462 protein-coding genes and 6 tRNA genes (2 of these 468 cut by a window edge) are annotated in these 449,706 nt (G+C 59.4%); 200 read left to right on the top strand and 268 right to left on the bottom strand.

From position 1 onward, the window contains the following. Both ACO07N_RS22895 and ACO07N_RS22900 read right to left on the bottom strand, forming a co-directional pair. A protein-coding gene (locus tag ACO07N_RS22895) for a penicillin-binding protein 1A (RefSeq protein WP_421984480.1) crosses the window boundary here: on the bottom strand, positions 1-1,438 show its 5' portion. The gene continues 1,007 nt to the left of window position 1, outside the view; only the first 1,438 of its 2,445 coding nucleotides appear in the window; the start codon lies at positions 1,436-1,438; its stop codon lies off the left edge, out of view. A 187-nt stretch (positions 1,439-1,625) separates the two neighbouring features. Next, positions 1,626-2,945: an N-acetylmuramoyl-L-alanine amidase gene (locus ACO07N_RS22900; protein WP_421983226.1), complete on the bottom strand. Its 1,320-nt coding sequence runs from the start codon at positions 2,943-2,945 to the stop codon at positions 1,626-1,628. A gap of 655 nt (positions 2,946-3,600) precedes the next feature. On the opposite strand from ACO07N_RS22900, the gene ACO07N_RS22905 reads away from it, so the two are divergent. Next, positions 3,601-6,516, top strand: coding sequence for an Rne/Rng family ribonuclease (locus ACO07N_RS22905; protein WP_421983227.1), 2,916 nt, complete (start codon positions 3,601-3,603; stop codon positions 6,514-6,516). Positions 6,517-6,604: 88 nt separating this feature from the next. Here ACO07N_RS22905 and ACO07N_RS22910 read toward each other — a convergent pair whose 3' ends face one another. Continuing rightward, positions 6,605-7,768, bottom strand: coding sequence for a pyridoxal phosphate-dependent aminotransferase (locus ACO07N_RS22910; protein ID WP_421983228.1), 1,164 nt, complete (start codon positions 7,766-7,768; stop codon positions 6,605-6,607). Positions 7,769-8,036: 268 nt separating this feature from the next. Here ACO07N_RS22910 and ACO07N_RS22915 point away from each other — a divergent pair, with 268 nt between their 5' ends. The 6 genes from ACO07N_RS22915 to ACO07N_RS22940 all read left to right on the top strand — a co-directional run bounded on the left by ACO07N_RS22915 (position 8,037) and on the right by ACO07N_RS22940 (position 14,308). Beyond that, on the top strand, positions 8,037-9,419 hold the full coding sequence (locus tag ACO07N_RS22915; RefSeq protein ID WP_421983229.1) for a M48 family metalloprotease: 1,383 nt from the start codon (positions 8,037-8,039) through the stop codon (positions 9,417-9,419). 56 nt (positions 9,420-9,475) lie between these two features. Next, positions 9,476-10,264, top strand: a complete 789-nt coding sequence (locus ACO07N_RS22920) for a DsbA family protein (RefSeq protein ID WP_421983230.1) — start codon at positions 9,476-9,478, stop codon at positions 10,262-10,264. Between the two features lie 304 nt (positions 10,265-10,568). After that, positions 10,569-11,042: an acetyl-CoA carboxylase biotin carboxyl carrier protein gene (accB, locus tag ACO07N_RS22925; protein WP_421984481.1), complete on the top strand. Its 474-nt coding sequence runs from the start codon at positions 10,569-10,571 to the stop codon at positions 11,040-11,042. A 15-nt stretch (positions 11,043-11,057) separates the two neighbouring features. Then, positions 11,058-12,404 (top strand): acetyl-CoA carboxylase biotin carboxylase subunit, encoded by a 1,347-nt coding sequence (gene accC / locus ACO07N_RS22930; RefSeq protein WP_421983231.1) that lies wholly within the window; start codon positions 11,058-11,060, stop codon positions 12,402-12,404. Positions 12,405-12,454: 50 nt separating this feature from the next. Continuing rightward, complete coding sequence (gene aat, locus ACO07N_RS22935; RefSeq protein ID WP_421983232.1) at positions 12,455-13,135, top strand: leucyl/phenylalanyl-tRNA--protein transferase; 681 nt, start codon at positions 12,455-12,457, stop codon at positions 13,133-13,135. A gap of 123 nt (positions 13,136-13,258) precedes the next feature. Next, the gene (locus ACO07N_RS22940) at positions 13,259-14,308 is read left to right on the top strand and encodes a hypothetical protein (protein WP_421983233.1); all 1,050 of its coding nucleotides are present in this window, start codon (positions 13,259-13,261) and stop codon (positions 14,306-14,308) included. A gap of 56 nt (positions 14,309-14,364) precedes the next feature. Here ACO07N_RS22940 and ACO07N_RS22945 read toward each other — a convergent pair whose 3' ends face one another. Then, a complete protein-coding gene (locus ACO07N_RS22945) occupies positions 14,365-14,751 on the bottom strand; it encodes an NADH:ubiquinone oxidoreductase subunit NDUFA12 (protein ID WP_421983234.1) in 387 nt (128 codons plus the stop codon). A 195-nt stretch (positions 14,752-14,946) separates the two neighbouring features. After that, positions 14,947-15,669, bottom strand: coding sequence for a response regulator (locus ACO07N_RS22950; RefSeq protein ID WP_421983235.1), 723 nt, complete (start codon positions 15,667-15,669; stop codon positions 14,947-14,949). Positions 15,670-16,306: 637 nt separating this feature from the next. Between ACO07N_RS22950 and ACO07N_RS22955 the strand changes: the two genes are divergently transcribed. Further along, positions 16,307-19,993, top strand: a complete 3,687-nt coding sequence (locus tag ACO07N_RS22955; protein ID WP_421983236.1) for a vitamin B12-dependent ribonucleotide reductase — start codon at positions 16,307-16,309, stop codon at positions 19,991-19,993. A 179-nt stretch (positions 19,994-20,172) separates the two neighbouring features. On the opposite strand, the gene ACO07N_RS22960 is transcribed toward ACO07N_RS22955, so the two are convergent. Then, complete coding sequence (locus ACO07N_RS22960) at positions 20,173-21,210, bottom strand: GlxA family transcriptional regulator (RefSeq protein ID WP_421983237.1); 1,038 nt, start codon at positions 21,208-21,210, stop codon at positions 20,173-20,175. A 123-nt stretch (positions 21,211-21,333) separates the two neighbouring features. Between ACO07N_RS22960 and ACO07N_RS22965 the strand changes: the two genes are divergently transcribed. Beyond that, positions 21,334-22,140 carry a class I SAM-dependent methyltransferase gene (locus ACO07N_RS22965; protein WP_421983238.1) on the top strand — a complete coding sequence of 269 codons (807 nt, stop codon included), beginning with the start codon at positions 21,334-21,336 and terminating at the stop codon, positions 22,138-22,140. 326 nt (positions 22,141-22,466) lie between these two features. Further along, positions 22,467-23,324 (top strand): hypothetical protein, encoded by an 858-nt coding sequence (locus tag ACO07N_RS22970; RefSeq protein ID WP_421983239.1) that lies wholly within the window; start codon positions 22,467-22,469, stop codon positions 23,322-23,324. Between the two features lie 227 nt (positions 23,325-23,551). Here ACO07N_RS22970 and ACO07N_RS22975 read toward each other — a convergent pair whose 3' ends face one another. Continuing rightward, positions 23,552-24,394 carry a class I SAM-dependent methyltransferase gene (locus ACO07N_RS22975; protein ID WP_421983240.1) on the bottom strand — a complete coding sequence of 281 codons (843 nt, stop codon included), beginning with the start codon at positions 24,392-24,394 and terminating at the stop codon, positions 23,552-23,554. Between the two features lie 209 nt (positions 24,395-24,603). On the opposite strand from ACO07N_RS22975, the gene ACO07N_RS22980 reads away from it, so the two are divergent. After that, complete coding sequence (locus ACO07N_RS22980; protein ID WP_421983241.1) at positions 24,604-25,290, top strand: hypothetical protein; 687 nt, start codon at positions 24,604-24,606, stop codon at positions 25,288-25,290. 175 nt (positions 25,291-25,465) lie between these two features. Here ACO07N_RS22980 and ACO07N_RS22985 read toward each other — a convergent pair whose 3' ends face one another. The 4 genes from ACO07N_RS22985 to ACO07N_RS23000 all read right to left on the bottom strand — a co-directional run bounded on the left by ACO07N_RS22985 (position 25,466) and on the right by ACO07N_RS23000 (position 29,665). Further along, complete coding sequence (locus tag ACO07N_RS22985) at positions 25,466-25,963, bottom strand: GNAT family N-acetyltransferase (RefSeq protein ID WP_421983242.1); 498 nt, start codon at positions 25,961-25,963, stop codon at positions 25,466-25,468. A gap of 93 nt (positions 25,964-26,056) precedes the next feature. After that, positions 26,057-26,788, bottom strand: coding sequence for a hypothetical protein (locus tag ACO07N_RS22990; RefSeq protein WP_421983243.1), 732 nt, complete (start codon positions 26,786-26,788; stop codon positions 26,057-26,059). Between the two features lie 137 nt (positions 26,789-26,925). After that, on the bottom strand, positions 26,926-28,377 hold the full coding sequence (locus tag ACO07N_RS22995) for a cytochrome-c peroxidase (RefSeq protein WP_421983244.1): 1,452 nt from the start codon (positions 28,375-28,377) through the stop codon (positions 26,926-26,928). A 310-nt stretch (positions 28,378-28,687) separates the two neighbouring features. Further along, positions 28,688-29,665, bottom strand: a complete 978-nt coding sequence (locus ACO07N_RS23000) for a homocysteine S-methyltransferase family protein (RefSeq protein WP_421983245.1) — start codon at positions 29,663-29,665, stop codon at positions 28,688-28,690. A gap of 131 nt (positions 29,666-29,796) precedes the next feature. Here ACO07N_RS23000 and ACO07N_RS23005 point away from each other — a divergent pair, with 131 nt between their 5' ends. Beyond that, positions 29,797-33,261 carry an AAA family ATPase gene (locus tag ACO07N_RS23005; protein ID WP_421983246.1) on the top strand — a complete coding sequence of 1,155 codons (3,465 nt, stop codon included), beginning with the start codon at positions 29,797-29,799 and terminating at the stop codon, positions 33,259-33,261. Positions 33,262-33,275: 14 nt separating this feature from the next. Here ACO07N_RS23005 and ACO07N_RS23010 read toward each other — a convergent pair whose 3' ends face one another. Beyond that, positions 33,276-33,581, bottom strand: a complete 306-nt coding sequence (locus ACO07N_RS23010) for a hypothetical protein (protein ID WP_421983247.1) — start codon at positions 33,579-33,581, stop codon at positions 33,276-33,278. 326 nt (positions 33,582-33,907) lie between these two features. Then, complete coding sequence (locus tag ACO07N_RS23015; protein WP_421983248.1) at positions 33,908-35,680, bottom strand: caspase family protein; 1,773 nt, start codon at positions 35,678-35,680, stop codon at positions 33,908-33,910. Positions 35,681-36,017: 337 nt separating this feature from the next. Between ACO07N_RS23015 and ACO07N_RS23020 the strand changes: the two genes are divergently transcribed. Together ACO07N_RS23020 and ACO07N_RS23025 are read left to right on the top strand one after the other, a co-directional pair. Next, on the top strand, positions 36,018-37,364 hold the full coding sequence (locus ACO07N_RS23020; protein WP_421983249.1) for a hypothetical protein: 1,347 nt from the start codon (positions 36,018-36,020) through the stop codon (positions 37,362-37,364). A 43-nt stretch (positions 37,365-37,407) separates the two neighbouring features. Next, the gene (locus tag ACO07N_RS23025; RefSeq protein WP_421983250.1) at positions 37,408-37,803 is read left to right on the top strand and encodes a hypothetical protein; all 396 of its coding nucleotides are present in this window, start codon (positions 37,408-37,410) and stop codon (positions 37,801-37,803) included. Between the two features lie 34 nt (positions 37,804-37,837). Here the strand turns inward: ACO07N_RS23025 and ACO07N_RS23030 are convergent, their stop codons facing one another. Next, the gene (locus tag ACO07N_RS23030; protein WP_421983251.1) at positions 37,838-39,142 is read right to left on the bottom strand and encodes an NAD(P)H-dependent oxidoreductase; all 1,305 of its coding nucleotides are present in this window, start codon (positions 39,140-39,142) and stop codon (positions 37,838-37,840) included. A gap of 213 nt (positions 39,143-39,355) precedes the next feature. Here ACO07N_RS23030 and ACO07N_RS23035 point away from each other — a divergent pair, with 213 nt between their 5' ends. Further along, positions 39,356-40,066 (top strand): spermidine synthase, encoded by a 711-nt coding sequence (locus ACO07N_RS23035; RefSeq protein WP_421983252.1) that lies wholly within the window; start codon positions 39,356-39,358, stop codon positions 40,064-40,066. Positions 40,067-40,069: 3 nt separating this feature from the next. Here the strand turns inward: ACO07N_RS23035 and ACO07N_RS23040 are convergent, their stop codons facing one another. Further along, entirely contained in the window at positions 40,070-40,708 is a 639-nt protein-coding gene (locus ACO07N_RS23040) for a DUF938 domain-containing protein (protein ID WP_421983253.1), read from the bottom strand. 99 nt (positions 40,709-40,807) lie between these two features. Beyond that, on the bottom strand, positions 40,808-41,356 hold the full coding sequence (locus ACO07N_RS23045) for a MarR family winged helix-turn-helix transcriptional regulator (RefSeq protein ID WP_421983254.1): 549 nt from the start codon (positions 41,354-41,356) through the stop codon (positions 40,808-40,810). A gap of 88 nt (positions 41,357-41,444) precedes the next feature. Between ACO07N_RS23045 and ACO07N_RS23050 the strand changes: the two genes are divergently transcribed. Continuing rightward, a complete protein-coding gene (locus ACO07N_RS23050) occupies positions 41,445-42,197 on the top strand; it encodes a hypothetical protein (RefSeq protein ID WP_421983255.1) in 753 nt (250 codons plus the stop codon). 161 nt (positions 42,198-42,358) lie between these two features. Here the strand turns inward: ACO07N_RS23050 and ACO07N_RS23055 are convergent, their stop codons facing one another. The 4 genes from ACO07N_RS23055 to ACO07N_RS23070 form a co-directional block, all read right to left on the bottom strand. Next, positions 42,359-42,922, bottom strand: a complete 564-nt coding sequence (locus ACO07N_RS23055; protein ID WP_421983256.1) for a hypothetical protein — start codon at positions 42,920-42,922, stop codon at positions 42,359-42,361. A gap of 223 nt (positions 42,923-43,145) precedes the next feature. Next, entirely contained in the window at positions 43,146-44,690 is a 1,545-nt protein-coding gene (locus ACO07N_RS23060) for a sulfatase (RefSeq protein WP_421983257.1), read from the bottom strand. Beyond that, positions 44,674-47,016: a TRAP transporter fused permease subunit gene (locus ACO07N_RS23065; RefSeq protein WP_421983258.1), complete on the bottom strand. Its 2,343-nt coding sequence runs from the start codon at positions 47,014-47,016 to the stop codon at positions 44,674-44,676. Before ACO07N_RS23065 ends, ACO07N_RS23060 begins: the two co-directional genes overlap by 17 nt. A 63-nt stretch (positions 47,017-47,079) precedes the next feature. Then, complete coding sequence (locus tag ACO07N_RS23070) at positions 47,080-48,123, bottom strand: TAXI family TRAP transporter solute-binding subunit (RefSeq protein ID WP_421983259.1); 1,044 nt, start codon at positions 48,121-48,123, stop codon at positions 47,080-47,082. Between the two features lie 135 nt (positions 48,124-48,258). Between ACO07N_RS23070 and ACO07N_RS23075 the strand changes: the two genes are divergently transcribed. Further along, on the top strand, positions 48,259-48,936 hold the full coding sequence (locus tag ACO07N_RS23075; RefSeq protein WP_421983260.1) for a glutathione S-transferase family protein: 678 nt from the start codon (positions 48,259-48,261) through the stop codon (positions 48,934-48,936). 97 nt (positions 48,937-49,033) lie between these two features. Next, positions 49,034-50,647 carry an alkaline phosphatase family protein gene (locus tag ACO07N_RS23080; RefSeq protein WP_421983261.1) on the top strand — a complete coding sequence of 538 codons (1,614 nt, stop codon included), beginning with the start codon at positions 49,034-49,036 and terminating at the stop codon, positions 50,645-50,647. Between the two features lie 19 nt (positions 50,648-50,666). Here ACO07N_RS23080 and ACO07N_RS23085 read toward each other — a convergent pair whose 3' ends face one another. The 9 genes from ACO07N_RS23085 to ACO07N_RS23125 all read right to left on the bottom strand — a co-directional run bounded on the left by ACO07N_RS23085 (position 50,667) and on the right by ACO07N_RS23125 (position 57,879). After that, positions 50,667-51,410, bottom strand: coding sequence for a hypothetical protein (locus tag ACO07N_RS23085; RefSeq protein ID WP_421983262.1), 744 nt, complete (start codon positions 51,408-51,410; stop codon positions 50,667-50,669). Continuing rightward, a complete protein-coding gene (locus tag ACO07N_RS23090; RefSeq protein WP_421983263.1) occupies positions 51,407-51,925 on the bottom strand; it encodes an RNA polymerase sigma factor in 519 nt (172 codons plus the stop codon). Before ACO07N_RS23090 ends, ACO07N_RS23085 begins: the two co-directional genes overlap by 4 nt. Before the next feature lie 51 nt (positions 51,926-51,976). After that, entirely contained in the window at positions 51,977-52,420 is a 444-nt protein-coding gene (locus tag ACO07N_RS23095; protein ID WP_421983264.1) for a DUF4399 domain-containing protein, read from the bottom strand. Positions 52,421-52,566: 146 nt separating this feature from the next. Then, positions 52,567-53,124 (bottom strand): tetratricopeptide repeat protein, encoded by a 558-nt coding sequence (locus ACO07N_RS23100; RefSeq protein ID WP_421983265.1) that lies wholly within the window; start codon positions 53,122-53,124, stop codon positions 52,567-52,569. A gap of 392 nt (positions 53,125-53,516) precedes the next feature. Further along, entirely contained in the window at positions 53,517-54,695 is a 1,179-nt protein-coding gene (gene bktB, locus ACO07N_RS23105) for a beta-ketothiolase BktB (protein ID WP_421983266.1), read from the bottom strand. 139 nt (positions 54,696-54,834) lie between these two features. Then, positions 54,835-55,824 (bottom strand): NADPH:quinone reductase, encoded by a 990-nt coding sequence (locus tag ACO07N_RS23110; RefSeq protein WP_421983267.1) that lies wholly within the window; start codon positions 55,822-55,824, stop codon positions 54,835-54,837. A gap of 193 nt (positions 55,825-56,017) precedes the next feature. Beyond that, positions 56,018-56,719 carry a fasciclin domain-containing protein gene (locus ACO07N_RS23115; RefSeq protein ID WP_421983268.1) on the bottom strand — a complete coding sequence of 234 codons (702 nt, stop codon included), beginning with the start codon at positions 56,717-56,719 and terminating at the stop codon, positions 56,018-56,020. Between the two features lie 6 nt (positions 56,720-56,725). After that, positions 56,726-57,388 carry an SDR family NAD(P)-dependent oxidoreductase gene (locus tag ACO07N_RS23120; protein ID WP_421983269.1) on the bottom strand — a complete coding sequence of 221 codons (663 nt, stop codon included), beginning with the start codon at positions 57,386-57,388 and terminating at the stop codon, positions 56,726-56,728. Continuing rightward, a complete protein-coding gene (locus ACO07N_RS23125) occupies positions 57,385-57,879 on the bottom strand; it encodes a nuclear transport factor 2 family protein (protein WP_421983270.1) in 495 nt (164 codons plus the stop codon). Before ACO07N_RS23125 ends, ACO07N_RS23120 begins: the two co-directional genes overlap by 4 nt. Before the next feature lie 251 nt (positions 57,880-58,130). On the opposite strand from ACO07N_RS23125, the gene ACO07N_RS23130 reads away from it, so the two are divergent. Continuing rightward, positions 58,131-59,027 (top strand): LysR family transcriptional regulator, encoded by an 897-nt coding sequence (locus ACO07N_RS23130; RefSeq protein WP_421983271.1) that lies wholly within the window; start codon positions 58,131-58,133, stop codon positions 59,025-59,027. 54 nt (positions 59,028-59,081) lie between these two features. Here the strand turns inward: ACO07N_RS23130 and ACO07N_RS23135 are convergent, their stop codons facing one another. Both ACO07N_RS23135 and ACO07N_RS23140 read right to left on the bottom strand, forming a co-directional pair. Continuing rightward, complete coding sequence (locus ACO07N_RS23135; protein WP_421983272.1) at positions 59,082-59,468, bottom strand: Rap1a/Tai family immunity protein; 387 nt, start codon at positions 59,466-59,468, stop codon at positions 59,082-59,084. 64 nt (positions 59,469-59,532) lie between these two features. Then, a complete protein-coding gene (locus tag ACO07N_RS23140) occupies positions 59,533-61,878 on the bottom strand; it encodes a hypothetical protein (RefSeq protein WP_421983273.1) in 2,346 nt (781 codons plus the stop codon). A 239-nt stretch (positions 61,879-62,117) separates the two neighbouring features. On the opposite strand from ACO07N_RS23140, the gene ACO07N_RS23145 reads away from it, so the two are divergent. The 5 genes from ACO07N_RS23145 (at position 62,118) to ACO07N_RS23165 (ending at position 68,422) form a co-directional block, all read left to right on the top strand. Continuing rightward, the gene (locus ACO07N_RS23145) at positions 62,118-62,924 is read left to right on the top strand and encodes a Crp/Fnr family transcriptional regulator (protein ID WP_421983274.1); all 807 of its coding nucleotides are present in this window, start codon (positions 62,118-62,120) and stop codon (positions 62,922-62,924) included. Continuing rightward, the gene (locus tag ACO07N_RS23150; protein ID WP_421983275.1) at positions 62,921-64,906 is read left to right on the top strand and encodes a heme lyase CcmF/NrfE family subunit; all 1,986 of its coding nucleotides are present in this window, start codon (positions 62,921-62,923) and stop codon (positions 64,904-64,906) included. Before ACO07N_RS23145 ends, ACO07N_RS23150 begins: the two co-directional genes overlap by 4 nt. A gap of 9 nt (positions 64,907-64,915) precedes the next feature. Beyond that, positions 64,916-65,404, top strand: a complete 489-nt coding sequence (locus tag ACO07N_RS23155) for a cytochrome c-type biogenesis protein (RefSeq protein ID WP_421983276.1) — start codon at positions 64,916-64,918, stop codon at positions 65,402-65,404. Beyond that, positions 65,401-66,828: a c-type cytochrome biogenesis protein CcmI gene (ccmI, locus tag ACO07N_RS23160; RefSeq protein ID WP_421983277.1), complete on the top strand. Its 1,428-nt coding sequence runs from the start codon at positions 65,401-65,403 to the stop codon at positions 66,826-66,828. The genes ACO07N_RS23155 and ccmI overlap by 4 nt, the downstream gene beginning before the upstream one ends. Before the next feature lie 112 nt (positions 66,829-66,940). Continuing rightward, positions 66,941-68,422, top strand: a complete 1,482-nt coding sequence (locus ACO07N_RS23165; protein WP_421983278.1) for a protein adenylyltransferase SelO — start codon at positions 66,941-66,943, stop codon at positions 68,420-68,422. A gap of 4 nt (positions 68,423-68,426) precedes the next feature. Here the strand turns inward: ACO07N_RS23165 and ACO07N_RS23170 are convergent, their stop codons facing one another. Continuing rightward, positions 68,427-69,020, bottom strand: a complete 594-nt coding sequence (locus ACO07N_RS23170) for a TetR/AcrR family transcriptional regulator (protein ID WP_421983279.1) — start codon at positions 69,018-69,020, stop codon at positions 68,427-68,429. A 109-nt stretch (positions 69,021-69,129) separates the two neighbouring features. On the opposite strand from ACO07N_RS23170, the gene ACO07N_RS23175 reads away from it, so the two are divergent. From ACO07N_RS23175 to ACO07N_RS23195, 5 genes are all read left to right on the top strand, one after another. Beyond that, on the top strand, positions 69,130-69,828 hold the full coding sequence (locus ACO07N_RS23175; RefSeq protein ID WP_421983280.1) for a PspA/IM30 family protein: 699 nt from the start codon (positions 69,130-69,132) through the stop codon (positions 69,826-69,828). A gap of 13 nt (positions 69,829-69,841) precedes the next feature. Next, positions 69,842-70,129 (top strand): YiaA/YiaB family inner membrane protein, encoded by a 288-nt coding sequence (locus tag ACO07N_RS23180; RefSeq protein WP_421983281.1) that lies wholly within the window; start codon positions 69,842-69,844, stop codon positions 70,127-70,129. 55 nt (positions 70,130-70,184) lie between these two features. Next, positions 70,185-73,604 carry an acyl-[ACP]--phospholipid O-acyltransferase gene (locus tag ACO07N_RS23185; RefSeq protein WP_421983282.1) on the top strand — a complete coding sequence of 1,140 codons (3,420 nt, stop codon included), beginning with the start codon at positions 70,185-70,187 and terminating at the stop codon, positions 73,602-73,604. Between the two features lie 405 nt (positions 73,605-74,009). Next, a complete protein-coding gene (locus tag ACO07N_RS23190) occupies positions 74,010-74,438 on the top strand; it encodes an HIT family protein (protein ID WP_421983283.1) in 429 nt (142 codons plus the stop codon). Between the two features lie 2 nt (positions 74,439-74,440). Beyond that, on the top strand, positions 74,441-74,953 hold the full coding sequence (locus tag ACO07N_RS23195) for a hypothetical protein (RefSeq protein ID WP_421983284.1): 513 nt from the start codon (positions 74,441-74,443) through the stop codon (positions 74,951-74,953). Positions 74,954-75,106: 153 nt separating this feature from the next. On the opposite strand, the gene ACO07N_RS23200 is transcribed toward ACO07N_RS23195, so the two are convergent. The 6 genes from ACO07N_RS23200 to ACO07N_RS23225 form a co-directional block, all read right to left on the bottom strand. Further along, complete coding sequence (locus ACO07N_RS23200) at positions 75,107-75,496, bottom strand: nuclear transport factor 2 family protein (RefSeq protein WP_421983285.1); 390 nt, start codon at positions 75,494-75,496, stop codon at positions 75,107-75,109. 97 nt (positions 75,497-75,593) lie between these two features. Then, positions 75,594-76,046, bottom strand: coding sequence for an ester cyclase (locus ACO07N_RS23205; RefSeq protein ID WP_421983286.1), 453 nt, complete (start codon positions 76,044-76,046; stop codon positions 75,594-75,596). Between the two features lie 104 nt (positions 76,047-76,150). After that, entirely contained in the window at positions 76,151-76,801 is a 651-nt protein-coding gene (locus ACO07N_RS23210) for a glutathione S-transferase family protein (protein ID WP_421983287.1), read from the bottom strand. A gap of 34 nt (positions 76,802-76,835) precedes the next feature. Next, positions 76,836-77,198 (bottom strand): AzlD domain-containing protein, encoded by a 363-nt coding sequence (locus tag ACO07N_RS23215; RefSeq protein ID WP_421983288.1) that lies wholly within the window; start codon positions 77,196-77,198, stop codon positions 76,836-76,838. Continuing rightward, entirely contained in the window at positions 77,195-77,875 is a 681-nt protein-coding gene (locus tag ACO07N_RS23220; RefSeq protein ID WP_421983289.1) for an AzlC family ABC transporter permease, read from the bottom strand. Before ACO07N_RS23220 ends, ACO07N_RS23215 begins: the two co-directional genes overlap by 4 nt. A 436-nt stretch (positions 77,876-78,311) precedes the next feature. Beyond that, positions 78,312-79,016, bottom strand: a complete 705-nt coding sequence (locus ACO07N_RS23225) for an SDR family oxidoreductase (RefSeq protein WP_421983290.1) — start codon at positions 79,014-79,016, stop codon at positions 78,312-78,314. Between the two features lie 405 nt (positions 79,017-79,421). On the opposite strand from ACO07N_RS23225, the gene ACO07N_RS23230 reads away from it, so the two are divergent. Then, a protein-coding gene (locus ACO07N_RS23230; RefSeq protein WP_421980360.1) for an IS5 family transposase occupies positions 79,422-80,194 on the top strand; the annotation gives its coding sequence in 2 pieces (ribosomal slippage) (positions 79,422-79,758 and positions 79,758-80,194; 774 coding nt in all). 150 nt (positions 80,195-80,344) lie between these two features. Here the strand turns inward: ACO07N_RS23230 and clpA are convergent. The 3 genes from clpA to ACO07N_RS23245 form a co-directional block, all read right to left on the bottom strand. Continuing rightward, a complete protein-coding gene (gene clpA, locus ACO07N_RS23235) occupies positions 80,345-82,795 on the bottom strand; it encodes an ATP-dependent Clp protease ATP-binding subunit ClpA (RefSeq protein WP_421983291.1) in 2,451 nt (816 codons plus the stop codon). 12 nt (positions 82,796-82,807) lie between these two features. Next, positions 82,808-83,140 (bottom strand): ATP-dependent Clp protease adapter ClpS, encoded by a 333-nt coding sequence (gene clpS / locus ACO07N_RS23240; protein ID WP_421984482.1) that lies wholly within the window; start codon positions 83,138-83,140, stop codon positions 82,808-82,810. A 402-nt stretch (positions 83,141-83,542) separates the two neighbouring features. Next, a complete protein-coding gene (locus ACO07N_RS23245) occupies positions 83,543-83,875 on the bottom strand; it encodes a phasin family protein (protein ID WP_421984483.1) in 333 nt (110 codons plus the stop codon). 638 nt (positions 83,876-84,513) lie between these two features. Between ACO07N_RS23245 and ACO07N_RS23250 the strand changes: the two genes are divergently transcribed. Further along, the gene (locus ACO07N_RS23250; protein ID WP_421983292.1) at positions 84,514-86,193 is read left to right on the top strand and encodes a serine hydrolase; all 1,680 of its coding nucleotides are present in this window, start codon (positions 84,514-84,516) and stop codon (positions 86,191-86,193) included. Between the two features lie 17 nt (positions 86,194-86,210). Here ACO07N_RS23250 and ACO07N_RS23255 read toward each other — a convergent pair whose 3' ends face one another. The 3 genes from ACO07N_RS23255 to ACO07N_RS23265 form a co-directional block, all read right to left on the bottom strand. After that, positions 86,211-86,918 (bottom strand): DnaJ domain-containing protein, encoded by a 708-nt coding sequence (locus ACO07N_RS23255; RefSeq protein WP_421983293.1) that lies wholly within the window; start codon positions 86,916-86,918, stop codon positions 86,211-86,213. After that, the gene (locus tag ACO07N_RS23260) at positions 86,918-87,652 is read right to left on the bottom strand and encodes a VWA domain-containing protein (protein WP_421983294.1); all 735 of its coding nucleotides are present in this window, start codon (positions 87,650-87,652) and stop codon (positions 86,918-86,920) included. The genes ACO07N_RS23255 and ACO07N_RS23260 overlap by 1 nt, the downstream gene beginning before the upstream one ends. A gap of 89 nt (positions 87,653-87,741) precedes the next feature. Then, a complete protein-coding gene (locus ACO07N_RS23265; RefSeq protein ID WP_421983295.1) occupies positions 87,742-88,176 on the bottom strand; it encodes a DUF1489 family protein in 435 nt (144 codons plus the stop codon). 115 nt (positions 88,177-88,291) lie between these two features. Between ACO07N_RS23265 and ACO07N_RS23270 the strand changes: the two genes are divergently transcribed. From ACO07N_RS23270 to ACO07N_RS23280, 3 genes are all read left to right on the top strand, one after another. Next, positions 88,292-89,182 carry an SDR family NAD(P)-dependent oxidoreductase gene (locus ACO07N_RS23270; RefSeq protein WP_421983296.1) on the top strand — a complete coding sequence of 297 codons (891 nt, stop codon included), beginning with the start codon at positions 88,292-88,294 and terminating at the stop codon, positions 89,180-89,182. A 98-nt stretch (positions 89,183-89,280) separates the two neighbouring features. Beyond that, positions 89,281-89,796 (top strand): hypothetical protein, encoded by a 516-nt coding sequence (locus ACO07N_RS23275; RefSeq protein WP_421983297.1) that lies wholly within the window; start codon positions 89,281-89,283, stop codon positions 89,794-89,796. Positions 89,797-90,253: 457 nt separating this feature from the next. Next, a complete protein-coding gene (locus ACO07N_RS23280; protein WP_421983298.1) occupies positions 90,254-90,976 on the top strand; it encodes a DUF599 domain-containing protein in 723 nt (240 codons plus the stop codon). Here ACO07N_RS23280 and ACO07N_RS23285 read toward each other — a convergent pair. Further along, complete coding sequence (locus ACO07N_RS23285; RefSeq protein ID WP_421983299.1) at positions 90,895-92,142, bottom strand: adenylate/guanylate cyclase domain-containing protein; 1,248 nt, start codon at positions 92,140-92,142, stop codon at positions 90,895-90,897. The genes ACO07N_RS23280 and ACO07N_RS23285 overlap by 82 nt on opposite strands. Before the next feature lie 83 nt (positions 92,143-92,225). Then, positions 92,226-93,047, bottom strand: a complete 822-nt coding sequence (locus ACO07N_RS23290) for a YdcF family protein (protein WP_421983300.1) — start codon at positions 93,045-93,047, stop codon at positions 92,226-92,228. Between the two features lie 442 nt (positions 93,048-93,489). On the opposite strand from ACO07N_RS23290, the gene ACO07N_RS23295 reads away from it, so the two are divergent. Further along, positions 93,490-93,894 (top strand): Clp protease ClpP, encoded by a 405-nt coding sequence (locus ACO07N_RS23295; protein WP_421983301.1) that lies wholly within the window; start codon positions 93,490-93,492, stop codon positions 93,892-93,894. 75 nt (positions 93,895-93,969) lie between these two features. Here ACO07N_RS23295 and ACO07N_RS23300 read toward each other — a convergent pair whose 3' ends face one another. From ACO07N_RS23300 to ACO07N_RS23360, 13 genes are all read right to left on the bottom strand, one after another. Beyond that, entirely contained in the window at positions 93,970-94,584 is a 615-nt protein-coding gene (locus ACO07N_RS23300; RefSeq protein WP_421983302.1) for an ATP-dependent Clp protease proteolytic subunit, read from the bottom strand. Positions 94,585-94,769: 185 nt separating this feature from the next. Then, entirely contained in the window at positions 94,770-95,618 is an 849-nt protein-coding gene (locus ACO07N_RS23305) for an adenylate/guanylate cyclase domain-containing protein (protein ID WP_421983303.1), read from the bottom strand. Positions 95,619-95,712: 94 nt separating this feature from the next. Continuing rightward, positions 95,713-96,120, bottom strand: coding sequence for an ACT domain-containing protein (locus ACO07N_RS23310; RefSeq protein WP_421983304.1), 408 nt, complete (start codon positions 96,118-96,120; stop codon positions 95,713-95,715). Between the two features lie 107 nt (positions 96,121-96,227). Continuing rightward, positions 96,228-96,929, bottom strand: a complete 702-nt coding sequence (locus ACO07N_RS23315; protein ID WP_421983305.1) for a hypothetical protein — start codon at positions 96,927-96,929, stop codon at positions 96,228-96,230. Positions 96,930-97,266: 337 nt separating this feature from the next. After that, the gene (locus ACO07N_RS23320; protein ID WP_421983306.1) at positions 97,267-98,229 is read right to left on the bottom strand and encodes an agmatinase; all 963 of its coding nucleotides are present in this window, start codon (positions 98,227-98,229) and stop codon (positions 97,267-97,269) included. 87 nt (positions 98,230-98,316) lie between these two features. Then, the gene (locus ACO07N_RS23325; protein WP_421983307.1) at positions 98,317-99,009 is read right to left on the bottom strand and encodes an SDR family oxidoreductase; all 693 of its coding nucleotides are present in this window, start codon (positions 99,007-99,009) and stop codon (positions 98,317-98,319) included. 81 nt (positions 99,010-99,090) lie between these two features. After that, on the bottom strand, positions 99,091-99,474 hold the full coding sequence (locus tag ACO07N_RS23330; protein WP_421983308.1) for a cupin domain-containing protein: 384 nt from the start codon (positions 99,472-99,474) through the stop codon (positions 99,091-99,093). Between the two features lie 109 nt (positions 99,475-99,583). Beyond that, positions 99,584-100,756: an isovaleryl-CoA dehydrogenase gene (locus ACO07N_RS23335; protein ID WP_421983309.1), complete on the bottom strand. Its 1,173-nt coding sequence runs from the start codon at positions 100,754-100,756 to the stop codon at positions 99,584-99,586. Between the two features lie 26 nt (positions 100,757-100,782). Continuing rightward, positions 100,783-101,229, bottom strand: coding sequence for a GNAT family N-acetyltransferase (locus ACO07N_RS23340; protein WP_421983310.1), 447 nt, complete (start codon positions 101,227-101,229; stop codon positions 100,783-100,785). Positions 101,230-101,232: 3 nt separating this feature from the next. Next, positions 101,233-101,676 carry a PaaI family thioesterase gene (locus ACO07N_RS23345; RefSeq protein ID WP_421983311.1) on the bottom strand — a complete coding sequence of 148 codons (444 nt, stop codon included), beginning with the start codon at positions 101,674-101,676 and terminating at the stop codon, positions 101,233-101,235. After that, positions 101,676-102,077, bottom strand: coding sequence for a MerR family transcriptional regulator (locus tag ACO07N_RS23350; RefSeq protein WP_421983312.1), 402 nt, complete (start codon positions 102,075-102,077; stop codon positions 101,676-101,678). The genes ACO07N_RS23345 and ACO07N_RS23350 overlap by 1 nt, the downstream gene beginning before the upstream one ends. 88 nt (positions 102,078-102,165) lie before the next feature. Continuing rightward, positions 102,166-102,789 (bottom strand): GH25 family lysozyme, encoded by a 624-nt coding sequence (locus ACO07N_RS23355; protein ID WP_421983313.1) that lies wholly within the window; start codon positions 102,787-102,789, stop codon positions 102,166-102,168. A 138-nt stretch (positions 102,790-102,927) separates the two neighbouring features. After that, positions 102,928-103,353: a VOC family protein gene (locus ACO07N_RS23360; protein ID WP_421983314.1), complete on the bottom strand. Its 426-nt coding sequence runs from the start codon at positions 103,351-103,353 to the stop codon at positions 102,928-102,930. 240 nt (positions 103,354-103,593) lie between these two features. Here ACO07N_RS23360 and ACO07N_RS23365 point away from each other — a divergent pair, with 240 nt between their 5' ends. Then, positions 103,594-104,490 (top strand): hypothetical protein, encoded by an 897-nt coding sequence (locus ACO07N_RS23365; RefSeq protein WP_421983315.1) that lies wholly within the window; start codon positions 103,594-103,596, stop codon positions 104,488-104,490. Between the two features lie 35 nt (positions 104,491-104,525). Here ACO07N_RS23365 and ACO07N_RS23370 read toward each other — a convergent pair whose 3' ends face one another. Next, positions 104,526-104,951, bottom strand: coding sequence for an organic hydroperoxide resistance protein (locus tag ACO07N_RS23370; protein ID WP_421983316.1), 426 nt, complete (start codon positions 104,949-104,951; stop codon positions 104,526-104,528). Between the two features lie 152 nt (positions 104,952-105,103). On the opposite strand from ACO07N_RS23370, the gene ACO07N_RS23375 reads away from it, so the two are divergent. Beyond that, positions 105,104-105,823, top strand: coding sequence for a MarR family winged helix-turn-helix transcriptional regulator (locus ACO07N_RS23375; RefSeq protein WP_421983317.1), 720 nt, complete (start codon positions 105,104-105,106; stop codon positions 105,821-105,823). A 282-nt stretch (positions 105,824-106,105) separates the two neighbouring features. On the opposite strand, the gene mgtE (ACO07N_RS23380) is transcribed toward ACO07N_RS23375, so the two are convergent. The 3 genes from mgtE (ACO07N_RS23380) to ACO07N_RS23390 all read right to left on the bottom strand — a co-directional run bounded on the left by mgtE (ACO07N_RS23380) (position 106,106) and on the right by ACO07N_RS23390 (position 109,969). Continuing rightward, positions 106,106-107,521 (bottom strand): magnesium transporter, encoded by a 1,416-nt coding sequence (mgtE, locus tag ACO07N_RS23380; RefSeq protein ID WP_421983318.1) that lies wholly within the window; start codon positions 107,519-107,521, stop codon positions 106,106-106,108. A gap of 155 nt (positions 107,522-107,676) precedes the next feature. Next, a complete protein-coding gene (locus ACO07N_RS23385) occupies positions 107,677-107,937 on the bottom strand; it encodes a hypothetical protein (protein WP_421983319.1) in 261 nt (86 codons plus the stop codon). A gap of 217 nt (positions 107,938-108,154) precedes the next feature. After that, positions 108,155-109,969 (bottom strand): SdrD B-like domain-containing protein, encoded by a 1,815-nt coding sequence (locus ACO07N_RS23390; protein WP_421983320.1) that lies wholly within the window; start codon positions 109,967-109,969, stop codon positions 108,155-108,157. A gap of 397 nt (positions 109,970-110,366) precedes the next feature. Between ACO07N_RS23390 and ACO07N_RS23395 the strand changes: the two genes are divergently transcribed. Next, complete coding sequence (locus ACO07N_RS23395) at positions 110,367-111,557, top strand: tyrosine-type recombinase/integrase (RefSeq protein WP_421983321.1); 1,191 nt, start codon at positions 110,367-110,369, stop codon at positions 111,555-111,557. Positions 111,558-111,776: 219 nt separating this feature from the next. Here the strand turns inward: ACO07N_RS23395 and ACO07N_RS23400 are convergent, their stop codons facing one another. Genes ACO07N_RS23400 through ACO07N_RS23410 form a run of 3 tightly spaced genes read right to left on the bottom strand, consistent with a single transcriptional unit; the run spans position 111,777 to position 114,389 of the window. Beyond that, the gene (locus tag ACO07N_RS23400) at positions 111,777-112,931 is read right to left on the bottom strand and encodes a DGQHR domain-containing protein (protein ID WP_421983322.1); all 1,155 of its coding nucleotides are present in this window, start codon (positions 112,929-112,931) and stop codon (positions 111,777-111,779) included. Continuing rightward, positions 112,924-113,541: a hypothetical protein gene (locus ACO07N_RS23405; RefSeq protein ID WP_421983323.1), complete on the bottom strand. Its 618-nt coding sequence runs from the start codon at positions 113,539-113,541 to the stop codon at positions 112,924-112,926. Before ACO07N_RS23405 ends, ACO07N_RS23400 begins: the two co-directional genes overlap by 8 nt. Before the next feature lie 14 nt (positions 113,542-113,555). Continuing rightward, on the bottom strand, positions 113,556-114,389 hold the full coding sequence (locus ACO07N_RS23410; RefSeq protein WP_421983324.1) for a DNA adenine methylase: 834 nt from the start codon (positions 114,387-114,389) through the stop codon (positions 113,556-113,558). Between the two features lie 303 nt (positions 114,390-114,692). Here ACO07N_RS23410 and ACO07N_RS23415 point away from each other — a divergent pair, with 303 nt between their 5' ends. Beyond that, a complete protein-coding gene (locus ACO07N_RS23415; protein ID WP_421983325.1) occupies positions 114,693-115,466 on the top strand; it encodes a helix-turn-helix domain-containing protein in 774 nt (257 codons plus the stop codon). 97 nt (positions 115,467-115,563) lie between these two features. Further along, positions 115,564-116,214 (top strand): hypothetical protein, encoded by a 651-nt coding sequence (locus tag ACO07N_RS23420; RefSeq protein WP_421983326.1) that lies wholly within the window; start codon positions 115,564-115,566, stop codon positions 116,212-116,214. A gap of 61 nt (positions 116,215-116,275) precedes the next feature. Here ACO07N_RS23420 and ACO07N_RS23425 read toward each other — a convergent pair whose 3' ends face one another. From ACO07N_RS23425 to ACO07N_RS23590, 34 genes are all read right to left on the bottom strand, one after another. Continuing rightward, positions 116,276-116,740, bottom strand: a complete 465-nt coding sequence (locus ACO07N_RS23425; RefSeq protein WP_421983327.1) for a hypothetical protein — start codon at positions 116,738-116,740, stop codon at positions 116,276-116,278. Between the two features lie 5 nt (positions 116,741-116,745). Further along, a complete protein-coding gene (locus ACO07N_RS23430) occupies positions 116,746-117,039 on the bottom strand; it encodes a hypothetical protein (protein WP_421983328.1) in 294 nt (97 codons plus the stop codon). 265 nt (positions 117,040-117,304) lie between these two features. Further along, a complete protein-coding gene (locus ACO07N_RS23435) occupies positions 117,305-117,661 on the bottom strand; it encodes a hypothetical protein (protein ID WP_421983329.1) in 357 nt (118 codons plus the stop codon). Further along, positions 117,655-117,951 carry a DUF6527 family protein gene (locus ACO07N_RS23440; protein ID WP_421983330.1) on the bottom strand — a complete coding sequence of 99 codons (297 nt, stop codon included), beginning with the start codon at positions 117,949-117,951 and terminating at the stop codon, positions 117,655-117,657. Before ACO07N_RS23440 ends, ACO07N_RS23435 begins: the two co-directional genes overlap by 7 nt. Further along, entirely contained in the window at positions 117,948-118,454 is a 507-nt protein-coding gene (locus ACO07N_RS23445; protein WP_421983331.1) for a lysozyme, read from the bottom strand. The genes ACO07N_RS23440 and ACO07N_RS23445 overlap by 4 nt, the downstream gene beginning before the upstream one ends. Further along, positions 118,447-118,659 (bottom strand): hypothetical protein, encoded by a 213-nt coding sequence (locus ACO07N_RS23450; protein ID WP_421983332.1) that lies wholly within the window; start codon positions 118,657-118,659, stop codon positions 118,447-118,449. The genes ACO07N_RS23445 and ACO07N_RS23450 overlap by 8 nt, the downstream gene beginning before the upstream one ends. A gap of 106 nt (positions 118,660-118,765) precedes the next feature. After that, entirely contained in the window at positions 118,766-119,014 is a 249-nt protein-coding gene (locus ACO07N_RS23455; protein ID WP_421983333.1) for a tail protein X, read from the bottom strand. Further along, positions 119,011-120,003 (bottom strand): phage late control D family protein, encoded by a 993-nt coding sequence (locus tag ACO07N_RS23460; protein WP_421983334.1) that lies wholly within the window; start codon positions 120,001-120,003, stop codon positions 119,011-119,013. The genes ACO07N_RS23455 and ACO07N_RS23460 overlap by 4 nt, the downstream gene beginning before the upstream one ends. Further along, positions 120,003-120,431 (bottom strand): phage tail protein, encoded by a 429-nt coding sequence (locus ACO07N_RS23465; protein WP_421983335.1) that lies wholly within the window; start codon positions 120,429-120,431, stop codon positions 120,003-120,005. The genes ACO07N_RS23460 and ACO07N_RS23465 overlap by 1 nt, the downstream gene beginning before the upstream one ends. Before the next feature lie 23 nt (positions 120,432-120,454). After that, on the bottom strand, positions 120,455-122,938 hold the full coding sequence (locus tag ACO07N_RS23470; protein WP_421983336.1) for a phage tail tape measure protein: 2,484 nt from the start codon (positions 122,936-122,938) through the stop codon (positions 120,455-120,457). A 108-nt stretch (positions 122,939-123,046) separates the two neighbouring features. Next, on the bottom strand, positions 123,047-123,553 hold the full coding sequence (locus tag ACO07N_RS23475; RefSeq protein WP_421983337.1) for a phage tail assembly protein: 507 nt from the start codon (positions 123,551-123,553) through the stop codon (positions 123,047-123,049). Between the two features lie 58 nt (positions 123,554-123,611). After that, positions 123,612-124,121: a phage major tail tube protein gene (locus ACO07N_RS23480; protein WP_421983338.1), complete on the bottom strand. Its 510-nt coding sequence runs from the start codon at positions 124,119-124,121 to the stop codon at positions 123,612-123,614. Positions 124,122-124,150: 29 nt separating this feature from the next. Then, entirely contained in the window at positions 124,151-125,617 is a 1,467-nt protein-coding gene (locus ACO07N_RS23485) for a phage tail sheath subtilisin-like domain-containing protein (RefSeq protein WP_421983339.1), read from the bottom strand. A gap of 72 nt (positions 125,618-125,689) precedes the next feature. Beyond that, positions 125,690-126,241, bottom strand: coding sequence for a hypothetical protein (locus ACO07N_RS23490; RefSeq protein ID WP_421983340.1), 552 nt, complete (start codon positions 126,239-126,241; stop codon positions 125,690-125,692). Further along, on the bottom strand, positions 126,241-126,681 hold the full coding sequence (locus tag ACO07N_RS23495; protein WP_421983341.1) for a hypothetical protein: 441 nt from the start codon (positions 126,679-126,681) through the stop codon (positions 126,241-126,243). Before ACO07N_RS23495 ends, ACO07N_RS23490 begins: the two co-directional genes overlap by 1 nt. Further along, positions 126,681-127,796 carry a hypothetical protein gene (locus ACO07N_RS23500; RefSeq protein WP_421983342.1) on the bottom strand — a complete coding sequence of 372 codons (1,116 nt, stop codon included), beginning with the start codon at positions 127,794-127,796 and terminating at the stop codon, positions 126,681-126,683. The genes ACO07N_RS23495 and ACO07N_RS23500 overlap by 1 nt, the downstream gene beginning before the upstream one ends. Positions 127,797-127,805: 9 nt before the next feature. After that, positions 127,806-131,045, bottom strand: coding sequence for a DUF4815 domain-containing protein (locus ACO07N_RS23505; protein WP_421983343.1), 3,240 nt, complete (start codon positions 131,043-131,045; stop codon positions 127,806-127,808). Further along, positions 131,045-132,139 (bottom strand): phage tail protein, encoded by a 1,095-nt coding sequence (locus ACO07N_RS23510; RefSeq protein ID WP_421983344.1) that lies wholly within the window; start codon positions 132,137-132,139, stop codon positions 131,045-131,047. Before ACO07N_RS23510 ends, ACO07N_RS23505 begins: the two co-directional genes overlap by 1 nt. Beyond that, complete coding sequence (locus ACO07N_RS23515) at positions 132,136-133,023, bottom strand: baseplate J/gp47 family protein (protein WP_421983345.1); 888 nt, start codon at positions 133,021-133,023, stop codon at positions 132,136-132,138. Before ACO07N_RS23515 ends, ACO07N_RS23510 begins: the two co-directional genes overlap by 4 nt. Positions 133,024-133,035: 12 nt before the next feature. Continuing rightward, on the bottom strand, positions 133,036-133,440 hold the full coding sequence (locus ACO07N_RS23520; RefSeq protein ID WP_421983346.1) for a GPW/gp25 family protein: 405 nt from the start codon (positions 133,438-133,440) through the stop codon (positions 133,036-133,038). Then, the gene (locus ACO07N_RS23525) at positions 133,440-133,643 is read right to left on the bottom strand and encodes a hypothetical protein (RefSeq protein WP_421983347.1); all 204 of its coding nucleotides are present in this window, start codon (positions 133,641-133,643) and stop codon (positions 133,440-133,442) included. Before ACO07N_RS23525 ends, ACO07N_RS23520 begins: the two co-directional genes overlap by 1 nt. Before the next feature lie 10 nt (positions 133,644-133,653). After that, the gene (locus tag ACO07N_RS23530) at positions 133,654-134,220 is read right to left on the bottom strand and encodes a hypothetical protein (RefSeq protein ID WP_421983348.1); all 567 of its coding nucleotides are present in this window, start codon (positions 134,218-134,220) and stop codon (positions 133,654-133,656) included. Then, positions 134,217-134,954, bottom strand: a complete 738-nt coding sequence (locus ACO07N_RS23535; RefSeq protein ID WP_421983349.1) for a hypothetical protein — start codon at positions 134,952-134,954, stop codon at positions 134,217-134,219. Before ACO07N_RS23535 ends, ACO07N_RS23530 begins: the two co-directional genes overlap by 4 nt. A gap of 23 nt (positions 134,955-134,977) precedes the next feature. Further along, positions 134,978-135,400 (bottom strand): hypothetical protein, encoded by a 423-nt coding sequence (locus ACO07N_RS23540; protein WP_421983350.1) that lies wholly within the window; start codon positions 135,398-135,400, stop codon positions 134,978-134,980. Positions 135,401-135,409: 9 nt separating this feature from the next. Next, positions 135,410-135,625, bottom strand: a complete 216-nt coding sequence (locus ACO07N_RS23545) for a hypothetical protein (protein WP_421983351.1) — start codon at positions 135,623-135,625, stop codon at positions 135,410-135,412. A 54-nt stretch (positions 135,626-135,679) separates the two neighbouring features. Continuing rightward, positions 135,680-136,009 (bottom strand): DUF2190 family protein, encoded by a 330-nt coding sequence (locus ACO07N_RS23550; protein WP_421983352.1) that lies wholly within the window; start codon positions 136,007-136,009, stop codon positions 135,680-135,682. Positions 136,010-136,084: 75 nt separating this feature from the next. Then, entirely contained in the window at positions 136,085-138,289 is a 2,205-nt protein-coding gene (locus ACO07N_RS23555) for a prohead protease/major capsid protein fusion protein (RefSeq protein WP_421983353.1), read from the bottom strand. After that, positions 138,282-139,805, bottom strand: coding sequence for a phage portal protein (locus ACO07N_RS23560; RefSeq protein ID WP_421983354.1), 1,524 nt, complete (start codon positions 139,803-139,805; stop codon positions 138,282-138,284). Before ACO07N_RS23560 ends, ACO07N_RS23555 begins: the two co-directional genes overlap by 8 nt. After that, positions 139,805-140,032 carry a phage head-tail joining protein gene (locus ACO07N_RS23565; protein ID WP_421983355.1) on the bottom strand — a complete coding sequence of 76 codons (228 nt, stop codon included), beginning with the start codon at positions 140,030-140,032 and terminating at the stop codon, positions 139,805-139,807. The genes ACO07N_RS23560 and ACO07N_RS23565 overlap by 1 nt, the downstream gene beginning before the upstream one ends. Further along, entirely contained in the window at positions 140,032-142,089 is a 2,058-nt protein-coding gene (locus ACO07N_RS23570) for a terminase gpA endonuclease subunit (RefSeq protein ID WP_421983356.1), read from the bottom strand. The genes ACO07N_RS23565 and ACO07N_RS23570 overlap by 1 nt, the downstream gene beginning before the upstream one ends. Further along, a complete protein-coding gene (locus ACO07N_RS23575) occupies positions 141,974-142,504 on the bottom strand; it encodes a hypothetical protein (protein ID WP_421983357.1) in 531 nt (176 codons plus the stop codon). Before ACO07N_RS23575 ends, ACO07N_RS23570 begins: the two co-directional genes overlap by 116 nt. Continuing rightward, the gene (locus tag ACO07N_RS23580; RefSeq protein WP_421983358.1) at positions 142,505-143,203 is read right to left on the bottom strand and encodes a hypothetical protein; all 699 of its coding nucleotides are present in this window, start codon (positions 143,201-143,203) and stop codon (positions 142,505-142,507) included. 9 nt (positions 143,204-143,212) lie between these two features. Further along, positions 143,213-143,635: a hypothetical protein gene (locus ACO07N_RS23585; protein WP_421983359.1), complete on the bottom strand. Its 423-nt coding sequence runs from the start codon at positions 143,633-143,635 to the stop codon at positions 143,213-143,215. A gap of 42 nt (positions 143,636-143,677) precedes the next feature. Continuing rightward, positions 143,678-143,926: a DUF7681 family protein gene (locus ACO07N_RS23590; protein ID WP_421983360.1), complete on the bottom strand. Its 249-nt coding sequence runs from the start codon at positions 143,924-143,926 to the stop codon at positions 143,678-143,680. A 1,857-nt stretch (positions 143,927-145,783) separates the two neighbouring features. Here ACO07N_RS23590 and ACO07N_RS23595 point away from each other — a divergent pair. The 24 genes from ACO07N_RS23595 (at position 145,784) to dnaN (ending at position 159,325) form a co-directional block, all read left to right on the top strand. Continuing rightward, positions 145,784-145,951: a hypothetical protein gene (locus tag ACO07N_RS23595; RefSeq protein WP_421983361.1), complete on the top strand. Its 168-nt coding sequence runs from the start codon at positions 145,784-145,786 to the stop codon at positions 145,949-145,951. Then, a complete protein-coding gene (locus ACO07N_RS23600) occupies positions 145,939-146,676 on the top strand; it encodes a hypothetical protein (protein ID WP_421983362.1) in 738 nt (245 codons plus the stop codon). The genes ACO07N_RS23595 and ACO07N_RS23600 overlap by 13 nt, the downstream gene beginning before the upstream one ends. A gap of 159 nt (positions 146,677-146,835) precedes the next feature. Beyond that, positions 146,836-147,171 (top strand): hypothetical protein, encoded by a 336-nt coding sequence (locus ACO07N_RS23605; RefSeq protein ID WP_421983363.1) that lies wholly within the window; start codon positions 146,836-146,838, stop codon positions 147,169-147,171. A gap of 215 nt (positions 147,172-147,386) precedes the next feature. Continuing rightward, the gene (locus ACO07N_RS23610) at positions 147,387-147,689 is read left to right on the top strand and encodes a hypothetical protein (RefSeq protein ID WP_421983364.1); all 303 of its coding nucleotides are present in this window, start codon (positions 147,387-147,389) and stop codon (positions 147,687-147,689) included. 18 nt (positions 147,690-147,707) lie between these two features. Then, on the top strand, positions 147,708-148,100 hold the full coding sequence (locus ACO07N_RS23615) for a hypothetical protein (protein ID WP_421983365.1): 393 nt from the start codon (positions 147,708-147,710) through the stop codon (positions 148,098-148,100). A gap of 326 nt (positions 148,101-148,426) precedes the next feature. Then, positions 148,427-148,666 (top strand): hypothetical protein, encoded by a 240-nt coding sequence (locus tag ACO07N_RS23620; protein WP_421983366.1) that lies wholly within the window; start codon positions 148,427-148,429, stop codon positions 148,664-148,666. 76 nt (positions 148,667-148,742) lie between these two features. Then, on the top strand, positions 148,743-149,060 hold the full coding sequence (locus tag ACO07N_RS23625; protein ID WP_421983367.1) for a hypothetical protein: 318 nt from the start codon (positions 148,743-148,745) through the stop codon (positions 149,058-149,060). A gap of 5 nt (positions 149,061-149,065) precedes the next feature. Then, entirely contained in the window at positions 149,066-149,800 is a 735-nt protein-coding gene (locus ACO07N_RS23630; protein ID WP_421983368.1) for a hypothetical protein, read from the top strand. Then, positions 149,797-150,243: a hypothetical protein gene (locus ACO07N_RS23635; protein ID WP_421983369.1), complete on the top strand. Its 447-nt coding sequence runs from the start codon at positions 149,797-149,799 to the stop codon at positions 150,241-150,243. The genes ACO07N_RS23630 and ACO07N_RS23635 overlap by 4 nt, the downstream gene beginning before the upstream one ends. Continuing rightward, positions 150,240-150,488: a hypothetical protein gene (locus ACO07N_RS23640; RefSeq protein ID WP_421983370.1), complete on the top strand. Its 249-nt coding sequence runs from the start codon at positions 150,240-150,242 to the stop codon at positions 150,486-150,488. The genes ACO07N_RS23635 and ACO07N_RS23640 overlap by 4 nt, the downstream gene beginning before the upstream one ends. A 69-nt stretch (positions 150,489-150,557) precedes the next feature. Continuing rightward, positions 150,558-151,460: a hypothetical protein gene (locus ACO07N_RS23645; RefSeq protein WP_421983371.1), complete on the top strand. Its 903-nt coding sequence runs from the start codon at positions 150,558-150,560 to the stop codon at positions 151,458-151,460. Next, on the top strand, positions 151,457-151,816 hold the full coding sequence (locus tag ACO07N_RS23650) for a hypothetical protein (protein WP_421983372.1): 360 nt from the start codon (positions 151,457-151,459) through the stop codon (positions 151,814-151,816). Before ACO07N_RS23645 ends, ACO07N_RS23650 begins: the two co-directional genes overlap by 4 nt. Beyond that, a complete protein-coding gene (locus tag ACO07N_RS23655) occupies positions 151,809-152,333 on the top strand; it encodes a hypothetical protein (protein WP_421983373.1) in 525 nt (174 codons plus the stop codon). Before ACO07N_RS23650 ends, ACO07N_RS23655 begins: the two co-directional genes overlap by 8 nt. Beyond that, a complete protein-coding gene (locus ACO07N_RS23660) occupies positions 152,330-152,542 on the top strand; it encodes a hypothetical protein (RefSeq protein WP_421983374.1) in 213 nt (70 codons plus the stop codon). The genes ACO07N_RS23655 and ACO07N_RS23660 overlap by 4 nt, the downstream gene beginning before the upstream one ends. A gap of 71 nt (positions 152,543-152,613) precedes the next feature. Beyond that, positions 152,614-153,600, top strand: a complete 987-nt coding sequence (locus ACO07N_RS23665) for an AAA family ATPase (protein WP_421983375.1) — start codon at positions 152,614-152,616, stop codon at positions 153,598-153,600. After that, the gene (locus ACO07N_RS23670; protein ID WP_421983376.1) at positions 153,597-153,935 is read left to right on the top strand and encodes a hypothetical protein; all 339 of its coding nucleotides are present in this window, start codon (positions 153,597-153,599) and stop codon (positions 153,933-153,935) included. Before ACO07N_RS23665 ends, ACO07N_RS23670 begins: the two co-directional genes overlap by 4 nt. Positions 153,936-153,950: 15 nt before the next feature. Beyond that, entirely contained in the window at positions 153,951-154,298 is a 348-nt protein-coding gene (locus tag ACO07N_RS23675; protein ID WP_421983377.1) for a hypothetical protein, read from the top strand. A 2-nt stretch (positions 154,299-154,300) separates the two neighbouring features. After that, positions 154,301-154,600 carry a hypothetical protein gene (locus ACO07N_RS23680; protein ID WP_421983378.1) on the top strand — a complete coding sequence of 100 codons (300 nt, stop codon included), beginning with the start codon at positions 154,301-154,303 and terminating at the stop codon, positions 154,598-154,600. Then, positions 154,597-154,908, top strand: a complete 312-nt coding sequence (locus ACO07N_RS23685; RefSeq protein WP_421983379.1) for a hypothetical protein — start codon at positions 154,597-154,599, stop codon at positions 154,906-154,908. Before ACO07N_RS23680 ends, ACO07N_RS23685 begins: the two co-directional genes overlap by 4 nt. Next, on the top strand, positions 154,905-156,086 hold the full coding sequence (locus tag ACO07N_RS23690; protein WP_421983380.1) for a DUF2201 family putative metallopeptidase: 1,182 nt from the start codon (positions 154,905-154,907) through the stop codon (positions 156,084-156,086). The genes ACO07N_RS23685 and ACO07N_RS23690 overlap by 4 nt, the downstream gene beginning before the upstream one ends. Positions 156,087-156,093: 7 nt before the next feature. Next, complete coding sequence (locus tag ACO07N_RS23695) at positions 156,094-156,570, top strand: hypothetical protein (protein WP_421983381.1); 477 nt, start codon at positions 156,094-156,096, stop codon at positions 156,568-156,570. Between the two features lie 66 nt (positions 156,571-156,636). After that, complete coding sequence (locus tag ACO07N_RS23700; RefSeq protein ID WP_421983382.1) at positions 156,637-157,506, top strand: hypothetical protein; 870 nt, start codon at positions 156,637-156,639, stop codon at positions 157,504-157,506. Positions 157,507-157,508: 2 nt separating this feature from the next. Continuing rightward, on the top strand, positions 157,509-157,892 hold the full coding sequence (locus ACO07N_RS23705; protein ID WP_421983383.1) for a hypothetical protein: 384 nt from the start codon (positions 157,509-157,511) through the stop codon (positions 157,890-157,892). A gap of 272 nt (positions 157,893-158,164) precedes the next feature. After that, positions 158,165-159,325 carry a DNA polymerase III subunit beta gene (gene dnaN, locus ACO07N_RS23710; RefSeq protein ID WP_421983384.1) on the top strand — a complete coding sequence of 387 codons (1,161 nt, stop codon included), beginning with the start codon at positions 158,165-158,167 and terminating at the stop codon, positions 159,323-159,325. Between the two features lie 3 nt (positions 159,326-159,328). Here dnaN and ACO07N_RS23715 read toward each other — a convergent pair whose 3' ends face one another. Continuing rightward, positions 159,329-159,697: a hypothetical protein gene (locus tag ACO07N_RS23715; protein ID WP_421983385.1), complete on the bottom strand. Its 369-nt coding sequence runs from the start codon at positions 159,695-159,697 to the stop codon at positions 159,329-159,331. Between the two features lie 73 nt (positions 159,698-159,770). On the opposite strand from ACO07N_RS23715, the gene ACO07N_RS23720 reads away from it, so the two are divergent. The 4 genes from ACO07N_RS23720 to ACO07N_RS23735 all read left to right on the top strand — a co-directional run bounded on the left by ACO07N_RS23720 (position 159,771) and on the right by ACO07N_RS23735 (position 162,371). Then, entirely contained in the window at positions 159,771-161,576 is a 1,806-nt protein-coding gene (locus tag ACO07N_RS23720) for a DUF4942 domain-containing protein (RefSeq protein WP_421983386.1), read from the top strand. 17 nt (positions 161,577-161,593) lie between these two features. Next, entirely contained in the window at positions 161,594-161,791 is a 198-nt protein-coding gene (locus ACO07N_RS23725) for a hypothetical protein (RefSeq protein ID WP_421983387.1), read from the top strand. A 10-nt stretch (positions 161,792-161,801) separates the two neighbouring features. Next, positions 161,802-162,038 carry a hypothetical protein gene (locus ACO07N_RS23730; RefSeq protein WP_421983388.1) on the top strand — a complete coding sequence of 79 codons (237 nt, stop codon included), beginning with the start codon at positions 161,802-161,804 and terminating at the stop codon, positions 162,036-162,038. Between the two features lie 84 nt (positions 162,039-162,122). Continuing rightward, positions 162,123-162,371: a hypothetical protein gene (locus ACO07N_RS23735; protein WP_421983389.1), complete on the top strand. Its 249-nt coding sequence runs from the start codon at positions 162,123-162,125 to the stop codon at positions 162,369-162,371. Between the two features lie 198 nt (positions 162,372-162,569). Here ACO07N_RS23735 and ACO07N_RS23740 read toward each other — a convergent pair whose 3' ends face one another. The 8 genes from ACO07N_RS23740 to ACO07N_RS23775 form a co-directional block, all read right to left on the bottom strand. Continuing rightward, complete coding sequence (locus tag ACO07N_RS23740) at positions 162,570-163,322, bottom strand: hypothetical protein (RefSeq protein WP_421983390.1); 753 nt, start codon at positions 163,320-163,322, stop codon at positions 162,570-162,572. Positions 163,323-163,475: 153 nt separating this feature from the next. Next, entirely contained in the window at positions 163,476-163,895 is a 420-nt protein-coding gene (locus ACO07N_RS23745; protein ID WP_421983391.1) for a hypothetical protein, read from the bottom strand. A gap of 2 nt (positions 163,896-163,897) precedes the next feature. Further along, complete coding sequence (locus tag ACO07N_RS23750; RefSeq protein ID WP_421983392.1) at positions 163,898-165,265, bottom strand: DnaB-like helicase C-terminal domain-containing protein; 1,368 nt, start codon at positions 165,263-165,265, stop codon at positions 163,898-163,900. After that, positions 165,252-166,337: a DUF7146 domain-containing protein gene (locus ACO07N_RS23755; protein ID WP_421983393.1), complete on the bottom strand. Its 1,086-nt coding sequence runs from the start codon at positions 166,335-166,337 to the stop codon at positions 165,252-165,254. Before ACO07N_RS23755 ends, ACO07N_RS23750 begins: the two co-directional genes overlap by 14 nt. After that, positions 166,334-166,915 carry a hypothetical protein gene (locus tag ACO07N_RS23760; protein WP_421983394.1) on the bottom strand — a complete coding sequence of 194 codons (582 nt, stop codon included), beginning with the start codon at positions 166,913-166,915 and terminating at the stop codon, positions 166,334-166,336. The genes ACO07N_RS23755 and ACO07N_RS23760 overlap by 4 nt, the downstream gene beginning before the upstream one ends. Then, positions 166,908-167,519: a hypothetical protein gene (locus tag ACO07N_RS23765; protein WP_421983395.1), complete on the bottom strand. Its 612-nt coding sequence runs from the start codon at positions 167,517-167,519 to the stop codon at positions 166,908-166,910. Before ACO07N_RS23765 ends, ACO07N_RS23760 begins: the two co-directional genes overlap by 8 nt. Before the next feature lie 88 nt (positions 167,520-167,607). Then, on the bottom strand, positions 167,608-168,147 hold the full coding sequence (locus ACO07N_RS23770; protein WP_421983396.1) for a hypothetical protein: 540 nt from the start codon (positions 168,145-168,147) through the stop codon (positions 167,608-167,610). A gap of 1 nt (position 168,148) precedes the next feature. Then, the gene (locus tag ACO07N_RS23775) at positions 168,149-168,469 is read right to left on the bottom strand and encodes a hypothetical protein (protein ID WP_421983397.1); all 321 of its coding nucleotides are present in this window, start codon (positions 168,467-168,469) and stop codon (positions 168,149-168,151) included. 133 nt (positions 168,470-168,602) lie between these two features. On the opposite strand from ACO07N_RS23775, the gene ACO07N_RS23780 reads away from it, so the two are divergent. From ACO07N_RS23780 to ACO07N_RS23870, 19 genes are all read left to right on the top strand, one after another. Beyond that, positions 168,603-169,277, top strand: coding sequence for a LexA family transcriptional regulator (locus ACO07N_RS23780; protein WP_421983398.1), 675 nt, complete (start codon positions 168,603-168,605; stop codon positions 169,275-169,277). 775 nt (positions 169,278-170,052) lie between these two features. Beyond that, the gene (locus tag ACO07N_RS23785; RefSeq protein ID WP_421983399.1) at positions 170,053-171,177 is read left to right on the top strand and encodes a hypothetical protein; all 1,125 of its coding nucleotides are present in this window, start codon (positions 170,053-170,055) and stop codon (positions 171,175-171,177) included. Beyond that, positions 171,155-172,399, top strand: a complete 1,245-nt coding sequence (locus ACO07N_RS23790) for a recombinase RecT (protein ID WP_421983400.1) — start codon at positions 171,155-171,157, stop codon at positions 172,397-172,399. The genes ACO07N_RS23785 and ACO07N_RS23790 overlap by 23 nt, the downstream gene beginning before the upstream one ends. Before the next feature lie 19 nt (positions 172,400-172,418). After that, the gene (locus ACO07N_RS23795) at positions 172,419-172,811 is read left to right on the top strand and encodes a hypothetical protein (protein ID WP_421983401.1); all 393 of its coding nucleotides are present in this window, start codon (positions 172,419-172,421) and stop codon (positions 172,809-172,811) included. Beyond that, complete coding sequence (locus ACO07N_RS23800) at positions 172,808-173,512, top strand: exonuclease domain-containing protein (protein ID WP_421983402.1); 705 nt, start codon at positions 172,808-172,810, stop codon at positions 173,510-173,512. The genes ACO07N_RS23795 and ACO07N_RS23800 overlap by 4 nt, the downstream gene beginning before the upstream one ends. Before the next feature lie 17 nt (positions 173,513-173,529). Beyond that, positions 173,530-173,892 (top strand): hypothetical protein, encoded by a 363-nt coding sequence (locus tag ACO07N_RS23805; RefSeq protein ID WP_421983403.1) that lies wholly within the window; start codon positions 173,530-173,532, stop codon positions 173,890-173,892. 34 nt (positions 173,893-173,926) lie between these two features. Then, positions 173,927-174,286: a hypothetical protein gene (locus tag ACO07N_RS23810; RefSeq protein ID WP_421983404.1), complete on the top strand. Its 360-nt coding sequence runs from the start codon at positions 173,927-173,929 to the stop codon at positions 174,284-174,286. A gap of 148 nt (positions 174,287-174,434) precedes the next feature. Next, a complete protein-coding gene (locus tag ACO07N_RS23815) occupies positions 174,435-175,547 on the top strand; it encodes an ATP-dependent DNA helicase (protein ID WP_421983405.1) in 1,113 nt (370 codons plus the stop codon). Between the two features lie 9 nt (positions 175,548-175,556). After that, positions 175,557-175,775: a hypothetical protein gene (locus tag ACO07N_RS23820; RefSeq protein ID WP_421983406.1), complete on the top strand. Its 219-nt coding sequence runs from the start codon at positions 175,557-175,559 to the stop codon at positions 175,773-175,775. Between the two features lie 22 nt (positions 175,776-175,797). Further along, positions 175,798-176,208 carry a helix-turn-helix domain-containing protein gene (locus ACO07N_RS23825; RefSeq protein ID WP_421983407.1) on the top strand — a complete coding sequence of 137 codons (411 nt, stop codon included), beginning with the start codon at positions 175,798-175,800 and terminating at the stop codon, positions 176,206-176,208. Positions 176,209-176,217: 9 nt separating this feature from the next. Further along, the gene (locus ACO07N_RS23830; RefSeq protein WP_421983408.1) at positions 176,218-176,589 is read left to right on the top strand and encodes a helix-turn-helix domain-containing protein; all 372 of its coding nucleotides are present in this window, start codon (positions 176,218-176,220) and stop codon (positions 176,587-176,589) included. 38 nt (positions 176,590-176,627) lie between these two features. Further along, positions 176,628-177,674, top strand: coding sequence for a hypothetical protein (locus ACO07N_RS23835; protein WP_421983409.1), 1,047 nt, complete (start codon positions 176,628-176,630; stop codon positions 177,672-177,674). A 213-nt stretch (positions 177,675-177,887) separates the two neighbouring features. After that, positions 177,888-178,073 (top strand): hypothetical protein, encoded by a 186-nt coding sequence (locus tag ACO07N_RS23840; protein WP_421983410.1) that lies wholly within the window; start codon positions 177,888-177,890, stop codon positions 178,071-178,073. Positions 178,074-178,380: 307 nt separating this feature from the next. After that, a complete protein-coding gene (locus ACO07N_RS23845; protein ID WP_421983411.1) occupies positions 178,381-179,037 on the top strand; it encodes a hypothetical protein in 657 nt (218 codons plus the stop codon). 2 nt (positions 179,038-179,039) lie between these two features. Continuing rightward, complete coding sequence (locus tag ACO07N_RS23850; protein ID WP_421983412.1) at positions 179,040-179,435, top strand: hypothetical protein; 396 nt, start codon at positions 179,040-179,042, stop codon at positions 179,433-179,435. Then, a complete protein-coding gene (locus tag ACO07N_RS23855) occupies positions 179,432-179,632 on the top strand; it encodes a hypothetical protein (RefSeq protein ID WP_421983413.1) in 201 nt (66 codons plus the stop codon). The genes ACO07N_RS23850 and ACO07N_RS23855 overlap by 4 nt, the downstream gene beginning before the upstream one ends. After that, positions 179,629-179,898, top strand: coding sequence for a hypothetical protein (locus ACO07N_RS23860; RefSeq protein WP_421983414.1), 270 nt, complete (start codon positions 179,629-179,631; stop codon positions 179,896-179,898). The genes ACO07N_RS23855 and ACO07N_RS23860 overlap by 4 nt, the downstream gene beginning before the upstream one ends. Beyond that, a complete protein-coding gene (locus ACO07N_RS23865; RefSeq protein WP_421983415.1) occupies positions 179,891-180,199 on the top strand; it encodes a hypothetical protein in 309 nt (102 codons plus the stop codon). The genes ACO07N_RS23860 and ACO07N_RS23865 overlap by 8 nt, the downstream gene beginning before the upstream one ends. Beyond that, the gene (locus tag ACO07N_RS23870) at positions 180,196-180,402 is read left to right on the top strand and encodes a helix-turn-helix domain-containing protein (RefSeq protein WP_421983416.1); all 207 of its coding nucleotides are present in this window, start codon (positions 180,196-180,198) and stop codon (positions 180,400-180,402) included. Before ACO07N_RS23865 ends, ACO07N_RS23870 begins: the two co-directional genes overlap by 4 nt. Positions 180,403-180,479: 77 nt before the next feature. Here ACO07N_RS23870 and ACO07N_RS23875 read toward each other — a convergent pair. Next, positions 180,480-180,566, bottom strand: a tRNA-Leu gene (locus ACO07N_RS23875). A 120-nt stretch (positions 180,567-180,686) separates the two neighbouring features. Continuing rightward, positions 180,687-180,953 carry a FliM/FliN family flagellar motor switch protein gene (locus ACO07N_RS23880; protein ID WP_306143867.1) on the bottom strand — a complete coding sequence of 89 codons (267 nt, stop codon included), beginning with the start codon at positions 180,951-180,953 and terminating at the stop codon, positions 180,687-180,689. A 95-nt stretch (positions 180,954-181,048) separates the two neighbouring features. On the opposite strand from ACO07N_RS23880, the gene lipB reads away from it, so the two are divergent. After that, positions 181,049-181,750 (top strand): lipoyl(octanoyl) transferase LipB, encoded by a 702-nt coding sequence (gene lipB / locus ACO07N_RS23885; RefSeq protein ID WP_421983417.1) that lies wholly within the window; start codon positions 181,049-181,051, stop codon positions 181,748-181,750. A 17-nt stretch (positions 181,751-181,767) separates the two neighbouring features. Here lipB and ACO07N_RS23890 read toward each other — a convergent pair whose 3' ends face one another. From ACO07N_RS23890 to ACO07N_RS23925, 8 genes are all read right to left on the bottom strand, one after another. Beyond that, complete coding sequence (locus tag ACO07N_RS23890) at positions 181,768-182,631, bottom strand: NAD-dependent epimerase/dehydratase family protein (RefSeq protein ID WP_421983418.1); 864 nt, start codon at positions 182,629-182,631, stop codon at positions 181,768-181,770. Continuing rightward, positions 182,632-183,498: a glycosyltransferase gene (locus ACO07N_RS23895; RefSeq protein WP_421983419.1), complete on the bottom strand. Its 867-nt coding sequence runs from the start codon at positions 183,496-183,498 to the stop codon at positions 182,632-182,634. It abuts the gene before it with no gap. A gap of 8 nt (positions 183,499-183,506) precedes the next feature. Next, positions 183,507-184,727 (bottom strand): NAD-dependent epimerase/dehydratase family protein, encoded by a 1,221-nt coding sequence (locus tag ACO07N_RS23900; protein ID WP_421983420.1) that lies wholly within the window; start codon positions 184,725-184,727, stop codon positions 183,507-183,509. Positions 184,728-184,873: 146 nt separating this feature from the next. After that, positions 184,874-185,158: an acylphosphatase gene (locus ACO07N_RS23905; protein ID WP_421983421.1), complete on the bottom strand. Its 285-nt coding sequence runs from the start codon at positions 185,156-185,158 to the stop codon at positions 184,874-184,876. 527 nt (positions 185,159-185,685) lie between these two features. After that, the gene (locus ACO07N_RS23910; RefSeq protein ID WP_421983422.1) at positions 185,686-186,840 is read right to left on the bottom strand and encodes an AAA family ATPase; all 1,155 of its coding nucleotides are present in this window, start codon (positions 186,838-186,840) and stop codon (positions 185,686-185,688) included. After that, complete coding sequence (locus ACO07N_RS23915; RefSeq protein ID WP_421983423.1) at positions 186,830-187,645, bottom strand: RNA ligase family protein; 816 nt, start codon at positions 187,643-187,645, stop codon at positions 186,830-186,832. Before ACO07N_RS23915 ends, ACO07N_RS23910 begins: the two co-directional genes overlap by 11 nt. Positions 187,646-187,970: 325 nt before the next feature. Next, the gene (locus ACO07N_RS23920) at positions 187,971-188,627 is read right to left on the bottom strand and encodes an HAD family hydrolase (protein WP_421983424.1); all 657 of its coding nucleotides are present in this window, start codon (positions 188,625-188,627) and stop codon (positions 187,971-187,973) included. Between the two features lie 360 nt (positions 188,628-188,987). Then, on the bottom strand, positions 188,988-191,000 hold the full coding sequence (locus tag ACO07N_RS23925) for an acetyl-CoA carboxylase biotin carboxylase subunit (RefSeq protein ID WP_421983425.1): 2,013 nt from the start codon (positions 190,998-191,000) through the stop codon (positions 188,988-188,990). 199 nt (positions 191,001-191,199) lie between these two features. Here ACO07N_RS23925 and ACO07N_RS23930 point away from each other — a divergent pair, with 199 nt between their 5' ends. Then, positions 191,200-191,673: a hypothetical protein gene (locus ACO07N_RS23930; RefSeq protein ID WP_421983426.1), complete on the top strand. Its 474-nt coding sequence runs from the start codon at positions 191,200-191,202 to the stop codon at positions 191,671-191,673. Positions 191,674-191,860: 187 nt separating this feature from the next. Further along, on the top strand, positions 191,861-192,175 hold the full coding sequence (locus ACO07N_RS23935; protein WP_421983427.1) for a hypothetical protein: 315 nt from the start codon (positions 191,861-191,863) through the stop codon (positions 192,173-192,175). Between the two features lie 44 nt (positions 192,176-192,219). Here the strand turns inward: ACO07N_RS23935 and ACO07N_RS23940 are convergent, their stop codons facing one another. After that, positions 192,220-193,752, bottom strand: a complete 1,533-nt coding sequence (locus ACO07N_RS23940) for an acyl-CoA carboxylase subunit beta (protein ID WP_421983428.1) — start codon at positions 193,750-193,752, stop codon at positions 192,220-192,222. A 358-nt stretch (positions 193,753-194,110) separates the two neighbouring features. Here ACO07N_RS23940 and ACO07N_RS23945 point away from each other — a divergent pair, with 358 nt between their 5' ends. The 5 genes from ACO07N_RS23945 (at position 194,111) to mgtE (ACO07N_RS23965) (ending at position 199,656) form a co-directional block, all read left to right on the top strand. Then, entirely contained in the window at positions 194,111-195,535 is a 1,425-nt protein-coding gene (locus tag ACO07N_RS23945) for a circularly permuted type 2 ATP-grasp protein (protein WP_421983429.1), read from the top strand. 6 nt (positions 195,536-195,541) lie between these two features. Next, positions 195,542-196,492 (top strand): alpha-E domain-containing protein, encoded by a 951-nt coding sequence (locus tag ACO07N_RS23950; protein ID WP_421983430.1) that lies wholly within the window; start codon positions 195,542-195,544, stop codon positions 196,490-196,492. A 27-nt stretch (positions 196,493-196,519) separates the two neighbouring features. Further along, positions 196,520-197,338 (top strand): transglutaminase family protein, encoded by an 819-nt coding sequence (locus ACO07N_RS23955; RefSeq protein WP_421983431.1) that lies wholly within the window; start codon positions 196,520-196,522, stop codon positions 197,336-197,338. A gap of 88 nt (positions 197,339-197,426) precedes the next feature. Then, the gene (locus ACO07N_RS23960) at positions 197,427-198,158 is read left to right on the top strand and encodes a peptidase (RefSeq protein WP_421983432.1); all 732 of its coding nucleotides are present in this window, start codon (positions 197,427-197,429) and stop codon (positions 198,156-198,158) included. Positions 198,159-198,234: 76 nt separating this feature from the next. After that, a complete protein-coding gene (mgtE, locus tag ACO07N_RS23965) occupies positions 198,235-199,656 on the top strand; it encodes a magnesium transporter (protein ID WP_421983433.1) in 1,422 nt (473 codons plus the stop codon). 68 nt (positions 199,657-199,724) lie between these two features. On the opposite strand, the gene ACO07N_RS23970 is transcribed toward mgtE (ACO07N_RS23965), so the two are convergent. After that, positions 199,725-200,498, bottom strand: coding sequence for an ATP12 family chaperone protein (locus ACO07N_RS23970; protein ID WP_421983434.1), 774 nt, complete (start codon positions 200,496-200,498; stop codon positions 199,725-199,727). After that, complete coding sequence (locus tag ACO07N_RS23975) at positions 200,498-201,178, bottom strand: HAD-IA family hydrolase (RefSeq protein ID WP_421983435.1); 681 nt, start codon at positions 201,176-201,178, stop codon at positions 200,498-200,500. The genes ACO07N_RS23970 and ACO07N_RS23975 overlap by 1 nt, the downstream gene beginning before the upstream one ends. A gap of 421 nt (positions 201,179-201,599) precedes the next feature. Between ACO07N_RS23975 and ACO07N_RS23980 the strand changes: the two genes are divergently transcribed. The 3 genes from ACO07N_RS23980 to ACO07N_RS23990 all read left to right on the top strand — a co-directional run bounded on the left by ACO07N_RS23980 (position 201,600) and on the right by ACO07N_RS23990 (position 203,514). Next, positions 201,600-202,742, top strand: a complete 1,143-nt coding sequence (locus tag ACO07N_RS23980) for a DUF2778 domain-containing protein (RefSeq protein ID WP_421983436.1) — start codon at positions 201,600-201,602, stop codon at positions 202,740-202,742. Between the two features lie 63 nt (positions 202,743-202,805). After that, the gene (locus ACO07N_RS23985) at positions 202,806-202,976 is read left to right on the top strand and encodes a hypothetical protein (RefSeq protein ID WP_319382481.1); all 171 of its coding nucleotides are present in this window, start codon (positions 202,806-202,808) and stop codon (positions 202,974-202,976) included. A gap of 49 nt (positions 202,977-203,025) precedes the next feature. Then, on the top strand, positions 203,026-203,514 hold the full coding sequence (locus tag ACO07N_RS23990) for an AAA family ATPase (protein ID WP_421983437.1): 489 nt from the start codon (positions 203,026-203,028) through the stop codon (positions 203,512-203,514). 29 nt (positions 203,515-203,543) lie between these two features. Here ACO07N_RS23990 and ACO07N_RS23995 read toward each other — a convergent pair whose 3' ends face one another. The 3 genes from ACO07N_RS23995 to ACO07N_RS24005 all read right to left on the bottom strand — a co-directional run bounded on the left by ACO07N_RS23995 (position 203,544) and on the right by ACO07N_RS24005 (position 207,623). Next, positions 203,544-204,563: an RluA family pseudouridine synthase gene (locus tag ACO07N_RS23995; protein ID WP_421983438.1), complete on the bottom strand. Its 1,020-nt coding sequence runs from the start codon at positions 204,561-204,563 to the stop codon at positions 203,544-203,546. 118 nt (positions 204,564-204,681) lie between these two features. Next, complete coding sequence (crcB, locus tag ACO07N_RS24000; protein WP_421983439.1) at positions 204,682-205,065, bottom strand: fluoride efflux transporter CrcB; 384 nt, start codon at positions 205,063-205,065, stop codon at positions 204,682-204,684. Positions 205,066-205,232: 167 nt separating this feature from the next. Next, the gene (locus ACO07N_RS24005) at positions 205,233-207,623 is read right to left on the bottom strand and encodes a patatin-like protein (protein WP_421983440.1); all 2,391 of its coding nucleotides are present in this window, start codon (positions 207,621-207,623) and stop codon (positions 205,233-205,235) included. Positions 207,624-207,902: 279 nt separating this feature from the next. Here ACO07N_RS24005 and ACO07N_RS24010 point away from each other — a divergent pair, with 279 nt between their 5' ends. Further along, positions 207,903-208,274, top strand: coding sequence for a nuclear transport factor 2 family protein (locus tag ACO07N_RS24010; protein WP_421983441.1), 372 nt, complete (start codon positions 207,903-207,905; stop codon positions 208,272-208,274). 43 nt (positions 208,275-208,317) lie between these two features. Here ACO07N_RS24010 and ACO07N_RS24015 read toward each other — a convergent pair whose 3' ends face one another. The 47 genes from ACO07N_RS24015 to ACO07N_RS24245 form a co-directional block, all read right to left on the bottom strand. Continuing rightward, positions 208,318-209,622 carry a replication-associated recombination protein A gene (locus ACO07N_RS24015; protein ID WP_421983442.1) on the bottom strand — a complete coding sequence of 435 codons (1,305 nt, stop codon included), beginning with the start codon at positions 209,620-209,622 and terminating at the stop codon, positions 208,318-208,320. A 7-nt stretch (positions 209,623-209,629) separates the two neighbouring features. Continuing rightward, complete coding sequence (locus ACO07N_RS24020; protein ID WP_421983443.1) at positions 209,630-211,090, bottom strand: DegQ family serine endoprotease; 1,461 nt, start codon at positions 211,088-211,090, stop codon at positions 209,630-209,632. A 130-nt stretch (positions 211,091-211,220) separates the two neighbouring features. Then, positions 211,221-213,272 (bottom strand): methyl-accepting chemotaxis protein, encoded by a 2,052-nt coding sequence (locus ACO07N_RS24025; RefSeq protein ID WP_421983444.1) that lies wholly within the window; start codon positions 213,270-213,272, stop codon positions 211,221-211,223. A gap of 307 nt (positions 213,273-213,579) precedes the next feature. Further along, positions 213,580-214,005, bottom strand: a complete 426-nt coding sequence (rplQ, locus tag ACO07N_RS24030; RefSeq protein ID WP_421983445.1) for a 50S ribosomal protein L17 — start codon at positions 214,003-214,005, stop codon at positions 213,580-213,582. 83 nt (positions 214,006-214,088) lie between these two features. Next, positions 214,089-215,111, bottom strand: coding sequence for a DNA-directed RNA polymerase subunit alpha (locus tag ACO07N_RS24035; protein WP_306143897.1), 1,023 nt, complete (start codon positions 215,109-215,111; stop codon positions 214,089-214,091). A gap of 89 nt (positions 215,112-215,200) precedes the next feature. Beyond that, on the bottom strand, positions 215,201-215,590 hold the full coding sequence (rpsK, locus tag ACO07N_RS24040; protein WP_006936427.1) for a 30S ribosomal protein S11: 390 nt from the start codon (positions 215,588-215,590) through the stop codon (positions 215,201-215,203). Positions 215,591-215,661: 71 nt separating this feature from the next. Then, positions 215,662-216,030: a 30S ribosomal protein S13 gene (rpsM, locus tag ACO07N_RS24045; RefSeq protein ID WP_296592764.1), complete on the bottom strand. Its 369-nt coding sequence runs from the start codon at positions 216,028-216,030 to the stop codon at positions 215,662-215,664. A 178-nt stretch (positions 216,031-216,208) separates the two neighbouring features. Then, the gene (locus ACO07N_RS24050; RefSeq protein ID WP_421983446.1) at positions 216,209-216,805 is read right to left on the bottom strand and encodes an adenylate kinase; all 597 of its coding nucleotides are present in this window, start codon (positions 216,803-216,805) and stop codon (positions 216,209-216,211) included. Continuing rightward, positions 216,802-218,130: a preprotein translocase subunit SecY gene (gene secY / locus ACO07N_RS24055; RefSeq protein WP_421983447.1), complete on the bottom strand. Its 1,329-nt coding sequence runs from the start codon at positions 218,128-218,130 to the stop codon at positions 216,802-216,804. Before secY ends, ACO07N_RS24050 begins: the two co-directional genes overlap by 4 nt. Positions 218,131-218,179: 49 nt before the next feature. Then, the gene (gene rplO / locus ACO07N_RS24060; protein WP_421983448.1) at positions 218,180-218,647 is read right to left on the bottom strand and encodes a 50S ribosomal protein L15; all 468 of its coding nucleotides are present in this window, start codon (positions 218,645-218,647) and stop codon (positions 218,180-218,182) included. A 22-nt stretch (positions 218,648-218,669) separates the two neighbouring features. Next, positions 218,670-218,864, bottom strand: coding sequence for a 50S ribosomal protein L30 (rpmD, locus tag ACO07N_RS24065; protein ID WP_155139666.1), 195 nt, complete (start codon positions 218,862-218,864; stop codon positions 218,670-218,672). Between the two features lie 41 nt (positions 218,865-218,905). Next, positions 218,906-219,472 (bottom strand): 30S ribosomal protein S5, encoded by a 567-nt coding sequence (gene rpsE, locus ACO07N_RS24070; RefSeq protein ID WP_306143901.1) that lies wholly within the window; start codon positions 219,470-219,472, stop codon positions 218,906-218,908. Positions 219,473-219,513: 41 nt separating this feature from the next. Then, on the bottom strand, positions 219,514-219,876 hold the full coding sequence (rplR, locus tag ACO07N_RS24075) for a 50S ribosomal protein L18 (RefSeq protein WP_319382493.1): 363 nt from the start codon (positions 219,874-219,876) through the stop codon (positions 219,514-219,516). Between the two features lie 12 nt (positions 219,877-219,888). After that, entirely contained in the window at positions 219,889-220,422 is a 534-nt protein-coding gene (rplF, locus tag ACO07N_RS24080; RefSeq protein WP_421983449.1) for a 50S ribosomal protein L6, read from the bottom strand. A gap of 41 nt (positions 220,423-220,463) precedes the next feature. After that, positions 220,464-220,862, bottom strand: coding sequence for a 30S ribosomal protein S8 (rpsH, locus tag ACO07N_RS24085; protein WP_306143904.1), 399 nt, complete (start codon positions 220,860-220,862; stop codon positions 220,464-220,466). Between the two features lie 12 nt (positions 220,863-220,874). Then, positions 220,875-221,180, bottom strand: a complete 306-nt coding sequence (gene rpsN / locus ACO07N_RS24090) for a 30S ribosomal protein S14 (protein WP_319382495.1) — start codon at positions 221,178-221,180, stop codon at positions 220,875-220,877. A gap of 21 nt (positions 221,181-221,201) precedes the next feature. Then, positions 221,202-221,759, bottom strand: coding sequence for a 50S ribosomal protein L5 (rplE, locus tag ACO07N_RS24095; RefSeq protein WP_319382496.1), 558 nt, complete (start codon positions 221,757-221,759; stop codon positions 221,202-221,204). Continuing rightward, complete coding sequence (gene rplX, locus ACO07N_RS24100) at positions 221,752-222,069, bottom strand: 50S ribosomal protein L24 (RefSeq protein ID WP_319382497.1); 318 nt, start codon at positions 222,067-222,069, stop codon at positions 221,752-221,754. The genes rplE and rplX overlap by 8 nt, the downstream gene beginning before the upstream one ends. Then, on the bottom strand, positions 222,069-222,437 hold the full coding sequence (gene rplN / locus ACO07N_RS24105) for a 50S ribosomal protein L14 (protein ID WP_008191626.1): 369 nt from the start codon (positions 222,435-222,437) through the stop codon (positions 222,069-222,071). Before rplN ends, rplX begins: the two co-directional genes overlap by 1 nt. 68 nt (positions 222,438-222,505) lie before the next feature. After that, positions 222,506-222,736: a 30S ribosomal protein S17 gene (gene rpsQ, locus ACO07N_RS24110; RefSeq protein WP_421983450.1), complete on the bottom strand. Its 231-nt coding sequence runs from the start codon at positions 222,734-222,736 to the stop codon at positions 222,506-222,508. 10 nt (positions 222,737-222,746) lie between these two features. Beyond that, positions 222,747-222,947, bottom strand: coding sequence for a 50S ribosomal protein L29 (gene rpmC / locus ACO07N_RS24115; RefSeq protein ID WP_319382499.1), 201 nt, complete (start codon positions 222,945-222,947; stop codon positions 222,747-222,749). 20 nt (positions 222,948-222,967) lie between these two features. After that, the gene (gene rplP / locus ACO07N_RS24120) at positions 222,968-223,381 is read right to left on the bottom strand and encodes a 50S ribosomal protein L16 (protein WP_319382500.1); all 414 of its coding nucleotides are present in this window, start codon (positions 223,379-223,381) and stop codon (positions 222,968-222,970) included. Positions 223,382-223,428: 47 nt separating this feature from the next. Continuing rightward, positions 223,429-224,157: a 30S ribosomal protein S3 gene (gene rpsC / locus ACO07N_RS24125; RefSeq protein ID WP_299481553.1), complete on the bottom strand. Its 729-nt coding sequence runs from the start codon at positions 224,155-224,157 to the stop codon at positions 223,429-223,431. After that, complete coding sequence (gene rplV, locus ACO07N_RS24130) at positions 224,157-224,537, bottom strand: 50S ribosomal protein L22 (protein WP_319382501.1); 381 nt, start codon at positions 224,535-224,537, stop codon at positions 224,157-224,159. Before rplV ends, rpsC begins: the two co-directional genes overlap by 1 nt. Before the next feature lie 2 nt (positions 224,538-224,539). Then, the gene (gene rpsS, locus ACO07N_RS24135; RefSeq protein ID WP_148632529.1) at positions 224,540-224,818 is read right to left on the bottom strand and encodes a 30S ribosomal protein S19; all 279 of its coding nucleotides are present in this window, start codon (positions 224,816-224,818) and stop codon (positions 224,540-224,542) included. A gap of 11 nt (positions 224,819-224,829) precedes the next feature. Then, positions 224,830-225,663: a 50S ribosomal protein L2 gene (gene rplB, locus ACO07N_RS24140; protein WP_319382502.1), complete on the bottom strand. Its 834-nt coding sequence runs from the start codon at positions 225,661-225,663 to the stop codon at positions 224,830-224,832. A gap of 18 nt (positions 225,664-225,681) precedes the next feature. Further along, the gene (locus tag ACO07N_RS24145) at positions 225,682-225,975 is read right to left on the bottom strand and encodes a 50S ribosomal protein L23 (protein WP_029061773.1); all 294 of its coding nucleotides are present in this window, start codon (positions 225,973-225,975) and stop codon (positions 225,682-225,684) included. Continuing rightward, positions 225,972-226,592 carry a 50S ribosomal protein L4 gene (gene rplD, locus ACO07N_RS24150; RefSeq protein ID WP_421983451.1) on the bottom strand — a complete coding sequence of 207 codons (621 nt, stop codon included), beginning with the start codon at positions 226,590-226,592 and terminating at the stop codon, positions 225,972-225,974. Before rplD ends, ACO07N_RS24145 begins: the two co-directional genes overlap by 4 nt. Further along, positions 226,592-227,302 carry a 50S ribosomal protein L3 gene (rplC, locus tag ACO07N_RS24155; RefSeq protein ID WP_306143911.1) on the bottom strand — a complete coding sequence of 237 codons (711 nt, stop codon included), beginning with the start codon at positions 227,300-227,302 and terminating at the stop codon, positions 226,592-226,594. Before rplC ends, rplD begins: the two co-directional genes overlap by 1 nt. A 22-nt stretch (positions 227,303-227,324) precedes the next feature. Continuing rightward, on the bottom strand, positions 227,325-227,633 hold the full coding sequence (gene rpsJ / locus ACO07N_RS24160) for a 30S ribosomal protein S10 (protein WP_006936455.1): 309 nt from the start codon (positions 227,631-227,633) through the stop codon (positions 227,325-227,327). A gap of 72 nt (positions 227,634-227,705) precedes the next feature. Then, positions 227,706-228,896: an elongation factor Tu gene (gene tuf / locus ACO07N_RS24165; protein ID WP_421983452.1), complete on the bottom strand. Its 1,191-nt coding sequence runs from the start codon at positions 228,894-228,896 to the stop codon at positions 227,706-227,708. 47 nt (positions 228,897-228,943) lie between these two features. Next, the gene (fusA, locus tag ACO07N_RS24170) at positions 228,944-231,019 is read right to left on the bottom strand and encodes an elongation factor G (RefSeq protein WP_421983453.1); all 2,076 of its coding nucleotides are present in this window, start codon (positions 231,017-231,019) and stop codon (positions 228,944-228,946) included. A 23-nt stretch (positions 231,020-231,042) separates the two neighbouring features. After that, positions 231,043-231,513, bottom strand: a complete 471-nt coding sequence (rpsG, locus tag ACO07N_RS24175; RefSeq protein WP_305989747.1) for a 30S ribosomal protein S7 — start codon at positions 231,511-231,513, stop codon at positions 231,043-231,045. A 12-nt stretch (positions 231,514-231,525) separates the two neighbouring features. After that, positions 231,526-231,897, bottom strand: coding sequence for a 30S ribosomal protein S12 (rpsL, locus tag ACO07N_RS24180; protein ID WP_006936459.1), 372 nt, complete (start codon positions 231,895-231,897; stop codon positions 231,526-231,528). A 661-nt stretch (positions 231,898-232,558) separates the two neighbouring features. After that, on the bottom strand, positions 232,559-232,852 hold the full coding sequence (locus tag ACO07N_RS24185) for a regulator (protein WP_421983454.1): 294 nt from the start codon (positions 232,850-232,852) through the stop codon (positions 232,559-232,561). A gap of 76 nt (positions 232,853-232,928) precedes the next feature. Then, positions 232,929-237,128, bottom strand: a complete 4,200-nt coding sequence (gene rpoC / locus ACO07N_RS24190) for a DNA-directed RNA polymerase subunit beta' (protein WP_421983455.1) — start codon at positions 237,126-237,128, stop codon at positions 232,929-232,931. Between the two features lie 92 nt (positions 237,129-237,220). Then, positions 237,221-241,360 carry a DNA-directed RNA polymerase subunit beta gene (gene rpoB / locus ACO07N_RS24195; protein WP_421983456.1) on the bottom strand — a complete coding sequence of 1,380 codons (4,140 nt, stop codon included), beginning with the start codon at positions 241,358-241,360 and terminating at the stop codon, positions 237,221-237,223. Positions 241,361-241,632: 272 nt separating this feature from the next. After that, positions 241,633-242,013 (bottom strand): 50S ribosomal protein L7/L12, encoded by a 381-nt coding sequence (gene rplL, locus ACO07N_RS24200; RefSeq protein ID WP_421983457.1) that lies wholly within the window; start codon positions 242,011-242,013, stop codon positions 241,633-241,635. A 60-nt stretch (positions 242,014-242,073) separates the two neighbouring features. Next, a complete protein-coding gene (gene rplJ / locus ACO07N_RS24205; RefSeq protein ID WP_306146311.1) occupies positions 242,074-242,592 on the bottom strand; it encodes a 50S ribosomal protein L10 in 519 nt (172 codons plus the stop codon). A gap of 316 nt (positions 242,593-242,908) precedes the next feature. Next, positions 242,909-243,607 carry a 50S ribosomal protein L1 gene (gene rplA, locus ACO07N_RS24210; protein ID WP_421983458.1) on the bottom strand — a complete coding sequence of 233 codons (699 nt, stop codon included), beginning with the start codon at positions 243,605-243,607 and terminating at the stop codon, positions 242,909-242,911. Between the two features lie 4 nt (positions 243,608-243,611). Further along, positions 243,612-244,040 carry a 50S ribosomal protein L11 gene (gene rplK, locus ACO07N_RS24215; protein ID WP_421983459.1) on the bottom strand — a complete coding sequence of 143 codons (429 nt, stop codon included), beginning with the start codon at positions 244,038-244,040 and terminating at the stop codon, positions 243,612-243,614. A gap of 170 nt (positions 244,041-244,210) precedes the next feature. Continuing rightward, the gene (gene nusG / locus ACO07N_RS24220; protein WP_306146308.1) at positions 244,211-244,741 is read right to left on the bottom strand and encodes a transcription termination/antitermination protein NusG; all 531 of its coding nucleotides are present in this window, start codon (positions 244,739-244,741) and stop codon (positions 244,211-244,213) included. 53 nt (positions 244,742-244,794) lie between these two features. Continuing rightward, positions 244,795-244,992, bottom strand: coding sequence for a preprotein translocase subunit SecE (gene secE / locus ACO07N_RS24225; protein WP_306146307.1), 198 nt, complete (start codon positions 244,990-244,992; stop codon positions 244,795-244,797). 103 nt (positions 244,993-245,095) lie between these two features. Further along, positions 245,096-245,171 (bottom strand) — tRNA-Trp (locus ACO07N_RS24230). Positions 245,172-245,278: 107 nt separating this feature from the next. Continuing rightward, entirely contained in the window at positions 245,279-246,469 is a 1,191-nt protein-coding gene (tuf, locus tag ACO07N_RS24235) for an elongation factor Tu (protein WP_421983452.1), read from the bottom strand. A gap of 169 nt (positions 246,470-246,638) precedes the next feature. Beyond that, a tRNA-Gly gene (locus ACO07N_RS24240) sits at positions 246,639-246,712 on the bottom strand. Between the two features lie 22 nt (positions 246,713-246,734). Further along, positions 246,735-246,819: transfer RNA gene (locus tag ACO07N_RS24245), tRNA-Tyr, on the bottom strand. A 408-nt stretch (positions 246,820-247,227) separates the two neighbouring features. Here ACO07N_RS24245 and ACO07N_RS24250 point away from each other — a divergent pair. From ACO07N_RS24250 to ACO07N_RS24265, 4 genes are all read left to right on the top strand, one after another. Continuing rightward, positions 247,228-247,725: a MarR family winged helix-turn-helix transcriptional regulator gene (locus ACO07N_RS24250; protein WP_421983460.1), complete on the top strand. Its 498-nt coding sequence runs from the start codon at positions 247,228-247,230 to the stop codon at positions 247,723-247,725. A gap of 24 nt (positions 247,726-247,749) precedes the next feature. After that, positions 247,750-248,253, top strand: a complete 504-nt coding sequence (locus ACO07N_RS24255) for a PaaI family thioesterase (RefSeq protein ID WP_421983461.1) — start codon at positions 247,750-247,752, stop codon at positions 248,251-248,253. Between the two features lie 242 nt (positions 248,254-248,495). Further along, on the top strand, positions 248,496-249,317 hold the full coding sequence (locus tag ACO07N_RS24260) for a TrmH family RNA methyltransferase (RefSeq protein ID WP_421983462.1): 822 nt from the start codon (positions 248,496-248,498) through the stop codon (positions 249,315-249,317). A gap of 280 nt (positions 249,318-249,597) precedes the next feature. Then, a tRNA-Thr gene (locus ACO07N_RS24265) sits at positions 249,598-249,673 on the top strand. 462 nt (positions 249,674-250,135) lie between these two features. Here the strand turns inward: ACO07N_RS24265 and ACO07N_RS24270 are convergent. After that, positions 250,136-250,585, bottom strand: coding sequence for a hypothetical protein (locus tag ACO07N_RS24270; RefSeq protein ID WP_421983463.1), 450 nt, complete (start codon positions 250,583-250,585; stop codon positions 250,136-250,138). Between the two features lie 19 nt (positions 250,586-250,604). On the opposite strand from ACO07N_RS24270, the gene fumC reads away from it, so the two are divergent. Further along, the gene (gene fumC / locus ACO07N_RS24275) at positions 250,605-251,999 is read left to right on the top strand and encodes a class II fumarate hydratase (protein ID WP_421983464.1); all 1,395 of its coding nucleotides are present in this window, start codon (positions 250,605-250,607) and stop codon (positions 251,997-251,999) included. A gap of 85 nt (positions 252,000-252,084) precedes the next feature. On the opposite strand, the gene ACO07N_RS24280 is transcribed toward fumC, so the two are convergent. The 15 genes from ACO07N_RS24280 to ACO07N_RS24350 form a co-directional block, all read right to left on the bottom strand. Then, positions 252,085-254,877 carry a bifunctional aconitate hydratase 2/2-methylisocitrate dehydratase gene (locus ACO07N_RS24280; protein ID WP_421983465.1) on the bottom strand — a complete coding sequence of 931 codons (2,793 nt, stop codon included), beginning with the start codon at positions 254,875-254,877 and terminating at the stop codon, positions 252,085-252,087. A gap of 258 nt (positions 254,878-255,135) precedes the next feature. Then, the gene (locus ACO07N_RS24285; RefSeq protein ID WP_421983466.1) at positions 255,136-255,831 is read right to left on the bottom strand and encodes an RraA family protein; all 696 of its coding nucleotides are present in this window, start codon (positions 255,829-255,831) and stop codon (positions 255,136-255,138) included. Further along, positions 255,828-256,523 (bottom strand): alpha/beta fold hydrolase, encoded by a 696-nt coding sequence (locus ACO07N_RS24290; protein WP_421983467.1) that lies wholly within the window; start codon positions 256,521-256,523, stop codon positions 255,828-255,830. The genes ACO07N_RS24285 and ACO07N_RS24290 overlap by 4 nt, the downstream gene beginning before the upstream one ends. Then, on the bottom strand, positions 256,520-257,653 hold the full coding sequence (locus ACO07N_RS24295) for a cobalamin-independent methionine synthase II family protein (RefSeq protein ID WP_421983468.1): 1,134 nt from the start codon (positions 257,651-257,653) through the stop codon (positions 256,520-256,522). Before ACO07N_RS24295 ends, ACO07N_RS24290 begins: the two co-directional genes overlap by 4 nt. A gap of 42 nt (positions 257,654-257,695) precedes the next feature. Continuing rightward, positions 257,696-258,661, bottom strand: a complete 966-nt coding sequence (locus ACO07N_RS24300) for a cupin domain-containing protein (protein WP_421983469.1) — start codon at positions 258,659-258,661, stop codon at positions 257,696-257,698. Between the two features lie 19 nt (positions 258,662-258,680). Further along, on the bottom strand, positions 258,681-259,649 hold the full coding sequence (locus ACO07N_RS24305) for an ester cyclase (protein WP_421983470.1): 969 nt from the start codon (positions 259,647-259,649) through the stop codon (positions 258,681-258,683). Beyond that, the gene (locus ACO07N_RS24310) at positions 259,636-260,667 is read right to left on the bottom strand and encodes a LacI family DNA-binding transcriptional regulator (protein ID WP_421983471.1); all 1,032 of its coding nucleotides are present in this window, start codon (positions 260,665-260,667) and stop codon (positions 259,636-259,638) included. Before ACO07N_RS24310 ends, ACO07N_RS24305 begins: the two co-directional genes overlap by 14 nt. Next, complete coding sequence (locus tag ACO07N_RS24315) at positions 260,667-261,434, bottom strand: SDR family NAD(P)-dependent oxidoreductase (protein WP_421983472.1); 768 nt, start codon at positions 261,432-261,434, stop codon at positions 260,667-260,669. Before ACO07N_RS24315 ends, ACO07N_RS24310 begins: the two co-directional genes overlap by 1 nt. Next, positions 261,431-262,480, bottom strand: a complete 1,050-nt coding sequence (locus ACO07N_RS24320; protein WP_421983473.1) for an ester cyclase — start codon at positions 262,478-262,480, stop codon at positions 261,431-261,433. Before ACO07N_RS24320 ends, ACO07N_RS24315 begins: the two co-directional genes overlap by 4 nt. Before the next feature lies 1 nt (position 262,481). Next, positions 262,482-263,792, bottom strand: coding sequence for a histidinol dehydrogenase (gene hisD / locus ACO07N_RS24325; RefSeq protein WP_421983474.1), 1,311 nt, complete (start codon positions 263,790-263,792; stop codon positions 262,482-262,484). Between the two features lie 146 nt (positions 263,793-263,938). Beyond that, on the bottom strand, positions 263,939-264,475 hold the full coding sequence (locus tag ACO07N_RS24330) for an ester cyclase (RefSeq protein WP_421983475.1): 537 nt from the start codon (positions 264,473-264,475) through the stop codon (positions 263,939-263,941). A gap of 41 nt (positions 264,476-264,516) precedes the next feature. Further along, the gene (locus ACO07N_RS24335; RefSeq protein WP_421983476.1) at positions 264,517-265,674 is read right to left on the bottom strand and encodes a carbohydrate ABC transporter permease; all 1,158 of its coding nucleotides are present in this window, start codon (positions 265,672-265,674) and stop codon (positions 264,517-264,519) included. Then, complete coding sequence (locus ACO07N_RS24340) at positions 265,671-266,696, bottom strand: carbohydrate ABC transporter permease (RefSeq protein ID WP_421983477.1); 1,026 nt, start codon at positions 266,694-266,696, stop codon at positions 265,671-265,673. Before ACO07N_RS24340 ends, ACO07N_RS24335 begins: the two co-directional genes overlap by 4 nt. A gap of 132 nt (positions 266,697-266,828) precedes the next feature. Continuing rightward, positions 266,829-268,034 carry an ABC transporter substrate-binding protein gene (locus ACO07N_RS24345; protein ID WP_421983478.1) on the bottom strand — a complete coding sequence of 402 codons (1,206 nt, stop codon included), beginning with the start codon at positions 268,032-268,034 and terminating at the stop codon, positions 266,829-266,831. Positions 268,035-268,111: 77 nt separating this feature from the next. After that, positions 268,112-269,167, bottom strand: a complete 1,056-nt coding sequence (locus ACO07N_RS24350) for an ABC transporter ATP-binding protein (protein ID WP_421984484.1) — start codon at positions 269,165-269,167, stop codon at positions 268,112-268,114. Between the two features lie 150 nt (positions 269,168-269,317). Here ACO07N_RS24350 and ACO07N_RS24355 point away from each other — a divergent pair, with 150 nt between their 5' ends. Continuing rightward, positions 269,318-270,307 carry an ester cyclase gene (locus ACO07N_RS24355; protein ID WP_421983479.1) on the top strand — a complete coding sequence of 330 codons (990 nt, stop codon included), beginning with the start codon at positions 269,318-269,320 and terminating at the stop codon, positions 270,305-270,307. Between the two features lie 41 nt (positions 270,308-270,348). Here ACO07N_RS24355 and ACO07N_RS24360 read toward each other — a convergent pair whose 3' ends face one another. The 5 genes from ACO07N_RS24360 to ACO07N_RS24380 form a co-directional block, all read right to left on the bottom strand. After that, complete coding sequence (locus ACO07N_RS24360) at positions 270,349-270,873, bottom strand: ricin-type beta-trefoil lectin domain protein (protein WP_421983480.1); 525 nt, start codon at positions 270,871-270,873, stop codon at positions 270,349-270,351. Between the two features lie 36 nt (positions 270,874-270,909). After that, on the bottom strand, positions 270,910-271,494 hold the full coding sequence (locus tag ACO07N_RS24365) for a cupin domain-containing protein (RefSeq protein WP_421983481.1): 585 nt from the start codon (positions 271,492-271,494) through the stop codon (positions 270,910-270,912). Positions 271,495-271,510: 16 nt separating this feature from the next. Continuing rightward, a complete protein-coding gene (locus tag ACO07N_RS24370; protein ID WP_421983482.1) occupies positions 271,511-273,403 on the bottom strand; it encodes a TRAP transporter permease in 1,893 nt (630 codons plus the stop codon). A 77-nt stretch (positions 273,404-273,480) separates the two neighbouring features. Then, entirely contained in the window at positions 273,481-274,407 is a 927-nt protein-coding gene (locus ACO07N_RS24375; protein ID WP_421983483.1) for a TAXI family TRAP transporter solute-binding subunit, read from the bottom strand. A gap of 115 nt (positions 274,408-274,522) precedes the next feature. Continuing rightward, on the bottom strand, positions 274,523-274,792 hold the full coding sequence (locus ACO07N_RS24380; protein WP_421983484.1) for a hypothetical protein: 270 nt from the start codon (positions 274,790-274,792) through the stop codon (positions 274,523-274,525). Between the two features lie 220 nt (positions 274,793-275,012). Between ACO07N_RS24380 and ACO07N_RS24385 the strand changes: the two genes are divergently transcribed. Both ACO07N_RS24385 and mscL read left to right on the top strand, forming a co-directional pair. Further along, entirely contained in the window at positions 275,013-275,285 is a 273-nt protein-coding gene (locus ACO07N_RS24385) for a hypothetical protein (protein ID WP_421983485.1), read from the top strand. Continuing rightward, positions 275,278-275,712 carry a large conductance mechanosensitive channel protein MscL gene (gene mscL / locus ACO07N_RS24390; RefSeq protein ID WP_421983486.1) on the top strand — a complete coding sequence of 145 codons (435 nt, stop codon included), beginning with the start codon at positions 275,278-275,280 and terminating at the stop codon, positions 275,710-275,712. Before ACO07N_RS24385 ends, mscL begins: the two co-directional genes overlap by 8 nt. Positions 275,713-275,779: 67 nt before the next feature. On the opposite strand, the gene adhP is transcribed toward mscL, so the two are convergent. The 5 genes from adhP to cyoA form a co-directional block, all read right to left on the bottom strand. After that, complete coding sequence (gene adhP / locus ACO07N_RS24395; RefSeq protein WP_421983487.1) at positions 275,780-276,796, bottom strand: alcohol dehydrogenase AdhP; 1,017 nt, start codon at positions 276,794-276,796, stop codon at positions 275,780-275,782. Between the two features lie 111 nt (positions 276,797-276,907). Then, complete coding sequence (gene cyoD, locus ACO07N_RS24400; protein WP_421983488.1) at positions 276,908-277,213, bottom strand: cytochrome o ubiquinol oxidase subunit IV; 306 nt, start codon at positions 277,211-277,213, stop codon at positions 276,908-276,910. Between the two features lie 8 nt (positions 277,214-277,221). Then, positions 277,222-277,827 carry a cytochrome o ubiquinol oxidase subunit III gene (gene cyoC, locus ACO07N_RS24405; protein WP_421983489.1) on the bottom strand — a complete coding sequence of 202 codons (606 nt, stop codon included), beginning with the start codon at positions 277,825-277,827 and terminating at the stop codon, positions 277,222-277,224. After that, a complete protein-coding gene (locus ACO07N_RS24410) occupies positions 277,827-279,866 on the bottom strand; it encodes a cbb3-type cytochrome c oxidase subunit I (protein ID WP_421983490.1) in 2,040 nt (679 codons plus the stop codon). The genes cyoC and ACO07N_RS24410 overlap by 1 nt, the downstream gene beginning before the upstream one ends. Next, positions 279,866-280,786: a ubiquinol oxidase subunit II gene (cyoA, locus tag ACO07N_RS24415; protein ID WP_421983491.1), complete on the bottom strand. Its 921-nt coding sequence runs from the start codon at positions 280,784-280,786 to the stop codon at positions 279,866-279,868. Before cyoA ends, ACO07N_RS24410 begins: the two co-directional genes overlap by 1 nt. 556 nt (positions 280,787-281,342) lie before the next feature. Here cyoA and phnX point away from each other — a divergent pair. From phnX to ACO07N_RS24435, 4 genes are all read left to right on the top strand, one after another. Then, the gene (phnX, locus tag ACO07N_RS24420; protein WP_421983492.1) at positions 281,343-282,125 is read left to right on the top strand and encodes a phosphonoacetaldehyde hydrolase; all 783 of its coding nucleotides are present in this window, start codon (positions 281,343-281,345) and stop codon (positions 282,123-282,125) included. A 217-nt stretch (positions 282,126-282,342) separates the two neighbouring features. Beyond that, entirely contained in the window at positions 282,343-283,176 is an 834-nt protein-coding gene (locus ACO07N_RS24425) for a trypsin-like serine peptidase (protein WP_421983493.1), read from the top strand. Between the two features lie 120 nt (positions 283,177-283,296). Further along, complete coding sequence (locus ACO07N_RS24430; RefSeq protein WP_421983494.1) at positions 283,297-284,109, top strand: NAD kinase; 813 nt, start codon at positions 283,297-283,299, stop codon at positions 284,107-284,109. Between the two features lie 104 nt (positions 284,110-284,213). Further along, positions 284,214-284,738: an Hpt domain-containing protein gene (locus ACO07N_RS24435; RefSeq protein ID WP_421983495.1), complete on the top strand. Its 525-nt coding sequence runs from the start codon at positions 284,214-284,216 to the stop codon at positions 284,736-284,738. Positions 284,739-284,757: 19 nt separating this feature from the next. Here ACO07N_RS24435 and ACO07N_RS24440 read toward each other — a convergent pair whose 3' ends face one another. The 5 genes from ACO07N_RS24440 to ACO07N_RS24460 all read right to left on the bottom strand — a co-directional run bounded on the left by ACO07N_RS24440 (position 284,758) and on the right by ACO07N_RS24460 (position 289,812). After that, positions 284,758-285,651 (bottom strand): DMT family transporter, encoded by an 894-nt coding sequence (locus tag ACO07N_RS24440; protein WP_421983496.1) that lies wholly within the window; start codon positions 285,649-285,651, stop codon positions 284,758-284,760. Between the two features lie 139 nt (positions 285,652-285,790). Beyond that, a complete protein-coding gene (locus tag ACO07N_RS24445) occupies positions 285,791-286,822 on the bottom strand; it encodes a DUF2336 domain-containing protein (protein ID WP_421983497.1) in 1,032 nt (343 codons plus the stop codon). Positions 286,823-287,045: 223 nt separating this feature from the next. Further along, positions 287,046-288,302, bottom strand: coding sequence for a transglycosylase SLT domain-containing protein (locus ACO07N_RS24450; RefSeq protein WP_421983498.1), 1,257 nt, complete (start codon positions 288,300-288,302; stop codon positions 287,046-287,048). 309 nt (positions 288,303-288,611) lie between these two features. After that, entirely contained in the window at positions 288,612-289,214 is a 603-nt protein-coding gene (locus tag ACO07N_RS24455) for a flavin reductase family protein (RefSeq protein ID WP_421983499.1), read from the bottom strand. A gap of 1 nt (position 289,215) precedes the next feature. Next, positions 289,216-289,812 carry a nitroreductase family protein gene (locus ACO07N_RS24460; protein ID WP_421983500.1) on the bottom strand — a complete coding sequence of 199 codons (597 nt, stop codon included), beginning with the start codon at positions 289,810-289,812 and terminating at the stop codon, positions 289,216-289,218. A 313-nt stretch (positions 289,813-290,125) separates the two neighbouring features. Between ACO07N_RS24460 and ACO07N_RS24465 the strand changes: the two genes are divergently transcribed. Beyond that, complete coding sequence (locus tag ACO07N_RS24465) at positions 290,126-291,226, top strand: hypothetical protein (protein WP_421983501.1); 1,101 nt, start codon at positions 290,126-290,128, stop codon at positions 291,224-291,226. Between the two features lie 60 nt (positions 291,227-291,286). On the opposite strand, the gene ACO07N_RS24470 is transcribed toward ACO07N_RS24465, so the two are convergent. The 5 genes from ACO07N_RS24470 to ACO07N_RS24490 all read right to left on the bottom strand — a co-directional run bounded on the left by ACO07N_RS24470 (position 291,287) and on the right by ACO07N_RS24490 (position 297,127). After that, the gene (locus tag ACO07N_RS24470; protein WP_421983502.1) at positions 291,287-292,135 is read right to left on the bottom strand and encodes a lysophospholipid acyltransferase family protein; all 849 of its coding nucleotides are present in this window, start codon (positions 292,133-292,135) and stop codon (positions 291,287-291,289) included. Positions 292,136-292,279: 144 nt separating this feature from the next. Then, a complete protein-coding gene (gene thrS, locus ACO07N_RS24475) occupies positions 292,280-294,250 on the bottom strand; it encodes a threonine--tRNA ligase (protein WP_421983503.1) in 1,971 nt (656 codons plus the stop codon). A 162-nt stretch (positions 294,251-294,412) separates the two neighbouring features. Next, on the bottom strand, positions 294,413-296,194 hold the full coding sequence (locus ACO07N_RS24480) for a B12-binding domain-containing radical SAM protein (RefSeq protein ID WP_421983504.1): 1,782 nt from the start codon (positions 296,192-296,194) through the stop codon (positions 294,413-294,415). Between the two features lie 91 nt (positions 296,195-296,285). After that, complete coding sequence (gene yidD / locus ACO07N_RS24485) at positions 296,286-296,645, bottom strand: membrane protein insertion efficiency factor YidD (RefSeq protein ID WP_421983505.1); 360 nt, start codon at positions 296,643-296,645, stop codon at positions 296,286-296,288. 29 nt (positions 296,646-296,674) lie between these two features. Further along, complete coding sequence (locus ACO07N_RS24490; protein ID WP_421983506.1) at positions 296,675-297,127, bottom strand: iron-sulfur cluster assembly scaffold protein; 453 nt, start codon at positions 297,125-297,127, stop codon at positions 296,675-296,677. 288 nt (positions 297,128-297,415) lie between these two features. Between ACO07N_RS24490 and folE the strand changes: the two genes are divergently transcribed. The 10 genes from folE (at position 297,416) to ACO07N_RS24540 (ending at position 305,519) form a co-directional block, all read left to right on the top strand. Then, a complete protein-coding gene (gene folE / locus ACO07N_RS24495) occupies positions 297,416-298,048 on the top strand; it encodes a GTP cyclohydrolase I FolE (RefSeq protein WP_319382565.1) in 633 nt (210 codons plus the stop codon). A 49-nt stretch (positions 298,049-298,097) separates the two neighbouring features. Next, positions 298,098-298,559: a phosphoribosyl-AMP cyclohydrolase gene (gene hisI, locus ACO07N_RS24500; RefSeq protein WP_421983507.1), complete on the top strand. Its 462-nt coding sequence runs from the start codon at positions 298,098-298,100 to the stop codon at positions 298,557-298,559. Between the two features lie 369 nt (positions 298,560-298,928). Further along, complete coding sequence (napF, locus tag ACO07N_RS24505) at positions 298,929-299,450, top strand: ferredoxin-type protein NapF (RefSeq protein WP_421983508.1); 522 nt, start codon at positions 298,929-298,931, stop codon at positions 299,448-299,450. Then, on the top strand, positions 299,447-299,749 hold the full coding sequence (locus ACO07N_RS24510) for a chaperone NapD (RefSeq protein WP_421983509.1): 303 nt from the start codon (positions 299,447-299,449) through the stop codon (positions 299,747-299,749). The genes napF and ACO07N_RS24510 overlap by 4 nt, the downstream gene beginning before the upstream one ends. Beyond that, positions 299,736-302,228: a nitrate reductase catalytic subunit NapA gene (napA, locus tag ACO07N_RS24515; protein WP_421983510.1), complete on the top strand. Its 2,493-nt coding sequence runs from the start codon at positions 299,736-299,738 to the stop codon at positions 302,226-302,228. The genes ACO07N_RS24510 and napA overlap by 14 nt, the downstream gene beginning before the upstream one ends. 27 nt (positions 302,229-302,255) lie before the next feature. Beyond that, positions 302,256-303,068: a ferredoxin-type protein NapG gene (napG, locus tag ACO07N_RS24520; RefSeq protein ID WP_421983511.1), complete on the top strand. Its 813-nt coding sequence runs from the start codon at positions 302,256-302,258 to the stop codon at positions 303,066-303,068. After that, positions 303,065-303,988 carry a quinol dehydrogenase ferredoxin subunit NapH gene (gene napH / locus ACO07N_RS24525; RefSeq protein ID WP_421983512.1) on the top strand — a complete coding sequence of 308 codons (924 nt, stop codon included), beginning with the start codon at positions 303,065-303,067 and terminating at the stop codon, positions 303,986-303,988. Before napG ends, napH begins: the two co-directional genes overlap by 4 nt. Before the next feature lie 5 nt (positions 303,989-303,993). Next, positions 303,994-304,446: a nitrate reductase cytochrome c-type subunit gene (locus ACO07N_RS24530; RefSeq protein ID WP_421983513.1), complete on the top strand. Its 453-nt coding sequence runs from the start codon at positions 303,994-303,996 to the stop codon at positions 304,444-304,446. A 30-nt stretch (positions 304,447-304,476) separates the two neighbouring features. Then, positions 304,477-305,190 carry a NapC/NirT family cytochrome c gene (locus ACO07N_RS24535; protein WP_421983514.1) on the top strand — a complete coding sequence of 238 codons (714 nt, stop codon included), beginning with the start codon at positions 304,477-304,479 and terminating at the stop codon, positions 305,188-305,190. A 62-nt stretch (positions 305,191-305,252) separates the two neighbouring features. Continuing rightward, positions 305,253-305,519: a hypothetical protein gene (locus ACO07N_RS24540; protein ID WP_421983515.1), complete on the top strand. Its 267-nt coding sequence runs from the start codon at positions 305,253-305,255 to the stop codon at positions 305,517-305,519. A 198-nt stretch (positions 305,520-305,717) separates the two neighbouring features. Here the strand turns inward: ACO07N_RS24540 and ACO07N_RS24545 are convergent, their stop codons facing one another. Together ACO07N_RS24545 and ACO07N_RS24550 are read right to left on the bottom strand one after the other, a co-directional pair. Beyond that, positions 305,718-306,149 (bottom strand): CBS domain-containing protein, encoded by a 432-nt coding sequence (locus ACO07N_RS24545; protein WP_421983516.1) that lies wholly within the window; start codon positions 306,147-306,149, stop codon positions 305,718-305,720. Between the two features lie 111 nt (positions 306,150-306,260). Continuing rightward, a complete protein-coding gene (locus tag ACO07N_RS24550; protein ID WP_421983517.1) occupies positions 306,261-307,046 on the bottom strand; it encodes a rhomboid family intramembrane serine protease in 786 nt (261 codons plus the stop codon). A 547-nt stretch (positions 307,047-307,593) separates the two neighbouring features. Between ACO07N_RS24550 and ACO07N_RS24555 the strand changes: the two genes are divergently transcribed. From ACO07N_RS24555 to ACO07N_RS24565, 3 genes are all read left to right on the top strand, one after another. Then, entirely contained in the window at positions 307,594-308,226 is a 633-nt protein-coding gene (locus ACO07N_RS24555) for a PAS domain-containing protein (protein ID WP_421983518.1), read from the top strand. A gap of 22 nt (positions 308,227-308,248) precedes the next feature. Beyond that, complete coding sequence (locus ACO07N_RS24560; RefSeq protein ID WP_421983519.1) at positions 308,249-308,524, top strand: hypothetical protein; 276 nt, start codon at positions 308,249-308,251, stop codon at positions 308,522-308,524. A gap of 290 nt (positions 308,525-308,814) precedes the next feature. Continuing rightward, positions 308,815-309,444 carry a PilZ domain-containing protein gene (locus tag ACO07N_RS24565; RefSeq protein WP_421983520.1) on the top strand — a complete coding sequence of 210 codons (630 nt, stop codon included), beginning with the start codon at positions 308,815-308,817 and terminating at the stop codon, positions 309,442-309,444. 159 nt (positions 309,445-309,603) lie between these two features. On the opposite strand, the gene ACO07N_RS24570 is transcribed toward ACO07N_RS24565, so the two are convergent. Then, the gene (locus ACO07N_RS24570; RefSeq protein WP_421983521.1) at positions 309,604-309,789 is read right to left on the bottom strand and encodes a hypothetical protein; all 186 of its coding nucleotides are present in this window, start codon (positions 309,787-309,789) and stop codon (positions 309,604-309,606) included. Positions 309,790-310,339: 550 nt separating this feature from the next. Between ACO07N_RS24570 and ACO07N_RS24575 the strand changes: the two genes are divergently transcribed. Next, positions 310,340-310,954, top strand: a complete 615-nt coding sequence (locus ACO07N_RS24575) for a transglutaminase-like cysteine peptidase (protein ID WP_421983522.1) — start codon at positions 310,340-310,342, stop codon at positions 310,952-310,954. Between the two features lie 147 nt (positions 310,955-311,101). Here ACO07N_RS24575 and ACO07N_RS24580 read toward each other — a convergent pair whose 3' ends face one another. Both ACO07N_RS24580 and ACO07N_RS24585 read right to left on the bottom strand, forming a co-directional pair. Beyond that, a complete protein-coding gene (locus ACO07N_RS24580) occupies positions 311,102-311,629 on the bottom strand; it encodes a gamma carbonic anhydrase family protein (RefSeq protein ID WP_421983523.1) in 528 nt (175 codons plus the stop codon). 4 nt (positions 311,630-311,633) lie between these two features. After that, positions 311,634-311,960, bottom strand: coding sequence for a DUF6949 family protein (locus ACO07N_RS24585; RefSeq protein ID WP_319382582.1), 327 nt, complete (start codon positions 311,958-311,960; stop codon positions 311,634-311,636). A 213-nt stretch (positions 311,961-312,173) separates the two neighbouring features. Between ACO07N_RS24585 and ACO07N_RS24590 the strand changes: the two genes are divergently transcribed. After that, a complete protein-coding gene (locus ACO07N_RS24590) occupies positions 312,174-312,887 on the top strand; it encodes a hypothetical protein (RefSeq protein WP_421983524.1) in 714 nt (237 codons plus the stop codon). A gap of 71 nt (positions 312,888-312,958) precedes the next feature. Here ACO07N_RS24590 and ACO07N_RS24595 read toward each other — a convergent pair whose 3' ends face one another. Continuing rightward, positions 312,959-313,174: a DUF3126 family protein gene (locus ACO07N_RS24595; RefSeq protein WP_319382584.1), complete on the bottom strand. Its 216-nt coding sequence runs from the start codon at positions 313,172-313,174 to the stop codon at positions 312,959-312,961. Positions 313,175-313,292: 118 nt separating this feature from the next. Continuing rightward, a complete protein-coding gene (gene cysE, locus ACO07N_RS24600; RefSeq protein ID WP_421983525.1) occupies positions 313,293-314,114 on the bottom strand; it encodes a serine O-acetyltransferase in 822 nt (273 codons plus the stop codon). Between the two features lie 54 nt (positions 314,115-314,168). Here cysE and ACO07N_RS24605 point away from each other — a divergent pair, with 54 nt between their 5' ends. Together ACO07N_RS24605 and ACO07N_RS24610 are read left to right on the top strand one after the other, a co-directional pair. Next, positions 314,169-314,450: a hypothetical protein gene (locus ACO07N_RS24605; RefSeq protein ID WP_421983526.1), complete on the top strand. Its 282-nt coding sequence runs from the start codon at positions 314,169-314,171 to the stop codon at positions 314,448-314,450. 98 nt (positions 314,451-314,548) lie between these two features. Then, positions 314,549-315,346, top strand: a complete 798-nt coding sequence (locus ACO07N_RS24610) for an enoyl-CoA hydratase-related protein (protein WP_421983527.1) — start codon at positions 314,549-314,551, stop codon at positions 315,344-315,346. Between the two features lie 111 nt (positions 315,347-315,457). Here ACO07N_RS24610 and ACO07N_RS24615 read toward each other — a convergent pair whose 3' ends face one another. Next, complete coding sequence (locus tag ACO07N_RS24615; protein ID WP_421983528.1) at positions 315,458-316,342, bottom strand: alpha/beta fold hydrolase; 885 nt, start codon at positions 316,340-316,342, stop codon at positions 315,458-315,460. Between the two features lie 52 nt (positions 316,343-316,394). Continuing rightward, positions 316,395-317,150, bottom strand: coding sequence for an alpha/beta fold hydrolase (locus ACO07N_RS24620; protein WP_421983529.1), 756 nt, complete (start codon positions 317,148-317,150; stop codon positions 316,395-316,397). A 218-nt stretch (positions 317,151-317,368) separates the two neighbouring features. Between ACO07N_RS24620 and ACO07N_RS24625 the strand changes: the two genes are divergently transcribed. From ACO07N_RS24625 to gpt, 4 genes are all read left to right on the top strand, one after another. After that, entirely contained in the window at positions 317,369-317,614 is a 246-nt protein-coding gene (locus tag ACO07N_RS24625; protein WP_421983530.1) for a zinc-finger domain-containing protein, read from the top strand. A gap of 14 nt (positions 317,615-317,628) precedes the next feature. Next, positions 317,629-318,831 (top strand): FAD-dependent monooxygenase, encoded by a 1,203-nt coding sequence (locus ACO07N_RS24630; RefSeq protein ID WP_421983531.1) that lies wholly within the window; start codon positions 317,629-317,631, stop codon positions 318,829-318,831. 73 nt (positions 318,832-318,904) lie between these two features. Then, a complete protein-coding gene (locus ACO07N_RS24635) occupies positions 318,905-319,651 on the top strand; it encodes a competence/damage-inducible protein A (RefSeq protein ID WP_421983532.1) in 747 nt (248 codons plus the stop codon). A 15-nt stretch (positions 319,652-319,666) separates the two neighbouring features. Continuing rightward, the gene (gene gpt, locus ACO07N_RS24640) at positions 319,667-320,176 is read left to right on the top strand and encodes a xanthine phosphoribosyltransferase (RefSeq protein WP_421983533.1); all 510 of its coding nucleotides are present in this window, start codon (positions 319,667-319,669) and stop codon (positions 320,174-320,176) included. 57 nt (positions 320,177-320,233) lie between these two features. Here the strand turns inward: gpt and sfsA are convergent, their stop codons facing one another. Then, positions 320,234-320,938, bottom strand: a complete 705-nt coding sequence (sfsA, locus tag ACO07N_RS24645) for a DNA/RNA nuclease SfsA (protein ID WP_421983534.1) — start codon at positions 320,936-320,938, stop codon at positions 320,234-320,236. A gap of 38 nt (positions 320,939-320,976) precedes the next feature. Then, positions 320,977-322,401 carry a TrkH family potassium uptake protein gene (locus tag ACO07N_RS24650; protein WP_319387679.1) on the bottom strand — a complete coding sequence of 475 codons (1,425 nt, stop codon included), beginning with the start codon at positions 322,399-322,401 and terminating at the stop codon, positions 320,977-320,979. Positions 322,402-323,055: 654 nt separating this feature from the next. On the opposite strand from ACO07N_RS24650, the gene ACO07N_RS24655 reads away from it, so the two are divergent. The 5 genes from ACO07N_RS24655 (at position 323,056) to ACO07N_RS24675 (ending at position 330,162) form a co-directional block, all read left to right on the top strand. Further along, positions 323,056-324,396 (top strand): TolC family outer membrane protein, encoded by a 1,341-nt coding sequence (locus ACO07N_RS24655; RefSeq protein WP_421983535.1) that lies wholly within the window; start codon positions 323,056-323,058, stop codon positions 324,394-324,396. 174 nt (positions 324,397-324,570) lie between these two features. Further along, positions 324,571-326,775: a type I secretion system permease/ATPase gene (locus ACO07N_RS24660; protein ID WP_421983536.1), complete on the top strand. Its 2,205-nt coding sequence runs from the start codon at positions 324,571-324,573 to the stop codon at positions 326,773-326,775. Then, positions 326,772-328,085, top strand: coding sequence for an HlyD family type I secretion periplasmic adaptor subunit (locus tag ACO07N_RS24665; RefSeq protein WP_421983537.1), 1,314 nt, complete (start codon positions 326,772-326,774; stop codon positions 328,083-328,085). Before ACO07N_RS24660 ends, ACO07N_RS24665 begins: the two co-directional genes overlap by 4 nt. A 29-nt stretch (positions 328,086-328,114) precedes the next feature. Next, on the top strand, positions 328,115-329,059 hold the full coding sequence (locus ACO07N_RS24670; RefSeq protein WP_421983538.1) for a transglutaminase-like cysteine peptidase: 945 nt from the start codon (positions 328,115-328,117) through the stop codon (positions 329,057-329,059). 359 nt (positions 329,060-329,418) lie between these two features. Further along, a complete protein-coding gene (locus ACO07N_RS24675) occupies positions 329,419-330,162 on the top strand; it encodes a hypothetical protein (protein WP_421983539.1) in 744 nt (247 codons plus the stop codon). A gap of 97 nt (positions 330,163-330,259) precedes the next feature. Here ACO07N_RS24675 and ACO07N_RS24680 read toward each other — a convergent pair whose 3' ends face one another. Continuing rightward, positions 330,260-339,706: a DUF5801 repeats-in-toxin domain-containing protein gene (locus tag ACO07N_RS24680; RefSeq protein WP_421983540.1), complete on the bottom strand. Its 9,447-nt coding sequence runs from the start codon at positions 339,704-339,706 to the stop codon at positions 330,260-330,262. Between the two features lie 791 nt (positions 339,707-340,497). Beyond that, positions 340,498-341,292, bottom strand: coding sequence for an ABC transporter ATP-binding protein (locus tag ACO07N_RS24685; RefSeq protein WP_421983541.1), 795 nt, complete (start codon positions 341,290-341,292; stop codon positions 340,498-340,500). Between the two features lie 479 nt (positions 341,293-341,771). Between ACO07N_RS24685 and ACO07N_RS24690 the strand changes: the two genes are divergently transcribed. From ACO07N_RS24690 to ACO07N_RS24705, 4 genes are all read left to right on the top strand, one after another. Beyond that, the gene (locus ACO07N_RS24690) at positions 341,772-342,155 is read left to right on the top strand and encodes a hypothetical protein (RefSeq protein WP_421983542.1); all 384 of its coding nucleotides are present in this window, start codon (positions 341,772-341,774) and stop codon (positions 342,153-342,155) included. Between the two features lie 437 nt (positions 342,156-342,592). Beyond that, positions 342,593-342,823, top strand: a complete 231-nt coding sequence (locus tag ACO07N_RS24695) for a hypothetical protein (RefSeq protein ID WP_421983543.1) — start codon at positions 342,593-342,595, stop codon at positions 342,821-342,823. Between the two features lie 1,683 nt (positions 342,824-344,506). Continuing rightward, a complete protein-coding gene (locus tag ACO07N_RS24700; RefSeq protein WP_421983544.1) occupies positions 344,507-344,746 on the top strand; it encodes a hypothetical protein in 240 nt (79 codons plus the stop codon). Positions 344,747-344,910: 164 nt separating this feature from the next. After that, entirely contained in the window at positions 344,911-345,141 is a 231-nt protein-coding gene (locus ACO07N_RS24705; RefSeq protein ID WP_421983545.1) for a hypothetical protein, read from the top strand. A gap of 127 nt (positions 345,142-345,268) precedes the next feature. Here the strand turns inward: ACO07N_RS24705 and ACO07N_RS24710 are convergent. Continuing rightward, a tRNA-Leu gene (locus tag ACO07N_RS24710) sits at positions 345,269-345,354 on the bottom strand. 223 nt (positions 345,355-345,577) lie between these two features. On the opposite strand from ACO07N_RS24710, the gene map reads away from it, so the two are divergent. From map to ACO07N_RS24725, 3 genes are all read left to right on the top strand, one after another. Then, positions 345,578-346,408 (top strand): type I methionyl aminopeptidase, encoded by an 831-nt coding sequence (map, locus tag ACO07N_RS24715; RefSeq protein WP_421983546.1) that lies wholly within the window; start codon positions 345,578-345,580, stop codon positions 346,406-346,408. A 242-nt stretch (positions 346,409-346,650) separates the two neighbouring features. Further along, a complete protein-coding gene (radC, locus tag ACO07N_RS24720) occupies positions 346,651-347,313 on the top strand; it encodes a RadC family protein (protein WP_421984485.1) in 663 nt (220 codons plus the stop codon). Between the two features lie 368 nt (positions 347,314-347,681). Continuing rightward, positions 347,682-349,946 carry an EAL domain-containing protein gene (locus tag ACO07N_RS24725; RefSeq protein WP_421983547.1) on the top strand — a complete coding sequence of 755 codons (2,265 nt, stop codon included), beginning with the start codon at positions 347,682-347,684 and terminating at the stop codon, positions 349,944-349,946. A gap of 46 nt (positions 349,947-349,992) precedes the next feature. Here ACO07N_RS24725 and ACO07N_RS24730 read toward each other — a convergent pair whose 3' ends face one another. Then, positions 349,993-350,934 carry an ArgK/MeaB family GTPase gene (locus ACO07N_RS24730; RefSeq protein ID WP_421983548.1) on the bottom strand — a complete coding sequence of 314 codons (942 nt, stop codon included), beginning with the start codon at positions 350,932-350,934 and terminating at the stop codon, positions 349,993-349,995. A 45-nt stretch (positions 350,935-350,979) separates the two neighbouring features. Beyond that, a complete protein-coding gene (gene ppdK, locus ACO07N_RS24735) occupies positions 350,980-353,652 on the bottom strand; it encodes a pyruvate, phosphate dikinase (RefSeq protein WP_421983549.1) in 2,673 nt (890 codons plus the stop codon). A 278-nt stretch (positions 353,653-353,930) separates the two neighbouring features. Here ppdK and ACO07N_RS24740 point away from each other — a divergent pair, with 278 nt between their 5' ends. Both ACO07N_RS24740 and ACO07N_RS24745 read left to right on the top strand, forming a co-directional pair. Next, on the top strand, positions 353,931-355,715 hold the full coding sequence (locus tag ACO07N_RS24740; RefSeq protein WP_421983550.1) for a tetratricopeptide repeat protein: 1,785 nt from the start codon (positions 353,931-353,933) through the stop codon (positions 355,713-355,715). An 11-nt stretch (positions 355,716-355,726) separates the two neighbouring features. After that, a complete protein-coding gene (locus ACO07N_RS24745) occupies positions 355,727-356,608 on the top strand; it encodes a 4-(cytidine 5'-diphospho)-2-C-methyl-D-erythritol kinase (protein ID WP_421983551.1) in 882 nt (293 codons plus the stop codon). A gap of 71 nt (positions 356,609-356,679) precedes the next feature. Here ACO07N_RS24745 and ACO07N_RS24750 read toward each other — a convergent pair whose 3' ends face one another. Then, complete coding sequence (locus ACO07N_RS24750) at positions 356,680-357,699, bottom strand: polyprenyl synthetase family protein (protein ID WP_421983552.1); 1,020 nt, start codon at positions 357,697-357,699, stop codon at positions 356,680-356,682. Between the two features lie 175 nt (positions 357,700-357,874). Here ACO07N_RS24750 and ACO07N_RS24755 point away from each other — a divergent pair, with 175 nt between their 5' ends. Next, positions 357,875-358,111, top strand: coding sequence for a DUF2007 domain-containing protein (locus ACO07N_RS24755; RefSeq protein WP_421983553.1), 237 nt, complete (start codon positions 357,875-357,877; stop codon positions 358,109-358,111). A 1-nt stretch (position 358,112) separates the two neighbouring features. Further along, on the top strand, positions 358,113-358,913 hold the full coding sequence (locus ACO07N_RS24760; protein WP_421983554.1) for a tRNA1(Val) (adenine(37)-N6)-methyltransferase: 801 nt from the start codon (positions 358,113-358,115) through the stop codon (positions 358,911-358,913). A gap of 12 nt (positions 358,914-358,925) precedes the next feature. Here ACO07N_RS24760 and ACO07N_RS24765 read toward each other — a convergent pair whose 3' ends face one another. After that, a complete protein-coding gene (locus ACO07N_RS24765; protein ID WP_421983555.1) occupies positions 358,926-359,198 on the bottom strand; it encodes an usg protein in 273 nt (90 codons plus the stop codon). 148 nt (positions 359,199-359,346) lie between these two features. Continuing rightward, on the bottom strand, positions 359,347-359,694 hold the full coding sequence (locus ACO07N_RS24770; protein ID WP_421983556.1) for a c-type cytochrome: 348 nt from the start codon (positions 359,692-359,694) through the stop codon (positions 359,347-359,349). Between the two features lie 540 nt (positions 359,695-360,234). Between ACO07N_RS24770 and ACO07N_RS24775 the strand changes: the two genes are divergently transcribed. Together ACO07N_RS24775 and ACO07N_RS24780 are read left to right on the top strand one after the other, a co-directional pair. Beyond that, positions 360,235-361,173, top strand: coding sequence for an AAA family ATPase (locus ACO07N_RS24775; protein ID WP_421983557.1), 939 nt, complete (start codon positions 360,235-360,237; stop codon positions 361,171-361,173). Positions 361,174-361,184: 11 nt separating this feature from the next. Next, positions 361,185-362,390 (top strand): vWA domain-containing protein, encoded by a 1,206-nt coding sequence (locus ACO07N_RS24780; RefSeq protein ID WP_421983558.1) that lies wholly within the window; start codon positions 361,185-361,187, stop codon positions 362,388-362,390. 69 nt (positions 362,391-362,459) lie between these two features. On the opposite strand, the gene ACO07N_RS24785 is transcribed toward ACO07N_RS24780, so the two are convergent. The 3 genes from ACO07N_RS24785 to ACO07N_RS24795 all read right to left on the bottom strand — a co-directional run bounded on the left by ACO07N_RS24785 (position 362,460) and on the right by ACO07N_RS24795 (position 364,210). Continuing rightward, complete coding sequence (locus tag ACO07N_RS24785; protein WP_421983559.1) at positions 362,460-362,765, bottom strand: PepSY domain-containing protein; 306 nt, start codon at positions 362,763-362,765, stop codon at positions 362,460-362,462. Between the two features lie 31 nt (positions 362,766-362,796). Next, positions 362,797-363,414 (bottom strand): sulfite oxidase heme-binding subunit YedZ, encoded by a 618-nt coding sequence (locus tag ACO07N_RS24790; RefSeq protein WP_421983560.1) that lies wholly within the window; start codon positions 363,412-363,414, stop codon positions 362,797-362,799. Between the two features lie 274 nt (positions 363,415-363,688). Then, a complete protein-coding gene (locus ACO07N_RS24795; protein WP_421983561.1) occupies positions 363,689-364,210 on the bottom strand; it encodes a L,D-transpeptidase in 522 nt (173 codons plus the stop codon). A gap of 322 nt (positions 364,211-364,532) precedes the next feature. Between ACO07N_RS24795 and ACO07N_RS24800 the strand changes: the two genes are divergently transcribed. Next, entirely contained in the window at positions 364,533-365,147 is a 615-nt protein-coding gene (locus ACO07N_RS24800; protein WP_421983562.1) for a YceI family protein, read from the top strand. An 85-nt stretch (positions 365,148-365,232) separates the two neighbouring features. Here ACO07N_RS24800 and ACO07N_RS24805 read toward each other — a convergent pair whose 3' ends face one another. Next, complete coding sequence (locus ACO07N_RS24805) at positions 365,233-366,336, bottom strand: branched-chain amino acid ABC transporter substrate-binding protein (RefSeq protein WP_421983563.1); 1,104 nt, start codon at positions 366,334-366,336, stop codon at positions 365,233-365,235. Positions 366,337-366,550: 214 nt separating this feature from the next. Here ACO07N_RS24805 and ACO07N_RS24810 point away from each other — a divergent pair, with 214 nt between their 5' ends. From ACO07N_RS24810 to ACO07N_RS24825, 4 genes are all read left to right on the top strand, one after another. Beyond that, complete coding sequence (locus tag ACO07N_RS24810) at positions 366,551-367,069, top strand: flavin reductase (protein WP_421983564.1); 519 nt, start codon at positions 366,551-366,553, stop codon at positions 367,067-367,069. Positions 367,070-367,547: 478 nt separating this feature from the next. Beyond that, positions 367,548-368,552 carry a P1 family peptidase gene (locus tag ACO07N_RS24815; protein WP_421983565.1) on the top strand — a complete coding sequence of 335 codons (1,005 nt, stop codon included), beginning with the start codon at positions 367,548-367,550 and terminating at the stop codon, positions 368,550-368,552. 360 nt (positions 368,553-368,912) lie between these two features. Further along, a complete protein-coding gene (locus ACO07N_RS24820; RefSeq protein ID WP_421983566.1) occupies positions 368,913-369,428 on the top strand; it encodes a DUF3833 family protein in 516 nt (171 codons plus the stop codon). Positions 369,429-369,527: 99 nt separating this feature from the next. Continuing rightward, the gene (locus ACO07N_RS24825) at positions 369,528-370,991 is read left to right on the top strand and encodes a transglycosylase SLT domain-containing protein (protein WP_421983567.1); all 1,464 of its coding nucleotides are present in this window, start codon (positions 369,528-369,530) and stop codon (positions 370,989-370,991) included. A gap of 20 nt (positions 370,992-371,011) precedes the next feature. Here the strand turns inward: ACO07N_RS24825 and ACO07N_RS24830 are convergent, their stop codons facing one another. After that, positions 371,012-371,593: an NAD(P)H-dependent oxidoreductase gene (locus ACO07N_RS24830; protein WP_421983568.1), complete on the bottom strand. Its 582-nt coding sequence runs from the start codon at positions 371,591-371,593 to the stop codon at positions 371,012-371,014. Positions 371,594-371,706: 113 nt separating this feature from the next. Here ACO07N_RS24830 and ACO07N_RS24835 point away from each other — a divergent pair, with 113 nt between their 5' ends. Further along, positions 371,707-372,324: a TetR/AcrR family transcriptional regulator gene (locus ACO07N_RS24835; protein WP_421983569.1), complete on the top strand. Its 618-nt coding sequence runs from the start codon at positions 371,707-371,709 to the stop codon at positions 372,322-372,324. Positions 372,325-372,333: 9 nt separating this feature from the next. Here the strand turns inward: ACO07N_RS24835 and ACO07N_RS24840 are convergent, their stop codons facing one another. Continuing rightward, on the bottom strand, positions 372,334-372,843 hold the full coding sequence (locus tag ACO07N_RS24840; RefSeq protein ID WP_421983570.1) for a YcgN family cysteine cluster protein: 510 nt from the start codon (positions 372,841-372,843) through the stop codon (positions 372,334-372,336). A 214-nt stretch (positions 372,844-373,057) separates the two neighbouring features. Between ACO07N_RS24840 and ACO07N_RS24845 the strand changes: the two genes are divergently transcribed. From ACO07N_RS24845 to ACO07N_RS24855, 3 genes are read left to right on the top strand one after another with little or no spacing between them, the layout of a single operon-like run. Next, positions 373,058-375,262 (top strand): transglycosylase domain-containing protein, encoded by a 2,205-nt coding sequence (locus tag ACO07N_RS24845; protein ID WP_421983571.1) that lies wholly within the window; start codon positions 373,058-373,060, stop codon positions 375,260-375,262. Then, positions 375,259-375,948 (top strand): DUF1214 domain-containing protein, encoded by a 690-nt coding sequence (locus tag ACO07N_RS24850; protein ID WP_421983572.1) that lies wholly within the window; start codon positions 375,259-375,261, stop codon positions 375,946-375,948. The genes ACO07N_RS24845 and ACO07N_RS24850 overlap by 4 nt, the downstream gene beginning before the upstream one ends. Further along, the gene (locus ACO07N_RS24855) at positions 375,945-376,511 is read left to right on the top strand and encodes a DUF1254 domain-containing protein (protein WP_421983573.1); all 567 of its coding nucleotides are present in this window, start codon (positions 375,945-375,947) and stop codon (positions 376,509-376,511) included. Before ACO07N_RS24850 ends, ACO07N_RS24855 begins: the two co-directional genes overlap by 4 nt. Before the next feature lie 17 nt (positions 376,512-376,528). On the opposite strand, the gene ACO07N_RS24860 is transcribed toward ACO07N_RS24855, so the two are convergent. Both ACO07N_RS24860 and ACO07N_RS24865 read right to left on the bottom strand, forming a co-directional pair. Further along, positions 376,529-378,100, bottom strand: coding sequence for a tetratricopeptide repeat-containing sulfotransferase family protein (locus ACO07N_RS24860; RefSeq protein ID WP_421983574.1), 1,572 nt, complete (start codon positions 378,098-378,100; stop codon positions 376,529-376,531). Between the two features lie 163 nt (positions 378,101-378,263). Further along, positions 378,264-379,127, bottom strand: coding sequence for a hypothetical protein (locus ACO07N_RS24865; RefSeq protein ID WP_421983575.1), 864 nt, complete (start codon positions 379,125-379,127; stop codon positions 378,264-378,266). 756 nt (positions 379,128-379,883) lie between these two features. Between ACO07N_RS24865 and ACO07N_RS24870 the strand changes: the two genes are divergently transcribed. Beyond that, entirely contained in the window at positions 379,884-380,756 is an 873-nt protein-coding gene (locus ACO07N_RS24870; RefSeq protein ID WP_421983576.1) for a DUF2336 domain-containing protein, read from the top strand. A gap of 17 nt (positions 380,757-380,773) precedes the next feature. Here ACO07N_RS24870 and ACO07N_RS24875 read toward each other — a convergent pair whose 3' ends face one another. From ACO07N_RS24875 to ACO07N_RS24885, 3 genes are all read right to left on the bottom strand, one after another. Then, entirely contained in the window at positions 380,774-381,154 is a 381-nt protein-coding gene (locus ACO07N_RS24875) for a DUF1491 family protein (RefSeq protein WP_421983577.1), read from the bottom strand. Between the two features lie 83 nt (positions 381,155-381,237). Then, positions 381,238-381,936, bottom strand: a complete 699-nt coding sequence (locus ACO07N_RS24880; protein WP_421983578.1) for a peptidoglycan-binding domain-containing protein — start codon at positions 381,934-381,936, stop codon at positions 381,238-381,240. Between the two features lie 59 nt (positions 381,937-381,995). Then, positions 381,996-383,672, bottom strand: a complete 1,677-nt coding sequence (locus ACO07N_RS24885) for a hypothetical protein (protein WP_421983579.1) — start codon at positions 383,670-383,672, stop codon at positions 381,996-381,998. Positions 383,673-384,059: 387 nt separating this feature from the next. Here ACO07N_RS24885 and ACO07N_RS24890 point away from each other — a divergent pair, with 387 nt between their 5' ends. Both ACO07N_RS24890 and ACO07N_RS24895 read left to right on the top strand, forming a co-directional pair. Continuing rightward, positions 384,060-384,512: a DUF5330 domain-containing protein gene (locus ACO07N_RS24890; RefSeq protein ID WP_421983580.1), complete on the top strand. Its 453-nt coding sequence runs from the start codon at positions 384,060-384,062 to the stop codon at positions 384,510-384,512. A gap of 268 nt (positions 384,513-384,780) precedes the next feature. Beyond that, positions 384,781-385,212 carry a SufE family protein gene (locus ACO07N_RS24895; protein WP_421983581.1) on the top strand — a complete coding sequence of 144 codons (432 nt, stop codon included), beginning with the start codon at positions 384,781-384,783 and terminating at the stop codon, positions 385,210-385,212. A 67-nt stretch (positions 385,213-385,279) separates the two neighbouring features. On the opposite strand, the gene ACO07N_RS24900 is transcribed toward ACO07N_RS24895, so the two are convergent. From ACO07N_RS24900 to ACO07N_RS24935, 8 genes are all read right to left on the bottom strand, one after another. Next, positions 385,280-385,696: a MucR family transcriptional regulator gene (locus ACO07N_RS24900; protein ID WP_306145296.1), complete on the bottom strand. Its 417-nt coding sequence runs from the start codon at positions 385,694-385,696 to the stop codon at positions 385,280-385,282. A 319-nt stretch (positions 385,697-386,015) separates the two neighbouring features. Then, positions 386,016-386,360, bottom strand: coding sequence for a monovalent cation/H(+) antiporter subunit G (gene mnhG / locus ACO07N_RS24905; RefSeq protein ID WP_421983582.1), 345 nt, complete (start codon positions 386,358-386,360; stop codon positions 386,016-386,018). After that, positions 386,357-386,713 (bottom strand): cation:proton antiporter, encoded by a 357-nt coding sequence (locus tag ACO07N_RS24910; RefSeq protein ID WP_319382641.1) that lies wholly within the window; start codon positions 386,711-386,713, stop codon positions 386,357-386,359. Before ACO07N_RS24910 ends, mnhG begins: the two co-directional genes overlap by 4 nt. Then, positions 386,710-387,186, bottom strand: coding sequence for a Na+/H+ antiporter subunit E (locus ACO07N_RS24915; protein WP_306145293.1), 477 nt, complete (start codon positions 387,184-387,186; stop codon positions 386,710-386,712). The genes ACO07N_RS24910 and ACO07N_RS24915 overlap by 4 nt, the downstream gene beginning before the upstream one ends. Beyond that, on the bottom strand, positions 387,183-388,790 hold the full coding sequence (locus ACO07N_RS24920; RefSeq protein WP_421983583.1) for a Na+/H+ antiporter subunit D: 1,608 nt from the start codon (positions 388,788-388,790) through the stop codon (positions 387,183-387,185). The genes ACO07N_RS24915 and ACO07N_RS24920 overlap by 4 nt, the downstream gene beginning before the upstream one ends. 5 nt (positions 388,791-388,795) lie before the next feature. Continuing rightward, positions 388,796-389,173, bottom strand: a complete 378-nt coding sequence (locus ACO07N_RS24925) for a Na+/H+ antiporter subunit C (RefSeq protein ID WP_319382643.1) — start codon at positions 389,171-389,173, stop codon at positions 388,796-388,798. Next, entirely contained in the window at positions 389,173-389,592 is a 420-nt protein-coding gene (locus tag ACO07N_RS24930; protein WP_306145290.1) for a Na(+)/H(+) antiporter subunit B, read from the bottom strand. The genes ACO07N_RS24925 and ACO07N_RS24930 overlap by 1 nt, the downstream gene beginning before the upstream one ends. Next, positions 389,592-391,988 carry a putative monovalent cation/H+ antiporter subunit A gene (locus ACO07N_RS24935; RefSeq protein WP_421983584.1) on the bottom strand — a complete coding sequence of 799 codons (2,397 nt, stop codon included), beginning with the start codon at positions 391,986-391,988 and terminating at the stop codon, positions 389,592-389,594. Before ACO07N_RS24935 ends, ACO07N_RS24930 begins: the two co-directional genes overlap by 1 nt. A 505-nt stretch (positions 391,989-392,493) precedes the next feature. Here ACO07N_RS24935 and ACO07N_RS24940 point away from each other — a divergent pair. Then, positions 392,494-393,393, top strand: coding sequence for a GGDEF domain-containing protein (locus tag ACO07N_RS24940; RefSeq protein WP_421983585.1), 900 nt, complete (start codon positions 392,494-392,496; stop codon positions 393,391-393,393). A gap of 81 nt (positions 393,394-393,474) precedes the next feature. Beyond that, on the top strand, positions 393,475-393,933 hold the full coding sequence (gene msrB, locus ACO07N_RS24945) for a peptide-methionine (R)-S-oxide reductase MsrB (RefSeq protein ID WP_421983586.1): 459 nt from the start codon (positions 393,475-393,477) through the stop codon (positions 393,931-393,933). A 60-nt stretch (positions 393,934-393,993) separates the two neighbouring features. Here the strand turns inward: msrB and ACO07N_RS24950 are convergent, their stop codons facing one another. Continuing rightward, positions 393,994-394,380, bottom strand: a complete 387-nt coding sequence (locus ACO07N_RS24950; RefSeq protein WP_421983587.1) for an MAPEG family protein — start codon at positions 394,378-394,380, stop codon at positions 393,994-393,996. Between the two features lie 109 nt (positions 394,381-394,489). Here ACO07N_RS24950 and ACO07N_RS24955 point away from each other — a divergent pair, with 109 nt between their 5' ends. After that, positions 394,490-395,296 carry a helix-turn-helix domain-containing protein gene (locus tag ACO07N_RS24955; RefSeq protein ID WP_421984486.1) on the top strand — a complete coding sequence of 269 codons (807 nt, stop codon included), beginning with the start codon at positions 394,490-394,492 and terminating at the stop codon, positions 395,294-395,296. A gap of 9 nt (positions 395,297-395,305) precedes the next feature. Then, positions 395,306-396,184, top strand: coding sequence for a hypothetical protein (locus tag ACO07N_RS24960; RefSeq protein WP_421983588.1), 879 nt, complete (start codon positions 395,306-395,308; stop codon positions 396,182-396,184). On the opposite strand, the gene ACO07N_RS24965 is transcribed toward ACO07N_RS24960, so the two are convergent. Further along, complete coding sequence (locus tag ACO07N_RS24965; protein WP_421984487.1) at positions 396,154-396,540, bottom strand: winged helix-turn-helix transcriptional regulator; 387 nt, start codon at positions 396,538-396,540, stop codon at positions 396,154-396,156. The two genes, ACO07N_RS24960 and ACO07N_RS24965, sit on opposite strands and share 31 nt — an antisense overlap. A 197-nt stretch (positions 396,541-396,737) precedes the next feature. Here ACO07N_RS24965 and ACO07N_RS24970 point away from each other — a divergent pair, with 197 nt between their 5' ends. The 4 genes from ACO07N_RS24970 (at position 396,738) to ACO07N_RS24985 (ending at position 400,552) form a co-directional block, all read left to right on the top strand. Then, positions 396,738-397,604, top strand: coding sequence for an SDR family oxidoreductase (locus ACO07N_RS24970; RefSeq protein WP_421983589.1), 867 nt, complete (start codon positions 396,738-396,740; stop codon positions 397,602-397,604). A 138-nt stretch (positions 397,605-397,742) separates the two neighbouring features. Beyond that, positions 397,743-398,972, top strand: a complete 1,230-nt coding sequence (locus tag ACO07N_RS24975; protein ID WP_421983590.1) for an MFS transporter — start codon at positions 397,743-397,745, stop codon at positions 398,970-398,972. A gap of 90 nt (positions 398,973-399,062) precedes the next feature. After that, the gene (locus tag ACO07N_RS24980) at positions 399,063-399,314 is read left to right on the top strand and encodes a hypothetical protein (protein WP_421983591.1); all 252 of its coding nucleotides are present in this window, start codon (positions 399,063-399,065) and stop codon (positions 399,312-399,314) included. A gap of 248 nt (positions 399,315-399,562) precedes the next feature. After that, positions 399,563-400,552, top strand: a complete 990-nt coding sequence (locus ACO07N_RS24985; RefSeq protein ID WP_421983592.1) for an ABC transporter substrate binding protein — start codon at positions 399,563-399,565, stop codon at positions 400,550-400,552. A gap of 69 nt (positions 400,553-400,621) precedes the next feature. Here the strand turns inward: ACO07N_RS24985 and ACO07N_RS24990 are convergent, their stop codons facing one another. From ACO07N_RS24990 to ACO07N_RS25000, 3 genes are all read right to left on the bottom strand, one after another. Further along, the gene (locus tag ACO07N_RS24990) at positions 400,622-402,271 is read right to left on the bottom strand and encodes a Na/Pi cotransporter family protein (protein ID WP_421983593.1); all 1,650 of its coding nucleotides are present in this window, start codon (positions 402,269-402,271) and stop codon (positions 400,622-400,624) included. An 11-nt stretch (positions 402,272-402,282) separates the two neighbouring features. Continuing rightward, entirely contained in the window at positions 402,283-402,618 is a 336-nt protein-coding gene (locus ACO07N_RS24995) for an STAS domain-containing protein (protein ID WP_421983594.1), read from the bottom strand. 318 nt (positions 402,619-402,936) lie between these two features. Then, on the bottom strand, positions 402,937-403,653 hold the full coding sequence (locus ACO07N_RS25000) for a phytochelatin synthase family protein (RefSeq protein WP_421983595.1): 717 nt from the start codon (positions 403,651-403,653) through the stop codon (positions 402,937-402,939). Between the two features lie 155 nt (positions 403,654-403,808). On the opposite strand from ACO07N_RS25000, the gene ACO07N_RS25005 reads away from it, so the two are divergent. The 5 genes from ACO07N_RS25005 (at position 403,809) to ACO07N_RS25025 (ending at position 411,535) form a co-directional block, all read left to right on the top strand. Beyond that, a complete protein-coding gene (locus ACO07N_RS25005; protein WP_421983596.1) occupies positions 403,809-405,893 on the top strand; it encodes a S9 family peptidase in 2,085 nt (694 codons plus the stop codon). Between the two features lie 143 nt (positions 405,894-406,036). Beyond that, positions 406,037-407,629, top strand: coding sequence for an ABC transporter substrate-binding protein (locus ACO07N_RS25010; RefSeq protein ID WP_421983597.1), 1,593 nt, complete (start codon positions 406,037-406,039; stop codon positions 407,627-407,629). A 297-nt stretch (positions 407,630-407,926) separates the two neighbouring features. Continuing rightward, complete coding sequence (locus ACO07N_RS25015; protein ID WP_421983598.1) at positions 407,927-408,979, top strand: hypothetical protein; 1,053 nt, start codon at positions 407,927-407,929, stop codon at positions 408,977-408,979. Positions 408,980-409,904: 925 nt separating this feature from the next. After that, entirely contained in the window at positions 409,905-410,957 is a 1,053-nt protein-coding gene (locus ACO07N_RS25020) for a hypothetical protein (protein ID WP_421983599.1), read from the top strand. Positions 410,958-411,148: 191 nt separating this feature from the next. After that, the gene (locus tag ACO07N_RS25025; RefSeq protein WP_421983600.1) at positions 411,149-411,535 is read left to right on the top strand and encodes a hypothetical protein; all 387 of its coding nucleotides are present in this window, start codon (positions 411,149-411,151) and stop codon (positions 411,533-411,535) included. Between the two features lie 7 nt (positions 411,536-411,542). Here ACO07N_RS25025 and ACO07N_RS25030 read toward each other — a convergent pair whose 3' ends face one another. Beyond that, complete coding sequence (locus ACO07N_RS25030) at positions 411,543-412,448, bottom strand: LysR family transcriptional regulator (RefSeq protein ID WP_421983601.1); 906 nt, start codon at positions 412,446-412,448, stop codon at positions 411,543-411,545. Between the two features lie 98 nt (positions 412,449-412,546). On the opposite strand from ACO07N_RS25030, the gene ACO07N_RS25035 reads away from it, so the two are divergent. The 3 genes from ACO07N_RS25035 to ACO07N_RS25045 are packed head-to-tail and all read left to right on the top strand — an operon-like array spanning position 412,547 to position 413,475. Continuing rightward, positions 412,547-412,858 (top strand): putative quinol monooxygenase, encoded by a 312-nt coding sequence (locus tag ACO07N_RS25035; RefSeq protein ID WP_421983602.1) that lies wholly within the window; start codon positions 412,547-412,549, stop codon positions 412,856-412,858. Between the two features lie 7 nt (positions 412,859-412,865). Continuing rightward, positions 412,866-413,084 (top strand): DUF2798 domain-containing protein, encoded by a 219-nt coding sequence (locus tag ACO07N_RS25040; RefSeq protein ID WP_421983603.1) that lies wholly within the window; start codon positions 412,866-412,868, stop codon positions 413,082-413,084. Positions 413,085-413,100: 16 nt separating this feature from the next. Further along, positions 413,101-413,475: a RidA family protein gene (locus tag ACO07N_RS25045; protein WP_421983604.1), complete on the top strand. Its 375-nt coding sequence runs from the start codon at positions 413,101-413,103 to the stop codon at positions 413,473-413,475. 81 nt (positions 413,476-413,556) lie between these two features. On the opposite strand, the gene ACO07N_RS25050 is transcribed toward ACO07N_RS25045, so the two are convergent. From ACO07N_RS25050 to ACO07N_RS25065, 4 genes are all read right to left on the bottom strand, one after another. Then, positions 413,557-414,042 (bottom strand): GNAT family N-acetyltransferase, encoded by a 486-nt coding sequence (locus ACO07N_RS25050; RefSeq protein WP_421983605.1) that lies wholly within the window; start codon positions 414,040-414,042, stop codon positions 413,557-413,559. A 31-nt stretch (positions 414,043-414,073) separates the two neighbouring features. After that, positions 414,074-415,006: a c-type cytochrome gene (locus ACO07N_RS25055; protein ID WP_421983606.1), complete on the bottom strand. Its 933-nt coding sequence runs from the start codon at positions 415,004-415,006 to the stop codon at positions 414,074-414,076. A gap of 46 nt (positions 415,007-415,052) precedes the next feature. Further along, positions 415,053-415,511, bottom strand: coding sequence for a c-type cytochrome (locus ACO07N_RS25060; protein ID WP_421983607.1), 459 nt, complete (start codon positions 415,509-415,511; stop codon positions 415,053-415,055). Positions 415,512-415,702: 191 nt separating this feature from the next. Beyond that, positions 415,703-416,302 (bottom strand): superoxide dismutase, encoded by a 600-nt coding sequence (locus tag ACO07N_RS25065; protein WP_319382668.1) that lies wholly within the window; start codon positions 416,300-416,302, stop codon positions 415,703-415,705. A gap of 369 nt (positions 416,303-416,671) precedes the next feature. Here ACO07N_RS25065 and ACO07N_RS25070 point away from each other — a divergent pair, with 369 nt between their 5' ends. Next, a complete protein-coding gene (locus ACO07N_RS25070) occupies positions 416,672-417,847 on the top strand; it encodes a YbfB/YjiJ family MFS transporter (RefSeq protein ID WP_421983608.1) in 1,176 nt (391 codons plus the stop codon). Between the two features lie 9 nt (positions 417,848-417,856). On the opposite strand, the gene ACO07N_RS25075 is transcribed toward ACO07N_RS25070, so the two are convergent. Further along, positions 417,857-418,714 (bottom strand): branched-chain amino acid aminotransferase, encoded by an 858-nt coding sequence (locus tag ACO07N_RS25075; RefSeq protein ID WP_421983609.1) that lies wholly within the window; start codon positions 418,712-418,714, stop codon positions 417,857-417,859. Positions 418,715-419,034: 320 nt separating this feature from the next. Here ACO07N_RS25075 and ACO07N_RS25080 point away from each other — a divergent pair, with 320 nt between their 5' ends. Both ACO07N_RS25080 and ACO07N_RS25085 read left to right on the top strand, forming a co-directional pair. Further along, positions 419,035-419,469 carry a VOC family protein gene (locus ACO07N_RS25080; RefSeq protein ID WP_421983610.1) on the top strand — a complete coding sequence of 145 codons (435 nt, stop codon included), beginning with the start codon at positions 419,035-419,037 and terminating at the stop codon, positions 419,467-419,469. A gap of 104 nt (positions 419,470-419,573) precedes the next feature. Continuing rightward, positions 419,574-420,236 (top strand): haloacid dehalogenase type II, encoded by a 663-nt coding sequence (locus ACO07N_RS25085; protein WP_421983611.1) that lies wholly within the window; start codon positions 419,574-419,576, stop codon positions 420,234-420,236. A 15-nt stretch (positions 420,237-420,251) separates the two neighbouring features. Here the strand turns inward: ACO07N_RS25085 and ACO07N_RS25090 are convergent, their stop codons facing one another. Beyond that, positions 420,252-420,869, bottom strand: a complete 618-nt coding sequence (locus tag ACO07N_RS25090; RefSeq protein ID WP_421983612.1) for an outer membrane protein — start codon at positions 420,867-420,869, stop codon at positions 420,252-420,254. 320 nt (positions 420,870-421,189) lie between these two features. On the opposite strand from ACO07N_RS25090, the gene ACO07N_RS25095 reads away from it, so the two are divergent. Together ACO07N_RS25095 and ACO07N_RS25100 are read left to right on the top strand one after the other, a co-directional pair. Continuing rightward, the gene (locus tag ACO07N_RS25095) at positions 421,190-421,768 is read left to right on the top strand and encodes a DUF2975 domain-containing protein (RefSeq protein ID WP_421983613.1); all 579 of its coding nucleotides are present in this window, start codon (positions 421,190-421,192) and stop codon (positions 421,766-421,768) included. A 32-nt stretch (positions 421,769-421,800) separates the two neighbouring features. Then, positions 421,801-422,013 carry a helix-turn-helix domain-containing protein gene (locus ACO07N_RS25100; protein WP_421983614.1) on the top strand — a complete coding sequence of 71 codons (213 nt, stop codon included), beginning with the start codon at positions 421,801-421,803 and terminating at the stop codon, positions 422,011-422,013. A 70-nt stretch (positions 422,014-422,083) separates the two neighbouring features. On the opposite strand, the gene scpA is transcribed toward ACO07N_RS25100, so the two are convergent. Beyond that, positions 422,084-424,249 (bottom strand): methylmalonyl-CoA mutase, encoded by a 2,166-nt coding sequence (gene scpA, locus ACO07N_RS25105; RefSeq protein WP_421983615.1) that lies wholly within the window; start codon positions 424,247-424,249, stop codon positions 422,084-422,086. After that, the gene (locus ACO07N_RS25110) at positions 424,249-426,255 is read right to left on the bottom strand and encodes a methylmalonyl-CoA mutase family protein (RefSeq protein WP_421983616.1); all 2,007 of its coding nucleotides are present in this window, start codon (positions 426,253-426,255) and stop codon (positions 424,249-424,251) included. Before ACO07N_RS25110 ends, scpA begins: the two co-directional genes overlap by 1 nt. A 494-nt stretch (positions 426,256-426,749) precedes the next feature. On the opposite strand from ACO07N_RS25110, the gene ACO07N_RS25115 reads away from it, so the two are divergent. Next, on the top strand, positions 426,750-427,451 hold the full coding sequence (locus ACO07N_RS25115) for a helix-turn-helix domain-containing protein (protein WP_306145247.1): 702 nt from the start codon (positions 426,750-426,752) through the stop codon (positions 427,449-427,451). 112 nt (positions 427,452-427,563) lie between these two features. Here the strand turns inward: ACO07N_RS25115 and ACO07N_RS25120 are convergent, their stop codons facing one another. Both ACO07N_RS25120 and ACO07N_RS25125 read right to left on the bottom strand, forming a co-directional pair. After that, a complete protein-coding gene (locus ACO07N_RS25120; protein ID WP_421983617.1) occupies positions 427,564-427,971 on the bottom strand; it encodes a DUF4332 domain-containing protein in 408 nt (135 codons plus the stop codon). Positions 427,972-428,015: 44 nt separating this feature from the next. Next, on the bottom strand, positions 428,016-428,408 hold the full coding sequence (locus ACO07N_RS25125) for a DUF2780 domain-containing protein (RefSeq protein WP_421983618.1): 393 nt from the start codon (positions 428,406-428,408) through the stop codon (positions 428,016-428,018). 167 nt (positions 428,409-428,575) lie between these two features. Between ACO07N_RS25125 and ACO07N_RS25130 the strand changes: the two genes are divergently transcribed. The 9 genes from ACO07N_RS25130 (at position 428,576) to ACO07N_RS25170 (ending at position 436,772) form a co-directional block, all read left to right on the top strand. Continuing rightward, positions 428,576-430,135: a helicase HerA-like domain-containing protein gene (locus ACO07N_RS25130; RefSeq protein ID WP_421983619.1), complete on the top strand. Its 1,560-nt coding sequence runs from the start codon at positions 428,576-428,578 to the stop codon at positions 430,133-430,135. A 6-nt stretch (positions 430,136-430,141) separates the two neighbouring features. Then, on the top strand, positions 430,142-431,095 hold the full coding sequence (locus tag ACO07N_RS25135; RefSeq protein WP_421983620.1) for a cation transporter: 954 nt from the start codon (positions 430,142-430,144) through the stop codon (positions 431,093-431,095). A 98-nt stretch (positions 431,096-431,193) separates the two neighbouring features. Beyond that, positions 431,194-432,582: a dipeptidase gene (locus ACO07N_RS25140; protein ID WP_421983621.1), complete on the top strand. Its 1,389-nt coding sequence runs from the start codon at positions 431,194-431,196 to the stop codon at positions 432,580-432,582. Between the two features lie 56 nt (positions 432,583-432,638). Then, the gene (locus ACO07N_RS25145; RefSeq protein ID WP_421983622.1) at positions 432,639-433,220 is read left to right on the top strand and encodes a TIGR00730 family Rossman fold protein; all 582 of its coding nucleotides are present in this window, start codon (positions 432,639-432,641) and stop codon (positions 433,218-433,220) included. Between the two features lie 141 nt (positions 433,221-433,361). Beyond that, positions 433,362-433,955 (top strand): DUF1131 family protein, encoded by a 594-nt coding sequence (locus ACO07N_RS25150; RefSeq protein ID WP_421983623.1) that lies wholly within the window; start codon positions 433,362-433,364, stop codon positions 433,953-433,955. 29 nt (positions 433,956-433,984) lie between these two features. Further along, positions 433,985-434,284 carry a hypothetical protein gene (locus ACO07N_RS25155; protein ID WP_421983624.1) on the top strand — a complete coding sequence of 100 codons (300 nt, stop codon included), beginning with the start codon at positions 433,985-433,987 and terminating at the stop codon, positions 434,282-434,284. A gap of 35 nt (positions 434,285-434,319) precedes the next feature. Continuing rightward, positions 434,320-435,090, top strand: coding sequence for a DUF4886 domain-containing protein (locus ACO07N_RS25160; RefSeq protein ID WP_421983625.1), 771 nt, complete (start codon positions 434,320-434,322; stop codon positions 435,088-435,090). Between the two features lie 78 nt (positions 435,091-435,168). Beyond that, positions 435,169-436,167 carry a methylmalonyl Co-A mutase-associated GTPase MeaB gene (gene meaB, locus ACO07N_RS25165; RefSeq protein WP_421983626.1) on the top strand — a complete coding sequence of 333 codons (999 nt, stop codon included), beginning with the start codon at positions 435,169-435,171 and terminating at the stop codon, positions 436,165-436,167. Further along, on the top strand, positions 436,164-436,772 hold the full coding sequence (locus ACO07N_RS25170; protein WP_421983627.1) for a peptidase C15: 609 nt from the start codon (positions 436,164-436,166) through the stop codon (positions 436,770-436,772). Before meaB ends, ACO07N_RS25170 begins: the two co-directional genes overlap by 4 nt. 1,032 nt (positions 436,773-437,804) lie before the next feature. Here ACO07N_RS25170 and ACO07N_RS25175 read toward each other — a convergent pair. Continuing rightward, on the bottom strand, positions 437,805-438,407 hold the full coding sequence (locus ACO07N_RS25175; protein ID WP_421983628.1) for a TetR/AcrR family transcriptional regulator: 603 nt from the start codon (positions 438,405-438,407) through the stop codon (positions 437,805-437,807). Between the two features lie 222 nt (positions 438,408-438,629). On the opposite strand from ACO07N_RS25175, the gene ACO07N_RS25180 reads away from it, so the two are divergent. Both ACO07N_RS25180 and ACO07N_RS25185 read left to right on the top strand, forming a co-directional pair. Then, positions 438,630-439,103: a YHS domain-containing (seleno)protein gene (locus ACO07N_RS25180; RefSeq protein ID WP_421983629.1), complete on the top strand. Its 474-nt coding sequence runs from the start codon at positions 438,630-438,632 to the stop codon at positions 439,101-439,103. 193 nt (positions 439,104-439,296) lie between these two features. Beyond that, positions 439,297-440,667 (top strand): TIGR03808 family TAT-translocated repetitive protein, encoded by a 1,371-nt coding sequence (locus tag ACO07N_RS25185; RefSeq protein WP_421983630.1) that lies wholly within the window; start codon positions 439,297-439,299, stop codon positions 440,665-440,667. Positions 440,668-440,670: 3 nt separating this feature from the next. On the opposite strand, the gene ACO07N_RS25190 is transcribed toward ACO07N_RS25185, so the two are convergent. After that, complete coding sequence (locus tag ACO07N_RS25190) at positions 440,671-441,477, bottom strand: dimethylarginine dimethylaminohydrolase family protein (RefSeq protein WP_421983631.1); 807 nt, start codon at positions 441,475-441,477, stop codon at positions 440,671-440,673. 118 nt (positions 441,478-441,595) lie between these two features. Between ACO07N_RS25190 and ACO07N_RS25195 the strand changes: the two genes are divergently transcribed. Then, on the top strand, positions 441,596-441,940 hold the full coding sequence (locus tag ACO07N_RS25195) for a GNAT family N-acetyltransferase (RefSeq protein ID WP_421983632.1): 345 nt from the start codon (positions 441,596-441,598) through the stop codon (positions 441,938-441,940). A 19-nt stretch (positions 441,941-441,959) separates the two neighbouring features. Here ACO07N_RS25195 and ACO07N_RS25200 read toward each other — a convergent pair whose 3' ends face one another. Both ACO07N_RS25200 and ACO07N_RS25205 read right to left on the bottom strand, forming a co-directional pair. Beyond that, positions 441,960-442,988, bottom strand: a complete 1,029-nt coding sequence (locus tag ACO07N_RS25200) for an asparaginase (protein ID WP_421983633.1) — start codon at positions 442,986-442,988, stop codon at positions 441,960-441,962. A 35-nt stretch (positions 442,989-443,023) separates the two neighbouring features. Continuing rightward, positions 443,024-444,202: an aminotransferase gene (locus ACO07N_RS25205; protein WP_421983634.1), complete on the bottom strand. Its 1,179-nt coding sequence runs from the start codon at positions 444,200-444,202 to the stop codon at positions 443,024-443,026. 268 nt (positions 444,203-444,470) lie between these two features. On the opposite strand from ACO07N_RS25205, the gene ACO07N_RS25210 reads away from it, so the two are divergent. Beyond that, on the top strand, positions 444,471-446,054 hold the full coding sequence (locus ACO07N_RS25210) for a SulP family inorganic anion transporter (RefSeq protein WP_421983635.1): 1,584 nt from the start codon (positions 444,471-444,473) through the stop codon (positions 446,052-446,054). A gap of 171 nt (positions 446,055-446,225) precedes the next feature. Then, the gene (locus tag ACO07N_RS25215; protein WP_421983636.1) at positions 446,226-448,043 is read left to right on the top strand and encodes an adenylate/guanylate cyclase domain-containing protein; all 1,818 of its coding nucleotides are present in this window, start codon (positions 446,226-446,228) and stop codon (positions 448,041-448,043) included. A 297-nt stretch (positions 448,044-448,340) separates the two neighbouring features. Here ACO07N_RS25215 and ACO07N_RS25220 read toward each other — a convergent pair whose 3' ends face one another. After that, positions 448,341-448,619, bottom strand: coding sequence for a phosphopantetheine-binding protein (locus ACO07N_RS25220; protein WP_421983637.1), 279 nt, complete (start codon positions 448,617-448,619; stop codon positions 448,341-448,343). A 108-nt stretch (positions 448,620-448,727) separates the two neighbouring features. Continuing rightward, positions 448,728-449,069, bottom strand: a complete 342-nt coding sequence (locus ACO07N_RS25225) for a hypothetical protein (protein ID WP_421983638.1) — start codon at positions 449,067-449,069, stop codon at positions 448,728-448,730. A gap of 374 nt (positions 449,070-449,443) precedes the next feature. Between ACO07N_RS25225 and ACO07N_RS25230 the strand changes: the two genes are divergently transcribed. Then, a protein-coding gene (locus ACO07N_RS25230; RefSeq protein WP_421983639.1) for a DM13 domain-containing protein crosses the window boundary here: on the top strand, positions 449,444-449,706 show its 5' portion. It continues 127 nt past the right edge of the window; only the first 263 of its 390 coding nucleotides appear in the window; the start codon lies at positions 449,444-449,446; the stop codon falls past the right edge of the window.

Below are 449,706 nucleotides of genomic sequence, written 5' to 3' on the forward strand. Positions count from 1 at the left end.
GCTTGAACGACGATCCCGGCTGACGGTAGGCCTGGGTTGCGCGGTTGAACTCACTCTGCGCGAAGCTGAAGCCGCCGACCAGCGCGAGAACGCGGCCCGTGTAGGGATCCATCGCGACCAGCGCGCCGGAAACCTTGGGGATCTGTCTGAGTTCGTACGTGCCCGGCGCCACCTGGCTCTCCTGCACATAGACCACGTCACCTGGTGCAAGCACGTCGGATACGGAGCCCGGCGCACGTCCGTTGACACGGGCCCACTTCATCGTCTCCAGGAACAGCGGGCCGCTTTTGCGTTCTTTCGAAAGCTTGCCGCTCACCAGCTTGTCCGGCTGCACACCGACGGTCGCCTGTTCGCCGCCGCTTTCCAGGACCACGGCAAGCGTCCACTCGGGGATGTCGCTGAGGCCTTCGATCTTGCCCAGGTCCACGCCCCAGTCCGCACCGAGCGTGATCCGGTCGATGGGCCCGTTCCAGCTGCCGCGCTTGCGGTCGAAATCGATCAGCCCGTCCATGAGCGACTTGCGGGCCATTGTCTGCAATTCGGGATCCAGCGTGGAGCGGACGGACAGACCACCTTCGTAAAGACGGGTGGTTCCGAAAATCTCGGCGACTTCCCTGCGCACCTCTTCCGTGAAATACTCGGCGGCAAACAGCCGGGAGCCGGATTTCCGCGGCTTGACGTCGATCGGCTTCTTTTTCGCCTCTTCGCCCTCTTCGAACGTCACATACCCGTCCGCGACCATGCGGTCGAGAACATAGTTGCGGCGCGCGATCGCGCGGTCTGTGTGCCGGAAGGGATGATAGTTGTTGGGGGCTTTCAGGAGCGCCGCCATGTAGGCGACTTCATCGAGTTCCAGTTCGTGAACCGACTTGTCGTAGTAAATCAGCGCGGCAGCGGCAATTCCGTAGGCTCCCAGGCCGAAGAAGTTTTCGTTGAGATACAGTTCGAGAATTTCGTCTTTGGTGTAGGCCTGCTCGATGCGCAGCGAAAGGATGGCTTCCTTGATCTTGCGGACGATGGACAGATCGTTTGTCAGCAGGAAGTTCTTGGCAACCTGCTGGGTGATCGTCGACGCCCCCTCCGGACGCCGTCCCGAGCCGTAATTCTGCACGAACCGGACGGCCGCGCGGGCAATGCCCTCCGGGTCGACGCCGATATGCGAATAGAAATTCTTGTCTTCCGCAGCAATGAACGCCTGCTTCACACGATCCGGCATCGCCTGTATCGGAAGAAACATGCGCCGCTCGGTCGCATACTCGGCCATGAGACTGCCATCGGCGGCGTGAACGCGCGTCATGACGGGCGGCTCGTAGTTCTTCAGCGCCGTGTAGTCCGGAATGTCCTCATCGAGGTGCTGCAGATACATCCACACACCCGCGGCGATCAGGAGCGCGAGCGCGGCCCCGATGCCGAAAAGATAGCCAAAAAATTTAACCAAGAATTTCATACTGCGGGCTCGTCTTTCCCCGTCATTGCTGCTTGTCGCTTTCTAGCACGGAAACTCTAACACGGCACTCTCTGGCGCAGATTGTCACAATCACCTGACTGTTACCTCTTGCACCAATATGGCGATGCTGAGGCAATCGCCCTCCAAGACGCTCAATTTGCGTGACAAATCACCATCACTACTGCGAAAGCGTCCCTTTCTGCCGGGCAAGCCTGGGCCTGAAAAAGCCGTGTATGGCATCGCTCATCGCGTTCGCCATGCGCTCCCGCCATTCTTCGGTAATCAGCAGTTTTTCGTCGTGCTCGTTGGAAAGATACCCGAGTTCGACCAGAACCGATGGCACATCATGTGCCTTGAGAACGCGAAAACCCGCAGATCTGTGCGGATTGTTAATCAGCCGGACGGCACTCTTGAGCTCGGTCACGAGTGTTTTCGCAAAGTAGTTGGAAAAGGAACGGGTCTCGCGTTTGGCGAGATCGAGCAGGATGTCCGTGACGTCCGTCGGCTCCTCGTCAAGTTCGACACCGGCAATGATGTCGGACATGTTTTCGACTTCCGCCAGTTCCTCCGACAGCTGGTCGGAAGCCTTGTCCGAGAGCGTATACACCGTCGCACCGCGCGCCAGTTTCCTGCCCCGCCGAACCGAATCAGCGTGAATGGATATGAAAAGATCGGCCTCGAGCTCGTGACCTATCTCGACGCGACGGGAGAGAGACACAAACGTGTCGTCCTCACGCGTCAGACGCACATCGTATAGTCCGCTCTTTTCCAGCTTCTGCTTCAGAAGGTTCGCGAAATCCAGCACGATTGCCTTTTCCAGCGTGCCGCCGACACCCGTCGCACCGTTGTCGATGCCCCCGTGTCCGGGGTCGAGCACGATCAGGGGCCTGTCACCTTTTTTCGCCCCCTCGCCCAGACGGTCGGTCTTGGGCGCCGTTTTGGCGCTACTCACCGTCTCCTGCTTGCGGGAACTCAGAACGAAAGCGTCAAAGTCGTCGGGCGACGACTTTACGAGATCGATGACAAGTCTTGCGGGCTGATCGTCGACTGCCGGCAGAAAGAAGGTCTTGTCGACACTGACGGGCCCGCTCAAGTCCATGACGATCCGGGATTTCCCCGGCGCAAAAAGTCCGTATCGCCAGGTTGTTACCATTCCGCGGCCCGTCTCGCCTGCACCGCCCGGCAGCTTGAATTCGACCTCGGGCAGGTCGACGATCAGACGGAACGGGCGCGCAAGGCCCGAAATGGCGGGTTTGACCTGTGTATCGAGGTCGAGAACGAATCGGGTGCGCTCTGCATCGCCGGCAACGCGCGCGCCGATAACCTTCGCGGCCGCCGCGAATACAGGATTTGCCTGCGCGCCACCCATCAGGATCAGGAAAGTGAAAAAAAACAGCGTGGCCGCCGAGCGCAACACTCCGCCGGCCCGCGGAATGGCCCCTGCAACAGGCTTGACCTCAGGTTTCGGGGCGTTTTTCTTCACAATTTCTCCGGCCATGTGATGCATGTTCTGTTTGTTTCTGGTCGCGGCAGTGCCGTTTTAAGCGAAGTACGGGCTCAGGAAAATAGTTTGTCCGTTTCACATTGCTTGCAAAGCGGAGCAACGGATCGTAAAAGTACCTTACGGATTTCGGTTCAAGACCGATACCTTCCCGGGTGGTGTTTCAGGGTGGCTATCCACAACACCATCGAAAATCATGGTCTTATTGCGACGGAACAGAGGCCGTTCTGTCGCGAAAACGCAGACTCGATGATAGAGGATCAGGTAGCGGCCCCCTTTGAATACGACCTGTATTGCAGGTTTGTGGCCTGAATTGGAAACAGTGCCCCATGCGATACGGACCACGGAAAACAAAGGCGAACTTCTCCGGCACCGGTTGCAGATGAAGCGGCACTCCCCTCCCTGGCATACCGGAAATGGTACAACGACTTAACTAAAGGGCCTGCGTTGCCCCGAAGGACCCGCGCGATGCACACAGTGATCAACACGAAACAAGGCCCCGCTTCCGCGGATGGTTTCGTTGATCAGACGACCGCGCCGGGCGCAGACGCCCTTCTCATTCTTAGCAATAAAAATACGGCAGCTTCACTCCTTTCGGGCGATGCGCGCTTGCTATGCGCGCTAAGCACTGCTGCCGTGGAGACGTTCAGTAATGGCAAACAAAATGCTGATCGACGCGGGCCACCCGGAAGAAACCCGGGTCGTCGTCGTACGTGGCAATCGTGTTGAAGAATTCGACTTTGAGGCGGCAAACAGGAAGCAGCTACGTGGCAATATATATCTGGCGAAAGTGACCCGGGTCGAACCGTCCCTGCAGGCGGCTTTCGTTGAATATGGCGGGAACCGGCACGGTTTCCTCGCGTTTAGCGAAATTCATCCGGACTACTACCAGATCCCCGTTGCGGACCGCGAAGCCCTTTTGGCGGCCGAAGCGGCCGAGCGTCAGAAAGACGATCAGGACGCGGACGAGAAACCGAAGCGCCGGCGCAAGTCCCGGGCTGCGAAAAACGAATCTGCACAGACTGTCGCGAGCGAAAAGGTCGATGCCGATGAAACATCGGAAGCGGCCGCCTCTGATGAAGGTGCGAGCGACGACACGGATGCATCCGTCGAAGCAGTCGCCGAGGCGGCCGGCGAAGCGGAAACGATAGTAGACGCAGGCAGTGAAGATGCCGCGGATGCGCCGGTTTCCGACGACGGGACAGCAGACGAGCTTGCTGCTGCGTCTGACGCGGAGCCGGCAGAAGAAACCGCTTCAGAAGACGAGACGGATCCGGCTGGCGAAGCCGACGAGGATCAGGGCGCTGACGAGAACGGCGACGATGAAACCGTTGCAGCGGCCGATGCCGAAGAAGAGACCGAAAAGCCGGTTCGGGCGCGCAGCCGCCGGCGCCGGCGCTCGCGCGACGACGACGACGAAGTCGACAGTGAAGACGACATGGTCGAATCCGTCGGTGCAGAAGACGCGATGGAAGAAGTGCCCGAGCGCGTTGTTCCCTTGCGCAAGCAGTACAAGATCCAGGAAGTCATCAAGCGCCGCCAGATCATCCTGGTTCAGGTCGTCAAGGAAGAACGCGGCAACAAGGGCGCTGCGCTCACGACCTATCTTTCCCTCGCGGGCCGCTACTCCGTGCTGATGCCGAACACCGCTCGCGGCGGCGGCATCTCCCGGAAGATCACGCAGCCGACCGACCGCAAGCGCCTCAAGAAGATCGCCTCCGAACTCGATGTTCCGGAAGGCATGGGCGTGATCCTGCGCACGGCAGGCGCGAGCCGGACAAAGGCTGAAATCAAGCGGGATTTCGAGTATCTCATGCGCCTTTGGGAAAACGTGCGCGAGCTGACGCTGAAATCGAGCGCGCCGAGCCTCGTCTACGAGGAAGGCAGTCTGGTCAAGCGATCCATTCGCGACCTCTACAACAAGGACATAAACGAAGTCCTTGTTTCCGGGGACGACGGGTACCGCGAGGCCAAGGACTTCATGCGCATGCTCATGCCGAGCCACGCGAAGAATGTTCAGCCCTATCGCGATCCGTCGCCGCTGTTCATTCGATACGGTGTCGAACCTCAGCTCGACGCCATGTTCTCGCCGCAGGTAACGCTGAAGTCGGGCGGATACATCGTCATTAACCAGACGGAAGCGCTGGTTTCGATCGACGTGAACTCCGGCAAATCGACCCGGGAACACAATATCGAGGACACGGCGCTCCAGACCAACCTGGAAGCGGCGGAAGAAGTCACACGCCAGCTGCGTCTCAGGGATCTTGCCGGTCTCGTCGTGATCGATTTCATCGACATGGAAGAGTCGAAAAACAATCGCGCGGTCGAGCGGAAGCTGAAAGACTGTCTCAAGAACGACCGTGCACGCATTCAGGTCGGCCGGATCTCGCATTTCGGACTGCTTGAAATGTCCCGCCAGAGGATCCGCACCGGCGTCCTGGAAAGCTCGACGACTCCGTGCCCGCACTGTCAGGGCACCGGCATGATCCGCTCTGTCGAGTCGGTCGCCCTGCACGTGCTGCGTTCCATTGAAGACAATCTCCTGAAGGGCGCTACGCACGATCTCATCATACGGACGACAACACAGGTCGCGCTTTACATTCTCAATCAGAAGCGCTCCAACCTGTCCGATCTCGAAATGCGGTTTGCCGTCGAAATCGAGGTCAACGCCGACGAAATGGTCAACGGCCAGCTCTATGTCCTGGAGCGGGGTGCGCCGATAGACCGTGACCGGGTGCCCGCACCGGCCCCAACCGTTCATCCCGATACCGTCGAGATCATCGACGACGAGACCGATCAGCCGGTCATCGAAGAACAGGCGCAGGACGAAGAAGGCGGCGACCGCCGCCGCAGACGTCGCAGAAAGCGCCGCAGGAACGGTTCGGACAACGCCCAGGAAACTCAGGACGGTCAACAGGCCGCCGCCGAATCGGACGAGCCCGAAAAGGAAGACCGGACGGCCCTGGACGCAGGATCGGAAGACGGAGACTCCGACGAACCCCGCCGCAAGCGCCGGCGCGGACGCAGAGGTGGGCGGCGCGGTCGCCGGAACGGTGAAGACTCGGATCTTCAGACCGACGAACAGGTTGAGGCCAATGCGGAGAACCAGGAAGACAGCGGTTCGCCGGAAGACGGCGCAGAGGCACCTGAGACCGATGCGGTAGAAACGGACGCTCCTGCTCTCGCCGACGCGGGCATGGAAGCCGAAGCGAACGCAGGCTCCGACACCGTCGATGCAACTGACGAAGCCGAGACGTCTTCCGAGGCCCTTCATGCGGATGCGGAACAGGAAGACGCTTCGGATGCAAATGATGAAGCGCCCGACATGAGCGCCGCCGACACCGATGAACCAGCGGTTCAGGCGGAAGAAAGCCCGTCCCCGGAAGACATCGTTGTCGAAACGCCGACATCCGAACAGCCCGTTCCGAATGAAACCGCAGGCGAGGACGCGGCTGCAAAGCCGTCTGCGCCGGCAGAACCGGTCGTGACGAGCGAGACGTCAGGGGACGAAGAGGAAGACAAACCCAAGCGCGTCGGCTGGTGGCAGCGCGGCAGGTCGTTCTTCTGATCGCTTTTCAGTCCAAGTTTGAAAAAGGCGGCCCCTGGCCGCCTTTTTTACGCTAATGGACTGCGCCGGAAACACCGGCTAAACGTTTTCAGTCGAGAAAATCCGACAGGCGCACCAGCGCTTCTTTCATGTGGTCGTGCGCGCCGGCGAAGGAAAACCGCAGGAACGCGTGCCCATTCAGCGGATCGAAATCAACACCGGGCGTCGCTGCGATCCCAGTCTGGTGCAACAGCTTGCGGGCAAATTCGAGACTGTCGCTGCTGTATCTGCTGATGTCGGCGTAGATGTAGAAGGCCCCATCAACGGGCAGCAGTCTGTCCAGCCCAACGTTCGGCAGGCCGTCCAGCAGGAGCGACCGGTTGTCGACATAGCCGGCTTTCACGGCCTCCAGTTCCTGCACGGACCCGAGGGCTGCCGTTGCCGCGATCTGGGAGATTTCGGGGGCGGAAATGTAAAGGTTCTGGGCAATTCGCTCCACCGGGCGCACCAGCTGTTCCGGCAGCACCATCCAGCCGATCCGCCAGCCCGTCATGCAGTAGTATTTTGAGAAGCTGTTGATGATGATCGCGTTTTCCGAAAGCGCGAGCGCGGTTGTCTGATCCTCCGCATAATCGAGACCGTGATAGATCTCGTCCGAGATGAACCAGATGTTCTCCGCGTCGCAATAGGCGACCAGTTCGGCCAGGGCGTCACCGCTCATCATGGTGCCCGTCGGGTTTGCGGGACTGGCGACCAGCACGCCCTTGATCGGACCGTCCGCCTGCGCCGCCTCAAGATGTTCCGGCGTCAGGCACCAGCGCGTCTCCGGTCCGACAGCCAGTTCGACAGGCACCAGTCCTAGCGATTTCAGGATGTTGCGGTAGGCTGGGTAGCCGGGCATCGTCAGCACGATCCGGTCGCCGACATCGAAAGCGGCAAGAAAGGCCAGGTTGAAACCTGCCGAGGAGCCGGTTGTCACCGTGATCCTGTCCCGGGGCACCTCGACACCATATGTGCGCCGGTAATGCGCTGAAAGGGCGTTGCGAAGAGGACTTATCCCGGCCGCCTCCGTGTATCCCAGACGACCGTGCTCCAGGGCTTGCCGGGCTGCCTCGAGTGCCGCTTTCGGAGCGGGCGCAGACGGTTGGCCAACCTCCATGTGAACGATGGACCGCCCATCGGCTTCCAGCCTCGCCGCTTCGGCAAGCACATCCATGGCGATGAAGGGCGACACGTCACTGCGCCGGGAAGGTCGGAAGGCATTATCTGTCATGTCTGCTCTTGGCGTCCGGTCGTTTTTCCTGAGTGGACCGTATTGCCGATTTTGCGCAAAGAGGCAATGCGCCGGTCGGCCAGAACACCTGTCGCCGCGGCCGTCAGGAAAAACCTTTCCGATTTGTCATCCGGGATTTCTTGACCGGAACAGGACACATCCATAACTTCGCCACACGGTCGACTATCCATACCGCAACAAGATGACTGCAATAATTCAGAACGGACTGCGCTCAATGCCGGTTACCCCATCACCAGACAGGAAGACCTTGCGACAATCGATACATAAGACGGTCGCGACCCTGTGTTCCGCCGCGATCGCCATTCCGCTCGTCGTTACACCCGCCGATGCACAGCGGGGCAAAGTGCCGATCGTGCGCGACGCGGAAACGGAAGCGCTGCTGAGAGACTACGCAAAACCGCTCTTCAAGGTAGCCGGGATCGCCCAGTCCGAACCCCAGATCATCCTTGTGAACGACAAGTCGTTTAACGCGTTCGTGCCCGATTCCCGGCGCATGTTCATCAATATCGGCGTGCTCATGGACGCGGAAACGCCCAACGAGGTTATCGGGGTCATCGCGCATGAAACCGGCCATATCGCCGGCCGGCATCTGGTGAGACTTCGCGCTGCTGCCTCCAACGCGCAGATCATCGCTGTGATCGGCATCCTTCTGGGTGCCGGCGCCGCCGCAGCAGGTGCGGCGTCCGGATCCGGTCGCGCGGCCTCCGGCGGCGCCGCCGCAGCCCTGAGCGCACCCGAAGTCGGCCGGAGATCGTTGCTCGCCTATCAGCGCGGAGAAGAAGCGGCCGCCGACCGCGCTGCGCTTCGGTACCTCAACGCGACCGGACAAAGCGCGCGCGGCATGTTGAAGACATTTCAGCGCATGTCCGAGCAGCAGCTGTTTTCAAGCCAGTTCGCCGATCCTTACGCGCAAAGCCACCCAATGGCGCAGGAGCGCTATAGCGGACTGCTGCGGGAAGCCCAGAAGTCCAAGTATTTCGACACGCCGGACGATTACGTGCTGCAGTATCGTCACGAACAGGTCCGCGCCAAGCTGTTTGCGTTTTCCAGCCATCCCTCCGCAACGCTGCGCGCCTATCCGCGAAGCGACAAGAGCCCTGCCGCCCAATATGCGCGGGCGATCGCCGCGATGAAGAGCCGCGGAAAGGGGGCCGTCAAGGAAATCGATGCCCTGATCCGCACGCAGCCGAACAATCCGCACTACTACGAACTGAAGGGACAGGCTCTGATGGAAGGCGGCGATCCGAAGCGCGCGATTGCTCCCTTCAGGAAAGCTCTCTCCTTCAAACCGAATGAACCGCAGTTCCTTGTCTGGCTCGGCTATGCGCTCGTGGGGGCCAACAATCCGGCCTATCTGCAGGAGGCCGAGCGTGTGCTGAAGCGGGCGATTGCGCTGGATGAAAATTCAGGCGTTGCCTACAGCCAGCTTGCGATCGCCCATGGACGGCAGGGAGAGCGGGCGGAAGCCGATCTGGCCACCGCGAAGGGGCTGATGGTGCGCGGAGATTTCGATGCGGCGAAGCGATATGCGGCCCGTGCTCAAAAAAGTTTGAAGCGCGGATCGCCGGCATGGGTTCAAGCGGACGACATTGTGGCGTACAAACCACCTAACGTAGGGAATCGCCGGTGACGCCAAACGGATGCGTGGCGGCGGATTGACCCGTGGCGTCGCCAGAGGAGTATTTGATGATCAACCCTTACTCATACCCGCAACGGTTGCTGTCGGCTGCGTTTCTTCGCATTGCTTCGGCAGCCGCACTAGTGCTCGCGCTCATGGCGGGGTCCGTGTCGGCACAGGATCTCAGCCGCAGCGACGTTGAGAAAATCGTTCGCGAATACCTTTTGGAAAACCCGGAGATCATTGCCGAGGCATTCAATGAGCTGCAGCGCCGCGAGCAGGCTGCAGAAGAGGCAGCCCGGCTTCAGGCGCTGAACGACAGCGCGGACGTTCTTTTCAATTCGACACGGCAGGTCGTTCTCGGCAATCCGGAAGGGTCCGTCACGCTGGTCGAGTTCTTCGACTACAATTGCGGATACTGCAAACGCGCGCATGGCGACATGGTCCGTCTCATCGACGAGAACCCGGAACTCAAGGTCGTCTTGAAGGAATTCCCGGTCCTGGGCCAGGGTTCGGTCGAAGCAGCCCAGGTCGCCGTTGCCGTCAATTCCATCGCGCCGGAAAAATACGGCGAGTTCCACGAAGCTCTTCTGATGAGCCGCGGCCAGGCCAACCTGTCCAGCGCCCTTGCCGCTGCGACGGAAATCGGACTGTCCGAAGCCGAATTGCAGGCAGCCCTTGCAACGGACAAGGCCGGTCAGACGATCGAGGAGGTTTACACGCTGGCAAACCGTCTCGGCCTGACAGGCACGCCGTCCTATGTTGTCGGCAACGAGGTTGTCATGGGCGCAGTCGGCTACGAACAGCTGCGGTCGAAGATCGAGGCCCTGAAGGATTGTGACCAGACCACATGCTGAGCCTTGAACGCTCAAGGCTGTTGGAAACTGGTTGGTCTGAAAATCAATGAACCTTCGGGGCTTTTCCTGACACAATTGAATCCCTATAAGAAGTCTGGCTCGTATTCGCTCGAATACGGGCCAAACAATTATATCCGCTGCATTATGGCGGGACAAAAAGTGCGGATGGAACGGGCTTCTACCAGGATTTCACCTTGTAAAAGTCAAAAATGGCCGGAACCTCGACACGCATGCGTGGCGCCAGAGACCGGTAGCCCCAGAGCTCATGCTTTTTGTGGATCGAGTACGAGAGCCAAATGATATGATGCGTAACGATAACAAGAAATTCGACACGGCCCTGATCCGCGACCTCGCGGTCCTGTTGGACGAAACCAACCTCTCCGAGATTGAGCTGGAACAGGGCGATACCCGGATCCGCGTCGCCCGTCAGATGTCGATAAACGCTCCCGTCAACGTCGCCGCACCGGTGGCGGCAGCAGCTCCCGTGGTTGCCGAACCGGTTGCCAAGACGGTTGAAGCGGTCGAGGAAAAACCTGCCCAGGCGGGTTCTTCAGTGACCTCGCCGATGGTGGGAACGGCCTATATTTCACCCGAGCCGGGCGCAGCGCCCTTCATTCAAGTTGGCGACAAGGTGACGGAAGGCCAGACGATTCTGATCATCGAAGCCATGAAGACGATGAACAACATCCCCTCCACGAAATCCGGCACTGTGAAACAGATCCTGGTCGACGATGCGCAGCCGGTGGAATTCGGCGAGCCGCTCATCGTCGTCGAGTAAGGAGCCGCCAGGGTCATGTTCTCCAAAATTCTCATCGCCAACCGGGGCGAAATCGCGCTGCGTATCCTTCGCGCCTGCAAAGAGCTTGGCATTTCAACGGTCGCGGTTCATTCAACCGCCGACGCTGACGCCATGCATGTCCGCCTTGCGGACGAGAGCGTGTGTATCGGTCCGCCCGCAGCACGCGACAGCTACCTGAACATTCCGCAATTGCTCGCCGCGTGCGAGATCACCGGCGCGGATGCCGTTCATCCGGGCTACGGGTTTTTGTCTGAAAACGCCCGATTTGCGGAGATACTCGAAGCCCACAACATCGAGTTCATCGGCCCGACCGCCGAACATATCCGCATCATGGGTGACAAGATCCAGGCGAAACAGACGGCCAAGGATCTCGGCATCCCGGTTGTGCCCGGTTCGGACGGCGAAGTTGCCGCAGGCGACGATGCCCACGCGATTGCCCGGGACATCGGCTACCCGGTTCTGGTCAAGGCCGCCGCCGGCGGCGGCGGACGCGGGATGAAGGTGGCCCAGACGGAAGCCGATCTGGACACCGCCCTTTCAACAGCCCGGTCCGAGGCCAAGGCTGCCTTCGGTGACGACGCCCTCTACATGGAAAAATATCTCGGAAAACCGAGGCACATCGAAATCCAGGTTCTGGGGGACGGCAAGGGCAACGCGGTCCATCTTGGTGAACGCGACTGCTCGCTTCAGCGCCGGCACCAGAAGGTCCTGGAAGAGGCCCCCTCGCCCAGCCTGAACGCCGAACAGCGCGAACGCATCGGCGAAATCGTGGCAAGCGCCATGCGCAAGCTGAAATACCGCGGTGTCGGGACGGTCGAGTTTCTCTATGAGAACGGCGAGTTCTATTTCATCGAAATGAACACCCGCCTGCAGGTGGAGCACCCGGTCACCGAGATGATCACCGGCATCGACCTTGTGAACGAGCAGATCCGTATTGCCGCGGGCGGCGATCTGGACATGACCCAGGACGACATCAGATTCGAGGGCCACGCGATCGAATGCCGGATCAATGCTGAAGACCCTGTCACCTTCGCCCCGTCTCCGGGGACGATTACCTACTACCACCCGCCGGGTGGACTGGGCGTCCGGGTCGATTCCGGAGTTTATCAGGGCTACAAGATCCCGCCCTATTACGACAGCCTGATCGGCAAGCTCATCGTACACGGGCGGAACCGCGTGGAATGCATGATGCGCCTGCGCCGGTGTCTCGACGAATTTGTCGTTGACGAAATCAAGTCGACTATTCCGCTGTTCCGTGATTTGGTGGACAATCAGGCGATCGCGAACGGTCAGTACGACATTCACTGGCTGGAAAAATACCTGGCTGACAAGTCGAACTGACCGGGCAACGGCGAAGCAAACGGCTTCGCACCTGGAAAGCGAGACCGTGCATGGCTGGTTATAAAGACGATATTGTCATGGAAATAACACCGCAGGTGCTGCTGAAGGCCTATGCCTGCGGATTGTTTCCCATGGCAGAATCGGCGGACGATCCGGGATTGTTCTGGCTGGAACCGGAAAAGCGCGGCATCTTGCCGTTCGATGCTTTCCACCTCCCCCGCCGCCTCAGGCGCACCATCCGGAACGACGTTTTCGAGATCAGGGTAAGCACCGACTTTCAGCGCGTGATCGACGGCTGCGCGGAACCCATGCCCGGACGCCAGAAAACCTGGATCAACCGCGAAATCCGCCGCCTCTATGGTGAACTCTTCGACATGGGATACTGCCACACGGTCGAAGCGTGGCAGGACGGAGACCTGGTCGGCGGACTTTACGGCGTCAGCCTGAACGGGGCCTTCTTCGGCGAGAGCATGTTCACCTTCAGAACCGATGCGTCGAAAGTCTGCCTGGCGCATCTCGTTGCGCGCCTGATCGTGGGGGGCTACGCCCTTCTGGATACCCAGTTCGTGACGGATCACCTCAGCAAGTTCGGCACGCTCGAAGTGTCGCAGGCGGACTACAACGAGCGCCTGTCCGAAGCCCTGAAACTGGAAACGGACTTTTACGCCCTGCCCACACATGCCGGCGGGCAAGAGGTGTTGTCGGTCCTGGACGCGTGCCGGGCAACCTGACGCCTTTGCGAACATCGTCAGTGCAACCCAGGCACAGCAACCAGAGCGAGCACACGCGGTTGTAGGTGTTTCGCGGCAACTTTGCTAAGTTTCCCCTTGGTAAACCAAGTTCAGGGAAATGCTATGGCGGGGGACCCCAAACAAACCGGCAACAACAACGGCCTGAGCAAGCCCGCTGCTGCGACCGGGGCAAAGGAAGAACGGCGCGCACTGGCAGGCCGGGACCAACACGTCGCGGAGACTGCCAGCCCGAACCCTCAGGCGCCTGCCGCGCAGAAGACCACGGCGCAGTCAGATTTCGTCAGCGACCTGAAGAAGGCGACGAAAACCGTTACGGACTACATGACGACAGCCGGCCGGACCACGGACCCGGAAAACACGATCGCCGATGCGAAATTCAACAAGGACCTGCAAACTCTTCGGAACCTGCATTCATTTCTCATCCGGGAAGCCAAATCGCTTCCCGAAGACTTCTCGCTCGGCATTCTGAACACGCTCAAGGATGGCGGCCAAAGCGAAAAAGGCCGCAGTCCGACGGCCGATGAGTGGAAGGCGATCGAGAAGAAGACGCAAGTTTTGTTCGCGCAGTTGACAGACACCGACAGAAAGAAGTTCCTGGCGTCCCAGATGCCGAACTTCCTGCCAAGGATCGCCGTCTGGCTCGTGGCGGTCTCGATCGGGTCGATGATCATGTCCGTGGTGATGGCCGAATTGACGCTGTTCGACCCCGGCATCAACGGCGCCTTCATGGTCTTTTTCTTCCTGGTCTGGCTGATGTCGCTCGGTGCGATCGGAGCCGCGGCGTTTATCGGCTTCAACGCGATCTCCGTCAGCACCGACATCACGTTTGATATCTCCGATTCCAATTTCATCGTTCAACGCATCGTCCTGGGCGCGCTGTTCGCCTTGTTCTTCACCCTGCCCTTCGGCTTCCACGAGTTCATCAGCTTTGCAAAAAGCTTGAGTACGGCCGCCCAGAACCGGGCGACTGTGCCGACACAATCCGAACTCGCCTTTACCAACCAGTCCCTGCTTTTGATCATGCCTTTCGTGCTCGGCTACAGCACATCGCTGGTGATCCTGATTCTCAACAGGCTGATCTCGTCCGCGAGCACCCTCTTCGGGGCACAGGAAACGAAACCCAGGGCCGCTTCCGGCCAGGACGGCCGATAGCAGATACAAAAAGCCCCGCGAAAGCGGGGCCTTGAAAAACCGATTGTCCCGTTGCTTCAGCCGCCGGGGGTCCAGGCCTCGTAATCGCCGGTCACTTCCGGGCGCTTTTCTGGTGTCAGAATGGACCCGTGCGGCCTGTAGGCTTCTGGCGTCCCGGTGGGATTGGCCTTGTGCGTCTGCTGCCAGTGCTTGGGATGATAGGTCTCGTCGCTGGGCGGGGTATCGACACGGTGATGCATCCAGCCATGCCAGCCCGGCGGGATCGACGACGCCTCGGCAAGGCCGTTGTAGATCACCCAGCGTTTCTTGCCGCCGCGCTCCTTGTAGTACTTGTTGCCGGCTTCATCCTCGCCGACAAACTCGCCCTTGCGCCAGGTAAAAAAGCGCGTGCCCATGGTCTGGCTGTTCCACCAGGTGAAGATTTCAAGCAGAAGCGTCTTCATGGCCCTTGAGAGGTCCTTTTGGGATACGGGTCCTTGGTCCGGCCTCTCCATCGGAGCGGCAGCAATTTCGCGGAATATGGCCTTATCGACGGCTCATGTCCAGTGCCGCACTGCCGCATCGCGGCAGAAATCGAACCTGCATCTGTTCTGCGGTCGCCTGTGCCGCCCCGGACCGGAAAAACGCGGGTAGAAATGCTAATGGAGCTTGAGATCCTTGGACTTCACGTATTCGGCGTTTCGGATATGCCGTGCCGCGGCAGAGTGCTTTGCAGTCGTTCCGCCCTTTTTGACGCCGGCGAAAATCTCTTCCTTCTTGTCCGGTTCCACCTTCGGCGCCCTGTCGAATTCCTCTTCGACCACTTCTTCCACCTCGGCCCGTTTCTGGATCGCGATCTTGTGGTGAAGGCGCGCGCCTGCCAGGGACTGCAGTTTTTCCGCCTGTTCATCCAGCGTCTTTTGAATGCCGTAGATGTTGTAGAAACCGGAGTGTTCCAGGATCATCGGCCGCTCGTCCGCCATCAGCCACTGAAGGCGCTTGAAAAGCGTCGATGGCGACACCGGCTTCACCAGGACATGATGTGCACCCGCGCGCAACGCCTTGTCGACGAGCGGACGCGTACCGTGCGCCGTAATGAAGAGAATCGGCACATAGCAGAGCGGTTCCATATGACGGTGCCGGACCAGGCGCAGGAACTGGTAGCCGGAGGTCGGCTCCATGCGCCAGTCGGTCAGAATCACATTCGGCGGTTCGGCGAGGCTCGCCTCAAGGGCGTCGTCGACCGAATCAAACACCCGGACCCGCGACACCTTGAAGCTCAGAAGAATCGATCGGAGAATCGTCTGCATCGGCTTGCTGTCTTCGACAACGACAGCATCGATGTCTTCCATCGCAAGTCCGTAGGCTGCGTGATGCTTCATGAAATGCGGGGTCCTCTCCTTGCCATCCCGGCACTAAACCAAAGCCGGCTTAAACCCGCCTGAAGCCACCGCCTGCCATTTTCGTCAAATTTTCATAAAAGCGGGATCATCGTCATCCACAACGAAGTTCGAACGCGCTTTCGATGCGGTATCAGCGCGTTTGCAAGCACAAATTTCCCTGCGTTCCCGCTGACCTCGCCTTGCTCCCCACAATCCACACAGCCACACAATATTTTGCGTTTGCCCACAAGGACGACACAAGCTGTTGTCACTCACGCCTTGACCTTAAGAATTCATTTACATTAGTTTTTCATTATTGCGATGTGCGTAATCGGGAGCCCTGTCCGGGCCCTTCGGTCATCCAGCAACCCTAAAGTAGCCGCGTACCTTTTCCGCGTTCACAAACGAGTGCGGAAGACGGATTTTTGCGTGCTGAATTCAGGGGGCACATCGTGACAAACCTGTTGATGACTACTATATATAGTAGACCCTGACACAGTTAACGCTACATACAGGAATTGCCTGTAGGCATTGAGGTGGCATCCGGCGAGAAGGCAGACGAATTCGTCGCGGCGGATGAGATGCGGAATGGACCGGTTCGGGGCGAACCGGCTGGGGACATAAGGGGACTTTTAGAATGCGGATCGAGCGGCGCTATACCAAGGAAGGCCAATCGCCTTACGCCGACATTGAATTTCGGACGGCAACGAGCGAAATCCGGAACCCGGACGGCTCCATTGTGTTCCGCCTGGAGGACATTCAGGTCCCGGCGCAGTTTTCGCAGGTCGCGTCGGACATCCTGGCCCAGAAATATTTCCGCAAGGCCGGCGTCCCGGCAAAACTGAAGCCGGTCGAGGAAAACACGGTGCCCTCCTGGCTGTGGCGCCACGAAGCCGACGAAGACGCCATGGGTGACCTTGCCGAAGACGCCCGCTACGGGTCGGAGATCGACGGCAGACAGGTATTCGACCGCCTGGCCGGCACCTGGACCTATTGGGGCTGGAAAGGCGGATACTTCGACCAGGAGTCCGACGCACAGGCGTTCTACGACGAACTGCGCTACATGCTGGCAACGCAGAAGGTTGCGCCGAACTCCCCGCAATGGTTCAACACCGGCCTGCATTGGGCCTACGGCATCGATGGCCCGAGCCAGGGCCATTTCTACGTGGACTACCAGTCCGGCAAGCTGACGAAATCCAAGACGGCCTACGAACATCCCCAGCCGCATGCCTGCTTCATCCAGTCCGTTCAGGACGATCTGGTGAATGATGGCGGCATCATGGACCTGTGGGTGCGCGAAGCGCGCCTGTTCAAATACGGCTCCGGCACCGGCTCGAACTTCTCGTTCGTGCGCTCCGAAGGCGAGCGGCTTTCCGGCGGCGGCAAGTCGTCCGGCCTGATGAGCTTCCTGAAGATCGGCGACCGCGCGGCGGGCGCGATCAAGTCCGGCGGCACGACACGCCGCGCGGCCAAGATGGTCGTGGTCGATGTCGATCACCCCGACATCGAGGAATATGTCAACTGGAAGGTCAAGGAAGAACAGAAGGTGGCGGCGCTCGTCACAGGCTCCAGGATCTGCCAGAAGCACCTGTCCGCGATCATGCGCGCCTGCGTCAACTGCGAGGCGGATAACGGCGACTGTTTCGACCCGGCCAAGAACCCGGCCCTGAAGCGCGAGATTCGCGCCGCGAAGAAGATGATGGTGCCGGAGAACTACATCCAGCGCGTCATCCAGTTCGCCCGTCAGGGGTTCACCAAGATCGAGTTCCCGACCTACAACACCGACTGGGACTCCGAGGCCTACCTGACCGTTGCCGGACAGAACTCCAACAACTCCGTCCGCGTGACAGATGGCTTCCTGGGTGCTGTCGTCGATGATGGCGAATGGGACCTGACGGCCCGCCGCACCGGCGAAACGCTGAAAACGATCAAGGCGAAGGAGCTCTGGGAACAGATAGGTTATGCCGCGTGGGCATCCGCCGATCCGGGCCTGCAGTACCACACCACGATCAACGACTGGCACACCTGCCTTGCGGACGGCGAAATTCGGGCCTCCAACCCGTGCTCGGAATACATGTTCCTGGACGACACGGCCTGTAACCTGGCGTCCCTGAACCTGATGCAGTTCCGCAATGAAGACCGGTCCTTTGCCATCGACAACTACGAGCACGCCGTCCGCCTGTGGACGATCGTTCTCGAGATCTCGGTGCTGATGGCACAGTTCCCGTCCAAGGAAATCGCGGAACTCTCCTACAAGTTCCGTACGCTCGGGCTCGGCTACGCCAATATCGGCGGCCTCCTGATGACATCCGGCATTTCCTACGATTCCGATGAAGGCCGCGCGCTTTGCGGCGCGCTGACAGCGGTCATGACCGGTGTCGCCTATGCAACGTCTGCCGAGATGGCCGGCGAACTGGGCTCCTTCCCGGGCTACAAGAAAAACGCCAAGCACATGCTGAAGGTGATCCGCAATCACCGCCGCGCTGCCCATGGCGAGACGACCGGCTATGAGGGCCTGAACACGCCTCCGGTCGCGCTAGACCATGCAAGCTGCCCGGACAAGGAGATCATCGAACGCGCCAGAAAGGCCTGGGACCGCGCCCTGGAGCTCGGAGAAAAGAACGGCTACCGGAACGCGCAGTCCACCGTGATCGCGCCGACCGGGACCATCGGCCTCGTCATGGACTGCGACACCACCGGCATCGAACCCGACTTTGCCCTGGTCAAGTTCAAGAAGCTGGCCGGCGGCGGCTACTTCAAGATCATCAACCGTGCGGTTCCCGAAGCCTTGCGTGTGCTCGGTTATTCGGAAAGCGAGATCGGCGAGATCGAGGCCTATGCGGTCGGTCACGGTTCGATCGACCAGGCGCCCGGCATCAACCCGGCCAGCCTCTCCGCGAAGGGCTTCACCGAGGAAAGCCTGGGCAAGCTCAAGGACGGCATGAAGTCGGCCTTCGACATCAAATTCGTGTTCAACCGCTGGACCCTTGGCGACGACCAGCTGAAATCGCTCGGCGTCTCCGACGAACAGCTGGAAGACACCGAGTTCGATCTCCTCACCTTCCTGGGCTACTCCAAGGCCGATATCGAGGCGGCGAACACGCATGTCTGCGGCGCCATGACCCTGGAAGGCGCTCCCTTCCTGAAGGAAGAGCACTACCCGGTCTTCGACTGCGCCAACCCGTGCGGCCGCATCGGCAAGCGCTTCCTGTCGGTGGAAAGCCACATCCGCATGATGGCGGCAGCCCAGCCCTTCATCTCCGGCGCGATCTCCAAGACGATCAACATGCCGAACGATGCAACGGTTGAGGACTGCAAGGAAGCCTACATGCTCTCCTGGAAGCTCGCCCTGAAAGCGAACGCGCTCTATCGCGACGGCTCCAAGCTGTCACAGCCGCTGAACGCGCAGCTTCTGGCCGACGATGACGAAGAGCAGGACGAGGCCATCGAGGACATCGCCGCCAAGCCGCAGGCCGCCAAGGCCGAAGTCGTGGCGGAACGGATCGTCGAACGCATCGTCGAGCGGGTTGTCCGCGAACAGGAAAAACTGCCGGCACGGCGCAAGGGGTACACCCAGAAAGCCAAGATCGGCGGACACACCGTCTTCCTGCGGACCGGCGAATACCACGACGGCCGTCTCGGCGAGATCTTCCTGGACATGAACAAGGAAGGCTCCGCGCTGCGCGCCTTCATCAACAACTTCGCCATCTCCGTCTCGCTAGGCCTGCAATATGGTGTGCCGCTCGAGGAATATGTCGACGCGTTCACCTTCACCAAGTTCGAGCCGGCCGGCATGGTCCAGGGCAACGACGCCATCAAGAACGCAACGTCGATCCTCGACTACGTGTTCCGCGAGCTTGCCGTGTCCTATCTCGGCCGTCACGACCTTGCTCACGTTCCGCCGGAAGTCTTCGGCAGCACGGGTGAAGGCACGTCGTCCGGTGAGGACCGCGGCCAGGGCGGACAGATCGTCTCCCATGGCCTCGTGCGCGGCCAGACCGAGCGGTTCCGCCTTGTTTCCAGCGCCGGAGAACCGGCCGGTGAATCCACGGAGGCGATCTCGGTCCAGACGGCGAATACGCCGGCGGCCCAGGTGTCGGCAGTCGCAACGGCCTTCGCCCGCGGCACGGAAGCCGCGGCGGCCGTCGAAGTGGGCACCACGGCCCCTGCCCCGCAGGTTGCCACGGCGGCCCAGCAGATCGCCCAGGCCCGTATGAAAGGCTATGAGGGTGAAAGCTGCGGCGAATGCGGCAACTTCACCATGGTCCGCAACGGCACCTGCCTGAAATGCGACACCTGCGGCGCGACCAGCGGCTGCAGCTGACGGTTCAGTCGGAAGACCGCCAAGGCCGGCCAACCACCGGCCACAGCGCGGCTTCCGGCGCCCAGATGAAGAAGACCCGCCCATCGGCAACGATCGGGCGGGTTTTTGCTTCTGAAAAGCGGAAGACGGATGCAGGCAACGCGGACCGGCAGAGCGGAACGGCGGCGCGGACCGATGGCTCAGCGGGCTGACAGAAAACCTTTGCCTGAAAAGCGGCGACGGTACTCGGCGGGACTGAGGCCGGTCATCTTTCTGAAAAGCCGGCGGAATGCGCGCGGGTCGGAATATCCGACTGCCTCTGAAATCGAGTCGACACTCTTACCGTCCATTTCGAGGAACTGCTTGGCTTCCTCTACCCTCAAAGACTGAACATAGTCCCTCGGGCTGTAGCCGGTCGCCGCGCGGAAACGCCGGTCGAAGGTTCGCCTCGGGAGACCGGTGCGGGCTATCATGCGGCCGACCAGATCGCTTTCACTGTAGGTGTTGGCTAGCCAGGCCTGGCACTCCTGAATGACCGCATCTTCGCTCTGAAGTTTCCTCGACGGAGCTGCATAGTGTCTCTGGCCATCGGGCTTGGGATCCACGCAATAAAATCGGGCGGATTTCGATGCGTGCTCGGGACCTATGTACCGCGCGATCAGATAAAGCGCGAGATCCTGCCAGGACGCCATCCCGCCCGACATCACGATCGAGTCCCCTTCGCCCGCGAAAGCGAGCGTGCGGTCCGGACAAAAGGCCACCTGCGGATACCGCTGTCGGAAGATCTCCCGCATGGACCAGTGCGCCGTCGCCGCTTCGCCGTCAAGAAGACCGGCATCTGCCAGCAGTGCGGAGCCGGAACAGGCGGTTGCCAGGCGCGCCCCGGCACAATACCGGTCCATCACCCAGTCGATTTCCGGTCCGAGAACCTCGCTTGGCGGGGTCAAGGCGCCGATCCGGAAATTCGGAAGGCAAACGATCTCCGCATCGTCCGCGTTTTCAAGTGTCGCGTCGGGCATTACCGGCACGCCGCTTATGCAGCGGAACGGATCTCCCGTGCGCGCAACGATCCTGACGCGGGTCAAGGGCGGTGTGGCTGTGCCTTCGGTGATCGTGGACCACGCCGAACCGACCGAAGCAAGCAGGTCGTAGAGTCCGTAAAGAATGGCCCCCCTGCAGCTCTCTGCCGCCAGAACGTCGATCCGGAGCGGATCAATCGTGAAATCTCTCGGCTGCATGTTGTTTGCCTCCCTTGTCAAACCCACTGGCCGAATTGGTCCGTTTGTGGCCAGCCCGGCCCTGCCGTGCGCCTTCACCATACGGCAACTTTGAAATACCTACGAAACTTTGAGAGGAAAACCATGACCTACGAAGCATTCAGATTCGCGGAAAAGGAAGCCTGGGACGCGCGCGCAGCCACCTACGACAACTTCACGGGACAGGTGACAACCGGGGCTATTCCGACGCTTCTGGCGTTGGCCGAAACGGCCCCCGGCAAACACATTCTCGACCTTTGCTGCGGAACCGGACGCGTGGCCGGTGCTGCCAGCGCACTCGGTGCTGTTGCGGACGGCCTCGATATCTCTCCTGCGATGATCGACAGGGCAAAGGCAGCCTTTCCCTCGACCCCGTTCGAAGTGGGCGACGCCGAGACCATACCGAGAGAGACCGGGCACTACGATGGCGTAATCTGTTCCTTCGGCATCATGCATATCGGCAACACCGAGGCCATGCTCAAGGACGTCGCCCGGGTTCTGAAACCAGGTGGCCGCGTCGCCCTCAGCCATTGGATCGGCCCGCCGGCATCACAGCTGTTCCGGATAGTGTTCAGCGCCATGCAGCAGTTCGCAGACATGAGCGTCGTACCGCCCGCGCCGGCCCCGTTTGCGCTGTCCACCGAGGACGCAATGCGTGCGGCCCTCGAAAAGGCCGGCTTTCGCAGCGTGGCATGCGTGCGCCTGCCACTGATGTTTACCGCTCCCGCCGGAGAATTCGTCGGTCATTTCAGGAAATTCGCTGGAAGAGCTGCCGTGATCCTCGACAAGCAAGAAAACGATGTGCTGAAGCAGATCTACGACGCATGGGACAGCCAGCTGGAAGAATACCTCGTGGAAGGCGCCTACCAGGTGCCCATGCCTGCACTGGCCGTTTCGGCGGTCCGTGAATAGATGGCCGGACAGGATTTGCCCCCTTCTGCCGATCGAGGCAGAACCGGCAAGGTCCGCCAACCACCGGCCACAGCGCGGCTTCCGGCCCCGGATGCAGAAGACCCACCCATCGGCAACGATCGGGCGGGCTCTGTTATTCAAGGCCGCGCATGCATGGAACGGGCGGGTGATGGACGTTTGCGGCACAGGCAATGATGGTTTGATGTGTCGGCCTAATAGAACTTCTTCAAGAACGTTTTTTTGAAAGGCAGGCAGTTACCGACAACGCGCGGATGCCATATATTGGTTTGAAGGATTGAGTGACCAAGAAGAGACCGGAGACTGATGTGTCACCAAGCAAGGGCCGCGTTGAAAGACTGATCGATGCCATAGGCGCAGAGTTCCAGTCTCATCTCATCGACTTGTGGAACACCTCCACGGTCTTTGATATCCAGGACGGCGCAGTTCAAAAGATGATCTCCCGCGAAGCGCCATTTGGTGTCATCGGGATCAAGATCCTGACGCGCAATCCGGGAGACACAAATCGGCTTTTTGAGCACCAGTGGAATTTCAGCATCGGTGTCACCGGATGTGAATTCAAGCTTTTGGATGTCGACTACCAGAACGACGTTTGGATCGGTGATGCGAATTCCGCCGAATTCGCCGGGCACGAACAGATTGCCTACAAAACGGTTGAGCACATGATTGCCTTTCATGGCGACGATTTCGGCGTCGGAAAAGTCTTCATTGATAAGATTGGGGCTCTCTGCGCCAGCCTGCTTGAAAAGCCACCCTTGTTCTTTCGACTGCCGCGCAGGGCGCCACCCGCCTACAGGTACACACCAGCCCCCCGGGCCATTCGCGAGGAACTGGGCCTGTCATCTGATGACCGCGTGGTTCTGATTGAGGCGATGATCAAGGAGCACGGCATCGATCCGTATGAGATCCTTCTGTCCTTCCATTCCGATGAAAACTTCTGGCTGGTCGATCTCCCTGAATCGCTTGTCGACCGGTACCAGCATGGTCTGATCGATCCGAGCCTTGGTGAGCACCATTCAAATCTTGAGGTTGGGGTCTCCATTACTGCGGAGGCTCTGAGGAACAGGGTCCGGCAGACGTCAAACAGTGCCGGGCGCGAGAATGGCGTTTTTTTCTCCATGTCCGGAAGCGGGTCTGCGTCAGGTTATTTGAACGGATTGACTTGACGTTGGCGGGTGTCTTCCTTTTGCGCTGCCAGGCGGCGCGCAATTCGCGGTAACCCCCTCTCTGACACGATCCGGATCTTCGCGGTGTATCGGACAGTGTCCGCTCCGGGCCGTTCACGGCCAAGCCTCACCTGGGCGGTAATCGGCCGCCCGTCACGGTATGAACGACTATCCGTACTTTGGCAGTAGTCGGTATCTAGGGTCTTCGGAACCTCCCGGTTCGCCAATCATCGGGAACAGGAAAACAGATTCACGACGGCAGGCACCACGGCAGCGTCACCTTTCCTGAATGTTTCAAAGGCGGCAACGACCGCGCTTTCGATTGCTGCTGCGTCGGCTTCCGAGCCGTTATGGGCCTTCATGATGCGCGCGGCAGGACCCACCTTGCTTGCGGCCCGCGCAGCACCGGCAATCCCGCCCGGAGGCGTGAGCGCGACGTCCAACTCGTGCGCTTCAATATTGGACACACCAGCGCTGGCCAACAGATTGGCGACACGCTCGCGGTCCTGAAAGGCTGTCGGACCCGGCTTATCGGGGTCTGCCTTTGCCAGCGCCCCCAGCCTTTTCTCGGCCGCTTGTTCCGGGATCGCGAACCAGGGGTTCTTTGCCACGGAAGCCCAGCTGACGAAGATCATTTTGCCGTTGTCGGTCAAGGCATTGGAAAGGTTCTTCAGCGCTGCGACCGTGTCGGAAAAGAAACTCATGCCCAATCGCGAGACAAGAAGGTTGAAAGGCCGGGCTGAAAAGTCATGGGTTTGAGCATCTGCCAACAGAAAAGATGCGTTGGCAACGCCTTCCGTTTTCACCCGGTCGGCCGCGCGTTTCAGAAGCGGACCGGAGATATCGACGCCAAGGACGTGTCCGCCCGGCGCGCGTCGGGCGGCTTCGAGTGTGCTTGCGCCGGTTCCACAGCCTATATCGAGGATACGGTCCGTTGATGCAATGCCGGCGGCATCGAGCATCTTGTCCAGCATCCCGGCCATCGCGGTATCCAGAGCATGTTCGTGTTCAATCCATTTCAGGCCTGCAGGAGAAGCCCAATACTCAGCCTGCACTTTGTTTGCATCCATCAATTGCCACCCTGTTTCGGCCAGCCTAACAGGAATTTGCCACGCCGCTAAATTCTCGGACAGGTCGGGTTTTCGGGGCCGGCGTCAACGCGCGGCCCACCGGTCTTTCTGCACTTTCGGTGTCTTCCAGCAAAAATGGGCGAAGCAGACAGCCATCACTTGGCGCTTCCAGTTCAGACGGTGATGAACCTGTCTGAACGCGGACCGAAATGAGCCTTCAGCACACGCGTATTCAGCCTCTGGAATTGCCGATTTGGCGCATTTTTAACGTTTCAGGGTCGCTACGGCGGCCACCTTTGACGGGCAAAAAACGCTGTCACTGCAATCTTCAAGCGTCAAAAACAAACACTATGAAGATGGAGACAATTTTCATGTCCTGGAAAGTATTTGCCAAAAAGCACAACTCCAAGACCGAGTGGATTCAGCTGTACCATAACCTCGACTATCCGGATGCGGTTTTGGTTGTCCTTCAGTCAACCGGCGGTCAGCTGCTAAAGCAGGTAAGGCAATCCGGCATCCAGATACGGTACTCTGACATAGAGCTGAAATGCGGGGTCGCGCTCCCAATGAATTCAGCCTTCGAAGGAATTTTCTATACGCCGATGAGGGATCTGCGCGGAATGAAGCTGCCGTCACCTTTGAGTGTCAACACAGCTTCACCCGAACGGCAGGTCGATGTTCAGACGATGACGACAGCACCCAACGGCCTCGAACCGCCGAACTGTTCCTATCAGGCCAGTTTCAACCGCCTCATGAAGGAGCAGTCCTTCAGTGTCCTGGCCGGAAAGGTCAACATGAACCCGTTCAGGGGCGTCGCCGGGCTTCAAGACAAGATCAAGAAACTGGTCGAAGCTGAAATGCGCCTTTGTGAGCGAAGCTCGTTTTCCAGACCATAACTTCGGCCGGCGCCGGCCGGATTATTCTGTGTCGCCGCCGGTGAGACTCGGTCTCGCCGGCGGAACCAGTTTCTGTTTCAGGGAAAATCGTGCTGTGGCCACGTCGCCATTGTTCCCCGTTGGTGTTGGCTGTCGATCACAGAAAGCCACAAACACCGAACAGGGCGTACGCGCTTCAGTTTGCCGTGATCCGAGCCATCTGGAGAGCGTCACAATAGCCGCTTTCGGTGCGTACGTAGTCTCGCATGTGTCCTTCCTGTTCGAACCCGAGTGACCGGTAGAGTTCGATGGCCCTTGCGTTGTCCGCCCAAACGACCAGACTGAGACGCCTGATCCGGTAAAAGCCGTCACACAGCCGGATGACTTCCTCAATCAGGGTACGGGCAATGCCGTTGCCCTGATGCTCATCTTGCGTAACGACCATGTTGAGTTCGGCGGAATGCGCGGCGCGCGGTATGTTTTGGTGCAAAACGAGTTCCGCAAAGCCGACAACAGCGCCGTTCCGGTCGGCGACGATCTGCACCAGGTTCGGATCCGCAGCCAGGCGGTCTTCCGTGTTCTTGAGGCGCATATAGGGCAATCGCATCGATCCGAGAACGACGTGGGAGCTTGTCAGGATCGCATGCAGACTAGGTGCGTCGGCAGGCTCGGCGTGGCGTATCTCGAAATTCATCAAACCCTCCTCAGGGTGTCGCGGCCGCTGCTGGAGCGGCCGCTGCTCTGTTCACAATGGTCCGTTTGTTCGCATGGAACCAGTCCGCAATGGTCAAAGCCCCGTTCGCTTGGGCAGCGGAACATACATGTGCACGTGGGTCTGGGTGGAAAACTCGCCGGTCATTGGCCCATGTGATTCACCATCGCTGTGCCAGGCGATGGCCAGTTCCGAGATCAGCTGTTCACCCGTCAACTGAAGGCAGGGCGTGATGACACGAAAGACTTTCGCATCTCCGTTCTCATCGGCGGTGAAGACATTTTCGGTTCCATCCCTGGACCCGAGCGGCGTGTCGTAGAAGCCGAGAAAGGGCTCCGTCGGCGGCCAGATCGCAAAATCGTGCCAGACCGTGTAAAGCCCGTTCGGAACAAGGTTCTCAAAGTGAAGGTTCACGATTCCTTTGCCGTCCGCACAGCTGTAGTGTCCGGTGCCCTTGGCAGAGAACCATTGGCCCAGAGTAATGCCGAGCGCCTTGCCGCGCGGCCAGGGACCGGTGTTCTCGATCTGAAGGGGTGTGTGGGGAACAGCAACGGCCGGGGCGTAGAGCGGAGCATCCATGTTCCGCGTTGCACCGGTCGGGCGAAACACCTCGCCCGAACCCGACACCTTTTCAAAGAAAACGTCCTGTTCGGCCAGTTGTTCGTCAATGTGGAAAATGAAGGCCAGGGACATGCTTTCGTCCATGTCGTAGCCGGCACTTTGCGAGATCATCTGAACGGCATCGTCCGCCGCCGCAGGCATCGCTGTCGAGAGCGCAAGGGTCATTGCAAGAAGTTGGCGTTTCATGTGATTTCCTTTCTGCTTCGGGGTTCAGATGCCCGGACCTGTCTTTCGGTCACGAGCCTGATTGTCCGCATCGCGCGGATCGGACAAATTTCAGTTTCTCCGCCGGGGTCACCGGAACGGTATTTGACGGGTCCCGTTTAGGGCGCCCTGCGTGGCGGAGGCTGCGGTGACAGGCCGGACGGCACTTTCAGCGGAACCAGATCGCTTCTTTCCCGCATCGCCGGATCGGTGAGGCTTTGAAGAAAGGCGACCAGTTGCGCCACTTCCCTGTCGCTGAGATCGACAGCTTCAAGATCGCTGGCATCGGCGATACGGTTTCTGAGACGGTCGTTCGACTGGATCCAGGTGTCCCGGCGATCGAATGCACTCCGGCGGGCGGGGTTTATCGGCCTGAATATCAACCTCGATCCCTGGCCGGTCGGCTCGATCACATGATCGAGCTTCGGCAGATCTGTACCGTCATATTCGTGAAGAGAGGATTCCGGCTGGAGGTGATGCCGGACGACACTCTCAAGCGTGTCGTAGGCCCCGGAATGTCCCCATGGACCGGTCAGCGCGACATTCAACAAGGACGGTGTCCTGAAAGCGAAAAGATCCTCTTTTTCAAAGGTGACGCGAAAGCGTCCTTCATCCTCGAGCCGGTCCATGAAACCGCTCATGCGCCAGTAGCTCGTGTCGCTGCCATGGCCCTTGCCGGGACCTGTTTGCGGTACCGCAATCGCGTGAAAGCTGTGGTCGGTCAGAAGCGGGCCCGCATGACAGTCATCGCATCCCGCACGGCCGTAGAATAGATCGATGCCAGACCAGACATCGCCGCTGAGCCGGGCAAAGTCGCCGTCGCGAAGTGTCCGTTCAAACGGGCTGCCGTTCGATCTGAAGGCAACGCCCTGAAACGCTGCAAGTGCGTTGGCCGCTTGAACAAAGGAGATGTCACCGGGTCCAAAGGCAGCTCGGAACAGGTCACGGTACGCGCCTATTTCGGAAAGCCTCCGTGCAAGAAGGTCCCACGCATCGGAAAGACGATCTTCCGCGACCGCGGTGGCAACGCTGTTTTCACCCTTTTGCCCCGCCATTTCGACGGGTGACAGGACCGGGAACATGGCCTGGGCTGCAAGCAGGCTTTCGAGGCCCTCAGGCAGATGCTCGCGCCCCGGGCTCCAGAAGCCGCTTTTGAAAACACCATCTGGATCGGGTTCCAGGCGGCCATCGTGAAAAAAGGATCTGTAGGACCGTGCACCGATATTGTAGAGCGGTTGAGCATTTCGTGGCACGCGGCCTGTGACGCCAGCTTGGCCTGTTCTGCGATCGGCCCCAAACCCTTCGCCGCCCTCGCCGATCGACAGGGCAAGATCGTCGCCTGTCCCCCGGCTCGGATCGTGGCAGGTTCCGCAGGAAATGTTGCGGTTGCCCGACAGGATCGGGTCGAAAAAGAGCATCCGGCCCAGTTCGACCAGCGCCGGATCAGGCGCCCCATCGTAAAGATAATCTGTGTCTTTCAGCGGTGTTGGCAGTTCACCGGCTTCGGCTGTAGCGAACGCCGCAAGCGCGGTGGTGGCAATCAGAATTGTTTTCAGTGCCTGACCAGACATTGCGATACTCCTTCACGAAACAACACGAGATCCCGGGTTGTTCAGTCGCCTCACAGGCCCCGGCCGGCAGAACGCCACCAAGCGGGCCGATGACGCTTGTCGATTGAAAAATATGGATTTTGCCCAGACCTGTCGGACGATGTTTCCTCCACGGATACGCCTTCGGAAACGCTTTTCGCGCTTCTGCAGCCGCCAGGAGCGTGCCTCTCGACTTCAAACGCGAAGGCAGATCCGGAGACAAACGCGATCACCAGCACCGGCGGGCCTGCAAGAGAACAACTTGAACGTTTCATTTTCATTCTCCGATTTGTCAGGCCGGTTCGCTTCGCATGAGGCGGGCTTCGGACGCCACGCTGCCCTTGGCTGCAAGGCAAACTTGCTCGATATGCCTGTGGTCCGTTCCGCAGCATCCACCAAGGACAACGAGCTGCGGCATGAACGTCTTGAGTTCGGCGTAGTCACGTCCAGTCTCGACCGGGTTGCCGTCATCGAGTTCTTCCGCCTCGTCGAGTTCCGCATGGCTGAGGCGTGAAGCGTTGGCGCGTATTCCGCAGATCCGGTTTCGCCAGTCGCCGCCGGCACGCAACGTCTCAAAGAAATGATCCGGATGGGCACAGTTCAGCATGAAATAGGCCGGTCCGTAGTCGGTTCGTGCATCCACTTCTTCGATGGCTGCACCAAGGGATTGGCCGGTCGGCAGGCGCCCGTCGGTTTCAACCGTGAACGAGATCACGACAGGCATGCCATGACCCTGCGCTGCCCGGACGATCCCGATCGCTTCCGGTGTGTTATTGATCGTGATAGCCGTTACGAGATCAGCACTCGTCAGGGCAAACGCACCGATCTGGACAGCGTGATAGGCTTCCGCTTCCTCCGGACTCATGATTTCGCCCGGAACGTAGCCGTCTCCGCGCGGCCCGATGCATCCCGACAGGACGCTGCGCAGCCCTGGAAACTCGTCCTGCAAGTCGGCCATCAGGGAAACGGAACGGCGGTTGAGCGTCGCCAATTCTTCTGGATCAACATCCAGCTTTTTGGCCCAGTCAGGGCTTGCACGCCATGTCGCGCTCTCAAAGACGAAGCCGGTTCCGTGTGCCGCGGCAACGGATGCATGGCTGCGGTAATACCGGCGCAGCGCTTCCCTGCCTTCTTCCGTAGCCAGTAGCGGGAATGCGGCAAACAACGGCAAATCGAGACCGTAGTCGAATATCAGCGTTGTCTCGATGCCACCGTCCGTGACAAAGAGATCACCACTCATCTGCGGCAGGGTGTTTGCAATTTCCTTCATGTCGCTTCTCCTGTAGCGTTGACGGGAGAAGGATTGACCGGGCACCGTTTTGCTACCGTCACAAATGCTGGCCTAGCCGCGCTCGAATCGTTAAATTTTCGCCAAATCGGATTCACGGGCGAGGCTGCTGGATGGATCGCGACAACTGTCTTGATATCCGGCTATTGGGACGGCTGGAGATACACTTCAAGGACCGAATGCTGGCGTTTCCGACGCGCCAGGCGGGTTTCCTGATCGGATTGCTTGCCTTGGAAGGACCTTTGCGCCGGGAAGTCGCCGCCGCCCGGTTATGGGGAGAACGTGACGAGGCTCAGGCACGCGCGTCGCTCCGGCAGACGGTCTATCACATCCAGAAGGTATTCGCGTCCGCAGATGCACCGGAACTTGACGTAACGCGGCAAACCATTTCGTTGATGGAGAACTCGTTTCGGACCGACATCGATGTCCTTCTGGAAAACCTGAACAAGAATCCGACCACTGCCGCCAGGGCTTATCGAGGTGAACTTCTTGGAGACGTGGGCCGCGTGGACCCGGCGTTTCAGGACTGGCTCGATCAGGAACGGCGTGGGCTGAACATGAGGATCTCGCAAGGCTGTGCTACCGCGGCAGGACGTTGTCTCGCCGGAAACGATTGGGGTGGGCTTGACGCAATTTCCTCACTCGGTCTGAAAGTCGACCCCTTCAACGAAGACGCAATTCGACAACGCATGGAGGCCCTGGCGCATACGAACCGGAGGGCTTCTGCGCTTGCGGTTTTCGAAGAATTCAAGGAAGCACTGAACTCAGCGCTCAACATCGAACCGGAGCAGGCGACACAACAGCTTCGCGAAAAGATAGCCAACCGGGCTGCAGAAAATTCCCCTGTGCCCGATCCGTCTCCGTCGCCGGAAAGCGATATCGGGTTCCGCGAACGACGAAGCGTCTCGCTGCTCGCGGTCACGCCGTCGGAGATCGTTCCGGATCCGGAGAACTTTGCTGCAGATTTCGCACGCGTGAGCGCGGTTCTCGAAGAGGTCCTTCAGGATGGCTCGGCACAGATCCTCGAACAGTCAGGCCCCGCTGTCGTGTGCGTATTCGGCGCTTCGGGCCTGGTTGAACGCCATGCGGAAGCAGCTGCGCACACAGCCAGTGCGTTGGGGGACCGTAACGGCACGTCATTGAAAATAGCCGTCGTCTCCGGAGATATCGTCGATACGGTCACCGACGGTGCAGCCGGTCTTGACGTCACCGTTCTGGCGCCGCTTCTGTCGCAGGCGAATGTCCTGTTACAGAAAGCTGTACCGGGTCAAAGCGCTCTCTCGCCAGCAACCGTGGCCCGACTGAATGCGCGCGCCATCCATCGGTCCTTCATCGCACGCAAGGCGGAACTGGACGAATTGCAATCCGCCTTCCTCCAGGCACGCCTTGGGCAGGCGCAGGTCGTTGGAATTGTGGGCGAGGCCGGCATCGGAAAATCGACCCTCCTGCGGCGGTTTCTGAGTTCCTGCAAGGATACCCATGTCCTTGTGATTGAGGGGTACGACCGAGAAGCCTCAAGATCGTTCGGCGCCATCGCAAGGTTCCTCGCAAAATGGGTCTCCGGTGGCGAAGATCCAAGCCGCGCTTCGGTCGACGCGGCCATCGGCGCGCAGCGGATCCGTGCCGTTCACCGGGAAGTCCTTTTGGTCCTGCTGGGTCTTGCAAACGTAGCCGAGCGGGACAATCTGGTGCGTGAGGAACAACGCCTGAGGGTCTTCAAGCTTGCGAGCGAAGTCATTCTCGCGGCATGTGAAAAAGGCGAAACCGTACTCGCCGTAGAGGACGTGCATTGGCTTGACCGGGATTCGGCAGAATTCCTGGACCGTCTGATCGGAGAGGTTACGGGAAGTTCCTTGACGGTTCTCACAACGTTTCGTCCGGAATTTCAGGTCAGCTGGATCGGACGAAGTTCGTTCCGGCTGTTACGTCTTGCACCGCTTGCGGACACGGACGCCGCGGAGCTGATTTCTCCCTGGATGGCGGGATTGTCGTCCAGCGCGCGTGACGAAGTGCTGAAACGTGCGGCGGGTAACCCGTTCCTGCTTGTCGAAACCGCGCGGGCCGTTGCCGCCAGCAGCGAAGATACACTCAATGTCGTGCCCGCAACGATCCGCGATGTCCTGAACGCCACAGTCCATCGTCTGGCGTCCGACGAGCGCCGTGTGCTCCAATGCGCCGCGGTCCTGGGCTTCGAAGCACCCGACAATGCCATAGCTGCACTCACGGGTTTCGCGGAAATGCGTCTTGACGACGCCCTGGCAAGGCTCCGGCAGGAGGAACTGCTTGTTCGCAGCGGTATCGACGCTTCCTCGCGACACCGTTTTCGGCACGCACTGCTTCACGAAGCGGTCTACGCCACGATCCCCCGGGAAGATTCAAGGACGTTGCATTCAAGAGCCTGCATCCATCTTCAGGGGCGTGATGACATCGATCCGGCGGCCATTGCACACCACGCCTGGTGCGCGCAGGCTTGGCCGGCCGCGGTTGAATGGTACCGCCAGGCCGGCGACCGCTTTGCGATGCTGTCTTCCTATGCTCTTGCGACCGAGGCCTATGGTCACGCAATTGAAGCTCTCGATAAATGTCAGGAACAGCAGAGCTTAAGCGAGAAGCGTCTTGACCTCGCTCTCAGGCGGCGGCCGGTGCTCGTGCCGCTGGGTCTTTATGAGACCGCACGGGAGGAACTTGACGAGGCAGAGGCTCTTGCCGACCGGATTGACAGTCGCGCTTACCGCATCGCAGTCCACATCAGCAAGAGCTACCTCTACAGTACCCACGGGTATCTGCAGGACGCGATTGTCCATGCCAGACGCGCGAGCGCCGCATGTCAGCCGGAGGAACAGACCGCGTACGAGGCGAAGCTGGCGGAGGGTCAGGCCTTGTCGCTCATGGGAGACTGGCAGGGAACGATCGCACTCCTGGCCCCGACTGTTTCCTACTGGGAGAAGCACCGGCACGAAAGGTTCGGGCATACCGGAACACGATCAGTCTGGTGCCACGGACATCTTTCCAATGCATTTGGTCTCAACGGCCAGATCGAGGCAGCCCGCAGGCACGCCGAACGTGCGTTCGACCTTGCAGGAGAAACCAGGAGACCGCTCGACACGGTTTTCTCGCTCCACCTGCTTGGCAGGGTGCAGCTCTTTGCGGGCAATCCGGAAGAAGCGCTGTCGCTATTGCTGGAAGCCTTGCGTCGTGCTGAGGAAATTGACGCGCCGATCTTCCGGTCCTGGTTCGCCTGCGATGCCTTTCCATTGCTTCTGGCCGCCGGGCGGACCGACGAAGCAGGCAATTTGCTGAACCGCCAGATCGACGTGGCGAAACAACTCAAACTGCGCCAGTTCCACGGTTGGCTGCGGCTGAACAAGTCCGAAATGCTTCGAACCAGCAGGCGTTTCACCGAAGCAGAAGCTGAGGCAAAAGCCGCCCTCGCCAGTGCAAGAGACACAGGCGATCTGGTTCTTGAACCCACTGCTCTGAAGATCCTGGCGCAGTATGAAGACGAAAGCGAGCGTAGGAGTGCGACCGAGGCTGCAATGGATCTCGCAGCACAGCGCGGTCTTGCCATTTTGCGCTGACTGAAAATTCCGGACTATAGATACACCACAGCCGGCAGCAGCAAGATTTCAGATCCTGTTCGGAACATTCCATCGCCCGATTTGCGTACCGGGTTTGAGCTTCGGGACTCTCCGGCGGCCTGTGCAAAGAAATCGCTGTCCGTCCTGAGCACCGTTCTGGCCATGAAGTCACGCCGATTGGTCCGCAGGCTTCGATTCCGATAGTTCAGTCGCTGTTGCCGGGCAATCGTTCCTTCTTCGTCCAACCCCACCAGACGGGAAAAGCCGACCATGTCCATGGCAACGATCGCGGCCAGGCGTCTTTCCAGGGGGTGCTCCATGAAACCATTACTCCGGGACCTGAACCGCGCGTCTTACGGACGCCGCACGATCTTTATCGACCTGAACGGTTCGACACGATCCTATAAGAAAGAGTAGCACAATGCGCGGCGCCGAGGGGCAGGCAAACCGCGATGACATTTCAGACCCGTCAATCGTCATCCGCCCAAAAAGAAGCTCTTCGAAGCAACCTTGGGCGTCCGCTTCGCTCCGTAGGAAAACGTTCGCCGGTTGGACCGTTTATCATCCATTTTCAACGTTCTGAGGTCTGCCGGTCCGCGCGGGTGAAGAACCGATCAGCCCATGTCCCAAAGGCAATCAATCACTCTCAGTCGATCTCAATGATGATGCCCGTATGGACCACGTGGGCGTCTGCCCAACGGTTATACGGGATCGGGGGTTCATTGAAGAACGCGGCCATCACCGCCTGACCCTCGCCACTGTTGTTTGGCTGGCTCGGGAACCACGGTATCCAGTCGGCGGGTTCGCCGGTCACCCAGCCCCAACCGCCATCGGGTTCGCGCGCGCCGTCCGTTTGCTGCAAACCGAAGGTCGGACCGACATAGGAATTGTCGCCATGGTCCCGCCAGAATCTCTTGTCGTCCTTGACCAGACGAAAAACGAAGTCGTTTTCTTCAGGCGTCGTGAGCGTCGCCAGATGTCCGCCGCTGCGCTTGGCGAGCGCATTCGCTCCGTCGACCCTCGCACAGCACCATGTCAGAACACCGATAAACAGACGGTCTTCGAAAAAGCCATACACAAATTCCTTGCCTGTAAGCGCTGTTGCCGCTTTCAGAAGCCGCGGGTCCGTCTCGAGAAGGGCAAGCGTTTTCGGGTCATAACGGCGTGCATTGCTGGAGGATACGATCGGGACTGAACTGGTTTCAGCCGCAATCAGTTCGATGTTCAGTGCCTCTGCCGTTCCCGCAGTCACCACGCCGGTCGACGGCAGCCCGGCCGCCGCCTGGAAATCCGCAATCGCCCGGCGCGTCCGCGTCCCGATCACGCTATCCTCAGGACCCGCGTCGTAGCCGCGCGCATTCAGTGCCGCCTGCACCGCCTGGGCGTCTTCCTTCGACAACCCGAGCGACTGCTCGGCCGAAGCCGCCGCCTCGCGCGCAACCGTGATCTGCCCACTTTCAGCAACGACGCTTCCCGGTGCGCCCGCCAGCGCTGCTGCCGTCAGTTCCTCGCGCGCGGTCAGCGCCAGATCGCGCATCGAACCTGCCGGGAACCGCTTCAGGTAGATGTCCCAGGCCCGCTCGGTGTTGATCGCCAGCGCCGCCTCGAAGATCGCCTCCTCCTGCGCTGCGGCGATGGCCGCGCCCTCACCTCCTGCGGCAAGGTTCAGGTACACCTCAAGTGCCAGGTCGTTCGTCACAATCGGTACCTGCTTGTCCTCGGTATCGGCTTTCACGTCGCGGATAACGCGCTTCATCAGCGTCAGAATCTCGACATTCTCGGTCGGCAGGTGCTTCGCCAGAGCCGCCGTGAACGGCGAGTTCCCCGAAGCCCCGTCATAGGCGACCTGCCCGGGCGAGGCCGCGAACATCAGCATCGATCCCTGAAAGCGCCCTGCCATCGGTGCGAGGCCCCGCGTCGCAAGCGCACGCGTCGGCGAGAAATTCTGGGTATAGAACTCGGTGGCAAGCGGATTGTCCCGGCAGGCGTCGATGAAAACCAGAGCGGCGCGCGCTCTTTCTTCAAGCATCTGCACGATCCGGTTGAGCGGCAGCGCCTCGCTCTGCACGTCGAAGGCACTTCGCAACGCGGCGTCCACCCCCAACAGGTAATTCTGTCCCTCGAACTGCATACCGTGGCCGGCGTAGTAAAAGAGCGTTACGTCCGCGCCCTCGGTCCGGTCGAGGAAAGCCGAAAATTCGGATGCCAGCCCTGCCCGCGTCAGATCGGTCGCCAGCGTGACTTCGAAGTCCAGTCCTTGGAGCGTTTCAGCCACAAGGCGCGCATCGTTGACCGGATTGGCAAGCGGCCCCGCGTTGGCGTAGTCCGCGTTGCCGACAATGAACGCCGTGCGTTTCGCCGCAAGGGATGGAAGCGCGCTCAGCACCAACACAAAGGCGAAAACAAGAAATCGAAACATTGGCACCCTGCCGGCAATTTATCTGTTCAGAACAATTCACCTGACATGCATACCTAACCCAACGGCAAGCGACAAGCTTCAGCCCGTCACCCGCTGGCGGGTCTTGCAAGAACAATCGGAACCGCAGCACGCCAACGGTGTGCAGAACCGCCCATACTTTACGCAAAGGAAATACTGGTAACTTGCCAGCTTGATGTAGTAGAGTCTTAACAAGCGCTCGTTGAACAGCGCACCGTGCTTTACCTTGCAAACATGATTTTAGAAGTTCTGCGGCCATGAAGGCCGCGCTGTCGAGTCGTCAGTCCATTTGGCTGTAAATTGTTCCGAAGGGGGCAAGATGGTATTCGATATTCAAGCCGCGCTGAAACGTATTGCAAGCGTATTCGGCCAAACAAATGATCAAGCCCCTGCCCCGACCGGTGATGATGGCCTCTTGCCGGGCCAGATTGCCGACGCGCTACAGCCGCAACCCTACCCCAGCGTGACGGAGTGGCCGGATGATGTCCTTGCAACGATCCGCTATCGCCAGTCCACGAGCTATCGCGAAGTATCGCGGGCGCTCGGGATCAAGGGCGGCGCGGCCGCCGCGTTCGAGCATCTGCGGGAAACGCCGCGGCCGGGCCTGACACCGGAGCAGTTTCGCGACTACATGGGCTGGCAATCGCTCTTTTCCGACGAAGAGCTTGAAGCAGCCAAACAGACAATTGCCGAGGCCGATGCAGAAGAGCCCGAATTGCCGCAATTCGACCTGGAAGACGGCCTGGTCCGGCAGCGCTGGTTCCGGATCCAGACCGTGCTGGAAGAACAGGCGTTGCGTCATGTCGGCCAGCCGCTGCATATGTTGCCGTATATCGCCACCCTTCCGGAGGGCGACATCAACGCACGCGTCGTCCCGACCATGGATGGCGACAACTACGTCATTTTCTATGACCACGGCATGATGCGTTATCTCCGTGACTTCGCCGCGCTGGTGTGCTGGGTGGCACCGCCGATCGATCCCACGGCCCTGTTGGATGACCGGGCGATCGCGCAACTGCCCCGCTCCCATACCTTGCCGCCGGGCACGATCGACGTGTGCCTCAACACCCTGCGACGCTACATTTACGAAGGAACCCCTGAAGCGGACGCTCCCTACGTGTCCCCACCGGAATGGAACAGGCATCTGTTTGTGCCTGTTTTCCAGAACATGCTGAGCTTTGTCGTGGCTCACGAGCAAGGACACGTGCGCCTCGGACACTTTGCGACCGACCGTTTCGGCCCGGTCCCCGAAGGAGAGGCCGATGGCAACGCGGCCTTCCTGATTTCCTATCAATCCTTGCTTGGCGGCCAGTCATGGTCGGTTCCCTTCTGGTGTGCCGACCTGGCACTCATCGCCTTCCGCATGCTGGATCATACCTTGTGCGTGCTGGAACACGGGAAGACCGGTCTGCCCTGGAAAGACGAGATATACCCCGCGCCGGAAGAGCGCCGAAATAGCCTCAGGAACTACGTACCCGGGGATATCCCGGAGATATCGAGATTGGCGACCGGCAACCTCATCGGCATGAACAACTCGCTTTTTGCCATGGTCGAGGACCAGGTCACCCTGTTCTTAGTCAGTGACTACACCAAGGGGCTGCGGCCATCTCCGCTGTGGAACGGCCGCGTCCGCCGAACATGGGGCCGCGCGCCGCAAACGCCATAGCAACGAAAAACGTATGTCATTCGATCAGGAGGATGGAAGCAACATGGATACGATGACGACCGTTGAAATCGACGTGGAATTCACGCCCGATTCGCCGGAGGAACAGGCGAGTATCGAGAGCGCCGTCAGAGAGGCGGCGGAAGGCGACAGCTTCAAGACCGGCAAGGGACTTGGCGCCAGCGGATTCGAACTGACGATCCTGGCAATCCTCGGCGTCCGGGCTCTCGTCGACCTCGTCATGCTCATTCGCCGGGAATGGCGCACGGGCGTCGTTATCGATTTCGAGGGCGAGAAAGTACGTGTCACGAAAGATCCGGACCTGCCCAAGGGCGAGGTCATCATTTTCCACAAGGATGGAACCAAGGTCACGCGAAAACAAAACGAGATTGACGGTTTAGGCGATCTGATCACCGCCGCCGCCAAAGTGTTTTCCAAATAGCGGCAAACACAAGCGGCTGTGAGGCAGACCGGACTTAACCGAAACGCTGCTCCATCTCGCGGCGGATCCTCACGGCATCGGCGGTCTCGTCAATGTCGACGTCGTCCCAGGTCACGATCTGTCCGGCGGCAATGCCGTTCTTCAATGTCACGCCGTGGGCAAGGCCGATCGGCAGCGCGCCCCGCGCAAGCGAGGTTCTTGCCGGCAACAGCTTGCCCCAGACCGTCGATCCGCCTTCCCCGTCCAGTCTCTCACCGATGGCAAGGTCGCGTTTGGCCGTCGCGGCAACATCGGCGTCGAAGGACAGCGTCGAGCCGGTCGGCTTGCCGAGCAATGCAGCGGACAGGATGGAAACGTTCAGCTCGAGCCCGATCAGGTGAAAGGGCTTGTACATCGCCGAGTAGCGTCCGGAGGCGTCCGTGTTCATGCCGTATTGCCGGAAACAGGCGGCGGCGTAAGGGTTCGGTGCTTCGATGACGACATAGACGCCCCAGCGAAGATCCCGGAATACCGGCCGGCCATCCCGCTCCAGGGAAGACACGACTTCCACCATGCCTTTTCCGGCCAGCTGACCGCCATCTTCAACGGGGCGCAGAACATGCGCCAGATCATCCATTCCGGCAGGCGGGAACAGCAGGCCGTCCGGCGGCGGCGTCAGACCCGTTGCATTGGCAATCGCAGCCATTTCGAGCGCGGATTTGGTGCCGTCGAGGAAACTGTTGAACATCTGCGCGTTCATGCCGGCGGCCGCTGCCTGCTCTGGCGTCAAGCCATAATGATCCCAGACCGTATCCGGCGTGGACGCATGGTAGCTGGGCAGGTATTTTGTGCCCTTGCCGGCCGCGACGACGCTGAACCCGCAGGACCGGGCCCACTCCACCATCTCACAGGTCAGCGCCGGCTGGTCACCATAGGCCATCGAGTAGACCACGCCCGCCGCGCGCGCCTCTTCCGCCAGGAGCGCGCCGGCCAGCACATCGGCTTCAACATTGACCATGACAACGTGCCGGCCCTGCCGGATTGCCTCCCGGGCATGAACAAGACCCGCGACAGGGTTGCCGGTCGCTTCGACAACAACATCCACATCGTCACGCGTCATCATGGCCATGGCGTCGTCGGTGAAGGCCACGCCGCCGGCCAGATCCTCCGTCCAGCCGACTTCGGCGCACGCCTTGCGGGCATTGTCGGGACGCAGATCCGCAATTGCCGACACCGTCAACCCTGGCGTGGTCGGAACCTGGCTCAGGAACATCGACCCGAACTTGCCCGCACCGATCAGACCCACCCGCACCGGCCGTTGCGCTGCCACGCGTGCCGACAGCTCCTGATAAACGAACATGCGCCTCCCCTTTTCAACTGTAGTCCCGCAAAGCCAACCCGGTCCGAGCGTCAGAATTCAAAGATTGCCGGAGCGATGTCAACTCGGCTTTCACCGGCGCACGCACCGTGTCCGGTCAGCAACGGCGGCCGCGCCGGACCCCGTGTTCCGGATTGCGGCAACTCTGCACTTCCCTTTGTCCGCCCGACCTGCCACGGTGCCGGGATGAGCAGAATGTTTGAAGAACTGGACTACGCCCCGACCCCGATCGGAGCGATTTCGCTGCGGCGAAGGCATATCCTGTCGCTCGGGATCGATGTCTTCGAAATCCTGCTCGGGGACGAACATCTGATGTCGAGCCTGTTCACCGCGTCCGAAATCGCACTGGCCGACAAGGGGATGGCCGCGCTGAAAGGCGACCGGCTGGAAGTGCTGGTGGGCGGTCTCGGACTTGGTTACACCGCCAGGGCCGTGCTGGCGGATGAACGCCTGCACTCGCTTGATGTGGTCGATCTTCTGGAACCCGTGATCCGCTGGCACCGGGAGGGACTGGTGCCGATGAAAACCGAGCTCGCCGACGACCCGAAATGCCGGCTTGTGCAAGGAGACTTCTTTGCATTGGCGGCATCGCCGGATGGGTTTGATGCCGAGCATCCCGGACGCCTCTATGACGCGCTCCTCATCGACATCGACCACACGCCGGAGCGGCTTCTGCACGGAGGCTCCAAGGGCTTCTACACGGCAGAAGGCCTCCGCTCCGTGCAGCGTTTCCTGAAACCTGGCGGGATCGTCGGGCTTTGGTCGGATGAGCCACCCGATGAGGCCATCACCAATCGGCTGGCCGGAGCCTTTGACCAGGCATGGGTCGAGCCTGTCGTATTCGCAAACCCGCTGCAGGAGGGCCGCGAGGTCACGCAGGCCGTTTATCTCGGACGCAAGGCCTGACCGTCACGGCAGGTTGAATGTCAGAAGAAGGTTGTTCGCCGGCATCGCATCGTTTGCCAAGGGCGAAAACCCGGCTGCGCCTGCAATTTCAGACACGGCCTCGACCGATTTGTACCCGATCGCGGGATCCCGGGCACGCAGCGACGTGTCAAATGCACGATCACCATCCGAAGCGTAGGACGACCCTCGCAGAAACGGACCGTAGACAATCACCCGGCCACCGCCACGCAGCGCTGAACGCGCCTCTTCAAAAAACCGCGAGACAAACGTCGCCGGTACGAGATGAAGAAGATTGACGGTCAGGACCGCCTGGGCAAACCCCTGCCCGACCGGCCAGGAGGCCGAGATATCGATGGCCAGAGGTTCGGCAAGGTTCTTCAGGCCGCTGCTGCGCCGCCAGGCGGCAATGCTCTCCCTTTGCCCGGGGTCGACGTCGGAGGGTACCCAGTCAAGTTCCGGAAACGCTTCTGAGAAGGCGGCCGCATGCTGACCGGTGCCGCTCGCCACTTCCAGGACGCGTCCTTCGGAGGGCAACCGTTGCCGGAGTGCTTCAATCAGCGGACCACTGTTGCGCAGGGCCGCCGGTGCGGTTCGACGGCCGTCGGCAGCTTCGTCCGCCTGTTGAATGATGTGTCTTGCCATGACGCGACGATGCCAGCCGGAACGGCCTGCGTCCAGCCCGGAAGACGCCGGATAAACCGGCGGTCATCGGCGCTTCATCTCAACGCCTGGATGCGGGTTTCAGGCAGCGGCGTGTTCGTGACACAGCTCGTCGGCCTGCTCGGCCGTGAGGTCGACCTGAAGCAGCGTGCAATAAAGCCCGGCCTCCGCCGTCCTGTGATATTTGCAGGTTCTGCACAGCCCGAATGACCGGAAACCGCGTGCCGCGAGCTGAAGCCTGATCAGTTCGGAGAGCGTTTTCTCCAACGCGGCGCCGCTTTCCGTGTCGAGCCTCCCAAGTGCCTCGTCGAGCGCATCCATCCGGCCGGCCACGTCGAAACCCGCCTGCGTGACATCGTAGGAAATGGTCCGTTTGTCAGCGTCAGACGCCGAACGCTCAATCAACCCCTTTTTCTCCAGCGCTTTCAATGTCTGCGAGGCCGTCCCCCTTGTCGTGCACAGATAGTCGGCGACCTGGGACGGCGAGCGCGAAAACCGGTTCGCACGCACAAGATATCCAAGCGCACTGCGCTGCGCGGGGTTGAGGTCGTCCGCCCAGTCTTCGGAGGCAATGAGCCGTTGAAGGCGATCCAGCAGCGGACGAACACGTGATCGGGAGTCGTTTTCCATGATCTATAAGTAGCGACTCAAAATAATCCTTGCAATAGTAGCGACTCACTATTAATTAACATCCATCAAACACGAAAGGAGTTTTTCGATGCGCCCCTCAATCATTTGTCTGACGTCCTGCGCCCTGCTGACTTTCGGGCCGGCGCTTGCACATGACAAAAACACCCACGCGGTCAACCAGGAGACCGCGATCCATTCGCCGGTAAAGAAGAGCAAGACGGCGTCCCTGGACATCATCGCCGCGCATATTCACTCCGATGGCAATGTTCTCACGTTTCACATGACCACCAACGGTGTCGCAGGTGCCGACACGCCGGAGCCGACCGGTGAAGTCGCGGGGGCGGCCGTTTGGTCCTATGTCTGGCCGACGACGCTTGATCCCTCCCTGGTCGGTTTCGAGGAAGGCGCCGGCATTCTCGCGATGGCGGCGACCAATCACCCCGACTTCGACGACACGCCGCTTTACGACGAAAATCTTGACGGCGATCTCGGCAATGACGGCGGCGTCTGGCACAGCCATTGGGTGGTTCTCGCCCCGACCGAGGCCTGCGGTCCAGGCGCTCTTGCAGTCAAGGACATCCCGGAAAACACGACCCCCAGATTGCCGGCCACCTGGCCGGGTTTTCCCATCCTGCTCGACAGTCCGGGCTTCACGCCCGTATTCGACGGACCGGAGATCACGATCAGGGCTGCCGTCAACGGTGACGTTACCGGCGCGTCCTATGACGGCGTGACATCGGCACTGAAGGTCAACGAGAGCATTCACGCACCGCTGTTGTGCGTCACGGATGTTTTTGATGTCGCCTCGGGCGACCTCTCGCTCCCGGGCACCATCGAGTGAGACAGTCGATTGGTGGAGAGAAGCGCTCTCCACCGATCACGACCGCCGCTGCTCCCCGCATTGCACCGTAGACCGCCGCCTCCGGCCGGATCCTGACAGGCGTTTCTATGCCGGCCCGCTTCATGCACCGAAGTTGAGCAAGTGAAAAATTCCGTTCATTTCTAAATCCGGAATGAAAGCCCGTTCTGCTTTTCGGCCAGCATGTCGAAATGCAGATCAAGAACCTTGTGATCGTCTTCCGCCGAAGTCTGAAAACTCCGCCTTGTCGTATTCTTGACGATCAGAAACGCGGCTGCCCAGATCCCGATCAGGAAACCGGTCCTGTCTCTGAGCTCGAGCCGGTGGCCGATCAGGTCGCTGCCGTCAAAACCCTCGTTGTCCTTGCTGGCGCAAATCTCGAGGCAAATCAGCTTGTTGCTGTAAAAGCGCCAGGACACCTTGTGAAGGATGCAGTCCTTGATGTGCTGATCGGTATCCCAGACAAATTCGGTCCAGTTGACCGGCCCATTCTTGGTTTCAATGGCACCGGTGTTGAACACCGAGGATTCAGTCTGCTGATGAGTGGAAAAATCGAGGGTGGCAGAAGGCCGCGACAGCGGTATCCAGGCCGTCCCGGCATCCCCGGTGACAGCCTTCTGCAGGGCCACAAACCGTTCCTTCGCCTCTGCTGAGACTCCGAGTTTGTCGAGAACCGGCTTGGCGAAAACCGAAGCAATATGAAACATCGTCGCCCCCACAGAACTGATGCGTACTTGGTCTTTTAAACTTCAAACACAAATAGAACTGCTTTCCTAGGCCAGACCCTCACAAACCAGGCCGCAATTGCGCGGCAAACGGCGATGGGATGCAAGGAAAAGTGCGAAAGGCGACAGAAAGCAAAATCCATGGTTAGAGCAAGGTTCGCGCCGACGTGTGTCACAACGATCGTTTATTGCGTTGATCTACCGGCTATGCCTGTGCCGTCGGCAGCGGCACACGGTCCACATGGGCCAATTCCTGGCGGACAAGCATCTCCATGAGTTCGGCGCGCTGCCGCGCATGAAGAGGACTGTCCCAAAGATTGTGGAATTCACCGGGATCGTCGCGCAGATGATAGAGTTCGCCCCAGGCGATCCCCTCGAACATCGACAAACGCCAATCCGCGGTTCGCAGCGTGTGAATGCGCGGAACGCGCCCGAGGCCACGATTGGTCTTTTGGTGGTCGTACTGTATGAAAGCGGCCTCCCGCCCGCCCGACAGCAGCGAACGCCCCTGCATGCCGATTGCGGGTTCGACACGGGCCCGCTCCAGAACGGTGGTCCCGATATCATGGGTCTGACCGATTTCCGCGGTCCGTCCGTGTCCGTCTGCCTGCGGGTCCGACCAGATGAACGGGACCCGGGTCAGCTCCTCATAGGCTGCGGGTCCCTTGAAGAGCATCCTGTGGTCCCCGAGATGGTCGCCATGATCCGTCGTGAAAATCGTCACGGCATCCTTCGCCTTTGCCTGCGCGCGCACCTGCCCGACGGCATCGTCGATCATCGAGATCATGCCGCAGGTCAGCGCACGGGCCTCCCTCACCTCCTGGGCATAGGTGCCCAGAACAGCAAATGAACCCGGATTCGCCCGTCCGGTCTCGCGGTCTTCAAGCACGCTCGCCACATGCGCCGGAGGGTTCCAGTCATTCGCCTCGAAGACGGCAGGGATCGGCATGTCCGCCGGATCGTACATGTCCCAGTATCGTCCCGGCGGGTTGAACGGGTGATGCGGATCTGGAAAGGACACCATCAGGAAGAAAGGCTGCTCGTCATCCGCGTTTTGCGCAAGCCAGGCCGACGCGCGTTCGGCAATGTAACGGGTGGAGTAAAGCTCCTCGGGAAGGGCCGTGCGAATGGCTTGCGGGCAGACATAGTCATGCGGCAGCTGGTTTTCAGCTCCGAGAAGCCGGTCGGCATCGGGAGCCCGTTCCAAAAGCCAGTCCCGGTAGTTGCCGCCGCAGGCGTCCCCATGCCTTGTGACGAGTTCCACATGGTCAAAACCGTAGAACGGCAGCGGCGTGTCGTAGGACGTCCGGCCCGGGTCCTCGGCGAGATAGGTCTCAAGATCATGCCTGACAGCTTGTGACAGCTTGCCCGATGCGCGGTGGAACCCGGTGCGCGTTTCCGGCGCTTCAAGCATGGGCGGTTTGCCGGAAAAAGTCTGCAGGTGGCTTTTGCCGATGAGCGCGGTTTTGTATCCCGCATCGCGCAGAAGCTCGACGAAGGTGACATGCCGCTTGTCGAGCGGAATACCGTTTGCACGGACGCCGTGGCTGGAAGGCACCCGGCAGGTCATGAAACTCGCGCGGTTGGGCATGCACACCGGGCTGGCAACGTAAAACCGGTCCCACACCGTTCCGGTGGCAGCGATTGCGTCAATATTCGGGGTCTTCAGGACCGGGTGACCGGCGCAGCCGAGGAAGTCGGCCCTGTGCTGATCGGTCATGAAGAGGACGAAGTCAGGCCGTTTTGGCATGGGCGGCGGACCGGTTGTGCAGGACCAGGAGCAATGCAGTCACCACCGCCGCGCCGATCCAGATCAGTTCAAGTTTCATCATAAGCATCACCGCCAGGCCAAGCCGCAGCCCGATCTCCCAGGCCGGCAGCGCGCGCCGGTCGAACGCAGCAAGCGCGGACGACAGGAGATAGAGCGCGACCAGCAACCGCCCGAGCAGGAGGAGCATCGCGACAAGGTGGACGTCGGCGTCATATCCCGGCAAATAGGCGTTCCCCCCGCTCGCCTGGGGATCGAGCCGCGCTTCGTTGATAAGGAGCAATTCCGGGTAAAAGGCAAAGACGAACGGCACCACGAACATCACGATCCCGGACCGCACCGCGGAGAGAGAAGTCGCCACGGGCTCCGCCTTGGTGATCGTGGCGGCCGCGAAAGCCGCCAGCGCAACGGGGGGCGTGATGGCACTCGCAACGGCGAAGTAGAAGATGAACATGTGGGACGTGAACAGCGAGAGGCCGAGACCGGCGAGAACGGGCCCCATGAGCAGCGCCGCGTTGATGTAGGCCGGCACGGCAGGCATGCCCATGCCCAGAAGCACGGCCAGCAGCATTGTCATCAGGAGTGCGACAAACTGGAAGAAGGTAGAGCCGCTGCCGCCCAGGTCGAGCCTGTTCAGCCAGGCCAGAACATCGAGCGAGAGGAACACCGGCAGCCCCGTGAAGGACAGGCAGAAGTCGATGATCGAGACCGCGAGAAACATCAGGTAGAGCGTCGAGATCAGGATACCCGCATTCGACAGTGCATCGACGATCTTGCCGGGCCGCGCGCGCACTTCGGGATCCAGAAACAGCAATCCGAGCAGCAGCATCACCGCCCACCATCCTGCAGCACCGGCCGAGCCGGCAGAGTTCTGAATGGCCTGCTGGATCCAGCTCAGGCTCTGCACCTGACAGCCGGCATCGGTAAAGACCCGCTCAGCGCCCAGAAGTCCGCCGAACAGCCCGCAGCCAACCGCATCCTTGGGGGTCAGCAAAAGCATCAGGATCAGCAGGATCGGACCGAAGATCATCACCAGATTGAGATAGTCCTGGCGCTCCAGTGTCATCTCTTCCGTAATCTTGCCGATTGCGGTGATGTTCTGTTTCCTCGACTGGAAGATCGCCGACAGGAACAGGCAATAGAAATAGGCCAGTGCGGGAATGATGGCCGCAACGATGACGCTTGAATAGGGGATCGCGGTGAGTGACGCCAGGATGAAGGCGGCGACCCCCATCACCGGGGGCATGATCGACCCGCCCGACGAGGCGGCCGCCTCGACGCCGCCCGCGAACACCTTGCTGAAACCGCGTTTGAGCATCATCGGGATGGTCAGGACGCCGGTCGACAGGACATTGACGATCGGCCCCCCGGAGATCGTGCCGAACATCGCCGACGACACGATGGCCGCATGTGCGGGACCGCCGCGCAGATGCCGCGTCCAGCGGAATGCCAGCTTGATCAGCGACTTTCCTCCGGCAGAACTTCCGAACAGCGCACCGAGAACCAGATAGGGAAAGATCGTATTCAGGACGATGTCCATGAACCGTCCGAGAAGACCCGAGGAATTGTTGACCAGGACATCGTGGACACGCGGCCGGCCGTCCGACAAGAGGCGCGGCTCGCCTGCCAGCTTGGTTACGAAGTACTTGTTGATGTCGTCCGCACCGTAAACATACCAGATCAGAACGGTAAGGATCGTGTAGGCCGAGACCAGGATCGCGACGATCACCAGCGGCAGTCCCCAGACCTTGACGTTGTAGGAAAGGAACACGACGATCGCCAGGCCCACGATCAGTACGAGCCAACCGCCGGTCGTGTTCACGCATTGTGGGTCTTCGACGGTTGTCGGCGCCGGAAGACCCAGACTTTCGCTGAACGCGGCCGCAGCCGCCAGGCTCTCCTCGATCAAGCGGGCCCGGTCGCCGGTGATACGGTCCACGAGACACACCGACTCGATCTCGATGAGGTAGGTAAGCGAAACCGTGAACGCCATCACCACCAGCGCGAGATCGAGATAAAGGCCGAATCGGCGCTTGATCACGCTTTTGTCCCGCCAGTCGCGCCAAAGGGAGTGCTTCAAGACGACAATCAGCATCATCAGCGCGAAGAAGAACGGATAAAACCATTCGAACGGAAACTTGCGGAGTTTGGCGGCGTCGTTGCCCGACAGGTTCGCGATCAGGGCGTCATAGCCAGGGATGCCGGGCGTCGAATTGACGAGGCCGACAAGCACCATCGCAACCGAAAGGAAATAGAGCAGCTGAAGAGAGAAACTGCGACGATCCCGGGTATCGTTTGAGCCGACCATTGTACCGTTCACCTGCCGGACACCGGCCGGGCGCAAGGTGCACCCGGCCGGTTGATCCGGACCTTACTTGGCACAGTCAGGAAGGGTGTATCCGGCTTCTTCCCAGGCAGCGACCGCCCCCGGGTGGTACTTTAGCGGGTTCGGTCCGCACATGTCCGTGATTTCGATCGCGGTCTCGCCATGCCAGGTCACGGGCATGAACGGCGCTTTCGCATGATAGATCGACTCGATGTTTTCAATGGCCGCGGCCGTCAGCGACTTTGCCGTGTCGAAATCCATGCTCTTGTTCACGATGTCCGCACCAACAGTGCCGGGCCCCCGGAAGGTTCCGTCCTCGGAAATGATCGTGACACCATCACCGTAGCCCATGTCTTCGATCGGCATGGAGAACTTCACGGTTCCGGGCAGTTTGGCGACGTTGTTGAACGCCTCGCTGTCAAAAACCTCCTTCGAAACCGAGAAGATCGTCATGTTGCCGGATGCCAGGCTCGCGGACACACGCGGATCGGGGAATGACATGGGCAGCACGAAGGCATCCGCGGAGCCGTCCTGCATCGTCTTGACTGCCTGCCCCCAGTTCACCTGGACACCCGTATAGCCTGACCCTTCTTCAAGACCGGTATTGGTCTTGATGAGCAGCCGCGCGTTGGTCAGCGCGGCACCGCGGGGCGGACCGTTGAAAATGGTTTTTCCCTCCAGGCCGTCCCAGCCGCTGATGTTCGAACTGTCGAACGCAATGAGCCCCTGAACCGAAATCCGGTATGTGTAGAGGACGGCGAGTTCGCCTGCGAGTTCCGCACCTTTCTCCGCACCGAGCCCTGCGTAGGGCCCGACCCCCTTCGACAAAAGGAAGGGCAGAATGAACGGCGCGGCGGCGATATCGGTCTTGCCCTCGGCAACATTCTGGACCGAGTTCGTCAGCGTCTGTCCGGAGGTCACCTGGATATCCGCGACCCCGGCTTTTGCCGCCGCCTCGGACAGCGCAATGATGGAAATTCCCGGTGTGGTGTTCGGTGCAGCCGTCTCCGCGGATAATATTGTTTGTGCCTGTGCACCGGTCGTCAGGCACAAAATTGCGGCAAGGGTTCCCAAGACAATTCGAGACATCGTTTTCCTCCCTGATCGATGTTTCCTTTGCCCCCGCTTTGCCGGCCAACCCTCCCAAGCGACGCGAGACACAGCATCAAAAATATCGACATTTTTTCTATTTTGATAGTAATAGAGGTATTATGGAGAGTTTCAATGCCTGAATTTTTGCTTTTTGTCGCCCCGAACACCTGCGCACGCGTGCCGACCATCGCGCTCGAGGAAATCGGTGTCCCCTTCGAGACGGAACTGGTGCGCACTGCCGCCAACCAGCAGAACTCGCCGGAATTCCTGAAAATCAATCCGAAAGGCAAGGTGCCGACCCTGGTTGTCGACGGCGTTCCACTGACCGAGAATGTCGCGATCCTCAGTTGGCTGAATGCCCGATTCCCGGAGGCAAACCTGTTGCCGGAAACGTCGGACGCGTTCGAAAGTGCACAACAGATCGCCGACCTGTCGTTCTTTTCCGCAACGGTGCACCCGATCGTGACCCGGGTGGCGATGCCGCTCAAGTTCATCGAGGACAAGGCCCTGTCATTCGAAATTGTGCGCCCGGTCGGCATCGAGGCCATGAACAAGATCATGAACATGATCGAGGCGCGCCTCGCCGATGGCCCCTGGTGGTACGGCGATACCTGGTCTGCCCTGGACGGATACCTGTACTGGGTCTGGGGCCGGATCACCGGTGTCGGCTATCCGGGCGAGAACTACCCGAACATCCGCAGGCACTTCGACCTTAACAACGAGCGGCCCGCGGTGCAGCGCGCAATGGCGCGCGAGGCAACCAACATAGAGGTGCTCAAGTCGGAGGGTCTCTACAGGGCGCCGCGCTGACACTGCGGCTCCCGGTGAATAGCGGTCCAATGTCTCGGCATACTCAGCCTTTCAGGATCAGACGTCGAACCTTCTCCAGAAAAGTGATGGGCATCAGATGAACGTATTGTGGATCATGGCGGATCAGCTGCGCTGGGATTACCTGAGCTGCTACGGCGCAACCCACATTGAGACACCGAACCTCGATCGCCTTGCGGCAAAAGGCGTCCGGTTCAACCGTGCCTACGTCCAGTCACCGATATGCGGACCCAGCCGGATGAGTTTTTATACCGGCCGCTATGTGCGCAGCCACGGAGCCACCTGGAACGGCTTTCCGCTTCGTGTCGGAGAACCGACGCTCGGCGATCACCTGCGTGAAATCGGTATCACCAGCACCCTGGTCGGCAAGACCCACATGCGCGCCGATGCGGAAGGCATGAAGCGCCTCGGTATCGATCCGGAAAGCACCATCGGGGCATTGGTCAGCGAATGCGGGTTCGATGTCTTTGTGCGCGATGACGGCACGAACGCGGCAACCGACAAGAACCGTCACGCCGAAGACTACGAAGAATACCTGCGTGCGCACGGCATGGACGGCGAAACGCCCTGGGAGGAATGGGCGAACACGGCGATCGGACCGGATGGTCAGCTCATGTCCGGCTGGCTCCTGGAAACGGCGCCCCTTCCCGCGCGTGTCCCCAAGGAACATTCCGAGACCGCCTGGCTCACGACACGCGGCATCGAATTCATGGAGAGCCAAGGCGACGATCCCTGGCTCTGCCACCTGAGCTACATAAAACCCCATTGGCCGTATCTCGCGCCTGCCCCTTACAATGACATGTATTCGGCGAGCGATCTTCCACCGGTCAACCGCAGGGACGGCGAACACACGCATCCGCTCATGAAGGCCTGGAGCGAGACGCGCATATGCCGGAGCTTCGCGCGCGACAATGTCAGGGACATTGTCGCGCCGGTCTATATGGGCCTCATCAAGGAACTCGACGAAAATATGGGCCGGTTGTTCGACTATTTGGAAACCAGCGGAAGAATGCAGGACACCATGGTCGTCTTCTGCTCCGACCACGGCGACAACATGGGCGACCACTGGCTCGGCGAGAAAGACCTTTTCTACGATTGTTCGGCGCGTATTCCCCTGATCGTTTACGACCCCCGGCAAGCGGCCGACGCCACGCGCGGAACCGCCTCTGATGCCCTTGTCGAGGGCATCGATCTGGCGCCAACCTTTCAGCAGTTCCTCGGCGGGCCCGAAAAGCCGCACGTGTTCGAGGGGCGTTCACTCCAGCCGCTGCTGCATGGCAAGACCGGCGACTGGCGGGATCACTGCATCTCCGAATACGATTATGCAACCCGCGACGCCCGCCGTGCGGTCGGTGTGGACCAGTCCGACGCCCGGCTGGTGATGGTCTTCGACGGTCGCTGGAAATACATTCATGTCGAGAACATGCGCCCGATGCTGTTTGATCTGCAATCGGATCCGGAGGAACTCGACGATCTGGGCGGCAATCCCGATTACGAAGAACAGGTCGAGCGGCTGAAGGCGCTGCATTTCGCCTGGGCCCGCCGCCATCACACCCGCATCACCCGGACGCCGGAGATCATCGAAAAAATGACCGACGCGCGGGAGCCCGAGGGCATCTACATCGCCTATTGGGACCCGGAAGAACTCGAGGCGGACGGGCTGAAAATGCCCCCGCACATCAAGGGAAGCTGATAGGCCAAAAAACACGCGCTCAAAGCACGCCTTTCAGCTCGGACGCGACCTTGCCGGTTTTGCCGAGATCGTCACCGCCCACGAATATGTAGCGGAAAGACCCGTCCTCCCAGGCTGTCGTTGCAAGGCCGTGGAGCATTTCCGACGAAGGCTCGTTGGCTTCACCGCGCGGGCCGGCCGTCGTGACGCAGAGCGCGAAAGGCGTTCCTTCCGCATCCTGGTAGACGATCTGGATCAGCGGCGCATCGTCGAGTCCAAGCACCTGAACCCGTGCAAGCCTGAGCGAGGACGGCGCTTCCAGCGATGCCTGTTCCAGGGGCCGGCCGAGTTTTTCGCTGGCGACTTCGAGCTGACGTTCCAGGACGTCGGAACTTGCGATGGTCAGTCTCACCGTGTCGGCGACATAGAGCGACTGGTATTGCGCGACCCTGCCCCGCCAGTCATCCGCAGACGGTCCGCCGAGCCACATCGCTCCGCCGCCGATCACGGCCCCCAGAACCAGGACAACGGCCAGCTTCGTCCATTGCGGACCGGTTCCGCCGCGTTTGACGTCATCAATTGCCGAGCGTTCCAGATCGGCCAGCACACGCCTGCCGGGCAGTCCTCTCATCGCGCCGCGTACCGGCGCGGCAATCGGATCGAGCGCCATCACCCGATGTTCCAGTTCGCGGTCGACGCGCATGGTCTGTTCGACCTGCTCTGCACGCCGCGGGTCCATGTCACCGTTCAGAAAGTCAAGAAGTTCCTGATCTGAATAGGTCATGTCTTCTCCTTTCTGTTTTCGACTGCGGGATTGTCCGCAAACGCCTTCAGCACCTTACGCGCGGCGTGCAGGCGGCTCATGATGGTCCCGATGGGCACATCCAGAATGACCGCGGCCTCCGAATAGGTGAATTGCTGCACGAAGATGAGTTCCACAACGCTGCGCTGTGCATCGGGCAACGCCATGACCCGCGCAATGACCTCCCGGGCAAAGAGGTTGGTCTCGATCTCCGGGGCGATATCCGCGATCTGGTCAATGTCGACCGTGGCAAATGCCTTGTCCTGCCGCCGGGCACGGCTGCGCAGTTCGTTCAGCCAGATCGACCGGCAGATCCGCAGGCACCAGCCTTCGAAACTTCCCGTTTCCCGAAACTGATCGGCTTTTTCGACCGCCCGCAGACACGTGGACTGCGCGAGGTCGTTTGTCATCTCGATGTCACCGGTCAGGCTGAGCGCGAACCGCCAGATCGACGGCAAAGCTTTCGGCAGCATGTCCCTGACAGAGCGAGATTTCATGTTGAACTCCAGCCGGCCGGCGGCGGCAGTGCCGCCGGCAGCAAGCAAGATCTATTCGACGGTGATGGTAATCACGTCGGAGAAGATCGGCGGATCGTGCGGGACATGGTTGAGGTCACCAAGCACCAATTGAAGCGTGTGCTCGCCCGGGCCGAGGTCAAGCACGGTCTCGGTCTGGCCGCCGCCATAGTGCTTGTGGTTGTCGTCAGCCGGGATGTTGTAGATGAACTCGTCCGCGCCATCTTCCCCCTCGCCGATCGGTGCCCGGTTGATCAGGAGATGGTGATGCCCCGTGTTTTCCTTCTCGATGCCCGCCGGCGCAACGCCCATTCCGGACAGACCGAAGACGACCGTGACCGGTCCGCTTACCTTGTCTCCGTCATTCAGATTGACGAAATAGACCTTGGCGTCCGGATTGGCCGGGGTCTCGCCGGCAAGGGCCTGTGCCCCGAAAAGGCTGAGGGCGACAACCGCAGGTGCGACAACAAATTTCATGATCATTCTCCTCCCGAATTAAGCTCGCGATATCCGGTAGACACCATCGCCCGGGTTTTATTCATCGTGAGGCAATTTTTTTCATCCGGCGCTTTGCAGACCGCACGGAAGGCCGGCCGGCACATATCGTCTTGAAGCCGGCAGGCTCAGTAAAACGCCGCCCCTCCCGATCTTAGCGACATGAGAAGAGCGCGCTCCGGCCAGGTTTCGCGGCCGCCTCTCGACCGGATTTCGGACAGTTGTTCTCGCGCAGCCTCAAGTTCTCCTTTTTCGACGAGCCCCATCCCGAGATAAGAGCGCGCCGCGAGATTGTCCGGATCAACGGCAAGCGCCCGGTCATAGAAGACGTGCGCTGCCAGCCAGTCCCCGGATTTTCGCGCCAGGAACCCGCGATAGGTCAGCACGTGCGTATCCGCCTGATCCGTCATTGCATCAAGCGCCATTGCCGCCGAGGCGAACCTGCCCACGTATGCCAGTTCCCGGGCCGCCCTGAAGCGGTCCAGATCGTCAAGGATACGGGACTCCAGCTTGACGCATTTCCCGGAGCGCTCGTCCCAGGCCTCGCCGTCGGCGCATTCCTTCGAAGTCGGTGTTGGTTCGGGCGGCTTTGTATCCCATTCGTCCGGATCGACGGCATCCGCCGAAATGGTCATGACACCAACCATCAGAACAGCAAGCATCGATTTGATCAGACTGAGTTTCATTGGTGCGACCGGACAGATGTGTTGAACCCGTGCGCGAGTGTCTGTCCCCGCCCGGTACAAGTCAATCGCCCGGTCGCCTGAAACTCGTGGCTCGGTCTCAGGCGTCGACACCTTGGGGTACGTACCTTAGGGTACGGACTCATAAATGAAGTCAATTTGGTTTGGATCGTTTTGACCAACTGCGAGGAACGAAAGCGCAGGAAATGTGGTTCATTTTCAAGCCTTTCGCGACGCGGCAGATGGCCAAAACGGCCAAATCCGAAGGACGGCAAAATGGCTTTACCTCGCAGCGTCACCGCGCTTGACCGGGCATAAAGCCCGCTCTGCGCACGCTTCCTCGCGAGATTTTGCCATTTCTGCCGCCAAATCGGCTTCATTTATGGGTACGTACCCTAGAGGCGCTCGACGAGGACCGCGATCCCCTGCCCGCCGCCGATGCACATGGTCGCCGCCCCGAGCGTCTTGCCCGTCCGGCCAAGTTCATAGACAAGCTTGGTCATCAGGATTGCCCCTGTCGCGCCGATCGGGTGCCCAAGGGCAACAGCGCCGCCGTTCGGGTTCACTTTTTCGGACGGAAGCCCAAGGAGGTCATTGACCGCACAGGCCTGCGCCGCAAAGGCCTCATTCGATTCAACCACGTCCAGGTCATCGGCGCTCACACCGGCGCGTTTCATCGCAATCTGCATCGCGGGCACCGGGCCGATGCCCATCACCGCGGGATCGACACCGGCAACACCATAGGAGCGGATCCGTGCAAGCGGCTTCAGCCCCAGTTCGGAGGCCTTGTCGGCCGATGCAAGGATGATCGCAGCCGCCCCGTCATTCAGACCGGACGCATTGCCGGCGGTGACCATCCCGTCCTTCTTGAAAACGGCACGCAAGCCGGACATGTCCTCCAGCTTGGCATCGTGCCTGACGTGTTCATCCGTATCGAAGACACGCTCCTTGCCGCGACGTCCGACGGTGAGCGGAACGATCTGGTCCTTGAAATGACCGTCCTGAATGGCCGCGCTGGCGCGGCGATGGCTCTCAACCGCGAATTCATCCTGCCGTTCACGGGGTATCTCATAGCGCTCGGCGACGTTTTCCGCCGTGACACCCATATGGCCTATGCCGAACGGGTCATGCAGCGCACCGATCATCATGTCGACGATCCCGGTGTCGCCCATCTTCTGCCCCCAGCGTGCGCCCGGCAGCTGGTAGCCGGCCCGGCTCATGTTTTCCGCCCCGCCCACGAGCGCGGTCTCGCCGTCGCCCATGGAAATCGCCTGTACGGCGGAGACCACGGCCTGCAGCCCGCTGCCGCAGAGCCTGTTCATCGTCAGAGCGGGCGCGTGATCCGGGACCCCTGCCTGGCGCGCCGCAACCCGGGACAGGTACATGTCACGCGGCTCGGTGTGGATCACGTTGCCGAAAAACGCCTGCTCGATCTGATCCGCCTGAATACCGGCCCGTTCGATCGCAGTCGCTGCGACGCGCGTCGCAAGATCGCAGGGCGGCGTGTCCTTGAGTGCTCCGCCGAAACTGCCGACGGCCGTGCGCGCAGCGCTTGCAATCACGATCTCTTTCATGGGTCATATCCTCCGCGTCGGGACCGGACAGCGCACTCCAGGGCATGGCCGGCTTCAGGTCTGGTTTCATCTGGCAGATTGCCGCGAACGCAACAGCGAAGCAATTCCGCCAAAAGGTCACTTCAAGCCGCAGCGCCACTCACATCTTGAGCAGAACGGACCCGGACCGGTTTCCACCCGCAATCATGTCATGCGCCGCTGCGCAGTCTTCGAGCGGCAAGACGTCGGAAATCTGAAAGTTGAGCGCGTTGCGATTGAGCAGATCCGAGAGGTTGGCAACCGTTGTTTCGCGTTCGGAGGCGGACAGGATGTAGACCAGAACCAGATCGATGGTCACCGCCTTGAACATCAACGGATAAAACGGCAAGACCGGCGTCATGTCCTTCGCCGACCCGAAGGCCGCAATGGTGCCGCGTTCGGAAATGATCTTCGTATTGGTCTCGGCGTTCTTGCCGAACTCCACCTCGACGATCCGGTCTATGGTCCGGCCATCCGTCGCTTCGAGAATGCGCTCTGCCAGATGGTCATCCGTGTAGTCGAACACCTCTTCGGCTCCGGCATTCTTAACGGCCGCCATCGCCTCGTCTCCGCGCGCGGTTGACAGCACACGCGCACCGGAGGCCGCAGCGACCTGGATGGCCAGGCGACCGACGGTTCCCGCACCGCCGCTGACAAGGACCGTCTGTCCCGCGACGGGCCCGCCGCCCAGGACGGCGTGGCAGGCCGTGAGACCGGGAATGCCGAGAACGGCGCCCTCCTCGAAGGAAACGTGATCGGGCAGCGTCACCGCTTGCTCCGCAGGCAACGAGATGTAGTCCGCCGCCGTACCGAAGGCTCTCTGCCATTGGCCGTTCCAGATCCAGACGCGTTCCCCGACGCGGCCTGACGGCACTCCCTCGCCGACGGACTCGATCACACCGGCACCGTCGCTGTGTGGAATGATTTTCGGGAATGGCGGTTCCGTCACGCCGGGGCGTCCGCCGGCCCTTGCGCGTATATCCGACGGATTGACCCCGGACATGTGCAGCCGGACCAGAACTTCGCCGGGCGCCGGAGCCGGAACCGGCACATCTTCAAGGGTCAGAACGTCCGCTGCCGGTCCGAACCGGTCATATGTGATCGCGCGCATAATTTGTCTCCCGGACAGGCAAGATTCTCTTCTGAATCATTTGTGCGATGCCGGAACCTGATCGGGCAAGACAAAAGACAAACACGCATAACGCACACCAAAACAGAAAAGCAGGCTCACCGGTATCCGGTGAACCTGCTCGGGGATCTCGAGGGATCAGGATCCCTGAAGCCTTATCCGGCCATGCTCGGCCTTAATGGCAATCGGGACGCTGACCCGGCAGCAGTACCTTGTCGATCACGTGGATCACGCCGTTATCCGCCTTGATGTCGGCAATGATCACGTTGGCGCTCGACCCGGTGCCGTCGGCAATGTCGACGCCGCTGTTGGAGCGCGTGATGCAGGTGCGCTCGCTGGTCAGGAGCGGCTTGAAGTAGTTCGAACCGACCGGGATCTTGTTGGATGTCAGTTCACGGTCATCGACATGATACAGGAGAACGTTGGTGAGCTGGTCCTTGTTTTCCGGCTTCAGCAGCGTCTCGACGGTACCTTCCGGAAGTGCCGCAAACGCGTCATTGACCGGAGCGAATACGGTGAAAGGCCCCGGTCCCTGCAGTGCGTCAGCCAAACCTGCAGCTTGTACTGCAGCAACCAAAGTACTGAAACGCTCATCACCTGCAGCGATATCTACGATTGTATTTGCGTTTGCCTGACCGGCAAAAAGACACACTGCTCCCGCAAGGGCCATAAGGCTCTTTTTCATGACAACTACTCCTGGTGTCGATTGAATTACAGGGACACTACGCCGCATTGACTGGAGCAGATCTTCTGGATTTGGAAAAAATCGATATTTATTATTGCCGCAGGGCGCAGTTTGAAGCGAACCGGCCGGTTTGGCAGCACCGCAAGCAACGCCCTCTCCAAGGACAAGATCAATCCCCGGACCTTTTTTCATCCTTACTCACCAGGCAATTTGCTTGCGGTCGCGGAAGAAGCCGCCCGTCGGTCCGTCCGCATCGAGCGTTGCCAGCCAGATGGCCGTATCGGCCCCCTCTTCCGGCGATCTCGACGCCGACGCCCCACCCATGCGCGTGCGCACCCAGCCGGGACACATCGCGTTCACCTTGACGCTGTTCGGCAAGGTTCTGGCCGAGGCAACTGTCAGGGCATTGAGGGCCGCCTTGGCGACACCGTAAGCGGCGGGGCCCGAAACACCGTCGGAAAAAGCGCCCCAACCGGACGACACGTTGACAATCCTGCCGTAGCGATTGCGCACCATCGCGGGTGTGCACAGATGCATCAGCAAGTACGGACCGTGCACCATGACGGACATGGATCGTTCGAAGTCCTCCGGATCATCAAGCAGCCGCCCCGCCCCCAGAACGCCGGCATTGTTGACGAGTATGTCGACCGGTCCGATCTCCTCGGCAGCGCGTTTGATGCTGTCAGCATCGGCGACGTCCAGCGCGACCGCGTCCGCATCAAGATCGCGCGCGACTTCAACCACCGCGGCCATATCGCGCACGCCCATATAGACATGACAGCCCCTTGCAGCCAGATCCCTTGCGATCGCCAGCCCGATGCCGCGGTTGGCACCGGTAACGAGTGCGCGCCTTCTCGTCATTGCGCCAATCTTTCCGGCACGGGTGCCAGCTTGTACTGGGACCAGAAAAACGTGTTTGCCGCGTCCTGGTCGGCGCTCAGATTTGTGGCTTCGACAATCTTGCCGTTTTCAATCCGGTAAACCAGCGCCCAGGTGGTATCGACATTCGGCTTGCCGTCTGCGTTGGACCAGCCCCGGTGAATGTCGACAACGTGCGTTTCGTCTGCACCGAAATAGATGGGTTCCGCCTTGAAGCCGGCAACGCCAAGTTGCCCGAAGAAGGCAAGCACTTCATCGCGGCCGTTTTTCGTTCCCGACAGCGGGTGGCGTCCCGGTATGTGCCACTTCACATCCGCGTCCATGACCGCGGCAATACCTTCCAGATCCCCGGCGCCGTAAGCGGCGAAGAAATCCTGAACCACCTTGATGTTATCTTCCGGCGATGCCGCCATAACCTGACCTCCGGCAAGAAGCGCCCCAGCGAAAGCGGCGCTTCGAATGACTGTCTTCATCGCTTTTCTCCTTTCGGCCCCGGAATTCGGCCACAAACCGGATTCCGTCCTTATCGGTCCGGCGGGAATTCGGTTCAAATCGTGCAGGTGCACAGTCCGACGGGACACGAGACAGACATAGAATACTGTGCACCAGATGATAATTGCCCCCGTTTTCATTATATTCCTGTATCAAAACGAACAATCGACAAGAGACAAGAGACAAGAGACAAGAGACAAGAGACAAGAGACAAGAGACAAGGATCAACATCATGCGTCTGCCGCTCGCAACCCTGGAGGTCTTCACGGCGATTGCAAATCACGGTTCACTGCGGAACGCGGCGCGCGCTCTTGGCCTGAAGCCTTCAACGGTCAGTCATCAGTTGAAGAACCTTGAAGACAGGATCGGGACTGCACTCTTCATCAGGACGACACGCAGCATCAATCTGACAGAGGCGGGCCGTGCGCTTCTGCGCGGCACGTCACCAGCCTTCGAGCAGATCGCGGAAGCCTTCGAGAGCGCCCGCACCACCGGTCATTCGGCAAGGGGAAGCTTGAAACTCGCGCTGCCCGAATACGCCTACGATCTCGTTGTCGCAGAGCTTTTGCCGTCATTTCGCAGCGCCTATCCCGAAATACACGTCGAACTCTCTCTGGCAGACGCGTTCGAAGACATCCTGGATGCCGGCCTGCACGCCGGAATACGGCTCGGCGATTTGATCGCGCAGGATATGGTCGCAATCAGGTTGACTGAACCGCTGCGGCTTGCGGTCGTTGGATCGCCCGCATATCTCGAAAAGGCGGGAGTGCCCTGTACGCCGGAAGACCTGCTGGCCCATGAATGCATCCGCTACAGGTTTCACAGTTCCGGCGCGTTCGCACCTTGGAAGGTCGAGGGGCCGGCCGGGGCGTCGGATGTCGCGGTCACCGGCTCACTTGTCGTGAACTCGCTGTCCGTCGCCGTGGACGCGGCGCGGCGCGGCGAAGGCCTGATTTACCTCTTGCAGGATTATGTCGCGAAAGATGTTCTCGGCGGCAACCTGGTACCGGTTCTTCAGGAATTCATGCCCGAGGTACCCGGGTTTTTCCTGTACTTCCCGCGTGCCTATCGCGAGATGGTGCCGCTGAGACTGTTTGTCGACCACATTCGTCAGCACGGTGGCCAGTAGCAAGCGCGGCTTTCCACTTCCGAAAAACCGCGCCGTTGTCGTTCTCTGTTGCATTCAATTCTTGCAGGGAAAGTCCTGTTTCATGGTTTCCATGAGCGCTTCACCGGCCATCATGACCTTGCGCTTGGTAAAGTCGCTGTGCACCCAGCGCATGAACGCCCAGCGCACTTCGTCCGGAATGTTCTGTTCCGGCAGGCAGATGTCCTTGCCGTCGCCGACGGCACCGGTCACCTCCAGAGCATCGACGAAACCGATAATGTACTGTTCGCACTCGATTTCGGCGGCTTGCCCCCAACGCGCATCGTTGTCGGCTTCCTGGCACGGAGACAGGAGTTCTTCGGCGGTGTAGTTCGAGTGGATGAGCAGGACGGACCCCGGGGCCGCTGCTGCGGGTGCAGTCATCAGCGTGGCTGCGATAAGGGAAATTAGGCTGAAACGCATTGGTTCGCTCCAAGGATAAGCCGGACTGTCCCCCGCACGGCCGCGTGCGGGGGACGTGTGCGCATCATTGCGCGCTCTTCTTGTCGGCAAGGGCATGGACGGCCTGGTCCATGACGTCCTGGTGTTCCTCATTGCTGAGGAATGCCGGGCTGTTGACCTTGTTCCACAAGTCCTCGTCCGTCATGTTCTGGTGGCAGCCCATGCACAGGCCCGTGCGCTCCATCTTTTCACGCATGTCCTGCGGCAGCGGACCGGTCAGCGGCCAGTGGGATCCGACGGTGACAAGCTGCTTGCCGTCCTCCGTCACGATCCGGCTGAGGTCATGATCGAGGCTCGGCACGGCCTGTGACTGCATCTGCGTCTGGTTCGGGATGATTTCACCCGTCGCCGTTTCCAGATCCACCACGAAGCCCTTGTCATAGCCCTTCATGAACCGGCCGCCCGAGATGCCATAGCCCAGTGCTTTCGGGTTGTTGTGGCAGCTCTCGCATGTACGCGCTTCACGGCCTGCGGTGTGCGGCTGTACGGCAGCATGATCAAGCCCCTTCGTGCCACCGGCGTCCGGCGTCATCCAGGTTTCATTGTGCGCTACCGTGTTGCCGTCCTTGTCGATGACCGTCGTGATCACCTGGCAGCCGGGCATGAGCGGGCTGACGCGGCCTTCCCCGTTGATGCCGAGAGTCGGCTCTTCCCAACGCAGGTAGGAGCGTGTCTCGGCGACCTTGCCGGGGCTGGTCAGGCCATTGGTACCCATGGCGTTGTCGGCGGTCAGCCCGTTCTCGCCGCGCGAGTTGGCATTGTTGATCCAGTCGACATCGGTCTTGCCTTCCGAATAGTCCACCGTGATGTGGCAGCCGTAGCATTGCGGTGCCCAGTCGGCATGACAGGCATAGCATTCCATGCTTTCCATGTGCTTGCCAACGCTCATCATGGCGACTTCGGCATTCGGCGACTTCCAGTTTCCGTCAAGCGCGAGCTGGCGCAGGACCGGCACTTCGAAGTCGAGACCGGAGGCCGAGTGCAGGATGACCTTGTCACCGCGGCGGATGACGTTGCCGAGCGGGTTGCCGCGCGCGCTGAGCAGGTATCCGTCTTCCGGCTCGTAGACTTCCGCCATGTACTGCTCGGCGGTCACGTCGTCGGCCAGGCCGCGCGCCGTGTCGCCGATATCGGTGGCGTGTTCTTCCCCGTAGCCAAGCGGCAGTTCCCAGGGAAACTTGGAGACGGTTCCGTGGCAGTCCTCACACTCGATTTCCACCTGGGCCAGGGTCGTGCCCGGCAGGTTGCCGTCACCATGCATGTCGATCGAGGTGTGGCAATCCTGGCAGAGCATGCCGCCGGCCGGGTTGCCGTCGCGCGATTCGATGGAGTGGTGAAGATCGTCTTTGACATAGACGTAGTTCTTGGTATGCAGCTTGGGTTGCTTGCCACCTTTCTCGTTGTACGGCGACCCATAGGGGAACTCCATGATGCCCTGGTAGCTCACGCCGATCCGCTTGCCGCGGTTATGGCAGGAGTTGCAGGTCTCCGACGGAATGCCCGAATACTCGACCTCGCCGACTTTCACCTTCGACTTGCGCGTCCCCTGCATCTGGTGGGTCAGGAGCTTACCCGGCTGGTCCTTGGCGATCGTCGGGTCACCACCCTCGTAGAAACCGTCATTCGAGTAAGGAACGTGGCAGGACGAGCAACCGGCGCCCCGGAAGTCACCCCGCTTCTCACGGCCGGTCACGCCGACATGGCACCTCTGGCACTGCTGGCGCGAATAGGTGATACCGGCCAAATTGGGATGCTCGGAAATCGCGTCCACATCCACTTCAGGCACCTGTTCCATGGAACTCGGCATCTGGTCCGGATGGGCCTCGATGAAGGCGACCATGTAGTCCTTGTAGGCATCGGTGCCGACGGAGGGGACATTGCCGTCCTCGTCGACCAGGTCATAATTGCCGTAGACGGAGCGATGCGTATCGATCACGCCCCAGGACCACAGGTTGCCCTGCAGCTTGCCGGCTTCCGTGTTCATGAGAGACTTGGTCAGACGCTCGGCATAGCCGTCATGGCATTGTCCGCAGGACTTGTCGGCGATCCAGAGAGCACCTGGGTCCGGATAAAACGTGTGCGGCCCCCCGGCATCTGCCAGATCGGCCGGTGTGCCCTGGTGAGCTTCCGCTGCCGTCAGCCCTTGCGGGTTGCCGCCGTGACAGACCACGCAGCCCGCAGGGTCGCCCAGATCGGGACCCATGGCTTCGATGCTCTCCATCATCGCACCTGAGGTGAACTTCTCGATCCCTTCATGACAGGACATGCAGCCCTTTTCGGCGGCAACGGCCTGGTCGACCGTTTCGGGGACCTCTTGTGCTTGGGCCGCTCCGCACAGCAGAAGGCCCAGCGCCAGAATAAATGATCTCACGGACCCGACTCCTTTTGAGCTTAGTCGTAGCCTTGAGACCGTAGGACGGGTCACGGAAGCGGTTCCCTGACAATTCGCAGGAAAGGTCGATTACGCGTTTAAAGTTTCAATTGCGAATATTCACAATCACGAAATGATCTAGGTCATGGCCTGTTTGAACCGGCTTTTCTACGCTTCCCCCCAGCTGAGTGACAGGGGCCGGTGGGAGAGACCGTGCCGCACTCACGAGCGGGGCGCATATGAACAGTCACGACATCTCTATGGGTGGCAAGTTGGCATGCAGCGAAGCCATGTGCCGATCCAGGCTCTGCCAGCACGTCATGGGTGGCAATCTGGAAAAAAGGCACAAGGTTCTGCAGCGCGGAGACCGGCTCGGTCTGGGCGACGGTGCCTGCCGGAAAGTCTGGATCATCCTTCATGGTATGGCGGCGATCTGCTACGGGCTCGCTGATGGCCGCCGGCAGATCCTCGGGCTGGAAACGAACGGCCACATCATGTGCGGCATGAACAGCGGCGGCCAGAATGGTTCCTGGATCGAGGCCCTGAGCGAAACCGTCCTGTGCGAAATAGACCTGACAAGCCTTGGGACCGCTGCATATCCGGGCGGTCCTCGCCGGAATGGGCAACAGCTGATCACCGAACTCTTCGCTGTCATTCATCACCGGCTGGAAGCCTGCTCTGCCCACCTCGTCACCCTTGGACGGCTCGACAGCACCGAACGCGTAACGCTGTTCCTGGTCGACATGGCGAGCCGTATCGGCCGTCCCGTCGGGCAATCGCTCTATTTCGAACTGCCCATGACGCGCGAGGACATTGCCGACTATCTGGGCCTGAACACGGAGACCATCAGCCGTGTCTTCTCCCGCCTGAAGAAGAGCAGACTGGTTCAGTTTCCGTCCCGCAGCGCGATCGCCATTCCCGATCCGAAAGCGCTCGAACGCCGGTTGCCGGTCGACATTCCGGATTTTTCATCGACGAGCCACGTCAGCAACTTCCTGTCTGCGGTCAATGCGCCTCAACCCGCGCGCGATGGAGCACTCACATGATCATCGAATTCGGACATTTCTGTCTCGTTCTGGCGCTGATCGTGGCGGTCTTGCAATCCGTTGTGCCCCTCTGGGGCGTCAGGACCGACAATGCAGCGGCCATGCGCTTTGCGGACCACGCGGCGGAAATTCAGTTTCTGGCAACGGCAACAGCCTTTGCCGTGCTGACATACGCCTATGTCGTCTCCGACTTTTCGGTGCTGAACGTCGCCCTGAACAGCCACTCGGCCAAGCCGATGCTCTACAAGGTGACAGGCGTCTGGGCGAACCACGAAGGTTCGATGCTGCTCTGGGTCCTGATCCTGACGCTCTTCAGCGTGCTGATCGCCTTCTTCGGCAAGGCCATCCCGGTCAGCGTGCGTTCCATCGTCCTGGCGGTGCAGGCCATGATCGGCGTCGGATTTCTGGCCTTTATCCTGCTGACGTCCAATCCGTTCGAACGTATTGCCAATCCGCCGCTGGATGGTCAGGGCATGAACCCGTTGCTGCAGGACCCGGGTGTCGCCTTTCATCCACCCCTGCTCTATCTCGGCTATGTCGGCTTTTCGACGGCGTTCTCCTTCGCGATTGCCGCGCTTGTGCGCGGTCAGGTCGATCCGAGCTGGGCGCGCTGGATGAGGCCCTGGATTCTCCTCGCCTGGTCAGGATTGACAGCGGGCATCGCGCTTGGCAGCTGGTGGGCCTACTACGAGCTCGGCTGGGGCGGTTTCTGGTTCTGGGATCCGGTCGAAAACGCATCGTTCATGCCCTGGCTGCTCGGAACCGCCCTGCTGCATTCGGCGATCGTCGTCGAAAAGCGCGCAGCGCTTTTGAGCTGGACAATTCTCCTTGCCATCCTGACCTTCGCCCTCAGCCTGATCGGCACCTTCCTGGTGCGTTCGGGTATCCTGTCCTCGGTTCATGCGTTCGCCAACGATCCCGAGCGCGGGGTCTTCATCCTGTTTCTTCTGGCCCTTGCCATCGGTGGCGCACTCACGCTGTTTGCCCTCCGGGCCTCCGAGATCAGGGAGGGCGGAACCTTCGCGACCGTTTCGCGCGAAACCGGGCTGCTCATGAACAATGTCCTCCTGAGCGCCTGCACGGTGACGGTCTTCGTGGGCACGCTGTTCCCGCTCTTCCTGGACGTGGCGACCAGCGACAAGATCACGGTCGGTGCGCCCTACTTCAACAGGACGTTCCTGCCGATATTCGCCGGCGTCGTCCTGCTTGCGGCGATCGGCCCGTTCCTCTCCTGGAAGCGCGCCAATGTCCGCAGACTGCGCAAGGACGTCCTGGTCACGAGCCTGGTCACCGCCCTTGTCGGTATCGTGCTGCTCATTCTGTTCGGAGTGCGCGACCCGGTCAGCGTTTTCGGCGTTGCCATCGCGATCTTCCTGGGTGTTGCGACCCTGTTTGATCTTGCCAGGCGTGCCGGAGCCGGAACGGCCAGGTGGTCCAGCATACCCCGCCGGCTTGCAGGCCTGCCGCTGTCCGCATGGGGCCTTTGCCTGGGTCATCTCGGCCTGGCTGTCGCCTCTGCCGGTGTCGTCGCCGCTTCACTCTGGAGCATCGAGGAAATTCAGACCGTGACACCGGGCATTCCGGTTGACGTCGGCTCCTATCAGTACACGCTTGCCGGGGTCGAAAACGGCATGGGACCGAACTACCGCACCTCCGTTGCAACGGTTAGGGTCAGCAGAAACGGCCAGGAAGTCACCACCCTTCATCCGGAACGCCGCTGGTACCCGGTGGAGCAGAAACCAACCACGGAAGCCGGCATTGAAACGCGCTGGCATGGCGATTTCTACGCCGTGCTGGGCGATCCGGCCGCAAACGGCCAGTTCGTGACCCGCTTCTACTACAATCCCGGGGTTCCCTGGATGTGGCTGGGAGCGTTCCTGATTTCGATATCCGGTCTTGTTTCCCTCGCCGACCGGCGGCTGCGCCTTGGGGTTCCAACACCCTCGCGCAAGGCGTCCCTGCACCCCCAACCGGCGGAATAGGAGGTAGTGATGCGCGCTCTGTTCGGGTCATTCCTTGCCGGATTGCTGTCGATCCTGGCCATACTCGCAATGCTGTCCGGTCCGGCCCTGGCGGTTGACGGTGACGAGATGTTTGCCGATCCGGTCAGGGAAGCACGTGCGCGGGATGTCGGACGCCAGCTGCGATGCCTCGTCTGCCAGAACCAGTCGATTTTCGATTCCAACTCGGGCCTCGCCAAGGATCTGCGTGTTCTGGTCAGAACGCGCATGACCGAGGGCGATTCGGATGCCGAAATCCTCTCCTACATCGCCGACCGCTACGGCGACTACGTGCTGTTACAGCCTAGATTTTCAATCGGCAACGGCATTCTCTGGGCGGCGCCCATCCTGGCCCTGCTGTTCGGACTCGGCGCGATGCTGCTTTACCTGAAGTCGCGCGGCACGGGCCGCCCGGACGTTTCCTTGACTGAAAACGAGCGCGAAGCCGCGCGCAAACTTCTGCAGGAAGGACGGCCATGACCATGTTCTGGATACTCTCTTCAACTGCTCTTTTTCTGTGCGCTGCTTGGCTGGCCTATCCCTTCCTGCGAAAAACGGAGATAGAGCGCGATGAAACCGACGCAGCGCTCTCCATCTATCGGGATCAGGCCGACGAAATCCGGCGCGACCTGGAGTCCGGTCTGATTTCGAGACAGGAATCCGATGCCGCCCAGCGCGAGATCGAGGCCCGGGCGCTGAAAGCAGCGCGCCATTCGGTGGGCGGCATGTCGGTCACCCGCAGATCCCCCCTGACAGCAGGTGTCGTCGTTGCCGCGCTCATTGCCGGCTCTGCATCAGGTTATGCCTGGCTCGGCACGGCAGGAGCCGAGGACCGCCCGCTGGCTGCCCGCAAAACGGAGGCACTTGTGCAAAAGGCGCAAGCCGGAGATATCGGCAGCCGGATCGAGCTCCTCGTCGAAACGGTGCAGAAACATCCGGACTCCTTCGAAGACTGGTGGCTGCTGGCAAGAAGCTACGCGGCGACCGGCGACAATGCCTCCGCCGCCGATGCCTACCGCCGGGCCGCGGAGCTTTCCGGAAATGATCCGGGTGTCCTGTCCGCCTATGCCGAGGCCATGACGCTTGCGAACGGCAACAAGGTGCCACAGGCAGCAAGGATCCTGTTTCAGCAGATCCGCGCCGAAACGGGCGATCCGCGTGCGCGCTACTATCTGGCGCTCGCCAAGGCACAGGCGCAGGACTTTGACGGTGCACTTCAGGACTGGGCAGCGCTCGCCGCCGAATCCGATCCCAATGCCCCCTGGATGCCGCTCGTGAGGCGTGACATCGTCAACATGGCCCGCTTTACCGAACGCGATGTTTCGGAGTATCTGCCGGACGCCAGCCGTGCGGAGCTCAACAAGGCGGCCGGAAAACAGACGGACGCCGACCAGTTCGCGCTTCTGCGCCGGGCAACCGCCCTGGACAAACAGCTGGAGGATGATCCCTCGGATTACAAAGGGTGGCAGGAACTCGCCCAGATCCGGGCTGCGCTCGGCGATACGCAGAAAGCCAAAGCCGCTCTTGAAGCCGCCAGAGACCGCTTTGCCGCTGCCCCCTTCATCCTGTCGAAACTCGATGCGACTGCAGCTGACCTGGGTCTGGATCTGGTTCCAGGCACCAGGACCACCAACGGCCCCAGCCAGGACGACATCGCGGCAGCCCAGGAGATGTCCGCCGAAGATCAAGCCCGGATGATCGAGGGCATGGTCGCCGGTCTTGCGGCCAAGCTGGAGGACAATCCCGACAATCCGGATGGTTGGGTGATGCTCGTGCGCTCCTATTCCCACCTGGGAGAAACCGGAAAGGCCGCGGACGCAATGGCAAGGGCAAGTGCGCAATATTCAGACAATCCCGAGATCCTGGCAAAGATCCGGGAGAACGTTGCCAGTCTCGTGCAATAGAAACACGGCTCCAGCACGCGGATCGACAGACCGGTCTCGGAAACGAGATCGGTTTGCCTATATAAAGGTCCAACCGGTGCGCACCGCGCCGCCCACAATCCGGACCTTCGTGATGAATGCCAATCCGCCGCTCTTTCAATTCGACAACACCTACGCCCGCGATCTTGAGGGGTTTTATGTCGCCTGGGAAGGCGCGAAGGTCCCGGAGCCTCAGATAGCGCTGTTCAACATTGAACTCGCACAGGAGCTCGGGCTCGATGCGAAATCCCTCGACACGCCCTACGGCGCAAGAATCTTTGCGGGCATCGAAAGCCCGGAAGGTGCGTCCCCGCTTGCCCAGGTTTATGCAGGTCACCAGTTCGGCGGATTTTCACCCCAGCTCGGCGATGGACGGGCCCTCCTGCTCGGCGAGGTCATTGACCGAGACGGCAACCGGCGCGACATCCAGCTGAAGGGGTCCGGTCCGACCCCGTTTTCGCGCGGCGGCGACGGTAAGGCGGTCGTCGGCCCGGTGCTGCGCGAATACATCATCGGCGAGGCCATGCACGCGCTCGGCATTCCGACGACCCGGGCGCTTGCCGCCGTGACAACCGGAGAAACGATCTACCGGGAAGGCCCGAAGCCGGGAGCCGTCCTGACGCGCGTTGCCAGCAGTCACCTGCGCGTCGGCACGTTTCAGTTCTTCGCGGCCCGCGGCGAGACCGACAAGGTGCGCCAGCTTGCCGATTATGCCATCGCCCGGCACGATCCGGACCTGGCGGGAACGGACGACCGCTACCTGAAACTCTTTTCCGGTGTGATGCAGCGCCAGGCCGACCTGATCGCGCGCTGGGTCCTGATCGGCTTCGTTCATGGCGTCATGAACACGGACAACACGACGATCTCCGGAGAGACGATCGACTACGGCCCCTGTGCCTTCATCGATGCCTACGACCCAGCGGCCGTGTTCAGTTCGATCGACCATGGCGGGCGCTACGCCTTTGGCCGGCAGCCGGTGATCGCGCAATGGAACCTTGCGCGTCTCGCCGAGGCCCTGCTCGCCCTGATCGATCCGGACGATCTCGACAAGGCCGTCGAACGGGTCAGCGAAGAACTCGGCCGTTTTCCGGACCTCTTCAAAAGGGCGTGGCTGAACGGAATGCGCGCCAAGCTCGGCCTGCGTACCGAGGCCGAAGGCGATCAGGATCTGGCAGACGCGCTGTTGGCGCAAATGCAGGAACACCGGATCGACTACACCCGGTTTTTCCGCAAGCTGTCTGATGCCGCCGCCGGTGATACCCAAAAAGTCCTTGGCCTGTTCCCGGAAGAGAACGGCTTGGAAGCCTGGCTTTCCCGCTGGCAGCAAAGACTTGATGTTGAAGCGGGCAACCCCGCAGACACAAGGAAGCGGATGAACAGCGTGAATCCGGTCTACATCCCCCGCAACCACAAGGTTGAAGAAGCGCTCGTCTCGGCGGAGGCCGGAGATTTTGACCCGGTCCATAAGCTGCTGGGCGTGCTCGCCGATCCATTTGCCGAGCGCGACGGACTGAGTGCCTATGCCGGCCCGGCGCCGGCAGAACTCGGCCCCTATCGCACATTTTGCGGGACCTGAGCAATCAGCTTCGGCCTGCCAGCCGTTCGACAAGAAACATCATCTCCTTGTCGAGCGTGTCTTCCGTGAGGCCGACAAACCGGTCCTCGAGACTGATCGCAACGAGGCCGTGAAGGGCCGCGAAACAGGTCCGGGTGCGCGCGGCGAGTGCGTCATCGTTGAGACCGGCTTCCAGCTGCTGCAGGGGTCTGGCAATGAAGGCAAGAAGATCGACGAGTTCCTGAACATGGATTTCCGGGGTCGGAACACCTTCCGCCATCTTGAGCGCAAACAGCGTGCGCCACAGGTTGCGATGCTCCTGCGCAAAGGCCAGATAGGCGCGCGCCAGCGCCTTCAACTGCTCAAGCGGATCTGAGACCCCCTCCACGGCTGCTGCCATCGCCGCCTTGATCCGCGCCAGGGTGACCGTATCGACAGCGGTTACCAGAGCGTCCTGGTCCTCGTAGTGCTTGTAGACCGAGCCGACCGAGTACCCCGCATCCGCCGCAATCTTGCGGATCTGCACCGCCTCCAGTCCCCCTGCCTCGACGGCCTTGACCGCAGCTTCCAGAACCCGCCGCTGCGTTTCCTCGCTCTTAGCCTTTTGAATGCCCGCCATTAACCACGTCCTTCGCTTAAAAGTGAACTCAGTTCATTTTTTTCTTGACCTACCCTGACTCGTATGGTTTTGTCAAATAATGAACAGTGTTCATTTTTTAGGAGACACCATGCTCGAACCGCTAATCAGCCAATTGAAGGCCCTGTTTGCCGGCACCGGCTTCACGCCGCGTGACGGCAGATCCCTGCAGGACCTTGATGCCAGTATTCGCAGCGCGGCCTTCACCGTTCGCACTGCCCAGGCAGCCCTTGCCAAGGCGAAGGCCGAACAGGCAATGGACCGCAAGCGTCTGAGACAATTGAACGGTGCGATTGAAGATCTGGAAAACCGCGCACGCAACGCCCTTCTGAAAGGCGCCGAACAGCTTGCGCGGGAAGCCGCGGAAGCCATTGCCGTACAGGAAGACGAAAAGGCCGCGCTTGAAGCATCGATCAATTCCTTCGACCAGGACCTTCTGTCCCTGACCGACCATTTGCACCGGACGCAGGCCAGATTGCGGGCACTGAAGCGCGGCGAACGCACCGCCGAAGTCCGCGAGCAAATTCACAAGGCGCATTCCCTTGGCACCGGCGCAGGACAATCGGCGCTCAGCCGCGCCGAGGAACAGCTGGAAGAGATCTCCGAACACCAGGAGCGCAACCAGCTTGCGGACCGGGAATTCGCCGAGCTTTGCCCTGCGGAGAAACCGGGCGCCCTGATCGAAAAGCTCGCGGATGCAGGTTGCGGCGCGCCGGTCAGAACCCAGGCCGAGGACGTCCTCGCCCGGCTGAAATCCGACATGCCCCTGATGATTCAAAACCAGCACTGAGAAAGGACACACCATGCAGGACACGCAGATCAGACAATCCAGCAACTGGATGATTTTCACGGCCGTCAGCTTCAGCGTCGCGGCCATCATGATGGCGCTCGGTATCTACAATCTGGAGGCCAGCTTTTCCGCCAAGGGGTTCTACGCCATGGCCTCCCTCATGCTGGTGCACACGACCGTGACCCTGACCAAGACCCTCCGGGACCGGGACGAAGCGGAGAAGCTGCACAACAGGCTCGAAGACGCCAAAACCGAGAAACTGCTGATGGACATCAGCAGGCCGGATCAGGACTGCCCCTGAAAGCCAATGCGGGCGGCCGGACCGGCCGCCCCCGCCACCGGAGAGAACAACAGACATGCGCACACCCCTGATCACGTCTAAGCGGTTCGCCCCGCTCTTCTGGACCCAGTTCCTGTCCGCGTTCAACGACAACTTCCTGAAGAACACGATGGTATTCCTGGTGTTGTTTCAGGTCGTTGCAACGGGCGGTGACACCGGCAACGCCGGCGCTCTGATTGCCCTGGCCGGCGCGATTTTCATCGCACCCTTCCTGTTCCTGTCGGCCCTTGGCGGCGAACTGGCCGACAAATACGACAAGTCCATTCTGGCCCGTCGGACGAAGGCCATCGAAATTGCCGGCGCGGGCATCGCCGTTGTCGGCATGCTGACGGCTTCGTTGACCGTCCTCTTCGCCGCCCTGTTTCTCTTCGGAGCCATGTCCGCGCTCTTCAGTCCGGTCAAATACGGGCTGCTGCCGGAACATCTGGAGACTGATGAACTGCCGCGCGCAAACGCCTGGATCGAAGCCGGGACTTTCCTGGCCATTCTCACCGGGACGATTTCCGCAGGACTAGTGTTCGCCGCCGGCGCCCCGTCGCTGATCTTCGCACCTGCCATGCTTGTCCTTGCTTTCGCCTGCTACGGCATGAGCCGGCAGATCCCGCGCTCGGCCGCGGCGTCCCCCGATCTGAAGGTGGATTGGAACCTATTCACCTCCACCTGGCGCATCCTCGGCGACCTGGCCGGCAACAGGCAGCTGTTCAAGGTGGCCCTGATGAATGCCTGGTTCTGGCTGGTCGGTTCGATCGTCCTCGCCATGCTGCCTTTGATCGTCAAGGACGTCCTGGGCGGCGACGAAAACGCCGTCACCTATTTCCTGACTGTCTTTGCCGTTTCCATCGGTATCGGCTCCGCGCTTGCCGCATGGCTGTCCGCCGGCCGCGTGGTGCTGCTGCCCGCTCCGGTCGGCACCTTGCTGATCGCCCTGTTCAGCGCTGACATTGCGTGGACCCTCTCGTCGCTGCCTGAAGCTGCGCCCGCGGCAGGCCTGCTTGAACTTCTGGGCCGCGAGGGCACCCTGCGGCTGACGGTCGACATGGCGGGTCTGGCAATCTCCGGCGCCCTTCTGGTGGTCCCGACCTTCACGGCCCTGCAGACCTGGGCGAAACCGGAGACCCGTGCGCGCCGCATTGCCGGCTCCAATGCCCTCGGCGCAGCCCTCATGGCGCTGGGAGGAATCGTGTTGGCGGCAGCCCAGAGGGCCGGTGTCTCGGTCTCCGCAATCATGGCAATGCTCAGCGGTCTGAACGCAGTGGCCGCCGTGGCCATGCTGAAAGCTCTGCCCACCAACCCGATGCGTGACGCGATTTCCATTCTCTATCGCGCCATCTTTCGCGTCGATATCAAGGGACTTGAAAACCTCGAGAAGGCGGGCGACGCCCCCATTCTGGCGCTCAACCACGTGTCCTATCTGGACGCGGGCCTCGCGCTGACGCTGACGGATCGCAGCCCGACCTTCGCCATCGATTACAACATCGCGCAGCGCTGGTGGGTACGCCCGTTCCTGACCTTGGCAAACGCCCTGCCGATCAACCCGGCCAAACCGCTTGCCACACGGTCGCTGATCAAGGTGGTGAAGTCCGGGGAACCCATGGTGATCTTTCCCGAAGGCCGCCTGACCGTCACCGGATCGCTGATGAAGGTCTATGACGGCGCCGCCATGGTCGCCGACAAGACCGGTGCGATGATCGTTCCGATCCGCATCGACGGCCTTGAAAAGACGCCCTTTTCCTATCTCAACCCGAACCAGATCCGCAAACGCTTGTTTCCCAAAGTAAAGGTGACCATCATGGAACCCAAACGTCTGGAATTGCCGGAAGACCTGAAGGGGCGCAAACGCCGTGCCGCTGCAGGCAGCTCCCTCTATCAGATCATGTCAGAGTTGATGTTCGAAACCAGCCTTGCAGCAGACAAGACCATTGTGGATCAGGTGATTGCCACCGCAAAGGAACGCGGCGGCTCGCAAACCGCTCTGGAAGATCCGCTGACGGGTCCGTTGAGCTACGGCAAGCTGCTGACCGGGGTGTCCGTCCTCGGCCGCAAGATCATGGCGCACACCAAAGGTGAAGAGACGGTCGGCATCATGCTGCCCAACGCCAACGGTTCGGCAGTCACCGTTCTGGCCACCATGTCCGCTGGCAAGGTACCGGCAATGCTGAACTTCACCGCCGGTCCGGAAAGCGTGCTGTCGGCCTGCCGCACGGCCAATGTCAGGACCGTGCTGACGTCGCGCACCTTCGTCCGCCAGGCGAAACTGGAGGATCTGACCGAAAAGCTGGCACCGCACGTGAAGCTCATCTGGCTGGACGAATTGCGCAAGGAGATCGGGCTGTTCGAAAAGCTGCGGGGTGCGCTGACCCGCAACCGTCCCCTGGTTGAGCGGAGCAGCAGCGACACGGCCGTCATCCTGTTCACCTCCGGGTCCGAAGGAACGCCGAAGGGCGTGGTGCTGACACACCGGAACATTCTGGCCAACGCAAACCAGGCGGCTTCGCGGATCGACTTTTCCGCCTCCGACAAGGTGTTCAACGTGCTGCCGATGTTCCATTCCTTCGGTCTGACAGCCGGCACGATCCTGCCGCTCGTCTCCGGTGTACCGACTTTCCTCTATCCGTCTCCCCTGCACTACCGGATCATTCCGGAGCTGATCTACAGCTCCAATGCAACGATCCTGTTCGGCACGGACACGTTCCTGAACGGCTATGCGCGCGTGGCCCATGCCTATGACTTCCGCTCCCTGCGCTACTGCTTTGCAGGCGCGGAGCCGGTAAAGCAGTCCACCCGTCAGATCTACATGGACCGCTTTGGCGTCCGCGTTCTGGAAGGCTACGGCGTCACCGAAACCGCACCGGTCATTGCCCTGAACACGCCGATGTTCAGCAAGCCGGGCACCGTCGGCAAACTCATGCCCGGCATGCAGGCACGCCTGGAGCCCGTACCGGGTGTCGAGGACGGCGGACGGCTGCTTGTTTCCGGCCCGAACGTCATGGTCGGTTATCTGAAGGCGGACAAGCCCGGCGAAATCCAGCCGCTTGCCGACGGCTGGCATGACACGGGCGACATCGTCGCCATTGACGAGGAAGGCTACATCACCATCAAGGGGCGGGCAAAACGCTTCGCCAAGATCGGCGGCGAAATGGTCTCGCTGGCAGCCGTCGAGGCGGTCGCCGCCCAGGTCTGGCCCGACAATCTTTCAGCCGTTGCCGCGGTGAAGGATCCGCGCAAGGGCGAGAAGCTGGTTCTGATCACCGACTGCCCCGACGCCACAAGGGACGATTTCCTCAAGGTCGCAAAGGCGCGCGGTGCGCAGGATCTGATGATCCCGGCGGAGGTTCGCACGGTCGATGCGGTTCCCCTGCTCGGCACGGGCAAGATCGACTTTAGCGGTGTCACGAAACTGGTCACCGGTGAAGGAACCGTCCCCGACGCCGCCTGACCGGCGCCGATGCAACCAGCCAGTGTGTCCCGGGAACAGCCGGGACACACGGCTCTTGCCCCGCCAAGGGATCTGAGACTAGGGTACGGCCTCATAAAGGAAGTCAATTTGGTTCGGATCGTTTTGACCAGCTGCAAGGAGCGGTGGCGCAGGAAATGTGGTGCATTTTCAAGCCTTTCGTGACGATGCAGATGACCGAAACGGCCAAATCCAAAGGATGGCAAAATGGCTTAACCTCGCAGCGTCACCGCACTTGACCGGGCATAAAGCCCGCTCTGCGCACGCTTCCTCGCGAGATCTTGCCATTTCTGCTGCCAAATCGGCTTCATTTATGAGCCCGTACCCTAATCTCCACCAGCGGTGGCCGGCACCGTTCGATTGATTTCAAGTGAGGATTTGTCCCGAATGACCACCCCCGCCTATGACGACCAGAACGTGTTTGCCAAGATCCTGCGGGGCGAACTTCCGAGCCACAAGATCTATGAGGACGAAAAGACCCTCGTGATCATGGACATCATGCCGCGCGGCGACGGACATATCCTGGTCATTCCCAAGGCCGCATCGCGCAATATCCTGGATATCGAACCGGACGACCTGAACGCGGTCATGGCAACGGTCCAGAAGATGGCGCGCACGGTCATCGAGGCCTTCGGCGCGGATGGCACGACCATCCAGCAGTTCTCGGAACCCGCCGGCGGACAGGTCGTCTTTCATACCCATGTCCACATCATCCCGCGCTTTGACGGTGTTTCGCTCAGACCGCATACCGGCGAGATGGCCGACAACGACATTCTTGCCGCCAATGCGGAGAAGATCCGGGCGGCCCTCGCCTGAGCGTGACGCGGTCCGGCAAAACGATCCGGCTGTTCACCTTTCAGCGAACGCCGGTTCTGGACCTTTTTGACGCCGATGGATGCTACCGGCCGACCTGGGAAGGAACCGGTATCGCCGGCAGGCACAGAATTGCGTATGAATTTGTCGGCAGACACATGTGCGAGATCGGCCTGTCGGACGGCCTGACGCCGCCTGTCTGGGCGTTCGAGGCAGACCCCGGCGAACTCGGCCTGCTCGCGACGATGCTCCTGTCCGATCACGAGCTTTCGCGATCCGACTATGTCACGCTGGAGCTAAACGTTCCTGAGGACCTGATCCTGCGCACCTCCTACGGTGCGTGGTGCGAGCTCTATTTTTCCTGTCTCGAGACCGGACGGATCGAGGACGACGGCAAGTGGCTGGACTGCAGTCCGGTCGACGAATATCCATCACATACGGCGCAGGCCATCCTGCCATATGTTCTGAAAAAATGGATCTTGAGCGTCGAGCCGCTGAAGGCTCCCTCGCTTGATTGATATGTTAAATTTAAGTGGTTTATTAATAAATGTACCGTAACGTTAATTAGCGATCCCCAAAATCGCTTCGCAACCTCGTGAGCGTTTCTCCGTGTACCCTATCCACGTTCACGAGGTTGCATCTTCACTTACTTCCAACCTCAAGGAAACTGGTCATCTTGCCCGGGCTGCCGCCGCGGTGTCGTGGTACTCGTGCAGTTCCACAACACGGTCGTCTTTCACGGTGAAGAACAGCGCCAACTCCGTTTCACGGGAGACGCCGGTGTGGCGGCTCGTCATCTTCACACTGATCTGCGTTGCCGCGCGATTGCCTGAAACGATGATGTCCGTCAGACGGTATTCATCGATCTGCCAGTCCGCCTGTATCTGCCCGATTGTATTCCAGAAAGCGTTCTTGCCGGTGCAATCGGCGCAATAGGGACCGGTTTCCACATCGGCGTGGATGCGATAGCGGATGTCATCGTGCAGAAACGAGGAGACGGTTTCGGCATCTCCGCGGTTGTAGCACTCGATCGCCGTGCGAACGACTTCTTCGGTTGTCATGGATATTTCCTCGCAACATTTAAATTCAGATAATTCCGAAATGCTGGAGCCGGGCTCATGGAGCATTGACGCACCCCGGCCCGGCTGCGCCGCGCCGCTAATCCGGGCAATTGAGGCAACGTTCGAACGTTCCCTTATCCAGCGAGCCAAGCTGCTGAAACAGGCTCAGGAAATCAAAATGATTGAAGGCATCGATGATCTGATCGTTCGAAAAACGCCCATAGACCGTGCCCGTCATTCTCACGCGCTCGCCTGACTTGCGCGAGGTGCCCTGAAACTCACACAGCGCGCAAAGCCACTCGCCGGAGGCGATACTGCGCTTGATGTCGATCTTGACGTCCTTCACAAGGTTGAGCAGAGCCCTTTGAAAGACCTTGAACTCTTCCGGGCCAAGCATTTCGTGTTCAGTAAACCCGTCATCGCCGTCTCTGGTCTGGGCTCCCAGACCAACAGCCCGACCGTCCGGAACGAACATTTCTTCAATGGCCGTTTCATCCTCTTCGCTCCAAACGCGCCGGAACCAGGTCTCAAGAATTTCAAGATTTGTCATAAGAAAAAGATCCCCCCTAGTTTCAAAGCAACCAGTATGCCATGTGTGGTTGAAATTACGAAGGGGAATGTGGGAGGGTTCTAAGCCGTTCAGGAATCATGACCCTAGGAAACGCCGGCTGCCTTGGCCGCCTCTTCCTGTTCTCTGGCCAGGTTCTGGTCCTCCTGCAGTACCTTCACGGCGGCCGGCCGCTCGAAGAATCTGGCCGTATAGTCCTTGAACTCGCCGAACTCCGGCACGATGCCGAACACCATGCCCCATCGAAGCCCCATCGCCCAGAGAACATCCAGCGCGGTCAGTCTGTCGCCTAGGACATGGGGCCCTTTCGACAGTTGCTCGCGCATGTTTTCCATTACCGTGTCGAAACTCCCGTATGGCGACATCGATTGCGGCGGCTCTTCCCGCTTCAGCGCACGATCCACCAGCGCCGGCTCGAAGCAGGACGCCATGTAGACGAACCAGCGCAGATACGGCCCGCGAAGCGGATCGTCGACCGCGGGCGTCAGCCCTTTTTCCGGAAAAAGGTCCGCAAGATAAACGTAGATGGCGACCTGTTCGGTCACCACCGTGTCGCCGTACCGCACCGCGGGGACTTTTCCGGCCGGGTTGATCGACAGGAAGCCGGGTTTCCTGTTTTCTCCCAGCTTGAAGTTCAGGACATTGAGGATGTAGGGCGCGCCCAGTTCTTCGAGCAGGACACGCACACCCGTCGCGCGGGTCTGCGGGGCATAAAAGAGTTCCACTTGCTGTGCCATGTCACGCTCCTGGTCCCGGTTCTTTCCGTACTCTCTAGCCTACATGATCAACCAGCCACCAGCCACCGATCAGGAACACCTCCGCGGCAAGAACGCCGACAATGACCTTCTGCCGCGACGCGAAGAACGCCGCAAATCCGGCGCTGGATGCGGCAACGCGCAGCCAAATCGGCGTTTCGCTCAGGACGCCCTGCGGAAACAGGATCAATTTGGAGATCAGACCCGCGACAAGTGCTGTTGCGACACAGCGCACCCAGATCAGCAATTCGCTGTCTTCGCGGAGCCGCCCACTGGCAAACACCCCGATCCAGCGCCAGACATCCGTCGCAAACCATCCGGCCACCAGGATCATCACATAGGGCCACCACCAGGCTTCGTTCGCAAGGGTCTCGGTCATGACAGCCCCTTCCGGAAGATCTTCATGCCGAAAAAGGCCGCTGTCCCGCCGATCAGCCCGGTCCACAACAGGTCAAGGCCCGGCAGATACAGATAGACAACCGGTCCCAGAACGAGCCCGACCACCATCGCCGCCTTGTCGACATTGAGACGCGCAGCCCCCCACAGCGAGCACAGGAAATAGACCGGCGTCACCAGGACCAGCGCACCGGCGACAACATCCGGCAACCGTTCCACGGCCATGTACGCAATGCCTGTCATGCAGAAAACAAAACTCGTGACGCCGGACCCGAACCCGGAAAAATACGGCAGACGCGCCGCGCGCGGCAGCTCCGGCAAGGTGCGCATGGCGAACACCCAGGCCGTGACCGCCACGAAATGCGAGGCGATCAACAGGTGCCAGGTTCTGGTCTTCCCTGGCACCTTGACCATCGGCATCAGCGCCATGGTCATCGGCATCAGACGGACGGAAGCCAGGGCAACGGCAATGGCCGCCGGCACCAGCCCCATGCCGGACGTGAGGGCGCCGGTGAGAACCACAATGGAAGGCAAGGCCCAGATGAGGCCGGTCATGGCCAGCGTTTCGCCAAGCGACAGGCCGTTCTCGCGCGCCAGTCCGGCAAATCCGACAAAGGCCGCCGTCAGGATCAGCGCCGGTATCGAAATCGACGCACGCATGCCCAGAAAGAACCATTCTCTCCCGGTTCGCGCCGGAAGCTCAGGCGGGGGCGTTTGCGCAGTTCCTTCAGGAACGGTCATGGGAGGGGCACTCGAGACTCAAAGATAATAAGGCAGCCTTACATTTTTCCACACAACGAGTCCAGACCGCCGCCAATCACACGCGAGAATTCCGCAGCGCCGGAGGGCGTTTATCCTTTGTCAACGATGGCGGCACCGCCCCACAACCCCTGCCCGCATTTTGCCAAAATCACCACATTGGATTGAAGCTGAGAAGTGGCAATCAGAGGGTTCCAAGGTGGCGGGAAATGTCTTGATCAATGCTTTGTTTTGCGCGGCACTTCTGTGGCTGCGCGCGCAACTCGACTATGCCCAGGGCAAACGCCCTGTCCGGCCGCGCGCATTGGGCAATCTTTACTGACGCCAGCCGGCTGCGTCACACCGACCGCGTAAGCCCGCCATCAATACGGATGTTCTGACCTGTGATGTAGGCGGCCGCGTCGCTGGCGAGATAGGAAATCAGTCCGGAGACCTCGCCGGATCGGCCATAGCGGCCCATCGGGATGCGCGCGCGCCGGTCGTCCTTTTCCTGAAGACTGTCGATGAAACCGGGAAGGATGTTGTTCATCCGCACGTTCCGCGCGGCGAACTTGTCGGAAAAGAGCTTGGTAAAGCTTGCAAGACCCGCCCGGAACACGCCGGATGTCGGGAACATGGGATCGGGTTCGAACACGGCGAAGGTCGAGATGTTGAGGATCGTTCCGCCGCCCTGTTCCGCCATGATCGGCGCGACCAGGCGGCTTGGGCGGATCACATTCATCAGGTAGTAATCCATCCCCTTGTGCCAGTCCTCGTCGGAAATCTCCAGGATATCACCCTTCGGACCATGTCCTGCGGAATTCACAAGAACATCAATTCGGCCATATTCTTCGACAGATTTTTCAACAAACAACTTCAAGTTTTCGGGTTCAAGGTTTGACCCGGTAAACCCGAAACCGCCAAGCTCCTCCGCGAGAGCTTCTCCCTTCCCGGATGACGACAGGATCGCGACATTGAAACCGTCGGCGGCAAGACGGCGCGCAGCGTCCGCGCCCATTCCGGAACCGCCGGCGGTGACAAGGGCAACTTTTTTCTCGGTCATGTCCGACTCCTTTTGTTGCCCACAAACTAGAGCATTTTCCGACCAATTTGGATCATTTGACCGAGGCCCTTTTTCGCGCTGGCGAGACGGTTCGCCCGCCGCGGTGTTGCCCACCACAAGGGCGGACCAACGATGCCAGAGCGAAAAAGGGCCCGGCCAATCTTAATGCTTGTCGCTTGAATGCGTTCCACAACGGGTGAGGATATCCAGCCCCTCGGCTGCGTTGTGCCACTTGCACGATGCACCGCATAGCGCTTCGTAACCCGCCTGGCCGAATGAACCGGATATCCTCATCAAATGAACCAAATTAGTCGGAAAACGCTCTAGGTTCTGGTCAGGATTTAACGAATAGGGATTCCCTTTTGGCAGCAAATCAGATTCAAGACTGATTTTTGGAGATCAGTCATGTCTGAGACGCGTTACGAGGATGAACTGACGGACGCTCAATGGGCTCGTCTTGCACCGTTGATGCCTGGAGGGTGCCGAGGCAAACGCGGTCCACGAACGGATAACCGGCGTTTTCTGAACGCAGTCTTGTGGATCGCACGCTCGGGAGCCAAGTGGCGTTATCTGCCTGAGCGCTATGGCCGTTACGGCACGGTCAAGCAACGCTACTACGACTGGATTTCAAGAGGCGTTTTTCAAAACATCTTCAAAGCGTTGAATGAGGACGCGGACTTTGAATGGCTCAGTGTCGATGCCACCGTTGTCCGGGTTCATCAACACGCCAGCGGCGCAAGTCGCAAAAAAGGGGCTCTGAAGCCCAGGGTATCGGGCGCTCCAAGGGAGGGCTGACAACCAAGCTGCACGGCGTATGTGACAGTTTAGGGCTGCCCTTGCGCTTTGTCTCCAGTCCAGGACACCGGGGCGAGGTTCTGTTCGGGGCTGAGCTGATCAAGGGCTACAAACCCGGCTATGTTATCGCGGATCGGGCATACGATGCGGAGCATTTCCACGACGCTATTCTTGATTTGGGAGCAACACCCGTCATTCCGCCACGCCACAATCGCCTGCGGCCCCATGCTTGTGACTGGACAATCTATAAAGAACGGAACGCCATAGAGCGTTTGTTCAATAAGCTCAAACACTTCAGACGCGTCGCCACTCGCTACGACAAACTCTTAGCCAACTTCATGGGCTTCGTGACGATTGCCGCAATTCATATCCTGATCAGGTAATCCTTAATTCCTGACCAGAACCTAGGAGTTGGCGAGCGGGGTCACAAACAAAATTGTCGAATGGAATTGATGTCTGGCGGGAAGGGCTTTCGAGCAATTCAAAAAAAGCCCCGGACGAGGTCCGGGGCTTCAATCTGTTTCAGTCGCCGGTCAATCCGCCAGCGGCACCTTGGGTACGAGGCTCTTCTTGGAAGACCCGCCCTTGCCGCCGCCGGACGACTTTGACTGCTTCGCTGCCGTCGCTTTCGCGGCCGGCTTGCGGCGGCGTTTCGGCTTGGGCTTGGCTTCCGTCTTGGCTTTCGGTTTGGGCGGAGTTGCCCGCTCCTCGACGCTCTCGAGCAACAGGCCGTTGCTGTCCTCGGAGACGGACACCTTGACCATGCCGCCCTTCTTGAGCTTGCCGAACAGAACCTCGTCAGCAAGCGGCCGCTTGATGTGCTCCTGGATGATCCGCCCGAGTGGCCTTGCGCCCATCTGGTTGTCGTAGCCTTTTGTCGCCAGCCATTTGACGGCATCGTCGGTCAGCTCGAAGGTCACGTTCCGGTCCGCGAGCTGCACTTCCAGCTGCATGACGAATTTCTCGACAACCTTGTAGACCACTTCCATCGGCAGGTTGCCGAACGGAATGATCGCATCGAGACGGTTCCGGAACTCGGGCGTGAACAGCTTGTTGATCGCTTCCGTGTCGTCGCCTTCGCGCTTGATGCGATTGAAGCCGACGGGCATCTTCGCCATGTCCGAAGCACCGGCATTCGTCGTCATGATCAGGATGACATTGCGGAAGTCGACCTGTTTGCCGTTGTGATCGGTCAGCTTGCCGTGGTCCATGACCTGCAACAGGATGTTGAACAGGTCCGGATGTGCCTTCTCGATCTCGTCGAGCAGGAGCACGCAATGCGGATGCTGGTCGACACCGTCGGTCAGCAGGCCGCCCTGGTCGAAGCCGACATATCCGGGAGGCGCACCGATCAGGCGCGACACCGTGTGCCGCTCCATGTATTCCGACATGTCGAAGCGGATAAGCTCCACACCAAGCGAAGAGGCCAGTTGCCGGGCAACTTCCGTCTTGCCGACACCGGTCGGTCCGGAGAACAGGTAGCTGCCGATCGGCTTGTCCGGTTCGCGCAAACCTGCACGGGCAAGCTTGATCGCGGAGGCAAGCGTTTCGATGGCCGAATCCTGGCCATAGACGACGCGCTTCAGGTCCTTGCCGAGATTCTCCAGAACTTCCGCGTCATCCTTGGAAACGGATTTTGGCGGGATACGTGCCATCGTGGCAATCGTGTTCTCGATTTCCTTGACGCCGATTGTCTTGCGCCGGCGCGCCTCGGGCACGAGCATCTGTGACGCCCCTGTCTCGTCGAGTACGTCGATCGCCTTGTCGGGCAATTTGCGGTCCGAGATGTACTTCGCCGACAGTTCCACGGCCGTCTTGATGGCGTCGTTGGTGTAGCGGACCTTGTGGAAGTCCTCGAAATAAGGCTTCAGGCCTTTCAGGATATCGATCGCGTCCGGAATCGTCGGCTCGTTCACGTCGATCTTCTGGAACCGGCGCACCAGCGCCCGGTCCTTTTCGAAGAACTGCCGGTATTCCTTGTAGGTGGTCGAGCCGATGCAGCGGATCGCGCCGGACGCGAGTGCGGGCTTCAACAGGTTCGAGGCGTCCATTGCACCGCCCGATGTCGCACCTGCGCCGATCACCGTATGGATCTCGTCAATGAACATCACGGCGCCCGGGAAATCCTCAATCTCCTTGACGACCTGCTTCAAACGCTCCTCGAAGTCACCGCGGTAGCGTGTTCCGGCGAGCAGCGCACCCATGTCGAGCGAGAAGATGGTCGCGTCCATGAGCACGTCCGGCACGTCCTCGTTGACGATCCGGTGCGCGAGCCCTTCGGCGATCGCCGTCTTGCCGACTCCGGGGTCGCCGACAAAAAGGGGATTGTTTTTCGACCGGCGGCACAGGATCTGGATGGTGCGCTGAATTTCGCTGTCGCGCCCGATCAGCGGATCGATCTTCCCGCTGGTCGCCTTGTCATTCAGGTTGACGCAATAGGCTTCAAGCGCATCGGTTTTCTGGCTGGACTTCTTCTCCCCTTCGGAGCCCGGCAGGATATCTTCCTCCTCGGCACCGTCGACCGGGCGCGCTTCCGACATGCCCGGGCGTTTCGCGATTCCGTGGGAAATGTAATTGACCGCGTCGTAACGGGTCATGTCCTGGTCCTGAAGGAAATAGGCCGCATGGCTCTCGCGTTCGGCGAAGATCGCAACAAGCACGTTGGCGCCCGTCACTTCTTCACGTCCGGAGGACTGAACGTGGATGACCGCGCGCTGGATCACCCGCTGGAAGCCAGCCGTCGGCTTTGAATCTTCGTCGCTGTCGGTGACGAGATTGTCCAGCTCCGTCTCGATATATTCGAGAAGGTTCCGGCGGATCGTGTCCAGATCGACGTTGCAGGCCCGCATGACGGCCGCCGCGTCCTGGTCATCAAGCAAGGCAAGAAGCAGGTGCTCAAGCGTTGCGTATTCCTGCTGCCGTTCATTTGCGAAAGCAAGAGCCTGATGAAGAGCTTTTTCAAGACTGCGTGAGAAGGAAGGCACGTAGATTGGTCCTCACTTTTTTTCCATGACGCATTGCAGAGGATGCTGATGCTTGCGCGCGAAGTCCATCACCTGGGTCACCTTGGTTTCGGCGACTTCGTAGGAAAACACACCGCATTCCCCGACACCGTGGTGATGAACATGCAACATGATGCGGGTCGCTTCCTCCCGGTTCTTCTGGAAGAAGCTTTCCACAACGTGGATGACAAACTCCATGGGAGTATAGTCGTCATTCAAGAGCAGCACGCGATAGAGATTGGGCCGCTTGGTGACTGTTTTTGTCCTGGTAACGACAACCGTTCCGGTGTCGCCGCCGTCGTTGTCACGATCGGAGCCCGATGACATAGCCGTATCTATCGCCTCACTCATTCCGGCATTTACCAGTAATCATTTCTCGTGACAGACGCCGAATGGCGCGCTGTCAGGCCACGGGAACCCACGGCATCTGTCCGTGGATGTTGGATCTTCGTTGATAATCCTGCCGCGCAAGCGGCGCTTGCGCAATGGTCGATTTCATCAAGATTTAGGTGAACGCCTCTTTTGGGACAGGAGCGCCCCCGTCATTCAGGAATGTAGGTGCCTGAAATTCGAATAAAAGATGCGGATGCCACACAATTCGGTGTCAATGGAATTTCACTTGTGCGCGGTATTCGAAAATTGGGTAAATCTGTGCATATAAAACAAAAACCCGGCTGCGGTCAGCCGGGTTCTCATGTCACTCCGTGATAATACGGAATATGTGCTGGCTTATTTCGCCATCTTGCCGAGGACACCTTCGTAAGGCTTGTAGGCGTCTTTGGACATGTCGGTGACCATTTCACCGAGCTTTGTCATTTCGCCGACAAAACCTTCGTAGGTGGTTTTGACATAATCGGCCTGGGCTTCGAAAGCCTTGTCCAGAGACTTGGACGCAACCAGTTTCTCGACAGCAGCAGTGCCTTCTTCGAAGGATTTCTTCTGGTAGTCGGCAACTTCAGCCGCAATCGCCTGGAAACCTTTGCTCATGGAACCGAAGGATTCCATGGCCATGTCCATGTTGTCTTTGCTCAACTTCTGCAAGTCATCAAAGTTGTTCATCATTTCACTGACCTCATCCAGCGGACCGGATCCAGAAGCCTTTTGGCGTGGCTTGATTTGACGTCCGGTGCGCATATCGCGTTACCTATAGGAAAGGGTTCGTAATGCACTGCACAATAACTGTCAAGATTATTTTGCATTGCAACAACAACTCTTACGAGAATTTAATCCCTCCTATCCCATAAAGGGAATCGCATCACCGAGACTCAATTGCCGATTGCACGTCGAGCGGAATACTAGAATTCATGACTTGAAGAAAATCCCGCAAGGAGTTTGAATAGTGCACGACCGAGTGCTAATCATCATAGCCGGATGACCCGCAGCTTAACAATTAATTTTCTATTTTTACTACCAAGGAGAAAATAGTATTAAGCAACATTTCAAATTAATTGGAAATTAACAAATAAAATTGAATTTAACGAAGCATTAACTCTAACGAAAAACTACTAAACACAGTGGTTTTTCTGCAATTCATTTACACATTCGTAACCGTGATTCCATCAAATAAACCGGACATCACGGAGCATCGCGCTGGATCGCAGGGAGGAAGATTCAGCCAGCAATTCTCCAGACTGAAATATGTGACCCGGATTGGGATTGTAACAGTGTTAGGTATGCGTTCTTTTCGCATTGTTCGGTCGATGGCTCGGATCGGCAAAATTCTCGCTCTCAGCACGTTGGTGCTTGCATTGCCGGCGACGGCGAATGCCAACCCGAAATATGCGGGAATCGTCGTTGATGCCAAAACGGGCAAGACCCTTTACGCGTCGTCGGCCGACGCGTATCGCTACCCGGCCTCCCTCACCAAAATCATGACGCTCTATGTCGTTTTCGAAGAGCTTGAGGCGGGACGGCTATCCCTGAACTCGAGGCTGAAGGTATCGAAATACGCGGCAGGCAGGCCGCCATCCAAACTCGGCCTGAAACCCGGCAAGACGATCAAGGTGAAGGATGCCATCCTCGCGCTCGTGACCAAGTCGGCAAACGATGTTGCGACCGTGGTTGCCGAGAACATCGGCGGTTCTGAGAAAAAATTCGCGGAGCGCATGACGCGGACAGCGCGCGCGCTCGGAATGAAGAAGACGACGTTCCGCAACCCGCACGGTCTTCCCAACTCCGGACAACGCACGACAGCTCGCGATATGGCGACCCTGGGGCGTGCGATCCAGGAGCACTTTCCTCAGTACTACGGCTACTTCAAGACCCGTTCCTACAAGTATGGCGGCCGGACTTACGGCAACCACAACAAACTGCTCGGCAGCGTCAAGGGTGTGGACGGTATCAAGACAGGCTACATCCGCGCATCGGGTTTCAATCTCGTGACATCGGTCAACCGCAACGGACGACAGATTGTGGCCGTTGTCATGGGCGGACGCTCAGGCGCTTCCAGGAACGCGCAGATGACCAAGCTGATCGGCCGCTACCTCTCCAAGGCCAGTCGCGGCAAGAAGACTGTCCCGGCGATCGCCAAGGGCGGGGCAGCTCCGACCTTTGTCGCCTCGGCCCTCAAGTCGCCGCCGCTGCCAAAGGCCAAACCGGGCAGCCGGCAGGCGCCTGCAACCGGTGCACCGATGGTTCTGGCCTTCAATGCCGGAACGCAGAAACCAGCTGTTCCGGTTCCCGCCCCGTCCGGCGCTCCGGCGGTGACGAAAACCGTTGCGGACACCGCACCCAAGACAATCCCGGGCTTCGGTGAAGCCGTCCCGGTCCCGCCGAAGCTGGTCAAGCAGCGCTTTGACGAAACCTTTGCGGTTGCGACCGCTTTGCCGCCGATCCCGCGTGAGAGCCCCGGGCTTGACCTGACGACGAACTCGACCGGCAACAAGGCCTTGCTGGCGGCGGCGAGAGGCGCAGCGGCAAAGACGGCAGGCAGCGCACCGGCACGCGACACCAGCCCGGTGCCCGCCAAGACGATCACCGTTGAAACGGTGCGGATCGAAACTGTCCCGGCGCCTGAAGCCGTCGAAGCACCTCAGGCGATTGCAATCGCTTCGGCGACGGCAGCTCCGCAGATCGAGCCGGAAACGCGTGGAGACAGCGTGACCGTGGCCACGAGCGACAGGCCGGACATTGAGCCGGGCTGGCAGGTTCAGATCGCTGCCTCGGAAACGGAGAACCAGGCCGTCGCTCTTCTGAAGAAGGCAAAGGCCAGAACCGGTGCGGCGCTACGCGGGCGCTCGCCTTACACCGAACCCGTCGATGCCAACGGGACAACCCTCTACCGGGCACGGTTCGTCGGCTTCGAAAACAAGACTGCAGCCCGCCGGGCCTGCAGAACCCTCAAAAAGGCAAAATTCGCCTGCTTCGCCATCTATCAGTAACAGCGTAACGGATGTCCTCAATGTCTTCTGAGAAGCGTGTCTTTAGCCTCGTTGATTTTCGCCGCGAGGAAACCGGATCCTCCCTTGTCGGGATGAACGCGCAACATAAGCCTGCGGTGCGCGGCTCGAATTTCCGCGTCCCCGGCATCGGGAGAAAGCCCCAGGATCTCGTAGGCCTCCTCATCTGTCATGGGGCCAGAGCTCGCCGGGCTTCCCTGCCCCTCTGTTCCATCCGACTCGAAGTGTTCACGCCATCCGGAAAGCCGGCGGTCGAGATAAGCTTCGATTAATTTCAGGCTCTGGTCGTCCTGCAGACATTCTTGCCAGAAGGCATGAAGCTGTTCTTCCGTCAGGTCGTCGAGATTGCGGCCCTGAAGGCTGCCGGCCAGAACAACACCGGTCATCTCACCGGTATCATGATCCAGCTCCATCTCGATCATCGCCGTCCTCACCCGCGATCGTTGACCGGACGATTTGTTGGGCTTGTATGTTCCGGTCAATCCGCCAAGCCCCGCCAGTCCGAGCAGTGACAGGCCGAATCCGATCGTCGGGATGGCGAACATGAACCTCCCGGTCACGAGAAAAACAGCCCCGAGCAGCAGCAACGCAACGCCGCCGAAGGTGCGCACCTTGCGGGCAAGGTCCGCCGGGTTCGCCTGAACAAAGCTGCGAGCGCCGAAAACGACGGCCGCAAGCAGGATCAATCCAAAGAGAAAATAGAACATCAGCCAGGCTTGATTTGCTGCAACAGCAGACGGGCGCCCTGCCCGCCTTTCTTTTCAAGCGCCTGAAGCGCCTTGTGCCCACCTGTTGCAAAAACCGCGACCGCTTTCAAGAGCTCGGCAAGCTGCTGCGCAGAACCGGCGTCGAACGGGCAATACGCGCCTTTCGTCAGACGCGCCATTTCGCGGAAGGCCTGCTCGGCGACGGCGTCGCGTCCTTCCTGGAACAAGAACATGGGCACGCCGAGCAAGCCGAGCTGACCGGCCTTGTCGCAGAGCATGTCCACGTCTTCCTCCATGCAGTCGCCGACATAGACAACCGCTGCGATTTTCTCGTCGGCGGCGGACTGGAGCGCGGCGGAGAGGACCTTGCCGATCTGTGTGCGCCCGCCCTGTACGGAGATCCGGCTCATCGCACGCGCAAGCTCATCGCTGCGCTCGAACCATCTCGATGCCCTGCATTCGCCAAAGCCGCGGAAATAGACAAGCTTGATTTTCAGCCCGCCGATCTTGCCCGCTTCCTGGAACATTTCCGCCTGGATGTGACAGGCCCTGTCCCAGGTCGGTTGCCGGCTCATCGTGGCGTCCAGGGCAAAAATCAAGCGCCCGCCGCTCCCCGGCTGGGGCTTGATTGTCTTCGCTTTTTCCAGAAAAGCGGAAACATCATCAACGGTGGACGGGCTTTGCGAGCCCTGCCTGAGAGGTGTTTCCACCATACCGTCTTTGGATTTTGCCATCCTGCCTGTTCCCTGCCTCGCTCGCTCTCCAAGAAAGTGGGCATGCGAGCGCTTCTTGGCAAGTTTATCCGACTTCGCAAGGGTATGACCTAGAGCAGACACAGCTCAACGAGGTCGCGCCGCATTGCGTCCGGGATCGCGCGCGTATCGCCGGCAGAGCGCATGTCCTCGGGCGCATCTTCCGGCTTCAGATAACGCCACCCCTGGAACGGTCTTCTGGGCTGGTAGCGCGTCAGGATCAACCGCGGCTCAAGCACCAGGTCGCACCGTTTGATGCCGCCTTCATCGGTGAAGGGGCGGATGTCGACGAGGTGCTGACGGACCTGGATCTTGCCCTTGATGACCCAATAAAGCGATCCGCCGTCAAGCAGATCATCTCTGCGGGTCGGAACCATCCGCGTGGTATGCGTGGTCACTTCCTCCCGCCCGGCGAGCCTGGCCTGCTCGACGCGGTAGTCGACCCACGCCTGCAGAGACTCCGCGCTGTCCGCCCCCACACATAATTTCACCAGATTTAACGTCATCCTTCTGAACTAGCAGGCCTGCTCCCGACGTCAAGCCGACCCGCCGAAACTCGGTGGATTGTGCACAGGCGCGCACAGCAAATCCTTGCACCCCACACCGAACAGGGGTCTCATTATGTCTATGGACGTGTTTGTAACCGGCGGCACCGGGACAATCGGCGCAGCCGTCGTGAAAAACCTGATCTCGAAAGGATGCCGCATCATCGCGCTTGCGCGCTCCGAGGCTTCCGCGGACAGGTTGCGCGCACTCGGGGCAAGCGCCTTCCCCGGCGATCTGAAACATCCGGAAAGCTGGGTTGAAAGAGCCGCCTCCTGCGATGCCGTCGTCCACGCGGGCGCTACATTCACCGACGACATGGGACGTATCGATCGCCTGTCCATGCTTTCGCTGAAGCAGGCCGCAAAGCACAGGAAGCAGCCGCTGAAACTTGTTTATACCGGCGGTATCTGGTTGTTCCCCTCCACCACCGGATCGCAAGCGATCACCGAGAAGACGGCATTTGCCCCGATTCCGGCGTTCCGCTTCATGGCGGAAACGATCCGAACCCTGTCTCACGGGACCGATCTCAATCTGGTGGTCATTCATCCAGCGCTGGTCTGCAGTCTGACGGAGGGGCCCATTGCCCGGATGACACAGGCACTCAGGGAGGGCGTGCCCTTCCGGACGAGCGCCGGGCCGGAAACCATGTGGCCTCTGGTCGAAGCAAATGATCTGGCGTCGCTCTACAGCCTTGCGCTCCAGCACGCCCGCTTCAGAATGACGCTTCTGGCAAGCTCCGTGCCTGGGATTTCCGTCGGACACCTGGCGTCGCACATCTCCGCCCGTCACGGTGCACCGCTGGAAATCGAGACAGCCGGGACCGGGACCGATCGGGAACAGCAAACCGACTTCGACGCGGGTTACGCGCTGTCACAACGGGTCGACACCGCGCACACGCGGCGCACCGTCGGCTGGGAGCCGGAATTCGCCACTATAGAGGATCTCGTCGTTTCTCTTTCCCGTTAACGGCGCATGCCAAAACAGGCCACAGGAAACCAATCCGGAACAAGGCTTTCTCAACCTGTCGCCCTTATCATGCGGACAACCAATGCACGGGATGCCACATGAAACGACTTGCGGCCTTATTTCTGGCTCTGACGATCACCCTCGGATCTGTCCCCGCCTGCGCGGAGTGGGCCGAAGGTGCGTTCTCTATGGTCAATACGGCGGCATTCTCGGAACGGAACGGTCAAAGAACGGCCCTCGACCTGGAGCGGCAATCTGCCGAAGCCACCATTGACATTCAGACGGGAGACCGGCTTGGCCTGACGATAGGTGGCACGAACATCGTGCTTTACCCCGTTTCAGGTGGCCTTGCAGGCCTGACCTGGAACCCGCAAGGGGTCAGCCTCCTTCACGAAGAGGATATCAAGGCGCTCAATCATCCCCTCACGCCGGGAGAAGTACCGGCATGGGGAGCCGATATGGCCTGGCCAGGATTGGGCGTTGCAAGGCTGGTGCTCTTTCCCCTGGGTGCGGATGCATATGTCGGTTTCCTGATCAGTCATCCGCAGGACAGGAAAGTCGTTCGGCAAATGGAGTTCAGACGGGTTCCCGGCCCCAGGGACAGACCTGACTAGGGTGCGGTTTCATAAATGAGGCCGTAACCTGGGACACTTGCCCGGTTTTCTTGGAGAGCGGAATCAAAAAAGGCGTGGCCACTGACCACACCTTTCATTCGGTCGCGCGACCGGCGTCTTACTGTGCGACGGCGACGGCGTTGTTCGCGCTTTCCACATCATTGAAGAGAAGGATCATCGTCAAAGCGAGACCTACCGCAGCGACAGTCCAGAGAGTGACGCTCCAACAGGATTTCTGCACGTTTTCGTCCATTCAAGCCCTACACTTTTTTGCGGCGCCGATCCCCTGCATTTTCAAATGTGGCGCCATTGGGGCGACGAAGTAAACGAACCTTTACCAATTCGCAAGCGCAAAAAAGGTGCAGCTGCCAACCGATTTTTGCAGAGCAGAATTCCTTTCATTTTTTCAGCTGCTTATGCTTATTTGGGTTCGTTGCGCCCAACAGAAAGTTTCGCCATGCATGCTCTTTCGAACCTGGATATCGCTGCCGCTGTCTGGTTTCTTGTCGCCTGGTTCGGTTTCAACCTCATCGTCGATGTCACCTCATTGAGGCACAAGACACTGTCCAGCGCGATGGATGACTACCGGCGCGAATGGATGCTCTCCATGTGCGATCGCGAGGTGCGCATCATGGACACCGCCATCATGTCCGGATTGCAGCAGGGAACGGCGTTTTTCGCCTCGACGGCGCTTCTGGCGATCGGCGGCGGGTTTGCGCTTCTGGAGGCAACGGACCGGATCGTACAGATTACCGGTGATCTTTCGATCCCGGTGGAAAGCAGCAGAGCCCTGTGGGAAATCAAGGTGCTCGGCCTCATGCTCATCTTTGCATATGGGTTTTTCAAGTTCGGCTGGGCATACCGTCTGTTCATCTACGCCAGCATCGTCATGGGTGCCGTCCCAGAACATGACCGCGCCAACAAGGAAGAAATCCGCAAAATGGCACGCAAGGCCGCAGAACTGAATGTTCTGGCCGGACGGCATTTCAACCGCGGCCAGAGAGCCCTGTTTTTTGCGATCGGATTTCTGGGCTGGTTCGCGGGACCTTTTGTTTTCGCCGCCTGCACGCTTGCCGTCCTGCTGGTTCTCCTGCGGCGTCAGTTCGCCTCGCGCGCAAGGGCAGCCGTGCTCTCGGGGCAGTACCCGAGCTTGCTGTCATCAGACAAGTCAGGAGAATAGACGGACACCGGATCATCAAAGCCTTTCACCCGGTAGCGGCCGTAGAGACCCGACCGGCAGCCCATGATGTCCGAAAGCGCGTCGGAGACGAGCACCTCGCGATGCAGGTCTTTCGCAAGCTCCGCGATCCGCGCGGCCAGGTTGACCACCGGGCCGACGACCGTGAAATCAAGGCGCGTCTCGCTGCCGACATTGCCGTAAAAGACGTCACCGGCATGCAGCGCGATCCCGACGCTCAGATCCGGCGTCACCGCACAGGTATTGCTCGTATTGATCGTCTCGATCCTCTTGAGCGTTTCCCGTGCCGCGAGCAGAGCCCTCCTGGCCGCATCGCGCGCTTCCTCTTCCGTTTCATACGGGAAGATTGCCATCACCTCGTCGCCGATGAACTTGAGCACCTCGCCACCATGCGCCTCGACAGCCGCCGTCATCGCCCCGAAATACTTGTTGAGGAACGACACGATCATGTCGGCGGGAAGCGTGTTGGAAAGCCGGGTGAACCCGCGGATGTCGGCGAAACTGACAACCGCCTTGATGGTCTCGCCCTGTCCGCGGCGGGTGGTTCCGTCGAGAACCTTCGAGCCCGCGCGCCGCCCCACATAGGTATCGAGAACCGTTTCGGCGGTCCGGCGCAATGTCTTGAGCTCGCACACGAGCCCCAGGGGCCGGACGATCGACTCGAACACGCCGATATGCGTTTTGGTGAAGCCAGCGGGTGCCTTCGTGGCGAATGTCACGACCTTGACCGAACCGTCTGAAAACGGCATCGGCAGCGCGATATAGTCTGTGTAACCCTCATCGCGCAGTTCGAGCGTGATCGGGAACTCCTCCGCTTGGTCAGGCGCTTGCGCGAGCCTGACACGCACTGGTCGGACGGTCTCGTGCACGCGCTTGATGGGACTGGACTGATAGTCCTCGTCCGAGCTGTTCTCGGCCGTGTAGAGACGCAATTCGCGTGTCCCCTCACTTGTCCAGACGGAGCCTTCCGCCCTGACGTTCGGATGAACGACCCAGATCCCGGTGGTTGCCCTGTCCACCGGCACATGTCCGTCACGAAGACGGACGGCCATTTCACTGACCACTTCCAAGGTGTCGTTGAGATACGACGCGTCGCTATAAAGCCATTGCACAACGTCTGCCGCGACAAGCGGTGCTTCCAGGACCATCTGCCCAAGCCCTTTTGTTCCCTGAGATGTCCCTGATATGGTGCGCCGCAACGCAAAGTGAAAGAGGCAAAATACGGACAGCGTTAATCTTTTGCCGGTTTTTCTTCATCCGGCCCGGGCAAGAGCACAGGTGTGCGCCCCGTGATCCGGTAAACGAGAAGTCCGAGCCATTCCCTGAATGCCAGGTCAAAGCGCCGCAATCCCTTCGAGGCACCGGAAAAGCCAAGTCCCCTGTCCTCGAGCCCGCGTGTCCTGTAGTCGACCGGATACGCGGCGACACCGGTCCAGCCAGCCTGCTCAAAAACGCCCATGGCCCTCGGCATGTGATAGGCCGACGTCACGAGCAGCCAGGTCTGTCCGGGTTGCGGATCTATCAGCTTTTTGGTCAGCACGGCGTTTTGCCAGGTGTTTCTCGACGCGTCTTCCAGAATCACACGGTTCGGAGCTATGCCGAAATCCTCGAACAGTCTTGCGGCCCCCTCGGCTTCCGTCGCCTGGGACTGGATGATGACGCCCTTGCCACCGGTATGAACGACGCGCGCATCCGGCAAGGCAGCAGCGAGCCGTGCCGCGATCGTGATTCTCTCGCCTGATGTCGTGAGTGCCGTATCTCCCCGGCCGCCGGTCACGACGGTATCGACGGCCCCGCCCAGAACGATGATCCCGTCGTAGGATTTGGTCACGTCCGGCCGCGGAAACCGGTCTTCCAGGGGCAGAATGAGCCAATTCGCCGCCGGCGAGAGCCCACACACCGCCAATCCGAGAACAGCCAGCCAGATCAGACGGATCCCGGTCACCGGCCATCGGTTGAAGCTTTTGAGCACCAGACCAAGAAGCGCGACCGCGATCAGGAGATTCGATGGCTGGATGAAAAAATATCCAATCTTGGAAATGTAGAAGAACATACCGGAGGCCCATCCCTTTTTTCGTGATTGGTATTTTTTTCGGAATGCGTCTAAAAGAATCCGATTCACAAGTTTCGCACCTCACAAGGTGCGGATTTTCTATAACTAAAACAATAATGTGGCTTGGAGTACAAGAATTCGTTTCAGACCCATTTCAGAAATAGCTCGAATGAAGTTTATTTAGAAAAAACAAAATAAGCCAAACACTTAAGTTCCTCGCGAGCCGAACGGATCTGTAAATCAATTGTCACACTTTACAGCGAAAGTGCAGTCGTTTTCCTGGTTTGACCTGCGTTGAAACGAGGAGAACCGGCCGCCGGTTTTCCTCTGAAATGATTGTCGCTTTTCACAAAGGCGATAACCGTGATCGAGGTCACAGGGGCGTGAGCAGAAGTGAGGCATGCTGTGTGTGTTGAACCAAGACACAGTCGAGGGTAGCCAAATGACACTCTATTTGAAACTCGGTGGACGCGAAGCGATGGTGAAGGCAATGCCGCGCTTGCGTGCCAGACTCGAACAGGATCCCTGTTTCGATCTCTCGCGGCTCCAGAAGGAATTCGAGCGCGCGGAAGACTTCACGGAATTCCTGATCTTCCTGGTTGGCGGCGCTCCGTTCTACGACGGCAAGCCGATCTGTGAACTTCTGTCCCCGATTTGCACGTGCAATGAGGTCTACGACCGGTTCGTCGACCATCTCGTCATGGTGCTGTTCGCGGGAAAAAGAAGCGAAGACGATGAATCAGATCTCCGTGACCTGATGAAAACCCTGCGTCCGCAGGTTCTCGATCCGAGGCCGGTCGACCCGATCATGGTCTACTCGGTGGAACAGGAATTGATCAGCGCCTGATCTTGAGATCCAGGTTTTCAAACAAAAACGCCGGCGACAAAGCACCGGCGTTTTGTTTTGCAAGTCCGAAAAGTGTCAGCCCAGCTCTTCCACGCTGGTGACCACCTTCCCTACAAGGCCATATTCGATACCCTCTTCGGGGCTCATCCAGTAGTCCCGGTCCGTGTCTTTCTCGATCCGGTCGATCGGCTGGCCGGTCGCATCGGCGAAAATCTTGTTCAACCGGTCCCGCATCTTGATGATTTCCTTGGCCTGGATCTCGATGTCGGTCGCCATGCCGCCGGCGCCGCCGGACGGTTGGTGCAGGAGGAACCGCGTATTCGGCGTGCAGAAACGGTTTTCCTTGGGCACCGATACGTAGATGAGCGCGCCGGCGCTGGCCACCCAGCCCATGCCGAGAATGCGGACTTCCGGTGCAATGAACTTGATCGTGTCGTGGATCATGTCGCCGGATTCGACGTGACCGCCGGGCGAGGACACGATCACGGTGATCGGGTCGTTGGAAACCTGTGCCAAGGCGAGCATCCGCGCACACACGTCGCGCGCCATGTCCTGGGTGACCGGACCGGTGATCAGCACCGTGCGGGCTTCGAACAGATGCTTGTCGACCTGGATCGAAGGCTGGCTCTTGGGTTTGTCATCTTCATCGTCGTCAAGACGTGCTGGCACATTCGTGGAGTAGTTTTTCATGCGCAGGATTACGCTCCCTTTGCTGTTGAGCCGGCTGGACCGACAGTATCTGGCAGATTCGCGGGCATTCGCTCCGCGCCCGTTTTGACCATGTGTATGCGAACAAACGACCGCTCGCAAACCTTGAAAGCCTGAATAGACCGAAAAGAGTTATCAATCTGGGAACATCGCCGCATTCCGGTCGTCTATTTGCCCTGGCGCGGGGTTTCCTCCGCTGCTGCGCTCCTGCGTCCGACAACGAAGTGCCAGGCAAGGAGAAATGCGAACGGAAGCGACGGCCACACGAACCACAGCGTTGAAAGCCCGGTCGTCAGGAGGTTCAGCACGAAGAAGAACCCGATCAGGACGACGCAGGTTCGCACGCGCCGCGGCTGCATCCGCAACCAGCGGCGCGCCTGTTCAAAGCCGTTGGCAACCGCCTGCGTGTCCTTGTCCCATTGCGGATGGCTGTTTGCTGCGGTCTCCGGCTCCCCGTCCCCGGTAACCTCGGCCGTCTCGGCCGGCGCGTTGCGCCCTCCGAGCCGCACCGCATAGGTCTCAACCGGTTCGCTGACATTCTTGACGACCTGTGGCCCGAGCGGATCGAACCCGAGCGCGACTTTCGCCTTCACCTGGTCGTAGACGGATTGCGACAGCATGATACCGCCGCGCGGAGCAAGTTCCTGCAGCCGCGCTGCGACGTTGACGCCCTCACCGTAAATGTCGTCTCCCTCGACCATGATATCGCCGAGATTGATCCCGACACGAAATTCCATCCGGTTCATTTCCGGAAGATCGGCGTTTCTGAGCGTCAGTTCGTTCTGAATGTCGACGGCGCACTGAACCGCCTCGATCACGGACGTAAATTCGATGATGACGGCATCGCCCCAGGTGTTCACGATCCGGCCGTTGTGCCGCTCCGTCAGGGAAGACATGACCTCACGATACGCGCGCAGCCTGTCCAGCGTGCCGTCTTCGTCCCGCTCCATGAGTTTGGAATATTGTGCAACATCCGCGCACATGATCGCCGACAGACGCCGCTTGACCCGTTGCATGTTCGAAACCCCTGAGACCTACAGCTAAGGAATGGGAAGCCGGGAAGCAAATTGCAAGGAAAAACCAGCCACCGACCCAAGCCGCGCCCGTGCCCTACGAGCTGTTCTGCGCCAGGTTCCGCAGGGCATCCAGCGCATCATCTGCCCTGTCGGCCGGAACGAACACGTGGTCATGAAAATAGGCCGCCACGACATTTGCGGAAATCCCCTCTTTCGTCAGGGCAGCGGCAATGGCAGCCGTCAAGCCGACCGCCTCGAGGGAGGAATGCACGGTCAGCGTGATCCTGCGGAACCACTCCGCATCCGCCAGCCCCAATTCCCGCGCCCGTTCGACCGGCAGGATCGCGGTTGTGCCCTCGGTTTCGGCGAAGAGGCCGATCGCCTCATAGTCGACCAGGTCCTGAAATGTCCGGTTCGCGAATGTGCAAAAGACATACGGTTCAGGATCGAGCATGGGGCGCATCTGAGCGATCAGCGTATGCAGGTCGGTTTCGCCGGTCATTCCGTTTCCATTTCAGAAATTGGCTGCAAAAACAGGTGCTGCGGCTGATCTTAACAGTCTCCACTCGAAAACTCGAACGGGCCGGCGGTGCAGGATGTTTCGGAAACCTACGCCCCTCGTCGACCGAACCCGCCACCACCGCCGCGCGCTGGATGCGGTCTCGGTATCGGCCTTCCCGGTGCCTGCGCATGCGGTGACCGGCTCGTATGAGCAGGAACACCCGGTTGTGCCGCACGTCCGCCACCGCCGGGCAAATTCCTGAGGATGCCGCATATCCCGACATATATGAACGCAATCCGCCATACGAAGAACCAGATGTATTCCAGGGGCCCGTCGACATACCGGGCCAGAACCAACGTTTCAGGGGACCCGGGCACATATCTGAAGATCGGTCTGTAGGGGGCTTCCGGCGTCGCCCGCTCCTGCCTTTCCCGGAGACTGCCACCGTAGGAATAGCCGACATGCAGGGTCTGCTCGTGCGACCTTCCGTCGGTGCCATCATAGCGGACAGTCACGAAAAAGCGCGGCCTCCCGGCATCGGGGCTGTCAGGGTCTTTCTTGATCGACATGAGTTCACCCTCGACATCGACGCCGAGAAAAACCATCTGGAACGAATTGGAGAAATTGAACGCACTCCCGACCAGACCGGCCCCGGCAATGAAAATGCCGAAGAGAAACACGCCGATCGAAGCCCATTGTCCGGCAACAGAGTCCGCACGCCCTTCATCAGCTTCAGGCAAGCCGGCAATGAGCCGTTTGAACAGCCCGCGCGCGCCGATCACGAAAAGCCCCACTCCGGCGGCCAACATCGCCACACCCGTTAAGGTTGGTTTCAGGAGAAGCCATGGGTCCCCCTCAAAGGAGTGACCGGTATACTTGCCCGCTTCCTGCATGAGACGCACCTGAGGCAAACTGGAGTCACCGGTAAACATCTCATAGATAAAATAAAACGCCACAAGACTCGTAATCGCCCAATAAACGAGTATTCCGCCGATCAAAACGCCGGCAAGTCCTGCCAGAATATCAATTCCGTATCTTAAAGCCCGATCCATCGCGCCCTCCAATGAAGATGCGCAACTCTAACGAGCAAAAGTTTAACCGTCTCCGAAGAGCGATGGTTAACTTTCGAATATACGGCCGGTCACTTCATTTCTTCGCCGCAAGGGCCATGTTGCACAGCATCTCGAACATGATCGAAACGCCCAGGAAGGCGGTTGCGCCTGCCTGGTCGAAGGGTGGTGAGACCTCGACGAGGTCGGCCCCGACAATGTTCACCCCTTCCAGCAGCCTGGCAACCTGCAGCGCCTGGAACGAATTCGGCCCGCCGACCTCAGGGGTCCCGGTTCCCGGCGCAAAAGCAGGATCGACGAAGTCGATGTCATAGGAAACATAGGTGTCCTGCGAGCCGGCGATCTCTCTCGCCTCGACCATGACGTCCTCGGGACCACGCGCATGAAACTCTTCGATGGGAACGACACGGATGCCGACGCTATCTGCAAAGTCCCTGTCTTCACTGTCATAGGCGGTGCCGCGAATGCCGATCTGAATGACCCTTTTTGGATCGAGCAGGCCTTCTTCGACCGCGCGCCTGAACGGCGTTCCGTGGGTGTATTGCATGCCGCCGAAATAGCTTTTGAACAGATCCGTGTGACTGTCGAAGTGGATCATCCCAAGCGGCCTGTCCTTCGCGAGCGCACGAAGAATCGGAAGGGAGCACAAGTGGTCTCCGCCGGCGGTAAGGGGCCGGATGCCCTGTTCACGGACCCGGTCGTAAAACGCGGTCATGCGCGTGAGGCTGTCATCGACGCTCGCCGGGTTCGGCCCGACATCCCCCAGATCGGCACAGTTTGTCAGCTCGAAGGGACGCACGCCGGTTGCCCCGTTCTGGGCCCGGATCATCGTCGACATGTCGCGCAATTGCCTGGGTCCGTGGCGCGGACCCGGCCGGTTGGTGGTTCCGCCGTCCCACGGCGCTCCGATCAGACCGATCTCGACCTCTGCTATCTTCGCGTCATCGAGCGCCACATGCGGCAACCTCATGAATGTCGGAACCCCGGCAAATCGAGGCAAATCGAACCCGGATACCGGGTGGAAAAACGGATCGGTCATGAGGTCGGCCTGAGGTTGGTTCAAATCGAAATTCGTCGCGGGATACTATTTCTGGCAGAATCTGCAGCTTGTTCAACAAAAACCGGACTACCAGTCGACCGGTTTTCCGAGGTGATCGAAAAACCCGCCGGTTTCTGCCGGCGAAAGTCCCTCAACAACGTCCAGAAGCCGCTGGGCCGCGACATCCGGTTCCTGGACATCAAGCCCGCTCTTCGCGAAGGTTTCGGTCAGCTGCGTTCTGACGGTTCCCGGATGAAGAGCAACGGCAATTGCCTCGGGGTTCCGTCGGGAGAGTTCGACGGCTGCGGTCCTCAAAATCTGGTTGAGACCTGCCTTGGCGGCCCGATAGGCGTACCAGCCGCCGAGCCTGTTGTCGCCGATGGAGCCGACGCGCGCAGACAATGTCGCGAACAGGCTTCGGCCTTCTCTCGGAAAGAGGGGCAGAAAGTGTTTCATGAGGAGCGCCGGTCCGATGGCATTAACCGCATAGGACCGGGCAAGATGGGCCGGGTCGATTTCCCGCCAGCTCTTCTCCGGGCGCATGCCATCAAGGGTCAATGCACCGCTCGCATCGAACACCAGCCTGATCTCCCCCTCCAGGGACTTCAGGTGCTCTGCGCACGCCTCGATTGTCGTCTCATCGAGAAGATCGAGCGGCGGCACGGACTGTCTGCCGAGACCGACGACCTCGTCGTAGTTTCCCGAGGCCCTGACCGCTTCGATGATCGCGGAACCGATGCCGCCGGTGGGGCCGACGATGACAGCTATTTTGCGGGTCATGCGCAATCCTGACTGTTTGTCCACTGTCAATACGCACGGAAACGCCTCCGGGATTGCCTGCGGTGCGGCCAGGTTCAGGTTTCAGACAGTCGCCGTCCAGATGCCGTCGACATAGTCCGCCTCGTCATCGCCTGGCCAGGGCGGCATGGATATGCAGATGAACTTGAGCGGCACCGCCGCGTCGCTCCGGTACTGAAATGCCGTGCCGGCGGGAATATCGATGGAAACGCCCGGCACCAGGTCCACGGTGCCCGAGGTTTCGCCGTCGGAACGCCAGATCTGTCCCCGCCCCTCCAGGACGAACCAGAACTCGCTGACCGTCTTGTGCCGCGTCGCGCGATTGATCTGCCCGGCAGGCACGGTGGAATGGATCATGTTTCCCGTCGGGCCGTCCATCAGGAACCGGATGTCCGCACCCGCGGGAGACTTGGCGTCGAATGTATCGGACAGGATATTCTGCTTCACGACGGCTTCACCCTTTCAAAGAGACGGCGGTGTGATGTTCCTGCGACCATTCTTGCCGCGCCTGTAAGGTCTTGTCGAGCCGTCAGCCAGGGACTAATCGCCCGCTGCTCTAAACTGTCTTGTTGAAGATTTCCCGCCCGATCAGCATGCGCCTGATTTCCGATGTCCCGGCACCGATCTCGTAAAGCTTGGCATCACGCAACAGCCGGCCGGTCGGATACTCGTTGATATAGCCGTTGCCGCCGAGCAGCTGGATCGCATCAAGCGCGATCTTCGTTGCGTTTTCAGCGGCATAAAGGATTGCGCCCGCCGCGTCCTCCCGGGTCGTCTCCCCGCGGTCGCAGGCTTTTGCGACTGCGTAGACATAGGACTTGGTGGCATTCATCGAGACATACATGTCCGCAACCTTGCCCTGCACCAGCTGGAAGGTGCCGATCGGCTGACCGAACTGTTCCCGCTCATGCACGTAGGGAATGACGACGTCCATGGCCGCCTGCATGATACCGACACAGCCGGCCGCAAGGACGGCACGTTCGTAGTCAAGCCCGGACATCAGCACATTGACGCCCTTGCCGACCTCTCCGAGCACGTTTTCCTCCGGCACTTCGCAGTCCTGGAAAACGAGTTCACCTGTTTCCGAGCCGCGCATGCCAAGCTTGTCCAGCTTCTGTGCGACGGAGAACCCGGGAAAGTCCTTTTCGACCAGGAAGGCCGTGATGCCCTTGGGCCCCGCATCCGGATCGGTCTTGGCGTAAATGATCATGGTGTCCGCCGACGGACCGTTGGTGATCCACATTTTCGAGCCGTTCAGAACGTAGCGGTCGCCTTTCTTGTCGGCCCGGAGCTTCATGGAGACAACATCGGAACCTGCACCCGGTTCCGACATGGCCAGCGCCCCGAGATGTTCGCCGGTGATGAGCTTTTCAAGGTAGCGCTTTTTCTGGTCTTCCCGGCCCCAGCGGCGCAACTGGTTGACGCACAGGTTGGAATGGGCGCCGTAGCTCAGCCCGATGGACGCGGAGGCGCGGCTGACCTCTTCCATCGCGATGCAGTGCTCCAGATAGCCGAGACCGGAACCGCCCCAGTCTTCCTCCACGGTGATGCCGTGAAGGCCGAGTTCGCCCATCTCCGGCCAGATTTCTCTCGGGAACCAGTCTTCCCGGTCGATCTTCTCCGCGAGCGGGGCAATACGGTCCTGGCTGAAGGATCGAACCGTGTCGCGCAGCATGTCTGCGGTTTCGCCCAGGTCAAAATTGAACCCGGGAAAATCGTTGCGAATCATAACTTTACCTCCCTGCGATCCCGATTTCAGGTTCGCACGTAACGAATGGAATCGCTCAGCTCGCCGATCCGGTCGTAGAGCAGCTGAGCACGCTTGTTGTCTCGATCGGTGTGCCAGTAGACCTTGCCGCTGGCGCCGGGCTCCCGGTCCGCCGCAGCGTAAACCGCCTCAATCAGTTTTCGGCCGGCTCCCGTGCCCCTGACCTCGGGGCTCACATAAAGATCTTCCAGATAGCAGACCGTCTCCAGCGACCAGGTGCTGTCGTGAAACAGGAAATGCACGAAGCCGACCATCTCACCGTCGCATTCAGCGACAAAGGCGGAATGTGACCCGGGCGCAAGCAGGCGCTTGAACATTCCGTCGGTGACTTCCGGGGCAAGATCCTGCTCGTAGAAGTCCAGGTAGGCGGCCCAAAGGTGTTCCCAAACGGATCTGTCGTCGGGCGACAGATCGCGGATCAGAATGTCAGACATGGTTCAATCCTTTACGCCCGCAACACTGACAAGCGTGAACAGTCCGGTCGCGACATGGACCTGTAACCCGTCCTCCAGCCCGTAGACATCCGCCTTTGCGATGGTGAGTGTTCGGCCGGGCTTCACGACACGCCCCCTTGCCAGAAGTGTCCCCTGTCTGGCCGGGTTGAGCAGGTTGATCTTGTATTCGCTCGTCAGCACCCCGCAATCAGCGGCAAAGAGGGACAGGGCCGCATAGCCGGCGGCGCTGTCGGCAATGGACGATGTTGCCCCGGCATGAAAGAAACCGTGCTGCTGGGTCAGGTCCTGGCGCATGTTCAGTTCGATATCCACGGCCCCCGGGGCAACGTGCACCAGTTCCGCCCCGAGATGCTTCATGAAATGTTGCAAGGCGAAGCTTTTCCGGACACGGCCGTCCCAGTCAGGATCTCTCGGCTTCAGATCCATCATTCGCTCCCGACCCGCGTTCTGCTGACAAGCTCCGACATGCGCGTCCTGGCACCGGTCTCCACTTCGTCGAGTTCCAGCAGTGTCAGTTCGATGTCGCGCTGCTTTTCAAGAAGTTCTTCCCGGCGCGCCGCGATCTTTTCCAAAAGCAGCCTCAACTGGCCTGCCTCGCCCGGCGACGTCCCGTACATCTCGATCATTTCCTTGATTTCATTCAGGGAAAATCCGAGCCGCTTGCCGCGCAGGATGAGCTTGATACGCGTGCGGTCACCGGGCGTATAGAGCCGCTGACGGCCGCGCCTTTGCGGCGTGACCAGCCCCTGGGCCTCGTAGAAGCGCAAGGTTCGAGTGGTGATGTCGAACTCCTGCGTCAGTTGTGTGATCGTGAAATAGCGCTGCATACCCGCTCCTTGATACGGGCACAGTTTATTCTTTTTACGTTAAAGTCAATACATCAATTTTTTCTTATAAATTGCAGATACTTGATCTCTACGTACGCAGATCGCTCACAGCGGCCTCAGCGTTCAGCACATTCAGGTCCACGTTGCCCGAAATGCCCTTGATCGTACCGCTGTCCTGATACTGCCAGAGGACCCAGTCCTTCGTGTAGGACGGCGAATGCCAGATGGAACGGGTCCAGAGACGCCTGTTGAGCCCCTGCCCCTTGAGATAGGCACGGTAAAAGTCTTCCGGGGCGTACAGGATGACCTTTTTTCGGCTCGAAAGCTCCACCTGGGCAACGAAGTCGGAGATCTCTTTCAGGACCGCATCGACCGGTGGCCTCCGGGCGCAGTTGGCGCTGAATTCAAGGTCCAGAACAGGGGCGAGCATGTCCGGGTCCTCAGGCAGCACCTCGAGAAAATTGAGGGCCTGCTCCCTGCCCTTTTTGCAGAGGCTGAAATAGTGGTAGGCCCCCCTGGCCAGGCCGACCGAACCGGCACCAGCCCAGTTCCGAGCAAAGGCACTGTCCTTGAAATCGCCGCCCTCGGTTGCCTTCATGTAGACGAAGGATATGTCGTCACCGGCAACCTCGGTCCAGTCGATTTCACCGAGATGGTGCGACACATCAAGGCCGCGGATCGGGTATTCGTCCCTGTCTGGTTCCCAGCTCATGAAAAAAAACGCCGCTCCGCCGATCGAGATGACGCACCCGACCACTACGTAGAAAACTGTCCGGAATATTGCCTGCAAGAATTTCATTTTGCCACCCGCTTCCAAGGCGACAAGAATTTGCCTCAAAATTCTTAAGATTCACGATAGAAAATTCGGCCAGAGCGGCGGCGCCGCAAGTTCAAGCACATTTCCGTCAGGATCGTTGAAGTAGATGCTTGTACCACCGGCCGGCCAGACCACCTCGCTGATGATCTCGACCGAGTTGGCCCTAAGAAAGTCGCGCCACGGCTGCAGCTGTCCGGTACCGATCCGGAAGGCAAAGTGACTGTTCCCGGATGTGTCATGGCCCGGAACGACGCCGCCTGAGGTTTCGACATCGTCACCGGTATGGCCACGGCGGAACACCAGGAGCGCCTGGCCCGGTCCGGCGTCGTAAGCAAAGAGCCTGTCGCCCGCGACCATTCTCTTGAGACCGAGAACGTGCGAATAAAACGCGTGTGCAGCATCCATGTCATCCACATAGACCGCTGTTTCCAGAACGCCGTTGATCTCAGGTCTGTCCATGTCTTCGCCCTCTCGGCATTGAGACAGCTATACCGTTTAATAAACAAACTGTAAAAACTGCCTCAGCAAAATCAACTAAAAGGTGCAGAAAGAAGGTATAATACCTAGAAAAAGTAACTAACTTAAGCAAATGCGTTTGCTATCCAAAGACATCGTGTGTGAAACTCCCCGCACCAATGAAGATTCGATTGACTTCATTTGACAGTGAAACGCGTACCGACCGGGGCATATCGGCGCAAAATGAACAATAAACGCACAACGCGCGCATTCCTGCTTGCAACGCTTTTGTTTCTCCTTCCCCTGGGAAGCGTTGCAAACGCAGATTATGTCGTAACTGTCATGGGACCCGAAGCGCCGGCGGACAAGCGCTATGAATATGACCGGGCGGTAATCGAACTCGCTCTGACCAAGACACGGGCCAAGTTCGGAGACTTCACCGTTCGCGACACGCTGTCCGGACAAAACACGCGGCGTGCGCTGATTGAAGCATCGAACAACAAATATTCGAATTTCATCATCAAGACGTCGATGAGCAACGATTTGCCCGAAAGCCTCGCGGTTATCCCGTTCCCCGTCGACCTGGGCATCGTCGGCTACCGTGTGGCGTTTGTATCGGAGAAAAACAAGGAAGCGCTCTCCAGCGTGAAGTCGCTTGAGGATCTCAGGAAATTCGAGGTCATTCAGGGTCTTGGCTGGCTGGACACACGCATTCTCCGGCATCACGGTTTCAATGTGCGCACAAACGCGGAATACCAGCCGATGTTCTCAATGGCTGCGCTCGGCCGCGCGGACCTGTTTTTCAGAGGGGTGAACGAGCTTCTCGACGAATGGGAAGCGAACAGGCACATTTCCGGCCTCAGCTTTGACGAGACAATCTCCGTCTACTACCCGCTGCCCAGATTTCTCGCGACGTCGCGCGACAACAGGGAACTGATCGAACGCGTCCACGAGGGTTTGCTGATTGCCTATGAAGACGGCTCGCTCCAGGAACTGTGGGAAGACAAGTACCGCGCAAGCATCGATTTCGCCAATCTGAGCGGCCGGAAGATTTTCCGGTTGGAAAACCCCTTTCTCGAAGGCCTCGACCCGTCCTGGCAGAAATATGTCTACCAGGTCGGGTCAGAGTTGACACAGTGACCTCACCTTACGGAGATGCGCCGTGTCCGCTGCCGTCAGGCGAGCGTCAGTTTGACGTCGATGTTGTTGCGCGTGGCATTTGAGTAGGGGCAGACCTGGTGCGCCTTCTCGACAAGGTTTTCAGCAGCTGACCGCTCCACCCCCGGCAACGATATTTCCAGGGCAACCTCAAGACCGAAACCGCCTTCGGAACGCGGTCCGATACCGACCGTCGACGTGATCGAAGTGTTGGCCGGCACTGCGATTTTCTCCTGGCCGCCAACGAATTTCAGCGCACCGATGAAACACGCTGCATATCCTGCGGCAAACAGTTCTTCCGGGTTGTTTCCCGCGCCGCCTGCGCCCCCCAGTTCCTTGGGTGTCGCCAGGTCCACCTTGAACGATCCACTGAGCGTCTCCGCCGTGCCGTCACGGCCTCCGGTTGCACGTGCTCTTGTTTCGTAAAGAACTTCGACAGTCATTTCCGCGTACTCCTATCCTTATGTAAAACAGACCGTTTTCCAATTTGGCCTTCAATTTTATATCGTGCACGATATATTTTATGCACATAAAGCACTGCGCTGCCGCCGTCAACTGGTTGCGACCATATCGCGCACGACTTATAAGGTGACAAATGAACGAAAAGACAGATCAGATGTCTCTTCTGGATGCGATCGGAATGCCTGCCTCCGGAGAGACCCAAGCCCGCAAAAAAGACAATCAGGACAATGCGAAGGCGACCAGCGCGGGGAAGGCTTCAGAGCCCGCGAAGCGCAAGAAAAAGTCCGCGTCCTCCGCAAACGCCGGGGAGGCAGCGGCGGCAGATGATGTGTCCGCGGTGCCCGGCGGCACAGATGGTGTTGACGACACGCCCGCAGCTGAAAGCAAGGTGCATGGATCGGCATTGCCGGAAACATCAGCGCCCCTGCCGCTCGACAAATATATCTGCTTTGCGCTTTATTCCGCCAACCACGCCATGCACAGCGTTTACAAGGATCTCTTGAAAGACGTCGGCCTGACCTACCCCCAGTTCCTGGCAATGACCGTGCTCTGGGAAAAGAACAACGTGCCGGTCGGCGCGATCACCTCGAAGCTGCAACTCGACACGAATACGCTCACCCCGCTTCTCAAACGTCTTGAGACAATGGGACTGATCACGCGGACACGAAACACCAAGGACGAGCGGCAGGTGATCCTCAAGCTGACCCGCAAGGGCCGCGCGCTTCAGAAAAAGACCGAAGACTTCAGCACGTGCATCCTGTCCTCGACCGGCGTTGGCATGGAGGAGGTCATGGACTTGCAGCGCAGGATCATGAAGCTGCGCGACAACTTGCGCACGGCGGGATCGGTTTGACTCCGGTCAGCGCGGCCTAGGGTACGGACCCATAAATGAAGCCGATTTGGCGGCAGAAATGGCAAAATCTCGCGAGGAAGCGTGCGCAGAGCGGGCTTTTTGCCCGGTCAAGCGCGGTGACGCTGCGAGGTAAAGCCATTTTGCCGTCCTTCGGATTTGGCCGTTTTGGCCATCTGCCACGTCGCGAAAGGCTTGAAAATGAACCACATTTCCTGCGCTTTCGCTCCTTGCAGCCGGTCAAAACGATCCAAACCAAATTGACTTCATTTATGAGTCCGTACCCTAGAACGGCAGGCCGAACCAGAGTGCCGCGATCCCGAGAAAGGCGAAAAATCCGACGACGTCGGTAACCGTCGTCACGAACACGCTAGATGCAATCGCCGGATCGACATTCACCCGGTCCAGCACGATCGGAATTAGCAGTCCCGACAGTCCGGCAAACAGCATGTTGATGATGATCGCGCCCGCGATCACGACACCAAGGCCCGGACTTGCGAACCACAGCCATGCCGTCACCCCGATCAGGACCGCGAGCGCGACACCGTTCAGGGCGCTCACCAGGATTTCGCGGTTCAGGACACGCAGCATGTTGCGGGCGCCCAGTTCCTGTGTCGCGATGCCTCGCACGGCAACGGTCATCGTCTGGGTCCCGGCGTTGCCACCCATCGAGGCAACGATCGGCATGAGCACGGCAAGCGCGACCATGGCCTCGATCGTGTCCTCGAAAAGGGCGATGACCACGGACGCGAGGATCGCGGTCCCGAGATTGACCACGAGCCAGGTCAGCCGCGAGCGTGCGATCGTCACGACGCTGTCCGATATCTCCTCGTCGCCGACCCCGGCGAGCGCACGCAGGTCCTCTTCCGCCTCTTCCTGGATAACGTCGACAATGTCGTCGACGGTCAGAACACCGACGAGACGCTCGTTTTCATCGACCACGGCGGAGGAAACGAGGTTGTAGCGTTCGAAGCGCCGCGCGACTTCCTCCTGGTCCTCGGTCGCGAGAACGGCCTGCCGGGTTTCCTCCATGATGGAGGTGACTTTTTCCGCGCGCTTCGTCCTCAGGATCTTGTCCAGATGCACCGACCCGAGCAGCTTGAAGGCCGGATCGACCACGTAGATCTCGTAGAAACTGTCCGGCAGATCCCGCGCCTCGCGCATGTAGTCGATCGTCTGCCCGACGGTCCAGAAGGGCGCAACGGCGATGAACTCGCTCTGCATCCGCCGGCCCGCACTCTCCTCCGGATAATCTAGCGCCTTTTTCAGCTGCGCCCGGTCTGCATAGGGCAGCTCTTCGAGGATCGCGGCCTGATCGTCTTCATCCAGGTCTTCCAGGATGTAGACGGCATCATCGGAATCCAGATCGCCAAGCCCCTCGGCGATGACCTCGTTCGGCAGGTCCTCCAGAACCTGAAGGCGAACCGCCTCATCGGTTTCCGTCAAGGCGGTATAGTCGAACTCATCGCCGAGGAGACGGATGAACGCGGCGCGCTCGTCCGCATTGAGCGTTTCCAGGAGATCGCCCGTGTCGGCCTCATGGAGGTCGCCTGCAAGCGCCCTCAGCTCAAGGCGGTCCTCGGCTTCCAGCGCAGCTTCAACCGCCGCGATGAACTCAGGATTGAGACGATCGTCCTCGTTGCGGACGGGTATGGGAAGAATGGCAGAGGCGTCGGTGTCAAGTTCAGCTGCTTCGCTCATCCCTTGCCTCCCTCGCTGCGTAAGTTGCACGGCCCTGCCCAGAACTAGCCTGTAGAACCTCAAAGTGCCACATCAAATCCGGCGGCGGTCCACAACTGCACGCTGTTTTAGCCGAACGGGTTTTTGAGATGTTTTTCAACAGGGAACGGATTTGTTCAAAATCCGGCACACCCCTTGGAACGCGCGCTGTTCCTGAGCTGATCCAGATAGGTCCGGGTTGCCTTGGGCAGTATGCTTTCGCTGGATGAAATACAGCGTTCAGCGCGCCGGAAAGCCCGCTTGGCGCGCTCGCTCGTCAGACACACCCGTCCCTCGGCAAGGGTTTCCTGCTCGACATACCAGAGCTGCTGGCATGTCATCGCACCGAAACGCGCCGGATCCGTCTTGAAGACTTGCGCGTTCAGACTGTGGGTCATTCCGGCGATCAAAAGGCAAACCCAGAAAATGCGGAAGAAATTCATTGCCAAACCCCGCAAGGCTGATCTCCGTCCTGGGCCTGCTGCGCTCTCTTTACCGGCTTCCCGAAGGCGACGGACTCGCAAAACGGGCGCGGGCACAAGACAGGCCGCGCCCTTTGCGATCCTTACATGGCAGGCGGTGAAGCCGTCAAACCGGATTTCATGTGCGAACGGCTCAAATGAAATCGAAGCGTTCGGCAAGCGCGAACTGGACCAGGTCCGAAAGATGGCACAGATCGCCGGTCTCCCGGCTTGCGTCCGGAACAGCATCTTCAGCAAGATCCAACAGGGCCGTGTCCGGCCTGCCGGCCGCAACGGGTTGAAGGTCGGAAAGATCTGACAGACTGAGCCCGGTTTTGCCCGGCCCGAAGTCAAACTCGAAAGTGGCGTCAAGAAAGTCGATCAGGACCGCGGGCGGCGCCGGACACTCCGGCTCCACATAGGCAATGCCGGCATCGATGTCTTTCACCACCTCGCCCCGGCCGAGACTGATCACATCCGTCAGGCCCCGTTCCGGGTCGACCACGTCCGACCCGTTCGACCCCGAACTCGGCGCAACGAACTCTTTTCCGGGCGCATCATCGGTGGCGAACTGAACAACATAGTCGCCCGCATCAAGGTTCGTGAATGCGTAGTTGCCATCGTCATCCGTTCGCGTTCGGGCAACCTCGCCGCCACCGACGGCGAACAGCGTCACGAGTGCGCCGGGTACTGCAGGATCGCCGGTGTCTGCGGCATCACCGTCATCATCACAAAAGTAACGGCCTGCAATCACTGCGGTCGGAAGGTAGACAATGCCGGCATCGATGTCTTTCACCACCTCGCCCCGGCCGAGGCTGATCACATCCGTCAGGCCCCGTTCCGGGTCGACCACGTCCGACCCGTTCGACCCCGAACTCGGCGCGACGAACTCTTTTCCGGGCGCATCATCGGTGGCGAACTGAACAACATAGTCGCCCGCATCAAGGTTCGTGAATGCGTAGTTGCCATCGTCATCCGTTCGCGTTCGGGCAACCTCGCCGCCGCCGACGGCGAACAGCGTCACGAGTGCGCCGGGTACTGCAGGATCGCCGGTGTCTGCGGCATCACCGTCATCATCACAAAAGTAACGGCCTGCAATCACTGCGGTCGGAAGGTAGACAATGCCGGCATCGATGTCTTTCACGACCTCGCCCCGGCCGAGGCTGATCACATCCGTCAGTCCGCGTTCCGGTTCGACCACGTCAGACCCGTTCGATCCCGAACTCGGTGCAACGAATTCCTTTCCGGGCGCATCATCCGTAGCGAACTGGACGACATAATCACCCGCTCGCAGGTTCGTGAACGCGTAGTCCCCATTCTCATCCGTCGTGGTCCGGGCCACCACTTTGCCGTCAGCGGAAAGCAGCGTCACCAGAACGCCCTGAACGCCGGGATCACCGGAATCGAGATCATCGGCGTCGTCATCGCAGAAATACCGGCCCGCAAGCGCTGCCGTTTCGGGATCGGCGGTTTCCCCGGCACCGAGCTTGTCATATTTCAAGCCGAAGAAGACGTTGGCGCACCACTTCACTTCCAGGGTGACCCCCGGCGGCGGCACGGGCCCCAGAAAGGTGAAGAAGTCATTGTCCGGTCCCCGGACATTTTCTCCCTCGACCTCGATCTCGATCAGCTGATAGGTATTGCCGTCATCCCCGCGCAGCACAAGACGTTTCTCCGCGTAGATCTGCGCTTCAAGCGGCACACCGTTTACGCTTGCCTCCTGGCCGAAGGGATCGCGTGCATGCTCGGTGATCTGTTTCTGCCAGCGGCCGGTGTCCTCGGATCTCGACCAGCTCTTCCTGTGGACGTCGCCTGAAAGCCAGGGATCGTTGTCCTGCACGGAAAACTCCGTCGTCGCGTTTGCCGGCATGACGAAACTGTCGCCCCGCCCGAGGTTCTTGTCCCCGGGGCTCAAAAGGTCGGCTTCAGCAAAAGCGGTGAATTCAAATGTTCTGGAACGGAAGGCCATGTTCAATTCCTCCGGAAATCAAGTTGGGTAAAAAATCGCAATGCCCCGCAATCGGAATAGGGCAAAGCAGGCAATATTACGTAAGGTAACTCAAATCGGCACCGCAGGCTACGGCCTGTGTCTGAAGCTTCGTAAAAAGGGAGGCAAAAAAACAAAAGGCGTCCCGAAGGACGCCTGTTCAACCAGCGAGGTATCTGGTTGTCATGGTGCGGTCGAGAAACACCTGACAACGTTTACCAGACTGTTCAGAGCCTAACGCCAGATGATGATACATACTTGAAAAGATTGACTTTCATCCTCTCTCGTTTATCAGAGCCTTTCAGGACTCAACATAGCAGCACACCCTCTCCTGTGGGGTTAGCTGTGGGGTTGGCTGTGGGGTCAGGAGAGAACCGGGATGAAAAACAAACTTACGGCTACCGCGATCAAGAACTCCAAAGAGAGCAGGCTCTACGACGGCGGCGGCCTGATGATGATCAAAAAGGGTGTGACCGGGACGTGGTACTTTCGGTACAGCCACCTCGGCAAACGCCGGGACATGGGCCTTGGTACCTGGCCCGACATCTCACTCGCTACCGCTCGCGAGGCTCGTGACAAATGGGCCGCCGTACTGGCTGAAGGCATCGACCCGATCTCGAAGCGCGAAGAAGACCGGCTCGCAGAAATCGCCGAACGCGACAAAGAGGATCCGACGTTCGCTGAAATGGTGGACGTGGTGTTCGAACAGATTAAGGGCCGCCTTCGCGGCGGCGGTGTCCGGGGACGATGGCGAAGCCCTCTCGATATCCATGTCATCCCGAAGATCGGCCGCAAGCGCATGTCCCAGATAACCCAGATGGATATCAAGGACGCAATCAAACCAATCTGGCGCAAAAAACACCCAACGGCTGAGAAGGCTATCCAACGGACCCGCATCGTATTCAATGAAAGCCGATACGCCGGGATCAGTTGCGACCCGTTCACGGTAGACGCAGCAGAGCGATTGCTTGGCGACCACAACCACGAGGTCACGCACATCGAAGCAACCGACTGGCGCGATGTGCCGGCGCTTTGGAACAAGCTTGACCCCTCCACTGCCGCAGGCCGGTGCCTTCAATGGATGCTCCTGACATTGGTGCGCTTCGATGGCTGCAGAATGGCCCGGACCACCGAGGTGAAAGACGGGGTATGGATCGTCCCTAAGGAGCGAGTGAAGGGACGCGAGGGCAAGGTTCGAGACTTCCACGTGCCTTTGCCTGAAGCTGCTCTAGAGATTGTGAGGGAGGCGGAAGAACAGGGCCGCGAGCTTATGTTCCCAGGCCGACGCAACAAACCGATCACCTCTCGCGGCATCGAGGTCTATCTCGACCGTGTCGATGAGCCAGGTCGGCCGCACGGGTTCCGCACCGCATTCCGCACGTGGGTCCAGGACAACGACGTCTGCTCGTTCGAAGTGGCCGAAACAATCCTCAACCACAAGATCGGATCCACGGTCGAAAGATCCTATGCCAGATCCGACCTACTTGATCGCCGTGCACCCGTGATGGAAGCCTGGGCGAACTATGTGACGAAACGCGTTGGTAATGTCGTCTCACTGTGCCGAGCTTGAAAACCCAAACATCATCAGCCAGTGCTTGAGCGCATCTTGCACAGACGCGCTCAAAGGCGAAGGTTCTTGGCCACGATTTTGGGCGCGTTCGATCCGCGAACGATCACAGTTACCTAAACCGAAGCCAAATCCCAACGCCACATGCGAAGATCACACCGTGTTTCAAGCTCCGAAACTAGCGCCAGCGTAAACCGCGATCCAATCCATCGAGCACGTTAACTATTGCACGTCACGCAAAACACTCAACAAAGCCGACTCTCCTGCTGACCCGGGCTTGAAATTGTCAGTGTTGAAGTCGCGATCCTTAAGCGGCACTTTGCGCATAAATTCATCCATAAATTCGCGAGGCACAACACCTGACGGCGTACCGTGAAGCTTATGGACGTGTTGAAAGGCACGCATAAATGCTCGAAAGCCGTTGGTCCTGTTCAACATATTCCCACTGTCATTGCTGGCCCATGCTATTGGCCAGCGATCCTTGACAGAAGAGAAATAGTTAAAAATTACCTCAACGATCTGGACGTCATTTTCCGTAACGAACATGTTTCTAAATGGGCGCTTCCAAAGCTCCTCTGCATCAACCTTTTCAAGCATCTCGCCTTTCAAGAGTTTGTCGCGATCAACCTTTGGCTCTGCCGAGACATAAGTCATCAGCGCTTCTACAAAGGTTGCTTGAGAAATCGGTTCGAAATCCCTTCCATCCGTAGAGACCCCCAACCTCTTTATCCGTTTGTACAACGGGCTGTCTCGATCCTGGTCGAGCACAACTGCAACATTATGGCAAGTTTTCTGAGGACTACGAGACTTAGCAAGAGAATACAGGTCATAAGCTAGGCTCTTATTGACCTTCTGTTGTTCCAAATTGACAGTCGCAAAAATATGCGCTTGGTCTGCAATATCAGCTCCGACGAAAATCGTTACCGGCAGGTCAAAAGCATCGCCTTTGAACCCTCTAAGCCCAGCTATTCTATGTTGTCCGTCGAGTACGCGAGCAATGTTGCGTATCGGAATCTCAGGCCGGTCGCCGTCCCGCGGAACATTGGAAAGAGAGATGCTCTTTGTTTGTTCGTCGTATTCTGCAAACCGCTCGTCGACGGCAATGATGATAGCCGTTGGAAAAGAAGCGTCGAAGAAGTTCACATACTTTTGCAGACCATCTACTCGCGAATTTATCAGTGGCCTTTGAATACCCAAGTAGCGTTCCACATCTCGATCTTCCTGTAGAACTCGCCGCACATCAAAATAGGTGATTTTCACCAGTTGATCATACGGGACGCTCGCGAGAAAAACATCTCCAATAGGCTGCCTGGCTTTTAGGCACTCGAACCTGAGTGTAACCGGATCGGGATCAACGAGGTTCATTTCCTCAGTCATGACGATGCTCCCACTGATCCATAAGGTTGCGAGTGTCACGCCCGAACTCACGAGGGGTGTTCTCCAAGTTCAGCCGGTAAACCGAAACGCAGAAGAAGCAAGAGAGAGTGAAGACATAAAGACCACCCGAAACGAAGAATAAAGTCTCTTCCTCAGGCTGTATAGGAAGGTTTGCTGAAGAGTTGGCTCTCATTATTCCGAAGAAGATTGCTGCAAAACAGCAAACAAGAATCGAAACTAGGACAAACCAAGCTCCGTAGGGGAATTGTATCGAAAGAATCTTTGGGAACACACCGTCTGCCCGGGCGCCGTTGCGATCTTCTTCCTCACCATAGTTTTTCGTTATGGCGTATATAAGTGGCCCCACTAAGGCCGCCGAATAAATAAAGAACTCGCCACCGCTTACAAAAGATTTCACAGTACTCCAGAAAGGCGCACCGAAACTAAATGTTACTATGATCGGATAGAACCAAAGAGGAAGAAGAGAAAACAGTGTTGTGATAAACAAATCATTGATCGCAGCTCGAAACGAAGCTCCGGATGAATTCACGAGCTGGCCATAAATAGGAATTTTTGTGACTACCCATCTCAGCCAACGAATAAAATTCATTAAATATTCCAAGACTAGCCACCCATACAAATTAGTAATTCTGACGTGGGAACTCTCCTTCCCGCAGGTCCGGCAATTGCAGAATATCTGGGTAGTTCTTTCACCTCGCCAAAACCACGATACAGCTCCCGAATTGAATCGTGATTTGCATTGCTGACAATAATCCTCGCTCCTCTGACGGCTGCGTCGTCGAGAGTTTCTCGCAACCTGACTTGATCGTCCCAGGAAAAAATATTGTCGTTGTATTTGAGGAAGCCGTTAAAGTTGTGGGCCACGGTGTACGGTGGGTCAACGTAGATAAAATCGCCGTTATTGGCTTGCTGAATGGTGGCCTCGAAATCTTGCGAGTTTAGGTCAGCATTTGCCAGCGCGCATGAGAGTGCTCTGAACGACTCGTCTTCGAAAACTACTTTGGTTTTTGTTCCAATCGGCACATTGAACTCCCCTCGTCGATTGACGCGATACAATCCGTTGAAACAGGTGCGATTGAGGTAGAGCATCCAGGCCGCTTGTTCAATTCGAGACGTCGGTTTTGCTGCCCTAGTCTCATAGTAGTATTCTTTACAGTGGTGCTGCTGGTGCAAGTACAGCAGCCTCTCCAGTTCATCCGGCTCATCGCGAACTACACGATAAAGCTGGATGAGTTCTGGGTTTAAGTCCGACAGAACGGCTTGTTGAGGTTTCACACCAAAGAATACGGCCCCTCCCCCCAAGAACGGCTCGAAATAACACCCTAACTCGTCTGGAAGATACTTCTGCAATTCAGGCAAAAGCCAACGCTTACCGCCTGCCCATTTCAAAAAGGGTTTCACTTGTATCAAATCTTCGGGACACTGCTCTGCGGTCAATTCAGATGAGCCCCTCTTCCTTGGCCAAACGTCTTTAGGTTGCATTTTGTTCACTTTGCAGGAGGACAAACCTTTTTTGCAAGCTCTATTCGCGTAGGCCTAACTGGAACAGATGTTTTTTCGTGCGAACAGAAGGCTTCGCCGACATTTCTTGTGAATGAATCGCATGAAGCCGCCGTCACCAATAGCGACGTCCAGCAAAATCAGTACTGACGCTAATGCTTGATCGCTAAAATTATCTTACCCGCTAAGGACCACCAAGAGTTTCTGGCACAGCCCGTCGATCATACGTATGGGCGCACTATGGACAGCGAAGACATACGTCGGGCGTTGCGCGCCTTCACGTCCCAACGCGGGGTTACTATCGCGGATTGGGCCCGTCGGGCACGGATTAGTCCGAGTGCTGTCTATGCATTCCTCAACGGCGAGACTGAAGACATTGGATCTCGCCGGCTTATCGCGCTGGCAAATGCCGAGGACGTTTCCCTGGACGACTTGCTGGGCCGCTCTATGTTCGATTTCGCCCTGGCAAAGAAGGCGATGATAGAGCTGGCAGAGAAGCACGGCGGGCGCCTTAGCATGGAAGACGTCGCAACCGCGACCAACATTCCTGTCCGGTCGCTTATGACACGGTGGTCTTCGGTCAACGAGATGATCATCGACGCCTACATCAGTGTGAACCTTGATCGATCTGCGGAGAACATCGGGCGTGCATCCGGAAGCAAAGTTCTCAACCGCCTCGAGACTTCCATCCACTCATCCTTCGATTGGTATTCAAAACGGCGTGAATTTTACACCGCCTACCAGGCTGCGATCCTTACCGCTTCGGACGCCAGAAAACGCGATGATGCGATGATGGAAGCAGAGATCGCCTCGCAAGTTAAGCGAGAGGTTTTGGACGCCGCAGATGATCTGCTCATTCTCGATGACGGGGAAAAGTACCGGCTTGCGGTCGTTTTGGTGTCGCTCTTTCACAATGTCGTCAAATTGCACGGCCAGGGATCGGTGCGCGGTATGACGAGAGTTTTCATGGCCTTAGCCAGAACGATGCTCTCAGGGCGAATTTCAATAACCTAGAGCCACAACCGATTTATTCCAGATTACTGGAATGCAACCTTATTGCGATACACCACAACCTAGTTAAACCTCCGCACTACCAACGTGGAGTAGGTTAATGAGTACCCTTGGTGGAATGCATACGGTTGAAAACATTAAAGAGTCGTTAGCGGGAGAAGGCGACATCATCATCCTGAAACGCTCCCACTTTCTGAATATCCTGGCACGAGCTGGCGTCGTCGCGGACGACTTGCTCGAGCACCCGCCCTGCACAGAACGGGGCCTGACTGTCACGCAACGCCCTACAGCGAAAGACGTGAGTGAAGCATGGGCAGAGACTTACTCCGGCGTGGAATGGGAGAATACCGAGAAGGAGGCAATCGGCCTCATCCTGAAGAACCTACCGGACTTTGCTCCGAGAAAGGCAGTCGACACGATCATCGGCAATAAGTCTTGGACTGAGTTCAGGTGCGACCTCTGCAATGAGGACAGCGATGAACTCGCCGAGATCAAATGCAACGGCAACGTCTTGCAGATTTGCCGGTGCTGCATGAAGGACGCGATCGGACAGTTCAAAGCATCGGCGAAAGACGATCGCCCGATCAGACTGCCCGTCGGATCCTCGATAGTCAGATCAAACCAAGACAGTTTCGTCCGGGCCTACCAGAAAGCCGAGAATGGCAATGCCTTCGAAACGGCCAACGAAAGCGGTGATGGTACCAGGTCGTCTCTCGTGTTGATCGACACGATGCGAAGAAACTGCGGATAGATCCAGAAACGAAAAAAGACCCCGCAGCCGAAGCCGCGGGGTCAAACTACAGATCATAATTTTAAGGTGCCACGTTGAACCGTGTGCAGACAGGGCCGAATGATCGTTGCCTATCGTCGTCGTTCCTCAAGAGATAGCTGGCGCAAAGCTCGTAACGACCTGGCTGCAAGTCACAACCATCGTCGTCACCAACAAAGTCGTCGAGTGTCATGACGATCGTTCCGCTCGTGTACGTCTTGTAGTGGGCATATTCGCTACCATTGCAAGGGATCCGCTTCGGCTCCCCGATCTTGAAGACCCGGGCCGACCAAACACCCCGAACACTTCGGTTGATCTGGCGCTTGTATCTGACGTTCCAGCCGCCCTCCTGATCCTTGAAGACGTCAAGCGAGACGTCGAACCATGGCTGAGGCGTCGTCACATCATCGAACAGCTCGACCGCTGGCTTGTGTACCAGGAAGGCAAGGAACGCCAGTAAGACCACCCAGCCGAATGAACGGTCTCCAATCTCCAACGAACGGAACATGCGCATCACTTCACCCCGCGAAAGGACTTGATCAGATCGACGATCACGCGGGCATGGAGGTTGGCCAGGAACCGAGTGATCGCGTACCCAGACATAGACATCAAACCCGCAACCCCATTCCGATAGGTGGTGGGATCCAGATCCATCCAGTCGATGAGGATGTCGGTCAGGAAGATTGAACAGAACAGGCCCGCCGCTACCCGTGCAGCGGCAAGCCCAAACGAATGCTTGTCAGAGCAAAGGACCGAGACGACAAGGCCCCCGCCCGTCGCAGCGATGAACCAAAGCTGGTCTTTCATGATGGCCTCGTCGTTTTTGGTTTTGGTTTAGGGCCCGTCGTCTTCCGCGTAGCCATCTTTGATCTGGTCGTACCAACCGGAACATCGAACTATCCGAGAGTTGGCACGGCCGAGTGCGTTGTCGGTCCGGATCAACGCAACATCGAGCGGCTCGGCAGGCCGCACACCTGAGCGCTCAGTGCGCCGGCAATCTTCCGGATAGTCCGGAAGCTCCTTAGTCGCCTCGACCTCCCCTGCCTGCTCGGCAGCGGCACGAAGGCGGTCATCAACGGTTTCGCAGGCGCTCAATAAGATCAGGCTGCACAACGCAATCTGCACCGACGGTCGAAGCATATTTTTCCAGCTCCTTTGTTGCGGCCTCTGCGTCGGCATTGGCCTGTTCGATGAGGGTGCGGAACTGCCGGCTCACCCGCTCCGCAACCAACTTTCGCCGCTTCAGCTCTTCCATCTGCACCCGCGCCGATGTCAGCTCCACTTTCGCGACGTATTCCACGACCGCCCGACGGACGGCGCTCGACTTATCGACCTTGTGCCAAACGAGAAGGCCGCCTAGGACGGCGGCCACAGAGATGACGGCAACAACGGTTCGGCTCTTCAGAGCCAGCTCGACAAGAGTCAGCATGAAATCCACTCTCCGTTCCGAAGCCAGCCGTGCCAGTGACCTACGTGATTAACCGACGGTTCCAGGCTCGGCTTGTCCAAGCTCCCGTTCCATTTCCACGAAGGACCGCCACGCGGCTTGAACCCATCACCGACGGTGAGCGGACCTTGATGCCCGCAGCCACACGGACAGCGGTACCAAAAGGACTGCTCACCATCGCTGTCTGGGTCACAGACAAAAAAACTTCCGGGGACGTTCTGTGCCCGGAAGTCTTCTTTCGTCATACAAAGTGCCGCGACCCCGGGTTTCATTTCAGGCCCGTCATGCAAAGCTCGTATTCACCGATACGATTGCGGTCTCCATTCTCGCGGCGGAGAACAAGACCACGGATCGTTTTGCCGCCAGCCTTATTGAAACGCGTGAGCGCTTTGCAAGCACCGGCATACTGCTTCGCCTTGGCACGACGAGCTGCAGTCGAACGGCAGATCGCGCCGGTACCGACGTTGTAAGCCGCGTCGAGCATCGCCGCCTGAAGGCTGAGAGGAAGCTGGTCGTAACCGGCAACGCATTTCTGAAGCGGTTGCCGGTAGTCTTTCTCGAGCGTGCGGTAGAGCATGTCCCGGCACTGCTCATCGGTGTAATAGTCGCCCTTCCGGACGCCCTTCGTCTCGCCGGTGCAGACAGTCCAGACTTTTCCAAGCCGGTCCCAATACGCCCGGTTCTCCGTACCTTCCCACGGCGCGGTCAGGTAGGTGGCGGTCAGCGCCACAAGGCCAAGGCCCGACGCTAGTGCCGCTTTCGCTCGCTTACTCATCTTCGAGATCCTTCTGTGCAGTGAGACGGGCGACAAACGCGCTCGCAGTGACGGCGACAGACAGCAGCGCGAACCGCCCTGGTGCTATGAAGTCGCCGAAGTAGGGCAAGGCCACCTCGAGCCCGGAAAGCAGACCTGCGAGGATGATCAGGCGAATGCTCCAAGCCCGCGTAACGACGTCTTTCCAATTGCGAATGGGTTTCATCACGACCTCCGTGCCTGACGCCAAAAAGAAACCCGCCTGCAGGCGAGGAAGCTCCTGCAGGCGGGCCTGGGTGCGGTAGATCCTGGGAGTGACCTACCTCACGAAGTCATTCCCAGAGGGAAATCGGTTGATTGGTTTCGACCACTGCAGACTCTTCGGGCATCCGGATCAGCGTGCCGGCCGTCAGAACAGGTCCTTCCGCTGCCAAGCCCGGGTTGAGTTCGAGGATCGTTTCGGTGTTCCGGCCATGCTCGCCGTAGAAAGCATTCGCAACCGCGTCGACCATGTCGCCGTCGGCACATACGTAGACCGGCTTGCCATCCTGACCGGTGGTCATCCGAGATAGAAAGCTCATTCGGTGGGTACCTCGCACTGTAGCTCGGTGGTGTAAGGAGCGGTCGCCGAGAAGTTATGGACCACGCTCGTGGCCCGCCATTTGCCGTCGACACCTGGCCTGACGCCACTCACATTGACCAACGACTCTGCGAGAGCATACGGGTCACCGTCGATCGTGAACGTGGCCGTTGCCTGGGCGCGAACGAGGTCGTCCGCCTTGGCCTTCGCCGCCTTCTTGGCCTCTTCCTCGTCCGCGAACGGTGACCTCAGCGTAAATTTCGGGCCTTCCATGCCCGTGTCCCAGATTATTGGGATGCGCTCGTTCTTCTTGCGATCGTAGTAGCTGGCCTCGACCTGCTTGTACCGACTCGAGTCTTTGTGGCTTGTGCTATACGAGATGAGGTTAAGACCGGGTGCCACGGCGACACCGCCAAGCTCTTTCCCGCTGGCAGACTTTCCTTTGCCTGCAGGGACGACCACCAGCCGGCCAGATTTCACCGAGACGCTCGCCCCAATCTTCTCCGCGATACGCGATAGGAACTCCAAGCCGTTCTCTTCGGCCTGAAACTCCCCAGGCGACACCAAACCTTTGAGGTCAGAGAGCATCGACAAAGACAGGTTGAGCTTTCCGGCGATTTCCTCGAAAATTTTCCCATAAGTGGGATGTGTCTTCTTCGGAAATCCCTTCGGCTCCCTCTCCTTCGCCTTGCCCTTCGCGTCGACCGATTGAGCACTGATCGAAATTCTCTGGGGCCAGCCTTCGTACTCGACGTTGTCGACCACGAACTCCCCGAAGTCGCGTTGCTTGTCCTGATAGCCGCCCTTAGCCCGGATCTTCGCCCCGGTCTTGGGGCTTTGGATCTGTCCGTCCTTGTCATCAAGGGTGAGTTGCAACGTGTCCGATTTCAGACCAACGCCGTCGGTGACGACCATGTCGAGGAGGCGGCTGGCAACCTTTGACGTGATGTCTTGACCGTTGACCTCTATCGAGAAGACGACAACAGGCATTAGAACAAGCTCCCTATTCCGGAAATCGCCTTGTTGGCAATGCCCCGAGCCGTCGCCCCGATGCCACCTTCCTGCGTCATCTCAAGTTTGACCGTTACCGTCTGGGGACGGCCAACCGCATCAAACATCGTCTGTTCTTCTGAGACAGACTTTGCGATCCACAGTCCAAACACGTTCGGGATGAGGCCGTTGATGTGAACCAACGGGAATGGCACCAACGACGAGGCCGCCGCCCGCACCCCGGCAAGTTGCGCAAGGCCACCACCATTTAGGTGCATCGGGTGAAAGGTCGAGGACAGTGTCACGGTTTCATTGGTGGGCCCCAGCCTGTGAAGCGGCGGCGTTGCACCGATCACAGGCTGGGCTTCAATGCGTGGAGAAATGGACCGGCTCAATGCCTCGACCGAATAGGTCGGGACGGTGAACATGAACGGCCCCCATGCCATCAGCATCAGTAGTCTCCATAAGGTTTGGTTCCGGAGAAAGCCGTTTGAGCGGACCTGTCGAGCTGGCCCTTCAGGTAGTCCGCCATCTTCTTCACCGCTTCATCGCCGGATCCTTCGACGTGGAAGACGTTGCTGAAGCTGACGGAGTTTCCGCCGCTGTTGATGACGTTCTGAGTTTTCTCTGGAATGCCAGACGCCGGGACGCCGGCGCCGAGGGAAATGGGTGAATGCCCAGGACCACCTGTTCCACCGGCGCCGCCGATGCTGAACACGCTTGATAGGTCGATGCTTCCGACCGCGCCGAGGATCCTCCCTGGAATGCCCCGGAGCCACGCGATGAACTCGTCGAACTTCGCCACAGCACCATCCCAGATGGATTGCACCATCGAGACACCCGCATTGTAGAAGTCGACAGCAATGCCGCTGAGGCCTTTCCATATCGCAGCCCCTGCCTGACCGAACTTGGTGACGACTTCGGAGTTCATGATGCCGTCCCACGCATCCTTCAGGAGGCCGGGGATCGCTTTGAACTTGTCAGCGAGCCACTGGTCCGAGGACCCGTCGGTCAGCCATTGAAAACCCGACCTGATGTCAGCCTCGACACCATTCCGCCACGCGATGATCTTGTTCCAAGCGGCCTCGAAGCGTGTCCAGCTGGTCTCGACGGAGACGATCGTCTCCTCCAAACCGTTGGCCACCCACTCACCCCAGGAATAACCGTCACGTGCCTTGCCGGCCTCACCCATCTTTGTCACTTCGCCGAGTTCAGAGAACTTAGCGATCACCTGGTCGATCAGAGACTGCGTCCTTGGACCCAAGTTCTCGCTCACGCCCTGCCCGAACCCTTTCAGGAACGTCAAGATTGGTTGGAAGTTCACGACTGCGAGGTACCCAAGGCCCGCAACCACCGCCCCAAGGGGTGTGAGCAGAAAGGCCAGAGTCGAACCGAGAGCTGCCATGATTGACGTCAGTCCAGCTACGGCCAGTCCGAGGGGGACAGCGGCAACCAGGCCCATCGCGGCGTACGTGCCGAACTCAAGGAGCTTCGGATTGGCCTCGCCGATACGGTCGATCAGTTCCACGGCCTTTGTCAGCGCCGTGGTGATCGTGTCGAGAACACCAGATTGAGCGATCGTCATGTAGAGACGGGTGATGGCGGAATTGAACCGCTGGACCGACCCCACGAAGCCTTCCATGCGCTCTGCGCTCAAGGCTTGTGAGAACCCTTTGGCCTTTTCGGTGATCTGCTCGATGAAAGCTGACACATCTTCATTGAAGAGTGTCTTGCCACGAGCACCCTGACGAACGTCGAAGATGCGGAAGAACGCGGCGGCCGGGATATTGGCCTTCTGCATGTCCGCAATCAGCCGCTCGATGTCCAACGACTCGGCGTTGGCAAAGAGCTGGTCCGTCAGCATCTCAGCAATCAGGTTTCGGTCGACCGCCGATCCTCCGACCTGAGCGGCCACGAGGTCTGTAATCCTCTGAACCTTCTCAGCCAGCCCTATGTCATCCGCCAACGCCTTGGCGATGGCCTCGTCGCCACCCTGGAAGTTGATGCCGCCAAGGGACAGAGACGTTTTGATGTCTTCGACTGAGATTGGATCGCTCTCTGCGAGATAGTCCTGCAGGTTGATGCCAACCTTAGCGAGTTCAGCGACACCGGCTTTCGTCGGCCGCACCAACCGCACCAGCATCGACCGGAGAGCCACGCCCGCTTCCGATCCTTTGATGCCGCTGCGGGCCATCACGGCAAACATGCCTGCCAGCTGCTCGATATTGATGCCGAGAGCCGACGCGATCGGTGCCGCGTACTTAAATGCCTCGGTCATTTCGTGCATGTTGGAGTTTGTGATGTTCGCCGCGTAGGCCAGCGTGTCAGCAACCCTTCGCGCAGACTCGGCGGCCTGCTCGTAGGTGGCCATCGGCAGCCGCATCGCCGTCATGATGTTGGTCATGCGGTCAGCAGCTTCTTCCGTGCCGTAGTTGCCGGCAATGGCGTACTCAACAGCGGTCGGGAGGATCCCCTCGACCTGCTCGTGGTTCATGCCAGCCTGGACCAGCTGGTTATATGCCTTTGCGATCTGAAGCGCCGTCCTGGGCAGCTCCTTATCGATCGTGGCGATGAGGTCGCGAACGCTTTTGCGGAATTGGTCTTTTCCCAACTCCGAACCGTCCTGCAACATCATCACCAGGTCTTTGCCGAAACGACGACCGACGATCTCGTTCAAGGTGTCCTCGAGATCGTAGACCTTCTTGCCGGCGTCACCGAGCATCAAGCCGAGCCCGCCAGCCAAGGCAGTTGTGTCGGTAGCTGCGCGGCGAACATTTCGAGACATCGTCGAAAAGTTCTTTGCGGCAACTCCCGAGATACGCCCGAAGACGCTGAGAGTCTTGTTGACCTTCTCGATGGAGTTGATGAGGATCTTCGCGTCTTTCGAAAACGCATCCTTCAACCGAACGACAAGACGGACCTCTTTATTTGCCATTGAACAGCCCCGCGATCGCTTGTGCCGTATTGGCGGCTCTTACGTTTTGATTGACACGGAACATTTCCTGAGCCTGCGGGAACCAGGTCCACACAAGCTCGTGGAATGTCATGTCTCGGAATTCTGAGAGGGGCCATCCGAGGACGGAGGAGACGAAGGCGACGTATCCTGGCCAGTCTGACCAGCTTGTTCGTCCTGCTCCGTCTCCTCCTCCGTCTCCTCCACCGTTTCCTCCACGGAGAAGAACTCGCGGGGCAAAAAATCGGGGAGCACCTTCATAACCTCGATCGAGTCTGTCGGACCAAGGCGAGAAACGACGGCGTACGGCGTGTCAGTAATCACGGCCATGCAAACAAGTCCCTCAGACCCGCCCGCCTTGACGCCCTTCTCGATCTTCGCGAAGTCCGCACCGCGCATGGGCCGAAGGGTGAGTTCGCGGTACTCTTTGCCTTTAAACTTCATGGGCCGCTCGAGAGGGATCGTCACCGGGTCGGGAACCTCGGTGAGAAATTCAACCTCGTCGTCGGGGACATCCAGAAAAAACTCTCGTTCGCTCTGCTTCTTCTGAAGCTTGCGGATCTCGTCTTCGGTCAACGCCTTGACAGCTGTGCTCATGATCTTCCTCGCTTTTAGAAACAAAAAAGGCGGGTCGATGGACCCGCCTGCTTGGCCGTTAGTATCCCAGGGCCGTGTTGACGTCGTTCAGCTGATCGACGCCGTTGACGATGCGCTTCGGCGGAAATGCCTGCAGCTCATGGACGACCAAAGAGTCGACCTCGTACCGCATGTAGCGGATGCCATTGACCATGAACTCGGTGCCGACTTTCTCGCCGCGCTGCCAGCGATCTCTCGAGCTGGCGTTGACCGCGCCCTCAATAGTGCAGATGTGGGTGGAGATGCCCCCCTCCTGCTCGCGCAGCACAGCACCGCGGAATGTCAGCCGGTTAACAACACCCGGGCCTTGAGCCATCTTGCCCATGATGCTCGGGTTGAGGCCCGACATCTTAACGGTGCATTCGAGCACTTCGATAGCGGACATCGGCAACGCCAAGGCCATGTCCATGGCACCGCCCCGGTATTCCTGGGTCATCGGCTTCGGCAGAGGAAGATCTACTTCCTCTGTGTCAGCCCCGAAGTCCACGCCGTCCAGGTACATCGTGAACCCCTGCAAAATATGACGCATTTTCGCTTCTCCAATTCAGCGAGTGATGGTTAGACGTTCGCCGCAGCCGAGCCGGCCATGCGGGCGATTTCACGAGCCGCCGTCTGGGAAAGGTCCTCGTAGTAACCGGTGTTCCGGTTAAACATGAACGTGATGTGCTCGATCGGTGCCGGGCCTTCAGCGTCATAGCTCACGTAGAGATGGCCGCTCGCCCAGGTCTCTTTGGTGTTCAAGGTCGGATCCAGCCAGACCCGGCCGCCCAGGGTCGCCCCCAGCGCCTCCCAACGCCGAAGCGCGGCGTTCACGGTTTCAGCGATGTCGAGGAGAACCTGCAGGCCGAACGGCTTGTCGATGAACGGTTCACAGGCTCGCTCGATGGAGGAGATGATCGTGTCGTGAGACCGACGCACCGACATGAACTTCCGAAGAGAGTCGGAAGAGGTCACGCGGTTGCCCCACAGCTTGAACCCGCCCGACGGTGACCGAACTACGCAGGAGACCTCGTTCTTGTTGAGGTACTGCGACTCGGCGGACGGATCATTGATGGAGTGGTCGACAGAACGGGACGTTCCAACGATCCCCTGGATGACGTGGTTCGAAGGCGAAACCCAGAAGCCCTCTTCGTAGTCCACCCGGGCCGTCAGTCCCGCCACCATCGGAGATGCCGGGGTGTTTACAACGCCGCCATCGCGGAAAACCTTGACCATCGGCTCGATGATCATGAGGCGGTCGGTGTCGTAATCCTTCCGGTCATTCACCGCGTCCGTAGACGAGGTCGCCACGCCGTCTTTGAGAACCACAGCCCGGAAGAAAGGCGCCAGCTTCAGAAGCTCGATCGTCGCCGGGTTCGCCACGCTGCCCAACGTTGCCGTCGCAGTCGCATCTTCCGTGGCGCCACCACCGCTGATCGTCACCGTCGGCGCAACCGTGTATCCGTAGCCGGCAGTCTCGAGAACGATCTCGGTCACTGTACCGTCCACAGAGTTGATCACCGCAGTGGCGGTGGCACCCGAACCGTCACCATCGATGGAGACAGTTGGCACGCTGGTATACCCGACGCCCCCCGTATCAACAGCGATGGAGGCGACACCATCTACCGGCCGTGCCGACGTGAACCCCGGAGCAATCAGGATCTTCGGTGTCAACCCAAGGTCGTTCGGTGCGTTCCTGAACGCATGAACGCCAGTTCTCGCCGTCACGTCGCCGATGATGTTCGCCAGTGTGGATTTCGCATCGACACCTTCCGTGACGCGAATGACCACAATCGTCTGGGAGACCCGACCGGCCTGCGAAAAGATGTCGTCGATAGCGTCTGGAAGCGTGCCGGTCTCGCCCAGACCTTGAACCGAACCGTTGATGCCGAAGATGGCAACCGGCTTGTTCAACGGCCAGTCGGCGGCGATAGCATCCGGTGCGGTGCCGATCAGGCCGATAATGCCCGTGTCGACCGTCTCGACAGGGCGCGGCCCGTTGTTCTTTTCGATGGTCTCAAGACCATGAAGATAAATGTCAGTCATCAGTTTCTCCTGAAGGTAGGCACAAAAAAACCGCCATCAGGCGGTGTCAGGGTCGTTTTGTTTGGCGAGCCGTCAGCGCATCAAGGCCATGAAAAGGATGAGCGCCCACCAAAGCAGGCCGATGAGGAGTTCAGAGAGCGTATTGCCCCACGTAGTCCGGTACCGGAGCATGTAGGCTCCGACCCCGAGCAAGCCGAAGGGGGCTGCAGCCGCACAGATCCAAGGCGAAGCGCCCTCAAGATACTGCCAAGCCGCCAACACAGGGGCAACGAATGCCCCCAGCCTCAAAAACATGGCGACATGATCGGAACCGAACGCGATGAACTCGACCACCTTGACGAACAGGTCATCGTTGCGCGGGTCGCCCGCTTGCATTGCGTCCTCATGCCCGAGGTCAAACCAGAGCCCCCAACCAGGCGCCCCCCAGATCAGGAACCCAAGCGCGACGATTGCACCAAGGACCGGGTCCAGAATGCTGGCTGTGAGGCCGCCGATAATCATGGAGACATAGTAAAGCGCGCGGCCCGGAAGCCGGTCCGTCAGGCTGGACATGCCGCCGCCCCTGATCCTGTTTAGGACCATGAGGACAGGGAGTGCTGGGAGCCAGGTCAGAAACTGTTCCATTATAGTTCCACCGCAATGAGCCAAAGCGTATCCACTTGCTCGGGGCTAAGCCCGAGGGCCAAGGAAATGTCTACGACAAGCGGGTGCATCCTGTTGAACTCGGAGGCGTACTCCCAATCAACTTGCGCCGTTTCGCGCTCAGTCGGGTCTTCGATCGCTGCAATCGCAGCCTCTACTTGTGCCAACGTCCGCCCGGACTGAAGCAGGCCAAGACGGAACTGACGCGCAGTGAGAGGCTGCATGTTCGCCCGATTTTCTTCTGGCGTCGGGGGTACCGGAGTCACGTAAACCCACACCCCAGCCTCCCAGACATGGTCTGGCGATGGCCTCAATGGGACCTCTATGGTCCCTTCAGGGTGCTCGGCAAGAGACTGTTCCGATGGCGTCGAGACCGTCTGCCAGTAACCAAAATCGGGATGGAAAAAGCCGTGCTCTGCCATCAATACATCTCCCGCCACATCGCGACTTGGTTGTCTGGGACGCGGTAATACCAACCCGGTGGAATGATCGCGGACACACAGCCGCCCCAGTTGTTGTTGTCGTTGCTCCACCCAACATCGACCCATGACGAGTTGTTGGACGAAACCTGCAGCCGCATACGGTTGTTGCCAGCTGTCGATCCCGATCCAGTCTGCGTTACACAGACCATCATGGATTTGTTGTGGGTGTTGCGGTACGAGGTGTTGTACGAGCGCGAAACAGAGCGCCACGACTGACCCTTACCGATGAACTGATTTTCGATGTCCAGAGCTTCGCCGGTCACCCGGAAGTTAGCGGCGAACAGCCTTGAGTTTCCATTGGTCTTGTAGGCAGCGTCCGATACGAAGTGCCATGCGTTGGCGCTGTCGTCGTGCCAGATGTGGTCGATGTTTGTTCCTGACCGATTTGCGAATGGGCCGTCGGAGTCGTTGGCAATGAACGCGCCGTTGTCAGTGACAATGTCCTTCCCATTCGTTGTGAGGCCGGCGCTAAATGAAACCTGCCCGGTCGCGTTAGTATTCGCGTCCGCCCGAAGGAACTGCTCACTCGTCAGCCCATCAAAAAGACCACTGTCAGACGCCTTGTCGCCAGCTCCGAGCTTGGCTTGCAAGGCTGCTTCCAGGCCGTTTACCTGCGCTATGGTGTGAGAGTGGCTCGTCCCAGCCTTCCCGGCGAGCGCGGTGTCTAAGCTGGTGAACTTACCTTCTACACTTCCCGCGCCGTGCGAGACGTTCGCGGCAGATAGTACCGCTGCTTGCCAAGTGCCAGCCACATTCAACAGCACCATCCCAGATTGACCGGACGAAGCATTGACGTCTTCCAAATCGTTGAGGGAAATGGTGCCGACTGCCTGAATGTCTGTGTTGAGCTGATCGAGTTCGGCCCGGAGGCCATCAATATCGGCGACCTGGTGATTGTGGGCTGATGCCGCTTTGCCAGCGACATCTGTGATTACCTGGCCAAGACTGGCATCGACCAGGATTAGAGCGTCCCTGAGCCTGACAAACTCGGCGTTCGTCAGGTTTTCTTCGTCAGGGATCGGGAGGTTCAGTAGTTCCGAACGCCTATCAGCCATTCTTACCTCTTAGACGCCGAAGGCCCGAAGCTCCGCTATGGACGGCCTGGACCCGGCGCTTCCGTTCAGTACAATCCGCACTCGTCCACCGTTTGGAGCTTCGTGAGGGGTGATCTTGTAGATCGGCTCTTGCCAGCCATCTCCGAGGTCTCGGGTCGTTGTCACCGCGAGCGGCTGCCAGTTGTCATCGGACTTGTCCATATGGACAGTCAGCGAAGATCCGGCAGGCAACCTTTGTGCAAAGACCACCTGAGCCTCGGTCTGCCCATCGATCGGGAAAACCTTGGAGATGTACTGACCTTGATCTCGGATCTTCCCGACAATCAGCGTCGTCCCCGGCCAGACAATCGGGCTCTCCGTCTCCGTCCCCGAGATGACCGCCCTTATGGTGATCTCCTCGTCGAGAATTTCGTTGAACTCGATGGTCTGGCCTTCAGCCAACGGAATGACCTGACCGGTAGCGCGGACAAGTTCATATCGAGAGTTCGTGTTCTGGCTCGGCCGTTCGACTGAACCGCGCAGCACCATGTCGGTGAATTGCGGAAGAGTACCCTTCCAGATCTCTTCGACCTTCGTCAGCGGATCGAACCGTGCCCCAATCATTCGGAACTTGATGTCGTCAAACTGATGCGCGTTCCACGTCAGGCGGTTGGATGAAGAGAACATCACACCGATGGCGTAAGCCGGCTGAGAGATCAGCTGACCGGTCTCCGGATCGACGTCGCCTTGCCGAGCAATCAAGACCGCGTGGTCAGGATCGTCCGTCATGATGACGAAGCAGAACTCCACAGCCGGTTGGAGATAGATCGGGAAGGCGAACCTTGCCTCGATCAAGTCGCCGACCTGCTTACCCGCCATGGAAACGAACACCTCGGCCAACACTTGGTTGGTCGGGTAGCCGTTTAGTGTGGTGCACAGCTGGACGCGAACGCCTTTGTTGTCATCACCAACGGCACCAACCCAGAAGTCGAAGCCCGCAACGTGCCGTCCCTCGGTCAAACTGAACGTCTGAGCCAAAGGATCGACCGCGTCCCGGCCTCTGCCTTCACCAGCGCCACCAGAGTTACGAACCACGTTCGTCACGTTCGTAATGTTCGTGATGTTGTTGATGATAGGTGGAGGCGCCGCACGAGTTACCAGCGTCACGCGCTGCATGACCTCGGTCTCGATTGTGCCTTCACCGACGAACAGAGCTTCCGCGAACGATCCGGCCAGACCATCAGCCCGCACCAAACGCGCCCCTGTCGGAACCAGGGCAGGAATGGTGAAAGTCCCAGAGATTTTCCCATCGAGGTCCGCCACCGGGGCAGGATCCGGAAGGATGTCCACCCCGTCGAAGGTCATTGACTCGAGCGTCTCATTGGCAGCAAAGCCGTCGATTGAAAACTCGATGTCAATTTCTCTGAGGACTTTCGCCTCGGTGACCTCTTCCGACACCTCTTGAGTGAACGTGGTCGTCCCGGGAGGTGTCCCTGGGGCCGCCGTCAATTCGGTGGTGATGCCGTCGATGAAGTTGGTCACGTTCTCCGTCCAGAAGTCTGTCGGGGGCTCGAGAACCAGCTCTGCCGGCATAGTGGTCGCGTTGGCGTACGGGTTGATCTTCATCGGCCTGGACGAGAGAGGCTGTGACAAGATCACCTCCTCAACGTAGTCCAACATCGCGCTGACGCTTGACCGACGAATACCAACCTGGTCAACGGCAAGCTGCAGAACGCCGCGGTTGATGGCAGCGGTCTGTGGCTCCCCCTCGTCCCGGTAGAACGAGCTGACGAAGAGGTCAGTAAAGATCCCTTCTCGCGAAACGGCAGCTCTCGATTGGACATCGCGCTGCTGTTCAGACCGATCGAACTGCCGCACCACCTTTTCCAGCAAGCTGAACAGACGCAGCTGCTGGTCATACGTGTAGTTGCGAGTTCCGTTGTTCGTGACCACCGGAAGATTGATCCAGTCGTTTCGAACTTCTGCCAGCTTGAGGATGCCAGATGGCGGTTTCGCCGGGAGGGCTCCACGTCTCGCCGAAATGCCTTTGACGTAGACCGCTCCGCCGCTCTGCTCCAAACCAATAAGATCGATCCGGGGCAGCTTCGAGGTATATGACAACGTGAGCGTTCTGCCAGGCACGCCACCACCAACTTTAATGGTCGTGGGGGTGACTTCAATCGGCGTAACAGCATCGAAGTACAAGTAGCGCACCGAATAGGTGGAGGCCTGCGCCGGCTCGTCACCAGCGTTGGCCCACGAGATGCTGTCTCCGGACAAGCCGTAAGCACCAGGATCAAATGTCGTTCCACCCTGAGTGACCTCAAGGATTTCAACGATCGACGATTGACCGAGAACGTCGGCCCCACCCGGAACAGCCCCTCGAACCACGCTTTCAGTGATCTCTTTGGTCACGATTGCATTTGTCACTGACGCGATAGGCGCACGATTGACGCTGACGATCGCAGTGCCGTCACCGCTATCCACATAGGTGTGCGGCTCGGCGTCAATCGCTTCCAGGTCCGGCTCTTCCGGAACCGACAGGCGAATGGCGGCCTCACGAATACGCTTCCAACCGCTGATGTTGGCGGTTCCAGCGCTTACCGAAAACACCTGATCTGCACCGAGCTTGCCCAGCGCCACAACCCGACAACCTTCGACGATGTAGTGACCGTTACTGTCGAAGTCGTAGGACGACAGTTGGCGCAGCACGCCGGTGAGCGCGGGAGGGGGATCCTGGTTGAGGATCGTTCCATTGCGCATCAGGTACACTTGGACGAAACGGCCTGTGATGGTGTCTGTAGAAAGACCCCAGGTAAGTTTCTGGATTTCTCGTCCAGCACCAGGCTCGTTGTAAGAGGCGGTCCCCTCATCTATGCCGAGGAGCGTGGCGTCATCCTCGTGGTCGATAAAAGTGCGCTCGAGGAACACACCGATTGCGATATCACCCGACGTCGGAACGTTGGGGATGTCCTTCGCGGGAACTGGCAGCAACAGACCGCCAACGTAGACCGTTCCTTCGGCCAGGCGGATGGTCGCCGTCGTATCGGGATCATCCACTTCAACGACAGCATCGCCACCGCTCTGCCGGTCACCCTCAGCGGCAATCATACCGCCGACGCCCGCAATCTGATGGCGAAGGAGAGTCTGCAGTTCATTGAACTCGGAAGGCTGCAGATACCGCCCCCCGATGAAGACCAGCCCTGCTCTGTCGAGAGCTGTCGGGCCGCGGTCCTTTGCGCCCGGGAAGCCGGAAACATGATCAAACATTATGCTAACTCCAAGAGCATTTGGACCTTGTCGCGGACGGTTTCACCGAACTCGATAGGAAGGGGCGTGGGAGCAATTTCGACACCGCCCGCAACGTCGGTGCGCCATAGGCGTCCTGGCGCTTCGGAGACGGTGCCGTTTGCAACAAGCGCCACTGACGCTGCGACGGAGCCGTTGCCGTCCCCGAAACCAGTGTGCGCGTAGGCGTAGATGTGGGTCGGGCTAACCCGATTGATCGCGTAGCGGGCGCCCTTGATCACGATTGGTCCCGACGCTTTCGCCGCGATCGGCAGCGATCGAGCCAACCGGAAACCGATCGTATCTCCGACTGCGTCGTCGAAGCGCATCCAAACCGGAAACGATAGGAATGCATCAGCTATGGTGGATCTACGCGACTGTTCGGCAGGATCCGCCCACAGGAACTCGTCATCCGCCCAAATCGTGTCGTTCAGAGCCCAATAGTTCGAGGCAACGGGTTCGATCCAAATCCCGAGGGCCGTCAGCTCGCTTTCAGTGAATGCGGCACTAACGTCGTGGGTCCGACCGAAGGACCATTTCACATCCGACCCAGCGATCCGGACGCCGCTGTCATCACCCCAAATGCAATTGCCATGTGTGGTGTAGCCGCCTTCAGCTGCTGGAAAGTCGTGGCCGAAAAAGACCCTGCGCAGCTTCGACCGGACCGGGCTCGAGAGAGTGACGATGCCGTCGATGTTGACGAGGTCACCCTCATTATCCCGCAGCCTCCCGAGATGCAGCTGGAAGTCCGCCCAAGCGAGCCTTCTGGCTGGCGGGTTTATGATCTGTGCCGTGTAGCCAATGAAGCCGAGGCCGTCATGGATCGCTTTGTGTGTGCCGCGGTACCGCTCCCACTGCCGGCCCTGATCAATCAGGTCGTAAAGGTTTGGCAGATACCTGCTTAGCGGCTCGAGGCCGTACTCGTAGATGAGAAACGGCAACAGGCCCGATGGCCGGGTGACAAGTTTGAGCCTTCTGATTTCGGGGATCGATGACGCTACCCGGGCCTCTGGCGCAACAGACTCGTCAATGGCAATTTCAAGAGTCGTTGCGCTCTGAGGTTGGATATGCGTCATCTGCCGCGGCCCCTGATTTCAACCGTTACAGTTCCAATCGCAATCGCTTCGTTGTCCGTCGCCTCCACGTCGTTTGCGGGGAGTACGATGTCTGCGTCTGTCACGCCGGTGAGCAGCGAAGCTTTCACAAGGAACGCTTGGGTGAGATCCAGGCCAAGGAGGTCCTGCCCTACCCATGTGTTGCGGATGTTGAGAGAAACTTTGTCCGCGACCGTCTCGAGTGCTTGGTCCGAGATCCGGATCGAGACCTTCACGTCAACGGTTTTCCGGACGGCCGAGACCACGTTGAAGTTGTCGCTGACAACGCGCACATGATCTTGCTCGAGGGCGCTCTTCACGGTGGTCAACAGACCTGCGGTGGCATCGCCGTTCCCAATGGTCGACAGGACAGCAACGTTGACCGTGGGGTCCCTGCCCTCTCTCCACACTGCGACATCGCGGACGTCCAGGCTGGCCCCCATTGCGACCGCAATGTACCTCTCCCGAGGACCGCCAGCGGAACGCCCAAACGACGCGAGCTGGTACCGTTCTTTCAGGCGTTCGTCGCTCTCGCCATCCATCCGCGTGACATCAAGCCAGGCGACAAGGTGATCGAGGTCGGTACCGTCAGAGAACGCCAACAGGTTGGCTCGGGCCGCCTCGTTTATCCGGCCGCGCAAGAGAAGCTCTCTATACGCGAATGCCTGAAAGAGAGCGTTGAAGGGTTCGCTCTCGAGGCTGTCCGTCGTGAACTCAGGCAATGTTGGATCCTCCGCCCGCCTCGCGTTCCAGTAAGTCAGGAACGAAGCGGTCAGCTCGTTGAAGATTGTTTCAAAGCTGAGTTCCTGCACAACCTTCGGCGCCGGCAGAGAGGCCAGATCAATTATGGATGTTGCGCTCGTCATGTCTTCCCCGCACTAGGCGTCGGAAAGATCGGACGCCATGAATGAAACAGATTTTTCGACCGGGCGGCTGAAGTCGCCCAGGTGACCATTTTCGAAGTAGACGCCGCTGAGATTGAATTGCAGCTCCCCGGGGGTAGCCGCGTTCACGTTCGCTCTAAGGAGAACGAAACCAGGTTCGCCGTACTGGCGGCCTTCTACGATTCGCGGCTCAAGTGCCTGAGCTATCGCGACGTAGATCCGGATGACGTTTTCGGAAGTCTGAGGAATGTCGATCAGTCTCGGCAGTTCGCTTCCGAACTTGCGGCGCTGCACCCTCGACCCAAATTCTGTCGTGAGAATTTTTCGGATGCTTTGTTTGCAGTGGTCCCACCCAAAGAGGAGACCACCGGTGTTTGCGTCGAAACCGACCCGCGCCATCAGTCAGCCTTCGCCTGTGGGGTCGACCGGGCGCGGCGTTTCTTCGGCTGTGCTGTGCGCTCAGTCTTCGGGGGTTCCGAGGAAATGAGGTTTGCCATCTCAAGGTACTTGGCCTGCTTGGCGGTATATTCGCCCACCGGTTCACCAGCGTGACGATACGTGCCGTCGATGACCCCCTCCTGCAATGCATAGTAGGTTTTCAAACTCGCCTCCTTAGACTGGTGTTTCGGTGATATCGCCACCTTTGACGATGCCTCCGTGCCTGTGGGTGTCATCGATCACCGTGCCGTTGTGCTTCACGTAGCCGTCGGAGAAATCGACGTTGCCTTTGATGATGACGTTGCCCTCGATCTCGACGTTCGCCTTGATGCGGTACGTTTCAGTTTCGAGGGAATGACTGTCGGCTCTGGTCTCAAGCTTGGTCCCGCCGATCGTTCGCGAAGACATCTCGCCTTCCTGGTGGGGCTGCGGCGCGTCGTCCGTGTATCCCCCTGGCAGGATGAAGCCCTTTGCAGGGTCCCCGTTGGGGGAGAAAAACATCACCCGCTGCCCAACTGACAGCGGGTCCCAATCGACAATTGAGCCTGCGTATTGAAGCCACGGCACCAGGTCTGTCTCGACGCCGTGCGCATCCACTCGTGCGGTACCGGTCTTTACATCGACCTCAATGACCTTGGCCTCGCGGATCATGTTGTTCATCCGACTGCCCTGGCGTTCGACAACTTGCTCGAGGAATGTCAGCCGATCGACGAGGATCCGGAGCGTCTGTTCCAAGCTCATCCGTTCAGTCCCGAGTAGTTGTAGGTGATCGGTGTGCTCATCGTGACCGGGTTCAGCGGTTTGCCTAACCTGTCGCCAACACCACGGCTCCAACCGAAAGTCCTCATCAGACGTGTCGCTTCGTCCTCGGCAGCACCGAGCCTCATGAACTCGCGGATTTCTGAAACCCGTTCGGCATAGTCACCGCTTTGCTCGAGCCTAGCCAGGAACGTCTCAAGCACTGGTGGGATAATACCCGACTGGTTCTCACGCGGCGCTTTCATCTCAAGCGTGATCTGACGAGCTGCCAACCTGTTCCCGCCTTCCACGGAAGCACCGCGGCGGCTGATGACATTTTCATAGGACGGGCAAAGGAAGTTGAATGCATCCGACGCCTCGTTTCCGTTTGACAGGGCGCGGAAAACCTGGGCCTCGAGGTAGTCGAGCGAAAGTTCAATCTCGCTATCAGTGACCGGACACTCGACGGTGTAGCTTTCCAGCTCGCCCGCCCCGTCCATCTTCGTGGCCATGATGACCAGAAGTTCAATCGTGATATTGAGGAACCTGTCTCGGTGGACGACCTGCCCCTTCGACCAATGGTCCTTGTCGTAATCGGTGTAGATCACGCAGCAAGGGAATACCCGGTCACGTTTCATATCCTCGACAGGCTCGATCTTACTGTCGAAGATGTTGCCACCGGCCAGTGTTGGCCAAGGCTCCGCGTAGAAATTGTTGATCGCAGATACCGCAGCCATGCGAGCGATAGATCGGTACATGCTCATCCCTGCGGTCCCCTATGAACAAGCTCGAGCACGACGCGGGACATGCCATCGCGCTGTGAACTCATCACATCGAACTCTGGCAATTCCGGCCGTTCTGGAAATTTGACGATGTCGCCTTGCTTCGGCTCTTCAACGCCGATCGGGAAATACACCCGGTCAACGGAGAGCTGAGGGTCGCGACCAGTTTGAAGTGCCCGCAGATCGTTGGCCTCTCGATACGATCTGCGGACACCTAGCTGAACGCCGCTCTCGACAGAGATGTAGTCAAGGATGCCCTTGCCTGTGATGGTAGTGCGAGAGGTGTCAACCGTCGGTCTCCCGTTCGGTGAAGACACCATGGGGACCAGCGTGAAAGGAATAGCGTTCACCCGGTCGACACTTCTGCTGACCATCCTGTCCAGCCTGTCGAAGATAGCCATTGGTCAGCCTTACTTGTTGTCGGTTCCCGCCTTCGTCGAGGAGGTCCGAGTCGTTGCCTGCTTCTTCAAAGCAGCCTCGATTTCTTTTTCGGTGAGCTGCCCCTCGGCAATGAGGCCCGCGTCTTTGCGTTCCTTGGCGTCGTCAGCCGACATGCGAATGAACTCGCCCTGGTTCCGGTGCCGACCCTTGATGAAGGTCCGGTGCAATACCGTGTAATCTTTCATGCCACCCTCCTAGAGTGGGCGGCGGCCTAAGCCGCCGTGGGTTGGTGGGGCAGCTTAGAAGCTGTCGTTGAACCGAACGCGACCGGTTCCGGACGGGTTCTCGGCGACGGCGGCGGCGATGCCAACCTTGGTATTGCCGGTGCCGTCGCTGGTCAGCAAACCGCCAGCGGTGACGAAGATCTCATCACCGACTGCCCATGCCTCGGCAACGACCTTTCCGGACTCGTAGACGCCACCGATATTGAGTTCGTACTCCTCGTCTTCGACGGCGGAGGTCGCGGCCACGCCGACGAGCTTGCCTTCAACAACGATGTCGCCGCTCGTAACGCCCGACGCGCCTGCGACCAGCGTCAGGACTTTTCCAGGCTGAATGAAATTGCGCATTGGTTTCTCCAATGAAGTTGAAACAGAAACGCCGGTGACGAGATGCACCGGCGCTTTATTGCTTGTGTCGAGCGATTAGACGCCCGGGTTCTTGTAGCCGAACCGGAAGTCGGTCAGGCCGGCGCCGAAGTCGTGAGCAATCTTGTACTCGATCCCATCGACGTCGAAGCCAATGCGCTCTTCGTAGCGCGGCTGTTCATGACCGGCGAGGTACGCATACTGCAGGCCGCGACCGTTGGTCTGCTGGTTGCCAGCGAACAGGAAGAACGCCTTGGTGTTGATGTCGTCGAGGCGAGGCTCGTAGACCGGCGTCAGTGCGCGGGTGGTGTTGGCAATCGTTGCCGCTGCAGTGTTCGGCGTAAACACCGCACCGGTCTGCCGCTCGGCTTCAATGGACAACGCGGTGCCCGTGTAGAGGAAGTTCGGCGAGAGCTTGATCTGCTCGCCGTCCAGGTTCTTCAACTGACGGAAGGCCAGGACGGCTTTCTCAATGTTGGCCTGGTCAAGAGCGGTGCCAGGAGACGCGAGGTTGCCACGGCTGGCATGGAACAGGGGGTTGCCGTCCTTGAGTTTCGCGTTCTTGATGACGACACCCCAGACGATATCACCTTCAAGCTTGCCGATCTTTCCACCCCAATCCTTGATCAGGCGAGTGAAGGCACCGAGCTGGTCGTTGATGATCATGCGGCGGGTCAGGCCAAGGATCTTGCCGTAGGACTCGATCCTGAAGCCTTCAGAGCTCTCCTTCACGGTGCCCCGCTTGAACTCGCCACTCTCGTTCACTTTTTCCAGATCAGGCGCTTTGCCCATTTCCAGAGCAGTCACTTCACGGAAATCGGTGACGATGTTCCGGTGGGCGATCGCTTCAAAAGTGTTGGCGTACTCGTCATAGCCAGCCATCAAGGTCTGACGGGTGATGTCGCCAAGGATGATCGGGAAGTCGCTCGTCGTGTGAAGAGCGCGCTGAACGATTTCCTGAGCAGAGCCGCGAGTGTCGCCGCCATTCATGCGGATCAGTTCGCGGGCAATGTCCATGGCAGACATACCGCGCCATTCGTTCGCACCTTCCATGAGGTCCGCCACGACATTGTGACGGTGAAGAATGGCGTTCGCGACCTGAGACCGCGTGGTCTCCTGCGAGTCACGCATGCCACGGGTTTCGACAACCGGGAAGCTGCCGGTCCTCTGCTGATGATCGACAAGGTGGTCGAGCAGAGCACTGCGGAACTGTTCCAGGCTCGAGCCATTCTCGAGAGCCGTCCGGACGAAACCTTCGTCTGCGTTCACACCGGCAGTACGAGCCGCATTCAGAATTTCATTCTGACGGGTACGGTCGGCACGAACAGCATCCTGAGCGATACGCTGTGCATCGCCCTCAGACAAAGTGGGAGCCTGGCTGACCTGGCCGGTCTGCCCCTGAGGAGCATCGGAACGGGTCTGGGTACCTGCTGCAGCGGTACGGGCCGCTTCCTGCTCGGCAGCTGCCTGAGCAGCGGCTTCCGCGTCAGACGCAGCACGGTCTTCGGCGTCATAGGCGGCGAGAAGACGTGCACGCAGGGCGTCGTCGCTCTCGTCAGCGTTACGGGCGATGCCCGCACCAATGGCAAGAGCGTCCAGCTGATCGCCCTTATACTTCTTCGCAGCTTCGCGCTTGTTCATGGGGTTCTCCAAAGTAGTTGCCGGATCATTTTCGGCAGTTGATTGGCGCTGTGTCGTCACAGCACACACAAAGGTTTCCTCGTCCTTGGAAGAACGAGAGTGAGCGCCCGCATCCGCAGGTACCAAGACGACCGAAAGCTCCATAGGTTCCCAATCGATCGCCCGAAAAACGGGCAGGCTACCTTCAGAGCTTTCAGTCTTTTCGTAGGAGTGGATCCGATAGCCGACGGAGATCTGAATAGAATGACCGTCGAGGAGATCCCGAAAGATGGCTTCACCCGCTTCATTGCGAGAGAACTTCACCACTGCGTAGGCAACACCGCCTTCAATCCGGACAGTTCCGGGGACGACCGTGCCAAGGCGCGACTTCATCGACCAGACGTCATGAGAGTCGAGCAGTGACATGCCGGCCGCAAACCGGTCCAAACGGATTGCCGAGGGCTCCATGGAAAGTTCTTCCATGTAATAGCCCTCGTCCCACGAGTAGCGCTTCACAGCGGCACCGGTGGACCAGATCACTTCGACAGTCCGATCACTTTCGTTCACGGTGTCGGAGCGAATTTCAACGGTGCCGAAAAGCTTCGGCACCCTCATCTTTTCTGCCGCGACTGCGTCAGGCATTATCGTTGTCTCCTGGCGGGTTTTGGGTCTGGTGAGCCTGACCAACCGACGAGACCTTTCGCGGATCGCTATCGAAGATCATGCCGCTCTTGGTTTGGTCGACTTTCGAGAACCATTCATCGATCTCCGAAAGGACAGTCGATGGGTTCCGGCCGGTCTTGGCGATGATTTCCTGAGGCGAGCGCTTGCCCATGCGGATGTCAGCGAGGTCCGCCTTCGCTTCGTCCAACCTGTCGATGCTCTCGAACTCAGGTGCTTGCCATTCAACGCCAACCTTGACGTTCATGGGGATACGGCCAGCGACCTTGGCAGCTTCAACGAACCAGTCCCACTGCCGCTGAAGTGATTGGAAGATCAGGATTTGCCACTGCACGGTCTCAACGAACCGCTTGTAGTCCTGAAGGCCCAGCTTGCCGGAAGCGAAATTGGCCTGGCTGAAGTCACCGGTCATAAGCTCGTACGGCAGACGGCCACCGGCAGCGATCGTCCGGTACCGGGTGCGGAGATACGCCTCAATGCCGGCTGATGCTGCCGGGGTGTTGAAGCGGATGTCCTTGCCGCCATAGGCGACAGCGAACATGCCAGGCTCCATTCGTTCGAGTGCGTTTCCGTACACGTCCCTGAGCGGTGGCTCGTGACCGTCCCTGTCTTCTTCGAGCCCTACGTTCGGATCGTCTTCCTCATCACCAGGAATGACGACGCCAACGAGGCAGGCCTCGGTTTTCTTTCGGATATTTTCCGACACTTCGTAATCGCGAACGTCACGGAGTTCGGTCAAGACCGGAGCAAGCCAAGGAGCGCCACGGGACTGGTTGGTCAGGGGTTCAAAGAGATGGACCACTTCATTCGCCGGAACGAACGACGATGTCAGGCCGCTCTTCAGTCTAAGCAACGTTGAAAGCGGGTTCTGATTGAACAGCCAGTACCCACGGCGACGACCAATTTTGTCGTACTCGACGCCGTTGACGATGATGTTTTTGCCCGCCTCGCCGTTCTTGTTCCAATCGCAAAACTCGGAGTCGAGGATTTCAAGCTGAAGAGGAACCGGCAGTTGGTCACTGGCTCTGCGCCAGCGACGGCGAACGAAAGCTTCACCGTCCATCACCATCATCCGAGCGGACAGAAGCGACAGGCCGTAGAAGTCGTATCGGCCTTGCACTTCACAGACCTTCGACCATTCGTCAAACAGTTCGTTGATCGACTCGTTCAACTTGTCGTCGCCAGTCTTGGCCCGAGGGACAATGCCGGGGCCTACAAAGTAGCTGGCATGGGTGTTGATGATCTTTCGGGCCAAGGGGTTGTTGCGATCGAGATCCCGAGACCGCGACCGAAGCACGGGACCCGACCTCGCAATCTCAGCGTCTGAGGTCGAGTTCCCGGTGTACCAGTGAGCACCATGCCGCCCCTGTGCCGCACCTTCGTAGCCGCGTTTTTTGGGCTGCTCGAACTCGCTAGGGCTCTGTCCGGAGCCCGATGTGAAAAGGCGCTTCAGTAGAGCACCAACTTTGCTCGCCATCAGCGCCCCCTTGAGAAGGTTGTGAGGATGACGTGCTTGCGCTTCGGTTTCCCACCAAGCTCGCCTTCGATGTCCTTCACGATTTTCCGCATCTCTTCCAGGCTGCGGTAGGTGACCTCCCTTTCACGGAACCGGATCTTCAGCGCACCCGAGAAGATTGCTTCCTTCAGTTCTTTGAGAAGGGCTCGCTTCTCTTCAACAGTGAGCCCGTCGTCGATGGTGGACATCACCAGATACTCCCTGATCCCGACCAATGACCGCCCGGTCGCCTGGCCTTGGGCCGCTGCGTCGGAGGATCTGGTTCTGGTTTTTGTGGACTTGGTGGCGCGCTCGACGTCGCCTGACGCCGCTTCGGGGGACCGTCGCGGAGTTTGGAGAGGTTGAGCATCGCCGCTGCGGCGGCCTGCATGGCTTCGACGTCGAGGAAGTGGTTGTCCTTGTGAACACGCACCCATTTCGTCTTGCCGCCCGGTGCCCGGATGCGACTTTCAGAAACGATCTGCCGGCAGTAATCTTCGCCGACATCGCTTGGCAGGAACCAAGCACCGCTTGCTTCCCGATCCCAACGAACCTTCTGCAGTACCCATGACTTGAAATAGTCCGTGTCGAGACGAACCAGTTCCAAACCGCGTTTGATGACCTTGCCATCGATGTTGATGTCGATGTTGCTGGTCATGATCGGCTTCCTCATCACGGACGAGGAACCCTTTGTTGCGCGGGCGATGTTTTTGAAGCGCCGTGCGAAGGCATAGACCCGGTGCTCGGGCACGAGGTCCTTCTTGCCGGGACGAAAACCGGAGTCGATAAGGCCGAGACGGATTGGAATGCCGTCGTAAGTGTCAGTCAGGATCTCGCCAAGCGTATCCCAGACCTCCATGTCTTCGGTCGGACCGAAGATTTCTTCTGCCTCAACGAGCCAAGAGGTTGCCCCTGCCCCCCAGCCTCGAATGCTGTAGATGAGCCGGTCCCTCTGAACGTCACACGCCAGCGTCAGAACCCTGGCGCCGTCCGGTACTTCGCCCATGCTGTAGGTCTTGAGCGCGCACTTCTGGACTTCTGTCCATTCGGGCGCCTCGCCGCCTGCCGGTGACCACAGCTCTCCAAAGCCCTGGTTCTTCACCGATTGAACGGCACCTGGATCACCTGATCGAACGGCCTCGACGTACCTTGCGGCTCGATCACCCCAAGACACGAACGGAGAAGCCAGACCTGAGACCCAATAGGACAGCGTCCAGCTTTCAGGCGGCAATCCGCCAACGACGCCATCGGTTCCAACATGCTGGCCGGGAGCAACGTAGACGCCACGCTCGTTCATCCAAGCTTTCGTCGCACCGTCCTCGCCTTCCTCTATGACGCCCCCGCATCGAGGACAGACAAGGTGGGCGGTCCGCTTCGCAAGCGCGGCGGTCGACGGTAGCTCCCGGCCAGTGCTCGACACGGGTTTGTCCCATGCCAAACAGGTGAAGCGGGGAATGAAGTATTCCTCGCAGTGCGGGCACGGCCATGCCCAATGGAACCTCGTGCCTGACAGCCAAAGCCGCCAGACGGTTGACTTGATCTCTTCTGGATCTGCGTCGGCCCAGAATTCAAGCCCCGACTCTTCGTCGATCTCCACTTCGGTTGCCCCTTCGCTCGGCGTCGATGTCACGGCGTGGACGAAGTCCGCATAGGTATCGCCGCGGGCATCGATCAGACCGACCGGGTTGCCCTGGCCACGAAGGTTCGAAACCATCTCGTCGACCTCGTCAGTCAGTGCGAGGCCGAACGGATCCGATTTCATCGCCGTGGAGGATCCTCCATGGGCAAGTCGAACCGGAACGCCATTGATGAATTTTCGGGTCTTCGTCATCTTGCTGTCGGGGGCCAGCCGGTCACGAAGGCAGGTTGAGGTCATCAGGTCCTCGAGCCGGGGCTCGAACTGTTCCTGAAGAAACTGCTTGCTCGGACCCACATAGATGATTGGCACCGGAGACGTGTCCAAGCGCTCACCCATCAGATCCATGAAGCTTTCAGTCTTGCCGCTCTGCGCGGAGACCACCATCACGACGCGCTTGTGTGTACGGCCATGGACCGCAAGAACGAAGGGCGTCATGTAGGGGGTTAGGTGGGGGTTTCTCGGACCAGGCCGTCCGGAACTTGCAGGATAGGTTCGGTTGCTCCGAGCCCATTCAATTGGCGTCGTCCTCGGCCTCGGCTTCAGAAGCTTTGCCGCTCGACGCAAAAGCAGATGCCGTTTCTTCGAAACGATCGAAGAGGCGCTGCTTGCCCTCGTCAATGATTGCATCTATCCGCTGCCTCTCTCGAACAACTCCTGTGATCTCGGCCGGCAGCCCGGACAGATAGGATGCGAACTGACCGGTGATCTCCTCGATCACAGCCAGCGCCTCATCCATTGAGATCAATTCGCGGTCCTTCTTCGCCATGTTGAGCTTGATTTCACGGGCCTTCAGATCGCGAAGGTCATCCAAACTGGACGAAGCGGCTTGGCGGGTAGCGCCGTCTTTGATGTGCTCGATGTAAGCCTGAGTGACATCCATCGGGTCATAGGCACCGGTGCCCACTTTCGGCAGAACTCCGTCCTTAACCAGCTTGTGGAACCAGACAGATTTCAAGCCCAGGAACGTATGCATTCCTTTGGCCGTGAGGATCACCGGTCCGATGGAGTTTTGCCGGATCGCCTTCGGGGGCGGCTTCTTCATTCAGTACCTCATGATTTTTTCCAGGCGTTTGGTCACCTGGATCTCAAGCTCACGGGGGGCGTAAGTCTGAAATGTCTGAAGGGAGTCGCCCTGAGGGATTTCATCTCTCAGTGCTGGACCGTAGAGCGAACGGATCTTGCCGTACCGCTTGCCGGTGCTCATGAAGCGCCCGCTGCCGTCACGTGGCTGACCAACTTTCCGACCGAACGTCCACAATGCCCGAGGCGCAGTGCTGCTCGTTCCAGCGCTCGCTGGACGAAAGGCCTTGAACTTGCCGTTGGTCTCGAACGACCGCTTGAAGACGCGGGGAACATTCCAGACGCCAGATCTGACCGTGCCAGTTTCAAGCGCTGATCGGCTGGCGTTCATCCGTTTGAAGGCATCTCCACCAGACTTGACCGATCGAAGCCCCTTGTACTCCTCGATTGGAGCACCGCGACGAACCGAGAAGATCTCGTAAGAAAGGCTCGCTTCGCGGGGGACGCCTCTAGTGTGAGCAACGACGCTCTTCTGATACCGGCCACTTTTCAGGCCCATCTGCAGATAGACAGCTTTCTGGACCCGGGTCTTGGTCTTTCGCCCGGTGTCGATGACGCCGCGATGCAGCTCCTTGCGGAACTTCGGCGACACCATCACGCGGATGGATCGGCCGACACTGATCATCACTTCGTGGTTCTCAACCCGTGTCGATACCGACATCTCACACTCCTAGGCGCCAGTCGCGGATCGGGTAAACCCACGCCGTAACGGCCGCTTCTTGCCTCTTTGGATCACCAGGTGACTGTCTTCAGGTTCGACCAGCTCCTCGGCAACCGGCTCTTCAGGCTTAGGCTCTTCGGCCGCTTCTGGAACCGGCTTCGACTTTTCGGCCTTACGTGCCGTGGCAAGAGGACCGGTCAACGCGAAGATCGACTGGTTCAGCGCGACGAAGCCTCGATCGAATGCAGCAGCGGCGGTGCGCAAGTGCTCGGGGCTTGTTCCGGGGTACCGAAGGACGACGTTCGTCAATTCTCTCAGGCCAGCTTCAACGGCTTGAGATTTACTTGCGAGAACGCCGATGTCATCGATCAGCTTTTCGCTGTCGGGACGCGCCGTCTGCGGTGAAGTGTTTTGCTGGTTTTCAGATGCCATTTCTTCCTCTCTGGCATAGGGGGGCGTGACGGGTTTGGAGCCTTAGTCAGGATCTCCTTCGAGGTGAACGCGGCCAGGCTTGAACACGGAGCGGTTCACGGCCATGAAGCCCTTCTCAAGCTCGGTTCGACCGATGGACAACCAGCGAGGATCGACAGTCGGATCATTGGCCAGACCATCGAGAAGCCGCAGAACCTCTTCCTCTTTGACTTTCATCTGATTGACCTTGGCCACCTTCTCGTCTGACTGGCTGCGGTACCCAGCGACCGGCAATCCCAAATGCTCTGTCATGGAACAGCTTCCTCTTCTGCTCGAAATTAGCCTGTCGTTTTGGAATGATTTTCCATTCCGACTGGCGGGTTCACCGGCTCATTCTGGCCGGAATTTAGAAACTGGTTTCAGTTCGGCTTCACATGAGAAATTAATTTCTCAAAACCGCTCAAATAATGCGCTGCCACGGCACCCGCGGCCTGGGGGGTGGGCCGGAAGGACCCAAAGGTCCGGGTGACCAATACAGGGAGGGGCGCCAGCACCGCACCAGATGACCAAAGACAATGCCATGGATAGCGCAAGACGATCACAAGCAATTCGCCAGTAATTCAAATCAGAATACTGTTTTTGCTTTCATCTTTTGTTTTGGATCTAGTTAAGCTGCGCCATGGGTGCCGCCGTCATGGGCAGGCGGGCGCATTGCCGGGGATGACCGGGCAAGAGGCAGGGGCAGGCATGACCACGGCACGGCGGCAGGCTTGCAGCGAAGGCCAGCAAGGCGGCAGGCATGACGGCGGGGACGGATGACAGGGGCAACGGGTGCTTTCCCTTCCTGCCCCTTCCCTGCCCCGCCTCCGGCGCTGGCGTCCCTTCCCTCGCTCCTGCCTTTTCCGTCTTGCCCCCTGCCGGGGATTGAACCGGGTGCGGTCCCTGCCCTGTTCGGTGCGGTCCTTCCCCGGCTGGTCTGCCGGTGCCGTTCGGCTGGCGCGCTTCCATGCCTGCCGGTGCGGGCTGGTGCGCGGCTCTAACCGGTGCGGGATATATGGGGCGGGGTTACCTGGACGAATTGCGCCACGATTGCGCGGCAGTGACCGGGCAAGAAAAAACCCGGCTCTTTCGAAACCGGGCAGGCTGCACTTTCGAGGGGAGGTCAGGCGCTGAACGCAAATCGCCCTTATGGGAACTATGCATGACTCGGCCTTATCAGGAAGGCAAGAGGCGGCACGGCAGGCAATCCAATACGCAGGCAATCAATACACAACGTGTTTTATCGATAAAAAATAGTATCGACCACCGCTTAACGTATTGTTTTTGCACATTCTTTTCTGACAAATCAGTCTCGAAAAACTTAAAAAAATCGACAACTCGGCAGAAAATAAATCCAATAAAAACAATGGCTTGTAATTTTTTTGAACTTTTTTTTGCCGGATCAATTCGAGGTGTATAAAACCATACGTATCGGAGTTGGAAACATCCACTCTGAAGCGGTTTCTAACCGGGTTCTTTCTCAATCAGTCCTTTCTGAATGCCTCGGGTCACTTTCGGCGGCTTTCCTGTTACCTGATACGATTCGTTTCGTATTGGCCTTGGAATGCTCCTGATACATCCAATGAGGGCAACCATTTGGCTAGGGCGCAATATGGCGACGCAATCGGGCTGTGAGGTTCGGTTACGCTGGTTTGACAGGCTGGCGATTAGGCGAAGGGTTTAGACAGGCATAACCATAAAGACCTGTATCGGCGAAGGTTCCGGCTGAAAATCACCTAGGGCACGTTCCTAGGAGGGATTAGGCGAAAAGGCCAAACGGATGACAAGTAGAGACAACCTTGCAACCTGTCCAAAGGGTAAAAAGACAAGGGTTTCTGAGAAGTTTTGGAGATATTGACGACAGGCAAATGCCTGTTAGGTGGCGGAAACATAGCTGGCGACGCAGGAGGGAACCTAACGGGGACTGACTTGCTGGTCTTAAATCCACAACCGCGACAGGCAAGAGATTGAAACGGAATTTTCGCTATTCCGTTGAACCTAACAAAGCGATTGCAAAAGAGATTTTACGACATGGAACGGTGCGGTCACTGACCGCACCGTTTTGCTTTTGGCCTTCCCTTGCCTGCCCCCTTGGCTGGCAACGGCGGATCAAAAGCGAAAGGAAAAATCATGGTTGCATATCTGCACGGATCAAAAGCCAAGGGCTGGACGCTGACAATTTGCAAACAGCCTTGCGCCGGACCGGAGTTTAGCAACTCTGAGAAAATCACGGTTTCCGGCAAGCGTGAAGCAAACAAAATCTGCAAAGAACGCGGCATAAAGCCTTGGAATTGGTGAAGTTTTTCAGCCTATGGGCAAGCAATGCCTTGCCCATATACGGGAAAACAGCCCGACAACTTAAACCCAGAAAGACCGAAGGGAATATGATCATGGCAAAGTTTGAAATTCTGAACGCAAAAGCTCTTTCCGCTGCTCTGAAAACCCGTGGCAAGGCCATTGCAACGTTCAAAGAACGCGAGCACCAGCTTGCCGTCTCCTGTATCAATCACGCTGCAGAAAACGGCCGTGCTGACCACCTGAATACCCTCCTCGAAATGACCCCGGGCAATTATCGCCTCGGCCTGATCAATTGGGCTTGCGAGTTCGGGAACGTGTCCTACGACTCGAAGGAACGGACCTTCAAAATCGCAAAGAAGAAAGAGGCCAAAATCGCGGCAAGCATGGATATTGCCCCGGCAGACTTCCAGAAGGCGAAGAACAGCAAGCCGAAGGCCGCGTTTAATCAGGTCACCTATCTGGAAAACGCGCTCAAGAAACTGACCGAAGAAGAAGGCGTTTCCCCTGCCGTCCTGCGCGGCATGAAAGACCTCCTGCGCCTCGCTCAGCAAGAGGCAGAAGGCGTTGCGCCGAAAAAGGCCAATGCGCCGAAGCACAAGGGCGGCAAGGTGCTCGAAACCGTCCCGGCAAAGGTCAAGGGCAAGGCCGTTGCAATCAAGTCTAAGGCCAAGCCGGAAACCGCCCCTGTCGTGGAAGCACCGGCAGAAGTGGCGCAGGCCGCCTAATCCATCCCCCTGACCTGATAGGGCGTCGGTTTTCCGGCGCCCTTTCCTTGCCCCTCTGCGAGCGCCTGCGGGCGTTCCCACGGCGGCAAGCCTGACGCGCTTAACAGCCCGGTCCAGGTAGCGCCTGACACCCCCAAATTTTCAAAATCGGAGAAAGTCATGACTCGGAGTCTGTCCGCAATCTGGCTGGCTGCGGCTATCGCCGTGCCGTCTGCCGCCTCAGCTATGGAACCGGGCACCTACGCCCTCGCTGCTTTCGCTGAAGACACGTATTTCGCAATCACGGACCTGACGCTGCCCTTCTCGCAGGACGTCATCCAAGCCGACCTGCCGAAGGCCGCCTGCGTCCGGATCTCTCGCCTCCTGAACGCACATGGCGGCCTGACTGCCTGCGTCCCCGTTCCCGACACGCCCGAGTGCGCAATCGCGCACAAAAGGCCGACCGACGAAAACATCGTCGCCTGTTTCGGCCCTGCCTTCCCCCTTCACGACTGACAATGCCCGACCGTAGGCCTCGAAAGGATCAATGCCGTGACCCGCCTGCATTCCACGCCCCCGAGCGACACGCCCGCCCCTCTGCACCACCCGCATTACGAGACTGCCAAGGCTCGGCAGTATCGCGCCTTTCAGGAGGAGGTCCGGGCGGATATCGCCCGCTCTGACGCTCAGCGCGCCCGCCTGACCCGCGCTCGCGTTCTTGAGGCGTATGCATGACCGACTTCCCCGTGCCGACGCCTGACGCCCCCGCTGACGCCGTCGCGGATTGGGTCGAGAAGGCCGACGCCATCGCTGACCAGCATTTGAACGCGGCCTGCACGTCGCACCGCACCCACTCGCAAAAGCTCTTCCGGCTCGCTGCCGAGACCTATGAGGCCATCGCCAGCTACCTGGAAGGCCGCGCCCTCTTTCCCGAGAAAGCCCACCAGTCCCGCGTCCTCGCCTTCGCCTGCCGGCAGGGAGAGTCTTCCGGCTTTCTGGACCTGAACGCCCGCCCCTTTGATACCCGACATTGACCTTTGGAGACTGCAGAAATGACCACGATTTTCGCAAAAATGCTCATCGCCGCTGAAGGCTTTTTGACTGCCTACCGGTCGGACCTGACCGAGCACGACGCCGCCTGCTGCGCGAAACTGAAGGCGGGTGACGCGGGCGTCTGGATCTGCCGCCCGTCGGGCACCAGCATGATCACCTTCCCCACCCCTTTCGCCGAAGCCGAGATCAATCAGCTTGCCGCCTTTCAATCCAACATGATCCACGTCCATGCCATTCACCCCGGCGCACACTGGTACACGTTCACGGTCACGCAGGATGGCGGCATTGGCCACCTGACGCCTGTTTCCGCGACCGGGGCCATGCTGTTCACGGCAAAGCGTATCGAGGAGGTCAACCGCCGCCCGATCGCACCCGTAAGGCTTGCCGCGTGAACTCGCGCCTCAATCTCCACCGCATTGGCGATTGGCTGGCCCTGCTCGGGCTGGCCGTCTTCGCCTTCTGCCTGCCCGCGCTGTTCTTCCTCGCATGAAGCACTTCAGCGAGCGGCCTTGTGCGGCCGACGGCCTGACCTCCTATCGGTACGATGGGCGGTACGGGCCAATCATGATCGGCGCGGCTGATCATGCCGACGCTTTGGAACAGGCGCGGCAGTCCACAGTGCACGTCACCCCGCAAAAACTGAAAATCTGGGATGGCGCTCGATACGTCCCCGCCTTCAAACGGCTTCAAGCCTGACCCCGAAAACAGGAAAATGACAATGGCGAACGCGTTTGATACGCTCTCCTATGCCCGCGACCTTGAGAAGGCGGGCGTTCCCCGTAATCAGGCAGCCGCACACGCGGATGCTGCCAGGACCTACGTGATGGCGGACCTCGTGACGAAAGAAGACCTCAGGCTTGCTCTTGAGAGCCACGAAAACAAGATGACCATGCGGATCGGCTCGATGCTGGCCGCCGTGGTCGGCTTCTACGTTCTGTTGGAGAAGCTCTGGACCTAAACCTTTCCGACCACTCCATCTGAATGCATGGCGCGCTCCACCGAGCGCGCTTTTTTTATGCCAAGGGATCAACCGCATGACAGACCCGATCGCAATTCGTGACCGTTTGCACGGCTTCTACACCGAGCAGGACGGCGGTCCGTTCTATATGTGCACGCCACGTCACACGCGCCTCGCCGAAGGCTTCTACAAATCTCTGAACGCCCTCAAGGCTGCGCAGTGGTTAGCGGGAATGCCTATGCCCCGCGGCTGGAAGGTGACCCGGATGAATGACCTGTTTGCCGAGGTCGATTGCGGGCAAGAAACTCTCGCCACCATCTGGATCCGCGAAGCGCTGGCCTTCTTTCCCGACTGCCTCTCCCGGCTTCCTGTCCCCTCTGATCACACGGACTGACAACCATGAACGCTCCCGCACTTGCGACGCCGCTCCCGTGCGGCGAATTTACGTTTGACCAGCTTCCCGATAGCGCAAAGGAACATGCGCTCGACAACTGGCGGCGCGATGGCCCGCATGACGAATGGTACGATTACACGATCGAGGATTTCGTGCGCATCGGTGAGATGATCGGCATTTCCTTCAAGACCCGGCCGAGCCGGCTTTATTCCGGATCAATCGTCCAAGAACCGAACGTCTTTTTCACCCTCGCATATTGCCAGGGGGACGGCGCGTGCTTCGAGGGAGATTGGACGCCCCCCTCCGACCCGTTCGCCGCACTGTCGAGCATCATTGAGTACGCACCGAGAGACACTCGCCTTCTCGAAATCGTCTTCAGCATCATGAAGGTTGCCGAAGAGCTCGGCCCGAACAGCGACGAAAACGGGCACGTATCCGTCACCATCTCCCACCGCGGCGCTTATTACCATGAGCGCAGCTGCCAATTCGACAGCCATGAAACCAGTTTAGCGACCGCATACGACGACTGGAACGAGCTTCAACAAATGGTCTGGGACCGCCTCGCTGAGAAGCGGGGTTTCTTCAAGGCCGAAGACACAATCAAAGAGCCGATGATCAAACTCATGAAGTGGCTTTATGACCGACTGAGCGACGAGTACCAGTACCTGACCAGTGACGAGGCGGGCCGCGAAGAACTCGCCGACAAAGTGTTCGACTTCGAAGGAAACGAGCTGACATGAGAAAGCCCCACGCGCAGCTGAAACTGTCCGTCTTAGACCGGCTGACCGGCGCACTGCCGGAGCGCCTCAGATACCGTTGCCGCATCCAGCTCTGGCGCTGGCGACAGGTCGCAAAACGGATGCACATTGGCCTGAAATACGCCGCAGGCACACTCACCGAACCGGAGGCTCGGGATCTCCTTTGGGAGGCGGAGCAGATTGCGGGCATCCAGTCCCTCGAGTCTTACGGCATCCAGAGCTTCACGACTGAAGTGCTGGACCGCTTCGGCATAGACCTGGACGAGGCACCCGAATACCGCAAGCTCGCGAAAGAGGCGATCGCCCGCATGGGGGGGCGCTTCGAGAGCGCTGGTCACCAGCGCGATGTCGCGGCTGAGTTCTCCATGGAGTTCTTCATCAAATACTGCAACGACGACGGACTAGCCCTCAAGGAGGACGCATGACACCAAACATCACGAACGCCGACCGCGCCGAGGTCGCCTTGGTTGCCGTTCAGGCCTTTCAACAGACCGATTACCCGGAGGGAATTCTGGAACAGGACATCCGGGACCTGATCACCAACCTTTGCCACCTCTACCGGCGCGAATGCCTCGACGATGAAACGAACCCGGTGAGTAGCATCGAGGAGATGCTGGAACGGTGCGCCTCGATGCACGACGCGGAAGTCATCGAGGACGATGAGGAGTAGCAGTACCCGCCAACCAACCTTCATCTACCCGCCATTGAGCGGGTTTTTTTGTGCCTGAAAGGACCTGCCATGAACATGATGAATACGCCTTCTGCCTCTGCCACTCTTGCCACCCGCGCCATGCTGGTGTCCCTGTCCATTTCGCAATGGTCCGGGCGCCGCCTCGACCGTGAGGTCACCGATGAGGTGAACAGCTCTCACAATGCTGCGAACGATGCCGGCCGGTACAACAAGCTCTTGCTACCGAAGGAGGCGTTGAAGGACATCGTCTCGATTGTCAGCGAAACCCGCACAGGTTTCACCGAGCGGACGTTGCCGTGGATGGATGGCGGTACCCGCATCATGGCGGCCGACGCCTACATGGCCCATTCATCCTGGCTCAACAAACAGCAGGCGAAATTCAACGCTGCGGTTGACGACTTCCTCCTCTCCTACCCTGCCCACGTGAACGCGGCCCGTGCTCGCCTCAGCGGCATGTTCAAGGACGAGGACTACCCGGACGTCTCCGATCTCCGCGCCAAGTTCGGGATCGAGATCAAGATCCTGCCGGTACCGACGTCTGAAGACTTCCGGGTCGATATCTCGGACGCCCAGGCAATCTTCCTTCGCAACGAGATCGAGCGGAACGTCACCGAAGCCACCCGGCTTGCTGTTCGGGACGTCTATGGACGGATTGCCGAGGCGACCAAGCGCATGGCTGAGAAGCTCAAGGCCTACAAGCCGGCAACTGGTACCGGCAACCGAGCAGAGGGTGTCTTCCGCGACTCTCTCGTTGAGAACATCCGCGACCTGATTGGTCTATTGCCGGGTCTCAACATCACCGGGGATCCGGAACTCGCGAAGATGGCAGATGCGCTGAAACCACTGGCCGTTCACGATGCCTCGACGCTCCGTGAGGACGCCACCCTGCGAACCAGCGTGGCTGAAGAGGCTGCTGCAATCTTCGCTAACGTCTCGGACTACATGTCGTGAGACTGGTCGAACCGGCGACGGTGCAGCATATGCGCCGTCTCCTGATCCGCATGCAATCCGAAGTCTTGGAGCACTGCGGCGGGGCCATCTCCGACACGCTTCGGGCGACCATCAACGAAACCGATGCGCTGATCTGGAAAACGATCAACGCCAACAAGGCTGACATCATGGACGGTGAAGACATCTGCGCCTGCCAGAACTGTGATTGGCGAGGCACGATCGCCCAATGCGATCCTATACAGGACATTTTCCAGCGTGTTGCCCCAGGCGAAACCATGCCTGCCGGCGAATGCCCCGATTGTGGGGCTCTCACACAAGTTTGCCGGCAGGAAATGAAGGAGGCGGCCAATGGGTGACCGTTGCTGGGTCAACGCCCGGATCGGAGGGCACATTGCAAGCAGAGAAGCATTCGACCGACTGCTGGGGCAGATCAACGACGACGGTGGCGAGCCGATGCACAGCGAAAATATGCGTACCGAGTTCCTGAGTGCTATCGATCACCCAACTAATCTCGAGTTCAGCTTTTTTGGCGTCAACGACGGTGCGTTGCGTTGCCTGGAAGATCTTTGTTCGGAACTTGATCTTTATTATCAAGCGGACAATGGCGAAGGAGAACATTACACCGCGGCCTGCAAGGCAATTGTTCCCAAAAACTCAAGCTGCAAGTACGCCGGTCACAGGTTCCACTACCCGGCTTCCGAAGCTGAACCCATGCTCTCAGCCGCTGCCATCAGACGCCACCTCGACGCCGGGACCTTGACCGAAGAATTGCGGAGGATGGATATCGCAGGCGGCAGCGAGTTGCCTCCAATTTCCGCTGCAGTCGAGGTCGTCGCATACCTCCGGATCAATCCAAAGGCGGAAGCAGCATGAGCAATCTGCGCGTTGTCACCGTCCACATGGAGGAGACGGTCTACTACAGGTTCGATGTCGAAATTCCGGCCGACACCGAACTGACAGAGGAGACCGTCGCTGCCGAAGCCGAAGCGCACTTTTGCGCGAACGGTCCCCAGGATGGCTGGTTCATAGGCTGCGACGAACGCAAGGTGACCAGCTTTACCGAAGCTGATCAGAGATCCTGACCAGAACACCGATATCTCTCCAAACTCAGCCGCCTCTGTGCGGCTTTTTTCTTGTCTGAAAGGATGATCACATGAACCTCAACGAAGCCTCCGAAACCCTTGAGATCCTGCTCGACGCCGACACACCCGCCATGCTCTGGGGCGCAGTCGGCATCGGCAAGTCATCGATCGTGAAACAGGTCGCAAAAAAGCGCGAGCAGAAGGTCATCGACTTCCGTGCTTCCACCCGTGACCCGGTCGCCCTCATGGGCCTGCCTGATATCACCGGTGACACCTCTCGCTGGAAGGTGCCGGATGAATTTCCCAAGGTCGAACGCGATGGAGCCGAGGGCATTCTTCTCCTTGATGAGATCAACGCCGCTGCACCGTCGATGCAGGCAGCCTGCTTCGGTTTCGTTCTTGACCGGCAGGTTGGCGAGTACAAGTTGCCGGAAGGTTGGCGGATCGTAGCTGCTGGCAACCGGCAGTCTGACCGGGCGGCAGCTCAACGTATGCCGTCCGCTCTCGCCAACCGTTTCGCGCACATCGATGTCGAGCCCGACGTCAAGACGACCACTGACCACTTCAACGAGATCGACCTGTCACCGGTCGTCACTGCATTTCTGCGGTTCCGGCCCGAGCTGCTGCACAAGCCTGGCAATGGTGATGCGCGGTCGTTCCCGACACCCAGATCGTGGGAACAGGCGGCGAAGTTCATCGACGCTCCGGAAAAGCTTCGGTTCGGGCTCCTTGCCGGCAACGTCGGCGAGGCAGCTGCAGGAGAGCTGGAAGGCTTCATCCGCACCTACCGCAATCTACCTTCGATCGAACTGGTGCTCGCTAATCCCAACAGTGCGCCCGTGCCTGAGAAACCGGACGCACGGTTCGCTATCTCTTCCGCTCTCGCTCGGAAGGTAACTGAAACCACGATCGCCAATGCCTGCGCTTACATGAAACGGCTCCCCCGGGAGTTCACGATCAGTTTCATGGTCGATGCGGTTCGACGGAGTGCCGGCCTGTCACACACGGACGCATTTGTGCAGTGGTCCACTGAGAACCAGGACGTCGTGTTCGGATGAGCGAGCTGATCTGCGGTCCAATCCAATTCGATTGGCGCTCCGATACTATCGAGAGGAGCGACCGGTTCACTTGGTCCTTCATCGGGTTCACCGAAGACACGGTGAGGCGTCGCCGCCTCACCTTCAACACCAAGACCCGGAAGTTCTCTTCCTCAATTCAAACCAAACGAGACCGGGAGTTGGCGCCAGATAACCAGCGCCACCTCAGGACAATCTACTTACCTTCCTGTGTCCGGCTGAAGGATCTTCCCGGCGCAACACCCACGGAACGGCTTCGCTCCATGCTCAGCGAGAAGGAGGTCGCCCATGCCCTGTCCCGATCAATCAACCGATAGACTGCAGGAGGCCAGATGGTTGCTCTTCGTTATGTTTGGGGCCCATTCAAGAAGGAGCGCTTCGACAAACGAGGCGAAATGAGCTGGCATTTCAATGCCATTCGCGTCGATCACACCACGGCGCACTACAAGCTCACCTATCACGCGGCCCTTAGAGCGTTCAAAGCCTCAAACGTCCCGCTCTCAAAGTCCACGAAGGCTCACATTGAACACCCTGACATGTTCATCGGTTCGGATCGTTCGAAAGATCCTCCGGTGAAGGAAGGGAAGCTCAACAAGATCCTGCGTGATTTGCTCACCCAGGCAGATCTCGCGGAATGCACGGCGATGTCAATTCTCCATGCCAACAAGGAGTTTCTATAAAGATGGAGATCGAAATCTTCTCGCGATCGATATGCCTTACCGATCAACAAGGCTATTTCGTCTGGCTATTCGACATCAGGAAAAACAAGGTCTCTCAACCCGAACGATACCAACTCAAATACCGGACTGAAAAGAGAGACTTTCGCGTATCGAACGTCAAGGTGCTGGTGCGGCTGAAGATCGACGAGAACAAGTCCTCCATCCACACAGGCCGTAGTCTTCGAGACATATTCAAATCACTGCTGTCCGACGAGGATATTGCCAAGTGTGCTCGCGCCTCGTTAGTGAAGGCGAAGTCGTGATGGTGACCATCCATCGGCTGACCATCATCAGCCATCGCACCATCAAAAATCAAAAGCCGCACTGGTATTTTACAGGCTTCCGCTATCACACAAAAGCGATGGCATGGGCGCTGTCCTATGACCCAGAAACGCGGCGGTTCGCTGCGAGGCAGGTCGCTGTAGCAGCGCTTCAGCGAGGCGAGACCCCGTTCCGCCTCACCAACATCACCGCGAAAGCAAAGTCCATTTCCGCGGCGCTACGTTCTCAACTCTCGCAAGACGATATCGCGTTTTGTACGCGCCTTTCCATTACGAGGAACATGACATGACTCCGGCAGACAAAATCCTGACGGCTCGCACCGCCTTGCTCTGGGACCATCCGTTCTTTGGCGCTCTCGCCATAGGGCTGCAGACAGTCAACGCCACCAATGATCCATCGATCACCACAATGGCAACGGACGGAACGCACTTGTTCTACGACGACAAGTTCGTGGCCGGCCTCAGCAAAGAGGAGTTGATGTTCGTCCTTGCCCACGAGGTATTGCACAACGCCTTTGAGCATCATATTCGGCGACAGGATCGCGAGCCTGGCAAGTTCAACAGAGCCTGCGACTACGCGATCAACGGCGAGCTGGTCGCTACCGGCGTTGGGAAGATGCCGGTCCTCGGTCTGATCGACCCACACTTCACCGGGTTGGGAGCCGAACAGATTTACAACATGCTTCCTGACGAGGACGGGGACGGCTCAAGCAATGGTGACGGAAGCGGTTCTGGATCAGGCAGCTCAGCCGACCCGGGTGGATGTGGTGGCGTTCTTGACGCCGCCCCCAGCCATGACACCGCAGCTTTGTCTAAGGCCCGCGCTGAAATGCAGACGAAGGTGCGCATGGCTGCCAATCTTGCGAAGGCTGCGAACCAAGGCACCCTTCCCGCTGCGGTGCAAAGAATCGTCGACAGCCTTCTGAAGCCGAAGGTCGATTGGAGAGCTGTCCTCCGACGTTTCGTCGATGAGTCTGTGACCCGCGACTTTTCGTGGGCTCGCCCGAACCGACGTCTTCTGCCCCATGGCTTCATCACGCCGGGAACAATTGCCGACGGCGTCCCTCACGTTTCCATCTGCGTCGACACCTCCGGGTCGATCGACGATGAAATCCTGGGCGCATTTGCAGCTGAAGTCCGCGGTGCCCTGGACGAGGGTGCGGTCGACGCTATCACCGTCGTCTACTGCGACGCAGCGGTCGGGAATGTCGACAACTTCGAACGCGGTGACGAGCTTGCCTTGCACCCCACCGGTGGCGGCGGGACAAGGTTCAGCCCCGCTCTCCGGTACGTTCGGGAGAAGCAGCCCGATACCAAGGCAATCATCTATCTCACCGATCTGCACTGTAGCGACTTCGGCCAGGACCCAAGCATCCCGGTACTTTGGGGCGTCTACGGTCGCGACAAGGACTTCGATAGCCTTGCCACTCCCTTCGGTGAGTTGATCCAGATCCAAGAAAATCTGTGAGGTTCCCATGCCCATCTACTACGTGAACGGCACCACCACGACAGGCGGCTGTGACTTCAGCATGTTCGTGGAAGCCGACAAACCGAAACAAGTTCCGGCTATCTACAGTCGCGACGTGCCGGAATTGTACGGCGTTTACGAAGAAGAACTTGTCATCAAGGATATCTTCGAAGTCCCGCAGCCCAGCGGCCGGATGAGAACTCTTCCCTGGAGCGACACCGAAGGCGTCTGGTCGGTCAAGGACATGGCGATCGAACCCATCAGCAACTTCACCATCGTCGGCCGGGCTCATGGCGATGATGAGGCGACAACGATGGTCTTCAACGGCGTCACCAACTCGGATGCCTTGGAGAAATTCACCCACGCCCTCCGTCCGCATTTGGCAACCCTAAAAATCCTGCGGGAGCAGGAACAGAACCCCGATTGGGAAGGCGTCCACATCGACGCGGTCATCGAATCGTCAGCGGAAATGACGTTAACCTAATCCACGTCCACCACCTGACATCCCGACACGCCGGCCAGTGAGCCGGCTTTTTTTATGGAGAAACCAATGAACAAAGTGCACCCGGTTGAGGACTGGCAATCAGAGGTCGTCAATGGTGAAACGAGGCTGGGCTATGCCGATTGGGTCCAGGTGCAGGATGATGCCACGAGATCTGCAGTGAGGTTTGACCTGAAGGGGGCGGTCGACATCATCGACTCTGCCGCCGTGTCCTTGATCGGCGACAACGGCGATGTGCCTTCCGAACTCCCCGGTTTCGCGGCGGCAAAAACACTCCTCCAAGAAGAGATCTCCGTCCTGGCCGGTGAAAGCCGACCGAAGAAGGATCCGACATTCACGTCCCTGCAGATGGAGGCAGCCCTGTGCGTCTGGGAATGGATGCTGGAGAACAGGCATGACCTCAGCAATCAGGACGTCTTGCAGCGTTTGAAAAGCTCCAATGCACACGACATCATCAATTTGAACGCTACCTGGGACGGCAACGGCAGCCCTACGATGCGGGATCTAGCACGCCACGCCGGCGACATCGTCCTTGCGGTTCATGAACGCATGATCGCTGAACACTTCGATTGGGATGCTCCTTACGATTGGGAGTTTGTCCCTGCGGTTCTACGGCACATCGATTGGGACAACCTGAACTCTCGGCACAGCTACGGTGGCGAGGAAGACGATGTCCACGATATCGAGGCGATCTGGGAGCACATCAAGTCGCATGAAGCCGATAACCTCAGCGAGTTCGACCCAAAGCTGAGATGGATCTCCGAAGCTTTAGCCTACGCTCATCGAAAGTACAGCTGCAGAGACATCGTCGAAGGTCACCCTGAGATGGCAGACCAATCCTACCTGGATGGTGAGAGCCCTCGTCAGTATGTCGATGATTTCGCTCGGAAACATGATCTGGACGTTCCGCGGCAATAGCCATGGAGACCGGCAGAAGCATCGGTGATGCAATATTGGAGCGTGTCTACGCGGAACTGCATGACCCCTACCATGTAGATGTGGCCAGCCTGATCGCAACTTTCGAGGAATACCGACCCAGGATCGACACCCGTGAAGACCTCGTACAGCTCGAGGAAGACATCGATGACCTAACCAGTGCATATCAGACTTGGTCGAAAGGTCGCATCTATCCGGTCATCGTTGATTACGAGGCGGTGCCGGTCACCTTTACGGCAGCAACCGTGAGAGTGAAACACGGTGTGCCTGAAGCAGAATACTCGAATTGCGCTCTGCTGCCTTCGCACGGCCTCCGATACACAATCCCGAAAGTCAGAAACAAAACGACGAACCTTGAGGAGCACTAAATCTGTATTGCCTGATCACCGAGGACGACGGGATCGCCACGCTCTACGAGCTGACACCACCCGAACGCTTGACGGTCATCGCTCAATCTGTGCTTCAGCCGCCCGGTTCTGAGATGACACACAAGCTCGTCGACCACTCCACCGCAATGCGGCATGTCCGAGACGGCGGACGATTTGTAACCGAACGGCCTGCCAACCTCGGTGCGCTGGCCGTTGTCACCCCTCTCTATGACCCGCCTTTGAGCGGGTCTTTTCATATGGAGACACCTTCAATGAACGCACCTGTCACCATCGAAAGTCACCTCGTCCGCGTCGAGGCAGCGGATCTCTTGTCGCGGATGACCGCGGCACTTCGGACAGTAGAGACGAAAAGTCCTGTCCCTATTCTCACCACCGCTCTGATGCGCGTGAACAAGGGCAGCTTAGAAATTGTCACAACCGACTTGGACCAGATCTACAAGGCGCGGATCGATGCTGAGGCATCGAGCAAGTTCGAGTTCACGGTCCACATTGATCGCCTGCTGAGGATCCTTCGCAAGTGCGACAAAGGCTCTCTGATTGATATCGAACTCGTTGAAAACGGAAACGTGCGCGTACAGTCTGGAACCTTACGCATGAACTTTGGCGGGCAGCTTCCCGCCACGGACTTCCCAACTACTGACGACATCGGCGGCGATGCAAGGCTCGGCCCCACGCAGTTCATGGTACCTGTCCCTGACCTGCAGCGCATTCTCAAGAAGACGAGTTCGTGCGTCAGCAAAGAAGAAACCCGGTACTACCTGAATGGGGTTTTCATCCATGTGCCGGAAGGACAGACAGCCATCGCGTTCGTCGCGACCGACGGTCACCGTCTCTGCCGTGTCAATCTTCCGTTGGAGGGTGAACTCGATGAGGCTCGTGCTGAAGGATACATCGTTCCCCGGAAAGCGATCGCTGAACTTCTCAACCTGCTGAAGAAGCGGCCGGATACCGATGCGGTGCACGTCAGGCTCTCGAACTCTGGTGCCGCGTTCTTCTTCAGTGATGGGCAGGAGCTTGTCACCAAGCTCGTCGACGGCACCTTTCCTGACTACACCCGTGTACTTGCACCGGTCACCTACGAAGGACCGACAGCGGATCCGACAGATGTTTCCCGGGCAATACGCTTGGTCTCACTGATCGCAGACAAGAAGGGACACAAGGTCAGCCTTGAGGCCAATGATGACGGTGTGAACGTGCTGTGCGCCTCCGGTACCGACACTGCGGTGCAGCCGGTCTCCGCATCCGGGGGTGTCGGGAAGGAGTATTGCTTCAACGGCGACTACATGACGTCGATCCTGCAGAACATCGAAGGTCAGGTGACGATCGATGCCCCGAACTTGACTAGCCCCATCGCAATCACGGACAGCGAAGATGAAGACGCGCTGTTCGTCTTGATGCCGGTGAAGAAGTAGGGACTACCCCTTCTTCTTAACCAGGTCCGCAATGTCCTGGCCGTACGGACCATAGTCTTTGTAGATGTCAGAGCAGAAGGCGGAACGGTCTCCCTGAGCCTTCGCATCCCACTCATCCATGATGCTGAAATACTTCTCACGGACCGGCGACTCGTTCGGGTCGACGCCCGTCTTCAGCTCGACGACATCCCAAACCAGATCCATCGTGTTGAACTGCGGGACGACTTCGGCCTTGCAGTATTCGCTCGAGAGCGTCACCCGGGCGAGAGCGCTGAGGATTTGATCCTCTTCAAATTTCACAATCGATGTCGCTGACGCTTGTCCCGCAACGAATGCGGACGCGAAGAGCACGGCGAACGGAAACTTCTTCATCAAAAATCCCTCACTCAACATGGTTCATGTCTGTCCGACAGGTGCCGTGTTGTCAACCAACAGGTGTGCAATCATGAATGCTATCGTCGCTCGCAAGACAGTAGAAATGGTGGTCGCTGCTCGTGATCAGGCCATCCAGCTCTACGAGGCTGCCTTTGAACGGGTTGCGGAGGCCGATGAGGCTCTGAAGCAAGCCCGCCTTATGTGGAAGGAGGCGGCGCCGTCCTTCGAGGGGCGCTACTACGATGCCGGCGAAGAGACCAAGGCCTTCTTCAAAGTTGTCGCGATGCCAGATCGCGATCAGTACCTCGCGACAGCGCGCCGATTGATCGACGTCACAGTCTGGCAACACGTCGTCGAGGTCAGCGGCATTGAAGACCTGATGGACACAACGGAGAAAGAGAAGCTCCGGACGCAAATGCAATACCGGTCCCCGCGGTTCAAGACCGCCAACAAATTCCTCGAGGACCTGGAATGGTGCCTGAACTACACGAGGGAACACATTGACGGAGACGACCCCTACTACGGCGTGCGCTGCTTCACCAAACATGTCGCTCAGGTGAAGGAAGACCCCGAGACGGTTGAAGCGTTGGGCAACGACGGGATCGAGAAGGCAAAGCAGATCGCCAACGACCTGGTCGCTGCTGCCTCCACGATAAATGGGCACAGCCACTTCGTTGAGAACCTCACGGTCTCCGTCGAAGAACTCCACACTGCTCTGACCAATCCTCTCGGATTGCCGCCTGTCACCGTTGAAAACATCATGGCGACATTGAACGGGCTACTTGGCCAATCCAACGAGATCTTCCTGCGCGGCGTAGCCACGTCCTTCGCGTCTCTGGACCGGCGCTTCCGTTCTCATGACGGTTTCAAGATCGGGTCCCGTGTCATCATCGACCGCCTCTGCGACGATTACGGAACAATCAGGTACGGCAGGAGAGAAGACACGTTCCTCGACATTGAGCGCATCTTCAAGGTCCTCGATGGCGGTAAGCCTGGCGCGCTTTACGGGAGCATCCTCCATCAGATCCGGCAGGACCGCGGCTGGGGTTCATCCCAGACGGAACACGAGAGCGACTTTTTCAAGGTTCGGATATTCAAGAACGGAAACGCACACCTGTGGTTCACCCGCAAGGACCTTGTCGAGAAGGTGAACAAATGCCTGGCTGAGTATTACGGCGAGGTCGTCGGCGACGGGATGACGAAGGAGGAAGATCCCCTCAACAATCCGAAGACCACCCCTGCCCGCTACTACGGTTTCTTTCCGACCCCGGAAGACGCGGCTTCGACCACCATTGAGGAAGCACAGCTGGCTATCGCCAACGACGCTGCACCTTTGAGGATCCTCGAGCCGTCGGCCGGCACGGGCAACCTCGCACGACCGGCAGCAGCGGAGAGGATCCATCGGATCCCGCGTTTGGTCCCTATGGACAACGGTAGACAGCGGTACGATTACGACGAGGTGCCCTATCAACACATCGTTGACTGCATCGAGCTGCAACCTCACCTCGCCAACGCCCTCGAAGCAGACGATCGCTTCAACCGCGTTATGTGTGCCGACTTCCTGTCCGTAGCACCCGACCCGATCTACGACCGGGTCATCATGAACCCGCCTTTCGATCGAGAGCGCGACATCGACCACGTGGTGCACGCTCTCAAGTTTCTGAAACCCGACGGGCGTCTCGTCGCGATCATGTCTGCCGGTACCGAGTTCCGCGAAACCAAGAAAGCCCAGGCATTCAGAAAGCTCGTCATCGACAACCTCGGTGGCGCGTTCAAAGACCTGCCGGCAAATAGCTTCAGCTCCGTTGGAACCAACGTGAACACGGTCGTTCTGCGGGTGAACAACAACGGCAGCAAGGTCTCGAGATACTTCTGACAGGAGAACCGATCGTCATGTCTGACGCTTCTCAACCCGACATAGATCTTGACGCACCACCCGAGGTGCACGTTCGAACGCTCCTGAAACAAGCGGAGGCCCACTTACACATGGTCGTGGCATACGGCCTGGACGCAATAACCGACAAGATAGACCGCGACCACATCAGGGATGCACACAACCTCCTGAAGACTTCGCTTGGTTACAGCAAATGAGAGATGACAGATGAAAAACCAGATGATGATCGATAGATTGAACGAATTGCTGAAGGAAGCTGAGAGCGGCAACATCACGAGCTTCGCCTACGCAGCTTTCCGCAGAGCAGAGAACGTCATGTGGGGGCATGTCTCTTGCGGATGCAGCGAACTGAGCACCGGCAGTGTGGTTCTTCAGAAGATGGCTATCGAGTCATTGGTGGAAGATAAAGAGCTGCCGGATGACGGTGATACCGCCAAACTTTAGATCGCTTGAGGACTTTCGCTTCCGCATCCCCGCGCTTCAATAAGCGGCTTTCAATCCTAATCGGAAAGAAATACCTAGGCGATTATGAAAGCGATATCGATCTCGACGCTGCAGGAAATCAAGGATCATGGGCACCAGTTGTCGATCTCGTGCAACCGCCCATGGTGCAACAACTACAGCTACCTGGACCTCGAGAAACTTATCGACAAGTTCGGGCCCGACTACCATGCGACCGGCAACCCTGACTTTGTCCGTCGATACATCTGCTCAAGATGCGGCAGCAAGAACGTCCAGCTCACTGTCCATGCGCCATGGCAGCGAAAACTCGACTGATACCTGACCTCGGAGACAACTCCCATATGAACGGAACCAAACGACACAAGGCCCCAACCTTCCGGCTGTGGGCCCTGCGCATGGGGTTCGACGCCCCGACTTTGAAACGTGCCGGCGACCTGCTCGGCATGAAATCTCGGCTGGTAGCCTCTCGCTCGTTCAGTGGAGCGAGAGACGTGACCAAGACAGAGTTGCTTGCTATGTCCGCAGTGCGAGCGGGTCTGAAGCCTTGGAGCCTGGACTACGACGACGAGCTACTGAAGGTTCGCGAGCAGGTTGCTCCGTCCAACGGCGGCTGAAGTCCTCTTCCATGATGTAGCCGAGTTCAGCTGCAATCGCATCCAAGCCGAATCGTAGAGCGAGGAGAGTTTCTTCTCGCTTCGATTTGCGATCCTTGTCCTCGATGTCGAACCATTCGTCCTTGCAGACAACCGCTTCAACAAAACCGAACACCCATGATGCCGGCATGGCCGTGCGAACACGCCCGATGATCTTGATGCAGTCGAGCTGGAAGCTCCTGATATCTGCAGGTCCGAAGCCACCGCCCCCGGTCCCTTCCCAGGACGGTGACTTGAGCGCCTTTACCTGGGCGCCGTCGATCAAGTCGCGAAACCTGATGGCTGTGTGGTAGCGAGCACCCGCTGCCCCTTCCTCATCCCCCTCACCTTCGAGTTCGCCGCGGGAAACCACGTACTCGAGCGGGCTCGACGTCACGTTCAGAACCAGTGCACCGCCGTCGTTGAGCAGGAACGATCGGCCCAATCCAAACGTCGGGCTCGAGCCCTCAGCCTCGACGAACGAGCGCTCAATCGCGGCGTACATCTTAGTCCTGAGGATTTCACGATCAGGTTCGCGGCCATAGAAAGCGATTAAAGGCAGAGAGCTGATGCTCTCCACCTTCCGCTTCCGTACCTGCGCGAGGCGCTGCTTGAGACTTTTTCCTGTCGACAATTCTACCCCCTTTTCTGCGCCTTCCTGAGCGGTACGATCGTGGTGGGGACGTTGACCAGTCGCCCCCCATCTATCGGCTTCCCATCTTCCCCGGTCCGCATCGCAAGAAGATCATCCAACGCCGCCTGCCGCTCTGCGTCCGACATCCCCGATCTATTTGGGTAGGGAGAGCGGTTTACCAGACCGGCGACCTGCTTTCGCCTGATCCCCAGAGAGACTGCGATGCTCTTCTCTGAGAAGCCTACGACCCACATCACCCAAGCGATGTACCTTTCCGCCTCGGTGTAGGTTTTGTTTCGCACCGCCACTTGTCTCGTCCTTCTTTTTGAAAAGTTCTTCGGCCTGTTTCCTGGCCGTGCCGACCACCTCACCGTCTCTGACGAGATGCCCGTTGATGTAGCTGAGCAGATGTCGCGTTGCTGTCTGGAACGCTATGAACTCGCTGGCGAACAGGACCGGCTTCCCTCGCTTGCCGAGGATCGGCTTGAGGCCGCCGTCTCTGTCGAGCCTCAGGTAGCCGATGTATCCTCCGATGACCGGGAGCACCTGAATGTCGTATTTGTTCAGATCCATGGTCACACCGGCAGCATTTGTTGATCGGCTTCAGTGGGGAGGTCATTCACACGGGTGTTTGCCCCGTCCCAATTGAAGATTCTGAAGTCTCTGGGGTCACCAAAGCGGTCTTTGAGTTTGTAAATTTCGATTGTGCCTTTGGCGTCTCGTACCTTGTCTTCCCATTCTATTTTTGGCTTTGCATTCCGGGTCACTGGCGGATTTCGAACTAGCCAGGCGTGCCGGTTGAAGTTTGCCAACATCAGATCAGCGTGCTCTTCCAGCGAGCCACCGAAGAAGTCTTCCATCTCAGGCTCCGGGCTTTCTTCACGTTGCCTGCCAGCTTTCGTGAGCTGACAAAGCACAATGAATACGGCATCAAGAGACTTGGCTAATTCTTTGAGATCTCTCGCATTTTCGTAGGCCGCTTTCACGGGATCCATGTACCCCTTCTCGTTTCGACCGAGAAGTTTCAGATGGTCGACAATGAACAGCTTGGTGCCGTACTTCCGCTTGTGCGCATACGCCTGGAGCTTCAGGTTCGTGATGTCCATCCGCTTCGGGGTGACAATCAGCAACTTATTGAGACTGAAGTCGTCTCCTGCTTTCCTGATCTGCTGGGTCTGTTCGGGTGTCATGCCAGACATAACATCCCGCGACCGAACTCCTGTGTGATGCTGGGTCGCGCGAGTGACCATCGCCTGACCACTCATTTCAAGCTGGAAGAGCGTTGTTGGTTCTGTTTCCCCTGTATGAATAGCCTGCTGAATAGCCACCGCCGTTTTTGCGGACCCTGGGCCGCCACCCCAGAGGAGCAATGACCCCAGCGGGATGTCTCCCGTCATGTATTCAATTCCCCTCAAAACCGGTTTGATGGCTATCGCGCCAAACTTCCGGTCTTCCGAGGCGTCAGCAATATTCCGGAGGTTGGAACTGATCGTGCTTTCCATGCCCGCCATGTTCGTGTTGGAGAGATCGGCGAGCTTCTGAGCTGCACGGTCAATCAACCGATCGGGATCGAGGTTCAGATCCTTCGACGCTTTGAGCAGCTGTTCTGAGAATGCGACAAGATCCCTGCGTTTCGCGTCGTTTGCCAACTCCTCTAGGTAGTCTCCTACCGGGAGGTATTCCTCCTTGCTCGCAATGTGCTGAAGAGCGGAGAGGTAAGCGTCGACATCTTGCCCACTTGCGAGAGAACCGATCCTCGATGCAACAATCCCTGTGCGGATTGCCTTTCCCGTACAGGCCAACTCGTTGATCACCGCGTATATCTTCTGGTGGTCGTCGGACTGGAACAGCTTCAATGAGAGGAGTTCTTGAACGTTCCAGAAGTTTTTCTCGTCGAGCAGGAACGCACCGAGAACTATCTTTTCGATATCATTTTTCGCCACGATCTTTTTCCAGTTTTTTCTTGCAGTTGTAGACGTCGAGCCAGTCGTCGGGCGCTGGCGATGGGAAGACGCGGACCTTCACGCCTTGCTCTTCTGCGCGCTGCTTGAGCTTCAGCGCCGCCTTGTCGCCTGGGGGCTCGTCAACCTTCTCGGATCCGACCACTGGCCGATGGCGGTCACCGTCCGAATAGATGTCTAGTTCCTCGACTTGAGGAGGCAGGATTAGTCCGCCCATGCCGGACGTGGAGAGAGTTGCCCACACGCTGGGAAACTTGGTGAGGCGCTGCACACCCATCGCTGTCTCTATGCCTTCAGCAACGACAAGCCGCTTGCCGACGGGCCCCAAACGCACAGCTCCACCACTGGCGGGGCCGAGACCAAGTTTGATCTTCTTGCCCTGTTCGTCCGTGAGAGCATGTCCGTCTTTGTCGAGGAAGATTCGCCAGATCGCTGTTAGCTTGCGGTCAGGGCCTTGGACACCACCAACCAACGCCGGATGGGCGCTGCCACCAAGGCGCAAACCGGGATGAAACCGCAGGCTCGGTGGCCAGGAAGAGAAACCTTCCTCGCTCAGGTCAATGCCTCGACCGACGAGATACTTCTCGGCAAGGGTCACAGCCAGTGGGGTTGCTTCCTGCCAAATGAAGCGGACATCTGTCGCCCGCTTACGATCGTTGGCTTCAGCCTGTTGCTTTCGCTCCTCGGCTTTGGCATCGGACTCTGCCTTGGCCTTCGCCCATCGCGCCTTCTCTTCTGGTGTCAGATCACGCTTGGTAATCCCGAGGTACTTGCTCTTTGCGAAACGAACGGCTTCACCATGGCTTTCAAACCCCATGGCAAGTTCAATCAGCGCAACGAGATTGCCACCGGTCTTGTCGCCGAACTGGCCCTGCCATCCACCGACCATGCCCTGGCGAGCGCCAGCAACGTGAACCGAAATCTTTCCGTGGCAGTCGCCTTCCCAATAAACACCGCGGCGCCGGCCGTTCGGGATGCAGTCACTGGCGATCTGTTCTGCGTGGTCGTTCAGAAGCTCGACGATCTGTCGATACGAAAGGTCGTCCCCGCTCACAGAAACGCCTCCTGCCGATACGCTTTGCCCTTACCAAAGGCATAGTTTGGCTCATAGATAATACGCAACGCATCGAGACCGCACAGAGCTTCGGCCTCATCGTCACTACCGTACGACCACCCGTTCTTGTCGCAGTAGTCCTTCGCTTGCTGCTTGAACCATTTGGAGCGGAGGGGCTGCGTGTTCAGCTTTTCCCTCATCTCCTTGGGAACCGCCGTTTTCCCGTGGGTTTTCGATCTCCAAGTTTGAATTGGAATGATCTCAGGCTCGCGCAGTTTCATTGTGTAGCAAATGGTGTGGGCGACCGAGTACCAGCCAGCCGTAAAGGCAACCTGATTGCCATCGATATGGCCGTTGTGGTCAACAATGGTCAGCATTTCGAGGGCGAGTTGCGGGTCTGGGAGAGAGTTGAGCTGACGGCGTAGGACGTTCGCGTAGTCAGCGAAGACCTCGCCATGTCGCTCCTGCCGGAAGCTCCAGGTCCCGTGCCGAAGGCTGCCGCCGCCCGCCAGGCACATCGAGAAGCCCATCGACCGGCCCGGGTCGAGAAACATGTAGCTTCCTGGGGCATCAGACATGGACGGTCTCTCCTGTCAGCCAATGAAACGTGGTTGCGGTGTGAGGTGAGCTGTTGTCCCAAACGAGCCAACAAAAGTCAGGGGATCCGTTCTTGGCCTTCCCGCCGCTGGCGAGGTATTCGCCGGTCGGACAGGACGGTCTGGGAGTGATTATGTAGATCCTGTCAGGCGGGTGATCGCGGAAGAGAGTCATTGCCCTCGTCTCTCCGCCAAGGAACCTGACTTCGGTATAGGCAGCCACCTTCCCGCGTGTCATCGCAATGGCCTTGCGAATGAATGCTTCAGTTCCGACGCCCTTATAGAAAGGCGGGTTCATGAAGATGTTGTCGAAGGGACGGATCTGTTTCTCGTACGACATGAAGTCGAGGATGCCGAGAAACCAAGGCGGTGTTTCCGCTCTATCGACCATGTCAGTGCCCGTGGCGCGATATCCCGCATCGATGCATGACTTGACGATGTTTCCGCCGCCGCAGCATGGGTCGTGGATGCGGCCGACGGGGCGTTCGAAATTGAGGAGCTGTGCGGTACAGCGCTCTGGCTCAACATACCAGTCGAGAGGAGACCTCGACCAAATCTTAGCGTTCTTTTGCTTGACGGCAGGCACGTGCAAGTTCCCGGGAACGAATATGTTTAGGAGAGAGCCCTATGTGGGCGAGGAAACGAGCCGAGGAGCCCCGGCTCGCTATCGGCGATCAGTCGTCGCCGTCTTCGTCGTCGGTTTCATCCTCGTCGCTGCCGTCTTCGTCGGCTTCGCCAGTCAGAGGATCCGAAATTGCCTTCGCCAAGTCCTTGTTGATGAAGGTGTTGCCCTCGTTGAAACCGGACTGCCAGGAATTGTGTTCTTCGGAACCCGGCTGATACGGGTTGCTCATTTCCTGACGCAACCGGCCCGCTGCTGCACCTTCTTCGAAGGCACGGTCAACCATCGGTGTGCGGTCCTGATCGAGGAAGTCGAGCTGACGACCCAGGGCATGGCCAAATAGTTTCGCGATACGGATCTTGCGCTCAAAGTCAGCGATGACTTGCCCGACATCCTTGTCCTGCAGGGACTTGGCGAAATCGAAATCCTTCTTCGTCCAGCCAATGTCCTTCAGCCGCTTATACAGAGCACTCAGGTTTCCCTTCGTGCCCGCCATCGTGCTGTCCAGGCTCTTCACTTCCGTGAACGCCTTCAGGAACTGCTGATCCTCGTAGAGTTCCTGCTGCGTCTTTTCATTGTGACCGCGCGCCATTTCAAACGTCCTCCGTCTCGGTGGTGGTGGTGGCTACCTCGTCGAAAACGGGAACAAGCTTCCGCTTGAACGTTGCCCGCTTCGCCATCTCAGGCGTCGGGACATCGATCTTCCGATCGCGAGCGAGAAGGTAGATGCACATGATGAGCGGGCCGCTTTTTTGGTCGGTGCCGGTTTCGGCACTACGAATCGGAAAGACCGATACGCCAAACCGCCGTCCAAATTCAGCGCGTGTATCGCCGATGGACTTCCTGATGAACGCGCATTGCTCCGCGGTCAGGTGAAAATCATTATCGGGGTCGAAGATATCCTGCGGGATCATGGCAAAACCTGTATTTTTAACAACCGGAAAGGATCGATAATATACGTTACGTATTGTGTCAATACGTTTTGAGTAGATTGTTGCAGGAAACAGGTGGGTGCAGTACCAAAAGAATAATTAGTAGGAGTTTGAAATGACAAAGAGCATCGCAACCAAGCGACTGAAAGCCGCCAGGGAAGCTGCGGGGTTCTCAAGTGCCGCCGAAGCCGCTCGATATATGGGCGTCAATCAGGTGACATACACATCGCATGAAAACGGCGCCCGAGAATACGATCGGGAGGCTGCCATTACCTACGCAAAGTATTTCAAGGTCACTCCTGAGTGGCTCGTGTTCGGTGTGGGAGAGTCGTCAGACGATTCTTCATCAGTCGCCGCAATCAAGGAAATCGATCTTCGCCGACTGGAAAGCTGCAAGACGCTGGACGAGGTGAAGGCTGAGAGCAGTGCACAGTGGCGCATACCTGCCGAAGTGATCGAGGGACAGTTCAGGATCCTGGACAAAGCCCCGATGATCGTTGAGGTACGAGGCGATTGGATGGTCGACAGCTTGGAACCGACATCCTCGGAAAACCTGCATGCCGGCGACAAACTGATCGTCGATACAGCAGACAATCGCCCGAGCCCTCCCGGCGTGTTTGTTGTCTGGGATGGCGTCGGTCTCTACCCTTCGAAGGTTGAGATCCTCAACGGCGAAGGTGGGATCACTTACGCACTCGTTCCTCGAAACGCCCGCTATGAGCGCACCTTCCACAAACCCGACGAACTCTCCATCCTCGGCCGCGTGAAGGCAAAAGTAAGCAAGCTCTAACGTCCGACAACAATCTCTCCTACTCGGTGATAGGCAGAATTTCTTTCTTGCCAATGGAGAGGGGAGAGCGAAGGTCGCAATACCAGAACCCAGGGGCTGGCCAAAAGCCAAAGCTCCCGTGTTCTGGTTGCGGGGGACTTGCCGACGGAGCCGGGTGTCGCTTAGCCGCACCGCCTGCACCACTCCATCGGCCAGACAGTCTCCAACTTTTTCGGCGAATGGCGCCGCAGATCCAGGCAAGGAGCAAACCGAAGGCGAGCGCACTCGATGCTTCAGTTTCCAGAAACCTGTGGGGTCCGATCTAATCCCGTTCCTTACCCCACGATATCACTCAGGCCGAACCGGTTACCGTCATTCCTGAGTGTTTGCCGCAACGCCCGATATTTTTGCTCATCAAGCGGAATGTTTCCCGCCTCAATCGATGCGTAACGTATTGACCAGCTACACCAGGTATGACATACAACGCAAGTCTGCTTTTCGTCATATTCCCGTTCGACGAACCGGTTGCAGGCCAATCAAACCCCGGAGCAGGCTCAATCCTCCGGGGTTTTTCTTTGCCTAAAGCTCCAATCACACCTATCGAAAGTTAGTAGAAAAAAATTTCTACAATTCGCTATTGACCAATGACAATACGTTTCGTATTTTCCATACACGCTGAAGATTGAAACGATCCGAAGCGGTCACAGATTGAGCCGTACCCTACATACGAAGTCATTAAACCGCTCCTCAATTAGCGGTTCGATCTTTTTTGGGGTGGTGTGATGCGGAGCGAATTATGCAATTCGAAATGTATCGAGATGACGACGGGGTCTACACGCTGCCAGACGGTGTGTATTTCGGTCTCGACGAAGAAATCTACCACGCTGACAGTGCACTCGGATCTACGTCGGTCAAGGAACTGGCGAAGAAACCATGCAAGTGGCAGTACGACCGGATCCGAAAGCGGGGGCCAAAAGACACGTCTTTCATGATCTGGGGAAGCGCCTGGCATTGCCGCGTGCTCGAAGGCTTGGAGGCGTACCAAGAACGGTTCGCCGAGCCACCTGTCCCAGCGGACCACCCGGCAGCCTTCACGACTTCGGACTCGATCAAAAAATTCCTGCACCTGCACGGCAAAAAGCAGACAGGCGTTAAGGCGGACCTGATCGAGAGAGCGAAGGAGATTGAAGGCTGCCCGAGGTTCTTCGATGACATCCTCGCAGACTGGTACGCCGCCCACCCGGGCCACGTCTCCATCGATGCGGAGATTAAGCAGGAGATCGAAGACGCGATCGTCAACATGGAGCGCGATCCTGTCCTGTCATCGATTATGCAGGCCGGTTCCCTGATCGACGGAGCGGCGGAGCTGTCAGCGTTCTTCACCATCGAAGGCGTCCGCTGCAAGCTGCGGTTCGACTATGCAATCCCGGCAATGAAGACCCGGAACAAAGCAATCGCCGTCGACCTCAAGTCCTTCACGACCTTCAAGGGCGGAAACGACGAGGACGCGGCAATCCGCAAGGTCTACGACGAGTGCTATGACCTGCAGGCTGCACATTACCTGGACGGCCGAAAGCGGGCTCGGGACCTGATCGCTATGGGGAAGGTCTTCGGCGACGCCCCCAATAAAGAGTTCGTGGACGGGTTCTTCAACGCCAAGGATATCGATTGGGTCTGGGTCATGCTTCGACGCGATGCCGGCATGGTGCCGGTGACCCTGTCCGTCGACTCTGAGGATCCGATGCTCGTCCACGCCGGCGACATCGTAGCCGACGCCCTCGCTACCTACCGAAAATACGTCTCGGAATTTGGGCCCAACGGTTTGTGGTCCCCTCCTCCGAAGCTCCCTCTCCGGATCAACCGGTCCGTCCTTCCCAACTACAATCGCGGAGTCGCCTATGAGCAACCAGAAAACCGGTAACGCACTCGCCGTTATCGAAGACCTTCAGGGTGAGGTAGCCCCTCTCCTGGCGGAGAATAATCAAAGTTGGGATCGGCTGCGATCCACCCTCGTGATTGCGGTGCAGCAGAACGCTGACATCTTGAAATGCTCGCCCGAGTCGATCCGCAGGGAGGTGATGAAGTGTGCCTCCGACGGGCTGGTTCCAGACAACAAGCAGGCAACGCTCCTGCCCTATTGGGACAAAGACCAGAAGGTTCATGTCCTGAACTACCAGCCGATGGTTCATGGCATCATCAAGCGAATGAAAGAACTCGGTGGCGTCTTCTCGATCGTCGTCGCCCTGGTGCATGCCAAGGACCAGTTCCAGTTCGATGAAGCCGACCTCGAGTCGCTGTCCCACAAATCCAACCCCTTCGACAAGGATCGCGGCGAGATCGTCGGCGGATACTGCATCTTCCGCGACGAGAGCAACCGGGTCATTCACCGCGAAGTGATGTCGGTCGCTGACTTCGAGAAGGTTCGGCTTGCCTCCAAAGCGCCAAATAGCCCCGCTTGGAGGAACTGGTACGGAGAGATGTGCAAGAAGGCTGTTCTTCGCCGCGGTTCAAAATACATCTCCATCAACAACGACAAAATCCGCCAGCTTGTAGAGCGTCAGGACGCCTTGTTCGACTTCCGCGCCGAACAAGCCCAGCGGGAACGTGTCAATCCTTTCACTGGCGAGGTTATCGACGCAACGTCGAGCGCCCCTCAGATCGAGAACAAGCCGTCACAGCCTGCCGAGACGGGCCAGCCGAAAGCCGCCCCGAAGACCAACGGGAAGGCCGCGCCTAAGAGCCAGAAGAACGGATCCTCAGGCCAGCCTCGGCAAACCGACGCGAAGCAGGAGAAGAAGCCTGAGCAGCAGACCAAACCTGCGGCCCCTGCGAAACCTGTCATGCCTGATGTCTTCATCGACGACGAAGTGACGGAAGTTGCCAAGGACATGGCTGAGAAGATCCTCGGCATGGCGACGCTTCAGGACGCCACACCCGCCCAACGCCGGGAGCAGCTGACGAGAGCCGCCCAGGCATGGAAATCCGAAACGCCTCAGGAAATCCACGCGCTCGTCAAGTTCTGCGTCGACGCGGCGGACTACTGCATCAAGACGGACGCTGCCGGGGGCGAGTGGCTATCCGACCTGACGGTTTTCGCCATGAAGGTCGCTGAAGCCCTGGGCGTCGACAAACTCAGCATCTAACCACGGAAGGAATACGAACTTGGGAACTGAAACAGACGGCATGATTGCCAGTGTGGTGAAACTGAAGGAAGTGGAGGATGACCTGCGGGTCCTCCTCGACTTCAGGGCTTCATCCGGCGCCCTGAAACTTATGGTGAAGCCGGAAGGTGTCGACGGCGCTCCCGTCAACGCGGCCATCGCCAAGGTTTGCGAAACCTATCTCCCGCGTGAGCAGCTCCTCACAGTCCTGATTAACTGCGCAGAGAGGGAGGTCGCCTGCGCGAAGGCTGCAGTGCTCGGACAGGTGCAGTCAGGCATCGAGATGATGGCCGCTGAAAAGACAGTCAGGGCCTTCACGTCTCAGACAGTCACGCAGCTTTTTCCCGAGCCCATGGAGCCCGTCAACACCTTCGCACAGCGTGGTGACCAATGAGGATCCGGGTCATAGACTTTGAAGCAACGGATGACGACAAGGCGAAGGCGAGCGGCCGGCCGGTTGGGATCTGCGAGTTCGGCTACACCGACGTTGTCATCGGTCCGCTCGGGTCTCTCCGTATAGAGCCGACAGTCAGCTCGTTGATTAACCCCAATGTCCCGATGTCGATCGAGGCGCTGGCTGTCCATCATATCACCCCCAGCGAACTCGAAGGTGCTCCACCGCCAGACTATGCGGCCCGGTCGCTCATGGGCGGGTTGGAAGATCGAGACATGTTTGCGGCTCACAACGCTGAGTTCGAACGCCTCTTCTTCGCAGGAGGAAGTCACCGGTGGATCTGCACTTACCGTTCAGCCCGCCTTCTCCTTCCCGACGCCCCCAGGCACAGCAATCAGTACCTTCGCTACCACCTGGGCGTGGACAAGAACTTTCACGATCCGACGGCTGCCATGCCGCCGCATCGCGCCGGTCCGGACTCTTATGTGACCGCGCACATTTTGGTTGAACTCTTGAGGATGGCAGACCCCGAGAGATTAGCCTCCATAACGAGTGATCCAATCCTCTTGGAAACGGTTCCGTTCGGGCAGAACAAAGGCAAACCGTGGTCAGTCGTCAATCGCAGCTATCTCGAGTGGGTCATCAATCAGGACTTCGACCGAGATATCAAACACACGGCTAGGCATTGGCTTAGCAAATAGGAAGAATGGGCAGGACAATGACGAAGCATTTTTCGATTGATACGAACCTCCGTTCTGGTGACCACGTCCGTGTTGAAGGCGTCATCATCAGACCGGATAAGTCGGGCAGGTCAAAGTTTCTAATCGATATCCAGGGCGAAACGATCAGCCTCCCCAGCGACCGGATCCACTTGGCTAGAAGGCAGTTCATCTCTGGCGATCACGTCATGTGGGAGTACGCGGAAGGCTTCAACTATGGCAGCGTCATCTACGCGACCTTCGACACAGCCTGGGTGAAAGAGTCCGTTACAGGTGCCGAGCACCTGATCTCCAACACTGAGTTGAAACTCGTTAAGGGAGACGATGTCTCGGCAAGCTCCACCGCGTCCGCCAAAGCGTAAGCGGATCCCTGACCGGGTTAAGCTCGAGGCCGCATTGGCGCGGTTCGGACTGACAATCGATCAAGTTCAGTTCGACCACAATCCGGCACTCGAGCTTCGGGAGTGGAACCCTCTAACCGGCGACACCATCCCGCCCGCCAATGACCCGGGCTACATCGACATGCTGACGATCGCAGAGCACAAGACCAAGACATTTGGCCCCGGTGGTGAGAAGCGGATCACCACTGCCGGCTCCGACGTCAACAAGATCCACAAGCTCAGGCGGCTTCAACAGTCACAAAAGGACTTTCAGGCCGCAGTGTTGAGGAAAGGCGACGACGAAGAAACAAAGCCGAAAAAAAGGTCGAGTTTCCCTAGCCGTCCATTCCCGAAACGCACCAAATCGAAGAAGTAGTCATGAAAATTATGACCAGTCGAACTCCGTGCGCAATCAGACAATACGTTTCGTATTGCCTCCATGCCGCATTGGATTTCCACGCTACAGCTACCCGCCCATGGCGCACATGCTGTATCGCCTCCACTCAAGAAATGGGGGGCGGCATATGAGATGGGCCCCACAACAGGAGACCGCGCTGCAGCGGATCTCTCAATGGCTGAAGTCTGGCGACAAGCCATTCTTCTATCTCGGGGGATACGCAGGGACGGGCAAGACCACGCTCGCTGTCTCGTTCTCCGAAATGATTGACGGAGACGCGGCATTCTCAGCTTTCACCGGCAAGGCTGCGAGTGTCCTTGAGCGCAAGTCAGGCGTCCCGACCAGGACAATCCACAGTACCATTTACGACGTGAAGCGGAAGAAAAGCACCGGCGAACTGCAGACGAAGCTCAAGAGCAAGCAGGAGCTTGGTCCCACGCAGCTGATCGTGATCGACGAATGTTCGATGGTCGACGACAAGGTTGGGCAAGATCTCCTGTCTTACGGCATCCCCGTCCTGGTTCTGGGTGATCCCGCGCAGCTGTCACCGATCAACGGGCAAGGTTTCTTCACTCGTGGAGAGCCGGATTTCATGCTGACGGACGTCCACCGGCAGGCCGAGGAAAGCCCGATCATTCGTGTGGCAACACAGATCCGAAATGGAGACTTCTGCGCCGTTCCGATGAGCGAGCCAGGCTTCACGATGGGCAAGAAGGTGGATGTGGATCCCGAGAGAGTGAAGCGGGCTGGCGCTCTTATCTGCGGCAAGAACGACACCCGCATCAACCTCAACAAGTGGATGCGTGGTCAGCTCGGGTTCCGTGGAACCTACCCGATCAAAGGGGAGACGCTGATCTGCCTCCGAAACAACCACCCGATGGGGATTTCGAACGGGCAAACATTCAGCGTCGTCCGATCGGCAAACAACCACAAGGACCTGCCTGGCACGCTCCGATACTTCCTCTCGGATGAAGCGGACGATCAGTCCGAGACTGTTTATGTCGACATCCCCACGCAGTTTTTCGAGGACGAGGTATCTGCGGCGCGGAACAAGGACTGGTGGCCAGCGAAATACCACCACTTCACGTATGGCTATGCCCTCACCTGTCACAAAAGCCAAGGCTCGCAATGGGACAACGTCTGCGTCTTTGACGAGTCCTGGGTGTTCGCCGACCAGCAGCGGGAGTGGCTCTACACGGCGGTCACTCGAGCAGCCAAAACCCTGACCCTCATTTACTAGGACACCACCATGACCAGCAAAAAAGCGAAGGTCTATCTCTCTCTACTCACGCTCATAAACGTCGGCTGCGTTGTCGCATATCAGGGACTGAACGGGATCATCAAGGTGGTGATCATTGTTGCCGCTATCGCCGCGCTCTCCATGGCATTCGCGAGCTTAATTCGGGCGAAAGAGACAGCAAAAAAACCGGAACCGTTCGAGGACGCCGGCGACTACGGCGATCAGTAGGCGCGGCTCCTGACGAGACCGCATGACACCCGACAAACTCAGGAATACCAACATGAAAAACTCCGAAAACAACGTGATTGATCAGCACATCGGCAACAAGATCCGGCAGGCCCGGGGCGTAGCAAAGATATCCCAGACTGCTCTCGCCAATGCACTCGGCATCACGTTCCAGCAGGTTCAGAAGTACGAGAAAGGTACAAATCGCGTGGCCTCGTCGACCCTTCTACGTATCTGTGAGGCGACTGGCCTGCACTTCTCCTTCTTCCTCGTCGATGCGCCCAACTGCAACCTTCCGGACGAGAACTCACAAGACGAACTGGCGATCGGCAAGGCTCTTACGTCACCCGGCGCTCGTGACGTTTTGCTGGCCTACGCCAACTCGGATCGTGTCGTTCAGGACGCGATTCGCACACTTGCCACCCAAAAGGCATGAGGTCGACACATGATGAGCGAAAATGCGGACGCAACGGATATCATGATCGCAACCAACGTGAGTGCTTTCCGACGGAAACGAAAGGTGCAGTCCAAAGATCTCGCTGACTACGTCGGGATCTCTGCCAACACGATGTGTCGCTACGAAAATGCGCAGACCCGGATCCCCCCGAGCGTTCTGCTCAGGATCGCAGACGCACTTTCAGTACCCGTCGCAGCGTTTTTTCGACGCGATGGGGAAGAACTGGACAGTGCTTTGTCGGTGAACGGCTCCGAGGCTCTCGTCCTCGCCTTCAGCCGCTGTCCCCTGGAAGTACGGAATGCCCTCCTCCGCACTGCTCAGTTGTGGGCCGGCAAGACCGTCATCAGCGCAGGGCGATAGCCCCTTCTCCCCTTCTTCAACACCGATTGGAATGCACCATGTCGCCGAAAATTCTGGAAGCTATCAAAGAAACACCGTCCATGGTTTTCACGGACCCAAAGGTCACAATTGAAGCCATTCTTGCGGAGCTACGTGAGGCCAACAAAGACGAGCCGATTGATCTCGGTACCGCCAAGGGGCGGAAGGCCATTCGCAGCCGCGCTCTCCGTATCTCGAACCTAAAAGTCAGCATCGACGATGCGGGCAAGAAACTGACAGAGGACTGGCGGAAGCGCACCTCTGAGGTGAACGAGATCCGCGCCGACGCCAAGGCGAAGCTTGACGCTCTTCGCGATGAAATCCGGAAACCGGCTGACGATTGGGAGAAGCAGGAAGAGGCCCGGATTGCGGAACACCGCGCCACTATGGAGCGCATCACCGAACTGAGCCAGATCTCGATTGAGGATACCTCGGAGCAAGTCCAAATGCGCATGGACAAGATCCGCGAGATCGACGTTTCGAAGACAGGCATGCAGGAGTTCAGCGACATCGCCATGGACCGAGTGTCTGGGGCGCTGACAACAATGCAGGATGCACTCGATCGCATCCTGATCAATGAGCGGCAGGCAGCGGAACTTGCCGAGCTGCGTCGCCTGGAAGAAGAGCGGCGAGCGGATGAAGAACGGGCCAACGCGGAGCGGGTTGCAGCTGAACGGGCCGCCGAGGAGGAGCGGGAAAGGGAGAAGCGGGAGGCCGAGGCTGCCGCGCAGAAGAAGATCGATGATGAAAGGCGGGAGCGCGAGATAGCCGAAGCCGCCGCGGCCGCCGCTGAGGAGGCCCGCAAAGAGGCAGAAGCAAAACTCGAATGGGAACTGGCTGAAGCCGCCCGAAAGGCTGAGGAGAAGGCCGCTGAAGAGGCCGCCGAGCGTGCCCGCCAGGAAGAGGCCGAGGCAGCCAAAGCCAGGGACAAGAAGCACAGGGAGAAGATCCACGGTGAGATCGTCGAGGCTTTTGTTGCTGGTGCCGGCCTCGACCAAAGCCAAGCCGAGCAAGTCATCCGCACGATCGCAGATGGCGAGATACCGCACCTCCTCATCGCATACTGAGGAGGAACGAGGTCCACGATCTCTTCACTTGCCGTGCCCCTGTCCGGGGCGCGGCGCCCCCCACCCAAACAGCTCAAGGCAGAATGTGCGGGAACTCAGCCTGCCCGCCCATGGCTGAAGCCCTGGTATCCGCGAACTGCGGAGACCTCAGGGTCGTTGAGGCCGCTCACGCGGCATGAACTAAACCACCAACCATCGAAAGGGAAAATATCGATGAAACACGAGTTCAAATTCAATCTGTCGCAACAGGTAACGATCGATGTCTCGGGCGAGACCGGGACGGTTATTGCCGCTGCGGTGCATGAGCAGTGCGAAGACCAATTCAACATCCGGTACCGCGCTGCAGATGGTCGAGCAGTTGAGACCTGGTGGAGCGAGTCCGCTCTGTCTGCCGCTTAACCCAATATGGGGCACCTAAGCGGCAACCAGGTGGCGTGGCTGTTCATTGGCATCCCCGCTGTCATCGCTTGGTTGGGAGCTGGCCTCGGCTGGCTCCTGGCCCCTCACCTTCTCACCGACCCCGCACCGCTCCTGTGGGCCATGTATGCAGCTGGTGGCTGGTACGGCCTTTTGATCGTGGTCTTCGGCGGTTGGATGGGAGGCCTCTTACTCGGATCCATCATGTAAAGGCATCGCAATGATATCTCAGGATTTCCAGAAACGTGTTCATCCCTGGCTTCTGCACTGCTTCGGTGAGGAGATCACGATGGACCTGACCGAAAGAAACCATCGCTTCCTCGAAGAGGCGATCGAACTGGTCCAGTCGACTGGCTGTACCAGGTCCGAAGCACACCAGCTTGTCGACTACGTGTATGATCGACCAACCGGGCGCCCTCACCAAGAGGCTGGCGGCGTCATGGTGACACTTGCCGCTCTCTGTATCGCTGCCGGCCTGAACATGCATGCGGCGGGCGTTGATGAACTCGCACGGAATTGGGCAAACTCGGACAAGATCAGGAAGAAGCAAGCTTCGAAACCCAAGCACTCCCCGCTTCCCCAGCATGTCGAGGAAAAACCGCAAGGACAGTCACGAATGCCGGTGGAGGTCCAGGGCACTCAGTTGTTGTCTGAAGGCGTCGACCACATAGCCTGGGAGCGCCATCACCACTTGGATTTCCTCGGCTTCGGACCGGAGCGAGATGACAAATACACCGATCGCCAGCTTGCGAAGGCCGCGCTCTGCTATCTCACGCACGCAGCATATCCGGACAAGCTCAGGGACTCATTGACGTTCGTTCCCGCCGAGTGGCCATGGGATCCTATCTGGTGGAAACCACAATCCCGCATTGATGACCTCATCCGCGCCGGATCTCTCATCGCCGCGGAGATTGATCGGATCAAACGGCTCGAAAGGAGGAACTGATTATGGGGGATAAAATTGCCGAACTGAAACAGCAGCTCGAAAATGTGCAGAAACAAAGTCGCGCCATACAGCAGCAGATCATCGAGGCCACGAAGGAAGAGGAGGCCGCTCGGCTCGCTCCCCTCCGTGAGACAGCTGAACGTGCTCACCGGCTCCTGTGTCCCCACAATCACACCGATGGGTGCTCTTGGGAGTACGAAGCCGGCTCTGCAAGCCATTGGGATTGCGACGCCCACAAACGCTGGCTCGGCTACGTCGACAGGATGGTGACCGGGAACTCTTACCACCCGGCCTTCACCAACCTTGAAGAACTCAACATCGTCCTTGACGCGATCGAGGACATCAAACCGAAGGTCCCGACCGCGCTCAAGATCCTGCGCACGGGGTTCACACAATGAAGAATTGGACACCCAAGAGAGCGGCCACCGCCGCACGCACCCGAATCGCCAGGATCGACAAGCTCGTTCTGGAAATTGCCGACCTCTACGGCGATGTCTTTCAGCCTGTCGTGACCAGCTGCGACATGGTCCGGAGGGAGCTTGACCATATCCGCGAAACCGTAGCCGAAGCCGAAGAAGCAGGAGCAACGCTTTGACCCAGGTGGAGAAGCAGCCGCAGGAGCGACACACCAAATTCTTTCGGGCCGTCGTGGCACTCGCCCGAGAACACAATATGAGCCGCCTGACCTTGAAGTTCGGTGACGCCATCGGGCTCAAAGGACTTGAAGGCGGGTACCTGGATTTCACAGGAACTTGGACCGAGGGCCGTCACGGAGATAAGGCGAGGATGCGGCTTGAATGGGCAGCCAGCGTCAGCCTTCCCGAAGAGGAACCAGTAGAGGAGCAAAGATCCGATGATTGACCATATGATAGCCCCGCCCCCGCTGGCGGACGCCGAACAGCTGCAGCTCTGCAATTTCCTTCTGGCCCTGGCAGCGGATAGTGGCCTGTCCTTCACCTACACCAACTATCGCGGCGAGACATCTCAACGTCGGGTGAAACCGCTCCACCTCTGGCACGGATCAACCGAGCATCACCCGAAGCCGACACTCCTGCTTTGCGGCCTGGACCTCGATAAGAACGCAGAGCGCGACTTCAAGCTTACCGACATCGACATGTCGACGATGCGCCGAACTGATGCAAAGGAGCAAAACGAGAGATGAGCGTTGCAGAAAATATTTCGGCTGAGTCTGCCGTTCAGCCGATCTTTTGCCGCACCACCAGAGCCAAAAAGGTGTTCGATGTTTCGATAACGACGCTCTATCGGTGGGCAGCGAAGGGTCACATCAAGATCCATAAGCGCTCAGGCATGAGCTTCGTGCGGATCAAGGAAGTGGAGGACTACATCGCCAATACCATGGAGTGACTGTGGGGTCAGATGTGGGGTTGGCGACCGACCAAAAAGAAAAGGCCCTGAAAAATCAGGGCCTTAATCTTATCAAATGGTGCGGTCGAGAAGACTCGAACTTCCACGGGTTTTACCCCACAGCGACCTCAACGCTGCGCGTCTACCAATTCCGCCACGACCGCATATTCGATTTTTCCCGCGCCGTTCGGCGTCGAGGCGCTTCGTGTAGCAAAAGGATTTTGGGGGCGCAAGAGCAGATTTTGCAATAATTCACAGAGGCGGGAATTTTCTTCACGATGCCGCTAAAGCGGCCCGTCCGTCCGCATCGGGCGAATCTCCGGCGGGCGCATCAGCACTTCGGTGATCGAGATCCCGATCCGCTCGCCGAGAAGAACGACCTGCCCGCGGGCAACCAGCGTGTTGTTGGCGTAGATCTTGACGTCGTCGTCCTCGCTCACGTCGAGATCGATGACCGCGCCGCGGCCCATACGCAACAGCTGGTGAACCGGCATTTCACTTTCGCCAAGCACGACGGAAATATCGACTTTGATTTCGTCAAAGGTGGTCATCGGACGTCAAGATCCTTAAATAGGGCGAACCCGCAAGCGTTGCACCTTACCATGCCCCGGCCAGCCAGCTCAAAAAACAAAGAACTGTCATCCACATGTCACCTGCCGAAAGAGACACGCTTTCCCTGAGTTTTCTGCCGATTCCGGGGTCGAAACCGGTGGAATGGAAGATATCGGATGACCTGGTCGACTACGAGACCGCGCTTCTGGAAATGGACGAACGCGTCAAGAGAATCATTTCCGGAGAGGCAAGCGAACTGGTCTGGCTGCTTGAGCACCCCCCGCTCTACACCGCCGGCACAAGTGCCGACGACAGCGATCTTGTCGCGCCCGACCGGTTCCCGGTCTACCGGACGGGACGCGGCGGACAGCACACCTATCACGGCCCCGGCCAGCGCGTCGCCTACGTCATGCTGGATCTGAAACGGCGCCAGCAGGATGTCAGGGCGTTCGTCTCCGCGCTCGAGGCCTGGCTGATCAACGCACTCTGGCACTACCACATTCGCGGCGAACGCCGCGAGGACCGGGTCGGTGTCTGGGTCCGCCGGCCCGAACGGGGAGACACGGTCGAGGACAAGATCGCCGCGATCGGTATAAGGCTGCGCAAATGGGTGACCTTTCACGGCATCAGCTTCAACGTGGAACCGGACCTGGAGCATTTTTCCGGCATTGTGCCCTGCGGCGTCACCGAACATGGCGTGACCAGCCTCGTCGATCTCGGCATTCCGGTGAGCATGGCGGAAAACGACAGCGTCCTGCGCGCCGAGTTTGAAAAAATCTTCGGCCCGGTCGCCTGACCGCGCCACCAACTGTCTCACTCAGCCGCGTTGCACGCTTCGACAAAGGTTTTCAACTTGTCACGACCGCCGGGTTGCCAGCCGAGCCGGCGGAGTTTGGACGTATCCATGACACCCGGCCGAGACGCGGCCCTGGCCGGCAATGCGCCGGCCAATCCGGAACTCTCTGAAAAGAGCGTCAGCAGATCGCGCCGGTCAAGCAGAAGATCGGATACGTTGAAGACATCGAACCCGTGTTTGGCGGTCCGAAGCACGAGCGAAACGGCAGCCGCCAGATCATCGCCATGAACCTCTGATCCACAGCGGGGCTCTGTCTCAGCGCCTGACCGAAACCCCTCGAACAATCCGGTCCACTTGTGAGTGGTCAGTCCGGGAGGCATCCCGTAGACGCCGGTGGCGCGCAGCGCGGCACCGCAGAACTGCGCATCGCACAGCGCTTCCAGGCTGCGCTCTCCCTCACGTTTCACCTCTCCGTAAAGGCTGTCCGGTCTCGGATCGTCTGTTTCACGCAGCGTTTCACCGCGCCGCGTGTCGCCGTAGACCGCGCGGCTCGACAGGAACACCACCTTTCGGCATCCCGTATCTTTCGCGGCCCGGAACAGGGCACCGGTACCCGCGACATTCAGTTTGCGGAACCGGTCCGGGTCATCGCCTTCCCCACCCCGGAACCTGCCGGGCACATGGTTGAACGCGCAGTGAACCAGCGCATCGGCGTCCGGCAAACGGGGCGGCGCCCCGGACAGGTCGAACCGGGCAAAGTCAAGCGCCGTGCCGTCCGGAGGCGTCCGGCCCAGTGCCGTCACATGATTGCCCTCGCCTGCAAGGTGCCGGCTCAGAAAGCGGCCGATCGTGCCGCTCGCGCCCGTTATCAGTATTCGCATTCACGATGCCCGTTGATCTGCCCACTCTGCCGGCCCGGCAAGGCGGGTCGTGTCGTCCGGAATGCCGTTGCCGGTCGCGAAGGCCTGCCAGAGGTCCATCAGCGGGCGGAGCCGTTCGCTTTTCTCGTGCCCGGCCTGCCAGGGCTTCTCGTACTGGTAATGCAGGATGTGGATCTGTTGCCAGTCCCAGAGGTCCGGCAGGTTGAACCAGACATATTGCAGCATGTTGTAGAAGACCGGCAGCCCGTGCCAATGCGGGAAAAAGGTCTCCAGGAATGTCTGGTCCGTCCGCCGCCAGAACGCGTCCGGAGTATCGAGCGCCTCTAACATGCCGGCAAACGTTGCCGTGTTCGGACGCGCCGTGAAGACGCCGCTATTCAGTCGATGAAAATCGGCGAGGCTTTCATAGACGTTCGGCGCCGCACAGAATTCGGGGTAATCGAACAGCCGGTCGCAATTCTGCAGAACCAGTGCATCCGCATCGACAAAGACGACCCGGTCGTAGTCGGTGAGTTGCCACAAGCGCAGCTTGACGAAATTGTCGAGCGGTGTGTGAAAGACGGGTTTTCCCCCTTTCGTGAAAGGCGCGGCCTCGTGAAGCCGTCCGCGTTCGTGCCGCTCATTGAAGGCCGCAGACGTCTCAAGGCGCCGGCACCGCGCGAGGCGCGGCTTGAAGGCTCTGAGGATCTCCAGGTCTTCATCGTCAACACCCGGGGTGCAAAGCACGACCAGATCGGCTGCAGTTCCCGTCCGCCGCAAGGATCGCAGCAGCGCCGATGCGCCCAGAACATAGTCGCGGTTGGCCACAAGCGTCACATAGGCAACGCTCGATCCGGCGGGACGGTCGAAAATCGGCCAATCACGCATGGCTGGCCTCAGGAAACCGACTTCAGGCGGGGATGCTCGGGATCATGTTCGATGTCAGCCGCGATGTCCCGTGTCCAGGCGGACACCGCCGGAACGCGGCTCCGGTCGACCCGGTAGGCGAACGCCTTGGCGACATCGACAACCTCTTCAAGCAGACCGTCTTCCAGCCGGATCGGATCGAGACCCAGCTCCAGGAACTGCTTGTTCTCCACGACAAGATCGTTTTCGGCCGCTTCCTTGCGCGGGTTCGGCAGATAGGCGACTTTCGCGCCGGTCAGCCTCGAGATCAGCTCGGCGAGATCGCGGACGCGGTGCGTTTCCGTCATCTGATTGAAAACCTTGACCCTGTCCCCGTTCTGCGGTGCGTTCTGCAATGCCAGCTCGATGCAGCGCACGGAATCCTGGATGTGGATGAAGGCACGGGTCTGCCCGCCGGTTCCGTGAACGGTAAGCGGATAGCCGATCGCCGCCTGAATGAGAAACCGGTTCAGCACGGTGCCGTAGTCGCCGTCATAATCGAACCGGTTGATCAGCTGCTTGTGCCGCCGGGTCTGGTCCGTATGCGTTCCCCAGACGATCCCCTGGTGCAGATCGGTGATCCTGAGACCGTCGTTCTTGGCGTAGAACTGGAACAGCAGCTGATCGAGACACTTTGTCATGTGATAGATCGAGCCGGGATTGGCCGGGTAGAGGATCTGCTGGTTTGCGGTCGCTCCGGCAAGTGTCTCGACGCCGACGTCGAGATACCCTTCCGGGATCGCCGCGCCGACATTCGAATAGCCGTAAACGCCCATGGTCCCGAGATGAACGAGATGTGCGTCGAGTTCGAGTTCGACCATGGCATTGAGCAAGTGATGGGTCGCGTTGACGTTGTTGCTGACCGTGTAGTTCTTGTGCTGGTCCGACTTCATCGAATAGGGCGCGGCACGCTGCTCGGCAAAATGAATGATGGCATCCGGGCGGTTGTCCGACAGCCAGGCCTTGAAGACTTCGTAGTGCTCTGCAATGTCGATCAGATGGAACTGGATCGTGTTGCCGGTTTCCTGCTTCCAGATACGCGTGCGCTCCTGGATGGAGTCCATCGGCGTCAGCGACTGGACCCCGAGTTCCGCGTCGATCCAGCGGCGGCTCAGGTTGTCGATGATGTGGACATCATGGCCGAGATTGGACAGGTGCAGGGATGTGGGCCAGCCAACGAATCCGTCGCCGCCGAGTATCGCGATTTTCACAGGAAGTCTCCCTTGTCCGACAACCGTACGACCTGCCGCCGATGTCTGATTGTTTCATATGAAAGACCAGATCATTGCGATGATTCAGTGACATTTCAACGTTGAATTTTGAAATTGATATATAAACACAGGTTTTCTGCGGGCAGCTACGCAGTTTCCCGGATCTCGAACTCGCCCGTGAGCGGCGTGTCCGACGGGGTCTGGGCTACCGCCCTCACCCTGGCGAACGCCGGGCCTCTCCAGAGGTGTTCAAGCATGTCCGAAACGGTGTCGGACGGACCGGAAAAGGTGGCCTCGACCGCTCCTGATTTCAGATTGCGGACCCAACCTGAAAGACGTCTCTCGACCGCAGCGTCCGCACACCAGCCGCGATAGCCGACGCCCTGGACGCGGCCTTCGACAACGACATGAACGGTTGTGATCTCGGACATGGATTTTCTCCGTGCGGAACCTCCAGGTGATGGACCCATAAATGAGACTGAAATGGCATGCGAAATGGCGAGGCCCCGTCAGGAAGGGTGTGCGGAGCGGGCTTCCTGCCCGGTCAAGCACGCTGACGCCACGGGGTGAAGCCATTTCCATGTCCTTCGGATTTGACCGGATTGCGCCTCCCCGGCGTCGCGAAAGGCTTGAAAATGAACCACATTTCCTGCACTTCCGCTCCTTGAGGAGAAGCAATCCGCCTCAAACCATTTCCGCCTCATTTATGGGTCCATCACCTAGTCACCTGAATCTGAAGTTCGTCTCATTGTGCAGCAGGCTTCGAACGAACTTCAGGTTCAAGAAGGTGACTAGCAAGTCTATGTTTCTAGTGCGGTTTACGAATTTGAAGTTCGCTTCGGAGACTGCTGCAGCAATGATGCGAACTTCAAATTCACCGCACTAGCGTAACGCAATGGAAGCGGCGTCGAAAGCACCTGGTGGCAGGACTTTCGGCGCCGACGCCACGGGACGGGTATCACCCGGCCACGATCCGCGTGATCTTGTGAGCTTCCCACTCGCCGGGCGGCTCGAGCTTCTTGATCAGGTTGGCAAGAACCGTGTCGGGCACGGCATCCGGCCGGTTCCTGTTCTGCTCAAAGAGCGTGCGCCGCGAAGGTTCGAGGTAGGCAATCTCGATGAACGCATCGTAGTCCCGGAACAATCTCAAGGGCTTGCCCCGCAACTGTTCTGAGATGTTTGTGGCGTTCCAGACGAAGTCCTGCTTCCGGCGGAGGTGATCGCGCGCCAACTCGTAGGCAGCCTGGATGACCCGTCCCTGGTTTCCGGTCGCCCGTTCGCCGATGCTCTCGCGCACGGCATCAAGGCTCACCACGGGAAGGTCGGGCCGGTGACGCGCAATCCACGTGTCCTTCCCCGCTCCCGGCAGTCCGGACATCAACGTGACCTTGCAGCGGAAGTCCTCATGCGCCGCAAAATACGGGTCCCTGTCCGTCCTTTCGAAAAAGCCGACACGGCTTTCGTCATTGGCAAACGCAAACGGCGCGTGCAGGCATCCGGTGTCTTCAAACACCTGCCGGGCCACCTCGACATTGTCGAGGATTGCCTGCTGATCGGCACAGATGCGGCCCGCCGCGTCGGCCCTGGCGTGCGTGCACAGAAGGTCCGGCAAACACCTGAGGGAGGTTCTGATGGCCTGCCGTTTGTAATCCTCGCGCTCAATCAGCCAGAACGGGATCTGATGACACAGGATCAGGCCACAGACCGATTCGCGCCAGTCATACGGGGCACCGGCATCCCACAAGAGCTGCCTGGCAATGGACGCACCGACGCGGGAATGACCGCGCGACGTCACGCGGCCATCCTCCTCGTGTTTCGTCGTTGCCGGCTTTCCAACGTCGTGCAGCACCGCCGCCCAGAAAAGGCGCGATCTGTTTTCGTCCTCCGCTCCGCGCCAGGACGGCGAGGCAACAAGTGCGTCGACAACCATGCGCGTATGCGTTCCGGCATCCCCTTCCCCGTGATGGATCGGATCCTGCGGACACATGTCCAGTGCGCCGAGTTCGGGCCACAGGGGCCAGATGCCCTCCCAGTCCACATGCCAGTCAGGCGCTGATGGAACCAGGACGAGAAGCCGCGCGAAGCCGCCGGTTTCGGTTCTCTCAGGTCTCATCGTATGCCCCCTTCACACCGAGGACCGGGGCAAAAATATCCACCCCGTCTGCAAGTTGATTGGGCAGGATCGGACGCGAATGCCAGTGGCTGTCGGCCTCTGTCAGGGTCTGGATGAAACCGGCCCGCACATATTTGAACCGGTCGATCACGCTCGTCCCGTCCTCCAGCTTGATATAGAGGCCTTCGCTGAGGTCCGTATCCTCGGTCTGCCGTTCCACCATCTCCGGCCGGTTCCCGGACGCTTCCGCTGCCTGCATCAGGGCCTGCCTCCAGTCCGCAGACTTGTAGAGGGAGGTCGTGACCAGCGCGTCGACATGGCGATGCGATGGCAGGTCACCCTCGTGGAGAACCGGCACCGGCATGACGGGCAGCCCGCCGAGAATTTGGCGGCGCTGCGCGGTGCTCAGAAAATGGCCGTCCTCCTTGTCGAAAAGATCGAATTCGAGGAAGTAATGCGGCAGGGCGTCATAGAAACTGGTGTGTTTCGCATACAGCCACTCCCCGTACATGATGTACCGGCTCCCAAGCACTTCGCGTAGGGAATTGGCATGGACGGATGACCAGGTCTTCAGGAGATCGAAGTGCCGTTCCCTGTAGCCTCCGGTGAGAAAATGGCCACGGCTCTGCAGCCGCACGTCTCCCGCATCGCTGAAGGAGATGGCGCAATTGGCACCGTCGATCTTTTCTTCAACCACCAGGGGGTGCCCCACCAGTTCGGCCAAGGGCTTGTCATCTCCCAGGTCACCGGACTGAAGGCGGGACCCCTCAAGGTGCCGCGTACGCGGATATTTCATGAGTTCCATGATGTCGCTCGTTGTTCATCGGAGCAAAGACCGGCATCCGGACAGCCGGAAGCTGCCCGTCATCCTGAAAAGAATGACATCAGGGACGCAGGTCGTATGTGTCCGAAATTACAGAAAGGCCCGTTTCCCGCTTCGGGAACCGGCTTGTTTTCAGTAATGCTTACGAGCGTGCTACATCGTTTTCTCGGAATAAACGGGTTTCTGAAAGATCCGACGTATACCTCACCCTACGTCAGCTTGAAACCGGAAACCGGCATTTCCATTCAGATTGATGCCCGTTGATGAATTTGCGCAACAGACGAAATGACAGGTCAATGCCTGTTCCCTATGCGCCCGCCCCCAGGAAGGTCGATATGTCTGCCGGTTTTTCTGCCACCAGAACCGGGCGCTCCGCTTCCAGTTCTTCCCGGCTGCCGTACCCCCACAAGACGCCGATACCGGCCACCCCGTTCGCATTCGCTCCGATCAAATCGTGCTTGCGGTCGCCGATCATCACGGTTTCATTGGCCGACAGGCCTTCTTCTTCAAGGATATGGGCAATCAGCTCCGCTTTCCGTGACCGTTGTCCGTCGAGTTCGGACCCGTAGACCTTGCCGAAATGCGGCATCATTTCAAAGTGGTCGACGATCTTGCCCGCATAGGCGTGCGGCTTCGACGTGCATACGTGAAGATCAAGCGCTGCGGTGCCGAGCGAGGCCAGGACATCGGGAATGCCGTCGATCAGCGTGTTCTCGTAAAGGCCGGTCACGGTATAGCGCTCGCGGTAATGCGCCACCGCCAGATCGAGATCGGAGCGGTCGGAAGTGTTCAGGAGAACCTCGAAACTGTCCCAGAGCGGTGGCCCGATGCACCAGTGGAGATCCTTCCCGTCAGGCACATCAGCGCCCATCTTTTCCAGTGCATGCTGGATCGAACGGGTAATTCCCTCAAACGGATCGGTCAGTGTCCCGTCCAGGTCGAACAGTACTGTCGTGAATGACATGGGGCCTCGAAGGTCTCAATGAAAACAGCCCGGAACGGATATGTTCCGGGCTGTCTGATTACGTTTGCAAGTTAGGGTCAGGACTCATTAATTTGGATGAATTGGTAGGAATGAATTTGTTCGGATACGAGGCGCAAAGCTGCAGGAAACCGTCCGGTTTCCAAAGATTTGCAACGACGTTGCCGGGCAAATTCATCCTATCCCTCCGGGACGCAAAAACGGCTTCGATCTGCACCGTCAAACCGCTCAACCGGGCGGGAAGCCCGCTTGTCGCGCTTTTCCTTGCAGCTCATCGCCGTTTGCTGCGCCAATTCATCCTAATTAATCAGTCCTGACCCTAGACCGTGTCAATCGGCGCGCTCAGGAAAACTCCATGATCACGGCATCGACCGCAAGACTGTCGCCGGGCGCAGCCTTGATTGCGGAGACGACACAATCGCGCTCGGCGCGCAGAACGTTCTCCATCTTCATCGCCTCAACGACGGCAAGCTGTTCGCCGGCCTTGATTTCCTGGCCCTCGGTGACGGCAATGGACACCACGAGACCGGGCATCGGACATAGCAGCATCTTGGACGTGTCCGGCGGCAGTTTCTCCGGCATCAGGGCATCCAGTTCCGCGACCCGCGGCGTCATTACCTTCGCAAGGACCGAATAGCCCTGCCAGTCGAGGCGGTAGCCACCCGTGACTGCTCTGATCTGGACCGTGACGCTGTCGGAACCGACCTTGCCGGACCACAGGACATCGCCCGGGCTCCAGTCGGATTCGACGCTCATGATCGGACCGTCGCCGATGGCGACATCCAGTTCCACCGGTGTTCCTGGATATCCGGCGGCAATGCGGATCGGCACATAGGTCTTGTCGAGCTTGACGACCCAGTCTTCGCGCATTTCGCCGGAATGCGGACGCAGGCGTCCGGGCAGATGGTCCAGACGTTCGCGTCCCAGCGCAGCCATGGAGAGCGCCACGGCGGCAAGCACCGAATAGGCAGCGTCATCCGGGACCGCCGGAGAGAAACCGTCCGGGTATTCATCCGCGATGAAGCTCGTCGCCAGCTCACCGGAGCGCCAGCGCGGGTGGTTCATCAAGGCTGTCAGGAACGGAACGTTGTGCTGGATTCCGTCGACATAAAACGCATCCAGAGCCGTACTCATGGCGTCGATCGCCTCGGCGCGGCTCGGTGCGTGGGTGATCAGTTTCGCGATCATCGGGTCGTAGAACATAGAGATCTCGGATCCCTCGACCACGCCCGTGTCGTTGCGCACCGTCACACCGTCGCTCGCGACTTCCTCGGGCGGCTGGTAGCGCACGAGACGTCCGATGGAAGGCAGGAAGTTGCGATAGGGATCTTCCGCATAAATCCTGCTTTCGACGGACCAGCCGTTTAGCTTGACGTCATCCTGGGCAATCGAGAGCTCTTCTCCGGCCGCAACGCGGATCATCTGCTCCACCAGATCGACACCGGTGATGAGCTCGGTGACCGGATGCTCCACCTGCAGGCGGGTGTTCATTTCCAGAAAGAAGAAGCTTTTGTCCTGACCGGCAACGAATTCGACCGTTCCGGCACTGTCATAGTCGACCGCCTTTGCCAGCGCGACCGCCTGCTCCCCCATTTTCCGCCGTGTTTCCTCGTCGAGGAGCGGCGACGGTGCTTCCTCGATGACCTTTTGGTTGCGGCGCTGGATCGAGCATTCCCGCTCACCGAGATAGATGGCGTTGCCGTGCTTGTCACCGAGTACCTGGATTTCGATGTGGCGCGGGTTTTCGATGAATTTCTCCACGAACACACGGTCATCACCGAACGAAGAGGCTGCCTCCGACTTGGAGCGGTCATAGCCGTCGCGCACTTCCTCGGCGTTCCAGGCAATGCGCATGCCCTTTCCCCCGCCTCCGGCCGACGCCTTGATCATCACCGGATAGCCGATGTCCGCAGCAATTTCGACAGCCTGTTCCGCCGTTTCGATGACGCCGAGATATCCCGGAACGGTGCTGACCTTCGCATCGTTGGCGAACTTCTTGGATTCGATCTTGTCGCCCATCGCCTCAATGGCGCGCGGGTTGGGGCCGATCCAGACAATGCCTTCCTTCTTGAGGGCCTCGGGAAAACTCGCGCGCTCGGAGAGAAAGCCGTAGCCCGGGTGCACCGCTTCTGCGCCGGTCTGCTTGCAGGCGGCAATGATCTTGTCCGCAATCAGATAGGATTCGGCTGCCGCGGCGGGACCGATGTGAACGGCTTCGTCGGCCATCTCGACATGCAACGCGTCCCGGTCCGCATCCGAGTAGACCGCGACGGTCTTGATCCCCATGCGGCGGGCGGTCTTCATGACCCTGCAGGCGATTTCACCCCTGTTGGCGACGAGAATTTTCGAGAACATGCATTTCCACCCAACTGGATTGTTTCCATGGTTTTAGGCCCCGTGCTGCGGCGGCGCAACTTAGCCAAAGGGCGAGCGGTCGCTACCGAGTGACACCGGACTTAACGCCGGGTTACCGACGCAGCGCCCGGATCTATTGTCAGCATTACGTAAAGTTAAAGGTTTTCCCTGATAATTTGACCAATAGTGGGGTACCGACATGAAACATCTCTTTGCATTTTTCTTCCTGGCTCTGTCAGCACCGATAGGTGCGCAGGCTGAAACAATCGGCAAATGGCATAGCGGTGATGTCAACGGTTTCACGCGCTATTGGACCACCAACGATGTCGGGTCGAACTTCGTGGTCTGGTGTCATCCCAAAAGACAGGTCAACGGCACGTTGCTGCAGTTTGAGATTGAGGGCAGAATGCCGCCGCCAAACAGCCGTGTACGCGTAATCCTCGATTCCAGCGTTTTGGACGTGCCTGTCAACGAGCATGGCTACATCGGTACCGGATGCCCGGCCTGCTCGGACAGCTTCGGATACATCTGGCACAAGATTCGCTCATCCCGCACTCTGGCGATCAAGTACCCGGACGATACCTATGCCGGTTTCTCGCTTAAGGGCGCGCTGAATGTGCTCCCCGGGAATGTCTGCCCGACCGACTGGGAAAAGAGAAAAGCCAACTCGTAGCCGCCTCAGGAGATCTTCCCGGCACGAATTGCCGAGACATCGCGCCCTCTGCCGCGCGAACCTGACGCTGGTGCATCAGGGCGTTAAATGGCATTTTATGTGCCGACGGTCACACTGGTTGCAAACCGCCTGCCGCAAGATGGGGGTTCAACGGACCATGAGACGCCAGTCACCAATGGAGGCAGATATGAACAATCGTCGTCTTGCAATCGCGGCCATCTTGCTCGGCAGCATTTTCTGGACGTCAGCCGCGCAGGCCCGGCCGGACCTGCGCCAGATGAGCTGCCGGCAGGCTCAGAACATGGTCAAGCAGCACGGTTCGGTCGTCTTCACGACGGGCCGCCACACCTACTCCATGTTCGTCTCGAACCGCAGCTTCTGCGACTATAACCAGGAACTGTTCGTCCAGTATGGACCGACAAAGGACAACCGCAAGTGTCCGGTCGCCTACGAATGCAGGGAACCGCTCTTCCCGCGCGGCGGGTTCAACCGCTGGGACTGAGCCGGTCGGGGACGGATTGTCCGGCCCGCGTCGCAATCACCTCGTCAGAGCGGAATATTGTCGTGTTTCTTCCAGGGCAGATCCGCCTGCTTTGACCTGAGCAAGGCCAGCGCCTTCGCGACGCGGCGCCGGGTGGAATGGGGCCTGATCACGTCGTCGATATAGCCACGCTCCGCGGCAACGAACGGATTTGCAAAACGGTCTTCGTAGTCCTTCGTGCGCTTTGCGATCTTGTCCGCATCGCCCAGTTCGGTGCGGTAGAGGATTTCCACAGCCCCCTTCGCCCCCATGACCGCGATTTCCGCGCTCGGCCACGCGTAGTTGATGTCGCCTCGAATGTGTTTCGAACTCATCACGTCGTAGGCGCCGCCATAGGCCTTGCGGGTGATCACCGTGATCTTTGGAACGGTTGCTTCGGCATAGGCAAACAGCAGCTTCGCCCCGTGCTTGATCAGCCCGCCATATTCCTGCGCCGTGCCGGGCAGGAAACCCGGGACGTCGACAAAGGTGACGATCGGGATGTTGAAGCAGTCGCAGAACCGGACGAAACGCGCCGCCTTGCGGCTTGCATCCGAATCCAGAACGCCCGCAAGCACCATCGGCTGGTTGGCAACGATCCCGACGGAACGTCCCTCGATCCGGCCGAACCCCGTCAGAATATTGCCGGCAAAACCCTTCTGGATTTCGAAGAAATCGCCCTCATCGACCGTCTTCAGCACAAGCTCGCGCATGTCGTATGGTTTGTTCGGATTGTCCGGCACGAGCGTGTCGAGGCTTGTGTCGATCCGGTCCGGATCGTCGTAATTCGTCAGTTCCGGCAGATCGGCCTGGTTGTTCATCGGCAGGAAGTCGATAAGCCGGCGCATTTCCGACAGGGCTTCCACGTCGTTGTCGAACGCGCCGTCGGCGATGGACGATTTTGTCGTGTGGATCGAGGCTCCGCCCAATTCTTCGGCCGTGACCGTTTCGTTGGTTACCGTCTTGACCACGTCCGGACCCGTGACGAACATGTAGGACGTGTCGCGCACCATGAAGATGAAATCGGTCATCGCCGGCGAATAGACATCGCCGCCGGCACAAGGTCCCATGATCAACGAGATCTGCGGGATGACGCCTGATGCGAGCACATTGCGCTGGAACACTTCTCCATACCCGCCAAGCGCCGCGACACCTTCCTGGATGCGGGCGCCGCCGGCATCGAAGAGACCGATGATCGGCGCGCGGTTCTGCAGGGCCATGTCCTGGAGCTTGGTGATCTTTTCGGCATGCGCTTCGGAAAGCGAGCCGCCGAAAACGGTGAAGTCCTTGGAAAAAACGTAAATGGTCCGGCCGTTGACCGTCCCCCACCCGGTAACCACCCCGTCGCCCGGGATGTGTTGCGCCTCCATGCCGAACTCGGTGCAGCGGTGCTGCTTGAACATGTCGAATTCTTCAAAAGAGCCCTCGTCCAGGAGAACCTCGATACGCTCGCGAGCGGTGAGCTTGCCCTTCGAGTGCTGCGAGTCGATCCGGCGTTGACCGCCCCCGAGTCGGGCCGTCTCGCGGCGTTGTTCCAATTCGGCCAGCACTTCTTTCATCAGGTCCTCCCGGTCCGCGTTTCCATGAGGCCGTACCATGTTCCGTGCACAAGGCAAAGTCAGCATATGGGCTTAAGGAAACCGCCGATGGCGCTTTTCGGCGCTGCTCAGACTTCAGGCTCTGCGCCGTGTTTTGCGCAAGAAAAACACCGCGCAAGGTGGCGCAGCGAATATTCGGAGAGCATTGAAGCAAATGGCGTTTCGTCGTTCACGGGCGCCCTGACCCTGTCTCGAAGTCCTTTCCGATCAGGGAGAAAGTTGCACATTTCGTAGGCAGCAAAGCCGAGATATTGTTCTTTGACACACTTCAGAATTTTGTCATGATTGCAAAACAAGCAGAACAGGCAAAGGGGAGGCAATGGCGGACGATCGGACTTTCTTCAACGAAATGCTCGACGATGCTGGTGGACCGCGATCACCATATGCAAGGCTCGCGACATGGCTCGAAGACAAACCCGCTAATTTCCTTACAAAAAAGAGCCGGGATGCGGAGACGATATTCCGCAGGCTCGGGATCACCTTCGCTGTTTACGGCGCAGAAGAAGCAACGGAACGGCTGATTCCGTTCGATCCCATCCCCCGTATCATTTCCGCATCCGAGTGGCGCAGGCTGTCCGCCGGGATCGATCAGCGCGTGCGCGCGCTGAACGCGTTCATGCATGACATCTATCACCGTCAGGAAATCCTGCGGGCCGGGATCATTCCCGCGGACCTCATCCTGCAGAACGAGGCCTTCCTGCCCGAGATGGCCGGCTTCACACCGGCCCGCAAGGTCTATGCACACATCATCGGCACGGATCTTGTCAGGGTATCGGAGAACGAGTTCTACGTCCTGGAAGACAACACCCGCACCCCCAGCGGTGTCTCCTACATGATGGAGAACCGCGAAACCATGATGCGGCTCTTTCCAGAGCTGTTTCAGACCCACGCCGTCGCCCCGGTCGAACAATATCCCGAACTCCTGCGCCGGACGCTGGAAAGCGTGGCACCCGATCCGTCCAAGTCGGCGCAGACCATCGTCGTGCTGACACCGGGCATCTACAACTCGGCCTATTTCGAACATGCGTTCCTGGCCGACTCCATGGGCGTGGAACTGGTGGAAGGCAGGGATCTTTTTGTCGATGCCGGCAAAGTCTTCATGCGGACCACACGCGAACCCGAGCAGGTCGACGTGATCTACAGGCGTATCGACGATGCGTTCCTGGATCCCCTCACCTTCAATGCGGACAGCATGCTCGGCGTGCCGGGACTGTTTGATGCCTATCGCGCCGGCAATGTCACGATCTGCAACGCCCCGGGCACCGGTATCGCCGACGACAAGGCCATCTACGCCTATGTCCCTGACATCATCGAGTTCTACACCGGACAAAAGCCGATCCTCAACAACGTCCCCACCTGGAACTGCTCGCGCCCGGACGACCTGGCCTACGTTCTCGACAATCTCGAGGACATCGTCGTGAAGGAAGTTCACGGGTCTGGCGGCTACGGCATGCTGATCGGGCCGACGGCGTCCAAGCGGGAGATTGCCGAGTTCCGGAAGGTTCTGGAGGCAACGCCATCCAACTACATCGCCCAGCCGACCCTCGCCCTGTCGGCCTGTCCGACCCATGTCGCCTCCGGCGTCGCGCCCAGGCATGTGGATCTGCGGCCCTTCGTTCTGATCGGCGATCAGGTACGGATCACGCCGGGCGGCCTGACCCGCGTGGCGCTCAAAAAAGGCTCGCTTGTCGTCAATTCCAGTCAGGGCGGCGGCACCAAGGATACCTGGGTACTTGAGGACTGACAGCTGATGCTCGGAAGAACCGCCTCTTCACTCTTTTGGATGTCCCGCTACCATGAGCGGGCTCAGAATGTCGCCCGTCTCCTGGAAGTCGCCTATCGCGGAGCCATCATATCCCATCGCGGACAGGAGCACGGCACGCACTGGACCTTTGCCTTGACCTGTTCGGGCTGCGAGCCCGAATTCACGGAAAAATACGACGAACTGGGAATTCGGAACATCGCTTATTTCCTTCTGTTCTCGAAGGAAAATGCGGTCAGCGTGCGCAACAGCCTGGAACTGGCGCGCAACAACGCACGCGCGGTCCGCACCGGGATTACCGCCGAACTCTGGGAAGCGATCAACACCACCTGGATCGAGTTCACCGAGATCAATCCGCAGACCATCACCCAGGAAAGGCTTCCCGACTTTCTTGCCTGGGTGAACCAGCGGGCACATCTGTTCCGCGGCGCGCTCCTGAACACGGTGCTGCGCAACGACGGCTATTTCTTCTCCCAGATGGGCAATTTCGTCGAGCGCGCTGACAACACGGCGCGCATTTTGAACTCGCAATACTGGTCGCTCCTGCCGGACAGCGACATCCTCGACGACGGCTCCATGGAAAAATACCAATGGTCGGCAATCCTGAGAGCGCTGTCAGGCCGCAGAAGCTACCGCTTCGCCTATCCCAACGCGCGCCTGAAGGCCTTCAACATCGCCGAGTTCCTGATCCTCAGGAAGGAAATGCCGCGGTCGCTCGCCCATTGCTACAACTGGATCGCCGACACTGCGGAAGACCTGTCGCAATTCTACAGTTCCCAGGAGCCGAGCCTTGAATTGGCGAAGGAAATCGCGCTGAGCCTTTCGGAAAAGCAGATGCGGGAAATCTACCAGGACGGCCTTCACGAGTTCCTCGATGACTTCATCGGCCGGAACAACCAGTTCGCTTTCGAGCTGTCCAAGGACTACAACTTCTCCTGACCGTACCACACTTCAACCAGGTGCCGCATGCAACTGACCGTCCGACATACCACTCGCTACCGCTATGACGCGCCGCTCGCCAACGCGATGCAGCAGATCCGTCTGACGCCGGAAAACGGGCCTGCGCAAAAGGTGATTGAATGGTCGATCGACGCACCCGGCATTTCCCGCGCGACAACCTACAAGGACGCGTTCGGAAACCGTGTTCACATGGTGTCGCGGAGCGAACCCGTTGAAGACGTAGAAATCACCGCGACCGGCATCGTCGAGACCAGGGACACCAACGGGATTCTGGGACATGAACCCGACGCCACCGTCCCGCCGCGGATCTATACGCGCATGACGCCGTTGACCCAGCCGAACCAGGCGATCAGAAGGCTGGCCGCACATGCGGAAGACCCCGACCGGATTGCCGGTTTCCATGCACTCATGCACGCCATCAGGGACAAGGTCGATTACAAGGTCGGCGTCACCGAAACCCACGCACCGGCAGCAGCGGCGCTGGCAGCCGGTGAAGGCGTTTGCCAGGATCATGCACATATCTTCATCGCAGCCGCCCGCTCCGTCGGCGTCCCGGCGCGCTATGTCTCCGGATACCTGTTGCTGGAGGACGAGCAGGCTTCCGAGGCGCACCATGCCTGGGCCGAAGTTATGATCGACGGTCTGGGGTGGACCGGCTTCGATGTCTCCAACGCGCAATGCCCCACCGACCGGTACATCCGGCTGACGGTCGGGCTCGATTCGCGGTCCGCCGCGCCGATCAGGGGTATCCGCTTCGGCGGCCTTGAGGAGAACCTGCAGGTTCAGGTCGACGTGTCACAGGCGGTTTTTCAACAACAGCAGTAAACAACAGCAGCAATTGTCATTTTTCGAACGCCCAATCTTCGTTCAGTATGCTAACAGAGCGATGGGGAACGTCTGAGGGGCTCTTTGAATGACATATTGTGTCGGCTTGAAACTGGACCGTGGGCTTGTGTTTGCCGCAGACACACGCACCAATGCCGGTGTCGATAACATTGCGACCTACAAGAAGCTTCATGTCTGGGAAGAGCCAGGCGAGCGTGTCATCACGCTCCTGTCCGCAGGCAATCTCGCGGTGACCCAGGCGGTTGTTTCGCTGCTGAGCGAACACATCACCTCGGCGGAAAATGACCGGGCAACGCTGATGACCGCCAAGACCATGTTTCAGGTCGCGCGGCTTGTCGGCAGCGCCGTGCGCGAGGTCAAGTCGATCGACGGCGAGGCGCTTGCGACGAGCGCGGAAAACTTCTTCGTAACGTTCATTCTCGGCGGTCAGATCGAAGGCGAAGAGCCGCGCATGTTTCAGATCTACGCGGCCGGCAATTTCATCGAAGTCGGTGAAGACACGCCTTTCCTCCAGATCGGCGAGCACAAATACGGCAAACCGATCCTCGATCGTGTGACACGGGCCGACATGCGGCTCGGCGAGGCAGCCAAGCTGGTCCTTCTTTCCTTCGATTCCACCATCAGGTCGAACTTGTCCGTCGGCATGCCGATCGACATGCTGCTCTACAACAAGGACACCTTTTCGACCGACAGGCAGGTGCGGATCGAACAGGACGATCCGTATTTCCAGAAACTCTCGCAGGGCTGGTCCGAGAAACTGCGCGCAGCCTTTGGCGAGATTGACGAATTCGACGTTTGAAGCGCACTGCGGAGCTGTCAGAAAGGCGTCACAAACCGGCTTTAGAAGCGGACCGATCGACCCGGAGTAAGTCTTCATGAGCAGCGGCACCGCGAGCGAACTCGACCCCCTCACCTGGACACGGGAAACCTCGCAGGAACCGCTTGAGGCGAATGACCTTGCCCTGAAGGCCGTCCGGGACATGATCAAGGCGGGCAAGCGCAACCAGATTGTCGAACTCCTGAAGCGCTGGGATCCGATCGACGTCATGCAGTTGCTCACCCGATTGCGGCTGAAACAGGCGCGCAAGCTCTTCCAGTGGCTGCCCGCCAACCCCTCTATCAAGGTCGTTGCGGAACTCAGGCCCGAATTCCGGTCGATTCTTATGGAGGAATCGACCCTCGATCAGTTCCGCGATATTCTTGCTGGCCTGGACCCGGAAGACGCGATCGAGATTCTCAACGAGTTTCCCGACGATGTCGCCGATGAATTGATCGCCCGTCTCCCCGATGTTGAGGACATCGCGACGCGGGGCACCTATGCCGACGATACCGCCGGCCGGGTCATGGCGCGCAAGTTCGTGGCGCTGCGCGAAGACTGCACGGCCGGCGAAGCCGTCGAGCAGATGCGTGATGAAGCAGATCGTATCCGCAGGATTTTCACCGTCTACGTCACCGATGCGGGCGGAAAACTGACCGGCACCGTTGAAGTCGGAAAACTACTGCTTGCGCAGGATGATGTCCGGCTCAGAGACATCATGAACCGGGATGTCATCGCCGTCTCCACCGACACCGACCAGGAAGAGGTGCTGCGCCTGGCCCGCAAGCGGGACATGCGTACGGTGCCCGTTGTCAGCGGCGAAGGTCACCTGATCGGGCGGATCACGCCCAAGCAGCTTACCCGGATTGCCGCAGACGAAGCCAACGAGGATATGCTGCTGATGAGCGGTGTCTCCGGCGAAGCCCGCTCGGACGACACGGTTTTCCGGATCGTTCGCGGACGTCTTCCCTGGTTGCTCGCCGGGCTCGTCGGAGCCAGCGTGGCTGCGACCGTCGTCGGCTCCTACGAAGACCAGCTGGCTGAGGCGGCGATCCTCGCCGCCTTCATTCCCGTGACCATGTCGATGGCCGGGAACGCCGGTCTCCAGGCCTCAGCGGTTGCCGTTCAGGGGATCGCCACCGGCGCGCTCTGGTCCGGCGACATCGTCTTCCGGCTGTTGAAGGAGTTCTTCGCGGCCCTGATCAACGGTGCCGTTGCCGGGACCCTGCTGGGGATCCTGGTCCTTGTGGCCTCTTTCATCGTGCCGCTCGAAGCACCGGAGCGGTTGGCGCTGGCGACATCGCTGTCGCTCCTTTGCGTCACCACGCTGGCGGCAATGGTCGGGGCGACGGTGCCCATTATCCTGGACAAGGTCGGCATCGATCCGGCCATGGCCATCGGGGTCTTCATCACCTCGTCAAACGACGTGCTCGGCGTCCTGATCTTCTTCCTGATGGCGACCTCGTTCTATATGGCGTGAGGCTCAGGCCGCCGACCGGCTTCCGTGCACCGCCGCTGCAACGGCAGACAATCGTCGTCCCGGAACCGTCAGGCGGTCTGCAGGATCAGTACCGCCGCATCGAATTCGGTCCGCTTGTAGGCGCGGGTCTGCGCGGCTTCCGCATCCTCGCCCCAGCGCTCGATATTGTGGTCCTCTTCCACATGCGCCGCGGTCCAGGCCGCGTCAGCGTCGACCTTGCCCTCGCGCAGTCCAAGAGCAAGAAGTGCGGAACCCGTCAGGCTGGTGATCGTGTGAAGCGCGGCGAGACGCAGCGCCGTTTCACCCGCGAGGCGGTCTTTGTAGGATGCAAGAAGGTCATCCGGCTGGGCGGCGTGTATCACGCCTTCAATCAGGACAAACCGGCCGCCCAGGAGACCGCCGGCCCAATCAACGACCGGATCCCAAAGCGCGCGCTGCGTATCGACAAGGCTCTGCGGATCATCGGCGCGATAGCACAGGGCGTCGTTGCCGGCGAAGCTGACGATGTCGTCCAGCACTTCCTCCGCGCGCACGCTGACCGCATCCAGCGCCGAATTGGTAATCCTGGTCAGCGGCATCGTTGCCGGGTTGATTTCCTTTTCCTGAGCGGCCCATTCAGCGGATACGGCGGCCGCCAGCCTTTCGTTCGGCAGGCAGAGCCCCGCCTTGCCGGGTGTTTTCACCGGTCTTCCGTCGAGATGGATGACATAGCCGCCATCCGTTTCGGCGTAGGTGGCCTCCTTGTAGAAGCGCTTCGGCAATTCGCGTTTCGAAAGTTCGCGCGCCCGCTGCTCGGGGTCTTTGGCCGCCTCTTCATGCAAGGTTTCAAGAAAATCGCGCATCAGACTGTTTCCTTGTCAAAATTCAGAACCTCGGCCAGCGCATCATCCAGATCGTCGAAACCGTGAATGATCCGGTCGGCGCCTTCCGCTGCGAGCCTGGAGTGGTCATGATATCCCCATGTCACGCCGATCGTCCCTATGCCGGCCGATTTGGCCATGGCCATGTCAAACGCAGTGTCTCCGATCATGACTGACCTCTCAGGCAACACGCCCGTTTCCGACAGGGCCCGTTCGATCATGTCGGGATGCGGCTTGGACGGGGACGTGTCGGCGGTCTGGATCGTCGCGAACTTTCCGTGTAGGCCGTGCGTGTCCTGCATGTGTTTGACGCCGCGCAGAGCTTTGCCGGTCGCAATGCCGAGCAGAAACGCGTCCCGCGCATGCAACCGCTCCACGGCCTCGCGCGCACCTGGATAGAGCGGATCGATCTCCAGCCCCTCCGCGCGCCGCGCCCATTTGGCCTGTCGGTAGGCCTCCGCCATCGCGGGCACCTTCTCACGATGCGCCTCGCCGACAAGATCAGAAAACGCCTCTTCCAGAGACCTGCCCACGATGGACAGCGCCGTCTTCCGGTCCGGCATGGGCAATCCGACGGCGTCGAACCCGACCTGAAGTCCATGGAAAATGGTGTTCTGACTGTCGACCAGCGTCCCGTCGACATCGAAGATGATCAGATACATGAGGAAACCTGCGCCTGTTCAGCCAAGGCCCGCATGTGCCGGGTTTTCCGGTCCGGGTCAAGGGTCATTTCGCTGTCTCGGAGCATGCTGCCCCCTTCCCCCGTTTCCATGCAAAGATGGTCAATTGGCGGAACGGCAAGAGCGCCAGCAGGGCCCCGCGCCCGCGCCTGCGCTCCGGCAGGCCCTTACCAGGTCGAAGGTTTGGAGCCGATGTGCCTGAAATTTGCCGTTTTCTGGTGGTTTTCGGAGCCCGCACGACCCGCAAGGTTCTGTTAACCATGTTCGTAAACCGTCCGGTTACCATACCTGCGGATACTCGTGCAGGTGGTTGGACGTAGCCGTTTGGGACAGATTGTCACCAAATCCGGATAGTTTTGGATCGCAGTGTCATTGCTGCGGCGCGTGGGATGGTATTGCCGGAATGCAAGAGATCGAACAGCAGAAATCCCCGGGGCTCCGGAAAGAAAAGACCAGGCGGAAGTTTCCGCTGCGCGCACTCGGCGTCGCCGTCGTTCTGGCGGCGACCGCCGTCACAGTGACCATCAACGGTCCTACACTTTTCTCCTCCTCCGATCGCACCGGCAACATCGGTTCCGATCCGAAGGTCCTGGCGCTTGGCGGTCCGGCGACACTTGGTTCGGCCGCACTGCAGTCGGCTGCGACGGGCGATCCAACGTCGCGCAAGGGTCCGGAAACAGGCAACGGTCTGAACACCGGCAATATCGCAGAGCCGCCCGCACCCGCACGTGGTCTGATGTTTTCGAACACGGCAGCGGCGCTGCAGACCGAGCGCGTGAAGAAAGTCGCGAAGTTCAAGCTTGCGGCCAAGCTCGCCCATCTCAGGTTTGCCCAGCATCTGGCGATTGCACGCGCGGAGCGCGTCGAAGCAGCGGCACGGTTGGCACTCGCACAACCGGTACCTGTTGCAGCGGTCGCCGCGGTGCGTGTACCTGGCGTCAAACCGCAGCCGCCGGTGCGTTCGGTGGCGGTACGGACCCAACCGGATGCCGAGGTCTCTCAAACCCCGGCCCCGATTCTCGCCTATGCCACACCCGGTGTTCCGGAAGAAGAGAGCAAGAGTGGCTTCGGCGGACTGGGCAAGATCTTCAACGGTCTGAAGGGCGGTCTCCCGGGCCGCGGAAGCGGCATTGCGGTCTACGACATCAGTGCCGCCGTCGTGCACATGCCGGACGGAACCAAGCTTGAGGCTCACTCGGGCATCGGTCACCGGAAGGACAATCCGAAATACGCGCATGTCAGGAACCTTGGACCGACCCCGCCCAACATCTACGACCTGAGAATGCGTGAACGCCGTTTCCACGGTGTCGAGGCTATCCGCATGCTGCCAAGGGATCTGGCCGCGATGAAGGGCCGCGACGGCATGCTGGCGCATAGCCCCCTGCTCCGCCGCTCCAATGGCTCTCATGGCTGCGTCGCCTTCAAGGACTACAACAAGTTCCTGAAAGCCTTCAAAGCCGGCAAGGTGAAGAAAATCATCGTGGTTCCCTCAATGGAGAAACTGCCGAAATACATGGCCAAGCTCAACCGGGGCACTGACGCCTAGAGACGTCTTGCTCTCGTGCGGCAGATTGGCTAAAGACACCGAAGTCCCGTCCGGAGCATGTCCTTGACCAAGATACTGGCCGTTTTCCTGATCCTGATCGCCGCCATCCAGGTGATCAAACCGCTCGGCTGGCCGGGTCTCAAGAAACGCTCCGATGCCTGGAAATTCGTCGCCGGGGTTGTCGCGGTGACCGTCGTGTCCGTCATCGTCAGTGCGCTGTTCCAGGGGCTCTAGAACACTGCCGTCCCTGAAAACAGGTTGAACTCCTCCAAGGCAGCGACACATGGGCGAACAAGCTACCCTTCACCTGATCTGCGGCAAGATAGCCGCCGGCAAATCGACGCTGGCGCGCCGCCTAGCTGCAGCGCCGGACACGATCCTGATCCGGGAAGACTTCTGGCTGTCCGAACTGTACGGCGACCAGATGCAGAGCCTCGCAGACTACGTGAAATTTTCCGAGAAGCTGCGCGCGACGCTGGAGCCGCATATCGTCGATCTCCTGCGGGCCGGGCTTTCCGTCGTTCTCGACTTTCCGGCGAACACGATCGAGTACCGGCAGTGGATGCGGCGGGTGTTCGAAACGGCAGGAAGCGGACATCTGCTTCACCTCATCGACGTCAGCGACGATGTCTGCAAGGCGCGTCTGCGAGAACGCAACGCGTCCGGCGAACATGAATTCCAGGTGTCCGACGACCAGTTCGACCGCGTCAGCAGGCACTTCCAGCCTCCCACTGAAGCGGAGGGTTTCACGATCCGCGTGCACGCGTCATGACAGAGCTGATCACCTGACCGTTCCGGCATTCACCGCTTGATCAGCGTCTCATCCGGATCGTCCGCTTCCGGATCGTAGTCGCCGGCGTCGAAACCGAGCAGGTTCCAGGTCTGCTGCATGTGCGGCGGCAGCGGTGCGGAGACGTCGATCATGCCGTGGCCCGACGGGTGCGGAATCACGATGCGCCGCGCCAGCAGGTGCAGCCGGTTCTGGATACCGCCGGGCAGTTCCCAGTTCTCGATGTTGAAATACTTGTCGTCGCCGATGATCGGGTGGCCGATATGAGCCGCATGCGCCCTGAGCTGGTGGGTTCGCCCCGTGACCGGCTTCATGGTGACCCAGGAGAGTTTCTGTGCGGATTGCTCGAACACGGAATAGAGCGAAACGGCGTGTTGGGCATCGTCGTCGCCCTGACGGGTCACCCGCATCCGCTCCTCGCCCTCGCTGCGCGCCAGAAAGGTTGAAATGCGGCCTTGCTTCGGCTTGGGAACGCCTGCAAGCATGGTCCAGTAGATCTTGCGCGTGTTGCGATGCCGGAAGGCCTTGGTCAGCTCCTGCGCCGCCTGCCGCGTGCGCGCGACAAGGATGATTCCGGAGGTTTCCCGGTCAAGACGGTGCACAAGGCGCGGTTTGTTGCCCTTGCGGTCGGTGAACGCCTCCAGCATGCCGTCCAGATGCCGCTTGAGCCCGGAGCCGCCCTGCACGGCCAGACCGGCCGGCTTGTTGAGCACCATCACCTGATTGTCCTCGAAAAGCAGCATCTCCTCGATGGCTTTCCGATCATCGGCAATCAGCTTCGTGGACTTGGGCTTGGCATTCTTGCGGTCGTCCGCCGGGAGTTCGACGCCGAGCGGCGGGATCCGCACCATCTGTCCCTTGGCAATGCGTGTGCTGGCATCCGCCCGTTTGCCGTCGATGCGGACCTGGCCGGTGCGCAGCAACTTCTGCAGACGGCCGAAGCCGAGGCCCGGATAGTGGGTCTTGAACCAACGGTCGAGGCGCATGCCCGCTTCGTCGGCGGTCACTGTTTTCTGTTCAATCGCGGACATCTTGTTCTCGGAACCGTTGGCGGTCCGGCGGGACCACTGTCAACCAGAGCGTTTCACGCCCCGGGCGGAATTCGTTCCGCTGCGTATAGGCGCAATCCGGGAGAATTGGAAGGGAAACTTAGGAAACCACCTGACGCGCAATGGCAAGGCCGCCGAACACCGCCGCGATGGACAGCAGCACCGAGGCCACCACATAGACCATCGCCAGAAACGTGTCGCCGCGCTCCCACAGAACCGAGGTATCGAGCGAGAAGGCGGAGAAGGTCGTAAAACCTCCCAGAACACCGGTCGCGACGAAATACCGGACCGTCTGGACATGCTGAAAATCGGACTTCACGAGCCAGCCGATCAGAAGCCCCATCACGAGGGATCCGACAACGTTGACCGTGAGCGTTCCTACGGGAAATCCGGTCCCGAACAGACGCAGGCTGGCAAGGGCCACGAGGTGCCTTGCCCCTGCCCCGAACGCTCCGCCCAGCATCACAAGAAGAAGATGTTTCAAGGTCTTCCCGACTTCGTCCGATTTCCCTGGCTAAGGCGCGTAGCACGCAGCTTCGTTTTCGTAAAGCGATCCGACCGAGCGTCAAAAGGAGACAAGGTGATGCAAACCATCACAGCAGGGGGTTTTACCGGCTTGCCAACGCAAAATCAGGATTGCCGCACAAAGGCTCAAACCTCCTCCGCCACATGCGCAAAATCGGGATAGATCGACCGGATCAGATCATCGACGCGTTCGATCTCGTCGGGGATCGCCTGAAGCTTGTCCCGTTCTTCTTCCAGGATCGCCAGAAAGATCTGGGCCCTTGCCTGGTTGATCTGAGGCTGGGGCAGCGTCGTCGCCCCTGCCGCGGACAGGACGATGCTGACCAGCCTGTCGGCAGCATTGAGGCGGCCCCAGAGATAATCGTGTTCGCGCCAGCTTCTGTTGAAGAACGCACCGAAGGAATTGAGCGCCTTGCCCTTGAGCTCAAAACCTTCCGTGTAGAGGCTCGCGGCGTCCCTCGGGCTGATGCGATCTACTAGGATTTCGGTCACTTCCGAAAAGTCGTTCCGTTGCAGCACCGGGAACGTGATCAGGTCGTAAAACCCGAAACCGACATAAGACCTCAGCAGGGACATGTGCCGGTCCTTGTCGAGAAGATCGCGCGCGGTTTCCGCGAACAGCTCGTCATGAAGCCGGTCGAGATCGACGAGCCCCATCATCTTCGTCAGGTTGGCGAGAAGTGGCTCGACATGGGTCTCCAGATCACACTGACCGGCCGCGCTTGCGGCAAGAAACGCCTCGGAGACCTCTTTGCTCTTCCCGCCGAAAAACGTCTCCGTCCAACGCCAGCCAAGGTGATCGATCTGCTCGTAGAGAAGCCCCTTCAGATGGTCCAGCGCACCTGCATCCGGCGCAGGCAGCGACGATGCGGTTCCGGGCTGGTAAAACCCGTTGAGTTTCCGGATGGCAAAGCGCAGGCGGCGAATGCGGTAATCGACATCGAGGCCGCGCAGCAGCGAGACAATATGCGGATCGGTTCGTCCGAGGCCATCCTTGCTTTCAGTCGCAAGCCGGTTGAAATGATTTGAGAAAACGGAAAGAGCGGCCTCCTCCCGCGCCTGGAGATCAACGGCGCCGGACAGCCTGTTCGAAAGACCGGCCAGCCGTTCGGCAAGCGCGTGAAGTTTGAGGGACTGGTAGTTCAGAAAGGCAAAACCGGCCTGTTCGAAAGCCGTGTTGGTCGCATCGCGCCGGCACTTGGACAGGATGTCGGCGGTGATCGCACGCCATGTCGGCAAGAGCCTCGACACCGCCTGTTCGACGACCGGCCCGGTCGCATCGATCAATTGGGCCAGCCAGCGGCTGCGCCGGTTGTTCTGCTCCAGTTCCTTCAGGTCGTCGCCAATCGGCTCGTTTCTGGGTATGTGCGCGAGCGAGGCCAGGATAACCCTGAAGAAACCCGGAAGCTCCATAGGCCTTTCGCCGCCTTCGCTCATGTCGACCGGTGCCGGATCCACGTAGATCAGCCGCCTTGCCACTTCGCGTGCCGCGGGCCGCTCTTCAATCACCTCGATGACGGGCGCAAACGGCTTGTTCATGACCACGCTCCCGTCGACAAAACAATGCTGCGCCGTCCGGTCGGGCGTCAGGCAGAGTTCCCGGCTCAGGAACGTGTCCCGTTCCGGCCAGTCAAAATCGTGCCTGGCGAGCGCGCGATCCATCTCCGCGACCGTTGCAGGCGGGAATGCGCCCGGAAACGAGGAGGTCGCCCGCGCCGTGAAGACCAGCTCGGGAATGTTGTCGGCACCGAACTGGCTGTCGACATGTCCTTTGGTGCGGTGAACCGCGTGAAACTTCAGGATACGCCGGTGATCCCACTCTTCGACAAAGGCCGGATCGTCGAGCAGGATCCGCCGCTTGATCCCGTTGTAGTCCGTGATCGTGACAAACAGATCCAGCGTCTGTCCGCGTGGAATGAGAGTGTGTTCTGCGGTGTTTCCATTTTCCATCTTGCGGCAGGCGTCAAGCATCCAGCCGATGAAACGCTCACCTGAAAAAGGCGGCGAGAACCATCTCGCCTGCATGAATTGACGGAGCTTGTCCCGTGTCTCGTCATTCTTGATCTGCTTGTCGAGCCGCGCGGATATGAGCTGGTCGAGAACCGGTGAGATCGAGAGTTTCAGATAGCGTGACAGGCCGGACTGGGGCCGCGACAGCCGTGTCACGTCGGCATTTTCCAGCCACATCTCGCTATGGCTTTCCAACGGAAGGTCATGCGCGATGGCGCGCGCCAGCATGATGCCGTTGACACCCCCGGCCGAGGCACCGGCGATGGCATCGACCACGACACGGATATCGGCAACGCCGGAAAGCAGGTCGAGCAGGTTCTGGTAGGCACTCTGGGCGGGCTGCAGTTCGCGGGAGCCAATCAGCTCGGCCGCGCCGCCATTCCGGTCCAGCCGGTAGCTGGAGGCACGGACGAGGTTCAGGATTTCCCGGCTCACCCCGTGCATGTAGATGGCGAGCGAAACGCCGCCGTAAAGCACGAGTGCAAGTCTGAGTTCGATTTCCTTCATGGAACTGCCAGCCGGATTGTTACAAACGGTCTATCAGGAAAAAATTGCCATATTCCTTAGATGGCGATGAAACGGCCCAAACAAAGCAAATCCCGAACGCATAGCGATCATACCTGATCACGCTTGCGCGCGGAAAATGTGTAGTGGCATTGACCGTTCAGGTCCCGAGCGCACCTGACCGACGCACCCTGGATATGAGTTGCATAGGTCCCATCAAGCGCTCCCGCGTGATCCGAAAGCGCGCTACACTCCCATTTTCCGCTCCGGAGGACATCGGCCTTGGATCTTCAGCAAGTGCTCACATCATACGTCGCCGCCTGGAACGAAGCCGACCCGGGAAAGCGCATCGAATTGCTCGAGCGCTGCTGGAGCGACGGCGGTCAATACATGGATCCGGCCGGAACCGCTCACGGACGCGAGCAATTGTCGGGGTACATTGGTGAGTTTCATACACATATGCCAGGCGCCCGCATTGAACTCATCAGCGGTGCAAGCGAGCACAATTCCCGCATTTACTTCAAATGGCAGTTGATCACGGCTGAAGGCACCGTGAAGATCGACGGTGTCGATTTCGGCTCAATCGCCAAGGACGGCCGTCTTCGGGAAATCGTCGGCTTCTTTGGAGCCCCTCCCGAACGGACAGGGTCCTGATCCACGCCTCATCCCTTGAAGGCTGAAGATCGTGCTCGCCGGCTCAGCTCCGCTCCCGCCGCAACTTGCTCCAGTATTCGAGCCGCTTGCGCAGATCTCTTTCAAAACCGCGTTCCGGCGGATCGTAATAGGTCTGCCGGCCAAGCTGTTCGGGAAAATAATCCTGTCCGGAAAATCCGTCAGGCGCGTCATGATCATACTGGTAGCCCGCGCCGTAGCCCTCTTCCTTCATCAGCTTGGTGGGCGCGTTCAGGATATGTTTCGGGGGAAGCAGCGAGCCGCTCGATTTCGCATCGCGCATGGCCGCCTTGTAGGCGACATAGGCCCCGTTGGATTTTGGCGCCGTTGCCACATAGATCACGGCCTGTGCGAGCGCCAGTTCCCCTTCCGGCGAGCCCAGCATCTGGTACGCGTCGCGCGCGGCGTTAGTCTGGACAAGCGCATTCGGATCGGCGAGACCGATATCTTCCACCGCCATGCGGATCAGGCGGCGCGCCAGATACATCGGGTCTTCGCCGCCATCCAGCATGCGGCAGAACCAGTAGAGTGCCGCGTCCGGATCGGAGCCTCTGACCGACTTGTGCAAGGCGGAGATCAGATTGTAGTGGCCGTCGGCACTCTTGTCGTAGATCGGTGCGCGGCGCTGCACGATCTCCTGCAGCCGCTCCGCATCAAAGACCTCGTCTTCCGCGGCTGCCCGCCAGACATCCTCCGCGAGCGTCAAGGCTGAGCGCCCGTCGCCGTCCGCCATCCGGATCAGCACCTGCCGGGCCTCTTCATCAAGTGGCAGCTTCTTGTCTTCCGTCTGTTCCGCGCGCGCAAGCAGCGCCTCCAGCGCCTCCAGCGACAGGGAGTGGAATGTCATCACGTGCGAACGCGAGAGCAGCGCTGCATTGAGCTCGAAGGACGGATTTTCCGTTGTCGCACCGACAAGCGTGATGGTGCCGTCTTCCATCACGGGAAGAAAGCTGTCCTGCTGCGCCCGGTTGAAGCGGTGTATCTCGTCAACGAAGAGCAGCGTCGAACGGCCGCCCATCCGTCTGGCGCGGGCCGCCTCGAACACCTTCTTCAAATCCGCAACGCCTGAGAAGATCGCCGAAATCTGCTCGAAGGCAAGATCGGTCTCGTTCGCGAGCAGCCGTGCGATCGTCGTTTTGCCGGTTCCCGGAGGTCCCCAGAAGATCAGCGAACCCAGCGTCCGCGTCTTGAGCATCCGCGAGAGCGTGCCTTCGGTCCCCAGAAGATGATCCTGCCCCACGACATCGGCAAGACGCGCCGGACGCAGGCGGTCTGCCAGAGGACGCGGACCGGATTGCGCAAGACCGGAGGCTTCGAAGAGATCGCTCACGGGCGTACTATCTCACTTCCAGCTTCGAAACCTTGCCATTGCGCTCAATCTCGAGAACCCAGACACGCGGCGGCGTCTTGGTGATCACCTCCAGCATGCGGGTGGATTCAACCTTTCTCTCGTTGACCGCACGAATGATATCGCCAGGGCGCATGCCCACCTGATTGGCCGCTCCGCGGCGGTCGACCGCTGCGATCACGACCCCTTCGAAAACCCCGCCGTCCAGGCCGAGTTCCTCGGCGACGGCCGGAGACAAATTCATGACGGTGACCCCCTCGAAGGGTGAATATTCGCGCAGCTCGCGCGTGTCGCGCGGCACGGTCTCGGGCGCGGGCACCAGCGGAACGGAGAGCGACACCTCCTGCCCGTCCCTGACAATCAGGAACCGCGATGTCTCACCGATCATTTTCGTGGCAAACCGATAGCCGAAGGAATTGGGATCAACGACTTCCTTGCCTTCGATCTCGACAACCAGATCGCTGACCTCAAGCCCGGCTTCATGTGCCGGAGACCCGTCGAACACGGCCGTGACGAGAACGCCTTGCGGACGGTCGAGCGAAAGAGCCTCGGCAATTTCCGCGTTGACCATCTGGACCGTTGCACCAAGCCAAGGACGCCGCACCTTGCCGCCCTGGTCCGCTGCCTGGGCGACAAAGCGGGCCATGTGCGCGGGAATGGCGAACCCGATGCCGTTCGATCCGCCTGAGCGGGAGAAAATCGCCGTATTGATGCCGACAAGATTGCCGGACATGTCAACCAGCGCACCGCCGGAATTGCCGGGGTTGATGGCAGCGTCCGTCTGGATGAAAAACTGGAAGTCGGTCACACCGACCTGCGTTCTGGCAAGCGCGGACACGATGCCCTGCGTGACCGTCTGACCGACACCGAACGGGTTGCCGACCGCCAGAACGATATCGCCGACTTCAAGGCTGTCGGAATCGGCAAAGCTCACATGCTCGAACGGCCCTTCCTCGCGGATCTTGAGCACTGCAAGATCCGTGCGCTCATCCATCAGCACGATGTCCGCGTCGAATTCCCGGCGATCGCTGAGCGCGACGCGCACGGCGTCCGCGCCCTTGATGACGTGGTGGTTGGTGATCACGGTACCCTCGGCGGAGATGATCACACCGGACCCGAGCGACGATTCCACCCGCTCGCGCGGACGGCTGTTGCCGGCGCCCGGCTGTCCGAAGAACCGGCGGAAAAACGGATCTTCGAAAAACGGCGAGACCCGTTGGCGCTGAACCACCTTCCGGCTGGCATAGACATTCACGACGGCCGGGGCGACCTGTTTCGCCACGGGCGCGAAGGACAGCTTGATCTGCGCCTCGCTTTGCGGAACCAGTCTCAGGTCCGCAGGCGACGGATCGACCGTCTGCGCAAAACTCGCGGTCGCCAGGATGCCGGTCAGGGCTGCAAGCAGAATACGGCACAACGGTCGGAATCTGTTTGAATTGGTCAGACGCATTGTTGAGCCCCTCTTGTCGAATCTTCTTCCCTACTCGCGATACATGGCAGATAGGGTGCAAAAGAGGCAATTACAAAAACAATGAGCCGCCAAATCAATGGCGGCTCATCAAAACGCGTTGAGCTGAGGATCAGGCGGATCGCACCTGCTGAAGGAAGCTGCGCACTTCCGTATCCAACTGCTCCGCCTCAGCCGCCATCTGGGCCGCTTCCTCGGAAAAGTTCTGGGCGGCCATGTTGGTGTCGTTGGAGAGCGCCGAAACGTTTCGGATGTCCTCGGTGACCTTGGAGGTTCCGCCCGCAGCGCGCTGCGTGTTCTCCGCAATGCCCTGGGTCGCGTAGCTCTGTTCCGTCACCGCCGCGGCAACTTCGCTCACGGACTTGGTGATCTCGTCGATCGTCTTCTGGATGTCGCCGATCGCACCGACGGCATCGTCGGTCGCTCCGCGGATCGCGTCGATCTGCTGCTGGATCTCACCCGTCGCCTTGCCGGTCTGGGACGCCAGGTCCTTGACCTCGGAGGCAACGACCGCAAAGCCCTTGCCGGCTTCCCCGGCCCGCGCCGCCTCGATGGTGGCGTTGAGGGCGAGCAGGTTCGTCTGATCGGCAATGTCACTGATCAGGGTGACGACCTCGCCGATCCGGTTCGCGGCCTCGGCGAGAGACTTCACCGTCTCGTTGGTCGTCTCCGCACGCCGGGTCGCATCTGCCGCGACATTCGATGAGCGTTCGATCAGGGTGGAAATCTCCTGGATCGAGCTCGACAGCTGGTCGGAGGCGGCCGCAATCGATTCGACTTCGGCGAGCGTTTCCTCCGACATCGTCGCGGCATTGCCGGACGTTTCACCTGCCGTGTCGGTCATGTTGCGCATGTTGCTTGCCGACTCGCGCAGCGAAGCGGCCGAATGGGCAACCTTGTCGACGACGCTGCCGACCGTTGCCTCGAAGTCGCCTGCAAGGCTCGCCAGCATCTCCTGGCGCTGCTCGGCCTGAATGCGCGCGGCATCTGCTTCTTCGGCGGCACGTTGCTCGTTTTCTTCCGCGGCATTCTGCCGGATCTGAAGGACGGCCCGGCCGATGTCACCGATTTCATCCCTGCGCCGAGCAGCCTTGATCTCTGCCCCCAGATCACCGGCGGCAATCGCATTCAGGGCACCGACGAGGGTCGACAGCGGACGCGTGATCGATTGCGAAAACATCAGCGCAATGACGGCTGCGATCGCGACCGTACCGAGCGACCAGAAGATCATCTGATCCCGCATGTTGGTCACGGCGGCGAGCGTTTCGCTGACGCTTTTTTCCGCGGCGACGACCCAGGTCTGCCCGGCGAAACCTAGCGGACGCGCCACCACCAGATCATCGACACCATCCGCCCCGGACACAATGGAAGCGGCAGCAGCACCATTCGCCGCTGCCATCACCGGCGCGGCCGTCGTCTTCGCCACGAGAGCGGTCGGCGCACCGGCCAGGGGCTGGTCACTCAGAAGCAACCCGTCCTGGTTTGTGACATACACCTGGCCCGTTTCTCCAAGGTCATCCCGGTTTGCGACGATGTTGTTCAGGAACGCGGAATCGAGCCTTACGACGGCGACGCCGTTCAGACTGATCGTTCCGAATGAATTCATGAAGACGGGCGCTGCCAGAAACATCGAACCGTCGCCGTCCGCGGCCTCGTATCCGGCGAACGGACTCACGGCCACCTCGCCTTCGCCGAGCGTCAAGGCAGTTTCGAACGCCGTCTGAAGGCCGGAACCGTCCGCAGCGCTCTCAGCCCCGAGTTGAGACAGGAATTCGTCCCCCTTGGTCACGGAGTAAAGAACCAGACCCGCGGGATCGATCAGGTAGATGTCGGCATAGCCGCCGTTTTTCCAGACGCTGTAGAATGCCGGGTGCGATTCGGAATGGCGCCAGGCATACATAGTCTTCTGGTCGGCACCTGAAATCTCGGCGCGTTCTTCGGGTGTCTTTGGCGCATGGAAGAGCCCGAGTATCTCCTCTTTTTCCTTGCCGAGGTTCAAGGTCGCGTTGGCGAGATTGCTCATGGGATCCGCCACACCGGATGCCAGGTTCACCACTTCCGCCTTGGCCGCACTCAGCTTGCTTTCAAGCAGAGCAGACCGGGCGCTGATGACCATACCCAACTCCGCTTCGGCAGCTTTCTGCAGCCCGTCGCGGCCTGTCATGTATCCGATCACTCCAACCGCCGTACAGGCAGCAAAGGTCAGACCAATCATCAATGTCGGTATAACAAAGGAAAGTCGAAAAGAGCTGGTCGCCCCTTTCGAGTCAGAGCTTTTCTTGCCAAACACAGTATTTCCCCAATCCCACTTCGGCCCACACGGGCGTGAGGAAAATCTAGGTTTAGTTCCTTAAATCATTGATAATCCTGAACACGATCTCACTATCTGAAACCGCTCGATTTACTTCATCGTGTTGCAATAAAAAAAGGCGGGCAAATGCCCGCCTCTTGATCTTGTGTCAAGCTACAACTTACGCTGCGTCTTCAGCCGCTTCTTCTGCCTCAACGCGTGCACGGTCGTCAGCACCGCGTGCGTCCGGGTCACGATCGACGAGTTCGATCACGGCCATCGGTGCGTTGTCGCCATAGCGGAAACCGGCTTTCAGAACGCGGGAATATCCACCGTTCCGGTCCTTGTAGCGCTCGCCAAGCGTTTCGAAAAGCTTGGCAACCATGGCCGTGTCGCGAATCTGCGAGATAGCCTGGCGGCGTGCGTGAAGATCACCGCGCTTGCCCAATGTGATGAGCTTGTCGATGATCGGCTTCATTTCCTTAGCCTTCGGCAGTGTGGTCACGATCTGCTCATGCTTGATCAGCGACGCTGCCATGTTCGCGAACATCGCCTTGCGGTGGCTGGATGTCCGGTTGAGCTTGCGGCCGGATTTACCGTGGCGCATGGCCCTCTCCTTTATCTTTCAGGCAGTCTGCTTGAACCTTTGAAGCACTTGCCCGGTTGAACCCTCAGGGACGCGTACGTCCCTCAATACTGATGGTCTTCGTAGCGCTTGGCGAGATCGTCGATGTTCTCCGGCGGCCAGTTGGCGACTTCCATGCCGAGATGGAGCCCCATCTGGGCGAGAACTTCCTTGATTTCGTTGAGCGACTTGCGGCCGAAATTCGGTGTCCGCAGCATTTCCGCTTCGGTCTTCTGAATGAGATCGCCAATATAAACGATATTGTCGTTCTTCAGGCAGTTTGCAGACCGTACAGACAGTTCCAGTTCGTCGACTTTCTTCAGGAGCGCCGGGTTGAAGGCAAGCTCGGGGACAGTGTCCTCGGCGACTTCGCGCTGCGGCTCTTCGAAGTTGACGAAAATGGAGAGCTGATCCTGCAGAATGCGAGCGGCGAAGGCCACGGCATCATCCGGCTTGACGGAACCATCGGTTTCGACGGTCAGGGTCAGCTTGTCGTAGTCAAGAACCTGGCCTTCACGGGTGTTTTCCACCTTGTAGGAGACCTTCTTGACCGGAGAGTAGAGGCTGTCGACCGGAATGAGTCCGATCGGCGCATCTTCCGGACGGTTACGATCGGAAGAATGGTAGCCCTTACCCGTGTTCACGGTGAATTCCATGCGGATTTCAGCGCCTTCGTCCAGCGTGCACAGCACGAGGTCCGGATTGAGCACTTCCACATCACCGACAGTCTGGATATCGCCGGCGGTCACGACACCGGGGCCCTGTTTGCGCACGACCATGCGCTTGGGTCCCTCGCCTTCCATGCGGATGGCGATTTCCTTGATGTTGAGCACGATGTCGGTAACGTCTTCGCGCACGCCCGGGATCGAGGAGAATTCATGCAGAACGCCATCGATCTGAACGGCAGTCACGGCAGCCCCCTGGAGGGAGGACAGCAGGATACGGCGCAGCGCGTTGCCCAGTGTCAGGCCGTATCCACGCTCGAGAGGCTCGGCAACGACGGTTGCCGTGAAGCGCGGGTCATGACCCGGCTTGATCTCGAGTTTGGTCGGCTTGATCAGTTCTTGCCAATTTTTTTGAATGGTCACGTTTTCGTCCCTTCGGCTATCCCGCCCGGTTCTTCAGGACCGGGCCATTCTTTGCCATTTGGAGAAACAGGTACCTAAAGCCCGGAGCCTTAGACGCGGCGGCGCTTGCGCGGACGGCAGCCATTGTGCGGAATCGGCGTCACGTCGCGGATGGACGTGATCAGGAAACCGGCAGCCTGCAACGCACGCAGTGCGGACTCACGGCCCGAACCAGGTCCGCGGACCTCGACTTCCAGGGTACGCATTCCATGCTCGGCAGCTTTCTTGGCGGCGTCTTCAGCAGCAACCTGAGCCGCATACGGAGTCGACTTGCGCGATCCCTTGAAGCCCAGAGCACCAGCGGACGACCAGGAAATTGCATTGCCCTGTGCGTCGGTAATCGTGATCATGGTGTTGTTGAACGTGGAGTTCACATGCGCGACGCCGGAAGAGATGTTCTTGCGTTCGCGGCGACGCACGCGCGTCGTGTCTTTAGCCATTCTTGTGTCCTTGTTTTGATCTCGTCACTGCCGTAATGCCGGCAGCTCCACCACCAATCGCTGTCTGATGATTATTTCTTCTTGCCGGCGATCGGTTTTGCCGGACCCTTGCGGGTACGTGCGTTCGTGTGTGTCCGCTGACCACGGACGGGAAGTCCGCGGCGGTGACGCAGGCCGCGGTAGCAACCCAGGTCCATGAGACGCTTGATGTTCATGGCGGTGTCGCGGCGAAGGTCGCCTTCAACCATGTAGTCACGGTCGATTGTTTCGCGAATGGACAGAACTTCGGCGTCCGAAAGTTCGTTCACGCGGCGGGCAGCATCGATGTTGTTCTTCTCGATGATTTCCTGCGCGAATTTTGCGCCAATGCCATGAATGTACTGAAGCGCGATAACGACGCGCTTGTTCGTAGGAATGTTAACGCCAGCAATACGTGCCACGTTTGTCTCCATTTGTTAGCGGCAACCACATGGATAGCCGCAGTGGGTAAAGCCCGCGTCCGGTGGAGCCCGGCCCTTGCGGGGTACGAAATGCCGGGTAGCTCCCGGCACAGAGAAGGCCGGTCCCACTTGCGTGAAACCGGCTAAACTGTCTGGTAGAGCGCGTCGTTTACCGCTCTTAAACCTTCTCGTCAAGTCCTTGCAGGACGGATTCTATGGACGCCGAAACATCGTCGATTGACTGCATGCCGTCGACCACCGAAAGCAGCCCGGATTTCTCGTAATAGGGCACCACGACGGCCGTGTCCCGGTTGTAGGCTTCAAGGCGCTGTTTGAACACCTCGGGGTCGTCGTCCTTGCGCACCGGCTGCCCTGCAGCCTTCGCGTCCTCGGCCCGCTTGATGATCCGGTCGACGAGTTGCGTCTGGTCGACCCGAAGCTCGAGGACCGCATCCAGTTTCGAGCCGTTCTCGGTGAGCATCTGGTCGAGCGCTTCCGCCTGGGCCAGTGTGCGCGGGAAACCGTCGAGGATGAAACCGTTCTTCGCGTCTTCCTCGGCGGTGCGGTCACGGATGATGCCGACAACGATCTCGTCGGATACCAGACCGCCTGCATCCATGACGGCCTTGGCCTTCAGTCCGACGGGGGTCTGTGCTGCCACTGCAGCGCGAAGCATGTCTCCGGTGGACAGCTGAGGGATGCCGTACTTCTCGACCAGGCGGGTTGCCTGTGTCCCCTTGCCCGCCCCCGGCGGTCCTACCAGAATAAGCCTCATCGACGTTTCCCCCTCAGTTTTGCTTTTTTCACCAGGCCCTCGTACTGATGCGCAAGCAGGTGGCCCTGGATCTGTGACACTGTATCCATTGTCACGCTCACGACAATCAGCAAAGAGGTTCCACCGAAATAGAACGGAACGCCAGTCGCCGAAATGAGGAATTCGGGTAATAGACAAACGATGGTGATGTAAATCGCACCTACCACGGTGATACGGGTAAGGACGTAGTCGATGTATTGGGCGGTCCGTTCACCCGGACGGATACCCGGGATGAAACCGCCGTGTTTCTTGAGGTTATCGGCCGTGTCGCTCGGATTGAAGACGATGGCCGTGTAGAAGAAACAGAAGAAAATGATCATGGCGGCGTAGAACACCATGAACAGGGGCTGCCCGTGACCAAGCGCCGCAGTGATGTAGGTCAGCCACTCGTTTCCACCGCCCTGGTTGAACCCGGCAAATGTCGCGGGAACGAGCAGAAGCGACGATGCGAAGATCGGCGGAATGACACCTGCGGTGTTCAGCTTGAGCGGCAGGAACGAGGTGTTGCCCTCGAACATGCGGTTGCCCATCTGGCGCTTCGGATACTGGATCAGAAGCCGTCTTTGGGCGCGCTCCATGAACACGATGAAGCCGATCACCACGATCGCAAGAAGAATCACGCCGAGGATGATCCAGGTCGCCAGCGATCCCTGGCGTCCGAGTTCAAGCGTCTGAACGACGGCGGACGGCAGTCCGGCGACGATGCCGGCAAAGATGATCAGGGAGATACCGTTACCGATGCCGCGCGAGGTGATCTGCTCACCCAGCCACATCAGGAACATGGTCCCGCCGACCAGCGTGATCACCGTTGAGGCGCGGAAGAACCAGCCCGGATCCGTCACGACGTTCTGGGCCTCGAGACCGACGGAAATACCGTAGGCCTGGAAAGCCGCCAGAACGACGGTGCCGTAGCGCGTGTACTGGTTGATGACCTTGCGGCCCTGTTCGCCTTCCTTCTTCAGCTGCTCGAGGGTCGGAACGACCGTCGTCATCAGCTGCATGATGATGGAGGCGGAAATATAGGGCATGATGCCGAGTGCGAAGATCGCCATGCGTTCGATCGCACCGCCGGTGAACATGTTCACCATGCCGATGATGCCGGTCTGCGCCTGGCTGAAGATCTGCGCGAATGCGACCGGGTCGATGCCGGGCATCGGAATGTAAGTGCCCAGTCGATAAACCAAAAGCGCCCCTAGCGTGAACCAGATGCGCTTTTTGAGTTCTTCAGCCTTGGCGAAAGCTGAGAAATTCAGATTTGAAGCCAGTTGCTCGGCGGCCGATGCCATGCCCTACTCCGGTATTATGCTTACCCACAAACGGGAAAAGCCCAGGCTGTTAAGCCTGAGCTCCCAGAACGGCAACCTTGCCGCCCGCTTTTTCGATTGCTGTGACAGCGCCCTTGGAGGCACCGGCAACTTCAAAGGTCACGGCGGCAGTCAGTTCGCCGTTGGCCACGATGCGGACACCGTCGCGGACCCTTTTGACAACGCCGGCAGCCTTGAGCGTTTCGACCGTAACGGTCTCCGACGCGTTGAGCTTGCCTGCATCAATGGCTTTCTGAACACGGCCGACGGACACGGTGTTGTAGTCCTTGGCGAAAATGTTCGTGAATCCACGCTTCGGCAAACGGCGGTGAAGCGGCATCTGGCCGCCTTCAAAACCCTTGATCGCAACGCCGGAACGGGACTTCTGACCCTTGACACCACGACCACCGGTCTTGCCCTTGCCGGAACCGATGCCGCGTCCAACGCGGGTGCGCTCTTTTACGGCACCTTCGTTGTCACGAAGTTCGTTGAGCTTCATTGTTCTTCTCCTCACCCCGTCCTTAAGCGTCTTCGACGACGCGAACGAGATGCTGGACCTTGTTGATCATTCCGCGCACTTCAGGAGTGTCCTTCAGCGTGGAACGGCGATGCATCTTGTTCAGGCCAAGACCGATGAGCGTCGCGCGCTGGTCCTTCGGACGGCGCAGCGGGCTACCGATCTGTTCGACCGTAACAGTCTTTTCGGTGTTCGCCATGGAACCTACCCTCTTTCAGCTGGGGTCCGGAGCTGTCGAGGTCAAGCCTCGGCAGCAGCCGGAGTAGCCTCTTCGTTGTTGTCACGGCGCCTGGACTGCAGCACGGAGACCTTCAGGCCCCGGCGCGCAGCGACGGAGCGCGGGCTGTCTTCCTTCGTCAGCGCGGCAAACGTTGCGCGAACCATGTTGTAGGGGTTCGAAGTCCCGAGAGACTTTGCAACAACGTCCTGAACACCGAGCGTTTCGAAAACGGCACGCATCGGGCCACCTGCAATGATACCGGTACCTGCCGGAGCTGCGCGCAGCAGCACCTTGCCTGCGCCGTGACGGCCTTCCACGTCGTGGTGGAGCGTCCGGCCTTCACGCAGGGGCACACGGATCATCGTGCGTTTCGCGGCTTCCGTAGCCTTGCGGATGGCTTCCGGCACTTCACGCGCCTTGCCATGACCAAAGCCGACACGGCCCTTCTGGTCACCAACCACGACAAGCGCGGCGAAGCCGAAGCGACGGCCACCCTTGACCACTTTCGCAACGCGGTTGATGTGTACGAGCTTGTCGACGAATTCGCTGTCTCGCTCTTCGCGATCGCGATTATCCTGTCTCGCCATATTATTTGTCTTCCGTTCTTAAGAGCGCCAACGGGCGCTGGTCAGAATTCAAGTCCACCTTCGCGGGCCGCATCGGCAAGCGCCTTGACGCGCCCGTGATACATGTACCCGCCCCGGTCGAACACGACCTGCTTGACGCCGGCAGCGACTGCGCGCTCCGCGACAAGCTTGCCGACGGCAGCGGCTGCTGCGACATCGGCGCCCGTTTTCAGGCTGCCCTTGAGATCGCTTTCGATCGTAGAAGCAGAGGCAATCGTGTGCCCCTTCGCATCGTCAATGATCTGGGCGTAGATCTGCTTCGACGAGCGGAAGATGGAAAGACGCGGACGTCCGCCGCCGGCTTTCCTGATCGAACGACGCACGCGATCGCGGCGGCGCTCGAAAGCTTGTTTGCTGTTCGCCATGATCTGGGTCCGTTACTTCTTCTTGCCTTCTTTGCGGACGATGAACTCGTCTGCATAACGTACGCCTTTGCCCTTGTAGGGCTCCGGCGGGCGGAATTCGCGGATCTCAGCTGCGACCTGGCCGACACGCTGTTTGTCGGTACCGGTGATGCTGATTTCCGTCGGCTTCGGGCACTTGATGTCGATGCCTTCCGGGATCGGATAGACGACGTCATGCGAGAAACCGAGCGCCAGCTGAAGGTTCTGACCCTGGACCTGTGCACGGTAACCGACACCTGTGATCGCGAGGTCTTTCTTGAAACCGTCGGTAACACCGGTGATCAGGTTCGACACCATGGTGCGGCTCATGCCCCACATGGAGCGAGCCGGCTTGGAACTGTTGCGTGGATCGATTTTGATCCCGTCATCCGTCATTTCGGCCAGAACAAGATCATTGAGCACGAAAGACTTTTCGCCTTTCGGGCCCTTGATCGTAACTGTCTGACCGTCGATCGATGCCGTTACCCCGCTAGGCACGGGGACTGGCTTTTTGCCAATACGAGACATTTGACCAACCTTGTCGTTGTTTCAAAAGCGAGAGTGCCGCATCAGAAGACGCGGCAGAGAACCTCGCCACCTACATTCTCTTCCCGCGCCTGATGGTCGCTCATGACGCCGCGCGGAGTCGAAATGATCGACACGCCCAGGCCATTCGAGACATGCGGGATGTTTTTCACCGACGAGTACACGCGACGTCCCGGCTTGGACACACGCTCAATGGTGCGGATAACCGGCTCGCCGTCGAAATACTTCAGTTCGATTTCCAACTCGGACTTACCGCCCTCGTAGTCAACCGTGGTGTAGCCACGGATGTATCCCTCTTTTGCCAGCACATCAAGTACGTGTGCACGCAATTTGGAATTAGGTGAGTTGACCTTGTTCTTGCGACGCATCTGAGCGTTGCGAATCCGGGTCAGCATATCCCCCAACGGATCAGAAATTGCCATCGGAGTTTCTCCTTACCAGCTCGACTTGACCAGGCCCGGGATCTTGCCCAGGGAGCCCAGTTCACGAAGCGCAATACGCGACATTTTCAGCTTGCGGTAAAAACCGCGCGGACGGCCGGACACTTCGCAACGGTTGCGAACGCGGTTCGGAGCGGAGTTCCGCGGCAGTTTTGCCAGCTTCAGTCGTGCGTTGTAACGCTCTTCGAGGGAAAGGTTCTCGTCCTTCGCCATCGCTTTCAGAGCGGCGCGCTTTTCAGCGTATTTCTTGACAAGCTTCTCACGGCGCTTGTTTTTCTCGATTGCGCTTTTCTTCGCCATCGTCGGTCCCTTCCTTGCCCGTTACTTCGTGAACGGGAAGTTGAACGCGCGCAGAAGCTCGCGTGCCTCGTCATCAGTCGGCGCCGTGGTGCAAACGATCACGTCCATGCCCCAGATCTGGTCGACCTTGTCGTACTCGATCTCCGGAAACACGATGTGTTCCTTGATACCCATGGCGTAGTTGCCACGACCGTCGAAGCTCTTCGGGTTCAGGCCACGGAAGTCACGAACGCGCGGCAGCGCGATTGTGATCAGACGGTCCATGAATTCGAACATCTGCTGGCGGCGCAGGGTCACCTTGACACCCAGCGGCATGCCTTCGCGGACCTTGAACGTCGCGATGGACTTCTTCGCCTTGGTGATGACCGGCTTCTGGCCGGCAATCGCCGCGAGATCTTCAGCAGCCGTCCGCGCTTTCTTGGAATCGCCGACCGCCTCGCCAACACCGATGTTGAGGACGATCTTTTCCAGCTGCGGAACCTGCATGACGTTCTTGTACTGGAACTTTTCCAGAAGCTGCTTGCGCACGACTTCGTTGTAATGCGTCTTCAGACGCGGCTCATAAGCTGTATCAGCCATCGATCAGGTCTCCCGAACGTCTGGCCACACGAACCTTGGTGCCATCGTCCTGCACTTTGAAACCGACGCGGGTCGGCTTGCCGTCCTTCGGATCGGCCAGCGCGACGTTGGACAGGTGGATCGGCGCCTCTTTGGAGACGATCCCGGCTTCCTGCGTCTGGGTCTGTTTCTGGTGGCGGCGGACCATGTTGATCCCGCGAACCAGGGCCTTGTTGTCACTCGGCAAGATCTGGATGACTTCCCCGGACTTGCCCTTGTCACGGCCGGTCAGAACAACCACCGTGTCGCCTTTTTTGATTTTCGCAGCCATCAGAGCACCTCCGGCGCGAGCGAAATGATCTTCATGTGGTTCTTGGCGCGAAGTTCGCGCGGCACCGGGCCGAAAATACGGGTGCCGACCGGCTCTTTGTTGTTGTTGACCAGCACGGCCGCATTGCGGTCGAACCGGATCACGCTGCCATCGGGACGGCGGATATCCTTAGCCGTGCGCACGACGACAGCCTTCATCACGTCGCCCTTTTTGACGCGGCCCCGCGGAATAGCCTCTTTGACGGAAACAACGATGATGTCTCCGACCTGGGCGTATTTGCGCTTGGAGCCGCCGAGCACTTTGATGCACATGACACGACGGGCGCCGGAATTGTCGGCGACGTCGAGGTTTGTTTGCATCTGAATCATGACTGGCTGCCTTGTTCTTCTAGCGGCGCACGGGTCACGGGCGCCTGATGCTCACTACTGGAGCGCGGTCACTGAGCGACCACGGTCCAACGTTTGTTTTTCGAAATCGGCGCACACTCTTCGATCTGAACAGTGTCGCCAACCTTGTACTGGTTGCTTTCGTCGTGTGCGCGGTACTTCTTCGTCCGGCGCACGGTCTTTTTCAGCAGCGGGTGCGTGAAGCGGCGCTCCACGTTGACCGTCACCGTCTTGTCATTCGCGTCGCTGACAACGGTGCCCTGCAGGATACGCTTCGGCATTGCCGTCTCCTTACGCGTTAGCCGACACGCGCTTTTCGCGCATGATCGTCTGGATACGCGCGATGTCGCGGCGGATCTGCCGGACACGCGCAGTGTTTTCAAGCTGACCCGTGGCCTTCTGGAAGCGCAGGTTGAACTGCTCCTTCTTCAGGCCTTCAAGCTCACCACGGAGCTCGTCGAGGGTCTTTGCCCGTACATCGGTCGCCTTCATGGCTTAACTCCTCGCCTGCCTTAGTCGCCGATACGCTGAACGAAACGGCACTTGATCGGCAGCTTGGCGGCGGCAAGACGCATCGCTTCACGGGCGACATCTTCCGGAACACCATCGACTTCAAACATGATCCGGCCCGGCTTGACACGGCAAGCCCAGTAATCCGGAGAACCTTTACCCTTACCCATGCGGACTTCGGCAGGCTTCGAAGAAACCGGCACGTCCGGGAAGATACGGATCCAAACACGACCCGCACGCTTCATGTGACGGGTCATAGCACGACGGGCCGCTTCGATCTGGCGTGCGGTCACACGCTCCGGCTCCAAGGCCTTCAGACCGAATGCGCCGAAGTTGAGGTCTGTGCCTCCCTTCGACAAGCCGTGGATGCGGCCCTTGTGCTGCTTGCGGAACTTTGTGCGCTTCGGTTGCAGCATCGTTCTTCTCTCGTCTTTCTTGTCTTACGAGCGGCAGGCAGCTTGACTTAAGCTGCGCGCTCGCGGCCCCGATCCCGGCGTCCGCCGCGATCACCCTGGTTACCTTCGGAAGCAGCAGTCGCGCGGCGTTCGGACGCCATCGGATCGTGCTCCAGAATTTCACCCTTGAAGATCCAGACCTTCACACCGCACACGCCATAAGCCGTGTGGGCGCTTGCGACACCGTAGTCGATGTCGGCACGCAGCGTGTGAAGCGGCACGCGGCCTTCACGGTACCATTCGATACGCGCGATTTCCGCGCCGCCGAGACGGCCACCGCAGTTGATCCGGATGCCCTGGGCGCCGAGACGCATGGCGGACTGAACAGCCCGTTTCATGGCGCGGCGGAAGGCAACACGGCGTTCCAGCTGCTGAGCAATCGAAGCGGCAACGAGGGTCGCATCGATTTCCGGCTTGCGCACTTCAACGATGTTGAGATGCACTTCCGAATTGGTGATGTCGGCGATTTTCTTGCGCAGACGCTCGATGTCCGCACCCTTCTTGCCGATGACCACACCCGGACGGCCGGAGTGGATGGAAACACGGCATTTCTTGTGCGGGCGCTCGATAACGACCTTGGAAACGGCTGCCTGCTTGAGTTCCTTCAGCAGGAACTCGCGGATGCGGAAATCTTCGTGGAGAAGATCACCGTATTCGTTCTTGTTCGCATACCAGCGGGAATCCCAGGTGCGGTTGATCCCGAGGCGCATGCCGATCGGATTTACTTTATGTCCCATCAGGCGGTCTCCTCAACTTCGCGCACGACGATGGTCAGGTTCGAGAAGGGTTTCTCGATCCGGCCGACCCGGCCGCGGGCGCGGGCCTGGAACCGCTTGATGACAAAAGCCTTGCCAACATGGGCCTCGGCAACCACCAGGTTGTCGATGTCCAGGTCATGATTGTTTTCCGCATTCGCAACCGCCGACATCAAGGTCTTCTTGACATCTTGCGCGATGCGCTTGCGGGAGAACGTCAGGTCCGCGATCGCGGAGCCGACTTTTTTGCCACGGATCGAAGCCGCAACGAGGTTCAGCTTGCGCGGGGAAACGCGCAGCATGCGGGTCATTGCCCTTGCCTCGTTGTCAGCGAGCGTCCGCTCACGCTTCGGCTTGCCCATCGTTACTTCCTCTTCGCCTTCTTGTCGGCGCCATGTCCGTAATAGGTCCGCGTCGGCGAGAACTCGCCGAACTTGTGACCGATCATTTCTTCAGACACCAGCACCGGAACGTGCTTCTGTCCGTTGTAGACGCCAAAGGTCAAGCCGACGAACTGCGGCAGGATCGTTGAGCGGCGGCTCCAGGTCTTGATGACCTCGTTCCGGCCGGACTCACGGACCTTGTCAGCTTTCTTCAGCAGATACCCGTCGACAAACGGACCTTTCCAGATCGAACGTGCCACGATCCTGTCCTTTACTTCTTACGCGCGTGGCGGCTGCGGACGATATACTTATCGGTCTGCTTGTTGCTCCGCGTACGCTTGCCTTTGGTCGGTTTACCCCAGGGAGTAACCGGATGACGACCGCCGGAGGTCCGTCCTTCACCACCACCATGCGGGTGGTCGATCGGGTTCATGGCGACACCACGCGTATGCGGGCGAATGCCAAGCCAGCGGGAACGGCCTGCCTTGCCGAGATTGATGTTGGCGTGATCCGGGTTGGACACGGCGCCAATGGTGGCCATGCAGGTGCCGAGAACACGACGCTGCTCGCCAGACATCAGGCGCAGCGTGGTGTAGCCCTGGTCACGGCCCACGATCTGAACGAAAGCGCCGGCAGAACGAGCGATCTGGGCGCCTTTGCCCGGCTTCAGCTCGATGTTGTGCACGATCGTTCCAACAGGAATGCTTGCCAGCGGCGCGGCATTGCCCGGTTTGACGTCGACGTTGTTGCCGGCAACGACGGTGTCGCCGGCGGCAAGGCGCTGCGGCGCCAGGATGTAGCTCAGCTCGCCGTCTTCGTAACGGATCAGGGCAATGAACGCGGTCCGGTTCGGATCGTATTCAAGGCGCTCGACCGTTGCCGGTACATCCCACTTGCGGCGCTTGAAGTCGACAAGACGGTAGGACCGCTTGTGACCGCCACCGCGGTTCGGGGACGTCAGGCGGCCGGTGTTGTTGCGGCCACCCTTCTTGGACAGGCCTTCGGTCAGGGTCTTGACCGGCTTGCCCTTGTGCAGACCGGAGCGGTCAACCTGAACAAGCTGACGGCGGCCCGGGGACGTTGGATTGAATGTCTTAAGTGCCATTTTTCTAAAGTCCCCGTCTTAGAGCCCAGTGGTCACGTCGATGCCGTGACCTTCCTGCAGCGTTACGACGGCCTTCTTGAAGTCGGACTGGCGGCCAAGACGTCCACGGAAGCGCTTCACCTTGCCCTTGCGGACCAGAGTGTTCACAGCCGTGACCTTGACGCCGAACAGTGCCTCGACAGCAGCCTTGATCTCAGGCTTCGTTGCGTCGTTTGCGACCTTGAAGACAACCTTGTTCTCTTCCGAAGCCATCGTCGATTTTTCGGTGATCACCGGACCAACGATCTTGTCGTAGTGAGGAAGTTTGCTCATTTGAAGCGCTCCTCAAGTGCGGACACCGCTGCCTTGGTCAACACCAGGGTGTTGGCCCGCAGGATGTCGTAGACATTGATGCCCTGGATCGGCAGCACATCCACGTGCGGAATGTTGCGCGAAGCCAGTGCGAAGTTGTTGTCGACATCACCGCCGTCGATCACCAGCGCACTGGTCAGGCCGAGCTTCTGCAGCTGTCCCTTGAGTGCCTTGGTCTTTGCTTCGGCTGCTTTTGCGTCTTCAACGACAACGATGCTGTCTGCTTTCGCCTTGGCGGACAGAGCATGCTTCAGGCCGAGGGCGCGAACCTTCTTGGGCAGCTCATGGCCATGGTCGCGAACGACCGGGCCGAACGCCTTGCCACCGCCGCGGAACTGCGGAGCCTTCCTGTTGCCGTGACGTGCGCCGCCCGAACCTTTCTGACGGACGAATTTCTTCGTCGTGCCGGAAATCTCCGAACGCTTCAGCGTCTTGTGGGTGCCCGCCTGGCGCTTGGCCAGCTGCCAGCGCACCACACGGTGGATCAAATCGGTGCGCGGCTCGAGACCGAAGATCTCGTCAGACACCGTGATCGAACCGGCCGCCCCACCTTCGAGGGTCTTGACCTGGAGTTCCATCACTCACTCTCCTTCCCGGCAGCCTCGGCCGCATCGGACGCCTTGAAAGCACCCGGTACCGGAACGTTTTCCGGCAGCGCCTTTTTGATCGCGTCGCGGACCAGGATCCAGCCGCCCTTGGCGCCCGGAACGGAACCCTCGACCATGATCAGGCCACGCTCAACATCAGTGCGCACAACCTTCAGGTTCTGCGTGGTGACACGGGCATCGCCCATGTGACCGGCCATTTTCTTGCCCTTGAACACGCGGCCCGGATCCTGACACTGACCCGTGGAACCGTGTGAGCGGTGCGAGATTGAGTTACCGTGGGATGCACGGCCACCACCGAAGTTGTGACGCTTCATCGCACCGGCAAAACCTTTACCGATCGACGTACCGGTCACGTCCACGAACTGGCCTTCGACATAATGGTCGGCAGTCATTTCCGAACCGACGTCGATCATGTTGTCCGCGGAAACGCGGAACTCGGCCACCGTCCGCTTCGGCTCGACCTTTGCAACAGCAAAGTGACCGCGCAGTGCCTTCGGCGTATTCTTTACTTTCCGGGTACCTGCGCCGAGCTGCAGCGCCGTGTAACCATTCTTTTCGTCAGTCCGGTGGGCAACCACCTGGCAGTTTTCCAGCCGCAAAACAGTGACCGGAACATGCTCGCCTGCATCGTTGTAGATGCGGGTCATGCCCACTTTCTGAGCGATCACTCCAGAACGCATGATGTGTCCCCTTGACCCCGCCTTAGAGCTTGATCTCGACGTCGACACCAGCGGCCAGGTCGAGCTTCATGAGCGCGTCCACCGTCTGGGGCGTCGGATCAACGATGTCGAGAAGACGCTTGTGCGTACGCATCTCGAACTGATCGCGGCTTTTCTTATCGATGTGCGGTCCGCGAAGCACGGTGTACTTCTCGATCCGCGTCGGCAGCGGCACGGGACCCCGTACCTGAGCACCGGTCCGCTTGGCCGTATTGACGATCTCCTTGGTGGAGGCGTCGAGAATACGGTGGTCAAACGCCTTGAGGCGGATCCGGATATTCTGACCGTTCATTGTTGTTGTTCCCAATAAGACTGCGGGCCTGCCCGCGTTACCTTGAGTTTCGCCGGCAGGCCCGGCTGTCGATTATTCGATGATGGATGCGACGACGCCTGCGCCGACGGTACGGCCACCTTCGCGGATTGCGAAGCGCAGGCCTTCTTCCATGGCGATCGGCACGATCAGCTCAACGTCAACCGACACGTTGTCGCCCGGCATCACCATTTCCGTGCCTTCCGGAAGGGAGACAACACCCGTCACGTCCGTCGTACGGAAGTAGAACTGCGGACGGTAGTTGGTGAAGAACGGCGTATGACGGCCACCTTCTTCCTTCGTCAGGATGTAGGCTTCCGCCTTGAACTTCGTGTGCGGGGTAACGGAACCCGGCTTGCAAAGAACCTGGCCACGCTCAACTTCCTCACGGCCAACGCCGCGGATCAGAGCACCGATGTTGTCGCCTGCTTCGCCGCTGTCCAGCAGCTTGCGGAACATTTCAACACCCGTAACAGTTGTCTTCGTGGTCTCCTTGATGCCGACGATCTCGACTTCCTCACCCACCTTGACAATACCGCGCTCGACACGCCCGGTCACAACCGTACCACGGCCGGAGATCGAGAATACGTCTTCGATCGGCATCAGGAACGGCTGATCCTTCGGACGCTCGGGCGTCGGGATGTACTCGTCAACCTGAGCCATCAGCTCACGGATCGCGTCACGGCCGATTTCAGCGTCGCGGTTCTCAACAGCTGCAAGAGCAGAACCCTTCACGATCGGAATGTCGTCGCCCGGGAACTCGTACGAAGACAGAAGCTCGCGGATTTCCATTTCGACGAGCTCAAGAAGCTCTTCGTCGTCGACCTGGTCAACCTTGTTCATGAAGACAACAAGAGCCGGAACACCAACCTGACGCGCAAGCAGGATGTGCTCGCGGGTCTGCGGCATCGGGCCGTCTGCCGAAGAAACAACAAGGATCGCGCCGTCCATCTGCGCCGCACCCGTGATCATGTTCTTCACGTAGTCGGCGTGGCCAGGGCAGTCAACGTGAGCGTAGTGACGGTTCTCCGTCTCATACTCAACGTGTGCCGTGGAGATGGTGATGCCGCGTGCCTTTTCTTCAGGCGCACCGTCAATCTCGTCGTAGGCTTTTGCTTCTGCGCCGCCGGCCTCGGCCAGCGTCATCGTAATTGCAGCGGTCAGCGTCGTCTTGCCATGGTCAACGTGGCCAATCGTGCCAATGTTAACGTGCGGCTTGTTGCGCTCAAATTTTTCCTTCGCCATCGGATTACTCCGTTTCTCTATTTCTTTTTGACATCAAGAGGTTGGGGTCAGGCGTATTTCGCCTGAACCTCTTCGGCGACAGCCTGCGGCACCTGCTCGTAGTGATCGAACACCATCGAGTACTGGGCGCGGCCTTGAGACATGGACCGCAGATTGTTCACGTAGCCAAACATGTTGGCCAGCGGAACCATTGCGGTGATGACGGTCACGATGCCCCGGTTCTCCGTGCCTGCGATCTGGCCGCGGCGGGAGTTCAGGTCACCAATCACGTCACCCATGTAGTCTTCAGGGGTGACAACCTCGACCTTCATGATCGGCTCGAGCAGTTTCGGGCCGGCCTTCTGGATTGCTTCGCGGAAACCGGCACGGCCGGCGATTTCGAAGGCCAGAACGGACGAGTCAACGTCGTGGTAGGCACCATCGGTGAGGGTTGCCTTGATATCGAGCATCGGGAAGCCTGCCAGCGGACCGGAAGACATGACGCTTTCGATACCCTTGGTAACGCCCGGGATGTATTCCTTCGGAACGTTACCGCCGACAACCTTGCTCTCGAAGACGTAACCTTCGTTCGGCTCGGACGGCTCGATGGTGAGCTTGATGCGGGCGAACTGACCGGAACCACCGGACTGCTTCTTGTGGGTGTAATCCACGTCGGCAACCTTGGTGATGGTTTCACGGTAGGCCACCTGCGGCGCACCGATGTTCGCCTCGACCTTGAATTCACGCTTCATGCGGTCGACGATGATGTCGAGGTGCAATTCGCCCATGCCCGCGATGATCGTCTGGCCGGATTCTTCGTCCGTCTTGACGCGGAACGAAGGATCTTCGGCAGCCAGGCGGTTCAGGGCAAGGCCCATTTTTTCCTGGTCGCCCTTGGTCTTCGGCTCGACGGCGATCTCGATCACCGGCTCGGGGAATTCCATGCGCTCCAGGATCACCGGCTTCAGCGCGTCACACAGGGTGTCGCCCGTCGTGGTGTCTTTCAGGCCCGCGATCGCAACGATGTCGCCTGCATAGGCCACGTCGATGTCGTCACGGGAGTTGGAGTGCATCTGCATCATGCGGCCAACGCGCTCGCGCTTGTCCTTGACCGTGTTCAACAGGGACACGCCCTTGTTCAGAACACCGGAATAGATGCGGCAGAAGGTCAGCGAACCGACAAACGGGTCGTTGGCGATCTTGAAGGCCAGCAGGCTGAGCGGCTCGTCGTCGGAGGACTTGCGCTCGGCTTCTTCTTCGGTCTTAGGATCGACGCCCTTGATGGCCGGAACTTCGACCGGGCTCGGCAGGAAGTCGACAACCGCGTCGAGAAGCGGCTGAACGCCCTTGTTCTTGAACGCGGAACCGCAGAAGATCGGCACGAAGTCACCGTTGATGGTGCCCTTGCGGATCAGCTCTTTCAGCTTCTCCATGGTCGGCTCTTCGCCTTCCAGGTAAGCTTCCATTGCCTCTTCGTCGACTTCGACGGCGGTCTCGATCAGGGCGTCGTGCATTTCCTGGGCGCGATCGGCAAGATCGGCCGGAATGTCGGTTTCGTCCCAGGCAGCGCCGAGGTTTTCAGCCTGCCAGATCAGCGCCTTCATCTTCAGAAGATCAACGCAGCCTGCGAATTCGCTTTCAGCGCCAACCGGCAGCTGCATGACCAGCGGGGTCGCGCCGAGGCGCTCCTTGATCATGGTGACGCAGCGATCGAAATCGGCGCCCAGCTTGTCCATCTTGTTGACGAAGATCATCCGCGGGACGCTGTACTTGTCGGCCTGGCGCCAGACAGTTTCGGTCTGCGGCTCAACACCGGCGTTTGCGTCCAGCAGTGCAACAGCGCCGTCAAGAACACGCAGGGAGCGCTCGACTTCAATGGTGAAGTCAACGTGGCCCGGGGTGTCGATGATGTTCAGGCGCTTGTCGTTCCAGAACGCGGTCGTTGCAGCAGAGGTGATCGTGATGCCACGCTCCTGCTCCTGCTCCATCCAGTCCATGGTGGCTGCGCCGTCATGAACTTCGCCGATCTTGTGGCTCTTACCCGTATAGTAGAGGATACGTTCCGTGGTCGTGGTCTTGCCGGCATCGATGTGAGCCATGATGCCGAAGTTACGGTAGTCCTCGATTTTATGCGTGCGCGACATAGCGTCAGCCCTTCGAAGTCAAATTACCAGCGATAGTGCGAGAACGCGCGGTTGGCGTCGGCCATCCGGTGCGTGTCTTCGCGCTTCTTAACTGCGGTACCACGGTTGTTTGCTGCATCGAGCAGTTCGCCAGAGAGACGATCAACCATCGTGGTTTCGTTGCGGTTGCGCGCAGCGGTGATCAGCCAGCGGATCGCGAGCGCCTGACGGCGATCGGAGCGAACCTCGACCGGAACCTGGTAGGTGGCGCCACCAACACGGCGGGAGCGCACTTCCACTTGCGGCATGACGTTTTCAAGAGCCGCGTGGAAAACCTCGATCGGGTTCTCGCGGGTCTTGTTCTCGACAACGTCGAAAGCACCGTAGACGATGCGTTCGGCGGTGGATTTCTTGCCGTCGTACATGATGGAGTTCATGAACTTCGTTACGACGACATCCCCGAATTTCGGATCGGGGTTGATTTCGCGTTTTTCAGCGCGGTGACGACGGGACATCTGATGTGCTCCTTACTTCGGCCGCTTGGCGCCGTATTTCGACCGGCGCTGCTTACGATCCTTGACGCCCTGGGTGTCGAGCACACCACGGATGATGTGGTAGCGCACACCCGGCAAGTCCTTGACGCGGCCGCCGCGGATCATCACCACCGAGTGTTCCTGAAGGTTGTGACCTTCACCCGGGATGTAGCCAATGACTTCGAAGCCGTTGGTCAGGCGGATCTTGGCCACCTTACGCAGAGCCGAGTTCGGCTTCTTCGGCGTCGTCGTGTAAACGCGGGTGCAAACACCACGCTTCTGGGGGCAGGCCTCCATGGCCGGCACCTTGTTCCGCTTCGGCGGATCTTTCCGCGGCTTGCGGATCAACTGGTTGATGGTCGGCATTCTTTGCCCTTTACCTTGTCCATCCAAAAATTCGTATGCAACTGCAGTCCCCCGCTGACCCCGCAAATCCGTGAAGACATGCAGAATCGCGCCCGCGCGCTCTGAAAGAGCGGCAGGCGCTGCGAAAAACCAGAGGACCACGAGTTGCCCCGCGGTCATGCAATCGACGCGTATTCGCCTATGTAACCCGACAGCGTTTAAGAGGATTGGGTCCTGCGCCTTTGATCAGCGCTGGACGGTTCACTCTTACCGCCTGCCCTTGGGATGCGCGGAACCTACTCATATGCACCCTTTGCGTCAAGTGCTTTATCGAAAAAACCGCAAGCGGTGTCATGAACCCCTGCAAACACGAATTTTCGACATCAAAACAGCGCTCTATTGATGTCTCGGCACTATAAATTCGGCGCTTTGGGTAATTTTATTGCGCAGTGCCTGTCAGACGCAGAGCACCCCTGCACTTTCGATGCTCCGGCAGCGTGCCTGTGGCGCCGCAAAACCGTCTCGGTTCGAGAATCGGCACTGCTGATGCACCGGTTCTTCAATGCAATACAAGCCAAGGCCGTAGAACACGGGCCCGACCGGATCACCCGCCCGAAACCGGATGCCCGCCAGGCAGGTCTGCATGCGCGCCAAACCGGGGAACATCTCGACGAAACAGCGCTCAAGCGGTGAACGTCACGATGGCGACATTGCCCGCAAGCGCATCCTGGTAGGCGCCCTCGTGGACCGGATCGTCGGGCTCGCCGTCCATGACGCCGATCTGGTCGAGCTCAGCCTCGGCGTAGCCCTGCCCCTGCAGTGCTTCGAGCGTCTTGCGCACGGCGTCGTCATCGTCGGGCGCCGTCAGCAGGGCATGGATCGTGATCGCATCCTCCGGCAGCGCGTCTTCGTTTTCCCAGACACGGCCGATGACGATGTAGACCACCGGCTCCATCTCGACTTCATTGTCATTCATTTCGGAGCTCTTTCATTCCGTTTGAACAAGAAAGGCCGCCCGGAGGCGGCCTTTCGGATTTCACAAGGCGCGAAGCTTATTCCGCTGCGCCGGTCATGTCTTCCAGCAGGCCTTCCGCCGCACTTTCCGAAGACTGCTGCCGCTGCGCTTCCTGGATCAGGTCGTCGCGATGCGTTGCAATCTGGCGAATGCGCTTCATCACCCCGCCGGTACCGGCCGGGATCAAACGGCCGACAATGACGTTCTCCTTGAGGCCGACGAGCGGGTCGGTCTTGCCGTTGACCGCAGCGTCGGTGAGCACCCGGGTCGTCTCCTGGAAGGAAGCGGCCGAGAAGAAGGAGCGGGTCTGCAACGACGCCTTGGTGATCCCGAGCAGGACGGGCACGCCCTTGGCCGGATCCCGGGCGTTGTCGATCGCCTTCTGGTTTGCCTCTTCGAAGTCGATCTTGTCGATCTGTTCGCCCGAGAAGAACTCGGTGTCGCCCGGATCGGTGATTTCGACTTTCTGCAGCATCTGACGGACAATCACCTCGATGTGCTTGTCGTTGATGGTCACGCCCTGCAGACGGTAGACTTCCTGGATCTCGTTGACGAGATAGGCAGCAAGTGCCTCCACGCCCTTGACCGCCAGGATATCGTGCGGTGCCGGGTTGCCGTCGAGAATGTACTCACCCTTCTCAATGGCATCGCCTTCCTGAAGATGGAAATGCTTGCCTTTCGGGATGAGGTACTCGACGGGATCGGCACCGTCCTCTGCCGGATCGATGATGATGCGGCGCTTGTTCTTGTAGTCACGGCCGAACCGGATCGTCCCATCGATTTCCGCGATGATCGCATGATCCTTCGGACGGCGTGCCTCGAACAGTTCGGCAACACGCGGCAGACCACCGGTAATGTCCTTGGTCTTGGCGCTTTCCAGAGGAATACGCGCCAGCACGTCACCGGCCTTTACCGTTGATCCCGGCTGAACCGAAAGGACGGCGTCCACCGAGAGCATCAGGCGGGCATCGGAACCGCGGGCGTTCTTGGAAATCGTGCCCTTGTCGTCCTTGATGACGATCGCCGGCTTGAGATCCGCACCACGCTGCGACGAACGCCAGTCGATGACGACACGCTTGGTGATACCGGTCGCCTCGTCGGCGGTTTCCTGAACCGACGCACCATCGACCAGATCCTCGAAATCGACGGTGCCGTCGACTTCCGCAAGCATCGGACGGGTATAGGGATCCCATTCCGCGATCCGCTGTCCGCGCTTGACCGCATCGCCTTCGTCGACATGCAGCTTGGAGCCGTAGGCCACCCGGTGCACGGCACGCTCGTTGCCGTCGCTGTCGATGACGACGATGGACATGTTGCGGACCATGGCAACGAGGTTGCCTTCCGAGTCGCGCTGAACCGAGCGGTTCCGGATCTTCACCGTGCCGTCGACATTGGACTCGATGAACGAGCTGTCGACAACCTGCGCCGTGCCGCCGATGTGGAACGTCCGCATCGTCAGCTGGGTGCCCGGCTCACCGATCGACTGCGCCGCGATGACACCGACAGCCTCACCGAGGTTGACGGGCGTACCGCGTGCAAGGTCACGGCCATAACAGGTCGCGCACACGCCGGTTTCGGTTTCACAGGTCAGAACCGAACGGATCTTGATCTGCTGCACCTTGGCAGCCTCGATCGCCTCGACATCCTTCTCGTCGATGAGCGTGCCCTTGGGGACAAGCACTTCGCCGGTCTGGTTGTTGACGACGTCTTCCGCTGTCGTCCGTCCGAGAACGCGCATGCCGAGGGAGGCAATGACGTTACCGGCATCGACGATCGGCGCAACGGTGATGCCGCGCTCGGAGCCGCAATCCTGTTCCAGGATGATGCTGTCCTGCGCAACGTCCACCAGACGGCGCGTGAGGTAACCGGAGTTCGCCGTCTTCAGGGCGGTATCGGCCAGACCCTTACGGGCACCGTGCGTGGAGTTGAAGTACTCCAGAACCGACAGGCCTTCCTTGAAGTTCGAAATGATCGGGTTCTCGATGATGGAACCGTCCGGCTTGGCCATCAGGCCGCGCATGCCCGCCAGCTGCTTCATCTGCTGGGGCGAGCCACGGGCACCGGAGTGCGACATCATGTAGACCGAGTTCATCGGCTTCTGACGTCCGGTTTCGTCGTCGATCTGGACCGCCTTGATGCGGGCCATCATTTCGTCGGCGATCTTGTCGGTGCATTTCGCCCAGGCGTCGACAACCTTGTTGTACTTCTCGCCCTGGGTGATCAGACCGTCATTGTACTGCTGCTCGTATTCGGTCGCGAGCGACGCGGTTTCGGCAACCAGGTTCTGCTTCGTGTCCGGAATGACCATGTCGTCCATGCCGAACGAGATACCTGCGTTACAGGCATTCTTGAAGCCGAGTTCCATGATCCGGTCACAGAAGATGACCGTCTCCTTCTGACCGCAGGCACGGTAGACCGTGTCGATCATCTTGGAGATTTCCTTCTTGGTCATCAGCCTGTTGCAGACCTCGAACGGAACCTCGAAATGCTTCGGCAGCAGTTCCGCGATCAGCATCCGGCCCGGTGTCGTCTCGATGATCTCGGACGTCGGGTTGCCGTCTGCATCAACGGACTTGTAACGGCCCTTGATCTTGGTGTGCAGCGTGATGACCTTGTTGGCCAGAGCATGATGGATTTCGCCGATATCGCCGAATGCCATGCCCTCACCCGGCTCACCCTCAGCCAGGATCGACAGGTAGTAGAGACCGAGAACGATATCCTGCGAGGGAACGATGATCGGGCCACCGTTGGCCGGGTGCAGGATGTTGTTCGTCGACATCATCAGCGTCCGCGCTTCCAGCTGGGCTTCCAGCGACAGCGGAACGTGAACGGCCATCTGGTCACCGTCGAAGTCGGCGTTGAACGCCGAACAGACGAGCGGGTGCAGTTGAATGGCCTTGCCTTCGATCAGGGTCGGTTCGAACGCCTGGATGCCGAGACGGTGAAGCGTCGGCGCACGGTTCAGGAGAACCGGGTGCTCGCGGATCACCTCGTCAAGGATATCCCAGACTTCCGGACGCTCCTTCTCCACCAGTTTTTTCGCCTGCTTGACGGTCGAGGAGAAGCCCTTGGCGTCAAGGCGCGAATAGATGAACGGCTTGAACAGCTCGAGCGCCATCTTCTTCGGCAGGCCGCACTGGTGCAGCTTCAGCTCCGGACCCACGGTGATGACCGAACGGCCGGAATAGTCGACGCGCTTGCCGAGCAGGTTCTGACGGAAGCGGCCCTGCTTGCCCTTCAGCATGTCGGACAGCGACTTCAGCGGACGCTTGTTGGCACCCGTGATGACGCGGCCGCGGCGGCCATTGTCGAACAGCGCATCGACCGATTCCTGAAGCATGCGCTTCTCGTTCCGGATGATGATGTCCGGAGCACGCAGTTCCATCAGGCGGCGCAGACGGTTGTTCCGGTTGATCACGCGGCGGTAGAGATCGTTCAGATCCGACGTCGCGAACCGGCCGCCGTCGAGCGGAACCAGCGGACGCAGATCCGGCGGGATAACCGGAACGACGGTCATGATCATCCACTCCGGACGGTTGCCCGATTCCATGAACGCTTCGATGACCTTGAGACGCTTTGCCAGTTTCTTCGGTTTCAGCTCGGTCGTTGCCTCGGCAATTTCCTGGCGCAGCTTCTCGCTTTCGCGTTCCAGATCCATGCTCATCAGGATCTCGCGGATCGCCTCTGCACCGATCATGGCGGTGAACGCGTCTTCGCCGTACTCGTCCTGCGCGGCAACATAGTCTTCCTCGGAGAGGAGCTGATGCTGCTTGAGCGGGGTCAGGCCCGGCTCGAGAACGACATAGTTCTCGAAGTAGAGCACGCGTTCCAGATCCTTCAGCGTCATGTCGAGCAGAAGGCCGATGCGGCTCGGCAGCGACTTCAGGAACCAGATGTGAGCGACCGGAGCGGCCAGCTCGATGTGTCCCATGCGTTCGCGGCGGACCCTTGAAAGCGTGACTTCAACGCCGCACTTTTCGCAGATGACGCCCTTGTATTTCATGCGCTTGTACTTGCCGCAAAGACATTCGTAGTCCTTGATCGGGCCAAAGATGCGCGCGCAGAACAAACCGTCGCGTTCAGGCTTGAACGTCCGGTAGTTGATGGTCTCCGGCTTTTTGATTTCGCCGAAAGACCAGGACAAGATCTTTTCCGGGCTCGCAAGCGAAATCCGGATATTGTCGAAGGTCTGTGTGGGAGCCTGCTGGTTAAACAGGTTCATGACCTCATGATTCATGATCCATCTCCTTCGATGCACGGCCGGGGACCGGGTTTTGTTCACCGTCCCCGTAACCGGCATGCCAAGTCATTTGTGGTCCGTTGCCGGGGTTATTCTGCGGCGTCCGCAGTTTCTTCCTCGGCAATCGCGGGTACATCGGTACGCTGAAGTTCAACGTTGAGACCCAGGGACCGCATTTCCTTCACGAGAACGTTGAAGCTTTCCGGGATACCCGCCTCGAACGTGTCGTCACCGCGGACGATGGCCTCGTAGACCTTCGTACGGCCGGCAACGTCGTCCGACTTCACTGTCAGCATTTCCTGCAGCGTGTAGGCGGCACCGTAGGCTTCCAGCGCCCAGACCTCCATTTCCCCGAAGCGCTGGCCACCGAACTGCGCCTTGCCACCCAGCGGCTGCTGTGTGACGAGCGAGTACGGGCCGATCGAACGGGCATGGATCTTGTCGTCGACAAGGTGGTGCAGCTTCAGCATGTAGATGTAGCCCACTGTGACCTTGCGATCGAACTCCTCACCGGTCCGGCCGTCGAAGAGCACGGACTGGCCGCTCGGATCGTAGCCGGCGATGTTCAGGGCCTCGACCACATCCGGTTCACGCGCACCGTCGAAGACCGGCGTTGCGATCGAAACGCCTTTCTTCAGTTGGTCCGCGAGCCGGACGATCCCGTCGTCGTCATAGGACTTGACGTCGTCGCCCTTCATGTTGTCGCCGTAGATCTCCACGATCTTGCCGCGCAGTTCCTCGATCTGGCCGGAACGCTTGTACTCTTCGTACATCTCGCCGATCCGGTTGCCCATGCCCCGGCAGGCCCAGCCAAGGTGGGTTTCCAGGATCTGGCCGACATTCATGCGCGAAGGCACGCCGAGCGGGTTGAGCACGATGTCGACATGGGTCCCGTCTTCCAGGAACGGCATGTCTTCACACGGGTTGATCTTGGACACGACGCCCTTGTTGCCGTGACGGCCGGCCATCTTGTCGCCCGGCTGAAGCTTGCGCTTCACGGCAACGAAGACCTTGACCATCTTCATGACGCCCGGGGGAAGCTCGTCGCCGCGCTGCAGTTTCTCGACCTTGTCGATGAACCGCTGCTCGAGACGCTTCCGGCTGTCGTCATACTGACCGCGCAGAGCCTCGATCTCGGACATGAACTTCTCGTCGTCGGTGGCAAACTGCCACCACTGGGACCGCGGGAAGTCGTTCAGAACGTCGCCCGTCAGGACACCGTCCTTGCTGAAGCCCTTCGGGCCCGCAACGGCGGTCTTGTCCATCAGCATCTCGGCCAGACGGCCATAGACGTTCCGGTCGAGAATCGCCTGTTCGTCGTCACGGTCCTTCGCGAGGCGTTCGATTTCCTCGCGCTCGATGGCCATCGCGCGCTCGTCTTTCTCAACGCCGTGGCGGTTGAACACACGGACCTCGACGACTGTCCCGCTGACACCCGGCGGCAGACGCAGGGATGTGTCGCGGACGTCGGACGCCTTTTCGCCGAAAATGGCACGCAGAAGCTTCTCTTCCGGCGTCATCGGGCTTTCGCCCTTCGGCGTGATCTTGCCGACCAGGATATCGCCCGGATTGAGTTCGGCACCGATATAGACGATGCCGGCCTCGTCGAGATTCTTCAGCGCTTCTTCGGAAACGTTCGGAATGTCGCGGGTGATTTCTTCCGGGCCAAGCTTGGTATCACGCGCCATCACCTCGAATTCCTCGAGGTGGATCGACGTGAACACGTCGTCGGACACGATCCGCTCGGAAAGCAGGATGGAATCCTCGAAGTTGTAGCCGTTCCAGGGCATGAACGCGACGAGCACGTTCCGGCCGAGTGCCAGATCGCCGAGATCCGTGGACGGACCGTCGGCAATGATGTCGCTCTTGTGAACCCGGTCACCTACACGCACCAGCGGACGCTGGTTGATGCAGGTGTTCTGGTTCGAGCGCTGGAACTTCTGCAGGCGGTAGATGTCGACGCCGGATTTGCCCGGATCGAGATCTTCCGTTGCGCGGATGACGATACGGGTCGCATCGACCTGATCGACCACGCCTGCGCGCCGTGCACCGATGGCAGCACCGGAATCACGGGCAACGATCGGCTCCATGCCCGTGCCGACGAACGGCGCTTCTGCGCGCACAAGCGGCACGGCCTGACGCTGCATGTTCGAGCCCATGAGCGCGCGGTTGGCGTCATCGTTTTCCAGGAACGGAATCAGCGCCGCCGCGACAGACACCAGCTGCTTCGGCGAAACGTCCATGAGGTCGACCTTGTCGGACGGCACCATCATGTTCTCGCCCGCGTGACGGCAGGTGATCAGCTCGGTGGTAAACCGGCCATCCGCATCATATTCCGCGTTGGACTGGGCCACGTAGTGCTTGGCCTCTTCCATCGCCGACAGGTAAACGACCTCGTTGCTGACAACGCCGTCATTGACCTTGCGGTAAGGGCTCTCGATGAAGCCATATTTGTTGACACGCGCGAACGTGGCAAGCGAGTTGATCAGACCGATGTTCGGACCTTCCGGGGTCTCGATCGGGCAGATACGGCCGTAATGCGTCGGGTGCACGTCGCGCACCTCGAAGCCGGCACGCTCGCGGGTCAGACCACCCGGGCCAAGTGCCGACAGGCGGCGCTTGTGCGTGACTTCGGACAGCGGGTTGGTCTGGTCCATGAACTGCGACAGCTGCGAAGACCCGAAGAACTCGCGAACGGCAGCTGCGGCCGGCTTCGCGTTGATCAGGTCCTGCGGCATGACCGTGTCGATCTCGACGGAACTCATCCGCTCCTTGATCGCACGTTCCATGCGCAACAGGCCGACGCGGTACTGGTTTTCCATCAGTTCGCCGACGGAGCGGACACGGCGGTTGCCGAGATTGTCGATGTCGTCGATGTCGCCCTTGCCGTCGCGCAGTTCCAGGAGAACGCGGATGACTTCCAGGATGTCTTCCTTGCGCAGGGTCCGGACGGTGTCCTCGCACTGCAGGTCAAGGCGCATGTTCATCTTCACGCGGCCAACGGCGGACAGGTCATAGCGCTCGTCGTCGAAGAACAGCGACTGGAACATCGCTTCCGCGGTGTCGATCGTGGGCGGCTCGCCCGGACGCATCACGCGGTAGATATCGAACAGCGCATCCTCGCGGGATTCGTTCTTGTCGACGGCAAGCGTGTTGCGGACATACGGACCGGTGTTGACATGGTCGATGTCGAGCATCGGCAGTTCGTGATAGCCGCGCTCAACCAGTTCTTCCAGAAGCTTGCCGGTTATCTCGTCGCCGGCCTCTGCAAAGATCTCGCCGCTCTTCATGTCGACGATGTCTTCGGCAAGGTACTGGCCGTGCAGGTCCTCATCGGTGATCTTCAGCGCCGTGACGCCCTTTTCGCCGATCTGACGAATGGTGCGCGCGGTGATCTTGCGGCCGCCTTCGACAACCACTTCGCCGCTGTCCGCATCGATCAGATCGTAAGACGCCTTGGTACCCTTGAGACGCGCGCCGTCGAACGGCATCCGCCAGGAGCCGTCTTTCTGCCGCGTGTAGTCGATCCGGTTGTAGAACGTGTTGAGGATTTCCTCACCGTCCAGGCCGAGCGCCATCAGCAGCGACGTGACCGGAATCTTGCGCCGACGGTCGATACGCGCATGCACGATATCCTTGGCGTCGAATTCGATATCGAGCCAGGAGCCGCGATACGGAATGACGCGCGCGGCAAACAGCAGCTTGCCGGAGGAATGGGTCTTGCCCTTGTCATGGTCGAAGAACACACCAGGGGACCGGTGCATCTGGGAGACGATGACCCGCTCGGTACCGTTGACGATAAAAGTGCCGTTGTCCGTCATGAACGGCATGTCGCCCATGTAGACATCCTGTTCCTTGATGTCCTTGACCGACTTGGCACCGGTGTCTTCATCCACATCAAACACGATGAGCCGCAGGGTGACCTTGAGCGGCGCTGCGAACGTCATGTCGCGCTGGCGGCACTCGTCGACATCGTATTTGGGAGCTTCAAATTCGTAGGAAACAAATTCCAGCAGGGACGTCCCTGCGAAATCGGAGATGGGGAACACGGACTGGAAGACCGCTTCAAGGCCTTCATTTTTGCGGCCACCGCCCGCCATCTCGTCGACCTGGAGAAACTGGTCGTAGGATGCTTTCTGCACCTCGATGAGATTGGGCATTGCCGCGACATCGCGGATCGATCCGAAGTATTTACGGACCTTTTTGCGACCGTTGAACGTTTGGGTCATTGTCGCTCCTCGTATCGGCCGGGTAACGGCTTCCCGAAACGCCCCTTTTCCAATCGGGCTGCCCGCCCGGGCGCTTCGGAAAACCGTCCCCCAAATTCAATCAGCTTCCACCTGGAAGAAAAGCTGACCGGGTTATGGGGCCCGGGACATGCGCGGCACAGCAGACAAACGCGGCATACCCCAGTGGTGCGTTTGCCCCGGAAACGGGTCGGACCCGCCGGGGCAACAAACGGTCCCGGTGACCCGGGACCGCGAAAAGGCAGATGCCTTTGTTACTTCAGCTCGACAGAAGCGCCAGCTTCTTCCAGCTTCTTCTTCAGTTCTTCAGCTTCGTCCTTGGAAACGCCTTCCTTGACAGCTTTCGGAGCGGACTCGACGAGTTCCTTAGCTTCCTTCAGGCCAAGACCGGTGATTGCACGGACTTCCTTGATGACGTTGATTTTCTTGTCGCCGGCGCCAGCCAGGACAACGTCAAATTCGGTTTTCTCTTCAGCAGCAGCAGCTTCGCCGCCAGCAGCACCACCGGCAGCAGCAACGGCAACCGGAGCAGCGGCGGAAACGCCCCACTTTTCTTCCAGAAGCTTGCTGAGTTCAGCGGCTTCCATGACGGTCAGCGAGGACAGTTCTTCTACGAGCTTTTCAAGATCAGCCATTTTATTCAGTACCTTAAGTTCGAACCAGTTCGGTTACGTTAGACAGTGTGTTTGGACGCCTTACGCGGCCTCGTCCTTCGTGGCATACGCATTGAAGACGCGGGCGAGCTGCCCGGCCGGTGCGTTGACAACCTGAGCAATCCGGGAAGCCGGGGTCTGGATCATGCCAACCAGTTTCGCACGCAGCTCATCGAGCGACGGCATGGTTGCCAGAGACTTGACGCCTTCCGGGTTCAGATTGGTCGTTCCAAGAGCACCGCCAAGGATTTCCAACTTTTCGTTGGCCTTGGCGAAATCGACAGCTGCTTTTGGAGCTGCTACCGGATCGTCTGAGTAGACGAGAACGGTAGGGCCCTGAAACAGGTCGGAGATATGCTCAAGGTCGGTGCCTTTAAGGGCGAGTTTCACAAGGCGGTTTTTTGCGACTTTTACAGAGCCGCCGGCTTCACGCACAGATGCCCGCAGTGCAGTCATCTGGGCAACCGAAAGACCTGCATAGTGCGCGACGACAACGACGCCGGTATTGCCCAGCTCTTCGTTGAGAGACGTCACGAACTCGTGCTTTTCCGCTCTTTCCACTTGCCTTCTCCATTTGATGGCGTTGCCGCCATCGGTTTACCTTTGCCGCCTGCTTTCGGTTCCGAACCCGGAACCGCTGTCGAGGCGGCGCTCAGGGTCCTGTCCCCTCACCTTCACGCGGAACGCGCGGCAAGGTCTGGTTCGAACCTGGTTGTCCGCTTGACGCGGAAAATTCGGTTCTCACCCATCTATGCAGGCCTAAATCGCTTAAGCCGGTTTCCCGGCACCTGCAGTCTCGGACAGGGCAACCCGGCGGAAACCCGCCGGGTCTATTCGGCCTTGAGGCCGAAATCTCGTTTCGATCCGGTTTCCCGGATCACTCGCCGGCAACGCTGGCGAGGTCGATCTTCACACCCGGGCCCATCGTGGACGACACCGCGATGCGCTTCAGGTAGGAACCCTTGGCGCCGGACGGCTTGGCCTTCTGGACCGCGTCGACGAGCGCCTTGACGTTCTGCAGGATGGCCTCTTCGGAGAAAGACACCTTGCCGACGCCGGCATGAACGATGCCCGCCTTTTCAACGCGGAACTGAACGGCACCGCCCTTGGCGTCGTTGACCGCAGCGGTCACGTCCGGGGTCACCGTTCCGACCTTCGGATTCGGCATCAGGCCGCGCGGGCCGAGCACTTTACCCAGACGGCCGACCAGCGGCATCATGTCGGGCGTTGCAATGCAGCGATCGAAGTCGATCTTGCCGCCCTGCACTTCCTGGACCAGCTCTTCGGCACCAACGATGTCGGCACCCGCCGCCTTGGCCTCATCGGCCTTGTCGCCACGTGCGAACACGGCAACGCGCACGTTCTTGCCGGTTCCGTTCGGCAGGACGCAGACGCCGCGGACCATCTGGTCGGCGTGACGCGGATCGACGCCGAGATTGATCGCAACTTCGACGGTCTCGTCGAACTTGGTCTTGGCGCGGCCCTTCACGAGGCCGATTGCCTCGTCCAGGGAATAGAGCTTGTTGCGGTCGATGCCTTCACGGGCAGCGGTGATACGTTTTCCAACCTTCGCCATGATCTTACCCCTTCACCTCGAGGCCCATGGAACGGGCAGAGCCTTCGACCATCAGCATTGCTGCGTCGACGTCGTTGGCGTTCAGGTCCTTCATCTTGGCTTCGGCGATTTCCTTGACCTGGTCCCGCGTGACCGATCCGACCGTTCCACGGCCGGGGGTCTGGGAACCCTTCTGAAGCTTTGCAGCCTTCTTCAGGAAAAAGCTTACCGGCGCCGTCTTCACTTCGAAGGTGAAGGACTTGTCGGTGAAATATGTAATCACGGTCGGGCACGGAGCGCCCTTTTCAACATCCTGGGTCTGCGCATTGAATGCCTTGCAGAATTCCATGATGTTCAGACCACGCTGACCGAGCGCCGGCCCGATGGGCGGCGACGGGGTCGCGGAACCTGCCGGCACCTGAAGCTTCAGGAAGCCTTCAATTTTCTTCGCCATGTCAGTCTCCAATCATACGCAGCTGAACGGCGATCCAGCTGGCTGGGAGCTGGTGGTCCGGCCCTTTGTCGACATCCGGCGATGAATGTCAGAACCTTCCACCGATTTTCCCGGACCGGACGCTTTGCCTCGTCCCGGGCACTAAAACCGCCCTTTCGGACGGCAAACGGTCAGAGCTTGTCGACTTGACCGAATTCCAGTTCGACCGGTGTTGCACGGCCGAAGATGGACACGGCCACCTTGAGACGTGCGCGCTCGTCGTCGACTTCCTCCACAAGGCCGGAGAAGGATGCAAACGGACCGTCGGACACGCGCACCTGTTCGCCAACTTCGAAGGTGACCGACGGCTTCGGCCGGTCCACACCCTCCTGCACCTGATTCATGATGCGCAGGGCTTCTTTTTCCGGGATCGGCATCGGCTTTTGGTCCGCGCCCAGGAATCCCGTCACTTTCGGCGTGTCTTTGATGAGGTGAAACGCCTCGTTGGTCATGTCCATCTTCACCAGGACATAGCCCGGGAAGAATTTGCGCTCGGTATCGACCTTGCGGCCACGGCGCACTTCAACGACCTTTTCCATCGGAACGAGGATTTCCTCGAACAGATCGGTAAGCCCTTTCTGCTCAGCCTTCTCGCGGATGGAATCGGCGACCTTTTTCTCAAAATTGGAATAGGCGTGCACAATGTACCAGCGCTTGGCCATGGATCTTCGTTCCGTTTCTTGTTCTTGTCTGCAAACCGGACGGTCGGTCTTACTCAGCCGCCGACACCCAAAAGCAAACCGATGCCCCAACTCATCAGCTGATCCGCGACGAGGAAGAAGATCGACGCGATCAAGACCATGACGAACACCATGGCAGTGGTCACAGCGGTTTCCTTGCGCGTCGGCCACGTCACCTTGGACGTTTCGGAGCGCACTTCCTGGATGAATTTAAAGGGATTGGTCTTCGCCATTCCGGTTCCGGTCTGTTAAATACGAGTGGGCGCGCGGAAAACTCCGCGCGCCTCACTCGAGGAAACTCTTTAAGCCCTCGAGGCAATTAAATCAAGAGCAATCTGGCAGGGGCAGCAGGGTTCGAACCCGCGACCTACGGTTTTGGAGACCGTCGCTCTACCAACTGAGCTATACCCCTATAAGCAACCGCTTTGCGGTTTCGCTCCTGATACCTTCTCAAGCCACGCGTAGCAAGACTTAAGAAGAGGAGTTGCCGGGCACAAGACCCGGCAACCCGAATTCATCTTATTCGATGATGGATGCGACGACGCCTGCGCCGACGGTACGGCCACCTTCGCGGATTGCGAAGCGCAGGCCTTCTTCCATGGCGATCGGCACGATCAGCTCAACGTCAACCGACACGTTGTCGCCCGGCATCACCATTTCCGTGCCTTCCGGCAGGGAGACAACACCCGTCACGTCCGTCGTACGGAAGTAGAACTGCGGACGGTAGTTGGTGAAGAACGGCGTATGACGGCCACCTTCTTCCTTCGTCAGGATGTAGGCTTCAGCCTTGAACTTCGTGTGCGGGGTAACGGAACCCGGCTTGCAAAGAACCTGGCCACGCTCAACTTCCTCACGGCCAACGCCGCGGATCAGCGCACCGATGTTGTCGCCTGCTTCGCCGCTGTCCAGCAGCTTGCGGAACATTTCAACACCCGTAACAGTTGTCTTCGTGGTCTCCTTGATGCCGACGATCTCGACTTCCTCACCCACCTTGACAATACCGCGCTCGACACGCCCGGTCACAACCGTACCACGGCCGGAGATCGAGAATACGTCTTCGATCGGCATCAGGAACGGCTGATCCTTCGGACGCTCGGGCGTCGGGATGTACTCGTCAACCTGAGCCATCAGCTCACGGATCGCGTCACGGCCGATTTCAGCGTCGCGGTTCTCAACAGCTGCAAGAGCAGAACCCTTCACGATCGGAATGTCGTCGCCCGGGAACTCGTACGAAGACAGAAGCTCGCGGATTTCCATTTCGACGAGCTCAAGAAGCTCTTCGTCGTCGACCTGGTCAACCTTGTTCATGAAAACGACAAGAGCCGGAACGCCAACCTGACGCGCAAGCAGGATGTGCTCGCGGGTCTGCGGCATCGGGCCGTCAGCCGAAGAAACAACAAGGATCGCGCCGTCCATCTGCGCCGCACCCGTGATCATGTTCTTCACGTAGTCGGCGTGGCCAGGGCAGTCAACGTGAGCGTAGTGACGGTTCTCCGTCTCGTACTCAACGTGTGCCGTGGAGATGGTGATGCCGCGTGCCTTTTCTTCAGGCGCACCGTCAATCTCGTCGTAGGCTTTTGCTTCTGCGCCGCCAGCCTCGGCCAGCGTCATCGTAATTGCAGCGGTCAGCGTCGTCTTGCCATGGTCAACGTGGCCAATCGTGCCAATGTTAACGTGCGGCTTGTTGCGCTCAAATTTTTCCTTCGCCATCGGCGTCGCTCTCTGTCCAATACTCGGTTCGGTCGATACAGGCTCGAGGCGGGACGCCCTCCGGCGCCTTGGACAGATCCGCGAGCGTCGAATTGCTTCCCGTAGAACTTATGTCAGGATTTCCGGGCGAAAGAGCCTTCCGTTCCGGACACTCCGGTTTGCCCCATGATGGAGCGGGTGAAGGGAATCGAACCCTCGTCGTCAGCTTGGAAGGCTGCTGCTCTACCATTGAGCTACACCCGCACAACGAGAGAAACAGGTACGATGGTGGAGGAGGTTGGATTCGAACCAACGTAGGCATAGCCAACGGATTTACAGTCCGTCCCCTTTAGCCACTCGGGCACTCCTCCATCTCGTCCTGCTTCACGCCGAAGCGATCAGGATGGCTAACCGGAGAACCCGCCCGAAAGGGGCGAGCAATCCCGTGGCGCGTGTTATGCAGATGCGGACCAGCCCTGTCAACGCTGATTTTGCAAAGAAATGCACAAAATCAGGAAGACGTTCGAAACAGGTGCTTCGAACGCTGGAGATCACTCCGGTTACCGTGTTTCCAAGAGTGCCTTCCCGGTCCTCCAATGTCACCATTTCCGTATGCATTTCCTCAGACTAGTCCAAGAATCGCCCCTGCCTGTGGACAACTCGCCAGCGCGGCCCGGGACGGAAAATTCAGGAACCGCGTCTTGCGCCAGCGCACGTTCTGGAGCCACCTCACACGCTTTCCGGTTGTAAGCTCCCGCACTTTGTTGTACCTACAACAAATGACATCTGACCTGAAAGACATCGACTTTGTCGAAATGGGCAGGACCTGCTTCGGCCACGCGGCCCGGCGCACGGCGAATCTGCTGACGCGGCACTACAATCGCGCCATGGCCGAACTCGGCCTTGAACTGACCCAGGCGCAGCTTCTGGCGGTCATTGCCGATGGCACCGCCCCCTCCGCCTCGGCGATTGCCCGCTATCTCGGCATCGACCGCTCGACGCTCGCGCGCAACCTTCGCCCGCTGGAAGCCGCCGGGCTGATCCGGCGGCGCGAAACGCCAGGGCGCACCGTCCTGCCCGTGCTCACCGCAGAAGGTGAACAGAAGGTCGTCGAGATCCACAAGGCCTGGCAGCACGCCCAGGTGGAGCTGACGGACATGCTCGGGCCGGACGGCGCCGACGCGGTGCGCGCCCAAATGTCCGCCCTGCGCAAGGCCGTCCACATTCTGGAAGACAACGACGCAAGGGCTGCGGCCAACGCGGATCAAACCAACTGAATGCTTCTGATTGAAGGACATCCGATGAATAGCACGGACACGATTACCGAAAACGGCACCACCCATGAGATCGGCGCTCTGCCGAAAACGGCCTTTTCGGAGATGACCGGGCTCGACATTTTCCGGCAGATGATGGCCGGTGACCTGCCCGCACCGCCAATCATGATCCACTCCAATATAAGAATGAAGGAATTCGAGGAGGGCCGCGCCGTCTTCACCGGCCTTCCGGCGAGAGAGTTTCTGAACCCGCTCGGAACCGTTCACGGCGGCTGGATCTCAACTCTTATGGATACGGCGCTCAGCTGCGCCGTTCACACCACCTTGAAACCGGGCGAGTTCTACACGACCACGTCGCTCAACGTGAACATGGTCCGCCCGCTTCAGGCCACCAGCGGCGAAGTCATCTGCGAAGGCCGGATCCTCCACCGCGGCTCGCGCCTTGCAACCTCCGAAGGCGATCTCAGAAACGCGGACGGCAAGCTGATTGCCCATGGCACCGTCAGCTGCATGATTTTGAAGCCTTCTTGAAGTCAGAACTGAAAGGCTGAGCTGGTCCGAGCCATTGGTCCCTGCTCGAAGCGAGGACCGCGCTCGCGCCTGGTAGCAAACATCTATCTTTTTGCCGCCCCGGACTCGATCCGGGGCCGAATGCATAAATACAAAGGGTCCCGGCTCGAGGCCGGGACGGCAGTTGCTGTTTCTGCCCATGCGCATAAAGACCAGAACATACACCCTTCCCCTCCGCCGGATTTGCCGCTACAGCAATCGCCATGACGGATACCTCCAAATCTGGCCGCCCCGGACAGCGTTCGGGCCAGAAGCCTTTCTATAAGAAGAAGACCGGCGGCAAGCCCGCGCCCCGCAGGCCCGGTCTGCCGCCGGAAGGGCCGGTCCTTTTGTACGGCCTGCACACGGTCGAGGCCGCGTTTGCCAACAAGGACCGCAAGCGGCTGAAGCTCTTTGCCACGGAGAACGCCCAAAATCGCCTGGTGGAGCGCGGCGTTACGATTGACGTGCCGGTGGAAACGATGATGCCGCGCGCGCTGGACCGCATGGTGACAAAGGACGCGGTCCATCAGGGCATGATCCTGGAAGCCGATCCCCTGCCCGCCTATGGCGCGGAACACCTAAAAGGAGCGCGTCTGGTTCTGGCGCTCGATCAGGTCACCGACCCGCACAATGTCGGCGCCATCCTCAGATCCGCTGTTGCCCTTGATGCCGACGCCGTTGTCACCACGGAGCGCCATGCGCCGGAAGAAGGCCCGGTCCTTGCCAAGTCGGCGTCCGGCGCGCTCGACATGATCAAGCATGTGCGCGTGAAGAACATGGCAAGGTTTGTGGCCGAGATGAAAGACAAGGGCTTCGGCTGCATTGCGCTCGACAGCGATGGCCCGGCCAGCCTGGAAGACACGGCCTTCACCGACAAGACCGTGCTGGTTCTTGGCTCGGAAGGAAAAGGCGTCCGCCAGGGTGTGCGCGAGGCTTGCGGTCTTCTGGCCCGGCTCGACATGCCCGGTGAGATCCGCTCGCTCAACGTGTCCAACGCCGCCGTCCTGTCGCTTTATGTCGCCCGCATGAAGATGGCTCTTTAGGCCGTACGGTCATAAACCAGGCGTTTCCCCAGAAGGTTCCAGGTCGTCGCCGGGACGGCATCGGAGCGCGGCGCGCAACGGCTTGTCAATTCCTGCGAAGCTACCCCCCGCAATCGGCACCCGCGGAAAACGCCACCTGTCAAATCGCCCGATTATCCACAGCAGAGATCAGATTTCAGCTGATGTTAGAGAGGCTTGCGGGAAATTTTGGCAGCACATGCCAATTTTTTCCTTTCAACCATGGACAAGCGCGTCCAATCTGGTAGAAGCCATCCCCGGCGCCGGTATAGCTCAGCTGGTAGAGCACGTGATTTGTAATCTCGGGGTCGCGGGTTCGAATCCTGCTGCCGGCACCAGTCATTCCATTGAAATTATTAACGTATTTCCTTTCTTACAAGAAGACAGAAAGAGAACAAAGCACCTGTTCTTTGTCCTCACATCTCACACGTGTGAGCGTTGACAGAAATCGCGGTCTCCAGCTGAAGAGTCTGGCTTGAAACAGCTCAAACAACGCTGAGTGGATGTACAACGAGCCAAAAAAACAAAAAAATACATAAAGCCAAGAGGGCACTGCAGATCGACGTATTAAACGAAGTTTGTCTTATTCCAATCAAACTCAATGCAGCTCTTGGAACATAAGAAATCGCGTTAAAAATCAAATTGTCTTCTTTTCTGTCTCTAAAGATACTGTCGAAGTTGGCCCCGGCCGCTGCGCCGAAGATCGCGAACAACAAAAACAACACCAAAAACAAGAAATCAAAAACGAAGTTCATATTTTATCCAGGTCAAATGGTCCCAATTTAGACAAGAACGTACAATCAGAAACAGCACATGCGGAAACAGTCTGATCCACCCTCTTGGAAAGTTTCAAGAGCAACGGTCACGCTATACGTCGAAGACAAGAAGTAACGATTTGCTGTAGTTCTCGTGTGACTTTCGATGCTGATCACACCTGCGACCCAACATAAGTTTCTGATTTTATTGAAATAAAAATAGTGTTGTAATCTCGGGGTCGCGGGTTCGAATTCTGCTGCCGGCACCAGTTTTTCCCAGAATTTGCGATTTTGCAGCCGGTGCAGATCGGCCGATAAATCGGCGACGAAATCGCCTGTTCCATCAATTGGCTTCTCCTTCCGTGTTTCCTCATATCGCTGCACCGCGTCCCGCAGTATGGTTTGGCAAGACCCTGTCGCACCGGTCCGCGCTAAGGTTTTCTGACGATCACAGAGCACTGCGATAAGCCGCGAAAAGGTTTCGCTCAAAGCCATGAAATCCCGAGAGGTGAAAATGTCCACACCCGTCCGCACTGAAAGCGATTCCTTTGGAGCCCTGGAAATTCCGGCGGACAAATATTACGGCGCGCAGACCGCGCGTTCGCTGATCAATTTCCCGATAGGCGGTGAGACCATGCCACTGCCGCTGGTCCATGCGCTCGGCGTGATCAAGCAGGCCGCCGCACGCGTCAACCGCGACCAGGGCAAGCTTGATCCCGACCTCGCGGACGCGATTGACCGCGCCGCCGGAGAAGTCGCATCGGGAAAGTTCGACGACAATTTCCCCCTTGTCGTCTGGCAGACCGGGTCGGGCACCCAGTCGAATATGAACGCCAACGAGGTCATCGCCAACCGGGCGATCGAGATCCTCGGCGGCGAGATCGGCACGAAGACCCCGGTTCACCCGAACGATCACTGCAACATGAGCCAGTCGTCCAACGACACCTTCCCGACGGCCATGCACATTGCCGCTTCGCGCGAGATCCATCGCCGGCTGCTGCCGGCATTGCAGCACCTGCATTCGGCGCTCACGGCCAAGTCGTCACAGTGGCAGGAGATCGTCAAGATCGGGCGGACCCACACGCAGGACGCGACACCGCTCACGCTCGGCCAGGAATTCGGCGGTTACACCGCTCAGCTGGAGATGAGCATCCGGCGGACCACGGAAGCCTCGGACGGGCTCTTTGACCTTGCACAGGGCGGCACGGCCGTCGGCACCGGGCTGAACACGAAGGCAGGCTTTGCGCAAGACTTCGCAGCCGAGGTCGCCAAGATCACCGGCCTCCCCTTCCGGACGGCACCCAACAAGTTCGAGGCCCTCGCCGCCCACGACGCCTATGTCTACGCCCATGGCGCCCTCAACACGGTCGCCGCGTCGCTGTTCAAGATCGCCAACGACATCCGCCTGCTCGGCTCCGGCCCGCGTTCCGGGCTGGGCGAACTGTCGCTTCCGGAAAACGAGCCCGGATCGTCGATCATGCCGGGCAAGGTCAACCCCACCCAGTGCGAGGCGATGACCATGGTCTGCACGCAGGTCTTCGGCAATCAGACGACGATGTCGGTTGCAGGCAGCCAGGGACATTTCGAACTGAACGTCTACAAGCCCGTCATGGCCTACAACATGCTGCAATCCATCCGGCTTCTGGCAGACGCCAGTGTCAGTTTTACCGACCGCTGCGTCACCGGCATCACGGCCAACGAGGACAACATCAAGGATCTGATGGAGCGGTCCCTGATGCTGGTGACCGCGCTTGCGCCTGCAATCGGCTATGACAAGGCAACCGAAATCGCCAAGACCGCGCACAAGAACGGCACGTCGCTGCGCGAGGAAGCCTTGAAGCTCGGCCATGTCACGGAAGCGGAATTCGACAGGCTCGTGCACCCGGAGAAGATGATCGGTCCGAACTGACGAAAAAGCCCGGCACGAGAAACCTTCGTGCCGGGCAAACGTTTCAGATCTTTGAAGGCTCGCGCGCAATGGCGAGCCCTCGGCCTTAGAAATGGACGGACTGGGTGTCCAGCGGCTTCTGGAGCGGCGGCGCGAACTTGGTCAGGTCGATGCCTTCGACAGCCGTCTTGTATTCATCGATCGTGGGCGTGCGGCCGAGAATGGCGGACAGAACCACGACCGGTGTCGAGGCGAGCAGCGATTCGCCCTTCTTGTCATCGGAGTCCTCGACAACACGGCCCTTGAAGAGGCGCGTGGACGTGGCAAGAACGGTGTCGCCCTTGGCGGCCTTTTCCTGGTTCCCCATGCACAGGTTACAGCCGGGACGCTCCAGATAGAGGATGTTTTCATATTCCGTACGCGCCGTGCTCTTCGGCGCCGTGTCATCGAATTCGAAGCCGGAATATTTCTGCAGAACCGCCCAGTCACCCTCTTCCTTCAACTCGTCGATGATGTTGTAGGTCGGTGCGGCGACAACGAGCGGGGCGTTGAATTCGACGCTGCCGGAGGCCTTTTCCAGATTGCGCAGCATCTGGGCAACGATCTTCACGTCTCCCTTGTGCACCATGCAGGAGCCGACAAAACCGAGATCGACCTTCTTCTCGGCCCGGTAGTGCGAGATCGGCCGGATCGTGTCATGGGTGTAACGCTTGGAAATATCGGCGTTGTTCACGTCCGGATCGGCGATCATCGGCTCATTGATTTCGTCGAGGTCGACAACGACTTCCGCGAAATACTTGGCATTGGCGTCGGGGGCGAGAGCCGGCTTCTCACCGGACCGGATTTCAGCGATCCGCTTCTCGGCGATGTCAACAAGGCCGCGCAGCATCTGCGCGTCGTTGTCCATGCCCTTTTCGATCATGATCTCGATACGGTGCTTCGCGATCTCCAGGGATTCGATCAGCGTCTCGTCCTCGGAGATGCAGATGGAGGCCTTTGCCTTCATCTCCGCGGTCCAGTCGGTGAAGGTGAAGGCCTGGTCGGCCAGCAGCGTGCCGATATGAACCTCGATGATGCGGCCCTGGAAGACGTTGTCGCCGAATTGTTTCAGCATCTGCGCCTGGGTCGCATGGACGACATCGCGGAAATCCATGTGCTCGGCCATGGTCCCCTTGAACGTGACCTTGACGGACTCGGGGATCGGCATGGTCGCCTCTCCGGTTGCAAGGGCAAGCGCCACTGTGCCGGAGTCGGCACCGAAAGCCACGCCCTTGGACATCCGTGTGTGGCTGTCACCGCCGATGATGATCGCCCAGTCATCCACGGTGATGTCGTTCAGAACCTTGTGAATGACGTCCGTCATGGAATGGTAGACGCCCTTGGGATCGCGCGCCGTGACCAGGCCGAACTTGTGCATGAACGCCATCAGTTTGGGCGTGTTGGCCTGCGCCTTCAAGTCCCAGACAGATGCCGTGTGACAGCCGGACTGGTAGGCGCCGTCGACGCTCGGAGACAGAACCGTCGCGGCCATCGCCTCAAGTTCCTGGGAGGTCATCAGACCCGTCGTATCCTGCGAGCCGACGATGTTGACCTTGACCCGGACATCGGATCCGGCATGCAGCACGGCACCCGGTGTCACGCCGCGTGCATTTGCATTGAAGATCTTCTCGACCGCCGTCAGGCCCTGCCCTTCATGCGAGATCTCCTTCGAAGGTGCGAAGGCGGATTTCAGTTCGATCCCGAGAGTTTCGCAGGCAAAGCTCTGCAGCTTCTTGCCGAAGACAATTGCGTAGGACCCGCCGGCCTTGATGAATTCAAGCTTCTGCGGCGTGAAGGACGAACTCAGATCGGCGTGTTCCTCGTCGCCGGCTTCGTTCAGCAGTTTCATGCTCTTGGTGTTGATGGTCAAGACGGTTCCCGTCTCCACCGAGTATTTCTGTTCCAGAACCGGGTTGCCGTCATTGTTCAGGATCGGATTGCCGTCCTCGTCCAGCTTCTTGGCCCAGTTCTTCAGGTCGACGCCGATCCCGCCGGTAACGCCGACGGTGGTCAGGAAGATCGGTGAAATGCCGTTCGTGCCCGCAACGATTGGTGCGTAGTTGACGAAGGGAACATAGGGGCTGGCCTGCTTGCCCGTCCATAGCGCCACGTTGTTGACGCCCGACATGCGCGAGGACCCAACACCCATGGTGCCCTTTTCGGCGATCAGCATCACCTGCTTGTCCGGATGCTGCAGCTTCAGCTCCTGGATCTCCTGCTGCGCCCGTTCCGAGATCATGCATTTGCCGTGCAGTTCCCTATCGGCGCGGGAGTGGGCCTGGTTGCCCGGGGACAGGAGATCGGTGGAAATGTCTCCTTCGGCGGCAATAAAACTCACCACCTTGATTTCCTCGTCGACGTCCGGAAGCTTGGTGAAGAACTCGGCCTTGGAGTAGCTTTCCAGAATGTCCCTGGCGATCTCGTTGCCGGCGGCAAAAGCTTCCTTGATGCGGTCCGTGTCGGCTTCGTAGAGGAAGACCTGTGTCTTGAGGACATCGGCGGCAGCCTGTGCGATCGACTGATCGTCTCCGAGCGCCAGATCGAGAAGGACCTCGACGGACGGTCCACCCTTCATGTGCGACAGCAGTTCGAACGCGAATGCCGGTGAGATTTCTTCAACCACGGCATCGCCAAGGATGATCTCTTTCAGAAAACGCGCCTTCTCACCTGCGGCGCTCGTCGTTCCGGGAAGCGTGTTGTAGATGAAAAACTTGAGGGAATCTTGCCTGTGCGGGTTGCCGGCATCCTTGATTTGCGCGATGAGCTCGCTCACAAGCGCGCCATCGTCGATCGGCTTGGGATGCAGCCCCTGCTCTTTGCGGCTTTCGATTTCTTCAAGGTAGGCGGTGTACAGGCTCATGAGCGTCCTCGGGAACTGGGGTTTCTTGATGCTTCGGCGCAGCCTCCAGAGAGGCGCCGGAAGCCGGACAAAATGAATTGTATGCGGCGGTATACTATTTCTCACCGGAATGCAAGAACAGATCACGCAACGCGCATTCAATTGCGGTCGCAGCAGACCGCGTGACGCGGCTCCGAATATACCAAAATCAGCCGAATTGACAGCACTCGGCCCGGTACGCGCGGTCCTGCCTTGCGGATCGGTGCTGGCGGCCCGTCGTCAGGTTCTGGCCTTTTCGAATGCCGCCCAGGCTTCCTGGAATTTTTCGAAATCGAAGCCGGGCTGACGCGCGGGCTCAAGAACGAGCTTTTCGGTCTCCAGCAGCTTGCCGATTGCGGAAGCCAGGACCGGTATCACGTCCTCGGGGATGACCAGCGCCCCGTGCCGGTCGGCGTGCACCAGTTCTCCCGGACGAATGTCCAGCCCGAAGATCTTCACCGGTATGTCGATTTCCTTCACGTGGACAAAGCCGTGGCTCGGTCCGACGGATCCGGCAACAACGAGAAAACCTTCCGGTAGATCACCGAGATCGCGCATGACACCGTTGGTCAGGGCCCCGGAGAGCCCGAGCCCCTTGTGAACGGTCGTGTTGATTTCGCCCCAATAGGCGCCGATTGCATTCGGATAGTCGACGTCCTCGACCACGGTGAGCGCCGGCCGAGGGCCTTCGGACATGTAGCGGTAGTAGTCCATGCGCCGGGTCTTGATCACATCCGCCGGTTCGGTCGGCGGTGCCAGCGCGGAGATCTTGGCGGTTCTCGCATAGCCAGCCATGGCTCCCGCCGCGGGATCTGAAGCGAGCATCGTCCCACGCGTGAAACGGTTGAAGCCGCGCCTGCCCTGCGCCACTTCGATTGCATTGCAGACGGTCGGTGTGTCGACGGATTTCAGAAGGTCCAGAAGCTCGGTATTCATGCAATGTCCAGCCAGCTCTTGAAGGCCGCGTTGACGGCCTCGGGTTGCTCCAGGGTCGGCAGATGCCCGGCCCCCTCGATGATCGTCAATTCAGAACCTGCCACAAGCACGTGCATCAGTTCATGCCGGTCCAATGGGCAGAGCCGGTCCTCCTTGCCCATCAGGATCAGCGTCGGAACATCGACCGACCTGAGGCTTTCCTGCTGGTCCGGACGGCGCTGCAGGGCCCGGGACTGACGTTCGAAAACATCGGGTCCGAGATCCAGTGCCATTGTCATGCACGTGTCCAGGACATCCTGCCGGAGCGGCCCGTTGCCAAGGTAGTTGGGTTTGAGCTCATCCCGCATGACGTCGCGCAGACCGCCGGCCCGTACCGCGTCGATCTGGGGTTCGCGGCGCCGCCGGACGTCTTCGAGTTCCGCGCACGGGTTGGTGTCGAGCAGCGCCAGCCGGGAGACGCGGTCCGGTGCCTGCCGGTAAACTTCCATCGCGACGATCCCACCCATGGAAAGTCCGGCCAGGGCGAATGCCGGCGGGGCCTTTTTCAAAATGTCTTCCGCGAGAGCGTGGATCGTGTCGAAGGCCGTGATGGGGGCCAGATGGAGTGGAACGCTGCCGGACAATGCGGCGATCTGCGGCCCATAGAGCCGCGCGTCGCACATCATTCCCGGCAGCAGGACCAGCGGTGTCACGCACGCGCCTCCGCGATGGCAGCCCCATCCGCCAGGGATTTGAGCTTTGCAAAGGCAATCTCGGGATCGACGGCGCCAAAGCCCGCAAACGTGCCGAAGCCGCAGTCCGAACCGGCGATCACCCGGTCCATGCCGACGATGCCGACGAACCGGTCAAGCCTTTGCGCAACCACTTCAGGGTGTTCGACGAAGTTGGTGGTCGTGTCGACAACGCCCGGCACCAGGATCTTGTCGTCCGGGATCTCCGACCTGCGGTCGCGGAACACCGTCCACTCATGCGCGTGGCGCGGGTTGGATGTTTCAAACAGAACGTAGCGCGCACGCGCCGACATCAGCGTCGAAAAGACCTTGTCCATGGAAATGTCGCAGACATGCGGGCCTTCATAGTTCCCCCAGCAGATATGGATGCGCACCTTTGCCGGATCGATGTTCTGCAGCGCATGGTTCAGCGCCTCGACATGGCTTGCTGCGATCTTCAGGAACTCCTCGTCCGACAGGTCTGTGAACAGCATGTGCCGGGACAGCGCGAGATCAGGACAGTCGAGCTGGAGAGCAAGACCCGAGGCAACGATCGTCTCGTATTCGTCCTTCATGACATCGGCCAGGGCCTGCAGATACGCCTCGCGCGTCGGATAGTGATCGTTTTGCAGGAAAAGCGAAATCACGCCGGGCGACGCGGCATTCATGAAACCGGCCGCCGCGCCGTGTGTCGCCATCGCATCCTTCAGATGCTTGATGTCCTTGATCAGTTCCCCCTGTCCCTTGGAACGCACTTCTCCCGTGCACATCGGGCGGGCGTATTGAGGCGTTCCTCCGCTTTCCGCGATCCGCTTCAGGAAGCTCGGGTAGAGCTTCAGGTCCGCCGGTGCGTTGCGCGGGCTGTCACCGGAAAACCCCGTGTACCGGTCCTTTACATAGGTAGCGTAGGAGATCTTCGAGGTCTCGCCGTCGCTGACGATCGTCACACCCGCATCAACCTGCTTGCGCACGGTTTCCGAAACGGCCGATGCCATCGCCGCGTCGAAGGCGGCCTGGTCGAATGGCTCGCCCTTTTCCCGGGCAAAAATGAAATCAACGACTTCCTGTGTTCGCGGCAACGAGCCGACATGGGTCACATCGATCTTGCTCATGGGTCCCCCCAGTTTTTCCGACGGGTCAACGCCGTTCTGTTGTTATCCCACCCAGGTCGGCCCAGCCGGGTCATCGGTGTTCATGACGCGGTAAAGGCTTGCCTCGCCGCTCATGGACGGAACCAGAGAATGCTCCAGTCCCGGCGGCACGGCACAGGTGTCGCCCGGTGCCAGCACTTTTTCACCGCCGGACCAAGCGAGCTTCCAGTGGCCACGCATGACCATCAGGATCTCATGGCTTTTGAGGCTATAGGGCGTCTCGGGAAGCGATCCGCGGGAAAGGAAGTCGACCTCGAACCCAGGCCTGTCCTTCAACAGGCCGTGCGCGCCGATCACCCGGCAGGGTGACTTGGCACTGAGCGCCATCATGTCCCAGTAGCGCGCGACATAATCCTTCACGATAGCATCGTTTCCGGGCTCCGGAAACGCCTTGAGTTCCTCGTCGCTCAGAAGCGGCATCGGGCTGACGCCTTCAGGAAGCGACTGGCCTTTCTTGGTATCGTAGAGAACGCCGTTCTGCCCCAGTATCAGGCCGTGATCACTGGCATCCTCGATGACCTGCGGCGCCCAGGTGACCCCGCCTCCGGCATCGTCACCGCCGAGGATCGCCATGATCATTCCGTAGTCGGTACCGATGTTTTCAAATCCGCGGAAAATGCCGGTCGGGATATTGAAGATGTCGCCTTCTTCAAGCGTGACCTCGCCCGCCGTTCCCCAGCGCCCCCAGAAGAAGCGCCACCTGCCCTTCAGCACGAAGAAGACTTCCGCGGTCGTATGCGAATGCAGCGAGTTCCGGCACTTGGGCGGCTGGCCCGCGGCACCGATGTTGAAACCCGGTGTGTCCTTGATGTGGACATGCTGGTCCGGACTTTCGGAGACGCCGCCACCGATGATGGTGAAGTTCTCTTTCTGATCCGATCCGGGCGTGTGGGCGTCGATGAAAGCTGTACGGCAGGGTTTGAGGTCTCCGTAGCGTACGATCCGGGTTTCCATTTCTTCAGGGTTCATGACCAAACCTGCTTTCAAGTTATCCGGTTTTCAGGGCGATCTGTTTCCAGATCGCCGTTTCATCAAAAAGCGTGTATTCGCGGCGCAGACCCCAGGGCCCGAATTCGGCATGCGACGCGCCCATGACATGGACCTGCGCGCCGCTGGGTTCGCCAAAGGCGCCCCATCCGTCATGCTTGCCGTTGAGGGACCAGCGAATGGCGGCGCGCGGCGGCATCGACGGGTCGTCCCGGCCTATCCGGTGCTCGATCCGGAACTCGGCGGATGGGAAACTTGCGCGCAGCCCCATCCAGAAGCGATCGGCAGCGCCCCAGGAATGACCGTTGACACCGCCCGGGTAAAACAGCGCACAGGCCCGGTCGTACTCCGCCTCGATGACCGCCATGTCTGCACCCATGATGCGCGTCAGGATGTCCGCGTAGCGTTCGCCCCATTCATTGTCGTTTCCCATGCCCTTGTAGGGTCCGGGCTTGTCGATGGCCGGTGTGAAGGGATGAACGCAGTGTTCCGGGCCGCCTTCCCGTGCAATCAGGTCGCGCGCATAATCCTTCGGATCCCAGCCCATCTGACGGACGATCGCCCCCTGGTCCCTGATGAGCCATTCGTCGTTGATCTGGTTGTCGATGGCGTGACAGTCGGCAATGATCCGGTACTGGAGCGACTTGCCGCTGGCTGGACCATAGACGCCATCGCCAAGATGTGTCGCGGTCGATATGATCCTGTGAGATGAAAGCATTCCGTCTTCCGGCGAGCCCGACCAGATCACGTCCTCCCCAAGCAGGGTCCTGTCCGGAAACTCGGCCAGCGTTGCCATGGTCGCCCCGATGACATCCTTGTTTCCGACAACAACGGACGCGGGCGAGCGGACGACAATATCGTCCGAATAGTAGTGGTGCAGCGTCGCAATCTTGCGCTCTTCCCAGATTTCCCTGGTGATTCCGATGATGTAATCGGGGAAGTCCTTCCAGCGCGGGTCAAAGCCTTTCATCGGGCCATCCTTGGGGTATGCGGGCGGAACCGCGGATCATCAGCGGTCCGTCAATCTGAATTTTCCGGACATCGTTGCGGCCCTCTTCGATCCAGCCGAGAAGCGTGGAGACCGTTGCCTCCACCATCCGGTTCGAGGGCTGACGCAGGGTTGTCAGGTCGTATGCAGGCCAGGACGCCAGGGACACATCGTCATATCCGACGACCGAAACGTCGCCCGGTATGTCCAGCTTGAGTTCAAAGCGCAGTACGTCCATGACCGCGAAGGCCATGTGATCATTGCCGACGAAGACGGCATCGGGACGGTTGCTGGCGGAAAAGATTTCGCGGGCCGCTGCGGCTGCAGTCTCGCGATTGTACATGCCGTCGATACAGGCAACCGGCTCTAGACCGGCCGCCGCCAGTCCGGCGCGGAACCCGGCCTCGCGGTCGCGCCCGGTGGACGAACCGGACCAGCCGGCAATATGGGCGATTTCCCGGTGGCCGCCGGCAAGCAGGAATTCCGCGATCTTGCGTCCGCCGGCGAGGTTGTTGGACGTCACCTGGTTGAGCCTGTCATCGTCCTGGCCACGGTTGAACAGAACCACGGGAACCCCGGCGGCCGAACATCGTGCGGCCAGCGCGTTGGACATGCCCACGGATGCGGTGATGATGCCGTCGACCTGGTAGTCGAGCAGCTCTCCCATCACCTTGTCGACGCTGGCATCATCGTTGGAGACCATGAAGACCAGGATGTGATAGCCGTGTTCCTGGAGAGCCGTGGACAGCTTTTCCAATGCATCCGGATAGAACTGGTTTTCAAGATAGGCCACCACCATACCGATGATCTTCGACCGGCCGGTGATCAGGGAGCGAGCAAGCACATTGGGACGGTAGCCGAGTTCGTTCGCGGCCTTGAGCACCTTGTCGGCCATTTTAGGTGAAACCGACGCCCCCGGCGTGAACACGCGGCTGACGGCCGACTGGCTGACACCGGCCTTCCTGGCGACATCTACGGAAGTGACTTTTTCGGAGCGCATCAGTCTGCCGTCCAACCTCCGTCCACGAGAAGAGATGTCCCGGTCACCAGCGAGGAGGCATCGCTCGCAAGATAAAGCACCGCCCCCATGATGTCCTCGACGACACCCGTGCGGCCAAGCTTGATCTTTTCCTCGATCCACTTGACCCGGTCCGGATTGTCGAAGGTTTGCTCGGTCAGCGGCGTGCGGATGAAAGTCGGGCAGATCGTGTTGACCCGGATCTTGTGCGGCCCGAACTCGAGCGCCATGGCCTTGGTGAAGCCCTCGACCGCGAATTTAGACGCACAGTAGACCGCGCGGTCGATACCGCCGACATGCGCCATTTGCGAACTCATGTTGATCAGTGACCCGGATCTGCCTGCCGCAATCAGGCCTCTCGCAACGCATTGCGTCACGAAATATGCCCCGCGCACATTCACGTTCATCACCGCATCGAAGTCTTCCGGGGTGGTATCGACGGCTGCGCTGTGGCGTGCCAGCCCGGCGCTGTTGACAAGAACATCGAACGGGCCGTGTTTGTCGATGCTGACCTGCACCTCAAGGACATCGGCGACGTCCAGTTGAAGCGCCGAGGCAGCAAGGCCCTTCGCACGGATCGCCTCGACGGCCTCGTCCAGCTTGTCGGTCCTGCGCGCTACGAGAACCACATCTCCCCCCGCCTCCGCCAGCGCCACGGCAGAGGCAAGGCCGATCCCCGACGACGCCCCGGCGACGAGCACCTTTTTGCCGGCAAGTGAAAAGCTGGGAGTGGAAGGCAGGTCGATCATGGAAGCGCAACTCCGGTTTCTGGGTCAAAGCCCGTGCGGGCCTTGTTGAAATCCCGAAGTCGGTTGAAAACGTCAACACCCAATTGCGCATAAGCGTCGAGAAGATCGACCATAACCCAGTTTTCGCGGATCAGGCCTTTCTCCACCCGCCAGAAATCAAGGCTGCGCATGGTTATCTTCTTGCCTGCAGGTGCAATCCCCATCCAGCCGTCATGCGTGACGGACTGGATCATGTCGGGCCACCCGGTCACGGCCGCATAGTTGCGGTCGCCGAAAAAGTGGTACTCGATCTGGTCGACATACTGGCCGCGATCCGGCATGGCCTTCAGAAACGGGATCTGGTGCCACTTGCGGAAGCCGTTTATGCCGCGGCCGGTACCAATTCCGGACGGCCCGTACCAGCTCATCCGCGGATGCCAGAACTTCGGCATCTCCATGACCTCGGGTCCACCCTGCGACGGGTGCCGTTTCATGTGTTCCAGCATGTCGATGATGAGCTGGCAGGTCTCTGCGCCGGTGGCCTCGTCATAAGGCCCCGGCACAATGCCGTCCTCGGTCGCCGGACCCGGCACGTGCCACTCGCGCCCGAGGCTCGGTGCCATCGGCCAGGCGCTTGCCTGCATCATTACCTCCGGAATGTCCCAAAGCGCCTGGAACTCGACAACCTTGCCGTCGACGAAGCGATAGAATTCGTGAAACCGCATGGCCAGCTGGTGACCCGTTGCCGGAATATCCAGAAAGGGCCGGTCGAAAGATCCGGTATAATACCCGCCGCAACCAACCCAGTCGTTGCCCTCCGGCGTCGGTCCGGCCATGACGATGGTATCGCGCCGCTCCAGATCCGGGATCGCCCTGAACAGCGGCGCATAGGCCTTCTCGTAAAAGGCGTCCGTTCCCGCCGTATCGCCGAACGGGTGGCACAATCTGAACAGGACATCGGGCGTGCAGAGATCGGCAAGCGCGCCTCGGACCGCGGTCTCCTCGAAGTCGTACATGGCTGCACGAAGCGGCGCGATCAGCTCTTTATGGCGGGTATGCCTGTCCATTTTATTCGGCGGCCTCTCCGTAAGGCACGTTGCCGCCTCCATATCTGCGGACACGGACATTGGCCTGCTCGGCGTGGCCGACAAATCCTTCCAGCATGCACAGGCGCGAGCAATAGGCCCCGATTTCGGCAGCGGCCTCGTCGGTCAGGACCTTCTGGTAGGAATGGGTTTTCAGGAACTTGCCGACCCAGAGCCCACCGGTATATCGGCCAGCCTTTTTCGTCGGCAGCGTGTGGTTGGTTCCGATGACCTTGTCACCGTTGGCGACATTGGTGCGTGCGCCCAGGAACAGTGCGCCGTAGCAGGTCATGTTTTCCAGGAACCAGTCGTCCCGGTCGGTCATCACCTGGACATGTTCCGAGGCGATGTCGTCTGCAACGGCCAGCATTTCGTCATAGGTGTCGCACAGGATCACCTCGCCATAGTCCTCCCATGACTTGGAGGCGGTGTCGGCGGTCGGCAGGATCTTGAGCAACCGCTCGATCTCAGACAGCGTCTCGCTCGCAAGCTTGCGGGAGTTGGTCACCAGGACGGCCGGAGAGTTGTAGCCGTGCTCTGCCTGACCGAGCAGGTCGGTTGCGCACATTTCCGCATCGACCGTTTCGTCGGCAATCACCATCGTCTCTGTCGGGCCCGCGAACAGATCGATACCCACCCTGCCGAAGAGCTGGCGCTTGGCTTCGGCGACAAACGCGTTGCCCGGCCCGACCAGCATGTGCACGGGATCGATCGTCTCCGTCCCGAGCGCCATCGCACCAACGGCCTGAATACCGCCAAGGACATAGATTTCATGCGCCCCGCCGAGCTGCATGGCGGCGATCACGGCCGGGTTCGGCGCGCCCTTGAAGGGCGGCGTGGCCGCGATGATGCGCGGCACCTCGGCCACCGACGCCGTTGCCACCGACATGTGCGCTGACGCAACCATCGGAAATTTGCCGCCGGGCACGTAGCAGCCGACTGACTGCACCGGAATGTTCTTGTGGCCGAGGATCACGCCGGGCATCGTCTCGACCTCGATATCCAGCATCGAAGCACGCTGCGCCTCGGCAAACTTGCGCACCTGTTCCTGCGCGAACTTGATATCTTCCATGTCCCGGGCGGAGACCTGGTTCATCAGGGCTTCGATCTCCGAAGCGCTCAGTCTGAACGATGCGGGAGAATAATTGTCGAACTTTTCGGACAGCTCGCGCACGGCGGCATCGCCGCGGTTTTCGATCTCCTTGAGCGTTCCCTCCACGATGGAGCGAACCTTGGCATCGTCTTCGGACCGCTCGGCTTCCGGCTTGCCGCGCTTCAGATACTCAATGGCCATGTTTCTTCCCTTTCAAAGCGCCGGCGGAACATCTTCTGAAGGAGTCCTCTCGCCGGAGCGCCCGTACCACTACCTATCAATTTGCATACGTATGCAGAAAGTTCAAGCAACTATAAGTGCAACACGCAAAACTGCGTAGTTCAAGGTCAGGCGGCCTTCGTCGGCGCAGGCGGAATGCGCTCGCCGCGGTCAAAGCCTTCCCAGCCCTGCCCGTCGAACACATCCTTGCCGAGCTGCGCCAGAACATGGGGAAAATCGACCATGACCCAGTTATCGACAATCTTGCCGTCGACGACCTTCCAGAAATCCATGTAGCGGATCTCGACCCGCTTTCCGGTCGGAGCAATCCCCATGAACTCCCCGGAATGCGTTGCTTCCTGTCGCCCGAAGGCGGCTGCCCATTCGCCCATGTAGAGCCGGGCTTCATCAACGCAAACCTTGTCGGAAAACGCCGCCTGAAACGGTTTTTGCCAGTTGTCCTGAAACTCCTTCAACCCTGTCTTGGTGCCGCAGCCTGTGTTGCCCAGCCAGCGGAAACCATCGGAAAAGAATTCACCGATATCGGCAATCCGGTGATCGTTGAGACCGTCGACCATGTCCTCGATGACACGGCGCGTATCATCCGTCTTGCTCATATCCGTGTCGCGGCTGAGGACCGCCTGTTCGGGACGTGAACCCTTCATGTTTCACCTGTTGGAACGTGTTTTTGCGAATTTCTCATGACTTAGCCCTTGACCGCGCCCGCCGTCAGGCCGCTGACGATCTGACGCTGGAAGATCATGATCAGCAGGAACAGAGGTGCGATGATCGAGACGGCGGCCGCCACGGCCTCGACCTGATCCGTCGTCGTCGTTTCCCGGTTGAAATAGCCCGCGATGGCCGGAACCATCGTCTGGTTCTGGGCATCCAGAAGCAGCGAACAGACGAGGTAGTCGTTGTAGGCCAGCAGGAAGCTGAACAGTCCGGTGGTTATCACTCCCGGCCACATGACCGGCATGATCACCCACCTGAACGCCTGGAAGTGCGTGCAGCCGTCGACGCGCGCCGCCTCATCCAGTTCATTGGGGATGTTCTGGAAGAACGAGCGCAGCATCCAGATCGTGAAGGGCTGGTTGATCGAGACGAGCACGGCAATGACCGCCCAGGGTTTGCCGTAGAGTGTCGGCGCCGCCTCCCCGAGGAGCGGGCGCAAGATCTCCGCCGAGTTGATGAACGGCGGCAGGTAACCCGCGACCAGCACCGAATGCGGCAGCGCGCGGAACACCAGGGCCACGATCAGGATCCAGAAGGCCAGACTGGAGCCGGACCGGGCCAGGCCATAGCCGGCCAGGGTACCGACGGTCAGCGACACCGTCACGACCCCGACGGTGATGATCAGGGAGTTGATGAAGTTCTCGTAGAATGCGTTCTCAACCCAGACCGCCTGGTAGTGCTCCGTCGTCAGGCCGAGGATCGGCTTTCCAAGCGGCCCCAGGACGGAATTCAGCGCTCCCAGAACCGGCGGCAGAATGCCGAAGAAGACGATCAGGAAGGCAAGCGCGAACGCGAGCGCACCGATGATCCAACCCGGAACGATCAACTCCGGCGGCGTAAGCTGCGTGACGAGACGCGGAAGCTTGGTCACGGCCAGATGGACGGTATACCAGAGCACGGCAATGCCAACGACGATGCTGACGATCGATAGACCGCGTCCGGTGGCAACCGTTTCCGGTCCGAAGATCACGCTGAGCGGGTTCGCCGCGAAGGCATCGATCGGGTCCTTGAAGCTCATCACCGCGATCCAGAAGATCGGGAAGGCTGCCAGCAGACACCAGAAGGCCAGGAAACCTGCGGAGGACAGACGCAGCGCCATGGGCTGCTGCATGGATTTCGGCGAACTCATACCCGTCCCCCCTTGTGATCGCGCCAGGTCTTGCGCAGGAGCGGCACAAGCAGCACGACAATTCCGATCATGGTGAGCATCGCGCTGGCGGATGCGCGCGAAATGGAACGGTTGCCGCTGTCATCGGGCGTCAGCAGATCGTAGGTCAGCCACTGCAGCGAGATCCGGTAGGCCTGGCTGGAGAAGCCGACGATCTCCTCAAAGACCCGGTAGGAATCCATCAGATGAATGAGCGAGATGAAGACAATCAGCGGCATGAGGTGCGGAATGACCACGTAGCGCAGGCGCTCCCAACGGCTGGCGCCGTCAATCACGGCCGATTCCAGCGTGTCCTGGTTGACGGTCTGAAGGCCGGCATAGAAGACCACGAAGGCAAAGGGCGCCACGTGCCAGACCCGGTAGAACATCATCAGGAGTTCGATCGTCCAGCCTTGCGCGAACATGGAAATGTCGCGCGCGAGCCACCATTCGAGGAACGCCGTCATGATGCCGTCACCGATGAACAGCCAGCGGATCGATAGAGCCCCGATCACCGGCGTGATGATGAACGGGAGCAGCGATATGAAAATGATGGGGCCGCGTATCATGCGGGTGGCGTTGTTCACCGTGACTGCGATCGCCAGCCCGACGCCGATGACAAGGGGAAGCGTCACCAGCGTGAAGGTCAGGGTGAAACGGAGGGCCTTCCAGAAATCGATGGTCAGCAGCGCACCGAAATCCAGCGCCTTCAGGGCCGCCCAGGCGCGATCGGGTTCCAGAACGTTCACATAGCTTTCCAGCCCGACATACTTGACGGTGGTCACCACCTTGCCGTCCTCACCGAGGACCGGCTGCACCTTTTCCTCGGTGACGCAGGTCTGGTTGGGGAAACCGGGCGTGCAGGTCTCGACCTGCACCGTCTCGAAGACGGGCTGGGTGATGTAGAAGCTTTGCATGAACACGCTGATCAGCGGCGCAGCAATGAAGAGCAGCATCAAAAAGATGGACGGGCCGACAAAGGCGGCAAAGGTCTTGGCATTCATGCTGCCCTCCCTTGAATCGCGCGGTGAGCGTGGCCGGAGGCCTTTTGACGAATACGCGGCCGGTTGCCCCGAATTCTTCAAAAACGCTCCGGGGCGAAGGGCGCGAACGCCCTTCGCTGAGACGTGGGTGGCTTACTTGATCAAGCCGGCTTCCTTGGCGGAGGTCGTGTACGCCGCCGAGATGTCCTTCAGCGTCGTCTGGGCATCCTTTGCGCCTGTCAGGTAGTCGGCGACACCGTTTCCAAGCGCCGTGTGCATCAGGCCCATCTGCGAGCTGGCCGGATAGGGAAGCGCGCCGGCTTCAGCCGTCTGAACGACACCGAGCGCGAGTGGGCCCGGTTCGTATCCCTGGACAAGCCAGACAGCGACATCGTTGTTTTGCTTGACCATTTCCGGGGTCATGCCGTTCATGGCAACCCGGAAAGCGGCCTCTGCCTCTTCGTCCGACGCATTCTTGGCGATCACGATCCCGTCCCACCACAGGGTCGAGGCTGCGCGGGCATTTGCCGTCGGTGCGCCGGCCATCTTGACCTTGCCGACAACCTGCGACTCGTTCGGATCATCCATGGCACCCGCGCGGCTCGCCCACAGGTTCGCCATGGCGATCTTGCCCTGCTGGAACTGCTGCTGCACGTAGGTGCTGTCGGACACGAGATATTCCGGATCCATGTACTCGGTCAGCTTCTTGAGCATTTCGAGCGAGGCAACGCCCTCTTCGTTGTCGATCGTTGCCGAATTGTCCGGACCGAAGAATTCACCGCCCATGCCCAGATACATGTTCACGAATTCCTCGCCGAGGTTCCAGCCGGTCTTGAACGTGCCCCCGATCGGATAGTCGACGACGCCCGCGTCCTTGATCTTGGCTGCGGCTGCAAGCACTTCGTCATAGGTCTTGGGAACCGGAATGCCGAGATCCGTCAGGATGTCCTCGCGGTACATCAGATGCTGGGCATTGACCATCATGGCGACAGCCATGGTCTCGCCGTTGATCTTGATGAGCTGGTTCGGTGTCAGGTTCTGACCGTATTTCTCGATAAGGCTGTCGAGCGGACGGATCGTGCCTTCGTTCAGAAGCGGCACGAGCGTGCCGTTGGCGACACCGCCAATCTGGTAAAGCGACGGGTCGGCAGCGAACGCCGCCGGCTGCTTGGTGCGGAATTCCTGGTCGAGCTCGGCTTCGAAATCGCCGCACTTGGCCATGAATGACGTGACCGCTTTCCAGGCCTCGAAACCGGCGGAGAGCGATTTCACCGGCGTGGTATTTTCAAAGTCACAAGCGCTCGCCGCACCTGTGACTGCCAGCGTCATTGCGCTGGCGAGAAGAAGTTTCTTGAGCATGCGTCAGGTCTCCCTGCTGTTCCTTGCGCCGTCTGGCGCTCTTCTGGTTTTCGGCTGTGAGCCGGGTTCGGACAGGCTTACGCGTCGATACGCGCGCCCGTCTCGTGATCGAAAAGGTGACAGATTTCCGGCGGAATATGCAAACCGACCGTTTCATCGATTTCGATGCGGTAGTCCTTGTTGGCCTTGACCGACACCAGCGCACCCCCGGCTTTCACCGTGATCATGGTGGCATCACCCAGGAGTTCCATCGTGTAGACCGGAGCGCTGATCTCCGCCTCTGCGCTCGAACCGGCGACAGCCGCGTCCTCTGCCCGGAAGCCGAGCGTGACCGGGCCGTCAGGGGCATTGAGCCCCTGGATCGCCACGTTCTCGCCCGTGAAGGTACCGCCGGAGAGCGTACCCTCCATGAGGTTCATCGCGGGCGATCCGATAAAGCTGGCAACGAACGTGTTGGCAGGACGGTCGTAGATTTCGGTCGGCGAGCCCACCTGCTGGATGATACCGCGCTTCATCACGACAACCCGGTCCGCCAGGGTCATCGCCTCGATCTGGTCATGCGTCACGTAGATGGTCGTGACCTTCAGCTCGTGCTGAAGGTTCTTGATCTGCGCCCGCGTCGAAACACGGAGCTTGGCGTCGAGGTTGGAAAGCGGCTCGTCCATTAGGAACACATTCGGCTCGCGCACGATCGCGCGCGCCAGGGCGACGCGCTGGCGCTGGCCGCCGGAGAGCTCTGCCGGCTTGCGATGCAGGAACTCGTCCAGTTCGACCATGGCGCTTGCCCGGCGCACGCGTTCATCATGCGTTGCCGGATCGACCTTCCGCACTTTCAGGGGAAAGCGAATGTTCTCGTAGACATTCATGTTCGGGTAGAGGCCGTAGGACTGGAACACCATGGCGATGTCCCGATCTTTCGGATCCAGGTCGTTCACGACCCTGTCGCCTATGATGATCTCGCCGCCGGTCGCATCTTCCAGTCCGGCGATCATGCGCATCGTGGTTGTCTTGCCGCAACCGGACGGGCCGAGAAGTACCAGAAACTCACGGTCGGCGATGGTGAGATCGAAATTGTCGACGCCGACAAAAGATCCCCACCGCTTCGACACATTCTTGAGCTGAATTTCTGCCACAGCCATCCCCTCTTCGACTGTTTTCAGATCAATTTTGCATTCCTATGCAAAACAGCTAGACACAGCGAAAAGACTTTGGCAACGTTTTTTTGCATACGAATGCAAAATTGTTGCTATACCTTCATATCTCTGAAACCTGCAAGGTACCCAATGTCCGATTTCCGGCGCGCACCCCACAGCTTCCTGAACACCGTTCTGGCCACTCCGGCACGGGAGACCGATGACCTTCTCGCCCGCCATCTGAAGGAAGATGTGATCTTCGATATCTCAGATCCGGTGAACCGTCTGAGCGGACGCGACAGCGTGCGCAGCGCCTTTTTCGAACCCCTGAAGGAGGCCCTTTCGCATGTGCGCCGCCGCGACGAGATTTTCATCGGCGGACCGAACCGCCGCGAACCCGGCGGGCACTGGTGCGCTTCATTCACACATTATCTCGGTAATTTCGAAAAGCCGCTCTTCGGCGTCCAACCATCGAACCGTCTGGCGTTTCTGCGTTCGGGTGAATTCTACCGCATCGAGGAAGACGGACGGATCTCGGAAGCCAAGATCATTCTCGACCTGATCGACCTCATGCGCCAGGCCGGGCGCTTCCCCCTGCCCCGCATCCTCGGCACGGAGATGCTGTTCCCCGGCCCGGCCACGCATGACGGTGTGATGCCGGTCGGCCAGGCGGACGGTGAAACGACCCTCGATCTCTGCGAGGCGATGCTGGCAGACCTGAAGGCCTTTGATCCGGAAAACTTCACCTCGAAGGGACAAACCGGTGAGGACGGGTACTGGCATGACGACATGCTTTGGTACGGACCGGGCGGGATCGGTTCCAACTATCGCTGGAGCGGTTTTGAAAAGGATCACCGGGCGTCATTCCTGACGGCGTTTCCCGATCGTGTCGGCGGCAATCACTATTGCCGGATCGGCGACGGCGATTTTGCTGCCGTCAGCGGCTGGCCCTCCATGACCATGACCCACAAGGGCGACTATATCGGCGTTCCGGCGACCAACAGGGCGCTGACGCTCCGCGTCATGGACTTCTACCGCTGCGCCGGCGGCAAGATCATGGAGAACTGGGTCATGCTCGATTATGTGGACCTGTTCAGGCAGATGGGGCGGGATCTGATCGGCGAACAGGCGCGCCCCTGACGCAACCACCTACCGCTCCGCGGGAAAGACTTGCGGCCGGCCTATTTCTTCTCGCGCCATGATACCACTGCGGGATCGGCAGTCGCGCAGGCCGCAAGGATCAGGTCACGGGACATGAACGGCCCGGCGGCGCGGCTGGCGGCCCCAGCCGCCACACAGTCGCCGGGCCTGCTCCCAGGGGTGATGTGTCCACTTGGCCCGTCGAAGGCAAACAGCTGCTCCGCTTTGCCATCGGCGCAGTCGCGCAACCCGAACGCGATTGCGGGATCGCCTGGTGCGATGAGTTCCATGCACTTGCCGTCAAAGGCAACGGAGCGGATCTGCCCGGACGCCGTGTCGAAAGTGAACTGGACGTCCCCTCCGCGCGGCTTGCACGAATGGGCGTGGAGATTTTCCCCGAACCCGCGCCCCTGCGTGTCGATGCACCAGCCGAGATTGTCGGCCTCGTCGAGATTGTCCGCAAGATAGATCACCGGCGCCGGTGTCTTGAGATCGGGCGCTTCGGCGCGCACCTGAGACGGGAGACCCATGAGCAGGCAGGCAAGGAAGGGTGCGGTTTTGCGCATCTGATAGTCCTCACTTGATGAATGACGGGCTGCCGCTCAGGCGCCCTGCCTTTTCGGAATACCCTTTCGATCCTCCGGCGGCGCGGAACGTTGCGTCACGCCATCGACAAGCACGAAGGCGATCGCACACGGCTCCGTTCCCCGGTTCGACCAGGCATGATTGGTCCCGCGCTGGACGACCACGTCGCCGGCTTTCAGGAGGACGTCCTCTTCGTCCATCAGCATGTAGATCTCGCCTGTCAGGATCACCGCGTAGTCGACGCTGTTGGTCCGGTGCATCCAGGGATGCCGTGCATCTTCCACGATATTATCGCCCGCGCCCATTTCCGCGAATGCCGCTTTTCCGTCCAGCGTCTTCATGACTTCCGGATCTTCCGGCATGAATTCGACCACCCGGAACACGCTGCCGTTTTCCGGCGGGTGCAGAATGAACGGCCCGTCGCAGGTCTCGGTCGGGCCGTCATACTCCGCAGGCGTTCCGTTGGACAGCCAGAAGTTGGTGAGCGTGACGCCGGGCCGGTTCTCCCGTTGAAGCCGGTGGGTCGCTATGCCATCGCTTTCAACAATGGCAACGCCTTTGCTGTCATGGCCGGTCACGACACGTCTGAATTCTCTAGCCATTTCCATTCCGCTCGTTTCAGGATTTCAGGGACATTTGGGGAAGCGCCTTTTGCTGGATGAGCAGGTAGGCGAGAAGCACGACGCCGAGGACCAGCGTCGGCCACGACTGGATCAGAAGGCAGAGCCCGGCGCAGAGCGCGACGGCCCGGTTCAAAGCGGACAGCGGCCGGATCGCGCAGCCGATGACACCGGCGGCAACCGCCCCCACGCCGGCAAAACCGGTGATGACGGCGATAAGATTTGCCACAACACCATCCTGCATCAGCAAGCCGGGACCAAAGACGAACGCAAACGGCAGAACAAAACTGGTGAGCGCATAGGAAGCTGCCGTCCAGCCGACCTTGTTGACATCGGCTCCGGCAATCCCGCCGGCGACATAGGACGCAAGCGCGACGGGCGGCGTGATCGTTGAAATGCAGCCGTAGTAGAAAACGAAGAAATGCGCCGTGAGCATCGGTACGCCCAGCTTGACCAGCGCCGGAGCGACGACGGTTGCCAGGATCAGGTAAGCCGCCGTTGTCGGCAGCCCCATGCCCAGAACGATCGAGGCTATCATCGTGAACAGGAGCGCCAGGATCAGGTAGCCGTTTGAGGCGACGTCGATCAGCAACGCGATCTTGGACCCGAGGCCAGTGATCCCGAGCGTGCCCGAAATGACGCCTGCAGCGGCACAGGCGGCCGAAATCGTGATGACGTTGCGCGCGCCTTCGGAAACACTGCCTGCAATCTTTCCGATCAGTTCGCCGTCAATGCGGCGGGTCCTGACAATGTAGAGCACGATCAGCACCGCCATGCCCCAGAGCGATGCCTTGAACGGCGAAAACCCGGCGAGCATCAGACCGAGTAGAACGGCAAAGGCCCCAATGAACGGCGCGCCCTCCAGGAGAACGGCGCCCAGCGGCCGCCCGTCGCTCTGATCCGTCTGCCTTGGCATGATACCGGAGCGCACCGCCTGAAGATGCACGACAAAGAAGGCGGATCCGAAGAAAAGCAATGCCGGAAGGATCGCGACCGCCATAACCGATGTGTAGGGCACGCCGACGATTTCGGCCATGATGAAGGCGGCGGCTCCCATGACCGGCGGCATCAGCTGGCCGCCCGTGGAAGCGACGGCTTCGATCGCGCCCGCCTGGTGCGGCTGATAGCCTTCCCGTTTCATGATGGGAATGGTCACCGTCCCCGTGACGGCGACATTCCCGGCGGCCGAGCCGGACACCATGCCGATCAGGGTCGAAAAAAGCACAGCGGACTTGGCGCTGGCCGCCCTGAGGCCCTTTGTCAGCCGGATGGAAGTCTCGAAGAAGAAATCTCCCGCACCGAAACGCGACAGCATCGCACCGAAGATGGTAAAGACGATGATGTAGGTCGCGGCAACACCGATCGGGATGCCATAGACACCCTGGGTGTCGGTCGTCAGGAACAAGACCATCCGCTCCAGGCCGTATCCGCGCCCGCTCAGGATGCCCGGAAGGTAAGGGCTCACGAACGGATAGCAGAAAAAGACCAGCGTAATCAGGGCGAGCACCAGCCCGACGCCCCGGCGGGCCGCTTCGAAAACCAGCAGAAGAATGACGATTCCCGCATAGTAGTCGCCGTCCGTCGTCAGCCCTCCGCTGAAGGCAATCGCCTTCCAGCGCGACAACAGCCAGGCGCTTGCACCAACCGCCGCGGCAATCAGGAAAAGGGAAAAAACGCGGTCCGTTTTTGTCCCTTCCAGCCGCGCGGATGCGGGCCGGAGCGCGAAAAGCAGCGAAAAGGCCATGGCAACATGGATCAGCCGCAGCGGCATGGTCGAGATCGACACCACGCCGGCGACGACGGCAAGATGGAACAGTCCGAGACACAGCGCCGCGGTGTAGATCACGGCCTCTTTGCTGAAGGTCAGTTTTCGGAAGGTTTGGCTCGCCACCGGGACGTCCTCATGCCGGGACCCGATGCGAACCCGCTCAAGCGGGTCCGCCTCCGATCCGGTCCGTTACCGCGATATCACTTGTTGAAATAGCGTGCCGCACCTTCGTGCAGCGGAATTGCCAGTTTCAGCGAATTCGCCGGATCGATCTGTTTGGCATTCGCGTTCTCTGCCTGGAATTCCTCGAGATTGTCGAACACCGACGACACGATTTTCTCCACGACATCCGCTGACAGCGTGTTCGGCACGATCAGCATGTTGTTGACGCCGATCACCGTTCCGGGCTCGGCAGTGCCGTAGACATCCGCCGGAATCTCGACCGCCTTGAAGGCGCCGTTCTTTTCCAGGGCCTTGTCGAGAATGCCTTCGGAAAAATCGATGAACCTGAGCTTGTTGCCTGCCGCCGCCTGCATCACCGCACCCGCCGGATAGCCGGACAGGGCAAATGCCGCGTCGACATTGCCGTCGCTCAGCTGGCTGAAACCGTCCGAATAGGACAGAAAGCTGGGAGTGATGTCATCCATGGACATGCCATGCAGCGGCAGCAGAAAGTTCATGAAGCCAAGTGTACCGCCGCCTGCCGGACCGACCGCGACGCGCTTGCCCTTGATGTCTTCGATGGTCTGGATATCCGAGCCTTCCAGCACGATCATGTGCAGAACGCTCGGGTGCAGCGCCGCAACCGCACTCATCTCGATCGCACCGCTCTTGTAGGGCCCCTTCCCGTTGACGGCCAGCACGGCGAGATTGTTGTTGGTGATCGCGATCTCCACCTCGCCGCTGTCGATGAGCCGCGGGTTCTGGACAGATCCGCCGGTGACGACCGGCACCATCGTGATGTCCCCGCCCGCATACTTGTTGACGAGGTTGGAGATGCTCTGTCCCATCGGGTAAAAGGCGCCGCCCAGGCTCGCCGTGCCGATGCGCAGCTCTTCCGCCTGCGCCATCGACACCGAGAAAAGCAGTCCGCACGCGAGACCGGCCGATTTAATCACGTCAAACATCATGTCCTCCCGAGTTTGTGATCAGGATAGACGATAATTTGATCTTTTCAATTTTTTTATCGATATTTTTGTATTTGATCGATTTTCTGAAACTTGGGCTTCCTCACTCGGCAGATTACTCCACGTTGCCCATTCGCTTCGCCTGGTCGATCAGTTCCTGGCACTTCTTCTCGTTGCCGGCCTTGCGTTCCTTGTTCGCATCCTCCAGCAGCGCCCGCATCCGTTCGGCGTCGGTAATGTCGATCCCGGTGCGCTTCGCGTGATCGATGGCGTATTCAACCTTGCTGATATCGGCGGCACAGGTTGCCATCGCATTCTGGGTCAGACCCGCCAGGAAGAGAGCGGAGCAGGCATAAAGGGCCGTGCGGGCGGAAATCAATCGCATGGAATTCCTCCTAACAGTCGATACCGCCAACCTTGACAAGCGATTGTGAAATTCTGGTGTCCGTGTGTGGAACTGACGCCCACGGGAAACACTAGCCCCGCGTTTGCAGGGCCAAGGGAATGGCGCATCCAAACAATACAACACTGTAAAAATTTAGTAGGCTGCATGCGCGCGGGGCCGGACGGGGACCCATTGCACAAATTAGGGTACGGACCCATAAATGAAGCCGATTTGGCGGCAGAAATGGCAAAATCTCGCCAGAAAGCGTGCGCAGAGCGGGCTTTATGCCCGGTCAAGCGCGGTGATGCTGCGAGGTGAAGCCATTTTGCCGTCCTTCGGATTTGGCCGTTTTGGCCATCTGCCACGTCGCGAAAGGCTTGAAAATGAACCACATTTCCTGCGCTTTCGCTCCTTGGAGCAGGTCAAAACGATCCAAACCAAATTGACTTCATTTATGGGTCCGTACCCTCGGGTTGGAGGGAATAATGATTAATGAATTCAAGGATTTCATTGCCAAGGGCAATGTCATGGACATGGCGGTCGGCATCATCATAGGTGCCGCCTTCACGGCAATCGTGACATCCCTGGTCGGCGATCTGATCAACCCCATCATCGGGCTGGTTTCCGGTGGGGTCGATTTCACCAACAATTACGCGGTACTCGCGGGTGAAGTGCCCGCTGGTGCCTCGCTGGAAGCAGCGCGCGAAGCCGGGGCTTCCGTATTCGCCTATGGCGCGTTCATCATGGCGGTCATCAATTTTCTGATCATCGCCTGGGTCGTGTTCATGCTGGTCAAGTCGGTCAACCGCATCAAGGACGCGGCAACACCCAAGGAAGAGCCCGCACCGGAAGAACCGAAGGGACCGACAACCGAGGAACTGCTCGCGGAAATCCGCGACGTGCTCAAGGCACAGGCCTGACGCGAAACCGTAAATCCGGCCAGCACGTTCCTGAACGGTGCTGGCCGAACGATATCGGCAACGCCTGTCAGATCGCCATGACGATCCTGCCGTCGATGGTGCCCGCCTTCATGCGGTCGAAAATGCTGTTCACGTCGGACAGCGTTTCCTCCGTGTAGTGCGAAGCCACGAGGCCCTCGGCGGCAAATTGCAGCGACTCGGCAAGATCGAGACGCGTTCCGACAATGGAACCGCGGATGGTCTTGCGGTTCAAAACCGTGTCGAAAATGGAAAGCGGGAAATCCTCGGGTGGCAACCCGACGAGGCTCATCGTGCCGCCCCGCGCCAGCATCCCGACACCCTGCTCGAAGGACTTGCCGGCAACTGCGGTCACCAGCACGCCCTCGGCGCCGCCGCCGGCCTGCACTTCGGCGACCGGGTCCGTCTCCAGTGCATTGATCACCTGATCCGCTCCGAGAGACGTGGCAAGCTTCAGTTTGTCATCGGCGATATCAACGGCGATCACGTGAAGTCCCATGGCCTTGGCATATTGCACCGCCATGTGGCCGAGACCGCCGATCCCGGATATCACCACCGTCTGTCCCGGCCGCGTATCCGTTTCCTTGAGACCTTTATAGACGGTCACGCCCGCGCACAGGACCGGCGCTGCGGGCGCGAATTCCAGCCCGTCCGGAAGGTGCCCGACATAGTCCGGATCCGCCAGAACATAATCGGCAAAGCCGCCGTTCACGCTGTAACCGGTATTCTGCTGATCGGTGCAGAGCGTTTCCCAGCCGCCCATGCAGTGCCTGCAGTGTCCGCAGGCCGAATGGAGCCAGGGGATCCCGACCCGGTCCCCCTCCTTCACCGAAGTGACCCCGGCACCGACCTCGGCGACAAACCCGACGCCCTCGTGACCGGGAATGAAGGGCGGGCTCGGCTTGACCGGCCAGTCGCCGTTCGCCGCATGCAGATCGGTGTGGCAGACACCCGATGCCACGACTTTCACGACGATCTTGCCGTCCTTGACCTCCGGTTTTTCAACCTCGCAAAGGTCGAGCGGCGCTCCGAACTCGCGAACAACGGCAGCATTCATCTTTGGCATGGCCGATCCCTTCCTCTTCAGACCTAACACCGGGTCTTGTTCCCACGGGAAAGGGGCCGGCGTCATTGATCGAGAGCAATCTATCCGCGAAAGGCTGTCAGGATGCGCGCATCACATCATGCGGTGGTGAAGATCCATCATGATCCAAAGGCTGCCGCCGACCATGATGCAGATCAGAACGGCGGCAAAACCGAGGAAGAAGAGGTTTTCACCGGGCGTCGACTTGAAATCCATGTGCAGGAAGAAAACCAGGTGCACGATCACCTGCAGAACGGCGGCAACCGCTATGACCGCGTAGACCACAGGACCGGTCAGCAGCCCGCCCCAGACAAGCGCGAAGGGAATGGCGGTCAGAACGACGGCAAGAGCGAATCCGGTCAGGTAGGTCGACAGACTGCGTTCAGCTGAATGATCCATGGTCCCTCCTACATGACACCCGGCAGGTAAACGACGGAAAAGATACCGATCCAGACGATATCGAGGAAATGCCAGAACAGGCCGAGCCGGACGAGACGCGAGCGCACCGGCAGCGTCAATCCCTTGACCATCACCTGCCCGATCATCACGCAGATCCCGATCGCCCCGAACGCGACATGAAGCCCGTGTGTCCCGACAAGCGTGAAGAATGCCGACAGGAAACCGCTGGTGCCCGGCCCAGCGCCCTGGGCGATCATTCCGTGAAACTCGAGCATCTCCATTGCGAGAAAGCCGAGGCCCAGGATCAGGGTTACGAAGAGCCACTGCACAACACGTCCGGCGCGATCAGCCGTCATGGCGATCGTCGCCAGGCCGAAGGTCAGACTGGACAGCAGCAAGAGAGCCGTCTCGCCCGCGGTGTGGCCGAGATCGAAAAGATCCTTTGATGTCGGACCCGCCGCGGAGTTCTTCGAAAGCACGACATAGGACGCAAACAGCAGCGCGAAAATGACGGCATCAGTCATCAGATAGACCCAAAAGCCGAATTCGCGCGATGCCAGGGATTTTTTCTCTTCGTGTTCGAGAAGTTCGCTGTTCAGGGTTGTCTCCGACATCACGCCCTCCCCGGCATTGGTGCGCCCGAAGCGGGTCCGAGCGGCTGGAAGTCGCGCATGTCACGCATGTCCGCTGCGGTTATCTGCCCCAGACGAGCCGCCTCGATACTGGCGACATCCGACGCCGGAATAATGAACTCGCTGTCGTCGTCGCAGGACCGGATGCCGACACAGACAAGGGCCAGGACAAAGGCCAGCGCTGCAAGCCACCAGATGTACCAGACCATGGCGAACCCGAGCGCGAATGACAGTGCCCCGAGGATCGGGCCAAGCCCGCTGCTCTTTGGCATCACGATGTCTTCGTAGGCTCCCGGATGCTGGTAAGCAGTTCCGTTGAGCTTCATGTCGTGGAAGGCGTCGATGTCGTTCACCGTCGGCACGATGGCAAAATTGTAAGGCGCCGGCGGCGACGCGGTTGCCCACTCCAGTGTCCGCCCGTTCCAGGGATCTCCGGTCAGGTCACGCGCAGACCCCCAATTCTTCGCCGAAACATAAAGCTGGATCGCAATACAGACGATCCCGATGAGAACACACACAGCGCCGAGCGCAGCAACGACGAGGTAGGGCTGCCAGTTCGGATCGGCGTAGTGCTCCATGCGCCGGCTCATGCCCATGAATCCGAGCACGTAAAGCGGCATGAAAGCGAGGTAGAAGCCGATGATCCAGAACCAGAAGGAACGGATCCCCCACTTGGCGTCCAGCTTGAAGCCGAAGGCCTTCGGGAACCAGTAGTTCAGACCGGCAAAGTAACCGAACAACGCGCCGGGAATCAGCATGTTGTGAAAGTGCGCCACCAGGAAGGTGGAATTGTGCATCAGGTAATCCGCCGGCGGCAACGCGAGTAGGACGCCGGTCACGCCCCCGATGACGAAAGTCACCATGAAGCCGATCGTGAACACCATCGACGGATGGAACTCGATCCGGCCGCGATACATGGTGAACATCCAGTCGAAGATCTTCACGCCAGTCGGTACGGCGATGATCATGGTTGCAATGCCGAAAACCGCGTTCACGTTGGCCGAAGACCCCATCGTGAAAAAGTGGTGCAGCCAGACCGTGAAGGAGAGAATGGCAATGCACGCGGTCGCATAGACCAGCGATTTGTAACCGAACAGGCGTTTACGCGAGAATGTCGCCACGACTTCCGAAAAGATGCCGAAAGCCGGCAGGATCAGGATATAGACTTCCGGGTGCCCCCAGATCCACAGAAGGTTGGCGAACAGCATCATGTTGCCGCCGTCCCCGTTGGTGAAGAAATGGAAGCCGAGAGTCCGGTCCAGCGCCAATTGAGCCGCGACCACGGTCAGGGCCGGGAACGCGAACGCGATCAGGATCGAGATGCAAAGCGTCGTCCAGGTGAACATCGGCATGCGCATGTAGGTCATGCCCGGGCACCTGTTCTTGACGATCGTCACGATGAAGTTGATCCCGGACGCGGTGCTGCCGACGCCGCTGACGATCAGCGCCCAGAGCCAGTAGTCGACCCCCACGCCGGGATTGTAGTCGATCCCCGAATAGGGTGGATACCCGGTCCAGCCCGCCGTTGAGAACTTTCCGATTGCGAGGGAAATCAGCACCAGCCCCGCACCGGCCGCCGTCAGGAAGAGACTGACAGAGTTCAGGAACGGAAACGCGACGTCGCGCGCACCGATCTGCTGCGGCACGATGATGTTGATCAGCCCGGTCAGAAACGGCATCGCCACGAAAAAGATCATGATCGTGCCGTGCGAGGAAAAGATCTGCTCGAAGTGCTCTGGCGGCAGATAGCCCTCGTTGTTGAGCGCAATCGCCTGCTGCGCACGCATCATCAGGGCATCGATGAAACCGCGCACGAGCATGACCAGCGCGAGCACCACGTACATGATGCCGATCTTCTTGTGATCGAGGCTTGTCAGCCAGTCGGTCCAAAGCACCTTCCAGGCTCTGAGATAGGTGATCAGGAAGAACACCGCGAGACCGCCGCCGACGGTCACGGCTGCACCGCCCATTGCAACCCACGAATAAAGCGGAATGGCCTCGAAAGTCAGGCGTCCCAGCATCACGCAGCCTCCTTGCAGAAGAGTTCGGCCGCCCTGCTTGCATCGGGTCCCCCCGCCGGCGCGTATTTCTGCAGGATCAGCTTGAACAGGTCGGCCTCGAAGGACGCAAAATAGGTAACCGGATCGGCAACGCTCTGCTTGTGCAGTTCAAGGTAGCTTTTGCAGTCAAGTGATGTCCCCTGCCCGGAAACCTTGGTCTTCCAGCTGGTGAAATCCGCTTCGCTCATCGCATGCGCCTTGAAGTGCTGGTCGGGAAATCCGTCGCCGGAATACATCGTGTTCCGGCCCATGAAGGTGCCGGGCTCGTCCGCGAGGAGATTAAGCTCGGAGCGCATGCCGGCCATGGCGTAGATCTGACCGCCCAGCGCCGGGATCATGAGCGAGTTCATGACCGTATCCGACGTGATCTCGATGGAAAGCGGACGATCCGCCGGAAAGGCAAGCTCGTTGACGCTGGCCACGCCAAGTTCCGGGTAGAGGAACAGCCATTTCCAGTCGAGTGCAATCGCCTGCACCTTGAACGCAGCCTTGTCCGACGCGATTGCCTTGTAGGGATCAAGCTTGTGCGTGGATTGCCAGACCAGCGTTCCCAGAACGACAATGATTGCGGCCGGCACCAGCCAGACCACCATTTCGATTTTCCAGGAACTGTCCCAATCAGGCGAATAGGCAGCCGTCTTGGCCCCGCTCCGGTAACGCCAGACGAAGAAGAGCGTCAGAACAATCGCCGGGATCGCAACGATCATCATCACCCAGAAGGCAGTGAAAAGAAGATCCCGCTCCGCCAGCGCGATCGGCCCCTTCGGATGAAGCACAGGGGCATTGGAAAGGCCGCAGCCCTGCAGCATCAGTGCGATGCCGAGGACACCGGCAAAACCGATCAATTTCAGGGGAGAACGGAAGGATCGCGGGATATTCACGTTGGCCTATGCTCCGCCGTTCGGGGCAAAGAAAACCCCACCTGTTTCCCGAACACTCAAGAAGTCAGCCATGGTGACTTTCCTCATTTTCGAGCGATTTCAACGGCGACGAATTACCTTATACCGAATGGAATCAAGCCTAGCCGAGCCATCCGAGCTTTGAAAGGGTTGCGCTGCGGAAATCAGAGGAAGAGTTCTGTTCGAGATGGGCGCAGAACACTGTTTTCAGGCCTGTTCACCCGATCGTCATGCGATCCTGGTATGGCAACCGCACGGTCCAAAGCCACACACGGTCATAACGGTGCACAGGGCCGCCGGCCGGCAATTCATCAACAACATTTTTCAGAACAACATGAACGCAACCAATGAAATCCGCCCCTATCGGTTCGGCCCGTTCAGGATCCGCATATATGCGTCTGCGCTTGACCACGAGCGCTTGACGGACGCGCCCCGGAATGCGACTCGGTTTGTCCAGAGAGCTGTCAATCACCGAACACCGGCGACCTTTGCAACCGGCGGGGAAATCACCTCAAGCCCTTGGCCATAAGGACAGAAAATGAGCAAGTTCAAAGCCGTGGTCTTCGATTGGGCCGGAACAATGATCGACTTCGGCTCGTTCGCGCCGATGGGTGTCTTCGTCAAGGCCTTCGAAGAATTCGGTATTTCGGCATCGATTGAACAGGCGCGCGGACCGATGGGCAAGCCCAAGTGGGATCATATCCGCGACATGATGGACGACCCCGGTATTGCCGCGCAGTGGACGGCTAAATTTGGCGCGGCACCAACAGATGCCGATGTCGACAAGGTCTACGAGATCTTTGTCCCTATGAATGAAAAGGTCGTGGCGGATTTTGCGGACCTCGTGCCCGGCGCCGCCGAGATGGTCAAGACCCTGAGAGGCAGGGGTCTCAAGATCGGCTCTACCACGGGCTATACGCGCTCGATCATGGAAAACGTTCTCCCGAGAGCTGCCGAACAGGGCTACACCCCGGACAACCTCGTCTGCTCTGATGACCTGCCCGAGGGCCGGCCGGGTCCTCTCGGTATGTACAAGTGCTTCGTGGACCTCGTCGCCTATCCGCCGTCCGCCGTGATCAAGGTCGATGACACGGAACCGGGCATCGCCGAAGGTGTCGCGGCGGGGTGCCTGACGGTCGGGCTTGCACTTTCCGGGAATTACGCCGGCAAGACGCCGGACGAACTTGCTGCCCTTTCGGAATCTGAGATCGACCTGCTGCGTCAACATGCGACGGCGAAGTTGAAAGCAGCGGGCGCGGACCATGTCATCGATACTGTTGCAGATCTCCCCGCCCTGATCGAAATGCTGGATGTTGACTGACCAAAAGGCCGAACATTCTGCCCATTGCCCACGTCCCGGCTGAAAAGCGCGGTTTTGAAACTCCGGCACTAGGGCACGGACATGCCCGCATGCGTTTGAACGACGGACATTGGCAAGAACGATGGTCTGGGACTACTATCGCTAGTCAAATGCGCCTTGACTGGTTCTCGATGCGGAAAACAGGTGGCGCCGGATGTGCGAAACGGGATTGGACGACATGCGCCTCATCAGACGCGGACACCAACTTGCCAGATCGAAAAGCTGGCTCCCGGCCTGTGCTTCAGTTGTCTTGGCCTTGGTGGTCACGCCAGCCCCAATACAGACCGCACTTGCCAAGGCTGAACTCAAGGTCATCGACAGCACGGATTATCCCTGGCATTCGATCGGGCGCGTCAACCGGGCCGGATACAAGTCCGTGTCAAGTTGCACCGGCACCCTGATTGCACCGAATCTCGTTCTCACCGCCGCGCATTGCATCGTGAGTTCCAAAACGAAGCAGAAACTACCGGCCGACGAAGTGCTTTTCATTGCGGGCGTGAGGCGTGATCAGTACGCCGAAAGGCTTGAGGCGGAGTGCCTGTTGACGCCGGAGGATTATGTTCCCAGACGCCGCCCGAAACTCAACGAAATCCGCAAGGATCTCGGCCTCATTGTGCTCAAGGAGCCGAGCACACTGTTTCCGCTTCCGCCGCTGACTCCGGACGAATCGCGCAGACTGCGCCAGTCGACGCGCTTTCTCTCGGTCGGATATCGCCGGAGCAGACCATATCTTCCCACGGTCGTCTCATCCTGTTCTGTCCTCGGGAGCCAGGAAGATGTCTGGATAACTGATTGCAACACCGAAACGGGTGCATCGGGAGGACCGCTCATGGTCAACACGATTTTCGGTCCGAGGGTCGCGGCGGTCATGTCGTCCAAGATCAACGACGAGCGATCCATCGTCGTCCCTTTTCCGGAATGGCAGGACCTCATCGCTACGGCGTCCTGCGATCGTGAACTGGAAGGCGAAGTTCCATCGGCGGATGGCGGCGCAAATGCGCAGTCGAATTGACATGGACGAAAAAGTCACTGTCCCAACCCGCCATTGCCGGTATGGTGAAAGTCCGGTTGCCCAGAGGACGCCGATCTGTGCCGGGCAGCCCCGCACCTTTCAGACTACGAGCTTTGGACGATGAACCAATCCGCACCTCCTCCGACGTCGACTGAAAGCAAGGCTGTCGCGACACGCAAGCTCGCCTTTGTCGCGAGCGAGACCGATGAGGCGCAGCGTGCGCTGGCCGCGTTGTCCGAGCGCTATGGCAACGTTGATGCCGATGAAGCCGACATGGTTGTCGCACTCGGCGGCGACGGTTTGATGCTGCAGACACTTCATGCGCACATGGCAAGCTGCAAGCCGATCTACGGAATGAACCGGGGCTCGGTCGGTTTCCTGATGAACGAGTACCGGGAAGACAACCTGCCAGACCGTCTGGCAAAAGCGGATGTTACTACCATTCGCCCGCTCGAACTGACGGCGCTCGACGAAGACGGCAATGAACACGAGGCGCTTGCCATCAATGAAGTCTCGCTGCTGCGCCAGACCTCCCAGGCAGCCCGCCTTCGAATCTCGGTCGACGGGAAAGTCCGGCTGGAAGAGCTTGTCTGCGACGGCATCATTGTCGCAACGCCTGCCGGCAGCACCGCGTATAACCTGTCCGCCCACGGCCCGATCCTGCCGATCACGGCGCAGTTGCTGGCCCTCACCCCGATCAGTGCTTTCCGACCGAGGCGATGGCGCGGGGCCCTCCTTCCCAATGGCGCACAGGTCGACATCGAGATCCTCGAAGCGGACAAACGCCCGGTGAGCGCGTCCGCCGATCACACGGAAATCCGCCGCGTGACGCGCGTGAGCGTGAGGGAATCCACCCGGGCGAAGGGCGTGATCATGTTCGACTCCGATCACGGCTGGGACGAGCGCATCCTGTCGGAGATGTTCCGTTACTGAACGTTTCTTTGAAAAAACCGCTCCTGGCAACAGCCTGTTAAGCGACTGAGATCATACTCCGGAGACGTTTGAACCCGCACCCGTTGACAAAGGGCATTGCTAGCATGGCCGAAACTGCCGAGGACAAGGACTACGAAATCCTGACTCCCCCGACCAACCTACGCAGCAAGGTTCGGGAACTGTCGCCGCGGGAAGCCAAGAAATTCGATCCGGTCAAGGCCGCTGAAGCCGCCATAAGCCGGCTGTCGAGCCACTTCGGCAACTGGATGGTGAACGAAACCGTCACGCTCAATCAGGCATGGGAAAACGTTCCGGCCGACGGTCTCACGGAAGAAACGATCGCGCCCCTCTTTCAGGCCGCTCACAACATCAAGGGCCAGGCCCTGACCCTCGGCTTTCCGCTCGTCGGACAAGTTGCCGCAAGTTTTTGCCATCTGATTGAGACGGTGCCCTCGCCCGACAAGCTCCCGCTGGAACTTGCAGAGCGTTACGTCGAAGCCATCCGTGCAATGGTCATGGAAGGCGCCAAGGACGAAGGCAACTCCACTGGGGTCGCGTTGCTCGAAACGCTGGAAAGCGTCACGGATGAGTTCCTGAAGCAGTTTCCGCCCGAACCGGACGACGCCTGACTTTCAGACACCCGCAGCGTCAGTCTGCGGCATCGGTTGCCAGCCGCTGCTCCCGGAAAACGATGTAGCATCCGCTTAGGATGATGAACGCCGCGCCGACGTAAGTCAGCAGGTCCGGAATCTCGTTCCAGATCAGCCATCCAAGCAGCGTCGCCCAGATCAGGGCGCTGTACTCGAATGGTGCGAGTGTCGCAGAGCGTGCAAAGCGGAAAGCCTGAGTGATCAAAGTTATGCCTGCGGTTCCGAAGATCGCTATTCCGATGAACAGCCACATGTCTTCCGGCCGGATCGCGACCCAGACGAAGGGGACGACCAGCGCGCTCAAAAGAGCGCCTGCCCCGACAAGGTAAAGCATCAATGTCCACACGCTTTCGCGCGGATCGACCCAGCGTGCGCTGATCATCAGAACCGCATAGAAAAACGCCACCACGATCGGTAGCAATGACGCATTCTGGAACGTCCCGGCGCCCGGTCTGACCACGATCAGAACCCCAGCGAAACCGGCAAGAACGGCGAGCCACCGGCGCCAGCCGACGGTCTCCTTGAGCGCGAGTGCGGATATGGCGGTGATGAACACGGGCGCCATGAAAACAAGGGCCGTTGCCTCTGCGATTTCCAGGTATTTCAGGCTGGTGAAAAACAGGCCGGCCGCGAACAGCCAGAGAACACCGCGCAGCAGGTGCGCTGCCGGGCGATAGGAACGCAAGGCACCGGTACCGCCCATTTTAAATGCAATCAGCACCGCAAACGGCAAGGCAATCAGATTGCGCATGAACAGGATCTGGATCGGTGTGTAGCCTGACGTCAGAGCCTTTGCGATCGCGTCGCTCACGCTCAGGCTGGCAATGCCTGCACACATGAGAAGAATGCCCATCGAGGCTTGGGACCGCGCGCCGCCCGTCGCAGATTGCATGACGCCACCTTTTTGAAATCGGGCAGGCACATAACCATTGCCCGATGAAGGCGGCAAGCCACATTTTGCTCAGAAACGTACAGTTCGGACGGAAGCGGACCGCGGTGCGCACACCGGTCTTTCAAGACCTGAAGGAAGATCAGGCGGCGGCGGTGATCTGCAGCGAACCGTTCTTCACCAGAAGGCGTGCTTCCAGCCGCGCGACTTCAATCGCGAAACGGCGCAGGAAGGCGGCGACATCCTCGTCCGCTCCCAGTGCTCCGTCCTGCATTTCTTCCAGAAGCGTCTCGGTCAGCATCCTGGCTTCGTCGAGCGCCAGATCGTAGGTGAAATCGGCCTCGGCCTGGCGCGCGATGTCGATGGCCAGCAGGAACGCCTGATGGGACCGGATCGGCAGGCCCGCCTTGCGCAGGATCGCCTGGAGGGCCGAGCGCCGGACCGTGACGAGCAGCTTGCACAGCCGCGGCAACGGCACCTGTCCGAGGTTGGCGAGAGCGGCCGCAAAAAACCGCAGGCGGCCGCAGCATACCGACCGCAGCAGAAGCCGCGTATTCAGTTTTCCCCGGCTCCGCAGATGTTCGACAAAATCCGGGAGCTCTTCCACGCTTGCCTCCAGAGCCAGCCTGAGAACAACCTTGTCTTCCGCGTCGCTCAGGAACGTGTGTCTCTGGTTCTCGGGAACCCGCTCCAGCACGATCGGGTGATCATCAAGACTTTCGGCAAGTCTCATCAGCAGCTCGTAGCGATTCGCCAGAGGCAGATCCCGGGTGCGCAGCAGCTGGTCGCAGATGTCGGGCCGGTTCTCGAACCGCTGAGCCAGACGCAAGAGCGAAGACTGCAGCACTTCCGCACTGCCATTGTCGAGGAGAACCTGGCAGGCGCGTTCGCTAGCGACTTCGCAGATGGCCGCGCTGATGGATGCAGGCAGACCTGCGCGGCCGGCAATGGCGCATTGAACGGTCTCGCTTCCCTGCGCAAGCAGGTCCACAAGCTCCGCGTCGGTGAGAATGGGTGATTCCCTCAGGACCGGAACGGCAACATCATCCACATCGCTGGCAAGCGAGCGCACAACGTGGGCGGGCGCGTAGGCGCTCGACGCCAAGGTCTTGGAGATCGCCTTGCGGATCGCCCGGCTCGGATCGTCCAGAAGAACTGTGAGAGCTGTCGCCATGCTGGCCCGTTCCTGACTGCCGTGTTCGGCTTGCAAATAACGTTCTGCGAATTCCCTAGCGGCATCGACGTCGCGCTCGGGAGTGTGATCATCTTCGAAAAGCAAAAGGTCGTGTGCGGTCATGGCGGCAATCAGTGTTGTTTGAGTTACGACTCACACACTGACAGCAAACACTTAACGATCTGTTCACCATAATTTTCACGATGCCTGTAAAAATACGCAATCAGGCCGGTGGCAGCAGATCCTTCTGCTCCTCTTCCGCTTTCAATCTCAAGAATCTCGTCAGATCGAGGGGGCCACCCTGATCGGCGAGTGCAAGTTCCTGTGCGGCAACCTGACTGGAAACACCGGTAAAGGTGCTGAACATTCCGGCTTCCTCAACCGCTGCAAAGGCGGACGCGAATCGCGGGTTCAGGTCTGCCTGGGAAGATCCCTGGTCATTTCTGAAGAGAGCTTCGAAGGGGCTCTCCGTTTCCGTTGCCTGGAATGCGGAAACGACACGCTGTGACGCCGCCGGATCTGCCGGGTTTATCGAGGCGGCCCGGGGATCCTGTGGCGCGGAATTGCCGCGATTCACCTCAGCAGTTTGCGTCTCCCCTCCTCGCGGAAGGGACGTTGCCGCTTCGGCCAGTTCGACCGGATTGCCGTCTGGCAGTGCTGCCTGCGCACGCGCCAGCTCTTCCGGTCCCGGCGGTTTGGACCGCATCGCAAAGGCGGCTGCCGTATCGCCCGCAAGATGGTCGAAATTTTGCGGATCGGCACCCGGCATCGCCTGCACGGGCTTCGCCGTCGGCAGGGCAGCGACATTGAGAAGTTCACCGGAGTTCCGGAGATCGGTCTTGCCGCTCGCCTGGGCGATCATTGTCACGGCATCATGCTTGGAAACGATGACCTCGTAGACTTCCTGCATGGATCGGGCCTTGCCGTTGCCATGAAAGAATATCGGCTTGTTCGCCCGCGCTTGCGCAGAAAACATCTTGTCCGCGCGCATGTCCGGATTGGCATTCGTCGCGTCGATCAGGCGGCTGGCGCCGTGGGCACCGAGAAAGTGCGCCATGTAAAGTTCGCCGTCCGTCGGCTCGCGGCCGATCTTGCGTTCCAGGTAAGCCGCATTCTTCTGTGTCAGCGCGCCGGCCATCATCGACGAAATTTCCGGGTCCTTGCGCAGATCCAGAATCTCGCGCTTCACCTGTGGATCGTTGACGTAGTACTTGCCGCTTTTCGTTTGCAGGATCTGGTCCGAATATTTCTCAAGTCCGTGTTTGGGGCCCGCCTCCTTCATCGTTTCCAGCCAGGTCGATTCGATGAACTGGAACAATCCGGTTGCACTCGATGTCCTGGCCTTCGCCGACGGATTGAAAGACGACTCGCGCGCAGCAGTCTTCACCAGGTACTCGAACGAAGTACCCGTGGAACTACTCGCAGACTGAAACGCTAGCTCGATCCGAGACGCGACCGAGGGTGTGTCAGTCACATGCATGACCTAGTCTCCTCGACGGAACTGATTATGACTTTGTTAACCTTCACGCCGAAATGGTTAACAAAGTCTTAACAGTACACAGTGCGCATTCATTCTTTGGGAAATCGGACCTGAAAGAATTGCCGCTTAAGCAAATCTCTCAATACAACCGGCCAAATCAATGCGCGGAGGGCGCGCATTGTTCGCATTCACAACGAAAAAGGTGCCCGAGCGGACGGTTCCGGTAGCCGGATTCGCCATGGTACGGAGCTGGCCACGGGGCGCGCCACTTCGCCGGAGGCCATTTCGCTTTATTTATGGGTCCGTACCCTAGACGTTCGGGCGAACCATTTCGAACACTTCGGTGACCGCGGCATACTCCATGTAACCCAGACGCGACAGCGGCTTGAAGCGGGTGACGTCGACCTTGCCGTCAACGAGAATCGTCTCGTCGATATGAACGCCGACAACCTGTCCGAACACGATCCAGTTGTCGGTTTCGACGCCATCGAGGTCTTTCAGCTTGATCGTTTGAAGATGCCTGCATTCCAGTGCCGTCGCGGCCTTGGCAACACGCGGGGTCTTGACCAGCCGCGAGGCTGCCATTTCCAGGCCCGCCAGTTCAAACTCGCAGGTGTCGCCGGAAACGGGAGCCGAGGACACGTTCATTTCATCCTTCAGGTCCCAGCTTGCCATGTTGCAGACGAACTCGCCCGTTGCATCCACATTGGCGGCGCTGTCCTTGTAGCCGGACGACGAAAACATCACGATCGGCGGGCGATCGCCGACGGCGTTGAAGAAACTGTAGGGAGCGAGATTCGTGCGCCCCTCCCCGTCGAGCGAAGAGATCCAGCCGATCGGCCTTGGAGAAACGATCGCCTTGAAGGGATTGTGAGGAAGGCCATGGTCGTTTTTCGCGGTTTCATAAAACATGTCAGTTGTCTTCGCTCCATTCGCTGACAAGGGCCGAAAGGTCTGGACGCGGTCTTTCCACCGGCGCCTGCGTCGGTGTGCCCACATGCACGAACCCGGCAAATTGCTCGTTGTCCCCGGCGCCCAGAAACCGCGCCGCTTCCATGTCGAAACTGTACCATTCGGTCAACCACTGGGACGCGAATCCAGCCGCAGCCGCGGCCGTGACCAGATTCATGCAAACGGCTCCGGCAGACAATTGCTGCTCCCAGACCGGGATCTTCGGGTGTTCCGCTGCCGTGCTGACAACGCCGATCACGATCGGGGCGCGGGTGAAACGGGTCAGTTCCTTCTGCCTCTGGTCCTCGTCAAGCGGCCCTTGCCGCTCTTCGTATATCGCTGCAAGCCTGCGTCCGACGGCTTCCCCCTGCGCGGCACCAAAAAGGATGAAGCGCCACGGCACAAGCTTGCCGTGATCCGGAACGCGGGCGGCAATCGTCAGCAGGTCCTTGATCTGATCCGCATTCGGTCCGGGCTCCGCCATGGTGATGGAAGGATGTGAACGCCGCTTGCGCAGGAAGTCCAGGACGCCTGGTGCACGGGGGCTGAAAGTGGACATGAGCCTCGCACTTCTCGGTGTTTTGATTGTGCTCCTGCACGTAATTCATTGACGGCAATTGTCAACTTTAGAATAGACGTCTTGAATTTGCCCAATTTTCAGGCGCATTTGAAAAGGTTGGATCCTGGTGCCGGAGCGTATCCGTTTCCGGCTCGTGTACATTTGACCGGAATCACCTCGGCGAGCGCATGTGATCGGACATGCTTCACCTTGAAAGAAGGTTGGACACAAAGCGGTATATCGTTCCGGACTGAATTGGTATAAAAGTCAAAGGGCTGTCACTTTTCACAGTCAACAAGAATAAGAAGTGGGCATGTTGGAAGAAGGTTCGACACCATTTGCCGCGGCGGCGAAGCGTTTGGCGAGAAACGTCGTTTGCGCAACAATGATGGTTTTTCCGGTCGCGATCTCCACAAGCGCCTCCGTATCTGCGCAGACCGCGGAAGCGCCGATGCCACCAAGGGTGAAACCGGACCCGAACGCGCCCTCCGCTGCGGGCAGCGACCAGATCATAAATCTGCTGGACCGGGAACCGGAGCCGCTTTTCTCAGATGTCGAGATGCCCTACACCGCACCTTCCCGCTCGCTGACCACCGGGTTGAGCGATGGTCTTGATCAGGGCGCACTATACCTGATGGCGAAACTGACCCGGGACAGCAAACCCCTGGACGACGGCCTGATCTGGCGCATCTATTCGGAGGCGACCAACGCCAACGGGCGTCTGGAACTGATCGCGACATCCATGGGCGGCGACGCGGAATTCAGGCTCGATCCGGGCGCTTATCTGGTCCATACCGCCTACGGCTACGCCCAGTCGACCAACCGAGTCGTCATCGGCAAGGACGTTCAGTCGAAAATGCTCACGTTGAACGCCGGCGGCATCAAGTTCGGCGCCGCCATGAAGGACGGCAACGGCATCGACGAGACCCAGGTCACGTTCGATGTCTACGGAATGACGTTCGACGAACGGGGTGAGCGCAACAAGATCGTCGGCGATATCACGCCCGGTTCGATCGTCAGGCTCAACGCCGACACCTATCATGTGGTCAGCCGGTACGGTGATGTGAACGCGGTGGTCCGCGCCGACATTCAGGTGCTTCCCGGCAAGCTGACCGAAGCAACCATTTTACACAAGGCAGCGGACATAACCCTGAAACTGGTCAACGAACGCGGCGGTGAAGCCATTGCAAACACGACCTGGTCCGTGCTGAGCGCCGGCGGTCACGTCGTCGTGGAAGCAACCGGTGCCTTTCCCGACTTTGTCCTCGCGGAGGGCGAGTACGAGGCTCTGGCCAGAAACAACGGCAAGACCTATCTGCACAATTTTGAAGTAGCGCCCGGCCAGGACCGGGAGGTGGAAGTCGTGACGGCGGTCAGCGAACTGGAAACCCAGGAAACGTCGAACAGCAACTGACGCCCCTTTTCATGCAGGGACGCATCGGACACAACATTCAGTGAATTGCGGGCAAGTGCCTCAGCGGCGGCGGCCAAGCAGTCCCTTGGCGGAGGCCGCAGGTCCCATTTCCATGACCTTCGTCTGAAGAAAATCCATGATTTCCTTCTGATCCTTGAAGCCGGAAAGGGTTTCAAAGGGGATCGCCTGGCCCGCCCGGGCCGTGATGACGGATCCGAGAATGCGGCGGAATTCCCGCACCAGAAGCGACAGGCGCAGGGTGAGCGAATATTTGCTGACCAGATGGAAGAGCCAGGAATTCTGACCTTCGAAATAGAGCGGCAGCACCGTTGCCTTGGACGAGCGGATCATCTTCGCGGTGAACGTCTTCCAGGGAAGTTCTTCGGCGCGGCCGAAGGGTTTGGCGGCCGTCGCAACCCCGCCGCCGGGAAAGACGATGATGGTCGTGCCTTCCTGAAGCAGGCGGAGCGCTTCCTTGCGCGTCTGCATGTTGGTCTTCAGCGCCTGCTTGTTTTCCTCGAAATCGACCGGCAGCGAAAACGGCCGGACTTCAGGAACCTTCAGCAGTTCATTGTTGATCAGGATCTTGAACGGCCGCCCGAGCTGCTCGGCAAGCGCCAGGATCGCAAGGCCGTCGCCGATGCCATAGGGATGATTGGCAATCAGGACCAGAGGCCCTTCGGGCAGGTCCTTCGGCGGCCATTCGCCGTCCTCGACTGCCACATTCAGGTTGATGAGACCGAGAAGGTCGCTCCAGATATAGTCCGAAGTCCCGACCATCTGGTGTTTCCAGATATCATAAAGGTCAACAAGTTTCCGGCGGCCCGAGATGCCCTCGATGGCCCGTATCGTCCACCGCTTCAAGGGCGGGTGATCAGGATTGGCGTAGCTGAATTCTGCGTAATCCACGGCAGCCATCGTCTCGATAGGAAGTTCGGGTAAAGTCGAAACCTAGTACCAGAACTGGTGTTTCAGAATTGTGACAGCACATTGCCCTAGCGTAAGGGCAATGTGCAAGCTGTAACTTATCCCCGTATTTTGGTGCTCCGGAGTTTATTTCAAGTCCGGCGGTGTCGCCTCCTGGACAAACGCCTCGACTGCCTCTTCAAGGCCCATCGACCGCTGGTCTTTCGAACCGAGGCGCCGGACATTGACGGTACGTTCCTCGGCCTCGCGCATGCCGCAGACAATGATCACCGGAACCTTGGCCAGCGAGTGCTCGCGGACCTTGTAGTTGATCTTCTCGTTCCGGAAGTCGGTCTCGACCTTCAAGCCATTCGCTTTGAGCAGATCCGCCACTTCCTGGCCGTAGGCATCGGCCTCTGAAGTGATGGTCGCGACCACCACCTGCAAGGGCGCAAACCACAGCGGAAAATGCCCGGCATAGTTCTCGATCAGAATACCGAGGAAGCGTTCCATGGAGCCGCAGATCGCGCGGTGCACCATCACCGGCGTCTTCTTCTCGCCATTGCTGTCGACGTAAAAGGCGCCGAACCGCTCCGGCAAGGCGAAATCCACCTGGGTCGTTCCGCATTGCCATTCCCGGCCGATCGCGTCTCGCAGCGTGTACTCGAATTTGGGACCGTAGAACGCCCCCTCGCCCGGCAGGATGTCGGTTTTGACCCGGCCTTCCGACTGAAGCTCGATCTTTTTCAGAACATCCGAGAGCACAGCTTCCGCGTGGTCCCACATCTCATCGGTTCCCACGCGCTTTTCAGGGCGCGTCGACAGCTTGACGACAACTTCGTCAAATCCGAAATCCTTGTAGACCGAGAGGATCAGGTCGTTGATCTTCAGGCACTCTTCCTCAAGCTGTTCCTCTGTGCAGAAGACATGTGCATCGTCCTGCGTAAAGCCGCGCACGCGCATCAGACCATGAAGTGCACCTGACGGTTCATAGCGGTGAACGACACCGAATTCCGCAAGCCGCATGGGCAGATCGCGGTAACTCTTCAGACCATGCTTGAAGATCTGAACGTGTCCGGGACAGTTCATCGGCTTGAGCGCGAAGACACGATCGTCCTCGGCCTCCGGATCGGCACATTGCACGGAGAACATGTTCTCCTTGTACCAGGTCCAGTGCCCCGAGGTTTCCCACAGGGAGGTATGCAGCACCTGCGGCGCGTTCACCTCCTTGTAGTCGTCCTTCAGGACGCGCCGCTTGTAGGCGATGAGGCTCTGGAACATGTCCCAGCCCTTCGGGTGCCAGAAAACGACGCCGGGGCCCTCTTCCTGAAAATGGAAAAGGTCCATCTCCCGCCCAAGCTTGCGGTGATCGCGCTTTTCGGCTTCCTCCAGCATGCGAAGGTAGCCTTTCAGCTCCTTCTCGTTGTGCCAGGCGGTCGCATAGATGCGGCTGAGCATTTCGTTGTTGGAATCGCCACGCCAATAGGCACCCGCCACCTTCATGAGCTTGAAGGCGTCTCCGATCTGGCGGGTGGAAACCATGTGCGGACCACGGCACAGATCCAGCCACTGGCCCTGCTTGTAGATCTTGAGTTCCTGATCTTCCGGAATCGCGTCGACAAGCTCGACCTTGTAGTGCTCGCCCTTCGCGGCAAAGTAGGTCTTGGCCTCCTCGCGCGACCAGATCTCCTTGGTGAACTGCGCACCGCGTGAAATGATCTCGCGCATCTTCTTCTCGATGACCGGCAGATCATCTGGATGAAACGGCCAATCGTCGCCGCTGTCGGGGTGTACACGCTTGAAATCGTAGTAGAACCCGTTCTCGATGACGGGCCCGATCGTGACCTGTGTCCCCGGCCACAGTTCCTGCACGGCTTCGGCCATCACGTGCGCCGCATCGTGCCGGATCAGTTCCAGCGCACGCGGATCGTCGCGCGTGACGATTTCAATGCTGTGATTGGCCGAAATGGCGTCGCTGAGGTCCCTCAACTCGCCGTCCAGTGTCATCGCGACCGCTTTCTTGGCCAGTGACTTGGAAATGCCCTCGGCGACCGCAAGGCCGGTGGTGCCTGCTTCGTAGTCGCGCACGGAATTGTCGGGGAAGGTCAGATGGATCATGTCATTTCTCCTGCTCACTCCTGCAGACGATGCAGGTAAGCTGTTCGATTTTTTCGGACGGCCTGCTGATAGGGTATTCTCGCGGAAACGGCAACCCTTTGCGGTGGAACGCTACGCTGGCGCGGCTTCCTCCGGAGCAAGTGAAGACGTCGAAATGCCACGCTATGAGGCAGCAGCTCTTTTCTTCGCCGCCTTGACGATCGATGCATCGCGCGCGGTCTTGGCCACGGCCTCCACACCGCCGCGTGTCTCCTGGATCATGGCGAGGCTCTCCTCGCCATCCTTTTCGATCTCCCGGGTCGCAATGTCGGAATAGCCGCGCCGGTCCGGCGATGCCTTGACCTTCCGGTAGATCCTGTAGACCCGCCAGGTCGCCGAGACATAGGCCCAGTGTTTGGCGACGATCTCCCAGAGGTAGCGCGGATAGAAGGCCAGCGCACTTTCAACCGGCAGACCGCTGCGCCGGTCCCTGCGGAATTTCAGCCGGAAATACCCGCCTTCCAGCGGGTGAACGCCTTCGCACTGGACCATGAGCTTGAACCACATCATCAGGAACAGCTTGTTGCCAGGCCGACCCTTCTTATGCGCGGCGGCGCGTTTGAGAACGGTCTCTATGTGCTCATCCGAATAATAGCTTGCCCAGGCCTCCTGGTAGGCTTCCTCCCATTCCGCATCCGTCATTTTCGGATGATGGGAGACCCGGTGGTTGAGGTCGTATTTGTTGAGGTCCGGATCCATCCAGGTGCCCTTCGACAAAAGGACCTTGTGGTCTTCGGAACCGGGCAACGGGGTGAGGTAGAAGAATTCCAGGAGATCGAGGGGAAGCTCTTTCTTGATGATCTCGACATCCCGGAGCACGGCTTCCTTCGTGTCCCCCGGAAAACCGATGATGTAACCGGCATAGGTGGTCGCGCCGTGCGCCCGCCACTTCTGCAGCATCTCCCGGTATTCGGTGATCTTGTTCTGGCGTTTCTTCGCCGCGAGCAGATTGTCCGGATTGATGTTCTCCAGGCCGATGAACACACGATTGACCCCTGCCCGGGTCGCCTTCTCGATGAAATTCTCGATCCGGTGGCACAACGTGTCGACCTGGATGATGAACTTGATGTCGAACTTCTCCTCTTCACGCAGAACAATGAGCCTGTCGAAAAGAGGTTCCCATTCCCGGTTCCGGGCGAAGTTGTCGTCGGTGATGAAAAACCGGTCGATGCCCTGCGCGTAGTTGTCCCGGATGATCTGCTCCAGGTCGTCTGCCGACCTGAACCGGCTCTTGCGGCCCTGAACATTGATGATCGTGCAGAAGGAGCACTGGAACGGACAGCCCCGCCCGAGATCGAAACTGGAATGCGACCCGGCCGTGAACTGGATATGCTTCGACGGCAGGATGGGCGTCGGTTCGCCTTCGAGCGACGGCAGATCCGCCATGAAATTGTAGAGCGGTTTCAGATCATCGGCCCAGGCATCGCGGAAGACCTGGTCAAGCCGCCGGTCCTCGGCCTCGCCGGCAAAATAGCAGACCCCTTCGGCCTGCAATTCGACCATTTCCGGAGGCATTTCGTCCAGCATGGAAATGCACCCGGAGACGTGGAACCCGCCGATCGCCGTCTGGAGGCCTTCCGCCATGAACCTGCGCGCCAGATCAGTTGCGCGGGGAAACTGGTTCGACTGGACACCGACCAGCGCGATCAGGGCCTTGCCGCCCCTGCGGCGGATGTCGCGGGCAATTTTCTCCGGACGGACCCGCTTGTTCGTTTCGTCATATGTGTGGAGATGAACCCGCACGTCTTCGCCGAGCGCGTTCCGCTCCACCGCAGCCTCCGCGAGGCCGTTAAGACTGGCGAGTGTATTGGAGGGAATGGCGGATCTCAGCCACTGGATCGGATAGCCTTCATCGTCATAATGGGTCGGCTTGATCATTACGAAATGGAAGTCGCGCACGTCCATGTCCCCTCAACTGCCCTGAAGCTGACAAGGGAGCGTTGCATTCGCATTACCTTAGGTCAATGGTCTTGTGCGCAACAAAACGGGTGATGCGCTAGTCTTCCCCGTCAAGACGGAACTCATCCGCTATATGCCGTCCGGTCCAGCGGCCATACCGCCAGGGTGTGAACCAATGCGCATTGCGGGGCAGATCCTCCGGCACCGGATCGAAGCCGGACGCCCCCCAGGGATTGCATCTGAGGATACGCGAAAGACCGATCCAGCCTCCGGTCCAGAAACCGTATCGCCGGATTGCATCTTCGGTATATTCGGAACAGGTCGGTGCATACCGGCAGCCGCGCCCCATGATCAGTGACAGGGAATGCCGGTAGATCCAGATGAGACCAATTGCCGCGCGGCCGGCAGGCGACAGTGTTTTGTCCTGTTCGGGCTCGCGGTCGGGTTTCGGGCACATGGGGCTGTCGCCAATTCAGGGATTAGGGATCAGGCCGCTGCCCCGTCCTCTTTCGCCTTGGCGTCGATCTGGTCCAGCGCATCGACGACGGCATCAAACGTCAGCAAGGTGGACGCATGGCGCGCCTTGTACTCGCGCACCGGTTCCAGGAACTTGAGATCTTCAAAGCGCCCGGTCGGCGGTTCGCCGCCTTCCTTGAGCATCTCACGCATCGTTTTCTGGACGTCGCGCAACTCCTGTGCGGAAGCGCCGACGACATTTTGCGCCATGATCGAGGCCGATGCCTGCCCGAGCGCGCACGCCTTGACGTCATGCGCGAAGTCGGTGACCACACCATCCTTCACACAAACGTCAACGAGCACCGTGGAACCGCAAAGCTTGGAATGCGCCTTTGCCGTTGCGTCAGGTTGCTCAAGACGTCCGATTCGCGGGATGTTTCCTGCAAATTCAAGGATCTTTGCGTTGTAGATGTCGTCAAGCATTCTCGCCTCTTCGTGAAAGCCTGTGATGCGCGACACATTGATGGCGCTTTGCTTTCTTATATATAGATCAGACGCCACGGCAAATATCGCAAGGGGCAGAGTGGTCGCAGTTGGCAGGGAAGAGCGTCGCAAGCGCGCTCGACGCCGGCTAAACCCGCTCAGAAACTGAGCGTTCGCATTTTGTGTGGAGTATGATAAAGGTCCCCGGCGATCAGGCGAGGACTTCATGATCTGTGCAAGAACGGGCGCCGTATGACGAGTGACAAGGGTAAATTTGCGAGGATCCCGATGGACGCAGTCCTCAAGCCGGTTGAAAAGAGATTTGAAAGAAAGTCGCCTGAACAATTGCTCAGGCCAAGCCGGGAAGAAGCCGAAGCCGCTGTGCGGACCATCCTGGCCTGGACCGGCGACGACCCTGACCGCGAAGGTCTGCTTGACACGCCGAAGCGCGTCGTGAAGGCGATCAGCCAGCTGTACGGTGGCTACTTCGAAGACCCCGCCGAGCATCTTGAAAGAACCTTCGAGGATGTCGGCGGTTACCAGGACATCGTTCTGGTGCGCGGAATCCCGTTCCACTCCCATTGCGAACACCACATGCTGCCCTTCATCGGAGAGGCCCATATCGCCTATTATCCGGCTGAAGGTGTCGTCGGTCTGTCAAAGCTCGCGCGTGTCGTCGACATCTATGCCAAGCGGTTGCAGACGCAGGAAAACTTGACGGCGCAGATCGCTTCCGTCATTGACGACACCCTGGCACCGCGCGGACTTGCGGTCATGCTCGAGGCGGAGCATCAGTGCATGACGATGCGCGGCGTTCAGAAACCGGGGGTCTCGACGATCACCACTCAGTTTACCGGCGTTTTCCAGGACGATCCGGCCGAGCAGGCCAAGTTCATGACAATGGTGCGCAGCAAGGGCTAACGGTCTGACAAGCCCTTGCTTCTTCGATCAAGGCAAGGGTTTCGTTTTCATGTGCAATATCTGTTTGAGCGAACGCGGCGACAAGGAAACGGTCGAGAGCGGCGACCTGCTGATGCCGAAATACGACCGCGACGGCCTGATCGTCGCCGTCGTGACCGATGCGGCATCGGGCGAAGTCCTCATGGTCGGCTACATGAACGAAGAAGCCCTGAAACGCACCATCGAGACCGGCGAGGCGTGGTACTGGAGCCGGTCAAGACAGGGTTTCTGGAAAAAGGGCGAAACGTCCGGCCAGGTGCAGACAGTGCACGAAATTCTGACCGACTGCGACCAGGATGCCCTGGTGCTTAAGGTCAGCGTCGCCGGAAACGGTGCGACATGCCATGTCGGCTACCGCTCCTGCTTCTTCCGGAAGGTCGCGTCCCCCCCGGAAGCGGCGGTCCGTCTCGAACGGGTCGAATCCGAAAGGGTCTATGACCCAGCGGAAGTTTACGGAAAAGACCGGACTTGAGTTTCGCCGTCTTTCCAAAGACTGGAAATTTAGCCCGGCGAACCATTTTAGCAACGTAATGTCATAGTGTTATTATTGTTTCGAAAATAACATAATAACCGCATACGTATTTAAACTTATACCCGAGCCGAGGTTCGGCGACCTAAGCTCTCCTGAACGACAAGAAGTACAAAAAAAACTTTGTTTCTGTCCATACTTAGGGAGAGGCTATGGCAGAAGAGTGTGAACAGCTGCGGCTGCACGTCCCCATTCCGGCTGCTCGCCGTGTCTCCGTCGTAATATTCGCAGGATTGATGGCTTTGCCGGGCCCTGGCGCTATGGCGGATTGGCGCGGCACGTTCGGGCCGGGCCCAGCGCCGGACTGATGGCATGACCGAGGGAACAGACATTTCTGTCAGCCGGCGCGCCTTTTTGAAACTGGGCGGGCGCGCCGCTCCGGATGTCCTGCGCCCTCCCGGAACAAATGCCGCGCTGCTCACCGAGCATTGCAAGGGCTGCAGCGCCTGTGTCGACGCCTGTCCCGAACAGATCATTGTCGCTGGCGCCGGAAACTTTCCCGTTCTGGATTTTTCCCGCGGGGCCTGCACCTTCTGCGGGGCATGCGCTGATGCCTGCCCGTCCGGCGCGTTCTCCAAAGACATTGTTCCCCAGTGGTCCTGGAAGGCCGCAATAACCAGCGCCTGCCTGTCCCTGCAGGGCATTTCGTGCCGTGCGTGCGAGGACGCCTGCGAGCCCAGAGCCATTCGCTTCCGTCTTGCCCCGGGGGGTAAATCAGAGCCCGTGCTTGACCAGCATCAATGCACCGGCTGCGGCGCCTGTGCATACCAATGTCCCGCTGCTGCAGTGACCTTCACAAGAGTCGAGCCAAACAAGGAAGAGGACCCGGCATGAATATCTGCGGTTGTCTCGTACATGCGGCCGTTCAATCGCTGCCCGGAATTCGAGAGCAAATCGAGGCGATGGACGGCGTCGAGATCCATGCGTCCGATGACGGCGGACGCCTCGTTGTCGTTGTCGAGGACACGCCGGCGAACACAGCCTCCGAACTGATCATGCAACTGCACCAGATCCCGGGTGTTCTCTCGGTCACCCTCACCTACCACCATTTTGAAGACCTCGCGGCACCCCAAGCCGCGTCACCGCCCGCCAATTCTAGCCACGCCGGAGACCGGACCCATGACAATCTCTGAATCCCGCAGGACTTTCCTGAAGTCGACCGCGGCCGCTGCAACGGCTTCGGCTGCCGGCATCTCAATCGGCACCGGCCCGGCCGAAGCCCAGTTCCAGACAACCGGGATTTCCTGGGACAAGGCCGCCTGCCGCTTCTGCGGCACGGGCTGCTCCGTCCTCGTCGGCACCAAGGATGGCCGTGTCGTTGCCACACAGGGAGATCCGGACGCCCCGGTGAATCGCGGCCTAAACTGCATCAAGGGCTATTTCCTTTCAAAGATCATGTACGGCGAGGACAGGCTGACCCAGCCGTTGCTGCGCAAGACCAACGGCGTCTATGACAAGAATGGCGAGTTCGAGCCGGTGAGCTGGGACGAAGCGTTCGACGTCATGGCGCAGAAATGGAAGGAAGCGCTCAAGGCGAAAGGACCGACCAGCGTCGGCATGTTCGGATCGGGCCAGTGGACCGTCTGGGAAGGCTATGCCGCCGCCAAGCTCATGAAGGCCGGCTTCCGCTCAAACAACATCGACCCGAACGCCCGCCACTGCATGGCATCTGCCGTTGTCGGCTTCATGCGGACCTTCGGTATCGACGAACCCATGGGCTGCTACGACGATTTCGAACACGCGGACACGTTCGTGCTCTGGGGCTCGAACATGGCGGAAATGCATCCCATCCTCTGGTCCCGCCTCACGGACACGCGTCTCACCAAGCCCGGTGCACAGGTGCACGTCCTGTCGACCTTCGAGCATCGCTCATTCGAGCTCGCCGACAACGGCATCATCTTCAAGCCACAGACGGACCTGGCGATCCTGAACTACATCGCCAACCACATCATCTCGACCGGACGCGTCAACGAAGACTTCATGGCGAAACACGTCAATATCGCGAAGACCGCGACGGATATCGGATTTGGCCTGCGTCCGGACAACCCGCTCCAGGAGGCGGCGGCAAACCCGGATTCCGGCGCAATGGAGGCGATCAGCTTCGACGAATACGCAGCCGCCGTCGCCGAATACACCGTGGACAAGGTGTCTGAGCTTTCGGGCGTCCCGGCTGAACAGCTGGAGTTCCTGGCAGAGCAATATGCGGACCCGGCCCGCAAGGTCATGAGCCTCTGGACCATGGGGTTCAACCAGCATACGCGCGGATCCTGGGTCAATTCGCTCTGCTACAACGTGCATCTCCTGACCGGGAAGATATCCGAGCCGGGCAACTCCCCCTTCTCGCTGACCGGCCAGCCCTCGGCCTGCGGCACGGCGCGCGAGGTCGGCACCTTTGCGCACCGCCTGCCGGCAGACATGGTCGTCAACAACGACGAACACCGGAAAATTTGCGAAGACGCCTGGAAGATTCCGGAAGGCACGATCCCGCCGAAACCCGGTTTCCACGCCGTGCTGCAACACCGCAAGCTCAAGGACGGTGAACTCAACGCCTATTGGGTCCAGTGCAACAACAACATGCAGGCCGCGCCCAATCTGAACGAGGAAGGCTATCCCGGCTACCGGAACCCGGAAAACTTCGTCACTGTCTCGGACCCCTACCCGACCGTGACGGCGGTCTCCGCCGACCTGATCCTGCCGACGGCGATGTGGGTCGAGAAGGAAGGCGCCTACGGCAACGCCGAACGCCGCACCCAGTTCTGGCGGCAGCAGGTGCCGGCGCCGGGCGAGGCGAAGTCCGACCTCTGGCAGTTGATGGAATTCTCCAAGCGCTTCACGATCGAGGAAGTCTGGGGTGAGGAACTCCTGGCCAAGATGCCGGAGCATCGCGGCAAGACCATGTATGACGTTCTCTTCGCCAATGGACAGGTCGACCAGTTCCCGCTGAGCGAACTTCAGGAAGGTCACCCGAACGATGATGCCGAACATTTCGGTTTCTACGTTCAAAAGGGCCTGTTCGAGGAATATGCGGGCTTCGGCCGCGGCCATGCGCACGACCTTGCGCCGTTCGAGACCTACCACAAGGCCCGCGGCCTGCGCTGGCCGGTGGTCGACGGAAAGGAAACACTCTACCGGTTCCGCGAAGGGTATGACCCCTATGTCCCCGAGGGCGAGGAAGTCCGCTTTTACGGGCACAAGGACGGCAAGGCGAAGATCATTTTCGCGCCTTACGAGGATCCGCCCGAGGTGCCGGATGAAAACTTTGACCTCTGGCTCTGCACGGGACGCGTTCTTGAGCACTGGCATTCAGGCTCGATGACACGCCGCGTGCCCGAACTGCACCGCGCCTTCCCGCTAGCCGTTGTGTACATGCATCCTGCGGACGCGGAAGCGCGGGGACTGCGCAACGGCCAGGAGATCCTGATCTCCACCCGCCGCGGCGAAGTTCGCAGCAAGCTGGCAACCCGCGGGCGCAACAAGGTCCCGGAGGGGCTTGTGTTCATGCCGTGGTTCGACGAGGGACAGCTCACAAACAAGCTGACCCTGGATGCAACCTGTCCGTTGTCGAAGGAAACCGACTTCAAGAAATGTGCCTGCAAGGTGGAGCGCGTCTAGGCGCCTTCACCGGACCGGAACCCTGCCATGGCCAAGCCACAGCTCACACAGTCCCGCCGCCGCTTTCTGACCGACACCGCTCGGATGGCGGGCGGCTGCGCTGTTGCCGGTCTTGGCCTGGCCTACGTGGCCCGTGACGCGAAAGCGCTGCCGGCCGACGCCCTGCGTCCGCCGGGCGCACTTGCCGAAAACGACTTTCTCAGTGCCTGCATCAGGTGCGGCCTGTGTGTGCGCGATTGCCCGTTCGACACCCTGAAGCTGGCCGAACTCGGTGCCGACGGTCCGGCAACGGGAACACCTTATTTCACGGCGCGTTCCGTACCCTGTGAAATGTGCGACGACATTCCGTGCGTCGCCGCCTGCCCGACCGGAGCTCTGGACCCCGGCCTCGATGACATCGACGACGCCCGCATGGGGACGGCCGTTCTCGTTGACCAGGAGAACTGCCTGAATTTCCACGGTCTGCGCTGCGATGTCTGCTACCGGGTTTGTCCCGCGATCGACGCGGCCATCACCCTGGTGCCCTCGCATGACGAGCGCTCGGGCCATCATGCCATTTTCGCCCCGACCGTGCATGCCGATCACTGCACCGGGTGCGGGCTTTGCGAAAAGAGCTGTGTCCTGCCGGAATCGGCCATCAGGGTGTTGCCCGTGCGGCTGGCCCGCGGCGAAGCTGCAGACCATTACCGGCGAGGCTGGGAAGAGAAGGAAAGGAACGGAGCGCCTCTCGTCGACGGGCTGATCGACCTGCCCGACCGCCTGCCCGGCCCGGGTACCGACAACCTCGCAGCTCCCGGCGGGTTCGAACCGGCCTACAAGTTACCGGGAGGCGGGCAATGACTGTGCACGCACACTTGCCTGTCGGCTTCGAGGCCCTTGAAGCAAAGGGCTGGATCGGCTCGAGACGCTATCTCCTGCTGCGCCGTGCAAGCCAGCTGTTTTTCCTCGCGCTCTTTCTCACAGGCCCCCTGTTCGGCATCTGGATCGCCAAGGGAACCCTCGCCGGCTCGTTGACACTCGACATCCTGCCGCTGACCGATCCCCTGGTGGCTCTGCAGAGCATGTTGGCGGGTCACTGGCTCTCGGCAACCGCCTTGACCGGCGCGCTGATCGTTTTGGCCGCTTATGCGCTTGTCGGCGGAAGGGCCTACTGTTCCTGGGTTTGCCCGATCAATCCGGTCACGGATGCCGCCCACTGGATGCACCGTCGTCTTGACCTGCCCAAGGGCTGGCAACCCAGGCGCTCGACCCGGTACTGGCTTCTGGCGGCAGCACTGCTGGTGTCCTTTGCCACCGGCACAATCGCCTGGGAGGTCGCCAATCCCGTCACGATGGTCCACAGGGGGCTCGTCTTCGGCTTGTCGGCTGCCTGGCTGGTGGCCGCTGCCGTCTTTCTCTTCGATCTTTTCGTCGCACGCCGGGGCTGGTGCGGCCGCCTTTGCCCCGTCGGCGCCTTCTACGGCCTGATCGGCAAGATGGCGGTGCTGCGCGTAAGCGCGCCGAACAGGGCCGCCTGCGATGATTGCATGGACTGTTATGCCGTCTGCCCCGAAAACCAGGTGATTTCCCCTGCCCTCAAGGGAGCACCGGAGGCATCCCCCCTCATTCTGGCAGGTGACTGCACCAATTGCGGCGCCTGCATCGACGTCTGCGCACAGGACGTCTTCAAATTCACCCACCGGTTCGACCAAAGACTTGCCGAACCGCCTACTCAATTCGCGCCTGAACAAAGCGCTGCAAGCTTGATGCACAAGGAGTGATCTCGATGAAAAAGCCGGTACTCGCGGGCATCGCCGCTCTCGCCTTAATCACGGGCATTGGCGGGTTCGCCATCGCCCAGCAGCAGGACGTCAAGGCCATGCGCTCTGACCCCGTAGACGAGTTGAACAGGCTGGGTCCGGATTTCAAATGGGAAGGAAAGGAAGGGCGCATGCAGCGGAACTACCGCCAGCAGCCGCCCCTCATCCCGCATTCGATCGCTCAATACCAGATCGACATCCGCACAAACCAGTGCCTGTCCTGCCATGACTGGACCAAGGCCGGTGAACGCAGCGCACCGACGCTGTCGATGACCCATTACCTGGACCGGGACGGCAACGAACTCGATCACATCGCCGGCACACGTTACTTCTGCAATCAGTGCCATGTCCCGCAGGCGGACGTGCCCGCGCTGGTCGACAACCGGTTCGAGCCCTCTTCTCCCATTCAAACCCGCTAACGCGTTCCGTCGCGACAAGGAGCCTTCAACATGGCTGAAAACTCCGAAAACGAGAAGCCGGGCAACCCGATCCTCCGAGCCTGGAACTGGTTCTGGACACCGACCAAGGTGTTGAGCGCCGGTTTCGTCCTGATTGCCGGGTTTCTGGGCGGCATCATGTTCTGGGGCGGGTTTCACTGGACATTGGAACTCACCAACACGGAAGAGTTCTGCACCAGCTGTCACAGCATGGAAACCAATCTCGCCGAATATCGCACGACCATTCACTACAGCAATCATTCAGGCGTCAGGGCGATCTGCTCGGACTGCCATGTCCCTCATGAGTGGCAGCACAAGCTCAAGGCCAAGATCATGGCGGTGAAGGACGTCTATCACGAAGTCGTCGGCACCATCAGCACGCCGCAGAAATACGAGGAACACAGGGCCGCGATGGCCGCCGTCGTCTGGCGCAAGATGAAACTGTCAGACAGCCGGGAATGCCGGAATTGCCATAACTTCAAGTACATGGACTTCACGGTGCAGGAAACGCGTGCCGCCTCCGAACATCAGCGCGCGATCGACAACAACATGACCTGCATCGACTGCCACCAGGGCATCGCCCACGATCTGGCGCCCGGCTACCAGGATCACTACCGAGAAGTGATCGAGGAACTCCAGGCGAACAACGCCATCCCGGCCGAACAAGGCGAAAGCGTCGCCGCGATGCGCTCCTACGTTTCCGATCTGGCTGAAAACCGGAACTAACGGCGTCCGGGGCGGCAGGTCCCGGGTGCAACGCTGCCCCTTCAAGGAAAAAAGGCAATCACATGCTTGGAATTCTCGATCTACTTGGAACCATCGGCGGAAACGTTCTGAGCCTTCCCGGGATCCTTGGCCTGGCGCTCGGAATGATGACCAGGAACTGGATCCTGGCCGGGATCATGGGGGCCGTGGTCGGCGTCGCCGAAACGATCATCTTTGCCGGCTTCAACATGGCAGAGGTCCATATGTTCGATCTCTCCATCGCCGTCATTGTCGGCGTGCTGGCCGCCAGCGTCGGCTGCGTCATCCGGCACAAGGGCGCCACCGTCTAAACGGAGCGCATTCGCAGGACGTCATCGAAACGCGGTCAGAGCCTTTGGCGCGGGCACACCCCTTCATCCAGGTTGTCATTTCGGAAAAACAACTGCACCGCGGGGGATGACTGCCCGGGCGCGGCGGTATCCATAAAACGGTTCGGGAAAGTCAAGGCTGGCCTGTTGCAGGCCAGCGCGGTTTTGCGTGCCGTTGGCTCAGGCCATCGAGATATAGTTGCGCATTTGCTCGGCTTCGAGTTCGACCTGCGCAATCTTGTGCTTCACGACGTCCCCGATGGAGATGACACCGGCCAGTTTGCCGTCCTTGACAACCGGCATGTGGCGAAAGCGGCCCTGGGTCATGCGCGCCATGACCTCGTTCACGCTGTTCTCCTCGGAGCAGGTCACGACTTCCTTTGTCATGACGCTGGAAACAGGAAGATTGAGCGACGACGTGCCCTGGGTTCCGATCGCCCGCACGACGTCGCGCTCGGAAACGATCCCTTCGATGCGCTTGTCACCGGAACACACCACCACTGCGCCGATCTTGTTCTTTGCCAGGGTCTCGCAAATGTCGCTCAGCGGTGTATCGGCATTTGCGGTAATCGTCTCGTGGCCTTTCCCACTCAGGATCGCGGCGACGGTCATTGTTGAACACCTCCCATGACAAAATCGATCCGAAACAGTCGGATCACTTGCATCATGGCAAAAAAATGAGGTCTCGCAAACCTATATCACAGCGGTATTTCGCCCGCCGGATCAGGCCGATCGCCGCGGCACGGGATCAAGGAAGGGAAACAGGGCAAGCCCCGCCACGAAGCCGCCGATATGGGCTTGCCACGCCACGCTGGCCGGTTCTCCGGCCACGGGGCCGCTCATAAGGCCGAAAAAGATGTTGAGCCCGAACCAGACTGCGACGAATACCAGCACCTGCTGATTCTTAATACAATCCGCCAATGGCTGAGCCGGCACGAAATAGGCACGCGGGTCGGAGCGCCGGAACGCGCCGAGCGGTCCTCCCAGTTCGAAGATGAAGCGGAGTGCAGCCGCCATCTGTCCTGAAATGGCTGCGGATGCGCCGATCATCGGAACCGGTTCGCCCCAATGGGTTGCCAGATGCGCAAACGCGCCACCGACGGAACACAGGGCGGAGAACAGAAGAAACCGCCCGGTGCCGAAACGGCGCGCCACGGCACTGCCGAAAATCGCCATCCAGAGCAGGTTGAAGATGATGTGGGTGGCACCGCCGTGAAGAAGCGAATAGGTGACGAATGCCCAGAGACTTGCCGCCATGTCGATGATGGACAGGTTGGCGAAGAACGCATACTTGATCGGCCAGAACGCGAACAGTGTCAGGACCAGGTTGTCCCAAGCGACCGGCAACAGCAATACGCGGACGAGGTGGATCGCAATCAGGATCCCGCTGAGCCACACGATGATGTCCGGCAGATTGAGCGCAGGCGGCCCACTGGGTGTCTTGCGGGATTGTTCCCGTTCAGCTTGCTCACGACGGTTGCGCTCGTCGTCGAATTTGTAAACGTTCATAAAATACCGGCCTCTTCACTCTCCCTTCTAAGGGAGATCCTCGACAAAACAAGGGGTCGCCAGCATCGCAAAGGCGGGTTTCGGCAAATTTAATGAAAAATCGACCGCCTGCTTCGCCTTGAAAAGACGAAGTCGGCGGGAGCCGGCAGTCTCGCCGGCTCCCGCCGTCGGGCGCGTCCCCACGCGTCCCATTGAAAATTGTTTTGCGTCGCGTCTTTTGCAGACCGCTTCCGGACAGGCTGTGTCGCCGTGGTGAAAAACCGGCACCTTTGTCCGTTGCCAACCCATGTCGTGCCGTCGGCACCAGTATGAATAGAACGTAAACGTGCCACCGTGCCGCCATTCGGACAAGCGTTACCCGGATTTAACCTTAACCACTCCGGCCAAACGAAATTTCCATAAGGGCCAATCACTTGGCACGCCCCCTGCTCTGTATTCGCCAAACAAAAACAAAACAGGTCAAACGCCCCATTTTGAAACAGAAGCTGTCTTGAGACGGAACATGGGGTGCCAGAAGGTAACAAGGCGAAGCAAGATGAAACACGGCGTGACACAGACACTTTATTCATACTGGGACAACCTGCGCGGTACACGCCCCGCACCCAACCGCAGCGAAGTTGACCCGGGTGAGATCAGGGCCCTTCTGGGCGATACCTTCATCCTGGAGACGAAGGGCGCTCAGGATGTGCGCTACCGCCTTGCGGGTACGCGCCTGTGTTCCGCGCATTGCCGCGAGTTGAAGGGCCGCAACTTCCTGCGCGGCTGGAGCACGAAAGACAGGGAAGCCCTTGAAAGCCTCGTGGCCGCGATTACCGAAGATGCCGCGGCAGCTGTCGTTGGCGTGAGCGGCCATACCGAAAGAAATCAGGAACTGCACATGGAGATGCTGTTGCTGCCCCTGAATGTCCCGGGCGAAGGACGGATCCGGATCCTGGGCAGTTGCACACCGATGGACAAACCCTATTGGATCGGGCTGCACCCGATACTGAACCAGTCCATCAACAGTCTCAGGCTCGTCTGGCCGGATGAGCGGCCCTTCTTCATGGATTCGACAAATGCAGTGAACCCGATTCTTCCGCGGTTCACGGCCGAGGGTATGAACATGCCGGCTCCGCCGCTGCCGCAGGGCGCCGAACGCAAGGTCGGGCACCTCACCGTATACAGTGGCGGAAAGTCCTGACCGTTAGGGTACGGACCCATAAATGAAGCCGATTTGGCGGCAGAAATGGCAAAATCTTGCGAGGAAGCGTGCGCAGAGCGGGCTTTATGCCCGGTCAAGCGCGATGACGCTGCGAGGTGAAGCTATTTTGCCGTCCTTCGGATTTGGCCGTTTTGACCAACTGCCACGTCGCGAAAGGCTTGAAAATGAACCACATTTCCTGCGCTTTCGCTCCTCGCAGTTGGTCAAAACGATCCAAACCAAATTGACTTCATTTATGAGTCCGTACCCTAAGGCAGCCTTGAAATTCTGCGCTTGATTGCCTGATCTCCGGAAACCCGCCCAGTGGCGGGTTTTCTTTTGCCACGAACTGACCTTAGGTAAGAAAAAGCGACCTTGGTAGTGCGTTCAACCATCACAATCCAGGCGTGTTCTCGTCAATCCCGTGCCGAATTGGATTGTCAGAAATTTTTTTCTCGATCAAACGCCCTCATATGTGAACATTCTTACACATCGTTAACCCCATCTGCCTAAAGTGGTGGAGAGACGTTTGGAGATTCGAGTCTCGGTCAAAGGTGGGGCGAGACACACTGTTTGGATAGAACGGGCATGGACGCCGGATTGGCAGCAGCACCAGAGGGAAGCAAAACGCTTCAGGTCACGGACCGCAGACGGCACCAGCGTGTTCAGGTCGATATACTCGGCCGCTTCATGTTGGAAGATCGCCGGGAGTATCCATGCCAGATAATCGACATGTCTCCCGGAGGCATGGCCATGATCACGCCGGTCGAGGGCCGCGTCGGAGAACGGGTCGTTGCTTACCTCGATCACCTGAGCCGTGTCGAAGGGCGCATTGCGCGTGTGATCGACGGCGGTTTTGCCGTTGAACTCAGAAACACCGCGCGCAAGCGCGACAAGATTGCCAACGTGCTGACCTGGCTTGCCAACCGGGATGAACTGAACCTTCCCGAAGACAGGCGCCATGACCGGTTCGTCCCGAAAAATCCGATGACGAAAATGGTTCTGCCGGATGGTTCGGAGCATGTGTGCCGGATTATCGATGTTTCTCTGTCCGGCGCCGCGATCGCCACCGACAGCACGCCGGAAATGGGCGATCCGATCACGCTCGGCAAGATGCAGGCACGCGTTGTCCGCAGGATCGAGGGTGGCATTGCCGTCGAATTCGCAGCGGTTCAGAGCCGCGAACTGCTGGAACACCATATCTCCGCACCCGACTGAGACGACGGTACGCACCGCCGATAGGCCGCAACGGCGTTTGTGATATGCGATTTGTTGCAGGTCAGCCGGTTCGTCTCGCTTTGTCAGCGGTCGTGCCCTCCACGCAACTGACACTTTCACGCAGTAACCGGACTTAGCTCCCGCCGGCCGGCCGTCCCGTCAAAGCCGTTCTGCCATCTTGCGCCCTTCTCCGGTCAGGACCACGTCGAGAGGCTTCTGCCCCACCCGTCTCAACAGCCCCGCTTCCTGCAGTTTCTCCAGCCTGAGGGTGTCGGTTGCAAAAAGGTACGCGCGCCCTGCGGCGAGCATGCGCAGAAATCGCTTCTCATCTGGCGTCAGATCCATGTCACGCGCTCCGGAACGGAAACAGGCCTGCTTGTCTCATTCTCATTTGTCGATCGCAAGACAGGTTTTGAAATCCCGATGAAACGGGAACACCAGTTTCACACCCGCCGCACAGCGTTGAAACCTGTTGTCCTGGGACCTTCAGGTCGCCGCGGCATCTCAGGAAATGACATTATCTGCCCGCCTGGAGCACATGCGGCTTCCGTCTAATCACATCGATCCGCATTTTTTTGCCCCCAATGTCAGATTTCTTTTCCAGCATTTCAGGGCCGGTTATCTCCGGTTCACACCTCAGCCAGAAAGACCAGGCGGCAAAAAAGAACTGGCATCTTTTGAAGAAATTTCCGGAAGAAACATATATTTCAGACACATACAGAGGATCGATAAAATTTTCGGAAAACTCGATTCAAGTTTATCTCAAATGAAAGTCTCATTTGACTAAAAGGTAATTCAAATTAGATTAAAGTATAACTCAGGTTTTACTTCGCAGATTTTCGCGAGATAAAAATCATTGAGTCATCGTTGCGTCAGCCTTGGGGAGGGCGTTACGATGAAATTACTTGGAAATATACTTGCAGCGGCAGCAGTCTTTCTTGCGGGAACAGTAACCGGAACGTCCGCGTATGCTGACCCCGGCCGCTTCATGGACATGAACGCACCGGTGAAAGCGCCGATCGGGCACAAGCAGTTCTGCCGCGACAACAGCTGGGCTTGCCCGGACGAGAGCTACAAGGCTGTCGTCGTGAAGCTGGACGAAGCCCGCTGGAAGCAGCTGATCGCAATCAACGCCGACGTCAACAGGCGCGTACGCCCGATGACGGACGACGATCTCTTCGGCAAGGTCGAACACTGGTCATATCCCGTGAACGGCTACGGTGACTGTGAGGAATACGTGCTTGAAAAGCAACGTGTCCTGATCGAGGCCGGGTGGCCGAAAAGCGCGCTGCTGATCACTGTCGCCAAGGATATCGACAACGCCGGGCATGCGGTTTTGACCGTGCGCACCGATCATGGCGACATGATCCTCGACAACCAGATCGAGGCGGTTCTGCCCTGGTATTCGACGCCTTACCGCTACATCAAGCGTCAATCCGCAAGCTCGCCTGTCCGGTGGACCGGCATTTCAGACACGCGCGTTACCACGGTCAGCAGCGTGTCAAGATAAGGATAGGGATCGGCCCCCTCGGGCCGTCAGGACGATCCGGTCGCGTCCCCACCCTCCCCATCCCTACCACGACCGGGTCCAGGGAACCGGCCCGCCCCCGCAGGCCGGTTCCCGTTTTTTGCGTTCCAGTCTTTGGTGGATATTGGCTCAGGTATCGGTGAGGCCGGCTTTGTAACGGCGCCAGTTGCGCACATAGCCTTCAGCAGACTTGCGAATGTTTTCAGCCGCCTCCGCGGGCAGCACGCGCACCACCTTGCCCGGCACCCCCACGACAAGCGAATTGTCGGGGATTTCCTTGCCTTCGCCGATCAGTGCATTCGCGCCGACAATGCAGTTGGACCCGATGACGGCACCGTTCAGGACGGTCGCTCCCATCCCGATCAGGGAATTGTCCTTGATGGTGCAGCCATGAAGGATCGCGTTGTGGCCGATCGTGCAATCGGCTCCGATCGTCAGCGGGTATCCCATGTCGGTGTGAAAAACACAGCCGTCCTGGACGTTTGAACGGGCACCGACGGTCACCGGTTCATTGTCGCCGCGCAGGATCGCTCCGAACCAGACGCTCGCGTCTTCGAAGAGCCGGGTGTCGCCGATGAGGGTCGCGTTGGGCGCGACCCAGAAATTGCCGCTGGAGGGGAATTCGGGTGCACGCCCGTCGAGAGTGAAAATAGGCATGGGCTCAGGTGTATCCGGCAAAAATGAGAGCGACATTCATCACCATGATGCCGGAGCACATGCTCCACATCCCGGCAATCGTCGAGGACGCCACGAGCCAGCCGAGCGGCCGTTTCTCAATTCTGCGGCCCCGGATGGCGTTTCGCATGATGATGAAGGGTCCGGCAAAAACGCACATGAAAACCTCGGCGAGAAACGCAAACACGTTTTCGCCGGAGAAGGAAAATTTCGGCGGCTGCTTGGTGATCAGCTGATAGAGGCTCCCGAGCACACCTGCGGCAACAAAGCCGGCGCTCGCTATATATCCAACGAGAAGAAGTTCGAAGTACACGCCCGTTAACCTCTTATTAACTCAACCACCCGGAAAGTGATTAACAATACCTAAACGGTCAAAAGCAAAGACTGTGCCGGACGGGCAAATGCGCAAAAACCTGCAATTGTGGCCGCAAAAGGCCGATCTCACGGCATCCGTGACGGGGACAGATGTTCCGGATTGGGACAGTCTGTCCCACTCTAGTGCACCGGCCCATCGGGAGACAGGCTGATGATCCCTGTTTCGCTCCCGGAGCCCGTCAACAGCAATCCGCGCCGCTTCGGCCGGCTGATCTTCGCCATGTGCCTGCTCGGAGCCGTGCACATTGCCGAGCGGACCGTCTACTGGTCCGAAAACTGGAACGCCTCCGCCTTTGCCGGCATCCCCTCCGGCTTTGCAACGCTATCGGTCGGTCCGGAAACATTCAAGCTCCCCTTCGCCTACATCGCAAATCCGGAATATCGCACCAAGGTGCAAGAGGGTGCACGGGAATTTTCGACGTTGAAGATTTCAATGACGTGGCCCGGCCTGAAACCGGCTGTGAGCTACGATCCATGGGACACGACCGGCGCGAAGGACCGGATCTTGACCCTGGAGCTGGAGCATAATCCCGAACGGGAAAGCATGAGGGCCCGTCTTGACCCGTTCTACCGGCGTCTGGCACGTGGCGGTGAACTGGATGGACCAGACGGGCTCAAGGTTCTGCGGCTGTCGCCACGCGGTGCCTTGCGGACCGACCAGATCGTTTTCGACCCGGCCCGCCGGAACGGCTTCATCGCCCGCTGCCGGACAGCAGGACCGGAGGCGCGCGCTGTGTGCCACAGAGCCGTTGTCCTGTCTTCGGGCCTGGAGCTCAGGTACCGATTCAGCCAGTCCCTGCTCGACGACTGGCGCAGGATCGACAACGCGATCGTCAGGAAGGTCGCCGGTTTCCGGATGCACTGAGGCCGGGACACGAAAAAGGCGGCCTCCCGACCGGGAAGCCGCCTGCTCTTAGATCGAACCTGAAATCGATGTCAGACTTCGTCGAGGTCGATTTCCAGGATCGCCATCTGGAAGTTCCAGCTCAGGTCTTCGTCTTCATCATCGCGGAAGATGACGCCGATAAACTCTTCCCCGATATAGACTTCTGCGGAATCATCCTTGCGCGGTCTCGCCCGCACCTGAAGGCTCGGCAATTCGAACTTCATGCGCAGGTAAGCTTCGATCTTGCGGATTTCATCGGGTTTCACGGCGCTCTCCTTGTAAATGCCGTCTGCTATTTAGTCGCGCGGACCCTATAAGACCAGCCCTAAATGCCAAACCCTTTGTGCAAACTTTCCCCCACATCCTTTGCGCAACGGCAATTGCTCAGCTGTCGCCGAGCAACTGGTTCATGCTGCGCGCCGGTTCGGAGCACCCCGCCTTGCCCACAATCCGCGCAGGAACGCCTGCGACCGTGGTGTTTTCGGGCACATCCGCGAGCACCACGGAGCCAGCCGCGATGCGGGAACAATGGCCGATTTCCAGATTCCCGAGGACTTTTGCCCCGGCACCGATCAACACACCGTGACGGATCTTCGGATGACGATCGCCGCCCTCCTTTCCCGTACCACCCAGCGTGACGCCCTGAAGAATGGAGACATCGTCGCCGATAGCCGCCGTGCCGCCGACAACAATACCGGTGCCATGATCGATAAAGATGCCCCGTCCCACGGGAACCGCCGGATGAATGTCGATCTGGAAGACTTCCGAAGCCCTGCTCTGCAGATAGAGCGCGAAATCCTTGCGGCCCTTGCGCCAGAGCCAATTGGCCAGGCGATGCGTCTGCAGGCCGTGGAACCCCTTGAAGTAGAGCACGGGCTCCAGGTAGCGGAAACAGGCCGGGTCCCGGTCGAACACCGCGACGATGTCGACACGGAAAATCTTGGCAAGTTCGGGTTCGTCGGCAAGCGCCTCAAGATAAGTCTGCCGGATGAGCGATGCCGACACGACATCGCGTCCGAGCCTGTCTCCCAGGCGATGCAGGACGGCCTCTTCCAGGCTGTCGTGATTGAGGACGGTTTCATAGACGAAGGAAGACAGGGCCGGTTCGGCGGCAACCATCTGCTGGGCTTCATCGCGCAATTGCTGCCAGACCGGATCATGGGTCGGAACGTGTTTCAGGCCGGACTTGGTAATCGGTGCCGACATGGCTGTCTCCTCTTCAAGCCGTCACAAACGCTACACCAGGGTACGGACCCATAAATGAAGCCGATTTGGCGGCAGAAACGGCAAAATCTCGCGAGGAAGCGTGCGCAGAGCGGGCTTTTTGCCCGGTCAAGCGCGGTGACGCTGCGAGGTAAAGCCATTTTGCCGTCCTTCGGATTTGGCCGTTTTGGCCATCTGCATCGTCGCGAAAGGCTTGAAAATGCACCACATTTCCTGCGCTTTCGCTCCTCGCAGCTGGTCAAAACGATCCAAACCAAATTGACTTCATTTATGTATCCGTACCCTAAAATAGGACTGTCGTCTGATATTCCAAAATGAAACTTGCTGATATCAGATATGAAACCTTTTTATCAAAGCCGAATCGTTAAGATTTTCAACGGTGAAGCTTTCTGATGATCACATCTTGGAGACCAGACATGCCCGGCGCCCCCGAACCGCTCAATCCCGTGTTGAACATTCACGGCATGGTCGCGGAACTGGTTCTGAACGCGCCGGAGCGCAAGAACGCGCTGTCGCTGGCTGCCTGGACACGTATCCCGGCCGTGCTTCAGGAACTGACGAATGTCGCGGATGTCCGGGTATGCGTCGTCCGCGGCGAAGGCGGCAAAAGCTTCTGCGCAGGCGCAGATATCTCCGAATTTGAAGCAATCCGGTCGACGAAGGACAGCGCACTGCGCTACGACGAGATCAACGTGGCCGCCTTCAATGCCCTGAAATCTCTTCAGATCCCCGTCATAGCGGCAATCGAGGGGCCATGCCTGGGTGGCGGCCTGGGCCTGGCCCTGGCCTGCGATCTGCGGATCGCGTCGCAAACCGCCTATTTCGGAATTCCGGCGGCAAAACTGGGCCTGGCCTATCCCCCCGAGGCCCTGTCGGATCTTCTGGAGGCAGTCTCTCCCTCCAACGCAAAGCGCCTTCTGTTCACCGGTGACCGCATTTCCGCGGAAGACGCCAGTCAGATGGGCCTTATCAACGAAACGGTGGCCCCGTCTGATCTTGGAGAACGTATCAGCACGCTGTGCGACACGATCGTCTCCAACGCGCCGCTCTCGATCTGGGCGGCGAAACACGCAGTGAACGAAATGAGTGCGAAAGCTGCCCGTGACCCGGAAACTCACCGTCAGAACGCCCAGATCTGCATTGAGAGTTCGGACTACCGGGAGGGCTGCCGTGCGTTTCTGGAAAAGCGGCTTCCAGAGTTCACCGGCAGCTGACGGCCTTATCCCGCGGCGTCCGGGTTCCCGCGCCGCCTGCGCGCTGCAAAATCATGAATCAGATTCTCAGGAAACCGGCATAACATGCTGAAGGACTGAAATTTCCTTCCTTCACACCTGCTCCGCACCCGATTTCAGATCAACAAGAAAATCCTCGACGGCCGAGGCAAAGACGTCGTTCCGGTCGCCGGCCACCATATGTCCCGCATCCTGAATGTCCGTGAACTGCGCGTGGGGAACGAGCTCCAGGAACTCGTTCACATGATCCATCGAGACAAGTTCCGAGTTCCGGCCGCGAACGAGAAGCACCGGAAGGGACAGGTTGCCGGCTGCCGCCACCATTTTCGCCTGAACCTCCTCGGCCACGCTGTGATCCCTGTTCTGGCGCGATTTCAGGAAAGCCGGGTCCCAGTGCCAGCGATAGCGCCCGTCACCATGCAGGCGCAGGTTCTTCGACAGGCCGGAAAGGTCCTTCGGCCGGGTCCTGTTGGGCAGATAGCGTGAGATGGCTTCAGCCGCCTCCTCCACATCCGCGAACCCTTCTTCGACACGGTCTCCCATGAAACCGATGATCTTGCTGACGCCGCCAAGATCGACGCGCGGCGTGATGTCGACAAGAACAAGTGCCGACAGCCCGCCCGGATTTTCCTGCCCCTCCGCCAGCATTCCTGCAAAACCGCCGAGCGACGCACCGACAACCACCGGCCTGGCCTTGTGGAGCGCAACGACCTGACGTGTCACCGCGACAAGATCGAGGGCGAAATCGGAAAAGAGATAGTTTTCGGACGCGACCCAGTCGCTCTCGCCGTGGCCGCGCTGGTCCAGCACATAGACCGGGTGTCCGAGTTCGGCGATCCTGACCGCCGCAGCGTCCCAGGAGTGCCGGGTCTGTCCGCCGCCGTGAAGCATCACGACAGGCTGGTCACCCACGCCGTACCGGTCAGCAACCAGGATATTTTTTTCCGCCCCCTGAAATTCCACGCGCTTCGGTCCCATCAATCCCCCTCAAGCACCATTCTCGTCCAGTCGCTGCAAGGCTTGAGCACCGTCAGGCCTCTATGTTGTTCAGGAACGCCAGAACGCCCTGCTTGTGGACCTTGTCTCCGACCGCCACCATGTGATCGCGCCCCGGTATTTCCAGGACCTCCGCGTGCGGGATCAGTTCCGCAAGCTTGTGCGGCGATCCGGCGATGTCGTCTTTCGTTCCGACGGCAACGAGCACGGGCCGCGTGAACTGCGAAACGTCGTCCTCGCTGATCTTCTGCCGTGAGGACCGCATGCAGGCCGCCAGCGCCAGCCTGTCGGACCCGGTCTGATCGGCAAACGCCCTGAAGGCCCTGCCCGTGCGGTCCGAAATATCCTGTATCCGCTCGGTCTCCAGCGCCGAGGCGATCGGCTCCGGGTCCCCGACCCCGGTCACCATGCCGTAGCCGAGCCCGCTGAAGATCGCCCTGCGGACCTTGCCGGGATGATTGAGCGTCAGAAAGGCCGAGATCCGGGCGCCCATGGAGTATCCCATGATGTCCGCCTGTTCGACGTTCAGGTAGTCGAGCAGGTTCTTCGCGTCCTCTGCCATCAACGGTGCGCCGTAGTCCGCAGGGTCGTAGAGTTTTTCACTCTCCCCGTGCCCCCGGTTGTCGATCGCAATGACGCGCCTGCCGTCCTTGACCAGAAGGTCGACCCATCCCGGATACTGCCAGTTGACCGTCTTGTTCGATGCGAACCCGTGAATGAGCAGGATCGGATCCCCCGCCCCTTCGTCGAGATAGGAAATCCCGACACCATCCAGATCGACATACGGCATAAAAGCTAACCTTTACGTAAACGGAAAACATGGCTGGTTTTTTACAGTAAGGCGATAAATCCGCCTTGGCAAAGGAGAAAATTGCGGCTCCCGAGAATCCCCTGATGCGGCAGTGGACCGCATCGCGCGAGCCCTACCTTTTCAGATTACGAATGGATATGGTCCGCGAAATTTGCTATCGGGGACGGTGTCCCACCATGACCAAGAGGAATGTGACAATGGCGGATCAGGTTGTCCCGCATTTTCAGAACACAAGCGGACACGATTCGATCGCGATCGGCACACGCAAATTCATGTGCATCGGCGCAAAACCTCCGTTCGATCATCCCCACGTGTTCCTGGACATGGGCACGGAAAACGAAATCGTTTGCCCCTATTGCTCCACGCTCTACAAGTTCGACGCGACGCTCGAGGCTGAGGAATCGTCTCCGAACGACTGCAACTGGACACCGGAAGCCGCCTGAGAGAACCGCGGCTCATGACCGACACCGACCAAGGCGCCGATCCGATTGTTGTCGCAGGTGGCGGCATCGGCGGGCTGTGCGCGGCCCTCGCCCTGCAGCAGCAGGGGCACGAAGTGGTTCTGCTTGAACGCGCCAGCGAGATATCGGAAGTCGGCGCCGGGCTTCAGCTCTCCCCCAACGCCTGTTCCGTTCTTGCAGGATTCGGGCTTCTAGACGCCTTGGAGCCCTACGCCCACGCCCCGGGCAACCTCCGCATCTGGTCCGGCCGGTCCGGCAGACAGATCGCGCGGGTCGAACTCGGCGACTTCATCAGACAGCGGCACAAGAACCCCTTCTGGGTCATCCACCGGGCGGATCTTCAACGGGTCCTCCTGGAAAGGGCGCAGTCGACACCGGGGATCACCATCCGTCTTTCGAGCGACGTGAAGGACCTCACCGCAACGCCTTACGATCAGCTTTCCTGCATTTTCCGGGAGGGCGACAGGACCGAAAGCCTGACCTGCAAGGCGCTGATCGGTGCGGACGGGGTCTGGTCGAAGACAAGGCAGCATGTCCCCGGCCACAAGAACGCCCGTTTCAGCGGTCAGGTCGCCTATCGCGCCACGGTGCCGATCGATCAGGTCGACCCGAAATTCGCCAGGGACACCGGACTTTGGCTCCACAGGGACTGTCATCTCGTGCATTACCCCATTCGTGGCGGGCGCGAGCTGAATATCGTGGTGCTGGCCAAGGAAGACTGGGGAGACGAGACCTGGTCGGCAGAGGCCGACAAGGAAGCCGTTGTGCGTGTTTTCAAGGACTGGCCGGCCGAAACGCGGAACCTCCTCAACACACCGAAGCAATGGCTCAAATGGGCCTTGTGCAGCGTGGATGCGTCCGGCCCGTGGTCGCATGGCAACCTTGTCCTGATGGGTGACGCGGCACATGCCATGCTGCCCTTCATGGCCCAGGGAGCGGCAATGGCCATTGAAGACGCCGCGATCCTTGCAAAGCACCTCCCAAAGGACGTGGAGAACATTCCGGCGGCCCTCAGGGCGTTCGAGCGGGAACGCAAACCAAGGGCAGCCCGGATACAGGGTATTTCATTCGGCAACGCGCGCACGTTTCACTTCTCCGGCCCCATGGCCTTTGCGCGGGATTCTGTCCTCCGCCTCACAAAGCCCAGAAAACTTGCCGAGCGTTTCGACCACATTTATGGCTGGACACCCGATCAATAAGACGTCTTTGGCTTGAGCCCGGCACAAAGCTGGGATAAAGCGAAATCCCATTCAAGACTGAGGGAGTGCAACGATGACCGGTCAGAAGGCAGACGATGTCGTAACCGCCGCGTTTCTGGTCATCGGAGACGAGATTCTCTCCGGCCGCACGAAAGACAAGAACATCGGTTTCGTGGCCGACTACATGACTTCGCTCGGCATCGATCTGAAAGAAGTGCGCGTCGTGCCCGACGAACAGCAGGAAATCGTCTCCGCGGTCAACGCGCTTCGTGCAAGATACGATTACGTCTTCACCTCCGGCGGCATCGGACCGACCCATGACGACATCACGGCGGAAAGTGTGGCTGCGGCCTTCAATGTTCCGCTGAACCTTGACCCACGCGCGGTCGCCATCATGGAGAAGCATTACCAGCCGGGGCAGTTCACACCGGCCCGCCAGCGCATGGCACGCATTCCCGAGGGGGCCGACCTGATCGAAAACAGGGTTTCCAAGGCGCCGGGTTTCCGTATCGAAAACGTGCACGTGATGGCCGGTGTCCCCTCCATCATGCAGGCAATGATGGACGCGATCGCGCCAACTCTGAAAACCGGCAAGAAAATGCTTTCGAAAACCGTCGCTGCCGATATGCCCGAAAGCCGGATTGCCGACAGGCTCGCCGCGATCCAGGAAGCCCATCCTCAGACCCTGATCGGGTCCTATCCGAACGCCTCTGACGGAAAATTCACTACACAGATTGTCATCCGTTCTCGCGACGAAGCCGTTTTGAATGCAGCAGAAAGTGATGTTGCACGGGCCGTTGCCGAGGTCCTGGACTCCTAGCAAGCGAGATCGAACATGGAGAACACCACGCAAAACAAGGCATTCCCGGTATCCTGGGACATGTTCCACCGCGATTCCCGCGCGCTTGCCTGGCGGCTGTCGAGCGAGGGCGAATGGAAAGCGATCGTCTGCATCACACGCGGCGGTCTCGTGCCGGCCGGCATCGTCGCCCGTGAACTCGGCATTCGCACGATCGAGACCGTCTGCATCGCCTCCTATCACGACTATGACAATCAGGGTCAGCTCAAGGTCATCAAGCCGATCGACCCGAAAGTCGTTGACCTAGAAGACGGTGAAGGCAGCGGCGTCCTCGTGATCGACGATCTCGTCGACACGGGAAAGACCCTCAAGGTCGTGCGCGAAATGCTGCCCAAGGCGCATTACGCGACCGTTTACGCGAAACCGGTCGGCGTGCCGATGGTTGACACCTTCATCACGGAAGTCTCGCAGGATACCTGGATCTATTTCCCCTGGGACATGGGCTGGCAGTTTCAGCCGCCGTTGTCGAAGGACACGGCGGGCTGACGAACGCGCGCCGCCGCTGTTCGTCGGCGGCAATGCCGGGCTTGACCGGTTATCTTTTCAGATGGCGATCTCCACCGGCCTGACCGCGTCTATGCCGTCCAGGCGGACGTCACATCCGATGGCGTAGACCTCGACGCCTGCGCCGCGCGCGGAGCGGAAGGCGGCCGCATAGGCCGGATCGATGTCTTCGGCAAGGCTCAGGCGTACGCAGTCCGGCCGCTGCACCAGAAACACCATCGCAGCCCTGTGCCCCTCACCCACCATATCGGCAAGTTCACCCAGATGCTTCGCGCCGCGCGCCGTCACGCTGTCGGGAAATTCGGCCAGGCCCGCCTGGCGCATCAGGTGCACGTTTTTCACCTCGACATAGGTCCTGCCGCCGCCGGTACCTTCAAGAAGAATATCGATCCGCGAATTCTTGCCGTATTTGACCTCGCGCCTCATGGAGGCGAAGCCAGAAAGCTCCGTGATACGCCCCTCTTCAATGGCTTCTTCCACAAGCTTGTTTGGATGCGCGGTGTTGATGCCAACGAGTGCACCGTCGGCTTCGATAATTTCCCAGGAATATTTCAGCTTTCGCTTCGGATTGTTGGACGGGGATAGCCAGACCTGCGAACCTGGTTCTTTCAGACCGAGCATCGAGCCCGGATTGGCGCAGTGTGCCGTTATCTCGCGCCCGTCGGCATCGAGGACAACATCGGCAAGAAACCGCTTGTAGCGCTTGACCAGACGGCCGCCGACCAGAGGTTCCGCAAATTTCATCTGAGGTGTCCCAACCATTGAAAGGAAGCGTTGCGCACTTACTTGGACCAGAAGTCCGGATCCAGCAGCACCAATACCGTGAACAGTTCCAGGCGGCCAACAAGCATTGCGAAGGACAGCAGCCATTTGGCGCCATCGGGCAGCGGCGCGAAATGACCTGCAGGTCCAATCACCGGGCCGAGCCCCGGCCCGACATTGCCGACGGAAGTCGCTGCCGCCGAAATTGCCGTTACCAGATCAAGATCGAAAAACGACAGCGCCACGGTGATGATCCCGACCGACCCCATGTAGACGACCAGGAACGCAAGAACCGAAAACGACAGTTCGGGCGTCAGCCGGGTGCCGGCGTATTCTTCGGACATGATCCTGTGCGGCCGGACCATCCGGCGCAGATGCGCACGCACCGTGCCGAAGAACACCAGGAACCGGAAAATCTTGATGCCGCCGGTCGTCGAACCGGTGCAGCCGCCCACGAACATCAACAGAAAGGCGATACCGACGACCGGTGCGCCCCATTGTGAAAAATCACCCAGCGCATAGCCGGTACCGGTCACGATCGACACCACGTTGAAAGTGGCCCGAAGCAGCGCTTCCTCGAACGGAAAACGCATGTTGATGCCGAGATAGACCGTCAGCGTCAGTGAGACCAGCGCAAGAAAGCCCAGGAGCGCGCGCACCTGCGGGTCGCGCCAGAGCTGCAGCGGGTGCCCGCGCAGCGCCTGGATGAGCAGGACGAACGGCAGGGCCCCGATGATCATGAACACCACGGCGACCCAGCCCGAGGCCGGGTTCTTGAAGTACCCGAAGGATTCGTCATGGGTCGAGTAGCCGCCCGTCGCGATCGTTGTCAGCGCGTGATTGAACGCATCGAACAATTCCATGCCCGTCGCCAGGTAGGCCGCGATGCACAGAACGGTCAGAAACAGGTAGGCGAGCCCGATCAGCCGGATCAGCTCTACCGACCGGCTGACGATCTTTTCCGAGCGGTCCGAGCTTTCGCTCTGAAACAGCTGCATCCCGCCAATCCGCAGAAAGGGCAGCAGAACGATCGCCATGACGATGATCCCCACCCCGCCCATCCATTGAAGCATGGACCGCCAGACAAGAAGCCCCGGCGGCAGGCTGTCCAGACCGGTCAGCACGGTCGAACCCGTTGTCGTGAACCCCGAAACCGCTTCGAACACCGCGTCGGCATAGCCGATGCCAAGCCAGAGAAACGGCAAGGCACCGAAGGCCGGCAGCGTCGCCCAGGACAGGGTTGTGAGGATGAAGGTTTGCCGCGTGTCTAGACCTTCGCGAAGCGAGCCTCCGACTGCGAGCGAAAGCAGCATTCCGAACAGGCCGGTCAGCAGTGCGGAAAAGACGAAGGCCTGCCAGTCGGCGTTTTTCTGGGCAACGTCAACGATTGCCGGTATGAGCATGGCGGTCGCAAGGCCGACATACAAGAACCCGAGAACGTTCAAAACTGGTCTGAAAGAAATCAAGCAGAACTCGTCCCGAAAACCGTTTCATCAACCGCCGAATGCGCCCTGTAGGGCTCCAACTCACCGTCCTAACGCTTTTCCGCCCGATTTCCAACGATATACGTCAGCCGTCCCCTGCTCATCTCATCTCCACGCGCGGTCCGGGTCGTCCGCCGGTCGCCCTTGCACTTCGTGGAAGTTCGGGGAAAGACAAGTGCTGCCGCAGGTCGCAACCTGCCGGCAAGACCACCAGTTCGCAAGAGGTGGCCCCGTGTTCGCAATGACGGCACAGACGAGCACTGATATGGGTAAAAAAAACGATGCCCTTTGGTAAAGAACTTTTCGTGATTTTACTTGGCTGAAACCCGCGCTGAGCGCGCGCATGAATAAAAGTGGACAATTTTCGGCAATTCAACTGGGGCCACACCCCTCGGCTGCATTCCAACCACGAAAACATGGTAAATAAAATTTTAAAAATCGTCCTAAAATGTGACCTTTACACGAAATTCGTTGCGCGTTAGCAACACCGGCATCAATTACCCGTCGGCGGTCACAACAAAAGCATGGGCATGCGTTGGAAGGTATAATAGTGTGCGCCGAACAAAGAACAAAAATGTGGCACTGTTGTCTATGCGTATCTTACCGGCCCTTCTGTTGAGCGTTTGTCTGGTCGAAGCCTCAGTTGCCGCAGACCTGAGGCAGGTTGTACAGGAAGCCGTCTCGACCAGCCCCGACGTTCTTGAGTCGGCTGCCAACAGGCGCGCGCGCGACAACGAATATCGCCGTTCACAGGGTGCCTTCCTCCCCACACTCGATCTGTCCGCAGAACTCGGACCGGAACGGCTTGACCGGCCGAACTCGTTCAGTGCGGACGAAAACGACCAATGGCGCTTCTCGAAAGAGTTCACGGTGACCGTGCAGCAGCTGTTGTTCGACGGGTTTGCCTCGGTGAACGAGGTCTACCGCCAGAGTGCTCGCGTCGATGGTGCCGCGCTGCGTGTCATGGAGCGCTCCGAAGCGATCGCGCTCGACGCAGTGGAATCCTACATCGACGTGCTGCGCAGCACCGCAATCCTGGCGAAGGCAAGACTGAACGTCGAAAAACACAAACGCATTTTCTCCGACGTGCGCCTGCGTTTCGAGGGCGGCGAGACCGGAGCCGCGGATCTGGCACAGGCGCGGGAGCGGGTTGCCGCGGCAGAAGTGATCGTGTCGGAAGTCCAGCAGTCGCTTCTGGACACAATCGCCAAGTACGAGCGCGTCGTGGGCAGGAAACCCTCGTCGCTGGCACCGGCGACACCGGCGCGGCTTCCGAACGGAAGCATCAATCAACTTGTCGATTCTGCGGTTCAGACCCACCCAACGGTGCGGGCTGCCGTTGCCGACGCGGATGCCGCGAAATTCGAATACGAGGCCAGCAAGGGCAATTTCTTTCCCGAAGTCGCGCTGCAAGGTCAGGCGACGGTTGGAGACGATATTGGCGGGATCGAGGGGCGCAACAACGAGTATTCCGGCAAGGTGATCTTCTCCTGGAACCTTTACAACGGCGGGCGCGACACGGCGCTGAGCCAGGAATACAGCGAACGTCTCACCGAAGCCCAGATCCGGGTCGACCGGATCCGCCGCGAGTTGAAGGAAGGCATCCAGCGCTCCTTTGCGGCAGTCAGCACCACCACCGACCGGATCAAGGCCCTGCGTGAACAGCTGGCCGCAAACCGGCAGGTCGTGGAAGGCTACCGGCAGGAATATGACATCGGCCAGCGAACGCTGCTTGATGTGCTGAACGCGGAAAACGCGCTTTTCAACAGCGAGATCGAACTGATCTCCGTTCGCGCGGTTTATGCATTTTCCACGTACCAGCTGAGAGCAACTTCAGGCGATCTTCTCGCCTACCTGAGCGTTACGCCTCCGCCTGAGGCGGCGGACGGGCAACGGGAAGCAGCAACCATCCTGCCCCGAAATCCACTCAATCTTGAACCATTACGTAAATTCTAACGTTTCGGACTCATATTGGATTTGCCGGGCCTCCGGCGGCACAATAGTTTACGTTCGACGACCGCGGCGTGCGTCTTGCCATCGAACACCTGCCCTCTTCGGGAGAACCGGGCGCCAGAACCCGGACGATCGGCAATACCTCGGCGGTAAAACAGAGCTCGGTTCAAAGCAGAGATGCTCAACAAAACTACCGAAGAGACGAAAGAGACGGACGCGCTTCCGGCTTCTCAGGCGTCGACAGATCCGCTGGCCGGGTGCCTCAAGTACATCGCCCGGGTACACGGTTATGTCGTTTCTGACGCGGTGATCTGGAACGGTCTCCCCCGCAGCGGAGATCGCCTGTCAGTCGGCTTGCTCGGGCGCGCGGCCGCAAATTGCGGTTTGAAGGTGCTGCCTGACAAGATCGAACTCGACACCATCCCGCTTGCAGCTCTTCCCTGTATCGTCACTTTGAACAACTCGGACCTGCGCGTGCTTTCCGGTATCGACCGGGAAACGGGCAAGGTCGAACTGATCGATCCCTCACACGCGCCAGAAAAACAACGGGTCGAGCTTTCCGATTTCAAGCAAAGCTACAGCGGGTATGCGATATTCTTTCAGCCCGCCGTCGACCAATCCGGCAAGAGTGAGCGGTCTCTGGGATCGGAGGGGCACTGGTTCTGGAGCACCGTTTCAGCTTACTGGCGCGACTACACCCATGTTGCGATCGCGGCGCTCCTGATCAACCTGCTGGCACTCGCCTCCCCGCTTTTCACGATGAATGTCTATGACCGCGTCGTTCCGAACTTTGCGATCCCGACGCTTTGGGCACTCGCCATCGGGGTCATCCTGACCCTGGTCTTCGACTTCATATTGAAGATCGCCCGGGGCCAGATCATCAACGTGGCCGGAAAACAGGCCGACAACGCGCTCGCGAGCAGGATCTTCGCCCACGCGCTTGCCATCGATTTCGAAAAACGTCCGGCCAGTTCCGGCCAGTTCGCCAATCACATCCGCGAGTTCGAAAACGTTCGCGAATTCATCACGTCATCGTCGCTGATCTCCATCATCGACATCTTCTTCATCGGCATTTTTGTCGCCGTGCTGTTTCTTCTGGTCGGACCGATCGCGGTGGTCCCGCTAATAGCGGTTCCCATCGTGCTGGCGATCAGCCTGTTCGTGCAGGCACCCTTGTCCGGCGCAATCGAGCAGTCGCACCGCGAAAGCGCGATCCGACATTCCATCCTCGTGGAAAGCATCGCCAACCTGGACACGGTCAGGGCGCTGAATGCCGAGGGCCGCATGCAGACGAAGTGGGAACGCTCCGTCGCCGCCAGCAGCGCGGCGATCATGAAAGGGCGTTTCTGGGCGCTGATCGCGCAATCGGGAACCGGTCTTGTCCAGGCGTCGGTCTCCATCGTGATCATTGTCTGGGGTGTCTACCTGATCCAGAGCGGCGACATCACGATGGGAGCTCTGATCGCGGCAATGATGCTTTCAGGCCGGGTCCTGGCGCCGCTTGCCAATGTCGCCAACACATTGACCCGGCTGCGCCAGACCCTTCATTCCTACAAGATCCTCAATGAGGTCATGGAAACCGAAACCGAGCGCAAACCGGGCCGCACCTACATCAACAAGCGCATCGCGTCCGGCTCCGTTGAATTCAAGGGTGTCGATTTCCGGTATCCAGGCGCTGAGGACGACAGCCTCAAGAACATCTCGTTCAAGATCGCGCCGGGAGAGACCGTTGGACTGATCGGGCGTGTCGGTTCAGGCAAAAGCACAATCGGGCGCCTGTTGTCGGGACTGTACTATCCCTCGAACGGCACGGTGCTGATTGACGGCACGGACACGCGGCAATTCGATCCGGCAGACCTGAGATCCAATGTCGGCTTTCTTTCGCAGGACAATGTCCTTTTCAGCGGAACCGTGCGGGAGAACATCAGCGCGGGCGACCCTTTCGCGGACGACGATGCCCTGGTCGAGGCAGCACGGATTGCCGGCGTCGAGGAGTTCGTCGCCCAGAACCCACTCGGATACGACCTCCAGGTCGGTGAAGGCGGACGGTTCCTTTCCGGCGGCCAGAAGCAGGCCGTTGCACTTGCCAGGATCCTGCTCAGAAAGCCGCGGGTGCTGTTTCTCGATGAACCGTCCAGTCACCTCGATCTTGCTTCGGAGCGAAGGCTGATCTCCAGGTTGATGGACTACAATACCCCCGACACCACCGTCATCATCAGCACCCACCGTATGAGTCTCGTCGAACTTACAGACCGGTTGATCACGCTCGACTACTGCAAGCTTGCCCTCGACGGGCCGCGAACGGAGATCCTCAGGAAGCTCCAGGAACTCGGCGCGGTCAACGCGGCCAATCAGCAGAACACTCAAGGGGATGGCTCATGAGTGCCGGTGATTGGAATTACGCGAACGACATCCGCGACGTCATTCAGACGAAGCCGCCACGTTACACGACAAACGTCATCCGGATCGCGCTCATCCTGTTCGTTGTCGCCCTCGCCTGGGCGTATTTCGCAACCCTGGAAGAGGTTACACGCGGCGATGGGCGTGTCGTACCGTCCCGGCAAATACAGGTCGTCCAGGCACCCGAACCGGGCATTGTCGAGAAGATCTTCGTGCGTGAAGGCGACGTGGTCGAAGAAGGTCAGCCGCTCATAGAAATCGACGATACGACCTTTTCCTCGCAGCTCGGAGAAATCCGTCAGCGCCGGTGGGCCCTGATGGCCAGGGTGGCGCGGCTCGATTCGGAGGCAGATGAAAAGCCGCTCGCGTTTCCGCAGGAACTTGCGGCGGAGGCCCCTCGCCTGATCGCGGAAGAAGAGAACGTTTACCTGGACAAGAAGGCACGCCTGGAGAACGAACTCCGGGTCCTGAAGAACCAGGCATCCCAACGCGAGCAGGAATATCAGGAACTGCTCGCAAAACAGGACAAGCTCGAATCCGTGATTGAGATCATGAAGCGCGAGGTCGAGATCAAGCAGAGCCTCTACGAGCGCAGGGTTCTGCCCGAAATCGAATTCCTGCAGTTGCAGCGCCAGCTGACCGAAAGCGAAGGTGAACTCGCCATCACTAAGGCCTCGGTGCAAAGGGCCCTTGCCGCGAAGGAAGAAGCGCGCGAGCGCTCCGGCAGCGCGGTCGCGGAGTTCGTGTCGGAAGCCAGTCAGCAATTGGCGGAAAGCAGGGGCGAGCTCGCCGTCATCGAGGAAAGCCTCAAGGGGGCGGCCGACAAGGTGCGCAGAACCGAACTGGTCTCTCCCGTCAAGGGCATCATAAACAAGTTGAATATCACAACGATCGGCGCGGTGGTTCAGCCTGCAGCCGATCTGGTCGAGATCGTTCCACTGGAGGACACGCTTCTCATCGAAGCCAGAATCCGGCCCAAGGACGTCGCTTTTCTGCATCCCGGCCAAAAGGCGCAGGTCAAGATCACGGCTTACGACTTCTCCGTTTACGGCGGTCTTGAGGGAAACCTGGAGCGGATCAGCGCCGATACCACGGAAGATGAAGAAGGTAATCGGTTCTTCCGCGTCATGATAAGAACAGATAAAAACTATTTGGGTTCAGATACCGAACCTTTACCAATAATACCAGGAATGGTTGCGTCGATCGATATATTAACCGGCGAGAAAACGGTCCTGGACTACATCTTGAAGCCGATCAAGAAAGTTCGGGATGAAGCCTTGAGGGAGCGCTGACGTCTCGACAAGAATGAGGCGATCGGCAGATGGATTACCGAGCAGCCGCTGCGGCGGTTACGGCGGCAAAACAAGGCGGCGTTCACACGGCATGGCTCTTGTGTTTTTCCGTTCTTCTGATCCGGTTGATGACCGGCACTGCGGTCGCGGACAACGCCCCAGGCACCGGAACTCCGACAAGCGATCATCCGGACAAGATGATGCAAGTGGCTTCAGCCGATGGCACGCCGGTGCCCGCGCGCGCTTCCGTTTCCCTCGGAAAACCGGCCCTAACCGCGAACGCCGCCGATGAAGTCAGCATTCCCCAGCCCAAGCCCTCGGACCTCGGCCGCGCCATTGCGGCTGCCCCTGCCGAAGCTGCTCCGAAGCCCCTAAAGCCGACGCTTTTTGGGTCGTTGGGAAAGCCGATCGAACTGTCGCCGATCACGCGGCGCTGGCAAAAGGCCCTTGCAGATTTTTCACCGCAGCCCGCATCAGTGCAAAACGCACATCTGACCCAGCCGGCCTATACCGCGATCCTGGATCAGGCGCGGGCGAAGCGCAGGGGGCTGCAGATCCCAAAAGTGAACGAACTCGTCAACCGCTTACTGACCTACCGGGAAGACAGCGCGCTCTACAAAACCGGTGAATATTGGGCGAGCCCGGCAGAAACACTGACACACCGCGCAGGTGACTGCGAGGATTTCGCAATCCTGAAATATGCCCTTCTTCGTGACTTGGGCATCAGCGACGATAACATGCGGATCGTGGTCTTGCGCGACGCAGCTCTGCGGCAGTTCCACGCGGTGCTCACCGTTCGTCACAAGGGGCAGTGGCTTATCCTGGACAACCGTTTTTCGCGCGTCCGGTTTGAGCGGGACCTGCCACACTACAGGCCGCTTTACTCACTCAATGCGGCCGGTGAATGGACACACACAGGACAGCCCGGCACACCTGTCAGACTTGCAGCACGGCTACAGTCCGCAACACGCTGAGGGCAGATCCGCGAACCGGCTTGAGACGCCGGTATCGAGGCGACCTGCGCTCCAGGGTACGGACCCATAAACGAAGCCGATTTGGCGGCAGAAATGGCAAAATCTCGCGAGGAAGCGTGTGCGGAGCGGGCTTTTTGCCCGCTCAAGCGCGGCGACGCTGCAAGGTGAAGCCATTTTGCCGTCCTTCGGATTTGGCCGTTTTGGCCATCTGCCGCGTCGCGAAAGGCTTGAAAATTAACCACATTTCCTGCGCATTCGCTCCTCGCAGTTGGTCAAAACGATCCAAACCAAATCGACTTCATTTATGAGTCCGTACCCGTGCGTCTTCCATAAAATCGGGTGTGTGCTATACGCGCAAAATGCGTGATCGAGCCGACAGCACCGCGATTCGGGAAAAAACGACAGGCAATGCCCGGGCATTGGTTCTTGCCGCCGTGAGCTGCCTGTTCGCAATCAGCGTCGTTGCCGGAGGCCATTTCCTCGCCGAGCATCAGGAAACGGTCCTTCGCACGGAACGCGCGAAAGCCGAGGACGAGCGCGGCCACCTTGTCGAAGCCCTCCGGGATGCGCACCTCACCGCTCCGCGTCTGCGCCTTGAAGAGCTTGCAACGCTTCCGCTGATCTCCGAATTCGTCGATGTCTCGGACCGTTGGCCGGATGGTGAAGAGGCGAAGGAACTTGCCGCGTATCTGGAAACCGTCTTGAGCGCAGCGGCGGCCGAGACTGGTCTTGCGCGGATTTCCCTGTTGGACCAGAACGGCATGGAATTGCTTTCCGCCACCAACTTCACGCGAGACGCGGACGAAAATCCGGGGCTGATGATCGAGGCGGACATTCCCGATATCAACACGCCGACAGATGTCGCGGGCAAACTGGCCGGGGTTGTCGCAAACGGCGACATGACGTTGCTGACGGGACGACACGCGGCATCAGCACGCACGACCGCGAGCATTTCGACCTCAGCTGACACCGGCGCCGACGCTGTCTCTCCCATCGGCATACCGGCGACGACCCGATTGTTGTCGCTGGCAGCAGCCATCGCGATTGTTTTTGTCGGGTTTGCGGGCTGCCTGCATTTGCGCAGCCGTGCAGGTAACCGGTAACGCGAACTGAGGCCTGCGCAGGACACGGAATTGCCCGGTGATGATGACTGACAGGGTGCGGTGTCCGCGCCCTGTCAGTGCGATCCTTTCCGGTCCGTCACGCCACAGTGACGGGAATCTGGGCCTCTGTACCCTCGGTGTCCAGAACGACCCGGATGCTTTCACCCATGGAAGTGTGACCTTGCAGCGTGGCGGCGTCCTGCCAGTCATGGCCGGTTCCCTGCCCGTCAAGATCAACAGACAATGTCACGTCACCGTCGGCCTGCTTCTGCACACGCACGTAGTCGTTCGCATTGTCTCCAGGACCGAAAGCGCCGTCGAGAAGGTCGCCGAGATCGATCGCGTCACCCTGGCCGAAGTCATAATCGGTGATGATGTCCGCATCTGCCAGAGACGTGAGGACAAACGTATCCGCGCCCTCTCCTCCCGTCAGTATGTCTGATCCCAAGCCTCCGATCAGGATGTCATCGCCTGCCGTGCCGACCAGAACGTTGTCGCCGTCATCACCCGTGATGACGGAGCCGGTCACAAGGGCCGCAAGTTCGGAAATGCCTGGTTCCGGATCAGCGGAATTGATGTCCGCCTGGTTGTCCGGAGCGGTTGCCGAGCCGGCGCTTTCGGCTTGGGTCTGCGTCTGGGACACGGTGCTTGTGTCAGCCTGGACCTCGAACGCGACGTCCCGTGTAACCAGCGACCCGTCGGCGAACACGAGCTCGAATTCGACCGAACCCGACCCTTCAAATCCGCTTGCCGGGATGACCGTAACGGTAAAGTCCTCCGCGACCGAGATTGCAGCGTTTTCGGGCGCGGCAATGATCCTGACTTCGGAAAGGCCCGCTGCAACTTCCTGCGTGGATGCTGCATAAAGGACAAGCCCGACGCTCGCGGCAATCGCGGTGGACTGGCGGGTGGTGTCATCCGCATCCGCCTGATCTTCACCGTCAAGGATGAAGGACACGCCTGCATAGGAGCCGGTACCACCATCCGACTTCGTGAAGGTTCCATCCGCGTAAACGGTGTTTCCAGAGACATCCCGGTAAGTATCATCGGCTTCCAGACCGATTGCCTCGATACCGAGTTCGGCCAGAGACTTCAACTCGCCGTTCTGTGTCACGCCGTCCGAATTCGCATCCTGCCAGACCCTGATCTCGCCGAAGCGGCTGTCGCGGTCGTCGATGACGTTGTCGCCATTGTCGTCAAGCGAGGCCAGCGCCTCGAGCGAATTCGCGTAGGACCCTCCGTTGAAAATCTCGGAGAAGACCTCCGAGCCATTCTCGATGGCACCGGATCCGTCGACATCGACGACCAGGATCCCGTCATCAGAACCGGCCCAGCCCGATTTTTCCGAAACACCATCGGCGTTGTGGTCAAACGCGACGCCGTTCTCGACGGAGAGCAGTTCCACCCCGTCTCCGTCAAGATCAAGCACGATCGGATCAGAACCGAAAATGAAATCGGATGCCGAGAGACTGGCCGATGAAACACCATTGATCACGGCAATGTATTGATTGTTGACATTGTCATAGATCGTTGCGTTTCCGGATGCATCGTCGCTGATCGTCAGGTCTGCAAAGGTCAATCCGCCGGTAATCGTGAGCTTGTCGGTTCCATTCTGGAAGAAAAAGACAACATCAGCATCTGCGGCCGTATTGCCACCTTCACCTGCGGCGAACACAAACTCATCAGATCCGAACCCGCCGAAAAGCCTGTCTTGGTCCTCTCCGCCTGCCAGCTTGTTGCCGTCGTCAATCCACCCGTACAATTCATCGTTTCCAGCGCCACCGAAAATTGTGTCGCTGCCACCCAGTCCAATGATTAAGTCATTGCCAAGACCACCTGATAGAACATTGGCGTTGTTGTCACCAACTATGAAGTCATCGAAATCGGAGCCGGTCAGATTTTCGACGCTCACAAGGTCATCATGCTCAATGGTTTCATCGGCAATACCGTCCAAAAGATCAGACCGGCTAGTGAGCGTGTTGGACATGTCGGTCGCCCAGCCGAAGTTCATTTGGGCGTAGATACCCTCCGAATTGTCGGAATAGTCGGCCGTATCACTTCCTTCCCCGCCATCAAGAAGGTTGATCCCGCTGCCTCCGGACAGGCTGTCATTCCCTGCCCCGCCGAACAGGTCGTCATCACCCGCGTTTCCTTTCAACGCATTGGCATTGTCGTTGCCGATAAGAACATCGTTCCCCGCTCCGGCGGTCGCATCATCATCTCCGAGAGTGCTGTCGATGCCAATGATCTTCGGATCGACACCATCACGATCGGTTGCTGTTTCCGCCGAAACGGTTTGACCGAGGTAGGTCTGCGCCTGATCGCTGAGATTGACGAACACATCGGAAGTTAAAGATGAATAGTCTCGCGGCGCCGCGCTGCCTGCCGCATCGATACGGATCGTGAAGTTTCCTTCGCCGCTGGTATCAAAGTCTGAGTCCGTGGCAGTGAACGCAAAGCTCAGATCAAGGAACTGTTCCGCACCAACCGGGGCAGCATGATCCAGGGGCTGAAGGAGCACAAAATCGTAGCTTCCGCTTCCCTCGTTTGAAAGGACGACGGCGAAGACAACACTGCTGTCGCCAGCCGTGCCCGGAACGGCCGATCCAGTGTACCCCACGAGGACACCGTTGATGAACGCAAACTTTACAAGTTCGCCGTTCGAATACAGCTCACTGACCGTGCCTGACGCGTCCGATATGGACACGTTTGCGGCAGCGTCCGCTTCAGCAAAGTCGACCGACCGCTCTCCAGGAACACCGCCCTGACCGTTTGCGTCGTCAGCGCCCCAGTCGATCGCCAGATCGACATCGCTCAGAACCGGAACGCCGCCCTCTTCCAGGAAGCTGTCCTGGGTATCACCAATTTCCGGACCGGTATCTCTGATACGGATGACGGCCGTATTCGTGTCCGTATCACCGTCTCCGTCCGTTACCGTGAACCGCATGCGGAAGATGAGCTGGTCAGCGCGGCCGATCTCGTTCGCATCGGGATGGTCGAGGCCGACAAACTGCTCATACGTGTAGCTGCCATCAGGATCGACAATGATCTCAAAGGCCTTGATCGCAGTTCCTTCCAGAACCGCAACTGCCGTTATCACACCGTTGGCGTCCGTCGATGTCGACCATGTCAAGGGCATACCCTGGGCACTAAGATCTCCACGCCGGGCAGGCCCCGACGCATCCGGGTCGACCGTGCGAATATAGTCTCCGTTGGAAACGAAGGAGATACCGGTCACCGTGGCTCCGTCGGCGCCACCATCGAATTGAAGCTGACCGGCCACCGGACCCGATACGAAGTCTGCTTCACTTCCGGTCAGACCCGATCCGCGCCGGAAAGCAGTCGGTCCGTCATCGTCGAACGTGACGTCGTCGCCGATCGAAACGTCTCTGGTGACGATGTCCCCGTCTTCATCGGTCACGGTCAGCACGGCCGAGATTTTTCCACTCAGCGTGATGTGCTCATCCGAAGTGGTGGCGTCCGGGTGGCGAAGCGACAGATACTGAACGATGCTGACGTTTCCTTCATCATCGATCGCAATCGCAAAGGCAGCGTCGCCGTTGCCATCGATCCGCCCGACAATGAGACCATCTTCCAGCGACAGCGTGATTGCCTTGCCTTCTGTTGTTGTCAGTCCGGATGCCGTATCATCAATGCGCAGCGCCAGGCTTGCGTCGGCAACACCGTCAGCGCCTCCTTCAGCGTCGAAACCGACAACCCCGTAGCTGGCGTAAATCGGACCCGGCAGGTCGCTGTCAGTTCCCGGTGTCCCCACGCCCACAAACAGGGCGACAACATCCGGATCGTAGGTGCCCGTACCCGGATCGAATACGTTGTCGCTATGCAGACCATAAGTCTCGTCAATCCTGACATAGTCCTCGACACGGATTTCCGCGTCGGGAACATCATCCCCGACGGTCACCTGGATAGCGCCTTCAACCGTGTCGCCGTCGCTGTCGCTGGCCACATAGGCAAAATCCAGGTCCCAGGTTTCCCCCTGGCTGCCCAGATGATCGATCGTGCCCAGAAGTTCGAACGTGTAGGTGCCCGTTCCGTCATCAGAAAGGGAGACTTCGTACACCTTGTCGCTCTCCAGGCGTCCCGCACCCTTGTACGCGGTCAAGACCGTGTCGTTCGCCGACAGGACATATTCAAGCGCAACACCATCTGAGGTCGTCACCTGTGTCGGCTGGTCGGCAATCGGCGCGAACACCACGGACCGGTTGCCGGCACCGCCGGGCGTATCCTGCGTTGTCCCGTCTGCCGCCGCGTCCGTATCGTCAGCGCCCCAGGTGATACCAAGGGCACCGGACTTCACCAGAGAGTCCGCATCCGGGTCCGTACCGCCGGCAAGGTTCTGTTCAAACAGTGCAACTTCTTCGGCCGTTCCGGCGACAGGTTCATCATCCCCGACCGTTATCAGGATATCGCCTTCAACCGTGTCGCCGTCGCTGTCGCTGGCCACATAGGCAAAATCCAGGTCCCAGGTTTCCCCCTGGCTGCCTGAATGATCGATCGCGCCCAGAAGTTCGAATGTGTAGGCACCGGTGCCATCATCCGAAAGGGAGACTTCGAACACCTTGTCGCTGTCCAGCCGTCCCGCACCCTTGTAAGCGGTTAGGACCGTGTCGTTTGCGGACAAGACATATTCCAGTGCGACACCGTCCGATGTCGTTGCCTGCGTCGGCTGCTCCGCAATCGGTGCGAACACCACGGACCTGTTCCCGGCACCGCCGGGCGTATCCTGCGTTGCCCCGTCGGCCGCTGCATCCGTGTCGTCGGCGCCCCACGTGATACCGAGGGCACCGGACTTCACCAGAGAGCCCACATTCGGGTCCGTACCAGCGGCCAGGTTCTCCTCGAAAAGAGCAACCTCTTCCGCGTTTCCAATGACAGGTTCACTGTCCGTAATCGTGACGATGAAATCGCCTTCAACCTCGTCACCATCGCCGTCGCTGGCCACATAGGCAAAGTTCAAATCCCAGGTTTCCGACTGACCGTCCAGATGATCGATCGCGCCCAGAAGTTCGAACGTGTAGGCGCCCGTTCCGTCGTCCGAAAGGGAGACCTCGAAAACCTTGTCGCTGTCCAGCCGTCCCGCGCCCTTGTAGGCGGTCAGGACCGTATCGTTCGCGGACAGGACATATTCCAATACGACACCGTCTGATGTCGTTGTCTGTGTCGGCTGCTCCGCAATCGGCGCGAACACCACGGACCGGTTGCCGGCACCGCCGGGCGTGTCCTGCGTTGCCCCGTCGGCCGCGGCATCCGCAACATCGGCCCCCCACGAAAGCCCGAGATTGCCGGACATCGGGCCTGCCATGCCTTCGCTGACGGTCAGGTTTTCCGCGGCGCCGCCGATCGTCGGCAGGTCGTCATCCACTGCAACGGAAAACGAGGACGTGCCCGTATCGCCATCACTGTCGGTCGCGACAAAAAGGAAGTTCAGGATGATGTCGTTTTCATTTTCGCCAAGACCGTGATCCAGGGCATCCTGCAGATCGAACTTGAATGACCCGGTGTCCAGGTCAAACAGCTCAACGGTGAAGATGAGCCTGCCGCCGGCGCTGGCGGTAAGAACGTCGCCGGTGGCGTTCAAGCTGTAGGTGAGCGCCTCGCCGTTGGAGGTCAGTCCCATGTCCAGCAACCGGTCGATCGTGCCGCCGTCGCCTTCGACAAACGCAACCGCGCGGTCGCCTATTCCAGCACTCCTGCCGCCGTTTTCAATGTCGTTCTCATTGTCCGCACCCCAGAGCACACCGAGATTGCCGAACACGGTCGTCGGATCGGTGTCATCATCAAGGGTGTCATTCGTGATGACGTCGTTGTCGCCTGCGGCCACGTCGCCATTGCCGTCGACATTGTCCCCGCGCGCAATGGAAAGGTCATCTTCGTCGACAGAGGCAGAAACACCACTCTGGATTTCCAGCGTCCAAGAAACAAGCTCGCCGGTATCACCCTCGAGGCGATCCGAAACCTCGAGAATCCAGAGCCCCGCTTGGTCGCGTCCCTCAAGGAAATCAAGGTTGAGATTCGGGTCGGCAGGCAGCCAGGTGCCGACGATGTTCGTATCGAAGGTATCTATACGCTCGGATGCGTCGTCATCGAAGGCGACAGTTCCGTTGACTGCTCCCCCGCGCTGTCCATCCACTTGGATAAGCTGAATTTGCGTGCCATCAGGCGCGATCAGGTAAACCTCGAGGTCACCACTGAAGCCGTGCTGCATCTCGATGGAAACGTTGATATCCTGGATCGTTCCCCCGTCCGGCACCTCGATGGTGGAAAAGATCGTGCCGCTGGTTCCGTCTTCGGGAATGCGCAAATCGGCTGTTTCGGTAAAGATGCTCGGCGCGAGACCGTCGATCTTGAACACGTCATCGGTCCGGAACAGCGGTCCGTCATCCAGCACGAGAACGTCGAATGTGCCTGATGTGCCGTCTCCATCGGAGTCGCGCGCGATGAAGCCGAAGCTGAGCGACAGAAAATCCTCGTCAAACGGCGTCGTGTCCTGGATCGGATGATCCAGGACATCATCGATAATGAGCGTATAGGAACCGCTCTCGTCGTCGGATAGCGCGACGCGGAACACGCTGCGCTCCTCCGCCCCGCCGTAATTGGCAAAGGCGGTCAAATGCGTGCCGTTTTCCGACAGGACGTAGCTCAGCGCATCTCCGCGGGACGTCAGCGCGGCCAGATCGATATTTGCACCGGTCTCATCCTGGACGCTGAGGATTGCGTCTGGGTCCGCGACAAGTCCGTCAGCCGCATCGGTAAACACGACCGACCGCTGATCGGCTGTAGAAATATCATCCTGTAGAGGCAGGTCACCGGACATGGCATCCGGGAGGTCATTGTCATCGGCACCCCACATGATGTTCAGGGAGCCGCTAAACCGGTCGGTAAGCGGCGCTCCTTCCTGGTTGGCCGCGCCGTCAAGAAAGAACGGATAGGGATCGTCCAGTCCGCCGGGAAGTTCCTCCTCCTCGACCACGCCCAACTCAGGTTCGCCGATGACCGGTTCGTCGTCGACAACCGTCACACGAAATTCGCCCGTCTCCGTATCACCGTCGCTGTCGCTGGCGACAAAGGCGAAATCCAGGTTCCAGGACACCATCTGTCCGTTCGAACCGGGCGGGTTATGGTCCACGTTGCCCAGGAGCTCGAATGTGTAGGACCCTGTTTCATCGTCGGACAGCGAGACGATGAAGACCTTGTCAGCCTCCGTTCGTCCTGCGCCCTTGTAGGCGGTCAGGATGGTGCTATCCGCGCTCAGTACATATTCAAGCGCGACACCGTCCGAGGTCGTTGCCTGCGTCGGCTGGTCGTCAATCGCGGCGAAGACGACGGACCGGGTGCCCGCGCCAGGTGTGTCCTGCACACCGCCGGTGTCCGCGGTATCTGCGTCGTCCGCCCCCCACGCAAGATTGAGATTGCCGCTCTTTTCGAGCGCGTCCGGGTCAGGGTCGGTGCCGTTGGCCAGGTCATTTTCCTGGATTGTACGCTGTTCGGCATCGCCGGCGAGCGGCACGTCATCAACCACCGCAACCCGGAACTCACCCGGTGTGGCGTCCTGATCTCCGTCAACTGCGAAAAAATTGAAATCCAGGTTCCACGTCTCCGACCGTTCGCCGGACCCCGGAATGTCGTGATCAATGCTCCCCAGAAGCGTGAAGGTGTAGGAACCGGAGCCGTCGTCGGACAGCGTGACTTCGAACACCTTTTCACCGTTGGCATCCAGGGCCGTCAGAACGGTATTCCCTTCCGAGAGCACATATTGGAGCGGCGCACCTCCAGACGTCGTCGCCTGGGTCGGCTGGTCCGCGATTGCGGCAAAGACGACAGAGCGGTTGCCCGCACCGCCAGGAACATCCTGGGTATCGGTATCGGCGGCGCTGTCCGCGTTGTCCGCGCCCCAGACGATATTCAGGTCACCTGATTTCGTGAGTGCGTCCGCGTCCGGGTCCGTCCCGTTCTCCAGATTGTTCTCGGAAACAGACTGCGCATCGGCATCTCCGGTTACCGCTGCATCGTCCAGGATCGCGACGCCAAAGCTTCCGGTCGCTGCGTCGCCATCACCATCTTGTGCCACAAACGCGAAGTCGAGATCGTAGACGCTGTCGGTTTGCGAAAGCGGCGCACCGTGATCGATGTTGCCGAGCAGTTCGAATTCGTAACTGCCGGTGTCATCGTCGGAGAGCGACACCACGAATACCTTGTCGGTTTCCAGACGGCCCGCGCCCTTGTACGCTGTCAGGACCGTATGGTTTTCAGACAGCTCGTATTCGAGTGCGACGCCATCCGAGCTGGCCGCCAGCGTCGATGCAGGCTGGCCGGCGACTGGCGCAAAAACAACGGATCGGTTCCCTGTCCCGCCCGGGACATCCTGCACGGCGCCGTCTGCAGAGACATCCGCATTGTCGGCCCCCCACTCGATATTGAGCGCACCGCTGACAACAAGCCCGGAAGGAGTGGGGTCGGACCCGTCCGGAAGATTGTCTTCTGCGAGCTGCTGCGTTTCGCTTTCGCCCGGAACGGGTGTGTCGTCGATGACGTTGACTGTAAATGTGTCGCTGTCGAAATCACCGTCGGAATCGAATGCGCGGAAGCCGAAGACAAGCGGAATGCTCTCGCCCTGACCGGCTTGAACATGATCCAGGTTGCCGAAAATCTCGAACGTGTACTGGCCGCTGGCCGTGCTGCCGCTGCCGACCACTTCAAGCGTAACCGTGAAGATGATTTCCCCGGTACCGTCCTTGCGCACCGTCAGCGTCTGGCCGCCGTCGGAATTCGTCGATATGTTCGACACCAGGGGGACGCCGTCGGAGGTCAGCCCGCCCGGAACGCTGTCGAATTCGAGCCTCAGGTTGTTGCCAGGATTCTCGCCGAACAGCACATCCAGGCTCGCTGTCACCCGGACAGGATTGTCAGGGTCCGTGCCTTCCTCGAGGTTCTCCTCATCCAGCGTGCTGTCAACCGGTGATCCGATGGACGGCGAGGACTGGACTTCCCCGTCGATGAAATCATCGGTGACGAACTCACGGGGTTGCGGATCCTCGCCCTGGAGCAGGCTGGCAAATCCCAGGCCGTCGCCAAGGTCGCCAATGGTCGTCGCTTCGAAGGTCTGCCCGGACCCTTGCGGGCTTCCGAGTGCAGTCGCAAGGTTGCTTGTCGGGCCGGCGGCCGTCTGGATCTCATCGGCGACTTGCAGATTGGCAAGCGAAACGAAGCCGTCGATGGACAGAAACTGGCCATCTCCGATGATCAGGGCGTCAGCGCCGGTGGCTCCGGCAAAAAAGTCCTGAATGATGACCATGCCGCCATCGGCAAAAACCATCTGCAGGGCGCCGTCGATGCGGATGAACGAGATGTTGTCGTTGAGAATTTGCCGGAAATCGACGAGCTGCCCGGTTTCCCTGAGCATGACGATGCTTTGCTGCGCCGCAGGGCGCGTAACCGTCAGTGTTCCGGTATCTCCCAAAGCCGAAGGTTCATCCTGCGCTCCGGTTGATGAGCCCGCCTGCGCAATCCGGACAAATTCGTTCATCGCCAACACTCTGCACTTGTGATTAGTTTTTCTAAAATCAGCAGCCTGACTTTTACCGATTTTTAATGAAAATTTAAAGCAAGGAATCGTTAAACTTTAGAAAAGGTAAATGCATCCGGCCGCAATTGAGCAATTCTCGGGTTTTGGGAGTCCAAATTCGAGTAAAATTCAATTATATTTTATGTAAAATTTTAGTAATTGAGGAATTTTTCAAGTCTTATTTATTAATAAACAGATATTTGTAAACTGATTTTTGGTGTTTTTTATTTAAGAACGAGCGTGAAAGAGTAATGTTTTCGGAGCATGATGAACTTTACACGAAAGCTCCGATAAAACCGTTTCCGCTTCGCAGAACGGAGGGTCCTTTTCAGTATTTGGGTCCGGAATGATCCTTTAAGCAACCGATCGCCCCGACTAAAAATCGTCGAACAGCCATAACGCAAAGCATTCACGCCGGCAGGGATGAAGTCACCCGCCAATAACTTTTCACTTGGTTTGAATTCTACATAAAAAATCGGCAAATCGAAGTCAGAACAGTGGCTTATACACCTGATATAACAGTTTATAGTTGCGGATATTCACAAAAGACGCGATGGACATGTTTGAGGTAGGAAGTTTCTACTTCCTTACCTGAAAAATCTCCGCGGTTTTTCTCTTTTTCGCGCTGGATTGGCCGTCCACGAACGTATGCATCACCGGCAAAACTGTGGAAATCGGCGATCTCCAATGACATCGCCAACGGTGAGCTTGTGGCAGAAAAGTGGCGATCTGGCTCCGTTCCGGACCTCGTGTCACACGCCCGCGCGCTCGCCGGCCATGGCCGCATGCAAGGCGTCGGAAACCCGCCGGCAAAGTGCTGCGTAGTCAGACGACGTTCTGAAGCGCTCGTCGCGGATCAGCGCCGGGTCAATCGAAATCTCGTCTGACAGGCGTCCCGGAGACCCGCGCATGACAGCAATCCGTTCCGACAGAAAGACCGATTCAAAGACGGAGTGCGTGACAAAGACAACAGTCAGTTCAGACGCTTGCCAGACGCGCAGGAGGTCAGCGTTGAGCTTGAAACGCGTGATCTCGTCAAGCGCCGCAAAGGGTTCGTCCATCAGCAGCACTTTCGGTTCCGTGACGAGCGCCCGTGCAATCGAGACACGCATTTTCATGCCGCCGGACAGCTCATGCGGATAGCTGTCGGCAAACCGCTCAAGACCGACGCGTTCCAGCACCCCGTCAATGCGATCCTTTGCGATTCCAGCGGGCACATTCTTCGTGCGCAGGGGAAAGTGGACATTGCCGCGCACAGTGGCCCAGGGCAAAAGTGTCGGATCCTGAAACACGAAGCCGAGATCATGCGTGCTCTGCCCGCCCTCTTCGCCGTCCCAGCTGACCGTTCCCCCGCTGGGCTGTTCAAGGCCGGCCAAAACACGCAACAAGGTGGATTTGCCACAACCCGACGGCCCGAGCAGAGACAGGAACTCACCGCGCCTGATCTCAAGATCGACGCCATCGAGCGCGCGCGTCCCGTTCGCGAATGTCTTTGCAAGCCCGCTCAGGGACACGATCGGCTCTCCGTCATTGCGAACTGGTGTCATTTCTTGCGTTTCACCATCGCCCGGGCTTGAAAACATCAAGTCTCTCATAAGCTTCTGTAAATACTAAATTTTTTGACGCTCATGATGCACTCGCTCATTGAACCCGCACAGACTTGCACAGAAGCGCGCGCAAAAACACCCGGCTGGTTCGAGAGACAAGCAAATTTGCTTGTTTCGATCATTTAGACGGACTTGAAAGATAGACTGGTCCAGGCACCCTGCACTGCCTTGCGGGATTGATGGATTAAGATGAAGCAAAATCACACAAAATCAATGCCGGTGAGCAAGAGCACAAACCCGGCTAATTTCCGGACACCTGTGTGACTGATTTCATTACTTGAAAGATGAAGATACGCGCTGGATAGCTTTTCCAAGGCATCAGACGCATTCAACAATCGGTTGAAGAAGTGCGCTTCAAAACCGTAAACTGGGAAGCCGCAAGAACTGGTTGAATTGTGAAGGAGCAAAGACCGGGGTTGATGAAGCTGGTCTATCAATGGCTGAAGAGCCGCTTTTTGCGCCACGAAATGTGGGCTCTCAGGCGTTCTATCGATTGGCCGATCCTCTCCATCTTTATTCTCGGTTCACTTAACCTCTGGTGGCTCGTCCCGGGCTTCTTTTTCTCAGCCCTGTGCCTACTGCTTTCCGTCACCGGGCACGCGGTCACAGCGGTCATCATGGGCGCACTCGGCGCAATGATTATCGTGCCGGCATTCGTGCGGTTTTTCCAATGGTACTTCATGTCGGTCGGGCTAATGATCGGATCCGGTACATTGGCCCACGGGAGGCTCGCAGAGCTCGAAAACAGTGAGTGGTTCACTGGGCGTGCTAGTGCGACGGAACCAAGAGCTGGCGACAGTTGAAAAAACCACGCGACAAATCGAAGTTTTGGGACTTTTTGAATGCATCAAAATTTTGGTTTTTTATCATTTGGGGCTTTGGTACCGCATTTCTGTGGTTTGCTAACGGACATCAGATTTCAGAGTTTTTGGTCCTGATACCCTACGCTCTCATTTCCTGTTTTCCTGCAGCGGCGTTTGTGCTTCGTTCCTATCTGATGGGACACTTCGATGAAGATGACGACCTGAAGAGGGATTGAAAAGGTCGTGGCGCCGGAACAATCTAACCGCAGATATGCCGAACGCTCTTGGCATGACCCTGAACTGCATGAAAGCATACTCTGGATAAGGAGCGCAGTCTCAGGACGGCATGCCCCTGCCGAAAAGGTCAGCTTTTGCACGATGTCAGACAGGACCGCAGCGAAGACAAAATGCACGGGATAACACGCGGGATACGATCAATGATCGGGCGGTACGCAGCTCGAATCGACGCTGGATTCAGAGTGCTGGTATTGGTTGCTCTCGCCATAGGCACGTTTGTCGAGTTTCGGGACAATCCGCTGTTCTACCAAAGCGTCGCATTTTGGGTCTGGATGACAATGATCGCCGCAATATTGACGACAACTGTCATTCGTTTTGCGAACCCTGAGACCCGCCGGAAAGGCACGGTACAAGGCGAAGAAGAAACCTGAGTTCACGACGGGTGCAAGCTTGCAACTCTTGTGACTGGCGCATTAGCTGAACCAGAATCGAGCTGTGCTAGTCAAACTCACAGTCCTTCCGGTACGCGAATGCAACAAACCGTTTGTGTGCAGGAAATTGGTGCGGGCGACGGGACTCGAACCCGTACAGCCTAGGGCCGAGGGATTTTAAGTCTGACAAACGAAACTGGCCAACAAAAAAATAGATCATAAGCATCTGATTTTTAGAAGCTTTCCAGGAAACTCTGTTGCCATCCGAAACCAAAATCGCACAGAGTCGCACAGAAACTCGCACAAATTCAGTCAGTAAACAGGACGAAACGCGTATCCGTACTTTTAACCTCTTGCCATATATCTAACTTCACTCGGCATGGGAGAGCATGTGACACAGTTACAAAAAATTCACTCTGACTATGTAACTCAATAATACACCAACTCATAATTCTTTGTATTCTTCCCAAACTAAGAAAAATATTGGATTTTTTTCGATCTTTTCATCATATCGAAAGAAGAAGCGATAAAGTATTGACAATAGAAAACTGCAAGGACCAGGAAAGAAGCACAGGAAAGCCAAGATCGTCGCAAATCCGCTGCCAAAACGTAGTAGAACAGCTGCTTCAGGAAACGGACCGACGCTAACTGCGATTGCCGGAATACTACCCACAGCAGCCAAAAAAATGGCTAGGAAAAAAATACAATGTTTCCTTTTCAATGATTTGTTCCAACCATGTCGCAATGCTGTGGAGACTGAACATGACCGTCTCATAACTTTCCGGCATGATCAAGACTTGACAACTTTAAGTTGTTTGTCATCTCACAACCAAGACACAAATTACAAGATACGATGGTTTGGTGCGGGCGACGGGACTCGAACCCGTACAGCCTAGGGCCGAGGGATTTTAAGTCCACAGTTTGATGGTACGACCAAATGGAGATCAACCGATAAAACATTGGAATTTCTTATGTTTTAAGAATGCTAAGCTCATCATTTTCTCCACGCTTGTCGGCTTTTTACACAGAGTTACACAAAAATTCACACAAAACAGTCAGCGGATTCGATGTAAACTCAAATCCGCTGGACCGGCCTTCACCTAACTCTCGCAAGCATGAGCGGCTTGGGTTGACGATATCACTCCCTTGTCGTGCATTCTCATCGAAACGGGTCTATGCAGATTCGATCTAAACTCTTAGGTTGAGTGCGATATAAAGCTCAATAACAGACAACGAATTGGTAACTGATGCCACAAGAACTGGTAGAACTTTGAAGGATCAAAGACCTGGGTTGATGACGTTTTTGTATCGATGGCTGCAAAGACTGTTTTTCCGTCATGAACTGTGGGCATTGAGATGCTCGATCGATTGGCCTCTCCTTGCCCTACTTTTTCTGGGGACTCTTAACCTCTGGTGGGTGCTCCCTGGCTTCGTGTTTTCACTTGTGGGCATTCTGCTTTTCGTCAATGGGTTCACGGCCATGGCAATAGGTGTAGGCGCTCTCGGCGTATTGGTCATCTTGCCAGCGGTTGTTCGCATACTCGAATGGGACTTCATAGCAATGGGACTGATGTTAGGTACGGGAGCATCAGCTCGTTCGAGACTCGCCGAGCTCGAAGGCCTCGAAAACAATGAATGGTTCATTAGGAACCAAGATCAGTCTACTAAAGGCGCAGAAAACAAGTGAAGCAGCAGGGGAAAAAACGAAGGTCTTGGTTGTTTCTTGAAAAGGGCAAAATCTGGTTCTTGATTTACTGGGTCTTGATTACTGTGATTATTTTCTATGTCAACGGACATTCACTTTCCGAGTTTCTGGTTTTGATACCTTACGCGCTCATAAGTGGGGTGTTGGCGGCGTTTTACGTCATGCGTCGTTATACAAAGGGGCATTTCGAAGAAGATGACGATCTGAGGAAGGATTGAAAAAAGGGCGTACCGCTGGAACATTCTGACCGCGAACACGCAGAGCGTTCTTGGCCTGGCCCTGCATCGCGTGAAAGCATGCGCCGAACAAGTCAGCTTTCGCACGATGTCAGACAGGACCGAAGCAACGACAAATGCATGGAATAACACGCGAGATACGATCAATGATCGGGCGGTACACAGCTCGAATCGACCTTTACTTCAGAGTGCTGGTTTTGATTGCTCTGGTTATTGGCACGTTCGTCGAGTTTTGGGATAAACCGCTTTTCTACCAAAGCGTCGCGTTTTGGGTCTGGATGTCTATGATCGCCGCAATATTGCCGACAACTGTCATTCGTTTTGCAAACCCTGAGACCTGCCGGAAAGGCACGGTTCAAAGCGAAGAGGAAACCTGAATTCACGACGGGTGCAAGCTTGCAACTCTTGTGACTGGCGCATTAGTTGAACCGGAATCGAGCTGTGACAGTCAAACTCACAGTCTTTCCGGTACGCGAATGCAACAATCGTTTGTGTGTAGGAAATTGGTGCGGGCGACGGGACTCGAACCCGTACAGCCTAGGGCCGAGGGATTTTAAGTCCCTTGTGTCTACCAGTTCCACCACGCCCGCTTGTGTCCCTCACCTATCCGGCCTGATGGCATTTCGCAAGCTTGCGCCTCCGCTTTTCGGCAAAAGGCCGGGGAGTTTCCGGATCGCGCCGAATTAAGATCGACAATGACTGGAAATTCGGGCCGTGGGACGGTATGTGACATGTCGGATATTGAGGCAAGTGGTGGCCGCTTCGCGTGGAACGTCCCCGACCGGTCCCCCAACTCTAGAGACACGTTGCGCAATGGTCAGCTATATCGACGCCGCGGAAGCCCCGCTCAAGAACACAGGTCAGGTCCGCCTCTACGGCCCGGACGACTTTGCAGGCATGATGCGGGCCGGTCAGTTGACGGCCGCCTGCCTGGATGAACTGGCAGCGCTCGTCAAACCCGGCACGACCACTCAGGAAATCGACGATTTCGTCTACCAGTATGGCATGGATCACGACGCCCTGCCGGCAACACTGAATTACCGCGGCTACACGAAATCCTGCTGCACGTCCATCAATCACGTCGTCTGTCACGGCATTCCGAACAACAAGGCGCTGCGCGAAGGCGACATCGTCAACATCGACGTCACCTTCATCCTGGACGGCTGGCACGGGGATTCCAGCCGCATGTACCCGGTCGGACCGGTCAAGCGGGCCTCGGAACGGCTGATCGATGTGACCTACGAATCCCTCATGCGCGGCATCGAGGCGGCGAAACCCGGCAATACGACCGGCGACATCGGCGCGGCGATCCAGACTTACGTGGAAGCCCAGCGCTGCTCCGTCGTGCGCGATTTCTGCGGGCACGGACTGGGACTGCTGTTCCATGACACGCCGAACATCCTGCATTACGGACGTCCCGGCGAGGGCGTGGAACTGAAGCCCGGCATGATCTTCACGATCGAACCGATGGTCAATCTGGGCCGTCCCCACGTCAAGGTTCTGGGCGACGGATGGACCGCCGTGACACGCGACCGATCGCTGTCGGCGCAATTCGAGCACTCTGTCGGCATCACCGCAGATGGCTGCCAGATCTTCACCACCTCGCCAAACGGCATTCACAAGCCCGGGCGCCACGAAGACTAGGACAACCTGCCTTCGGCGGAACGCAAAAGACCCGGGCCGGTCAGGGCTCCGCGTCCCGTGAACAGCCGGCCTTTCCCGATCACGTGTCCGCTTCTCCGGTTTTGCGGTTGCATTTGAAATGCGCTCCGGCAGATAATGCAATCATGAGGCGTGTTTTCAGTTCGCCACACTCAAGCAAAGAGACGACGTGGCGGAGAGACAACGTGGCGGCAAATCCTGAACCGGCCGACAAGTCGCAGGCAATGAAGGGACACCGCCAGAGGCTCCGGGAACGGTTCCGCAAGTCCGGTGAAGACAGTCTCGCAGACTACGAGCTTCTGGAATTTCTGCTTTTCTCCGCCCTGCCGCGCCGGGATACCAAACCCGTCGCCAAGGCCCTTTTGCAGCGCTTCGGTTCTTTTTCTGCCGCCCTCGCCGCACCGCGCGCGCGCTTGTGCGAGATACCCGGCCTGTCGGACGTCAGCATCGACACGCTGAAAGCCGTGCACGCCGCAATCGCCCGGTATCACAGAGCCGAACTTCAGGAACGCCGCCTGCTGGATTCCTGGCCCAGGGTCCTCGATTATCTGCGTGCCTCGATGGAACTGAACACCGTGGAGGAGTTCCGCATTCTGTTCCTCGACCGCAAGAACGGCCTGATCGCCGACGAGGTGCAGCAGACAGGGACAGTGGATCACACGCCCGTTTACCCGCGCGAGGTGATCCGCAGGGCGCTCGAGCACGCCGCGACCGCTCTCATCCTGGTCCACAATCACCCTTCGGGCGATCCCACGCCGTCACGCGCGGACATCCGGATGACGAAGACGATCATCGAGATCGCGGCTCCGCTCGGCATCGAAATTCATGATCATGTGATCATCGGGCTGCGAAAAAACGTCAGCCTGAGGGAGCTTCAGCTCATCTGAATCCCGTCGCCGCCCGGCTGGAGGCGGTACTCTCCCGGTGTTGTCGTCCCGCTTTGCCGTGCAAGCGGCAAGACCGGGATCCTCTCTCCCCTGTGGCCGCAGATCGAAGGATCACGAAAATACCAGCGCGTTCTGGTTTCCGGCCTCGCGCTGCGTTTCAGCCGGAAGGACAAGTCTGTTGGCTTGGTACCGGTTCAAGAGTTCCATTCAGGCGCGAACCGGACGGCGATGACTGCAACCAGCGCTTACAAGGCGCGAAAACAACCCCGGCAAAGTTTCGTAGAATTTTACCGTTATTTTACTAGTATCTTGGGGACTTTCCTTAACCCGGTTCGTCAATACTTGGCCCACATCAACTGGGCCTATGCATGAACAGATCAATCAAAAACTCAGGTGGTCAAATCGCAAGTGCGATCATCTTTCCAATGCTGATCGTCGTGATGACTTCCGTTGCCGGCATTTTCGGCCTGATGAACTGGTCCGCGCGGCTGTCCGACGAATCTGCCGAAGAATCCCAGCACAAGCTCGTCGGAGGCGCCCTCCAGCTCACGCAAAACTACATCGCCAAGCAGCAGACCGGTGTCGTGATCTGGGACGAGGCTTTCCGTGCGGTCAAGGACCCGTCCGGGAACGAGCGCTGGATCCGCGACAACATGATGAACTGGCTGGCCGGCAACCACGGCTTTACCAAGTCGGTACTTTTCGACAGCGATTTCAACGTCGCGTCCGTCTTTTCCCAGGACGATGACACCGACTGGATGACGCCCGGCCTGATGGACGAAATGGCGCCCGCAATCGCCAAGGCGCGCGCGCGCTACATCACCTCGTTCCAGCCGACTCCGTCCGGGCTCTATCGCTTCATGCCCCAGGGAGAGACCACCCACCACTCCATCGCGGAAACAGGCATTGTTCCGCTGCTGGGAGAACCCCATCTTTTCACCGCTGCTGCCGTCGTGCCGCAGATCCAGACAGTTTTCAGCGACCGCGAAGCGCCCGCCGTTCTCGTCAGCCTGATCCCCCTGCGCGGCCAGAAGCTGAACAACATTTCCGACATGTCGCGCCTGCAGGGCTTCGTGCTGGCACAGGATCAGAACGACCGCCACGGTGTCGGCACCTACGATCTTCAATCACCGCGGGGCAAGAATATCGGCGTCATCGCCTGGCAGGCGAGCCGGCCCGGAACCCAGATGCTCCAGCGCATCAATCCGTTCCTTGCGGTCGCAGCCTTTCTGATCGCCGCCGTGGTCATTGCGGTCACGATGTTCACGCGCCAGATGACGAAGCGGCTCGCCAGAAGCGAAGCCAAGGCCGTGCATGCCGCCCGGCACGACGCCCTGTCGGGATTGCCCAACAGGTCCAGTTTTCAGTCCCTTCTGACCAGGATACTCGAAGAGGGTGAGCAGAACGGCACCAACACCGCCGTGGTCTATATCGACCTGGATCACTTCAAGGACATCAACGACACGCTCGGACACTCTGCCGGTGACAAGGTCATCGTCGGCGTCGCCAGCCGGCTGAAACAGGTGCTCCCAAGCAACGGCATCGTGGCGCGCATCAGCGGCGACGAGTTCGCAATGGTCCTCAGCGACTGCGAAAACGACGAATGGCTGGAATATATTCTGGACCAGGTGCAGGACGAGATCGCCAGACCGGTCAAGATCGGCCGGCGCGAGATCTTCGCAAGCCTCTCGATGGGGGCCGCGATCGCGCCGCGCGACGGCAAGAACCCGGACGAATTGCTCCGCAAGGCCGACATCGCGCTTTACGACGCCAAGGCAAACGGCCGCAACCGCCGTTCGTTCTTCGAACCGACCATGGAGCAGCATGTCCAGTCGAAGGATGAGATGTCGCGGGAACTCAGGCTGGCCCTGAGAAACGATCAGCTCGATCTCGCCTATCAGCCTCAATCCGACACGGACGCAAAGAAGATCGTGTCCGTGGAAGCGCTCGCACGCTGGACCAAGGAAGATGGCACGGTCGTTCCGCCGTCCCAGTTCATTCCTGTTGCCGAGGAAACGGGCCTGATCGACGATCTCGGGATCTGGGTGCTCAACAAGGCCTGCGCGCGCGCGCACGATTGGCCCGGCGTCGTCGTCTCGGTCAACGTGTCACCGAACCAGTTCAGACATCCCCGCTTTGTTGAAAAGGTGATGGCCATTCTCGCCGCGAACGACCTGCCGCCGCAACGGCTCGAAATCGAGGTCACCGAGAGCGTATTCGCCGGCCGGGACGACTCGGTCCTGAAGGCGCTCAGGCGGCTGAAAAGTCTCGGCATCAAGGTCGCCCTGGACGACTTCGGATCGGGGTATTCCAGCCTGAGCTATCTGCGCCGGTTCCCGTTCGACACGCTGAAAATCGACCGGGACTTCGTTTCCGACATGAACGGAAACCCGGAAGCGGAAGCGATCATTGTCTCGATCATCCAGCTCGGCAAGGCCCTTGGCATGACCATTGTCGCGGAAGGCATCGAAACGATCGACCAGATCCGCTTCCTGCAGGTTCACGACTGCCACCGCATGCAGGGTTACTTCATCTCACGGCCGCTGACGAGCGTCGCCCTGAGCCAGTTCCTGCACGATTTTCATAATGAAAACAATGAGCCGCTTGCCGGGAATGTCCAGTTTCCGGCTTAGCGCGCTGACCGGTGGTGCGCGCCTTGAGTAACGACCGTCTTCCTCCTCACGGGTGAGGCCGCCCGGAGATCTTGCCGGCGAAGGTGAGGAAGCTCCCGAAAGGTGCGCCCCCGGCACGGGCGTCCCAGTCCTCACCGGAGAGCATTGCCAGTCCGGCACGCCCGAATTCGGTGCGCACCATGTCCATGAACCAGGCCACATGCTGCCGCCTGCGCCGTGAGACCAATCCTGTTTCTTCCAGATAAACGCGGTGCGCGTCGGCGCTGGCAATCAGCTCGGCGATTCCCGAACCGGTATGAGAGGACACCTCGGTCACGGGCACCTTCCACCCCTGCCCTTCCGTGCGGCTGAGCGAGAGGGCACCGGTGACATCCGACGACGCCCTGCGCGCAAGCACGCCGAGATCCGCCTTCGTCACGGCGACCAGATCCGGCAACTCCATGATCCCGGCCTTCATGAATTGAAGACTGTCGCCGGAACCGGGCTGGATGCACAAGAGAACGGTGTCGACGGCGTGTTTCAGATCCCCCTCGGACTGACCGATGCCCACCGTTTCGACGATCACGCGGTCGACGACCGCCCTGAGCACCGTGATTGCCGCGACCGCCTGATCGGAAAGCCCGCCAAGCCGGTCGCGCGCGGCCATGGACCGCACAAAGACGCCGTCATCCAGCGGATCGGTCTTGAGACGGGTCCGGTCGCCAAGCAGGGCTCCGCCGGTCACCGAGGATGACGGATCGATTGCCAGCACGGCCACACGCTTGCCCTCGGCCCGATAGGCCTTGATCAAGGCATCGGTCAGACTGGACTTTCCGACGCCGGGCGGGCCCGTCAGACCGAGCACGGCCCCTTTTGCGTCCTGACACAAACGATCCAGGAAGGCAGCCGTTTCCCTGTCATGCGCCTCGGTCTCCAGGCGCGTCAGCACCCGGGCGAGCAGGCGTTTGTTACCCGCACGAAGGTCTTCAGGAGAAGGATAACCCGTCACTGCGCCTCCAAACCGGTCGTGGCCCTGGCTCGGCCCAGCGACATCTCAGCCGGACTGTTTGTGCTTGAGCGCCGACTGAGCCGCCGCCAGGCGCGCGATCGGAACCCGGAACGGCGAACACGACACGTAGTCCAGCCCGACGCTCTCGCAGAACGAGATCGATGACGGGTCGCCGCCATGTTCCCCGCAAATCCCGAGCTTGATGTCGGGGCGGGTCGACCTGCCGCGTTCGGCACCGATCTTGATGAGTTCACCGACACCTTCCGGATCCAGCGACACGAACGGGTCCTGTTCCAGGATGCCCCGGCTCTGATAGGTCCCCAGGAAGGAGGCCGCATCGTCGCGGGAGATGCCGAATGTGGTCTGCGTGAGATCGTTCGTGCCGAAGGAGAAGAACTCGGCGGATTCGGCAATCTCTGCGGCCTTCAGCGCGGCACGCGGGAGTTCGACCATCGTGCCGATCTGATAGGTCAGCTCCGTGCCGGTCTCCTCGGTGACGGCCCTGGCCATCGCTTCGATGCTTTTCCGGACAAGGTCCAGTTCGCCCTTCAGGCCCACAAGCGGGACCATGATTTCAGGCACGACGGGCGCGCCCGTTGTCCTGGCGGCTTCCACAGCGGCTTCGAAGATGGCCCTTGCCTGCATTTCCGCAATCTCGGGATAGGACACCAGCAACCGGCAGCCGCGATGCCCGAGCATCGGATTGAATTCTTCCAGAACCAGGGCCCTGTCGCGCAACCGTTCCGGATCCGCGCCCATCGCCTTGGCGACCTCGCCGAGTTCCTCCTCGGATTTCGGCAGAAATTCGTGCAGGGGCGGGTCAAGCAACCGGATGGTGACCGGCAGCCCGTGCATGATTTCGAAGAGATCCGTGAAGTCCTGCCGCTGCATGGGCAGGAGTTTGGCCAGCGCCGCCCGTCTGCCTGCTTCCGTGTCGGCCAGGATCATTTCGCGCACGGCGACGATACGCTCGCCTTCGAAGAACATGTGCTCCGTCCGGCACAGGCCGATTCCTTCCGCCCCGAACTCTCGCGCGACCTTGGCGTCCTGCGGCGTTTCGGCGTTTGTCCTGACGGTCATCCGCCGGACGTTGTCCGCCCAGCCCATCAGCGTGCCGAAGTCGCCCGAAAGCGTCGGTTGCAGCATTTTCACCTCACCGGAGAGAACCTGTCCGGTCGCCCCGTCGATCGTGATGATCTCGCCTTCCTTCAGCATCCTTCCCGCGGCGTTGATCACCCCGTTGCGATAGTCGATGCGAAGCATGCCCGCACCGGCGACGCAGGGTTTGCCCATGCCGCGCGCAACCACTGCCGCGTGGCTCGTCATGCCGCCACGGCTGGTCAGGATGCCTTCAGCCGCGTGCATGCCGTGAATGTCTTCCGGGCTGGTTTCAACGCGCACAAGAATCGTCTTGCGGCCTTCCGCCTTGGCTTTCTCCGCTTCGTCGGACGTGAACACGATGGCGCCCGATGCTGCGCCCGGCGATGCCGGCAGGCCTGTGGTCACGATATCGCGCTCCGCACCCGGATCGATCGTGGGATGGAGAAGCTGGTCCAGTGCACCGGGCTCGACCCGGCCGATTGCCTCCTCCTGCGTGATCAGACCTTCTTCCACGAGATCGACGGCGATCCTCAGTGCAGCCTTTGCCGTACGCTTGCCTGCGCGCGTCTGCAGCATCCAAAGCTTGCCCTTCTCGATGGTGAACTCCAGGTCCTGCATGTCCTTGTAATGCGCTTCCAGTTTTGCGCAGTAGGTCTGGAACTCGGCAAATGCCTCCGGCATCAGGGCTTCGAGCGAGGGACTGGAAGACCCGGCATCCTTCCGGGCACGCTCCGTGATGTCCTGGGGTGTCCGGATACCGGCAACGACGTCTTCGCCCTGTGCGTTGACGAGAAATTCGCCGTAAAGAAGGTTTTCACCTGTCGACGGGTTGCGTGTGAACGCAACGCCGGTCGCCGAGCTCTCCCCCATGTTGCCGAACACCATCGCCTGGACGTTGACGGCCGTGCCCCAGCTGCCGGGAATGTCGTGCAGCCGCCTGTAGGTGACCGCACGCGGCACCATCCAGGAACTGAAGACGGCGCCGATGGCGCCCCACAGCTGCTCCTGCGGGTCCTGCGGAAAGGGCCGCTCGAGCTCTTCTTCGACAAGCGCCTTGAACTTCTCGATAATGCCGAGCCAGGCATCGGCATCGATATCCGTGTCGAGCGCAAGCTCGTTCCGCTCCTTGTGATCCTCGAGGATTTCCTCGAATTCATGATGGTCGAGGCCGAGAACGACGTCCGAGTACATCTGAATGAAACGCCTGTAGCTGTCATAGGCAAAGCGGCGATCGCCTGCTTCCCTCGCGATGGCCTCCACGGTCTCATCGTTGAGCCCGAGGTTCAGGACCGTGTCCATCATGCCCGGCATGGAAACCCGTGCACCCGAGCGCACAGACACGAGCAGGGGTCGTTCCGCATCCCCGAAGGACCTGCCTGTCGCGGCACCGATCTTCTCCAGCGCCTCCGCGACCTGGGGCTTGAGCGCGTCCGGATAGGTTTTTTCGTGCTCGTAATACCAGGTGCAGACTTCGGTCGTGATCGTGAAGCCGGGTGGAACCGGCAGGCCGAGGCTGCTCATTTCCGCAAGGTTGGCGCCCTTTCCACCGAGCAGATTGCGCATCTCAGCCGCACCTTCCGCTTCACCATTGCCGAAACTGTAGACCCACTTGGCCATCTGAAACTCTCCTCGCCTGGCACCGGAGACGCGACGCCCCCGGCTCATTGTTGCGCCGCACATACCTGCTACGGCAAAGGATTGTCTTCAAGTCCTTTTTTGGCGGAAAGCCGCTTTGTTTCGACAGAACAACAGCAATTTCCAACGCAGAGCAAAATCAAATGGATTTAAACCCTCAGAAAGTTTCGCACATGCCTTGCCGCTGGGCCTTAAAGACGCCATTCTCAACAGCGATAAGCGAGAAAATGATTGCCCATCGACCCAGCATGCGAGGACATATGACTGATTTGGCCGGCGCCGTTTCCCGGATTCACCGCAAGCGTTCGCGACTGAAGGTTCTTGCGCTGGCGAGCACGATGGCATTCGCACCCTTCTCAGCTTTTGCGGACACGGATTCCAAGGCACAGGTCTTTGGCACACCCTCGAATTTGCCGCTGACGCTATCCGGAAGTTACCTGTCCGGCCGCCTGGCCGGTTTTCAGAAAGACTATGGTCACGCTGCGGCGTTTTATGAAGAAACACTCGCAGCCGATCCGACCAATACCATGCTCCTGGAACGGACGTTCCTGCTGAAGCTTGCCAATGGCGACGTGGACGAGGCTGTCCACTATGCCGGAGAGCTTGAAAACGCCGGACTGCAGAACTTCCTGGCCCAGCTGGCGCTTGGCGGTCAGCAAATCGTCGACGGAAACTACGACGCGGCCGATCAGTCGCTCGCCAAGGGGCGAAATGGGCCCCTCGCCCAGCTGTCCATCGGCATTTCCCGCGCCTGGTCGCTGTATGGCAACGGCAAGGTCGACGAGGCCATCGAATTGATCGACAACCTGCGCGGCCCGGACTGGTTCGAAGTCTTCAAGGCGACACACAAGGCCCACCTGCAATTCGCCGCCGGCCGGAATCAGGATGCACTTGAAACGATCGAAGGCGCCTATGCCCTCGATCAGGCCGCAATCCGGGTTGTCGACGCCTACGCGCGCATACTCGCCGCAAACGGCCGGCAGCAGGACGCAATTGCAGCGCTCGATCAGTACGACCAGCAATTCCGCGGCCATCCCAAGATTGCACAGACCAGGGCGTTCCTTCAAAGCGGTGATGTGGTCCCGCCGATGGTCTCCGACCCGGCGCAGGGCATGGCCGAAATTCTCTATGGACTGGGTGCCGTCATCGGCCGCGACGGCGGCGAGGAGCTGTCCACATCCTACCTTCAGCTTGCCCTTCACATGGATCCGACGGCGGAATTTGCGGCCATCGCGCTTGGCAGCGTCTTTGAACGCATGCAACAGCCTGCGCGCGCAATCGACGCCTTCATGCGCGTTCCCGACGACAGCGTTCTGAAGCGCGAAGCCGAAATCCAGGTCGGGCTGAATTTCAACGCGCTTGACAAGGTCGATGAAGCGCGCAGCCACCTCGAAGTATTGATCGCGAAGGATCCGGCAGACCTGGAGGCCGTGATCGCACTTGGAAACATCCTTCGCGCGCACGAGATCTACGACGAAGCCGAAACCATCTACTCCCAGGGGATCGACACGATTGCCGAGTTGGAACCCCAACACTGGCTGCTGATGTATTTCCGCGGCATCACGCGTGAACGTCTCGGCAAGTGGGACATGGCCGAAGCCGATTTCCGCAAGGCGCTGGAGCTCAACGAGAACCAGCCGCTGGTGCTCAACTACCTTGGATACTCGCTTGTCGATCAGGGTCTCAAGCTTGATGAAGCGCTTGAGATGATCAAGACGGCGGTGGAATTGCGTCCCACCGACGGCTACATCGTCGACAGTCTCGGCTGGGTCTATTTCCGCCTCGGCCGGTACGAGGAAGCGGTCAAGGAGCTCGAAAGGGCAATCGAACTGCGCCCGGCAGACCCCGTCATCAACGACCATCTCGGCGATGCCTACTGGATGGTCGGCCGCCGCAACGAAGCGCGTTTCCAGTGGAACCATGCGCGCGACCTTGGCCCGACCGAAAAGGACCTGCCGATAATTCTCGACAAGATCGCCAACGGATTGCAGGAACCGTCCGTGACGGATGCCGCCAAGGCAAAGAGCGACAACAACGGCGGGTAAGCAGATACAGGATGACTGCGTTGAGAAGTGCTGCACCGGCGGCCGAACTGGCACGCGCCAAGGTCAACCTGGCGCTGCACATCACCGGACAGCGGGCGGACGGCTACCATCTGCTTGAATCTCTGGTCGTTTTTCCGCAGATCGGCGATCGGCTGTCCGTGGTAACATCCGAAACGCTTGAGCTTGTCGTCGAGGGTCCATTTGCCCACGATCTGCAGGGTCCTACGGACGAAAACCTCGTCGTCAAGGCGGCCCGTCTTTTCGCGGATGCAGCCGGTCTCGACCCGCTGAACCTCAAGATGACGCTCAGCAAACGGCTTCCTGTGGCGTCCGGCATTGGCGGCGGGTCAAGCGACGCGGCAACCGCGCTAAGACTGCTGGAAGACCATACGGGGATCTATCTCGACGATGATCGATTAAAGAGTATCGCCCTGCAGCTGGGGGCGGACGTTCCGGTCTGTCTCTCGGTTCAGCCACAGCTGATGCGCGGTATTGGCGGCGAGGTGTCGCCCGCCCCGCAGATGCCGAAATGCGGAATGGTTCTGGTCAATCCCAGGCTTGGCGTATCGACGCCGGAGGTGTTCAAAGCCTTGCAGAACCGCAAGAACCCAACCCTTCCTCGCTTTCCCGACAGCTTCGAATCGCTGTCAAACCTTACCGGTTTTCTGACGCTGTGCCGCAACGACCTGCAACAGCCCGCGATCGCTATCTGTCCGGAAATTGGTGACATTCTTCAAGCCCTCACCGCCGAAGATGACATTGTCTTTGCGAGAATGTCCGGTTCGGGCGCCACCGTCTTCGGCCTGTGTGAAACCGGCCGGGAAATGGAAATGGAGCGCTCGCTTCGCAAGCGTCGTCCCGATTGGTGGATCGCTTCGGGACGGCTGGCCTGATCAGGCTTGTTTGACCCGGAAGGCCTGGGCGCGCTCGACCAGCGAACGCGCCGCCAAGACAACCGGACCGCTCAGCTGACCCGTGAAATACAGAAAGCCACTGTGTCGGCCAAAGCGTCGTTATAGGGACCTTGCGGCAGCGTTTCGAGCGCTTTCAAGGCCTTGTCGCCATAGTCACGCGCACGGCTGACGGTTTCGACAAGGGCATCGTATTTCTTCAGAAGTTCGATTGCCTGCTCCAGATCGCCGTCTTCGACACCCTCTCCTTCGAGGCAGCGCTTCCAGAACAGTCTGTCTTCATCACTCCCGCGCGCCACCGCCAGGACAACGGGCAACGTGATCTTGCCTTCCCGGAAGTCGTCGCCGACATCCTTGCCAAGATCCGCTGATGACCCGCCATAGTCGAGCGCGTCATCGACGAGCTGGAAGGCGTACCCGAGTTCGAGACCGTAAGTTCGGGCCGCCAGTTTCGTGGCGTCGGTCTGGTCCGCGATCACCGGGCCCACCTCGGCCGCTGCAGCGAAAAGCGCAGCCGTCTTGGCCTCGATGACACGCAGATAGTCCGCTTCCGTCGTGCCGATGTTCTTTGCCGCACCCAGTTGCAGCACCTCCCCTTCGGCAATGATGGCGGAGGCAGATGAAAGGATCCTGAGCGCTTCGAGCGAGCCGACGTCGACCATCATCTTGAAGGCCTGGCCGAGAAGGTAGTCACCGACCAGAACACTGGCCTGATTGCCCCAGAGTTTGCGGGCGGCCAGCTTGCCCCGGCGCATGTCGCTCTCGTCAACGACGTCATCATGCAGAAGCGTCGCCGTATGCATGAACTCGACGCTTGCCGCCAGCACGACGTGACCGCTGCCCTGGTAGCCGAACATGTCCGCGAATGCGAGCGTCAGCATCGGCCGCAGGCGCTTGCCGCCGGACGAAATCAGGTGTTTGGCGATCTCCGGGATCAATTCCACATTGGAGCCGGCCTTGGACAGGATCAGTTCGTTCACGTCCGCCATGCCCGGCGATACGAGATCGACGAGCGGTTGTATGCTAGGACGGCGCGACTGGCTGTCAGAATATGTTGTTGCGACAACGGCCACTTATGGCACTCCTCGAATATTTGAGCGGACAATATGGCGCTAAGGGCTCCGGGGCAAGACGCCAGCACGTTGACAAACTGTTGAAATGCCACAAACACATGATTTTGCTGTAAACCAGTTCGCAGGGGTTTTTAAGGCAATCCCGCATTCGAAGGCCGCTAAACCCGGAAAACATATGGAAGAACTTCTCAGAACGAATGATCCGGTTCTCATTTCATTCCTGGAATCGATCCTCGAGGAAGCCGGAATCAAGCATTTTGTCGCAGATGGCAATATGAGCATCATGGAAGGATCACTGGCTATGATCCCGCGCCGCATCCTCGTTGACAGCGACCAGATCCACAAGGCGCGCAGCCTTGTCCGGGATGCGGGCCTCGAACACGAATTGCGGCCTGTCAAAGACACGAACTGACATGGATTCCCCAAATGAAGCAGATCCCGAAACCATAACACGCGATGCCTTTCTGGGTGGCCAGGTGCATGTCTATCAACCGAGGCGCGGCCGTCATCGCGCAGGCCTGGACGCGGTCTATCTCGCCGCTGCGCTGCCCGAGAACACTGAAGGGCATGTGGTGGATCTCGGGGCCGGCGTCGGCACGGCCGGCTTTTGTGCCGCAGCACGTCTTCCCGGCATAACCGTAACGCTGGTCGAGATAGACGAAACCGTCTTGGCCCTGGCCGAACGGGCCCTCACCGATCCTGAAAACACACGTTTTTCCGATCGTGTCCGCCTGCTTCCTGCCGACATCACTGCCAAGGGCAGCGTTCGCCATGCCGCTGGTCTCGTGCCGTCCATGGCCGACCACGCCATCATGAACCCGCCTTACTATGAAGCGGAAAAATTCCGCGCATCGCCCAACGCGGCGCGGGCGGATGCTCACATGCTCGATAAACGGGGTCTGGAACCCTGGGCGAAAACGGCGACCGACATCGTGCGCGAAGGCGGCAGCCTGACCGTCATCTTCCGCGCGGACGGTCTGCAGGAACTGCTGACGGTTCTGAAGGGGCGTTTCGGCGCGACCGATGTGATCCCGCTCCGGCCGCGTCCCGATGCCCCCGCGACGCGCGTTCTGGTGCGCTCGGTCCGCGCAAGCAGGGCGCCGCTCAGGCTGCTGCCGGGTTTTGTCCTGCACGAAGGCAGCGGCTCGGACTTTACCAGCCAGTCCCGTGCCGTCATGCGCGACGGGCATGGGCTGGGCCTGACGGCACGTTGAGTGCGAGCGCGTTCAGTGCATCTGGATTTCGCCGTCGGCGAAGCGGAAGTCAACCGGATCAATGAGGTTCTGATGGGCGACGCGCACGGAATGAATCCGCCCTTCGATCTCCCGTTCCCAGAAGTCCAGAAATTTTGTCAGTTCAGGAAATTGCGGCGCCAGGTCCTCCGTCTGCCACAGAAAGCTTTGCAGGAATTTCGGATGATCGGGAAGCCGGTACAGGATCTCGGCGGTCAGCAGGCCGTATCCCAGGAAGCGCTTTTCAAAGTCTGAGCTGGTTTTCATGCCAATCCTTTCTTTGTTGCCAAGAAAGAGTGTCACGGAAAAGCGGTTAACCAAACCCGACTTTTTGCTAATTACTGTTTATAAACAGCACTTTAGCAGCATTCAACAACAACTGCTAACAAGTCCCCCTGCTCGTTTCAGTCGCGGTTCACTGGCTCTGGATAAGTGTCAGATACCCGAGAAAGGCGTCGATGTCGTCCGCTTCGAAGGCCACTTCGGGCATGTTTTCATGGCCGGTCACGATCCCTTCCGCAAGCGGCTCTTCCAGGCTTTCCAGCGGATAGAGTTTGGACAGATCCCGGAATGCCGGCGCTCCCGGCTGCGCACTGACATCCTCCTTGCCGACCGCATGACAGGTGGCGCAATGGATCTGCGCAAGTTCCTCCCCGGTCGCAAGGCTCACCGGGTCGGACGGATACGCCCCGTCGGATGCCTGCGATGCCTGTCCTGCCATCAGGATCAAGACACTTGCGAGAAACAGCCTGCTGCCTGCCACGACATTTCCTCCCTCGAATCGAACTGGAGAAACATAGATGTTTCGAGCGGGTCTGCACATTAGGTCATCCCCTGATGCCGCCCACTGCTGTCCGGCTTAGCTCGGAATTGATTGAGCGAGGCCATCCCCAGTCACTGAACTTGTCATTCCGGCTGAAGCGAAGCGGAAGGCCGGAACCCAGTAACCATCTGACTTTCCGTCTTTTTCCAGTCTCCGCCACAATGGGTACTGGGTCCCGGCCTTGCCGCGCCTGCGGCAAACCGGGATGACAAATCGGGGACACAGGCCGGATCCCGATTTGGTGCCGAATGAAATCATGCTGTTTCTCAACGACGTAAGTTCGCGAGTTCCTTCCAGACGGGACAGCAATGGATGCCGACAAGCCGCGATGAGGAGGGTATGACCGCCAGACATCACTTGCTAGGGTCAGCACATACCGGTCAGACCCGGGTCTCCACGCCTTGCCGTACTTTGGTCCGGGCTGACCTTGCGGCTGTCCGACCTATATGATGCCGGAAAACCAAACGCCCAGGAGACGCCATGAGCCCGACACCCCTTCCCGCTTCCATCGACGATACGCTTCATCTCATGGATCAGGCGGGTTATGTCGCGGACAGATCGCTGGCGACCGTCCTCCACCTGGCACTCAAGATGAAGCGTCCCCTGTTTCTCGAGGGAGAAGCAGGTGTCGGCAAGACCGAAATAGCCAAGGTCCTCTCCACCACGCTCGGCCGCGACCTGATCCGCCTGCAATGCTATGAGGGCCTCGACATCGCCTCGGCCGTCTACGAGTGGAACTACCAGGCCCAGATGGTCGAAATCCGCGTTGCCGAAGCCTCGGGCGACACGGAACACGCCGACCTGTCCAGATCGATCTTCGACGAACGGTTCCTGATCAAGCGCCCGGTCCTGCAGGCCCTCGAACCCTCGATCAATGGTGCTCCGGTCTTTCTGATCGACGAACTGGACCGGGCCGACGAAGCTTTCGAGGCCTTTCTTCTGGAAGTGCTTGCAGACAGCCAGGTCACGATACCTGAGCTCGGCACGGTGCACGCCGAGGAACCTCCCATCGTGATCATCACGACGAACCGCACGCGCGAGATCCATGACGCCCTGAAGCGGCGCTGCCTGTATCATTGGGTCGACTATCCGGATGCTGAACGGGAACTGGAAATCGTGCGCAGAAAGGTGCCGGGTGCGGCCGAACGGCTGGCCCAGGAAGTTGTCGCATTCGTTCAGAAACTCCGTGCCGACGAAGATCTCTTCAAGCAGCCGGGCGTCGCCGAGACCCTGGACTGGGCGACGGCCTTGTCGGAACTCAACGAAATCGCGCTCGATCCCGATCTAGCCTCCGACACGCTGGGTGTTCTTTTGAAATACCAGGATGATATCGAGAGGGTGCGCGGTTCCAAGGTCCGTCACATGATCGACGAGATCCGCAAGGACGTCCCGCAGGCCCAATCGATGCCGGCTGTTTGAGCGGCGGACAGATGGCAGCAACCGAAATCCGCTCCCGGATAACCGACAATATCGTCTATTTTGCCAGAACGCTGCGCAAGGCGGGCGTTCCGGTCGGGCCGGCGTCGGTCGTGGATGCCGTCAGTGCGGTCGAGGTCTCCGGGATCGAAAACCGGGAGGATCTCTACTGGACGCTCCATTCGGTTTTCGTGCGCAGACGCGAACACAAGGTCCTGTTCGACGAGGCCTTCCGGATCTATTGGCAGAGCCGCGGCCTGATCGAGAAGATGCTGTCGATCCTCTCGCCTGTCGCCCCGCCGCGCGGCGCGCCGGAAAAACCGAAAGCCGGTCAGACCCGCGTTTCCCAGGCCTTCCAGGCCGCCAAGGAGCGGGTAGCGGAAGAGACCGTTCCCGAGATCGAGGTCGATGCGAAATTCACCGTCTCCGGCAAGGAGTTGCTGCAGACGAAGGATTTCGCCCAGATGACGGCGGAAGAGGTCGCTGCGGCCAAGAAGGTGCTGCGGGCCATGGCCATGCCGATGGACAAGATCAGGCTCCGGCGCCTGACGGCGGCACCGCGCGGCCGCGTTGACCCGCGCAAGACCTTGCGCGCCTCCATGCGCGCAGGCGGTGAGATCATCGACCTGAAGTTCAGAAAGCCCGCAGAGAAGCGGCCGCCCTTGGTCGCGCTGTGCGATATTTCCGGATCGATGAGTCAGTATTCACGCCTTCTCCTGCATTTTCTCCACGGCATGACCGCCGAACGGCGGGACGTGCACACGTTCCTGTTCGGTACCAGGCTGACCAATGTCACCCGGCAACTGCGCATGAAGGACCCCGACGAGGCGCTTGAAGCCTGCTCGGCCGGGGTCGAGGACTGGTCCGGCGGAACCCGGATCGCATCGGCGCTTCACGACTTCAACAAGCACTGGTCGCGCCGGGTCCTGTCGGGCAAACCGACGGTTCTGCTGATCACGGACGGTCTGGAACGAGACACCGATGAGGATCTGGCGCGCGAAATGGATCGCCTGCACCGGTCCTGCCGGCATCTGGTCTGGCTCAACCCGTTGCTGCGCTTCGACGGCTTTGAGGCGAAGGCGAAGGGCATCCGCGCCATGCTGCCCCATGTCGACGAATTCCGCGCCGCGCACTCGCTTGACGCGGTTGCGGATCTGGCTGATGCCTTGTCCGGAGACCGGCGGAAAGACGGATCGAAGGATCCCCGAAAGTGGCTCTAGAGCAGATCGGCTGAATGGCGGTTCACGGGACCGACATGCCTGTTTCGGGGCTCACCGGTCTGTTTCGGCCTAGCTTTCCTTGCGGTAGAGTATGGTGCCGCGCTGATTGATGAGCAGGACCTCTCCCGACACCGGGTGCACGTAGACCTCGACCCGTTGTCCTTCAGGCGTCGTGCCGTACACTTCCCAGCAGCCGCCGTCTTCCTTCATCCGGCGCACCTGCCAGCCTTCGCTGACCAGTCTTTCAGTGACCTGCTGCTCGGACAGCCACGCCGATTTTTCGGTTGTTTCGCATTCGAACATGCCCGTTGCGGAGACCGGAAAGGTGAAAAAGCAAGTCAGCAGCGACGTTGCCGTGTGAAGCGTGAAGTTCATCGTTTCGTCCTCTCTAAAGCAGGGTTTCCGATCAGGCGGCAGCCGGTTTGGCCGCGGGATTGTAGAACCGGTAGACCCGGTAGGCCTCGAGCAGCGCGAGCGGCACAAAATGAACCAGGGCCGGACCGAACTCGTTGTGCACGAACATCCAGTGCAAAAGCGTTGCCACGGCGGCCAGGTATCCGAACCGCTGCAGCGGCTTCCAGTAGCGGCCGAGCCGTTTGACCGACGCGTCATTCGACGTCGCCGCCATGGGGACAAAGACGAAGAAGGCCAGCCAGCCGGTCCAGATGCCGAGCGCCCAGAACTCGCCCAGGATGGACTGCCACGAGCCCATGTCGATAAGGTAGAGGACAGTGTGCAGCGCCGCGTACAGGAAGGCCGCAACCCCGAAATAGCGACGCCTGCGCAACATCCAGTACCAGAACGCGTTCTTCGGAAACATCAGCCGGAAGGGAGAAATGATCATCGAGATGATCATGAAGCGCGCCGCAAATTCACCGGTTGGATGAAGCAGGAATTCGGTTGCCGGACGCCCGTCCTCGGACACCGCACTATTGGCAAGCGCCAGCATCATCGGGATCGAAGGCAACGCCAGCAGTGCCCAGATGAACGCCCTTGAATTCAATATGTCCCTGAAAATCGACACCCGCACCACCCGTCCGTCGGTTCAACCCTTGATCTGGAGAGACTACACGGCAGATGTCGCAAAGATGTCCCCGGGCGGGACCGGAATTGTCGCAAGATGTAACGGGCGCCGCTGGCTCCTCCGGAACCCTGCCGGGGCAGCGTTGGGGCACTTGGCACCGGCAGGGCCCGGATATCGGGTTTTGACACCCCGCCGGCAATAATAGTTTCAAACTTCCGAAACTAAATGCGGCACGCTGTCCCTGCGACCGCTTTGCAGACCCGACCTCTTCGCGTTAGGGCAACGCGATCACGGGCGTCCTGACGCCGACCCTTTGAAACAGGTCCTCGATGTCGATGTTGGCCATGCGGATGCAGCCGTAGGACACGGCCCGTCCGATCGAGCCGGGTCTGTTGGTGCCGTGGATGGCATAGTTGCCGTTGGAGAGCGTCATGGCGGCTGCGCCCATGGGATTGTTCGGCGCGCCTCCCCGTATGACATCGGGCAGACGCGGAAAGTCCCTGCGCACTTCCGGCGAAGGCGACCAGTCAGGCCGGATATACTTCGCGGTAATCTGCGCCCGGCCTGTCCAGGCCTTGCGTGGTTTGCCGACGGCGACCTTGTAGCGGATGGCCCTCTTGCCGCGCAAAACCAGGTAGAGCCGCTTTTCGGAATTCTTGATCACGATCGTGCCGGGCCGAAACCTGTGATCTGAAAATCCGACCAGCTCGGCGGCGGCCGCAGGCAATTGAAAACTGCACACGACGAGGAGAGCAATGAGCAGGTTCGCGACCCGCGGACAGGACTGTTGACGCATGACTTTTCCCTGGTTTTGGAAGGGAAAATACCGTGCCTACCACCTTGAAAGAAGCTGTCCGCCTCTACTTTCTTAACTGAGGGTTAATTCCCGGATCCGCGCATCACGGCATGGTCAAACTCGCGGCATTGAGGAAACCAGGCCGGATGCACGACGTAGAATGTGGGCGTCCGATGCGTTGGGTGTGACAGCCGTCACTATGAAGAACCGCCTGGATGACGACATTTGGAACGAACAGAGGCAACGGGAGACAGGCTTCGCGCCACCCCGTCTCAATTCGTGAAACCAGACGAGATCCGAGATTCAAGGAAGGAACAGTCCAATGCACCCCATTCGTTTCCGGCGTGACCGCACCCCGAACAGCTTTCGAATGCTGAAATCGATCGTTGTGTCTTTCGCCCTGCTGGCCGGCTGGTCGCTTCCGGCGGCCGCCGGCTCGATTTCCGGCACCTACACGCTGTCGCCCGCAAACATCGACACCGGGTTTTCCGTGCGCGTGCTGGGTGGCCGCCCGGTCCAGGGCGAATTCCGCAAGGTGTCGGGCAAGATGGTTCTCGATCAGAACCGCCCCGAAAAAAGCAAGGTCAACGTGACGATCGACCTTTCGAGCGTGAAAACCAACAATGACAAGGTGACCGGTTTCCTGAAAAGCTCCGCCATGTTCGATGTCGCCAAGTACCCCGTTGCCAAGTTCCAGAGCACGCGCATCCGGATCACCGGCAAATATACGGCTGAAGTCGAAGGCGTGCTGTCGCTGCGCGGCAAGACCAAGCGGACCAAGCTCGACGTTCAGATCACCGGCAACAAGGGCAATGGGCGCGTCGGCTTCACGGTCTCCGGCGGATTTTTCCGCAGCTTCTATGGCATGGAAGCCGGACTGCCGATCTATGCCGACAAGGTCAACATCAAGATCAGCGGAACGGGCCGCCGGACCTGAGCGCCCGGCCTGAAACGAAAGGGGACGCACATCCGGCCGGATTGCGTCCCCTTCGCTCATCTTCTCCGGACGTCTTGCGCCGGCCTCAACGCAGTTTCGGCGCCCCCTCGCGCCATTCGTAGATAACGTATTCCGGCCGGTTGCCATCCCCCTTCTCATCGAATTCGACCGTTCCGAGAACGGTTTCGAAGGTCTGGGTTGAAAGCGCGTCCGCAACCGCCTGGAGTTCCGTGCCACCGGCCGAATTTGCCGCCTGTGCCCAGGCCTGGATCGCGGCATAGGTGGCCAGGGAATAGCGGTCTGCAGACTTCCCTGCTTCTTCGAGCACACTGACCAGCTCGCTGCTCTGTTCTATGTCGCGCGGGTCGATCGGATAGGTCAGCATCGTACCGTTGCCTGCCTCGCCGGCCACAGCCATGAACTCATCGGTCATCAGCGCATCCCCCGCCACCAGCACGGCATCAAGGCCCTGCCGGTCCATCTCGAGCTTGATCAGCCCCGCCTCCGGATGATAGCCGCCCAGGAACACCACGCCGACATTTTCAAGGCCGAGCTGCGAGACGATGTATCGGTAGTCATCCTCGCCCGCATCGAACCCGAGCGAGAGTTCCTCGGATTTGCCCAGATCGTTCATCACCGCCTTGACCGCGTCGGTCAGGCCTTTTCCATACGCGGTTTTGTCATGAAGCAGGGCGATGCGGTCGTTTGCATACGTGTCGGCCAGAAACTGCCCGGCGACCTCGGCTTGCTGATCGTCCCTGGGCGCCAGGCGGAACACGCCCTCTCCGGCACGGTCGTCGGTGAACTTCGGCAAGGTCGTTCCCGGTGAAATCTGGACGATGCCGGCCCCTGCATAGACCTCGCTCGCCGGGATCGAGGCGTTGAAACAGAAATGTCCGGCGACGAAAACGACGTCCTTTCCAATCAGCTGGTTGGCCACGGCGACGGCCTTGTCCGCGTCGCAGTTGTCATCGGCCACCTCGAGCACGAGACGCTCGCCATTGACGCCCCCGGCCGCATTGAGGTCGGCCACCGCCTGTTCCGCGCCCGCCCGCATCTGCGCACCGAGGTCACGGAACTGCCCGTCCATCGGTCCTGCGACGGCGATCGATATCTCGGCGCTGGCCGGAGCGGCCGTCAGCCCGGCAGCAAGAAGAGCCGCTGTGAATGTCAATCGCCGCTGTGTCATCCGGTTCTCCAGCACGTGGGAAACTACCATTCATCCCTATCGCCGAAGGCAAAAAATCTCAATCCGGAGAAAGGGATCGAATTTCAGGCCTTGTCTTTGCGGGACAGCGTTTCGCCCTATTTTGCCTAGGCATACCATGGTCCGCGGTCTAAACTCCGCCCCGAAACTGAGATCCTACCCGATTCCGCCGAGGCCGGCCCAGGAGCAAGAAGACATGATGATTCCCGTTTCGGAGCAAGGCCGGCTGCCGCTCGACACGCAAAGCTTCCGCGAGGCCATGAGCCGGATCGCGGCAGCGGTTCACGTGGTCACCACCGACGGTCCGGCAGGACAACAGGGGGCGACGGTCTCGGCCGCCTGCTCCGTCAGTGACGATCCCCCCAGTATCCTGATCTGCCTGAACCGCCAGACCCGTGTGCACAGCGCAGTGCTCCAGAACAGGTGTTTTTGCCTGAACACCCTGAGCGACGACCATGAGGGCATATCCGACAGCTTTGCCGGTCGCGACAATCTTGAAATGCCGGATCGCTTCGCGAAGGCCGCTTGGACGCGGCTGGCCACAGGCTGCCCAGCCCTCGACAGCGCCCGCCTGAGCGTCGATTGCGAGATCTACTCCGTGTCTGAAATGGGCACGCATTCGATCATCGTCGGAACCGTCGTTGACCTGCGCATGACCGACCCGGGCAAGTCGCTCATTTATGTCCGCAGAGGGTACAAAAGCCTCGACACCTGAGCGCGTCAGGATCAAACTGGCCCTTAGGGTACGGACCCACAAATGAGGCTGAAATGGCATGCGAAATGGCGAAATCCCGTTAGGAAGGGTGTGCGGAGCGGGCTTCCTGCCCGGTCAAGCACGCTGACGCCACGGGGTGAAGCCATTTCCATGTCCTTCGGATTTGACCGGGTTGCGCCTCCCCGGCGTCGCGAAAGGCTCGAAAATGAACCACATTCCCTGCGCTTCCGCTCCTTGAGGAGAAGCAATCCGCCTCAAACCATTTCGGCCTCATTTATGGGTCCGTACCCTAGTCACCTGAATCTGAAGTTCGTCTCATTGTGCAGCAGGCTTCGAACGAACTTCAGGTTCAAGAAGGTGACTAGCAAGTCTATGTTTTTAGTGCGGTTTACGAATTTGAAGTTCGCTTCGGAGACTGCTGCAGCAATGATGCGAACTTCAAATTCACCGCACTAGTCTCAGGTTGGAATTTCCGCGCATGTTTGGCCCTCGAAATCTCATCACCGACGTTCCCGGTCTCAAGATCGGCAATGCATCCGACATGGATCTCAAGTCGGGGGCGACGGTGCTGCTTCCCGACGAGCCGGCTGTCGCGTCCGTGGCAATCCACGGCGGTGCGCCCGGGACACGGGAAATCGCGCTGCTCGAACCGGAACAGACGGTCGAGAAGATCGACGCCGTCGTTCTGGCGGGCGGATCCGCCTTCGGCCTCGATGCCGGCGCGGGCGTTCAGGGACGGTTGGCGGAACTCGGCTACGGCTTCGAGGTCGGCCCGGTACGGGTTCCGATCGTTCCGACGGCCATCCTGTTTGATCTCCTCAACGGCGGCGACAAGAGCTGGGGGCAAGCCGCGCCCTACCGAGATCTCGGCCGCTCGGCACTTGATGCCGTTTCCCTTGATTTTGCGCTCGGCTCGGTCGGAGCCGGCACTGGCGCGACGACCGCGAACCTGAAGGGCGGTCTGGGGTCGGCCTCCCAGGTGCTCGACAACGGAGTGACCGTCGGCGCAATTGTCGCCGTCAACGCGCTCGGGCGCGCAACGATCGGGGAAGGCCCCCACTTCTGGGCGTCACCCTTCGAGATCGGCGACGAATTCGGCGGACGCGGCATTGCCGCCCCCTTCCCGCTTGATGCCGTCGAGGTCAGAACCAAGCTCGACGCGCTCAAGGCCGGCGCCAACACCACGATTGCCGCTGTTGCAACCGATGCGGTCCTGACAAAAGGTGAAGCCAAGCGATTGGCGGTCATGGCGCATGACGGTCTTGCAAGGGCGCTCTGGCCTGCACACACGCCACTGGACGGCGACCTTGTCTTTGCACTGTCGACCGGGCAGCGCAAACTGGAGAGCGGCCTGGAAGACATGGTCCGGCTTGGGGCGGCAGCCGCCTCCTGTCTTGCCCGCGCCATTGCCAGAGGGATCTATAGCGCCTCCACCGCTCCCGGAGACCCAGTCCCGACGTGGCAGGACAAATTTGGCGCATAGAGCATTTTCCGACCAATTTGGATCATTTGACCGAGGCCCTTTTTCGCGCTGGCGAGACGGTTCGCCCGCCGCGGTGTTGCCCACCACAAGGGCGGACCAACGCTGCCAGAGCGAAAAAGGGCCCGGCCAATCTATGTGTTTCTCACTTGAATGCGTTCCACAAACGGTGAGGATATCCGGCCCATCGGCTGCGTTGTGCCACTTGCACGATGCACCGCATCGCGCTTCGTAACCCGCCTGGCCGAATGAACCGGATATCCTCATCAAATGAACCAAATTGGTCGGAAAATGCTCTAAACAAATCTGAAGCGGGACCACAGCCGTAATCTGGGCACGTCACAAGCCCAAAGGTCACGCCCCATGCCCAGGTTCCGCCCTCACCTGCTGATTGCTTTTTTCTTTCTTGCTATCACGGCAGTTCCGGCCGCCGCGAACACCCTCGTTCTTGAAGATTTCTTTCGTGGCAAGACCATCGGAAAGGGTGTCTTCGAAAGCAAGATCGCCGGCGTCTACCGGCCGTTCACGGTCTATCTCACGGGCACCTGGAACCCGCGAACATTCACGCTGCGGCTTCGGGAGGATTTCGTCTACGAGGACGGCGAAAAGGACACCAAGACATGGTTCTTCCAGAAGGTCGCCGAGGGCCGTTACGTCGGCCAGCGCGCGGACGTCATCGCCCCCACCAATGTGACGACCGATGCCAGCGGCGCGATCCGGTTTGCCTATATCGCCGAACTTGAAACCGAAAACGGCCCGCTTTTGCTTTCCTTCGACGATACGCTGACCCAGGTGGACCGCCGCACCGTGCGCAATACGGCAAAAGTGAAAAAGGCCGGGTTCACGATCGGAACCGTGGATCTCACGTTCACGAAGTGACCCGAGGTCATCCGAAACGCGCCGGACCGCTTGATCGCCGGCAATTGATTGGCTTAACTCCTCCCAAGGCTATTTGGATGACGTTGGGGGGATGTTTCTGTGGCCATTGCGAGAACCTGTTTTCAGTTTTTTATTTTCGCGTTTTCAACGTTCATTGCTCTGTTCTTTCTTTTCTCGCCGCCGGCACTGGCAAGCGACAGGCAACTTGCAGACACACTTGAGGAAACGCTCAGCGAACCCTTTGACGGCGACTTCGACGCCATTCTCGAGCGCGGCTACATGCGGGTCCTCATTCCGTTTTCAAAGACCGGGTTTTTCATCGACAAGGGTGTGCAGCGCGGCGTCTCCGTCGACCTCATGACCGAATTCGAGAAACATCTGGACAAGTCCTACGGCAAGAAGGTCCAGGACTTCGAAATCGTGCTGATGCCGACGCCGCGCGAGCGGCTGTTCACGGATCTTGCGGACAACAGGGGCGACATCGCGATCGGCAACCTGACGATCACCGAGGAACGGCAGAAGCTTGCGGACTTCTCCATTCCGCTCCTGAAAGACGTGCACGAGGTCCCCGTCACGCTGGACACCGTGAGCGGCCTGACCTCGACGGCGGACCTTGCCGGTCAAACCATCTATGTCCGCAATTCGGCCTCCTACTATCAGAGCCTTGAAGACCTGAACCGGAAGTTTGCCCGCGACGGCACGAAAACGATCCGTATCGAGCGTGCCGATGAGCGTCTTGAGGACGAAGACATCCTGGAGATGGTCGCCGCCGGGACCATACCGATGACCATCGTGGACCAGCACAAGGCGGAACTCTGGCTTGAGATCCTGAAAGGCCTCAAGATCCATCCGGACGCGGCGGTGCGCACAGACGGCGAAATCGCGATTGCCGTCCGCAAGACGGCGCCCAAACTCCTTGAGGAAATCAACGGATTTGCCGCAAGCGTCAAGAAGGGCACGCTGCTCGGCAACATCATCTTCAAGAAATACCTGCAGGAAGCCGATTACCTGCGGGACATGCGGGACGAGAGCTATCAGGCGGACCTGGATAAATTCACCGATCTTTTCGAAAAATACGGGGAGGAATATGACTTCGACTGGCTCCTGATCGCGGCGCAGAGTTTCCAGGAATCGAAGTTCAATCCCAAGGCGCACAGCAGCGCGGGGGCCGTCGGTCTCATGCAGATCAAGCCGTCAACGGCCGAGGGCAAGCCCATCAGCATCACCGGTATTGCTGCAGACACCGACAAGAATGTTCATGCGGGCGTCAAGTACCTGCGCTACATCGCCGACCGGTATTTTGCCGACCTGAAGGGCGAACAGGCCGACCAGACCTTCTTCGCGCTTGCCGCCTATAATGCCGGTCCGAGCCGCTTCGAAAAGCTGCGCGAAAAGGCGAAGCAGGAAGGCTATGACCCGGACAAGTGGTTCGGCAATGTGGAGTGGATCGTCGCCGCCCAGATCGGCCGCCAGCCCATCGAATATGTCGGCAACATCTATCAGTATTACGTTGTCTTTCACAACGCGAGGAAACACGAGCAGGCCGGCACCGCCGCTGACTAGGATACAGCATAGGCGGCCGTTCAGGCCGCCTTTTTCCCAAGCCCGGCCGCGCGGGACAGCATCTTGTTGCGGTCCGCTTCCTTTGATCCGTGAAGCGGCGAAAAGACGTGGTAGCCCTTGGGCTTGAAACCGCAGAAGGCCAGGATCTGCTTTTCCGTCTGCTTGCGGATGCCCGCGCCGTAGATCCAGTTGAAGATCCAGCCGGGCGTGTCGGCAGTCACCAGAACCTGTGCGGTCCGGCCAGTCAGCAGTTTTTCCGGCAGCGCCTTTCCTTCGACGTATCTGAAGGCCTTGCCCGAAAGAAGCACCCGGTCGAACAGGCCCTTCAACTTCGCCGGATGGCCGCCCCACCATAGGGGATGCACGATCACGATGTGCTCGCACCAGGTAACATCATCCCAGAAGGCCAGGAGATCCGGCTCCAGTTTCGGTCCCTTGTCGAAGTCCGACGTGCCGTAATCCGGATCGAATGACATGTTGCTCAGGTGGCGCGTGCGCACCTCATGGCCCCTGCCTGCCGCTTCCCGCGCATATTCAGCGGCCAGAGCGCCGCAGAACGACCCTTTCGCCGGATTGCCGTCAAGTATCAATATTCTCGTCATGTTCTCACTCGTCTGTTCAGAACGGGCCATAAAAATTGACCACGGTCATTTTTTGACATCACTATGCTCGGGAATCAAGAATTATTTGACCGCGGTCAATTTAATGAGGGCGCATGACACGCAAGCCGCAACAGCGCAGCATCGCAACAAGAGCCAGGGTGCTGCAGGCAGCCAGAGACCTGAGCAGAAGGAACGGGCTGGAGGGCTTGACTGCGGAAGCCGTTGCGAGCGAGGCCGGTGTCGCCAAGGGAACCGTCTTTTCCCACTTCGGCGACATGGACGGTCTTCTGTCTCACGTGCTGCTGGAACGGCTTGACGCGCTGCGCGCCCGCACGTCGGAAGGCCCGGCACCCGGCGCTCTGCCACCGGACCCGGTCGAAGCGCTCATGCAGCGCATGATGGCCTTGATCGCGGTGATCACCGACAGTCCGACGATCCTCAGACTGTTTCTCGACAATATCGGAGTGACCAAGGCGAACTGCGCCGCGGAATTCGTGGAAACGCTCGACGCACTGGATGCCGAACTCGCGACGTTCCTGGAATTATGGCAGGGATCGGACAGTCTTCAGCCGGCCCTGCGCAAGGACAGGCTCCCTTCGGAACTGGTGGACGGACTGATCGCCTTCATGATCCACGGCGCAATCCTGTTCAAAAGCCACCAGATCACGGACAGGGCAGTTCTCGAAGCAAGGCTCCGCCGCCATGTCGAGGCCTATCTGCTTCAGGCCTGACCGCGCCGGTCAGGTCTCTCCCTGATGTTCTCCGGGGTGCTCTCCCGGATGCTCTCCGGGCCAGCTCACGACGTGGTTTTCATACTGTTCGAGCTCCATGCCGTCTTCGGGAACGGTCCGCCCCCGGACCGAGATACCGGCCTCGTGCACGGTCTTGGCGTCCCCGGAAACGAGCGGGTGCCACCAGTAGAGATCCGTACCTTCGGCAACGAGCCGGTAGGCACAGGTCGGCGGCAACCAGGTCAGCGTCGTCACCTCTTCCGGTGTCAGCTGAATGCAGTCCGGCACGGTCGCAGCCCTGTTGTCATAGTCCTTGCAGCGGCAGCTTTCGCCATCGAGCAGCGTGCAGGCGACGTTGGTCCAGACGATCTCGCCGCTGTCCCAGTCCTCGAGCTTGTTCAGACAGCAGCGGGCGCAGCCGTCGCAGAGCGCCTCCCACTCCGCGGGCGACATCTCCTCAAGCGACTTTGTCTTCCAGAAAGCGGTTTTGTTCAGGGTCTGGTCCGATGTGGAACCCATGCTCTCGCCTACCTCTCGCACCGATGACCTGAGCGCGTATCACGCAATCCGCGATGCTGCAACGTCCACGCTCAGCAGCACAATTCAATCTGCCGTTTCACGTCGGGGGATCAATAAGCTGGGAGCAATCCACTTGAGCACGGGCTGCATGTTTCCAGTTGCGTAAAAAAGAGATAGTTTGGAACTGCGCACATAATCAGGAGAATCTGACCGCGTGACGGAAAAGCCCGAAACGAACGCTCATCCCGTCGACAATGCACCAGGCAAGAAGCACCGTATCAGGCGGTTTTTCCTGTCCCTAGATGCATTCGTCGACACTGCCCTCTGGAAAAGCGGATCAGCCATCCGGCGGTTCTTCGAGGGCTATGACGCGTTTTTGCGCCGCTTCCGGGCAAAGGGCATCTGGCGCGGGCTTTCCGAGTTGTCGTCTGACGGACTGACCTTCGGCCTGATCGGTTTTTTCGTGGTGCTGGCCTTCGCCCAGCCCGCATTCGAGGCCACCCGTTACGCCGACTGGAAAACGACGGACGAATTCGCGGTCACGTTTCAGGACAGATTCGGCAAGGAAATCGGGCGAAGAGGCATCGTGCTGAACGACAGCGTTCCTCTGGAGGAAATCCCGGATTCCCTCATCAAGGCGACCCTGGCCACCGAGGACCGCCGCTTTTTCTTCCACTTCGGCATTGATGCCGTCGGCACATTCCGGGCGATGGTTGAAAATGCGCGCGCCGGCGGTGTCGTCCAGGGCGGTTCGTCGCTGACCCAGCAGCTTGCGAAAAACCTGTTCCTCACCAACGAGCGCAGCCTCAGCCGCAAGATCAAGGAGGCTTATCTTGCACTCTGGCTGGAAGCCAATCTGAGCAAGCAGGAAATTCTGAAACTCTATCTCGACCGGGCCTATATGGGTGGCGGTGTTTTCGGGGTGACGGCAGCGGCCGAGTTCTACTTCAACAAGAACGTTCGTGAGCTGACACTGGCGGAAAGCGCAATGCTTGCGGGGCTTTACAAGGCTCCGACGAAATTTGCCCCGCATATCAACCTACCGGCGGCCCGCGCCCGCGCCAACGAGGTCCTGACCAACATGGTCCAGGCGGAACTGCTCACCGAGGGCCAGGTGATCGGCGCGCGGCGCAATCCTGCAATCGCGGTCGACCGCTCACAGGACCAGTTGCCGGAATATTTCCTGGACTGGGCGCTCGAAGAGGTCAAGAAACTGGCGCGCCGCAACCCGGCGCTTGCCCGCGACCGCATCGTGACCGTGCGCACGACGCTTGATCCCGCGCTTCAGAGGCAAGCCGACCTTGCCGTTGAAACGGTGCTTCGCGAAAACGGCAAGCTGCGCGATGCCAGCGAAGCGGCCCTCGTCTCGATGATACCGGACGGCGCCGTCGTGGCGATGGTCGGCGGCCGGTCCTATGGCGAAAGCCAGTTCAACCGCGCCGTCAACGCATTGCGCCAGCCCGGTTCGTCCTTCAAGCCGTTCGTCTACATGACCGCCTTCATGAACGGATACACGTCCAAGAGCATCGTGCCCGACCGCCCGGTCTCCATCGGCAACTGGTCGCCCAAGAACTATACGCGCAGCTATCGCGGCCCGGTCACGCTCAAGACCGCCCTGACCAAGTCGATCAACACGATACCGGTGCGGCTGTCGCTCGATTTCGGACGCGAGAAAATCATAGAAACCGCCTACGCGATGGGACTGACGCACGAACTCGAAAACTCGATCTCGCTTCCGATCGGCTCATCGGAAGTCACCGCGATCGACATGGCGTCTTCCTATGCGACCTTTGCCAATGGCGGTTACGCGGCCCCGGCCTATGCGATCCTGGAAGTCAGGAACAGCGACGGCGACCTTCTCTACCGAAGGGAACGCGATGAAGCCGCGGCTGAACCCTTGAGAGTGTTGCCGGAAGAACAGGTCCACATGATGAATGACATCCTGGTCAATGTGGTTGAAGCCGGCACCGCGCGCCGCGCGCGCATCGACGGGGTGGTCGCGGCCGGAAAGACGGGCACGACAAACGCCTACCGGGACGCCTGGTTTGTCGGATATACCGGAAACTTTTCCACCGCGGTCTGGGTGGGCAACGATGATTTCACATCCACCCGGCGCGTCACCGGCGGCAGCCTGCCCGCCATGACCTGGCAGCTCTACATGAACTATGCCCATGAGGGCATCGAACTCGCCAGGATGCCGGGCGTGGACCCTGAATCCCTGCCGCGCCTGTCGGCACCGTCCACGAAAAAGGTCGCCGAGGCAACAACCGTGTTTTCGCAGCCGCGCGTTCTCAAGCGCCGGACACAGGGCCTGCTGCTGCGCATCGGCCGCAACCTGCAGAGCCTTATCGAGAAGGACAGCGCGAAAAACGAAACGGGCGGCGAAAGCGCACCGACCGATTTCGCGGCGGCGCAATGACGGTATCCTCCTCCAGTTCCGACGGAACCGGTTATTCGGAAACCGACTTCAGCGTTCAGGAATTGCCGCTCGCGATCCGGCCGCATCGAAGCCGTCCGATCCGCACATTGCTGTTCCTGACGACGATCGTGGTGATCGGCACCCTGCTCGGGATCGGCTCCGCCTATGTCATGATCGAGCGGGAGCAGCCTCTCAACGCCGTCTCCATTGGAGCCTGGCGCGCCTATCCCAAGGCCGGAACCGCCGAGGCGGATCCCTACTCGGTCGCAATCTATACCCGCGGCGCAGTGGTGCCGCTCGCTTCAGGCGAGGGTCTGGCGCTGGTTGCGCGCGAGGACGATGCCGGAAACCTGCTGGATCCCACCTGCGTCTACCGGATCTCGGGGCAGACGCCTGCCGCCAGACTATGGACGCTCACCGCAACCGACGGCGACGGCCGGTTGACGGCGACGCTGCCGGGCCGCGTGCAGGTCGACAGCCAGAATCTTCTGCGCAATCCGGATGGCACGTTCACGATCAGCGCCGCGAGCAAGCCGCACTCGGGCAACTGGTTGCCCCTCGCCCGGGGCGCAAAGGCCAGCGACGGACTGCGCCTGGTTCTGCGCCTTTACGATGCCCCCGTGACAACGGGCGCGGCGCTTGACGGCATCTCGTTGCCGGTCATCGAGAGGCTCGCCTGCCCATGACCCTGTCGCGCCGTTTTTCGACCACGCTGGGTGCGATCGCGATCCTGTTTCTCGCGGTCGTGATCCACATTCTTGTCGTGTTCGGCATCCCGTTGAATGTGCAGCACAGCGCCTACGACAACATTGCTACCCACGGACCGGACCGCCAGTTCAACTTGCTTCCGGACGTCAGGCCCCAGGAAGAGGCCCTGCCCGACCTCGACCCCGCCATGAAACATGCCGCCTGCCGGTTCCAGCTGGCTGATGGCCCGATCCTGTTCGATGCGGGCATTCCGACGACCTTCTGGTCCATCGGCCTGTTCAACACCGCGGGTGAGGCCCTTTACAGCCTGAACAACCGCACCGCCGGGGCCGACCGGCTGTCCATGCTTGTGATCACACCCTCGCAGCTCTCGATCCTTCGGGAAAACCCGCCCGAGAACCTCGAAGACCTGATCGTCATCGAGACCGACGAGATCGGCGGCTTCGCGCTGCTGAGAGCCTATGTTCCCCATCAATCGCGGGCGGACAGCATCGATCGCGCCCTTGAGGCGGCAACCTGCGGCGTGATCGGCGAAAGCTGACCCGGCCAGAACGGCAATCAGGATTGCGGCGCGTACGGTCCGAGCGCGTCGAACAGTTCCCTGTAATGGGTTTCCATGCCTCGCCAGCGCCCCAGTGAGGACGTGAAGATCGGCCGCCGCACCTGTGTGTTGGAGAAGGTCGTCACAGGGGTTTCGCTCTTGTAGAACTCAAGACATCCATCCTCCCAGTCCAGGCCCGCATGGGAAAGCAGGACTTCGCTCTCCGCCCGCTGGTCTCCAACGAGCGTCTCGTAGGTCAGCGTATGGATCTGCGAAGGCACGACCTTTTCCCAATGCTCCATCAGCGATGCGTATGTCCGGAAATACCGGCCGACACTCTCCTGCGTGACCGCATAATTATGGGCAGGTGACAGCGGATGCGTCAGAAGGGAAATGCAGGTGTCGGCGGGCGCCCTGTAACAGTGAATGTACGTCGCCTGCGGAAAGATGAGGCTCATCAGCCAAAGCATCTCGTAATTGTGGGGCATCTTGTCGGTGACACGTGCGGCCCGCCGGTCAACACCATCCAGAATACCGAGATACTTGCGCGCGATGCGCTTGAACTCTTTCGGTTCCATGGCCTTGAGGCGGTTTTCGAGCGCGGCACTCGGCGTTCCCTTGAGCCCCATGTCTTCCTGTAGATGCCGGAAGAACTGGATTTCGCCCCCGCTGGCCGCGCGTGAATGGCAACCAATGATCTGTTCCACGAGGGTCGTTCCCGAACGCGGCAGTCCGAAAATGAACACGGGCTTATCGGACCCGTCGGCGACATCCTGACGTTCGGAGAAAAACGCTGCGTCGAACACGGACTTCATGAACGCGATGCGCTCTTCATAGGCAGCGCCGTCAAAGGGCGGATAGTGGCTGTTGCGCGCCTTCTGGTAGTGTTCGATGCTATGGGCGGTATCGCCGATGTCGGCGTAGATCTTGCCGGCCGCCCAGTGCAGGTTCGCCTGTTCGGGCCCTGGCCTCGGCACACCGTCATTTGCGAGCGCCTCGATATCGTCGAGCAGCGCCGGTCTTTCCTTGAACGACTTGGCAAGGCTGAGGCACTGCGCTGCGGTCGGTACTTCCTTCTTGCATGCAATCGCCTTTTCGAACCAGCCGATCGCCTCGTCGATATTGCCGACAGTGACCTCAAGCTGCCCCATGCCCACGAGCGCATATCCGTTTTCAGGATCCAGTTTCAAGGCGCGCTGATAGGACTGCCTTGAAAGGACCGCCTGGCGCTTCGCCCGATAGATGTCGCCGAGCTGCGCCAGGAAACCGGCGTCCTTCGGTGCAAGCGACACCGCCTTCTTGAGCGACGCCAGCGCCCCGTCGAGATCGCCTGCGTTCAACAGCGCAAGCCCAAGCAGCTGATGCACCTGGGGATGCTTGCCAGCCTTCTTCGCGGCGATCTGAAAGCGCTCGATCGCCAGACCGATCCTGCCCTCCTGGTAATCAGCGATGCCGAGCGAAAAATTTGCCTGCGGATTTTTCGGGTCCAGGCGCAGCACTTCTTCAAACATGTTCAGGGCAATGGGAATGCGGCCCGCGTGCTGATGCGCGAGCGCTTCTTGAACAAGCTGATTAAGTCTCTGATTCATGCCGGCTCCCGGAGCGGTGTGGAACGATCGACCGGCGGCCTGGCCAGGCTTTGCGAAACCTCCCGACACGCCGGATACTTGCCATTGCAATAATGCCGCGCTCAGAAAAGTTCAATCCGATTGGCAATCTAAATCCGAAACAGCCGACATTGTAGCGAATGCGCTATTTCTTCACGGGCGCCCGCTCGGTGCTCCAGCCCGTGTAGATCCGCGATTTCTTGGCCGGTTTTTCCTGACCATAGCGGTTGTTCGCTTCGCAACTCGCCTCCGCGAGCCGCACCTGACCTTCAAGCTCCCGGATGGCGTTGTTGACCTTCCACACCCGGTCTCTGCTGGGCGTTTCGATCTCAAGGCCCTTCAGCGCCTTCTTGTAGGCGATGATGCGGTACCGGAGCGCCTGCCCGACCCATTTGATCATGACCCGGTTCTCCCAGACCCGCGCCTTGGCACCGTCATAGGTTTCCTGCGTCGTCACCTTCTGATTGCGCAACACCCTGAGGCGCTCGTCGTCGGCTTTCTGAACGCGTAGCGCGACCTCGCAGAAAGGCATCACCAGCTCTGCATCACCGGTCGCATCGGCGGCAATCTTGTCGTAGCGCGCATCGGAGGAGCGGAACTTGTCCGAGCGCAGGTAGATCAGGTAGAGATCCGGCGGCACCCGGCCCTCCGTTTCCGGCAAGACGCGGGTGCGCGAAAGCTCGACCATCGTTCCGCCGATCCAGTCCTTTGTCCAGGGAGGTCTGATCAGCGTCCAGCCGCGGTCGCGCAGCAGTTTTTCATCATTGGTGTAGTTGAACTTGGAAACGGGATCGCCCCGCAGGCGGGCCGCATTCTCTCCAACGGCAGGCATCAGGTCATCGTGAATGACCGATGGTCTCGCCCTGTCGAAGTCTCCTGTCGGACGCGTGCATCCCGTGAGCACGGCAAAAACGGCGAGCAGGATCGAGGCGAGCCGGAATAACCGGGCGTTGGCATCGTGCCCTTTACGCCAGCCGGACGCTACATCTGCTGCATTGCCATTGCCCATCGGGCATGTCTCCAGACCGCTTGTCTTTGCGATTTGAGGCTTTGTTCCGCCTCGATGCGGCTGGAATGGCTTGGACCGTCAGTCCTTGTCAGACCCAGCGGGTCCAGCTGCTCTTCCGATGGTCGCGATTCGTGCGGCAAGATCAAGGTCGTGGCGCTCGTAGCGCACACCTGGAAAGAGGATAACCTCTCCAAATGCCTCCCGGCTCGCGGTTTGCCCCTCTTTGGAACGATGGCCCACACGCGCAGTGGGCCGGTGTGCGGATGAAAAATCCAGCAAAGTGCCCATCGTCTCCTCCTTCAGTTCCGGTTTTCTCGGCGGTGTATTACCGATCGAAAACGGTCAAACGGGCGACGCATTACTTGGTGCGGGAATCATTAGGAAGCCGTCAGGGTTAACAGCATGCTAACGCTTTTGGTGCAATTTGAAGGAAACAGCTTCAGACGGTCGAACGGTCTTTCGTATTTGTAGTCGGGTGTTATGCGACAGAGCCAACGCAAAAAACTTCAACAATCTCAATCGAAGTCTCCCCGTGACAACGGTTCTGCGCGCCCGGGAAACCGGAATATTCTGCTTCCGGCAACCGAGATTTTTGTCGGCCGGCAGAAACATGACATTGAAGAAAAACGGATTTTTCTCGAACTCGCACGCAATCTCCTGCCAGGTGCACACGTTGAAGACAGCCGCCAGATCTCCTCGCTACTGGCCGGTCATCCCGAAATACCCGATGATTTGCAGGAGATGCTGGCACGGCACGTGGACCCAGTCACGGCTGCACCGGCGATGCGTCACAGTCCGCGCCTTCCTGTGGATCTTCTGGTCTCGGCTGCGGAAAGCGGCCCCGAAATCCTGCGAACGGCTGTGGCGTCACGTCCCTCGCTTCGCGAATCGGTGATTTCGGCCCTGTGCGATCACGCAGAAGCCGGCTCGATCCGCGTTCTGCTTGAGCGCGAAGACATAACCCTGAGTACGACCCACAAGGCCAAGCTGTGCCGGAGAAGCGAGATCATCGCCGCGCTCGGGCTTGAACTGGCCGGACAGGACGCGCTCAGTCCCGATGGCCTGATGGGCCAGTTCCTTCATCTGCCAGCTCCCTTGAAAAAGCAGGCGATCGCCGCCGCAGAAATGACCAGCCTCGTCAAACAGGCACAAACACCGGGTGGAACCATGCCGCAACGTCCAGAAGTGAACCGTCTCCGCATTCAGGAGGCACTCGTCAACGAAGCGCTTCTTCAGAACAAGCGCCGCTTCGCAACTCTTCTCAGCCAGGGCCTGGGATTGTCGAAGTCCAGTTGCGATCTGCTGCTGCAGCAGGATCAGGCAGAGGGACTGACGATTGCTTTGAAAGCCCTGGGCCTCCCCGAGTTTCAGACAACGACGATCCTGATACGGATGCTGGGGGAAGACACACCCCTTCACGACATGCGGGGTTTGCTGCGCATGCACCGGACCTTGAGCCACGGGGCCGCGGAAGCGCTTGTCGGTCAGTGGCTGCTGCACGATCAGGGCGACCAGAAACCGTCTCTGCGCCACTCCTCGCAGTATCAGGAGGCGGCTGGCAGAAAACCGGCCCACAAGAAGACGTTCGCAAAACGCGGCGTCGATGTCAGAAAGAAATCCGCGTCCTAGTCGCAGCGTCCGGCAGCCTAGAACTTGAAAAAACCGGCGCCTGGAGGAGGCTGATTGTCTTCTTCGGCAGCCAGGGGCAGGTCAACGGCCCCGTCACGCGCCTCGATCTCGACGAGCCAGTAGTCCGGATCCATCCGAGCCTCGCGCTGCAAACGCTCGGAAACCGCCTCGGCGGCAACGCCTGACAGTATCCGCTCGAAAAGACGCCCCTGCGGTTGCTCGCTGAAGAAGGCCTGGGGCGCGGGGCCGTAGAGGTCGAATGTGCCATCGAGCCTGTCGACACTGACAAAGACCGCGCCCGCCTCCTCTGCTCCCCGCCTGGAAACGGCCGCGAAGCCGCCTTCCGCGAACAGCCTGCGGACCAGCGCACTCACGAAGAACTCGGACGTAACCCTCATGGCAGGAAACCGGTCTCCACATTGATGTTGCCGGCCAGTGCCGGATGCGGCCCCGGTTTACGCCAGATCGATGATCTCTTCAATTATCCGGACAGGCTGAGGCCGCTGACCATCTCGAGCCGCTCGATGGTCTCTGAACCGGGTTCGCCGGTCAAAGGCAGACCCCGGTCCAGTTCGAAGCGCTTGATCGCAGCCGTGGTGTTGGCTCCCATGACACCGTCAGCCTTGAGCGGGCCATAGCCCAGATCCGAAAGCGCTTTTTGGATTTTCTGGAGATGCGGATCGGTCTCCACTTCGGCGATTCCGGACGGCTCGACGTTGCGCGCAGGGGCCGTGTCTGCCCCCGGTTTCGGGCGTGGCACCGGGACAAACGAACTTTGAGGCGCGTCGCCGTGCAACAGGATAAGGGCCAGGAGAGCTTCATTTGCCTTGCCCGTTTCGGCTTGCCCTGCCCGGCGTTCAAACGCACGAATGGCCCGCTCGGTCGCCGGGCCGCTCAGCCCGTCCAGAGGCCCTTCGTAAAGACCGATCCTGCGAAGCGAGATCTGCAGGTCGAGCACCAGCGTGGAGATCTCCTGAACCTGCAGATCGTTTCTGCGGCCATTCGGTTCGGGCAGGACGAGTTCTTCCGCGCGCTCTCTCGTGCTGAAGAGCGGAGCCGGGTGTCGGCCAGGCTGCAGGCCAATCGCGTTGGCGATGATCAGGCAGGACGTCAGCCCCATCACAACTGCACCACCCGCCGCGACCGGATTGTCGAGCGCAATGTGACCGGCCTTTGCCATCAGGGTTTCCTGAGGCTTTGGCGGATTATTCTGTTTTCTTGCTCTTGCCATCGTGCCGCCTACGCCGATTCAGCCCAGGGCGCTGACTGTTCGGCTGCGTTTCCGGTTTGCCCAGGCCTGCCTTTCTCGGCTCTGACCGGGATGACCACGACGACGCGATCACCGGCTCCGAGCGACGACCGCAGACTCAGGTTCGCGCCGGCCTCCTCCAGCAATCTCGCCGCATTTTCGAACACCGTCATGGAGTTCTCTGCAGTCCAGTTGAGGCTGGATTGACGATTGCAGGCCGTGATCACCAATTCAATGCAAGTCGGTCCGGTGACCGCCTCCGCGTGGACGAGCGCACCGGCCCCGGCTGTTTCCACGACTTCGGAAAGGATGAGATGCAATGACTGCCGGAACTTCTTTTTTTCCACGAAGACGGCCGGAAGATCTGCGGCCTCCGCCAGGTCCAGCGAGACTTTCAAGCGATCTGCAAGCGGGCCGATCAGATTGCTGCTGTGGGTCAGACAGTCGGCCACATCCACCTTGCAGTACGCGTCCGGCAAACGCCCCTCCGCGGCAGGCACCAGATCCAGTAGTGCATTCAGGGAGCGTGCGCTCCGATCACCTGCGGACCTTATGCGCCGGACAGTCTGATGCAGGCTGCCCTGCGACAGCGACTTGCCTTCGTTTTCGACAAGCGAGGCGAGATCGACGATTTCGGTAACCTGATCGCGTGCAGAAGACCCGGCCTCCTCGATCAGGGTCCAGCAGGCGCTGCCGGCGGGCGGAAGCGCCCCCTGCTTCGGCGCGTGTTCAGCGCTCTGGTTTTCGACTTCCTGCAACGCCAGGACAACGGATCCACCGGCCATGGTAGCCTCATCCGCGCGGGCGGACCGCAGACGCAGTCTGAACATGGCAAACTCCGCATGGCCGCGGTCTCCGGGTTTGCCGGAACCGAGACGCAGGCGCACGTCCAGTTGGGCTTCCACTCCGCTTTCCCTGACATCCGCCAGGCTTGTCAGATAGTGCGGGCGATCTGCGACGTTCATGCGCCGGAAAATCCAATCCTCGTCCGAGACCGACGGCTCAAGACCGAACATCCGGCGGACCGGTCCTCCCAGAACCGAAAGCTTCCCGGCCTTGTCGAGCTCGAGCAGGACCTCGCAGACAGAATTTGAGACCCGTTCCAATCTGGTGTCGGATTTCAGCAGCTCTGAGCTGGCACGGTGCCTGTCGAGCGAAATCCGCGATGCCAGCATTCCGGTGTAGAGGAAGGCGGCAAGGGAAGCGAACACGCCCGCTTCCGGCGGCAAGGTAACATTCTGCGAAACGCTCGCCGACAACAGGGTAACGGCCGCAAACAGTGCGCAGCAGTAGAGCGACACACCTAGGGTGACCTTCCGGTTTGTGGCGAAGGCCGCCTCCACCGGCGGGATCAGAAGCCAGAGAAGGGCAAAAGAGCTTTCGCCACCCGTCATCAGGCACACCGCGGCCACAAAGCTGGCAAACAGACCGGATGAGAGAGCGATCGTGGTGTTCATGGCGCCTGTACGGGACAGGTAGTGCGCGATCGGCCACTGGCACAGCATCCAGGCGAGCACAAGAAGCGTTGCAACGTGTGGAGGTCCCGCCAGCGCCAGGTGCAACGGCAGGATGAACAGCGCGACCGTGCCGCTCAGCAGGCAGCTCATGAGCAGGGAACGGTGGATCGGCGCCAAAAAACTGTCGGCTGCAGCCGCAGGATGAATCATCGCATCGACACGCGCGGACCACAGATCCCAAATTTTGATTATGTTTTTCAGAGGGTTACGCACTCAATACTACCACACGAATCCCACGAAAACTTCCGCTTTCGCCTTCCTGGTGGCCATTGTCGGCTGCAGCACTTAATGAACGATAAAGGATAACTGCGAACGCTCGAAAAAATGCAAAAAAGCGACACTGATCAAGGACATGGCGCCCGATCGGTAAAATTTGAATCAATTTCTCAGAAAACTTGCCTTAAATGCATGTTTTATTTTACGAAAATTGCCCCGGCTCATTCAACCTGACATTCTTCTGTCCCTGCTACCGTTCGACCATAACAAAAGCGCCGGCAACGCATCGGTGTCTGAACTCGAACTGACATGGGTAGCAAAATGTTGTTTCTTCTGAGGACGGCCTTCTGGCTCACCTTGGTGCTGGCGCTGATTCCGCTCGGATCGGACCAGACCGGCACACCCGACAAGACCGTCGAGGTCGACCCGGTTTCCGCGTTTCTTGCAGCGCAGGCGACGGTCTCGGACATCGGCGGTTTCTGCAATCGAAATCCACAGGCCTGCGAAACCGGCGGCAATGCGTTGACCGCAATCGGAAGCCGTGCGCGCGACGGCGCGCTGATCGTCTACCAGTATTTCGACAAGGATGAGCAGGGCCAGGCAATCGAGGACAGTCTCGTGACGGGCTCCACCTCTCCTGCCGCCGCCACGGTGGCCGGTGCGGCCGGCAACGGGCACTCCGCGATCATTCCTTCCAGAAATCCAGGCTCCCGGATCGGGCCTGTCACCGGGCCAATTCCGCGGCCCAAACCCGTCTCAGGTCGCGATACCTGAGTGCATTGCCGTTGTCCGGAAGTGTCGTCCGGTGCAACGGCCCTTTGCGCCCCGCTTGAGCGCTGCTGCGAAACGCAGCAACGACGGCTAAACTTCAGCGGCTCGTACCGCTGCGCCGCAGATGGATAGCTGCCCATTCCGTCTGCGGCGTATTTTTCTTTTCCCGCCCGTGTGTCTTCCTCCCCGCACAAGGTCACCTCGTCCGCTATTTGCACTTTCTGTCACGCAAGCTATATGAAGGCGCAACAGACCTGCAAAGACGAGTGCCATGGCCACCGACATCGCTGAAATCCTTGAAACGTTCGATTTTCTGGACGACTGGGAAGACCGTTACAAATATCTGATTGATCTCGGCAAGGAGCTGCCGCCGCTGAGCGAGGCGGAACGGACCGATGCCAACAAGGTGCGCGGCTGCGTGTCGCAGGTCTGGCTGATCACGAATGTCAGCGACGGTGCGGGCGGAGAACCTGTGCTGACCTTCAGGGGGGACAGCGACGCCCTGATCGTCCAGGGCCTGGTCGCCATCGTCACGTCCCTGTTCGGCAACAAGACAGCACAGGAAATCCTCGACACGGACGTCGAGGGCATTTTTGCGCAGCTGGGATTGCAGGAGCACCTCACGCCGCAACGCTCAAACGGCCTGAGATCCATGGTCGGGCGCATCCGGTCGGACGCCCAGAACGCGCTCGCTGCCGCATAGCAAAAAAAAGAGCTGCCCGGAGGCAGCTCTCAAAGCATCTGGCTTGGCCAGGCGCGGATCGCAAACGTTACTTGGACCGTTTGCGCTGCTGGCCGAGGCCCATTTTTTTCGCCAGTTCCGAACGTGCCGCCGCGTAGTTCGGCGCAACCATCGGATAGTCGGCACCCAGGTCCCACTTGTCGCGGTATTCTTCCGGGGTCATGTTGTAGTGCGTGCGCAGGTGGCGCTTCAGCGACTTGAACTTCTTGCCGTCTTCGAGGCAGATGATGTAGTCCGGCATGACGGACTTCTTGACTGGAACAGCCGGCTTCAGCGGCTCCGGCTCCGGTTCACTGGAAGCGGACGCTGTTTTCTGCAGTGCGCTGTGAACTTCGTTGATCAGGCTCGGCAAATCGGTCGAAGCAACCGTATTGTTGCTCACGTAAGCGGAGACGATGTCAGCCGTAAGATCAATCAGATTAGCATCCACCGGATTATCAGTCATTTTTCACCCGTTCTCTTCCAAACTCGAATTTTCCATCGGTATAGACCTGCAAGTAATTTGTTCCGAAAACGCTTAAAAAATGACGTTACTTGCGGAATATCTAATCTAAAGCGATTCTACTTAGCAGGTGTTGGTCACAGCCTTATATAGCCGCGTTCGATCTGGCACAACCCCGAAAATCAAATAAAAAACAAATCACGGCAATAAAAGTTGAATTCTATAAATACCGTCTATTGCCAAAACACCAAAGTCGATAAGTGAGCAATAGTATTCCCTTACGACATTCCTTTGTGTTCGCAGGACAGTTGTCCGCGCAAAATTAATCCTTTGGACGAACAGTTTCCGCCAAGGCATCGATTTTGGTGTCGGCACAGGGGCGATATCCTGCCGCGTAAGCAGCTTTTGCCAGCAAATGAGCCGAAATTGGGGCTGTCAGCAGGAAAAACACAACTCCCGCGATAGCGCGCGTGACAACGGAAAGGTCGCCCGCTTCGACGGCAAGCGCCAGCAGCATGAGCCCTGACCCGAGCGTGCCCGCCTTGGACGCCGCATGCGTGCGCATGTAGACATCTTTGAGCCGTACCAGACCGAGCGAGGCCACAAAGGCGAAACAGGCACCGGTTATGAGCATCAGACCACAAACAATCTCGACGACGGCGCTCACTGCCCTGCCTCCCTGCGTTTGATGCTTTCCTCCACCTCGTCCATGATCGTCTCGTCGCCGGCCAGGCCCCTGTTGAGAATGAACCGGGCAAACGCGACGGTCGCGAGAAACCCGACAAGCCCCAGCGTGATGGCAATATCGATGTAGAGGTAGATGCCCGTCGACACGCCGATGGCTGCAATGAAGCCGATCCCCACAGCAACAAGCATGTCCAGCGCCACCACCCGGTCCGGCAATCCCGGCCCTTTTACCGTGCGGTAAACGATGACGATGAACGAGATCGTCAGGATCCCGAGCGAAATCTTGACCGCAACGTCCAGAAACTGTGATGCAAAGAGCTCAAACGGGGTCATCGGAACGCCTCCATGATCTTGCGTTCAAAGCCGTTCTTGATGTCGTCAATCGTCGCCTGTGGGTCCGGAACGTCGATGCAGTGGATGAAAAGTGTCTTGCGATCCTCTGAAACATCGACGGACAGCGTGCCCGGCGTCAGCGTGATGAGGTTGGCGAGCATCGTGATTTCAAAGTCCGTGTCGACGGTGAGCGGCAACGCGATTATTCCCGGCTGCAGTTCGATTTTCGGCCGCAACACGATCATCGCCACCCGCCATGCCGACAGGACCAGTTCGTAGACGAATGTCGCCGCGAGACCGACCGCCTTTCCGATCCTGCGGAAGTAGGCGGACGTGCCGACCTGCTCGCGGATCAGATAAAGCGCGCCGGAGCCCAGGACAAACCCGAAGGCCAGGTTTATCTCCGAAAAACTGCCTGTGACGGCCCCCCAGGCAAGGGCCATGAGGATATTCGTGAGAAAAAGGCTCGTCATCCCTGCTCTCCAAGAACTGACCGGATGTAGCCGAACGGATCGACAACGCTGCTCGCACCCTGCGTCGCCAGCTCGATCATCCACTCGGGCTGCAAACCAAAATAGACCACAAGTGCCGTAAGAACACCCAGTGGCAACCAGACAGCACCGCTGCCGAGCTGCTGTTCATCCGGTGACCCGGCGATCGCCACGCTCTGCCCGTCGGCGGTGCCTTCCGGCCCGCCCCGCCAGAAGGCGTATATCCAGACACGTCCCATGGCGAGCGTCGTCAGGAAGCCGCTCACAAGGATTGCGGCGCCCAGCCAGAACCTGTCGCTCTGGAAAGCGGCATCGACGAGCATTACCTTCGGCCAGAACCCGGAAAACGGCGGCAGACCGGAGACGGCGAAGGCCAGGACCAGGAACACGCCGGCGAAGGCGACGCTCTTGTGGTAGAGACCTCCGAGCTGGCGGAGATTGAACGAACCGCCCATCATGCCCATGATCCCGGCAGCCATGTAGAGCGCCGTCATGACGATGATCGAGTGGACCGCATAGAAGATCGCGCCTGAAATCGCGAGCGTCGCCTGCGTATCGCTCGAGGCAATGGCGAGACCCGCCAGCATGGAGCCGATGCCGGCGATGACGAGGTAGCCCAAAAGACGCCGGATCTCGCTTTGCGCCAGCGCGCCGAGCGCTCCTGTTATTAGGGTCGCAATCGCGACAATGCCAATGACGTCCGCCATGTAATCGAGCGAGGCGGGCAAGATCAGCACGAAGATCCGGATCAGGGCGTAGACCCCGACCTTGGTGAGCAGCCCCGCAAACACCGCCGACACGACGATATTGGGCGTGTGGTACGAGGCAGGCAGCCAGAAATTGACCGGAAAGGCGGCCGCTTTCATGGCAAAGGCCAGGAAATAGAGGGCTGCGACCGTCGCAAGCGTGCCCGATGCCGGGTTTTCGAGACTGTCGACCTTGACCGCGATATCCGCCATGTTGAGCGTGCCGAATATGCCGTAGAGAAGGCCTGTGGCGATCAGGAACAGGTTCGTGCCGACAAGATTGAGCACGCCGTATTTCACGGCGCCATCAAGCTGAATGCGATCGTTTCCGAGGATGAGCAACCCGTAGGACGAGATCAGCAGAACCTCGAACCAGACATAGAGGTTGAAGACGTCGGCGGTGAGAAACGACCCGCAGACACCGGTCATGAGCAGAAGCAGGAACGGATAGAAACCATAGCGGCGGCCGGAACTGCTGACCGTCTTCATCCCGAATATGCCGGCACAGAAGGCCACGACCGAGCCGATGAAGGTCAAGGTCGCCCCGAGCGGATCGGCCGTGACCGCAATACCGAAGGGCGGCAGCCAGTTGCCCATGACCATGGTGATCACCCCATGGTCAAGCACCCGGATCAAGAGCCCCAGGCTTGCAAGAACCAAAAGACCCAATAACGCGACCCCGAGTTTCGGCTGCAAGTCCGTGTTTTTGCGAAGCATCAGGCACAGCGCACCGCCGACCATGGTGATCAACGATGGCGCGACGATCAGCCAGTCACCCGCAGCAATCGGCGTGACGATCATTGCGTCGGCGTAGTCGACGGGAACAGAAGAACCGGCCATAAAGCTTAGTACCCTTGTGGCGGAGTTGGGTCGTTGTCAGGTTCGGCGACGCGCATCTTGTTCACTTCGTCGGTTCCCAGTTCTTGATAGGCCCGGAAGGCCAGAACGAGCAGGAACGCGAAAAACGAGAAGGAGATCACGATTGCCGTCAGGACCAGCGCCTGGGGCAGCGGGTTCGCGGTCGCGGTCTCCGGGGTATAGAGGTGTGACGGAATGAGCGGCGGGATCTCTCGCGTCAGACGTCCGTTGGTGAAGATCAGCATATTGACCGAGTTCCCAAGGATCGCGATCCCGAGCAGGATCCTGACCAGATGCTTCGACAGCATCAGGTAGACGGCAACGGTGAAAAACAGTCCGATCAGAATGGCAACACCAGTCTCCATCAGTCGGCCTCCCTTTCTTCCAGCGCAAGGGCGATCGAACCGATCGCGCCGACGACAACCAGGTAGACTCCGATGTCGAAGACAAGCGGTGTCGAGAGGGCGATTTCGACGTCGAAAAGGTCGAAGATCAGCCACTGGCTGGTCATGAAAGCCTGGTTCTTGAAGAAGGATAGGACACCCGCAAGCGCACCGATGAACAGTCCGAAGCCCGAAATGCTCATCGGGTGAAACACGATGGCGCGCCGAACCGATGCCACGCCACAGGCGATCCCGAAGATCGCGAGGGCGGACGCCGCAATCAGGCCGCCGATGAAGCCGCCTCCGGGTTCATTGTGCCCGCGCAACAGCACGAAGATCGAAAACAGGACCATCAGGGCGGCCAGGTATGGCGCGATTGTCCGGAAGATGACCGTCCGCATCAGCGCACCTCCGCAGTTTGATTTTCGGCCTGAGCCGCGGATGTCTTGTCCGCCGTGTCGTCGGGTGTCCGCGTCTTGATGCGGATCAGCGCCAGCACGCACAGGCCCGCCAGAACGACGACCGCGATTTCACCGAGCGTATCAAAGCCGCGGAAATCGACGAGGATCACGTTCACGATGTTCCGTCCGTGCGCGATGGAACGGCTGAATTCGGTAAAGAACTCCGACAGCCGGCTGTCGAACGGCTGCTGCGTGATCGCAAGCAGCGTGAGCATGAGACCGAGACCTACGGCCACGGCCACAACGCCGGTGACGACGCTTGACGCCAGAGACCGGTGATCGCGCGGTGACAGGTTGAGACGTGTCATCACCAGCGCGAGAATGACCACCGACAGCGTTTCCACCATGAACTGGGTGAAGGACAGGTCGGGCGCGCCGAACATCATGAAGATGAGCGCCACGGCAAATCCCTGGACGCCCAGTGAAACGATCGCTGTCAGGCGCGTTTTCGCTATCAGGACAGCGATCAGTCCGAGCACGGCGATCAGCAGGATGCCCCACTCGTAGAACCGGTATTCCGGAAGCTTGGGCAGCGCCGGAAAGCTGCCCGTCAGATAACCCGGCAGCAACACGGCGAGCGCGGTGAATACGAAGGTCAGCAGCATGTAGGTTTGCATCTTTCCGGTCTGCAGCAGCCCGGTGACGGCGGTTGCCATCGAGACGATGCCGCTCACCGCCTGGTCAAACCCCTTGTCCGGACCCCAGCCGATCGCCTCCAGCGCGGACGCGATCATGCTGCGCATCCTGTCAAGCTGGGTGAACAGCAGGATTCCGAGCCCAACCGTGATGAAGGACAGGATGACGGGCGCGTTGAATTTCGTCGGGATCAGGTGCAGGTCGATCTGCGTGAACTCGCCAAGAAGCGACGACAGGGTCGGTCCGATGAACAGGACGCCGGTCATGTGCGCAAACAGCGCCAGGATGACACCGGTCACGGAGAGAACGACAGGTCCGGCGATGAGCAGGACAGGCCCTTCATGCGCATGTTTCGGCGTCTCCACCGCCGCGCCCAGGAACGGTTTGATCGCAACCGCAGCGGCGATGACCAGCATCAGCGCGTTACCGACAACGGCGACGAGCGTGACAATGATACCGAGTTGCCCGAGCGCCGATATGTCGGACGTGCCGTAATAGAGAATTTCCTTGGCGATAAACCCGATGAAGGGCGGCAGACCGGCCATGGAAAGCGAAGCGAGACAAGCCGCTGCGAACGTGATCGGCATCAACGTCCGCAAACCGCCCAGCTTGGTCACGTCTCGTGTCCCGGCCTCGTGATCGATGGTCCCAGCGACCATGAACAGCGCCCCTTTGAAGAGCGAATGCGCGAGCAGATAGAGAACGGCGCCTTCCAGCGCTTTTTCGTAGCTCGTGCCCGTCAGCATCACCAGGAGCCCGAGCGAGGCGACCGTGGTATAGGCCAGCATCAGCTTCAGGTCCGTCTGGCGCACGGCGAGGATCGTGCCCACGAGCAGCGTGATGCCGCCGAACAGCGGCAGAACCGTGGTCCAGAGCACCGTGTCGCCCAGAAGCGGATGCATGCGCATCAGCAGATAGACGCCCGCCTTCACCATCGTTGCGGAGTGCAGATAGGCGGAAACCGGTGTGGGCGCCTCCATGGCGTTCGGAAGCCAGAAATGGAACGGGAACTGCGCGGACTTGGTGAAGGCACCGCCCAGCACCAGCAGGAAAATCGGCAGGTAAAGCCCGGAATTCTTGATGATGTCTTGCGATGCCAGCAGTTCCGACATCTCGATCTCGCCCGTCGCCGAAATAATCAGGATGAAGCCTGCCAACAGTGCCAGCCCGCCGCCGCCCGTGACCACCAGGGCCTGGATCGCCGCCCGTCTCGACGCCGCCCGCAAATGGTCGAAGCCGATCAGAAGGAACGACGTGATCGACGTGAGTTCCCAGAAGATGAAGAGCGAAATCAGGTTATTGCCGAGAACCAGACCGAGCATCGCGCCCATGAACAGGAACAGGAACGAAAAGAACCTTCCCTGTTGCGGATGTCCCTTGAGGTAGCCCCCGGCATACAGAATGATGAAGGTGCCGATACCGGAGATCAGCAGACCGAAAAGCGTCGAAAGGCCATCGACATAGACCGAGAAATTGACGCCGTAGCTTGGCGCCCAGGCCTTCGCCGCGACGAATGTCTCCCCTTGCGAGACCGGACCGATGAACCCGACGAAATGCAGGAAGATGAGCGCCGGCACAAGCGCAAGCGGCCATGCGGCATTGTGCTTGAGCCAGCGGGTCAGGAAAGGCGCAACAACCGCAGCGGCAAAAGGTGCGAGTACGGCGTACAAAGTAGTATCGTCGATCACTGCAGGCGTCATGCTGATCTTTCGTCACGTTTTCAATAAAACGGCCTGTGTTGATCGGTTCGAATCAACACCCTGTCGCTAAATCATAGCGGGCCGGAAGACTTATGACATGTCTTAGGTTCACGATTGTGCGTCTTCAAGCATTTACGACACGATTTTTCTGCCCTCTTGTCGATTTGTTCGCACGCGGCACGCCCTCGGTTGTGATTTTCGCCCATTTCCGGGAGCGTACAAGGGTTTCATCCACGTCAAGCAGAGAAGAAGACTTTATCCTGGGTTGCATTCCCGCTTTCTCCGGTCTCCGGCGGCCCCACCGCAGATTTACCGTAAGGGAGGAAGTCGGCGTCGCCACTTGATTTCAAAGACCAAATAACGTTCCCTTTTAGGCGAGCAAGGCCAAGGGCGGCTGATTGTCGACCAGTTGCTGAGCGAGGCAGTTATGGCGTTGGAACCAAAAAACAAGAATTCTCTCGGGACTGAACAGCTTCACGCGCAAACCCTGGACTTTGAAAAGATCTTGAAACTTGGCAGCGACGCCGTTCTCGTGGTGTCCCTGGACGGGTCTGTCCTGTTTGCCTCCCCTGCCACGGAAGAACTGTTCGGCTGGCCCGTGGATCTGCTGTCAGGCCACCTTGGCGACCTTGTGCATGTCGAGACGGCCACCAGGGATGCCAGCGCCCTTCACCGGATATTGTCGGGCAACGGTGACCCCTTCGGACAATTGCCCGAAGCGGAAATGCAACTGCGTTCTGCGACCGGGTCCGCGGTTTGGGCGGACGTCGCGACACACATCCTGGAAGACGCCGGCGGCGCGGCGGCCGCGTTTGTGATCTTTTTCAAGGATATCGCGAGACTTCGGGAGCTGGAGGGCTTGCTTGAGGCCGCCTCCCAGAGCGATCCGCTGACGGGGCTCTACAATCGAAATGCATTTGAAGACACGCTCAGGCGCGAGTGGGCGCTTGCACTTCGGGAAAAGACGCACACCAGCCTGATAAGGGTGACGCTGGACCGTTTCGACGCCTTCGTTGAAAACGCCGGAACCCAGGCCGCGGACGACTGCCTCGTCAAGGTGGCGCGAACGCTCAGGGAAACCGCACGCAGGCCCGCGGACATTGCCGCCCGCACTGCGACAAGCGAATTTTCGCTTCTGCTCCCCCGAACCCATGGGATGGGAGCGGAAACGATCAGCGCCTATATTCAGGTCGCGATCGAGGACCTGGCAATCCCGAACCCGGTCAATGCCGCCGCCGGCGGCGTGATGACCGCGTCCGTGGGGGCAGTCTGCACCGTCGCTGAACAGAACGGCATTTCCGAAAGCCATGAGTTCATTTTGTCGGCGGCTGAAAATTGTGTATTCGAGGCAAGGCAGGAAGGCGGCAACAGGGTCAAGACTCTCGTGAAAACGCTAACCCGTTGATTTCGGGAAGCTCATGTTTCTTGAGCTTTTGGCACAGCCTCCTATCTAATCGCGAAACGAAGGAAAATCGGGAAGTTCATTATGAGCGACGACATCACCAGAACGGAAGAAAAAGCGCCCAAGGTGAGGAAAACGACCGCTGAATGGATGAACCAGCTGACGGCAGAGCAATTCTATGTCACGCGCCAGTCGGGCACCGAGCGTCCGTTTAGCGGTCCCTACTGGGACAACAAGCTGGTCGGGCGGTACGACTGCATCTGCTGCGATGCGCCTCTCTTCATGTCGGATACGAAGTTCGACGCCGGCTGCGGCTGGCCGAGTTTCTTCGAATCCGTTCACCCCGAGGCGATCCGGGAACTTGAAGACAAGTCGCATGGAATGGTGCGCACCGAAATACGGTGCAATCAGTGCGATGCCCATCTGGGACATGTCTTCCCGGACGGTCCCCATCCGACCGGCCTCAGATACTGCCTGAATGGTCACGCGATGAACTTCGTTCATGGTGGCGGAAGACCGGCAAAGGCCGAAAACGGCGACTGAAGCGGCGTCTGACCGGGACCGGGAAGCCGGTCAGAAATTAGCCGCTTGCGCGGGGCCGGATCACATGCCGAACAACGCCGCCACAGTGATGGTGTTGCCGACCAGTGCGATCGTGTAGGCGATCGAGCGCGGGCCCGGAATGCCGGTCACATAGGCCGGGAGGTAGACAAGGCGGCCCCAGAAGAACAATTGCGCGCCAAGGACGGCCATTGCCATGTCGGTGGTCGGCACAACGTAGGCAAGCACCGCAGGAACGAGAAAAAACGGCAGGTTTTCTTTCATGTTCACCAGCGCCTTGTCGGCACGCAGCCCCAGCCTGCCCTTGTCCGGCAGTTCATCGCGCCCGCCGGCAAGCTTCAACAGGCTGACCGAAGGCAGGTAGAAAAGCGCGGTTGCATAAATCTGGATGAAATAGAGGGCCAGAACGGCAAGTATCCAGGTGATCATAAGGTTGCTCCAGCGTTCGTGTGTTGATTGAACGTCGCCCGGAGCCTAGTTTTTCCGGCAGCATCAGCAATTCCCCCGCAGGGAATAGACACTGTCCATGGACCCGAACATGAATGCGCACGGCTCTGCCTTCGGCACTTCCCTGAAATCTCTTCGCAGCGAGCGAGGAATGAGCCAGTCGGATCTGGCCGGCCGCATCGGCTCGACCCAGCGCCACATTTCCTTTCTTGAAACCGGCCGGGCACAGCCAAGCCGTTATATGATCCAGCGAATTGAACGGGAACTCGGTCTCCCGGTGACGCGGGCGCATGTGCTTTACGACACGGCCGGCTTTGCAAGCCCTTACAAGTGCAGGGCCGAGGAATCCGTGGACGTTCAGGACGCGCTCGATCTCATTGAGACCCGCCTCCTGGCAAACTGGCCCTTCCCCGCCTTCGTTCTCGACAAGCGCTGGACCATTCTTCGGCACAACCTGCCTGGCAAACTGTTTCTGGCCGGCGTGATCGGTGACCAGAACGAACCGCCGAACATGTTCCGCATTTTCCTGTCTCCGGACTTTCGCGAACGCGTTCTGAACTGGCCCGAAGCTGCCCCCATTTTCGCCGCGCGTCTTTACAGGGAAGCCGCCGACGATCCCGAGCTTGCCGATTTGCTCCAGCAGGCCCATTCAAGCGGTTTGCTTGACGGGCTGGACGAGACCTTCCGGGAGGACGTGCCGGTTTTCGTGCCGGTCGAGGTGCTCGGTCCGGACGGAAGCAAGCTGCGCCTGACCTCCATGCTCGGACAGCTCGCCTCGGTCCAGGATGCTGTGGTCGAAGGCATGACGATCGAACTCATGGTTCCGATGGACAGTGCAACTGAAAACTGCCTTCTGTCCGCGGCCAAACCGCCGCGGAACCTGGATGCCGCCGAATAGGAGCGTTTCTTGAAAACCAGGTCCCAACTCTTCTGCATCATCGTCTGCCTGTTGATGCTGGTTCAGCCTGGCAGCGCGTCAGACGTGCCCGATGATGTCTGGAACGGTGCGGAAAGGCGTCCCGCCGGAGGTCTGCCGGACGGCAGTTATGCCCTCTACCGGGCCGGGACAAAGGATGCAGCTGCCGCCTGGTACGGCTCTCCGACGCGCCGCTACAGACACGCGATCCTGGGCGACGATATCGAGGCCGGCTCACTGCACGTTGCCACGCGCGACGGACGTATGTTCGACTTTCACCTGCCGGAGAGCGAAGTCTTCGAAGACCGGACGCCGAGGATCACTGATCTGGACGGCGACGGGCGCTTCGAGGTGATCACCATCCGCTCGTTCGCGAATGCCGGTGGCAGTGTCGCCATCTATGGGCTGCGCGACGGCAAGCTTGTCGAACTGGCGGCAACGGACCCGATCGGCAGAACCAACCGGTGGCTCAACATTGCCGGGATCGCGGATTATGCAGGGCGCGGCAAGCCGCAGATTGCCTATGTCGAGACGCCACATATCGGGGGAACGCTTTATTTCGTTGAATGGCGCGGTGCTGCCCTTGTCCCGATTGCATCCCTACCCGGTTTTTCCAATCACAGGATCGGCGCGCGCGAGCAGGACCTCTCTGCAGATATCGATTTCAACGCGGACGGACGTCCCGACATCGCGGTTCCCTCGAATGACCGCCGGACCCTGAGGGTTGTCGGCATCGAGGACGAGCGCGCCAGGGAACTCCACCAGGTTCGGTTTCCCGCGGAGATCAAGTCAACGATGCGATCCTCAGGTCGCTGCGTGGAAATGGCATTGCGCAACGGTCAGGCCGGCCGTGTGTGCCCGTCGCCCTGACCGGCCGCCTTGTCGGCCCTGGATGACAGGATCCGCCCGATATTGACCTCGATCCAGTCCGCAATCTGCCGCACCTGCAAAGCGACTTCCCGGCCGATCGGCGTCAGACTGTAATCCACGTGCGGCGGAACGACCGGGTGCGAAAACCGGTTGACGAACCCGTCGGCTTCCAGCGTCTGCAACGTCTGCGCCAGCATCTTCTCGCTGACACCGCCCACGGTGCGGCGAAGCTCGGAAAACCTCTGGTCACGCTCCAGCAACGCAATCAGGACCAGAACACCCCAGCGGCTGGTCAGGTGTTTGAGGATCTCCCGGGAGGGGCAGTCCTGGTTGAACAGCTCTCCGCGCCGCATCATCTCGGACAGAGCAACACCTGACGCGCATCCGGACGGTGTTTCGGAGGTCTCTACCCCGGTATCTGATCGACTGTTTTCGGCCATTTTTCAAAGTTTCTCAAAACTAACCTTTTGGTGCGTACTAACGAAAAGTAAGTGCAAAATCTACATCGGCTGCATCCGACAAATGTCGTCAATCCAGATCGAGGAATTTTGAGATGATTGCAGTCACAGGTGCCAATGGTCAGCTCGGCAGAAGCGTTCTGCGGTTTTTGAAGGATCTTGCGAATGAGCCGATCCGCGCCCTGGTGCGCACGCCCGAGAAGGCGCAGGATCTTGCCACCGCACAGGTGAGCGTAGTCCGCTTCGACTACGATGATCCGGCAAGCTTGCCGGAAGCCCTGGACGGCGTCGACCGGCTTCTGCTCATTTCCGGCTCTGAAGTCGGCCGGCGCGTGCCGCAACATGCGGCCGTCATCGAGGCCGCGAAATCCGCTGGTGTGAAATTCATCACCTACACGAGCCTTCTGAACGTGCCCGGGACGCAGCTCATCCTGGGCGCAGAGCATGTCGAAACGGAAAGGCTGCTTGAAGAAAGCGGCATTGCCCATGTCTGCCTGCGCAACGGCTGGTATCTTGAGAACTTTGCGGGGACAATCGCCGCCGCACTGGAGCACGGAGCTGTTGTCGGATCGAGTGCAGACGGAAAGACATCGATCGCCGGACGCGATGATTATGCGGAAGCCGCAGCACGCACCATCGCAGGTGACGATCTTTCGACCCGTGCCGTGGAACTCGCAGGCGACGAGGCCATCACGCTTCAGGATCTGGCAAACGAAATCTCCAGGCAGACCGGCCGCCCGATCCCGTTTCAGAACCTGCCGGAAGAAGACTATGCCGGCATCCTGAGAGGGGCAGGTCTGCCCGACGGGTTCGCAAAGGCCTTAGCCGACGCAAGCGCCAGAACGGCAGAAGGCGAACTCTACAACAGCTCGGCCGCGCTTCGGGAGATAATCGCTCGCCCGACCCGGACCCTGCCGGACTACGTCACCGAAATTCTCAGTGCATCGAAACCGGGCTCCTGATCACGCGCATGCGGCTGCCGGAGGCACCCAGTCTCCGGCATCCATTCAAGATGCTTCTCAATCACTTCAAGGATATTTGTTGGCCCGCATTCGGCGAACCTGCTAGGCAGGATTGAAGACACTTCTTGAAAGTCCGATATGTCCAGTCCGGATACAGCCGATCCCTATGTGCAGGATGGCCCATACGCGTGGTTCCGCCTTGCAATATCGATCCTGCTCAGCACCATCGGCGGTGCCGGGATGTGGGTCGTTGTCATCGTGCTGCCGGATGTACAGGCGGATTTCGGCGTTGACCGGGCCGGCGCCTCCCTGCCCTATACAGCCACGATGGCCGGGTTTGCCATTGGCAACTACATTCTCGGGCGCTTTGTCGATCGTTACGGGATCGTCCCGCCGGTGATCGCCTCGGCGATTTTTCTGGCGGCCGGGTTCTCGCTCGCGGCCATCAGCCGGAACGTCCTGCTGTTCACACTTGCGCAGGGTGTTTTGATCGGCCTGGGCACGGCGGCAACCTTCGGACCGCTTGTCGCCGATATCTCGCACTGGTTTTTGAAACGCCGCGGGCTCGCGGTCGCCTGCGCCGCCTCAGGCAACTATCTTGCCGGCGTTCTCTGGCCGTCCTTCATACAATGGAACCTGGAAACCTCGGACTGGCGCGAAACGTATCTGGTCATCGGCATCATCTGTCTGGTCACGATGGTGCCGCTCGCCCTGATCCTGCGGCGGAAACCGCCGGAATCGGCCCTGGCGGCCGGACCGTCCGCACTCGCTTTCGGCAGCCAATCGACCGGCCTGTCCCCGACCGCACTGCAGGCGCTTCTGGTCATTGCCGGCCTGAGCTGCTGCGTGGCCATGTCCATGCCCCAGGTGCATATCGTCGCTTATTGCGTCGATCTCGGTTACGGCATCGCTCCCGGCGCCGACATGATCGCCCTGATGACGGGCATGGGCGTCGTCAGCCGTCTGATATCGGGTGTGCTGGCGGACAGGATCGGCGGCATCCGGACGCTCCTGATCGGTTCCGTCCTGCAATGCGCGGCGCTGTTTCTCTATATTCCGTTCAATGGCCTCGCATCGCTTTATCTGGTCTCCCTGATCTTCGGGCTGTCACAAGGCGGCATCGTTCCGAGCTACGCCGTGATCGTGCGCGAATATCTTCCTGCGCGCGAGGCAGGCCGTCGTGTCGGTCTGGTGATGATGTCGACAATTCTCGGCATGGCGCTCGGCGGATGGCTGTCCGGACTGATCTACGACCTGACAGGCTCCTATCAGGCCGCGTTCATGAACGGCATCGCCTGGAACTTCCTCAACATGGCGATCATGGTGTTCATCCTGTTCCGCGGCAGGCCGCGCGTCGCCGTTTCCTGAACAATTGCACCAAATCTGCAAGGCCCGTTGGGACGCTCTGCACGCGCATTCGCTTTGATCCCGGCATTCAACCGGATCCGGAGCCAGCATATGTATTTTCAAACCGCGCATGTGATCGTCGCACTGACCATCTTTTTTCTGCCGACAAGATGGTCTCTCGTGGTGTACGCGGTCGTGACGGCTTTCTGCTTTTTTGCGCTGGTGACAATACAGGACGTCAATTGGGGAACGGGCCTCGCCCGCGGAGCCGCGGTTCAGATGACGCTCGCGTCGTCTGCGGGCATGCTTGCCCGCCTGTGCGTCCGGGCCGCCGTCTTCGTTTACCGCAACACTCCCCGATAGTTTGCCGACGCGTCAGCGCCGCGGTTCGCGGGAGGGCGCAGACGCGGCAACGCCGGCCATACTCTGTCGCGAGATCCCCGGGACCGATCATCCTGGCAATACGCATGTGAAGTCTTCGGCCGGCGGACGCACCATGCGCAGAATTAAGTCGCAATCGTTTCTGAATTTATGCTGTCAAAGAAAAGATCAATGGGCATTGATGCCGGCGCTCCGGCGCTTATCATGAACGGGAACAACCCATCGCAAAGATGAATGACAACAACATCGCCGACAGAGCCGCCTTCGTGATAACCCGCCTCGTCCTGCTCGTGCTCCTGATCCTTGCCCCCTCTTCCCTGATGGCATCGGATCAAACCAGATCCATCCTGATGCTCACATGGCGCGGCCTGACACCGGCAGAACACAGTTTCATCGCTCATCTCGAAAAGCTTGGTGTCGATGCGGATATCGAACATTTCGACGCTGGCCGCGATCAGACCAGGCTGGCAGGTTTCCTCAGAGACCGGCTGGACGATATCAAGTCGATGGATCTGATCTATACCTTCGGAACGACCGTGACAATGACCGTTCGGAATTTCGACGTCGACAACGTTCCGCGCGTCTTCAACATTGTCACCGACCCGGTCGGTGTCGGCCTCGCACCGGCGCTGGACCGGCCACCCAGGGGAATGACCGGAGCAAAGCACTCGTTGTCGCCGGAGGTCAATCTTCAACTCCTTTCCGGCGTTTATCCGGTCAGGAACATCGCCGTCCTCTTCGATCCGAGGGAGAGCAATGCGGTCGCAGAGGCAGACCGGCTTTCAGGCGCTGCGGAAAAACGCGGGATTTCCATCAAGCGGCTGCGCTTCGCCCCGGACGCCAAGGAAAAGGACATTCAGATCGCCGCGCTGAAGCCCGAGCTTGAAGACGTCGATGCCATATACGTGACCTCTTCGTCTTCCTTCGTCGCCCATTCCGAGGCCCTGGCGCAGATCATACCGGAGGACCTCGTCAGCATGGGGTCCTCGAGCGCCTATGTCGGAGACGGCATAACGCTCGTTTTCGGCAGCGAGTACGAGGAACGCGGCAGGACCGCCGCTGAAATGGCGGCAAAGATCCTGCTCGAGAAGGTCCCGCCGCACACCCTGCCGATCGACGAGATCAGCGCTGCGGATGCAACGCTCTACATCAACAGCGGCAACAAGGCGGCCTCAAAGCTCAAGCTGGAAAACTCGCAGAACGCGGTCGTTTACAAATAGGTTCGCAACCCGATCCCGGACATTTCCGGATGCACGCGCAGACACCTTCCGACGGCTGCGCATGGATGGCTAGGCCAGGATCCGCGCCGAATTAGCCTGCCTTTCGAAAACGGAGGGCAGAACTTCAACCTGGCTGTGCCCCAGTCTTCCATACGTCCGGCCGACCTCTCCGAAGAGCCAGATCAGGCGTTCGCAAAGGTTCATGGCATTCAGGAGTCGCCCCCTGTCCTCATCCTTGAGAAAATGTTCGTCCCCCAGATAGGCGACCTTGATCGCATTGATGCCGTTGCCCTTTGCCGATGTCAGCCGGCTCAGAACCTCAAGGGTATCGCGGTTTCGGTCCCGGGCGACCGATATCAGCACGCCGAGGATGGCATCGAGGCCTTCGACAGCAGAATCAGCAAACCACAGGTCCGGGCGTGTCTTGCGCAGACAGATGACTTCGGCGCCGAGACCGTCAAGCGCATCCCGCATCCCTTGCGTCAGATAGAGAATACGCACCAGCAGATCGACCCGGCCGTGTTCAGAAGGCGACAGGAACCGGTCCGATGCAATGTCCTTGAGCGCTTCCTCGATAATCCGCTGAAGGGCAGCGGCCGATTCCAGGTTGGCGTGAAGGTCTTTCAGACCGCGGTTCGACCGCATGGCTGAAAACGCCTCGGAACACTGCCGCAGGACCTGGACAATCTCAAGTTCGGCCAGCCTCTGAGCGACAGATGGAGGTTCCTGACAGGGTTGCAGCAGGTGTTTCGGCTTGGCGCCGCTTTCCGCCCGGGTCTCGGGGCTGATCTTCTGCAGAAGGTCAGCCGTCGGCCCCAGCAGCATCAGGAGAATGGGCACGGGCAATGCATTGAACAAGACATAGGCCAGCGCGACCTGTGTGCCCGCGTCGGTGCTCAACTGGGAGACAAGCGCAACAATCAGTGGCCACCCGGTCGCGGCTTCCACGTACATCACCGGCAAAAGGATCATGGCCGAAATCGCGTTGAAACCGAGTTTGTAGAGGGCGACTTGCCGTTGCACGCCGGACAGGTTGGCCGACAGCAGCAGCATCAGAACCGAACTGCCGATATTGGCACCGAACACGAACATGATCCCGTCCTGCAATTCGAACAGGCCGGACTGTAGGAAGACGATCATCACCGCTGCGACGGCAATCGATGACTGGGCGAATATGGTCAGGACCATGCCGACGAGAAACGCCATCAGCGGAGCTCCCGCCGTCACTTCGACAAAGTGCACGAACCAGGCCTGCGTTTCGATCTGTGTGGCGGCATCGCGCATGATCTGAAACCCCAGGAACAGCAGTCCGACACCGATGGCAGCTCCGGCGACGTGTTCCCTGTGCCGTGCACCGAACGCATAGAGAACTCCGGAGACACCGATCAGAAGCGACACGGCGACCCGGATGTCCAGTGTCAGGAACAGGACGATGAGCCCGGCGCCGAGATTGAGGCCGAGAATGACCGGCTGGACCTGCCTGAGTGTCATCATGCCCGCCCGAACCAGGCCGACCAGGAGAAACACGGCGGCCGTACCGCTTTGGGTCAGGACAATCATCAGCATCCCGACCGACAGCCCCGCGGGCGCCGTCGCGGTCAGCCTGGCAATGCGCCGTTTCAGTTTCTGGTCGGCAAGACGTTTCAGGTTGACGCACAGAAAATGCATCGCGAAGAAAAACAGACCCAGCCCCGCAAACATCGTCGCGGCTGTCTGCACGTGATTTGCAATCAGTGGACCTCTCCCCGCGCGCTCAATTCGTCGGGATGAACATCCAGAACCGAAGCGAAACCGGACACCTCGAACAACTCGCCAACACGTCCGGACACACCGAAGACGCCCATCTGACTGGCGTGCCCCTTCAGGGTCATGGCCGTTGCCAGGAGAACGCCCAGGCCGGCTCCGGCCAGATAGGTCACCTTTCCCATGTCAATGAGCAGCTTGGCGGGAGCCGTTTCGATCTGGTCCCGCAAGGAGCTTTCGAACTCGTCCACTGTCGCAAGATCAATCCGTCCCGCGGGACGTATGATGCAAAGGGTATTTTCCCTGTAAATCTCTATAATCACGGCAATATGTCTCCGGAAAATTCTAATAGTGAACCAGGAGAGTCGGTATTGTTTTTTATAAGAAACGCTGCGTGGACCTTTCAAAACAGGCTTCGACAGCGATCTGTTTTTTTAAAACTTACGCAAACAAATTTATTCTCAAATGCCGCCTGGCTCCGAAATCGTGAAACCAAGCTACCTTAAGGTAAGATCTCTTCGTGGAATTGTCACCCCCTCATTATTGTCAAGGCTCATGCCTTTGGCGGCACTATGAGCCGTGCGCGCACACGGGCGCGCAGGCTTTGCAGTTAGCCGCTGCAGCTTCCCCGGCGACTTCGCTCAGCGGCCGACGCTGACATAGCCGCGCGTCTTGCCGGCATTGTCGCTGTCGACCGTATTCATTGCGTCGAACAGGATCGCTGCTTCGACCCAGACGGGCGGGTACTTGTAGCGGGACACGTCAAGAATGAGGAAGCGGTCGGTGTCTTCGTCATAGGCACCGAGTGGCGAAATGTGCCCGCCCTTTTCCTGTCCGATCGACTTGCGCAGGTAGTTGACGAGAACGAACGTGTCATCGTCCCGCAGATGGGCGACGGCAACCGCGCGAAACGTATCGAGATCGGAATCGGATGCGTGAACCACGTCCACCTTCAGGTCGTGCGCCGCAAGAACGCCGCCAAGTTCATTGAGCGTCATGCCGTATGGCGGGCTCACGATCGCTTCAGCCGCCTTCACTTTCGCAGCGGCGGGCGTAAAGATGTTTTCCTGATCGAACATGCCGAGACCAAGCGTCATCTTTGAAGCTGGACGCGGAACGTTCAGTGCGTTGAGGACCATGGCGATCGTCGCCGGACCGCAATAGGCCGGGTTCACCTGGGTCGTGAAGTGGATGCTCAGCGGAAAGTAGTCGTTGCTCGCCTCCGATCCCATGAGCAGCGACTGCCCCTCCGGGCTTGTCAGGCCGATGAGGCTATCCGGCAACGGCATCGTTTCCGCGTGCGCGACAGTGAAGCAGGCCACCACGGCAGCTGCGCAACTCAGGATCATCCGGGACATGGCATCCTCCTCCAGCCAAGTAATTTACCTGACGTAAATTCATGTTATCAGGCGGCGGGCCGGTCTGTCATGTAAAAGCGGGAATGTCGTTGCGGAACCAATTCTGAAAACAATGTCACTTGCCAACAAATCACAAAAATCCTACCTCCTTGCGCATGAAACAGGTTGCTCTTCCCCCGCGTGCCGAAGCACGCCCCCAAACCCACGAAATCCACGGTATCTCCAGGCAGGACAACTACGGTTGGCTGCGTGCGGACAACTGGCAGGAGGTGATGCGCGATCCGTCCGTTCTTGATGCGGACATCCGTGCCTACCTGGAAGCCGAGAATGCCTACCAGGAAGCGGTGATGGAGCCGACGGCCGGTCTTCAGGAAACGCTCTTCGGCGAAATGCGCGGCCGCATCAAGGAAGATGACAGCTCGGTCCCTTCACCCGACGGTCCCTATGCCTACGGCATGAAGTTCGAAACCGGCGGCCAGCAGCCGATCTTCTTCCGCACGCCGCGCGCGGGCGGCGCTGAAACCGTCCTGCTTCACGGCGACAGCGAAGCGGAGGGCAAGGCCTATTTCCGGATCGGCGGAGCCAGCCAGTCGCCGGATCACAAGCTGCTTGCATGGGCCTATGACGACAAGGGGTCGGAATACTATTCTCTGCAGTTGAGGGAGACGGAGACCGGCAAGGACCTGGACTACAGCATTGCGGACACCGCAGGCGGAGGCGTCTTCTCATCGGACAGCACGTTCGTCTTCTACATTCGCCTGGACGACAACCACCGCCCCTCGAAGCTATTCAGGCACAAGGTCGGCACGGACCCCGCGCTGGACGTGCTTGTTCACGAGGAGACGGATGCCGGTTTCTTCATGGGCGTCGGCAAGACCCAGTCGGGCGAGACCATCATCATCGATATCCACGATCACGAGACGTCGGAAGTCTGGATGATCCCGGCAGACCAGCCGGAAACGGCCCCCGTCCTGATCGCGCCGCGCGACACCGGTGTCGAATACTCGATCGATGATCACGGCGAAACGCTCTACATTCTGACCAATCTCGGGGATGCGGAGGATTTCAAGATCGTCACCGCCCCCAAGGCTACGCCGGGGCGGGAATTCTGGACCGACCTCGTCCCCCACAAGCCCGGCTGCCTGATCCTGTCGCATTGCGTCTACAAGACATTCATGACCCGGCTGGAGCGCGAAGACGGACTGCCGCGCATCGTCATCCGCCGCCTCGCGGACAATCTCGAACATTCCGTGGAATTCGATGAAGAGGCCTATTCCCTGGGTCTCGGCGGCGGCTACGAATTCGACACCACCGCGATCCGCTTCACCTATTCCTCGATGACGACACCGTCCCAGACGTTCGATTACGACATCGAGACCCGCGACCGGGTTCTGAAGAAGGAGCAGGAAGTTCCTTCCGGACATGACGCCGCCGACTACGTTACCCGGAGGCTGATGGCCCCTGCGGCCGATGGCGAAACCGTCCCTGTCTCGATCCTCTACCACAAGGATACGGAACTCGATGGCTCTGCCCCCCTCTTGCTTTACGGCTACGGGTCCTACGGCATCACGATCCCGGCAAGCTTCAACACAAACGCATTGTCGCTTGTGGACCGCGGCTTCGTCTACGCCGTCGCCCATGTGCGCGGCGGCAAGGACAAGGGCTTCCGCTGGTACAAGACCGGCCGACGCGAAACCAAGAAGAACACATTCACGGATTTCATCGCGGCAGCGGACCACCTTGTCGCGGAGAAATTCACCTCTCATGCCCGGATTGTCGCGCAAGGCGGCTCCGCCGGTGGCATGCTGATGGGGGCAATCTCGAATCTCGCGCCCGAAAAATTTGGCGGCATCATCGCGGAAGTGCCCTTCGTGGATGTCCTGGCGACCATGCTGGATGACACGTTGCCGCTGACGCCTCCCGAATGGCCGGAATGGGGCAACCCGATCACCGACAAGGTCGCCTACGACTACATCGCCTCCTATTCGCCTTACGACAATGTCGAAGCCAAGGACTACCCGGCGATCCTCGCGGTGGCGGGTTTGACAGATCCGCGGGTCACTTACTGGGAACCCGCCAAATGGGTCGCCCGCCTGCGTGCGGAAAAGACCGGTGACAGCGTCCTGATGCTGAAGACCAACATGGAAGCCGGCCACGGTGGTGCATCAGGCCGTTTCGACAGGCTGAAGGAAGTCGCGCTTGTGCAGGCATTTGCGCTGATGGTTGCCGGCAAGGTTTAGGGCAAGGACCCTAGCCGCGCTCCCAGTTTCACATTTAATTGAGATTGATGCCGGACGCGCATGCGGGTCCGGTATTTCTTTTGTCCCGAAAAAGCTTAGGCTATTTTCACAACACCGTTACAACAACACCTAAAGGGGATGTCATGATGAGGTCGTTACGCCGTACCGGAGCCTTTACAGCCGGACTTACGCTTGCCGGCGCCTTGCTCTCTTCGGTTTCAATTTCAAGCGCTGCCGAACTCCGCTGGTCCTCGCCGACCGACCCGCAGACCATGGACCCCCATGCCGTCAACTCGGCCCCGGTGCTCGGGTTCCTGAACAATGTCTACGAGGGTCTCGTCCGCAGGGACAAGAACATGCAGATCGAAGGCTCCCTGGCCGAAAGCTGGGAGCCGCTCGGTGGCGAGGGATGGCGTTTCAAGCTGCGTGAAGGCGTGAAGTTCCACGATGGAGCGGATCTCACCGCTGAGGACGTGCTTTTCTCCTATGAGCGTGCGTCTTCCGAGGAAGCCGATACGAGCTCCTGGTTCGCGCCGGTAAAGGAAGTCAAGATCGTCGACGACTACACCATCGATTTCCTGACCCACGCGCCGAACCCGATCTTTCCCGATTCCATCGCGAACTTCATGATCCTCGACAAGGGATGGGCGGAAGCCAATGACGCCGTGCGCCCGGCCAAGGAAACGGAAACCTATGCGACCCTGAACGCCAACGGCACCGGCCCGTTCAAGCTCACCTCCCGCGAGCCTGGGGTCCAGACCGTGCTTGAACCTTTTGATGGCTGGTGGGACGACAAGGAACACAACCTCACGAAGGCGACGTTCCTGCCGATCGCCAATCCGGCGACCGCGGTTTCCGGCCTGCTCAGCGGCCAGGTCGACCTGATCAATCCCGTTCCCGTGCAGGACGTCTCCCGCATCGAGAATCAGGACGGACTGAGCCTTCACCAGGGCATTGAAGCCCGCGTCATCATGCTCGGCTTCGCCCATGGTCACGATGCTCTCAAATATTCCAAGGAAACGACGGACAAGAACCCGTTCCAGGACGTCAAGGTGCGCGAGGCCGTGCAGAAGGCAATCAACGCCGAGGCCCTTGTCGACAAGATCATGCGCGGCAATGCCGAGGTCGCGACCCAGCTTGTGAGCCCGCAGATGAAGGGACACAGCGATGCGGCAACCGACCGGATCGGATATGATCCGGAAAGCGCGAAATCCCTGCTCGCGGATGCTGGCTACCCCGAGGGTTTCTCGTTCGGTCTCATGTGCCCGAATGACCGCTACATCAACGACGAAGCGCTCTGCAAGGCGATGGCGGCCATGCTCACGCAGGCCGGCATGAAGGCGGAACTGAACGCAATGCCGGTCAGAAGCTACTGGCCCGAACTGCGCGCCGGCAATTTCGACATGTACCTGCTCGGTTGGTCGCCGGGAACGTTCGATGCCGAGCACCCGATCCGCTTCCTCGTTACGACCAAGAACGATGAGAAAAAGCTCGGAAGCTGGAACTTCGGCGGCTATTCGAACGCACGTGTCGACGAACTCCTTCCGCAGATCCAGAAGGAAATCGATGCAGAAAAGCGTCAGGCCATGCTGGACGAAACGGCAAAGATCATCCGCGACGACGTCGTCTATGTGCCGCTTCACATCCAGCCGCTTCTGTGGGGCTCGAAGTCCAATATCGACCTGACACAACGGGCTGACAATTTCCTGATGCTGCGCTGGATAAACGTCAACTGACGGACCAGATCCGGCTGAAGACTGGAAACCGGCGCCATCGGCGCCGGTTTTTCTTTGTTGTGAAAAGACTTGTCAAAAATACTCGAAAATTTTCCAGTAACCAAAATTCCCGCTTGAAATCTTCTCAAATATTTCAAAACACACCACACTCACATTTAATGCGAAAACCAAATTATTTCTGATTTTTAATGAAACAAATTTTAGTTGAATGCAGGTTTTCTCCCACCAATTCTCTTAGCGCAGGTTTCGTTCAAATAGAACCCGCAGGACGACATAGATTTTCGGAGAGGAACCAATATGAATACGCATACCAGATTCACGAATACGAACTTCACCAATCTCGACGAACTGCTGGACCAGAAACTCATCGACCTGGCCGCAAATGCCGTCGATGTCGCGAAGAGCGGTCCACCGGGTCATCCGGTGAATGAGCCGGGAACACAAAGCACACCGTCGTCGATTTCGGACAACGGACCGTCCGGGCAGGATCTGCCTTTCCTGAACCTCGACCCCTACAACCTTGACGGCAAGGACAATCTTCCGACCGGAGACCTGATCGAAGGCTCGCAGGGCATGATCGGATCCGCGGTCGATATTTCAGGCGGAGCCGGAGAGCAGCAGGTCAATTTCACGCTTGATATGGAGGGGTATACGTTCCGTTCGGACGAGGGACGGCTCGACATCATGGCGCTGACGGAGGAGCGCACCACCGAGATCAAGACCATGATGTTCAACGGCCAGGAAGTTCCGGCCGAATATCAGAGCGGTCTCGCCTACGGGTTCGAGGGAAGCTTCTACGACAACCAGTTCAGGGAACTTTATGTCGTGGTGAACGCCGAAGCGGCAACCACCATCCAGACGGAAGTGTATGACGAGAACGGCAATCCCGTCCTGAAGTCATTCGGACACGAGCAGATGCTCGAGGTCGAGGGCCAGGCATTCGACTACGGTATCGAAGAATTCTTCATGGGCTTCGAGTTCATGATCGAACTGGAGAAGATCGGCGAAAACCACTACCAAATGACCGTTTCCGTCATGTTTGAAGGCGAGATCGTCGACCTGAATGGAAATGCGCGCGAGTTTCTCTTCGAAGACATGTCGGTGTTCAATTTCTCCAGTCTCGACGAAATCACGTTTGACCAGCTTCCGCAGGGATTTTACGACGAGATCGCCCGTTTTGCCGCCAATATGGGCGAGGCCTGGGATGCGTTCGGGTCGGTCAACGAGCAGATCGAAGCCATTCTCCTGAAGCTCCGTGAAGACGGGCACTACCAGGGTTGGGATGATGCCGACCAGGGCCTGAACGACCCGTTCGACTTCGACCTTCCCAACATGGATCCCTTCGCCTGAGAAGCAGGTCCGGACTGCTGTGGGTAATCGCAGCAAACGAAACCGTTTATCGCCCCCTCCGTCCTGCCGGCCGGAGGGGGCTTCTTCATGCTGTTGGTGGGTTTGCCGCGCTCCTCCGTTCAGTTGATCTGTATTGCAATTCAGTTGCGCGAAGACGCGCGTCGACTCATGCGCCAGGCGATCCTGGACGAAACCCACTGCTGTCCGTTCAGAAAAATACATTCGAACTTATGTCACTGAGAAAGAGAATTAATTCCGTGCGCCGCCAAATCGCGATACGGAATTGTTTCTTCGATTTGTCGTCCCGGTTTGCCGCACACGCGGCAAGACCGGGAACCAGTACTCCATGTGGCCGAAGGTTAAAAGATGAAGGAGAAACAGATGGTTACTGGGTTCCGGCCTTCCGCTGCGCTTCAGCGGGAATGACAAGTTCATTGACCGGGGAGCGCCTTAAGAGATCATTGCCGATCTAAACCGGACAGCAGTGCACGAAACCGCGAAGATCTTTCTCGGCGCAGTCTTTTTTGCTCTGCCGCTCGTGATGCTGCCCCCTTCGGGATCGAAACCCAAAATCGACGGGACTCAGCAGACGGACAATTTCCTCATGCTGCGCCGGATCAACGTCGCCTGACGCGCCAGAATCAGCGAACCCGGAAGGCCGGTGCCATTGGCGCCGGTCTTTCTCCTTTTGACCACGCGTTCAAAGAATATGTTTCGGAGCATCAGTATTCGTAAGATTTTTTATAAATCTTCTCAAATGTTATCAAAAATCAACCTCATATATTTAATGTGAAAACCGAATTATTTCTGAATATTAATGAAACATATTTTAGTTGAACAAGATTTTTTCCTCACCAATTCTCGTATTGCAGGTTTCAGAAAATAGAAACTGCATGACACGAAAGACTTTCGGAGAGGAATATTCATGAATACGCATATCAGATTTTCGAACACGAATTTCGCCAGTCTCGATGAACTGCTGGATCAGAAAATCATCGATCTGAATACCAAATCAGCTGAAGTAACGCAGAGCGGTCCGCCTGGCCAGTTCCACATTGAGCCGGTGAGCGACGCAGCGCCGTCGGCCAATTCGGAAACCGCAGCGTCCGCTTTTGACATGCCCTTCCTGAACCTTGACCCTTACAACCTTGAGGGCAAGGACAACCTTCCGGACGGACAGCTTTCCGAAGGACCGCAGGGCAACATCACTTCCGGCGTCGAGTCATCCAGCGGTTCCGGCGAACAGCAGGTAAATTTCGAACTCGAGATGGAGGATTACACGTTCCGCTCGGAGGCGGGCCGGCTCGACATCATGGCGCTGACCGAGGAACGGACGACCGAGATCAAGACCATGAATTTCAACGGTCAAGAGGTCGCGATCGAATACCAGAGCGGACTTGCCTACGAGTTCGAAGGCAACTTCTACGACGATCAGTTCCGGGAAATGTATATCGAAATGACCGCTGAGGTCGGCACGACCATCCAGACGGAAGCGTTCGACGCAGACGGAAATCCGATCCTGACCTCCTTCGGATACGAGCAGGTTCTCGAGGTAACCGGCGAAGCCGTCGACTACGGGATCGAGGAATTTTCCATGGAGTTCGAATTCGTGATCGAGTTCGAGCGAAACGATTTCGGCATGTACGAGATGACATTCTCGGTCACGTTCGAAGGCGAAATCGTAAACATGGACGGAACCGAGCGTGAGTTCCTGTTCGAAGATGAGATGATGTTCCTGTTCTCCGATCTCGATCAGGTCAATTTCGATCAGATGCCCCAGGGCTTTTATGACGAAATCGCCCGTTTCGCGGCGCAGATGGGCGATGCCTGGGATGCGTTCGGATCCGTCAGCGACCAGCTCGAAGCCGTTCTCCTGCAGCTCCAGGAAGAGGGCTACTACCAGGCCTGGGATGATGCTGACCAGGGTCTGAACGACCCGTTCGACTTCAACCTGCCCAGCACGGACCCCTTCGCCTGAGAAGGATATCCGGACTGCATTTAGCGGTCACAGCAATCGAAACCCTTACCAGCCCTCTCCGGTCGACAGACCGGTGGGGGCTCCTTCATTCGTGTCTTGATTTTGCCGCGCTCTTCCGCTCAATTGATTTGTATTGCAAATCAGTCTCTTGGGGCACTACGGGACAAAGAAGATTTTCACGGGAGCGTTTGATGGTTCGCCAAGTCAGCACACGAGCACAGGTTGCCCGCAAGTTCGGATCATTGTGCAAAGTGTCCTTTGTCGCCCTGGCGACATTCGGCCTTGTCGCCTGTCAGTCCCAGTTCCAAACGCCGTCCGATCTCCTGTTTGCCCCGACATTCAGCAAGACCCGGCAGAACCTGCCCTACACCCGCAACACGCCCTATGACTGCCGCACCTTTACCGGTTCAGGCTGGAAAGGGATCGCGAGTGGAACGGTTTATGACTTCAGCGACCGTTATCAGACATCGCAGGCCGGCTGTTTCAAGACGCAGGATCAATGCCTCGCCTGGCTGTCCGCCATGCGATCCTTCATCGACGTTCCGCGTTTCATCAGGTGCAATCCCTATACGGCCTGACCGGTATTCAGGACGGAAGGCCGCCCTGCAGCACCGGGTCTGCCTTCATGAAATCCGAAATATGGTCACGCAGGCACCTGGCGCGCGCGCTCAACAGGCGTCCCGTCGGCCAGACCAGGTAGGCGTTGCGGTCCTGCCCTGTCCAGGACGGCAGGACAAAACCGAGCCGTCCGGACAAAAGATCGGCGGATGTCTCTGTCACCGGGAGCAGCGCGATACCGTGCCCGTCGGCAACAAGCTGCCGCGCAAGCGTGATGTCATCAACGCCAACGTCCGGACTGAGATAGACCGTTTCTTCCCGCCTCGTTTCGATATGTGTCAGGGACCAGTGCGGAAGGGATGACACCCAGATGAGCTGGTGCCTGGAAAGATCCTCCAAGGTCTCTGGGGATCCATGCGCCGCCAGATAGCCAGGCGATGCCACCAGCCTTGTCGCGACCCGCCCCACCCGTTTCTGGTAGAGACCTGTTTCCGACTGCGCCCCGAACCGCAAGGCGATGTCGACACGGTTCTCGACCAGATCCTTGTTGTCGTTGCTGAGGCTCAGCGTCAGACGGATTTGCGGATAGGATTTGAGAAATCCGGACCACATGGGCGCAAGAACACCGATGGAGGCATTTGTCGGTGCCGCGGCTGTGAGCGGTCCGCGCAGTTGATGAAGGTCCGAATTGAGGGCCTGCAGGGTGCTTTCGGCCTGCTGCATCACGTCGGCAAGGCCGGCATAATAGGCTTCCCCTTCCGACGTCAGCGAGAACTTCCGGGCTGACCTGTGTACCAGCCGGACACCCAGCGTTTCCTCAAGTCGCTGCAGGCGGCGCGTGACGCTGGCGGGCGGCAGGTTCAGCCTCTGTGCCGCCGCCGACAGGCTCCGGCACTGGGCGATGTGGACAAAGAGCGCTATATCATCAAGCATGATTTCATTTTCGGAATTTAAGATATTGCCCTTGATTATAGATTATGTTTTTCGAAATCAATAGACCAAGGGTGTCACAGCACAACACGGAGACACCCATGTCGAAATACTTCATCAGTGCCGGTATCGAACTGAAGGACGGAGCGTCGCTGCAGGAGGCCGAAAGCGGATTGCGCCTGCTTGCGGAACACACCCAAAGCGAACCCGGCTGCCTGCTGTTCGAAATCCGGCAGAACCTGAAAGAGCCCGGAAAATTCACTTTGTGGGAGTGCTGGACGGACCGGCAGGCACTGGCGGACCATTTCGAGGCCGACCACACCCGGGCCTATCTTGCGCGTGACCTCACTGAGGTGGCCTACATCGAGGAACTGGGAGAAATCGGCCAGCTAACCTCGAAATCCGCAGCCTGACCGGGCCATGAAACGCAAACTGATCGCCACGTTTTTCATGTCCTTCGGGCTGTCTTTCCTGATGTCCTGCTGGGTGACGTTCATCAATCTGGGATGGAGCGACGTCTTTCTGGCCAGATGGATGGACGCTTTCCGCCTGGCATGGCCGGCTGCAGCCGTCATTGCGCTGCTCCTCGGCCCCGCCGTTGAAAGACTCACCGACACGATCGTCCGGAAACGGCCCTGATACCTCTGGAGTACACATGACCATTGCAAGACAGAACATTGAAGCGCTCGGCCTTCCTGTCGGCCCTTATACCCATGCCGTCCGGCACGCAGATACCGTTTATACGTCCGGCTTCACGGCCTTTGGAACCAGGGCACAAAAGTCCGGTGCCGGTGAACAGACACGCGCGGTTCTCGAGCAACTGGCGCATATCGCGAGGCAATATGACGGAAGCCTTGCCGACCTGGTCAAGGTGACGGTGTTCATCACCGATGCCGCCGACATTCCTGCAATCCGCGACGCGCTTGAAGCCGGATACGGCAGCACGGTCCCGGCCAGTTCTCTGGTCATGGTTTCGGGTCTGTTCGCGCCCGAACTGCGTGTCGAGATCGAAGCCGTTTTCGGCTTCTGAATGCCGGATCTCCGCGGCGGACACAACGCCCGTCCGCCGCGAGATGCGGCACACCGAGGATACCGGCTAGGGTACGGATCCCTAAAGCACTTTCCGGAAAAACACTGTCTCGCGGATTGGCGTTTCGTAATAGGCGGGCACTTCCTCGAACCCTGCGGCCCGGTAGAGCTTTATGGCACCGGTCATTGTGGGAAGCGTGTCGAGCAGCATTTCGGCATAGCCTGCCGCGACGGCCGCCTCGATGACGCGTCCGACAAGTGCGGCCCCGGCTTTTTTGCCGCGGCCTTCGGGCAACACGTAAAGGCGCTTCATTTCGCAGCGGCCCTGATCGTCGAAAGCCCGCAGCCCGACGCAGCCGAGGATCGTTCCATCCGGCTCCTTGGCAACGAAAAGCGCACCGCGAGGCGGGGCGTATTTCCCGGGCATCGCCGCCAGCTCTTCTTCGAAGCCCTGGTAGGAGAGATCAATGCCGAGCCAGTCGACATAAGCCCGGAACAGGGTCTTGACCGTTTCAAGCTCTGCAGGGGTCTCGACCGGGGCAACGAATATGTGGCTGTCTGGTTCCATCCGGCTTCGTTAGTCCGGTTAACCAGGCCTGTCAATTTGCATCTGGGACGACGGGCGGAACGGCTTTCAGGTAGGCGGCGATCGCCTCGCGGTCGCTTGCCGGCAGGCGGGCCATGTTCTCCTGAACCTTGACCATCTCCCCGCCCACGGAGTCGTATTCCGGCGTGAACCCGCTTTCCAGGTAATAGGCAATGTCGGCGGCGCTCCAGCTGCCGAATTTTCCCTCCACCGGCGTGATATCGGGAATACGTCCCTCACCGGTCGGCGCCGGAGCGCCTCCCAGCCATGCGGGCAGAACCAGGCCGCCGGCGAAGTCGCGCGGGGTGTGGCACTCGCCGCAATGTCCGGGACCTTCCACCAGATACCGTCCCCGTTCCCACAAGGCCATGTCGACACCGTCTGCCGGGACGGGAGCCGCGATCACCGGCGATGGATCGAGGAACAGTCTTTTCCACAAACCGAGGCCCCGGCGGATATTGAACGGGAAACCAAGCTCGTGCGAAGCCGCCGCTCCGTCGACGGCCGGAAGCGTTTTCAGGAACGCGTATAGGTTGCCGATGTCGGTATCCGACATACGGGCGTAGGACGTATACGGGAAAGCCGGATAATAGTTGCGTCCGTCAGGTGAGGTTCCATGTGTCATGGCATTCGCGAAGTCGGCCAGCGACCATGCTCCGATCCCGTCGGCCTCGCTTGACGAGATGTTCGGAGACACGAACACGCCGAACGGCGTTTCAAGCCGCAGCCCGCCGCCCAGTTTGAGAAGATCGTCGCCCTTGGCATCCGGAGCTGCGTGGCAGGAAGCGCAGCCACCGGCCCAGAACACGAGCTCGCCGCTCGCCGGATCACCCGCTTTGAGCGCGCTCGCCTCCTGTTCGCTCATCCGCGTTGGCGCGGACATGACCCACGCGGCCCCGGCTGCAATCACAGCCAGGACGAACAGGACGACTATTGCCTTTTTCATGGATCTCTCCGAGGCCGATCAGACCGGCAATGTCGGAAGGTACCGGTCAGTTCTTCTTACGGTACGTCTCGTGGCACGATTTGCAAGTACCGAAAACCGGCCCCATCGCCGCCTTGAAGGCGTCGAGATCAGCGGGGCCATCCTTGCCGGAGGCCTCCATTGCCTTGCCCGTGGCGGCGGAGAATTTTGCAAGTTCGGCTGCAAAACCGTCCGCATTTTCCCAGATCGCCGGAAGAGCTCCGGTGTCACCCTGGTCGGACCCTGCCGGGAAGAAACTTCCGAACGAAACGGCTGCGGCATTCATCGCTGCGATCGCGGCCTTGCCAGCGGCAGGCGTATAGTCCAGCTGCCCTTTCATCATGCCGCCGCCGAGACCGGCAGCCGCGCCGACAGAAGACATGATGTCCTGCCGCACTGCTATCGGATCGTCTGCTGCCTGAACCGAACCTGCAATTCCCAAACCGGCCACAATCGCAACAGCCGCAACTTTCCCAACAACGCGCATGATCATCTCCCTCTCGATCAGACACCGGCACCCGGTGTGCCCGTCACAAGTACAGCCCAAGACGGGGCCAAGCATGAAATCACGCTCCCGTGATGACACCTGAAAAGTGTAACAAAGTGTGCTCCAGGCTGACAAAAACAAAAAACCCCGGCCCTTGCGGACCGGGGTTCTTCAAAACTCTAACGCAGAAATTACTTCGTCGCTTCAAAGAGTTCCAGGACGTAGTCCCAGTTGACCATGTTGTCGACAAAGGCTTCCAGGTACTTCGGACGCGCATTGCGGTAGTCGATGTAGTAGGAATGCTCCCACACGTCGCACCCCAGGATCGGCGTCGCGCCGTGAACCAGCGGGTTTTCCCCGTTCGGCGTTTTCATGATCTCAAGTTTGCCGTCCTTCACCGCAAGCCATGCCCAGCCGGAACCGAACTGGCCGATGCCTGCCGCGATGAAGTCCGCACGGAACTTGTCGTAGCCGCCAAGGTCGCTGTCGATTGCAGATGCGAGCGCGCCCGGGAGGGAGGTTCCACCGCCGTCCTTCTTCATCCACTTCCAGAAATGGATGTGGTTGTAGTGCTGGCCGGCATTGTTGAACAGCGGCGCGTTGCTGCCATAGCTGCCCTTCACGATGTCTTCCAGAGACTTGCCTTCAAGACCGCTGCCGGCGAGCAATTCATTGCCCTTGGTGACATAGGCCTGATGATGCTTGTCGTGGTGAAACTCGAGCGTTTCAGCGGACATGTAGGGGGCCAGCGCGTCGTAAGCATATGGCAGGTCAGGCAATTCGAAAGACATGACAAACTCCTCAGATAAGTCGGGGAACGGTTGAAGGGACGCCGGGTCCGCGCGACCGTCTCGAGCCGCAAAATAGGATTCTCGGCACGGTCCGGCAAGCTCGGAAGGCGAAAATAAAATAATTTTTTCTTTTTTTTTCGCCAGAACCCCGGCTTCGGATTTTTCCCGGACAAGGAACGCCGGCGAACGCCCCACCGGTTCTGCTGCGGCCGGCGGCAATTGCCCCTGCTCAGCGCGGCCGGCGGACAAGCCGTTCAGCGTGTTTGTAACGGCGCGCCGATGGCTGTAGCATCGCGCACGTCGTATCACTCCAGACCAGGCGCCACGCCGCCTTCCCTAAAAAACGCAATGCCCGCCCCAGAAGACCGAATGTCGAAGGACGCACGTTCCCACCTCATGCTTGCCCTTGGGGGCTTGCTTTCGCTGGCAGCCGCCATGGGTATCGGCCGCTTCGTCTACACGCCCATCCTTCCCTACATGACGGACGGGCTGAACCTGCCTGCAAGCCAGGCAGGCCTGATCGCATCGGCGAACTTCATCGGTTACCTGGCGGGCGCGCTGGCGGGCGCGGCCAGGTCCCTGCCCGGCAAGCCGCGGCACTGGTTCCTCGGCGGTCTCACCGCGAGCGCGCTCACAAGCATCGCGATGGCGCTGACCACGGACTTCGCCGCATTCCTTCTGATCAGGTTCTTGAGCGGTATTGCCAGTGCGTTCGTGCTGGTTTTCTCAACGACGCTCATCCTTGAACGATTGAACGCCGCCGGCCGGTCCGACCTGTCCGCGCTTCACTTTGCCGGCGTCGGCTGCGGCATTGCCTTTTCGGCACTTCTCATCGCCGCGCTGGCCAGCTACGCCCCGGATTGGCGGCTGCTCTGGATCGCGAGCGGAATTGCGACCTTCGCCTTCCTTGCCGCTGCCGTGCGTCTGGTACCTGCGCCATCGGTGCAGACCGCCGAACGGCCGCAGGAAGAGCTTATGCAAGGCGAGCCCGAATCGCTGCTGACCACCGGGCTGATCCGGCTCGTCGGAGCTTACGGCCTGTTCGGGTTCGGTTACGTGATCACGGCGACATTCGTCTCGGTGATTGCACGCTCGGAGCCCGCGCTTCAGTCGAGCGAAAAGCTGGTCTGGCTCATTGTCGGCCTGAGCGCGGCACCCTCCATCTATGTCTGGAACAAGGTTGCCGCACGGACAGGCGCGCGCAAGGCGTTCGCCCTTGCCTGCGTCCTGGAATCGGTCGGCGTAGCGCTGACCGTAATCAGCCAGCAACCCGCCCTATTTCTGCTCGGGGCCCTGCTGCTCGGCGGCACCTTCATGGGCATCACGGCGCTCGGTCTGATGGAGGGACGCAGACAGGCGGAGCGGCACGGGCAAACCGCGGTCCGCCGCATGCTCGCGATCCTGACGGCAAGCTTCGGTGCCGGTCAGGTCGCCGGTCCCTGGTTCGCCGGGCAGCTTCATGCAATGACCGGATCGTTCAATGCGGCATCACTGGCAGCGGCAGCCGCCTTGCTGATCGCCGCCGCTCTGGTCGTCCGGGAATAGTCTTCGGGCTTATTGGTGGGAGAAATCCCAGTATAGTTCGCGCGCCCGCGCACCGATCGGACCGGGCTGCAGGTCCCGTGACTCGATCCGCTTGACCGGCGTCACCTTGCTGTAGTTGCCGGTGGAAAAGATCTCGTCGGCATCGAGAAACTCGTCATAGTGCATCGTGCGCTCAAACACATCGTGGCCGTCGGCACGCAGCAGTTGGATGATGCGCTGCCGCGTTATGCCGTTCAGGAACGTTCCGTTCGGCGCAGGCGTGTGCACCTTGCCGTCCTTGGCCATGAAGATATTGGCGGAGGTCAGTTCCGCGACATTGCCGACCATGTCGCGCACAACGGCGTTGTCGAAGCCCCGCGACTTGGCTTCCAGCATGGCCCGGGCGTTGTTCGGGTAAAGACAGCCAGCCTTGGCATCGACGGGCATGCATTCCATCGTGGGCCGCCGATAGGGAGACAGGGTGATGCTCATCGCGGCATCCCTTGGCGCCATCGGGGCGTCGAACAGGCACAGGCAGAAACGTGTGCTGTCGGGGTCCCCGGTGATCACACCAGGTCCGTCACCCTCCGCCCAGTACATCGGCTTGATATAAATATGCTGGCTGCTGTCGAACTTGGCGCAGCCTTCCTTCGTCAGTTCCACCATTTCACCGACCTTCATGGTCGGTTTCATGCTGAGAGCAACCGCGGAATCGTTCACGCGCTTGCAGTGAAGATCGATATCCGGCATCACGCCTTCGAAGAACCGGGCACCGTCAAAGACGCTCGAACCGAGCCAGGAAGCATGCGTACGCGGACCCATGATCGGTGGATTGCCCTCGTGCCAGGTTCCGTCGATCCAGGTCCAGGTATCACTAATTCCGCTCATGGCTCTTCCCTTGTCTTGTTTTGGACCGAACGTCTTGGCTGACGACACAACACCGGTCTCCCTCCAAGGTCAATAGCCTACCCGAATGAACCGGAATGTTGCTTTCTTTCTTTCGGCAATGGGTCAATTTTTGGATCAAACCATTCAGCCAAATGACCGGAAGCGGAAAAAAATTTCGTGAGCGATGTGACAGGACAAAGGCGGAAAATCGGTCCGTCTGTCCGGCAAACGACCCGTGCGCGCACGCACGAGAGCAAGGGTCTTGACTCAATCTCGAATTTTGTTCTCTATATGTTCTTTTCAAAAGTGGGGATCTTTCAATGGAACAGCGTATTTCGATGACAACGCTTGCCGTGCCGGACGTCGCGGCTGCCAGGGCATTTTTCGAGGACGGTTTGGGGTGGGAGGTCAACGCGGCACCCTCGCCTGATGTCGTGTTCTTCCAGATCGTCGGCGGCGTGTTCGCGCTCTACAGCCGCGACGCGCTGGCCAGGGAAATCGGACAGGAGGTCACCCGCGAGACAACGGGCGCGATCACGCTTGCCTGGAATGCCCGGTCGGAAAAGGAAGTCGACTCGGAATTCCGGAAAGCGGTCGAGGCCGGTGCGCCTCCTGTCAAACAACCCGAGAAAGCCTTTTGGGGCGGCTATTCCTCTTATGTCGAATTGCCGGGCGGTCACCTTCTGGAAATCGCCTATAATCCGTTCTGGAAGATCGAGGAAGACGGGGCGATCACGCTGCCGCCGCCGCAGTGAAGAAAGCGGAATTGAACTTATGTCGCACAAACAGGCGCTTGACGCGCCCGTTGCTGCAAGGTTTTCTTCCGCCGTCCTGAATTCCCTGAAAAGGAACCCGTCCAATGGCGCATGCCGCTTTCGTCTTCGATGCATATGGTACCTTGTTCGATGTCCATGCAGCCGTGCGCAAGCATGCGGAAAAGCTGGGTCCGGACGCGCAGCGGCTGTCGTCGATCTGGCGTGAAAAACAGTTGGAATACTCGTGGGTGCGCGCGCTCATGGGTCAGTACAAGGACTTCTGGGAATTGACGCAGCAGGGTCTCGACACGGCATTTGCGCTCGTGCCGACTGCGGACAAGTCGCTGCGGGACGACCTTCTGAACGCCTATTGGGAGCTGGATTGCTATCCAGAGGTTCCCCAGGTCCTCACCAATCTGCGCGCAACCGGAGCGAAGGTCGCGATCCTGTCGAACGGTTCGCCCGCAATGCTCGAGGCGGCCGCGAAAGCGGCCGGCCTGACCGAACTCTTTGACGAGATCTTCTCGGTTGACGACCTGAGAACCTTCAAGACGGACCCTGCTGTCTACGAGATGGTCACGACCCACTTCCGGATTTATCCCGAAGAGGTTTCATTCCAGTCCTCGAACAGGTGGGACATTGCGGGCGCGACCGCGTTCGGTTTCAGAACCGTCTGGATGAACCGGACGGGCATGCCCGACGAATACCCGGATCTTGCCCCCAAGGCGGTTCTTGCCGACCTGACCGGCCTCGCCGCCCTGGGATAGATTTAAAGCGCCCGCTCAGAACGCGCGGGACAAGCCCAGCATCAGCCGCTGATTTCCCGCCTGCCGCCTGACGCTCGTGCCGTTGAAACGCGATGTCTGGTTGATGATGCCCGTGAGCGAATAGTCCGCGCGCACGCGCCATTTGTCCTTGAGCGCGACTTCGACGCCCGCGCCGAGAACAGGTCCGACCTGCACCGATGTCTGCCTGACGCCGCCGACTTCGAGACCATGCTCGCTGACCGCGATCCCTGCGCTCAGGTAGGGCAGGAAACTGCCGATAGGCACACCGGCGCGTGCCTTTGCCGACACCGTCCACTTGGCGTCCGCCGACATTGCTCCCAGCGTCGGATGCGTGCCCTTCTCGCTTCCACCGATATAGCTGGCCGCCCCTTCCACGCCGAGCACGACCCGGGAAACCTGCCAGTTATGTCCCGCGAACAGGCCAAAAGCAGCATCCACCCGCGACAATTCCTTGGTCCGGCTGTCTGCCTTGACCTCGCTCAAGGTGTTCGAGACGCCGCCTTCCAACCCGAGATATGGCCCGGACCAAATGTCTTGAACCGGTTTGGCCGTCACGAACAGTGGCGCGTGACCGGTTCCGACATCCGCCGCACGTGCGCCCGTCACGAGCACGGCGCTCACCGCACACAGCAATAGCGGCTTCCACAGCCAGCGCAGGAAAACCCGGCCTCCGGATCGACCGGGTGAGATAAGCGCGCAGGCGCGCCGGGCTGCAGGGGATGAAGAAAATCCGCAATCGGCAAAGGAACTTGGCATTCGTATACTCGCTTTAGGGCTTGGGGAAAAGTCGACCGTGACTCATATATTTATTATCGTAAAACGATAATTTAAAAAATGCATTCAATAATTTTTTTGTCAATAGCAATATTTCAAATTGCCAAATGGGATCGATTGCCGTAGACACGCTGACGGGTTGGCAGTTGGAGTTTGCAATGACCGAGCTGGAAGAGGTTGAGCGCGCAAAGCGTCTGTCGCGCATTCGTCGGTTGTCGACGGCGATGAAATGGTTCGTCACCGTGATCCTGATACTTGTTGCGGTGTTCGGTGTGCTTCTGGTTGCCCTGCTTATGCTGCCCGTTGCGCTCGAAGCGGCGGCGGAGTCGCTCGAGTTGACGGATCTTGAGCGACCGCTCGGAGAGATCCCGTTCGGCCAGCGCCTGGGAATGGGCGTCGTGATAGGCTGTGCCTTCTGCCTGCTCATGGGCATCTGCTGGAACATCCGTCAGCTGTTCGACCAGTTCCGCAAGGCCGCGTTTTTCGCGCCCGAAACCCTCTCACGCATGATCAAGATCGGCAGCTGGCTCCTGGCCTATGGTGTCTTCGACATTCTGAGCGACCCGATCCTGTCGGCACTGCTGACCTGGGACTTCCCCGCAGGCGAGGGAGAGATCGAGGTGGCGCTCGACGGCGGCGAGGCCTTTTTCCTCATATTTGGCGCCCTGATGCTCGTCTTCGGCTGGATCATGCGCGAGGCGGCAACTATTGATGAAGAAAACCGCCAGTTCGTGTGAAGGGCACCAACGCTTTGCAGGATGGGACTTGAATGCCGATCATCATTGAACTCGATGTCATGCTCGCGCGCCGCAAGATGCGGTCAAAGGAGCTGGCCGAGCGGATCGGCATCACGGAACAGAATGTATCCCTCTTGAAGTCCGGCAAGGTCAAGGGTGTCCGGTTCGACACCCTTGAAAAGATCTGTGAAGCCCTGGACTGCCAGCCGGGCGATATCCTGGTTTTCAAGCAGGAAGCGGACTGAAGCACAACGTGCCGACGCGCCGGCCGCAGACCGTCAGCGCGCCGGGCATGTCCCGCTCGGCTGTAAATCGTTACTCGGCAGCTTGCGCCGGACCGTATCCGAGCTGTTCGTTGAGCTTTTCGATCAAACCCACCGCCGCCTCCGCGATCACCGTTCCCGGCGGGAAGATCGCCGACGCTCCAGACTGGTAGAGCGCGTCATAGTCCTGAGGCGGAACCACGCCGCCGACGACGATCATGATATCTTCGCGCCCCTCCTCCGCCAGCGCCGCCTTGAGCGCGGGCACAAGCGTGAGATGACCTGCAGCCAGCGACGAAACGCCGACGACATGAACGTCGTTTTCGACAGCCTGGCGGGCGGCTTCCTCGGGCGTCTGGAAAAGCGGGCCGATATCGACATCGAAGCCGAGATCCGCGAACGCGGAGGCAATCACCTTCTGTCCGCGGTCGTGACCGTCCTGCCCCATCTTGGCAACCAGGATACGCGGGCGGCGGCCATCATTCTCCTCGAATGTCTCGACAAGTTTCTGGACCTTTTCCATCGTTCCGGACATGGCTCCCGCCTCACGTTTGTAGACCCCGGCGATCGACTTGATTTCGGCCTTGTGCCGGTCGAACACTTTTTCCATCGCGAGAGAAATCTCGCCAACCGTCGCCTTTGCCCTGGCCGCCTTGACGGAGAGATCCAGAAGGTTGCCTTCACCGGTGCGCGCACACGCCGTGAGTGCGTCGAGCGCCGCCTGCGTGTCGGCCTCGTTGCGCTCCTCGCGCAGGCGTTTCAGCTTGTCGATCTGCGCGGCGCGGACCTGCGCGTTGTCGACCTTGAGAACGTCGATCGCCTCCTCGCTGTCCGGCTTGTACTTGTTCACGCCGACGACGGTCTGTGTACCGCTGTCTATTCGCGCCTGTGTCTTGGCCGCCGCTTCCTCGATCCGAAGCTTCGGGATGCCCTTCTCGATGGCCTTGGCCATGCCGCCGAGGTCTTCCACCTCGCGGATATGGGACATGGCCTTCTCGGCGAGATCGGCGGTCAGCTTCTCCACGTAATACGACCCGCCCCACGGATCGATCACCTGTGTCGTACCGCTTTCCTGCTGCAGGAACAGCTGCGTGTTCCGGGCGATGCGCGCCGAAAAGTCGGTCGGCAGGGCGAGCGCTTCATCCAGTGCATTGGTGTGAAGGGACTGGGTGTGCCCCTGCGTCGCGGCCATCGCCTCCACACATGTGCGAATGACGTTGTTGAAGACGTCCTGGGCCGTCAGGGACCACCCGGACGTCTGGGAATGGGTGCGCAGCGACAGGGATTTCGGATTTTTCGGCTGGAAGTTCTCCTGCATGAGCGTCGCCCAGATCAGGCGGGCCGCCCTCAGCTTGGCCACCTCCATGAAGAAGTTCATGCCGATGGCCCAGAAGAACGACAGGCGCGGCGCGAACTGGTCGATATCCATGCCGGCGGCAACACCGGCACGCGCGTATTCAATGCCGTCGGCGATCGTGTAGGCGAGTTCCAGGTCGGCCGTCGCCCCCGCCTCCTGCATGTGATAGCCGGAAATCGAGATGGAATTGAATCGCGGCATGTTCTGCGAGGTGAACTTGAAGATATCGGAGATGATCCGCATCGAGTGCTGCGGCGGGTAGATATAGGTGTTGCGGACCATGAACTCCTTGAGGATGTCATTCTGGATGGTTCCGGACAGGTCCTTCTGCGCGACACCCTGTTCTTCGGCGGCAACGATGTAAAGCGCCAGAACGGGCAGCACCGCGCCGTTCATCGTCATGGAGACACTCATCTGGTCGAGCGGAATGCCCGAAAACAGCGTGCGCATGTCGTAGATGGAATCGATCGCGACACCTGCCATGCCGACATCACCGGCCACCCGCGGATGATCGCTGTCGTAGCCCCGGTGTGTTGCAAGGTCGAACGCGACGGAGAGCCCCTTCTGGCCGGCAGCCAGGTTGCGGCGGTAGAAGGCGTTCGAATCCTCGGCGGTCGAGAAACCGGCATATTGCCGGACGGTCCAGGGGCGCTGGACATACATGGTCGGATAGGGCCCGCGCAGGAACGGCGGCAGTCCGGGCCAGGTTTCCAGATGCGTGAGATCCTCAAGATCCCTTGCACCGAACACCCCAGGGACCACGATGTCTTCCGGTGTCCGCCAGTCAGGAGACGTGCCACCGTCGGCTTCCGTCAGGCAATTGCGGAACGGCTTTTCTGAAAAATTGGGGATCCTGCTCATCAAAGGACCTCCTGCCCTGTTGTCCCGAAGCCGTCGGCCTCGGCAAGTTTGCGATGCGCCTCGGTGAGCAAGGCCAGCAGATCGGCACCTGCAAAGAGGAAACTGTCGACACCCGCGCTCTTCAGGCCGGTTTCAAGCTCGCCCGGACGCCCCGCCAGGAACAGATGCCTTGCACCCGCTGCCTTGAGCGCCGCCGCGGCCTCGACTGCCATTGTCTCGTAGACACCGTCCGATGATACCAGACAGGCCAGCGATGCGCCGCTTTTTGTGTAAGCGGCGGCAAGATCGGTGAGCGAGGCGACTTCGCCTGCCTCGATCGCATTGAACCCTCCCGCTGCAAACGCGTTGGCGCTCCACGTCGCGCGGGTGGCGAATTGCGCGGGCGACCCGAGTGTCGCCAGAAACACGGCAGGCTGTTTCCCGGTCTCTTTTTCGAACCTGACCGACATGTCACGGAGCGCTTCGAAGGGTTCGGACAAGCGCGCACTGCTCAGATCCATTGCTGGCGCCGGTGCCGGTCCGCTCAGGCCCGGCGCGCTCTTTCCATCCAGAAATGCCTGTTTGAGCGCCCCGGACCACGACCCGGATCCGGTCTCCGGCAGCGTCGTCATATCCACGGCGGCGCCCCCGGACCGGGCCGGCGCACCGGCCGTCAGGACGGAGACGGGTTTTTCCGCGAGATTGGGAAATTCGCTGACACCGGTGACGGGGCGTTTTCTGCGCGCCACATCCTTTGTTCTTTCAGCCCGCGCCTTGGCGATCGTGTCCTGAACAAAACCCTGGTCGAGGGCTTCGGCAAGACCACCGGCTGCTTCTATTTTCTGGAAGAAGCCCCAGGCGGTCTCAGACAGCCGCTCGGTCCGGTCCTCTATCGCGCCAGCCCCGGCCGCCGGATCTAGAACCTTCGCGAGGCTGCTTTCTTCCTGGAGGATGGCCTGCGTGTTGCGCGCGAGCCTGCGGGCAGCCGCCTCGGGCAAGCCGACAGCCAGCGTGTGCGGCAGGACGCAAACACTGTCCGCGCCGCCGATCCCCGCGGCGAAGGCCGCTACCGTGTTGCGCAGAAGATTGACCCACGGATCGTTGCGCGTCAGCATCCGGTAAGACGTGCACATATGAAGATTGGCGGCAGTCTGCGGAAGAGCCGCCCCATCCAGCACACTGGACCAGAGCGCTCTGATCGCGCGTGCCTTGGCGATTGTTCCGAACTGATCCGCCTCGGCAGCCAGCGTCAAGGAAATGAACTCTGCCCATCTGTCGACAGGCACACCGGTTTCGCTCAAGGCTCTGAGCTGAGCTGTTGCGGACGCCAGCACAAGTCCAAGTTCCTGTGCTTGTGTCGCCCCGGCATTGTGCCAGACCAGACCGTCCGCCTGCATCGTCCGGACTGAGCCGTTTGCCGCGGCTGTTCCGGTGACCGACACGGCAAGGTCGGCGCATTGCCTCAGAACGGCTTCCCGGGAGCTGGAACCGGCGTCTCTCGCCGCGCTCCACGCAAGTGGATCGTGGCCGGAGGAAATGTCGATACCCGCAAGATCCGTTCCCTGGCCGTCCAGATACGCAAGCATAAGCGCCATCGCCTGGGGCGTTCCCTCGCCCGCATCCAGGCGGATCCTGACGAGATCGGGCAGGACGTTCCGAAGAAGGGTTTCCAGCTGCTTCAGGTCCGCAGCAGAAACTCCAGCGCCGCCCGGTCCCTCTGCAGCGGAAAAGACAAGCTCCAGGCCGTCCGCGCCCCCTTCCAGGTCTTCAAGTATCTGGGCATTCGCAGCAGCAGGGTCGGGAATGTCGATCCGCTGCATGACGGTCCAGCCGTCTCGGCGTGCACGCAGGTCACGGGCCGGACTGTCGGTGCGGCGCGAATAGATCGGTGCGATCGGAAGACCGTCTTCCGTTGCTCCGAAGAGCTTTTCCCTAGGAACGCCCTTCAACGCCTTGTCGACCAAGTCCCACCAGCTTTCCTCGCTGGACGGCGTGAAGTTTTCGGGTCCGGTAAAACTGAGCGGCATTGTCAGGGTCTCCCTCGGGCAACGTTTTAGTCCCCACCCGGGAAACTTGGCAACTCAGCACAAAGGGTAAGCCACGGCCTCTAAGGGCCGGATTAAGAGACAAAAGTCATCTGAATGCGGATGATTGAGCGACTGTGGCCGAATTATGTTGAGCGCATCACAAAACTCGAAAACAATCGACTTGCAACTTACGCTAGGGCCTTAAATTGGGCAATTGCGCATACGTTGGGCACATATCTTAGACAAAATGACAAATTTCTGGCGTATTTAGTCAATTCTCCGAATTTTCCCTATTGGTACGATCATCAATTGTATTGTAGCGTGAAGACGCTGACGCATGGGAATTAATACCGCCTCACAAAACGCGCAGCGCTAGGTGTCGTTTCATTCGAAAGGATCGGACGAGATCTGACTTTAACCCATCTACGGTCCGATCCGGTATGTCCGGAAAGGCCGGAAAGCAGCGGTGTGTTAGGCCGCGAAGGATGTGCACAATGCTTGATCAAGCTGAATTGAAGAGCAAACTGAGGGCAATCTCGGAAGCAAACGCCGCTCATCACGTTCTTGATATCCTGGAATCGAATCTTCGGCGCATGGGCGCTACGAACATTCTCATTACCGGCCTGCCGATGCCGAACCGGCCAATCGACAATCTCGTGCAAAGGTTCCGCTGGCCGGACCAGCGCAACGACGGCATCGAAAGCACGTCCTTGTCGGCAAACGACAGCGCGCTGATGCTCGGACTTGGCTCGAACCGCGCGCGCGTGTGGACAATCACCGCAGGCGACATGGAACACTCCGATCTCCTGGCCTCCGCCGGCGAAGGCAGCCAGATCGTGATCGTGCCCGTGACCGAACTTTACCCGTTCCAGGCATTCGTGTTCGCCAGTGGTCCTTCCTTGCAGGTCAACAAGTATGATCTGGCAAATCTTGAAGCCATCTCGGCAGCCGCGTTTTCCCGCCTGCGTGAACTCGGCGTCGTCTCCGGGCAGCGTCCTGGCGCCCTCTCCAGCCGCGAGCGCCGGGTGCTTGAACTGACTGCCTACGGCAAAACCGCTGGCGAGATCGCCGACGTTCTGGACATCTCCCAGAGAACGGTCCACGCACATCTTCAGAACGCCAGTGTCAAGCTCAACGCATCGAACAAGACCCACACCGTCGTCGAAGCCCTGCGCTACGGACAGATCAGCGTGTGAACGGCCTTGCCTTGCGCTCACTGCGCAAGGCGAGCACATCCGGCCGAGACCATGAGAAAAGGCGCGCCGCGGGCGCGCCTTTTGCATTTGTTTCAGGGTCCTGAAACGCCGGTCAGTAGGTCATCATCGGCGGAAGCTCTTTCGCCTGCTCCACCCACTTCGTCACCTGGGTTTCGCTCGGCACCTGGCGAACGAGGCTTTTCTCGTCGTTCACTTCCTTCATCTTGGCGGCCAGGTTTGCAGCATTGCGATGCTTCAGTTCCTTCACCGTGTCGACACCGGCGGCCTCGAGCAGCTCCGAATATTCCTCGCCGACGCCGCTGATGCGCATCAGATCGGCCATGTTGGCCCACTTCAGAATGCGTTTGCCCTCGATGCCGGTTTCTTCCTCGAGCGCCTTGCGCCCCTTCGGATCCTTCGCACGTTCGAGGTAGGCCTCAGTCGTCTTGATCCCCGCTTCACCCAGTTTCGCAGCGTAAGTCGGGCCAATGCCCTCGATTTCGTCGATCGAATAAGACATGCGCAATGAACTCCCTTTAAGACCGCAGCCGAACCCTGGGGCAGCTAGACGACTTGGTTCAACCCCGGAATTTGTGAAATTACTTCATCCACAACGTCGTCCCCTGCTTTTTCCTTAGCATAGGAAACCAGTTCTTTGACAACACTTTGAACACCGCCCATGTCCAGGCCCGCGCTGTTCAGTTCGCTCAGCGCTCCCATGGCGCCCATGCTGCCGCCCATCATGCTGCCAAGACCGCTCAAAAGGCCGCCTCCCGACCCGGCGCTTTCTCTCGCGCTGACAAGTTCGGCTGCGCCTGGAAGCGCATCGAAAATCAGCTGCATCTTGTCTTCCGGCCCCTCCTTCTTGAGGAAGCTCAGGATGATTCCGACGGCATTCGTCGCCAGTTCCTGATCGATGCCGGCTGCCGCCATGATGCGTTTGATGAGTTCTTCCATGCGTGTCTCCGGAAAAAATTGGCTGCAGGCTGAATGTCACCCGCCCGATTCGCCGACTATCTAAACGCTTTGGGTCCGGCCCGTCGACCGAAACACGAAAGACAGGCGCGCTTTTTCGACAGGGCTTTGTTAGGTTCGACGAAAGCCAGCGAGATTCGGGGGGCGTCGTGAAGGGTACAGACAGCATTTTCATTGGAGCGAGTACGAAGGACGAAACGCTGGCCTTGAAGCTCGCCAACCGCCACGGACTGATCGCCGGGGCCACCGGCACCGGCAAGACCGTGTCGCTCCAGATCCTCGCGGAAGGGTTCTCGAAGGCCGGGGTTCCGGTCTTCTGTGCCGACATCAAGGGAGACCTGTCCGGGCTTGCCGCCGAGGGCGTTAGCAAGGATTTCCTTGAGAAGCGCGCAAGCGACGTCGGCATCGCAGACAGCTACGAATACCAGGCCTTTCCAACCGTCTTCTGGGATCTGCTAGGCAAGCAGGGACATCCGATCCGCACCACGGTGTCGGAAATCGGCCCGCTGCTCCTGTCGCGCCTGCTGGAACTGAATGACACCCAGGAAGGCGTTCTCAACGTCCTGTTCGAACTGGCGGATGACGAGGGGCTGCTGCTGCTCGATCTCAAGGATCTGCGGGCCATGCTTGCCCATGTCGCGGAACGCGCATCGGAACTTTCCACGCTCTACGGGAACGTGTCCAAGGCATCCATCGGCGCGATCCAGCGCAGGCTCCTTGTTCTGGAGCGCCAGGGCGGCGAGAACTTTTTCGGCGAACCGGCTCTCGATATTCGCGACTTCATCCGGACCGCGCCCGACGGCCGGGGCGTCGTCAATATCCTCGCTGCGGACAAGCTGATGACGTCACCCCGGCTCTATGCGGTTTTTCTGCTGTGGCTCCTGTCGGAACTCTTTGAAGAGCTGCCCGAGATCGGTGATCCGAAGAAACCCAAGCTGGTGTTCTTCTTCGACGAGGCACACCTTCTGTTCAGCGGCGCGCCCAAGGCACTGGTCGAAAAGGTCGAGCAGGTTGTCCGCCTGATCCGCTCGAAGGGCGTCGGCGTCTATTTCGTCACCCAGAACCCGCTCGATATCCCCGAAACCGTCCTGGCGCAGCTTGGCAACCGCATCCAGCATGCCCTGCGGGCGTTCACTCCGCGCGACCAGAAAGCCGTCCGCGCAGCGGCCGAAACATTCAGGCCCAATCCGGACCTGAACACCGAGCGCGTCATTACCGAACTCGGTGTCGGCGAGGCCCTCGTCTCGACACTCGAAGGCAAGGGCATTCCCTCGGTGGTCCAGCGGACACTGATCAGGCCGCCCTGTTCACGCCTCGGGCCGCTCAAACAGGCAGAGCGGCGGGCCCTGATCCAGTCGAGCGCCGTTTTCGGCCTTTATGAGCGCGCCAAGGACCGCAAGTCGGCCTACGAGATCCTGATGACCCGTGCCGAGGAGGAACACCGGCAGGAACAGCGCAGCCGCGACCGGGAGGAAAAGCACGCCCGCAAGCACGGCGAACCGCGGCGCTCGCGCTCCGGGTTCCAGCTCCCTGACTTCGGACGGGACGATCGTCCGAAAAAGACAAGCATGGAACGGCGGTCGAAACGCAAAAGCCAGCGGGACACCGTGCTTGAAGCCGGTCTGAAGTCAGCGGCCAGAAGCCTCGGCACGTCCCTTGGGCGCGCCCTCGTTCGCGGACTGATGGGATCGCTCAAACGCGGAAACTGATCACCCATGAAGGACAGCCGGGAGATAGAGCGCCGCGCCTTGGCCGTCGGCAAGTGGTCCAATCTCTTCATGGCGTTTGCCGGCATTCTGACCGCCTGGCTGTCGCGGTCGGACGCCATGCTGGTGGACGGCCTTTATTCCGCAGTCAATTTTGTGTCCGCCATCGCGGCCGCACGGATCGGTGCACGCGTCGGATTGCCGCCGACGAAAAGCCGTCCGTGGGGCCATGACTTCGACGAGGTTCTCTACGTCACGTTTCGCAGCCTGATCCTGATCGGTATACTTGTCTTTGCCGCCATCGTCTCCGGAAACAAGATCTGGACATTCTTCACCGGCGGCGAGGTTCCGGAACTGGTCTTCGGACCGATCGTCTTCTATTCCGTCACGATCGTGCTGATCTGCCTTGCGCTCGCCATCAACTACCACCGGGCCCTCCGGAAAACCGGCAAACGCAGTGCGCTCCTGAAGACCGAGGCACGCGCTGCCCTGATCGACGGCGCGCTGAGCGTCGGCGCAGGTGCTGCCCTGCTCTCCCTACCCTTCCTGGAAGACACGCCCCTCGGCCCCTATGTGCCCATCGGCGACGCGGTCATTGTCGTTGTCCTGATCCTGGCGATAATCTGGCAGCCGCTGTCGTCCTTCCGCGCCACGCTTGCCGATCTCGCCGGCGTCAGCGCACCCGGAAGCACCTACGCAAAAGTTCTGCGTGCCGCCCGCGACCTGTGCCGCGACAAGGGCTATACGCTCCATCGCGCAGCGGTCCCGCAGGCGGGCCGCATGCACTACGCCGCGATCTATCTGGATCCCGCAAAACCTGTTGTTGCGGAAGAGATAGACGGTTTTCAGAGCGAGCTTTCGGAACGGCTGGAGCAATCGCTCGGTCCAACGCGCATAGAGATCATCGTGACCGCACGCAGCGGTTTGCCCTCTTCTCCCCCGCTCCTTCCACAGAAGCAATGAATCCATTTGCGCTTCCGGCAAGCTTGTGGCCTGTTAGGGGCTTCTGACAGGCATGTTGTGCCGGCCACTCCAATCAGTTTCAAATTCGAGGATCCGTCATGAGTTCCATCGACAAGGTCTTGTCGCGTATCGATACCAATTTCGATGCCAGCCTCGGCCGCCTTTTCGAGCTTCTCAAGATCAAGAGCATTTCCACCGATCCCGCTTTCGCCGGCCCGTGCAAGGATGCGGCCGCTTGGCTGGCGGCCGAACTCAACGCAATCGGTATCGAGGCGTCAGTGCGGGAAACGGCGGGCCATCCGATGGTTGTCGGCCATCGCAAATCGGGTAAGCCCGGTCCGCATGTCCTGTTCTACGGTCACTATGACGTGCAGCCTGTCGACCCTCTGGAACTGTGGGAAAACGACCCGTTTGACCCGAGCATCAAGACCCGCGAAGACGGCAGCAAGGTCATCATGGCGCGCGGATCTTCGGACGACAAAGGCCAGTTGATGACCTTCGTCGAGGCGGCCCGCGCCTATATCGAGGAAACGGGCGACCTGCCGGTCGACGTGAGCATTCTGTTCGAAGGCGAGGAAGAATCCGGCTCACCGTCGCTGCAGCCGTTTCTGGAGGCCAACAAGGACGAACTCTCCTGCGACATGGCGCTGGTCTGCGATACAGGCATGTGGGATGCGGAAACACCGGCCATCGGCGTCATGCTGCGCGGCATGGTGGGTGATGAAATCGTGGTCAAGGCGGCTAGCCGCGACCTGCATTCCGGACTTTATGGCGGTTCGGCACAGAACCCGAACCATATCGTCGCCAGCATCATTGCCGGTCTGCATGACGAGAACGGCAAGGTCACGCTGCCCGGGTTTTATGACGGTGTTATCGAACTGCCCGAAGACGTCAGCACCATGTGGGACAACCTCGGGTTTTCCGTGGAAGACTTTCTGGGTGACGTCGGATTGAAGTATCCGCGCGGGGAAAAGGACCGCAAACCCCTTGAGCATCTCTGGTCCCGGCCGACCGTTGAGGTGAATGGCATGTGGGGCGGTTATCAGGGCGCCGGGTCCAAGACCGTGATCCCGGCAAAGGCGCATGCCAAGTTCACGTTCCGGCTGGTTGGCGATCAGGATCCGGACAAGATCCAGGAAGCCTTCCGGGCTTATGTCCGCTCCAAGGTTCCTGCCGATTGCAGCGTTGAATTTACCGCCAAGGAAGGCAGCCCGGCCCTGCGCCTGGACCTGCATATGCCTGCCCTTGAGAAGGGCGAGATTGCACTGAAAAAGGAATGGGGCAAGGAAGCCGCGCTCGTCGGCATGGGCGGGTCCATCCCGATCGTCGGCGATTTCAAGCGCTTTCTCGGCATGGACACGTTGCTGATCGGCTACGGCCTTGAAGACGATCAGATCCATTCCCCGAACGAGAAATACAATCTCACCAGCTTTCACAAGGGAACCCGGTCCTGGGCGCGGGTCCTGGACGAACTGTCGAAAAACTGAAATGGACCCTCGTGTGCGGCTCTGACGGGCTTGCTGAAAGGGCGGACAGGAAAAAGATGAAATCCATATGTGTCTTTTGCGGATCGAGTTTCGGCACGCGCGCGAGCTATGCCGAAACCGCGGTCGAGACGGGCCGCCAGATTGCCGAGCAGGGTTTCCGCCTGGTCTATGGCGGTGCCAAGGTCGGCCTGATGGGCACGGTTGCCGATGCCGCGCTAAACGCCGGCGGCAAGGTCATCGGTGTCCTGCCCCGCGCCCTTGAGGAAAAGGAACTCGCACACGAAGGCCTGGACGAACTTCATCTCGTCGGCTCCATGCACGAGCGCAAGGCCCTGATGGCCGAGCTCTCGGATGCTTTCATTGCCCTGCCGGGCGGGGCCGGCACGCTGGAGGAGATCTTCGAGGTCTGGACCTGGGGACAGTTGGGTTACCACCAGAAGCCTTGCGGTTTCCTGAACGTCGACGGCTACTACGATCAGCTGATCGCCTTTCTGGACCATCAGACACAGGAAGCGTTCACGAAAAAGGCGATGCGGGACATGGTCCAGATCGCGGACACTCCGCAGGCCTTGATTGATCTCTTCAAGAGCTACGAGGCACCGGACACCCCGAAGTGGATCGGCAAGGACGAAACCTGAGATCGTGTGTCCGCATGGCGGGCTGCGCCTGAACTTTCCACAGGCAGGGTCTCTGCAATTGCAAAATTATCCTGAGTTGTTAAACCCTTGTCAGAACTGCGCGCAACGTGCAGCACACATAAACAGTTACGTGCTTGGATGATGGGCTTCAAAACTCCGACCGTTTTCGCGATTCTGTCTTGCCTCGCCGCAAGTGCATGTTCCCCGGCCGGCGACTATGCCGGGACCTCTGGCCGGCTGGTTCAGACGTCCAACGTGACGCTGGTCCAGATCACCGAAGACAATGTCGGCGGCATTACGCCGGACACCAGGTACGGATCCAAATCCATCGAAAGCGCACTGCCCGGCTTCACCACCGAAGGCATTCAGACAGCAGTTGAAAACAAGACCGAATGGGCGCTTGCGGCCTTCAACACGGACGGCTTTCAGGTTCTGCAGGTGTTCAAGGGTTCGAACGGCAAGGTCCGATCGGTGCACGGCGTCACGCATCACCTTCAGGGCCCGAACGGCGAGCGGATCGGCCAGACATTCTCCGATATCGGCACGGCGAGATCGGACTGCCGCGCGGGCAAGAATCTCTGGCGCGGCATGGCGATATGCGAATCGACCGGCCATCCGAATGTGGAACTCGTCTACGCCATTCCCGGATACCAGGGACCGTTTGACCGCCTGCCGCCGTCCAAGGAACTCTTCGACGCCGAACTTCAGCGGATCCTCTGGACCCCGAAGAGCTAGGGTACGTACCCTAGGGTACGGACCCATAAATGAAGCCGATTTGGCGGCACAAATGGCAAAATCTCGCGAGGAAAAGTGTGCAGAGCGGGCTTTATGCCCGGTCAAGCGCGGTGACGCTGCGAGGTAAAGCCATTTTGCCGTCCTTCGGATTTGGTCGCTTTGGCCATCTGCCGCGTCGCGAAAGGCTTGAAAATGAACCACATTTCCTGCGCTTTCGCTCCTCGCAGCTGGTCAAAACGATCCAAACCAAATTGACTTCATTTATGGGTCCGTACCCTAGAGTCAGGCACGAAGATTCTATTTGTCTTTCGTGCAACGAGATCGTCTGATCGCCATAGAAAAACAACGATCCAGGTGCCCGACAGTGCTCAAGTCCGTTTTCCTAGGCGTTTTCGCGCTTTGCGCTTTTCCTTTGCTCTCGCCGGCAGCAGAAGCGTCACCGGGCTCCGACACCGCCACGAAGGTCCTGTTTGTCGGCAACAGCCTGACGCTTCGCAACAACCTGCCTGGCATGCTCAAGGAGATCGCCGCGGCAAAGGGCATCCCGGTCGAGACAAGCACTTCCGCCAGGGGCAGTGCCAGGCTGGCCCATCATTCCGGCGACGCCGGTCTTCTGCAGCTTATGGACGAGACAGCCTGGGACTTCGTGGTCCTGCAGGAACATACCCAGCTTCCCGCGCTCAACGACACCGATGTCGCACGGGACTCCCTTCCCTTCGCCGCGGAACTCGCAACCCGCGCCAGAAAGGTTTCGGCCCAAACGCAGGTCGTCTTCTACATGGGCATGGCGCACCGGGAGGGAGACCAGTTCCACAAGAAAACCATTCCCGCGGTCGGCAGCTACAAGGGCATGCAGGACAGAACCAACGCCGCCTATCGCAAGATGGCACGGCACAACAACGCCATGCTCGCCCCGGTTGGCGAAGTCTGGGCACGCATGCGCGCCGAACATCCCGGCATCGAGCTTTATGTCGATGAACGGCATCCCAGCGTCGCCGGAACCTACCTCGCTGCCTGCGTGTTCTTCACGACGCTGTTTTCGCAGCGGTGCGATGCGGCCTACTATCCCGGGGCGCTCGAGGGAACGGTTGCGGCAACAATTCAACGGGTCTCGAATGCCGCCCTACTGCCATGAGCTGATCCGGTTACCACCCACCGGAATTCGCCAAAAAGGGACCGTGACCTTTCAACTGAGCTGGTTTAAGGCTTGGGCATGACAGCAAAGGCAAAACCGATCGATCCCGCAGCCCTCGCAGCGGATTTGCAAGCCGGCAAACGCGCGGCGCTGGCGCGCGCGATCACGCTTGTGGAATCGAAGAAGGCGGAGCACCGCCACATGGCCCACCAGCTGATCCAGTCCGTCCTGCCATCGACGGGCAAGGCCTTGCGGGTGGGGATCACGGGTGTGCCCGGCGTCGGCAAATCGACGACCATCGATACGCTCGGCTCCAACCTGACCGCCGCGGGCCACAAGGTTGCAGTGCTTGCTGTCGATCCCTCATCCACCCGCACAGGCGGGTCGATCCTGGGCGACAAGACGCGCATGGCACGGCTCGCCGTCGACCGGGCTGCCTATATCCGTCCCTCGCCGTCGGCCGGGACCCTGGGCGGTGTGGCCGCAAAGACCCGCGAAACGATGCTGTTGTGCGAAGCGGCCGGCTTCGACGTGATCCTGGTCGAGACCGTCGGCATAGGCCAGTCGGAAACGACGGTCGCCGACATGGTGGATTTCTTTCTCGTGCTCATGCTTCCGGGCGCAGGCGATGAATTGCAGGGCATCAAGAAAGGTGTGCTGGAAATCGCCGACATGATCGCCGTCAACAAGGCCGACGGCGACGGCGCGTTGCGGGCGCGCTCAGCTGCCTCCGACTACCGTGCTGCGCTGCATATTCTGGCGCCGAAATCCCCCAACTGGACGCCGCCGGTCATCACGGTTTCCGGGCTCGCCAACGAAGGCCTCGACAAGCTTTGGCAGCAGGTTGAACTCTATGGCGAACGCATGCGGGCAAGCGGCGAATGGCAGGAAAAACGCAGCCGCCAACAGGTTGCCTGGATGTGGGACATGCTGCAGCAGCGCATGATGGACGCGCTTCGGACCAACAGGAAGACCGCCGATCGCCTGAAAACACTGGAGGACAGCGTGCGGAACGGGACAACCGCAGTGTCTCTCGCAGTCGACGAATTGTCCGCACTGATGGGTTTGAAGGAATGAAGAACACCGGGAAGACCATCTTGGTCACGGGCTTTTCTCCCTTTCCGGGCGCTCCCGTGAACCCGACCCAGCAACTCATGGCGCGCCTGCCAAGGCGGCTCGGCAAGCATCAGTTCGGCATCGAATTTGTCTTCAAGGTGCTGCCGACCACCTGGGCCGGACGTGAGGAAACAACAGCCGGACTGCGCCGGGAGATCCGCCCCGACGCCATCGTCCATTTCGGTGTCGACGGCACAAGGCGAACGATCAATATCGAGACCCGCGCCGTCAATCGCGCCACGCGTGTCCGTCCGGATGCTGCCGGCGTGTCATTGGCGAAGCCGGAGCTTGACGACGTAAGTGAACGGGCAAGAACATCAGGCCTCCCGGCCCGTGCTCTGCGCGATGCGGCCAGGACCGCAGGTGCGCCTGCAAACCTGTCGACGGATGCGGGCACCTACCTTTGCAATGCGACATTGTGGGATTCCATCGGCTCCGGCATTCCGAGCATCTTCATCCACGTCTCCGCCCTGCCAAAAGGCAGGTTCGATCGCCGGCCCTCTTATCCCGTCATCGAGGAAGCCGCCGTGAGATTGCTGCAGGAAACGGCGCGGCGATTGAAGTAGACGGATGCTAAACGAGCGACCTGCCATCACCACCTCACCGAACTAACGGCAAAAACCTCGCTTGGGCTGCGTATCGTACCCTTCTGATTCTGAGACCGTGTAGCCCGCTGTCTCGTGGGATGGGTCATATACAGGTTGTCATCCCGGTTTGCCACATAGGCGGCAAGACCGGGAACCAGTAATTCGTGCGCATCGCAAATGAGAAAGACGGACAGACAAGAGGTTACTGGATCCCTGCCTTCGCAGGGATGACAAAGGAAATGGTGGCTGCGGTCTTCTGGAAACTCAACAAACCCTGATTTCGTCACCCCGGACGAACGCAGTGAGATCCGGGGCCGGAGAGCCCCGGCTTGCCGATGGGCAACCGAAACACGGGCGGGTCGGTGCTCCCCCGATCCCGGCTCGCGCTTACGCTTGGCCGGGATGACACAGCGGGGCAACCACCGCAGGCGCCGGATGACAGGTGCTTCGTGTTATTCTTGTCATCCCTGCCTTCGCAGGGATGACAGAGGAAATGGTGGCAGCGGTCTTCTGGAAACTCAACAAACCCTGATTTCGTCACCCCGGACGAACGCAGTGAGATCCGGGGCCGGAGAGCCCCGGCTTGCCGATGGGCAACCGAAACACGGGCGGGTCGGTGCTCCCCCGATCCCGGCTCGCGCTTACGCTTGTCGGAATGACGAAAAAACAGAGAGACTCGTCATTCCGGACAAGTGCAGCGCCAGCTGCGCGCTGATCCGGAATCTAGACATATTGCGCGCTGAAAGCGCGACGTCTTCCAGAAACGGAAAGACCCGGGTCCGCTTCGCTCACGCAGATTTCTGGATTCCGGATCAGCGTTCGGCGTCGCCTCACTTGTCCGGAATGACGGTTGGAGAACGTAACACCCAACCTCGTCCAGTTGCTCGCCCTCCTCAGGATGTGCGTCTCTGAAAGGAACAACCACGGGAGAGTCTATCCACTTTGGGCACCTCATCCTGAGGAAGCGCGGACGCGCTGTCTCGAAGGATGGGCCGCGGGCACCGTTGCCGCCTACAGCGTTACGCGCCCCCGGTTCCCCCGCTCCAGCAACCATTCGACCTGCCGGATACAGTCGGCCGCCATCTCCCTGGAAAGACCGGCGCGGCCCAGCACCCTGAGGCCGAAATAGGCGGAGAGGATCCCCCTCGCCGTCTCGCGGGCATCCCTCTCCTGAAGCTGATCATCGTCTTGCAGCGCCCTGTAGAAGGCGTTCTCCAGGCGGTGAACCATGGCCTGCAGCTTGTCTTCCGCTTCTCCCCCTTCCGCCGCCTTGTCGATCAGAGCATTGCAGAGAAAACAGCCGAGCCGGTCGCCATCCTGCTCCACCGCCTGTGCCACTTTTGCGAAGAGACCGAGAATACGCGTCCGACCTGAGCCCTCCGCCGGATTGGTCAGGTAGCCCACCGTTCCGCTGATGACCTTGTCGTTGTAGCGGTCCAGCGTGGCCAGGTAGATCGACTGCTTGTCCTGAAAGGCCTTGTAGAAAGACCCCTTGGTGATCTCCATGGCCGCCAGCAGTTCCGTGAGCGAAGCTTCCTCATAGCCGACATCCCAGAAAAGGCCCATCGCCTTGTCCATGGCCTCGTCGGCATCAAATTCGCGCGGTCTTGCCATTTGTCATCCTCGCCCGGCATTCACGAACACATCACCGGGACCTCACACGCTTGTGTTTTGTACCGATCGGTTCCGAACCTTATCTTCAGGTCACCGGCACGGCGTTGGGCACCTCTGCCTTATTAGGAACCGAATGGTACCGAAAAAGTCCCTTCAGAGCAAACGCGCCGTGCCGGTCCGCATTCAATGCCTGAATTCAGGCCGACTTCTGGGAGTTTTGATATGTTTAAGAACCTGATCCGCGGCTCCGTCGCTGCACTTGTCGTCGTCTCCGGTCTCGTCTCCAGCGCCTTTGCGGCAGGTTTCGATGTGAACGCAACCGTAACCGGCCTGGCGCTGCGCGGCGTCGATCCCGTTTCCTACTTCACCAATGGCGCTCCGCAGGACGGCGACTTCTCAATCACCGAAGTCCACAACGGTGCGACCTACCGCTTCGTTTCAGAGGAAAACCGTGACCTGTTCAAGCAGAACCCGGAAAAATACCTTCCCGCCTATGGCGGTTTCTGCGCATTCGGCACGGCTATGGGCGTCAAGGTCGATGGTGACCCTGATCTCTGGAAAATCGTGGACGGCAAGCTGTACCTGAACCTGTCCCAGAGCATCCAGGAGCGCTGGAACAAGGACATCCCGGGTTTCGTGAAGTCCGCTGACGACAACTGGACCCAGATTGAAAACACCGACCCGAGCGAACTCTGATCGGTCTTCTGCCCCTAAAAGACTGATCCAGACCGGCCGGGATTTTTCCCGGCCGGTTTTTTTGTCGCCCTGGCAGTCCTGTCGCAAGCGCGCACGCGGGATCACGGGCGATCCGGCACAGCCTTTGCTGATTAACGGGTGAAACCCCGATCCGCATCCCATCCCGGGACGCTTTCAGCAGGTGGCATTGCAAATGACACGCGAACTTTCAAATCCGAGCCGCAGGATGTTTCTTGCCGGGACAGCCCTGTGCCTTTCCGGGACAGCCGCTGCGGCACAGATGAATATCGCTGATCTGCGCGGATCGATCGATTCGGCTGACCTCGGTCTCGTTCCCAATGCATCGGACGATCAGACGGTCCAGTTCCAGAATGCCGTGAATCGGGCTGTCGAACGCGGCAGAGCCCTGTTTCTGCCGGCAGGCACCTATCCGGTTGCCAATCTGAGATTGCCGTCCGGAACGCTGATCGTCGGTGTTCCCGGAAGAACCCGCCTCGTCTACCAGGGCGGCGGTGGACAGCTAATACGCGCCGAAGGTGTCAGCAATATCGGCCTTCAGGGTCTGACATTCGACGGCGCGAACCGCTCGATCGGCGATTTTACCGAAGGCCTGCTGCATTTCGTCGGCGTCCGCAACCTTGCGATAGACAATTGCGACATAGCCGGATCGTCGAAGATGGGCCTCGTTCTCGACAGATGTTCGGGACGGGTCGAGAACTCGCGGGTTTACGGGGCCGCTGAAGCCGGCATCCGCTCAAACGAAGCCGACGGTCTTGCAATCACTGGCAACACGGTCACCGACTGCGCCAACGGTGGCATCTGGATCCATCGCTGGCGCGAGGGCGAAGACGGAACGATTGTCTCGGGCAACCGGATCGAACGCATCGGCGCGCGCTATGGCGGCACGGGTCAGTTCGGCAACGGCATCAACGTGTTCCGCGCGAGCGGTGTGCTGATTTCGAACAACCGCATCACGGATTGTGCCTTCTCCGCGATCCGCTCGAACACCGGGTCGAACGTTCAGATCCAGGGCAATTCGTGCCTCAGGTCCGGCGAGTGCGCGATCTATTCGGAATTCAACTTCCAGGGCGCGATCATTGCCAACAACATCGTCGATGGCGGGACGACTGGCATCTCGATTGCCAATTTCATGGATGGTGGCCGTCTTTCGGTCTGCTCCGGCAACCTCATCCGCAACATTTCCGAAGTCGGCCCCTACCCGCCCGAGGTTTCCGGTTTCGGCATCGGCATCGCTGCCGAAGCCGACACCACCCTGACCGGCAACGTCATCGAAGGTGCCCCGCGTTTCGGGATGCTGCTCGGCTGGGGACCCTACATGCGCAACATTGCGGCATCCCAGAACATTCTGCGCGACTGCGGCACCGGAATTGCGGTCACCGTGGTCGATGGCGCCGGTGCCGCCGCCATCACGAACAACATCGTGCAGGGCTCGAAAATCGGCGCCATCAAGGGCTACCGCTGGCTTGAACCGGCAACCGGCGAACTCAACGACGCCTCCCGCTACGCCAATCTCACGGTGACGGGCAACCAGGTCAGCGCCTGATGCTCAGCCTCCGGGCAAGGCAAAGCGGAGCGACAGGCAGGACAGCCCGCCGTCGATCTTGCGCGCTTCGTGGGTCGGCAACAGCACCGTCTTGAAACCTGCAGCCTGAATGGCGGCGTGCGTCTGTGGATAGCCTTCCGGCACCAACACGACATCGTTCACGCGGATCACGTTGGCGGCGTACTCCTCGCGATCCGCCACGACCACCGTTTTCCGGCCACCGAAGAACCCGCTTTCGGCCATGACCCGGGTCGCCAGGATGACGTTGTCGCCGAGCGTCGAGCAGGCGGTCTTGAAATGCAGCACCCCGTCCGGCGTTTCGCAGACTTCCGCCATGTATCCCCAATTCGCAAGAACACCTGCAAAGGCCTCTGCTCCCGCGCGGTTGGTGCGGGCGGACAGACCGATCAGAACGACATCATCCAGCATCAGGATATCGCCGCCGTCGACGCACCCGTGCCCGGGCAAGTCGACGACCGTGTCGAACCGGTTTTCAAGTGCCGGCCTGATCGCTGCACCTTCCGCCTCGCGGCTTTGAGTGCCCGGACGCAGCCGGATCGCCCCTTCCGGCAGACAGAAGGCCGGGTCTTCTACAAAACAACTGTCCGGAAACTCCTCCAGGGCGGGCAGCACATCGACCGTGAGCCCGGCCCCTTGCAGCGCCTTGACATAAAGGTCATGCTCCCGGCGGAACGTTTCGGCATCCGGATCGCCGCTGTCGACCGCCCGGATCCCCTTTGAAACACTGTTGGACGGTGTGCGCGTAATCGCGTGCGTGAAGCGATGGGACAACCCTGGCCGATGCGCCATGAAACTACTCCGGTGAAAAATGTCTGGGCCTGAAACAGTCATCAGAGAGGCGAACTTAGCGGACGCGCCGCGGCTAAAACAATGCCTGGATCGCGCCTATGCCCCCCTGAAAGCGCGTTTGCCGGATCTCCCCGATGTCTCCGGCGGACTTGAGCAGGAGATCACGGAACGGATCGTGCTCGTTGCCGAAGTCGAAGACGACGTTGCCGGCTGCGCGGTTGTGAGCATCGACGGCACAAGCGCACATCTCGTCAACATAGCCGTCGACCCGGATTTCAAGGGCAAGGGTATCGGCAGGATCCTCCTGGAAGCCGTTGAAGACCGCGCCCTCCGGGACGGGGCAACCGGCATTGCCCTGGCAACGCATGCCGGCATCCCGGAAAACGTTGATCTTTACCGGCACCTGGGCTGGAGTGAAACATCAAGAAACGGAAACAAGGTTTTCATGAAAAAGAACCTTTAGCCTTCGACCCGAGCTGTTCTCACGGGAGTGCAGCCTTCAGCTCATCCAGGAAATCCGGTCTGGGCTTGATGTGTCCAGCCTGCGCACCGCGCCGTGTCAGGACCGGCGGATTGACGAGACCGTCCAGCAGAACGGCTTCGTCCTCGTTGAGATCCATCAGCGCTTCCAGGACGGTGGCCATCATGACTTCGGCTGCCCGTGTCGCACCATCGTCGCACTTCAGCGCGACCCCGAAGCCGAGTTCGGGAATGGCCGCGCAAAAGACGCCCTCCGCGCCGGTCTTGACGAAGACCCGTCCCCTGAAGCCTTCCATGACCCTGGTGCAGAAGCGCCCTGCACCGGCGACCATGTAGGGTTCGTTGATACACGCATCGTAAATCTGCCGCGCCGCGTCCGCGCGCAAGGGTTCCAGCCCTTCACCGGTCCCGAACGTGGCAAAAGCCCCGGCAAAGCTCTTCAAGGGGGACGCATAGGTGGGGATGGAACAGCCGTCGACGCCGCACACATCTTCCGTGAGCGTTTCTCCGGTCATCTGCTCCATGGCACGACGGACTTCGCGCTGCACGGGATGGGACGGATCGATATAGCCCTGTGTCTCGACGCCCATGATCCTGGCAAGCCCGAGAAAACCGGCATGCTTGCCGGAACAGTTGTTGTGGAGCCCGCACGGTGTTTCATCCGAAAGGATCAGTTTTGCCGCATCTTCCATGCGCTGCGGCCACTGCGGACCGCATTCCAGATCGTCTTCGGTCAGTCCGGCCTTCAAAAGCATGACGCGCGCGGCATTGGCGTGGACTTCTTCGCCGTTATGCGAGGCGCACGCCAGTGACAGTTCCGCATCCGTCAGGTCCAGCGCTTCAGCCGCCCCGGACTCCACGAGCGGCAACGCCTGCAGCGCCTTGATGGCCGAGCGCGGGTAGACCCGTGCCTCGATATCGCCGATCCCGCACACGAGTTTGCCCTGAGCGTCGGCAATCGCGACGGAGCCGCGATGAACGCTCTCCGTGAGGCTGCCGCGCGTCACGTCCACAAGCGCCGGATTTTCCATGGAGTTTCTCATGCTGGTCTACTGGTCGTTAAAGGCTAAGCGGATTCGCTGCGGGCTGCAGTCAAAAAAGCTGACAGCCGCGCCAGCGCTTCGTCGATGACCCAATCCTGCTTGCAGAAACAGAACCGGACAAATCCGGTCGGCGCGTTGCCTCCGTAAAACGCCGACACCGGAACGGCGGCAACCCCGGCCTCCGTCACAAGTCTCTGGCAAGCCTCCACATCCGTGGTGCCGAGCCCGAGCCTTTCGAAGCCACAGGTCAGAAAGTAGGTCGCTGCGCAGGGCAGCACCGTGAAGCCGATCGCCTCAAGACCCTTGGCCATCCGGTCCCGCTTCTGCGCCAGGTCGAGGGCCAGCCCCTGGTAATAGCTGTCATCCTTGCGCAAGCCGTAGGCGACAGCGCGCTGCAGGTTCGGCGGTGTCGTGAAGGTCACCCACTGGTGCGCCTTGCCGATCGGGTCGAGCAGTTCTGCCGGTCCGGTGATGTATCCGACCTTCCAGCCGGTCAGCGAGAACGTCTTGCCGGCCGATCCGATCCGCACCGTTCGCTCGCGCATGCCCTCGAACGTCATCAGCGGACGATGCTCCGCACCGTCGAAGACAAGGTGTTCATAGACCTCGTCACAGATCGCGTAGGCATCATGTTCCCGGCACAGATCACAGATGAGCTGCAGTTCCGCCTCTGAAAACACCTTTGCCGTCGGGTTCATCGGATTGTTGATGAGGATGGCCTTGGTCTTGTCCGAAAACGCGGCGCGGAGCGCCTGTTCGTCCAGTGTCCAGGAAGGCGGGCTGACGCGAACCCGCACAGGCACGCCGCCCGCGCGCCGGACCATCGGCAGGTAACAGTCATAAAGCGGTTCGATCAGCACCACCTCGTCACCCGGCGACACCAGCGCCATGATGCAGTCCGCAAGCGCTTCGGTTGCGCCGGACGTCACGATCACCTCGCTCTTAGGATCTATGTCCAGTCCGTAAAAACGGCTGTTGGCTTCGGCAACCGCTTCCCGCAGCTCCGGCAGTCCCAGCATCGGCGGATACTGGTTCGGCCCCTCGACAAGCGACCGGGCTGCCTCTTCGCGGATATCCTGCGGTCCGTCGACATCCGGAAACCCCTGCCCCAGGTTGACAGCATTATGCGCCATCGCAAGCCGGGACATGGTTTCGAAAATGGTTGTTTCGATACCGGTGAAAACCGGATTGGTCGATTTCATGACGTCTCCAGACCTTGTTTCGCATGGTTCTAGTCTTCCATCGAACGACAGTCGAGCAATTTCCTTCCGCCTCGAGCCGCGTGTCATTTGACTCACTTTGGCGCAGAAATTCGCCGCAGCCGCCGTTTCCTGCATGGCAGCCATTCGTCGCCGCTCTTGCTGCATTGCAACAAATCGATTAGAAAGACCTGAATTGATTTAGGTCAGTAATTGTGTCCCAGTCCGGCTGGGCGACCGTCTCACCGAACAAAACCGACTGGAGCCCGTCTTGACAGCACGTGCCGGGGCCGCTGTGCCTGTACAATCGACCAAACTGGATGCCTCGCGCATCAAAACCGAATTGCTTGCGGGTCTGACGGTTGCACTGGCGCTCGTGCCCGAAGCCGTTGCCTTTGCCTTCGTGGCGGGCGTCAACCCGCTCGTCGGCCTGTACGCGGCCTTCTTCGTCGGGCTGATCACCGCCTGTATCGGCGGACGTCCGGGCATGATCTCCGGCGCGACCGGCGCACTCGCCGTCGTCATGGTGTCGCTCGTTGCTCAACACGGTGTCGAATACCTGTTCGCGACCGTTGTCCTGATGGGGATCCTGCAGATCGGCGTCGGCGTTCTCAAGTGGGGCAAGTTCATCCGCATGGTCCCGCACCCGGTCATGCTCGGCTTCGTCAACGGCCTCGCGATCGTGATCTTTCTGGCCCAGCTCGGGCAGTTCAAGGTTCCTGACGGCGCCGGCGGCCTGACATGGATGGGCGGCTCCCAGCTCGTTCTCATGCTCGGCCTCGTGGCACTGACCATGGCGGTGATCTGGCTGCTGCCCAAGATTACGACGGCATTCCCGGCGCCGCTTGCCGGCATTCTGGTTGTCTCGGGCCTCGTGCTCGGCTTCAACCTCGACACACGCTCGGTCGGCGATCTCGCCTCGATCGCCGGCGGACTGCCCGAATTCCACATTCCGATGGTCCCACTGACGCTTGAGACGCTACAGATCATCCTCCCCTACGCGGTGATCCTGGCCGCCATCGGCCTGATCGAGTCGCTGCTGACGCTCAACCTTGTCGCCGATCTCACCAACACCAAGGGCGGTGCGTCCAAGGAGTGCCTTGCCCAGGGGTCTGCCAATATCGTCACCGGCTTTTTCGGCGGCATGGGCGGCTGCGCGATGATCGGGCAATCGATGATCAACGTGAAATCCGGCGCAAGAACCCGCATTTCCGGTATTGCCGCTGCCCTGTTCCTGTTGTCCTTCATCGTCATTGCTTCCCCGCTCATCGAGCAGATCCCGGTCGCGGCCCTTGTCGGCGTCATGTTCATGGTCGTTATCGGCACTTTCGCCTGGGCGAGCCTGAAGATCGTTCACAAGATCCCGCTGACGGATGCGCTGGTCATGGTCATCGTGACCGCTGTCACCGTCTATGCCGACCTTGCGGTCGCTGTCGTCGTCGGCGTGATCATTTCCGCTCTGGCCTATGCCTGGAACGCGGCCAGCCGCATCAGCGCACGCATCGGCACGAGCAAGGAAGGCTGGAAGGTCTATCGCCTGTCGGGGCCCCTCTTCTTCGGATCGACCACCGGTTTCGTGGACCTGTTCAACCCGCAGAACGACCCTGACGATATTGTTGTCGACTTCATGGAAAGCCGCGTCGTCGATCACTCCGGGCTTGAGGCAATCGACGCGCTGGCATCCAAGTACGAGGCAGCCGGCAAGCGCTTGCACCTGCGTCACTTGTCACCCGACTGCAAGAAGCTCCTCGCCAAGGCGGGCAATCTGGTCGAAGTCTCGGTTCTGGAAGACCCGGACTACGAGATTGCGGTCGATTACGGTCAGACGTTCGAGGAACCTGCGAAGTCTGCCTGACGGAAATCTTCCGCCAAACCAAATCGAAAGGCTCCGGAAGACGATGTTTTCGGAGCCTTTTTCTGTGTTTCCTCTTAACAATACCCCCTATAACGCGCCTCCGGGCAAACACGGCGGCGATTTTGCGCTATTAATTTGACGAAACACTTGAATGTGTATCGGGAAATCACCGTGCTGTTGCGCAACAAGCTCTTCATTACGCCGACCCTGGCAACCGTCATCGGGACATTCGTGGTCATCACCGCTGCCGCGATCCTGATCATTCAGGCCATGACATCCGAGCGCGTCATTCGGCAGCTGGGCGGCAGCCTGGTGGATCTTGGCATGGACACCTCGGAAGCCGCCTTCATCGAGCAGCTGCATGCCGTGACCGAGACGGCGAACTACACCCGTGCCAGTTGGGAAAGCGGCGAGCTGACGTTCGACGACCCGGATCATCTGGTCGGATACATCTACGGCGCGCTGGCCCCGCAGGACCGCGTCTCCTTCATGATCATGGTCGACAGCGACGGGATGGGCGTCGATGTTGATCGCGGAGACGCCGACGGTGAAATTCTCGGCGGCGACGTGGACCTTGCCGCAGACATCCCCAGCCTTACACCGATCCTGATAGAAGCCTCGAACAGAAAGGATCCTTTCTGGAGCGAACCGCTCTACATGCCGACCCGGAACCACACCTATTTCATCTACACACACCCGTTTCACTCCGGAGGCGCTTATCGGGGAAGTTTCCTGATCGGCATGTCGCTGGAACGGATCTCGGACATCACCTGGTCGATCTCGACCGACGACATCACCGTGTTCCTCATGAAGGAAAAATCGGAAGAGGTCGTCGCGCATCCCATGCTGGAAGACCATTTCGAGGAACTGAACGAAGAAGCCCCGCTCCTGCATGTCAGCCAGATCTCGGATTTTTTCCTGTCGGATTTCTCCAGCCTGCAGATCGTTGACAACAAGGACTACAACATTCCGGACGGCATGGAGTTGCGCACGGGCCTGGATAATGACGGCGACAAGCGTTTCATCATCATCGAGCACGAAAATGACAACCTCAAGGGATTGCCGGCGCGCATCGGCATTCATTTTCCCGCGGAGTATCTCGACCAGCCGCTCCAACAGCTTCTGGTCGCCATCGTTGTCGGCCTTGCACTGCTCGTGATCTCGCTTCTGGGCGCGATCATGCTCGCGCGCAGGATTGCCAAGCCCATTCGCAGGGCAGCCGCCGCGGCAACGGACGTTGCCGACCTGAACCTCGACCGTGTGGAGCCGCTCCCCTCCTCCATCATCAGGGAGCTTGACGACCTGTCCAGCGGTTTCAACTCCATGGTCGGTGGATTGAAGGCGTTCAATCGCTACGTCCCGCGCACCCTCGTGCAGAAACTCCTTAGCGAAGGGCGCGCGGACGTCCTTCCCGAGGAACGCGAGGTCGCCGTTCTCTTTACCGATATCGCCGGATTCACGTCGGTCTCCGAAGGCCTGTCGGCAAGCGAAACCGCGGCCTTCGTCAACCACCATCTGTCCCTGCTCGGAGCGGAAATCACCAGGCTGGACGGAACCATCGACAAATATGTCGGCGACAGCGTCATGGCGTTCTGGGGCGCCCCTGATCACCTGGACAATCCGGCAGAGCCCGCAGCTCGTGCAGCGCTGGCCATGGCCCACGCCATCCGCGCGGACAACGTGGAGCGGAACAGGCGCAACGAACCGCCGGTGCGTGTCCGCATCGGCCTGCACATGGGACCGCTCATCGTTGGCGATATCGGCGCGCCCGGACGCGTCAACTACACGGTTATCGGCGACACGGTGAACGCTGCGGCGCGCCTTGAAAATCTCGGCAAGGAAATCGACCCGGAGGCAGACGTCATCATTCTCGCGTCAGGCGAGATCGCCCGCGGCCTCGGCACCGGGATCCGTCAACAGCCCATCGGGCCGCACATGGTGAAGGGCAAGAGCGCGCCGATCGACGTCGTCCGGCTGCTGCCGGATTGAACATGGCCGGCGCTGCGGGATACTCCAGGGTTCGGACCCATAAATGAGGCGGAAATGGTTTGAGGCGGATTGCTTCTCCTCAAGGAGCGGAAGCGCAGGAAATGTGGTTCATTTTCAAGCCTTTCGCGACGCCGGGGAGGCGCAATCCGTTCAAATCCGAAGGACATGGAAATGGCTTCACCCCGTGGCGTCAGTGTGCTTGACCGGGCAGGAAGCCCGCTCCGCGCACCCTTCCTGACGGGATCTCGCCATTTCGCATGCCATTTCAGTCGCATTTGTGGGTCCGCACCCTAACCCCTACCCGGAATAGGGTCGCGCTTGCCCGTAGCCGACCGATTTTTCGATTGCGCCCGCAAACGCTCCGAAGGTCCACTCGCCGTCCTGGTTCTCGATTGCGGCAAAGGTGTCGCGGGGCAGACAGCAGCCGATTTCGCGCTCGATCGCCATGATCAGTCCGATCGCGTCCAGGCTGTCTGCACCCAGCTTGCTCAATGTGATATCCGGCGTAATAACCCAATCGGCGAGTTTGAGATCCCGCGCAATAACCGCCTTAACTTTCTCAGAAATTTCCGACATTTAGACCCTAATGAATATTTTTGTGCGTACATAAAAAGAGACACGCAAAAATAGCATCGAGGTTGCAGAGGGGCAATCTCCGGGCCGGTAAAATCTTGGCGATAGACGTTACCGGGTTACAGCCGCGCCTTCTTCGGCCCGCGCTTTCGACAGTCTTGTTGCCAGAAGATGAGCGGCTGCACAGGCAAGAAACACGGCCGCGAGCCCGATTCCCAGATCGATCATTGCCGGATAGGGAAGCCGGAACGCGAATTCGAAGATTTCGATGAAACTTGCCGTGAAGGCCACGAACAGGCCACCGGCCGCCAGGAACGCGGCCCCGTCACCGGCCAGAAGGCCGCGGCGCCGTTTCGACTGGAACAACCGGGAAACCAGGTAGTAGCCGAGAACACTCAGGAAGAAAGCAGTCAGGGCTGCAAGGAGCAACCCCAGATCCAGAAAGAAGGTCATGATACCAATCCCGCCTCGTTTCAATGAAAGCAATTTTGCGCGGCATCCCGCAGAGACGTACCGATAACGCTACAGGGCGTGTCATGTTGCGGAAGCTGCCAGTGCCGCGCCCGCTTAGGTAGGTGCGCGTGGCAGCGCAAACCAGCAGCATGAATGAGATTTAATCTTCGCCGGAGGACATGCGCGCCATGGAGCCGGCCGTTCCGGTCTTGATCCAGGCGCGCGCCGGTAACTCGCATCTCCCCGTCTTGTGAGATTTCTGGAGGGGAATGTGCGTTTCAAATAGGAGTGCGCGGAACAATCTTAAGCCCTGCGGCCGCATGGCCCGATACAGACAAACCGTTCCGAACACTCCGACAGGTCAGGACAGCATGATGAAGAACCGCAGACAATTCCTCGCCCTCACCACAGGCCTGGCCGCGACCACGCTGGTGGCGACAGCAGTGCCCGGCTTCGCAGGCAGCAGCCGCTCGGGCAGTTTCTCCGGTCGAAGCAACCATGTCACGACCGGCAAAACGGAACTCAGCAGCAACAGCGTCGTGCTTCAGAGCAACTTCAGTCTCGATGGCGCGCCCGACCCGCGTGTCGGCCTCGGCAAGAACGGGAAATACGATCCGAAGGCGGATCTCGGTGCCTT

The sequence above is a fragment of the Roseibium sp. genome (assembly GCF_965229775.1).
Classification (GTDB): Bacteria; Pseudomonadota; Alphaproteobacteria; order Rhizobiales; family Stappiaceae; genus Roseibium.

Excerpts from the sequence above, each read along its gene's own strand:
- ACO07N_RS24690 (WP_421983542.1), top strand. The coding sequence starts at position 341,772 with ATGAAGCTGGTCTATCAATGGCTGAAGAGCCGCTTTTTGCGCCACGAA.
- ACO07N_RS23820 (WP_421983406.1), top strand. The coding sequence starts at position 175,557 with ATGACCAGCAAAAAAGCGAAGGTCTATCTCTCTCTACTCACGCTCATA.
- ACO07N_RS23335 (WP_421983309.1), bottom strand. The coding sequence starts at position 100,756 with ATGATTCGCAACGATTTTCCCGGGTTCAATTTTGACCTGGGCGAAACC.
- clpS (WP_421984482.1), bottom strand. The coding sequence starts at position 83,140 with ATGTCATCGGGCTCCGATCGTGACAACGACGGCGGCGACACCGGAACG.
- ACO07N_RS23080 (WP_421983261.1), top strand. The coding sequence starts at position 49,034 with ATGAACGTATTGTGGATCATGGCGGATCAGCTGCGCTGGGATTACCTG.
- ACO07N_RS24260 (WP_421983462.1), top strand. The coding sequence starts at position 248,496 with ATGACGGATACCTCCAAATCTGGCCGCCCCGGACAGCGTTCGGGCCAG.
- ACO07N_RS24660 (WP_421983536.1), top strand. The coding sequence starts at position 324,571 with ATGCTCAACAAAACTACCGAAGAGACGAAAGAGACGGACGCGCTTCCG.
- ACO07N_RS23260 (WP_421983294.1), bottom strand. The coding sequence starts at position 87,652 with ATGGCAAAATCCAAAGACGGTATGGTGGAAACACCTCTCAGGCAGGGC.
- rplX (WP_319382497.1), bottom strand. The coding sequence starts at position 222,069 with ATGGCTGCGAAAATCAAAAAAGGCGACACGGTGGTTGTTCTGACCGGC.
- ACO07N_RS24570 (WP_421983521.1), bottom strand. The coding sequence starts at position 309,789 with ATGGATCTGACGCCAGATGAGAAGCGATTTCTGCGCATGCTCGCCGCA.
- ACO07N_RS23055 (WP_421983256.1), bottom strand. The coding sequence starts at position 42,922 with ATGTTTCATATTGCTTCGGTTTTCGCCAAGCCGGTTCTCGACAAACTC.
- ACO07N_RS24320 (WP_421983473.1), bottom strand. The coding sequence starts at position 262,480 with ATGGACAGGCATACCCGCCATAAAGAGCTGATCGCGCCGCTTCGTGCA.
- ACO07N_RS24310 (WP_421983471.1), bottom strand. The coding sequence starts at position 260,667 with ATGCGCTCCGAAAAAGTCACTTCCGTAGATGTCGCCAGGAAGGCCGGT.
- ACO07N_RS25065 (WP_319382668.1), bottom strand. The coding sequence starts at position 416,302 with ATGTCTTTCGAATTGCCTGACCTGCCATATGCTTACGACGCGCTGGCC.
- ACO07N_RS23745 (WP_421983391.1), bottom strand. The coding sequence starts at position 163,895 with ATGGATCTGAACAAATACGACATTCAGGTGCTCCCGGTCATCGGAGGA.
- ACO07N_RS22955 (WP_421983236.1), top strand. The coding sequence starts at position 16,307 with ATGCGGATCGAGCGGCGCTATACCAAGGAAGGCCAATCGCCTTACGCC.
- ACO07N_RS23280 (WP_421983298.1), top strand. The coding sequence starts at position 90,254 with ATGCATGCTCTTTCGAACCTGGATATCGCTGCCGCTGTCTGGTTTCTT.
- ACO07N_RS23165 (WP_421983278.1), top strand. The coding sequence starts at position 66,941 with ATGAATGCCAATCCGCCGCTCTTTCAATTCGACAACACCTACGCCCGC.
- ACO07N_RS23555 (WP_421983353.1), bottom strand. The coding sequence starts at position 138,289 with ATGCCTGACGCAGTCGCGGCAGAAAAGATGAGGGTGCCGAAGCTTTTC.
- rpoC (WP_421983455.1), bottom strand. The coding sequence starts at position 237,128 with ATGAATCATGAGGTCATGAACCTGTTTAACCAGCAGGCTCCCACACAG.
- ACO07N_RS25010 (WP_421983597.1), top strand. The coding sequence starts at position 406,037 with ATGATGAGGTCGTTACGCCGTACCGGAGCCTTTACAGCCGGACTTACG.
- ACO07N_RS24340 (WP_421983477.1), bottom strand. The coding sequence starts at position 266,696 with ATGAATGCCAAGACCTTTGCCGCCTTTGTCGGCCCGTCCATCTTTTTG.
- ACO07N_RS23905 (WP_421983421.1), bottom strand. The coding sequence starts at position 185,158 with ATGTCCGAGATCACAACCGTTCATGTCGTTGTCGAAGGCCGCGTCCAG.
- ACO07N_RS24950 (WP_421983587.1), bottom strand. The coding sequence starts at position 394,380 with ATGATCACCTGGATACTTGCCGTTCTGGCCCTCTATTTCATCCAGATT.
- ACO07N_RS24880 (WP_421983578.1), bottom strand. The coding sequence starts at position 381,936 with ATGGCAAAGGCCGGTCACATTGCGCTCGACAATCCGGTCGCGGCGGGT.
- rplF (WP_421983449.1), bottom strand. The coding sequence starts at position 220,422 with ATGTCTCGTATTGGCAAAAAGCCAGTCCCCGTGCCTAGCGGGGTAACG.
- ACO07N_RS23435 (WP_421983329.1), bottom strand. The coding sequence starts at position 117,661 with ATGCTGACTCTTGTCGAGCTGGCTCTGAAGAGCCGAACCGTTGTTGCC.
- ACO07N_RS24890 (WP_421983580.1), top strand. The coding sequence starts at position 384,060 with ATGTTGTTTCTTCTGAGGACGGCCTTCTGGCTCACCTTGGTGCTGGCG.
- ACO07N_RS24185 (WP_421983454.1), bottom strand. The coding sequence starts at position 232,852 with ATGAATGACAATGAAGTCGAGATGGAGCCGGTGGTCTACATCGTCATC.
- ACO07N_RS22990 (WP_421983243.1), bottom strand. The coding sequence starts at position 26,788 with ATGAAACGCCAACTTCTTGCAATGACCCTTGCGCTCTCGACAGCGATG.
- ACO07N_RS24985 (WP_421983592.1), top strand. The coding sequence starts at position 399,563 with ATGAATGACAACAACATCGCCGACAGAGCCGCCTTCGTGATAACCCGC.
- mgtE (WP_421983318.1), bottom strand. The coding sequence starts at position 107,521 with ATGAGCGAAGCAGCTGAACTTGACACCGACGCCTCTGCCATTCTTCCC.
- rpsK (WP_006936427.1), bottom strand. The coding sequence starts at position 215,590 with ATGGCTAAAGACACGACGCGCGTGCGTCGCCGCGAACGCAAGAACATC.
- ACO07N_RS24755 (WP_421983553.1), top strand. The coding sequence starts at position 357,875 with ATGGAAGAACTTCTCAGAACGAATGATCCGGTTCTCATTTCATTCCTG.
- folE (WP_319382565.1), top strand. The coding sequence starts at position 297,416 with ATGGACGCAGTCCTCAAGCCGGTTGAAAAGAGATTTGAAAGAAAGTCG.
- ACO07N_RS25140 (WP_421983621.1), top strand. The coding sequence starts at position 431,194 with ATGAGTTCCATCGACAAGGTCTTGTCGCGTATCGATACCAATTTCGAT.
- ACO07N_RS24530 (WP_421983513.1), top strand. The coding sequence starts at position 303,994 with ATGAAAAAGCCGGTACTCGCGGGCATCGCCGCTCTCGCCTTAATCACG.
- ACO07N_RS23955 (WP_421983431.1), top strand. The coding sequence starts at position 196,520 with ATGCAACTGACCGTCCGACATACCACTCGCTACCGCTATGACGCGCCG.
- ACO07N_RS23050 (WP_421983255.1), top strand. The coding sequence starts at position 41,445 with ATGCGCCCCTCAATCATTTGTCTGACGTCCTGCGCCCTGCTGACTTTC.
- ACO07N_RS23300 (WP_421983302.1), bottom strand. The coding sequence starts at position 94,584 with ATGAAAAACTACTCCACGAATGTGCCAGCACGTCTTGACGACGATGAA.
- ACO07N_RS24360 (WP_421983480.1), bottom strand. The coding sequence starts at position 270,873 with ATGCGCAAAACCGCACCCTTCCTTGCCTGCCTGCTCATGGGTCTCCCG.
- fusA (WP_421983453.1), bottom strand. The coding sequence starts at position 231,019 with ATGTCGCGCACGCATAAAATCGAGGACTACCGTAACTTCGGCATCATG.
- ACO07N_RS25060 (WP_421983607.1), bottom strand. The coding sequence starts at position 415,511 with ATGCGCGTTGTTGGGAAAGTTGCGGCTGTTGCGATTGTGGCCGGTTTG.
- ACO07N_RS23520 (WP_421983346.1), bottom strand. The coding sequence starts at position 133,440 with ATGGCGCGGGTCGGTTTCGACGCAAACACCGGTGGTCTCCTCTTTGGG.
- ACO07N_RS24780 (WP_421983558.1), top strand. The coding sequence starts at position 361,185 with ATGGCAGCAACCGAAATCCGCTCCCGGATAACCGACAATATCGTCTAT.
- ACO07N_RS24745 (WP_421983551.1), top strand. The coding sequence starts at position 355,727 with ATGACTGCGTTGAGAAGTGCTGCACCGGCGGCCGAACTGGCACGCGCC.
- ACO07N_RS23665 (WP_421983375.1), top strand. The coding sequence starts at position 152,614 with ATGAACCTCAACGAAGCCTCCGAAACCCTTGAGATCCTGCTCGACGCC.
- ACO07N_RS22920 (WP_421983230.1), top strand. The coding sequence starts at position 9,476 with ATGATCAACCCTTACTCATACCCGCAACGGTTGCTGTCGGCTGCGTTT.
- ACO07N_RS23265 (WP_421983295.1), bottom strand. The coding sequence starts at position 88,176 with ATGACGTTAAATCTGGTGAAATTATGTGTGGGGGCGGACAGCGCGGAG.
- ACO07N_RS23375 (WP_421983317.1), top strand. The coding sequence starts at position 105,104 with ATGAACGAAAAGACAGATCAGATGTCTCTTCTGGATGCGATCGGAATG.
- ACO07N_RS24920 (WP_421983583.1), bottom strand. The coding sequence starts at position 388,790 with ATGGCCGGTTCTTCTGTTCCCGTCGACTACGCCGACGCAATGATCGTC.
- scpA (WP_421983615.1), bottom strand. The coding sequence starts at position 424,249 with ATGAGCAGGATCCCCAATTTTTCAGAAAAGCCGTTCCGCAATTGCCTG.
- ACO07N_RS23020 (WP_421983249.1), top strand. The coding sequence starts at position 36,018 with ATGGTATTCGATATTCAAGCCGCGCTGAAACGTATTGCAAGCGTATTC.
- ACO07N_RS23510 (WP_421983344.1), bottom strand. The coding sequence starts at position 132,139 with ATGACGCATATCCAACCTCAGAGCGCAACGACTCTTGAAATTGCCATT.
- ACO07N_RS25135 (WP_421983620.1), top strand. The coding sequence starts at position 430,142 with ATGAAGGACAGCCGGGAGATAGAGCGCCGCGCCTTGGCCGTCGGCAAG.
- adhP (WP_421983487.1), bottom strand. The coding sequence starts at position 276,796 with ATGCCAAAGATGAATGCTGCCGTTGTTCGCGAGTTCGGAGCGCCGCTC.
- ACO07N_RS23005 (WP_421983246.1), top strand. The coding sequence starts at position 29,797 with ATGGATCGCGACAACTGTCTTGATATCCGGCTATTGGGACGGCTGGAG.
- ACO07N_RS23440 (WP_421983330.1), bottom strand. The coding sequence starts at position 117,951 with ATGAAACCCGGGGTCGCGGCACTTTGTATGACGAAAGAAGACTTCCGG.
- lipB (WP_421983417.1), top strand. The coding sequence starts at position 181,049 with ATGTCACCTGCCGAAAGAGACACGCTTTCCCTGAGTTTTCTGCCGATT.
- ACO07N_RS24545 (WP_421983516.1), bottom strand. The coding sequence starts at position 306,149 with ATGACCGTCGCCGCGATCCTGAGTGGGAAAGGCCACGAGACGATTACC.
- ACO07N_RS23215 (WP_421983288.1), bottom strand. The coding sequence starts at position 77,198 with ATGACCGAGACCCTTGCGAACGAAGCCTGGTGGTGGCCCTATGTGATG.
- ACO07N_RS23615 (WP_421983365.1), top strand. The coding sequence starts at position 147,708 with ATGACCACGATTTTCGCAAAAATGCTCATCGCCGCTGAAGGCTTTTTG.
- ACO07N_RS24760 (WP_421983554.1), top strand. The coding sequence starts at position 358,113 with ATGGATTCCCCAAATGAAGCAGATCCCGAAACCATAACACGCGATGCC.
- ACO07N_RS23325 (WP_421983307.1), bottom strand. The coding sequence starts at position 99,009 with ATGACCCGCAAAATAGCTGTCATCGTCGGCCCCACCGGCGGCATCGGT.
- ACO07N_RS23465 (WP_421983335.1), bottom strand. The coding sequence starts at position 120,431 with ATGTTCACCGTCCCGACCTATTCGGTCGAGGCATTGAGCCGGTCCATT.
- ACO07N_RS24635 (WP_421983532.1), top strand. The coding sequence starts at position 318,905 with ATGACCGGTCAGAAGGCAGACGATGTCGTAACCGCCGCGTTTCTGGTC.
- ACO07N_RS24305 (WP_421983470.1), bottom strand. The coding sequence starts at position 259,649 with ATGAAAGGCTTTGACCCGCGCTGGAAGGACTTCCCCGATTACATCATC.
- ACO07N_RS24425 (WP_421983493.1), top strand. The coding sequence starts at position 282,343 with ATGCGCCTCATCAGACGCGGACACCAACTTGCCAGATCGAAAAGCTGG.
- ACO07N_RS24375 (WP_421983483.1), bottom strand. The coding sequence starts at position 274,407 with ATGTTTGACGTGATTAAATCGGCCGGTCTCGCGTGCGGACTGCTTTTC.
- ACO07N_RS25005 (WP_421983596.1), top strand. The coding sequence starts at position 403,809 with ATGAAACAGGTTGCTCTTCCCCCGCGTGCCGAAGCACGCCCCCAAACC.
- ACO07N_RS24740 (WP_421983550.1), top strand. The coding sequence starts at position 353,931 with ATGACTGATTTGGCCGGCGCCGTTTCCCGGATTCACCGCAAGCGTTCG.
- rplC (WP_306143911.1), bottom strand. The coding sequence starts at position 227,302 with ATGCGTTCTGGAGTGATCGCTCAGAAAGTGGGCATGACCCGCATCTAC.
- rplL (WP_421983457.1), bottom strand. The coding sequence starts at position 242,013 with ATGGCTGATCTTGAAAAGCTCGTAGAAGAACTGTCCTCGCTGACCGTC.
- ACO07N_RS24430 (WP_421983494.1), top strand. The coding sequence starts at position 283,297 with ATGAACCAATCCGCACCTCCTCCGACGTCGACTGAAAGCAAGGCTGTC.
- ACO07N_RS23630 (WP_421983368.1), top strand. The coding sequence starts at position 149,066 with ATGAACGCTCCCGCACTTGCGACGCCGCTCCCGTGCGGCGAATTTACG.
- ACO07N_RS23660 (WP_421983374.1), top strand. The coding sequence starts at position 152,330 with ATGAGCAATCTGCGCGTTGTCACCGTCCACATGGAGGAGACGGTCTAC.
- ACO07N_RS23290 (WP_421983300.1), bottom strand. The coding sequence starts at position 93,047 with ATGTTCTTCTACATTTCCAAGATTGGATATTTTTTCATCCAGCCATCG.
- ACO07N_RS23310 (WP_421983304.1), bottom strand. The coding sequence starts at position 96,120 with ATGACCGGCGAAACCGACCTGCATACGCTGATCGCTCAGATGCGCCCC.
- ACO07N_RS23980 (WP_421983436.1), top strand. The coding sequence starts at position 201,600 with ATGCAAGAGATCGAACAGCAGAAATCCCCGGGGCTCCGGAAAGAAAAG.
- ACO07N_RS23620 (WP_421983366.1), top strand. The coding sequence starts at position 148,427 with ATGGCGAACGCGTTTGATACGCTCTCCTATGCCCGCGACCTTGAGAAG.
- ACO07N_RS23450 (WP_421983332.1), bottom strand. The coding sequence starts at position 118,659 with ATGAAACCCATTCGCAATTGGAAAGACGTCGTTACGCGGGCTTGGAGC.
- ACO07N_RS23995 (WP_421983438.1), bottom strand. The coding sequence starts at position 204,563 with ATGTCCGCGATTGAACAGAAAACAGTGACCGCCGACGAAGCGGGCATG.
- ACO07N_RS23150 (WP_421983275.1), top strand. The coding sequence starts at position 62,921 with ATGATCATCGAATTCGGACATTTCTGTCTCGTTCTGGCGCTGATCGTG.
- ACO07N_RS23550 (WP_421983352.1), bottom strand. The coding sequence starts at position 136,009 with ATGCGCAATTTCATTCAGCCTGGAAAAGTCCTGACGCTGGTCGCAGGC.
- ACO07N_RS23945 (WP_421983429.1), top strand. The coding sequence starts at position 194,111 with ATGGCGGACGATCGGACTTTCTTCAACGAAATGCTCGACGATGCTGGT.
- rplK (WP_421983459.1), bottom strand. The coding sequence starts at position 244,040 with ATGGCGAAGAAAATTGAAGGCTTCCTGAAGCTTCAGGTGCCGGCAGGT.
- ACO07N_RS24490 (WP_421983506.1), bottom strand. The coding sequence starts at position 297,127 with ATGCTTGACGACATCTACAACGCAAAGATCCTTGAATTTGCAGGAAAC.
- ACO07N_RS23475 (WP_421983337.1), bottom strand. The coding sequence starts at position 123,553 with ATGAGCACAGCTGTCAAGGCGTTGACCGAAGACGAGATCCGCAAGCTT.
- napF (WP_421983508.1), top strand. The coding sequence starts at position 298,929 with ATGACCGAGGGAACAGACATTTCTGTCAGCCGGCGCGCCTTTTTGAAA.
- ACO07N_RS23715 (WP_421983385.1), bottom strand. The coding sequence starts at position 159,697 with ATGAAGAAGTTTCCGTTCGCCGTGCTCTTCGCGTCCGCATTCGTTGCG.
- ACO07N_RS23275 (WP_421983297.1), top strand. The coding sequence starts at position 89,281 with ATGAAACGACTTGCGGCCTTATTTCTGGCTCTGACGATCACCCTCGGA.
- ACO07N_RS23990 (WP_421983437.1), top strand. The coding sequence starts at position 203,026 with ATGGGCGAACAAGCTACCCTTCACCTGATCTGCGGCAAGATAGCCGCC.
- ACO07N_RS23635 (WP_421983369.1), top strand. The coding sequence starts at position 149,797 with ATGAGAAAGCCCCACGCGCAGCTGAAACTGTCCGTCTTAGACCGGCTG.
- ACO07N_RS23130 (WP_421983271.1), top strand. The coding sequence starts at position 58,131 with ATGCGTCTGCCGCTCGCAACCCTGGAGGTCTTCACGGCGATTGCAAAT.
- ACO07N_RS23250 (WP_421983292.1), top strand. The coding sequence starts at position 84,514 with ATGGCTCGGATCGGCAAAATTCTCGCTCTCAGCACGTTGGTGCTTGCA.
- msrB (WP_421983586.1), top strand. The coding sequence starts at position 393,475 with ATGAGCGACGACATCACCAGAACGGAAGAAAAAGCGCCCAAGGTGAGG.
- rplP (WP_319382500.1), bottom strand. The coding sequence starts at position 223,381 with ATGCTGCAACCGAAGCGCACAAAGTTCCGCAAGCAGCACAAGGGCCGC.
- ACO07N_RS22980 (WP_421983241.1), top strand. The coding sequence starts at position 24,604 with ATGAGCCTTCAGCACACGCGTATTCAGCCTCTGGAATTGCCGATTTGG.
- ACO07N_RS25095 (WP_421983613.1), top strand. The coding sequence starts at position 421,190 with ATGACCGAGCTGGAAGAGGTTGAGCGCGCAAAGCGTCTGTCGCGCATT.
- ACO07N_RS24560 (WP_421983519.1), top strand. The coding sequence starts at position 308,249 with ATGAAGCCGATTTGGCGGCAGAAATGGCAAAATCTTGCGAGGAAGCGT.
- ACO07N_RS23825 (WP_421983407.1), top strand. The coding sequence starts at position 175,798 with ATGACACCCGACAAACTCAGGAATACCAACATGAAAAACTCCGAAAAC.
- dnaN (WP_421983384.1), top strand. The coding sequence starts at position 158,165 with ATGAACGCACCTGTCACCATCGAAAGTCACCTCGTCCGCGTCGAGGCA.
- ACO07N_RS24675 (WP_421983539.1), top strand. The coding sequence starts at position 329,419 with ATGCGTGATCGAGCCGACAGCACCGCGATTCGGGAAAAAACGACAGGC.
- ACO07N_RS24955 (WP_421984486.1), top strand. The coding sequence starts at position 394,490 with ATGAATGCGCACGGCTCTGCCTTCGGCACTTCCCTGAAATCTCTTCGC.
- ACO07N_RS25025 (WP_421983600.1), top strand. The coding sequence starts at position 411,149 with ATGGTTCGCCAAGTCAGCACACGAGCACAGGTTGCCCGCAAGTTCGGA.
- ACO07N_RS23090 (WP_421983263.1), bottom strand. The coding sequence starts at position 51,925 with ATGAAATCTCGCTCTGTCAGGGACATGCTGCCGAAAGCTTTGCCGTCG.
- ACO07N_RS23725 (WP_421983387.1), top strand. The coding sequence starts at position 161,594 with ATGTCTGACGCTTCTCAACCCGACATAGATCTTGACGCACCACCCGAG.
- ACO07N_RS23190 (WP_421983283.1), top strand. The coding sequence starts at position 74,010 with ATGACCACCCCCGCCTATGACGACCAGAACGTGTTTGCCAAGATCCTG.
- ACO07N_RS24335 (WP_421983476.1), bottom strand. The coding sequence starts at position 265,674 with ATGAGTTCGCCGAAATCCATGCAGCAGCCCATGGCGCTGCGTCTGTCC.
- ACO07N_RS25190 (WP_421983631.1), bottom strand. The coding sequence starts at position 441,477 with ATGGCGCATCGGCCAGGGTTGTCCCATCGCTTCACGCACGCGATTACG.
- ACO07N_RS23430 (WP_421983328.1), bottom strand. The coding sequence starts at position 117,039 with ATGAAAGACCAGCTTTGGTTCATCGCTGCGACGGGCGGGGGCCTTGTC.
- ACO07N_RS23670 (WP_421983376.1), top strand. The coding sequence starts at position 153,597 with ATGAGCGAGCTGATCTGCGGTCCAATCCAATTCGATTGGCGCTCCGAT.
- rpsC (WP_299481553.1), bottom strand. The coding sequence starts at position 224,157 with ATGGGACATAAAGTAAATCCGATCGGCATGCGCCTCGGGATCAACCGC.
- ACO07N_RS23565 (WP_421983355.1), bottom strand. The coding sequence starts at position 140,032 with ATGTCCACCATCGACGACGGGCTCACTGTTGAAGAGAAGCGAGCCCTT.
- ACO07N_RS24435 (WP_421983495.1), top strand. The coding sequence starts at position 284,214 with ATGGCCGAAACTGCCGAGGACAAGGACTACGAAATCCTGACTCCCCCG.
- napG (WP_421983511.1), top strand. The coding sequence starts at position 302,256 with ATGGCCAAGCCACAGCTCACACAGTCCCGCCGCCGCTTTCTGACCGAC.
- ACO07N_RS23720 (WP_421983386.1), top strand. The coding sequence starts at position 159,771 with ATGAATGCTATCGTCGCTCGCAAGACAGTAGAAATGGTGGTCGCTGCT.
- ACO07N_RS23460 (WP_421983334.1), bottom strand. The coding sequence starts at position 120,003 with ATGCCTGTTGTCGTCTTCTCGATAGAGGTCAACGGTCAAGACATCACG.
- ACO07N_RS24535 (WP_421983514.1), top strand. The coding sequence starts at position 304,477 with ATGGCTGAAAACTCCGAAAACGAGAAGCCGGGCAACCCGATCCTCCGA.
- ACO07N_RS24680 (WP_421983540.1), bottom strand. The coding sequence starts at position 339,706 with ATGAACGAATTTGTCCGGATTGCGCAGGCGGGCTCATCAACCGGAGCG.
- ACO07N_RS23115 (WP_421983268.1), bottom strand. The coding sequence starts at position 56,719 with ATGAAAAAAGGTCCGGGGATTGATCTTGTCCTTGGAGAGGGCGTTGCT.
- rpsE (WP_306143901.1), bottom strand. The coding sequence starts at position 219,472 with ATGGCGAGACAGGATAATCGCGATCGCGAAGAGCGAGACAGCGAATTC.
- ACO07N_RS22910 (WP_421983228.1), bottom strand. The coding sequence starts at position 7,768 with ATGACAGATAATGCCTTCCGACCTTCCCGGCGCAGTGACGTGTCGCCC.
- ACO07N_RS24865 (WP_421983575.1), bottom strand. The coding sequence starts at position 379,127 with ATGGGCAATGGCAATGCAGCAGATGTAGCGTCCGGCTGGCGTAAAGGG.
- ACO07N_RS22975 (WP_421983240.1), bottom strand. The coding sequence starts at position 24,394 with ATGGATGCAAACAAAGTGCAGGCTGAGTATTGGGCTTCTCCTGCAGGC.
- ACO07N_RS24280 (WP_421983465.1), bottom strand. The coding sequence starts at position 254,877 with ATGAGCCTGTACACCGCCTACCTTGAAGAAATCGAAAGCCGCAAAGAG.
- hisD (WP_421983474.1), bottom strand. The coding sequence starts at position 263,792 with ATGGCCATTGAGTATCTGAAGCGCGGCAAGCCGGAAGCCGAGCGGTCC.
- ACO07N_RS25205 (WP_421983634.1), bottom strand. The coding sequence starts at position 444,202 with ATGAAATCGACCAATCCGGTTTTCACCGGTATCGAAACAACCATTTTC.
- ACO07N_RS24620 (WP_421983529.1), bottom strand. The coding sequence starts at position 317,150 with ATGCCGTATGTCGATCTGGATGGTGTCGGGATTTCCTATCTCGACGAA.
- ACO07N_RS23200 (WP_421983285.1), bottom strand. The coding sequence starts at position 75,496 with ATGACAACCGAAGAAGTCGTTCGCACGGCGATCGAGTGCTACAACCGC.
- ccmI (WP_421983277.1), top strand. The coding sequence starts at position 65,401 with ATGACCATGTTCTGGATACTCTCTTCAACTGCTCTTTTTCTGTGCGCT.
- napA (WP_421983510.1), top strand. The coding sequence starts at position 299,736 with ATGACAATCTCTGAATCCCGCAGGACTTTCCTGAAGTCGACCGCGGCC.
- ACO07N_RS23590 (WP_421983360.1), bottom strand. The coding sequence starts at position 143,926 with ATGACAGAGCATTTGGGATTGCCGGTCGCTGGGTACCGCAGCCAGTCA.
- ACO07N_RS24465 (WP_421983501.1), top strand. The coding sequence starts at position 290,126 with ATGTTGGAAGAAGGTTCGACACCATTTGCCGCGGCGGCGAAGCGTTTG.
- ACO07N_RS23185 (WP_421983282.1), top strand. The coding sequence starts at position 70,185 with ATGCGCACACCCCTGATCACGTCTAAGCGGTTCGCCCCGCTCTTCTGG.
- ACO07N_RS23800 (WP_421983402.1), top strand. The coding sequence starts at position 172,808 with ATGAGGATCCGGGTCATAGACTTTGAAGCAACGGATGACGACAAGGCG.
- ACO07N_RS24380 (WP_421983484.1), bottom strand. The coding sequence starts at position 274,792 with ATGCGATTGATTTCCGCCCGCACGGCCCTTTATGCCTGCTCCGCTCTC.
- ACO07N_RS25020 (WP_421983599.1), top strand. The coding sequence starts at position 409,905 with ATGAATACGCATATCAGATTTTCGAACACGAATTTCGCCAGTCTCGAT.
- ACO07N_RS24450 (WP_421983498.1), bottom strand. The coding sequence starts at position 288,302 with ATGCATGTGACTGACACACCCTCGGTCGCGTCTCGGATCGAGCTAGCG.
- secY (WP_421983447.1), bottom strand. The coding sequence starts at position 218,130 with ATGGCATCGGCCGCCGAGCAACTGGCTTCAAATCTGAATTTCTCAGCT.
- ACO07N_RS25170 (WP_421983627.1), top strand. The coding sequence starts at position 436,164 with ATGAAGAACACCGGGAAGACCATCTTGGTCACGGGCTTTTCTCCCTTT.
- ACO07N_RS23790 (WP_421983400.1), top strand. The coding sequence starts at position 171,155 with ATGAGCAACCAGAAAACCGGTAACGCACTCGCCGTTATCGAAGACCTT.
- ACO07N_RS24895 (WP_421983581.1), top strand. The coding sequence starts at position 384,781 with ATGGCCACCGACATCGCTGAAATCCTTGAAACGTTCGATTTTCTGGAC.
- ACO07N_RS24580 (WP_421983523.1), bottom strand. The coding sequence starts at position 311,629 with ATGCCTATTTTCACTCTCGACGGGCGTGCACCCGAATTCCCCTCCAGC.
- ACO07N_RS23100 (WP_421983265.1), bottom strand. The coding sequence starts at position 53,124 with ATGAAACTCAGTCTGATCAAATCGATGCTTGCTGTTCTGATGGTTGGT.
- ACO07N_RS23385 (WP_421983319.1), bottom strand. The coding sequence starts at position 107,937 with ATGACCCACAGTCTGAACGCGCAAGTCTTCAAGACGGATCCGGCGCGT.
- ACO07N_RS24615 (WP_421983528.1), bottom strand. The coding sequence starts at position 316,342 with ATGGGACCGAAGCGCGTGGAATTTCAGGGGGCGGAAAAAAATATCCTG.
- ACO07N_RS24455 (WP_421983499.1), bottom strand. The coding sequence starts at position 289,214 with ATGTTTTATGAAACCGCGAAAAACGACCATGGCCTTCCTCACAATCCC.
- cysE (WP_421983525.1), bottom strand. The coding sequence starts at position 314,114 with ATGTCGGCACCGATTACCAAGTCCGGCCTGAAACACGTTCCGACCCAT.
- ACO07N_RS23295 (WP_421983301.1), top strand. The coding sequence starts at position 93,490 with ATGACACTCTATTTGAAACTCGGTGGACGCGAAGCGATGGTGAAGGCA.
- ACO07N_RS24385 (WP_421983485.1), top strand. The coding sequence starts at position 275,013 with ATGAAGCCGATTTGGCGGCAGAAATGGCAAAATCTCGCCAGAAAGCGT.
- ACO07N_RS24930 (WP_306145290.1), bottom strand. The coding sequence starts at position 389,592 with ATGCGGACGGTCATCTTCCGGACAATCGCGCCATACCTGGCCGCCCTG.
- ACO07N_RS23000 (WP_421983245.1), bottom strand. The coding sequence starts at position 29,665 with ATGAAGGAAATTGCAAACACCCTGCCGCAGATGAGTGGTGATCTCTTT.
- ACO07N_RS25055 (WP_421983606.1), bottom strand. The coding sequence starts at position 415,006 with ATGAAAAAGGCAATAGTCGTCCTGTTCGTCCTGGCTGTGATTGCAGCC.
- ACO07N_RS23730 (WP_421983388.1), top strand. The coding sequence starts at position 161,802 with ATGAAAAACCAGATGATGATCGATAGATTGAACGAATTGCTGAAGGAA.
- ACO07N_RS25110 (WP_421983616.1), bottom strand. The coding sequence starts at position 426,255 with ATGCCGCTCAGTTTTACCGGACCCGAAAACTTCACGCCGTCCAGCGAG.
- thrS (WP_421983503.1), bottom strand. The coding sequence starts at position 294,250 with ATGATCCATCTGACCTTCCCCGACAATTCCGTGCGCGACTACGAAGCA.
- ACO07N_RS24445 (WP_421983497.1), bottom strand. The coding sequence starts at position 286,822 with ATGGCGACAGCTCTCACAGTTCTTCTGGACGATCCGAGCCGGGCGATC.
- ACO07N_RS24875 (WP_421983577.1), bottom strand. The coding sequence starts at position 381,154 with ATGAGGGTTACGTCCGAGTTCTTCGTGAGTGCGCTGGTCCGCAGGCTG.
- ACO07N_RS23690 (WP_421983380.1), top strand. The coding sequence starts at position 154,905 with ATGACTCCGGCAGACAAAATCCTGACGGCTCGCACCGCCTTGCTCTGG.
- ACO07N_RS23695 (WP_421983381.1), top strand. The coding sequence starts at position 156,094 with ATGCCCATCTACTACGTGAACGGCACCACCACGACAGGCGGCTGTGAC.
- ACO07N_RS23025 (WP_421983250.1), top strand. The coding sequence starts at position 37,408 with ATGGATACGATGACGACCGTTGAAATCGACGTGGAATTCACGCCCGAT.
- ACO07N_RS24575 (WP_421983522.1), top strand. The coding sequence starts at position 310,340 with ATGAAATTACTTGGAAATATACTTGCAGCGGCAGCAGTCTTTCTTGCG.
- ACO07N_RS23345 (WP_421983311.1), bottom strand. The coding sequence starts at position 101,676 with ATGGATCTGAAGCCGAGAGATCCTGACTGGGACGGCCGTGTCCGGAAA.
- ACO07N_RS23415 (WP_421983325.1), top strand. The coding sequence starts at position 114,693 with ATGGACAGCGAAGACATACGTCGGGCGTTGCGCGCCTTCACGTCCCAA.
- ACO07N_RS22945 (WP_421983234.1), bottom strand. The coding sequence starts at position 14,751 with ATGAAGACGCTTCTGCTTGAAATCTTCACCTGGTGGAACAGCCAGACC.
- ACO07N_RS24565 (WP_421983520.1), top strand. The coding sequence starts at position 308,815 with ATGGACGCCGGATTGGCAGCAGCACCAGAGGGAAGCAAAACGCTTCAG.
- ACO07N_RS23480 (WP_421983338.1), bottom strand. The coding sequence starts at position 124,121 with ATGCGTCATATTTTGCAGGGGTTCACGATGTACCTGGACGGCGTGGAC.
- rpsH (WP_306143904.1), bottom strand. The coding sequence starts at position 220,862 with ATGGCAATTTCTGATCCGTTGGGGGATATGCTGACCCGGATTCGCAAC.
- ACO07N_RS23285 (WP_421983299.1), bottom strand. The coding sequence starts at position 92,142 with ATGGTCCTGGAAGCACCGCTTGTCGCGGCAGACGTTGTGCAATGGCTT.
- ACO07N_RS23915 (WP_421983423.1), bottom strand. The coding sequence starts at position 187,645 with ATGGAACTCATGAAATATCCGCGTACGCGGCACCTTGAGGGGTCCCGC.
- ACO07N_RS23175 (WP_421983280.1), top strand. The coding sequence starts at position 69,130 with ATGCTCGAACCGCTAATCAGCCAATTGAAGGCCCTGTTTGCCGGCACC.
- ACO07N_RS23455 (WP_421983333.1), bottom strand. The coding sequence starts at position 119,014 with ATGAGCTTTCTATCTCGGATGACCACCGGTCAGGATGGCAAGCCGGTC.
- ACO07N_RS23010 (WP_421983247.1), bottom strand. The coding sequence starts at position 33,581 with ATGGAGCACCCCCTGGAAAGACGCCTGGCCGCGATCGTTGCCATGGAC.
- ACO07N_RS24910 (WP_319382641.1), bottom strand. The coding sequence starts at position 386,713 with ATGACCCCGTTTGAGCTCTTTGCATCACAGTTTCTGGACGTTGCGGTC.
- rplD (WP_421983451.1), bottom strand. The coding sequence starts at position 226,592 with ATGGAACTCCAGGTCAAGACCCTCGAAGGTGGGGCGGCCGGTTCGATC.
- ACO07N_RS23610 (WP_421983364.1), top strand. The coding sequence starts at position 147,387 with ATGACCGACTTCCCCGTGCCGACGCCTGACGCCCCCGCTGACGCCGTC.
- ACO07N_RS23045 (WP_421983254.1), bottom strand. The coding sequence starts at position 41,356 with ATGGAAAACGACTCCCGATCACGTGTTCGTCCGCTGCTGGATCGCCTT.
- ACO07N_RS24670 (WP_421983538.1), top strand. The coding sequence starts at position 328,115 with ATGGATTACCGAGCAGCCGCTGCGGCGGTTACGGCGGCAAAACAAGGC.
- aat (WP_421983232.1), top strand. The coding sequence starts at position 12,455 with ATGGCTGGTTATAAAGACGATATTGTCATGGAAATAACACCGCAGGTG.
- rplR (WP_319382493.1), bottom strand. The coding sequence starts at position 219,876 with ATGGCGAACAGCAAACAAGCTTTCGAGCGCCGCCGCGATCGCGTGCGT.
- ACO07N_RS23445 (WP_421983331.1), bottom strand. The coding sequence starts at position 118,454 with ATGAGTAAGCGAGCGAAAGCGGCACTAGCGTCGGGCCTTGGCCTTGTG.
- ACO07N_RS24315 (WP_421983472.1), bottom strand. The coding sequence starts at position 261,434 with ATGATCGACCTGCCTTCCACTCCCAGCTTTTCACTTGCCGGCAAAAAG.
- yidD (WP_421983505.1), bottom strand. The coding sequence starts at position 296,645 with ATGTGCCCGAAACCCGACCGCGAGCCCGAACAGGACAAAACACTGTCG.
- ACO07N_RS23155 (WP_421983276.1), top strand. The coding sequence starts at position 64,916 with ATGCGCGCTCTGTTCGGGTCATTCCTTGCCGGATTGCTGTCGATCCTG.
- ACO07N_RS25015 (WP_421983598.1), top strand. The coding sequence starts at position 407,927 with ATGAATACGCATACCAGATTCACGAATACGAACTTCACCAATCTCGAC.
- ACO07N_RS23035 (WP_421983252.1), top strand. The coding sequence starts at position 39,356 with ATGTTTGAAGAACTGGACTACGCCCCGACCCCGATCGGAGCGATTTCG.
- ACO07N_RS23580 (WP_421983358.1), bottom strand. The coding sequence starts at position 143,203 with ATGTCGGTATCGACACGGGTTGAGAACCACGAAGTGATGATCAGTGTC.
- ACO07N_RS23145 (WP_421983274.1), top strand. The coding sequence starts at position 62,118 with ATGAACAGTCACGACATCTCTATGGGTGGCAAGTTGGCATGCAGCGAA.
- ACO07N_RS23085 (WP_421983262.1), bottom strand. The coding sequence starts at position 51,410 with ATGACCTATTCAGATCAGGAACTTCTTGACTTTCTGAACGGTGACATG.
- ACO07N_RS24590 (WP_421983524.1), top strand. The coding sequence starts at position 312,174 with ATGATCCCTGTTTCGCTCCCGGAGCCCGTCAACAGCAATCCGCGCCGC.
- ACO07N_RS23785 (WP_421983399.1), top strand. The coding sequence starts at position 170,053 with ATGCAATTCGAAATGTATCGAGATGACGACGGGGTCTACACGCTGCCA.
- ACO07N_RS23070 (WP_421983259.1), bottom strand. The coding sequence starts at position 48,123 with ATGTCTCGAATTGTCTTGGGAACCCTTGCCGCAATTTTGTGCCTGACG.
- ACO07N_RS23840 (WP_421983410.1), top strand. The coding sequence starts at position 177,888 with ATGAAACACGAGTTCAAATTCAATCTGTCGCAACAGGTAACGATCGAT.
- rpsN (WP_319382495.1), bottom strand. The coding sequence starts at position 221,180 with ATGGCGAAGAAAAGCGCAATCGAGAAAAACAAGCGCCGTGAGAAGCTT.
- ACO07N_RS25125 (WP_421983618.1), bottom strand. The coding sequence starts at position 428,408 with ATGGAAGAACTCATCAAACGCATCATGGCGGCAGCCGGCATCGATCAG.
- ACO07N_RS23780 (WP_421983398.1), top strand. The coding sequence starts at position 168,603 with ATGACAAAGAGCATCGCAACCAAGCGACTGAAAGCCGCCAGGGAAGCT.
- ACO07N_RS25200 (WP_421983633.1), bottom strand. The coding sequence starts at position 442,988 with ATGGAAAATCCGGCGCTTGTGGACGTGACGCGCGGCAGCCTCACGGAG.
- rplB (WP_319382502.1), bottom strand. The coding sequence starts at position 225,663 with ATGGCACTTAAGACATTCAATCCAACGTCCCCGGGCCGCCGTCAGCTT.
- ACO07N_RS24925 (WP_319382643.1), bottom strand. The coding sequence starts at position 389,173 with ATGGAGACTGGTGTTGCCATTCTGATCGGACTGTTTTTCACCGTTGCC.
- ppdK (WP_421983549.1), bottom strand. The coding sequence starts at position 353,652 with ATGGCCAAGTGGGTCTACAGTTTCGGCAATGGTGAAGCGGAAGGTGCG.
- ACO07N_RS23315 (WP_421983305.1), bottom strand. The coding sequence starts at position 96,929 with ATGTTGGCCGCCGGAGTGGGGCTTTTCGTGATCGGCGCGCGCGGGCTG.
- ACO07N_RS23405 (WP_421983323.1), bottom strand. The coding sequence starts at position 113,541 with ATGAATTTTATTCGTTGGCTGAGATGGGTAGTCACAAAAATTCCTATT.
- rplN (WP_008191626.1), bottom strand. The coding sequence starts at position 222,437 with ATGATTCAGATGCAAACAAACCTCGACGTCGCCGACAATTCCGGCGCC.
- ACO07N_RS23540 (WP_421983350.1), bottom strand. The coding sequence starts at position 135,400 with ATGGCTATCTTCGACAGGCTGGACAGGATGGTCAGCAGAAGTGTCGAC.
- ACO07N_RS24630 (WP_421983531.1), top strand. The coding sequence starts at position 317,629 with ATGACCGACACCGACCAAGGCGCCGATCCGATTGTTGTCGCAGGTGGC.
- ACO07N_RS25030 (WP_421983601.1), bottom strand. The coding sequence starts at position 412,448 with ATGCTTGATGATATAGCGCTCTTTGTCCACATCGCCCAGTGCCGGAGC.
- ACO07N_RS23895 (WP_421983419.1), bottom strand. The coding sequence starts at position 183,498 with ATGCGTGATTGGCCGATTTTCGACCGTCCCGCCGGATCGAGCGTTGCC.
- rplO (WP_421983448.1), bottom strand. The coding sequence starts at position 218,647 with ATGAAGCTCAACGAACTTCGTGACAACGAAGGTGCCGTAAAAGAGCGC.
- ACO07N_RS24725 (WP_421983547.1), top strand. The coding sequence starts at position 347,682 with ATGAACAGATCAATCAAAAACTCAGGTGGTCAAATCGCAAGTGCGATC.
- ACO07N_RS23700 (WP_421983382.1), top strand. The coding sequence starts at position 156,637 with ATGAACAAAGTGCACCCGGTTGAGGACTGGCAATCAGAGGTCGTCAAT.
- ACO07N_RS23395 (WP_421983321.1), top strand. The coding sequence starts at position 110,367 with ATGAAAAACAAACTTACGGCTACCGCGATCAAGAACTCCAAAGAGAGC.
- ACO07N_RS25120 (WP_421983617.1), bottom strand. The coding sequence starts at position 427,971 with ATGTCTTATTCGATCGACGAAATCGAGGGCATTGGCCCGACTTACGCT.
- ACO07N_RS23625 (WP_421983367.1), top strand. The coding sequence starts at position 148,743 with ATGACAGACCCGATCGCAATTCGTGACCGTTTGCACGGCTTCTACACC.
- ACO07N_RS22995 (WP_421983244.1), bottom strand. The coding sequence starts at position 28,377 with ATGTCTGGTCAGGCACTGAAAACAATTCTGATTGCCACCACCGCGCTT.
- ACO07N_RS24795 (WP_421983561.1), bottom strand. The coding sequence starts at position 364,210 with ATGCGTCAACAGTCCTGTCCGCGGGTCGCGAACCTGCTCATTGCTCTC.
- ACO07N_RS24980 (WP_421983591.1), top strand. The coding sequence starts at position 399,063 with ATGTATTTTCAAACCGCGCATGTGATCGTCGCACTGACCATCTTTTTT.
- ACO07N_RS23220 (WP_421983289.1), bottom strand. The coding sequence starts at position 77,875 with ATGCGTGCGTCGATTTCGATACCGGCGCTGATCCTGACGGCGGCCTTT.
- napH (WP_421983512.1), top strand. The coding sequence starts at position 303,065 with ATGACTGTGCACGCACACTTGCCTGTCGGCTTCGAGGCCCTTGAAGCA.
- ACO07N_RS24460 (WP_421983500.1), bottom strand. The coding sequence starts at position 289,812 with ATGTCCACTTTCAGCCCCCGTGCACCAGGCGTCCTGGACTTCCTGCGC.
- ACO07N_RS24345 (WP_421983478.1), bottom strand. The coding sequence starts at position 268,034 with ATGCTCAAGAAACTTCTTCTCGCCAGCGCAATGACGCTGGCAGTCACA.
- ACO07N_RS24815 (WP_421983565.1), top strand. The coding sequence starts at position 367,548 with ATGTTTGGCCCTCGAAATCTCATCACCGACGTTCCCGGTCTCAAGATC.
- ACO07N_RS25225 (WP_421983638.1), bottom strand. The coding sequence starts at position 449,069 with ATGACCTTCTTTCTGGATCTGGGGTTGCTCCTTGCAGCCCTGACTGCT.
- ACO07N_RS24605 (WP_421983526.1), top strand. The coding sequence starts at position 314,169 with ATGAAGCCGATTTGGCGGCAGAAACGGCAAAATCTCGCGAGGAAGCGT.
- ACO07N_RS23370 (WP_421983316.1), bottom strand. The coding sequence starts at position 104,951 with ATGACTGTCGAAGTTCTTTACGAAACAAGAGCACGTGCAACCGGAGGC.
- ACO07N_RS23500 (WP_421983342.1), bottom strand. The coding sequence starts at position 127,796 with ATGGCTGATAGGCGTTCGGAACTACTGAACCTCCCGATCCCTGACGAA.
- ACO07N_RS23575 (WP_421983357.1), bottom strand. The coding sequence starts at position 142,504 with ATGAAGAAGCCGCCCCCGAAGGCGATCCGGCAAAACTCCATCGGACCG.
- ACO07N_RS24295 (WP_421983468.1), bottom strand. The coding sequence starts at position 257,653 with ATGAGCAAGATCGATGTGACCCATGTCGGCTCGTTGCCGCGAACACAG.
- ACO07N_RS23645 (WP_421983371.1), top strand. The coding sequence starts at position 150,558 with ATGAACATGATGAATACGCCTTCTGCCTCTGCCACTCTTGCCACCCGC.
- ACO07N_RS24550 (WP_421983517.1), bottom strand. The coding sequence starts at position 307,046 with ATGAACGTTTACAAATTCGACGACGAGCGCAACCGTCGTGAGCAAGCT.
- ACO07N_RS23420 (WP_421983326.1), top strand. The coding sequence starts at position 115,564 with ATGAGTACCCTTGGTGGAATGCATACGGTTGAAAACATTAAAGAGTCG.
- ACO07N_RS24250 (WP_421983460.1), top strand. The coding sequence starts at position 247,228 with ATGACATCTGACCTGAAAGACATCGACTTTGTCGAAATGGGCAGGACC.
- ACO07N_RS24025 (WP_421983444.1), bottom strand. The coding sequence starts at position 213,272 with ATGACAGGCCGCGACGGGCTGCAGAAAGCTGCCGAAGCGGAGTTGGGT.
- ACO07N_RS24480 (WP_421983504.1), bottom strand. The coding sequence starts at position 296,194 with ATGGACGTGCGCGACTTCCATTTCGTAATGATCAAGCCGACCCATTAT.
- ACO07N_RS23930 (WP_421983426.1), top strand. The coding sequence starts at position 191,200 with ATGAAACATCTCTTTGCATTTTTCTTCCTGGCTCTGTCAGCACCGATA.
- ACO07N_RS23030 (WP_421983251.1), bottom strand. The coding sequence starts at position 39,142 with ATGTTCGTTTATCAGGAGCTGTCGGCACGCGTGGCAGCGCAACGGCCG.
- ACO07N_RS24840 (WP_421983570.1), bottom strand. The coding sequence starts at position 372,843 with ATGGGTTCCACATCGGACCAGACCCTGAACAAAACCGCTTTCTGGAAG.
- ACO07N_RS24705 (WP_421983545.1), top strand. The coding sequence starts at position 344,911 with ATGATCGGGCGGTACACAGCTCGAATCGACCTTTACTTCAGAGTGCTG.
- ACO07N_RS25085 (WP_421983611.1), top strand. The coding sequence starts at position 419,574 with ATGGCGCATGCCGCTTTCGTCTTCGATGCATATGGTACCTTGTTCGAT.
- ACO07N_RS22940 (WP_421983233.1), top strand. The coding sequence starts at position 13,259 with ATGGCGGGGGACCCCAAACAAACCGGCAACAACAACGGCCTGAGCAAG.
- phnX (WP_421983492.1), top strand. The coding sequence starts at position 281,343 with ATGAGCAAGTTCAAAGCCGTGGTCTTCGATTGGGCCGGAACAATGATC.
- ACO07N_RS25145 (WP_421983622.1), top strand. The coding sequence starts at position 432,639 with ATGAAATCCATATGTGTCTTTTGCGGATCGAGTTTCGGCACGCGCGCG.
- ACO07N_RS23170 (WP_421983279.1), bottom strand. The coding sequence starts at position 69,020 with ATGGCGGGCATTCAAAAGGCTAAGAGCGAGGAAACGCAGCGGCGGGTT.
- ACO07N_RS23775 (WP_421983397.1), bottom strand. The coding sequence starts at position 168,469 with ATGATCCCGCAGGATATCTTCGACCCCGATAATGATTTTCACCTGACC.
- ACO07N_RS23770 (WP_421983396.1), bottom strand. The coding sequence starts at position 168,147 with ATGGCGCGCGGTCACAATGAAAAGACGCAGCAGGAACTCTACGAGGAT.
- ACO07N_RS24355 (WP_421983479.1), top strand. The coding sequence starts at position 269,318 with ATGTCCGATTTCCGGCGCGCACCCCACAGCTTCCTGAACACCGTTCTG.
- ACO07N_RS22950 (WP_421983235.1), bottom strand. The coding sequence starts at position 15,669 with ATGAAGCATCACGCAGCCTACGGACTTGCGATGGAAGACATCGATGCT.
- ACO07N_RS23835 (WP_421983409.1), top strand. The coding sequence starts at position 176,628 with ATGTCGCCGAAAATTCTGGAAGCTATCAAAGAAACACCGTCCATGGTT.
- ACO07N_RS24020 (WP_421983443.1), bottom strand. The coding sequence starts at position 211,090 with ATGCGTCTGACCAATTCAAACAGATTCCGACCGTTGTGCCGTATTCTG.
- ACO07N_RS24835 (WP_421983569.1), top strand. The coding sequence starts at position 371,707 with ATGACACGCAAGCCGCAACAGCGCAGCATCGCAACAAGAGCCAGGGTG.
- ACO07N_RS23110 (WP_421983267.1), bottom strand. The coding sequence starts at position 55,824 with ATGCGCGCGATCACATATGACCGGTTCGGACCGGCAGCGGACGTTCTG.
- ACO07N_RS23530 (WP_421983348.1), bottom strand. The coding sequence starts at position 134,220 with ATGAGCTTGGAACAGACGCTCCGGATCCTCGTCGATCGGCTGACATTC.
- ACO07N_RS23605 (WP_421983363.1), top strand. The coding sequence starts at position 146,836 with ATGACTCGGAGTCTGTCCGCAATCTGGCTGGCTGCGGCTATCGCCGTG.
- ACO07N_RS23890 (WP_421983418.1), bottom strand. The coding sequence starts at position 182,631 with ATGCGAATACTGATAACGGGCGCGAGCGGCACGATCGGCCGCTTTCTG.
- ACO07N_RS25070 (WP_421983608.1), top strand. The coding sequence starts at position 416,672 with ATGTCGAAGGACGCACGTTCCCACCTCATGCTTGCCCTTGGGGGCTTG.
- ACO07N_RS23760 (WP_421983394.1), bottom strand. The coding sequence starts at position 166,915 with ATGTCTGATGCCCCAGGAAGCTACATGTTTCTCGACCCGGGCCGGTCG.
- ACO07N_RS24885 (WP_421983579.1), bottom strand. The coding sequence starts at position 383,672 with ATGATTCATCCTGCGGCTGCAGCCGACAGTTTTTTGGCGCCGATCCAC.
- ACO07N_RS23125 (WP_421983270.1), bottom strand. The coding sequence starts at position 57,879 with ATGAAGACAGTCATTCGAAGCGCCGCTTTCGCTGGGGCGCTTCTTGCC.
- ACO07N_RS23705 (WP_421983383.1), top strand. The coding sequence starts at position 157,509 with ATGGAGACCGGCAGAAGCATCGGTGATGCAATATTGGAGCGTGTCTAC.
- accC (WP_421983231.1), top strand. The coding sequence starts at position 11,058 with ATGTTCTCCAAAATTCTCATCGCCAACCGGGGCGAAATCGCGCTGCGT.
- ACO07N_RS23845 (WP_421983411.1), top strand. The coding sequence starts at position 178,381 with ATGGACCTGACCGAAAGAAACCATCGCTTCCTCGAAGAGGCGATCGAA.
- ACO07N_RS23535 (WP_421983349.1), bottom strand. The coding sequence starts at position 134,954 with ATGGCTGCGGTATCTGCGATCAACAATTTCTACGCGGAGCCTTGGCCA.
- ACO07N_RS23640 (WP_421983370.1), top strand. The coding sequence starts at position 150,240 with ATGACACCAAACATCACGAACGCCGACCGCGCCGAGGTCGCCTTGGTT.
- ACO07N_RS23655 (WP_421983373.1), top strand. The coding sequence starts at position 151,809 with ATGGGTGACCGTTGCTGGGTCAACGCCCGGATCGGAGGGCACATTGCA.
- ACO07N_RS24970 (WP_421983589.1), top strand. The coding sequence starts at position 396,738 with ATGATTGCAGTCACAGGTGCCAATGGTCAGCTCGGCAGAAGCGTTCTG.
- ACO07N_RS25000 (WP_421983595.1), bottom strand. The coding sequence starts at position 403,653 with ATGTCCCGGATGATCCTGAGTTGCGCAGCTGCCGTGGTGGCCTGCTTC.
- sfsA (WP_421983534.1), bottom strand. The coding sequence starts at position 320,938 with ATGAAATTTGCGGAACCTCTGGTCGGCGGCCGTCTGGTCAAGCGCTAC.
- ACO07N_RS25045 (WP_421983604.1), top strand. The coding sequence starts at position 413,101 with ATGACCATTGCAAGACAGAACATTGAAGCGCTCGGCCTTCCTGTCGGC.
- ACO07N_RS23570 (WP_421983356.1), bottom strand. The coding sequence starts at position 142,089 with ATGCAATCATTGACGAGGGCAAGCAGCGCCTCTTCGATCGTTTCGAAG.
- ACO07N_RS23675 (WP_421983377.1), top strand. The coding sequence starts at position 153,951 with ATGGTTGCTCTTCGTTATGTTTGGGGCCCATTCAAGAAGGAGCGCTTC.
- ACO07N_RS23830 (WP_421983408.1), top strand. The coding sequence starts at position 176,218 with ATGATGAGCGAAAATGCGGACGCAACGGATATCATGATCGCAACCAAC.
- ACO07N_RS23815 (WP_421983405.1), top strand. The coding sequence starts at position 174,435 with ATGAGATGGGCCCCACAACAGGAGACCGCGCTGCAGCGGATCTCTCAA.
- ACO07N_RS25150 (WP_421983623.1), top strand. The coding sequence starts at position 433,362 with ATGGGCTTCAAAACTCCGACCGTTTTCGCGATTCTGTCTTGCCTCGCC.
- ACO07N_RS24665 (WP_421983537.1), top strand. The coding sequence starts at position 326,772 with ATGAGTGCCGGTGATTGGAATTACGCGAACGACATCCGCGACGTCATT.
- ACO07N_RS24965 (WP_421984487.1), bottom strand. The coding sequence starts at position 396,540 with ATGATGCGGCGCGGAGAGCTGTTCAACCAGGACTGCCCCTCCCGGGAG.
- rpsL (WP_006936459.1), bottom strand. The coding sequence starts at position 231,897 with ATGCCGACCATCAACCAGTTGATCCGCAAGCCGCGGAAAGATCCGCCG.
- ACO07N_RS24410 (WP_421983490.1), bottom strand. The coding sequence starts at position 279,866 with ATGCTGGGACGCCTGACTTTCGAGGCCATTCCGCTTTATTCGTGGGTT.
- ACO07N_RS23495 (WP_421983341.1), bottom strand. The coding sequence starts at position 126,681 with ATGGCAGAGCACGGCTTTTTCCATCCCGATTTTGGTTACTGGCAGACG.
- ACO07N_RS23205 (WP_421983286.1), bottom strand. The coding sequence starts at position 76,046 with ATGACAAATCTTGAAATTCTTGAGACCTGGTTCCGGCGCGTTTGGAGC.
- ACO07N_RS23365 (WP_421983315.1), top strand. The coding sequence starts at position 103,594 with ATGAACAATAAACGCACAACGCGCGCATTCCTGCTTGCAACGCTTTTG.
- ACO07N_RS22900 (WP_421983226.1), bottom strand. The coding sequence starts at position 2,945 with ATGGCCGGAGAAATTGTGAAGAAAAACGCCCCGAAACCTGAGGTCAAG.
- ACO07N_RS24850 (WP_421983572.1), top strand. The coding sequence starts at position 375,259 with ATGACGGTATCCTCCTCCAGTTCCGACGGAACCGGTTATTCGGAAACC.
- tuf (WP_421983452.1), bottom strand. The coding sequence starts at position 228,896 with ATGGCGAAGGAAAAATTTGAGCGCAACAAGCCGCACGTTAACATTGGC.
- ACO07N_RS23255 (WP_421983293.1), bottom strand. The coding sequence starts at position 86,918 with ATGTTCTATTTTCTCTTTGGATTGATCCTGCTTGCGGCCGTCGTTTTC.
- ACO07N_RS24330 (WP_421983475.1), bottom strand. The coding sequence starts at position 264,475 with ATGAAGGGTTCACGTCCCGAACAGGCGGTCCTCAGCCGCGACACGGAT.
- ACO07N_RS23585 (WP_421983359.1), bottom strand. The coding sequence starts at position 143,635 with ATGGCATCTGAAAACCAGCAAAACACTTCACCGCAGACGGCGCGTCCC.
- ACO07N_RS25155 (WP_421983624.1), top strand. The coding sequence starts at position 433,985 with ATGAAGCCGATTTGGCGGCACAAATGGCAAAATCTCGCGAGGAAAAGT.
- ACO07N_RS25035 (WP_421983602.1), top strand. The coding sequence starts at position 412,547 with ATGTCGAAATACTTCATCAGTGCCGGTATCGAACTGAAGGACGGAGCG.
- ACO07N_RS23470 (WP_421983336.1), bottom strand. The coding sequence starts at position 122,938 with ATGGCAAATAAAGAGGTCCGTCTTGTCGTTCGGTTGAAGGATGCGTTT.
- ACO07N_RS24440 (WP_421983496.1), bottom strand. The coding sequence starts at position 285,651 with ATGCAATCTGCGACGGGCGGCGCGCGGTCCCAAGCCTCGATGGGCATT.
- fumC (WP_421983464.1), top strand. The coding sequence starts at position 250,605 with ATGTCCACACCCGTCCGCACTGAAAGCGATTCCTTTGGAGCCCTGGAA.
- ACO07N_RS22960 (WP_421983237.1), bottom strand. The coding sequence starts at position 21,210 with ATGCAGCCGAGAGATTTCACGATTGATCCGCTCCGGATCGACGTTCTG.
- ACO07N_RS24775 (WP_421983557.1), top strand. The coding sequence starts at position 360,235 with ATGAGCCCGACACCCCTTCCCGCTTCCATCGACGATACGCTTCATCTC.
- ACO07N_RS23245 (WP_421984483.1), bottom strand. The coding sequence starts at position 83,875 with ATGATGAACAACTTTGATGACTTGCAGAAGTTGAGCAAAGACAACATG.
- map (WP_421983546.1), top strand. The coding sequence starts at position 345,578 with ATGGTCAGCTATATCGACGCCGCGGAAGCCCCGCTCAAGAACACAGGT.
- ACO07N_RS23040 (WP_421983253.1), bottom strand. The coding sequence starts at position 40,708 with ATGGCAAGACACATCATTCAACAGGCGGACGAAGCTGCCGACGGCCGT.
- ACO07N_RS25175 (WP_421983628.1), bottom strand. The coding sequence starts at position 438,407 with ATGGCAAGACCGCGCGAATTTGATGCCGACGAGGCCATGGACAAGGCG.
- ACO07N_RS23015 (WP_421983248.1), bottom strand. The coding sequence starts at position 35,680 with ATGTTTCGATTTCTTGTTTTCGCCTTTGTGTTGGTGCTGAGCGCGCTT.
- cyoC (WP_421983489.1), bottom strand. The coding sequence starts at position 277,827 with ATGTCGGAGACAACCCTGAACAGCGAACTTCTCGAACACGAAGAGAAA.
- gpt (WP_421983533.1), top strand. The coding sequence starts at position 319,667 with ATGGAGAACACCACGCAAAACAAGGCATTCCCGGTATCCTGGGACATG.
- nusG (WP_306146308.1), bottom strand. The coding sequence starts at position 244,741 with ATGGCCAAGCGCTGGTACATTGTGCACGCCTATTCCAATTTTGAGAAA.
- rpoB (WP_421983456.1), bottom strand. The coding sequence starts at position 241,360 with ATGACCCAAACGTTCAACGGTCGCAAAAAGGTCCGTAAATACTTCGGA.
- ACO07N_RS23910 (WP_421983422.1), bottom strand. The coding sequence starts at position 186,840 with ATGAGACCTGAGAGAACCGAAACCGGCGGCTTCGCGCGGCTTCTCGTC.
- ACO07N_RS24695 (WP_421983543.1), top strand. The coding sequence starts at position 342,593 with ATGATCGGGCGGTACGCAGCTCGAATCGACGCTGGATTCAGAGTGCTG.
- ACO07N_RS24935 (WP_421983584.1), bottom strand. The coding sequence starts at position 391,988 with ATGACGCCTGCAGTGATCGACGATACTACTTTGTACGCCGTACTCGCA.
- ACO07N_RS25080 (WP_421983610.1), top strand. The coding sequence starts at position 419,035 with ATGGAACAGCGTATTTCGATGACAACGCTTGCCGTGCCGGACGTCGCG.
- ACO07N_RS23075 (WP_421983260.1), top strand. The coding sequence starts at position 48,259 with ATGCCTGAATTTTTGCTTTTTGTCGCCCCGAACACCTGCGCACGCGTG.
- ACO07N_RS24820 (WP_421983566.1), top strand. The coding sequence starts at position 368,913 with ATGCCCAGGTTCCGCCCTCACCTGCTGATTGCTTTTTTCTTTCTTGCT.
- ACO07N_RS23095 (WP_421983264.1), bottom strand. The coding sequence starts at position 52,420 with ATGAAATTTGTTGTCGCACCTGCGGTTGTCGCCCTCAGCCTTTTCGGG.
- mscL (WP_421983486.1), top strand. The coding sequence starts at position 275,278 with ATGATTAATGAATTCAAGGATTTCATTGCCAAGGGCAATGTCATGGAC.
- ACO07N_RS22965 (WP_421983238.1), top strand. The coding sequence starts at position 21,334 with ATGACCTACGAAGCATTCAGATTCGCGGAAAAGGAAGCCTGGGACGCG.
- ACO07N_RS25220 (WP_421983637.1), bottom strand. The coding sequence starts at position 448,619 with ATGTCGGAAATTTCTGAGAAAGTTAAGGCGGTTATTGCGCGGGATCTC.
- ACO07N_RS24510 (WP_421983509.1), top strand. The coding sequence starts at position 299,447 with ATGAATATCTGCGGTTGTCTCGTACATGCGGCCGTTCAATCGCTGCCC.
- ACO07N_RS23485 (WP_421983339.1), bottom strand. The coding sequence starts at position 125,617 with ATGACTGACATTTATCTTCATGGTCTTGAGACCATCGAAAAGAACAAC.
- ACO07N_RS22985 (WP_421983242.1), bottom strand. The coding sequence starts at position 25,963 with ATGAATTTCGAGATACGCCACGCCGAGCCTGCCGACGCACCTAGTCTG.
- ACO07N_RS23135 (WP_421983272.1), bottom strand. The coding sequence starts at position 59,468 with ATGCGTTTCAGCCTAATTTCCCTTATCGCAGCCACGCTGATGACTGCA.
- tuf (WP_421983452.1), bottom strand. The coding sequence starts at position 246,469 with ATGGCGAAGGAAAAATTTGAGCGCAACAAGCCGCACGTTAACATTGGC.
- accB (WP_421984481.1), top strand. The coding sequence starts at position 10,569 with ATGCGTAACGATAACAAGAAATTCGACACGGCCCTGATCCGCGACCTC.
- ACO07N_RS24005 (WP_421983440.1), bottom strand. The coding sequence starts at position 207,623 with ATGAAGGAAATCGAACTCAGACTTGCACTCGTGCTTTACGGCGGCGTT.
- ACO07N_RS25050 (WP_421983605.1), bottom strand. The coding sequence starts at position 414,042 with ATGGAACCAGACAGCCACATATTCGTTGCCCCGGTCGAGACCCCTGCA.
- ACO07N_RS24860 (WP_421983574.1), bottom strand. The coding sequence starts at position 378,100 with ATGAATCAGAGACTTAATCAGCTTGTTCAAGAAGCGCTCGCGCATCAG.
- rpmC (WP_319382499.1), bottom strand. The coding sequence starts at position 222,947 with ATGAAGGCGACCGATGTACGGGCAAAGACCCTCGACGAGCTCCGTGGT.
- ACO07N_RS23060 (WP_421983257.1), bottom strand. The coding sequence starts at position 44,690 with ATGCCAAAACGGCCTGACTTCGTCCTCTTCATGACCGATCAGCACAGG.
- rplE (WP_319382496.1), bottom strand. The coding sequence starts at position 221,759 with ATGGCTGATACAGCTTATGAGCCGCGTCTGAAGACGCATTACAACGAA.
- ACO07N_RS23355 (WP_421983313.1), bottom strand. The coding sequence starts at position 102,789 with ATGAGCTGGGAACCAGACAGGGACGAATACCCGATCCGCGGCCTTGAT.
- ACO07N_RS23560 (WP_421983354.1), bottom strand. The coding sequence starts at position 139,805 with ATGGCGAGCAAAGTTGGTGCTCTACTGAAGCGCCTTTTCACATCGGGC.
- hisI (WP_421983507.1), top strand. The coding sequence starts at position 298,098 with ATGTGCAATATCTGTTTGAGCGAACGCGGCGACAAGGAAACGGTCGAG.
- ACO07N_RS25100 (WP_421983614.1), top strand. The coding sequence starts at position 421,801 with ATGCCGATCATCATTGAACTCGATGTCATGCTCGCGCGCCGCAAGATG.
- ACO07N_RS25040 (WP_421983603.1), top strand. The coding sequence starts at position 412,866 with ATGAAACGCAAACTGATCGCCACGTTTTTCATGTCCTTCGGGCTGTCT.
- ACO07N_RS24145 (WP_029061773.1), bottom strand. The coding sequence starts at position 225,975 with ATGAGCAAACTTCCTCACTACGACAAGATCGTTGGTCCGGTGATCACC.
- ACO07N_RS23225 (WP_421983290.1), bottom strand. The coding sequence starts at position 79,016 with ATGACCGAGAAAAAAGTTGCCCTTGTCACCGCCGGCGGTTCCGGAATG.
- ACO07N_RS23490 (WP_421983340.1), bottom strand. The coding sequence starts at position 126,241 with ATGGAACAGTTTCTGACCTGGCTCCCAGCACTCCCTGTCCTCATGGTC.
- ACO07N_RS23515 (WP_421983345.1), bottom strand. The coding sequence starts at position 133,023 with ATGACGAGCGCAACATCCATAATTGATCTGGCCTCTCTGCCGGCGCCG.
- ACO07N_RS23595 (WP_421983361.1), top strand. The coding sequence starts at position 145,784 with ATGGTTGCATATCTGCACGGATCAAAAGCCAAGGGCTGGACGCTGACA.
- ACO07N_RS23305 (WP_421983303.1), bottom strand. The coding sequence starts at position 95,618 with ATGCAACGGGTCAAGCGGCGTCTGTCGGCGATCATGTGCGCGGATGTT.
- ACO07N_RS22905 (WP_421983227.1), top strand. The coding sequence starts at position 3,601 with ATGGCAAACAAAATGCTGATCGACGCGGGCCACCCGGAAGAAACCCGG.
- rplQ (WP_421983445.1), bottom strand. The coding sequence starts at position 214,005 with ATGCGCCACGGTAAATCCGGCCGCAAGCTCAACCGGACATCCAGCCAC.
- ACO07N_RS23545 (WP_421983351.1), bottom strand. The coding sequence starts at position 135,625 with ATGAAAGATTACACGGTATTGCACCGGACCTTCATCAAGGGTCGGCAC.
- ACO07N_RS24255 (WP_421983461.1), top strand. The coding sequence starts at position 247,750 with ATGAATAGCACGGACACGATTACCGAAAACGGCACCACCCATGAGATC.
- ACO07N_RS23180 (WP_421983281.1), top strand. The coding sequence starts at position 69,842 with ATGCAGGACACGCAGATCAGACAATCCAGCAACTGGATGATTTTCACG.
- ACO07N_RS24625 (WP_421983530.1), top strand. The coding sequence starts at position 317,369 with ATGGCGGATCAGGTTGTCCCGCATTTTCAGAACACAAGCGGACACGAT.
- ACO07N_RS24785 (WP_421983559.1), bottom strand. The coding sequence starts at position 362,765 with ATGAACTTCACGCTTCACACGGCAACGTCGCTGCTGACTTGCTTTTTC.
- radC (WP_421984485.1), top strand. The coding sequence starts at position 346,651 with ATGAAGGGACACCGCCAGAGGCTCCGGGAACGGTTCCGCAAGTCCGGT.
- ACO07N_RS23320 (WP_421983306.1), bottom strand. The coding sequence starts at position 98,229 with ATGACCGATCCGTTTTTCCACCCGGTATCCGGGTTCGATTTGCCTCGA.
- ACO07N_RS23975 (WP_421983435.1), bottom strand. The coding sequence starts at position 201,178 with ATGTATCTGATCATCTTCGATGTCGACGGGACGCTGGTCGACAGTCAG.
- ACO07N_RS24975 (WP_421983590.1), top strand. The coding sequence starts at position 397,743 with ATGTCCAGTCCGGATACAGCCGATCCCTATGTGCAGGATGGCCCATAC.
- ACO07N_RS24300 (WP_421983469.1), bottom strand. The coding sequence starts at position 258,661 with ATGAACCCTGAAGAAATGGAAACCCGGATCGTACGCTACGGAGACCTC.
- ACO07N_RS23680 (WP_421983378.1), top strand. The coding sequence starts at position 154,301 with ATGGAGATCGAAATCTTCTCGCGATCGATATGCCTTACCGATCAACAA.
- rpsG (WP_305989747.1), bottom strand. The coding sequence starts at position 231,513 with ATGTCCCGTCGTCACCGCGCTGAAAAACGCGAAATCAACCCCGATCCG.
- ACO07N_RS24365 (WP_421983481.1), bottom strand. The coding sequence starts at position 271,494 with ATGGCTAGAGAATTCAGACGTGTCGTGACCGGCCATGACAGCAAAGGC.
- ACO07N_RS23350 (WP_421983312.1), bottom strand. The coding sequence starts at position 102,077 with ATGCAGCGCTATTTCACGATCACACAACTGACGCAGGAGTTCGACATC.
- ACO07N_RS23360 (WP_421983314.1), bottom strand. The coding sequence starts at position 103,353 with ATGGACAGACCTGAGATCAACGGCGTTCTGGAAACAGCGGTCTATGTG.
- ACO07N_RS23400 (WP_421983322.1), bottom strand. The coding sequence starts at position 112,931 with ATGACTGAGGAAATGAACCTCGTTGATCCCGATCCGGTTACACTCAGG.
- ACO07N_RS23390 (WP_421983320.1), bottom strand. The coding sequence starts at position 109,969 with ATGGCCTTCCGTTCCAGAACATTTGAATTCACCGCTTTTGCTGAAGCC.
- ACO07N_RS24900 (WP_306145296.1), bottom strand. The coding sequence starts at position 385,696 with ATGACTGATAATCCGGTGGATGCTAATCTGATTGATCTTACGGCTGAC.
- rpsJ (WP_006936455.1), bottom strand. The coding sequence starts at position 227,633 with ATGAACGGTCAGAATATCCGGATCCGCCTCAAGGCGTTTGACCACCGT.
- secE (WP_306146307.1), bottom strand. The coding sequence starts at position 244,992 with ATGGCGAAGACCAATCCCTTTAAATTCATCCAGGAAGTGCGCTCCGAA.
- ACO07N_RS24810 (WP_421983564.1), top strand. The coding sequence starts at position 366,551 with ATGATGATTCCCGTTTCGGAGCAAGGCCGGCTGCCGCTCGACACGCAA.
- ACO07N_RS23850 (WP_421983412.1), top strand. The coding sequence starts at position 179,040 with ATGGGGGATAAAATTGCCGAACTGAAACAGCAGCTCGAAAATGTGCAG.
- rpmD (WP_155139666.1), bottom strand. The coding sequence starts at position 218,864 with ATGGCGAACACCGAAAAGACTGTTACGGTCGAACAGATCGGTAGCCCG.
- ACO07N_RS24765 (WP_421983555.1), bottom strand. The coding sequence starts at position 359,198 with ATGAAAACCAGCTCAGACTTTGAAAAGCGCTTCCTGGGATACGGCCTG.
- ACO07N_RS23970 (WP_421983434.1), bottom strand. The coding sequence starts at position 200,498 with ATGCGCGATTTTCTTGAAACCTTGCATGAAGAGGCGGCCAAAGACCCC.
- ACO07N_RS24270 (WP_421983463.1), bottom strand. The coding sequence starts at position 250,585 with ATGGCTTTGAGCGAAACCTTTTCGCGGCTTATCGCAGTGCTCTGTGAT.
- ACO07N_RS23855 (WP_421983413.1), top strand. The coding sequence starts at position 179,432 with ATGAAGAATTGGACACCCAAGAGAGCGGCCACCGCCGCACGCACCCGA.
- ACO07N_RS24805 (WP_421983563.1), bottom strand. The coding sequence starts at position 366,336 with ATGACACAGCGGCGATTGACATTCACAGCGGCTCTTCTTGCTGCCGGG.
- ACO07N_RS23505 (WP_421983343.1), bottom strand. The coding sequence starts at position 131,045 with ATGTTTGATCATGTTTCCGGCTTCCCGGGCGCAAAGGACCGCGGCCCG.
- ACO07N_RS24685 (WP_421983541.1), bottom strand. The coding sequence starts at position 341,292 with ATGACACCAGTTCGCAATGACGGAGAGCCGATCGTGTCCCTGAGCGGG.
- bktB (WP_421983266.1), bottom strand. The coding sequence starts at position 54,695 with ATGAAAGAGATCGTGATTGCAAGCGCTGCGCGCACGGCCGTCGGCAGT.
- ACO07N_RS24855 (WP_421983573.1), top strand. The coding sequence starts at position 375,945 with ATGACCCTGTCGCGCCGTTTTTCGACCACGCTGGGTGCGATCGCGATC.
- ACO07N_RS23920 (WP_421983424.1), bottom strand. The coding sequence starts at position 188,627 with ATGTCATTCACGACAGTACTGTTCGACCTGGACGGGACACTGACCGAT.
- rplA (WP_421983458.1), bottom strand. The coding sequence starts at position 243,607 with ATGGCGAAGGTTGGAAAACGTATCACCGCTGCCCGTGAAGGCATCGAC.
- meaB (WP_421983626.1), top strand. The coding sequence starts at position 435,169 with ATGACAGCAAAGGCAAAACCGATCGATCCCGCAGCCCTCGCAGCGGAT.
- ACO07N_RS23120 (WP_421983269.1), bottom strand. The coding sequence starts at position 57,388 with ATGACGAGAAGGCGCGCACTCGTTACCGGTGCCAACCGCGGCATCGGG.
- ACO07N_RS25180 (WP_421983629.1), top strand. The coding sequence starts at position 438,630 with ATGTTTAAGAACCTGATCCGCGGCTCCGTCGCTGCACTTGTCGTCGTC.
- ACO07N_RS23925 (WP_421983425.1), bottom strand. The coding sequence starts at position 191,000 with ATGTTCTCGAAAATTCTCGTCGCCAACAGGGGTGAAATCGCCTGCAGG.
- cyoD (WP_421983488.1), bottom strand. The coding sequence starts at position 277,213 with ATGGATCATTCAGCTGAACGCAGTCTGTCGACCTACCTGACCGGATTC.
- ACO07N_RS24610 (WP_421983527.1), top strand. The coding sequence starts at position 314,549 with ATGCCCGGCGCCCCCGAACCGCTCAATCCCGTGTTGAACATTCACGGC.
- ACO07N_RS23870 (WP_421983416.1), top strand. The coding sequence starts at position 180,196 with ATGAGCGTTGCAGAAAATATTTCGGCTGAGTCTGCCGTTCAGCCGATC.
- mgtE (WP_421983433.1), top strand. The coding sequence starts at position 198,235 with ATGAGCAGCGGCACCGCGAGCGAACTCGACCCCCTCACCTGGACACGG.
- ACO07N_RS23950 (WP_421983430.1), top strand. The coding sequence starts at position 195,542 with ATGCTCGGAAGAACCGCCTCTTCACTCTTTTGGATGTCCCGCTACCAT.
- rplV (WP_319382501.1), bottom strand. The coding sequence starts at position 224,537 with ATGGGCAAGCCGAAGCGTGAGCGGACGCTCGCTGACAACGAGGCAAGG.
- rpsQ (WP_421983450.1), bottom strand. The coding sequence starts at position 222,736 with ATGCCGAAGCGTATCCTGCAGGGCACCGTTGTCAGCGACGCGAATGAC.
- ACO07N_RS24830 (WP_421983568.1), bottom strand. The coding sequence starts at position 371,593 with ATGACGAGAATATTGATACTTGACGGCAATCCGGCGAAAGGGTCGTTC.
- ACO07N_RS24285 (WP_421983466.1), bottom strand. The coding sequence starts at position 255,831 with ATGAATACCGAGCTTCTGGACCTTCTGAAATCCGTCGACACACCGACC.
- ACO07N_RS24050 (WP_421983446.1), bottom strand. The coding sequence starts at position 216,805 with ATGAGGCTTATTCTGGTAGGACCGCCGGGGGCGGGCAAGGGGACACAG.
- ACO07N_RS23940 (WP_421983428.1), bottom strand. The coding sequence starts at position 193,752 with ATGAAAGAAGTGCTGGCCGAATTGGAACAACGCCGCGAGACGGCCCGA.
- ACO07N_RS24540 (WP_421983515.1), top strand. The coding sequence starts at position 305,253 with ATGCTTGGAATTCTCGATCTACTTGGAACCATCGGCGGAAACGTTCTG.
- ACO07N_RS23210 (WP_421983287.1), bottom strand. The coding sequence starts at position 76,801 with ATGGCACAGCAAGTGGAACTCTTTTATGCCCCGCAGACCCGCGCGACG.
- ACO07N_RS25115 (WP_306145247.1), top strand. The coding sequence starts at position 426,750 with ATGCTTGATCAAGCTGAATTGAAGAGCAAACTGAGGGCAATCTCGGAA.
- ACO07N_RS23960 (WP_421983432.1), top strand. The coding sequence starts at position 197,427 with ATGACATATTGTGTCGGCTTGAAACTGGACCGTGGGCTTGTGTTTGCC.
- ACO07N_RS24800 (WP_421983562.1), top strand. The coding sequence starts at position 364,533 with ATGCACCCCATTCGTTTCCGGCGTGACCGCACCCCGAACAGCTTTCGA.
- ACO07N_RS23340 (WP_421983310.1), bottom strand. The coding sequence starts at position 101,229 with ATGTCTGACATTCTGATCCGCGATCTGTCGCCCGACGACAGATCCGTT.
- ACO07N_RS23865 (WP_421983415.1), top strand. The coding sequence starts at position 179,891 with ATGATTGACCATATGATAGCCCCGCCCCCGCTGGCGGACGCCGAACAG.
- ACO07N_RS24915 (WP_306145293.1), bottom strand. The coding sequence starts at position 387,186 with ATGACGAGCCTTTTTCTCACGAATATCCTCATGGCCCTTGCCTGGGGG.
- ACO07N_RS23270 (WP_421983296.1), top strand. The coding sequence starts at position 88,292 with ATGTCTATGGACGTGTTTGTAACCGGCGGCACCGGGACAATCGGCGCA.
- ACO07N_RS23880 (WP_306143867.1), bottom strand. The coding sequence starts at position 180,953 with ATGACCACCTTTGACGAAATCAAAGTCGATATTTCCGTCGTGCTTGGC.
- ACO07N_RS23735 (WP_421983389.1), top strand. The coding sequence starts at position 162,123 with ATGAAAGCGATATCGATCTCGACGCTGCAGGAAATCAAGGATCATGGG.
- ACO07N_RS23065 (WP_421983258.1), bottom strand. The coding sequence starts at position 47,016 with ATGGTCGGCTCAAACGATACCCGGGATCGTCGCAGTTTCTCTCTTCAG.
- ACO07N_RS23805 (WP_421983403.1), top strand. The coding sequence starts at position 173,530 with ATGACGAAGCATTTTTCGATTGATACGAACCTCCGTTCTGGTGACCAC.
- ACO07N_RS23425 (WP_421983327.1), bottom strand. The coding sequence starts at position 116,740 with ATGTTCCGTTCGTTGGAGATTGGAGACCGTTCATTCGGCTGGGTGGTC.
- ACO07N_RS25075 (WP_421983609.1), bottom strand. The coding sequence starts at position 418,714 with ATGAGCGGAATTAGTGATACCTGGACCTGGATCGACGGAACCTGGCAC.
- ACO07N_RS23935 (WP_421983427.1), top strand. The coding sequence starts at position 191,861 with ATGAACAATCGTCGTCTTGCAATCGCGGCCATCTTGCTCGGCAGCATT.
- ACO07N_RS25185 (WP_421983630.1), top strand. The coding sequence starts at position 439,297 with ATGACACGCGAACTTTCAAATCCGAGCCGCAGGATGTTTCTTGCCGGG.